This is a genomic window from Luteococcus japonicus (assembly GCF_003752415.1).
Lineage (GTDB): Bacteria > Actinomycetota > Actinomycetes > Propionibacteriales > Propionibacteriaceae > Luteococcus > Luteococcus japonicus.
Genome location: NZ_RKHG01000001.1, coordinates 567028 through 1018727 on the forward strand (window position 1 = coordinate 567028; position 451700 = coordinate 1018727).

General features: G+C 67.8%; 448 protein-coding genes, 10 tRNA genes, 13 pseudogenes, 1 riboswitch and 1 other annotated feature (2 of these 473 only partly in view). Of the genes and pseudogenes, 169 read left to right on the forward strand and 302 right to left on the reverse strand.

Annotated features, from left to right (window positions below; translation table 11 throughout):
* Window positions 1-4387: the 5' portion of an RHS repeat-associated core domain-containing protein gene (locus tag EDD41_RS02710; RefSeq protein WP_245995510.1), read on the reverse strand. Its footprint begins 173 nt before the window's first position; only the first 4387 of its 4560 coding nucleotides appear in the window; it begins with the start codon at window positions 4385-4387; the stop codon falls past the left edge of the window.
* Window positions 4388-4418: 31 nt separating this feature from the next.
* Between EDD41_RS02710 and EDD41_RS17330 the strand changes: the two genes are divergently transcribed.
* On the forward strand, window positions 4419-4826 hold the full coding sequence (locus EDD41_RS17330; protein ID WP_245995511.1) for a hypothetical protein: 408 nt from the start codon (window positions 4419-4421) through the stop codon (window positions 4824-4826).
* 140 nt (window positions 4827-4966) lie between these two features.
* Here the strand turns inward: EDD41_RS17330 and EDD41_RS18065 are convergent.
* From EDD41_RS18065 to EDD41_RS02730, 6 genes and pseudogenes are all read right to left on the reverse strand, one after another.
* A pseudogene (locus tag EDD41_RS18065) lies at window positions 4967-6655 on the reverse strand (DNRLRE domain-containing protein); the annotation flags it as partial.
* Between the two features lie 18 nt (window positions 6656-6673).
* Window positions 6674-6841, reverse strand: coding sequence for a hypothetical protein (locus EDD41_RS16725; protein WP_170165211.1), 168 nt, complete (start codon window positions 6839-6841; stop codon window positions 6674-6676).
* Between the two features lie 355 nt (window positions 6842-7196).
* Complete coding sequence (locus EDD41_RS02715) at window positions 7197-8090, reverse strand: sigma-70 family RNA polymerase sigma factor (protein ID WP_123574863.1); 894 nt, start codon at window positions 8088-8090, stop codon at window positions 7197-7199.
* The gene (locus tag EDD41_RS02720; RefSeq protein WP_123574864.1) at window positions 8087-8656 is read right to left on the reverse strand and encodes a hypothetical protein; all 570 of its coding nucleotides are present in this window, start codon (window positions 8654-8656) and stop codon (window positions 8087-8089) included. Before EDD41_RS02720 ends, EDD41_RS02715 begins: the two co-directional genes overlap by 4 nt.
* 71 nt (window positions 8657-8727) lie before the next feature.
* Window positions 8728-10029, reverse strand: a complete 1302-nt coding sequence (locus tag EDD41_RS02725; protein WP_245995513.1) for a type IV secretory system conjugative DNA transfer family protein — start codon at window positions 10027-10029, stop codon at window positions 8728-8730.
* 95 nt (window positions 10030-10124) lie between these two features.
* Window positions 10125-10559, reverse strand: a complete 435-nt coding sequence (locus EDD41_RS02730; protein WP_123574866.1) for a hypothetical protein — start codon at window positions 10557-10559, stop codon at window positions 10125-10127.
* Here EDD41_RS02730 and EDD41_RS02735 point away from each other — a divergent pair.
* From EDD41_RS02735 to EDD41_RS02745, 3 genes are all read left to right on the forward strand, one after another.
* Window positions 10558-11391: a helix-turn-helix transcriptional regulator gene (locus EDD41_RS02735; RefSeq protein WP_123574867.1), complete on the forward strand. Its 834-nt coding sequence runs from the start codon at window positions 10558-10560 to the stop codon at window positions 11389-11391. The two genes, EDD41_RS02730 and EDD41_RS02735, sit on opposite strands and share 2 nt — an antisense overlap.
* A 77-nt stretch (window positions 11392-11468) precedes the next feature.
* A complete protein-coding gene (locus EDD41_RS02740; RefSeq protein WP_123576821.1) occupies window positions 11469-12290 on the forward strand; it encodes a VOC family protein in 822 nt (273 codons plus the stop codon).
* A gap of 81 nt (window positions 12291-12371) precedes the next feature.
* The gene (locus tag EDD41_RS02745) at window positions 12372-12812 is read left to right on the forward strand and encodes a VOC family protein (protein ID WP_123574868.1); all 441 of its coding nucleotides are present in this window, start codon (window positions 12372-12374) and stop codon (window positions 12810-12812) included.
* 64 nt (window positions 12813-12876) lie between these two features.
* Here the strand turns inward: EDD41_RS02745 and EDD41_RS02750 are convergent, their stop codons facing one another.
* A complete protein-coding gene (locus tag EDD41_RS02750; RefSeq protein ID WP_123574869.1) occupies window positions 12877-13488 on the reverse strand; it encodes a dihydrofolate reductase family protein in 612 nt (203 codons plus the stop codon).
* Window positions 13489-13564: 76 nt separating this feature from the next.
* Between EDD41_RS02750 and EDD41_RS02755 the strand changes: the two genes are divergently transcribed.
* Window positions 13565-14131, forward strand: coding sequence for a TetR/AcrR family transcriptional regulator (locus tag EDD41_RS02755; protein WP_123574870.1), 567 nt, complete (start codon window positions 13565-13567; stop codon window positions 14129-14131).
* A 79-nt stretch (window positions 14132-14210) separates the two neighbouring features.
* Window positions 14211-14894, forward strand: a complete 684-nt coding sequence (locus tag EDD41_RS02760) for a GNAT family N-acetyltransferase (RefSeq protein ID WP_123574871.1) — start codon at window positions 14211-14213, stop codon at window positions 14892-14894.
* Here the strand turns inward: EDD41_RS02760 and EDD41_RS02765 are convergent.
* Complete coding sequence (locus EDD41_RS02765; protein WP_123574872.1) at window positions 14819-15559, reverse strand: alpha/beta fold hydrolase; 741 nt, start codon at window positions 15557-15559, stop codon at window positions 14819-14821. The two genes, EDD41_RS02760 and EDD41_RS02765, sit on opposite strands and share 76 nt — an antisense overlap.
* 73 nt (window positions 15560-15632) lie before the next feature.
* Here EDD41_RS02765 and EDD41_RS02770 point away from each other — a divergent pair, with 73 nt between their 5' ends.
* A complete protein-coding gene (locus tag EDD41_RS02770) occupies window positions 15633-16334 on the forward strand; it encodes a helix-turn-helix transcriptional regulator (protein WP_123574873.1) in 702 nt (233 codons plus the stop codon).
* A 105-nt stretch (window positions 16335-16439) separates the two neighbouring features.
* On the opposite strand, the gene EDD41_RS02775 is transcribed toward EDD41_RS02770, so the two are convergent.
* Window positions 16440-16985, reverse strand: a complete 546-nt coding sequence (locus EDD41_RS02775; RefSeq protein ID WP_123574874.1) for a TetR/AcrR family transcriptional regulator — start codon at window positions 16983-16985, stop codon at window positions 16440-16442.
* 55 nt (window positions 16986-17040) lie between these two features.
* Here EDD41_RS02775 and EDD41_RS02780 point away from each other — a divergent pair, with 55 nt between their 5' ends.
* The 3 genes from EDD41_RS02780 to EDD41_RS02790 are packed head-to-tail and all read left to right on the forward strand — an operon-like array spanning window position 17041 to window position 18058.
* The gene (locus EDD41_RS02780) at window positions 17041-17550 is read left to right on the forward strand and encodes an SRPBCC family protein (protein ID WP_170165212.1); all 510 of its coding nucleotides are present in this window, start codon (window positions 17041-17043) and stop codon (window positions 17548-17550) included.
* Window positions 17537-17782 (forward strand): DUF2568 domain-containing protein, encoded by a 246-nt coding sequence (locus EDD41_RS02785; RefSeq protein ID WP_123574876.1) that lies wholly within the window; start codon window positions 17537-17539, stop codon window positions 17780-17782. The genes EDD41_RS02780 and EDD41_RS02785 overlap by 14 nt, the downstream gene beginning before the upstream one ends.
* 33 nt (window positions 17783-17815) lie before the next feature.
* The gene (locus EDD41_RS02790) at window positions 17816-18058 is read left to right on the forward strand and encodes an NIPSNAP family protein (RefSeq protein ID WP_123574877.1); all 243 of its coding nucleotides are present in this window, start codon (window positions 17816-17818) and stop codon (window positions 18056-18058) included.
* A 169-nt stretch (window positions 18059-18227) separates the two neighbouring features.
* Here the strand turns inward: EDD41_RS02790 and EDD41_RS17725 are convergent, their stop codons facing one another.
* Genes EDD41_RS17725 through EDD41_RS02835 form a run of 8 tightly spaced genes read right to left on the reverse strand, consistent with a single transcriptional unit; the run spans window position 18228 to window position 27124 of the window.
* Window positions 18228-19754: a peptidoglycan DD-metalloendopeptidase family protein gene (locus EDD41_RS17725; RefSeq protein WP_123574878.1), complete on the reverse strand. Its 1527-nt coding sequence runs from the start codon at window positions 19752-19754 to the stop codon at window positions 18228-18230.
* Window positions 19755-19756: 2 nt separating this feature from the next.
* Window positions 19757-21262 carry an ATP-binding protein gene (locus EDD41_RS02800; RefSeq protein ID WP_123574879.1) on the reverse strand — a complete coding sequence of 502 codons (1506 nt, stop codon included), beginning with the start codon at window positions 21260-21262 and terminating at the stop codon, window positions 19757-19759.
* Window positions 21262-22764, reverse strand: coding sequence for an SCO6880 family protein (locus EDD41_RS02805; protein WP_123574880.1), 1503 nt, complete (start codon window positions 22762-22764; stop codon window positions 21262-21264). The genes EDD41_RS02800 and EDD41_RS02805 overlap by 1 nt, the downstream gene beginning before the upstream one ends.
* A complete protein-coding gene (locus EDD41_RS16525) occupies window positions 22761-24326 on the reverse strand; it encodes a TrbL/VirB6 family protein (RefSeq protein WP_148060454.1) in 1566 nt (521 codons plus the stop codon). Before EDD41_RS16525 ends, EDD41_RS02805 begins: the two co-directional genes overlap by 4 nt.
* Before the next feature lie 6 nt (window positions 24327-24332).
* Window positions 24333-25124 (reverse strand): hypothetical protein, encoded by a 792-nt coding sequence (locus EDD41_RS02820; protein ID WP_123574883.1) that lies wholly within the window; start codon window positions 25122-25124, stop codon window positions 24333-24335.
* 1 nt (window position 25125) lies between these two features.
* A complete protein-coding gene (locus EDD41_RS02825) occupies window positions 25126-25449 on the reverse strand; it encodes a hypothetical protein (protein ID WP_211336695.1) in 324 nt (107 codons plus the stop codon).
* The gene (locus EDD41_RS02830) at window positions 25449-26318 is read right to left on the reverse strand and encodes a serine/threonine-protein kinase (protein ID WP_123574884.1); all 870 of its coding nucleotides are present in this window, start codon (window positions 26316-26318) and stop codon (window positions 25449-25451) included. The genes EDD41_RS02825 and EDD41_RS02830 overlap by 1 nt, the downstream gene beginning before the upstream one ends.
* The gene (locus EDD41_RS02835) at window positions 26315-27124 is read right to left on the reverse strand and encodes a hypothetical protein (RefSeq protein ID WP_148060455.1); all 810 of its coding nucleotides are present in this window, start codon (window positions 27122-27124) and stop codon (window positions 26315-26317) included. The genes EDD41_RS02830 and EDD41_RS02835 overlap by 4 nt, the downstream gene beginning before the upstream one ends.
* Before the next feature lie 235 nt (window positions 27125-27359).
* Between EDD41_RS02835 and EDD41_RS02840 the strand changes: the two genes are divergently transcribed.
* Window positions 27360-27974 carry a maleylpyruvate isomerase family mycothiol-dependent enzyme gene (locus EDD41_RS02840; protein WP_123574886.1) on the forward strand — a complete coding sequence of 205 codons (615 nt, stop codon included), beginning with the start codon at window positions 27360-27362 and terminating at the stop codon, window positions 27972-27974.
* Window positions 27975-27982: 8 nt separating this feature from the next.
* Window positions 27983-28312 (forward strand): TfoX/Sxy family protein, encoded by a 330-nt coding sequence (locus tag EDD41_RS02845; RefSeq protein WP_170165213.1) that lies wholly within the window; start codon window positions 27983-27985, stop codon window positions 28310-28312.
* 97 nt (window positions 28313-28409) lie between these two features.
* Here the strand turns inward: EDD41_RS02845 and EDD41_RS02850 are convergent, their stop codons facing one another.
* Complete coding sequence (locus EDD41_RS02850) at window positions 28410-28859, reverse strand: HXXEE domain-containing protein (protein ID WP_123574888.1); 450 nt, start codon at window positions 28857-28859, stop codon at window positions 28410-28412.
* The gene (locus EDD41_RS02855) at window positions 28856-29377 is read right to left on the reverse strand and encodes an HXXEE domain-containing protein (protein WP_094763711.1); all 522 of its coding nucleotides are present in this window, start codon (window positions 29375-29377) and stop codon (window positions 28856-28858) included. The genes EDD41_RS02850 and EDD41_RS02855 overlap by 4 nt, the downstream gene beginning before the upstream one ends.
* Before the next feature lie 109 nt (window positions 29378-29486).
* Between EDD41_RS02855 and EDD41_RS02860 the strand changes: the two genes are divergently transcribed.
* From EDD41_RS02860 to EDD41_RS02870, 3 genes are all read left to right on the forward strand, one after another.
* Complete coding sequence (locus EDD41_RS02860) at window positions 29487-30050, forward strand: TetR/AcrR family transcriptional regulator (protein ID WP_170165214.1); 564 nt, start codon at window positions 29487-29489, stop codon at window positions 30048-30050.
* Window positions 30051-30659: 609 nt separating this feature from the next.
* Window positions 30660-32024: an IS110 family RNA-guided transposase gene (locus EDD41_RS02865; RefSeq protein WP_123574890.1), complete on the forward strand. Its 1365-nt coding sequence runs from the start codon at window positions 30660-30662 to the stop codon at window positions 32022-32024.
* Window positions 32025-32373: 349 nt separating this feature from the next.
* On the forward strand, window positions 32374-32853 hold the full coding sequence (locus EDD41_RS02870; protein WP_123574891.1) for a hypothetical protein: 480 nt from the start codon (window positions 32374-32376) through the stop codon (window positions 32851-32853).
* A 244-nt stretch (window positions 32854-33097) separates the two neighbouring features.
* Here EDD41_RS02870 and EDD41_RS02875 read toward each other — a convergent pair whose 3' ends face one another.
* The 3 genes from EDD41_RS02875 to EDD41_RS02885 are packed head-to-tail and all read right to left on the reverse strand — an operon-like array spanning window position 33098 to window position 36287.
* Complete coding sequence (locus EDD41_RS02875) at window positions 33098-34204, reverse strand: ABC transporter permease (protein WP_123574892.1); 1107 nt, start codon at window positions 34202-34204, stop codon at window positions 33098-33100.
* Window positions 34204-35334, reverse strand: coding sequence for an ABC transporter permease (locus EDD41_RS02880; protein ID WP_170165215.1), 1131 nt, complete (start codon window positions 35332-35334; stop codon window positions 34204-34206). The genes EDD41_RS02875 and EDD41_RS02880 overlap by 1 nt, the downstream gene beginning before the upstream one ends.
* Entirely contained in the window at window positions 35331-36287 is a 957-nt protein-coding gene (locus EDD41_RS02885) for an ABC transporter ATP-binding protein (RefSeq protein WP_123574894.1), read from the reverse strand. The genes EDD41_RS02880 and EDD41_RS02885 overlap by 4 nt, the downstream gene beginning before the upstream one ends.
* 39 nt (window positions 36288-36326) lie before the next feature.
* Here EDD41_RS02885 and EDD41_RS02890 point away from each other — a divergent pair, with 39 nt between their 5' ends.
* Window positions 36327-36920 (forward strand): TetR/AcrR family transcriptional regulator, encoded by a 594-nt coding sequence (locus EDD41_RS02890; protein ID WP_170165217.1) that lies wholly within the window; start codon window positions 36327-36329, stop codon window positions 36918-36920.
* 266 nt (window positions 36921-37186) lie between these two features.
* Here the strand turns inward: EDD41_RS02890 and EDD41_RS02895 are convergent, their stop codons facing one another.
* A complete protein-coding gene (locus tag EDD41_RS02895; RefSeq protein WP_123574896.1) occupies window positions 37187-37675 on the reverse strand; it encodes a hypothetical protein in 489 nt (162 codons plus the stop codon).
* Window positions 37676-37863: 188 nt separating this feature from the next.
* Between EDD41_RS02895 and EDD41_RS02900 the strand changes: the two genes are divergently transcribed.
* Together EDD41_RS02900 and EDD41_RS16730 are read left to right on the forward strand one after the other, a co-directional pair.
* Window positions 37864-38307, forward strand: a complete 444-nt coding sequence (locus EDD41_RS02900) for a cytidine deaminase (protein ID WP_123576822.1) — start codon at window positions 37864-37866, stop codon at window positions 38305-38307.
* A 34-nt stretch (window positions 38308-38341) separates the two neighbouring features.
* Window positions 38342-38479 carry a hypothetical protein gene (locus tag EDD41_RS16730; RefSeq protein WP_170165218.1) on the forward strand — a complete coding sequence of 46 codons (138 nt, stop codon included), beginning with the start codon at window positions 38342-38344 and terminating at the stop codon, window positions 38477-38479.
* 67 nt (window positions 38480-38546) lie between these two features.
* Here the strand turns inward: EDD41_RS16730 and EDD41_RS02905 are convergent, their stop codons facing one another.
* From EDD41_RS02905 to EDD41_RS02920, 4 genes are all read right to left on the reverse strand, one after another.
* Window positions 38547-39035: a hypothetical protein gene (locus EDD41_RS02905; RefSeq protein WP_123574896.1), complete on the reverse strand. Its 489-nt coding sequence runs from the start codon at window positions 39033-39035 to the stop codon at window positions 38547-38549.
* Window positions 39036-39176: 141 nt separating this feature from the next.
* Entirely contained in the window at window positions 39177-39818 is a 642-nt protein-coding gene (locus EDD41_RS02910; protein WP_123574897.1) for an SGNH/GDSL hydrolase family protein, read from the reverse strand.
* A gap of 240 nt (window positions 39819-40058) precedes the next feature.
* The gene (locus EDD41_RS02915; RefSeq protein ID WP_123574898.1) at window positions 40059-40322 is read right to left on the reverse strand and encodes a type II toxin-antitoxin system RelE family toxin; all 264 of its coding nucleotides are present in this window, start codon (window positions 40320-40322) and stop codon (window positions 40059-40061) included.
* Window positions 40319-40579: a type II toxin-antitoxin system Phd/YefM family antitoxin gene (locus EDD41_RS02920; protein ID WP_211336562.1), complete on the reverse strand. Its 261-nt coding sequence runs from the start codon at window positions 40577-40579 to the stop codon at window positions 40319-40321. Before EDD41_RS02920 ends, EDD41_RS02915 begins: the two co-directional genes overlap by 4 nt.
* A 503-nt stretch (window positions 40580-41082) precedes the next feature.
* Here EDD41_RS02920 and EDD41_RS02925 point away from each other — a divergent pair.
* The 4 genes from EDD41_RS02925 to EDD41_RS02940 are packed head-to-tail and all read left to right on the forward strand — an operon-like array spanning window position 41083 to window position 44754.
* Window positions 41083-42054, forward strand: a complete 972-nt coding sequence (locus tag EDD41_RS02925; RefSeq protein WP_123574900.1) for a nucleotidyltransferase domain-containing protein — start codon at window positions 41083-41085, stop codon at window positions 42052-42054.
* On the forward strand, window positions 42051-43547 hold the full coding sequence (locus EDD41_RS02930; RefSeq protein WP_123574901.1) for a ThiF family adenylyltransferase: 1497 nt from the start codon (window positions 42051-42053) through the stop codon (window positions 43545-43547). Before EDD41_RS02925 ends, EDD41_RS02930 begins: the two co-directional genes overlap by 4 nt.
* A complete protein-coding gene (locus EDD41_RS02935) occupies window positions 43544-44002 on the forward strand; it encodes a Mov34/MPN/PAD-1 family protein (RefSeq protein WP_123574902.1) in 459 nt (152 codons plus the stop codon). The genes EDD41_RS02930 and EDD41_RS02935 overlap by 4 nt, the downstream gene beginning before the upstream one ends.
* Window positions 43999-44754, forward strand: coding sequence for a DUF6602 domain-containing protein (locus EDD41_RS02940; RefSeq protein ID WP_123574903.1), 756 nt, complete (start codon window positions 43999-44001; stop codon window positions 44752-44754). The genes EDD41_RS02935 and EDD41_RS02940 overlap by 4 nt, the downstream gene beginning before the upstream one ends.
* A 340-nt stretch (window positions 44755-45094) precedes the next feature.
* On the opposite strand, the gene EDD41_RS17350 is transcribed toward EDD41_RS02940, so the two are convergent.
* The gene (locus EDD41_RS17350) at window positions 45095-45427 is read right to left on the reverse strand and encodes an MOSC domain-containing protein (RefSeq protein ID WP_245995515.1); all 333 of its coding nucleotides are present in this window, start codon (window positions 45425-45427) and stop codon (window positions 45095-45097) included.
* Between the two features lie 236 nt (window positions 45428-45663).
* On the opposite strand from EDD41_RS17350, the gene EDD41_RS02950 reads away from it, so the two are divergent.
* A complete protein-coding gene (locus tag EDD41_RS02950; RefSeq protein WP_123574904.1) occupies window positions 45664-46257 on the forward strand; it encodes a recombinase family protein in 594 nt (197 codons plus the stop codon).
* 90 nt (window positions 46258-46347) lie between these two features.
* Here EDD41_RS02950 and EDD41_RS02955 read toward each other — a convergent pair whose 3' ends face one another.
* Entirely contained in the window at window positions 46348-47160 is an 813-nt protein-coding gene (locus EDD41_RS02955) for a pentapeptide repeat-containing protein (RefSeq protein WP_123574905.1), read from the reverse strand.
* A 141-nt stretch (window positions 47161-47301) separates the two neighbouring features.
* On the opposite strand from EDD41_RS02955, the gene EDD41_RS02960 reads away from it, so the two are divergent.
* Window positions 47302-47796, forward strand: coding sequence for a GNAT family N-acetyltransferase (locus EDD41_RS02960; protein ID WP_094763693.1), 495 nt, complete (start codon window positions 47302-47304; stop codon window positions 47794-47796).
* Window positions 47797-47839: 43 nt separating this feature from the next.
* On the opposite strand, the gene EDD41_RS02965 is transcribed toward EDD41_RS02960, so the two are convergent.
* Window positions 47840-48580: a formylglycine-generating enzyme family protein gene (locus tag EDD41_RS02965; protein ID WP_123574907.1), complete on the reverse strand. Its 741-nt coding sequence runs from the start codon at window positions 48578-48580 to the stop codon at window positions 47840-47842.
* A 128-nt stretch (window positions 48581-48708) separates the two neighbouring features.
* Here EDD41_RS02965 and EDD41_RS02970 point away from each other — a divergent pair.
* Together EDD41_RS02970 and EDD41_RS18070 are read left to right on the forward strand one after the other, a co-directional pair.
* Window positions 48709-49764: pseudogene (locus EDD41_RS02970) on the forward strand (IS30 family transposase); the annotation flags it as partial.
* A gap of 255 nt (window positions 49765-50019) precedes the next feature.
* Window positions 50020-50529 (forward strand): IS110 family transposase, encoded by a 510-nt coding sequence (locus EDD41_RS18070; protein ID WP_211336564.1) that lies wholly within the window; start codon window positions 50020-50022, stop codon window positions 50527-50529.
* Here the strand turns inward: EDD41_RS18070 and EDD41_RS02980 are convergent.
* Window positions 50487-51739, reverse strand: a protein-coding gene (locus EDD41_RS02980) for an IS3 family transposase (protein WP_123576775.1) whose coding sequence is annotated in 2 segments (ribosomal slippage) — window positions 50487-51415 and window positions 51415-51739 — 1254 coding nt in all. Because the reading frame shifts where the segments join, the coding sequence is not laid out codon by codon here. The genes EDD41_RS18070 and EDD41_RS02980 overlap by 43 nt on opposite strands.
* 87 nt (window positions 51740-51826) lie before the next feature.
* Here EDD41_RS02980 and EDD41_RS02985 point away from each other — a divergent pair.
* The 3 genes and pseudogenes from EDD41_RS02985 to EDD41_RS18075 all read left to right on the forward strand — a co-directional run.
* Window positions 51827-52444: a transposase gene (locus EDD41_RS02985; protein WP_211336565.1), complete on the forward strand. Its 618-nt coding sequence runs from the start codon at window positions 51827-51829 to the stop codon at window positions 52442-52444.
* 488 nt (window positions 52445-52932) lie between these two features.
* Complete coding sequence (locus EDD41_RS02990) at window positions 52933-54009, forward strand: IS110 family RNA-guided transposase (RefSeq protein WP_123574909.1); 1077 nt, start codon at window positions 52933-52935, stop codon at window positions 54007-54009.
* A 16-nt stretch (window positions 54010-54025) separates the two neighbouring features.
* Window positions 54026-54199 (forward strand): annotated as a pseudogene (locus EDD41_RS18075) (IS30 family transposase); the annotation flags it as partial.
* Between the two features lie 89 nt (window positions 54200-54288).
* Here the strand turns inward: EDD41_RS18075 and EDD41_RS02995 are convergent.
* The 7 genes and pseudogenes from EDD41_RS02995 to EDD41_RS18080 all read right to left on the reverse strand — a co-directional run.
* Complete coding sequence (locus EDD41_RS02995; protein WP_123574910.1) at window positions 54289-56625, reverse strand: copper-transporting P-type ATPase; 2337 nt, start codon at window positions 56623-56625, stop codon at window positions 54289-54291.
* A 68-nt stretch (window positions 56626-56693) separates the two neighbouring features.
* Window positions 56694-56999: a hypothetical protein gene (locus EDD41_RS03000; RefSeq protein ID WP_040159608.1), complete on the reverse strand. Its 306-nt coding sequence runs from the start codon at window positions 56997-56999 to the stop codon at window positions 56694-56696.
* Window positions 57000-57174: 175 nt separating this feature from the next.
* Window positions 57175-58653 (reverse strand): multicopper oxidase family protein, encoded by a 1479-nt coding sequence (locus EDD41_RS03005; protein ID WP_123574911.1) that lies wholly within the window; start codon window positions 58651-58653, stop codon window positions 57175-57177.
* Window positions 58654-58688: 35 nt separating this feature from the next.
* Window positions 58689-59774 (reverse strand): sensor histidine kinase, encoded by a 1086-nt coding sequence (locus EDD41_RS03010; protein WP_245995516.1) that lies wholly within the window; start codon window positions 59772-59774, stop codon window positions 58689-58691.
* 53 nt (window positions 59775-59827) lie between these two features.
* Entirely contained in the window at window positions 59828-60523 is a 696-nt protein-coding gene (locus tag EDD41_RS03015; RefSeq protein WP_123574913.1) for a response regulator transcription factor, read from the reverse strand.
* A gap of 31 nt (window positions 60524-60554) precedes the next feature.
* A complete protein-coding gene (locus EDD41_RS03020) occupies window positions 60555-61262 on the reverse strand; it encodes a DUF6803 family protein (protein WP_027586302.1) in 708 nt (235 codons plus the stop codon).
* 232 nt (window positions 61263-61494) lie between these two features.
* Window positions 61495-61605 (reverse strand): annotated as a pseudogene (locus EDD41_RS18080) (IS21-like element helper ATPase IstB); the annotation flags it as partial.
* 68 nt (window positions 61606-61673) lie between these two features.
* Here EDD41_RS18080 and istA point away from each other — a divergent pair.
* From istA to EDD41_RS03045, 5 genes and pseudogenes are all read left to right on the forward strand, one after another.
* Complete coding sequence (gene istA / locus EDD41_RS03025) at window positions 61674-62942, forward strand: IS21 family transposase (RefSeq protein ID WP_123574914.1); 1269 nt, start codon at window positions 61674-61676, stop codon at window positions 62940-62942.
* Between the two features lie 116 nt (window positions 62943-63058).
* Window positions 63059-63774 (forward strand): annotated as a pseudogene (gene istB / locus EDD41_RS03030) (IS21-like element helper ATPase IstB).
* 91 nt (window positions 63775-63865) lie between these two features.
* On the forward strand, window positions 63866-64216 hold the full coding sequence (gene cmtR / locus EDD41_RS03035) for a Cd(II)/Pb(II)-sensing metalloregulatory transcriptional regulator CmtR (protein ID WP_123574915.1): 351 nt from the start codon (window positions 63866-63868) through the stop codon (window positions 64214-64216).
* Window positions 64216-64803 carry a cadmium resistance transporter gene (locus EDD41_RS03040; RefSeq protein ID WP_386769156.1) on the forward strand — a complete coding sequence of 196 codons (588 nt, stop codon included), beginning with the start codon at window positions 64216-64218 and terminating at the stop codon, window positions 64801-64803. Before cmtR ends, EDD41_RS03040 begins: the two co-directional genes overlap by 1 nt.
* Window positions 64804-65016: 213 nt before the next feature.
* Entirely contained in the window at window positions 65017-66162 is a 1146-nt protein-coding gene (locus EDD41_RS03045; protein WP_245995517.1) for an IS30 family transposase, read from the forward strand.
* Window positions 66163-66576: 414 nt separating this feature from the next.
* On the opposite strand, the gene EDD41_RS03050 is transcribed toward EDD41_RS03045, so the two are convergent.
* The 15 genes from EDD41_RS03050 to EDD41_RS03125 form a co-directional block, all read right to left on the reverse strand.
* Entirely contained in the window at window positions 66577-66897 is a 321-nt protein-coding gene (locus EDD41_RS03050; protein WP_123574917.1) for an Imm51 family immunity protein, read from the reverse strand.
* 1252 nt (window positions 66898-68149) lie between these two features.
* Window positions 68150-70135, reverse strand: coding sequence for a LysM peptidoglycan-binding domain-containing protein (locus tag EDD41_RS03060; protein WP_123574919.1), 1986 nt, complete (start codon window positions 70133-70135; stop codon window positions 68150-68152).
* The gene (locus tag EDD41_RS03065; protein ID WP_123574920.1) at window positions 70132-70572 is read right to left on the reverse strand and encodes a pilus assembly protein TadG-related protein; all 441 of its coding nucleotides are present in this window, start codon (window positions 70570-70572) and stop codon (window positions 70132-70134) included. Before EDD41_RS03065 ends, EDD41_RS03060 begins: the two co-directional genes overlap by 4 nt.
* On the reverse strand, window positions 70569-71000 hold the full coding sequence (locus tag EDD41_RS03070) for a TadE/TadG family type IV pilus assembly protein (protein WP_170165219.1): 432 nt from the start codon (window positions 70998-71000) through the stop codon (window positions 70569-70571). Before EDD41_RS03070 ends, EDD41_RS03065 begins: the two co-directional genes overlap by 4 nt.
* A complete protein-coding gene (locus EDD41_RS03075) occupies window positions 70997-71395 on the reverse strand; it encodes a TadE/TadG family type IV pilus assembly protein (protein WP_123574922.1) in 399 nt (132 codons plus the stop codon). The genes EDD41_RS03070 and EDD41_RS03075 overlap by 4 nt, the downstream gene beginning before the upstream one ends.
* Window positions 71392-71604: a TadE/TadG family type IV pilus assembly protein gene (locus EDD41_RS03080; RefSeq protein WP_245995518.1), complete on the reverse strand. Its 213-nt coding sequence runs from the start codon at window positions 71602-71604 to the stop codon at window positions 71392-71394. Before EDD41_RS03080 ends, EDD41_RS03075 begins: the two co-directional genes overlap by 4 nt.
* A 127-nt stretch (window positions 71605-71731) precedes the next feature.
* The gene (locus EDD41_RS03085) at window positions 71732-72646 is read right to left on the reverse strand and encodes a type II secretion system F family protein (protein ID WP_123574923.1); all 915 of its coding nucleotides are present in this window, start codon (window positions 72644-72646) and stop codon (window positions 71732-71734) included.
* Complete coding sequence (locus tag EDD41_RS03090) at window positions 72643-73500, reverse strand: type II secretion system F family protein (RefSeq protein WP_123574924.1); 858 nt, start codon at window positions 73498-73500, stop codon at window positions 72643-72645. The genes EDD41_RS03085 and EDD41_RS03090 overlap by 4 nt, the downstream gene beginning before the upstream one ends.
* Entirely contained in the window at window positions 73497-74816 is a 1320-nt protein-coding gene (locus EDD41_RS03095) for a TadA family conjugal transfer-associated ATPase (protein ID WP_245995519.1), read from the reverse strand. The genes EDD41_RS03090 and EDD41_RS03095 overlap by 4 nt, the downstream gene beginning before the upstream one ends.
* A gap of 258 nt (window positions 74817-75074) precedes the next feature.
* Window positions 75075-75851 (reverse strand): CpaE/TadZ family protein, encoded by a 777-nt coding sequence (locus EDD41_RS03100; protein WP_123574926.1) that lies wholly within the window; start codon window positions 75849-75851, stop codon window positions 75075-75077.
* Window positions 75851-76519, reverse strand: a complete 669-nt coding sequence (locus EDD41_RS03105) for an SAF domain-containing protein (RefSeq protein ID WP_123574927.1) — start codon at window positions 76517-76519, stop codon at window positions 75851-75853. Before EDD41_RS03105 ends, EDD41_RS03100 begins: the two co-directional genes overlap by 1 nt.
* Window positions 76516-77070, reverse strand: a complete 555-nt coding sequence (locus EDD41_RS03110; protein WP_123574928.1) for an ATP/GTP-binding protein — start codon at window positions 77068-77070, stop codon at window positions 76516-76518. Before EDD41_RS03110 ends, EDD41_RS03105 begins: the two co-directional genes overlap by 4 nt.
* A 373-nt stretch (window positions 77071-77443) precedes the next feature.
* Entirely contained in the window at window positions 77444-77797 is a 354-nt protein-coding gene (locus tag EDD41_RS03115; RefSeq protein ID WP_148060456.1) for a hypothetical protein, read from the reverse strand.
* Window positions 77798-78341: 544 nt separating this feature from the next.
* Window positions 78342-78527, reverse strand: a complete 186-nt coding sequence (locus tag EDD41_RS17730) for an excisionase family DNA-binding protein (RefSeq protein WP_342769258.1) — start codon at window positions 78525-78527, stop codon at window positions 78342-78344.
* A gap of 241 nt (window positions 78528-78768) precedes the next feature.
* Window positions 78769-78842: transfer RNA gene (locus EDD41_RS03125), tRNA-Pro, on the reverse strand.
* Between the two features lie 188 nt (window positions 78843-79030).
* On the opposite strand from EDD41_RS03125, the pseudogene EDD41_RS17365 reads away from it, so the two are divergent.
* Window positions 79031-79216: pseudogene (locus tag EDD41_RS17365) on the forward strand (Na+/galactose cotransporter); the annotation flags it as partial.
* Between the two features lie 94 nt (window positions 79217-79310).
* Here the strand turns inward: EDD41_RS17365 and der are convergent.
* The 8 genes from der to EDD41_RS03170 all read right to left on the reverse strand — a co-directional run bounded on the left by der (window position 79311) and on the right by EDD41_RS03170 (window position 86339).
* A complete protein-coding gene (gene der, locus EDD41_RS03135) occupies window positions 79311-80702 on the reverse strand; it encodes a ribosome biogenesis GTPase Der (protein ID WP_094763732.1) in 1392 nt (463 codons plus the stop codon).
* A gap of 10 nt (window positions 80703-80712) precedes the next feature.
* Entirely contained in the window at window positions 80713-81174 is a 462-nt protein-coding gene (locus EDD41_RS03140; protein ID WP_123574930.1) for a lysophospholipid acyltransferase family protein, read from the reverse strand.
* A 10-nt stretch (window positions 81175-81184) separates the two neighbouring features.
* Entirely contained in the window at window positions 81185-82492 is a 1308-nt protein-coding gene (locus tag EDD41_RS03145; RefSeq protein ID WP_123574860.1) for an ISL3 family transposase, read from the reverse strand.
* 77 nt (window positions 82493-82569) lie between these two features.
* Entirely contained in the window at window positions 82570-82797 is a 228-nt protein-coding gene (locus EDD41_RS03150) for a hypothetical protein (protein ID WP_148060457.1), read from the reverse strand.
* 40 nt (window positions 82798-82837) lie between these two features.
* On the reverse strand, window positions 82838-83503 hold the full coding sequence (gene cmk / locus EDD41_RS03155; protein WP_245995520.1) for a (d)CMP kinase: 666 nt from the start codon (window positions 83501-83503) through the stop codon (window positions 82838-82840).
* Window positions 83504-83561: 58 nt separating this feature from the next.
* The gene (locus EDD41_RS03160; RefSeq protein ID WP_094763734.1) at window positions 83562-84644 is read right to left on the reverse strand and encodes a prephenate dehydrogenase; all 1083 of its coding nucleotides are present in this window, start codon (window positions 84642-84644) and stop codon (window positions 83562-83564) included.
* Window positions 84641-84829, reverse strand: a complete 189-nt coding sequence (locus EDD41_RS03165) for a ubiquitin-like protein Pup (protein WP_094763735.1) — start codon at window positions 84827-84829, stop codon at window positions 84641-84643. The genes EDD41_RS03160 and EDD41_RS03165 overlap by 4 nt, the downstream gene beginning before the upstream one ends.
* Before the next feature lie 25 nt (window positions 84830-84854).
* A complete protein-coding gene (locus EDD41_RS03170; protein ID WP_123574932.1) occupies window positions 84855-86339 on the reverse strand; it encodes a proteasome accessory factor PafA2 family protein in 1485 nt (494 codons plus the stop codon).
* A 177-nt stretch (window positions 86340-86516) separates the two neighbouring features.
* Here EDD41_RS03170 and EDD41_RS03175 point away from each other — a divergent pair, with 177 nt between their 5' ends.
* Window positions 86517-86867, forward strand: coding sequence for a DUF3054 domain-containing protein (locus tag EDD41_RS03175; RefSeq protein WP_123574933.1), 351 nt, complete (start codon window positions 86517-86519; stop codon window positions 86865-86867).
* Between the two features lie 14 nt (window positions 86868-86881).
* Here the strand turns inward: EDD41_RS03175 and EDD41_RS03180 are convergent, their stop codons facing one another.
* From EDD41_RS03180 to EDD41_RS17735, 3 genes are read right to left on the reverse strand one after another with little or no spacing between them, the layout of a single operon-like run.
* Window positions 86882-87097 carry a hypothetical protein gene (locus EDD41_RS03180; RefSeq protein ID WP_170165220.1) on the reverse strand — a complete coding sequence of 72 codons (216 nt, stop codon included), beginning with the start codon at window positions 87095-87097 and terminating at the stop codon, window positions 86882-86884.
* A gap of 58 nt (window positions 87098-87155) precedes the next feature.
* The gene (arc, locus tag EDD41_RS03185; protein WP_094763739.1) at window positions 87156-88769 is read right to left on the reverse strand and encodes a proteasome ATPase; all 1614 of its coding nucleotides are present in this window, start codon (window positions 88767-88769) and stop codon (window positions 87156-87158) included.
* A gap of 2 nt (window positions 88770-88771) precedes the next feature.
* Window positions 88772-90436 (reverse strand): HAD-IA family hydrolase, encoded by a 1665-nt coding sequence (locus EDD41_RS17735; protein WP_123574934.1) that lies wholly within the window; start codon window positions 90434-90436, stop codon window positions 88772-88774.
* A 282-nt stretch (window positions 90437-90718) separates the two neighbouring features.
* Between EDD41_RS17735 and EDD41_RS03195 the strand changes: the two genes are divergently transcribed.
* Entirely contained in the window at window positions 90719-91858 is a 1140-nt protein-coding gene (locus EDD41_RS03195) for a S49 family peptidase (RefSeq protein ID WP_170165221.1), read from the forward strand.
* 77 nt (window positions 91859-91935) lie between these two features.
* Here the strand turns inward: EDD41_RS03195 and EDD41_RS03200 are convergent, their stop codons facing one another.
* From EDD41_RS03200 to EDD41_RS03215, 4 genes are all read right to left on the reverse strand, one after another.
* A complete protein-coding gene (locus EDD41_RS03200; protein ID WP_123574936.1) occupies window positions 91936-92409 on the reverse strand; it encodes a YbhB/YbcL family Raf kinase inhibitor-like protein in 474 nt (157 codons plus the stop codon).
* A gap of 102 nt (window positions 92410-92511) precedes the next feature.
* Complete coding sequence (gene metH / locus EDD41_RS03205) at window positions 92512-96033, reverse strand: methionine synthase (RefSeq protein ID WP_123574937.1); 3522 nt, start codon at window positions 96031-96033, stop codon at window positions 92512-92514.
* Window positions 96034-96113: 80 nt separating this feature from the next.
* Window positions 96114-97127, reverse strand: coding sequence for a zinc-dependent alcohol dehydrogenase family protein (locus EDD41_RS03210; RefSeq protein ID WP_094763830.1), 1014 nt, complete (start codon window positions 97125-97127; stop codon window positions 96114-96116).
* Between the two features lie 22 nt (window positions 97128-97149).
* Window positions 97150-98880 carry an MFS transporter gene (locus EDD41_RS03215; RefSeq protein ID WP_245995521.1) on the reverse strand — a complete coding sequence of 577 codons (1731 nt, stop codon included), beginning with the start codon at window positions 98878-98880 and terminating at the stop codon, window positions 97150-97152.
* A gap of 186 nt (window positions 98881-99066) precedes the next feature.
* Between EDD41_RS03215 and EDD41_RS03220 the strand changes: the two genes are divergently transcribed.
* The gene (locus tag EDD41_RS03220) at window positions 99067-99903 is read left to right on the forward strand and encodes a PAC2 family protein (protein WP_123574938.1); all 837 of its coding nucleotides are present in this window, start codon (window positions 99067-99069) and stop codon (window positions 99901-99903) included.
* On the opposite strand, the gene EDD41_RS03225 is transcribed toward EDD41_RS03220, so the two are convergent.
* Entirely contained in the window at window positions 99873-100181 is a 309-nt protein-coding gene (locus EDD41_RS03225; protein ID WP_148060458.1) for a hypothetical protein, read from the reverse strand. The genes EDD41_RS03220 and EDD41_RS03225 overlap by 31 nt on opposite strands.
* A gap of 80 nt (window positions 100182-100261) precedes the next feature.
* Between EDD41_RS03225 and EDD41_RS03230 the strand changes: the two genes are divergently transcribed.
* Complete coding sequence (locus EDD41_RS03230; protein ID WP_123574940.1) at window positions 100262-101131, forward strand: oxidoreductase; 870 nt, start codon at window positions 100262-100264, stop codon at window positions 101129-101131.
* A gap of 19 nt (window positions 101132-101150) precedes the next feature.
* Here EDD41_RS03230 and EDD41_RS03235 read toward each other — a convergent pair whose 3' ends face one another.
* Together EDD41_RS03235 and rpe are read right to left on the reverse strand one after the other, a co-directional pair.
* Window positions 101151-101510, reverse strand: coding sequence for an SdpI family protein (locus EDD41_RS03235; RefSeq protein ID WP_094763747.1), 360 nt, complete (start codon window positions 101508-101510; stop codon window positions 101151-101153).
* Window positions 101510-102175, reverse strand: coding sequence for a ribulose-phosphate 3-epimerase (rpe, locus tag EDD41_RS03240; RefSeq protein WP_170165222.1), 666 nt, complete (start codon window positions 102173-102175; stop codon window positions 101510-101512). The genes EDD41_RS03235 and rpe overlap by 1 nt, the downstream gene beginning before the upstream one ends.
* 57 nt (window positions 102176-102232) lie before the next feature.
* Here rpe and EDD41_RS03245 point away from each other — a divergent pair, with 57 nt between their 5' ends.
* A complete protein-coding gene (locus EDD41_RS03245) occupies window positions 102233-103456 on the forward strand; it encodes a saccharopine dehydrogenase family protein (protein WP_123574941.1) in 1224 nt (407 codons plus the stop codon).
* Here the strand turns inward: EDD41_RS03245 and EDD41_RS03250 are convergent.
* The 5 genes from EDD41_RS03250 to EDD41_RS03265 all read right to left on the reverse strand — a co-directional run bounded on the left by EDD41_RS03250 (window position 103396) and on the right by EDD41_RS03265 (window position 108823).
* A complete protein-coding gene (locus tag EDD41_RS03250; protein WP_123574942.1) occupies window positions 103396-103989 on the reverse strand; it encodes a hypothetical protein in 594 nt (197 codons plus the stop codon). The two genes, EDD41_RS03245 and EDD41_RS03250, sit on opposite strands and share 61 nt — an antisense overlap.
* A 40-nt stretch (window positions 103990-104029) precedes the next feature.
* Window positions 104030-104182 (reverse strand): hypothetical protein, encoded by a 153-nt coding sequence (locus EDD41_RS16735; RefSeq protein WP_170165223.1) that lies wholly within the window; start codon window positions 104180-104182, stop codon window positions 104030-104032.
* Between the two features lie 264 nt (window positions 104183-104446).
* On the reverse strand, window positions 104447-105781 hold the full coding sequence (locus EDD41_RS03255) for an RsmB/NOP family class I SAM-dependent RNA methyltransferase (protein ID WP_425454346.1): 1335 nt from the start codon (window positions 105779-105781) through the stop codon (window positions 104447-104449).
* A gap of 83 nt (window positions 105782-105864) precedes the next feature.
* Window positions 105865-106818 carry a methionyl-tRNA formyltransferase gene (gene fmt, locus EDD41_RS03260; protein WP_123574944.1) on the reverse strand — a complete coding sequence of 318 codons (954 nt, stop codon included), beginning with the start codon at window positions 106816-106818 and terminating at the stop codon, window positions 105865-105867.
* Window positions 106819-106861: 43 nt separating this feature from the next.
* On the reverse strand, window positions 106862-108823 hold the full coding sequence (locus EDD41_RS03265; RefSeq protein WP_245995522.1) for a primosomal protein N': 1962 nt from the start codon (window positions 108821-108823) through the stop codon (window positions 106862-106864).
* A 70-nt stretch (window positions 108824-108893) separates the two neighbouring features.
* On the opposite strand from EDD41_RS03265, the gene EDD41_RS03270 reads away from it, so the two are divergent.
* Complete coding sequence (locus EDD41_RS03270) at window positions 108894-110147, forward strand: threonine/serine exporter family protein (protein ID WP_170165224.1); 1254 nt, start codon at window positions 108894-108896, stop codon at window positions 110145-110147.
* Window positions 110148-110154: 7 nt separating this feature from the next.
* Here EDD41_RS03270 and EDD41_RS03275 read toward each other — a convergent pair whose 3' ends face one another.
* Entirely contained in the window at window positions 110155-110844 is a 690-nt protein-coding gene (locus EDD41_RS03275; RefSeq protein ID WP_123574947.1) for an MOSC domain-containing protein, read from the reverse strand.
* A gap of 202 nt (window positions 110845-111046) precedes the next feature.
* Complete coding sequence (gene metK, locus EDD41_RS03280; RefSeq protein ID WP_123574948.1) at window positions 111047-112234, reverse strand: methionine adenosyltransferase; 1188 nt, start codon at window positions 112232-112234, stop codon at window positions 111047-111049.
* A gap of 236 nt (window positions 112235-112470) precedes the next feature.
* Between metK and EDD41_RS03285 the strand changes: the two genes are divergently transcribed.
* The gene (locus EDD41_RS03285; protein ID WP_123574949.1) at window positions 112471-113553 is read left to right on the forward strand and encodes an IS110 family RNA-guided transposase; all 1083 of its coding nucleotides are present in this window, start codon (window positions 112471-112473) and stop codon (window positions 113551-113553) included.
* 334 nt (window positions 113554-113887) lie between these two features.
* Here EDD41_RS03285 and EDD41_RS03290 read toward each other — a convergent pair whose 3' ends face one another.
* The 10 genes from EDD41_RS03290 to EDD41_RS03335 form a co-directional block, all read right to left on the reverse strand.
* A complete protein-coding gene (locus EDD41_RS03290; RefSeq protein WP_123574950.1) occupies window positions 113888-114856 on the reverse strand; it encodes an IS481 family transposase in 969 nt (322 codons plus the stop codon).
* A 106-nt stretch (window positions 114857-114962) separates the two neighbouring features.
* Window positions 114963-116225 (reverse strand): bifunctional phosphopantothenoylcysteine decarboxylase/phosphopantothenate--cysteine ligase CoaBC, encoded by a 1263-nt coding sequence (gene coaBC / locus EDD41_RS03295; RefSeq protein WP_094763757.1) that lies wholly within the window; start codon window positions 116223-116225, stop codon window positions 114963-114965.
* Window positions 116226-116239: 14 nt separating this feature from the next.
* Window positions 116240-116584 (reverse strand): DNA-directed RNA polymerase subunit omega, encoded by a 345-nt coding sequence (rpoZ, locus tag EDD41_RS03300; protein WP_094763758.1) that lies wholly within the window; start codon window positions 116582-116584, stop codon window positions 116240-116242.
* Between the two features lie 88 nt (window positions 116585-116672).
* Window positions 116673-117248, reverse strand: coding sequence for a guanylate kinase (gene gmk, locus EDD41_RS03305; RefSeq protein WP_094763759.1), 576 nt, complete (start codon window positions 117246-117248; stop codon window positions 116673-116675).
* Window positions 117249-117309: 61 nt separating this feature from the next.
* A complete protein-coding gene (gene mihF / locus EDD41_RS03310) occupies window positions 117310-117621 on the reverse strand; it encodes an integration host factor, actinobacterial type (RefSeq protein WP_094763760.1) in 312 nt (103 codons plus the stop codon).
* A 123-nt stretch (window positions 117622-117744) separates the two neighbouring features.
* Complete coding sequence (gene pyrF, locus EDD41_RS03315) at window positions 117745-118554, reverse strand: orotidine-5'-phosphate decarboxylase (RefSeq protein WP_123574952.1); 810 nt, start codon at window positions 118552-118554, stop codon at window positions 117745-117747.
* A 46-nt stretch (window positions 118555-118600) separates the two neighbouring features.
* Window positions 118601-119683 carry a quinone-dependent dihydroorotate dehydrogenase gene (locus EDD41_RS03320; RefSeq protein WP_123574953.1) on the reverse strand — a complete coding sequence of 361 codons (1083 nt, stop codon included), beginning with the start codon at window positions 119681-119683 and terminating at the stop codon, window positions 118601-118603.
* Complete coding sequence (gene carB / locus EDD41_RS03325) at window positions 119683-123039, reverse strand: carbamoyl-phosphate synthase large subunit (protein ID WP_123574954.1); 3357 nt, start codon at window positions 123037-123039, stop codon at window positions 119683-119685. The genes EDD41_RS03320 and carB overlap by 1 nt, the downstream gene beginning before the upstream one ends.
* A complete protein-coding gene (gene carA / locus EDD41_RS03330) occupies window positions 123039-124217 on the reverse strand; it encodes a glutamine-hydrolyzing carbamoyl-phosphate synthase small subunit (RefSeq protein WP_123574955.1) in 1179 nt (392 codons plus the stop codon). The genes carB and carA overlap by 1 nt, the downstream gene beginning before the upstream one ends.
* 254 nt (window positions 124218-124471) lie before the next feature.
* Window positions 124472-126166: a dihydroxyacetone kinase family protein gene (locus EDD41_RS03335; protein ID WP_123574956.1), complete on the reverse strand. Its 1695-nt coding sequence runs from the start codon at window positions 126164-126166 to the stop codon at window positions 124472-124474.
* 95 nt (window positions 126167-126261) lie between these two features.
* On the opposite strand from EDD41_RS03335, the gene EDD41_RS03340 reads away from it, so the two are divergent.
* Entirely contained in the window at window positions 126262-127311 is a 1050-nt protein-coding gene (locus tag EDD41_RS03340; protein WP_211336567.1) for a zinc-binding dehydrogenase, read from the forward strand.
* A gap of 105 nt (window positions 127312-127416) precedes the next feature.
* Here the strand turns inward: EDD41_RS03340 and nusB are convergent, their stop codons facing one another.
* Together nusB and efp are read right to left on the reverse strand one after the other, a co-directional pair.
* A complete protein-coding gene (nusB, locus tag EDD41_RS03345; RefSeq protein WP_094763768.1) occupies window positions 127417-127914 on the reverse strand; it encodes a transcription antitermination factor NusB in 498 nt (165 codons plus the stop codon).
* Window positions 127914-128477 carry an elongation factor P gene (gene efp, locus EDD41_RS03350; RefSeq protein WP_094763769.1) on the reverse strand — a complete coding sequence of 188 codons (564 nt, stop codon included), beginning with the start codon at window positions 128475-128477 and terminating at the stop codon, window positions 127914-127916. Before efp ends, nusB begins: the two co-directional genes overlap by 1 nt.
* A gap of 127 nt (window positions 128478-128604) precedes the next feature.
* On the opposite strand from efp, the gene EDD41_RS03355 reads away from it, so the two are divergent.
* Window positions 128605-129279 (forward strand): pentapeptide repeat-containing protein, encoded by a 675-nt coding sequence (locus tag EDD41_RS03355; protein WP_094763770.1) that lies wholly within the window; start codon window positions 128605-128607, stop codon window positions 129277-129279.
* A 3-nt stretch (window positions 129280-129282) separates the two neighbouring features.
* On the opposite strand, the gene EDD41_RS03360 is transcribed toward EDD41_RS03355, so the two are convergent.
* Together EDD41_RS03360 and EDD41_RS03365 are read right to left on the reverse strand one after the other, a co-directional pair.
* Window positions 129283-129639, reverse strand: a complete 357-nt coding sequence (locus tag EDD41_RS03360) for a hypothetical protein (protein WP_094763771.1) — start codon at window positions 129637-129639, stop codon at window positions 129283-129285.
* 113 nt (window positions 129640-129752) lie between these two features.
* Window positions 129753-131297: a GntP family permease gene (locus EDD41_RS03365; protein WP_123574957.1), complete on the reverse strand. Its 1545-nt coding sequence runs from the start codon at window positions 131295-131297 to the stop codon at window positions 129753-129755.
* 198 nt (window positions 131298-131495) lie between these two features.
* Between EDD41_RS03365 and EDD41_RS03370 the strand changes: the two genes are divergently transcribed.
* The 6 genes from EDD41_RS03370 (at window position 131496) to EDD41_RS03395 (ending at window position 135908) form a co-directional block, all read left to right on the forward strand.
* A complete protein-coding gene (locus EDD41_RS03370; protein ID WP_123574958.1) occupies window positions 131496-132272 on the forward strand; it encodes an SDR family NAD(P)-dependent oxidoreductase in 777 nt (258 codons plus the stop codon).
* Between the two features lie 28 nt (window positions 132273-132300).
* The gene (locus tag EDD41_RS03375) at window positions 132301-133185 is read left to right on the forward strand and encodes a transketolase (RefSeq protein WP_123574959.1); all 885 of its coding nucleotides are present in this window, start codon (window positions 132301-132303) and stop codon (window positions 133183-133185) included.
* Window positions 133182-134177 (forward strand): transketolase family protein, encoded by a 996-nt coding sequence (locus EDD41_RS03380; RefSeq protein WP_123574960.1) that lies wholly within the window; start codon window positions 133182-133184, stop codon window positions 134175-134177. Before EDD41_RS03375 ends, EDD41_RS03380 begins: the two co-directional genes overlap by 4 nt.
* 139 nt (window positions 134178-134316) lie before the next feature.
* A complete protein-coding gene (locus EDD41_RS03385; RefSeq protein WP_170165225.1) occupies window positions 134317-134967 on the forward strand; it encodes a GntR family transcriptional regulator in 651 nt (216 codons plus the stop codon).
* A 345-nt stretch (window positions 134968-135312) separates the two neighbouring features.
* Window positions 135313-135483, forward strand: a complete 171-nt coding sequence (locus EDD41_RS17740) for an isoaspartyl peptidase/L-asparaginase (RefSeq protein WP_211336569.1) — start codon at window positions 135313-135315, stop codon at window positions 135481-135483.
* Window positions 135468-135908: an isoaspartyl peptidase/L-asparaginase gene (locus EDD41_RS03395; protein ID WP_123574963.1), complete on the forward strand. Its 441-nt coding sequence runs from the start codon at window positions 135468-135470 to the stop codon at window positions 135906-135908. Before EDD41_RS17740 ends, EDD41_RS03395 begins: the two co-directional genes overlap by 16 nt.
* Before the next feature lie 78 nt (window positions 135909-135986).
* Here the strand turns inward: EDD41_RS03395 and EDD41_RS03400 are convergent.
* From EDD41_RS03400 to EDD41_RS03490, 20 genes are all read right to left on the reverse strand, one after another.
* Window positions 135987-136062, reverse strand: a tRNA-Ala gene (locus tag EDD41_RS03400).
* Between the two features lie 138 nt (window positions 136063-136200).
* Window positions 136201-136276: transfer RNA gene (locus EDD41_RS03405), tRNA-Ala, on the reverse strand.
* 92 nt (window positions 136277-136368) lie between these two features.
* Window positions 136369-137013 carry a histidine phosphatase family protein gene (locus EDD41_RS03410; RefSeq protein ID WP_123574964.1) on the reverse strand — a complete coding sequence of 215 codons (645 nt, stop codon included), beginning with the start codon at window positions 137011-137013 and terminating at the stop codon, window positions 136369-136371.
* A gap of 4 nt (window positions 137014-137017) precedes the next feature.
* Window positions 137018-137413, reverse strand: coding sequence for a ribosome silencing factor (gene rsfS / locus EDD41_RS03415; protein ID WP_123574965.1), 396 nt, complete (start codon window positions 137411-137413; stop codon window positions 137018-137020).
* Window positions 137410-138189: a nicotinate-nucleotide adenylyltransferase gene (nadD, locus tag EDD41_RS03420; RefSeq protein WP_245995715.1), complete on the reverse strand. Its 780-nt coding sequence runs from the start codon at window positions 138187-138189 to the stop codon at window positions 137410-137412. Before nadD ends, rsfS begins: the two co-directional genes overlap by 4 nt.
* A gap of 22 nt (window positions 138190-138211) precedes the next feature.
* A complete protein-coding gene (locus tag EDD41_RS17745; protein WP_256762636.1) occupies window positions 138212-138334 on the reverse strand; it encodes a hypothetical protein in 123 nt (40 codons plus the stop codon).
* Window positions 138335-138352: 18 nt separating this feature from the next.
* Entirely contained in the window at window positions 138353-139603 is a 1251-nt protein-coding gene (locus EDD41_RS03425) for a glutamate-5-semialdehyde dehydrogenase (protein ID WP_094763777.1), read from the reverse strand.
* A gap of 70 nt (window positions 139604-139673) precedes the next feature.
* A complete protein-coding gene (gene proB, locus EDD41_RS03430; RefSeq protein WP_123574966.1) occupies window positions 139674-140792 on the reverse strand; it encodes a glutamate 5-kinase in 1119 nt (372 codons plus the stop codon).
* Window positions 140793-140794: 2 nt separating this feature from the next.
* Window positions 140795-142384, reverse strand: coding sequence for a GTPase ObgE (obgE, locus tag EDD41_RS03435; RefSeq protein ID WP_123574967.1), 1590 nt, complete (start codon window positions 142382-142384; stop codon window positions 140795-140797).
* A gap of 134 nt (window positions 142385-142518) precedes the next feature.
* A complete protein-coding gene (locus EDD41_RS03440; protein WP_123574968.1) occupies window positions 142519-144084 on the reverse strand; it encodes a hypothetical protein in 1566 nt (521 codons plus the stop codon).
* 109 nt (window positions 144085-144193) lie between these two features.
* Entirely contained in the window at window positions 144194-145708 is a 1515-nt protein-coding gene (locus EDD41_RS03445; protein WP_148060460.1) for a hypothetical protein, read from the reverse strand.
* Between the two features lie 116 nt (window positions 145709-145824).
* Window positions 145825-146091: a 50S ribosomal protein L27 gene (gene rpmA, locus EDD41_RS03450; protein WP_094763782.1), complete on the reverse strand. Its 267-nt coding sequence runs from the start codon at window positions 146089-146091 to the stop codon at window positions 145825-145827.
* Window positions 146092-146100: 9 nt separating this feature from the next.
* The gene (gene rplU, locus EDD41_RS03455) at window positions 146101-146409 is read right to left on the reverse strand and encodes a 50S ribosomal protein L21 (protein WP_179110583.1); all 309 of its coding nucleotides are present in this window, start codon (window positions 146407-146409) and stop codon (window positions 146101-146103) included.
* Window positions 146410-146645: 236 nt separating this feature from the next.
* Window positions 146646-149555: an Rne/Rng family ribonuclease gene (locus tag EDD41_RS03460; RefSeq protein WP_123574970.1), complete on the reverse strand. Its 2910-nt coding sequence runs from the start codon at window positions 149553-149555 to the stop codon at window positions 146646-146648.
* A 242-nt stretch (window positions 149556-149797) separates the two neighbouring features.
* A complete protein-coding gene (locus EDD41_RS03465) occupies window positions 149798-150520 on the reverse strand; it encodes a TIGR03936 family radical SAM-associated protein (RefSeq protein WP_094763784.1) in 723 nt (240 codons plus the stop codon).
* Window positions 150521-150537: 17 nt separating this feature from the next.
* On the reverse strand, window positions 150538-152517 hold the full coding sequence (locus EDD41_RS03470) for a TIGR03960 family B12-binding radical SAM protein (protein WP_123574971.1): 1980 nt from the start codon (window positions 152515-152517) through the stop codon (window positions 150538-150540).
* Window positions 152518-152610: 93 nt separating this feature from the next.
* The gene (locus tag EDD41_RS03475) at window positions 152611-153651 is read right to left on the reverse strand and encodes a CPBP family intramembrane glutamic endopeptidase (protein WP_170165227.1); all 1041 of its coding nucleotides are present in this window, start codon (window positions 153649-153651) and stop codon (window positions 152611-152613) included.
* A gap of 19 nt (window positions 153652-153670) precedes the next feature.
* On the reverse strand, window positions 153671-154087 hold the full coding sequence (ndk, locus tag EDD41_RS03480; protein ID WP_094763787.1) for a nucleoside-diphosphate kinase: 417 nt from the start codon (window positions 154085-154087) through the stop codon (window positions 153671-153673).
* Between the two features lie 152 nt (window positions 154088-154239).
* On the reverse strand, window positions 154240-154587 hold the full coding sequence (locus EDD41_RS03485) for a DUF4233 domain-containing protein (RefSeq protein ID WP_211336571.1): 348 nt from the start codon (window positions 154585-154587) through the stop codon (window positions 154240-154242).
* Window positions 154581-155996, reverse strand: coding sequence for a bifunctional folylpolyglutamate synthase/dihydrofolate synthase (locus EDD41_RS03490; protein ID WP_094763788.1), 1416 nt, complete (start codon window positions 155994-155996; stop codon window positions 154581-154583). The genes EDD41_RS03485 and EDD41_RS03490 overlap by 7 nt, the downstream gene beginning before the upstream one ends.
* 87 nt (window positions 155997-156083) lie before the next feature.
* Between EDD41_RS03490 and EDD41_RS03495 the strand changes: the two genes are divergently transcribed.
* From EDD41_RS03495 to EDD41_RS03515, 5 genes are all read left to right on the forward strand, one after another.
* Entirely contained in the window at window positions 156084-156878 is a 795-nt protein-coding gene (locus EDD41_RS03495; protein WP_123574972.1) for a DsbA family protein, read from the forward strand.
* A gap of 47 nt (window positions 156879-156925) precedes the next feature.
* Window positions 156926-157462 carry a MauE/DoxX family redox-associated membrane protein gene (locus tag EDD41_RS03500; protein ID WP_245995523.1) on the forward strand — a complete coding sequence of 179 codons (537 nt, stop codon included), beginning with the start codon at window positions 156926-156928 and terminating at the stop codon, window positions 157460-157462.
* Complete coding sequence (locus tag EDD41_RS03505) at window positions 157459-158262, forward strand: DsbA family protein (protein WP_123574974.1); 804 nt, start codon at window positions 157459-157461, stop codon at window positions 158260-158262. Before EDD41_RS03500 ends, EDD41_RS03505 begins: the two co-directional genes overlap by 4 nt.
* A 124-nt stretch (window positions 158263-158386) precedes the next feature.
* Window positions 158387-161035: a valine--tRNA ligase gene (valS, locus tag EDD41_RS03510; RefSeq protein ID WP_123574975.1), complete on the forward strand. Its 2649-nt coding sequence runs from the start codon at window positions 158387-158389 to the stop codon at window positions 161033-161035.
* A 35-nt stretch (window positions 161036-161070) separates the two neighbouring features.
* The gene (locus EDD41_RS03515; protein ID WP_170165228.1) at window positions 161071-161868 is read left to right on the forward strand and encodes a Cof-type HAD-IIB family hydrolase; all 798 of its coding nucleotides are present in this window, start codon (window positions 161071-161073) and stop codon (window positions 161866-161868) included.
* Window positions 161869-161878: 10 nt separating this feature from the next.
* Here the strand turns inward: EDD41_RS03515 and EDD41_RS03520 are convergent, their stop codons facing one another.
* On the reverse strand, window positions 161879-162187 hold the full coding sequence (locus EDD41_RS03520; protein WP_123574977.1) for a zf-HC2 domain-containing protein: 309 nt from the start codon (window positions 162185-162187) through the stop codon (window positions 161879-161881).
* A 46-nt stretch (window positions 162188-162233) separates the two neighbouring features.
* Here EDD41_RS03520 and EDD41_RS03525 point away from each other — a divergent pair, with 46 nt between their 5' ends.
* Genes EDD41_RS03525 through EDD41_RS03530 form a run of 3 tightly spaced genes read left to right on the forward strand, consistent with a single transcriptional unit; the run spans window position 162234 to window position 163341 of the window.
* The gene (locus EDD41_RS03525) at window positions 162234-162833 is read left to right on the forward strand and encodes a sigma-70 family RNA polymerase sigma factor (RefSeq protein WP_123574978.1); all 600 of its coding nucleotides are present in this window, start codon (window positions 162234-162236) and stop codon (window positions 162831-162833) included.
* Window positions 162834-162844: 11 nt separating this feature from the next.
* Window positions 162845-162976 (forward strand): hypothetical protein, encoded by a 132-nt coding sequence (locus tag EDD41_RS17750; protein WP_281273083.1) that lies wholly within the window; start codon window positions 162845-162847, stop codon window positions 162974-162976.
* A gap of 50 nt (window positions 162977-163026) precedes the next feature.
* Window positions 163027-163341 carry a hypothetical protein gene (locus EDD41_RS03530; RefSeq protein ID WP_094763796.1) on the forward strand — a complete coding sequence of 105 codons (315 nt, stop codon included), beginning with the start codon at window positions 163027-163029 and terminating at the stop codon, window positions 163339-163341.
* 9 nt (window positions 163342-163350) lie between these two features.
* On the opposite strand, the gene EDD41_RS03535 is transcribed toward EDD41_RS03530, so the two are convergent.
* Window positions 163351-163914, reverse strand: a complete 564-nt coding sequence (locus EDD41_RS03535) for a hypothetical protein (protein WP_123574979.1) — start codon at window positions 163912-163914, stop codon at window positions 163351-163353.
* Window positions 163915-164242: 328 nt separating this feature from the next.
* On the opposite strand from EDD41_RS03535, the gene EDD41_RS03540 reads away from it, so the two are divergent.
* The 3 genes from EDD41_RS03540 to EDD41_RS03550 all read left to right on the forward strand — a co-directional run bounded on the left by EDD41_RS03540 (window position 164243) and on the right by EDD41_RS03550 (window position 165991).
* On the forward strand, window positions 164243-165154 hold the full coding sequence (locus tag EDD41_RS03540; protein WP_123574980.1) for a DUF2382 domain-containing protein: 912 nt from the start codon (window positions 164243-164245) through the stop codon (window positions 165152-165154).
* Window positions 165155-165302: 148 nt separating this feature from the next.
* Window positions 165303-165518 carry a hypothetical protein gene (locus EDD41_RS03545; RefSeq protein WP_094763799.1) on the forward strand — a complete coding sequence of 72 codons (216 nt, stop codon included), beginning with the start codon at window positions 165303-165305 and terminating at the stop codon, window positions 165516-165518.
* A gap of 29 nt (window positions 165519-165547) precedes the next feature.
* Complete coding sequence (locus EDD41_RS03550) at window positions 165548-165991, forward strand: GtrA family protein (protein ID WP_211336572.1); 444 nt, start codon at window positions 165548-165550, stop codon at window positions 165989-165991.
* Window positions 165992-166001: 10 nt separating this feature from the next.
* Here EDD41_RS03550 and EDD41_RS03555 read toward each other — a convergent pair whose 3' ends face one another.
* The 13 genes from EDD41_RS03555 to EDD41_RS03615 form a co-directional block, all read right to left on the reverse strand.
* On the reverse strand, window positions 166002-166925 hold the full coding sequence (locus tag EDD41_RS03555) for a 2-hydroxyacid dehydrogenase (RefSeq protein ID WP_123574981.1): 924 nt from the start codon (window positions 166923-166925) through the stop codon (window positions 166002-166004).
* 70 nt (window positions 166926-166995) lie between these two features.
* A complete protein-coding gene (locus EDD41_RS03560; RefSeq protein WP_094763801.1) occupies window positions 166996-167391 on the reverse strand; it encodes a hypothetical protein in 396 nt (131 codons plus the stop codon).
* On the reverse strand, window positions 167391-168665 hold the full coding sequence (gene clpX / locus EDD41_RS03565; protein WP_094763802.1) for an ATP-dependent Clp protease ATP-binding subunit ClpX: 1275 nt from the start codon (window positions 168663-168665) through the stop codon (window positions 167391-167393). Before clpX ends, EDD41_RS03560 begins: the two co-directional genes overlap by 1 nt.
* A gap of 82 nt (window positions 168666-168747) precedes the next feature.
* Entirely contained in the window at window positions 168748-169395 is a 648-nt protein-coding gene (locus EDD41_RS03570; protein ID WP_179110587.1) for an ATP-dependent Clp protease proteolytic subunit, read from the reverse strand.
* Between the two features lie 8 nt (window positions 169396-169403).
* The gene (locus EDD41_RS03575) at window positions 169404-169970 is read right to left on the reverse strand and encodes an ATP-dependent Clp protease proteolytic subunit (RefSeq protein ID WP_211336699.1); all 567 of its coding nucleotides are present in this window, start codon (window positions 169968-169970) and stop codon (window positions 169404-169406) included.
* A 127-nt stretch (window positions 169971-170097) separates the two neighbouring features.
* Window positions 170098-171405 (reverse strand): AI-2E family transporter, encoded by a 1308-nt coding sequence (locus EDD41_RS03580; RefSeq protein WP_094763804.1) that lies wholly within the window; start codon window positions 171403-171405, stop codon window positions 170098-170100.
* A 90-nt stretch (window positions 171406-171495) separates the two neighbouring features.
* Window positions 171496-173079, reverse strand: coding sequence for a trigger factor (gene tig, locus EDD41_RS03585; RefSeq protein WP_123574983.1), 1584 nt, complete (start codon window positions 173077-173079; stop codon window positions 171496-171498).
* Between the two features lie 168 nt (window positions 173080-173247).
* Window positions 173248-173318 (reverse strand) — tRNA-Gly (locus EDD41_RS03590).
* A gap of 60 nt (window positions 173319-173378) precedes the next feature.
* Window positions 173379-174248, reverse strand: coding sequence for a hypothetical protein (locus EDD41_RS03595; protein ID WP_123574984.1), 870 nt, complete (start codon window positions 174246-174248; stop codon window positions 173379-173381).
* Window positions 174245-174889, reverse strand: a complete 645-nt coding sequence (locus EDD41_RS03600) for a hypothetical protein (protein WP_148060461.1) — start codon at window positions 174887-174889, stop codon at window positions 174245-174247. The genes EDD41_RS03595 and EDD41_RS03600 overlap by 4 nt, the downstream gene beginning before the upstream one ends.
* Before the next feature lie 58 nt (window positions 174890-174947).
* Entirely contained in the window at window positions 174948-176021 is a 1074-nt protein-coding gene (locus EDD41_RS03605; RefSeq protein WP_123574591.1) for an IS3 family transposase, read from the reverse strand.
* Window positions 176018-176212, reverse strand: coding sequence for a hypothetical protein (locus EDD41_RS16530; RefSeq protein ID WP_148060462.1), 195 nt, complete (start codon window positions 176210-176212; stop codon window positions 176018-176020). The genes EDD41_RS03605 and EDD41_RS16530 overlap by 4 nt, the downstream gene beginning before the upstream one ends.
* Before the next feature lie 498 nt (window positions 176213-176710).
* Entirely contained in the window at window positions 176711-178402 is a 1692-nt protein-coding gene (locus EDD41_RS03615) for an ABC-F family ATP-binding cassette domain-containing protein (protein ID WP_245995524.1), read from the reverse strand.
* Between the two features lie 125 nt (window positions 178403-178527).
* Here EDD41_RS03615 and EDD41_RS03620 point away from each other — a divergent pair, with 125 nt between their 5' ends.
* The gene (locus EDD41_RS03620) at window positions 178528-179196 is read left to right on the forward strand and encodes an alpha-ketoglutarate-dependent dioxygenase AlkB family protein (RefSeq protein ID WP_245995525.1); all 669 of its coding nucleotides are present in this window, start codon (window positions 178528-178530) and stop codon (window positions 179194-179196) included.
* Between the two features lie 642 nt (window positions 179197-179838).
* Window positions 179839-180132: pseudogene (locus EDD41_RS03630) on the forward strand (transposase); the annotation flags it as partial.
* 8 nt (window positions 180133-180140) lie between these two features.
* Here the strand turns inward: EDD41_RS03630 and EDD41_RS03635 are convergent.
* Entirely contained in the window at window positions 180141-181991 is a 1851-nt protein-coding gene (locus EDD41_RS03635) for a tyrosine-type recombinase/integrase (RefSeq protein WP_123574989.1), read from the reverse strand.
* Window positions 181988-183076, reverse strand: coding sequence for a tyrosine-type recombinase/integrase (locus EDD41_RS03640; RefSeq protein WP_211336573.1), 1089 nt, complete (start codon window positions 183074-183076; stop codon window positions 181988-181990). The genes EDD41_RS03635 and EDD41_RS03640 overlap by 4 nt, the downstream gene beginning before the upstream one ends.
* A 25-nt stretch (window positions 183077-183101) precedes the next feature.
* Window positions 183102-183231 (forward strand) — a sequence feature (AL1L pseudoknot).
* On the opposite strand from EDD41_RS03640, the pseudogene EDD41_RS03645 reads away from it, so the two are divergent.
* Together EDD41_RS03645 and EDD41_RS03650 are read left to right on the forward strand one after the other, a co-directional pair.
* Window positions 183136-184050 (forward strand): annotated as a pseudogene (locus EDD41_RS03645) (IS3 family transposase); the annotation flags it as partial. Its footprint overlaps the feature before it by 96 nt.
* Window positions 184051-184117: 67 nt before the next feature.
* Window positions 184118-185413, forward strand: a complete 1296-nt coding sequence (locus tag EDD41_RS03650) for a hypothetical protein (protein WP_148060463.1) — start codon at window positions 184118-184120, stop codon at window positions 185411-185413.
* A gap of 39 nt (window positions 185414-185452) precedes the next feature.
* Here EDD41_RS03650 and EDD41_RS03655 read toward each other — a convergent pair whose 3' ends face one another.
* Window positions 185453-186064 carry a serine O-acetyltransferase gene (locus tag EDD41_RS03655; protein WP_170165229.1) on the reverse strand — a complete coding sequence of 204 codons (612 nt, stop codon included), beginning with the start codon at window positions 186062-186064 and terminating at the stop codon, window positions 185453-185455.
* Between the two features lie 155 nt (window positions 186065-186219).
* Between EDD41_RS03655 and EDD41_RS03660 the strand changes: the two genes are divergently transcribed.
* The gene (locus EDD41_RS03660) at window positions 186220-186564 is read left to right on the forward strand and encodes a TraR/DksA family transcriptional regulator (protein ID WP_123574993.1); all 345 of its coding nucleotides are present in this window, start codon (window positions 186220-186222) and stop codon (window positions 186562-186564) included.
* Window positions 186565-186574: 10 nt separating this feature from the next.
* Here EDD41_RS03660 and EDD41_RS16740 read toward each other — a convergent pair whose 3' ends face one another.
* Entirely contained in the window at window positions 186575-187219 is a 645-nt protein-coding gene (locus tag EDD41_RS16740) for a hypothetical protein (protein WP_170165230.1), read from the reverse strand.
* A 234-nt stretch (window positions 187220-187453) separates the two neighbouring features.
* Between EDD41_RS16740 and EDD41_RS03670 the strand changes: the two genes are divergently transcribed.
* The 3 genes from EDD41_RS03670 to EDD41_RS03680 all read left to right on the forward strand — a co-directional run bounded on the left by EDD41_RS03670 (window position 187454) and on the right by EDD41_RS03680 (window position 189109).
* Window positions 187454-188200: an AzlC family ABC transporter permease gene (locus EDD41_RS03670; RefSeq protein WP_170165231.1), complete on the forward strand. Its 747-nt coding sequence runs from the start codon at window positions 187454-187456 to the stop codon at window positions 188198-188200.
* On the forward strand, window positions 188197-188502 hold the full coding sequence (locus EDD41_RS03675) for an AzlD domain-containing protein (protein ID WP_123574996.1): 306 nt from the start codon (window positions 188197-188199) through the stop codon (window positions 188500-188502). Before EDD41_RS03670 ends, EDD41_RS03675 begins: the two co-directional genes overlap by 4 nt.
* 199 nt (window positions 188503-188701) lie before the next feature.
* Complete coding sequence (locus EDD41_RS03680) at window positions 188702-189109, forward strand: integrase core domain-containing protein (protein ID WP_211336574.1); 408 nt, start codon at window positions 188702-188704, stop codon at window positions 189107-189109.
* Between the two features lie 631 nt (window positions 189110-189740).
* On the opposite strand, the gene EDD41_RS03685 is transcribed toward EDD41_RS03680, so the two are convergent.
* The 7 genes from EDD41_RS03685 to EDD41_RS03715 form a co-directional block, all read right to left on the reverse strand.
* Window positions 189741-190517 carry a nucleotidyl transferase AbiEii/AbiGii toxin family protein gene (locus EDD41_RS03685; protein WP_123574997.1) on the reverse strand — a complete coding sequence of 259 codons (777 nt, stop codon included), beginning with the start codon at window positions 190515-190517 and terminating at the stop codon, window positions 189741-189743.
* 30 nt (window positions 190518-190547) lie between these two features.
* Window positions 190548-191621, reverse strand: coding sequence for an IS3 family transposase (locus EDD41_RS03690; RefSeq protein WP_123574591.1), 1074 nt, complete (start codon window positions 191619-191621; stop codon window positions 190548-190550).
* Complete coding sequence (locus EDD41_RS16535) at window positions 191618-191812, reverse strand: hypothetical protein (protein WP_148060462.1); 195 nt, start codon at window positions 191810-191812, stop codon at window positions 191618-191620. The genes EDD41_RS03690 and EDD41_RS16535 overlap by 4 nt, the downstream gene beginning before the upstream one ends.
* 337 nt (window positions 191813-192149) lie before the next feature.
* Window positions 192150-193067 (reverse strand): type IV toxin-antitoxin system AbiEi family antitoxin domain-containing protein, encoded by a 918-nt coding sequence (locus EDD41_RS03700; protein ID WP_123574998.1) that lies wholly within the window; start codon window positions 193065-193067, stop codon window positions 192150-192152.
* A 135-nt stretch (window positions 193068-193202) separates the two neighbouring features.
* A complete protein-coding gene (locus tag EDD41_RS18085) occupies window positions 193203-193523 on the reverse strand; it encodes a HepT-like ribonuclease domain-containing protein (protein ID WP_123574999.1) in 321 nt (106 codons plus the stop codon).
* On the reverse strand, window positions 193507-193824 hold the full coding sequence (locus EDD41_RS03710; RefSeq protein ID WP_211336575.1) for a nucleotidyltransferase family protein: 318 nt from the start codon (window positions 193822-193824) through the stop codon (window positions 193507-193509). Before EDD41_RS03710 ends, EDD41_RS18085 begins: the two co-directional genes overlap by 17 nt.
* 111 nt (window positions 193825-193935) lie before the next feature.
* Entirely contained in the window at window positions 193936-195162 is a 1227-nt protein-coding gene (locus EDD41_RS03715) for a hypothetical protein (RefSeq protein ID WP_123575000.1), read from the reverse strand.
* A gap of 141 nt (window positions 195163-195303) precedes the next feature.
* Between EDD41_RS03715 and EDD41_RS03720 the strand changes: the two genes are divergently transcribed.
* The 7 genes from EDD41_RS03720 to EDD41_RS03750 all read left to right on the forward strand — a co-directional run bounded on the left by EDD41_RS03720 (window position 195304) and on the right by EDD41_RS03750 (window position 200356).
* Window positions 195304-195930 (forward strand): type IV toxin-antitoxin system AbiEi family antitoxin domain-containing protein, encoded by a 627-nt coding sequence (locus tag EDD41_RS03720; RefSeq protein WP_123575001.1) that lies wholly within the window; start codon window positions 195304-195306, stop codon window positions 195928-195930.
* A complete protein-coding gene (locus EDD41_RS03725) occupies window positions 195927-196805 on the forward strand; it encodes a nucleotidyl transferase AbiEii/AbiGii toxin family protein (RefSeq protein ID WP_123575002.1) in 879 nt (292 codons plus the stop codon). The genes EDD41_RS03720 and EDD41_RS03725 overlap by 4 nt, the downstream gene beginning before the upstream one ends.
* A gap of 39 nt (window positions 196806-196844) precedes the next feature.
* A complete protein-coding gene (locus EDD41_RS16745) occupies window positions 196845-197012 on the forward strand; it encodes a hypothetical protein (RefSeq protein WP_170165232.1) in 168 nt (55 codons plus the stop codon).
* 109 nt (window positions 197013-197121) lie between these two features.
* Window positions 197122-198108, forward strand: a complete 987-nt coding sequence (locus EDD41_RS03730; RefSeq protein ID WP_123575003.1) for an ImmA/IrrE family metallo-endopeptidase — start codon at window positions 197122-197124, stop codon at window positions 198106-198108.
* A gap of 932 nt (window positions 198109-199040) precedes the next feature.
* Complete coding sequence (locus EDD41_RS03740; protein WP_094763820.1) at window positions 199041-199724, forward strand: hypothetical protein; 684 nt, start codon at window positions 199041-199043, stop codon at window positions 199722-199724.
* 69 nt (window positions 199725-199793) lie between these two features.
* On the forward strand, window positions 199794-199997 hold the full coding sequence (locus EDD41_RS03745; protein ID WP_094763821.1) for a CopG family transcriptional regulator: 204 nt from the start codon (window positions 199794-199796) through the stop codon (window positions 199995-199997).
* The gene (locus EDD41_RS03750) at window positions 199994-200356 is read left to right on the forward strand and encodes a type II toxin-antitoxin system death-on-curing family toxin (protein WP_094763822.1); all 363 of its coding nucleotides are present in this window, start codon (window positions 199994-199996) and stop codon (window positions 200354-200356) included. Before EDD41_RS03745 ends, EDD41_RS03750 begins: the two co-directional genes overlap by 4 nt.
* 26 nt (window positions 200357-200382) lie before the next feature.
* Here the strand turns inward: EDD41_RS03750 and EDD41_RS03755 are convergent, their stop codons facing one another.
* The 9 genes from EDD41_RS03755 to EDD41_RS03795 form a co-directional block, all read right to left on the reverse strand.
* Entirely contained in the window at window positions 200383-200886 is a 504-nt protein-coding gene (locus EDD41_RS03755; protein WP_123575004.1) for a GNAT family N-acetyltransferase, read from the reverse strand.
* A 215-nt stretch (window positions 200887-201101) separates the two neighbouring features.
* The gene (locus EDD41_RS18090) at window positions 201102-201287 is read right to left on the reverse strand and encodes a helix-turn-helix domain-containing protein (RefSeq protein ID WP_094764024.1); all 186 of its coding nucleotides are present in this window, start codon (window positions 201285-201287) and stop codon (window positions 201102-201104) included.
* Window positions 201288-201326: 39 nt separating this feature from the next.
* Window positions 201327-202559, reverse strand: coding sequence for a tyrosine-type recombinase/integrase (locus EDD41_RS03765; protein ID WP_123575005.1), 1233 nt, complete (start codon window positions 202557-202559; stop codon window positions 201327-201329).
* Window positions 202560-202712: 153 nt separating this feature from the next.
* Window positions 202713-202785: transfer RNA gene (locus tag EDD41_RS03770), tRNA-Pro, on the reverse strand.
* 295 nt (window positions 202786-203080) lie between these two features.
* Window positions 203081-203362 (reverse strand): membrane protein insertion efficiency factor YidD, encoded by a 282-nt coding sequence (locus tag EDD41_RS03775; RefSeq protein ID WP_123576840.1) that lies wholly within the window; start codon window positions 203360-203362, stop codon window positions 203081-203083.
* A 48-nt stretch (window positions 203363-203410) separates the two neighbouring features.
* Window positions 203411-204295, reverse strand: coding sequence for an alpha/beta fold hydrolase (locus EDD41_RS03780; RefSeq protein ID WP_123575006.1), 885 nt, complete (start codon window positions 204293-204295; stop codon window positions 203411-203413).
* A 9-nt stretch (window positions 204296-204304) separates the two neighbouring features.
* The gene (gene lysX / locus EDD41_RS03785; protein ID WP_123575007.1) at window positions 204305-207580 is read right to left on the reverse strand and encodes a bifunctional lysylphosphatidylglycerol synthetase/lysine--tRNA ligase LysX; all 3276 of its coding nucleotides are present in this window, start codon (window positions 207578-207580) and stop codon (window positions 204305-204307) included.
* Window positions 207581-207687: 107 nt separating this feature from the next.
* Window positions 207688-209145 (reverse strand): hypothetical protein, encoded by a 1458-nt coding sequence (locus tag EDD41_RS03790; protein ID WP_123575008.1) that lies wholly within the window; start codon window positions 209143-209145, stop codon window positions 207688-207690.
* On the reverse strand, window positions 209127-209942 hold the full coding sequence (locus EDD41_RS03795) for an Fpg/Nei family DNA glycosylase (protein ID WP_123575009.1): 816 nt from the start codon (window positions 209940-209942) through the stop codon (window positions 209127-209129). Before EDD41_RS03795 ends, EDD41_RS03790 begins: the two co-directional genes overlap by 19 nt.
* A 46-nt stretch (window positions 209943-209988) precedes the next feature.
* Here EDD41_RS03795 and EDD41_RS03800 point away from each other — a divergent pair, with 46 nt between their 5' ends.
* A complete protein-coding gene (locus EDD41_RS03800) occupies window positions 209989-210174 on the forward strand; it encodes a hypothetical protein (protein WP_094764012.1) in 186 nt (61 codons plus the stop codon).
* A 32-nt stretch (window positions 210175-210206) separates the two neighbouring features.
* Here the strand turns inward: EDD41_RS03800 and EDD41_RS03805 are convergent, their stop codons facing one another.
* Both EDD41_RS03805 and EDD41_RS03810 read right to left on the reverse strand, forming a co-directional pair.
* Window positions 210207-210662 (reverse strand): ribose-5-phosphate isomerase, encoded by a 456-nt coding sequence (locus tag EDD41_RS03805; RefSeq protein ID WP_094764011.1) that lies wholly within the window; start codon window positions 210660-210662, stop codon window positions 210207-210209.
* Between the two features lie 45 nt (window positions 210663-210707).
* Window positions 210708-210968, reverse strand: a complete 261-nt coding sequence (locus EDD41_RS03810) for a hypothetical protein (RefSeq protein WP_170165156.1) — start codon at window positions 210966-210968, stop codon at window positions 210708-210710.
* Window positions 210969-211431: 463 nt separating this feature from the next.
* On the opposite strand from EDD41_RS03810, the gene EDD41_RS17095 reads away from it, so the two are divergent.
* Entirely contained in the window at window positions 211432-211851 is a 420-nt protein-coding gene (locus EDD41_RS17095) for a DUF485 domain-containing protein (RefSeq protein ID WP_211336577.1), read from the forward strand.
* Window positions 211851-213455 (forward strand): solute symporter family protein, encoded by a 1605-nt coding sequence (locus tag EDD41_RS03820; protein ID WP_123575012.1) that lies wholly within the window; start codon window positions 211851-211853, stop codon window positions 213453-213455. The genes EDD41_RS17095 and EDD41_RS03820 overlap by 1 nt, the downstream gene beginning before the upstream one ends.
* Before the next feature lie 104 nt (window positions 213456-213559).
* Here EDD41_RS03820 and ligA read toward each other — a convergent pair whose 3' ends face one another.
* Window positions 213560-215728, reverse strand: coding sequence for an NAD-dependent DNA ligase LigA (gene ligA / locus EDD41_RS03825; RefSeq protein ID WP_094764022.1), 2169 nt, complete (start codon window positions 215726-215728; stop codon window positions 213560-213562).
* Between the two features lie 193 nt (window positions 215729-215921).
* Between ligA and EDD41_RS03830 the strand changes: the two genes are divergently transcribed.
* On the forward strand, window positions 215922-217331 hold the full coding sequence (locus EDD41_RS03830; protein WP_094764008.1) for an alanine/glycine:cation symporter family protein: 1410 nt from the start codon (window positions 215922-215924) through the stop codon (window positions 217329-217331).
* Between the two features lie 118 nt (window positions 217332-217449).
* Here EDD41_RS03830 and EDD41_RS03835 read toward each other — a convergent pair whose 3' ends face one another.
* Entirely contained in the window at window positions 217450-218073 is a 624-nt protein-coding gene (locus EDD41_RS03835; RefSeq protein ID WP_211336578.1) for a mycothiol-dependent nitroreductase Rv2466c family protein, read from the reverse strand.
* Window positions 218074-218191: 118 nt separating this feature from the next.
* Here EDD41_RS03835 and pepN point away from each other — a divergent pair, with 118 nt between their 5' ends.
* Together pepN and EDD41_RS03845 are read left to right on the forward strand one after the other, a co-directional pair.
* Window positions 218192-220783: an aminopeptidase N gene (pepN, locus tag EDD41_RS03840; RefSeq protein ID WP_123575014.1), complete on the forward strand. Its 2592-nt coding sequence runs from the start codon at window positions 218192-218194 to the stop codon at window positions 220781-220783.
* Between the two features lie 10 nt (window positions 220784-220793).
* Window positions 220794-221516, forward strand: coding sequence for a DUF2599 domain-containing protein (locus tag EDD41_RS03845; RefSeq protein ID WP_170165234.1), 723 nt, complete (start codon window positions 220794-220796; stop codon window positions 221514-221516).
* A gap of 370 nt (window positions 221517-221886) precedes the next feature.
* Here EDD41_RS03845 and EDD41_RS03850 read toward each other — a convergent pair whose 3' ends face one another.
* The 8 genes from EDD41_RS03850 to EDD41_RS03880 form a co-directional block, all read right to left on the reverse strand.
* The gene (locus EDD41_RS03850) at window positions 221887-222558 is read right to left on the reverse strand and encodes a sirohydrochlorin chelatase (protein WP_123575016.1); all 672 of its coding nucleotides are present in this window, start codon (window positions 222556-222558) and stop codon (window positions 221887-221889) included.
* On the reverse strand, window positions 222555-223487 hold the full coding sequence (locus EDD41_RS03855; RefSeq protein WP_123575017.1) for a sulfite exporter TauE/SafE family protein: 933 nt from the start codon (window positions 223485-223487) through the stop codon (window positions 222555-222557). The genes EDD41_RS03850 and EDD41_RS03855 overlap by 4 nt, the downstream gene beginning before the upstream one ends.
* A 33-nt stretch (window positions 223488-223520) precedes the next feature.
* The gene (locus EDD41_RS03860) at window positions 223521-224882 is read right to left on the reverse strand and encodes a sulfate adenylyltransferase subunit 1 (RefSeq protein WP_123575018.1); all 1362 of its coding nucleotides are present in this window, start codon (window positions 224880-224882) and stop codon (window positions 223521-223523) included.
* A complete protein-coding gene (gene cysD / locus EDD41_RS03865) occupies window positions 224882-225793 on the reverse strand; it encodes a sulfate adenylyltransferase subunit CysD (protein ID WP_123575019.1) in 912 nt (303 codons plus the stop codon). Before cysD ends, EDD41_RS03860 begins: the two co-directional genes overlap by 1 nt.
* On the reverse strand, window positions 225775-226563 hold the full coding sequence (locus tag EDD41_RS03870) for a phosphoadenylyl-sulfate reductase (RefSeq protein WP_123575020.1): 789 nt from the start codon (window positions 226561-226563) through the stop codon (window positions 225775-225777). The genes cysD and EDD41_RS03870 overlap by 19 nt, the downstream gene beginning before the upstream one ends.
* Complete coding sequence (locus tag EDD41_RS03875) at window positions 226560-228248, reverse strand: nitrite/sulfite reductase (RefSeq protein ID WP_123575021.1); 1689 nt, start codon at window positions 228246-228248, stop codon at window positions 226560-226562. The genes EDD41_RS03870 and EDD41_RS03875 overlap by 4 nt, the downstream gene beginning before the upstream one ends.
* Window positions 228249-228384: 136 nt before the next feature.
* Window positions 228385-228471, reverse strand: a complete 87-nt coding sequence (locus EDD41_RS18095) for a putative leader peptide (protein WP_367618387.1) — start codon at window positions 228469-228471, stop codon at window positions 228385-228387.
* 142 nt (window positions 228472-228613) lie between these two features.
* The gene (locus EDD41_RS03880) at window positions 228614-228928 is read right to left on the reverse strand and encodes a hypothetical protein (protein ID WP_123575022.1); all 315 of its coding nucleotides are present in this window, start codon (window positions 228926-228928) and stop codon (window positions 228614-228616) included.
* A 127-nt stretch (window positions 228929-229055) separates the two neighbouring features.
* Between EDD41_RS03880 and pyrR the strand changes: the two genes are divergently transcribed.
* The 5 genes from pyrR to EDD41_RS16750 all read left to right on the forward strand — a co-directional run bounded on the left by pyrR (window position 229056) and on the right by EDD41_RS16750 (window position 232997).
* Complete coding sequence (gene pyrR, locus EDD41_RS03885) at window positions 229056-229643, forward strand: bifunctional pyr operon transcriptional regulator/uracil phosphoribosyltransferase PyrR (RefSeq protein ID WP_256762726.1); 588 nt, start codon at window positions 229056-229058, stop codon at window positions 229641-229643.
* Window positions 229640-230605: an aspartate carbamoyltransferase catalytic subunit gene (locus EDD41_RS03890; protein ID WP_123575023.1), complete on the forward strand. Its 966-nt coding sequence runs from the start codon at window positions 229640-229642 to the stop codon at window positions 230603-230605. The genes pyrR and EDD41_RS03890 overlap by 4 nt, the downstream gene beginning before the upstream one ends.
* The gene (locus EDD41_RS03895) at window positions 230602-231882 is read left to right on the forward strand and encodes a dihydroorotase (RefSeq protein WP_123575024.1); all 1281 of its coding nucleotides are present in this window, start codon (window positions 230602-230604) and stop codon (window positions 231880-231882) included. Before EDD41_RS03890 ends, EDD41_RS03895 begins: the two co-directional genes overlap by 4 nt.
* Window positions 231883-232181: 299 nt before the next feature.
* Window positions 232182-232820: a DUF2207 family protein gene (locus EDD41_RS03900; RefSeq protein ID WP_170165235.1), complete on the forward strand. Its 639-nt coding sequence runs from the start codon at window positions 232182-232184 to the stop codon at window positions 232818-232820.
* Between the two features lie 12 nt (window positions 232821-232832).
* A complete protein-coding gene (locus EDD41_RS16750; protein WP_170165157.1) occupies window positions 232833-232997 on the forward strand; it encodes a hypothetical protein in 165 nt (54 codons plus the stop codon).
* 102 nt (window positions 232998-233099) lie between these two features.
* On the opposite strand, the pseudogene EDD41_RS17755 reads toward EDD41_RS16750, so the two are convergent.
* Window positions 233100-233366, reverse strand: a pseudogene (locus EDD41_RS17755) (NUDIX domain-containing protein); the annotation flags it as partial.
* A gap of 338 nt (window positions 233367-233704) precedes the next feature.
* Between EDD41_RS17755 and EDD41_RS03910 the strand changes: the two are divergent.
* Window positions 233705-233935: a hypothetical protein gene (locus EDD41_RS03910; RefSeq protein ID WP_123575027.1), complete on the forward strand. Its 231-nt coding sequence runs from the start codon at window positions 233705-233707 to the stop codon at window positions 233933-233935.
* 250 nt (window positions 233936-234185) lie between these two features.
* Window positions 234186-235547 carry a dicarboxylate/amino acid:cation symporter gene (locus EDD41_RS03915; RefSeq protein ID WP_245995528.1) on the forward strand — a complete coding sequence of 454 codons (1362 nt, stop codon included), beginning with the start codon at window positions 234186-234188 and terminating at the stop codon, window positions 235545-235547.
* 86 nt (window positions 235548-235633) lie between these two features.
* Here the strand turns inward: EDD41_RS03915 and EDD41_RS17385 are convergent, their stop codons facing one another.
* The 4 genes and pseudogenes from EDD41_RS17385 to EDD41_RS03925 form a co-directional block, all read right to left on the reverse strand.
* Window positions 235634-235804 carry a hypothetical protein gene (locus EDD41_RS17385; RefSeq protein ID WP_245995529.1) on the reverse strand — a complete coding sequence of 57 codons (171 nt, stop codon included), beginning with the start codon at window positions 235802-235804 and terminating at the stop codon, window positions 235634-235636.
* 18 nt (window positions 235805-235822) lie between these two features.
* Window positions 235823-235903 (reverse strand): annotated as a pseudogene (locus EDD41_RS18100) (WGxxGxxG-CTERM domain-containing protein); the annotation flags it as partial.
* A gap of 462 nt (window positions 235904-236365) precedes the next feature.
* Window positions 236366-237743 (reverse strand): annotated as a pseudogene (locus tag EDD41_RS03920) (GntT/GntP/DsdX family permease).
* A gap of 46 nt (window positions 237744-237789) precedes the next feature.
* Window positions 237790-238302, reverse strand: coding sequence for a gluconokinase (locus EDD41_RS03925; RefSeq protein WP_094763987.1), 513 nt, complete (start codon window positions 238300-238302; stop codon window positions 237790-237792).
* Window positions 238303-238421: 119 nt separating this feature from the next.
* On the opposite strand from EDD41_RS03925, the gene EDD41_RS03930 reads away from it, so the two are divergent.
* The 3 genes from EDD41_RS03930 (at window position 238422) to EDD41_RS03940 (ending at window position 242087) form a co-directional block, all read left to right on the forward strand.
* The gene (locus EDD41_RS03930; RefSeq protein ID WP_123575029.1) at window positions 238422-239120 is read left to right on the forward strand and encodes a FadR/GntR family transcriptional regulator; all 699 of its coding nucleotides are present in this window, start codon (window positions 238422-238424) and stop codon (window positions 239118-239120) included.
* 53 nt (window positions 239121-239173) lie between these two features.
* Window positions 239174-240640 carry an NADP-dependent phosphogluconate dehydrogenase gene (gene gndA / locus EDD41_RS03935; protein ID WP_123575030.1) on the forward strand — a complete coding sequence of 489 codons (1467 nt, stop codon included), beginning with the start codon at window positions 239174-239176 and terminating at the stop codon, window positions 240638-240640.
* Window positions 240641-240812: 172 nt separating this feature from the next.
* Window positions 240813-242087: an integrase core domain-containing protein gene (locus EDD41_RS03940; RefSeq protein ID WP_123575031.1), complete on the forward strand. Its 1275-nt coding sequence runs from the start codon at window positions 240813-240815 to the stop codon at window positions 242085-242087.
* A 209-nt stretch (window positions 242088-242296) separates the two neighbouring features.
* Here EDD41_RS03940 and EDD41_RS03945 read toward each other — a convergent pair whose 3' ends face one another.
* Complete coding sequence (locus tag EDD41_RS03945) at window positions 242297-244279, reverse strand: OPT family oligopeptide transporter (protein WP_123575032.1); 1983 nt, start codon at window positions 244277-244279, stop codon at window positions 242297-242299.
* A 126-nt stretch (window positions 244280-244405) separates the two neighbouring features.
* Between EDD41_RS03945 and EDD41_RS03950 the strand changes: the two genes are divergently transcribed.
* Complete coding sequence (locus EDD41_RS03950; protein WP_245995530.1) at window positions 244406-245170, forward strand: trimeric intracellular cation channel family protein; 765 nt, start codon at window positions 244406-244408, stop codon at window positions 245168-245170.
* The gene (locus tag EDD41_RS03955; protein ID WP_123575033.1) at window positions 245163-246860 is read left to right on the forward strand and encodes a glycoside hydrolase family 13 protein; all 1698 of its coding nucleotides are present in this window, start codon (window positions 245163-245165) and stop codon (window positions 246858-246860) included. The genes EDD41_RS03950 and EDD41_RS03955 overlap by 8 nt, the downstream gene beginning before the upstream one ends.
* A gap of 80 nt (window positions 246861-246940) precedes the next feature.
* Here the strand turns inward: EDD41_RS03955 and EDD41_RS03960 are convergent, their stop codons facing one another.
* From EDD41_RS03960 to EDD41_RS03990, 7 genes are all read right to left on the reverse strand, one after another.
* On the reverse strand, window positions 246941-247795 hold the full coding sequence (locus EDD41_RS03960; protein WP_123575034.1) for an acyl-CoA thioesterase: 855 nt from the start codon (window positions 247793-247795) through the stop codon (window positions 246941-246943).
* Window positions 247796-247799: 4 nt separating this feature from the next.
* Window positions 247800-249692 (reverse strand): AMP-dependent synthetase/ligase, encoded by a 1893-nt coding sequence (locus EDD41_RS03965; protein ID WP_245995531.1) that lies wholly within the window; start codon window positions 249690-249692, stop codon window positions 247800-247802.
* 97 nt (window positions 249693-249789) lie between these two features.
* Window positions 249790-250398 carry an energy-coupling factor transporter transmembrane component T family protein gene (locus EDD41_RS03970; protein ID WP_123575035.1) on the reverse strand — a complete coding sequence of 203 codons (609 nt, stop codon included), beginning with the start codon at window positions 250396-250398 and terminating at the stop codon, window positions 249790-249792.
* Window positions 250398-251090 carry an energy-coupling factor ABC transporter ATP-binding protein gene (locus EDD41_RS03975; protein WP_123575036.1) on the reverse strand — a complete coding sequence of 231 codons (693 nt, stop codon included), beginning with the start codon at window positions 251088-251090 and terminating at the stop codon, window positions 250398-250400. Before EDD41_RS03975 ends, EDD41_RS03970 begins: the two co-directional genes overlap by 1 nt.
* A gap of 31 nt (window positions 251091-251121) precedes the next feature.
* Window positions 251122-252270, reverse strand: coding sequence for a thiolase family protein (locus EDD41_RS03980; protein WP_123575037.1), 1149 nt, complete (start codon window positions 252268-252270; stop codon window positions 251122-251124).
* Complete coding sequence (locus EDD41_RS03985) at window positions 252270-253244, reverse strand: AMP-binding enzyme (RefSeq protein WP_123575038.1); 975 nt, start codon at window positions 253242-253244, stop codon at window positions 252270-252272. Before EDD41_RS03985 ends, EDD41_RS03980 begins: the two co-directional genes overlap by 1 nt.
* A gap of 4 nt (window positions 253245-253248) precedes the next feature.
* Window positions 253249-253815 carry a biotin transporter BioY gene (locus EDD41_RS03990; RefSeq protein ID WP_094766199.1) on the reverse strand — a complete coding sequence of 189 codons (567 nt, stop codon included), beginning with the start codon at window positions 253813-253815 and terminating at the stop codon, window positions 253249-253251.
* Between the two features lie 174 nt (window positions 253816-253989).
* On the opposite strand from EDD41_RS03990, the gene EDD41_RS03995 reads away from it, so the two are divergent.
* The 3 genes from EDD41_RS03995 (at window position 253990) to EDD41_RS04005 (ending at window position 258579) form a co-directional block, all read left to right on the forward strand.
* Window positions 253990-254448 (forward strand): MarR family winged helix-turn-helix transcriptional regulator, encoded by a 459-nt coding sequence (locus tag EDD41_RS03995; protein ID WP_094766200.1) that lies wholly within the window; start codon window positions 253990-253992, stop codon window positions 254446-254448.
* Window positions 254449-254452: 4 nt separating this feature from the next.
* Window positions 254453-257413, forward strand: coding sequence for an FAD-binding and (Fe-S)-binding domain-containing protein (locus EDD41_RS04000; RefSeq protein ID WP_425454328.1), 2961 nt, complete (start codon window positions 254453-254455; stop codon window positions 257411-257413).
* A 125-nt stretch (window positions 257414-257538) separates the two neighbouring features.
* Window positions 257539-258579, forward strand: coding sequence for a hypothetical protein (locus EDD41_RS04005; protein ID WP_123575039.1), 1041 nt, complete (start codon window positions 257539-257541; stop codon window positions 258577-258579).
* 36 nt (window positions 258580-258615) lie between these two features.
* On the opposite strand, the gene EDD41_RS04010 is transcribed toward EDD41_RS04005, so the two are convergent.
* Together EDD41_RS04010 and EDD41_RS04015 are read right to left on the reverse strand one after the other, a co-directional pair.
* Window positions 258616-258933 (reverse strand): hypothetical protein, encoded by a 318-nt coding sequence (locus tag EDD41_RS04010; protein WP_211336579.1) that lies wholly within the window; start codon window positions 258931-258933, stop codon window positions 258616-258618.
* Between the two features lie 103 nt (window positions 258934-259036).
* Window positions 259037-259657, reverse strand: a complete 621-nt coding sequence (locus EDD41_RS04015; RefSeq protein WP_123575040.1) for a TetR/AcrR family transcriptional regulator — start codon at window positions 259655-259657, stop codon at window positions 259037-259039.
* Between the two features lie 112 nt (window positions 259658-259769).
* On the opposite strand from EDD41_RS04015, the gene EDD41_RS04020 reads away from it, so the two are divergent.
* Window positions 259770-260513 carry a DsbA family oxidoreductase gene (locus EDD41_RS04020; RefSeq protein WP_123575041.1) on the forward strand — a complete coding sequence of 248 codons (744 nt, stop codon included), beginning with the start codon at window positions 259770-259772 and terminating at the stop codon, window positions 260511-260513.
* 96 nt (window positions 260514-260609) lie between these two features.
* On the opposite strand, the gene EDD41_RS04025 is transcribed toward EDD41_RS04020, so the two are convergent.
* On the reverse strand, window positions 260610-261281 hold the full coding sequence (locus EDD41_RS04025; protein ID WP_148060466.1) for a DUF3800 domain-containing protein: 672 nt from the start codon (window positions 261279-261281) through the stop codon (window positions 260610-260612).
* 258 nt (window positions 261282-261539) lie between these two features.
* On the opposite strand from EDD41_RS04025, the gene EDD41_RS04030 reads away from it, so the two are divergent.
* Window positions 261540-262745, forward strand: coding sequence for an IS110 family RNA-guided transposase (locus EDD41_RS04030; RefSeq protein ID WP_123575043.1), 1206 nt, complete (start codon window positions 261540-261542; stop codon window positions 262743-262745).
* A gap of 57 nt (window positions 262746-262802) precedes the next feature.
* Window positions 262803-263135 carry a putative quinol monooxygenase gene (locus tag EDD41_RS04035; protein ID WP_094766226.1) on the forward strand — a complete coding sequence of 111 codons (333 nt, stop codon included), beginning with the start codon at window positions 262803-262805 and terminating at the stop codon, window positions 263133-263135.
* A 2-nt stretch (window positions 263136-263137) separates the two neighbouring features.
* Here the strand turns inward: EDD41_RS04035 and EDD41_RS04040 are convergent, their stop codons facing one another.
* The gene (locus EDD41_RS04040; RefSeq protein ID WP_211336580.1) at window positions 263138-264430 is read right to left on the reverse strand and encodes an MFS transporter; all 1293 of its coding nucleotides are present in this window, start codon (window positions 264428-264430) and stop codon (window positions 263138-263140) included.
* Between the two features lie 26 nt (window positions 264431-264456).
* Between EDD41_RS04040 and EDD41_RS04045 the strand changes: the two genes are divergently transcribed.
* Window positions 264457-264828, forward strand: a complete 372-nt coding sequence (locus EDD41_RS04045) for a thiol-disulfide oxidoreductase DCC family protein (protein ID WP_123575044.1) — start codon at window positions 264457-264459, stop codon at window positions 264826-264828.
* Window positions 264829-264844: 16 nt separating this feature from the next.
* A complete protein-coding gene (locus EDD41_RS04050; RefSeq protein WP_123575045.1) occupies window positions 264845-265192 on the forward strand; it encodes a hypothetical protein in 348 nt (115 codons plus the stop codon).
* A 624-nt stretch (window positions 265193-265816) separates the two neighbouring features.
* Here EDD41_RS04050 and EDD41_RS04055 read toward each other — a convergent pair.
* Window positions 265817-267262 carry an amino acid permease gene (locus tag EDD41_RS04055; protein WP_211336581.1) on the reverse strand — a complete coding sequence of 482 codons (1446 nt, stop codon included), beginning with the start codon at window positions 267260-267262 and terminating at the stop codon, window positions 265817-265819.
* A gap of 82 nt (window positions 267263-267344) precedes the next feature.
* Here EDD41_RS04055 and mmuM point away from each other — a divergent pair, with 82 nt between their 5' ends.
* A complete protein-coding gene (mmuM, locus tag EDD41_RS04060) occupies window positions 267345-268280 on the forward strand; it encodes a homocysteine S-methyltransferase (protein ID WP_123575046.1) in 936 nt (311 codons plus the stop codon).
* 117 nt (window positions 268281-268397) lie between these two features.
* Here the strand turns inward: mmuM and ettA are convergent, their stop codons facing one another.
* Window positions 268398-270080, reverse strand: coding sequence for an energy-dependent translational throttle protein EttA (gene ettA, locus EDD41_RS04065; RefSeq protein ID WP_123575047.1), 1683 nt, complete (start codon window positions 270078-270080; stop codon window positions 268398-268400).
* 122 nt (window positions 270081-270202) lie between these two features.
* Window positions 270203-270685 carry a single-stranded DNA-binding protein gene (locus EDD41_RS04070; protein WP_123575048.1) on the reverse strand — a complete coding sequence of 161 codons (483 nt, stop codon included), beginning with the start codon at window positions 270683-270685 and terminating at the stop codon, window positions 270203-270205.
* A gap of 150 nt (window positions 270686-270835) precedes the next feature.
* Here EDD41_RS04070 and EDD41_RS04075 point away from each other — a divergent pair, with 150 nt between their 5' ends.
* Window positions 270836-271696, forward strand: a complete 861-nt coding sequence (locus EDD41_RS04075) for a putative RNA methyltransferase (RefSeq protein ID WP_123575049.1) — start codon at window positions 270836-270838, stop codon at window positions 271694-271696.
* Window positions 271697-271870: 174 nt separating this feature from the next.
* Here EDD41_RS04075 and EDD41_RS04080 read toward each other — a convergent pair whose 3' ends face one another.
* From EDD41_RS04080 to EDD41_RS04095, 4 genes are all read right to left on the reverse strand, one after another.
* Entirely contained in the window at window positions 271871-273511 is a 1641-nt protein-coding gene (locus EDD41_RS04080; protein WP_123575050.1) for a YfjP family GTPase, read from the reverse strand.
* A complete protein-coding gene (locus tag EDD41_RS04085) occupies window positions 273511-275367 on the reverse strand; it encodes a dynamin family protein (protein ID WP_123575051.1) in 1857 nt (618 codons plus the stop codon). The genes EDD41_RS04080 and EDD41_RS04085 overlap by 1 nt, the downstream gene beginning before the upstream one ends.
* Window positions 275368-275463: 96 nt before the next feature.
* Window positions 275464-276828 carry a PrsW family intramembrane metalloprotease gene (locus EDD41_RS04090; RefSeq protein ID WP_245995532.1) on the reverse strand — a complete coding sequence of 455 codons (1365 nt, stop codon included), beginning with the start codon at window positions 276826-276828 and terminating at the stop codon, window positions 275464-275466.
* Window positions 276829-276856: 28 nt separating this feature from the next.
* Window positions 276857-276932 (reverse strand) — tRNA-Arg (locus tag EDD41_RS04095).
* A gap of 62 nt (window positions 276933-276994) precedes the next feature.
* Between EDD41_RS04095 and orn the strand changes: the two genes are divergently transcribed.
* Window positions 276995-277618 carry an oligoribonuclease gene (orn, locus tag EDD41_RS04100; protein ID WP_123576847.1) on the forward strand — a complete coding sequence of 208 codons (624 nt, stop codon included), beginning with the start codon at window positions 276995-276997 and terminating at the stop codon, window positions 277616-277618.
* A gap of 67 nt (window positions 277619-277685) precedes the next feature.
* Window positions 277686-277761: transfer RNA gene (locus EDD41_RS04105), tRNA-His, on the forward strand.
* A 65-nt stretch (window positions 277762-277826) separates the two neighbouring features.
* Here EDD41_RS04105 and EDD41_RS17100 read toward each other — a convergent pair.
* The 6 genes from EDD41_RS17100 to EDD41_RS04140 form a co-directional block, all read right to left on the reverse strand.
* Window positions 277827-278678, reverse strand: coding sequence for a DUF6157 family protein (locus tag EDD41_RS17100; RefSeq protein ID WP_211336582.1), 852 nt, complete (start codon window positions 278676-278678; stop codon window positions 277827-277829).
* Between the two features lie 87 nt (window positions 278679-278765).
* Entirely contained in the window at window positions 278766-279206 is a 441-nt protein-coding gene (locus EDD41_RS04120) for a thioesterase family protein (RefSeq protein ID WP_123575052.1), read from the reverse strand.
* A gap of 150 nt (window positions 279207-279356) precedes the next feature.
* Complete coding sequence (locus EDD41_RS04125) at window positions 279357-280109, reverse strand: succinate dehydrogenase/fumarate reductase iron-sulfur subunit (protein ID WP_123575053.1); 753 nt, start codon at window positions 280107-280109, stop codon at window positions 279357-279359.
* Entirely contained in the window at window positions 280106-282064 is a 1959-nt protein-coding gene (locus EDD41_RS04130; RefSeq protein WP_123575054.1) for a fumarate reductase/succinate dehydrogenase flavoprotein subunit, read from the reverse strand. The genes EDD41_RS04125 and EDD41_RS04130 overlap by 4 nt, the downstream gene beginning before the upstream one ends.
* Complete coding sequence (locus EDD41_RS04135; protein WP_211336583.1) at window positions 282061-282783, reverse strand: succinate dehydrogenase cytochrome b subunit; 723 nt, start codon at window positions 282781-282783, stop codon at window positions 282061-282063. The genes EDD41_RS04130 and EDD41_RS04135 overlap by 4 nt, the downstream gene beginning before the upstream one ends.
* A 153-nt stretch (window positions 282784-282936) precedes the next feature.
* Complete coding sequence (locus EDD41_RS04140; protein WP_123575055.1) at window positions 282937-283413, reverse strand: cupin domain-containing protein; 477 nt, start codon at window positions 283411-283413, stop codon at window positions 282937-282939.
* Between the two features lie 422 nt (window positions 283414-283835).
* Here EDD41_RS04140 and EDD41_RS04145 point away from each other — a divergent pair, with 422 nt between their 5' ends.
* The 3 genes from EDD41_RS04145 to EDD41_RS04155 are packed head-to-tail and all read left to right on the forward strand — an operon-like array spanning window position 283836 to window position 286640.
* Window positions 283836-284984 carry a DUF1727 domain-containing protein gene (locus EDD41_RS04145; protein WP_094766232.1) on the forward strand — a complete coding sequence of 383 codons (1149 nt, stop codon included), beginning with the start codon at window positions 283836-283838 and terminating at the stop codon, window positions 284982-284984.
* Window positions 284981-285721 carry a type 1 glutamine amidotransferase gene (locus tag EDD41_RS04150; protein WP_123575056.1) on the forward strand — a complete coding sequence of 247 codons (741 nt, stop codon included), beginning with the start codon at window positions 284981-284983 and terminating at the stop codon, window positions 285719-285721. The genes EDD41_RS04145 and EDD41_RS04150 overlap by 4 nt, the downstream gene beginning before the upstream one ends.
* Window positions 285722-285740: 19 nt before the next feature.
* Window positions 285741-286640 (forward strand): aldo/keto reductase, encoded by a 900-nt coding sequence (locus EDD41_RS04155; protein WP_123575057.1) that lies wholly within the window; start codon window positions 285741-285743, stop codon window positions 286638-286640.
* 65 nt (window positions 286641-286705) lie between these two features.
* Here the strand turns inward: EDD41_RS04155 and EDD41_RS04160 are convergent.
* The 4 genes from EDD41_RS04160 to EDD41_RS16760 form a co-directional block, all read right to left on the reverse strand.
* A tRNA-Lys gene (locus tag EDD41_RS04160) sits at window positions 286706-286781 on the reverse strand.
* 42 nt (window positions 286782-286823) lie between these two features.
* Window positions 286824-286899: transfer RNA gene (locus EDD41_RS04165), tRNA-Lys, on the reverse strand.
* 25 nt (window positions 286900-286924) lie between these two features.
* Complete coding sequence (locus EDD41_RS04170; RefSeq protein WP_123575058.1) at window positions 286925-287149, reverse strand: ATP-binding cassette domain-containing protein; 225 nt, start codon at window positions 287147-287149, stop codon at window positions 286925-286927.
* 37 nt (window positions 287150-287186) lie between these two features.
* The gene (locus EDD41_RS16760; protein ID WP_211336584.1) at window positions 287187-287879 is read right to left on the reverse strand and encodes an ABC transporter permease; all 693 of its coding nucleotides are present in this window, start codon (window positions 287877-287879) and stop codon (window positions 287187-287189) included.
* Between the two features lie 21 nt (window positions 287880-287900).
* Here EDD41_RS16760 and EDD41_RS17105 point away from each other — a divergent pair, with 21 nt between their 5' ends.
* Window positions 287901-288140 carry an ArsR/SmtB family transcription factor gene (locus EDD41_RS17105; protein WP_211336585.1) on the forward strand — a complete coding sequence of 80 codons (240 nt, stop codon included), beginning with the start codon at window positions 287901-287903 and terminating at the stop codon, window positions 288138-288140.
* Between the two features lie 75 nt (window positions 288141-288215).
* Here the strand turns inward: EDD41_RS17105 and EDD41_RS04180 are convergent, their stop codons facing one another.
* The 4 genes from EDD41_RS04180 to EDD41_RS04195 form a co-directional block, all read right to left on the reverse strand.
* Window positions 288216-289148, reverse strand: coding sequence for a carbohydrate ABC transporter permease (locus EDD41_RS04180; RefSeq protein WP_123575060.1), 933 nt, complete (start codon window positions 289146-289148; stop codon window positions 288216-288218).
* Window positions 289145-290224 carry a carbohydrate ABC transporter permease gene (locus tag EDD41_RS04185; RefSeq protein WP_123575061.1) on the reverse strand — a complete coding sequence of 360 codons (1080 nt, stop codon included), beginning with the start codon at window positions 290222-290224 and terminating at the stop codon, window positions 289145-289147. Before EDD41_RS04185 ends, EDD41_RS04180 begins: the two co-directional genes overlap by 4 nt.
* A 91-nt stretch (window positions 290225-290315) precedes the next feature.
* Entirely contained in the window at window positions 290316-291626 is a 1311-nt protein-coding gene (locus EDD41_RS04190; protein WP_094766222.1) for an ABC transporter substrate-binding protein, read from the reverse strand.
* Between the two features lie 333 nt (window positions 291627-291959).
* Entirely contained in the window at window positions 291960-292415 is a 456-nt protein-coding gene (locus tag EDD41_RS04195) for a DUF3618 domain-containing protein (RefSeq protein ID WP_123575062.1), read from the reverse strand.
* 162 nt (window positions 292416-292577) lie between these two features.
* On the opposite strand from EDD41_RS04195, the gene EDD41_RS04200 reads away from it, so the two are divergent.
* The 4 genes from EDD41_RS04200 (at window position 292578) to EDD41_RS04215 (ending at window position 295866) form a co-directional block, all read left to right on the forward strand.
* Window positions 292578-293057 carry a peroxiredoxin gene (locus tag EDD41_RS04200; RefSeq protein ID WP_094766224.1) on the forward strand — a complete coding sequence of 160 codons (480 nt, stop codon included), beginning with the start codon at window positions 292578-292580 and terminating at the stop codon, window positions 293055-293057.
* A 27-nt stretch (window positions 293058-293084) separates the two neighbouring features.
* Window positions 293085-293169, forward strand: a tRNA-Leu gene (locus EDD41_RS04205).
* Between the two features lie 205 nt (window positions 293170-293374).
* A complete protein-coding gene (locus EDD41_RS04210) occupies window positions 293375-294526 on the forward strand; it encodes a GNAT family N-acetyltransferase (RefSeq protein WP_094763301.1) in 1152 nt (383 codons plus the stop codon).
* 35 nt (window positions 294527-294561) lie between these two features.
* Window positions 294562-295866 carry a serpin family protein gene (locus tag EDD41_RS04215; RefSeq protein WP_123575063.1) on the forward strand — a complete coding sequence of 435 codons (1305 nt, stop codon included), beginning with the start codon at window positions 294562-294564 and terminating at the stop codon, window positions 295864-295866.
* On the opposite strand, the gene EDD41_RS04220 is transcribed toward EDD41_RS04215, so the two are convergent.
* The 6 genes and pseudogenes from EDD41_RS04220 to rph form a co-directional block, all read right to left on the reverse strand.
* Complete coding sequence (locus EDD41_RS04220) at window positions 295863-297227, reverse strand: DNA polymerase IV (RefSeq protein ID WP_123575064.1); 1365 nt, start codon at window positions 297225-297227, stop codon at window positions 295863-295865. The genes EDD41_RS04215 and EDD41_RS04220 overlap by 4 nt on opposite strands.
* Window positions 297228-297297: 70 nt before the next feature.
* A complete protein-coding gene (locus tag EDD41_RS17935) occupies window positions 297298-297774 on the reverse strand; it encodes a GNAT family N-acetyltransferase (RefSeq protein WP_342769280.1) in 477 nt (158 codons plus the stop codon).
* A 15-nt stretch (window positions 297775-297789) separates the two neighbouring features.
* A pseudogene (locus EDD41_RS17940) lies at window positions 297790-298254 on the reverse strand (dihydrofolate reductase); the annotation flags it as partial.
* Window positions 298255-298334: 80 nt separating this feature from the next.
* Window positions 298335-299147, reverse strand: a complete 813-nt coding sequence (locus tag EDD41_RS04230; RefSeq protein ID WP_123575066.1) for a thymidylate synthase — start codon at window positions 299145-299147, stop codon at window positions 298335-298337.
* Window positions 299131-299874: a non-canonical purine NTP pyrophosphatase gene (locus EDD41_RS04235; protein ID WP_123575067.1), complete on the reverse strand. Its 744-nt coding sequence runs from the start codon at window positions 299872-299874 to the stop codon at window positions 299131-299133. Before EDD41_RS04235 ends, EDD41_RS04230 begins: the two co-directional genes overlap by 17 nt.
* The gene (gene rph, locus EDD41_RS04240) at window positions 299874-300629 is read right to left on the reverse strand and encodes a ribonuclease PH (RefSeq protein ID WP_123575068.1); all 756 of its coding nucleotides are present in this window, start codon (window positions 300627-300629) and stop codon (window positions 299874-299876) included. Before rph ends, EDD41_RS04235 begins: the two co-directional genes overlap by 1 nt.
* A gap of 182 nt (window positions 300630-300811) precedes the next feature.
* Here rph and EDD41_RS04245 point away from each other — a divergent pair, with 182 nt between their 5' ends.
* The gene (locus EDD41_RS04245) at window positions 300812-302086 is read left to right on the forward strand and encodes an integrase core domain-containing protein (RefSeq protein ID WP_123575069.1); all 1275 of its coding nucleotides are present in this window, start codon (window positions 300812-300814) and stop codon (window positions 302084-302086) included.
* A gap of 168 nt (window positions 302087-302254) precedes the next feature.
* Window positions 302255-303178, forward strand: a complete 924-nt coding sequence (locus tag EDD41_RS04250; RefSeq protein WP_148060468.1) for a type IV toxin-antitoxin system AbiEi family antitoxin domain-containing protein — start codon at window positions 302255-302257, stop codon at window positions 303176-303178.
* A gap of 72 nt (window positions 303179-303250) precedes the next feature.
* On the opposite strand, the gene EDD41_RS04255 is transcribed toward EDD41_RS04250, so the two are convergent.
* From EDD41_RS04255 to murI, 3 genes are all read right to left on the reverse strand, one after another.
* Window positions 303251-303862 carry an MBL fold metallo-hydrolase gene (locus EDD41_RS04255; protein ID WP_123575071.1) on the reverse strand — a complete coding sequence of 204 codons (612 nt, stop codon included), beginning with the start codon at window positions 303860-303862 and terminating at the stop codon, window positions 303251-303253.
* 3 nt (window positions 303863-303865) lie between these two features.
* The gene (locus EDD41_RS04260) at window positions 303866-304957 is read right to left on the reverse strand and encodes an S-(hydroxymethyl)mycothiol dehydrogenase (protein WP_094763310.1); all 1092 of its coding nucleotides are present in this window, start codon (window positions 304955-304957) and stop codon (window positions 303866-303868) included.
* Window positions 304958-305309: 352 nt separating this feature from the next.
* Window positions 305310-306134, reverse strand: a complete 825-nt coding sequence (murI, locus tag EDD41_RS04265) for a glutamate racemase (protein ID WP_094763312.1) — start codon at window positions 306132-306134, stop codon at window positions 305310-305312.
* A 62-nt stretch (window positions 306135-306196) separates the two neighbouring features.
* Between murI and EDD41_RS04270 the strand changes: the two genes are divergently transcribed.
* Together EDD41_RS04270 and EDD41_RS04275 are read left to right on the forward strand one after the other, a co-directional pair.
* Window positions 306197-306613, forward strand: a complete 417-nt coding sequence (locus EDD41_RS04270) for a hypothetical protein (protein ID WP_123575072.1) — start codon at window positions 306197-306199, stop codon at window positions 306611-306613.
* A 10-nt stretch (window positions 306614-306623) separates the two neighbouring features.
* On the forward strand, window positions 306624-307133 hold the full coding sequence (locus EDD41_RS04275) for a hypothetical protein (RefSeq protein ID WP_094764428.1): 510 nt from the start codon (window positions 306624-306626) through the stop codon (window positions 307131-307133).
* Between the two features lie 13 nt (window positions 307134-307146).
* On the opposite strand, the gene EDD41_RS04280 is transcribed toward EDD41_RS04275, so the two are convergent.
* The 6 genes from EDD41_RS04280 to EDD41_RS04305 form a co-directional block, all read right to left on the reverse strand.
* Window positions 307147-307437: a FeoC-like transcriptional regulator gene (locus EDD41_RS04280; RefSeq protein ID WP_094764427.1), complete on the reverse strand. Its 291-nt coding sequence runs from the start codon at window positions 307435-307437 to the stop codon at window positions 307147-307149.
* Window positions 307434-309503, reverse strand: coding sequence for a ferrous iron transport protein B (gene feoB / locus EDD41_RS04285; RefSeq protein ID WP_123575073.1), 2070 nt, complete (start codon window positions 309501-309503; stop codon window positions 307434-307436). Before feoB ends, EDD41_RS04280 begins: the two co-directional genes overlap by 4 nt.
* Window positions 309500-309763 carry a FeoA family protein gene (locus EDD41_RS04290; RefSeq protein WP_094764425.1) on the reverse strand — a complete coding sequence of 88 codons (264 nt, stop codon included), beginning with the start codon at window positions 309761-309763 and terminating at the stop codon, window positions 309500-309502. The genes feoB and EDD41_RS04290 overlap by 4 nt, the downstream gene beginning before the upstream one ends.
* Before the next feature lie 101 nt (window positions 309764-309864).
* Entirely contained in the window at window positions 309865-310476 is a 612-nt protein-coding gene (locus tag EDD41_RS04295) for a DUF2017 domain-containing protein (RefSeq protein WP_123575074.1), read from the reverse strand.
* A complete protein-coding gene (gene clpS, locus EDD41_RS04300) occupies window positions 310473-310781 on the reverse strand; it encodes an ATP-dependent Clp protease adapter ClpS (protein WP_123575075.1) in 309 nt (102 codons plus the stop codon). The genes EDD41_RS04295 and clpS overlap by 4 nt, the downstream gene beginning before the upstream one ends.
* On the reverse strand, window positions 310774-311040 hold the full coding sequence (locus EDD41_RS04305; protein ID WP_148060469.1) for a hypothetical protein: 267 nt from the start codon (window positions 311038-311040) through the stop codon (window positions 310774-310776). The genes clpS and EDD41_RS04305 overlap by 8 nt, the downstream gene beginning before the upstream one ends.
* Before the next feature lie 77 nt (window positions 311041-311117).
* Between EDD41_RS04305 and EDD41_RS04310 the strand changes: the two genes are divergently transcribed.
* The 4 genes from EDD41_RS04310 to EDD41_RS04325 all read left to right on the forward strand — a co-directional run bounded on the left by EDD41_RS04310 (window position 311118) and on the right by EDD41_RS04325 (window position 314256).
* Complete coding sequence (locus EDD41_RS04310; RefSeq protein ID WP_123575077.1) at window positions 311118-311474, forward strand: PadR family transcriptional regulator; 357 nt, start codon at window positions 311118-311120, stop codon at window positions 311472-311474.
* A gap of 1 nt (window position 311475) precedes the next feature.
* Window positions 311476-312195, forward strand: coding sequence for a hypothetical protein (locus EDD41_RS04315; protein ID WP_123575078.1), 720 nt, complete (start codon window positions 311476-311478; stop codon window positions 312193-312195).
* 117 nt (window positions 312196-312312) lie between these two features.
* Window positions 312313-313674 (forward strand): nicotinate phosphoribosyltransferase, encoded by a 1362-nt coding sequence (locus EDD41_RS04320; protein ID WP_281273084.1) that lies wholly within the window; start codon window positions 312313-312315, stop codon window positions 313672-313674.
* Between the two features lie 9 nt (window positions 313675-313683).
* Entirely contained in the window at window positions 313684-314256 is a 573-nt protein-coding gene (locus EDD41_RS04325; RefSeq protein ID WP_123575080.1) for an isochorismatase family protein, read from the forward strand.
* Window positions 314257-314284: 28 nt separating this feature from the next.
* On the opposite strand, the gene malQ is transcribed toward EDD41_RS04325, so the two are convergent.
* The 5 genes from malQ to EDD41_RS04350 are packed head-to-tail and all read right to left on the reverse strand — an operon-like array spanning window position 314285 to window position 319823.
* Entirely contained in the window at window positions 314285-316435 is a 2151-nt protein-coding gene (malQ, locus tag EDD41_RS04330; RefSeq protein ID WP_123575081.1) for a 4-alpha-glucanotransferase, read from the reverse strand.
* 60 nt (window positions 316436-316495) lie between these two features.
* The gene (locus tag EDD41_RS04335) at window positions 316496-317173 is read right to left on the reverse strand and encodes a DUF2510 domain-containing protein (protein WP_123575082.1); all 678 of its coding nucleotides are present in this window, start codon (window positions 317171-317173) and stop codon (window positions 316496-316498) included.
* A complete protein-coding gene (locus tag EDD41_RS04340) occupies window positions 317170-318000 on the reverse strand; it encodes an RDD family protein (RefSeq protein WP_148060470.1) in 831 nt (276 codons plus the stop codon). Before EDD41_RS04340 ends, EDD41_RS04335 begins: the two co-directional genes overlap by 4 nt.
* A 12-nt stretch (window positions 318001-318012) precedes the next feature.
* Window positions 318013-319383, reverse strand: coding sequence for an MFS transporter (locus tag EDD41_RS04345; protein ID WP_170165238.1), 1371 nt, complete (start codon window positions 319381-319383; stop codon window positions 318013-318015).
* Between the two features lie 11 nt (window positions 319384-319394).
* Window positions 319395-319823 carry a GNAT family N-acetyltransferase gene (locus EDD41_RS04350; protein WP_123575085.1) on the reverse strand — a complete coding sequence of 143 codons (429 nt, stop codon included), beginning with the start codon at window positions 319821-319823 and terminating at the stop codon, window positions 319395-319397.
* Window positions 319824-319868: 45 nt separating this feature from the next.
* Between EDD41_RS04350 and EDD41_RS04355 the strand changes: the two genes are divergently transcribed.
* Entirely contained in the window at window positions 319869-320135 is a 267-nt protein-coding gene (locus tag EDD41_RS04355; RefSeq protein WP_123575086.1) for a DUF3039 domain-containing protein, read from the forward strand.
* A gap of 29 nt (window positions 320136-320164) precedes the next feature.
* Here EDD41_RS04355 and EDD41_RS04360 read toward each other — a convergent pair whose 3' ends face one another.
* A complete protein-coding gene (locus tag EDD41_RS04360) occupies window positions 320165-320533 on the reverse strand; it encodes a hypothetical protein (RefSeq protein WP_094764414.1) in 369 nt (122 codons plus the stop codon).
* Window positions 320534-320673: 140 nt separating this feature from the next.
* Between EDD41_RS04360 and EDD41_RS04365 the strand changes: the two genes are divergently transcribed.
* Window positions 320674-321756 carry an IS110 family RNA-guided transposase gene (locus tag EDD41_RS04365; protein WP_123574949.1) on the forward strand — a complete coding sequence of 361 codons (1083 nt, stop codon included), beginning with the start codon at window positions 320674-320676 and terminating at the stop codon, window positions 321754-321756.
* Window positions 321757-322067: 311 nt separating this feature from the next.
* Here EDD41_RS04365 and EDD41_RS04370 read toward each other — a convergent pair whose 3' ends face one another.
* The 8 genes from EDD41_RS04370 to EDD41_RS04405 form a co-directional block, all read right to left on the reverse strand.
* Window positions 322068-323078 (reverse strand): IS481 family transposase, encoded by a 1011-nt coding sequence (locus EDD41_RS04370; protein WP_123575087.1) that lies wholly within the window; start codon window positions 323076-323078, stop codon window positions 322068-322070.
* 427 nt (window positions 323079-323505) lie between these two features.
* Window positions 323506-324588, reverse strand: coding sequence for an IS110 family RNA-guided transposase (locus tag EDD41_RS04375; RefSeq protein WP_123574949.1), 1083 nt, complete (start codon window positions 324586-324588; stop codon window positions 323506-323508).
* A 193-nt stretch (window positions 324589-324781) separates the two neighbouring features.
* A complete protein-coding gene (locus EDD41_RS04380; protein WP_094764413.1) occupies window positions 324782-326086 on the reverse strand; it encodes a peptidase C39 family protein in 1305 nt (434 codons plus the stop codon).
* Window positions 326087-326125: 39 nt separating this feature from the next.
* On the reverse strand, window positions 326126-326551 hold the full coding sequence (gene aroQ, locus EDD41_RS04385; RefSeq protein ID WP_094764412.1) for a type II 3-dehydroquinate dehydratase: 426 nt from the start codon (window positions 326549-326551) through the stop codon (window positions 326126-326128).
* A 10-nt stretch (window positions 326552-326561) separates the two neighbouring features.
* Window positions 326562-327602, reverse strand: coding sequence for an SIS domain-containing protein (locus tag EDD41_RS04390; RefSeq protein ID WP_094764411.1), 1041 nt, complete (start codon window positions 327600-327602; stop codon window positions 326562-326564).
* Between the two features lie 5 nt (window positions 327603-327607).
* Window positions 327608-327802, reverse strand: a complete 195-nt coding sequence (locus EDD41_RS04395; protein WP_094764410.1) for a Trm112 family protein — start codon at window positions 327800-327802, stop codon at window positions 327608-327610.
* Between the two features lie 68 nt (window positions 327803-327870).
* Window positions 327871-329076, reverse strand: coding sequence for a phosphohexomutase domain-containing protein (locus EDD41_RS04400; protein WP_123575088.1), 1206 nt, complete (start codon window positions 329074-329076; stop codon window positions 327871-327873).
* A 38-nt stretch (window positions 329077-329114) separates the two neighbouring features.
* Window positions 329115-329513 carry a DUF3499 domain-containing protein gene (locus EDD41_RS04405; RefSeq protein WP_123575089.1) on the reverse strand — a complete coding sequence of 133 codons (399 nt, stop codon included), beginning with the start codon at window positions 329511-329513 and terminating at the stop codon, window positions 329115-329117.
* A 49-nt stretch (window positions 329514-329562) separates the two neighbouring features.
* On the opposite strand from EDD41_RS04405, the gene EDD41_RS04410 reads away from it, so the two are divergent.
* The gene (locus EDD41_RS04410) at window positions 329563-329997 is read left to right on the forward strand and encodes a metallopeptidase family protein (protein ID WP_094764407.1); all 435 of its coding nucleotides are present in this window, start codon (window positions 329563-329565) and stop codon (window positions 329995-329997) included.
* A 4-nt stretch (window positions 329998-330001) separates the two neighbouring features.
* Window positions 330002-330529: a DUF1697 domain-containing protein gene (locus EDD41_RS04415; RefSeq protein WP_170165239.1), complete on the forward strand. Its 528-nt coding sequence runs from the start codon at window positions 330002-330004 to the stop codon at window positions 330527-330529.
* Window positions 330530-330531: 2 nt separating this feature from the next.
* On the opposite strand, the gene EDD41_RS04420 is transcribed toward EDD41_RS04415, so the two are convergent.
* From EDD41_RS04420 to EDD41_RS04440, 5 genes are all read right to left on the reverse strand, one after another.
* Window positions 330532-331809 carry a DUF5719 family protein gene (locus tag EDD41_RS04420; protein ID WP_123575091.1) on the reverse strand — a complete coding sequence of 426 codons (1278 nt, stop codon included), beginning with the start codon at window positions 331807-331809 and terminating at the stop codon, window positions 330532-330534.
* Entirely contained in the window at window positions 331806-334706 is a 2901-nt protein-coding gene (locus EDD41_RS04425; protein WP_123575092.1) for a glycosyltransferase family 2 protein, read from the reverse strand. Before EDD41_RS04425 ends, EDD41_RS04420 begins: the two co-directional genes overlap by 4 nt.
* A complete protein-coding gene (locus tag EDD41_RS04430; protein WP_094764403.1) occupies window positions 334636-334893 on the reverse strand; it encodes a WhiB family transcriptional regulator in 258 nt (85 codons plus the stop codon). Before EDD41_RS04430 ends, EDD41_RS04425 begins: the two co-directional genes overlap by 71 nt.
* Before the next feature lie 169 nt (window positions 334894-335062).
* Window positions 335063-335857, reverse strand: coding sequence for a hypothetical protein (locus tag EDD41_RS04435; RefSeq protein ID WP_148060471.1), 795 nt, complete (start codon window positions 335855-335857; stop codon window positions 335063-335065).
* 35 nt (window positions 335858-335892) lie between these two features.
* Window positions 335893-336972 carry a mannose-1-phosphate guanylyltransferase gene (locus EDD41_RS04440; protein WP_123575094.1) on the reverse strand — a complete coding sequence of 360 codons (1080 nt, stop codon included), beginning with the start codon at window positions 336970-336972 and terminating at the stop codon, window positions 335893-335895.
* A gap of 62 nt (window positions 336973-337034) precedes the next feature.
* Here EDD41_RS04440 and EDD41_RS04445 point away from each other — a divergent pair, with 62 nt between their 5' ends.
* Both EDD41_RS04445 and EDD41_RS04450 read left to right on the forward strand, forming a co-directional pair.
* Window positions 337035-337751 carry a TIGR03089 family protein gene (locus EDD41_RS04445; protein WP_123575095.1) on the forward strand — a complete coding sequence of 239 codons (717 nt, stop codon included), beginning with the start codon at window positions 337035-337037 and terminating at the stop codon, window positions 337749-337751.
* A 24-nt stretch (window positions 337752-337775) separates the two neighbouring features.
* Window positions 337776-338684 (forward strand): hypothetical protein, encoded by a 909-nt coding sequence (locus tag EDD41_RS04450; RefSeq protein WP_123575096.1) that lies wholly within the window; start codon window positions 337776-337778, stop codon window positions 338682-338684.
* A gap of 1 nt (window position 338685) precedes the next feature.
* Here the strand turns inward: EDD41_RS04450 and EDD41_RS04455 are convergent, their stop codons facing one another.
* Window positions 338686-339741, reverse strand: a complete 1056-nt coding sequence (locus EDD41_RS04455; protein ID WP_123575097.1) for a glycosyltransferase family 2 protein — start codon at window positions 339739-339741, stop codon at window positions 338686-338688.
* Between the two features lie 95 nt (window positions 339742-339836).
* Between EDD41_RS04455 and EDD41_RS04460 the strand changes: the two genes are divergently transcribed.
* From EDD41_RS04460 to EDD41_RS04485, 6 genes are all read left to right on the forward strand, one after another.
* Window positions 339837-341165 carry an LCP family protein gene (locus EDD41_RS04460; protein ID WP_245995534.1) on the forward strand — a complete coding sequence of 443 codons (1329 nt, stop codon included), beginning with the start codon at window positions 339837-339839 and terminating at the stop codon, window positions 341163-341165.
* Between the two features lie 78 nt (window positions 341166-341243).
* The gene (locus tag EDD41_RS04465) at window positions 341244-342248 is read left to right on the forward strand and encodes an ABC transporter ATP-binding protein (protein ID WP_245995535.1); all 1005 of its coding nucleotides are present in this window, start codon (window positions 341244-341246) and stop codon (window positions 342246-342248) included.
* 1 nt (window position 342249) lies between these two features.
* Window positions 342250-343233 carry an ABC transporter permease gene (locus EDD41_RS04470; RefSeq protein ID WP_123575098.1) on the forward strand — a complete coding sequence of 328 codons (984 nt, stop codon included), beginning with the start codon at window positions 342250-342252 and terminating at the stop codon, window positions 343231-343233.
* 44 nt (window positions 343234-343277) lie between these two features.
* Complete coding sequence (locus EDD41_RS04475) at window positions 343278-343943, forward strand: TetR/AcrR family transcriptional regulator (protein WP_170165240.1); 666 nt, start codon at window positions 343278-343280, stop codon at window positions 343941-343943.
* Complete coding sequence (locus EDD41_RS04480; protein WP_123575100.1) at window positions 343915-344820, forward strand: ABC transporter ATP-binding protein; 906 nt, start codon at window positions 343915-343917, stop codon at window positions 344818-344820. The genes EDD41_RS04475 and EDD41_RS04480 overlap by 29 nt, the downstream gene beginning before the upstream one ends.
* Complete coding sequence (locus tag EDD41_RS04485) at window positions 344817-346424, forward strand: ABC transporter permease (protein ID WP_123575101.1); 1608 nt, start codon at window positions 344817-344819, stop codon at window positions 346422-346424. The genes EDD41_RS04480 and EDD41_RS04485 overlap by 4 nt, the downstream gene beginning before the upstream one ends.
* Here EDD41_RS04485 and purE read toward each other — a convergent pair.
* Both purE and EDD41_RS04495 read right to left on the reverse strand, forming a co-directional pair.
* The gene (gene purE, locus EDD41_RS04490) at window positions 346421-346969 is read right to left on the reverse strand and encodes a 5-(carboxyamino)imidazole ribonucleotide mutase (protein ID WP_094764393.1); all 549 of its coding nucleotides are present in this window, start codon (window positions 346967-346969) and stop codon (window positions 346421-346423) included. The genes EDD41_RS04485 and purE overlap by 4 nt on opposite strands.
* Complete coding sequence (locus tag EDD41_RS04495; protein WP_245995718.1) at window positions 346962-348098, reverse strand: 5-(carboxyamino)imidazole ribonucleotide synthase; 1137 nt, start codon at window positions 348096-348098, stop codon at window positions 346962-346964. The genes purE and EDD41_RS04495 overlap by 8 nt, the downstream gene beginning before the upstream one ends.
* 131 nt (window positions 348099-348229) lie before the next feature.
* On the opposite strand from EDD41_RS04495, the gene EDD41_RS04500 reads away from it, so the two are divergent.
* Complete coding sequence (locus tag EDD41_RS04500) at window positions 348230-349360, forward strand: PfkB family carbohydrate kinase (RefSeq protein WP_123575103.1); 1131 nt, start codon at window positions 348230-348232, stop codon at window positions 349358-349360.
* A 4-nt stretch (window positions 349361-349364) separates the two neighbouring features.
* Here EDD41_RS04500 and EDD41_RS04505 read toward each other — a convergent pair whose 3' ends face one another.
* The gene (locus EDD41_RS04505; protein WP_094764390.1) at window positions 349365-349910 is read right to left on the reverse strand and encodes a PH domain-containing protein; all 546 of its coding nucleotides are present in this window, start codon (window positions 349908-349910) and stop codon (window positions 349365-349367) included.
* A gap of 232 nt (window positions 349911-350142) precedes the next feature.
* Here EDD41_RS04505 and EDD41_RS04510 point away from each other — a divergent pair, with 232 nt between their 5' ends.
* Window positions 350143-351057, forward strand: a complete 915-nt coding sequence (locus EDD41_RS04510) for a hypothetical protein (protein ID WP_123575104.1) — start codon at window positions 350143-350145, stop codon at window positions 351055-351057.
* Between the two features lie 142 nt (window positions 351058-351199).
* Here EDD41_RS04510 and EDD41_RS04515 read toward each other — a convergent pair whose 3' ends face one another.
* Window positions 351200-351997 carry a biotin--[acetyl-CoA-carboxylase] ligase gene (locus tag EDD41_RS04515; protein ID WP_123575105.1) on the reverse strand — a complete coding sequence of 266 codons (798 nt, stop codon included), beginning with the start codon at window positions 351995-351997 and terminating at the stop codon, window positions 351200-351202.
* 81 nt (window positions 351998-352078) lie between these two features.
* Here EDD41_RS04515 and EDD41_RS04520 point away from each other — a divergent pair, with 81 nt between their 5' ends.
* The gene (locus EDD41_RS04520; protein ID WP_094764387.1) at window positions 352079-353662 is read left to right on the forward strand and encodes an acyl-CoA carboxylase subunit beta; all 1584 of its coding nucleotides are present in this window, start codon (window positions 352079-352081) and stop codon (window positions 353660-353662) included.
* A gap of 14 nt (window positions 353663-353676) precedes the next feature.
* Window positions 353677-353916, forward strand: coding sequence for an acyl-CoA carboxylase epsilon subunit (locus EDD41_RS04525; RefSeq protein WP_123576856.1), 240 nt, complete (start codon window positions 353677-353679; stop codon window positions 353914-353916).
* A 108-nt stretch (window positions 353917-354024) separates the two neighbouring features.
* Here EDD41_RS04525 and EDD41_RS04530 read toward each other — a convergent pair whose 3' ends face one another.
* Window positions 354025-355098 carry an IS3 family transposase gene (locus EDD41_RS04530; RefSeq protein WP_123574591.1) on the reverse strand — a complete coding sequence of 358 codons (1074 nt, stop codon included), beginning with the start codon at window positions 355096-355098 and terminating at the stop codon, window positions 354025-354027.
* Complete coding sequence (locus tag EDD41_RS16545; RefSeq protein WP_148060462.1) at window positions 355095-355289, reverse strand: hypothetical protein; 195 nt, start codon at window positions 355287-355289, stop codon at window positions 355095-355097. The genes EDD41_RS04530 and EDD41_RS16545 overlap by 4 nt, the downstream gene beginning before the upstream one ends.
* A 283-nt stretch (window positions 355290-355572) precedes the next feature.
* On the opposite strand from EDD41_RS16545, the gene EDD41_RS04540 reads away from it, so the two are divergent.
* The 3 genes from EDD41_RS04540 to EDD41_RS04550 all read left to right on the forward strand — a co-directional run bounded on the left by EDD41_RS04540 (window position 355573) and on the right by EDD41_RS04550 (window position 357429).
* Window positions 355573-356223: a DUF937 domain-containing protein gene (locus EDD41_RS04540; protein ID WP_094764386.1), complete on the forward strand. Its 651-nt coding sequence runs from the start codon at window positions 355573-355575 to the stop codon at window positions 356221-356223.
* Window positions 356224-356280: 57 nt separating this feature from the next.
* Window positions 356281-356883 (forward strand): Maf family protein, encoded by a 603-nt coding sequence (locus EDD41_RS04545; RefSeq protein ID WP_094764385.1) that lies wholly within the window; start codon window positions 356281-356283, stop codon window positions 356881-356883.
* A gap of 108 nt (window positions 356884-356991) precedes the next feature.
* The gene (locus EDD41_RS04550) at window positions 356992-357429 is read left to right on the forward strand and encodes a hypothetical protein (protein WP_094764384.1); all 438 of its coding nucleotides are present in this window, start codon (window positions 356992-356994) and stop codon (window positions 357427-357429) included.
* Between the two features lie 65 nt (window positions 357430-357494).
* Here EDD41_RS04550 and EDD41_RS04555 read toward each other — a convergent pair whose 3' ends face one another.
* From EDD41_RS04555 to EDD41_RS04575, 5 genes are all read right to left on the reverse strand, one after another.
* A complete protein-coding gene (locus EDD41_RS04555) occupies window positions 357495-358166 on the reverse strand; it encodes a methionine ABC transporter permease (RefSeq protein ID WP_170165241.1) in 672 nt (223 codons plus the stop codon).
* Complete coding sequence (locus EDD41_RS04560; protein ID WP_123575107.1) at window positions 358163-359158, reverse strand: methionine ABC transporter ATP-binding protein; 996 nt, start codon at window positions 359156-359158, stop codon at window positions 358163-358165. Before EDD41_RS04560 ends, EDD41_RS04555 begins: the two co-directional genes overlap by 4 nt.
* On the reverse strand, window positions 359155-360006 hold the full coding sequence (locus EDD41_RS04565; RefSeq protein WP_123575108.1) for a MetQ/NlpA family ABC transporter substrate-binding protein: 852 nt from the start codon (window positions 360004-360006) through the stop codon (window positions 359155-359157). Before EDD41_RS04565 ends, EDD41_RS04560 begins: the two co-directional genes overlap by 4 nt.
* 271 nt (window positions 360007-360277) lie before the next feature.
* Window positions 360278-360691, reverse strand: a complete 414-nt coding sequence (locus EDD41_RS04570; RefSeq protein WP_094764382.1) for a hypothetical protein — start codon at window positions 360689-360691, stop codon at window positions 360278-360280.
* The gene (locus EDD41_RS04575; protein WP_170165242.1) at window positions 360688-361293 is read right to left on the reverse strand and encodes a TetR/AcrR family transcriptional regulator; all 606 of its coding nucleotides are present in this window, start codon (window positions 361291-361293) and stop codon (window positions 360688-360690) included. Before EDD41_RS04575 ends, EDD41_RS04570 begins: the two co-directional genes overlap by 4 nt.
* Window positions 361294-361585: 292 nt before the next feature.
* On the opposite strand from EDD41_RS04575, the gene EDD41_RS04580 reads away from it, so the two are divergent.
* Together EDD41_RS04580 and EDD41_RS04585 are read left to right on the forward strand one after the other, a co-directional pair.
* On the forward strand, window positions 361586-361831 hold the full coding sequence (locus EDD41_RS04580) for a hypothetical protein (protein ID WP_123575110.1): 246 nt from the start codon (window positions 361586-361588) through the stop codon (window positions 361829-361831).
* Between the two features lie 9 nt (window positions 361832-361840).
* Complete coding sequence (locus EDD41_RS04585) at window positions 361841-362542, forward strand: SDR family oxidoreductase (protein WP_123575111.1); 702 nt, start codon at window positions 361841-361843, stop codon at window positions 362540-362542.
* A gap of 1 nt (window position 362543) precedes the next feature.
* Here the strand turns inward: EDD41_RS04585 and EDD41_RS04590 are convergent, their stop codons facing one another.
* The 5 genes from EDD41_RS04590 to EDD41_RS04610 form a co-directional block, all read right to left on the reverse strand.
* The gene (locus EDD41_RS04590) at window positions 362544-363272 is read right to left on the reverse strand and encodes an ECF transporter S component (protein WP_094764378.1); all 729 of its coding nucleotides are present in this window, start codon (window positions 363270-363272) and stop codon (window positions 362544-362546) included.
* Window positions 363273-363351: 79 nt separating this feature from the next.
* Entirely contained in the window at window positions 363352-364947 is a 1596-nt protein-coding gene (locus tag EDD41_RS04595; protein WP_245995537.1) for an ABC transporter ATP-binding protein, read from the reverse strand.
* A complete protein-coding gene (locus EDD41_RS04600) occupies window positions 364944-366086 on the reverse strand; it encodes a CbiQ family ECF transporter T component (protein ID WP_170165243.1) in 1143 nt (380 codons plus the stop codon). Before EDD41_RS04600 ends, EDD41_RS04595 begins: the two co-directional genes overlap by 4 nt.
* Before the next feature lie 76 nt (window positions 366087-366162).
* Window positions 366163-366302, reverse strand: a riboswitch (cobalamin riboswitch).
* Complete coding sequence (locus EDD41_RS04605; protein ID WP_123575114.1) at window positions 366297-367298, reverse strand: magnesium transporter CorA family protein; 1002 nt, start codon at window positions 367296-367298, stop codon at window positions 366297-366299. (Overlaps the previous riboswitch by 6 nt.)
* Window positions 367298-367816 carry an NUDIX hydrolase gene (locus tag EDD41_RS04610; protein WP_094764375.1) on the reverse strand — a complete coding sequence of 173 codons (519 nt, stop codon included), beginning with the start codon at window positions 367814-367816 and terminating at the stop codon, window positions 367298-367300. Before EDD41_RS04610 ends, EDD41_RS04605 begins: the two co-directional genes overlap by 1 nt.
* A gap of 111 nt (window positions 367817-367927) precedes the next feature.
* Here EDD41_RS04610 and EDD41_RS04615 point away from each other — a divergent pair, with 111 nt between their 5' ends.
* The 3 genes from EDD41_RS04615 (at window position 367928) to EDD41_RS04625 (ending at window position 371470) form a co-directional block, all read left to right on the forward strand.
* Window positions 367928-369703: an acetyl/propionyl/methylcrotonyl-CoA carboxylase subunit alpha gene (locus tag EDD41_RS04615; protein WP_211336588.1), complete on the forward strand. Its 1776-nt coding sequence runs from the start codon at window positions 367928-367930 to the stop codon at window positions 369701-369703.
* Window positions 369704-369792: 89 nt separating this feature from the next.
* A complete protein-coding gene (locus tag EDD41_RS04620; protein WP_123575115.1) occupies window positions 369793-370605 on the forward strand; it encodes a hypothetical protein in 813 nt (270 codons plus the stop codon).
* Entirely contained in the window at window positions 370598-371470 is an 873-nt protein-coding gene (locus EDD41_RS04625) for an alpha/beta hydrolase (protein WP_211336589.1), read from the forward strand. The genes EDD41_RS04620 and EDD41_RS04625 overlap by 8 nt, the downstream gene beginning before the upstream one ends.
* An 8-nt stretch (window positions 371471-371478) precedes the next feature.
* Here the strand turns inward: EDD41_RS04625 and EDD41_RS04630 are convergent, their stop codons facing one another.
* Window positions 371479-374064, reverse strand: a complete 2586-nt coding sequence (locus tag EDD41_RS04630; RefSeq protein ID WP_170165244.1) for a P-loop NTPase — start codon at window positions 374062-374064, stop codon at window positions 371479-371481.
* Between the two features lie 391 nt (window positions 374065-374455).
* On the reverse strand, window positions 374456-375883 hold the full coding sequence (locus EDD41_RS04635; RefSeq protein ID WP_123575117.1) for an NAD(P)H-quinone dehydrogenase: 1428 nt from the start codon (window positions 375881-375883) through the stop codon (window positions 374456-374458).
* A gap of 47 nt (window positions 375884-375930) precedes the next feature.
* Between EDD41_RS04635 and EDD41_RS04640 the strand changes: the two genes are divergently transcribed.
* Genes EDD41_RS04640 through EDD41_RS04660 form a run of 5 tightly spaced genes read left to right on the forward strand, consistent with a single transcriptional unit; the run spans window position 375931 to window position 381729 of the window.
* Window positions 375931-376755 (forward strand): purine-nucleoside phosphorylase, encoded by an 825-nt coding sequence (locus EDD41_RS04640; protein WP_123575118.1) that lies wholly within the window; start codon window positions 375931-375933, stop codon window positions 376753-376755.
* A gap of 2 nt (window positions 376756-376757) precedes the next feature.
* A complete protein-coding gene (locus EDD41_RS04645; protein ID WP_123575119.1) occupies window positions 376758-378422 on the forward strand; it encodes a phospho-sugar mutase in 1665 nt (554 codons plus the stop codon).
* Window positions 378423-378474: 52 nt separating this feature from the next.
* On the forward strand, window positions 378475-380229 hold the full coding sequence (locus tag EDD41_RS16770) for a DUF2207 domain-containing protein (protein WP_170165245.1): 1755 nt from the start codon (window positions 378475-378477) through the stop codon (window positions 380227-380229).
* A 19-nt stretch (window positions 380230-380248) separates the two neighbouring features.
* Window positions 380249-380836, forward strand: a complete 588-nt coding sequence (locus EDD41_RS04655; RefSeq protein ID WP_245995538.1) for a uridine kinase family protein — start codon at window positions 380249-380251, stop codon at window positions 380834-380836.
* Window positions 380833-381729: a CPBP family intramembrane glutamic endopeptidase gene (locus EDD41_RS04660; protein ID WP_123575120.1), complete on the forward strand. Its 897-nt coding sequence runs from the start codon at window positions 380833-380835 to the stop codon at window positions 381727-381729. The genes EDD41_RS04655 and EDD41_RS04660 overlap by 4 nt, the downstream gene beginning before the upstream one ends.
* Here the strand turns inward: EDD41_RS04660 and EDD41_RS04665 are convergent.
* From EDD41_RS04665 to EDD41_RS04685, 6 genes are read right to left on the reverse strand one after another with little or no spacing between them, the layout of a single operon-like run.
* Entirely contained in the window at window positions 381698-382576 is an 879-nt protein-coding gene (locus EDD41_RS04665; protein WP_245995539.1) for a Sir2 family NAD-dependent protein deacetylase, read from the reverse strand. The two genes, EDD41_RS04660 and EDD41_RS04665, sit on opposite strands and share 32 nt — an antisense overlap.
* Before the next feature lie 58 nt (window positions 382577-382634).
* Entirely contained in the window at window positions 382635-382799 is a 165-nt protein-coding gene (locus tag EDD41_RS16775) for a hypothetical protein (RefSeq protein WP_170165246.1), read from the reverse strand.
* A 26-nt stretch (window positions 382800-382825) separates the two neighbouring features.
* Window positions 382826-384634: a methionine--tRNA ligase gene (gene metG / locus EDD41_RS04670; protein ID WP_123575121.1), complete on the reverse strand. Its 1809-nt coding sequence runs from the start codon at window positions 384632-384634 to the stop codon at window positions 382826-382828.
* A gap of 44 nt (window positions 384635-384678) precedes the next feature.
* Window positions 384679-385638: a neutral zinc metallopeptidase gene (locus EDD41_RS04675; protein WP_170165247.1), complete on the reverse strand. Its 960-nt coding sequence runs from the start codon at window positions 385636-385638 to the stop codon at window positions 384679-384681.
* Window positions 385551-386990 (reverse strand): neutral zinc metallopeptidase, encoded by a 1440-nt coding sequence (locus EDD41_RS16780; RefSeq protein ID WP_170165248.1) that lies wholly within the window; start codon window positions 386988-386990, stop codon window positions 385551-385553. Before EDD41_RS16780 ends, EDD41_RS04675 begins: the two co-directional genes overlap by 88 nt.
* A gap of 20 nt (window positions 386991-387010) precedes the next feature.
* A complete protein-coding gene (locus tag EDD41_RS04685; RefSeq protein ID WP_281273086.1) occupies window positions 387011-387364 on the reverse strand; it encodes a CoA-transferase in 354 nt (117 codons plus the stop codon).
* Window positions 387365-387634: 270 nt separating this feature from the next.
* Here EDD41_RS04685 and EDD41_RS04690 point away from each other — a divergent pair.
* A pseudogene (locus EDD41_RS04690) lies at window positions 387635-388129 on the forward strand (dioxygenase family protein); the annotation flags it as partial.
* A gap of 23 nt (window positions 388130-388152) precedes the next feature.
* Here the strand turns inward: EDD41_RS04690 and EDD41_RS04695 are convergent.
* A complete protein-coding gene (locus EDD41_RS04695) occupies window positions 388153-389049 on the reverse strand; it encodes a ribonuclease HI family protein (RefSeq protein ID WP_123575124.1) in 897 nt (298 codons plus the stop codon).
* A gap of 29 nt (window positions 389050-389078) precedes the next feature.
* Between EDD41_RS04695 and EDD41_RS04700 the strand changes: the two genes are divergently transcribed.
* Complete coding sequence (locus EDD41_RS04700; RefSeq protein WP_123575125.1) at window positions 389079-390374, forward strand: LCP family protein; 1296 nt, start codon at window positions 389079-389081, stop codon at window positions 390372-390374.
* A gap of 61 nt (window positions 390375-390435) precedes the next feature.
* On the opposite strand, the gene EDD41_RS04705 is transcribed toward EDD41_RS04700, so the two are convergent.
* The 10 genes from EDD41_RS04705 to EDD41_RS04750 form a co-directional block, all read right to left on the reverse strand.
* Window positions 390436-390885: an Hsp20/alpha crystallin family protein gene (locus tag EDD41_RS04705; protein WP_123575126.1), complete on the reverse strand. Its 450-nt coding sequence runs from the start codon at window positions 390883-390885 to the stop codon at window positions 390436-390438.
* A gap of 113 nt (window positions 390886-390998) precedes the next feature.
* Window positions 390999-392069: an adenosine deaminase gene (locus tag EDD41_RS04710; protein WP_123575127.1), complete on the reverse strand. Its 1071-nt coding sequence runs from the start codon at window positions 392067-392069 to the stop codon at window positions 390999-391001.
* A 1-nt stretch (window position 392070) separates the two neighbouring features.
* Window positions 392071-392460, reverse strand: coding sequence for a cytidine deaminase (locus EDD41_RS04715; RefSeq protein ID WP_094764361.1), 390 nt, complete (start codon window positions 392458-392460; stop codon window positions 392071-392073).
* A gap of 1 nt (window position 392461) precedes the next feature.
* On the reverse strand, window positions 392462-393814 hold the full coding sequence (locus EDD41_RS04720; RefSeq protein ID WP_094764360.1) for an ABC transporter permease: 1353 nt from the start codon (window positions 393812-393814) through the stop codon (window positions 392462-392464).
* Window positions 393811-395043 (reverse strand): ABC transporter permease, encoded by a 1233-nt coding sequence (locus EDD41_RS04725; protein ID WP_123575128.1) that lies wholly within the window; start codon window positions 395041-395043, stop codon window positions 393811-393813. The genes EDD41_RS04720 and EDD41_RS04725 overlap by 4 nt, the downstream gene beginning before the upstream one ends.
* Window positions 395040-396614, reverse strand: a complete 1575-nt coding sequence (locus EDD41_RS04730) for an ABC transporter ATP-binding protein (RefSeq protein ID WP_245995540.1) — start codon at window positions 396612-396614, stop codon at window positions 395040-395042. Before EDD41_RS04730 ends, EDD41_RS04725 begins: the two co-directional genes overlap by 4 nt.
* A 101-nt stretch (window positions 396615-396715) precedes the next feature.
* Complete coding sequence (locus EDD41_RS04735; RefSeq protein WP_123575130.1) at window positions 396716-397828, reverse strand: BMP family lipoprotein; 1113 nt, start codon at window positions 397826-397828, stop codon at window positions 396716-396718.
* A 124-nt stretch (window positions 397829-397952) separates the two neighbouring features.
* A complete protein-coding gene (locus EDD41_RS04740) occupies window positions 397953-399182 on the reverse strand; it encodes an aminoglycoside phosphotransferase family protein (RefSeq protein ID WP_123575131.1) in 1230 nt (409 codons plus the stop codon).
* Window positions 399183-399185: 3 nt separating this feature from the next.
* A complete protein-coding gene (locus EDD41_RS04745) occupies window positions 399186-400574 on the reverse strand; it encodes a hemolysin family protein (RefSeq protein WP_094764355.1) in 1389 nt (462 codons plus the stop codon).
* Window positions 400575-400654: 80 nt separating this feature from the next.
* Complete coding sequence (locus tag EDD41_RS04750; RefSeq protein WP_123575132.1) at window positions 400655-401260, reverse strand: hypothetical protein; 606 nt, start codon at window positions 401258-401260, stop codon at window positions 400655-400657.
* Window positions 401261-401290: 30 nt separating this feature from the next.
* Here EDD41_RS04750 and purU point away from each other — a divergent pair, with 30 nt between their 5' ends.
* The 4 genes from purU to EDD41_RS04770 all read left to right on the forward strand — a co-directional run bounded on the left by purU (window position 401291) and on the right by EDD41_RS04770 (window position 405935).
* On the forward strand, window positions 401291-402145 hold the full coding sequence (gene purU, locus EDD41_RS04755; protein WP_123575133.1) for a formyltetrahydrofolate deformylase: 855 nt from the start codon (window positions 401291-401293) through the stop codon (window positions 402143-402145).
* A gap of 190 nt (window positions 402146-402335) precedes the next feature.
* Complete coding sequence (locus EDD41_RS04760; protein ID WP_094764352.1) at window positions 402336-402797, forward strand: DUF485 domain-containing protein; 462 nt, start codon at window positions 402336-402338, stop codon at window positions 402795-402797.
* Window positions 402794-404446, forward strand: coding sequence for a solute symporter family protein (locus EDD41_RS04765; protein WP_094764351.1), 1653 nt, complete (start codon window positions 402794-402796; stop codon window positions 404444-404446). The genes EDD41_RS04760 and EDD41_RS04765 overlap by 4 nt, the downstream gene beginning before the upstream one ends.
* A 214-nt stretch (window positions 404447-404660) precedes the next feature.
* Entirely contained in the window at window positions 404661-405935 is a 1275-nt protein-coding gene (locus EDD41_RS04770; protein WP_123575134.1) for an integrase core domain-containing protein, read from the forward strand.
* A 344-nt stretch (window positions 405936-406279) separates the two neighbouring features.
* Here the strand turns inward: EDD41_RS04770 and EDD41_RS04775 are convergent, their stop codons facing one another.
* The 10 genes from EDD41_RS04775 to EDD41_RS04815 form a co-directional block, all read right to left on the reverse strand.
* Window positions 406280-406627: a hypothetical protein gene (locus EDD41_RS04775; RefSeq protein WP_123575135.1), complete on the reverse strand. Its 348-nt coding sequence runs from the start codon at window positions 406625-406627 to the stop codon at window positions 406280-406282.
* Between the two features lie 536 nt (window positions 406628-407163).
* Window positions 407164-408150 (reverse strand): malate dehydrogenase, encoded by a 987-nt coding sequence (locus tag EDD41_RS04780; protein ID WP_123575136.1) that lies wholly within the window; start codon window positions 408148-408150, stop codon window positions 407164-407166.
* A 136-nt stretch (window positions 408151-408286) separates the two neighbouring features.
* Entirely contained in the window at window positions 408287-408628 is a 342-nt protein-coding gene (locus tag EDD41_RS04785; RefSeq protein WP_123575137.1) for a DUF3017 domain-containing protein, read from the reverse strand.
* A gap of 2 nt (window positions 408629-408630) precedes the next feature.
* Window positions 408631-409488 carry a bifunctional methylenetetrahydrofolate dehydrogenase/methenyltetrahydrofolate cyclohydrolase gene (locus tag EDD41_RS04790; RefSeq protein WP_123575138.1) on the reverse strand — a complete coding sequence of 286 codons (858 nt, stop codon included), beginning with the start codon at window positions 409486-409488 and terminating at the stop codon, window positions 408631-408633.
* A gap of 136 nt (window positions 409489-409624) precedes the next feature.
* Window positions 409625-411172 carry a bifunctional phosphoribosylaminoimidazolecarboxamide formyltransferase/IMP cyclohydrolase gene (gene purH, locus EDD41_RS04795; protein WP_123575139.1) on the reverse strand — a complete coding sequence of 516 codons (1548 nt, stop codon included), beginning with the start codon at window positions 411170-411172 and terminating at the stop codon, window positions 409625-409627.
* A gap of 61 nt (window positions 411173-411233) precedes the next feature.
* A complete protein-coding gene (gene purN / locus EDD41_RS04800; protein WP_094763930.1) occupies window positions 411234-411818 on the reverse strand; it encodes a phosphoribosylglycinamide formyltransferase in 585 nt (194 codons plus the stop codon).
* Window positions 411815-412318, reverse strand: a complete 504-nt coding sequence (locus EDD41_RS04805; protein ID WP_148060472.1) for a hypothetical protein — start codon at window positions 412316-412318, stop codon at window positions 411815-411817. The genes purN and EDD41_RS04805 overlap by 4 nt, the downstream gene beginning before the upstream one ends.
* Before the next feature lie 18 nt (window positions 412319-412336).
* Window positions 412337-412498, reverse strand: a complete 162-nt coding sequence (locus EDD41_RS16785; RefSeq protein WP_170165249.1) for a hypothetical protein — start codon at window positions 412496-412498, stop codon at window positions 412337-412339.
* A gap of 182 nt (window positions 412499-412680) precedes the next feature.
* Entirely contained in the window at window positions 412681-413019 is a 339-nt protein-coding gene (locus EDD41_RS04810) for a PadR family transcriptional regulator (protein WP_123575141.1), read from the reverse strand.
* Between the two features lie 63 nt (window positions 413020-413082).
* Window positions 413083-414321, reverse strand: coding sequence for a cell division protein PerM (locus EDD41_RS04815; protein WP_148060473.1), 1239 nt, complete (start codon window positions 414319-414321; stop codon window positions 413083-413085).
* A gap of 228 nt (window positions 414322-414549) precedes the next feature.
* On the opposite strand from EDD41_RS04815, the gene EDD41_RS04820 reads away from it, so the two are divergent.
* On the forward strand, window positions 414550-416274 hold the full coding sequence (locus EDD41_RS04820; protein ID WP_123575143.1) for a hypothetical protein: 1725 nt from the start codon (window positions 414550-414552) through the stop codon (window positions 416272-416274).
* Window positions 416275-416470: 196 nt separating this feature from the next.
* Complete coding sequence (locus tag EDD41_RS04825; protein WP_123575144.1) at window positions 416471-417622, forward strand: M23 family metallopeptidase; 1152 nt, start codon at window positions 416471-416473, stop codon at window positions 417620-417622.
* 138 nt (window positions 417623-417760) lie between these two features.
* Here EDD41_RS04825 and pcrA read toward each other — a convergent pair whose 3' ends face one another.
* Window positions 417761-420271 (reverse strand): DNA helicase PcrA, encoded by a 2511-nt coding sequence (pcrA, locus tag EDD41_RS04830; RefSeq protein ID WP_123575145.1) that lies wholly within the window; start codon window positions 420269-420271, stop codon window positions 417761-417763.
* Window positions 420272-420345: 74 nt separating this feature from the next.
* On the opposite strand from pcrA, the gene EDD41_RS04835 reads away from it, so the two are divergent.
* The 4 genes from EDD41_RS04835 to EDD41_RS16550 all read left to right on the forward strand — a co-directional run bounded on the left by EDD41_RS04835 (window position 420346) and on the right by EDD41_RS16550 (window position 423557).
* Entirely contained in the window at window positions 420346-421599 is a 1254-nt protein-coding gene (locus tag EDD41_RS04835) for a phospholipase D-like domain-containing protein (RefSeq protein WP_123575146.1), read from the forward strand.
* 87 nt (window positions 421600-421686) lie between these two features.
* Window positions 421687-421947 (forward strand): GlsB/YeaQ/YmgE family stress response membrane protein, encoded by a 261-nt coding sequence (locus EDD41_RS04840; RefSeq protein WP_123575147.1) that lies wholly within the window; start codon window positions 421687-421689, stop codon window positions 421945-421947.
* A 136-nt stretch (window positions 421948-422083) separates the two neighbouring features.
* Window positions 422084-423358: a PspC domain-containing protein gene (locus EDD41_RS04845; RefSeq protein WP_170165250.1), complete on the forward strand. Its 1275-nt coding sequence runs from the start codon at window positions 422084-422086 to the stop codon at window positions 423356-423358.
* Window positions 423351-423557: a hypothetical protein gene (locus EDD41_RS16550; RefSeq protein WP_148060474.1), complete on the forward strand. Its 207-nt coding sequence runs from the start codon at window positions 423351-423353 to the stop codon at window positions 423555-423557. The genes EDD41_RS04845 and EDD41_RS16550 overlap by 8 nt, the downstream gene beginning before the upstream one ends.
* A 6-nt stretch (window positions 423558-423563) precedes the next feature.
* Here EDD41_RS16550 and EDD41_RS04850 read toward each other — a convergent pair whose 3' ends face one another.
* Window positions 423564-424283, reverse strand: a complete 720-nt coding sequence (locus tag EDD41_RS04850) for a response regulator (protein WP_094763966.1) — start codon at window positions 424281-424283, stop codon at window positions 423564-423566.
* The gene (locus EDD41_RS04855; protein ID WP_123575149.1) at window positions 424283-425647 is read right to left on the reverse strand and encodes an ATP-binding protein; all 1365 of its coding nucleotides are present in this window, start codon (window positions 425645-425647) and stop codon (window positions 424283-424285) included. Before EDD41_RS04855 ends, EDD41_RS04850 begins: the two co-directional genes overlap by 1 nt.
* 205 nt (window positions 425648-425852) lie before the next feature.
* Here EDD41_RS04855 and EDD41_RS04860 point away from each other — a divergent pair, with 205 nt between their 5' ends.
* Window positions 425853-426167: a PspC domain-containing protein gene (locus EDD41_RS04860; RefSeq protein WP_123575150.1), complete on the forward strand. Its 315-nt coding sequence runs from the start codon at window positions 425853-425855 to the stop codon at window positions 426165-426167.
* Window positions 426168-426269: 102 nt separating this feature from the next.
* Here the strand turns inward: EDD41_RS04860 and guaA are convergent, their stop codons facing one another.
* Entirely contained in the window at window positions 426270-427820 is a 1551-nt protein-coding gene (gene guaA, locus EDD41_RS04865) for a glutamine-hydrolyzing GMP synthase (protein WP_123575151.1), read from the reverse strand.
* Between the two features lie 91 nt (window positions 427821-427911).
* On the opposite strand from guaA, the gene cysK reads away from it, so the two are divergent.
* On the forward strand, window positions 427912-428838 hold the full coding sequence (gene cysK / locus EDD41_RS04870; protein WP_094763962.1) for a cysteine synthase A: 927 nt from the start codon (window positions 427912-427914) through the stop codon (window positions 428836-428838).
* 91 nt (window positions 428839-428929) lie between these two features.
* Here the strand turns inward: cysK and EDD41_RS04875 are convergent, their stop codons facing one another.
* Window positions 428930-430735, reverse strand: a complete 1806-nt coding sequence (locus EDD41_RS04875) for an alpha/beta hydrolase (RefSeq protein ID WP_170165251.1) — start codon at window positions 430733-430735, stop codon at window positions 428930-428932.
* Between the two features lie 224 nt (window positions 430736-430959).
* On the opposite strand from EDD41_RS04875, the gene EDD41_RS04880 reads away from it, so the two are divergent.
* Together EDD41_RS04880 and EDD41_RS04885 are read left to right on the forward strand one after the other, a co-directional pair.
* Window positions 430960-431535: a hypothetical protein gene (locus EDD41_RS04880; RefSeq protein ID WP_123575153.1), complete on the forward strand. Its 576-nt coding sequence runs from the start codon at window positions 430960-430962 to the stop codon at window positions 431533-431535.
* The gene (locus EDD41_RS04885) at window positions 431525-431839 is read left to right on the forward strand and encodes a winged helix-turn-helix domain-containing protein (RefSeq protein ID WP_094763959.1); all 315 of its coding nucleotides are present in this window, start codon (window positions 431525-431527) and stop codon (window positions 431837-431839) included. Before EDD41_RS04880 ends, EDD41_RS04885 begins: the two co-directional genes overlap by 11 nt.
* A 114-nt stretch (window positions 431840-431953) precedes the next feature.
* On the opposite strand, the gene EDD41_RS04890 is transcribed toward EDD41_RS04885, so the two are convergent.
* The 11 genes from EDD41_RS04890 to EDD41_RS04940 all read right to left on the reverse strand — a co-directional run bounded on the left by EDD41_RS04890 (window position 431954) and on the right by EDD41_RS04940 (window position 443297).
* Entirely contained in the window at window positions 431954-432250 is a 297-nt protein-coding gene (locus tag EDD41_RS04890) for a chorismate mutase (protein WP_123575154.1), read from the reverse strand.
* 89 nt (window positions 432251-432339) lie between these two features.
* Entirely contained in the window at window positions 432340-433443 is a 1104-nt protein-coding gene (locus EDD41_RS04895; protein ID WP_094763957.1) for a GuaB3 family IMP dehydrogenase-related protein, read from the reverse strand.
* A 26-nt stretch (window positions 433444-433469) separates the two neighbouring features.
* On the reverse strand, window positions 433470-435017 hold the full coding sequence (gene guaB / locus EDD41_RS04900) for an IMP dehydrogenase (RefSeq protein WP_281273088.1): 1548 nt from the start codon (window positions 435015-435017) through the stop codon (window positions 433470-433472).
* A gap of 139 nt (window positions 435018-435156) precedes the next feature.
* Window positions 435157-436302: a mannitol-1-phosphate 5-dehydrogenase gene (locus EDD41_RS04905; RefSeq protein ID WP_123575155.1), complete on the reverse strand. Its 1146-nt coding sequence runs from the start codon at window positions 436300-436302 to the stop codon at window positions 435157-435159.
* Complete coding sequence (locus tag EDD41_RS04910) at window positions 436302-438290, reverse strand: PTS mannitol transporter subunit IICBA (protein WP_123575156.1); 1989 nt, start codon at window positions 438288-438290, stop codon at window positions 436302-436304. The genes EDD41_RS04905 and EDD41_RS04910 overlap by 1 nt, the downstream gene beginning before the upstream one ends.
* Before the next feature lie 228 nt (window positions 438291-438518).
* Window positions 438519-440126: a chaperonin GroEL gene (gene groL / locus EDD41_RS04915; protein ID WP_123575157.1), complete on the reverse strand. Its 1608-nt coding sequence runs from the start codon at window positions 440124-440126 to the stop codon at window positions 438519-438521.
* A 186-nt stretch (window positions 440127-440312) separates the two neighbouring features.
* Window positions 440313-440609 (reverse strand): co-chaperone GroES, encoded by a 297-nt coding sequence (gene groES / locus EDD41_RS04920; protein WP_094763953.1) that lies wholly within the window; start codon window positions 440607-440609, stop codon window positions 440313-440315.
* Between the two features lie 200 nt (window positions 440610-440809).
* Window positions 440810-441166 (reverse strand): hypothetical protein, encoded by a 357-nt coding sequence (locus tag EDD41_RS04925; protein WP_123575158.1) that lies wholly within the window; start codon window positions 441164-441166, stop codon window positions 440810-440812.
* 117 nt (window positions 441167-441283) lie between these two features.
* Window positions 441284-441565, reverse strand: a complete 282-nt coding sequence (locus EDD41_RS04930; RefSeq protein WP_123575159.1) for a hypothetical protein — start codon at window positions 441563-441565, stop codon at window positions 441284-441286.
* Window positions 441566-441627: 62 nt separating this feature from the next.
* Window positions 441628-442830, reverse strand: coding sequence for a class I SAM-dependent methyltransferase (locus tag EDD41_RS04935; protein WP_245995541.1), 1203 nt, complete (start codon window positions 442828-442830; stop codon window positions 441628-441630).
* A complete protein-coding gene (locus EDD41_RS04940; RefSeq protein ID WP_123575160.1) occupies window positions 442809-443297 on the reverse strand; it encodes an NUDIX hydrolase in 489 nt (162 codons plus the stop codon). Before EDD41_RS04940 ends, EDD41_RS04935 begins: the two co-directional genes overlap by 22 nt.
* Before the next feature lie 172 nt (window positions 443298-443469).
* On the opposite strand from EDD41_RS04940, the gene EDD41_RS04945 reads away from it, so the two are divergent.
* On the forward strand, window positions 443470-444009 hold the full coding sequence (locus tag EDD41_RS04945) for a hypothetical protein (protein WP_123575161.1): 540 nt from the start codon (window positions 443470-443472) through the stop codon (window positions 444007-444009).
* A gap of 27 nt (window positions 444010-444036) precedes the next feature.
* Here EDD41_RS04945 and EDD41_RS04950 read toward each other — a convergent pair whose 3' ends face one another.
* The gene (locus EDD41_RS04950) at window positions 444037-444678 is read right to left on the reverse strand and encodes a response regulator (protein ID WP_123575162.1); all 642 of its coding nucleotides are present in this window, start codon (window positions 444676-444678) and stop codon (window positions 444037-444039) included.
* Window positions 444675-445937, reverse strand: a complete 1263-nt coding sequence (locus tag EDD41_RS04955; protein ID WP_170165252.1) for a sensor histidine kinase — start codon at window positions 445935-445937, stop codon at window positions 444675-444677. The genes EDD41_RS04950 and EDD41_RS04955 overlap by 4 nt, the downstream gene beginning before the upstream one ends.
* Window positions 445938-446142: 205 nt before the next feature.
* Between EDD41_RS04955 and EDD41_RS04960 the strand changes: the two genes are divergently transcribed.
* On the forward strand, window positions 446143-446406 hold the full coding sequence (locus EDD41_RS04960) for a hypothetical protein (protein WP_123575164.1): 264 nt from the start codon (window positions 446143-446145) through the stop codon (window positions 446404-446406).
* Between the two features lie 71 nt (window positions 446407-446477).
* On the opposite strand, the gene EDD41_RS04965 is transcribed toward EDD41_RS04960, so the two are convergent.
* The 6 genes from EDD41_RS04965 to EDD41_RS17390 form a co-directional block, all read right to left on the reverse strand.
* A complete protein-coding gene (locus tag EDD41_RS04965; protein WP_123575165.1) occupies window positions 446478-448220 on the reverse strand; it encodes a chorismate-binding protein in 1743 nt (580 codons plus the stop codon).
* 3 nt (window positions 448221-448223) lie between these two features.
* On the reverse strand, window positions 448224-449267 hold the full coding sequence (gene tsaD / locus EDD41_RS04970; RefSeq protein ID WP_094763943.1) for a tRNA (adenosine(37)-N6)-threonylcarbamoyltransferase complex transferase subunit TsaD: 1044 nt from the start codon (window positions 449265-449267) through the stop codon (window positions 448224-448226).
* Window positions 449267-449776 carry a GNAT family N-acetyltransferase gene (locus EDD41_RS04975; protein ID WP_123575166.1) on the reverse strand — a complete coding sequence of 170 codons (510 nt, stop codon included), beginning with the start codon at window positions 449774-449776 and terminating at the stop codon, window positions 449267-449269. Before EDD41_RS04975 ends, tsaD begins: the two co-directional genes overlap by 1 nt.
* Window positions 449773-450456, reverse strand: a complete 684-nt coding sequence (tsaB, locus tag EDD41_RS04980; RefSeq protein ID WP_123575167.1) for a tRNA (adenosine(37)-N6)-threonylcarbamoyltransferase complex dimerization subunit type 1 TsaB — start codon at window positions 450454-450456, stop codon at window positions 449773-449775. Before tsaB ends, EDD41_RS04975 begins: the two co-directional genes overlap by 4 nt.
* Window positions 450456-451331: a tRNA (adenosine(37)-N6)-threonylcarbamoyltransferase complex ATPase subunit type 1 TsaE gene (tsaE, locus tag EDD41_RS04985; protein WP_425454347.1), complete on the reverse strand. Its 876-nt coding sequence runs from the start codon at window positions 451329-451331 to the stop codon at window positions 450456-450458. The genes tsaB and tsaE overlap by 1 nt, the downstream gene beginning before the upstream one ends.
* Window positions 451332-451432: 101 nt before the next feature.
* Window positions 451433-451700: the final stretch of a DEAD/DEAH box helicase gene (locus tag EDD41_RS17390; protein WP_123575169.1), read on the reverse strand. Its footprint extends 2117 nt past the window's final position; only the last 268 of its 2385 coding nucleotides appear in the window; its start codon lies beyond the right edge, outside the window; it ends in the stop codon at window positions 451433-451435.

A 451700-nucleotide genomic window follows, 5' to 3' on the forward strand; every position in this document is an offset into this window, starting at 1 on the left:
ACACTCGAACTCCCCCTCCGTAACGATATGCGCGGCGATACAGTCCAAATGTGGCACCACCACCCACGGCGCCGGCCGCCGCGCCGTAGATCTGATGCCGAGCAGCCCGGCGATTCCCCGTACGAGCATAGGCCCCGGCGATGATGAGATTGCACCCGAGCCCAACGCCTCCCCAGGCAAAGCTACATCCCGTCCTGATTGCCCGAGCCCCGAAGCTGTTTCCTGTGAGCCAACGCGAGGCTCGTCCCGATCCTCGCCAAACGGACCTTCCCGCTGATCGCGCGTAGCGCTTAGCCCTACCCCACCAACTCTTTCCGTCGAGGTCTTGGTTGTTGACCGGATCCGTTGGGTAGCCATAGGCGGTGTCACCGCCCTGGTACTCCGGATCCAAGGAGGTGAACAAGCCGGTGGCCTGGTTGTACAACCGGGCGCCCATCAACGTGATGCCCAGCGCATCCAGGGTGGCGCGTTCATGGGCCCCGAGCCAGCCGTACCCGGCACCCGCCGCGCCACCCACCGTGGCGGTCTTGGCGGCGGTGGACTGCCCGTACTCGGTGTAGTCGGCCCAGGTGTCGATCCCGTTGGCCGGGTTGGTGCCGTCGAGCTTGACAGTCGCGTTCACGTCCCCGCGCAGCCCGGCCAGGGCCAACTCCGCCGTGGTGGTGCCATTGAGGGTGGTGAACGTGATACCCATCCCGTCCCCGGTCAACCCGGCAAACCTGGTCGTCACCATCTGCCCACCGCGCACGTCGACGGTCCAGGCGGGGTTGTCCGACGAATCGGTGTAGTGCCTGGTCATGGTGCCCGCCACCACATCGGGTGTGATGACGGGTCCGACGGTGGTGTTCTGCACCAACCGCCTGCCGGCACCATCCAGGGTGAACGTGACCTTGGTGTCCCCCTGAGCCACGGACTGCGCAGCATCGGAGTCGTAATAGGCCAGACTCATAGCCCCGTTGGCGGGCTTGATCGTGTCCGCCGCCGGGATGCTGGTCTGACGCCCCAGCGGGTCGTAGACGTAGCTGCCTTGCCCGTTCGCGCCCGTGACAGGCTGATCCGCCTCGTTGTAGGCCCGTGTCACCGTCGCCGCTCCAGTGTCGGCGCAGTCACTCGGGTTGGACGCGACGCTCTGGCTGGTGCGGTTGCCATTCACGTCGAACCCGTACCCACGACGCGTACACGACGGCGCCACGGCGCGGGTGTTGAGCGTTTCGTCGACGCGGATCAGGCGGGCTGCCTTGTCATAGCTGTAACGGCGGTCCGAACTGACGGCCTGCGCCCCTTCGGGGGTGGTGTAGGCCGACCCGCCGTCGGTGGACCACTCCCGCACCGTCCTACCCGCAGCATCACTACGACTGGACCAGCCAAACCACTGCTGATCAGCCATCGCCGCGCCGGTGTCGGGATCGGTGCCCTTCCCGGAGTAGGTCAAATCGACCAGCTCACCGGCCGGGTCATAGGAGTGGCGACGGATGATGCCGCCGGGCAGCTTCTCCACCGTCGCGGCGCCCTGGGCGTCGTAGGCGGCCGTCGCCGAGTGGGTGATGCCACCGGAACTGACTTCGGTCTTGGTGACCAGGCCACGCGTCTCGGCCCGACCGTTGGCATCGGTCCCGTCGTAGGTGAACGACTGGCTGCCGTTGTTGTCGGCCACCTTGGTGACCTGGCCGAGTGCGTCGTAGGTGGTCGTCGCCGTGTCGGCCGGCTGCCCGGCGGGGGTGTTGGTGTAGGTGAGCTGACGACCCCACGTGTCGTAGGTCATGGCCGTCGACCCAGCCGTCGACGTGGTGCCGGTGACTTGTCCGTTCGCGTCGTAGCTGGTGGTGACGGCCGGGACGGGTGTGGAGCCAGTCAGGCCGGCACTGGTGGTGGTGACCGTGACGGGCCGCGACTTCGCGTCGTAGGTCGTCGTGGTGGTCACCGTGGTGGCGCCAGCAATGGTTTGGGTCTGGGCGGCTTGGCCGTCCCAGGTGTAGCTGGTGGTTCGTTCGACCGGCAGGGTGCCGGCGCCGGGCATGGTCTGGCACACCCACCCGGCCCAGGCCGGTTTGCCGCCACAGGCGGGAACCGTCTGGTCGGCGGCGGTGGTGTAGTAGACGGTCTGGCGGGTCCCGGCATCAGCGGACGTGCCCTTGGCGGAGGGCTGGCGCTGTTCGATCACGCGGCCTTCGTCGTCGTAGACCGTCTCCCGGGTGATGTCGCCGGCTGTGGCGGCCTCGCTGCCGCCCATCCGGGTGGTGGTGGAGGTGGCCTGGCCCAGCTCCCAGCCGGACTTGCCACCCGCCGTGGTGCCGTCGTAGCCGGTGACAGTCGTGTTGAGCAGTTCGTGACGCACCCAGCCGGCGTCGGTCTGTTCCATGGAGGCTGTGGTGACCTGCGTGGGCAGTCGGTACGGCTGACCCGACAACGGATTGACACCTGCGTTGGGGGCGCCCTGGTCGTAGACGGTGTCGGTCTGGGTGCGGATCCACACCTGCTCCCCAGCGGTGTCGGTGGCGGTGCGGGCCGGGGCGAGGGTGCGGGTCACCAAGGTTCCGGCCGGGGTGACCACTTGGCCGGCGGCGTTGGTGATGTCGGTGTTGTAGGTGGTCTCGGTGGAGGCCGCCCCCACATCGGTCAACTCACCGGCACGCAACTGCTCGGTCGCCCGCGCATCCCAGGATTGGATGATGTTGTCGTGGTCGTCGTAGACGTTGGCGCTCCACTGCCACGCCCCGGCGCCGTAGGAGCCCTCGTGGATGGTGTAACCCTCACCATCGGTGAGGAATACGTTGGCCCGCTGCCACGCCGCATCATTCTTGGCCGGGATACCGGTGATCTTCTGATCCGGCCCGAAGACCGCGAAGGTCTGGGAGGCGCGGCGGTCCAACGGGTAGCCGTCGAACTGGGCCAGGTCGAAATTCGACACATCCGCCGGCTGTGCGTACACGAACGCCGCGAGCTGCGCCGTACGATCCGCCGCCTCCACCGTCGCAGGCAGTGGCCTGGTGACCTTGTCCAGCCGGTTGTTGGCATAGGTGAAGGTGTAGCCGTCCTGCCCGGGCGGAGTGATCCCGGCCAGCCGCAGCGTCTTGTCCGCGGCACTGCCGGTCCAGGAGTACTTGGTGACCAGGCCGGTGACCACGTCGGTCTGCGAGGACATGGTCTTGTCGGTGTTGTAGGTGTAGCTGGACAGCACCCGGTCGGTGCTTTCGGTGTCCACCTGCGCGGAGATCTGCGACACGAGGCCCTGGGGGTTGTAGGCCAGCTTCAACACCCGGCACCCGGCGGTGCGGGTGCCCGGCACACACGCCGCTGCCCCCGTGGGCACGGGGGCGATGATCGCCGTCACCCTGCCTTGGGCATCGCGCTGGTAGGTCGTCTTGCCCGGCGTGGCCGGATCAGTCACATCCGTGACCGCAAAAACACTGTCCGCCGTCGCCGACGGTGCCGCCGTCGCGGTGAATCGGGTCGTCACCCCATCCTCGTCCTTGAGCGTGAGCACCGGAGTGGATCCGGCCACGCTCAGGGTGATGCCACTGCTGGCGGTGTCGTCGTCCGCCGGCTCATACGTGCCCGTCGCGAACGCTGCGCTGCTGCGGCGTGCCGGCGCCGTGTAGATCAGGGTGTCGCCCTCGTCGCTGACCAGCGCGATGGTTCCGTCCAGGCGGGTGTTGTCGACCACCTCGGAGGCGGACAGGCCGTCATCGCCGCCATCCAACCCGGCGACCCAGCCCGGCCCGAAGACCTGCTTGGAGGCCGCGACGTCCCCAGCGAACGAATTGTGCGTACGGGACACCCCGATCGCCGAGGTGGGCGACGGCAGGTCAGCATCCGACTCCGAGACCTGCAACTCACCGGTCCACAACGCCACCTGACCCGGCCCCGCCTCACTGGTCGGGAACCCCGACCCGAAGGCGTGCGGCACCCGCACCACCCTGCGCACCGGCGAACACTTCGGCGACCCGCCATAGGTCCAGCACACCCGCAACTCCAGCCTCGCCGGGATCCGCTCGGGCACCACCACACCCTGCGCATCGGCCTGACCGACCAGGCTGGTGGTGTCCATCAACCCACTGGCGGTCACGTTCTGAGTACCAGAGGTGAAGGTGAACTGGTTGCTGGCCGGCACCGGCAAGAAGCCCGTCGAACCGGCCACCCGCCACTGCACCTGCCCCGCCGTACCACCCGGACCACCCTGCCCGGTGACCTGCACCACATCCGTGGTGGTCTGCCCCGACACCGGCGCCGACATCGACGGCGTGCCATAGCCGAAGCCGTAGGTCACCTTCGCCGACTGCCTGCCCACCGGCGACTGCGCCGTCACCGTCACCGTGTGCCACCCGGCCGTGCCACCCACCTTGGGGATCTGGAAAGTCGTGGGCGCCGTGGTCGTCGGCTGCGTCACCGCAGCAATCTTCTCGGCACCACCATCCACCGTGTACCGCACATGCGTCGCCGCCGAATTCGACGTCGCCGCAGCCGCCGTCAACGACACGGTGCACGTCTCCGCCGACTTCACCGCATCCGTCCATGAATTCTTCACCGTCGGACACGACACGCTCGGCGTCGGCGGCGCCGACAACGACACCCAGTACTCCTTCGCCGATGACCAACCACCGGTCAGCATCGAGTCATTGCCCCGCGCCCGCAACCAGGCATGGTCATTGTCCGCAAGCTTGGTGCCCGGCACACACGAAGCCGTCGTGCCCGCCGCCTGGTACCCCGTCCCACACAACACCGACCCATACCCCGAGGTCGCCGACGGCAACCGATGGAACTCCACCTTCACCGTGTTCCCATCAACATCCGACGGAACCTGCGTCGACAAGGCCGGATCCCCGTAGGAGATGTAGGTCTTGCCATTGACCACCGCCGACTTCGAGATCGTCGGCACATTCGCCGTCCCGGGAGCCCGGTCATAGTTCAAACTCATCACCGGCCGATACGCCGAATCATTCGAGTAGAACCGCTTCCACCCATACGGATCGGTCTCATCATCAGCCCGCAGCATCATCCCCACACTGGCGGCCGTCGACGTCGACCACGCCTTCGCCTGCGCCGTCATGTCAATGTGCACACGCCCCACCGGACACGCCGACGAATACCCCTTCGTCTCGGTCGACGTCACCCGCTTGGCACCAATGCTCGGCTGCGCCGTCCACAGCGTCGCCGTCGACGCCACCCCCGAGTCATACGTCGACCACGCCCGCGGTGTACAGGACCAGGAGTGCATCGCAGCCAGGCTCAACGACGCCGAGGTCACCTGCTTGCCCTTGAACGCCGCGGCATCAAAATTCAGGAACGACCGGGCCACCTGCCCCGAGCCGTTGTTGCCCAACTTCAACTCCCCCGACGTCGACTGATCCGTGCCATAACCCTGCTGCACAAACGTGTCGAAAATCGGATACGGCGTCGACTGCGCATAGGTCGGATCCACCGTCACCGGGAACGTGCGCTGCGGCGAGTTCAACCACGCCACATCCGCCACCACACCCAACGACGCCCGCGACACCTTCCCCACACGCTTCACCGCACCCAACCGGAATCCCGCCGCCTTCGACGCGCCCCGATCCGCGTGCTTGCCCGCACCGGCATCCCACATCTGCGGAGCCGCCAACCGACCCCGCGGCTTCTTCGAGCCGGCATCCACCAACTCCACCGAGCCGTCCTTGCCGGCCGTCGGAACCGTGTCCCCGGCACCCGTCAACGTGGTCGGGAACACCACCTGGCCAGCACGACCCCAGCGCCGAACCGCCTCCGACATGCCCTTGCGGGACTTGACCACCCACACCAACTCAAAACCCACCGGGCGGACCTCCACCCGCACATCCACCCCCGGCACCACATCCCGATAGGTCGCCACAGACCCATCCACCACCGGCGCACCCAGCGAAACCCCATCCAACGACACAGCCGCACCATCACCCGCAGCATCGGTCATCGACACCACCTGCTCGCCACCCACCGACACGCGGCCCGGCATCGCCGCAGGCACCGCCCCAGCCGGTGTGGCCTTCAACGTCGTGTCAATCACACGCCACCCATCCGTGGCCGTCGCCGACGCGTCCTTGAACCGCACCGGAGCCGCCGCAACCTCCTCCTGCACATGACCATCCGCATGCACCCATACACGCCGGGTTTCAGACCGCTCGGCCAGCACCTCCACCCGACGCTGTGAAGCCCTCGCCGTCACCGACGCCGACACCCAATCCGGACGAGTCAACTCCCCATCCAACGGCACCAGACCATCCGGACCAGGCTCCTGCCCCGCCACCACCTCCACAGGCGCCGGTGCAGGCGTCGCCTCATCAGCCCACGCCACATCCCCCGGAGCCAACGACGCCACCAACGCCAACGACGTCGCCCCCACCAACCAACCCCGACCCACCCGAACCAACCGGCGCAAACTCCAACCAGACATGAGAGACCCGTCTACGACGCGACGTAACAGTAGAACTATGACAGATGGCCGCCTGAGTGGGGCACGAACTACCAGACCCAAGAGGAGATGTTGTTCACACGCCGAGTGAGCGCACCAGTTCCCTGAAGTGGGCGGCGGCATCCTCAACCCAATCTGGCACTGGTGGACGCAGCAGTTGAGCAAAGGTTCGCCCGCCCGGCTACGCGCTGCCAGTGGCTCAGAGCCGGCATCTTCGAGGCGTCTGCGGACCATTGAGCGCCCATCGTGCACTCACTGGGGCTCGCGGAGGTGCGCTTGGCTCACCAGGGGGCCGATCTGTCGGCGCTCCACCATCCGCGCCCGTGGGCTCGGACGGGGAGCGGCGCAGTCACCCCAGCCGCCACCCGCGATGCTGGCAGTGAGCAGAGTGAGGGGCGGGTGGGGCGTGGGTTCGGGCATGCATCATTCAACAGAGCCGAGTGGCACCCGGCGCACCGCTCTCCCGACTAGTGAGCTCACTCTTCTTCCAGCGAGTGACCTACCCTGGCGACCTCACATTTCACAGCTGGACCGCAGTCCGGCGCTCTCTCGGCGTCAGAACGGTCGTCATGGACTGACGCAATTCCCACCGAACTGAAAGCCCTGCAGTTGACTAGGGAGCGGTCGAGCTCTCGAAGAGCACCGGAGCCCAGCGGCGGCTACACAGAGCCCCCGTTACCTTGCTGGTGACCCCATAACGCGGGGTCACCAGCAAGGTAACGGGTTGAATCGATGACCGAGAGGCCCTACCGGTGCCAGTCCCCAAGGGCAGAGCCTACGGCGACGCTGGAAGCGCGGGTCGCACCGCCTTACCGGTCGGTGCAGGCTGCCGGGGCACTCGTCCGACGGCGCCTGTCGTCGCTGCTTCAGCCCCGAAGTGCACCATCACATCGTGCAGGTAGCCTTGGCCGCGGGACAGGAGCCGACGTGCCGTGGATTCCGACACATCCAAGCCGTCAGCGATCGTCTTGAGGGGCTTCGGGGGTCGTCCGATGCCGTAGAAGTCCCTCAGGACGGAGCGCTCGGTCGGCGGCAGGGCTCGGAGGTAGGGGCGAAGGTCAATGCTGTCGACAGGGTCGGCCTCGTGGTGCGCTCGGAGGGCAACGTGTGATTCGAGGCCGTCGAGCGATGCGCTGGCTCGTCGGGTCAGCAGCATCTCCACTCGCTCGATCGGCGCCCCAGTCTCGGCCGCGACACGCGCCGCGCCATCGGCGCCGGGACCGGCTGGCTGCGTCGCGGCGAGCGCGCGGTAGCGGTACTGGTCGCGCGCTGCATTGGTGGTGAGGCCTTGGCGCGCGCCTGCCTCTGCGGCGATGGCGGTCACCAGTGCTTGGCGGATGCTGCCATAGGCGAACGACGACCACACTCCCCTGCTCGGGTCGAACCTGTGCACCGCATTCATCAGGCCGAGGACTCCTTCTTGGAAGAGGTCCCGGTCGGAGGGTGCGATGTGGGTCTGGCGCATCGTGTAGCCCACCAGCCCCAGACTCGAGGCCACCACCTGCTGGCACGCCGCCTGCCCGGCATCGACCAACCGCTGCAGCTCCTCGCGCGTCGCACCCCGCGTGGCCCGAAGTGCATCCGCGTCCCCGTCGAGGGCGCTGCGTGCCAGGACACCCGCATCGCGGGCGTCCCAGCAGGCCAGCAGCTGCTGGTCGTCCAGCCTCACGTGAGGACCTCACCGCTGCCGGTGTCGACGAGGTGCCCGTCGACGAGCGCAAAGCGGCTGGTCGCAAGGTCGTCGTCGTCTGGTTCGAGGTGTTCCACGTCGCGGTCGTACAACCCGGCCCGAACCGTGGCGTCCTGCCGGGCAGCGCCGATCCGGGCGGTCCCGGCGCAGGAACGATGCCCCGCGTCGCAACTGGTGCGTAGGGTCTCCTTCATGCGGTTCTGGAAGGCCGGCAGCGTGTAGCGGTGCCACTCGGCCAACAGGTCCGACGTGGCCGCGAGCCCGGCCCTGCGTCGCTGGTCGAACACGGTGCCGAGCTCGTGGACCAGGTGCGGATGCCGCGGCCAACACGACGGGACGATGTCGCCCAGCTGCCACGCGTACTCGGTGTTGAGCCAGTCGACACACCGGTCGAGCCACTCCCACACCTCAACCCGCAGGTCACGATCAGTGATCCCGGCCACATCCCACGGTCTGGCGATGAACTCCACCGGCCCCAGATGCTTCACCGTGGACGGATCCTTCGCCTGCTCCAGACGCGCCAGGTCCGCATAGGCACGGTGCATCCGACCTCCCACCGACGGGAACGGCCTCACCAATTCCGACATCGACAACCTCCTCCACTTCGGGAATCTGCTCATCCCAAGCCGTAGTGGCTGTCCGGGTGCCTACACCCCGTGGCGCTCGCGTGTCTGACCTGGTCCCGGATGCGCTGCTGGTCAGCCAGGAGACGTTTGCCGGCTCGTCCGTCGATGCAACGGTCGAGCTTGGCCAGAATGGGTTTCGCGTTCTCGGCGATCACCAACGCGTGACGCTCACGCAGCTCCCGCACCTCGGCGGGGCGGATCACCGGCACGTCCTCACCCGAGACCGAGCGGCTGTGGTGCTGGCCCTGCTGATAGGTCGTCCGGGCGATGCGTTTCATGCCGGCTAGGTCGGAGACCTCCTGGTTGAACGCCACGTCCTTCGAACCGCCGAACAACACCAACACATTGGTCAGCCCGAACAAGGCCCTCGCCTCCTGCTCGCCGAAGATCGCGGCCAGCTGGCGCCAGGTCTGCGCCGCGTAGATGAACGACAACCCCAACGCCCGCTCATTGGCCATCCTCGTCCGCAGCGTCGGCAACGGCGCCGTCGACGGCAACTCGTCCAGCACCGACAGCATCGGCGGACACAACCTTCCCCACGGCGACTCGTGCGCCAACCTCAGGGCAGTGTCCAGCACATGCTCTGCCGCTGCGGTCATCAACGGCGAGGCCGACGCATACGGATCCTCCCGGCCCAGCATGTACACCGTCCCGCGGTTGGCCAGCAGTTGCCGGATGTCCGTCGCCGGCGACCCCACGGACGGGACGCAGCGTCGGCGGATCTCGGTCTGGAAGAACAACGACATCGCCTGCTGCACCGTCGTGATCGTGTTGCCCGCCGTCCGGTCATCACCCCGCAGCGCACCGGTCAACAGTCCATGCCAGAACGGCGCCGCCCCGGGGTGCTGCCGCAGGATCTCCTCCGGCTCGGCCGTCGACAGTGGACTGGCCACCCACTCCAACACCAGCTCCAGATCACCACCGGCCAGCGCGGCGGCGTGGAAGTAGGACTGGATCACCTTCGCCGCCTCAGTCGCATAGAACCGCGCAGCATCATCACCCCGCCCACCGGCTGAGCCCGACTTGATCGTCCCGGCAGTGAACGCCTTCGCCCGACGCTCCGCCACAAGAGGATCCGCACAACCAGCAATTGGATCCCACACCAACGACGGCAACCCCGGCGCCAACCCGAACGTGTCCAACACCGCCACCGGCCCCACCCCGGAGCGACGCGACAACGACAAGAACAAGTCATCCGGCTTGGTCAACGTCACCAGGGCCGCCCCCGGCGCCGACAACAACGCCGGCGTCAGAATGTCCAACGTCTTGCCGGAGCCCTGGGGCCCGATCACCCCAGCGGTCCGGTCGAACGGGCACCACAGCTCTCCCCCACGCGGACGCTTCGCCCGCCCGATCCGCCAGCCCACCTCAGCCGCCCAACCCCGGCTCATCGCTTCCCCTTCCGGGCGAGGTCAGGACGCACGACGCTGCGGACCCGACGCAGCCTCGCTACGCCGAGCAACTCCCGGGCCTCGTCGGCCGACGCGTACCCAGCACCCACCCCCGGACCCCACCGCAACCACGCCTTCCGAACAGCGAGGGTGGCCAGCACCAGCAGCACGAGCTCCGCCACGAGGATTGACGCGGCCAAGGCTCCAGAACCGACCAAGCACGCACCCGGGGCGAGCCCCGCATCCGGACGACCAGCCAGGATCCCGCCGGTCGAACGCACCAACTCGTCCGGCCACAACCAGCCCGAGCCCGCGGCCCAGCAGGCCATTGACCGGCCCAGCTGCACCCCCGCCCCCACGGTCAGAAGAAGCCCTCCAAGCACCAACGCCGGCAGCTCCCAGGTCAGCGGATAAGGATCCCTCGTCGACATGACACCTCCGAAGGCTCAAGCCGGCGGCGAAGTCCCGGTGGCGAGAGCTCTTGGCCCTCGCGATGAGCTCTCGGCGGGTAGCGTGGGCCGCGTGCCCGAGATCCGGAGGCCCGCCTTGCCGCTGCAGGCTGTCGAGCAGGTCGCGCGTTTCGTCCAGGACCATCATTGCGATGGGATAGACGTCCAGGACTTGGCCGATGCTGCGGGCTACAGCCGTCACCACTTCAGCCGAGCCTTCAAGGCCTCGACCGCGGTTGCTCCCAGCGCCTACCTGGCTGCTGTCCGGATCGACAGTGCCAAGCGCCTGTTGCTGTCCGAAACCTGTGCTGTCGTCGATGTCGCGGTCGAGGTCGGTTTCGACTCCCTGTCGAGCTTCACCCGTCGTTTCGCCACGACGGTGGGCACCACGCCCGCGCGCCTGCGCCTGCTGGCGCAGAAGCTGGATCACTCTGCCGTGGCCCCGTTCACGCTAAGCGACCCGAATCAGCCGATCGTCGCCGTCACCCCGGTGCTGCCCGAGGGAGTCGACGACTCGTGCCGGATCTGGCTGGGTTGGTACCCCACGCCCGCACCGATCGGTCTTCCAGCCGCGGGGCAGCTGGGAGAGTATGACGAGCCCATGTCCCTGCCGCTGCACCCGAGCGCCCCGTGGTTGCTCGGGTTCGTCGTCGAGGAGTCCGACGATCACCTGCACGAACTCGCGCCCGCCTGGCCCGTCGTCGCGCGGCATCACGTACCCATCACCCAGCCCGGCGCGGTGACGCTCACTTTCCGTCGTGCGGGCATCGACGACATCCCGCTGCTCAGCGCCCTACCAGCACTGGCGAAGTGAGCACATCCGGACAAAGATCGCCCGTCACGGCTGCCTAGCGTTGGTGATGTCAACACCGACAACCGATGGAGGACACCATGACCCGCACCACCGGAACCCCCACCTGGCTCGACCTGCAGACCACCGACCTCGAGATCGCCAAGCGCTTCTACGGCGAACTGTTCGGCTGGCAGTTCGAGGACTCCGGCCCGGACTTCGGCCACTACACCATGATCACCAAGGACGGCGGGCTCGTCGGCGGCATGATGGACGTCGCCAACTACCCCACTGATGGCAGCGTCCCCGTCCCCGCGGATGGCACGAAGAGCGCTTGGGACGTCTTTCTTGCCGTCGACGATGTCGACAAGCGACTCGGCCTGGCTACCGCCCACGGTGCCACGGTTCTGTTCCCTGCCAGCGACGTGGGCCCTGCAGGCCGCTGCGCCACTGTCGCGGACCCCGCCGGAGCCACCATCGCGATGTGGCAGGCCGGGGACACCGAGGGCTATGCATTCACCGGCCAGCCCGGCACCCCGGTCTGGTTCGAACTGATGGCCCAGGACTTCGAGGCCGCCAAGGCCTTCTACACCGCTGTCTTCGACTTCAACCCCGTCGCCATGGAGACCCCGATGGAGGACGGCGCCGACACCGACGCCTCCAGCTACGTCACCAACGGCCCCGAGGCCGAGGCTTCCAGCGGCATCTGCAACATCGTCGGCTTCGTGCCCGAGTCCGAGGGCTCGTGGTGGCGGATCTACTTCGCCGTGGACGGTTGTGACAAGGCCGTCGAGACCGTCCAGCAGATGGGCGGCACGCTCCTCGACGGGCCCGAGGACTCCCCCTTCGGGCGCATCGCCACCGTCGCGGACCCGATGGGCGCCACCTTCCAGCTCTGCTCCCCCGGCGAGGCCGTCCGCTGACTCCTCTTCAGGATGAGCGCCAACCTTCGGTCGGCCTCCCAACGACCGGGAGGCCGACCATCACCTTGAACGGAGAATCACATGACCACGCGCATTGAGAATGTCGGCATCGTCGTCCAGGACCTCGAGCTCGTCCGCGACTTCTTCGTCGCACTCGGCCTCGAGGTCAAGGGCGTAGCACAGGTCCACGGGCCATGGGTTGACTTGACCCTCGGGCTCGAGGACGTCGAGTCCCGGATCTGCGTGCTCGGCTCCGACGACTCCGACGCGCAGATCGAGCTGCAGCAGTACGTCACGCCCACGCCCCTCCCTGCCGCGAGAGCCGGCATCCCCAACGTCATCGGCCTGCATCGAGTGTCTCTCCAGGTCACCGACCTCGAAGGCCACGTCGGCCGGCTTGCGCAAGAGGGCTACGGGCTGCGCGGTGAGGTCGCGCGGTACGCCGACGAGTGTCACCTCTGCTACGTGGTTGGCCCCGAAGACCTGCTGGTCATGCTGTTCGAGCCCATTTCCCCTGCGTGATCCTGGCATTGCAGCACCCGTCAGTTCTTGGCTCAGCGTCACCCTGTTGGGCCAGATTCCGGCGTCACCGATGGTGGTCCCGCAGCGATTCATGGGGAGCCGCTCTTTTGTCCTTCCGGTAGGTGTTCAAGAGGACTCCTCCGGGCAGTTGCTCTGACTGCACCATCCGGATGGACGCGGGCACACTGATTCCGCGTACCAGGGGAATGCCGCTTCCGAGCAGGACGGGGTTGACCTTGAGCTGGAGCTCGTCGATGAGGTCCAGCAATTGCGCCGCGAGGTCGCCTCCACCGCACAACCAGATGTCCTTGCCGGGCTGCCGTTTGAGGTCCGCCACGAACTGGGCCGGATCCTCGCTGACTCGCTGGACCGAGGGCGAGTCAGGCAACGGCCTGCGCGTCACCACGTACTGGTTCAGATGCGGATAGGCGCCGTCCGTGAGCCCGTGGTCAAGGGCTGGCTGGTGGGTCCGGCGTCCCATGATCACGGCATCGAAGCGCCGCGGCGACGCCGTGACTCCGAGGGCGTCCCTCACGTGGGCCGGGCACGTCTCCGGATAGCGGTCGAACAGCACCCGCAACGTTGCGGGGTCCTGGGGGAATGCCGAGAAGTCATCATCCGCGTCAGCGATGAAGCCGTCGATCGATGTGGCGACGTAGTAGACGAGGTTGCGCACGAGACTCCAATCACTACAGCTGTCGTTGTTGGTCAAGTACAACACATGTAGTGGACGATCCGGTAGTGTTTTCGCCATGGTTGCCAACCCCGACAGGCGCGCGACGGTGTGTGACGCCGCCCTCCACATCCTCGGCAGCGAAGGCCCCCGATCCATGACGCACCGGGCAGTGGATCGCGAAGCCGGCCTACCCTTGGGCACCACCTCGAACTACTTCCCCACCCGGTCCGCACTGTTCGCCGGCATGACACAACGCCTGTTCGAAACCCTGACCCCAGACCCAGCACGACTGGAACAGCTCGCCACCCTGCCCGCCCACGACGCCGGGCCCGAATACATCGCCTACATCGTCGAACGACTCCTGACCCAGCCGAACCTCGGCCGCGCCTGGTTCGAACTACGCCTCGAAGCCCACCGCTCCCCCGAGATCGCCGCCCTGGTGACGCCAGTGCTGCAAGAAGGATTCGCCCAGGACATCACCTTCCACCAGGAACGCGGCCTGCCCGGAGACACCGAAACCGTCCGAACGCTGCACCACCTCGTCGACGGCATCCTCTTCGACGCCCTGACCACCCCCACCCGGCCAGACGCGGATCCCGTGGAGCTGGCTCGGCGCGCGAGCCAAGCCCTCCTGAGCCCCTGAGCCAAGGACCTGACGGACCCGTGAGCGGCTCCGGAGAATTCGATTGCGACGAGCACACCAGCTCTGGTCGACTGGGCAGATGCTGCCCCAGACCATCCCCACCCTCACAGGTCGACGCGTCACGCTCAGACCCTTCCGGGAATCCGACGCGCCGCTGGTGCAGTCCGTCGCGGATGATCCGCTGATCCCGCTCATCACGACCGTCCCAACCACTGGGAGCCTCGAGGACGCGCTCGCCTACATCGACCGACAGCATGAGCGACTGGCCAGCGGAGCCGGGTACTCCTTCGCCATCGCCAACGCCGAGACCGACGAGATGGTCGGACAGATCGGCCTGTGGCTTGCCGCCATCAAGCACGGCCGGGCAAGCACCGGCTACTGGGTCGCACCGCAACACCGGCGCCGCGGCTACGTTAGCGACGCCCTGCGCACGTTGTCGGACTGGGCCCTCAGCCTTGACGAGGTTCAGCGCCTCGAGTTGTACGTCGAGCCCTGGAACGAAGGATCCTGGCACGCCGCCGAGAAGTGCGGCTTCCAGCGCGAGGGCCTGCTGCGGTCTTGGCAGCTCGTCGGCGGCGAGCGCAAGGACATGTACATGTACAGCCGCATTCGCTCCCGCCGACAGACACCGGCTGCCAACCCGCCAAAGCCGATGGCGCCAAACTCACATACCCACACGGGTTGGCATTACGAATGGGTTCGTGAAGCCTCCTGCTCAATCACCGCGGCGAGCTCTTCGGAACGGCTCCACATCGGCCAGTGACCGGTGGGCAGGTCCACAAAGGAAACGTCAGCCAGCCTTGTCACCTCGGCGAACGTTGGATGCCCGGCCGCAGCCAGGTCCTTCGCCTGTGCGCTGGACAAAGAGCAGCAGACCAGGGTCGTCGGGACACGCAGCCGCGCATCGTTGATCAGGTGCACGGCGGCTCGCGCCACGGATCCCGGCTCTGCGACGGCAAGAGCCCGGAAGCGGTCGAGCTGGTCCGGACCAAGCCCTTCGAGGCTGGCTTGCTGCGCGAGGGATTCGAAGTCCGGCAACGGGAGCTCAGTGACTTGTTCGGGAAGCTCAGGTGCAAATGCTCCCCCGTCGGGTACCGGGCCGGAGTCCACCCAGATCACGCGTTGGACTGCAGCGGGAATGCGATCCAGGGCGAGGCTGACGGGTCCGTTGGCTCCGCTGTGGGCGACGATGACGATCTCGCCGTGCGTCCCCTCGATGACGGTCTGGATGGCGTCGGCCTGGTCGGCGAGCGTACGGGTTGCGCGCTGCGGATCGGCGGGGTCGAGGCCGGGGAGGGTCAAAGGAAGGCAGCGGAACCCGCGTCCGGCGAGTTCCTTCGCCACGTCTTCCCAGGCCCAGGCACCGAGCCAGTAACCAGGGACAAGGACGAGTGTGGGCTGTGTGGTGGTATGTGTCGTTGAGGTCATGCGCCCATCCTCCGGGACCACCCGGACAACCGTATGTCACCATTTCTGTCATGAATGTAGCCCGAGTGACGGCGTGAAGCGCGCCGAGCGCCTGCACGCCCTGTCCGAGGCGTTGCGCCGGAGCGGCCAACGCGGTTGCAGCGCCGAGGGACTGGCCGAACAGTTCGGAGTGTCGGTACGCACGGTCAAGCGCGACCTCGACGCGTTGGAGAACGCCGGCCTCCCTCTGTGGTCCCGCCCCGGCCCGGGCGGTGGCTATGGCGTGGTGCCGGGTGCAAACCTGCCACCCATCACGCTCCCTCCGGCGGAGGCTACCGCTCTCATGGCAGCGGTGGCCGCTGCACCGGACGCTCCCTATGCCGACCTCGCCACTGCAGGCGTCCGCAAGATCATCGACGTGCTGGATCCCGTCACCCGTCAGCGATTTGAGACCCTTGCGGGACGGGTGTGGGTGAACCCCACAGACACACCCTCACGGCCCATCCGGTCTGCCTTGGAGCAGGCACTCGCCGACCAGCGCGTGCTGCGCATCCACTACCGCGCAGCGTCCGGCGATATCACGAAACGCGACGTGGAACCCATACTGTTTGCCTCAACCGGCGGCACTTGGTACCTGATCGGCTGGTGCCGGCTGCGCGACGCCGTGCGCTGGTTCATGGTCACGCGCATCCAGAAGGCGACGGTCACGACCGAGACCTGCTCCGGCCACACTCTCAACGAGGTCGGAGCACCACCTCCAACCGCCCGCAGCGTCGATCAGTCCACTTCTATGTAAATAACGACGCCTTCCTGCCTTGAGCCACTCGATCAAGAACGTTTGGCGGCCTGTCGTTCACCTCGCTGAGACCAGCGGGCGAAGCGCGCCTGGATCTTGCCCCAATCAGACGAGGGTGGAGGCAGCGTGGGCTGCGGCCCGGACGGTGTCGTTCGTGATGGGCTGCTTCTCCAAGAGCGCCTGGTAGTGCAAGGGGCCGACCAGAACTCGCAGAACCACCCCAGGGTCTGCTGGACTGCCATGACGCGACACGATCGCGCCAATCTCCTCACGACGGTCGGCCCAGAACTGACCCAGGACCTGATGAACCTCGGGGTCCCGCCATGCCGACAGCGCCAACACCAGCGCCGCGCCATCCCCGGCCAGCTGATCGGCCAACCGTCGCGCCATTGCGGCCAGATCGCCGGACAGCGTGCCAGTCTCGACGGGTTCGAGGTTGCTGCCAATCTCCCGCGCCAGATCAGCCACCACACCTGCCGGACTCCCCCACCGACGGTAGATCGAGGAGCGGTGCACACCCGAACGGCGAGCAATCAGCTCCATCCGCATACCACCCGGGCCCTGTTCCACGAGCAGTTCACGGGTCGCGCTCAGCACAGCCGCCCGAGTCCGCGACGTACGACCCCCGGGACGTTGCAGGCCCACTGTCATCGCCTCATCCACGCCGTCACCTTAACGCGACAATCAGATGCGTTACCTTGCAGGCATGAGTGCCAACCGCTCCGCAGCTGCACGAGCCATCGACGCCGCCCGCGCAGGCCGCATCGACAGCCTGGCCGCCCTACAGGGCACCGCCTCGATCGACGTCGACGCCTCCGCCGAAACCACCTTCGCCGTCCTGACCGACCTGGACGCCTGGCCTGCCATCATCCCCGGAGTGACCCGAATGCGCACCCATCTCACTTCCGGAGCAGGCCCACGGCCGGGGGACACGTTCTCGTGGCGCAACCAGGGCTTCCCCCTCAGGTCGACCCTGCAGCGCCTCGAGTACCCGACCCAGGTGTGTTGGACCGGCAAGGCCCTGTGGATCGTGGCAGCCCACTGCAACACGATCACCGAACTGCCAGCAGGGCGCTGCCGACTGACGAGCACGGAAAGCATGGCCGGCTTCGGCGTCTCCCACCTCATGTCGACCAGCAGCCTCAACCACCAGCTACGCCTGTTCGTCGAAGCGATCGCAGTCGAGGCCGAACGGAGGGCACGTGATAGCGCGTGACGTCGCCTACTTCGCCGCCGAAATGGGCGTGTACACCGCCGTCGTGGTGACGGGCTGGCGACACCACCCGGCGGCGGGCATCGCCGCGGTCCTCGCCATGGCCGTCTGGTGGGGCGCCCTCCATTCGCCCCGGGCACCCATCCATCTTCCGGCGCCCATCGACTTGGCACTCCGCCTGACCTGGTTCGGCATCGGGGCTGCGTGCTTGGGCCGGCTGACTGTGGACAGCTGAACCATCCACCACCAGTGATCGAAGGCTTGCACCATGACTATTCGGCAACTTCGCATCTACACCATTCCGCACAGCAAGCGGGAGGCCTTCTTCGATCGATGGGACTCCGCTGCTCGCCCCCTCATGGAGAGGCATGGCTTCCGCATCGTCACCACATGGATCGGTCAGGTCGACCCCACGTCTGCAACCCTGCCCGTGCGCCTGGCAAAGGCTTTGGAGTTCCTGCAGCTGCACCGCCGTGACCCCGGGCGCAGTGGACTCTTCGAGTTCGGCTAAGAACTCGAGTGGGACGACGTCACCCACCTACGTAGCAGCTGGGCCGCCTTCCTGCACGACTCCCGCTGGGTCGACACGAAGGCCCAGCACCGGAAGGGAACCCACGGCGAACCCGTCCTCATGGTCTCTGACCGAATCCTGACGACGCGTCCATGGCCTCATGCCGGCCTCAACCGTTGACCCGCCAGATCTCGAAGATTTGCTTGCTGGTCCAGCTCTTGTAGTCGCCGATGATGATGCCGCGGTTGCTGCTGGCGGCTTCGATGGTCTGTTTCGTCTTGGGGTTCCAGACGAGGGCGACGTGGCCGATGCGGGTGGGGCCGAGGTAGCTGTTGATGAAGATGAGGTCGCCGGGCTTCTCTTGGCCAGCAGGGATGCGTTGGCCGTGGCCGGCGGCGAGCCAGTCGCGTTGGTCGCCGGCGGTGCGGGGCATTGTGATACCGACGGTGCGGTAAGCGGCTTGGACGTAGCTGGAGCAGTCATAGGCGGTGGGCCCTGCCGCGCCCATGATGTAGGGGCCGCCGAGTTTCGTCTTCGCCCAAGCCAGTACAAGGTCAGACTCACCGGCGGGTAGTGGCTCCGCGCCGGGTCCGACGGGTGCTTCGACGCCGGGTTCGCAGTTGGTGGTGGTGCCGGTGACTGTGCCGCCGCCGTAGGTGTGGGCGTAGTGCAGGACGTCGCCGATGTACCAGTCGGCGTGGTTGTAGGCGAACAGGGCGCGGCGGATCCCGTCGGGGCCTTTGAGGGCGCCGGAGGCGACGAGGTAGTTGGCAGCGGAGTGGATGCTGTCGGCCGGGTCGGTGATGACGGTTCGTCCGTCGTGGTTTGCGTCGACGCCGTAGTGGGCGAAGGTGGCGGGCATGAACTGCATCAACCCTTGTGCCCCGGCGGAGCTCGTGGAGGTGTTGCGACCGTGGGCGGTCTCCTCCATACCTATACCGGCCAGCAGCGTCCACGGCAGGCCGTACTTGGTGGCTGCGTCCTTGTAGAGCTTCTCCACCTCGGCGGGGATCGGCAGGGCCGGGTTGTGCAGGGAGTCCTGCCGCACGGCCGGTTGGGGTAGGTCGAACCCGACACCGCCCTCGACGGTCCCTTCCGTGGGACGGGCGGGTGTTGTGGCGGTGGGGTGGCCGTCGAGTGGGGCGCCGTGGCTGGTCATGAAGGGTTGGGGGTCGACGTCGGTGCCGTTGACGGTGACGGTGAAGTGCAGGTGCGCGCCGGTCGAGTAGCCGGTGGAGCCCTGCACCCCCAGCACCTGCCCGGCGGCCACGCGGCTGCCGGGCTTGATGCCGCCCTTGATGGTGGCGAGGTGGGCATACAGGGTGGTGATGCCGCCTGTGTGGTGGATGAGTACGTGGTTGCCCCACGCCGGGTGTGAGCTGGCTGTGGTGACGGTGCCGCCGGCTGCGGCGACGACGGGGGTGGCGGGTGGGGCGACGAGGTCAACGCCGTTGTGCAGCTTCCACACCCGCCGGACAGGGTGCAGTCGCATCCCGAACCGGGAGGTGATCGCGTAGCCGGTAGCCAGAGGGGCGCGCCACTGCCCCGCCGCCGGCGCAGCCTGCAGACACCCCGGGTCCGTGACCATCTCGGGTTCTGCCGCGGCGCTGCCGCTGGTGACGAGTGCGGCGCAGGCGATCGGCACGGCCAGCAGCGCTGTGATGAGGGCAGCGAGGGTGGCGAGGAGTTTGGTCATGGTCAGCCTGCCGTAGCGATGGCGTCGTTGGTGAAGGTAAGGCGTTCCTCGAGAGGGTGGAGGTAGGTCTGGACCTTGTAGAGCTGGTCGGCGACCTGCCAGAGGGCTCGGCCCTTGCCTTGCATCGCCCAGGTGGTGATGACGTCCTGGGCGATGGGGCCCAGGCCGAGGAGGTGCTCGAGTTCGGTGGCGACGGCGCGGTCCTGGCCGTGGAGGATCTTGATGTCGGCCAGGTGCAGGAGGTCCTTGGCGATGGTGGTGGCCTGGGATCCGTGGTCTCCGGCTGAGAGCAGGTCGGAGGGTTTGTGCATGACGGCCCATTGGATGTCGCCGTCGCGGCGGGAGAAGCGCAGGTCGGCGTCGAAGCTCTTGACCGCGTCGGGGCCCAGGCGTAGTTGTTTCCAGGCTTCGTCGCGCACGACGATGCGCAGGTCTCCGGGGTCGGCGACTTCGCGCATGGCGCGTCCCCAGGAGTTGAGGCAGGTCAGGGCGATGCCGACGGCTTCGTCGCCGAAGGGTTCGAGGCGGGACAGGGACAGGGACTGGATGGGGGCGCGCCAGTCGACGTTGATGATGGTGTGGTCGTCGAACAGTCCGGCCAGGGCGCCGGAGACAAGCTGCCCGAGGGCGTCGCGCAGCAGGCGGGTTTCGTCGAGGAAGTGGCGCCGGTCTCGGTAGCGGCACGCGGCGACCAGCTCGTCGGTAGGTTCGTCGAGGGCTCGCCACAGCTGCGGGATGGTGGGTTCGGTCAGCCGGGTGGCGGCGTCGCGGTAGCCGGACAGGTGCGCCAGGACTGTCTTGACGACGACCTCGTCCGAGGGGCCAAAGGGGACGCGCTGCTCCCCCACCTTCTGTGACCCGACCAGCCCGCGCACGAGGGTGAGCCAGCGGCTGAATACCAGCGCGGAACGGCGCTGCGCCTCCGCCCGGTCGAGCCGTTCCCAGCCGGCGGCGAGGGGCCCGAGGTCGAGGGGGTTGATGCGGGTGGCCAGGCCGCGGCCGATGGCGAAGGGTTCGACGCCCAGGGCGTGGCACAAGGCTTCGTACTCGTCCTTGGGGTCGCCCAGGATGAGGGCTCGGTAGCCGAAGTCCATCATGCGCAGCAGGAAGGCCTTGGTGGTGCCGGACTTGCCGCGTCCGGGTTTGCCGAAGACCATCACGTTGGGGTTGGTGACGGGGATCTGGTCGTCGAGGACCCAGCCCAGTGGGTCGGCGTAGAAGGAGCCGCCGGAGAGTTGGTCGATGCCCATCTGCGCGCCGGTGGGTGGCAGGCCGGGGGTGGCGATGAACGGCCACCACACCCCGGCCTGGTCGGAGGTCATCCGCCACGCCGCCACCGGCGCCCCGGACGGTGTCCGGCCGCGTCCCGGCCGAAAGGCGCCGCGTGCGGGGGCGTGGTGGAACAACCTGCCTTCCCTGCCACGCACTGGTGCCGGGGGTGGGGCGGGCAGGTCGTGGCCGAAGTCGGCCAACAGGTGGGCGACGTCGCGTCCGGTACGGGCGGTCATCAGTTCACCGTCCTGGTCAGGCCGAGACCGAGCGGGATGGTCGAGGCGAGGAAGCCGGCGTCCTGGGCCAGGTCAAGCCGCAGTGGCGCGAACCCCGCGCGGCGGATAGACGCGTCGAGTCGTCGTCCGTAGTCGGCGATCGCGACGGTCTTGGGCGCGGTGACGGTGCACACGGCATACGGGCGCATCAGCGCGGCGCCGCGGGCCAGCTTCTCGTCCACGCCGTGCGCCTTGGCGGCATCGTTGCGGTGACGGGCCTTGGCCTTCACCCCCGCCCGGCGGCGCAGCTCACCGCCCATGTCGGCGGCGAACTCAGCCGAGTCGCTGTGCCGTTCGGCACGCTGCTGGGTCAGGATCGGGAAACACACCATGTACGAACGCCGCTCCTCCGCCTCGTCCGGGGTGAGAACCGGCGCCAACGCCCCCAACGCCGCCCCGTTGACGGGCAGCATCACCGTCGCGCTGATCGAGTTCCACGCATCGTGGGAGTAGTGCCGCACCGTCGCCTCGGCCCCCGACGGGCCGGCCATCGCCCACGGCACACCCGCCTCCACCCTTGGGTTGTGCTGGTGCTCGGCCAGGGCCTGGACGATCCCGGCCCGGTCGCCCGGCGCGAAGCCACTGCGACAGGCCAGCGCCAATTCCGGCGAGGTCAGCCACGACACCTGCGTCATGCCCAACCCGCCCCGCAGCGCCGCCTCGACCTCGGCCATCACACTGCCCAGCACCCGCGCCCGCCCCGCCAACCCACCACCGGAATGCCGTGCCACCCGGGCCAGCCGGGTTTCGGGCACGACGACGGTGACGAACGCCTCGGTGCGCACGCTCGCCCTGGACAACGAGCGATGCAGGTCATCATTCACCTGACGCGACAGTCCCTGCCTGGTGGGGCGTCGGTGCTGCTCCACCCAGATCGATCGTTCCGCCCCGTCGTCGGGCACAGTGCGGACCTGCACGATCAGCTCGTCGGCCAACTCAGCCCGCGCCGTCGCATCGATCAGGCTCGACAGCCCAGCGGCCTGCCGGGCTCGTTCGTCGACGTCGCTCATCCCGATCCCGGGATGGGTCACCGCACAGGTCACCGCCCAGGTGCGGGCCGCGTGGTTCTGCACTAACGCCACCCGCCGTGCCGCCGCCCCGGTCGGTGGGCCGTCGTGGATCTCCACCCCCGACAACACCCCCGGCAGATCGACCTGTTCCGGGTTGGTGGCCTTGCCCTGGGCGGCGCGGGCGGTGAACCGACGCGCCCCCGTGGCGGCGTCCACGGTGAAGCACGCCAACGCCCACAACCAGCCCAGCATCGGACGGCCCTTCACCTGCACCGCCGTCACCAGCACCACCACCGCCCACACCAAGGCAAACAGCAGCATCGACAGCCACGCTTGGCGCTGGATGGCCCAGAAGATCGGCAGCGTCGACACCGATACCGCCGCCAACTGCCAGGCTCGCAACCCGAAGAACCACCCAATCCGGTCCCGCGTGTAGTCGCTGTAGATCGTCACGACCTGCCTCCTTCATCCGTCGCGCCCGGCTTAGGGTCTTGTTGGCTCGGTGTCGGAGCGGTGCCGGGGCGTGGTGGGGCGGGGCGCCGCTCTGACCCCGGGTGGTGTGCCGGTGGTCGCATGGGCTGCTGGGGTGGCAGCGGCTGGACGACCGGCTCATCAGGCGTCAGTGACGGGCTGGACGGGGTCGGCAGGGTGCCGCCGTTGCCGTTGGCGGCATCGGAGTCCGCCTCCGCCAAACCCTGCGGCGCACCACCACTGCCCTGTCCGGGGGTGCGGGTGAAGTCCGGCTGGTAGGTGTTGTGACCCACCCCGAGCTGGTTGGTGGCATCGCTGAACAACGCCGAACCCGCCCCACCCAGGTGCGCCATCGTCCGCAGACCCGTCGCCGCGGCCGCACCAATCGCCGCCGCCACACCCAACACCCCCGCCGCACCACTCGAGGCTGCAGAACCACCCGCAGCAGCGGTGCCGCCGCCGACGGCAGTCGCCGACGGCCCGCCGGCCGGTGCAGGGCTGGTTGAGGGTGTGGCGTTCTGGAACCGAGCCGCCGTCGCGGCCTGGGAGGCCTGCTCGCCGGCGGAGCGTCCGTGCTCATCGGTCTCGGAGGCACTCGTCCCGGACGCCTTGCCGCCCAGACCAGAACCGAGACCGCCGAGCAGGCCGGAGATGCCGCCCACCCCGGCCAGGCCTGCGCGCACCGCGGCACCGGAGTTGGTGCCCGGGTCGACGAAGGCCAACAACTTGAACAACGCCACCGGCGCCACCGCCGAGACCAGGATCATGAACACCCCCGGCACCGCCGTCCCGATCGCCGACTCCGGCCCCGTCGCCAACCCCAGTGCGACGCCGTTGGACATCTGCACCCCCAGGCCCATCGTCAAGGTCATCAACACCGGCGCCAGCGCGGCGGCGTGGAACCAGCGCAGCGACTTCCAGAACCACGGCCTGCCCACCTCGGACAACAAGCCCGCCGCCGAGATCGGCGCGGTCGCGGCCAGCACCAACAACCCACCGGCCCGGGCCAGCAGGATCACGAAGTGCGCGATCGCCGCGATCCACAAGAACAACCCCATCAGCCCCAGCACGGTCGCCAGCACGGCGTCACTGACGTCCTGACCCGACAACGGCTTGAGCGGCTGCCACGCATCCCACGCATCGATCGACAACAAGCTCTTCATCAACGCCTGGTTCAATCCGCCACAGGCCGAGACCACCAGCGCGCCATAGCTCAACCAAGCCACCCACACCATGCAGAACTGGCCCGTCCCGACCACCAGCCGCCCCAACGACTTGCCGTCGCGTCGGGCCAGCACGACGAACAGCTGCACCAACCCCATCAGCACCGCCAACGCCCCGGCCATCCAGAATGTGGAGCGGTAGGCCAACTGCGCCGGCCCCTGCTCCGTCACGTCCGGGGTGAGCAGCGCGGCCTCGAACTTCAACACCACCCGCAACAGCCACAGCCCGGCCTGCCACAGGCTCAGCATCATCGCCGTCCACCCGTCGACCACCACCTTCGACGCACGATCAGCCAACGCCCCGAACGGATCCCACAGCATCGCCGGCTACTCCCCCGCGACGTGCCAGGTGCGCCACCCGGCCCGCGCCGCCAACTCGGTGCCGGGCCAGGTCGACGGGGCCACGGCCGCCGGACGAGGCGAGGTCACCATCCATCGGCCCTCGCGCCACGCCATCGCCTCGCAGTAGCCGTAGGCCATGCGTGACTCGACCCGCACCAGCGCCCGCACGTCCACCAACACACACGCGACCACCCCGTCCGGCCCATCGGTGCCCTTGACCTGAGCAGCAACCGGATCCACCGTCACCCGCGCCCCAGCCTCCAGGCGTCCCGTCATGCCCGCCGAGCCCAGGAAGGACTGGACGTGCCGCACCAACGGCCACTGGTCGACCGGCACAGCACCCGGGACGACCCATGCCCGATGCACCTCGCCCGCGCGGGCCACGTCCATCTCGGACAGCACCGTCTGCTCGATCGCCGCCAACTGCCCCACCGCACCGGCGGGCGTGCGCGGGAAACCCGTCACCACCCGCGCCGGACCCGTCCGGGTCGAGTTCGGCACCGTCAACGCCGGCGCAGGCTCCACCGCCGGAGCACCACCCAACGCATCCGCCGGCGCCACCTGCAGCATCGGCTCGGCCAACAGCGCATCCCGATCCACCCGCCCATCAATCGGGCGGGTCGCTACGGCCGGGGTGTTGGTCCCGGTGGCGTGGACGACAGCCGTGCGGATCGCGAAACCCAAGCCGACCAGCAGCGCCACCCCGACCACGCACAGCCCGGCCAACAGCGCCCACAACCGGCGGCGGCTCCACGCCTGGGGCTGGTCGCCGGTCACGTCACGGCTCCTGGCTGGCCGCTGGCGCGCCGGGTGCGTCGGCGATGCAGCCGCTGCCGGTGATGCTCGAAATCAGCGACGGCAGCACCAGGTATGCGATCGCGGCCAGGAAGACCACCGCCACGCCCACCACACCGGCCTTGCTGGCGTGCGGCATCGAGAAGATCCGCCCCGCGACGATCGCGCCGATCGAGACCACGACCCCGACCACGAACATCGCCAACACCGCCCACAGCACATAGCCGGTGAGCTGGTCGGCATACTTCTGCGCCCCAGGCGGCGCCAGCGGGCAGATCTCCAAAAGCACCAATCCCACGTCGAGCATCACTTCGTCCCCTTCTCGCATTCGCTCAGCAGGCCGAGCACGGTGTGCGCGGCCGAAACCACAGACTTCGACAACGGCGCCGGAGACAATCCGGTCACCAACAACCGGCCATCGCACGGCATCACCGCCCACCGGTGCTCGTCGACCAGCCGCTGCAGAACCGGCCCCATCGCTGCGCGCACCTGACGCGGCAACCGACCACCCGACACCGCCCGCACGACCGCGACGCAACGATCCGGGCCCAGCTCGTCGACCGCCACCTCGAGGCGGCGGATGCCCGGCACCGTCCCGGCCGCCACCACCACAACCACCTCCGCGGCGGCAACCGTCGCCGCAACCCACCCGGGCCCCGACGCACACGGATGGACGCCGGCATCCAACACCGTGCGCCGCACCACCCGATCCAGCGGCAACGGATCACCCGCCTCGACGGTGGCCGGACGTTCGATCACCACCCCGTCGCGCTGCGAGCGCACCCACGACGACAACTCCCCCAACTCCGCCGACCCGGCACCGGCCAACCCCGAGCCGGCCGGCAGGCTGATCTCGAGCAGCCTCGCGCACGGATCGGCCTGCGCCACCGCCAAGGCCACCGTCGACGCGCCCGCCTGCGCATGCGCACCCACCACCACAACCAGCGCCTCAGCCGGTCGCCACGCCGACACCGAGGGCTCCTCGCCATCCAGCGCCGACACAGCCATGGCCGAAGTGGCTGGCTGCGGCTGGATGGGTTCGGGGTTGGCATAGCGGCCCTGGCTGACGGCATCCCAGGCGCGCCGCAGCTCCGCCACGCTCGGCGCCATCCCGGACATGGAGGCTGATGGTGTGGTCACGTCGACCCAACCCGCCACCAGCTGGTCGGTGCTCACGCCACGTCCAGGAACAGACCCTGCCGGTTCGCGTCCTGCAACCGGCCCAGCACCCGCCCCACCCGACGCCGCGCCGAACTCGGCGAGATCCCCAGCTGCTGCGCCACCACCGCCGACGCCTGCCGCGACATCAAACCGTGCACGCCCACCCGCCGGGTCGGCACCTCATGGCCCACCGACACCACCAGCCGCAACAGCGCCGCATCATCCGGCGTCACCGCCCCAGCCCGCGCCGCCTGCTGCAACACCGCCGACAGCTCCTCGGCCGGCTCCACCCACGGCTCAGCGCTGGCGTCGTCGACCATCAAGCCCTCCAGCACCTGGTCGTCCATCGGCTGCGTGTTCGCCCACGTCCGATCGCCACGGTCCTTCGCCTGGATCCCCAGATCCGCGAACGTCGCCCGACGCACCTGCCACTGGATCGAGGCCGCCACCTTGCGGCGCGACCGCCACTCAAAGGTCCGCGCCCCCATCCACAGATGCTGCGCCGCCCCATCACACAACGCCGACATCGGCAACGACCCCGGACGATGCCGACGAAGCTTCGCCAACGTCCCCGGAATCAACAGCTCGCACAACACCGCCGCCGCCTCCGGACAGTTCTCGCCCTCCACATGAGCCAACCCCGCCAGCGCGATCAGCACATCATCACGGGCCATCACATCGCCCGTCCGCGACGCCCGCCGGAAATCGTCGACCGACCTCAGCAAGCCCAGATCCGGATGACTGATCCCCCAACCCGGGGCCAGCCCATCAGCCGCCTGCAGCAGAAACTCAGTGCCCAGCGCCTCGCGCAACGTGTCCATGTCCATCTCCCTGTCGTGGGTGCCTGTCATGGACACAGATGGACACAACAACGTCCTCACTTTCGTTCCTCCACAGCCCAGCCCGATGGGGGAACGCAGGGGAAACACGACACCATCGGTCGGAGAAACGCCTAGCCGCACCAGCGTTCCCCCGATAGTCCGTGGGTTCAGCACTCCAGCGAGCGATCAGAGCTACCACCGGCCAACGTGGCCCACGACGTGTTTGACTTGAGGCATGGACCTGTTCTCGGCCATCGCCAGCGAGCGACGTTCCCTCGCCGACCTGCTCGAACACCTCACACCTGACCAGCAAGAAGCCCAGAGCCTGTGCAACGAGTGGACCGTCAAACAGGTCGCCGCGCACCTGGTCATGCCGATGGAGGTCGGCATGCTCGGCTTCATGGCAGCGATGCTGCGCCACCGCGGCAACTTCGACGCCGCCAACAACGCACTCGCCCGCAAGCAGGCACGGCGTCCCTTCGCTGAGATCGTCCAGACCTTGCGCGACAAGGCCGACCACCGCTTCACCCCGCCTGGCCAGGGGCCCGAGGCACCCTTGACGGACGTCATCGTCCACGGCCTCGACATCACCACCCCACTCGGCCTCGGCCACCAGGTAGCCGACGAACACCTCGTCGTGGCCCTGGATTATCTGGCCGAACCCTTGCCCAAGTCACGTGTTGCCAGCCGACAACTGGTCGGGGTGCGGCTGCAGGCAGATGACCTGGACTGGAGCCACGGCCATGGACCGCTGGTCACCGGCTCGGCACGGGCGATCCTGTTGGCCCTGGCCGGACGCGATGCCGGATGGGAGCAGCTCGCCGGCGCCGTGCCTCACCGCTCAGCCTGAGGAGAACCATGGCCCACGATGAGAACCTCGCACGCCGGATCCGCGACCTGCTGAACGACCTGCCCAATCTCCGAGAGGTGAAGATGTTCGGCGGATTGGCCTTCATGCTCGACGACCGAATGCTCTGCACCGCCTCGGCCGGAGGCGAAGCACTCCTCGTGCGAGTCGCGCCCGACGAAGATCCCCAACTCCTCAGCAAGCCCGGCGCGAAACGCGGCGAGATGGGCAAGGACCGCATCATGGGCGTCGGGTGGATCGCAGTCGACGCAGAGGCAATCAAAACCGACGAGGACCTCCAGGTCTGGATCCAGGCGGCTTTGCGCCACGCCAAGCAGTAACGATCGGCTGGCTCAAGCCCCCCATATGCTCCGTCTCAGAAGGAAGAACGATCCCATCCTCTACCGATCGCGTCGAGCAGTGCCGTGGACTTCGAGCTCAGTCCGGAGATGGTGCTGGTCTGTCAGCCGAGTTTGTGAGGGTGCGCACCTGCCGCATGACGATGGCCGATCCCAGCCAGCCGGGTATCACCGAGGTGGACGTTCCGGGCATCACCGTCCTGGTGTGGATCGACGCGGCGATGTGCATCCCGAAGGCCGCCGACCAGCCCGCCACCAGGATGCTCGTGAGGGTCCTCGTTGCCAGATCGCTGTCGCGGGACAGGCGCCATGCCATCATCAGGGCCGTCGTCTGGGCGGCCTGGGCGGCGAGACGTTTCGACGCCTTGTGGTCGGCCATCCAGTTGCCATCGATGTGCCGGTCCAACCAAGGGCTGCCCGTGGTGCCAACCCGTCGGAACCAGTCGTCCACCGAGACGAGCACCTCCTCGGCCTGATGGATGGCGATCAGGCCAGCGGTCCATGCCCACGCCTTGTCCCGGTTGTTCATCTCTGTTCCCTTCGAGTCGCGGCCAAGCTGAGGCCATGCGCCGCCAGCAGCCAGCCACCGCACAGGGCGACGGCACGAACTGGCCGTGCGTTGTCTGCCACCCCTGCCCGGCGAAGGCGACGACGTGCCCACCACCACTGCGGCAGGACGACGGTGGGCGAGGTCGCCACTCCCGTGACATAGCCACCCGAGGCCGCCGCTGCCGCGAGGTGCCCCCAGCCATGCACCCCGAAAACCAGCTGAACATCCTGGTAGAGCCACCCCTGGCCGCGAGTCCGCACACCGTCGATGGCTGCCGCCGCGCACAGCAGGCCCATGGTCGCGATGCCAACATCGACATGACGCTGGCTTGGACGGTGCAGCGCGGCAGGTGTGCGCCGCGAAAGTCCGAGCCGCTCGATCGTCTGCGGCGCCGTCGCGGCCATGGTGAGCCATTCCTCGCCGTCATTGGCCAGGAACGAGCCCCACAACGACAACGGGACGAGCCATCGGTCACGACCCTCCAGTGCACCGTTCATGGTCACTCCATTTCGATACCGGCCGTTTCGCTACCCATGGTAGCGCCATTCAGGCTGGCATGACATGGTGGTTCCCGTGACTTCTCGTGGACGCCCGCTCGATGCATCCGTGGAGCAGCGCGTGCTGCCCGCAACCCGGGAACTCCTGGCGGCGTCGAGCCTGTCGGATCTGCGCATCGACGACATCGCCCGACGAAGCGGCGTCGCCAAGACCACCATCTACCGCCGTTGGCCCAGCCTGACCCACCTCGTGGTGGCCGCCATGGCCGACCTCGTCGGCGAGCGTGAGGTCACGATCACCGATGATCCAGAAGAGGACCTGCAGCGAATCGCTCTTGCGGGGCTCCGGTCGCTGCGGACCGCCGGACCGTCCCTTCCGCCCCTGGCCCTTACGGTCCATCGACATGGCGATGCACAGCTGCGTCGTGAGTATCGCGCTCGCCTGATCGACCCACTGCGCGGCGCCCTGATCGACTGCCTTCAACGAGGCCAGGCTCGGGGGGTCTTTCGCGCTGACGCTGATGCTCCATTGGCGGTGGATGCGATGATCGGAGCCGCGATCTACCGCCTTGCGATCCTCCACGAAACGCCAACTGAAGCGGACGCGAAGGACCTCGTTTCCCTGCTTCTCGACGGGGTGCGTCCCCAGCCAAGCAGGGAGCGCGAGCAGTGACCCATCAAGTCTCACTCTGGTGCCTCCAGTCTCATTGTGCGAGGCGCCAAACATGTCCGGCGCAACCCAAGTGAGACTCGGCCAGCCGGCGGATCGCCACAATGCGACTGCCCCGGGACAGCAGAATGAGACAAGCCCTGAGCGCCTTGGGCGTTCACTTGACTAGCTTCGTCCGTGCAACTTCGGGAGCAAGGTCCAAGGCCTGCGAGTGAAGCTGAAAGTGGACGCCGGGTCTCTCTGGACTCATCCGGTCCTTGACGACCTTCGTTTCAGTAGTCAGGAGCCCCACTGCCTCGAGGTCCTTGACGCCGCGATCCCAAGTCGACGGGCTCAGGCCATAGTGACCACGTCAACCAGGTAGTGGGACGTGGAAGACGTCGAGCAGCTCGAACTGGTCGAACAGGACGACAGTGATCCGGCGTGCTCGGGCGGCAGTGTCAGTCATGTCGCGAGAATAGAACCCCCAAGGGCGTTTGGCCTGGAGGGCAACGGCCGTCTGCCGCGCTCCGCGGCATAGGAACGTGTTTGAGCACACGGGGTCTGGCGTGAGGGAACGTCCTCCTGCTGCGCTTGAAGGGCTTGGTGTCCCATCGCAGAAGGAGGACGAACATGTCTCACGCTAGTGGTGTTTCCCGTGGTGACCGCAACCGCAATGCCCGACTCGGGCGGCTCCGGGAGGCCGTCCCGGTCACGAACGCGATCGTCGGGATCGACCTCGCGGACACCAAGCAGATGCTGGTGGTCTGCGACCACGACTCGAAGGTCTTGGCCCGACGAACCTTCCGTTGCAAGGCCTGGGACCTGGGCAAGGCCCTCGACTGGGCCGCCGACCGCGCGACGAGGGCTGGCTACACCGGCGTCACAGTCGCCTGCGAACCGACCGGGCACCGCTGGCGCGTCCTCGGGCAGCTCGCCGCCGACCGCGGCATGAGCTTCGTCTGCGTTCAACCGATGTTGTCGTCATGGGCCCGCAAGACCGAGGACCTGACCATCGACAAGACCGACGACAAGGACGCTGTCCTGATCGCCCGCCTGACCGCCCAGTTGCGCTGCTACCTGCCCGAACCGGTCGACGAGACCTGGGGTCGGCTGCGTCACCTAGGGCAGCGACGGGCCCGGCTGCTCGGCGTCCATACCGAGTCTGTCCAACAGATCAGGGCCCTGCTGGAGTGCGTCTGGCCCGCGGCTCTCGAGACCGCGAAGCACCCGTTCAAATCCCACACCTGGATCGCCGCGCTCCACGTAATCGTCTCCCGCGACGGCGGCGACCTCGCCCTGAGCCGGCGCCGAGGTCTGGCCCGTTTCGAGCACCAGGTCGGTCGCGAGCTGATCCGCCGCGGTTACCAGCGTCCCTGCCGGCGGATCGTGACAAGACTTTTCACCGCCCTCGACGACCCGGCCGGGGTGCTGGAACACCGACGTTCCGCGTTCGAACGGATCAGCTGGATCCTCGACGACTTCGACCACGCCCACACCCAACTCGTCGAGGTCGACCAACGCCTGGTCGCCGTCCTCGACGAGCTCGGGCTGACCGAGCTGGTCACCAGCATCGACGGCCTCTCGGCGGTCGGCGCAGCCGCGATCCTGGCCGAGACCGGTGACCTGACCCGCTTCACCTCCGCCCGCGCCGTCGTGAAACACGCCGGCCTCGCCCCGAGGGAACGCATGTCCGGGGCGTTCACCGGCAGAGCCAGGCTGACCGGCGCCGGCCGGCCCGAACTCCGAGCGGCGGCCTGGCGGGCGGTCTGGGGCTGCCTGCAGAACAACCAGGTCCACGCGGCCCGCTACCGCCACCTCACCACCCGCGAGACGAACCGGCTCAAGCCCACCCAGGCCCAGGCCGTCGTCGCCGCCGGCCTGCTACGGCAGCTCTACGCGATCGTCACCACCCGGCAGGCCTGGAGCCCCGACATCGCCTCCACTGGCAGCAGGCCCGTCGCCACGGTCGTCCACCTGGAGGCCATCGCTGCCTGAACCAACCCCTACAAGCCACCCGCCCGCGTCGCCATCAGCCAGGCGTCCACACCCAAGAGCTGGGTCGGGGCGAGCCCTCAGCGGCATTGGGAACCCCATCGGTATCCCGTCTGTCATCATGGGCAGCCCCGACCCTCGTCGACCAACCCGATCACACGCTGCAGAGCCCAGCTCCATTACCTATGCAGGGACCGACGAAAACCCCGGGACACCCGACCCAGTCTTGACACGAAACGCCTCACGCTGATGACAGTGACATCCTTGCCGCGTCTGAGAAGTGACGTGCTGGTCAAGGGTGCGAAGTGCTCGCCCACCTCGTCGACCCAGCCGCTGCTTACACTCAGTGCCCATGAGTGCTCGGAAACGCAGCGTCGTCGGCCTTCTCGCACTGCTAAGCCTGCTGGCCGTGGCCGTAGGGGGCCGGTACATCGTGATCCAATGGCGCCAATCCGCACCGATCGGTGAGTTGGAATCGAACTGGGGCGTGAGGATGCCTCGGTCGTTGACCCCCATTGAACAGCGTTCCGAGCCCAGGTTTCATGGCGACGGCTACCGGATCAAGGTCTTCGCTCCTACTCTGCACACCACTACCGAGGGCACCTTTCTGGACGTCACCGCGATGTCCACCAAGCCACTTACAGCCGAGGAGCGCGGTCTGGTAACCCAAGCCAATGCCCAGTTGCGACCGGCCCATCCGCTGGACCCCGACACTCGCTCGTTGCGCAAAGCCCACGCCCTCATGCCAAACGGCTGGACTGACAACGAGTTCGTACTGGGCGTCTACGATCCCGCTACCGACCTCTTCTATGTCTATGAAAGTTTCATGTGAGGAGACAATCATCACCTCGTAATGCGGCCTAGTCTGACGCTACGCGACGACAGCGGCAAAGTAGTGCGTCCTTCGAGTCGGGGCAACACTTAGGTTCGACGGGATTCGCCGCTCTGGTGCGCAGTGCTCGTTGACAAGCACGGAGCCTTCGTCAGCTTCGGGTACGAGGGCTTCAGAGTCGCTTGGCCATGCGCGGCGCAACAGTGCGGTCACGCTCGCTGGTCGGGGGCTGGGGGGGACGACGTCATAGGCGTCTCTTGAGGGTGAAGGCGGCGATCGTGATGGTGGCGATCCCGGCGAGGGCGGCCGCGATGGCGAAGCTGGTGGGGTTGGGGGGGTCGGTCATCCACGTCCAAGCTTGAAGGGTGTCGAACACTGGTGCTGGTGGCCAGAAGCGATCGAAGGCTTGGACGGCGCGAGGCAGTGTGGGGATCGAGGAGAAGCCACCGGCAGCGAAGAAGGAGCCGGCGAACGTGACCATCAACAGGGGTTGGATGGTGCGGTAGTCGCGCAACCAAGCGCCGATGGCGATGCCGAGTCCGGCGCAGGCCAGGGCGACGCCGCCGCTCAGTGCGAGCAGCAGGGGAACCCGATCGAGGGGGATTCGGACGCCGAAGGCGAGCATGGCGACGGCAAGTGTGACCGCGGTGTTGACGGCGGCGGCGACGAGTCCGGCGAGGATGGTTCCGGAGACGAGGTCGGCAAGTGGGCGGGGAGCGAGACGTACTTCCTTGGCGGTGTGCCGTTCCCATTCACGCGCGATCATGATTGCGGTGTTGAGCGCAGCTCCAACCATGACGGCGAGAATGGCGGTGCTGTTCGCGATGAAGGTCTTGCGCCAGACGTCGGAGGTGCGGGTGGTGTGTTGAGTGATGGTGATGAGTGTCCGGTCGGGATGGTGCGCGGCGGCGTAGTCCTGGATGACCCGGTCGAGACGCAGTCTGGCGTTCTTCATCATGTCGGTGTTGATGTTGTAGACAGCCGTTTCGAGTGTGGGGGTTGAGCCGGCGGCGATCTTGGCGTCGAAGTCGGCGGGGATGGTGATGACGAGTTGGAGGCGCCCTTGGTGGACGAGACGGTCAGCTTCGGCAGGGTCGGTGGTGATCACTTTGAAGTAGGGGGTGATGTTGCTGCGACTGTCCCTGATGGTTTGCTCGAAGGCTTGCGCGCGAGGCCCGCGGCTGTGGTTGACCAGGCCGATGTTCCAGTCGTCGCCGCCGAAGCCGAACAGGACTCCGCACAGGAACATCAAGACGAGTGGTATGAGCATGGGTCCGGCCAGTGCCTGGCGGTCCCGGGACCACTGACGCAGATTCTTGGTGGCGATGGCGAGGATGCGGTCGGGGTTCATTACTGGCCTCCGGTGAGGTTGGAGTAGGCACGGCGTAGGAGCCAGGCAGCGAAGCCGAGGACGATGACGGTGGCGGCGATGACAATGCCGAGGTTGCTGGCCAGGTTGGTGCTGTCGCCGGTGAGGAAGATGCTGCGGGCTGACATGAAGGCGTAGGTGGTGGGCAGGGCGCGAGAGAACTGCCACAGGCTGGTGATGGGCTGACCCCATGCCAGTCCACGCATGGACTCCTCGTTGCCGGACACGAGGAAGAACAGGATGGCGAGCGCGATCAGGGATGAGGTGGCGGCCAGGGTTTTCTTGGACGCGACACCGAACGCCGCGCCGATCCCCGCGCCCATCAGCAGTGTGGTGATGACGATTCCGGCCATCGCGGCCAGGTTGCCGGTGGGGGTGAAGCCGAACCCGATGATCAGGACGGCCAGGACGAGCGCGACCGACAGCAGGCTTTGCCCCAGGCCCGCCAGCACTTTGCCGGCGACCAGAGTGCCCCGGCTCACCGGGGCCAGCAGCAGCCCTTTGACGGTGCGGTCGTTCCACTCTGAGGCGACGTGCAGACCGGTGTTCACCATGGCGGCATAGAGGCAGCCGAACAGCAGAAGGCTGGTCGAGATGTAGCCCAGCATGGTCGGGTCGTGCGGGAGCCAGCGGGTCTCGTGCACGGTGATGACGGGCTCCGCAATCTGGTCGTTGAGGTCCCGGACGGCTTTGTCCAGCCGAAGCCGCAGGTTCTTGGAGTAGTCGGAGTTGATGTTGTTCAACCGCAGGTCGACCTGGCCGCTGCCGGACGCGACGGAGCTGCTGAATCCTTCCGGGATGATGATGGTGGCCAGCGCGCCGCGCTGGTGGAACGCGCTGTCAGCATGGGCCGGGTCGGTGGTCAGGATGTCGTAGTAGGGGCCTTCCTCGCTGTGCAGGTCGCGCAACGTGGCGGTGAGCCGGATGGCGGCGGGCCCGCCATCGTGATCGGCGATCATGATGGGGTTCGTGTTGCTGACCGGCACGATCAATGAGTAGAAGAAGATGAACACCAGTGGGATCACAACACTGATCACCATCAGGAATGGTTGCCGGAGGAACCGGGTCCAGTCCTTTATCGCGATCGCCAAGATCGGGCCGGGGCCGGTCATGCCGCACCTCCGTCTCGCAGCGCCGATCCGGTCAAAGCCAGGAAGACGTCGTTGAGGTCTGGTCGGCGCAGACCCACGATCATGGCGTCGGGGTCGTGGCTGGTGAACCAGTCCAACACGGCCCGCATGGTGGTCGGGGCCCCGTCGGCGGAGATCGACGCGACACCGTCGCGCCATGTGACGTCCCGCACCCCCGCCACCCGACGCAAGTCCTCGGCAGGGCGCCGGGTGGTGTGCACATCGATGAACGAGTGCCCCAGCCCGGAGCGCAGCTCGTCGGGGGTGCCCGTGGCGACGAGCCGGCCGTGGTCGAGGATCGCCAGCGAGTCGGCCAGCGCCTGCGCCTCTTCCATGTAGTTCGTGGTCAACAGCACGGTGCCGCCCTGATCGGCGATGGAACGGACCCTCTCCCACACTGCCGCCCGCGATTGGACGTCCACGCCGAGGGTGGGCTCGTCTAGCACCACGACACTCGGGCGGGTCAGGAGTGCGCGCGCCAACGCCAGCCGCCTCTGCATCCCGCCGGAATAGGTGCCCACCCGGTCACGGCGCCGGCCAACCAGGCCCACCAGCTCGAGCACCTCGTTGATGCGGCCGGCCCGCTCGCTCCGCGGCACGCCGTACAGCCGGGCATGGAAGGACAGGTTCTCATCAGCGGTCAGATCGTCGTACAAGGCCGTCTCCTGGGGCACCACCCCCAACCGGGTCCGCACGGCGGTCACATCACGGCGCACGTCAATGCCCTCGCATACCACCGTGCCCGAGGTGGGGCGCAGAAGCCCGCACAACAAGTTCACGCTCGTGGTCTTGCCCGATCCGTTCGGGCCGAGCAGCCCGAACACCTGCCCCGGCATCACCTCATGACTGAACCCCTCCAACGCCACGAACGGAGGCCGGCCACGGCGCCTGAACTCCATCCGCAAGTCTTGAAACGTAATCGCTGCTGTCGTCATGGGCACCAGTAACAGCCCCCGTGTGACACCATTTCAACCGTGGTGAATAAATCACGCGGCCGACCCTCCACCCCCAGCGACTCCCGAGACCGTATCCTGCAAGCGGCTCGTCAGCGATTCACCGCCGACGGGTACACGGGCACGTCCTTGCGGGCCATCGCTCGCGACGCCGACGTCGACCACGCCCTGGTCAGCTACTACTTCGGTGGAAAGGAAGGCCTGTTCCGGGCCGTCACCGAGCTCGTCTTCACACCCGCGCAAATCTTTGACGCCATCACCGCCCGCACCCCACCAGACCGATTCGCCGCCACCCTCCTGCACACGGCCCTGACCGCCTGGGACCGGCCGGACTACCAAGCCGGCTTGGGTCGACTCATCACCGACGCGCTCACCACACCGGCCGCCCAGCGAGCGCTCCGGGAATATCTGGAAAACGAGATGATCGGACGGCTCGCCCACCTGCTGGGCGGTACCCGTGCACATCAAAGAGCCGCAGCCGTCGCCAGCCTGATCAGCGGCCTCTACTTCACCCGCTACATCCTCAAGCTCGAACCGACGGCCTCAATGACAGCCGAGGAACTCACCCAACAGCTCGCACCCACACTGCAGACCCTCCTACACCGTCACCCTTGACCGCGACTTGGTCGTGCTGCTCCGACAATGCTCGTGCTGCTGAGCCGGATGGGCTGAGCCCCCCGCCCCTGCTATCAACGCGGCAAAGGTGCGCATCTCAGACGCCGCCAAAAGCTACGGGCGCCCTCTGCGGATGAGTGTCTACTTCCCCGCCCGCGCCCGGGACCTCTACGAGTTCACCCTGCACGACGGAGCATAGGTCCACCTGCATGACGTGAGCTGCGCCGACATCAGGCGCTAGTGCGGGGTGGAGCCGATTCGTGGGCTCAGATCCAGCCTCCTACCGATCGCCAATGATCCATCAGTAGGGGCTGCCGCTCCTGCTTCAGCCACTGGGCTGCCTCCTCCTCAGCCTCTGCGATAGAAGCCTGTGTCGCTCGATCAACCTCCCGGTCAAGGTGTTCTCCGTGCGCTTTCCATCCCGGAGCAGCCTGCTCGATTAGGTCCTCTGCCTGCTGGAAACCCTTTGACTCGTGGAGTCTCGCCTGGGACGCGTTCATGTCGCTCAGGGATTGGCGTAGCTGGCCCGGTCGCATCCCATCCAGGATGGGCGCGGCGTCCACGACGATTCCGGATCGGACTGGTATCCCGTGCCTCAGCGCGAGGTCCAAGTCTCGGTGGGGATCATGAGGTTCCTCGACGGCCTTCCACTCCAGTTCCTCGATGACGTTTGGGTGGTCCTTGATGATCTGAAGGCGAGCGAGCGGCGAGTCTGTCCAGTAGATGCTTAGCGGAGGTGAGACGAGGAAAAGCATGGTGGGCCCTCACGTGGTCTGATCGGCTGGTCATCCAGCTCGGAACAAGACCTTACTGGGACGCGCCGACAGATTGACTCGGCTGGCAGTGATGCAGGCATGGGGCTGCCCACGCATCGCGGCAGATGATCGCGTTCGACCGCAAGGTTCACCAAGCGCAGCCCGCGGAACCCTGCGACCATGACGCCATGAACGATCCACAGTTGGACGCCACCATCGCTGCATGCCGTCAGCTCATCACCACCCGCTTCCCCGCGGATCAGGATGCGGGCGCCGCAGCCATGCTCCTGGAAGACGGGACGATCCTGACTGGCACCGCCCCGGAGACCCTCAACGCTTCCGTGGAACTCTGCCACGAGACAGAGCCGTACTGCGCCGCCTACCGACTGCAGCAGCGCATCATCGCGTCCGTGTGTCTCCACCGACAGGCCAGTGGACGAACCGTCGTATTAAGCCCTTGCGGCGTCTGCCGCGAACGCCTGGCCATTCACGGTCCCGACGTGCTGGTGGCAGTCGCCGACCCCGGGGACCCCGTCCACGTCCAATGGAAGAAGCTCAGCGCAGTCCTGCCTGACTACTGGCTAGTGGCCTTTCCCGAGGACATCGATCCGCGCTGGCTGCCGACATCCTGACCTCAGCGCGGCGAAGTAGCCGGACGCCCCACCAATGCCACAACATCTGCTCGCGGCAAAGGTGCGCATCTCAGACGCCGCCAACAGCTACGGGCGCCCTCTGCGGATGAGTGTCTACTTCCCCGCCCGCGCCCGGGACCTCTACGAGTTCACCCTGCACGACGGAGCATAGGTCCACCTGCATGACGTGAGCTGCGCCGACATCAGGCGCTAGTGCGGGGTGGAGCCGATTCGTGGGCTCAGATCCAGCCTCCTACCGATCGCCAATGATCCATCAGTAGGGGCTGCCGCTCCTGCTTCAGCCACTGGGCTGCCTCCTCCTCAGCCTCTGCGATAGAAGCCTGTGTCGCTCGATCAACCTCCCGGTCAAGGTGTTCTCCGTGCGCTTTCCATCCCGGAGCAGCCTGCTCGATTAGGTCCTCTGCCTGCTGGAAACCCTTTGACTCGTGGAGTCTCGCCTGGGACGCGTTCATGTCGCTCAGGGATTGGCGTAGCTGGCCCGGTCGCATCCCATCCAGGATGGGCGCGGCGTCCACGACGATTCCGGATCGGACTGGTATCCCGTGCCTCAGCGCGAGGTCCAAGTCTCGGTGGGGATCATGAGGTTCTTCAACGGCTTTCCACTCCAGTTCCTCGATGACGTTTGGGTGGTCCTTGATGATCTGAAGGCGAGCGAGCGGCGAGTCTGTCCAGTAGATGCTTAGCGGAGGTGAGACGAGGAAAAGCATGGTGGGCCCTCACGTGGTCTGATCGGCTGGTCATCCAGCTCGGAACAAGACCTTACTGGGACACGCCGACAGATTGACTCGGCTGGCAGTGATGCCGGCATGGGGCTGCCCACGCAGAGCGGCAGAGTCGTTCGTCTGACATCAATAGCGGACTCGCTCACGGGCGGTGAGGTTCAGTGAGCGCAAGGTGGGCAGGATGGCTTCGGCAAGCAGTCGGTGGCCCTCGTCGTTTGGGTGCACCTCGTCCTCATTGACCAGGGCGGTGTTGGCGTCCACCACGTGGCGGAACGCGTCGACATAGGTGGCTCCGGTGGCCTTGCAGGCGTTCTCGACGTTGGCGACGATGCCCAGCCCGCGGTGGGAGAGCTGGGTGCCGGGGAAGTATGTGACCGCAACGACGGGGACGCCGGGGAGCTCGGTGGCGAGCCTTTCGAAGTCCCGGCGGGTGCACTGGGCGATCACATCCGGCATGTCGTCCATGAACCTCAGATCGTTGGCGCTCAGGCAGACCACGACGGCGTCGGGGCGGAGGCGGACGACGGCGTCGAGCAGGGTGGTGTCATCGGCGGAGTTGGTGAGTTTGCCGTCGGCGTCGCGGGGTCCGCGGCGTCGGTAGAAGCCCATGCCGTCGATGGCGATGTTGACTTCGCGCCAGTCGAGCTCGGTACAGACGAGGCTGCTCCAGCGCCTTTCCGGGGAGCTGATGCTGCGGTGTCCGGTGGTGATTGAGTCGCCGTAGAAGGCGACGGTGGGTAGGTCACGAGCGACAGGTGTTGTGGTCATGTGCGAAGGCTATGGGCCGGGTCTGACACTTTCGACACCCGGGATCGTGCAGCATTCTCGGGCGTTGAACCGAGCATCTGACGACCCGCGAACAGGATGTCCGCCTCTCGGCGGATGATCGATGTCACGCGCGCCAGAGCCTTTCTCCCCCATCACTCACGATCCTTGGAGTCAACGCACAATGATCGCAAGTAATAGAAGGTGTTTGAGAGGGTTGCCGGAGGGGGTGGCGAGGTGTGTTCAGAGGCGTTGATAGATCTCTCGGCGGTGGCCGACTGCGAGCACCAAGACGAGCAGGACGTCATCGTGGATCTCGTAGATGATGCGGTAGTCGCCGGTGCGTACTCGCCATTCCCCGTCGCCGCCCACGAGCTTCTTCGCACCCGATGGTCGGGGCTCGCCTTGCAGCAGTTCGATGGCGCCCTGGATGCGGCGACGGGCGCTGCCATCAAGCTTGCGGAACTGCCGTGAGGCTGAGGGGCTGAACTCGACCCGGTAGGTCATGCGATCCCCAGGTCTGCCTTGACCTGGTCCCAGGGAATGGTTCCTTCGGTATCGATCTCCGCGCGTGCTGCGCGCGCCGCCTCGATGTCGGCAAGGTCCTCGGCGGCATCGATCAGCCGATCCAGGTCATCTGCGTCGATGACAGCCGCGACGCGCTGTCCGCGTCGGGTGAGGTAGACGGGATCATGACGGACGCGGGCCTCATCCACGACATCGGCCAGGCGCGCTCGGGCGTCACTCATGGTCAGTTCAGTCATGGCACCCATCTTAGCTGAAATAGCTGAAATGTACATATCAGCTGTTTCATGGGAAACTGGCATCGCCATCTACTGACACGCGAAACACCTCGTCAACGCCACTTCGGGCGCCACCCGGCATTCAGGCTGGCGGCGCCTTGTCCTGCCCTCTTAGCAGGAACCCCACCCACATCGGTCGTACTGACCGGTGACGTTGGTCAATCGTGAGAAGGGCGGCCGATTCCCCGTAGGCCGCGTAGGGCCCGGGGACGCTCACCCTGATCAATTCGCATGAAACACAACATCTGGCACCTACCCGCTTCCCCCCGCGGGTACATGTTGGGGCCGTGGGGTGAAGAACTGTCGGCAGCAGCATCTATGGTGATCGCCAGAAGCACGCAGCCCCGGCAATCCCGCCGGGGAGACGCAATGTCGGGACTGGCTCTACCTGGACCGTAGATCACCCGCGCTATAGCGCCACGCTGTGCTTCCACTAGCCCCCGCATCTCGGGGATGGAGGCACCATGGCCGTACTCTCCCAGCAGTTCAAGGACGCGCTCGCCACTCTGGAACCGGCAGCCGACGCCACCCACGCGGCAACTGCGCACGACGAGGTGCGCGACAGGCTCGACCAGGACACACAGTTGATCAACTGGGGACTACACACCCTGCTCATTGGCTCCTACGCCCGAGAGGTGTCCATCCGGCGGGTCAAGGACGTCGACGTGTTCTGCAAGCTGCCCGATCTTCCACGGAGTTACGACCCCCAGGACCTGCTGCAGAAGTTCTCCGACGTACTGCACGACACCTACGGGGATCGAGTGGCCAAGAACGACAGGTCCGTGAAAGTCGAGTTCCCAGCCTTCGACATGCACGTCGATGTCGTCCCGGCAAGACCGCTAGGGGAGGTATGGCAGATCCCAGACCGGCAGGGTGGATGGGAGAGGACACACCCCCTCCGTTTCGGAGAGCTCACCACCCAGCGCAACAAAGACCACGACGGTCACTACGTCCCGACGGTGAAGCTGCTGCGCCAGACACGCCGTGCACTACTGGCTGACGCTAAGCCCGGCGGCCTGTTCGTCGAGGTGGCCGCCTACCACGCTTTCGCCGGCATCCCCACCGGAACCGACGCGCCCCGATCGACCGCCGGCTACTACACCAAGGCGCTCGAGACGATGGCTCCGATCCTGCAGGCTCACGCCGATGGCACGACGCACCTCCTCAACCCGGCCGTTCCTGGGCAGGAACTTCATGTGCGCGCGACCGACCAAGAACTGAAGGACATCGCGGACGCCTGGGCCAAGGCTGCCGCAGACGCACGCGAGGCGTTGGACTCCTTGGACCCGGTTGCGGCTGGTTCGATCTTCGCCGGGCTCCTCGGGACGACCAGCGACGGGGCGGACGTGTTCACGCCCCCCACCAACACACACGCAGCGGCAGCGACACCAGGACACCGCACTCTGCCCAGCGGACAGTCGCCGACATTCGGATGACCAGTCCGGCAGCAACCGACGTAATCAGCCACCAGCTCTTGCAGCTCGACGAGGCCTTGAACCGCCTCGGCCTGCGCACGCTCTCCAGCGGCACCGCCCCGACGGAATGGCGCTGGCAGGGCCACGCCGGCGCATCTGGCGAACCGATGATCATCACGCTGGACTCGGCCTTTCCCTACTCACCACCCAAGGTGGTGCTCGAAGCACGGGCAGGGAACCACGACTGGCACCAGAACCAGCGCGGAGAGCTGTGTCTGTGGGACCGGCATGCTCAGGGCGATCTCCCCTGGCTGGATGCCCAGCAGGTCCTGACCCGCGTCGAGGAGTGGGTCGACAACGCTAACCGCGGCTGGCCGGCCGATGTACCCCAACTCGACCTAGAGGCGTACAGCGACCCGAAACTCATCCCGCGGCGCGGTCACCTCGTACGTCCACTCATCGTGATCGATCGGTGGACCAGCGTCGCGAACCACTGGTTCACCGCCAGCCGCCCCGACGAACGGGGCTGCATCCACGTCCAGACCGCCACCCCGCCGCCCCCGAAACCGAGGACGAAGAGCAAAGGTAAACCTCTTAGTTCGCACCAGCTCCTGGGGCTAGCCATCGAGCTGGGAGAGATCTCCGCCCCCTTCTTCACGATCCACGAGCTCTTCTCCGAACTCGGCTCCGATGCTCACCGGGTGGAGCAGTACTTGGCAGCCGGCAGGGATGTCGTCGTGGCGGCCCGATACCAGCGCTGTGGGCATACCGGATTCACGGGCTTTTGGCTCTGGCAGGACGATCGAACGAACCGATACGGACACGTGGCCGTCGTCGAAGAGGAGTCATCCCAGCGCCTTCGCGCAGGATGGCACGCCGGCACCATCACGGACCGCACGGTCTCCGTCGTCGGAGCGGGGAGCCTGGGCTCGTACGTGGCAGACATCCTGGCCCGCAGCGGTGTTCGACACCTCGTTGTGCACGACGATGACCGGCTCCTGCCAGGCAACCTGGTCCGGCACGCCACTGCCGAAGCACCGATCGGGGAGAACAAGGCCGTTGCCGTGGCAACCGTCCTCAACGCCCGCACCCACGATCACACTGCGGACGCACGGCCGGCAGTGCGCACCTTGGAAGACGCTATGGCGCTGCTCGGGGAACAGGACTTGCTCATCGACTGCACGGGAGACCGGCTCACCTTCCAACTCTTCGAGGAGGCTGCCCGACTGACCGGCCAGCGATTCCTACACGTGGCGGTGGTAGGCCATGGCCAGTATGCGCGCATCGACATTTGCCCACCCCTCGCCGGCGCCGATCCGATTCCCGCCGAGACCACCGAACCAACTGGGCCGCTGGACTTCGAAGGCGGCTGCGGCGACCCGATCAGCCCCACGCCGCCCGCTGCGGTAGTGGAGACCGCCGCCATCGGAGCACGTCTAGCCATCCAACTCCTGACAGGAGAGGCCGTGGCGCCTGCCGGGGAGTCACGACACCTGTTCGCGGCGATGCCATGACCGACACTCTCGTCATCGATCCACGAGCGTGGGCGTCACTCTCTGCCGAGGCGACAGCCGCTCTACCACGAGAGACGGGGGGGATCCTGCTCGGGCACCTCACGCCGGGGACAATGCACGTCTCCCAAGCGCTAACTGTGCCGGACGCCCGCGCAACCAGGGTGCGGTACCGGCGCGACGTCGACGAGGCCACCGACCTCCTCAAGGAACGCCTCGCGCACGATGAAACAGGGCTGCTCGGCTACCTCGGCGAGTGGCACACCCACCCCCTCCCCGTCGGGCCGAGTCCCAGCGACGAACGCGCCATCCGGCACCTGGCCGCCGACGGAGACCACGACGTCGCCCTGCTCGTCGTCGCCCTCACCCGACGCGGATGGAGAGCCCACTGCTGCCTGGCCATGCCGGACGGCCACATCACACCGATCACGTTCACACCACCAGGAGAGCCCACATGAACAACCCCATCACCATCCGTGACGTGTTCATTGCCAAGCAACGGCACCTGCTCGCTGCCTTGGAGATCGTGCCATCGTTCACCGACCACGGGACCACCATCGGCGATGACACTGAAGCCAACTGGGTCAGAGTCCTCCAAGAGTTCCTGCCCGCTCGCTACGGCGTGGCCAAAGGAATCGTGATGGACTCCTGTGGCGCCCGAAGCGAACAGATCGACGTCATCATCTACGACCCCCAGTACTCGCCCCTGCTCGCACGTGCCGCGTCGGGTGATCTGTTCATCCCAGCGGAGGCGGTCTACGCGGTCTTCGAAGTCAAGCAGGAGATGAACAGGCCCTTCATGGACTACGCCGGCAGCAAGATAGCCAGCGTCCGCCGCCTCCACCGAACAAGCGTTGCGATCCAACATGCCGGCGGCGTGTACGACCCCAAGGAGCCCATCCCCATCCTGGGAGGCTTGCTGACCACCCGCAACGGCTGGGCAGACCTCCAAGGGCAAGCGCCTATAGCCTCCATCCTCGCGCTGGAAGGTGAGCGACGGGTGGACTTGGGCTGTGCGCTACAAGGCGGTTCCTTCCGCAGGACCGGCGACCCTACACAGCCCCTACAGCACAGTGACGCAGAGACTACACTGATCTACTTTCTTCTCTCGGCCTTCGAACGACTCCAGGCAGTTGGGACCGTCGCAGCTGTCGACATGGCGGCCTACCTGACGCCCCTCGCCGATCCCAGCCGAGACTTGGGGGTGTGACAGGGGTCCGCCCCTCACGACGAGCCGGCGCGCAGTCTGCCGCAAGTCCTCACCGGGTCAGAAGCGCGCATGAGTGTCAACCCGCCCGTCGCTACCGGAGGGGTCTGCCATCAGCCGGAACGCACCGAATTCCCTGATCGAGGCAGCAGATCGAGTGGTCTCAGATTCCGCTGAGTGGGTAGTGGGGCTCAGGGGGCAGCTGCACGGCAATGTCGTCTCCCGTCGAGACGATGCCGCCACGAGCGACGATGCCCATAACCCCGGCGAGCTTCACCACGTTGCACTCCCCGTCCTTGTGCAGGACCTCCTTGAGGAGACCGGCCTGGAAGTCGTTGATCTGCTAGCAGGGGTTACGCAAGGCGGTCAACACGATGGCGGCGTCGCCAATGACCAGACGCGTGCCAACGGCCAGGGCGAGCAGGTCCAGCCCGTGGGTGGTGATGTTCTCGCCGAGCTGCCCAGGTGCGACGACGTGACCGCAGGCCCGGAGCCGGTCGAAGAGTTCGTCGTGGATGAGGTGCACCTGGCGCATGTTCGGAGTGCTCGGGTTGGCCTGGACCCTGCTGCGGTGCTGGACGGTGACACCGCAGTGGGCATCGCCCTCGACGCCGAGCCCTTCGAGCAGCGTGATCGCGTCAACGGCCTCCTTGGTGAACCCGTGGATCGGGCTCACGTGAACAGCAGCGACGACAGAAGTTATGCCGCCATCGAACCACGACCTCCGGCCATGCCCAGTTCTCGGCGTGTGCGCTGTCACGCACCTCCGCATTCGTCTCCTAACCGACCGCTTGCGAGACATGTTCGAGTGAGACAGCTGCCCCGCGATCAGGCCTGTCTCACAACAGCGTCCGCAACCGCTGTCTAGAATCCTGTCCGTCGGACAAGTTGCGAGACAGACGGGAAAGCGTGATGGCGGCGAAGTTGATCGGGTATGCACGGGTCTCCACCCGCGGACAGGGAACCGACCGCCAGGTCGCCGACCTGCTGACCGCGGGAGTGCGGCGCGACGACCTGTACGTGGACCACGGCGCCAGCGGTGCCCTTGCCCGCCGCCCCGAACTGGATCACGCGATGGCCGCCCTCGAACCGGGCGACACCCTGGTGGTCTGCACCCTCGACAGGCTGGGCCGCAACACCAGCGCCATGCTCGACCTCGCTGCGTCCCTGAAGGATCGCGGGCTGCATCTACGCGTGTTGAACCTCGGCGGTGAGGCCGTCAACACCGCGACCCCGATGGGTGAACTGCTGTTCACCGTGCTGGTCGCGTTGGCGCAGATGGAACGTGAGGTGAAACTGGAACGATCCCGCGACTCGGTGGCCAAGCGACGCGCGGCCGGCCGCGACCTCGGCGGTCGCCGCCAACTCTTCACCGATCGACAGATCGAGCGAGCCAGACGGGCCATCGCCGCGGGCGACTCCCCCACCGACGTCGCCGCCGACCTCGGCATGTCGCGCGCCACCCTGTACCGCAGGCTCCGTACACAGGAAGCCGAGCGGGCATGACATCACTCTCACGCCGATGAGCGCGCGTTGTCCGGGGCCGGGCTACAACGGGCCGACCGCGCCGATTACGTGTACTGGGGAAACAGCCAGTCAGGCCCAATGCGCGGGTGCGTGAAGCCCGACCGGGAGACGGGTACGTGCGTCGCCTCGCGCCGCGTCGACCTGTTGCTGGGTGAGGAAGATCGCGCTGCGTAGGTTGGCGCCCGCCAGGTTGGCGTCGCGCAGGTCGGCGCCCAACATGTCGGTCCGTTCGAAGGTGGCACCTCGTAGGTCGGCCGCGATCAGCAGGGCGGAGCGCAGGCAGTAGCGGTCGAGCCGCGCCTTGCGCAGGTTGGCGCCCATCAGGTGCGCCCGAGGCTGGAACCTCTTGGAGCGTGGCGCGGGGTGACGATGGGCGTCGCTGACGGCGCCGAGCACCGGACCCACGCGGCCGCGCAGGGCTGCCACGTCCAACGACGCGACGTGGTCAGCCGGGGACGCGACGAGGGCCTCCACCTCGCATTGCAGCGCCTCGACGTCCTGGGCGAGTTCACCGGTGGCGAGGGTGTGGGCTTCGGTGAGCAGGCGCAGCATCTCCATCAGGTGGCGCATGGCGGCGAAGGTGGAGAACATCGCGTGGGCGGTGTCGGGTCCGTCGCGCCAGTCGGCCTGTCCGGCGAAGGTGACCTGGGTGACCTGTTGGCCGGCGCCGAAGCAGTCGAACACGGTGCATGCCGGCCAGCCCTCTTCCCGCAGCTGGGAGTGGATCTGGCAGAGGTTGTCGGTCTGCAGGTGGTGGCATGGGGTTCCGGCGGGGATGTCGGCTCCGAAGCCACCCGCCCTGGTCCTGGTCAGGGCGACACAGCACAGGCCCACGCACCGCGAGCAGTCACCTACGAACTCGTCCACGGCTTCGCTCGTCACCCGTCGAGCCTAGACCACGCCTTGCACAGGTTGTGACAGCTTGGTTTGGCCATCTTGCACCGTCCTGCATCGCGCTTTTCTGCCGCTGACCTCGACTGAAATCCGATGAGCCAATGCGGTCTTCTTCCTAGGCTCCCCCCCATGCAACTGCCGCTGCTCACCGTGGACGAACTCTCCCTGACACCGCCGCTGGTGGATGACGCGGAAGACTGGGCCGCCGCCCAGGACGACGAGTGCGCCCGCTGGTTCGACTGGCCGTGCCGGCCACCCGTCGAACGATGCCGCGACCACCTCGCGAACGTCACCACCACCCACGATCCCGACAGTTACACCTGGGCCATCCGCACACCCACCGGGTTCGCCGGCGGCATCGACCTGAAGCTCGACGAGGGAGCCTGGAACGTCTCCTACTTCGTCCACCCCGACCACCGAGGACACCACATCGCCCGCCGGGCCCTCCGAGCAGTCACCGGCTGGGCCCTGTCAGAACGCGGTGTGGATGCGGTCTCCACCCGCGTCCACACCGGGAACATCGCCAGCCAGAAGGTCCTCGAAGCCGCCGGGTTCACCAGGACCGGAACAGCCGACAACCCGGAGGCGGGACATCAGGACTTCACTTACGAGCTCCACCGCTGAACGCACTACTTTGGCCGCCAAGCGGTTGTGGACCAACCGAGACTCAGGCCCGTCTCACGGCCAACGCGCTGGACACGCCACGGCCGATGCGGAATCCAAGGTCATCGAACGAGGATGCAGGGTTCGTCTTGCGACGAACACCGGCCCGGCAGCTCCACTGCGGATCGCTCCACCCACCACCACGGATGATCCGGTAGGAGCCATAGACGTCGGGGTCGTACAGGTCCCAGCACCACTCCCACACCCCGCCCAACATGTCGAACAACCCCCACTCATTGGGTTGCTTCAAGCGCACGGGATGGGCACGCCCGCCGGAGTTGTCCGCGTACCAACCGATGTCGTCGAGCTGCGCGTACCGGGGACCCGTCGTGCCGGCGCGGCAGGCGAGTTGCCACTCCGCATCCGTGGGTAGCCGGTAGCCATCGGCCTCGTGATCCCACTCAATCACCCAGTCGTCGACCTCCGGCTGGCCGTGCGGACGCCAATGGGTCGGCGTGGGGACCTCGCGCTGCGAGATCGTGTAGACCGGCGTGAACCCGTCCTGGACCGAGAGGGCGTTGCAGAACTGGATCGCGTCGCGCCAGCTCACCTCCGTCTGGGGTAGATCAGCGAGGTCGGCGTTGACTGTCCCGCCCTGCACCTGGTTCCAGAGACTGCGAGTCACCACGACCGGTGAAAGCTCGAAGGGCTCCACCCGAACCGTCCAGGAGCGACCCGTGCCTCGGTCTACCACAAGTTCTTCGACGGTGTCCCGAAAGGGCATCGCGATCAGGTCAACACTCATGCTGCCCATCCTGCAGCGTTGGCTGCCTTACGACGCACCAATTTGCCGCTGGTCTCGCGCAAGGTGGGTCCATTTCCGGCCGGGCGCATTTTGGTGATCGTTGCAACACCTGAGTTCAGGAGTTGCTGATGACCAGACCGGGACCGTTGCCTGATTACGCGAAGCGTGAGGCGTTGGAGAAGTTGTTGTTGCAGGGAGTCTCGATGTCGGAGGCGGCCCGCAAGGTCGGGGTGAACCGCAAGACCGCGAAGCGCTGGCGCTACGGCCGCCACGATCGGCGTGCTGATGGTGTGATGCGCAACTATGCGCCCGTGATCCTGCTCAAACCAGCCAAGCCCGCCTCGCCCCGCTACCTCAGCCTGGATGAACGGATCCGGATCGCGGACCTTCATCGTGAAGGCCACAGCCTGCGCAGCATTGGCAGGCTGATGGGTCGACCGGCGTCGACCATCAGCCGTGAGATCAGACGCAACTCGAGCCCGTCAGGTCGTTATCGGCCGCATCAGGCCCAACAGCACGCGATGGCTCGCCGTCCTCGGCCTCGCCCAAGCCGGCTAGCACGCGATGCCGTGCTGCGAGAATGCGTCGAGACGAAACTGTTGCGTCGCTGGAGCCCTGAACAGATCGCCAGGTCCCTCCCTGCGATGTTCCCCGGGCAGCCTGCGCGATGGCTCTGCGCCGAGACGATCTACCAGGCCGTCTACCGGCCTGACTTGGGAGGACTCCGCCGATCCCTGCCCGGGCTGGTGCTGCGACATCGGCACCGACAGCGCAAGCGACGCCGTCATCCGCTCGCGCGCCGGCCAGGTCGCAACCATGTGCCCACGATGACGTCGATCGATCAACGGCCCGCGAGTGTGCTCGACCGGCACGAGGACGGGCATTGGGAGGGGGACCTGGTCATGGGCTCGGGCAACGCTTCCGCGGTGGTGACGCTGGTGGAACGCTCGAGCCGGTTCACGTTCGTCGGGCACCTGCCGCCGGGTCGCAAAGACTCCGCCACGGTGTGTGACGTCGTGGCTGGTTTCCTCGCGTCGCTGCCGCCCCACCTGCGCCGCACGCTGACTTGGGACCAGGGTAATGAAATGGCCCAGCACGCCACGATCGCCGCTCGTGTTCCAGGGCTGGCGATCTACGTCTGTGACGCTCACGCCCCGTGGCAGCGCCCGACGAATGAGAACACCTATTGGTACAAGATGGCGGAGCCGGAAGCGACTTCGACGGGAGTCGCTCTGGCACGGGCCGCCCGGTGACTCGGAGAACACGTGCCATCAGGCTTGCCGTTGATTTGTCCACGGCGGCCCGGTGGGCGAGAGCTCCGACCGGGAGTGACTTGATAGAAGCTTGCTGAGCCGTCAACTCGCAATAGGTATGTCCCCCGGTTAGGGCTCTCGTCCACTGCCCCGTCTCCGCACAGGTACAGCAGAAGGGACACATCGATGGTGACAGTGGGCGTTGACCCGCACAAGCATGTTCACGTGGCAGTGGCTGTGGATGCTGCTGGCCGGCAAGTCGGCAAGACTCTGACTGTCAAGAACGGACCGCATCTGATCACGGCACTGTTGGTCTGGATTCGGTCGGTCAGTGACGACCAGACGCCAGTCACGTGGGCGATCGAGGATGGGCACGGGTTCGCTCGAAGGCTCGCTGACGGACTGCTCATGGCTGGCCAAGATGTGGTCTGGGTCCCAACCCGACTCATGGTCGCACACCGCAAGCTGCACGCTGCTACCGGAGCAAAGTCGGATCCAGTTGATGCTGCAGCAGCGGCACGCGCGGCAATCGCGACACCGGGCCTGGACAAGCACCGAATCGACGAACGTGTCCGTGAGCTGCGGGTCTTGGTCGATCATCGTGCCGACTTGGTGGGGCCTTCGCCCCGGGTCATGGACACGTTGGTGTCTGATTACGCTGCGGTGGGCAGCGTAGCGGCCCGGCGGGCCTCGTAGGTGTTCGGCGGCAGGTTTCCGCACCAGGAGTGGCGTCGGCGGGTGTTGTACCGGGTGGCCCAGCGAAACACCTGCCGACGACACAACTCGGGCCCCGCGAACGTGGCCTGCCCGGCCAGGAGTTCTCGTTTGAGGGTGGCGTTGAACGACTCGGCCAGGCTGTTGTCCGCACTCGTTCCGACGGCCCCCATCGACTGGGTCACCCCGAGACGCTTGCAGAGCCTGGCGTAGGCCTTCGACGTGTAGACCGACCCATGGTCGGAGTGAAACACAGCCCCGTGCATGCTGCCCCGCTCTGCAAGGGCGGCGGTGAGGGCGTCTTCGACCAGTTCGGTGCGCATGTGGTCCGCGACGGCCCAGCCGACCAGCTTGCGGGAATAGCAGTCGATCACCGTCGCCAGATACAGGTTCCCGCCACCCTGTAACGGCAGGTAGGTGATGTCGCCCACGTAACGCTGGTTTGGCGCGGTGGCGGTGAAGTCCCGTTTGAGCAGGTCACCGAACTTCTCATCGGCCGGCTCCGGGGCGGTGGTGCGCACCCGGCGTCGTAGCCGGATCCCGGCCAGGCCATGAGCGCGCATCACCCGCGCGACGCGCTTGTGGTTCACCCGCGCCTGTGGCTCGGCGCCGTCGTTGAGTTCGGCGGTGACCCGCGGCGCGCCGTTGGCGGGGTCACCCCCCCCAGCCTTGGGGTCCTGCACGGCGCGGATCCGTGCGGCGAGCTGGGCATCGGCCTGTTCGCGTTGCTGGCGTGCCGGGCCTGCTTTCTGCCAGGCGTAGAACGAGGAGCGGGACAGTTCCAACACTTGGCACAACCGCTTCACCTGATAGGTGGTCTGGTGGTCGGCGACGAACTGGAAGCGGTTCACCAGTTCGTCTCCCCGGCGAAATACTTGGCCGCCTTGCGCAGGATGTCCCGCTCGGTCTCGATCCGGGCCTTGTCCGCCCGCAGCCGGGCGTTCTCGGCTTCCAACCGGGCTATCTGCGCCGTCGGCGACTCCGGTGACTGTCCGGGCGTGGCACCCGCCGGCCGGGCAGGGGCGTCACTGCCCGTCCTGACGCCGTTGCCCAGGTCCTTGACCCACAACGCGAGGGTGCCGTGCGAGACGCCGAGGTCCGTGGCGACCTGCTTCAACGTCGCCTCCGGCGTGGTCTCGTACAGGTCAACGGCCTGCTGACGAAACTCTGCCGAGTAGTTCTTCCTGGCCATGATGATGATCATCTCGCTTCCTCCAGCCCATGCTGGATTCCACGTGTCCACAACCCGGGGTCAGGGTCCGTGAAACGGCGAACTGCGGTGATCAACCAGCTCAAGGCCCAACTACACCTCTGGCTGGATCACACCCCAGGAGATCTGGCACGGGCCACGACCATCGCCTCGGTGAGGCGACTGTTGAAGAACTGCTCACTGCGCCCGGGCGTCATAGAGGTCATGAGCGACATGCTCAGCGAACTCGCCGCCGTCAACCAGCGCGTCCGCGACCTCGACCTCACCATCAAGCAGCTAGTCACCCCGCTGGCTCCCACGCTGCTGCACATCACAGGTATCAGCCACATCTCCGCAGCCGTGCTGATCGCCGAGATCGGTGATATCTCTCGTTTTTCGAGCTCCGCCAAGCTCGCCCGCTATACCGGATGCGCCCCGATCCCGGTCTATTCCTCGGACAAGGAACGCCATCGCCTGCACCGGGGAGGGAACCGCAGGCTCAACAGCGTCCTCTACACCGCAGCAATCGTGCAGAAGCGACGAGAACCCGCAGCGCAACAACTACTCGCACGCCACGAGCCAGGCAAAGGCACCCGCGGCGCACGTCGCATCCTCCAACGACACCTGGTCGACATCGTGCACCGAGCCATGCTCGACGACCGGGCGACCTGGACCCATCAAGTCACTCAGCTTGCTCAGGCAGCTTGACATAGAAGCGACGAGAACCCGCAGCGCAACAACTACTCGCACGCCACGAGCCAGGCAAAGGCACCCGCGGCGCACGTCGCATCCTCCAACGACACCTGGTCGACATCGTGCACCGAGCCATGCTCGACGACCGGGCGACCTGGACCCATCAAGTCACTCAGCTTGCTCAGGCAGCTTGACATAGAAGCATCTGTGAGTCTGGGGGTGGCTGGTCTGGGATCGGCTGGTCAGGATGGTGTTGGTCGTGCTGACGCGGATGTGACCCTCGAAGCAATTGGCCCATCACGGTGGTGCCTTTCCGTTGAATTGTCCATCCCGTCGGCGCGGCCGGCATCGTCCGGCCCACCTCGATGACCTGATCAGGAGACTGTCCAACGTATCGGTTGTGACCCATCACAGATGTGTCTCGAAGTGACCTCTTCCCGAACGATGCCGGCCGCGGGCGACCACCGCCCGCCCATTCACCATCCAGGAGGCCACCGATCACCATGACCATCGTCGCGCACCATCACCCGTTCGTCATTGGCGTGGACACCCACGCCCGCACCCACGCGCTGGCGATCCTTGCCTGTCCCACCGCCGAAGTCGTCGACCAGGCACAATTCCCGACCACCACCGCCGGCCTGCGACGAGCGTTGGCCTGGGTCGGTCGTCGCACCGCTGGAGACCTCGATGTCCTGTGGGTCATTGAGGGCACTGGAACCTATGGGGCACGACTGGCGCACGCCGCCACCGAAACCGGCTACACCGTGGTCGAGGCGCCCCGGATGGACTCCCGCAACAACCGCGGCCTGGGCAAGTCCGACCCGCTCGACGCCCAACGCATCGCCGCTGCAGCGTTGCCGCTGGATCATCTCAAGCTACGCATGCCTCGAGCCGACGACGGCGTCAGAGCTGCGATCAAGGTGCTACTGGCCTCCCGCGACCACATGAGTACCGAACGCACCGCCACCATCAACGCCCTGACCGCGCTGCTTCGCATCGTCGATCTGGGCATCGACGCGCGAGGGCCCCTCAACCACAGCCAGATCACTACCGCATCCACCTGGCGACCCCGCAGCGAAGACCTCGCCACTGCAACCGCCCGCGGTGAAGCCACACGCCTGGCGAGACGGATCATAGACCTCGACCACGACCTTGCCACCGCGAGCAGACGCATCCTCGAACTCCTGCGCATGAGCCCTGCCTCCGTGCTGCTCGAGGAACCAGGGATCGGGCCCATCACCGCGGCCGTCGCATTCACAGCATGGTCACATCCCGGACGCGTCCGCTCCGAAGCCGCCTTCGCCAGCCTCGCCGGGACAAGCCCGATCCCAGCATCCTCCGGCAACACACAACGCCACCGCATCAACCCCGGCGGGGATCGCCGTCTCAACCAAGCACTCCACATGGCAACGGTCACACGCATGCGCATGGATCCCCGCACCCGCGCCTACGTCGAACGCCGCAGCGCCGAAGGACGAACACCCCGAGAGATCCGCCGCTGCCTCAAGCGCTACCTCGCTCGAAACATCTACCGAAAACTCAACACGGCCGCAGCCAACTGCACCCCAAGCTCTGCTTGACAGACATAGGAGATTCAACGGGCTGCTGCGCGACTACCTGCCCAAGGGCACGAACCTGGCGGTCTTCGATCCTGTCGCCATCACCGAGATCCAGCATCAGCTCAACGAACGGCCCCGTCGTAGCCTCGACTGGCAGTCCCCTCAGCAGCTCTTCGCTACCCTGCAGAACACACCCGTGTTGCAACGATGACTGAAACCCACCCGGTCTGGCTGGGCCCCGGTTGGGTGCGAGAAGCCAACCCAGAGTGAACTCCGGGCAGCTTATGGGGGCAGTTCATGTCAGTGGTGTCGGCGCAGGCGCAGGGAGTTGGTGATGACGCTCACCGAACTGAGGGCCATGGCGGCTGCGGCGATCATCGGGGACAACAGCCAGCCGAAGGCGGGGTAGAGCACTCCCGCGGCGATCGGAATGCCGATGACGTTGTAGATGAATGCGAACAGCAGGTTCTGCTTGATGTTGCGCATAGTGTCGACGGACAGGTCGCGGGCCTTGACCAGGGCTGCGAGGTCGCCGCCGAGGAGGGTCACGTCTGCGCTCTCGATGGCGACGTCGGTCCCGGTGCCCATGGCGACGCCAACGTCCGCCCCGGCCAGGGCAGGGGCGTCGTTGACGCCGTCACCGGCCATCGCGACCGTGTGACCTTGCTCCTGGAACCGCTGGACGTGCCCATGCTTCTGATCCGGAAGCACGTCCGCGATCACCTCGTCGATGTGGAGCTCGTCGGCGATGGCGTGGGCGGTGGTGGCGTTGTCCCCAGTCAGCATCACGATCCGCATGCCACGGTGACGTAGGTCGTCGATGGCCTGGGCGGTGGTGGGCTTGAGTGGGTCGGCGATGGCCAGGATGCTTGCAGGCTGACCATCGACAGTCACGATGACGGCAGTGGCTCCTTGGCGACGGAAGGCGTCGATGTCGTCGGTCAGGGGGGTCGTGTCGGCATGCTGGGTCGTGAGGAAGGCAGGGCTGCCGACCATGACCTGGTGACCGTCGACCAATGCTTCGACGCCGCCACCCGGGTGGGCGGTGAATGCAGTGGCGGTCGGTACGGTGACGTCGCGTTCTCGCGCCGCGTCGACGATCGCGCGGGCCAAGGGATGTTCGGACCCGGACTCGACAGCGGCCGCCATGGCCAGCACGATCTCGGCGTGGTGGCCGGCGACGACCTTCTGGTCGACGAGGCTGGGATGGCCCTGGGTCAGGGTCCCGGTCTTGTCGACCACCAGGGTGTCGATCTTCTGCAGTCGTTCGAGTGCTTCGGCGTTCTTGACCAGGACGCCATCGCGGGCTCCGCGACCAACCCCGACCATGATGGACATGGGTGTGGCAAGGCCAAGCGCGCAAGGGCAGGCGATGATGAGCACGGACACTGCAGCAACGATCGCGAACGGTAGCCGGGGCTGTGGCCCGACCGTGGCCCAGACGGCGAAGGTGATCAGTGCGATGCCGATCACGACCGGCACGAACACAGCGGAGATCTTGTCGACGAGCCCTTGGATGGGGGCTTGGGAACGTTGCGCCTGGGACACGAGGTCGACGATGCGGGCCAGGGTCGAGTCGGCGCCCAGGCCGGTGGCCTCGATGACCAGGCTGCCGCCGCTGGTGATGGTGCCGCCGATCACACGGTCGCCGGGGTTCTTGTCAACAGGTACCGGCTCGCCGGTGATCATGGATTCGTCGACGTAGGCGTGGCCGTCGACCACGATGCCGTCTGCTGGGATCTTCTCACCGGGGCGGACCCGGCAATGGTCGCCGACCTGCAGGTCCGCGGATGGCACTTCCTCTTCTTCTCCGTCGGGGTTGATGCGGTGCGCGGTGGCTGGCGACAGGTCCAGCAGGGCGCGGATGGCACCCGAGGTCTGGTCGCGTGCCCGCAGTTCGAGTACCTGCCCCAGCAGCACCAGGGTGATGATCACGGCGGCGGCCTCGAAGTAGACGCCGACCCGGCCACCGTCATCACGCATGATGGCCGGGAAGATCCCCGGGGCCAGGACGGCGACCACACTGTAGAACCACGCGGCACCCACACCGAGGCTGACGAGGGTGAACATGTTGAGGTGCCGGCTGGCCACTGATCGGGCGCCACGTGCGAAGAATGGCCACCCGGCCCACCACACCACGGGGGTGGACAGCGCGAGTTCGACCCAGGGCACCCACGCCCCGACGGCCAGGGCCGGGACCATCGCCAGCACCACCAGGGGCAGGCTGAGCACGGCTGCCACGCGGAGACGGCGGCGCATGTCTGCCAGCTCTGGGTTGGGTCCGTCGTGGACGCCCACCGAGACCGGTTCGAGCGCCATGCCACAGATCGGGCACTCGCCCGGCCCATCCTGCCGGATCTCGGGGTGCATGGGGCAGGTCCATTCGCCATCGCGTGGGCCGGTGTCGGCCTGTGGTGGCGGGGTGCTTTGCCCGCCGTGCTCTTGGTGGGCAGCAGGCTGCCCGGGGTGGGTGTGCTGGTGTGCTGCTGGCGCGGGGGGCTGCCCGTCCGGTTGGAGGAACATGCCGCACTTGGGGCAGCGGCCAGGGTGGTCACTGGTGACCTCGGGGTGCATGGGGCAGGTGAAGGAGTCCCCTTCAGCCGTGATGGGCTCGTCGGGTGGGGTAGGGCTGGTCATGGTCTTCCTCGTCCGTTGAGTGGTGGTGCTCTGTGGTGCTGGTGGGCGCGTGGTGCGAGGTTCTTGGCTCAGTGGTGATCGGCCCCGTGGTTCATCATCCGCATCATGAGCCACATCATCACTACGCAGCCGAGGGCGGGGATGACGGCGGCCATGACGCCGCCTGCGGCGAGGCTGGCACGACCTGTCCACAGGTATCCGGCCACGATGAGCAGCATCGGGGCACACATCAGCAGGTGCATCCAGTGGTGGCTCTTGCCGTGACCTGTCATCTTCGGGTCGTGCCGGTGCTGCACGGGCTCGAGTACCGGGTCGGCGGCGGGGCGGGGAGCGTCGCTGTCACTGCGGTTGAGCTGGGTGGGGCTTGTGTACATGGTGGTCTCCTTCGTCGTGTGTGGCTGGCTGCCGTCACCATCCAGACTGTCGAGCGTCCATGAAGCTGGACCGGGGCAAATGATGAAGGTTTGACCAAGACGTCGGAGGCATGTGCGGGCATGCGGCGGTGCGGTTCCCGGGGTGACGCGGGAACCGCACCGGCGTGGGCTGGGGTCAGTAGCGCAGGCTGGTCATCATGCCGATCTCGGCGTGGTAGATGTTGTGGCAGTGCAGCATCCAGGCTCCGGGGTTGTCGGCCTGCAGGTCGGCCTCGATGGTCTGCATGGGCAGCAGCAGCACGGTGTCCTTGCGTAGTCCGTTGCTGCCCGGCAGGGACCAGGTGTGGCCGTGGATGTGCATCGGGTGGGCCATCATCGTCATGTTCGTCATCCGCATCCGGACCCGCTGTCCCGGGCTGATCGAAAGGGGTGTGTCCTCACCGAACTTCTTGCCGTTGATGCCCCAGGCGTAGGGCTTCATCTGGCCGTTGAGCTGGACCTCGAGGGTCTGCTCCGGTTCCTTGTCGGGCAGCTTGGCTGCGTCGGCGGCGCGCAGGGCGGTGCCCAGGGCAGCCTTTCCTCCGAGTTCGGGGATTCGGGTGGTGGCCGGCGGAATGCTGCCGGCGCCGGTCTTGACGATGGCGCGGGCGGGAGTACCGGTCTTGCCCTCGGGGGCGGCCTGCAGCACGAAGACGCCGTCGCCGACGGTGACGGTGGCGTCGATCCTTTCTCCCATGGCGAGGTAGATGGCCGTCGCCTCGACCGGCTGCACGGCGAAACCGTCGGCGTGGGTGATGGTGAGTCGGTGCCCGGACAGGCCGACCTTGAAGATCGTGTCGGCTCCGGCATTGATGAGCCGTAGCCGGACCTTGTCCCCGGGGCGTGCCGTGAGGGTGCGCGGTGCGGCCGGGATCCGGCCGTTGACGACGTAGTGCGGGTAGCTCACGTCTCCGGCATCGCCCAAGGGGGAACTGCCGTGGTCCATGCCTCCCATGTCGTGGTTCATTCCTTGGGACAGGGGGCCGCTGTTGGCCTTGAAGTCGGCGAAGATCGCATCCGGTGACTTGCCAACCCCATCGGTCCAGTCATCCAGGACCAGGACCCATTCCGCGTCGTGGTCGCCCGGATCGCGTGGGTCGTCCAGCACGAGGGGAGCGTACAGCCCCCGGTCGATCTGGACTCCGCTGTGGGGATGGAAGAAGTAGGTTCCGGCATGGGGTGCGACGAACTCGTAGGTGAAGGCACTCTTGGCGGCGATGGGGTCCTGAGTGACACCAGGCACACCGTCGGAGGCGTTGCGCAGGGCAATGCCGTGCCAGTGCACCGAGGTGGCTGTGGGGAGCTGGTTGTCGACCGTGACCCGGAACAGGTCGCCCGCCTTGCCGCGCAGGACGTTCCCGTCGAGTTCGTCGGTGTAGGCCCAGGTCTTGGCCAGGACACCGCCCAGGTCCAAGGTGACAGGGCGCGGGGTCAGGGTGTGGGTGACGGTCGTCGCCCCGGCCGGGGTGGCGAGTGGTGTCTGGGTCGGGATGGCCCATGTGGCCGGGGTGGTGCTGGCCGGGGCGGGCTGCTTGGCGCCGCATGCAGCCAGGGCGCTGGTGGATGCCAGGCCGAGGCCGGCGAGCAAGGCCTGTCGGCGAGTGATCGTGTTCATGCCCACGACTCTTCCCGCCCCGCATTGTGACCGGGTCAGGGAAGTGTGGAGATTCGATCAAGACTTCGTGGCAGCACCAGGGTGAACGACGCACCGCAGCCCACCCCCGGACTGGCCGCCAGCACGTCGCCCCCATGTGCCCGGGCGACGGCCCTGGCGATGGTCAGGCCGACTCCGGTTCCGCCGTCGACGTCACGGACCCTGCGTGATCCCTGGTGGAAGAAGCGTTCGAAGACGTGGGGCACCTCACCGGCGGGTATGCCTGCGCCGGTGTCGCTGACCTGGATGGACACCGAGTCCGTGTCAGACCAGCTCGTCACACATACCTCACCCCCGCGTGGCGTGTGCTGGACGGCGTTGCGCAGCAGGTTGTCCAGGACCTGGCCGATGCGTGCAGGGTCGACGTCCACCTCCACGGGGCAGTTTCCACGGGTCACCAGCTGGATACCTGCCTCGGCACAGGCTTTCGCACACGAGGTGACCGCCGATTCCACCAGGTCATCGATGCGGGTCAGCCGTAGTTCCAAGGGGATCCGCCCCTCCTCTGCCCTGGAGACCTCGGAGATGTCGGCCGCCAGCGCCGTGATGCGCTCGTTCTGGCGTTGGAGGACCTCAAGGACCTCCGGCCCATACACGGCGACTCCGTCCTCGAGGCTCTCGAGCGTCACCCGCGTCACGGACAGGGGCGTTCGCAGCTCATGGCCAAGATCGGTCAACATGCGTCGTCGGGTGGCCTCCGTGGCCTCGATCTGGGCCGCCATCCGGTTGAACTCATGGGCCACGGATTCGAGTTCGCGCCCCAGTGGCGGCATGCGCACGGGGTCGTCGTAGTTGCCGTGCGCGACCCTCTCAGCCCCCTCGGCCAGGGCATCCAGCCCTCGGATGAGGCTGCGGTTCAGCACCCATGACGTCACCGCCGCGATCATCATCGCGGCGGCAAGCCCCAATCCCAGGGAGGCCGCACCGGCGTCATGGAAGGCACGCTCGGCATGGTCCAGCACCATGGGCTGGGTGTGCCCGGCCTCGGCCATGTGCTTCTTGAACAACGGCGGGCCCATCTCCAGGGCGGTCAGGACCAGCGTGACGCTCATGGTGACCAGGACGGCGAACTGGGTCCACACCAGCCGTCGACCCCACGACAACCCGGGCCACAGCTCTGATGGCCGTCCTCCCATCAGCCTCGGCCCATCCGGTAGCCCACGCCCCGCGCAGTCAGCACGTAGCGGGGATCGGCGGCCTCCTCACCCAGCTTCTTGCGAAGGTGTGCCACGTGGACATCGACCAGATGGTCGTCGCCGACCCAGTCCTCGCCCCAGACCATGTCCGTGAGCTGACGCCGGCTCAACACACGTCCGGGATGCGCGGACAGCGCCTTCAGCAGGTCGAACTCGGTGCGTGTCAGGTCCACCACCACACCATCCATGAAAGCCTCGCGCGAGTCGGGATGCACCACCAGTTCCCCGATCCTGCGGGCGACGGATACCGAAGCCGTGGATCTCGGGCGACGCAGCATCACTTGGACGCGTGCGACGAGTTCGCGCGGGCTGAAGGGCTTGGTGAGGTAGTCATCCGCGCCCACGGACAACCCGATGAGCATGTCCACCTCGTCAGCTCGCGCGGTCAGCATCAGGACGTAGCAGTCGCTGAAGGTGCGCACCTTGCGACAGACCTCCACTCCGTCGAGGCCCGGAAGGCCGAGGTCGAGGATGACGACATCCGGCTGCTCCTCCCGGATCCGCGACACCGCCTCGTTCCCGTCTGCACACGTGTCTGCGGCCATGCCGGCCCGTTCCAGGTAGTTCTTCACCGTGCCGGCCAGCACCGGTTCGTCGTCGACCACCAGCACCGAAGTGCGCGCCACATCGCTCATGGCTCCACCTCACCACGAGACCCAGCAGGCGTCACCTCGTCGGTTGCGAGGACGGGGACATGTTGTGGTTCATGCTGCCCATGTCGTGGTTCATGCCGGACATGCCACCCATGTCATGGGTCATGACGCTCGACGACGTGTCACCTCCCAGGACTGCCGGATCGACCATCCCGAAAATCATCGCCACGTGGGCCACCACGAGGAAGGCCGCCACCATCGCCACGTGCATCCGCAGACGGTTCTCACTACTGCGGCCCAGGACCCCCGCCTCGAGGAGACTGATCACGAGCATGGGCAGGCCACCGACCAGGTAGCTGAGGACCGCGATGACATCAGCCGGGCCGCGCCATCCCCCATTCATGGTCAAGGGCACCACCGCGTGGACCATCAGGTGCGTCCCGATGAAGACCCACACGGGACCGGCGAGCAGGCCAGCAGCCCGACTGAGCCTCGCCACCCACGGGGCTGCGGGCCGGTCATTGCGGCGCCCCAGCAGCATGACCAGTTCCGTGATCGCCAAGGTCTCGGCCAGGATGACCGGGAGGGCCATGAACAACAGCAGGTTCCACGGTTGCCGCACCGCGAGAAGTTCCATGTAGTGGGTCATCGCCATGCCAGCCATGCCCGAGCCAGCAGTCAGGTCGGGCACGGCCAGGGCCAGCCCGACCGCGGCCACGCTGGCAATTCCCAGGAATGCGAGGGACCCACGAGCCAGGGATGAGGATTCATTCGTCGTCATGCCGCCAAGCCTCCAGGCGGCATGTCGAGCCACGAGCAAGACAGTGTGAAGAAATGATCAAGATCCACCGCGAACACCGGCTGTCACCCACCTCCCCCGTCCGGACCATCGATGCCCCGGACCTGTGCAGTACCCGCAGTGGCACGGAAACCCACCAGAAGTCGACCGGCACTCGGTTCGGCCGCCTCTCTGCCGTGCACTGCTCTCGATGGCCACGCCATGACCCGTCGAGTCACAGAGTCTGGCGAGCTCGCGTGTGGGCGAGGCGATAGGAGTTGGTTCCGGTCTCGATGATGGCGTTGTAGGTGAGGCGGTCGACGATCGCTGCACACAGGCGGGTGTCGACGACGGGTGAAACCTATGCAGGAATCGACGGGCAAAAACTGAGCAGCCCGGAGGAACCTGTCAGGGGTGATCACTTTGGAGGATTGGGCCGAGATCCGTCGGCTGCACCGTGCTGAAGGCCTATCTAAGGCCGCCATCGCCCGCCACCTGGGCATCTCCCGCAACACCGTCTCCGCCGCTCTCAAGTCCGAGCGGCCACCCCAGTACCACCGCCCACCCACCGGGTCCTTGGTCGACCCGTTCGAGACACAGATTCGTCAGCTCTTGGCGCAGTACCCGACGATGCCGGCGACGGTGATTGCCGAACGCATCGGTTGGCGCCACTCCATGACGATCCTCAAGGACCGCATCCGCATCCTGCGGCCGTACTTCCAGCCACCGGACCCCGCCGACCGGATCACCTACCAGCCCGGCGAACTCGCCCAGTGCGACCTGTGGTTCCCCGCCACACCGATCCCCGTTGGGCATGGCACCGAACGGATCCTGCCGGTGCTGACCATGACCTGCGGCTACTCCCGCCACACCAGCGCGGTGATGATCTGTTCCCGCAAGGCCGGCGACATCCTGACCGGCATGTGGCACATCCTTACCCAGTGGGGGCGCGTCCCCAAGACACTCGTGTGGGACCGGGAAGCCGCGATCGGCGGCACCGGCAAACCCTCGGCCGAGGCCGCCGCGTTCACCGGCACCCTCGGCGTCCGCCTCCACCTCGCCCCGCCCCGCGACCCCGAGTTCAAGGGCCTGGTCGAACGACGCAACGGTTACCTCGCAACGTCCTTCCTGCCCGGCCGGGTCTTCACCAGCCCCGCCGACTTCAACACCCAGGTCACTGACTGGCTCACCACCCACGCCAACCAGCGCCGCATCCGCGCCCTGGGCGCCAGCCCCGCCGAGCGCTGGAACACCGACCGGGCCGCGATGCTCGACCTGCCACCCTTGCCGCCTGTCGTTGGCCTGCACCACCGGGTCCGGCTCGCCCGGGACTACTACATCCGCCTCGACGGCAACGACTACTCCGCGGACCCGCGCGCGATCGGCCGGTTCGTGACCGCGACCACCACCGGCGACCAGGTCCGCATCCTGTGTGACGACGCCCTGGTCGGGCTCCACACCCGCTGCTGGGCCACGGGCCAGACCATCACCGACCCCGCCCACCAGCGCATCGCCCACGACCTGCGCCACGCCTACAACCAGCGCCACGCCTACAACCAGCGCACCCGCCACTCCCCGGCCACCCGCACCCACGACGACGGACACGCCGTCGCGATCCGCGCCCTGCCCGACTACGACGCCCTGTTCGGCGTCGACTTCCACACCCACCAAGGAGCCTCATGACCACCAAGACCACCGCCCCGAACACCCAGCCCACCACCACGGGCTTCACAGCGTCTACCAGTCAGGACGGGGAACGCATCGCCTCCCAGCTCGCCTTCCTCACCCGCGTGCTCAAGATGCCCACCATCGCCAAGACCTGGTCCGAGATCGCCGACCAGGCCCGCGACCTGGGCTGGTCCCACGAGCAATACCTCGCCGCCGTCCTCGAACGCCAGGCCGCCGACCGGGAAGCCGCCGGCACCATGATGCGGATCCGCACCGCCCACTTCCCAGCCATGAAGACCCTCGAGGACTTCAACTACGACCACCTCCCGTCCCTACGCCGCGACCTGCTCGCCCACCTCGCCACCTCCACCTACGTGTCGAAGGCCGAGAACGTGGTCCTGCTCGGGCCGCCCGGCATCGGCAAGACCCACCTCGCGATCGGCCTGGGGATCAAGGCCGCGCAAAACGGCCACAGCGTCCTGTTCGACACCGCCAGCGCCTGGATCAGCCGACTCCAGACCGCCCACCAGGCAGGGCAACTCGACGCCGAACCAAGAAGATCCAGCGGTACCGCCTGGTCATCGTCGACGAGGTCGGCTACCTGCCCTTCGACGCCGACGCAGCCAACCTGTTCTTCCAACTCGTCGCATCCCGCTACGAACAAGGCTCCCTCATCGTCACCAGCAACCTGCCCTTCGGCCGCTGGGGCGAAACCTTCTCCGACGACGTCATCGCTGCCGCCATGATCGACCGCCTCGTCCACCACGCCGAAGTCCTCGCCCTGTCAGGCGAGTCCTACCGCACCCGCGCCCGCCGAGAACTCCTCACCAAAGACCGCAACAACTAGGGGCAGAGAAGAAGATGCGTGGCTGGGGGCACCCCACCTCGCGCCAGGGCTCACCCATCAACACGTCAGCTTCTGCTGTACTATTCAGCACATGCTGACCATTGCTTCGCGTCTTGACGCCCTGAACCGCATCGGACGGGCCCTGGCTGACCCCACCAGAGCGCGCATCCTGTTGAGCCTGCTGGATGCGCCCTCGTATCCCGCCGAACTCGCCCAGAGTCTGGACCTGACCCGGTCGAACGTGTCGAACCATCTGGCCTGCCTGCGTGACTGCGGCATTGTCGTGGCCGAGATGCAGGGGCGCAAGGTCCGCTACGACATCGCCGATCATCACCTGCGCGACGCTCTCACTTCGCTGGTCGAGGTGACACTGGCCGTGAACGACGCCGCACCCTGTCTCGATCCGGCCTGCAGCGATAGCGCCGGCCAGGAGGTCCGCTGATGTTGGCCACCATGATCCAGGCCGTCGGCCTGTTCGTCGCGACCAACATCGACGACGTCATCGTGTTGTCGCTGTTCTTCGCTCGTGGCGCTGGCCGCGCAGGAACCACGCGACGCATCGTCGTGGGTCAGTACCTGGGATTCCTGGGCATCCTTGGCGCGGCTCTCCTGACTACTTGGGGCGCGAGCCTGGCCCTGCCGGAATCCGCCATCCCCTACTTCGGTCTGATCCCCCTGCTCTTGGGGCTTCGCGCCGCATGGGAGGCATGGCAGGGCGAGGACGATGACGAGCTCGATGACCGCAAGAAGGTCGCGCCGTTGACCGTCGCGGCTGTGACCTTCGCCAATGGCGGGGACAACATCGGTGTCTACGTCCCCGTCTTCCTCAGTGTCAGTCCAGCCAGCATCCTGACCTACTGCGCAGTCTTCCTGCTGTTCGTCGCAGTCCTCGTGGCCATTGCGAAGTTCGTGGCCACCCGGCCGGGCATCGACGAGGCCCTCGAGAAGTCCGAACACATCCTGTTCCCACTCGTCCTGATCATCTTGGGCGTCGTGATCCTTGTCCAAGGAGGCGCTTTTGGCCTGTGATCTCAGTCGGACGGCGCCCGGACCTGCTCAGTTTTCAGGCGGGTGGTTTCGAGTGGTCGTCGCAATCCTTGTCACATGACAGGAGCAGTTGTGAGCAGTACTCGAAGGACCAAGAAGGGCCCAGGGCGACGGCCGTTGTCCTCGCAGCGGCGACAGTTCATGGATCTGATCGACCGTGGTTGGAGCATCCGGGGTGCGGCTCGAGAAGTTGGCGTGTCTCGAACGTCCGCGAACTCATGGATGCACGGAGCGAAGATCTATCGCAACGGTGAAGTCGTCGGGTTCAAGAAGCCCCTCGAACGCCTCGCCGTCCGCGAGGTCAGCAGCCGCTACCTGTCGCAAGAGGAACGCCTCCTCATCGCCGACCTCCACCTGGCCGGCCATACGCAGCTGGCCATCGCCAGACAGTTGGGGCGCTCGCCGTCGACGATCTGCCGTGAGCTGCAGCGCAACAGCAGCGCCGGGGAGGGTCACCGCCTCGAGTACCAGCCCTACCGGGCCCAGCGTCTCGCGGTCGCCCGACGCACCCGTGTCCACCCGCGCCGGCTGGAGACCAACGCCTTCCTGGGTGACCTGGTCGCGGAGAAGCTGCAGCGCCGGTGGAGCCCGGCACAGATCAGCGACTGGCTCCACGCGACGTTCCCGGACCGGCCGGAGATGTGGTTGTATCACGAGAGCATCTACCAGGCCATCTACGAGCCGAACTCGCGCTGGCAACGCCCAACACCGCTGGCCCCCTTCCGGGCGACACCACCGCGCACGGGCCGCACCGCCCGCAGAGCCCAGGTGCGGATCCATCGCCGCCGTCCTCGGTTCGAGCAGCCGATGCTGTCGATCCACGAACGAGGCTTCGACCCACTGGACCGGAGCCAACCCGGCAACTGGGAAGGCGACTTGATCATCGGCCGCGGCGTCACCTCCGCGATCGGGACCCTGGTCGAGCGTCAAACACGAACCCTGCATCTAGTCCACCTCGCCGGGCAGGACAGCGACACGCTGCACCGAGCAATCATCGACCGGATGGCAGACCTGCCACCCACCCTGTTGCGATCGATCACTTGGGACCAGGGCACCGAGATGGCCCGCCATCTCAGCATCGCAGCCGACCTCGGGATCAACGTCTACTTCTGCGACTCCCACAGCCCGTGGCAGCGCGGCAGCAACGAGAACACGAACGGGTTGCTGCGAGACTACTTCCCCAAGGGCGTCGACCTGCGCCGGTTCAGTCCCGAGCACCTCCGGGCCGTCGAGAACGAGATCAACCACCGCCCCAGAGCAGTCCTCGGGGGACGTTGCCCAGCCGACCTGTTTCGCCTCCTGCTAACCTCCGAAACATCCCCGAATTGCGACGTTGGCTAGAACCCAAGGCGTCGATTCCTGCTCACTTTTCGGCCGTCGTTGACACGACATGTAGGCGCGCGGTTGTAGAGAGTCGGCCGCGACCGGTTCCCTGCCCTGCGCGTGTGGTTTCAAAAGTTCCTCCTGAAGGCGTGAGCGCCTGACGGCGTTCACGCCGTCATATGTCGTCCCACCAACAGAATCCCTCACCTTCGCGGAAGATAGTTCGAACGCTTGCGAAAGTAGGGGGATGGGCTTCTCATGCACATCTTCGAGACGGGTGCTCTTCGGTATGGCTATGTCAACCCACTTGGCCCCTGGCTGACGGCCAGAAGTGGACCCACCTTGCGCGAGCCCAGCGGCAGTAGCGTGCGTCTCCGACGCCGCGCAGAGCGACAGATGGGGACGTCTCCCATGGGCAGTCCGGTCGCTCGGTCAGTCCTCGAACTCGAACCCGTCCGCCTCGGCTCGACGCATGACCTCTTCGAGCGCCTTCTCATCCTGGGTCAGCGGCTCCATCACAGCCTGCAGCCGTTCCAGGTCCGATTGGGTCCCGGTTGCCGAGAACATGTCGCCCTCGCTGTCCAGCTCCACAGCGTCAACGATGTCGGCGGCCGCGAAGCTAGCGATCCCTTCCCAGAAGTAGCCATTGGGCTCATGGCCACGGGTGATGATGGCTTCGTCGACGGGCAGGCCGCCGCAATCGAAGCTGAGGCAGTGCGTCCCGTCGATGGCCGTGATCCGCGTGTTTCCCATGCACCGAGCCTAGGGCGTCCACATGCGTTCCCCCCGACCCAACGCCCGACTTTCGGCGGAAGAGTAATGTCACGCACCCGATTCCCGTGTGGCTCCGGTGACGACTCGGAGACTGCGTGGACTCAGGTCGGCGGGCAGTTCCTCGTCGTCGAGCATGGTGAGTACTTCCTCCCTGAGTCTGTCTGATTCGTCGAGTCGGCCTTCGGCAATGGCGGCTGCCGCCAGGTCGAGTCGCGTGATGGTGTCCTCCGGGACAGCCCGCAGCGCTGCTTCTGCCCCGGCTCGTGCTTGGGCGGTGTTGTTCTTGGCGAGGTGGTGGCTGCTGAGGGTGTGGGCGATGTCGACGATCGAGACGGTGATGTGGTGCTCGAGGCCGGTGTGCGCGAGCCAGCCCCAACCTCCAGGGCGCAGCTGGTCGAACGGACGCCCTTGAGCCAAGCCCAAGGCGGCTTCGAGATCGTCGATGCCGTCCTCCCCTGCTGCTTGGGCGCGGGCGCGGAGTCGGCGCATGAGGTCGATGTCGACGAGCAAGTCAGGTACTTGGTAAACGGGCACGCCCCTGTCGAGGGCGGCGGGGGTGTTCGTCGCGTCGGGCAGGTAGCGCTCGCCGGTGCTCTGGTTGGTGCCAAGCCATTCGCGGATGGTCGTGATGCCGGTTCGCACCGTCTGTGCGGACACGTTCATGGCGTCCGCGACTTCGTCGGGGGTGGCGCCGTGCTCGCGCAGTGCGATGTAGGCGAGCATCTCGGTGTAGTAGGGCTTGCGTTTGGCGATGGCCTTGCCGCGGGCGGTCACCTTGACCGGTCCGAGCAGGCTCAGCTTGGGGCGGCGTGTGTCGGGATCGTGCCAGTCGGCCAGGTCGGCGTCGAGGGTGGGGTCGAGCTCACGCAGTCGCTGGGCAACAGTCTCGTCGGGTTCAGACAGGAGACGGGCCCATTCGGCGTCGTCATCGACGGTCGGCGGCAACGCGGCTGTCGTGGTGTGGCCGATCGCGTCGTCATGATCGGGTCGTACCTCGTCTTCGACGGTCGTGGACGGGCTGTGCGTCGCGATGGATCCGGCGGCGTCGGTCAGTTCCCGCCAGCCGGTGTCGCCGGCAGGTGGAACGGGTTCGTCGGTGAGGGTATCGGCCTGGGCGAGAAGGGCCGCGCAGCCGAGGGCCTCGTCCGGGGTGAGACCGGCGGGGATGAGGGCCAGTCCGGCTGGTTCGAGTCGCGCCTGACCGTGGGCGGTGTACACCAGCCGAGCCGCATCAGACTCGGCGCTGCTCTCCCCCACCACGACTAATGCTGCCCCGGTCTGAGACGGGTGGTCGATGATCATGCTGATCAGGTCGCTGGCTTCGGTGGTGTGGGCGTCGGTGGTGATGAGTGCTTGCGGGAGCCAGGCCTCGCCGTCGGTGGCGCGGCAGCGCTTGTCCTCCACGGCCGCGTCCTCGGCCGAGAGGCGGTGGATGGTGCGTCGTGCGTCGTGCGTCGTCGGTGATGGTCTCGATGGCGCGGACCGCCGCAGTGGGTTGGTGGAGGCGGTTGGGGTTCATGTCGATGGCTTCGACGCCGGCGTCGAGGCAGGTGGCGCGCACGCCACGCGACCAGGGGTTGACGGCGATCTCGGCGGCGGCGTAGCGGGCGAAGTCGTGGGCGTAGTCCGCGTCGCCGGTGAGGTGCAGCACGCCGAGTTGTTCGAGGTTGACCAGCCACACGGCCTGGTCGTGGTCGGTTCCTGCCGTGACGAGCAGCGGGTAGGGCGCGGGCGCCTCGATCGCACCGAGGTTCGGGTGCAGGGGTGTGGCCCAGCAGCGGCCGCTGTCGTCGATGGCGGACCACGCACTGGGCATGGAGTCGGTGGCCTCGGCGAGGTGGACCTCGATCTGGTCGGTGGTGACGCGCACGGCGGCCACGTGCGGCACCCGGTGGCCTGCGACCAGGGCGTCGGCGGCGAGGTGGCGCAGGTGGGCGTCGAGGTTGGCGAGGTCGACCGTGACCGGTGTCCCGGCGGCAACCAGCGTCTGCTCGACGGGGGCGAGTTCGGGTGGGGGCAGGGTGATCTGGCGGCCCGGACGGCGGTGGGAGGCCTGCACGACGCGTCGGCGGCGCAGCACCACGAGCGCCGAGGCGGCCAGCAGGCCACCGCCCGACGCGAGCCCGGTGAGCAGCCACGATGCCGAGACACCGTCGTGCGCTTCCACCTCGTCGTTTACCGGTGCGGCAGCTGGGGTGGTGGCGGTGCTGTGCGGGCTCGCTGTGCTCGCGGCCGATGACGGGCTGGGCGCCGGTGCCGGGGTCGAGGTCTGGCTTGGGGTGGTGCGGGGCGTGTCGGTGGGCTTGGGGGTCCGGGACGCGACCTGCGGCTTCTTCTCGGGTTCGGAGGCCGTCTGGCCAGGGATGGTGAGGGTCCAGCCGGGCAGGATGATGTCGGGGTCGGTGAGGCGTGCTCCGTCGGGCTCGGGTGTGGTGCGGGAGGCCTGGTAGATCTCGGGCCAGCGTTCAGGGTCGCCGAGGTGTGCCTGGGCGAGCTGCGCCAGAGTGTCGCCGTCGCGCACGACGACCGTGCGAGCCTGCCGCTCGGTCTGTGGCTGGGTGGTACCGGCGGGGATGGTGATGCGCCAGCCGGGGTGGATGATGTTGGGGTCCGTGAGGTGTGCCCCGTCGGGCTGGACGGTGCGGCGGGATGCCTGGGCGAGTTCGGGCCACCGGTCGGCGTCGTGGAGCTCGTCGGCGGCGATGCTCGACAGGCTCTCCCCCTCCGTGACGACGTGCACCCGCACACCCGTGCCGGCGGGCGTCGCTACGGCAGAGGTACCCGCAGCAGTCTGCGTCGTGGCGGTGGCTGCGGGTGGAGTGGGACTGGGTTCGGCCGAGGCGGTCGGGGTGCCGAGCAGGGGTGCGGTGACCAGGACGAGGGCGGCGGTGGCGACCAGGCGTCGGATGCCGAGCTGGGGCGCGTGCCAGCCGGGCAGCATCGGAGCGGTGCGGCCGCGCAGGCGCGCGACGGTTTCGAGCAGGATCAGCACGGCGAGGTAGGCCCAGACGAGCCAGCCCAGCAGGCCGATGACGGTCAGGGCGAGGGTGCCGTCGTCCGGCGCGGTCAGGGCCTGCCACCATTGGCCGGGGGTCGGGATGCTGCCGGGCAGGGGGTTGCCGACGGTGGCCACCAGTGCTGCGGGAAGGCCGACCATCAGGGCCAGGAGGGCGAGCAGGGCCGCCAGGCCTTGGAGTCGGCGTCGGAGGGTGGTCATCGTGGTCTCCCGTCGAGGACGCGGTTGATCTCGACCTGACCGGTTCCCGTGACGGGGAGCCAGTCGATGCCGAGCAGGGTGAGGAAACGGCACTCGTAGTCACCGGTGGCCGTCACCGACACGGTGGTCGCGCCGACGGTGGTGGTCCCGGTGTATCCGGCGGCGGTGAGGTAGCCGTCGGCGGCGGCGCTCACCCGGGCGGGGTCGGGGGTGAGGGTGCCGGTGGTGGCCAGCGCGTCGAGTTCGACCTGTTGGCCGCCGGTACGGGCGGCTTCGAAGGCGACCTGCCGGGCACGCTGCTCGGCCGCGACATGCCCGGCCAGGTCGACGCCCAGGCCGAGGACCAGCATCATGCACAGGCTGGCCAGCACAGCCCAGGTGCTGATGGAGCCCCGCTCATCGCGCACCGGCTTGGTGCGGCGTGCTGTCGCGGTCATCGTCGGACCCGGAACACGTCCAGCGGTGAGCTGGCCTGTCGGGTGATGGTGATGCTGCCGGGCAGCCCGGGCAACGCGATGTCGGACAGGTTCACCTGACACGTCACGGTGGCCTGCAGGCTGGCCGGGGTACCGACGGGAACCGCGAAGCCGGCGACATCGACCTCGACGCGCGCCGGTTGGCAGTCGAGCTGGTGGCTGGTCAGCGTCGCCTGGGCGGCGGTGGTGGCGCGGCTGGTGGCGCTGGCCGCATCCCGTGCCAGCGAGCCGCTGCGAGCCGCTTCGGCCGCGGCGGCATCGACGTGCTGCCGGGCCACCTCGATGCGCCCCAAGGCGATGACCAGGCCGAGGAACAGGCAGAAGGCCGGCACCACCAGGACGGCCTCCAAAGTGGCCGAACCCCGCTCACCCCGTCCGCTGCGGCTCATGTGAGTTCCTCCCACGTCATCGACGCCGACCGGATCACCGGCAACTCCAGCCCCGGGACGAGGGCCAGGCATCGACCGGTGACCGTGGCGTGGGGGCCGGTGACGTCCCCGGTGACGGTGACCTGGGCGTGTTCGAGGCCGCCGTGGGACTGCTCCAACGCCGTCTGGGCACGTTGCGTCCCGGTGGCCTGCCAGTCGTGGTCCTTGGCGCTGGCAGCGGCCCGGGCAGCGTCCTGCGCTGCGGCCGAGGCGATGGACGCGGCGTAGTAGTAGAGGGCCGCCTGGACGCCGACGATGACCAGCAGCAACAGTGCCGGCATCAGCACGACCATCTCGAGGGTGGCCGAGCCGCGCTCGTCTCGCCGCGGCACCCGGCCCCGACGACCCCGGGTCACTTGATCTTGCCGACTTCCTTCTTGACGAATGCGGTGATGGCGGCCACCACGATGCCGACCAGCGCGATGATCGCGACCGCCCACAGCGCCTGCTCGATCGTGATCGAGCCCCGCTCGTCCCGCCGCCGGGCCAGCACCTGCTGCTGGTGCCCCAGCAGGGTCTCCACCCGGTAGCCCAGCGTCAACCAGATTCCCAGAATGTGCTGCATCGTCGTGTTCCTTTCGTCGATTCCAACAAGCCACCAGGACGGCCCTGGTGACCCCAGATCTGTCACAGGGGAATGCACAACTCGGGGGGAGCCACCCGTGATGGGTGGCGCGGAGGGGTGTGTGGTGTCAGGTGATGCCGACCACCCTCAACAAGGCCGGGACGATGAGGATGGTGATGAACGTGATGCCCAGCGCGCTCATGGGGATGGTCAGCTTCTCGCCGACCGCGTTGGCGTGGGTCAGGTCCTGGCTCAACAGCGCCGAGCGCATCGACGCGGAACGGGCCCGCAGCTGGCTGTAGATCTGGCTGCCCTCCTCACCCGACAGTCGCAGGATGTCGGCCAGGTCAGCCAGCTCGGCCAGACCGAGCTCGTGGGACAGTCGCCGCAGAGCCTCCCACGGCGGCTCACCCGTCCACCGCGAGAAGGCCAACTCCTCCCGCAACCGGACGAAGACCCACGAATCGCCCACCTCGGCGGCAGCCTCCATCGCCTGCCGGGTCCCCGAACCGGAGTTGCGCTCCAACGCAATCAGTTCGATGTAGGCGCCCAAGGCGCGGTTGAACTCCGTGCGGGCCCGGCCCGCATCGTCGACCACATTCCAGTTCGGGATGAAGAAGAACACCACCCCCGCTGCCAGGCTCGCCATCACCGGTACCACCACCGGCAGCGGCAACCCCATCACCGCGAACAGGCTCGACAGCAGCGCCGGCGCCATCATCCCCAACATCGCGAAGGCCACCTTCTCCCCGAAGAACCGCGCCTGGCTGATCCGCAACAACGCCAACTGCTGGGTGGGCACCACACCCCACCACCCAGCTGGCAGCGTGCGCATCGCCCACCGCCCCAGACGCTCGACACCACCGACCGCCCGAACCTGACCCCCACCCGTGGCAGGTGTCTGGGTGGACTGGGCTGACAACCGGACGACCGCGTCGTGGGCATCGACCTGCACCGGCGCCAACCGCCACACCAAGGCCGAGACCCCGGCGCCGATGCTCAACCCGCCCAGCAGCGCCAGCTGCAGACCCGTCGTGCTCATCGCACCTGCTCCTTCGCCACCGATGCCCCCAGGAACCGTGGGATCGCGTCCCCGGCAGCCATGCGCCGCATCCACACCAACACCGCCACATAGACCCCGAGCAGGACCGCCAGCACCACTTGTCCGATCGGTGTCTTGTACGGGGCGACGTAGCTTCCCGACATCGCCAACACCGTCAGCGCGCACACGGTGATGACCGTCACCCACCGGGCCGTCGCCCGCGGCTTGGCACGGTCGGCCTCCACCTGCCTGCGGGCCCGCACATCAGCCGCCACCGACTCGGCCAGGCTCTCCAACACCGCCGCCACACCCGGACCACGCCGGCGCGCTGCCAACAGCAGGTTGGCCGCCACCAGGTCCCCGGTCGGGTCGTCCAGCTCGTCGGCGAACAACCGCAACGCCTCCGAAGTCGACCACCGCGCCCGCAGCCGGGCCACCAGCCGCGACACCTCCGGACGGATCGGCTCCGGCGCCGACCGCAACGTCGCGATCAACGCCTGCTCCAACCCCGCACCCACCGTCATGATCCCCGACAGCGACCGGGTCCACTCCTCCATCGCCTCCAACCGCTCGATCCGCGCCGCCGCTGGAGGGGCCGACACCAACGCCGGCAACCCCGCCACCGCCAACGGCACCACCACGACCGCGATCAACCAGCCCGACACGAGCGCCACCACCACACCAGCCACCAGCCCGACACCGACTGCCAGCCGGGCACGCCGCGACCACCGCCGCAGGGTGCGGCCCCGTCGCGGACGTCCCGTGGCAACCGGCGACGGCCGCAGCCCCCACACCACACCCAGCAGACCGGCGACGATCATCGCCCCCGCGACGGCGGGCACCAGCAGCGTCACAGCACACCTGCCTGGCTCTCAGCCCGGTAGCCGTCCAGATCGAACCCGAAACGGGCCAGGTCGTCGTACTCCTCCGGCAGGCCCGGCACCGCCCGTATCGTCCTCGACCCCGACTCGCACCCGAACACCGGCACCAGCGCATAGCCCTTGGCCTTCTCCCCCGGCCCCAACACACAGATCTGCGAGGTCCAGCGCTGCTTGCCCCGCTCACTGGTGCGGGCATCGACGTGCACGATCACGTCCAACGACTGCGCCAACGCCCGCACCGCATAGTCGTAGGTCACATGGGCGCCGGCCTTCATCGCACACGTCACCAGCTTGTTGACCGTGTCCTCACAACTACGGGCATGCGTCGTCGACAACGATCCCGTCCCCGACTGCATCGCCTCCAGCATCGCCAGCACCTCACGACCCCGCACCTCACCCACGATCTGGCGCGACAGGTTGAACCGGTACGAGTCGTACAAGGCGTCATCGATGCTGAACTCCCCCGCCCGACGCCCCGAGGCCGTCATCTCCCCACCCGGCCGGGCCTCCCACGCGTGGACGATCGGATGCCGCTCCCGCATCTCGTGCAGGTGCAGCTCGTACTCGGTCTCGAAGGTGCCGATCGCCTCATCCGGGCCGATCTCGGCACACAACGCGCGCACCATCGTCGTCTTGCCCGCACCCTGCGCCCCCGCCACCACGATCGAACGACGCGACCGCACCGCCGCCCGCAGGAACGACGCCGCCGTCGCCGACAACGACCCCAGCCCCACCAGGTCGTCCAAGGTCACCTGCTGCAACCGGTGACGACGGATCACCACCGACGGTCGAGGCGTCACCCACGCCGTCGCCGCCAACCGCGCCCCACCATCCAGCCGCAGGTGCAGCCGAGGCTCCGCCTCACTGAACTGCCGCGCATTCGCCTCCGACCGAGACGCCACGAAGACCAGGAAGTCGATCAACTCCTGGTCACTGTCGGCCACCGCAGGACCCGCCACCACCCGACCATCGGCATACTCCAGCCACACCACATCACAGCCCTGGATGATGATGTTCTCCACCCGCTCGTCATCAACCAACGGCTGCAACCTGCCGAGCCGGAACAACGCATCGAAGACCGCCTGCGCCACCCGCTGCTCACCCGACGGCGACAACGTCCGCACACCCGCACGAGCCTGCTGCGCCACCTCCTCGACCACCAGATCAGCAATGATCCGCCGCCCCAGCCGGTGCTGCTCGGCCACCGACGTCGCCGACGACCCCTCCAACGCCCGCATCAACTGCCCCGACGCAGCCACCCGCAACGCGCGCACCAACTCCCAATCCAACTCCCCCTCCACCGCAGCACCGGCCCGACCCTCCGGCACCGTCGGGCACCGTGTCGGCCACGGTTGCTGGGGGCGTCGCGGGGCGCAGGTTGGCCGGTGCCGCAGCGGCACGGATCCGCTCCACCGACGCCGAACCCCGCACCAGCGAGAACGTCGACCGCCGACGCCCCGCCGACGCGACCGGTGAGTCCGTCTGGAACAAAGGCAACCTCGACAGATCCGAAGCCTCCAGCTCCCGCTCATCGACCCGCTCGTTCATCACGCCTCCTCCAGCACCGTCGACGGATCCTGCGCGCTCGCTGCCGAACGGATCGCCGTTCCCAGCGCGTCCAGCGAGCGATGCCACCGACCCAACGCCCGGCCCGAGACCTTCTCCCCACGACTCACACTGGCCGCAGCCCGCGGATCCCAACACACGCTCCCGAAGCCGGGCAGCCCCACCGCCTTGGCCACCTCCCGCAGTCCGTAGGGACGGCCCGGGCCCACCACCACGCAGCCCACCGTCCCGGCACCCGTGCCCGCAGCAGCCGCCTCCGCCCAGGCCAGCCCCCACTGCCGGGCAGCCGACAACTCCGGCAGCCCACTGCCACAGACCAACAGCGCCAGATCAGCCGACTCCACCAACGCCGTCGCTGAATGGGCCATCCCCAACCGTCCCGCGTCGATGATCACGTCCTGCCCCGACGCCTCCAGCGCTCGCAGCTCGGAGGCCAACGGACGCCACAACTCCCGCAGACTGCCCGCCTGCACGTGTGACCGGGGCCCCACCAGCACCGACGCGTTCGTGCCTTCGAGCACCAGCAGCGATGTCGGCAACGCCTCACCCAGCCGGCCCTCACGCTGCGCCAGTACCAGCTGCACCATCGCATCCGGATGCGCCACCGCACCCTGGAACAACCCCGCCAACACCGGCGAACCACCCACCGGGTCGGCATCCACCAACACCACCGGACGCGGCCACCGCATCGCCAACCCCAACGCCGTCGTCGTCACGCCCGGAGCACCCGAAGCCGAGGCCAACACCACCAGAGCCATCAGCCCTCCCGCGCATCGACCACGAGGGCCACCTTGCCGCTGGCCGAGCGAGCCGCCAGCTCCGGCGCCTGCTGCTCAGCCACCTCCACACTCACACTGATCCGCCCCGACACATCCGCAGCATCGACCTGCACCACCGACGCCGTGAACACCCGAACGTCCTGGGCCACCACATCGCCCTGCTGGCCAGGCGTCGACACCACCCGCACCCGATCGCCCACCCACAGCGGCTGCGACGGCAACTGGCCCGGAGCCAATGCCAAGCCCACCACCGACATCCCCTTGTGCGGCGCCACATCCTGCGTGACCCCGGGCGGCACCATCAACTGCCCCGCCTGCAGATCCACCGCAGCACGCTGACCCACCAAGGCCTCCAACCCGTCCGCTGGCACCGTCGCCAACGCCGGATCAACCCCCACCCGGACCACCTCCAGGTCCGACGCCGAGATCACCGACCCCCGCGCCACGTCTTGCCGCACCCCCACCACCGGCTGCGCCGAACCCAGGCTCGAGTACGTCCACACCGACAACAACGCCCCCAGCACCACCAGCGCCACCGACACCGCCACCAACGCAGGACGCCGCCGCATCCGCACCCCCGCCGCTGCGGGCGTCACCCTGGCCGCAGCCTGCGGCGCCTCCACACCAGCCGTCTGCGTCGCGGTCATCGCCCGATCACCTGGACCTCGCCCACCTCAAGCACCCGATCCGTCGTGAAATCCATCGCGATACTCCCCGTCTGCCCGCCCGACGCCGTCCAATCAACAGCCCAGAAGGACGTCGCCCTGATCGTGTACGCCCCCCGCTGCGAATATGTATGGCCACAATCCGGCGACGACTTTCCGCCATCCCCAGGCCCGAACACCGACCCCGCCGTCGTGCACGTCACGGCCTGGCCGTCGCCCATCTGCCACACCACCCGCTTCACCTTCGCCGTGGCCGACACCGTCACGCCCCGCTCGCTCAAGCTGCGGGTCTGCGGGCCAAACGTCTGCGCCGACGGATTCTCAACCCACATCCACACCGGCAACCCCACCGTCCCCACCACACCGGGACGATCCTCCGGAGCCATCCCCACATCAATCGCCCGCAAATTCATCTGCGCCACCAATTGCTTCGCCAACACCGCAGGATCCGGCGGCGCCGCCACGCCAGCCGGCTGCGCCGCCGACCAGAACGAGTGGACGTGCCCGCCAGCCTCAACACCAGTGGTGCACATGTAGACCGCCCCATCCGTGTGCCCTTCCCAGAGCGGATGACCCGCGGGAGGTGGAGGCGTGGCCGGTTTCACGTAGCACTGCCGCTCGTTGGACCAGTAGCCGGCGCTGCTGGTGCACGGGACCGGGGAACCCGACCGGCTTGCACACGCCGCCTTACCTGGACTGGACGAGTTGCTCTTTCCCAGGTGGGTGGAAGTCTTCGTTCTCCCCGCCGGCCCAGCGGGCGTGCCTGAGAGCGAGAGCGTGACAGCACAGGATCCCGAGTAGGGGCTGTAGCGCTGGTCCGATCCGCAGCTGACGGTTCCATCTGCCCAAGCCGGCAGTGCCATCAGACTGAGCCGGTGCCTCCGAGAAGGGCCAGAACGCACCTCCTCAGCATGTCCCGGTGACCTTGTCCTCGGTCACGTACCAGCTGCCATCCGCGCCGTCCTGGACGACGTCCATGTCGCTTGTCACGCGCTTCGGGCCCTTGCCCCGCACAGACTTGCCGGTGGCATCAACCAGGTCCGTCCCGGACACGTCGAGGCAGTAGCGCAGCTTCCATTCACGTGCATCCGATCCCGGTGTCGCCTTCACCAGGGCCAAGGTCGACATGCCCGTCAGGTGCTGCTTCTGCGCGCGGAACTGGGAGATGTCGTACTGCCACTGCCGCAGCGCGGACGCTCGAGCGACGGTCTGCAGCTGGTCCATGTCGGACTTCGGATCGGACGCGATGTGAGTGGTCACCTCGACGTAACGATGCACCGCGGCGTCCGCGGCGCTTGCGTTCGCGGGTGGCGTCGCGCCCGTGGATGGGCCGGCGCTCGAGGTCTGACTCGCCGCAGGCGACGGCGTGCTTGAGCCCGCGTTCGAGGGAGGCTCGGTGGTCGCGCTGGAACTCGTCCTCGGCACCTGTCCGGGCGTTCCCGAGCACGCAGCCAGGGCGAACGCCAGTGCTGTGCTTGCAATCAACTTCTTGGCACTCGTCCTCACGAGGGCCCCCTCTCGTCTGCAGCGTCATTGCCACAAGCCGAGCCGGATGTCGTGGTGCTCACCGACCCGACACTGGGGCAGCAAGCAATTCATCACTCCCCCGAGTGGGACCCATACTGCGTCATCGAGTGGTCCGACCGCCAGTGCCCATCGACACTTCCAGGTCATGCTCAAGGCCCACCAGCCGACGGGATCCCTACTGGCACAGAAGAATCAAGCCACCCCAGAAATGACCAAAATTGTCAGCGAACAGCCGTCCCCTGAACAGCTCGCGATCCCAGGTTCGCCCTGGTGCAACTCATGACGCACGCCAAACCAAGGCGTCCACGTCTGCCCGCTGGACGCGGATCAGTCGATCCCCAATCCGGTAGCTCGGTAGTCGGCCGTCGGCAATCATTCGCCGCACTGTCCGTGGGCAGACACCAAGCCGACGAGCGGCCGACTGCACACTCTCCACATCAACCATGCGCTGCTCTGCATTCATGCCCACCCAACAACCTCGGCACAGATTAGTGCCCACGCGACCTGGTCAGGAGACCTCGCAGACGCTGGTCGCGGCAGGGGAAACACAAGTCACGAACCGCGGAGAAACGCCTAGTCGCAAGAGGGGAACGCAGGCGTCGAATGCAGGTGCGAACCGGGTCCTGTAATCTCAATAGGGCACGTATAGGGCACGAAGAAGGGGCTTGTCAGAGCAAACTAGCTCTGACAAGCCCCTCAGGACGTCGGGCTGACAGGATTTGAACCTGCGACCCCTTGACCCCCAGTCAAGTGCGCTACCAAGCTGCGCTACAGCCCGTCCAGGTCGTTTCCGACCCGAGAAAGAACAGTACCGGATTGCCGTCGGCTACGCCAATCCGAGGGCAATCCACGTCAATCACTGAATGATTGAAGAGCCAACCCCAGTCCACACGGCAAAGGCCAGTGGTCGGACCATGAGCCGGGTCCCAGCGCAGCCGCAGGGCGAAGCCAACGAAAGGTGCAGCAATGCTGCTGGAGAGACTGATCGACGCGAAGGCCGTCGACTACCTGATCCTGGTGGTCTACTTCGCCTTCGTCCTGGGCGTGGGCTGGTTGGCCAAGCGTCAGGTCGCCGACGCCGCGGACTACTTCCAGTCCGGTCGTTCCCTGCCGGCCTGGGTCACGGGCCTGGCCTTCGTCTCGGCCAACCTGAGAACCAGACGAGTCGGACATGACAGTGGCCGCCACCCCAAGGGTGGCGGCCACTGGCTTCGACAGGCTCAGCCCATGTGTGGGGCGCAGCCAGCTACTTCTTGCCGCGCTTCTCGCGGGCACGCACCTCGACGTGCACCGGGGAGCCGGTGAAGCCGAAGTCCTCGCGCAGGCGGCGCTCCACGAACCGCTCGTAGCCCTGGTCCAGCTGGCCGGAGGTGAACAGCACGAAGGTCGGCGGGCAGTTCTGCGCCTGGGTGCCGAACAGGATCCGCGGCTGCTTTCCGCCCCGCAGTGGGTGCGGGTGGGCGGCGGCCACGCGCCCCAGGAAGGCGTTCAGCTTGCCCGTGGAGATACGGGTCTCCCAACCCGCCAGTGCCTCCTCGACGGCCTTGCTCAGTTTGTCCACATTGCGCCCCGTCAGCGCGGAGATGTTGACCGTCGGAGCCCACCTGAAGGCCACCAGGTCTCGCTCGATCTCACGATCGAGGTACTTGCGACGCTCCTCGTCGGTCAGGTCCCACTTGTTGAAGGCGATCACCAGCGCCTTGCCGGTGTCCTCCACATTGGACAGGATGCGCAGGTCCTGCTCGGTCAGCGGCTCGGAGGCGTCGATCACCACGACGCACACCTCGGCGCGCTCGATGGCGCCCTGAGTGCGCAGGCTGGCGTAGTACTCGTGGCCGCTGGCCTCCTTGACGCGCTTGCGGATGCCGGCGGTGTCGATCAGCCGGTACATCTGTCCGCCCACCTCGCACAGCTCGTCGACGGGGTCCACGGTGGTGCCCGACATGTCGGACACGACGGCGCGCTGCTGGCCGGACAGCTTGTTCAACAGGGAGGACTTGCCGACATTCGGCTTGCCGACGATGGCGACGCGGCGCGGGCCACCCACCTCGGAGTAGCGCTCCTGGGGGGCTTCGGGCAGTGCCTCCAGTACCGCGTCCAGCAGGTCGCCCGTGCCGCGGCCGTGGATGGCGGAGATCGCCCACGGCTGCCCCAGGCCCAGGTTCCACATGCTGGTGGCCTCGGCCTCGGTGCGCTGGTCATCCACCTTGTTGGCGGCGAGTACGACGGGCTTCTTGCTGCGACGCAGCACGCGGACCACGGCCTCGTCCTCGTCGGTGATGCCCACCTGGGAGTCCACCACGAAGAGCACCGCATCGGCGGCACCGATCGCCAGCTCCGCCTGCTCGGCGATCTGGTGGGCAAGGCCCTTGGCATCGCTCACCCAGCCGCCGGTGTCGACCACCACGAACTCGCGGCCGTTCCAGTTGGCGTCGTAGCTGACGCGGTCCCGGGTCACGCCCGGGGTGTCCTGGACGACGGCCTCACGGCGGCCCAGGATACGGTTCACAAGCGTCGACTTGCCCACATTCGGGCGGCCGACGACGGCCAGCACGGGCTTCATCAGCAGTTCCTCCGAGGCCACCTCGGCCTCGAAGTCGGCGAATTCGGCCGTCGAGAAGTCAGAATTTTCGGTCATGCGATCTTCCTCAGGGTGCAGTTCCAGGCCCACATTCACGGCGGGCCTGCTGGACGTGCTGCGCGCAGATCGTGCGCAGACGTTCGGTGAGCTCGGTGACCTCACCGGCCGTGCGGGGCCACTCCTGGGCTTCCACGGCAATTGCCCTACCGTACACGACGTCAATGAACTGTCCCGGCCCTGGAATGCTCTTCAGCCCCGTCCCACCGACGGCGGTGCCCACCAGGGCGACGGGAACCACGGGAGCGCCGGTGACCATCGCCAGGTAGGCGGTGCCCCGCTTGAAGTTCTCGAAGTCCCCCTTGCCTCGGTGACTTTCCGGGAAGATCACCAGCCGGTGACCGTCTCGCAGTAGCGCGATGCACTGCCGGATCGCCCCGGTGTCGGTCTGCCACCGGTCCACGGGAATCTGGCCGAGTGCCGTCAGCAGACGGCCCAATGCCTTGTTCTTCCACAATTCCATCTTGGCCATTGCCGGCTCTTCACAATCGAGGGTGTAGTTGGGGTCTGAACCCCCCGGCCTCGAGCAGGGACCTGGCGATGTAGTGGGTGAGGTTGCGGAAGCCCAGGGCGGTGCCTCGGAGGTGTTCGAGCCGGCCGTTGATCGCCTCGGTGGGGCCGTTGCTCGAGCCGGTGTGGTCGAAGAACGCGAGGATGTCGGCCCGGCGCTTGGCCAGGGTGCGGCCGAGCTTGCAGACCTCGACCAGGCGGGTGGGAACCGCTGATCCGATCGAGTCGATCAGTCTGGCCAGGGCCTTCTTGCCGTCGCTGCGGGCCTTGGTGCGGTAGGCCGTGATCATGGCCTGGTAGACGCCCCAAGTGGCCTCGACCTCAACGTGCCGGTCATCAGCGAACAGGGCATTCAGGCGGCGTTGTTGCTTGTCAGTGAGTAGATCAGCGCCGGTGTGTAGCGTTCGCCGTGCTTGGTAGAGCGGATGGTGCTTGCGCCCCCGACTGCCGTGCAGCGAGACCTGGACCCGCCTGCGGCACACATCCAGAGCATCCCCAGCGAGCCGGATGACATGGAAGGGATCCATCACCGTGGCAGCTTTCGGCAGTTCTTCGGCGGCGGCGGTCTTGAAGCCGGTGAACCCGTCCATCGCGACGATCTTCACTCCGTCTCTCCAGGTCTGGGGCTGCTCGGCGAGCCACGTCTTGAACGCCTGCTTCGAACGCCCCTCGACCATCGCCAACAACCGAGACGCTCCGGTCCCGGTGCTGACGGGGGTCAGGTCGATGACCACGGTGACGTACTTGTCGCCGCGGCGGGTGTGGCGCCACACGTGCTCGTCGACGCCCACGACGGTCACGCCATCGAGGCGGCCGGGGGAGTCGATGAGCATCCGCTGGCCTTCGGCGAGGACGGCGTCGTTGGCGGTGTTCCACGCCACCCCGAGCGCGGCCGCGATGCGCGTCATGGACAGGTGGTTGACCACCAGCGCTTCCAGCGCCCATCGCAATGCACCTCGTGACAAGCAGGAACGCGGCGACGCTGCGCGGGTGAGGTCCTGGCGCCAGACATGCCCGCAGCCGGTGCACTGGTAGCGGCGCAGCCGAACCTGGAGGGTGGTGGGGCGCCAGCCGAACGGGATGTGCGCAAACTCTCGCACGACACTGTCACGCGGCTGGCCGTGGCAGCCGCAGCGGTGGCACCAGTGATCAGGCTGGACCGGGCGACACGCCAGGACGGCGCGCTTGCCGGTGAGGTGCTGACCGGTGACGGCCAGGCCGAGGTCATCGAGACGGCAGAACGTGGCCAGGTCAGGGGTCGTGAAGGTAGCGTTGTCCATGTCGAGGTCTTTGGCGATGGCTGTGTAGGAACTTCCATCATCCAAGGACCTCGATCCCTGTCACCACCCGGGTCCCGCTACCGACCTACACCCTCATCTGTGAAGAGCCCCATTGCCTGGCTGTCAGGAATCAGTGCCACGGCCATCGGACCGTCCAACAGCCCGACGTGATTGATGGCGAAGATCACCGGCCCGTCGGTGGGAACCCGGTCGAGGTGGTGGTCACGCACGCGCCAGACCCGGCGAATCAGCCAATTGAGCGGCGGTCGCAGCCGGTCAGCCAACGGTGCCCCGGTGCGCAGCATGCTGGTGTCTGGCAGGGACACCATTGCCGCGTTCGTCCCATCAGGCATGGCCGGGAACCATGCCGCAGATCGTCTCGATCACCTCGTCGAGGCCCATGTGGGTGGAGTCCACCAGCTCCACGCCCTCCGCGGGCTCCTCGAACTGGCTCACCGTCGCGTCGTCGCGGTCCCGACGCACCACCTGGTCCGTCACCTGGTCCGCATTCACGGAACCCCCCAGTTCGGCCTGACGACGGGCGATCCGCGCCGCCGGGTCCGCCACCAGCAGCACCCGCAGGTCCGCGTCGGGAGCGACAACGGTGGTGATGTCACGTCCCTCCACGACGATCCGCCGGTCCGCGGCGGCGATGATGGTCCGGAACTGCTCGTTCAGCCATTCCCGCACGGCCAGGTTGGTGGCCACCACGGACACCTTCTCGCTGACCCGAGGTTCGCGGATCTCGGCCGTGACATCACGCCCGTCGAGCATCGTCGAAGGGTGCAGGGGGTCGGTTCCCGGCGTGATCGCCGCGCTGGTGACGAGCGCGGCGATCTGCTCCGTCTGGGCGACGTCCAGACCGGACTCAAGGAAGCAGATGGCAGCCGCACGGTAGAGCGAGCCGGTGTCGAGGTAGGCCAGGCCGAGGCGCTGGGCCACCCCGCGGGAGGTGCTGGACTTGCCGGAACCACTGGGTCCGTCGATGGCGATGAGCAGGCTGTCGGTCACCCCGACAGCCTATCCACTCGAAGGCGACGGGCCTGGACAAGCTCGGCCGACGAAGGACTCAGACGACGCGCAGCCTCCAGCCCTTCTCCACCATCACCTCACGCAGGTGCTTGGCCTGGCTGGGTGAGACCTGAACCGAGAGGTAGCCCACCTCGCGGGTGCTGCCGTGCTCGATCGAGAGGTCCTCGACATTGACCCCCTCGGAACCGATGTCCGCGAACAGGTGCGCCAGCGCGCCGGGGGTGTCGGGAATCTCGATGACGACGGCCTCCCACTCAACGGGAATGCTGCCGTGCTTACCGGGAAGTGTCCTCGCACCCTCGCGACCCCTGGCCATGAATCCCTCCAGGCCCGTGGGGTCATCCAGCACCACGAACAGCTCGTCCAGGTCGCGGCGAATGCCCTCCAGCTCAAGACGGATGGCCGAGGAGTTGGCCTGGATGATCTGGCGCCACAGCACCGGATCCGAGGCGGCGATGCGCGTGACGTCGCGCACCCCCTGGCCGGCCAGCTGCAGGTGACGGTCGGGGACGTCGCGCAGGTTTCCGGCGGTCAGGCTGCTCATCAACTGCGGGACATGGCTGACGCGGGCCACAGCCTCGTCGTGGTCGGCGGCCTCCATCTCCACGAGTCGCGCTCCACAGGTGCGGGCCAGCTGACGCACCCGCTCGACGTGCTCGGGGGCATTGTCCAGACGAGGGCAGACCACCCAGGTCCGGTCCACGAAGAGTTCACCGCTCGCGGTCAGGGGGCCGGCGAACTGGGACCCGGCCATGGGGTGGGAGCCGACATAGCGGCTGATGTCGGCTCCGGTGGCGCGCAGCTTGTCCAGCACGCGTCCCTTGACCGAGGAGACGTCGGTGACCACGGCCTGGGGCGACAGCTCGAGGGCCTCCAGCACTTCCTGCACCACTGCCGACGGAGGCGTGGCGACGACGACCAGGCGGATGGTCTCGGTCTGCGGGAAGTCGATCAGCCCCGCGCCCAGCCCGGAAGCCACGACGGCGTGCACATTGGAGGCGTCGACAAGGTGCACTCGCTCCCCGGCTGCCGTGAGGGCCATGCCGATGGAGGCACCGATCAGGCCGGCGCCGATCACCACCACGGGGCCCAACTCTCCCGTGGTGGGCACCAGGCTCACTGGCCGCCCTTCTGCACGAAGCTGCGCACATACTCGGCGGCGTTGTTCTCCAGCAGCCCGTCGATCTCGTCCAGCAAGGCGTCGAAGCCCTCGTCGGAGCCGGTGGTTGCGGCCTGCTGGACGTCTGGCTGCTCGTCCTGCTCGTGGCCGGTGCGGGCCCTGTTGGCCCGCTGCTGCTCGCTCACGTCACGCCTCTTTCACACAAAGCCATCAGCCCACGGTGGGCTGCGTCGTCCAGCCTATCGAGTCTCCCCAGGCGAGCAGGCCGTCCATCTCATGGACGCGGTCAATCCCCTCCTGCCACTGGTCGCGTGTCCCGTCCAGCGGCGAGACCAGATGCAGGGTGCGGTGTCCGCGTGGGATGTCGAAGGTGATCCGGTCCCAGTTGGCGGCCACCACGTGTGACGAGAACCGCCCCACCAGGGTGCCGCGCAGCCAGGCCCGGGTGCTGGGCGGCGGTGCGGTGGTGGCGTCGGTCACTTCGGCGCCATCCACCAGGGTCTGCAGGGCTCCACTGGCCTCCAGACGGTCGAAGAGTCCGGAGCGGTGATCCGCGAGACGAAGGTCCAGGGCCGTCAAGCGCTCGTCTCCCCACCCGCAGCCGTGTCGGGCGCGCAGTCCTTCCAGCAGTCGCAGTTTCGCCACCCAGTCGACCCGGTCAGCGCAGCGCATCGGATCGGTCGCGAGGTCTGTCAGGATCCCGTCCCAGTGGCGCAGCACGTCGGCGGCGTCGGCGATCGCCCCGGGCCGGCCCTGCTGGGTGGAAGCGGCCTGCCACCACAGGCGCTGCAGTTGGACGGCGGTGCGTTCGATGCCGTCATCACATGGCTGGGTCACGCCACAACTGGGGTCCCGGCTCCAGGCACGCATCGCCGTCAGCGGATCGACGGGCTGCGGCAGCCGCTGTCCGGCGACGATCGCCCGCAGCGCCAGCTGGGCGGAGCCCACCTTCACGAGGGTCGCCACCTGGCACAGGTTCGCGTCGCCCGTGATGACGTGCAACCGACGGTGGGTAGCATCATCGGCATGCGGTTCGTCGCGGGTGTTGACCATCGGCCGGTTGACGGTGGTCTCCAGGCCGACGAGTCGCTCGAAGAAGTCCGCCCGTTGGCTGGTCTGGAAACCGGGCCGTTCCCCGCGCTGCCCCAGCCCGACCCGTCCAGCACCGGTGACTACGACACGGCTGGCAAGGAATCCGACGAACTGCTCCGCGATCCTCCCGAAGGGGGCCTCGCGCGGCAGCAGGTAGTTCTCGTGACAGCCGTAGCTGCGGCCCTTGTTGTCTGTGGTGTTCTTGACCAGGTGGATGGTCAGCCCGGTCCGCTCACTGGCACGTTCCGCGGCCTCGCGGTGCAAGCGGTCACCCGCTCGGTCCCAGACCAGCGCTTCGCGGGCGGTGGAGACCTCCGGGCCGGACCATTCCGGGTGGGCGTGGTCCACATAGCTGCGGCCTCCATTGGCCAGCATCTGGTTGATGTGGCGCACCTCGTCGGTGAGCAGGTCTGGGTGGGCAATGTGCCGTGGCAGCACGCTTCCCCGGGCATCGACCAAGGGCTGTTCATCGGCGAAGTCGAAGCTGGTGCCAGGGGCCTCGACGCTGCGGATCACTGCCTCGGACAGGCCGATCGGGTCGGGTTGCACTGCGGCGCCCGCCACGAAGACGCCGTACTCGGTCTCCAGCCCCAGGATGCTCACATCCTGACCCTAGCCCCGGTCCGGTCCGGCGATCCCCGCGAGAGTTGCGCGTTCGTCGCCCTCCCAACGCCGCGCCACGCTTGTGCAGCGGGCCACCACCCCGGTGGAGGGGCTCCATGCGCAACTCTCGCAAGGATTGGTCGCCGGTCCCCGGGCTGGCGCGGATATGGTGATGGCATGACGAAGCAAGTTGCCCTGGCCCTTGACCTTGCCCTCGTGGTGCTCTTCTCGATCATCGGGGTGCTCAGCCACTCCGAGAGCCTGGTGAGCCGTCTGGCGCCGGTGGTCTGGCCCTTCCTGGTGGCCTGCGCCGTCGCATGGCTGATCCTGCTGTGGCGTCATCGCCCCGTCGGGACGCTCGCCGCGGGCGTCTTCGTCTGGCTGTGCACCGCCCTGGGCGGCCTCGGATTGCGCGCGGCGGCCGGCGGCGGCACCCAGACCGGCTTCATCATCGTCACCCTCGTCGTGACCGGGATCTTCCTGGTGGGCTGGCGCCTGCTGCTGCGAAAGAAGCTCGTCGGGATCTGAACCCGGGTCCCTCTTCAGCGCAGGGAGAGATTGGCCACCTCGACCTCGGTGGCATCGGCAGGATTGCTCGGATCCGACCAGTGACAGACCACACGATTTCGCCACGCTTCAGAGCGCATGGTCAGTTCCACCTGGTTGCTGGCCACCGACGCCGCCTCAAGACATCGATCGCGCTGACGATCTCCCTGCCGGGTCACGACCCAGAAGACTTGCAGGAGGATCAGGAGCACCGCGGCCAACGACACTGCGGCCAGCAGCCCAGTGCGCCGATGCGTCACAGGCTCGCCCTCAGTCCAGGGTCTGGCCACGACTGTCCCCCACCAGGGTGCGAATGAACACGATCCGCTCCCCTCGACGCCCACTGATCCTGGCCCAGTCATCCGGGTTGGTGGTGTTGGGCAGGTCCTCGTTCTCCACGAACTCCGCCCTGCAGGCCTCGATGATCCCCGCACATGAGACACCGCCGGGACCACCAGCCAGCTCGTCCTTGATGGCGGCCTTCTTGGCGCGGTCCACGATGTTGCGGATCATGGCCCCCGAGGCGAAGTCCCCGAACATGAGCACCTCACGCTCCCCGCTGGCGTAGGTGACCTCCAGGAAGCGGTTCTCCTCACGCCGGGAATAGACCTCCTCGCAGGCCAGCTCCACCAGCTGACCGACGGACTCCGCGTCGGGATGCAGCGGCACGGCCCCCGTGAGGTACTTCGCGAAGATCTCGGCGGCACCGTCCCGGGTGGGGCGGTCCAGCTTGATCTTCACGTCCAGCCGGCCGGGACGCAGGATCGCCGGGTCGATCATGTCCTCCCGGTTCGAGGCGCCGATGATGATCACGTTGTCAATCCCCTCGACGCCGTCGATCTCGCTGAGCAGCTGGGGAACGATGGTGTTCTCCACGTCCGAGCTGACGCCGGAACCACGGGTGCGGAAAAGTGAGTCCATCTCGTCGAAGAAGACGATGACCGGCTTGCCCTCGCTGGCGTGCTCGCGGGCGCGGGCGAAGATGGCCCGGATCTGGCGTTCGGACTCCCCCACGTACTTGTTGAGCAACTCGGGGCCCTTGATGTTCAGGAAGTAGGATCCGCCCCGCCCGTCGATGCCGGCGCCCAGCGAGTTGGCGACGGCCTTGGCGATCATGGTCTTGCCGCAGCCGGGCGGGCCGTAGAGCAGGATCCCCTTCGGGGCTGTCAGGCCGTAGCGGCGGTAGGCGTCGCGGTGCCGGAAGGGCAGCTCGACGGCGTCGCGGATCTGGCCGATCTGCTCGCCCAGCCCGCCGATGTCGGCATAGGAGACGTCAGGCACCTCCTCCAGCACCAGCTCCTCCACGCGGCTACGAGCGACGGTGGCCAATGCCAAGCCGGCGCGACGATCCACCAGGACGGAGTCGCCCGCTTCGGGCAACGCGTCCAGCATGCTCGGAACGGGCGTGAGCAGCACCTCGTCGCCACCCGAGCCCTGGACGATGACCCCACCGGGGCCGGCCTCGACGACGGTGGACAGGTCCCCCGACAGCAAGGGCCCGGTGCGCCAGACGGCGACGCTGGACTCGTTGAGCAGCACCCAGTCACCGGCGCTGACGGACTCGTGCACCTCCGGCAGGCAGGCCACCCGCATGATGCGGCCCAAGGCGCTGACCTCCAGCGTCGCCGGCCGCTCCGACGCCTCGTCGGCCTCATGGACCGCGATCACGAGTGCCCGGTTCAGCGGCGGCCTCGCCAGGGCATCCACCTCGGCCTTGAGCGTGACCAGCTTGGTTCGGGCCTCGCGCAGCGTCTTGTTCAGCCTCTCGTTGCTGGCCGCCAGGTTGCGCGCATCCGCACGCGCGTCGTTCATCCTGCGCTCGGCCATCTCCAGCCGGTGGTTGTAGCCATTGCCCGGGGTGAACTGCTGCTCGAAGCCCGCCATGGTCACTCCTCCCCGGGGGAGTCCACGCCGCTGTCGGGTACCTCCTGGTTGCTCATCGGAATGTTCTTCGGCCGCGGGCCGTGGTAGTCCGGGCCATAGGCGCCGGGCGCAGGACGACGCTTGCGCATCGGGGCCTCGACGCCGGGTGCCAGCCGGCGCGAATGGATCAGGAATCCGGTGTGCCCCGTCGAACCATGCCCCGGACGGATCGCCAGGCCTTCGGCGTGCCAGTCGCGTGTGGTGGTCTCGGTGGCATGCGGCTCGGTCCAGCCACCATGCGTACGCAGGGTGTCGGCGACCCGCCCCAGCTGGGTGGCAGTGGCGACGTAGCAGGTGAGCACACCGCCGGGGACCAGCACGTCACCCACTGCGTCGATGCACTCCCAGGGCGCCAACATGTCCAGCACGGCACGGTCGACGGGCTCGTCGCGCAGGCTCTCCACCAGGTCACCCACGGTAAGCGTCCACCCCGGGTGCGGCTGCCCCAGGAAGTTCTCCACATTGGCCTTGGCGACGTCTGCGAATTCCTGGCGACGTTCGTAGGAGTTCAGCTTGCCCTCGGGGCCGATGGCGCGCAGCATCGCGATGCTCAGCGCGCCCGACCCGACGCCCGCCTCCAGCACGCGCGCGCCGGGGAAGATGTCTCCCCACATGAGGATCTGGGCGGCATCCTTGGGGTAGATGACGGCCGCCTCGCGGGGCATGGAGACCATGTAGTCACTCATCAACGGCCGCAGGACCAGGAAGACGGTGCCGGAGCTGGCGGCCACCGTGATGCCCTCGGGCTGACCGATCATCGCCTCGTGGGCGATGTGCCCCTTGGTGGTGTGAAAGTTCTTGCCCGGGGTCAGCTGCACGGAGTGGCGGCGGCCCTTGTTGTCCGTCAGGGTCACCCGCTCCCCCGCCTGCAGCGGGCCCGAGCGCACACCGGACAGGCCGTCGCTGACGGGGATGGCCGGAGTCTCCATCTTGGCCGGGCGGCCGATACAGCGGCGGTAGAGCTGGAAGAGCAGCGTGCAGGTGACGCCTTCGAGGGAGTCGATCACCATGCGACGGCGGGCCTCGGGAACCGGGATCGTCGACGGGATGGCCACCACCACGGCACCCGAGGCCTGGCCCGCGTCGGCACCCGTCGGCGAGTCCTCCAGCACCAGACACTTGGTGACGTCGACACCCAACAACTCGGCCGCCTTGACGTACCCGTCGGGTGCGGGCTTGTTGTTCTCCACCTCGTCGCCACCGACGATGGCCTCGAAACCGAGCTCCGGCAGGCTCGCGAGGATCGCCTCCAGGATGTAGCGCGGGGTGGAACTGACCAGCGCGATACGCACCTGCTGCTGGCGCATCTCGGTGAGCAGTTCGTGGGCGCCGGGCAGGAAGAGCTTCTCCCCTTCCTGCGCCATGGACTCCACGGCCCGACGCTCCAGGTCCACCCGCAGGTCGTCGGCGGTGACGTCGTCGCGGCCCAGGCGCTCGGCCATCAGGTCGGCCAGACCCCACACGGACATCCCGACGATCGCCTGCGAGTCTGCCTCGCTCCACGCCAGGCCGAAGTGCTGCGCGGTCTGGACCTCGCAGCGCATCCAGATGGGTTCGGTGTCTACCAGAGTGCTGTCGAAGTCCCACAGGACGGCTGCGGGGCGGGCTGCAGTGAAGGAATTGGTCATGATGCACCCATTCTTCCAGAGCCGACCCACAGCGCGGCACCGCGCGCAAGCCAGTTGCCCAGACACACCCCGAAGTGCCTGCGGAATGCACGCCGGGCACGCGACGATGGAAGGCATCACCCACCACGCGAAGGGAATCCCATGACCGACGAGCTTTCGCCGAAGACCCCGTCGAACGACCAGCCCAGCGGGTCCGCCCCCGCGCCTCGGCCGGAGGCCGGCTGGCCGCCACCAGTTGCCCCGTCCCAGACACCTCGCCCCTCATCCGTGGGAATCGCACCCGTGGGATTCTCACCCGTCGTCGCCCCGTCGCAGGGCACCTTCAAGCGGGGCTTTGGCTACGGCTTCGGCGGCGCTCTGGGCGCCGGGACGGTACTGCTGGGACTGTCGGTGGTCGGCAGCCTCCTGACGATGGCCACCTTCGCCGGGATCGGTGCCCTGGTGGACGGCGCCACGACACCCAGCGCGGACGGCACCAGCTACGAGACCGTCTGGGGCTCTGACGACGCCAGCAAGACGCTGCGCGCCATCGACGTGCGCGGCGCGATCATGGCCGGCGGAGACCAGGGCATGGGGCTGACCCAGGCCACCTACGGCTACGAGGTGGCCGACACCATCGACCAGATGACCAAGGAGGACGCCGACGGCCTGGTGCTGCGGATGGACACGCCCGGCGGCACCATCAACGGTTCGCGGGCCATCGGCGAAGCCGTCATCCGGTACAAGGAGCGCACCGGCCACAAGGTGGTTGCCGTCGTCGAGGGCATGAGTGCCTCGGGCGGCATGTTCGCCATGGCCCCCGCGGACAAGATCATCGCGGACCACGGGACCCTGGTGGGCTCCATCGGCGTGATCAGCGGACCCTTCCAGCAGTACAAGGACGTCAAGGCCGTTGACGGTGGCCTGTTGGGCGGCGGCGTGACCACCACTGGTGGCATCACCAGCGAGTACATCTCGCAGGGCAAGGGCAAGGACTTCGGCAATCCCTACCGCGCCATGACGCCGGAAGAACGCAAGGTGTGGACCGACGGCCTGGCCGCCGAGTATGCGGGCTTCACCAGCTGGGTCGCGCAGCACCGCAAGATCCCCGAAGCCACCATCCGCAATGACCTGGGCGCCCACATCTTCGATCCCGAGACCGCCAAGAAGAAGGGTCTGGTCGACGAGGTGCTGGGCCGCGATGAGGCCTACCGCGAGGCCGCGAAGGCCAATGGACTGGATCCGGCGGACACCCGCCTCGAGGCCTCCACTATGCCAGGCTTCCTGAACAGCCTGCTGGGTGCCGAGGCCCGCATCTACGGCCAGGCACCGGCCGCGACGGCCGAGAAGGGCCAGGCGGTGCGCATCACCAGCGTGATCTGCACCGGCTCACCGCAGGTGCTGGCGTGGAATGGTCCGACGACCCAGTTCTGCGGACGCTGACCCCTCGACAGGCTCGGGGACCGAAGAACGACAGGCTCGGCCATCGGAACCACGGCCGAGCCTGTCGAGGCCTCACCTCAGCCGCGAAACTTCCTCGCCAGCCCGCGCAGACCGAGCTTCGGCTGGTAGGTCCCACCGAGGGTCGCGCTGGCGAGCACATGGCCGGCAATGGCATCGGTCAGCTCGTCGACGCCGAAGCCCTTGCGCAGGTTCGGGAAGACGTCCAGTGCAGCGATCGTGAAGACGTAGTGGTGCAGCCCCGACGGCGGGCACGGCCCCTCATAGCCCTGGGCCCGGGTGCCCTTGCCCTCTACGGATCCCGGCGGGAGGGTGCCCTCTGGGGTCTGGTCCACGACGCCGGGCAACACGACGAGCCAGTGCTGGTAGCCCGGTGCGTCCTCGTCGGTCAGGGTCAGGGCGAATCCCTTGGTCCCGGCCGGCGCCCCACTCCAGTAGAGCGCCGGCGAGACGTCGCGGCCGTGCCCCGGCCCCAGGTGCAGCTTCGGGATCGGTTCACCGTCGCGGAAGGCCGGGCTGGTCAGTGTGAGCATGCCGCCAGCCTACGGCCCCTCGACACGCTCGAGGAACGAACTCGGCCCCTCCCTCGACAGGCTCGGACAACGGGGCGAATCCGGTGACCGAGCCTGTCGAGATCACTTCGCGTTGAAGTACTTCGCCTCCGCATGGTGCACGACGATGGCGTCCGTGGACTGCTCCGGGTGCAGCTGCAGCTCCTCACTCAGCTCGACGCCGATCCGCCACGGCTCCAGCAACTCGACGAGCTTGGTGCGGTCGGTCAGCTCCGGGCAGGCCGGGTAGCCGAAGGAGTAGCGCGAACCGCGGTAGTCCTGCTTCTGGATGGCCCGGTCGACGTTGGAATTCGTCGCCGCGTAGCCCAGCTCCTCACGGGTCCGGGCGTGCCACATCTCCGCCAGCGCCTCGGTCAGCTGAACGCTCAGGCCGTGCAGTTCGAGGTAGTCACGGTAGGAGTTGGCCTCGAAGAGCTTCGCCGTCTCGCGGGCCACGGCCGAACCCATGGTGACCAGCTGCATCGGCAGCACGTCGGGGCCAAAGTCGTCGAACTCCTGCTTGTCCCGGAAGAAGTCCGCCAGGCAGAGGCGACGGTCGCGTCGCTGGCGCGGGAAGGTGAAGCGGGCCACCTCCTTGGCGTGGTCCTCTGGATCGAGCACGACGAGGGTCTCGTCGACGGAGTAGCACGGGAAGTATCCGTGCACCACGGCGAACTCGGCCAGCGAATCGGCCTTGACGCGGTCCAGCCACATCCGCAGCCGCGGGCGTCCCTCGCTCTCCACGAGCTCCTCGTAGGAGGCACCGTCATCGCCACGGCCGGGCTTCAGACCCCACTGGCCCAGGAAGGTGGCGCGCTCGTCGAGCCATTCGACCACCTCGGCCAGCTGGATGCCCTTGACCACCCGCGTGCCCCAGAAGGGCGGGGTGGGGACGTCGACTCCGCCCTCGGGGGTTGGGCGCGCCACGTCGGAGCGGACCCCCAGTTCGGGTTCGGCGATCTCCACGGCGGGTCCCTTGGGGATGCGTCGCGGCTTGATGTCGGGAAGTTTGGCGCCGGGTTCGCCCCGCTTGACGGCCATCACCGCGTCCATCAGCGCCAGTCCCTCGAAGGCGTCCTTGGCGTAGCGCACCTCACCGGTGAACTGCTCGTTCAGGTCGTGCTCGACGAAGGCGCGGGTCAGCGCGGCGCCGCCCAGCATCACCGGGTACTTGCCACCCAGCCCCAGCTGGTCCAGCTCGGCCAGGTTGTCCTTCATCACCATGGTGGACTTGACCAGCAACCCGCTCATCCCGATCGCGTCGGCCTTGTTGGCCTCGGCCGCCTCGACGATGGCGCTGATCGGCTGCTTGATGCCCAGGTTCACAACGGAGTAGCCGTTGTTGGACACGATGATGTCGACGAGGTTCTTGCCGATGTCGTGCACGTCCCCCTTGACGGTGGCCAGCACGATGGTGCCCTTGCCTGAGCTGTCGTCGGTGACCTCCAGATGCGGTTCCAGGTAGGCGACGGCGGTCTTCATCACCTCGGCCGACTGCAGCACGAAGGGCAGCTGCATCTGGCCGGATCCGAACAGGTCGCCGACCACCTTCATGCCGGCCAGCAGGTCCTCGTTGATGATGTCGAGGGCCTTCTTGGTCTGCAGCGCCTCGTCGAGGTCGGCCTCCAGGCCCTTCGATTCGCCGTCGATGATGCGGCGCTGCAGGCGTTCGGCCAGCGGCAGGGCCGCCAGCTCCGCCGCACGGGTGGCGCGCATGTCGGCGGCCTTGACGCCCTCGAAGAGTCCCAGGTAACGGGTCAGTGGGTCGTAGCCGGGCTCGTCGTCGGTGGCGGGCCGACGACGGTCGTGCACCAGGTCCAGCGCCACCTCGCGTTGTTCGTCGGGGATCCGGTCCATCGGCATGATCTTGGCGGCGTGCACGATGGCGGAGTCCAGACCGGCCTCGACGCACTCGTGCAGGAAGACCGAGTTCAGCACGATCCTGGCGGCGGGATTGAGTCCGAAGGAGATGTTGGACACACCCAAGGTGGTGCGCACGCCCGGGTATCGCCGCTTGAGCTCACGGATGGCGTCGATGGTCTCCAGACCGTCGCGGCGGGTCTCCTCCTGACCGGTGGCGATCGGGAAGGTGAGGCAGTCGACGAGGATGTCGCCCACCTCCAGGCCCCAGTTCTCTGTCAGGTCGTCGATCAGCCGGCTGGCGACGCGCACCTTCCACTCGGCGGTGCGGGCCTGGCCCTCCTCGTCGATGGTCAGGGCGACCACGGCGGCACCGTGCTCCTGCACGACGGGCATGATCCGGGCGTAGCGGCTGGTGGGGCCGTCGCCGTCCTCGAAGTTGACCGAGTTGATCACGCAGCGACCGGCCAGCGTCTCCAGCCCGGCCTCGATCACCTCGGGCTCGGTGGAGTCCAGCATGATCGGCAGGGTGACAGCGGTGGTGAACCGGCTGGCCAGCTGCCGCATGTCCGCGGCACCGTCGCGGCCAACGTAGTCGGTGCACAGGTCCAGCAGGTGGGCGCCGTCACGGATCTGCGCCTTGGCGATCTCGACGCACTCGTCGATGTTCCCGGCCAGCATCGCCTCGCGGAAGGCCTTCGAGCCATTGGCATTGGTGCGTTCGCCGATGCTGAGGTAGCTGGCGTCCTGGGCGAGGGGCACCTCGGAGTAGAGCGAGCTGACGCCGTGCACGTGCTCGGGAGTGCGCGCGGCCACTTCGCGGCCGCCTACGGTCTGGTCGAGCAGCCGGATGTGCTCCGGGGTGGTGCCGCAGCAGCCGCCGACCACACTCAGCCCGTAGTCGGTGGCGAATCGGTCCAGCGCCGTGGACAGGCCCTGGGGATCCAGCGGGTAGCTCGCACCGTCGGGGCCGAGCACCGGCAGGCCGGCATTGGGCATGCACCCGACGCCGGCGCGGGAGTGCTTGGCGAGGTGGCGCAGGTGCTCGCTCATCTCGGCCGGTCCGGTGGCGCAGTTCATCCCGATCACGTCGACCCCGAGCGGTTCGATGGCCGTCAGGGCGGCGCCGATCTCGCTGCCCAGCAGCATGGTTCCGGTGGTCTCGACGGTGATGTTGACGAAGATCGGCAGGTCGATGCCGGCGGCTGCCCGGGCGCGCTTGGTGGCGATGATCGCCGCCTTGGCCTGGAGGAGGTCCTGGCAGGTCTCGATCTGAACCGCGTCGATGCCGCCGGCGATCATGGCCGTCACCTGGCGCTGGTAGGCATCGCGGATCTGGGCGAAGGTGATGTGGCCCAGCGTGGGCAGCTTGGTGCCGGGCCCGATGGATCCGAGCACGAAGCGTGGCTTGTCGGCAGTGGTGAACTCGTCGGCCACCCGCCTGGCGATCCGGGCGCTGGCTTCGGCCAGTTCCTCGATCCGGTCACTGATCCCGTACTCCCCCAGCGCGGCCAGGTTGGTGCCGAAGGTATTGGTCTCCACCATGTCCGCACCGGCCTCGAAATAGGCGCGATGAATGGACGCGATGACGTCGGGACGCGTGACCGAGAGCACCTCATTGCAGCCCTCGAGGTTCTCGAAGTCGTCCATGGACAGGTCCACGGCCTGCAGCATGGTGCCCATCGCCCCGTCGGCCACGAGGATGCGATGGTGCAGCAGGTCACGCAGTGCAGGTGTGGAAGTCATACCGACCACCCTATGGTGGTGTGACCAAAGTCACCGGCCACCGCCAGTCTGCGGACGGCCGGTGCTCGGGTCCGGCCGACTCAGGGGCGCAGCAGCACCTTCGTCGCGCGGCGCTCGTCCATCGCCTTGTAGGCCTCGGCCACCTCGGACAGTGGCAGTTCCAGGTCGAAGACCTTGCCGGGCTGGATCCTGCGCTCCCAGACGAGCTGCAGCAACTGCTCGAGGTAGGCGCGGACAGGCGCGACGCCGCCATGGATCCCCTTGTTCTTCCAGAACATCTGCTCCACGTCCACACCGCCGTGGGGCACACCCACGACGCCGACCATCCCGCCGGGACGCACGGCCTCGACGGCCTGCACGCGGGCATCCTCGGTGCCGACGCACTCCAGCACCACGTCTGCGCCGATCCCGTCGGTCATCTCCCGGATCTTCTTCACCCCGTCCTCGCCGCGCTCGGCAACGATGTCGGTGGCACCGAACTCCTTCGCGATCTTCTGGCGGTCTGCGTGGCGGCTCATCGCGATGACGCGCTCCGCACCCAGCTGCACCGACGCCAGCACCGCGGAGAGGCCCACGGCGCCGTCTCCCACCACCGCGACGGTCGTGCCCCGGCCGACTCCCCCGCTCACGGCGGCATGCCAGCCGGTGCACATCACGTCGGACAGCGCCAGGAGGTGCGGGACGAGGTCCTCGTCGGGCTGTCCGGGGGTGGCCAGCAGGGTGCCGTCGGCCTGCGGGATGCGGATCTTCTCCGCCTGGCAGCCGTCGTAGCCGCCGCCGTTGAGGCAGTTCGCATGGGCACCCCTGCGGCAGCACGCGCAGGTGTTGTCCGAATAGGTGAAACCGCCGACGACGAAGTCGCCCACCTTCACGGTGGTCACCTCGGCGCCGACGGCCTCGACGATGCCGACGTACTCGTGGCCGATCGGTGTCGGCTTCTTCACCTCGGCGATGCCGCGGTAACGCCACAGGTCCGAGCCGCAGACGCACGCGGCGACGGTGCGGATCACCGCATCGGTCGGTTCCTGGATGGTCGGGTCCTGTCGTTCCTCGAAGCGGACGTCCCCTGCTGCATGAATGATTGCTCCTCGCATGCCTCCCATGGAAGCACGATCCTCACACTTGCACAGCCTCCTCTCGGGCACGGGCCAGTTCCTCGGCACGTCGTGCCTCTGCCGTGGCAGCCTCGGCACGGCGCAGCGCCTCGCGGGCGTCCTGCTCTGCCTGCTCCGCCACGCTCACCTCGACGGCAGCCTCCTGGGCGCTCGGCTCCTGGGCGATCACGCTGACCGGTGCGGTGGCGAAGAGCTCTTCCACGTCCAGGTCCGGGTTCTCCTCCTGCTGGGCGACGAGTTCCTGTGCCTCGTCCTCGCTGGCCACCGTCGGCATCGAGCCGAGCAGCGGCTGCCGGGCGGACTCGCGCAACTGGGTGGCGGCCAGCAGGCCCAGCAGCTCGACCGCGATGATCCAGTAGGCGGGCGCCAGTCGGTCGCCGGTGGATGCCACCAGGGCCTCCATGATCAAGCCCGCGGTACCGCCGAAGGCTGCCACGGCGAGGTTGTAGGAGATCCCCATGCCGCCGTAGCGGGAATGGGTCGGGAACATCGCGGGCAGCGACGAGGACTGGTTGCCCACCCACAGGAAGACGGGGACCACCAGTAGCAGCAGCCCGAGGACCGTCGACCAGACCTGCCCGTGACCCATCAGCAGGAAGGCGGGCACGGCGGTCAGCACGCCGGCCAGGGCGGCCATCACGGCGACATGCCGACGGCCGATCCGGTCCCCCAGCCAGCCACTGACCGGCACCAGCAGCGCCAGCACCACCAGCACGGGCAGGGTCAGCAGGTTGCCGTGCACCGCGTCGTAGCCGAGCGTCGTGGTGAGGTAGGTGGGCATGTAGCTGGTGAGCGCATAGGCGATGGTGTTCGCCGCCGCCACCAGCACGAAGACGATGCCCAGCTCGCGCCAGTAGGTCTTGACCAGTGCTCCCAGCCCGAGGGGTCCGTTCTCGGTGGCGATGATGGCGTCCTCCACATCACCCAGCCGGGTCACTGGGGTCGTGGCGCCATTCCCGTCCTGCTCCTCCTGCGCGGCGGCCTGGGCCTCCACGAAGGCCGGGGTGTCCTCGATGTGGGTCCGGAACCACAGCGCGACCATGCCCAGCGGCAGTGAGACGAGGAAGGGGATGCGCCATCCCCACGAGTACATGAAGCCCTCGGAGGTCATCACCTGCAGGGCGCCGACGAATCCGGCACCGGCCGCGAAACCCAGGTAGGAACCCAGGTCCAGCAGGGACGAGTAGAAGCCACGGCGCTTGTCCGGGGCGTACTCGGTGATGAAGGTGGTCGCGCCGGCGTACTCGCCGCCGGTGGAGAAGCCCTGCGCCAGCTTCAGCACGATCAGCAGCGCCGGGGCGAGGGCCCCGATCATGCCGTAGGTGGGCAGGATGCCGATCAGGAAGGTGGCCGCCGCCATCATCAGCAGGGTGAAGGCCAGCACCTGCTTTCGGCCCAGCCGGTCGCCCAGCTGGCCGAGGATGATGCCGCCCAACGGACGGGCGACGAAGGTCACGGCGAAGACGCCCAGGCTGAACAGGTTCTGGATGGTGCCGCTGGCATCCGGCAGGAAGACGCGGCCCAGGATCACGGCCAGGTAGCCGTAGACGCCCACGTCGTACCACTCCATGAAGTTGCCGACGACGCTGCCCCAGACTGCCTTCTTCAGTGCCGATTCATCGACGACCGTGACATCGTCCATCCTGAGCCGTCGTCTGCCGCGCATGGCCGCCAGCCTGCGTCTCTCGGCGCGAGCCGCTGCCTTGTCCTTGCGGCTGATGGTCGTCGTCACGGATTCCTGCACGGGCAAACCTGTCTGTGGGAGAACATGGACAGTGGCGGGCTGCTTGCCAGCGGTCCCGCCACGCCGACCATCATTTCGCACCGGATGATCCAGAGTCGCGCTGTGGCGACCCGCTTCGCGCAGTGCGAAATTCCGCGTCGCGGGGCATTTCCGCGACGGACTAGGGTTGCCCGCATGGATGGGTCCCTGACGAACCTTCGCAATCCCGTGGTCATCATGGCCTTCGAGGGCTGGAACGACGCCTCGGATGCCGCGACCAGCGCCATCGACCACATCGGGCTCAGCTATGACACCGACGTCGTCTTCGAGATCGACGGCGAGGAGTACTACGACTTCCAGATGAATCGGCCGCGGGTCAGCATCACCGAGTCCACCGAACGCGACATCGAGTGGCCGGCGGTGCAGATCGCCGTGGCCCACCTGCCGGAGCGCGACGTGGTCCTGGTCAGCGGCCCCGAGCCGAACCTCAAGTGGCGCTCCTTCACCTCGGCCCTGGTCAGCGCCATCCGCACGGTGGACCCGGCGATGGTGGTGGTGCTGGGCGCGATGCTCACCGATTCGCCCCATTCGAGGCCGCTCCCGGTCACCGGCACCGCCAATGACGTCCGGCTGGCCACCACACTCGGCCTGGAACCGTCGAACTACGAGGGCCCCACCGGCATCGTCGGGATCCTGGCTGACGGGCTGCGACGGGCCGGGATGCCCGTCGTGTCGCTGTGGGCTCAGGTACCGCACTATGTCAGCGACTCGCCCAATCCGAAGGCAACGCTGGCGCTGCTGGTGCGGATCGAGGACCTGCTGGACACTCCCCTGGCCCTCGGGGAGCTGCCGGAACTGGCGCAGGCCTGGGAGCGCGGCGTCGACGAACTGGCCAGTGAGGACCCCGACGTCGCCGAGTACATCCGGCGCCTGGAGGCCGCCCAGGACGAGGAGGACCTGCCAGCTGCGACGGGGGACTCGATTGCCGCGGAGTTCCAGCGCTACCTGCGGCGCCGCAACGAGGGCCGCTGAGGCACCCCCTCTGTCCGGGTGCGGGCCAGCCACGCGGTGAGCAGCGGCGTGGCTGCGGTGAGCAGGATGCCACCCCAGATCAGCCACGGCCAGGTGAACAAGGTCGCGAATCCCAGCACCAGCATCAGCGGCATCCAGAACCAGCGAAGTCTGAACCACCACGCCGGTACGGCCGAGAGCACGAAGCCGACGAAGGCGCCGAGCAGTGGGTTGGCGAGCGCCGCCGCCAGACAGTCACCGATGCTGCACGTCGGGTCGGCACCGCGTCGAACCATCACGCCACCCATATGGGCATGACCAGTTCCGTCCAGCGGTGGCGATGTGCACCCAGACGCCGCCGACATGCCACGATTCCCCCATGGACAAGACATTCGAGATGGGCGGCCAGCATGTTGACCGCATGGGCTTCGGGGCGATGCAGCTGTGCGGGCCCGGGGTGATGGGGCAACCGGCCGACCGCGACCAGGCCCTTGCGGTGCTGCGCCGTGCCCTGGAGCTGGGCGTGAACCACGTCGACACCAGCGAATTCTACGGCCCCCACGTCAGCAACCAACTGCTCCGTGAGGCCCTCCACCCCTACGCCGAGGACCTCGTGCTGGTCAGCAAGGTCGGGGCCCACCGCGACGAGGCCGGCGCCTGGCTGCCCTCCCAGTCCCCCGAGGACCTGATCCGTGACACCCACGAGAACCTTGAGACGCTGGGCCTCGACCGGCTGCACGTGATGAACCTGCGCGTGATGCCCAAGGACGACCACGCCCCCGCCGGCTACCAGCCGGTCCCCCTCGACGAGCAGCTCGACGCGATGCGACGTCTCGTCGACGAGGGTGTCATCGAGCACTTCGGTGTCTCGACGGTCACCGCCGAGCAGGCCGCGCAGGGCATCGAGGCCGGCGCGGTGCAGGTGCAGAATGCCTACAACCTGCGCTCCAGGGGCGACGAGGCAACTCTGGAACTCTGCCGGGACAAGGGGGTCGCCTATGTGCCGTACTTCCCGCTGGGTTCGGCCTTCGGCTGGTTCCCGCGCGTCGACGAGGACCCTGCCGTGGTCCGCGTCGCCGAGCGCCTGGGGCACTCCCCGGCGCAGGTGGGGCTGGCCTGGCTGCTGCACCACGCCCCGAATGTGCTGCTCATCCCGGGCACCAGCAAGCTGGCGCACCTCGAGGAGAACATGGGCGCCGCCGATGTGGTGCTGTCCGCCCAGGACGTCGCGGAGCTGGAAGCCCTCTGACCCTGGGCCTGTCCAGGGCTCAGCCCTCGGCTGTCGCCGCCGCCTTCTCCGCAGCGGCGACAGCCTTGACGAAGCACCAGACGACACACACGAACAAGGGAACGGCCACCAGGTTCACGCCCACCACCGTGGCTCCGGCCCCGATCATGGCAAGCAGCACCAGACCACCCACCACCAGCACGCTGGCCGCGCGCCCCAACCAGCGGGAGGCGGCGGCCTGTGCGCTGTGCCAGGCCTCGTCGGAACGGCTCGTCGAAGGAGTGCGGATCCCCAGCACAGAGCCGGGTTTGAGACGGCGGCTGCCGGCCTGCAGGCTGATGCCGGCCGCCAGCGAGCCCAGCACGAGCATCACGCTGGCCAACAGCACGGAACTGCCCATCAGTGCTGACAGGCCGCGACGGCCTTGCCGCGCAGGTCGTTGACCATCTTGTCCGGATCTGCCGCCGAGTAGACGGCGGACCCGGCGACGAAGGTGTCGGCCCCGGCGGCGGCGCAGCGCTCGATGGTCTCCAAGGAGACGCCCCCGTCCACCTGGATCCAGATCTCCTGACCGGTCTTCTTGACCAGCTCGCGGGTGCGCTCAATCTTCGGCAGCACCAGGTCCAGGAACTTCTGCCCGCCGAAACCGGGCTCGACGGTCATCAGCAGCACCATGTCCAGTTCGGGCATCATGTCCGCATAGGGCTCGATCGGGGTCGCCGGCTTCAGCGCCATCGACGCCCGGGCGCCCCGCGCGCGGATCTCCCGGGCCAGCCGGATCGGGGCGTCGGCCGCCTCGACGTGGAAGGTGACCGACTCGGCTCCGGCCTCCGCGAAGGCGGGCGCCCACCGGTCGGCCTGCGCAATCATCAGGTGGATGTCCAGGAAGGCATCGGTGTTCTTGCGGATGCACTCCACCACCGGCAAACCGAAGGTCATGTTCGGCACGAAATGGTTGTCCATCACGTCCAGGTGCACGCCATCGGCGCTGGGGATCCGGGAGATCTCCCCGGACAGGTTGGACAGGTCGGCATTGAGGATGGACGGGGTGATTCGCATGGCCATGGCCACAGCGTATCGAGCCCCGTGGGCGGTGCGGCGCGCTGGCCTAGGCTGGGCCGCATGGATCGTGACTTCGACATCATCGTCTTCGGCGCCACGGGCTATGTCGGCCGGTTGATCGCCGCGGAACTGCTGCGCAGCGCACCCGAGGGCACCCGGCTGGCGCTGGCGGGCCGCGACGACTCCCGGCTGCGGCAGGCGGCACAGGGGCTCGGCCACCCGCAGCTTCCCGTCGTGGTCGCCGATGCCTTCGACGCGCAGGCCCTGTCACGCATGGCCGCCCGCACGACAGTGGTGGTCTCCACCGTCGGCCCCTACGTGAAGTACGGGATGGCGACGGCTGGTGCCTGCGCCGCCGCCGGGACCCACTACGTCGACCTCAACGGGGAGGTGCTCTTCGCCCGCGACGTGATCGACGCCTTCGACCGGCCTGCCCGGTCCAGCGGCGCCACGCTGGTCACCGCATGCGGCTTCGACTCGGTGCCCTCGGACCTCGGGGTGCTGGTGGCCGCCACCACCGCCAGGGAGGCGGGCGCCGGCGAACTGTTGGGCACCACGATGCACCTGCGCAGCTTCTCCGGTGGCATGTCCGGTGGAACCATCGACGCCCTGCGTACCCAGATCGACGCCTCGCGTCACGGCGTGCGCACCCCTGGCCGCTCCTCGTCGGACCCCTATGCCCTGAGCCCGGACCGCGACGCAGAACCCGAACCCCGTGGCCGTCGCAATTCGGTGATCTGGCTGGAGACCTCCGGGGACACCCGCGCATTCGCCGCGCCCTTCTTCATGGCCCGCTACAACGAGCAGGTGGTCCGGCGCAGCAATGCCCTGCTCGGCTGGGCCTACGGGCGCGGCTTCCGCTACCGCGAGGCCCAGGACACCGGCAAGGGCGCCAAGGGCCTGGTGAAGGCGCTGGGGATCGGGGCGGCCCTGCCGGCCTTCGTCATCAGTCTGGCGACTCCGGGGCTTCGCCAGGTGGCGGACCGCCTGCTGCCAGCGCCCGGGCAGGGCCCGAGCGAGGAATCCCGGGCCAACGGCCACTTCACCATCGAGGTCCACGCGGACACCACCGGAGGGCAGCGGGTGGTCGCCACCGTCGCCGACGAGCGGGACCCGGGCTATGAGGGCACCGCGGTGATGATCGGCGAGGCCGCCTTGGCACTGGCCGCCGGGCAGGGATTGACGACGGGAGTCAGTACCCCCGCGGCGGCACTCGGACTGCCCTATGCGCAGCGGCTGCGGGAGCGCGGCTTCACCATCACGGGAGCGGTCAGTCCCGGGTGATGCTGTGCATGCCCATTCGCCTTCAGGGCGTGGGCCACCCCGAAGGTGCTGTGTCGCGTTCCGAAGAGGCCGATCCGCTCTCCCACCAGCACCTGATCTCCGCGACTCACGGGGGTGTCCAGCTCGCATCCTGCGGCGTCGATGCAGGCACTGTGGCGCACGGACAGGGTCCGCCAGTCGGCCGAGGTTCGCAGTCCGTGCTCCTCGACGGCGGCGGCCAGCAACTCCTTGCGTTGCATCACATCCGACAAGGGATGTGCATGTGACGGGCCCGGTATCTCGGCGACCAGCCAGCCCGGTTCGGTACCGAGCATGATCTCCCGGGCCCGCATGATCTCCAGGGCCCGCATGATCTCCAGGGAGCTGGCGCGGGTGGGCCGGGAGCGGCCGCTGGTCCAGTGGATCAAGGTGGCGATTGACACGGCCATCCCCTGCTGACCCAACCTGTCCCGGATGCGCGCCAGACTCAGTCCGCGTTGCTGGATGGCAGCGCCCAGCCGCTTCTGGAACTCGGTCCCGGCAGGACTGCTCATGCCCTCAGCTGGGCTCACTCGGGAGGACAGTCACGCGATGTCACTCCCAGTCCCAGCCGATGAGGTGCAGACCCGCGCCAGCATCGCGCAACACGGCCTGGACCGTGTCGGCACCCACCATCACGGCATCTTCCTGCACCGTGGGCTCGTCCTCGCCCGGCAATTCGCTCAACAGTCGAAATCGCTTGGGCATCGGGCACTCGAATGTCACCTGCAGCCTCAAGTCCGGTGTGACCGACTTGAGGACATGTCCAGTTTCGTCCTCACGGGGGCGGGCTCCCAGGAAGTCGACAGACCTTGGACTCCGAGGTGGTCTCTGATCCGTGACAGGACAAGACCTCGCCGCCGGATCGCTGTTCCGAGGCGGTCCGCGAACTCGGCCGAGCTGAGGCTGGTCTCTCATTCACTGTATTACCTGACCGGGTGGCCCGAGGCCGATCTCGAGAGACTCGGCGCGTCAGAGGCGGCGCAGCAGGGCCAAGAACATTGCGTCGGTGCCGTGCCGGTGCGGCCACAACTGGACGAAACGCGGGTCCGTCGCCGCGCGGCAGTCGGGCACCTCCGGCAGGAAACTGGCGGCATCGAGGATCTCCACCCGCTGGTCGGCAATCGTCTGCACGATGGTGCTGGTCTCCGCCCGGTGCGGGGAACAAGTGACATAGGCAATCACGCCGCCTGGCGCCGCGGAGGCAATCGCCTGGTCCAGCAGGTCGCACTGGAGCTGGAAGAGCTCACCGACCTCCTGCTGGGTACGGCGCCAGCGTGACTCCGGCCGACGACGCAACGAGCCCAGGCCGGAACACGGGACGTCCGCCATCACACGGGTGAAAGTGTTCTGTTCCCACTGCGGCTTCGTGCCGTCGCCGACGACGACCTCCCACAGGTTCTGCGGGTAGGCCATCAGTGACTTGCGGACCAGGTCCGCCCGGTGCTCGTGGGCCTCGTTGGCCAGCAATGTCGAGCCATCGGCCCGGGCCACGCCCGTCAGCAGGGCAGCCTTGCCGCCCGGTCCCGCGCACAGGTCCAACCAGCGGCCGGACTCGGCCTCCACCCGGGTCAGGGCAAGTGCCACCAGTTGCGAACCCTCATCCTGCACGGCGGCACGTCGTTGCCGCACCGCGGCAAGATCTGACGGGTTTCCCTCCCGCACCACGCCGAAGGGCGAGAAGCTCGTGGCGCGGCCGCCGTCGGCGAGCAGTTCCTCCCGATCGCACAGGCCGGGGCGAACCACCAAGGTCGGGACCGGCGCCACATTGTCGGCTTCCAGCGCCGCCCGCAACTCACCGTCGGGCAGATCGCCGTCAGGGCTGCCGGCCAGGGCAGTGGCCCAGGCGTCGACGATCCACCGGGGATGGCCCGTCCTGAGGCTCAGGGCACCGCGCTCCCCCATGCCTTCGGTCAGCTCGTCCAACCACTGCTCGAAGTCCTTCTTCGAGACCTTGCGGATGATGGCGTTGACCACCCCGGTCGTCCGCTCGCCCAGGGCGATGCCGGCCAGGTCCACCGACGTCGACACGGCCGCATGGGTGGGGGTCCGCATGTTCAGCAGCTGGTGCGTGCCCAACCGCAGCACGTCGACGATGGCCGGCTGCAGGCTGTCCAGCGAGCGTCCACCGGCCGCCTCGAGGATCCGGTCATAGGTTCCTTCCCACCGGCAGGTGCCGTTGACCAGCTCCGTGCACAGCGCGGCTTCCTGGCTGGTCAGGTCATGGGCGCGGGCCTGCTCGGCCAGCGCCAGGTTCGCATAGGCGCCCGACGCGTGCACGTCGCGCAGGGTGTCGAAGGCCGCCATCCGCGCCAGGTCGATGAAGCGCTCCGGGGCGCGATCCGGCAGGAAGCCCTCGCGCTGGGAACGGTCGCGGCGGTCTCGCTGGTTCATCGTGCCTGCTCCTCGGTGTCGGTGTCGAAGCCGGACGGCAACTGGTGCATGCCGCGCGCCCAGTCGGCGGCGGCCATCTCCTTCTTGCCGAAGGCCTGTACCCGCAGCAACTCCAGCACACCGTCACCGGTCCCGACGAAGACCTCCTTGCGGGTGGCGTGCAGGGTCCCGGGCTCGAGGGCTTCGACATCGGCCGTCAGCTGGGCCGGGCGTGCCAACCACAGTTTGAAGCGTTGCCCCTCGAGCGTGGTCCAGGCGCCGGGATTGGGGTTGGCGCCCCGGACCAGCGCCGCGATGGATGCGGCCGGCTGCTGCCAGCTGACCCGGGTCTGATCGACGGTGAGCTTGGGGGCCAGCGTGATGCCCTCCTCCCCCTGCGCCGTGGGGGCCACCCCGGCCTCGACGTCCTGGAGGGTCTGCACCAGCAGTTCCGCCCCGCGGTGGGCCAGCCGGTCCAGCAGCTCCGCCGACGTGTCGAGCTCGCCGATCGACTCCTCCAGCGTCCGGTAGACCGGGCCCGCGTCCAGCTCCGCGACGAGTTCGAAGGTGGTGGCGCCGGTCATCTCCTGGCCCGCCATGATGCTGCGCTGCACCGGTGCGGCTCCGCGCCAGGCGGGCAGCACCGAGAAGTGCAGGTTAATCCAGCCATGGGTGGGGATGGCGAGCACATGGTCCGGGACCAGCGCGCCGTAGGCCACCACGGGGCAGGCCTCGGGTGCCTTGGCGGTCAGCCAGGTGACGAAGCCCTCATCGCGCGGATGGGTGGGCTTGACCACCTCGAGCCCCAGCTCCTCGGCGCGTCGGGCCACCGGGGAGGCAGTGAGCTTCTTGCCCCGGCCGGCGGGCGCATCGGGGCGCGTCACGACGCCGACCACCTCGTGACCGGCCGCGACGAGTGCCTCGAGGCTGGGTACTGCGGGCTCCGGGGTTCCGGCGAAGACGATTCTCACCCGGCAAATCTACCGGGTCCGGCACAGGATCCCGCCCCGGCGGCTATTGCAGGGCTGCCGGGTCGACCCGGACCCTCACACTGCCCTCGGCCTTGCGGGCCGAACGGACACCGCTGGCCGCCTTGACGGCACGTGTCAGGTCCTTGCCCTGGGCCAAGGGGGCGCGCAGGGTGAGCCGACTCACCTCACTGTCTCCCACCATCCCGGCGGGCACTGGGCCCAGCACGTCGACGACCTCCGGAAGCTCTGCCACGGCCAGCATCTCGTCCAGCGCTGCGGGAATGCCCTCCAGGGTGATGAACTTCACCGCCGGGGGGAAGCGCGCCTCGAGCCGGTCAGCCAGTTCCCGCGACGCGAAGCCCGCGGGATCCACCCTGACCAGGGCCTGGATGGTGCGCTCCTCACTGGGGCCGACGACGGCAACACTCCCCCCGTCACCTCCCGGGCGGACCAGGCCCAGCACGTTGAGCCAACGTCGCAGGGCCTCCTCGGCGACCCGGAGGTCGGGCCGGGACAACTGCATGGCCGCGTCCAGCAGCACCGCCGCCGCGTAGCCACCGTCGGCCACGGGCTCCGCGCCGGGGGTGGCGATCACCAGTGCCGGCTGGTCACCCACGGTCTCGCGCACGTGGTCACCCGAGGAGTCGACCACCGTCGTCCCGGGGAAGGCCCGCCCGAGCTCCTCGGTGGTTCGCACGGATCCGACAACGGGAGCCCGCAGCCTGGTGTCGCCACAAATCTGGCAGCGCCAGCCGGTCACCAAGCGGGCACACCAGGCGCACGAGAGCTGGCGCTCTCCGTCGCGACGCCGGCCGTGCACTGGCCCGTGGCAGTCCGGGCAGCGCACCGCGGTGCGGCAGGTCTGGCAGCTGAGCGCCACCAGGTAGCCGGAACGGGGCACCTGCACCAGGACTGGCCCCTGGGACAGCCCCTTGCGGATGGTCTCGAAGACCAGGTTGGGCAATCTGACGCTGGTGGCCAGCGGATCGCGCTCCATCGCCTTGTCCGAGTCCCCGGCAACCCTGACTGCCGGCGCCTCCCGACGCGCCTGGGACCCCGGCAGCGCCAGCGGTGCGAGCCAGCCCCGCTCGATCCACTGCTGCACCTCACAGCTGCGGCCCCGCGATGCGAGGAGCAGGGCAGACCGGGCCTGGGTGGCCCGGATGGCGGCGACATCTCGCGCGTGGAAGTAGGGAGCGCGGGATTCGGAGTACAGGTCATCACCGTCGTCCCACAGCGCCAGCAGGCCCAGGTCCTTCACGGGCGCGAAGACAGCCGCCCGGGTGCCCACCACGACGCGGGCCTCGCCCCGGCTGATCGCCAGGTAGTTGCGATAGCGGGCCGCCGGGCCGAGGTCCGCGTGCAGCACTGCGACCGCCCCCGCCCCCAGCGCCGTGGACAGTGCCTCGTGCAAGGCCTCCAGATCCTTGACGTCGGGCACCAGGAGCAGCACCCCTCGCCCCGAGCGCAGCGTCGCCACGGCGGCCTGGACCAGCCCCTGCCACGGTGAATGCGCGATGGTCGGCGCCACCTGCCAGTGCGCCCGCAGGCTTCGGCCGTCGGCCAGGGAATCCAGGAAGTCCTGCCCGTGGGGATACCCGGCCAGCGGCCCCGACACGGGCTCCTCAAGCTCCGGTGCCGGCCACGGCTTGCGTGCTGCCTTCTCCGTGGCGGCGTGGCGCGGGGGAACGGCCAACCGCATCAGGTCACTGAAGGTGCCGGCATAGTGGTCGGCGACGGTGCGCAGAAGCGCCACCTGTTCCGGGTGGAGGACGGGTTCGGGGCTGATCACCTTCTCCAGACAGGCCAGCTTCACCCCGGCGTCGCTGGTGGCCAGCCGTTCGACGACGAATCCGTCACGCAGCTTCCCCGCGAAGCGAACCCGCACGCGCGAACCCGGCACCGCCAGCTCGTCGTCGGCCTCACGCACCTCGTAGTCGAAGAGGCGGTCGAGGTGCGGCAGCGGCAGGTCGAGTGCGCAGCGGGCCACGGGTAGGTCGATCACCCTCCCGATGGTAGGCGGTGGGTCCGACAGCATTGGTCGTGCTGGCGTGCGCGCGCACTATGGTGTCGCTGTGCAACCCGAGTCAGCCGCCCACCAGACCGCTACCCGACGACTGCTGGCCTACGTCGGAGCCTCCCTCATCGCGGGCGGCGCGACGGTCACCGACGCCGAGTTGGAGGTGCGCCGGTTGGGTGCCCATCTGGGTCATCCGCAGGTGCAGGTGATGGGCAACCCGACGGGCCTCACCGTGGCACTGGGTTCCGGGGAGCCCGCCACACTGGAGCGGATCGAGGGTGGTCTCAGGCTGGACCAGTCCCTGCACGTCGGAAGAGTCCGACGGGACCTGCTGGCCGGAAGGCTGGGCGTTGAGGAGGGCGTGGAGGCGTTGCGGCAGGCGCGTGAGCTGCCGCACCTGTACGGGACGCCCGGCTTCGTCGGCGGGCTGTTCGTGGTCAGCATGGGGATCTGCATGATCATGCAGCCGGCCTGGGCCAATGTGCTGCTGGCCGGTGCCTGTTCGCTCGCGGTCAGCTGGTTGATGCTCGCGTCGGCCCGGCATGCGTTGTTGGCGTCGCTGCTGCCCACCGTCGCGGCCTTCGTGGTGTCCCTGGCCATCCTGGGCACGTGGCAGGCGGGGCTGGTGGACGGTCCGCTGCGTACCATGGTGTGCCCCATTGCCGTGCTGCTTCCGGGTTCCCTGCTCAGCACCGGCATCGCCGAGCTGGCGACGGGTGCCGTGGTCTCCGGGACCGCTCGCTTCTCCCACGGGATCGTGCAGCTGTTGCTGTTCGCGCTGGGGGTGGTGGGTGCCGGGGTGCTGCTGGGGATTCCCCCCGAGGCCTTCACCAATGTGCGCCTGGACCAGATGGGGCTGTGGAGCCTGCCGGTGGGGCTGGCCCTGATCACGTTGGGGATCACCCTTTCCGAATCCGTCCCGTGGCGGATGGTGGGCTGGATCAGCCTGGTTCTGACTGCCACCTTCACCACGCAGATGTTGGGCCAGCTGCACGGGGAGTCGTTGCCGGTGGCCGCCTTCGGGGGCGCCGTCGTGGCGAGCTTCCTGTCGACGGCCATCGAGGCGACGCGCACCAATGTCCCGCGCCTGATCACCTTCCTGCCGAGCTTCTGGCTCCTGGTACCCGGCACGCTGGGGTTGATGGGGATCACCACCTTCGGCCTGGGCACGGGGCAGGTGGAGGCCGTCGTCGGGGTGATCACCCTGATCACCGCGATCGCGCTGGGACTGCTGGTGGGGTCTGCCCTGGCCCTGCCGTTGAAGCGGATCGCCCGACGCATCCACGTCCTGCAGAAGTTGCGACGCTGAGAAGGGGTCAGCGCGCCAGCTTTCCCTGGTCCCCCACCATCACGGAGCCCGGCGTGACCACCGTCGCGTAGACGCCCAGACAGCCCTCGCGCTCTCCGCCCAGGGCCTTCAACCAGCTGGCGTCGCCGACAGCCCCGTCCTGGGCGAGGTCGGTGGTTCGGCAGCGCGGAATCCTCTCGCCCAGGTGCAGCCGGGTCAGCGGATAGATGAGTTCACGTCCGATCAAGCATTCTTCGACGAAGGGTTTGCTGGTCTCGATCACCAGATTGACGCGCAAGCGACGTGGATCGGCGTCGACTCCCCACCGTTCGGCGCACCAGACCAGGGTCGCCGTGCCGATCAGCGAGACCTGCCCACCGGCCTGGTGCGGGACATCCGCCTCGGGCAGCACCTGTACCGGCGTCCCCATCCGCTCGGACAGGTGGGAATCGAGCAGCTCGCTACCTGCCAACCACCTCTGGCCATCCCCGCTCACCTCGACACTGAAACCCTCGGTACGGGCCTGGAAGTCGACGACCTCGTCGCGTCGACGAAAGCGACGGGTGACCTTGCCCGAGGCCAGGAAACCCTCGGCATCGCGCACCGCGAACCAACGGTCGCCAGCCATGCCACGCTCATCCAGCTTGGCGGCCTTGAGCTGTTCACCGCCCATGGACCTCACCGGATGGCGACTGATGCTCTCGACACGAAAGGCCATGGGGCCGATCGTAGTGGCCCCGCCTCACACGGTCGAAGGCCCCTCGACACGCCCGGGGACCGGGGTGAACTGGACCCCTCGACAGGCCCGGAAACCATGCCCCTGTCGACGCGACCCTGCGCCGGGGCTTGCACGCCGCGCCATCCGGGGCACGTGGCAAGAGGGCCCCACACCAGGTGCGGGGCCCTCCGGATGGCACGGGTCAGCGGATCGCATCCTTCAGGGCGTCGACGCGGTCCAGCTTCTCCCAGCTCATGCCGGGCAGCTGCCGGCCGAAGTGGCCGTAGGCGGTGAAGGCCGAGTACTTCACGTTCAACAGGTCCAGGTCACGCACGATCGCGGCGGGGCGCAGGTCGAAGACGTCCAGCACGGCGTCTCGGATCTGGTCCTCGGAGACCTTGCCGGTGCCGAAGGTGTCGACGTAGAAGCCAACCGGCTGCGCCTTGCCGATGGCGTAGGCAATCTGCACCTCGCACTTGTCGGCAAGCTCGGCGGCGACCACGTTCTTGGCGACCCACCGCATGGCGTAGGCGGCGGAACGGTCCACCTTCGACGGATCCTTCCCGCTGAAGGCACCACCACCATGACGGGCCATGCCGCCGTAGGTGTCGACGATGATCTTGCGGCCGGTCACACCCGCATCGCCCATCGGGCCACCGATGACGAACTTGCCGGTGGGGTTCACGAAGGTCTTCATCCCGTCGGTGCGCAGGTCATAGCTGGCCAGCACCGGAGTGATGACGTGCTGGACCAGGTCCGGCGTGATGGTCTTCTCGATGCTGATGCCCTCGGCGTGCTGGGTGGAGACCACGACGGTGTCCACGCCGACGGGACGCCCGGCATCGTCGTAGTCGATGGTGACCTGGGTCTTGCCGTCGGGACGCAGGTAGTCCAGGATCCCGTCCTTGCGCACCGTCGTCAGTCGCTCGGACAGGCGGTGGGCCAGGTCGATCGGCAGCGGCATGAAGCTCGGGGTCTCGCTGCACGCATAGCCGAACATCAAGCCCTGGTCGCCGGCGCCCTGGAGGTCCAACGCGTCGCCGGAGCCCTCGCGGTTCTCGTAGGCCTTGTCGACGCCCTGGGCGATGTCGGGCGACTGCGAACCGATGGCGACGCTGACACCACAGGAGCGGCCGTCGAAGCCCTTGTCGGACGAGTCGTAGCCGATGTCCAGCACGGTCTGGCGGGCCAGGCCGCTGATGTCGGCATAGGCCTCGGTGGTCACCTCTCCGGCAACCACCACCAGGCCGGTGGTGACGAGGGTCTCGACCGCGACGCGGGAGCCCCTGTCCTGTTCCAGCATCGCGTCGAGGACGGCATCGCTGATGGCGTCTGCGACCTTGTCGGGGTGTCCTTCGGTGACGGACTCCGAGGTGAAGAGCCTGCTCATGGGAAAATCTCCATTCCGTCCGGGCGACAAGCCCGGCCCTGTTGCGTGTTGGTGCGCCGGGCCACATGCCCAGCCACGGCCCTGACGTGCGGGGCAGGGCCCAGTCTAGACGGTATGGGTGACCCCGATTCAGGGGTGAGAGCTCTGGCAGGCCGGGGCCTCGCCGCGCAACGATTCGTGGGTTGCCGGACAGGGTGGGCCTGTCTGGCCTTTCCGACATACGTGGGAGGCCCCGGTTGTTTACCGAGCGTACGAGTGTTGGTCTGGATGTGCATGCCCGCTCCGTGGTGGCGCATGCGATGGACGTCCAGACCGGCGAGATCTTCAAAGCCCGACTCTGCCCCGACCCTGTGGAAGTGACGGCCTGGATCAAGGCCCTGCCCGGCCCGGCCGCGGCGATCTATGAGGCTGGCCCGACCGGTTACGGTCTGGCCCGGACCCTGCTGGGCAATGACATCCGAACGGTGGTCGCCGCGCCGTCCAAGCTCCAGAGGCCAGCCGGATCGAGGGTGAAGACTGATGCGATCGACGCTGAACACCTCTCGATGCTGCTCCGGCTGGACGCGTTCACTGCGGTCGCGGTTCCTGATGAGCTGACCGAGGCTGCTCGTGACCTGGTGAGGACCCGCGAGGACTGCCGTAGTGACTTGATGCGTGCCAGGCATCGGTTGTCGAAGCTGCTGCTGCGTCACGGGATCGTCTATTCGGGCGGGCAGACCTGGAGCAACGCGCATGACGCCTGGCTCAAACGCCAGCACTTCGACTCGCCCTTGGTCCAGGCCGCCTTCGATGAGGCCTACGACAGTGTTGTCACGATCACGGCGCGCCGTGATCGTCTCGACGAGCGCATCACCGCCATGGCTGCCGACAGTCCTTGGACCAACACCATCCACCGGCTCGGCTGTCTGCGGGGGATCTCGACGCTGACAGGGTTCGGTCTGGCGGTCGAGATCGGCGACTGGACCCGGTTCACCGGGAACTCCATCGGATCTTTCGTCGGCCTCGTCCCGTCCGAGAACTCATCCGGCCAGTCACGCTCACTCGGTCCGATCACGAAGACCGGCAACGGTCATGCCCGGCGGCTGCTGGTCGAGGCCGCTTGGCACCACCAGCACCGCTACGTTCCCGGCAAGACGATCCGTGACCGTTGGGATCTTGCGTCCCCGGCTGCCCGGGCCCGCGGTGACCTGGGCAACCGGCGGTTGAACCATCGCTGGAACCAGTTCAAAGCCCGCAAGAAGGCCAACAACATCGCCAACGCCGCGATCGCCCGCGAACTCGCCGGGTGGTGCTGGTCCCTCGCCGTCCTCGACGACTGACGTCGAGGCCCACAAACTTGACCTGAAGACCGGCCGGTCATGGGGTGACGCAGCGACCGGAACGACCCGCGAAACACCTATGAGCAGCCGCCCTGACCGGCGGCGACGCTCGATCCTAGACACGCGTGACGTTCCGAGCCGAAAGCACCGTCCTGCGGTAACCAACCCGCGAATATCAGACTGACATCGCCGTCGTATAGACACGCGAAACCCCTGACCACATCCACTTCAGGTCAACACAGGAGAGGCGCCGCCAGGCATCCAGCCCGGCGGCGCCTCGTCCTGCCCTCTTGACAAAACCCACACCCATATCAGGTGTTGGTGGCAGACAGGTTCATGACACTCGGGTGATGGGAGCTTTCCCGCCGAGGGCGCTGTGGCCTCGTTCAGTGTTGTAGAACGTGAGCCAGTCGGCAAGGGCGTCGCGGCGTGCTTGGTTGCTGGTGAAGGGCTGTCGGTAGGCCCATTCGGTTGCCAGGGTCCGGTTGAGGCGCTCGACCTTGCCGTTTTGCCAGGGGCAGTGGGGCTTGATGAACTTCTGTTTCGCGTCGAGGGCTTCGACCGCGGCGATGAAGTCGCTGCTGTTGCGGTAGGCGAAGGCATTGTCGGTGATCACCCGCTCGATACGGGTGATGCCGTGGTCTGCGAAGAAGGCCGCGGCGCGGGTGAGGAAACCAGCGCAGGTGGGTCCCTTCTCGTCGTCGTGGATCTCGATGTAGGCCAGCCGGGTGTGGTCGTCGACCGCTGCGTGGACGTAGTCGTAGCCGATCTTTGCCCGCTTGTTCCTCTCGGCGCTGGTCGCGGCCCGTCCGCGGCTTCGCCAGCCTCCACCGTCGGGGATCTTGCCGATCTTCTTGACATCGAGGTGGATCAACTCACCGGGGTGTTCGCGTTCGTAGCGGCGGGTGGTGGCCTGGCTGCCGCGGATCACTGCTCCGGTGATCGGATCGAGGTGGGCCAACGGGGGCATGTGATGACGCTTCCAGATCGCCGAGACGGTGCGCGCGGGAACACCGGTCGCGGCGCTGGTGTGGGTTGGGCCCTGCCGGTGCAGCGCGCGGTGCGCCAGGACCCGGACCTCGACCTGGTGGTTGGTGCGCCGGGGCATGGTTCGGGGTCGGCTGGAGCGGTCATGCAGACCTGGTTCGCCGTGCTGGTCGTAGCGCTTGAGCCAGTGGTGTGCGCACTGGCGTGAGATTCCCATCGCCTTGGCGGCGTGGGCGACCTTCCAGCCTTGCTCGTGGACGCGCTGGACCAGCAGACGCCGACCGTTGACGTTCAGACGGGCTTTGGAGTGGGCCATGAGGACCTCCGTTGTTCATCTGTGACCTTCGACAAGCCACAACCCAACGGGGGTCCTCCCTTCACGTCAACCCGCAAACTGTCATGAACGTCCCTGCCACCAACATCTAGACGGCCTCGATCAAGCGTCCGCTGAGCGCGTCGACGATCGCCCTGGCGGCCCCGGACTTGCTGCCGGAGACCTCCGCGACGGCACCTTGGGCGTCGATCACCGTGATGTGGGTGCTCGACTGGCCGAAGACCTTGCCCCCGGACACGTCATTGAGCACCAGCAGGTCGCAGCCCTTGCGGGCCAGTTTCGCGGTGCCGATCCGCACCAGCTCGTCGCGGTCCGGGGCGGTCTCGGCGGCAAATCCGACGACAACCTGACCTGCCCGGGAGGGATCGGCAGCGCGGTCCCGGCACAGGGTGGCCAGCACGTCGGTGGTCTGCAGCAGGTGCAGCGTCAGGCCTCCGTCGCCGTCCTTCTTGATCTTGGAATCGGCCTGCTGCTCGGGAGTGAAGTCCGCCGGCGCGGCGGCCATCACGATGCCATTGGCCCGCGGGGCCAGCTCCGCCATCACCCGGGCCAGGTCACCGGTGGAGACGACGCGACGCACCTCGACCCCGCTGGGAGGAGTGGCCTGCATGTTGGCCGCCACCAGCGTGACCCTGGCCCCGCGCAGGGCCGCTTCACGGGCGATGGCCACACCCATCAGGCCCGAGGAGGAGTTCCCCAGGAAGCGCACCGGGTCCAGCGCCTCATGGGTGCCACCGGCGGAGACGACCACATGCCGTCCGGCCAGATCCCGTGCCGCCGCCTGCGCCGCGGCATCGCGTCCGGCGGACAGCAGTTGCAGGGCGATCTCGGCAATCTCGGCGGGCTCCGGAAGACGACCCGGGCCCGAGTCGGCGCCGGTCAGCCGCCCGGAGTCAGGGTCCTTGACCACGACGCCCCGGCTGCGCAGCGTCGCGACATTGGCGACGGTGGCCGCGTGCTGCCACATCTCGGTGTGCATCGCCGGGAACATCACCACCGGGCAGTGCGCGGTCAGCAGCACATTGGTCAGCAGGTCATCCGCCCGGCCCGTCGCGGCCCGGGAGAGCAGGTCCGCCGTGGCGGGCACCACCATCACGAGGTCCGCCTGCTGGCCGAGCCGCACATGTGGCACCTCGGTGATGTCACTCCAGACGTCGGTGGCCACGGCCTTGCCGCTCAACGCCTCCCAAGTGGTCTGGCCGACGAAGTTCAGCGCATTGGCCGTGGGCACGACGGTGACCTCGCAGCCGGCCTCCCGCAGGCGCCGCAAGACCTCACAGGCCTTGTACGCAGCGATGCCACCGGCCACGCCGAGGACCACACGGCGGGCGGTGGCATCGGTTTCGGCCATGCCTGGTCCTGGGATCAGGCCGGGTCGATGTCGCCGAAGGGATCGGCGACGAGGCTGAAGTCAGGGTCAGCGGCAGCGGCGACGCGAGCGGCAGCCTCGGCCTCGGGGTCGATCTCGAGGCATTCCAGCACATCGGCCTGGATCTCACGCATGGCGATGCTCAGCGGCTTCTCCTGCACACCGGTCTCGACCAGCGGGCCGACGTTCTCCAGCAGGCCCTCGCCCAGCTGCGAGTAGTAGGCATTGATCTGACGGGCACGCTTGGCGGCGAACAGCACCAGGCGGTACTTGGAGTCGACCTTGTCGAGCAGCTCGTCGATCGGGGGGTTGGTGACGCCCTCGGGAATGTTTGTGGTCAAGGTGAACCTTCGTTCGATCGTGCGGTGGTCCCGGGCACCTGCCGGCTCCGGGGAATGGTCTTTGCGGACGCGCAGACGCATCCAAAGATCACAAGCCCAGCAAGCCTACCAAATCCTCCACGGTTTGATCGATCTCGTGATTGATCACCACGTGGTCGAACTCGCCCACGCGCGCCAGTTCCTCCTTGGCGGTGACCAGACGACGCTCCCGCTGCTCGGCGTTCTCCGTGCCACGGCCCACCAGACGACGCACCAACTCCTCCCAGCTCGGGGGCTCGAGGAAGATCTGCTGTGCCTCGGGATAGGTCTGTCGCACCTGGCGAGCACCCTGCAGGTCGATCTCCAGGACGACGACGCGTCCCTGCGACACCGCCTCCTCCACCGGCCCCCGCGGTGTGCCGTACCGGTGCTTGCCGTGCACGACCGCCCACTCCAACAGGCCCTCGTGCGCCGTCAGACGGTCGAACCCCGCATCGTCGATGAAGTGGTAGTGCACGCCGTCCACTTCACCGGCGCGTGGCGCACGGGTGGTGACGGAGATCGACACGAAGACCTCGGGATGCAGCTCCTTGAGCCGGTTCACCACTGTGCCCTTGCCGACCGCAGTCGGGCCACTGATGACGCTGACCCGCGGCGTGGCCGAGGGATCCTTCTGCTCGGTCACGCCGCGAGCCTCTCCTTCTGTTCGTCTGCTCCGCCCGTCGTCGGGTGGGGATTGATGCAGATTACTCGAACTCCGCCTTCAGCCCCGCCACCTGGTGCCTGCCGAGGCCACGCACGCGGCGGTTGGCCGCAATCTCGAGGCGCTCCATGATCTCCGCGGCCCGCTTCTCACCGACCCTGGGCATCGCCTTCAACAGGTCGACGACCTTGACGTGGGCGAGGACGTCATCCTTGGCGGCGATGTCCAGCGCCTGGCCAAGACTCAACGTTCCGGAACGGACCTTCTCCTTCAGGTCAGCCCGCGCGCGACGCGCCTGCGTGGCGGCCTCACGCGCAGCCTGCAACTGTTCCGGTGACAGTGTGGGAATTGCCACGACGAGTCTCCAATCAAGTGATGCCGAACATGCCCCTCTGTCCGGTCGAGACCCAAACTACAATGGATAACCGCTTGCCGCAGCCCTTTTGACCGCAGATGTGAGCAATTTCGCCCTGCCCCGTCAGCGGCCCACCAGGCCGGCCAAGGCGTCCTGCAGCCCCTGCGCCGATGGCCCGCCCTGCATGATCTGGCGGCTGGCCGACGGGAGCAGCCGGTCCACCGCGTCGCCGAAGATCCCCCGGAGGCCTTCGATGGTGCCCCCCTGGGCCCCGATACCGGGCACCAGGATGGAGCCGTTGAAGGCGCTGACGTCGCAGCCGGGGTCCGCATGGGTGCCGCCCACGACCAGCCCCAGCGCGTACTGCCCGGACCGCTCGTTCTCGGCAGCGGCGGCGTCCACCATCAGCTGGCTGACACTGGTTCCCCGCTCGGTGCGGGCCAGCTGCACGTCGCCGCCCTCGGGATTGCTGGTGCGGGCGAGCAGGTAGATCCCGCGGCCCGTCTGGTGGGCCAGGTCGATCGCGGGACGCAGCGACTCGAAGCCCAGGTAGGGGCTCAACGTGATCGCGTCGGCGCGCAATGACGAGTCCTCGGCCAGGTAGGCACGGGCATAGCCGGCCATGGTGGAGCCGATGTCGCCGCGCTTCACGTCGAGGATGCTCAACGCGCCCGCCTGCCGGATGTCGTCCAGCACTCGCTCCAGCACGGCAATGCCCTCGGAGCCGTACACCTCGTAGAAGGCCGACTGTGGCTTGAAGACCGCGGCCTTCTCCCCCAACGCCGCCACCATGGTCCGGGCACAGGCCTCCAGCCCCTTGACGTCATCGGCCAGACCCCATGCCTCGAGGATCTGCGGATGCGGGTCGATTCCGACGCACAGTGCGCCGCGCTGGGCGGTCAGGGCCCTGAGTCGTTCTGCGTAGTTGGACATTGGTCGCTCCTTCAGGGCCTCGGCTGGCTAGGCCACCGTGGCTGGGTCAGTTGTGGGGCAGCGCGTTGATGCCGCGCACCAGTGCGGGGCCGTTGTAGATGAAACCGGTGTAGACCTGCACCAGGGAAGCACCGGCATCGAACATCGCCTGGGCATCCGCCGGTGTCATGATCCCGCCGACTCCCATCACGGGCAGCGACGAGTGCTGGACGATCCGGGCGACCATGGCACGTGAACGCACGGTCAGCGGCGCCCCGGACAGTCCCCCCGCCTCGTCCGCCAGCCTCACGTCGTCCCCCTTGAGGCCCTTGCGGTCCAGGGTGGTGTTGGTGGCGATCAGGCCCGCCACACCGGCCAGCTCACAAGTGCCGATCACCTCGTACAGGGCATCCCAGGTCAGGTCCGGGGCAACCTTCACGAAGATGGGCACCGGATTGCTCGGATTCAGGACCTTGGCCTCGGCCACCAGGGCCCGCGTCAGCTCACGCAGGGCGTCACCGTCCTGCAGGCTGCGCAGTCCGGGCGTGTTCGGGCTGGAGATGTTGATGGCGATGTAGTCGGCCTTGTCGGCCAGCAGACGAAGGCTCCTCAGGTAGTCCTCGACGGCCCCCTCAAGGGGCGTCACCTTGGTCTTGCCCAGGCTGATGCCCAGCGGGATACCGAGCGCCGCATTGCCGCGTCGCACTCCCCAACCGTCCAACCGGGAGGCCAGGGCCGCCGCACCCTCGTTGTTGAAGCCCATCCGGTTGATGACCGCGTCGGACTGCTTGGCACGAAAGACGCGGGGCTTGGGATTGCCTGGCTGGGCCTGCGCGGTGACGGTGCCCAGCTCGGCGAAGCCGAAGCCGAGCCCTGCCCATGCCCGGGCAGCGAGACCGTTCTTGTCGAGGCCCGCCGCGACGCCCACCCGCCCGGGAAAGCTGATCCCCGCGAGTTCGACGCCCTTGCCGGTGCCCATCACGCTGCTGCCGGCACCCAGTACCCCACCGGGCAGGCCTCCTGCGATGCCCAGCGCACGGATCATGTCCTCGTGGATCTTCTCGGCATCGCCGCCCCGAGCCCGGAAGAGCCCCGGGCGCACCACCTGGCGATAGCCGTGCAGCAGCGCCCGGGTCAGCATCTCGTCCATCAGTTGCCGGCCTTGCCGATGGTCTTCTCGACCGCCTCCGCGACATCGGCCGCCCATTCCTGCAGCGACTTGACGCCGATCGGGTTGGCCTCGGGATCGGCCGCCTCGGCGCAGAGTGCCTCCACCGCCTGGACGGTTGCCGCCAGCCCCTGTGCCGTGGTGATGCAGGGAGCATTGTGGACCACCGAGGAGGCGCGGATCTCGTAGCCGTCGGCGCGTTCGGAGCCGGACGACTGACCCGGCGTGTTGAAGACCGCGTCCACCTGGCCCTCGCGGATCAGGTCGACGATCGTCGGCTCCCCATTCGGGCCCTGCCCCTCGGACAGCTTGCGCACGACGGTGGTGGTGACCCCCTGACGGCCCAGCACCGTGGCCGTGCCCTGGGTGGCGAGAATGTTGAAGCCGAGGTCGTGCAGCCGCTTGACCGGGAAGATCGAGTGGCGCTTGTCCTTGTTGGCCATGGCGACGAAGAAGTTGCCGGAGGTGGGCAGGTACTGCCCCGCCGCGATCTGGCCCTTGGCGAAGGCCTCACCGAAGGTGCGGGACAGCCCCATCACCTCACCGGTGGAACGCATCTCCGGGCCGAGGATTGTGTCGACATTGTGCCCGTCTGCGGTGCGGAACCGGTTGAAGGGGAGCACGGCCTCCTTCACGGCCATCGGTGCCCCGGGCCAGGTGTGCGCGCCGTCGACATCGGAGCGCAGGATTCCCTGCTCCCGCAGGTCCGCGATGCTGGAACCCATCATGATCAGCGTGGCGGCCTTCGCCAGGCCGGTCGCGGTGGCCTTGGAGACGAAGGGCACGGTGCGGCTGGCTCGCGGGTTGGCCTCCAGCACGTAGAGCACGTCGCCGGCCAGGGCGAACTGGATGTTCAGCAATCCCCTCACCCCGACGCCCTTGGCGATGGCCTCGGTGGAGATACGGATCTGGTCGATCACCTCGCTGCCCAGGGTGATGGGCGGCAGGGCGCACGCGGAGTCACCGGAGTGGACGCCGGCCTCCTCGATGTGCTCCATCACGCCGCCCATGTACAGCTCGGTGCCGTCATAGAGGGCGTCGACGTCGATCTCCACCGCATCCAGCAGGAAGCGGTCAACCAGCACGGGGCTCGTGGCGCTGATCAGGGTGGAGCTGGCGATGTAGCGCTGCAGGCTCGCCTCGTCGTAGACGATCTCCATGCCACGGCCACCCAGCACATAGCTGGGACGCACCAGCACCGGGTAGCCGATCTCATTGGCGACGGTCCGTGCCTGGTCGAAACTGACCGCCATGCCGTGGGCGGGGGCGCGCAGGCCGGCATCGGCCAGCACGGCCTCGAAGGCGCCGCGTTCCTCGGCGAGGTGGATCGCCTCCGGGCTGGTTCCGACGGTCGGCACACCGGCATCCTTCAGCTGCTGGGCCAGCTTCAGCGGGGTCTGGCCGCCGAGCTGGACGATCACACCCGCCACCGGGCCGGCCTGGCACTCGGCGTGGTAGACCTCCAGCACGTCCTCCAGCGTGAGCGGCTCGAAGTAGAGGCGGTCCGAGGTGTCATAGTCCGTCGAAACGGTCTCCGGGTTGCAGTTGACCATCACCGACTCGTAGCCGGCCTCGGTCAGCGCCATGGCGGCGTGCACGCAGGAGTAGTCGAACTCGATGCCCTGGCCGATGCGATTGGGTCCGGAACCCAGGATCAGCACCGCCGGCTTGGTGCGGGACTGCACCTCGCTCTCCTCGTCGTAGGAGGAGTAGAGGTAGGGCGTCTGGGCGGCGAACTCGGCGGCGCAGGTGTCCACGGTCTTGTAGACCGGGCGGATGCCCAGCGCCCAGCGCACGCCCCGGACCACGTCGGTGGACATGCTGCGGGCGGCGGCGATCTGGGCGTCGCTGAAGCCATGACGCTTGGCGGTGCGCAGCAGGTCAGGGGTGAGCTCGGGGGCCTGGGCCACCTCGCGAGCCACCTCCACCAGCAGCACCAGCTGGTCGATGAACCACGGGTCGATCTTCGTGGCGTCGAAGACCTCCTCGACGCTGGCCCCCGCCATCAGGGCCTGGAAGACCTCGCCCAGGCGCCCGTCGTGGGAACGGCTGGCACTGTCCAGCAGCTCCTCCTTGGAGCGGGTGGGCATCGTCAGCACGAAGGGTGCCTTCGAGTCCTCCAGCGAGCGCAGCGCCTTGCCCAGCGCCTCGGTGAAGTTGCGGCCGATGGCCATCGCCTCGCCCACGCTCTTCATGTGCGTTGTCAGGGTGTCGTCGGCCGTCGGGAACTTCTCGAAGGCGAATCGGGGCACCTTCACCACGACGTAGTCGAGGGTGGGCTCGAAGCTGGCCGGAGTGCTGCCGGTGATGTCGTTGTCGATCTCGTCCAGGGTGTAGCCGACGGCCACCTTGGCGGCAATCTTGGCGATCGGGAAGCCAGTGGCCTTCGACGCCAGCGCCGACGAGCGGGAGACGCGCGGGTTCATCTCGATGACCACCATGCGGCCGTCGACGGGATTGATGGCGAACTGGATGTTGCAGCCACCGGTGTCGACGCCCACCTCGCGGATGATGGCGATGCCGACGTCTCGCATGAACTGGTACTCGCGGTCGGTCAGGGTCATCGACGGAGCCACGGTGATGGAGTCACCGGTGTGGGTGCCCATCGGGTCGAGGTTCTCGATGGAGCAGACGATGACCACATTGTCCTTGCGGTCACGCATCACCTCCAGCTCGTACTCCTTCCACCCGAGGATGGACTCCTCGATCAGCACCTCGGTGGTGGGGCTGGCGTCCAGGCCGGCGCCGGCGATGCGCCGCAGCTCGTCCTCGTCATGGGCGAAGCCGGAACCAAGACCACCCATCGTGAAGGACGGGCGCACGACGACGGGGTAGCCGAGCTCGCCGGCCGCGTCCAGCACCTCGTCCATGCTGTGGCAGATGTAGGAACGCGCCACGCCGGCCTCGCCGCCGGGCATGTCGAGCGCCTCGACGATCTCCTTGAACATCTCGCGGTTCTCGCCGCGCTGGATGGCGTCGAAGTTGGCGCCGATCATCTCCACGCCGTACTTCTCGAGGATGCCGTTCTCGTGCAGGGCGATCGCGGCATTCAGCGCCGTCTGTCCACCCAGGGTGGGCAGGATCGCGTCGGGGCGCTCCTTGGCAATCACCTTCTCCACGTACTGCGGGGTGATCGGCTCGATGTAGGTGGCGTCGGCGAACTCCGGGTCGGTCATGATCGTGGCGGGATTGGAGTTCACCAGGATCACCCGGTATCCCTCCTCGCGCAGCACGCGGCAGGCCTGGGTTCCGGAGTAGTCGAACTCGGCGGCCTGGCCGATGACGATCGGGCCGGAGCCGATGACCAGGATCGAGGTGATGTCAGTGCGCTTGGGCATCAGTTCTTGCCTTCCTGGTTCTGCGAAGCGACCATGATCTGCACGAAGCGGTCGAAGAGGTAGTCGGCGTCGTGGGGGCCGGCGGCAGCCTCGGGGTGGTACTGGACGCTGAAGGCGACGAGCTTGTCGTCGCCGTTCTCGTCCCGGCGGCGCAGTTCCAGGCCCTCCACGACGTCGTCGTTGAGGCAGACGTGGCTGACCGTCGCGGAACCGAAGTCCGTCTCGGTCGCCTGGTCCAGCGGGGCGTCGACGGCGAAGCCATGGTTCTGGGCGGTGATCTCCACCTTGCCGGTGGTGCGGTCCATCACCGGCTGGTTGATGCCACGGTGCCCGTACTTGAGCTTGTAGGTGCCGAAGCCCAGGGCCCGGCCGAAGATCTGGTTGCCGAAGCAGATGCCGAAGTAGGGCATTCCCGCGGCCAGCACCTCGCGCAGCAGGTTCGTGGCGTGCTCGGCCGTGGACGGGTCACCGGGTCCATTGGAGAAGAAGACTCCGTCGGGGTTCACGGCCCTGATGTCCTCGATGGTGGAGTTCGCGGGCAGCACGTGCACCTCGATGCCGCGTGCGGACATCCGGCGGGGCGTGTTGGCCTTGATGCCGAGGTCCACGGCCGCGACGACGCACTTCTTCTCACCCTGCGCCGGAACCACGACGGCCTCGGAAGTGGTGACGTCATCCACCAGGTTGGCTCCCGCCATGCCGGGCTGTTCGAGAACCTGCTGCTTGAGTCGCTCGGGGTCCAGCACCTCGGTGGAGATGGCCACCCGCATCGCACCACGTTCGCGCAGGTGCCGGGTCAGGGCACGGGTGTCGATCTGGCTGATGCCGACGATTCCCTGCTTCACCAGCTCCTCGTCGAGGCTGCGGCGGCTGCGCCAGTTGGAGGCGACCCGAGCGGGATCGCGTACCACGTAGCCGGCCACCCAGATGCGGCTCGACTCGTCATCCTCGTCATTCCACCCGGTGTTGCCGACGTGCGGCGCCGTGGCGACGACGATCTGACGGTGGTAGCTGGGATCGGTGAGCGTCTCCTGGTAACCGCTCATGCCGGTGGAGAACACCGCCTCCCCGAATGTGGTGCCCTGTGCTCCGAAGGAGGTGCCGCGGAAAAAGCGGCCATCCTCCAGGACCAGAATCGCGGGAACCGACGATTGTGAGGCGAACTGGGACGAGGTCATGGCCATCCTCCCCTGCCCGAGCCGGGCAAGGCCTTGCGGGTGAGTGATCGTCGGAGACCCTATCAGCACCGACGCACGGATCGGGACGCATTGTCCCGGCATGGGACGGGCGGCAACGTGGGGCTGTCGGGAGGACCGCCCCATGGCCTACAGATCGTGGGGTCCGCCGGCCAAAACTGAGAGCCCAGAGGGCACGTGGTTGGAGTTGGAAGGTGCCAACCGCTCCTCCTGGCTCTCAGTCTTGGGGCAGGGGATCAGAACCGGCCAGCCAGCTCCTCCAGGACCATCACCAGCGAGGTCGCACCAGGGTCCGGTGTGCCCAGGGAGCGCTCCCCCAGCGGCCGGGCACGGCCCAGCTTCGCGACGAGGTCCTTCGTGGACTCGGCGCCCCGCTGGGCGGCCGCGAGGGCATCCAGCTTCGCCTTCGCCGGCTCGCTGGCGGCCAGGTAGGCGTCGACGGCCGGGGCGAGGGCGTCGACCATCGTCTTGTCGCCGACGGTGGCGCCACCAAGCCGCACGACGGCATCCAGACCGGCCTGCAGGGCCCTGCCGACGGCCTGCTCGTCGCCCTTGGCCTGATCACCCAGCACACCACCGACGGCCGTCAGCAGCGCACCCCACAGCGCACCCGAGGTGCCGCCCGCGGCATCGGACCAGGCGGCTCCCGCGCCACTGAGCAGGGTCTGGGCACCGGCCTGCTGTGCCAGGAGCTCCCGCGCGGTACGTGCCGCGGCGGCCGAGCCCTTGTGCATGCCGATGCCATGGTCCCCATCACCGGCCACCGCGTCGAGGTCTCCGAGCTCGGCCTCCTTGCTGGCCAGCAGGGCTGCGATGGCCTCGAGCCCGTCGGTCACGGCAGCCGCCAATGTCTGGGATTCCGGGCTGCCCGGGCGCTCGACCGCCGCCTTGACGGCCTGCTGGGCCAGCTCCTCGTCGTCGCGTTCCACGTCCCCGACGGAGCCACGCCGATAGGCGGGGGTGTCACAGGGGGCGAACCAGAACTTCTCCAGCTCCTCGTCGAGGAAGACCAGGGTGAGACTGATGCCAGCCATGTCGAGGCTGGTGACGAACTCACCCACCTCGCCCTGGGCGATCACCAGGCCGGCCGCGCGCAGGTACTTCTGCACGCCGTGCCACACGACGAACATCTCCTCGTACTTGCTGGCGCCCAGGCCGTTGAGGATGGCGACCACGCGCTGGCCCTGTTCCGCGGGCCGATCGGCCAGCAGGCCGTCAACCAGCAGCCTGGCGATGTCGTCGGCGCTGCCCAGGTCTGCCTCGCTGACGCCGGGCTCGCCATGGATGCCCAGACCGATGCCCATCTTCCCCTCGGGAACGGTGAACAGCGGGTGGTCGGCACCGGGCAGTGTGCAGCCGGCGAAGGCGACGCCGTAGGAACGGGTGGCCTCATTGGCCTTGTCGAAGACGCGGACGACGCCGTCGATGTCCAGGCCGGCCTCACAGGCGGCGCCGGTGATCTTGAAGGTGGGAAGGTCGCCGGCGATGCCGCGGCGCTTGAGGTGCTCCTCCGGCGTGGCGGAGGCGATGTCGTCGGTGACCAAGAGCGTCCGGGCGTCGATGCCGTCGTTCTTCAGGCGCTCGACGGCCTGGCCGAAGTGCAGCACGTCGCCGGCATAGTTGCCGAAGCCGATCAGCACGCCTGCGCCCCGGTCGGCGGCCTTGCAGACGCTGTAGGCCTGCGCGCCCGATGGGGAGGAGAAGATGTTGCCGCAGACGGCGCCATCGGCGAAGCCTTGGCCCACCCACCCGGCGAAGGCCGGGTAATGACCGGAGCCGCCGCCCACGACGAGGGCAACCTTGCCCTGGCGGGTCTTCGTGGAGCGGACCACGCCGCCGAAGACGGGCTTGACGTAGGTGCTGAAGGCATCGGCATAGCCGGCCACGGCCTCCGCGGGGAAGTCGTCGGGATTGTTCACAAGACGCGTCATTGCGTACTCCTTGAGGTGGACGTCATCAACCAATTAACACGATCGGTGTGAAAAACACACTAGTTCGTGGGAGTGCCAAAGACTAGGGTTGGGCCATGGCAAATCTGATGCGCGCAGCCGTCCTGAACGCCCCCCACGACTTCGGCCTGACCACCAGGCCGACGCCCGAACCCGGCCCGGGCGAGGTCCTGCTGCGGGTCGAGGCAACCACCCTCTGCGGAACGGACCTTCGCCTGATCAGCGGCGCCAAGACCGCGGGGGTGCGCCCGGGAGTCGTGCTCGGCCACGAGATCGCCGGACGCATCGAGGCGGTCGGCGACGGCGTCGACGGCTACCCGGTGGGGGCCCAGGCGACGGTCTCCATCGTGGTCAGCTGCAACCACTGCCACGCCTGCCTGGCCGGGCGTGAACACTTCTGCGCAAACCTGGAACTGATCGGCTACGCGATTGATGGCGGGCTCGCCGAGCACCTGCTGGTTCCCGCGCGGGCCGTCGCCAACGGCAATGTCATCCTCACGCCCGAGATGCCCGCTCGCACCCTCTGCCTGGCCGAACCCCTGAGTTGCGTCCTCAACGGCGCGGGCCAGTTCACCACGCGCCCCGGTGACACCGTGGTGGTGCTGGGAGCGGGCCCCATCGGCCTGCTGCACACCCAGCTGGCCAAGGCCCAGGGCGCCAGCCGGATCATCGTCACGAATCGTTCGGCGGGCCGCCGTGAGCTGGCCCTCGAGCTGGGAGCGACGCACGCCGTCGATCCCACCTCGCAGGACCTGCAGGCCGTGGTCGACGAGGTGACCGACGGCCAGGGGGCTGACGTGGTGGTGGTCGCGATCGGGGCCCTGCCCCTGGCCACCCAGGCGCTGGAGCTGGCCGGCATCGGCGGCCGGGTGAACTACTTCGCGGGCTTCCCCAAGGGCAGCACCACCGAGATGGACCCGAACATCATCCACTACAAGGAGTTGCAGGTCACAGGTGGTTCCAATGCGCGTCGCAGCGACGTGCACCGGGCGGTCCAGGTGCTGGGCTCTGGTGCCATCACTGCCGATCGCATCGTCACCCACGCCTTCGAACTGTCCGACGTGGACCAGGCAGTGCAGGCCGTGTCCGACCAGCTCGGGGTGAAGGTGGCCGTCGAACCCCGCTGACGGTCCTCGACAGGCTCGGCCACCGGAGAAGGAGTCGGCCGACGGGAAACAACTCGGCCGTCGTGGTCATTGACCACGACGGCCGAGCGTGTCAGGCCTCAGTCCTCAGGCCTGCTTGGTCCGCATGGCAGTGGCCAGCAGACCGTTGAGGAAACCGGCGGAGTCATCCGTGGAGAACTCGGTGGCCAGGGCCACGGCCTCGCTGACGACGGCGGCATCCGCGGTCTCGGAGTGGTCGATCTCCCAGATGGCGATCCGGGCCAGGTTGCGGTCGACACGCGGCATCCGCTCCATGGTCCAGTCGGCGCTGCAGCATTCCGCGATCCGCTGGTCGATCTCGCCCATGTGCTCGTCGATGCCGCGGATGATCTGCGACGTGAACTCCCGCACCGGGGGCTCGCCCAGGGCGATGTACTCGTCGAGCGTCGTCACCAGGTCACGGTCGCGCAGCTCGGCCTCGAACAGGATGTCAAGGGCCTTCTTGCGCGCCTTGGTGCGGGTGCTGTGGTGCGCATTGGGCACCACCGGCACCGGCTCGGCGGAGATCTTGAGGAGGTCGGGACGCCCCGGGACGGGGGTTCCGACGATCTCGGACTCGCTCATCAGTTGCTGACGCGAGACAGGTACTCGCCCGTGCGGGTGTCGACCTTGATCTTCTCGCCGGTGGTGATGAACAGCGGCACGTTGACCTGCTTGCCGGTCTCCAGCGTGGCGGGCTTGGTGCCACCGGTGGAGCGGTCGCCCTGGAGGCCGGGCTCGGTGTAGGTGATCTCCAGCTCGACGGAGGCGGGCATCTCGAGGAACAGCGGGTTGTCCTCGTGGATCGCGACCGTGGCCACCGTGTTCTCCAGCAGGTAGTCCTTCGCGTCGCCGACGGTGTCCTCGGGGAGGGTCATCTGGTCATAGGTGGTGGTGTCCATGAAGACGAAGCCGTCGCCATCGTGGTACAGGTACTGCATGTCCCGACGGTCGACGGTGGCAGTGTCCACCTTGGTGTCGGAGTTGAAGGTCTTGTCGACCACCTTGCCGGTGAGCACGTGCTTGAGCTTGGTGCGCACGACGGTGTTGCCCTTGCCGGGCTTGTGGTGCTGGAACCACTGCACCTGCCACAGCTGGCCGTCCAGGTCGAGGACCATGCCATTCTTCAGATCATTGGTCGAAGCCACGTACTTCCCTTTCCAAAGCGTCTGCCGAGAGTCCGGCAGGACAGTTTAACCCGTCGGGCTCGCCAAGCCACAATGGCGCTTCTGGACACCGCCCCACGGCCCACGCCTGCGTGGCTAGGATGACCGCATGCACGTCCTTCCCCGCGTGGCCACGGGCCCGAAGCTGGCAGCCGGTCATGTCAGCCTGACCGATGCCGATGAGCTGGCCCCTTCCCAGGTTGGCGATGACGAGCTGGTCACCGAGCAGCGCTTTGCGCGAGTGGTCCTGGACTCCCACACCAGCCAGTTCGTGGAATTCGCGAGCCTAGAAGTCTGTGGGGGAAGCTTGGCCGACTCGGACTGGTACCGCACCAACTGGGTCGACGTCGCCCTGGAGGGTGTGGATGCCGCCAATGCCGCCTTCACCGAATCCGGCCTCAAACGCATTGCATGGCGCAACAGCCGCCTGGTGGGCATCGGCCTGTCGGGCTGCACCTTGCACGACGTGGCACACCTGGACTGCATCGCGACGATGGCCAACTTCCGCTTCGCCCATCTGCAGCGCGTCGAGTTCGTCGACTGCGACCTGAGCGGCGCAGACTTCACCAATGCCAGGCTCCAGGAAGTGAGCTTCCTCGGTTGTCGCCTCGAGGGAGCCACCTTCAGCCATGCCACCAGCAACCGGGTGCTGCTGCACGGCGGGGAACTCGAAGGCATCCGGGGACTGGGCGGTCTCAAGGGCGCCACAATCCACGCGGACGACATCACCACCATCGCCCAGGAGATGGCCGCCGAGCTGGGCATCCAGCTGACGGCCGGCTGAGGCTCAGAAGCGGCGCCCCGCGTCCGGAGGCACGATGTCGCTTCCTTCGTCGGGAACCTCCTGCTGGATCCGCTCCTCGATCGAGTCCCGGTGCGGCATGTCATCCACCGTGATCGCTTCGTCCAGGGGAACCACGGCATCAGTCCGGTGCGAGATCTGGTCATCGTCGTCCAAGGAGCGCGCCAGGTCCGCCCCGTCATCGACGAGGTCCTGTGTCCCCAGGTCCTGTGCCGTCACCTCGCCATAGGGCCGATTGGCGTCGGCGCTCTCCTCCAAGGACTGCAGATCCTCCAGCCCGTCGAGGTCACGGTCCAGGTCATCCCGCATGGTCTCGGCATTCTCAAGATCATTTGTGCTCATGGCTCCACCCTGACCGATCCGCACGCATGGGACAAGGCATTTCGCCCATGACGTAGTGCTGCGGCCGGCCCGTCCGAAGGGGCCGGCCGCAGCTGACTTGGAGGATTGCCGGATCAGAAGACCAGGGCCAAGAGGCTGCAGTAGGCAAGGCCGATGATGGCCAGGATGGACTGGGCCAGTGTGTACACCTGGAAGGCGCCACGCGTCGTCAGGCCCAGCATCTGCTTGAAGATCCAGAAGGTGTTGTCCGTCACGTTGCCACCGAAGGCAGCACCGCAGGAAGCCGCCATCAGGATCAGGACGGGAGGCAGTCCGGTGGCTGCGACGACGGGCGCCAGGATGCTGGCTCCGGTCATGGCGGCCACGGATCCCGACCCCTGGGCGATGCGCAGGATGGCCGCAACCAGCCAGGCCAGCAGGATCGGGATGCCGGCATTGGCCTCGAAGAGCTTGCCCAGCATGTCGCCGATCCCCACCTCGGTGATCACCTGCCCCAACGAACCGGCAACGCCGGTGAACAGCAGGATGGAACCAGAAGTCTGGGCACCACGCGTGATGATGTCCTCCACCCCGTCGCGGGTGACCAGCGGGATCGTCTCGATGATGCCGATGCCCAGCCCGATCAGCAGGGCGACGACGGGATTGCCCAGGAACTTGAAGATGGCCGGGGAGTTGCCCGCGATCAGCCGGTAGGCCGTGTCGATGATGATCAGCACGATCGGCACGATGATCGGCAGCATGGCGACCACGATGGGCAGGTTGAGCGTCTTGGCGTCGCTGCTCGCATCCGCCGCGTCATCCACCAGAGAGGCAGCCACCAGGTCGATGCTCTCCAGGTCATCACTGGCCGCACGCAGGTCCGTGCCGATGGTCTCGCCGGCCTCGAACCGGGACTGCACCGTGGAGGTCTGCAGGGAACCCTCCACGTCGTGCGGGTATCCGGCGTCGGGCAGCTCGTCCTTCTCCGGCTCCCAGGTGCGGTCAGTGACGAAGGTGTGCACGAAGATGCTGCTGACGATCAGGAAGATGCCCGACGGGATGCCCCAGATCAGCATGGTGCCCATGTCGATCTTGAGTGAGGCAGCCATGGCCAGCGCCGCGGCTCCGGGGATCACCATGAGCAGGGCAACCTCAAGGCCGATGGCCAGCGCACCGGCGATCGGTGCGACGTTCTTGCGGCTCCGCACGGCAATGGCCTTGGCGATGGGGGCCATGATCACCAGCGCGACGTCGAAGTAGATGGCGGGGAAGATGATGCCCGAGGACAGGCCCAGGATGTAGGAGGAGGCCTTGGGGCCGCCCATCTTGAGCAGACCGTCCACCACCCGCTTCATGGTCCCGTTCGCGGACAGGACCGCGCCGATCATGACGCCGAAGCCGATGATCAGGCCGACCTCGAACATCAGGTTGCCGAAGCCCTTGCTGACGGCCGTCACCGAGTCGGTGGGGCCGAGGCCGCCGGCGACACCCAGGTAGAGGGCGCCGACGACCAGCGAGATGACGGGGTTGATCTTACCCCCGACAATGAGTGCCACGATGCCGACGATGGCTATGGCGAGATGGATGAGAATTGCGAGATCCACGGTGTCTCCGATCGATGAACGACATTGTTCTTGGACCTGGTGTCGAACCGATTTCCCTGACACCCGACGGACCATCTGGCCCCAAGGAGCATCACCATCAGCCGGCGCGATGAAGCGACGCTAACCAACTCGACAGTTGAGTGTCAACAGTCGACGCCGTGCAGTAATTCACATCACCGACCCCTTGACTCCACTGACTTTGCCGAGGTTGACTGTTGACACTCAACAACGCAGATGACAGCAACGAGGCGTCATCAAGGAGGAAGAGTCGTCATGGGCTACGGAACTGGTGTGGGCACCCGAACAGCGGTCGTCACAGGGGCCTCATCTCTCAAGGGCATCGGCTACAACGCCGCCCTCCGCTTTGCGCGGGAGGGTTGGGCAGTTGCCATGCTCGACATCAACGAGGACGGCGTCCGCACGGCGGCGCAGGCGGTGAAGGACGAGGTGCCCGGCGCCCAGGTGGAGTCCTTCGTGGCCAATGTGGCCGATCCGGCCTCCGTCGAACAGGCGGCCCAGGCCATCAAGGAGTCGGGACTGCCGCCGGTGGGCGCCCTCGCGAACATCGCGGGCATTCCGTCCCCCAAGGGCTTCCTGGAGATCGGTCTGGACGAGTGGAACCGCGTGCTGGCGGTGAACCTGACCGGCAGCTTCCTGCTGGGCCAGGCGCTGGTCCCCCAGATGATCGAGGGCGGCTATGGCCGCGTGGTGAACATGTCGTCGGTCACCGCCCAGCACGGCGGCGGCGTCTTCAGCAAGACCTCCTATGCCGCAGCCAAGGCGGGTGTGCTGGGCCTGACCCGTGGCATGGCTCGCGAGCTCGCCCAGTACGGAATCACCGTCAACGCCGTCGCACCCGGCGTCGTGGACACCGAGATCCGCATCGGGTCCTCCGACGAGACCGAAAGGGCACTCGCCGAGGCCGTTCCGCTCAAGCGCCAGGCGCAGCCCTGGGAGATCGCGGCCCTCGTGTGCTGGCTGTCCAGTGAGGACTCGGGCTACATCACCGGGTGCACCCACTCCATCAACGGCGGGACCTACATCGCCTGAGCGGCGACCACGACAGAAGGTGAGAACAGTGCAGAACACCAGCATCCAGCAGCTCAAGGAACACGCCAAGGAGCTCCGCAAGACTGCGGTGACCATGGTCTACGAGGCACAGTCAGGCCACCCGGGTGGTTCGCTCTCGGCGGCCGACCTCGTCTCCTACCTGTACTTCCGGGAGATGGACTACCGTCCGCAGGAACCGGCCTGGCCGGACCGGGACCGATTCGTACTCTCCAAGGGCCACGTGGCGCCCATCCTCTACTCGGCACTCGCCCAGACCGGCTTCGTGCCGATGGAGACCATCCACACCCTGCGCAAGATGGGCTCCCCGTTCCAGGGCCACCCGGACAGCAAGAAGTGCCCAGGCGTCGAGATCTCCACCGGCTCGCTGGGCCAGGGCATCTCCCCCGCCGTCGGCATGGCCCTGGCCGGCAAGCGCGACGGCAAGGACTACCGCGTCTTCTGCCTGCTCGGTGACGGGGAATGCCAGGAGGGTCAGGTCTGGGAGGCGCTGCAGTGCGCCCACACATACCAGCTGGACAACTTCTTCGCCATCATCGACCAGAACAACCTGCAGATCGATGGTCACACCGACGAGGTCAGCCCCAACCTGGACTTCGTGAAGAAGCTGGAGGCCTTCGGCTACGACGCCCATGAGGTCGACGGGCACGACATGCAGGCGATCGCGGACCTCTTCGACAAGCTCCGCGACAGGAAGGACGGACGTCCCAAGGGCATCGTGCTGCACACCATCAAGGGCAAGGGAGTCTCCTACATGGAGGATGTCGCTTCCTGGCACGGTACGGCCCCCAATGAGGAGCAGTGGAACCAGGCGCTGCGCGAGCTGGACACTCCCCCGGACCGCGAACAGTACGAGGAAGCAATCGAGGACATCGAGGAAGGGCCGGACCGATGACGTACACCGTCGACAACGACAACAAGAAGCCCACCCGCAATGGCTTCGGCGACGAGATCGTGGCACTGGGCAAGGAGAATCCGGACATCTACGTGATCGACGTGGACATCGCCAAGTCCTGCAAGACCGATTCCTTCGCCAAGCAACTCCCCCAGCAGCATGTCAATGTCGGGATCGCCGAACAGAACGCGGCGGGTCTGGCGGCCGGGCTCGCCACCACGGGCAAGATCCCCTTCGTGGCCACCTATGCGGTCTTCGGCTCGCTGCGGATGGGCGAGCAGATTCGCCAGTCCATCTGCTACCCGAAGCTGAACGTGAAGATCGCGTGCAGCCATGGCGGACTGACACCGGGCAATGACGGCGGCAGCCACCAGGCCATCGAGGACATGGGCGTACTGCGGACCTTCCCGGGGATGACCGTCGTGATGCCGGCCGACTACAACGCCACCCGAGCCCTGACCCGCAAGGCCGCCGAATGGCAAGGGCCGATGTTCCTGCGCTTCACCCGTGACGCCATGCCCACCATCTACGGTCCCGACGAGGAGTTCGAGATCGGCAAGGCAAAAGTACTGCGCGAGGGCGAGGACCTTGCCATCATCGCCAATGGCGACACGGTGCGACTGGCCCTGGAGGCGGCCGAACTGTTGGCGACCGAGGGTGTCCAGGCCCGTGTGGTGGACATGCACACCATCAAGCCACTCGACGTGGACGAGGTGCGCCGTTCCATGCAGTGCCACGGACGGGTGATCACCGTCGAGGACCACACCATCATGGGCGGTCTGGGCAGCGCCGTGAGCGAGGTCGTCGCCGAGCACGGTGGAGCGATGGTGCGCCGGATCGGGGTGCAGGACCAGTTCGGCCAGTCGGCCACCTACGAGGAGCTCCTGGAGCTGAACGGGATCACAGCCACGAACATCGTGGCCACCGCGCGCGAACTGCTCGCCCTGGACCCGGCCGGCGGCCACGTGGAGGTACAACCGCAGGGACGATGAGGCGGCAGTGCCGGTGGCCCGGAGGGGGTGGATGGTTCCGCCCCCTCCGTCGCGCGCCCTTGCACGTCTGCAGTCGCAACGGGAGGCAAGCCCACTTGAAGAGTGTAAAATCATGTCATCCCCGAACGTAAGGACCCTCGTGTCTCTGGCCGCCCTCAACCGCAGCACCCTGCGCGAACAGCTGCTCGACCGTCTGCGTGAAGGCATCCTGGACGGAACCTTCCCTCCGGGGTCCCGGATGGCCGAGGTGGAGCTGTCCACCCAGTTCGGAGTCAGCCGCGGCACCGTGCGCGAGGCGCTGCGCACCCTGCAGAACAGCGGGCTGCTCGAGGGCCGGGAGCGCAACAGCCTGTACGTACGTCGGCTCTCGCGACGCGACATCGACGAACTCTTCCAGGTGCGCGATGCCCTGGAAGGCAAGGCCGTGGAGTTGTTGCTGCAACTTCCCAGTGCCCAGGACGTGGTCGACGCCATGGAGCGTCAGCTCCCCGAGACGACCGAGTCGATGACCTATGCGCAACGCTTCGAGATCGACCTGACCTTCCACCAGATCCTCGTCGAATCCACCGGCAATGCGATGCTGTTGAACATGTGGTCCGGCATCAAGGACATGATGCGCATTGCGGCCCTGGCCTGGGCGGACGAAACAGCGGCCTCCCTGATGACCGTTGCCCATCACCAGCCAATCATTGATGCCCTGCGCACCGGTGATGCCCTCCAGGTGCGCAAGGTGCTCAACAGCCACATGTTGGCGGCCGCCGAGAAGCTGGGAGCCAAGGCCGAGGACTGATCGATGGGCCATCGTACCCCTGCGGGACGGGGTCTACGTGGGTGCCCTGGAGCCCTGAGCTGACCGGGTCCCCGGGTAGCTCGTCCCTCATGCCACTGGTTCGCACACATCTGGTCCCCTCCTCCGCTGCCAGTCACACCCTGGTGGTCCACGGCGGTGCCGACGGCCGCATCTCTGAACTCTCACAGGAACAGGAATAGGCCTTGCGTGATTGCCGGGCCGCGGCGCACCGTGCGGGCGATGAGATCCTGCGCGCCGGTGGAGCGGCCATCGTGCCCGTGTGCGCGGGCGTCAGCTTTGAGGACAATCCCCTGTTCAATGCCGGCCGGGGGCGGCGCTGTGGCTGTGACCACCCGCGCCAAGAACCCGGTTCGAGTGGCGCGGCTCGTGATGGAGTCCACACCACACATGCTCTTCGTGGGACCCTCCGATGACCTGGGCTCGGCGGCAGGTGTGGAGCTCATGGACGCCGAGTACTTCGTGATGCCAGGCGTCGCCAGTTGGAGCGCATCCTGACCACCGAGGAGGCCCCGCTCAAGCACGGCACCGTCGGGTGCGTCGCAGCGGATGCCATGGGACGGCTGGCGGCGGCCACATCGACGGGCGGCATCTCGAAGCAGCTCCAGGGACGAGTGGGAGACAGCCCGATCATCGGCGCCGGAACCTGGGCGAAGGATGGCGTGGTGGCCATCTCCTGCACCGGCGACGGCGAGGCCTTCATCCAGGGCGCCGTGGCGCACGACGTCTTCGCCCGGATGGCCTACGGCGGCCAGGACGTCGCATCCGCAGCAACGGACACCTTCGCCGCGGAATGCGACAGGCGTGGCTCGACGGACGGCCTGATCGCGGTCACCGGGAATCGTCAGGTCTTCCTGTGTCACAACTCCGCGATGATGTTCGCCGCCTTCACCGAGGGACACGACGTCGACACCTGGATCTGACGCCCAGCCGGACACGCAAAAGTGCCAGCCTCAAGGAGGCCGGCACCGCACTGAGCGGTCTTCCTTCGGAAGACACTCTGGTGGAGCTAAGGGGATTCGAACCCCTGGCCTCTTCCATGCCATGGAAGCGCGCTACCAACTGCGCCATAGCCCCGCATCGCCGAAGCGACGTGAAGAAATTACCCCAGTGTCACTTTGAGTGCAAATTGCGCGTTGCCAGTCCCGGAACACCAAAAGTGCCAGTCTCAAGGAGACTGGCACTGACGCCGTGGCATTCCACGGTAACGCACTCTGGTGGAGCTAAGGGGATTCGAACCCCTGGCCTCTTCCATGCCATGGAAGCGCGCTACCAACTGCGCCATAGCCCCAGATTGGGTGCCCCTCTGAGCAGTTACCCGCTCTTTGCGACTCGTAGAACTCTACCCGGCGGATGGAGACGACGCAAATCGGGCTCCGCGTCTCAGCCCACGTCGGCAACGCGGTTGTAGGCCTCGAGGCGCCACGGTCGCTCGGCGGTGCGGACCAGGACCGACCACCCGCAGTTGCCCATCGGGCCGAGCTGCCAGGTATGGGCGAAGTCCCAGCCGAGCAAGTAGCCGCACGCCATCCGGATGGCCAGGCCGTGCGAGACCACGAGAATGGTTCTGCCTTCGTGCCGGCCGACGATGTCGGTGAGGGCGAGACGCATCCGCGTGCCGACCTCGTCAGCGGTCTCCCCTTGCGGGGAGCGCCTGAAGTCCGTGCCATTGCGCAGTGCGGCCGCGAACCCCGGCTCGCGGTCGGCCATTTCCGTGCCCGTGAGGCCGCCCCAGGTCCCGACGTTGATCTCCTGCAGGCGCTCGTCGGCATTGACCTCCAGACCGGTTGTGCGGGTCACCAGCCGGGCCGTGTCCAAGGCCCGGGACAGGTTGGAGGAGTAGACCACGTCGGGGGCGAGGGCCTGCACCGCGGTGGCCGCGGCTTCGGCCTGGGCTCGGCCGACGTCGTTGAGCCCCACGTCCAGCTGCCCCTGGAAACGCCCGGCGACATTCCAGTCCGTCTGCCCGTGACGCAACAGCACCAGCCGAGTGGCTGGTGCTGTCGAGTGGATGATGCTGCTGCTCATGCCGTCAGGCCTGGCTCTGGTCCGCCTCGTCCGGGCGGCCGTAGTTGACGTCGAGTTCGATGTGCGGGCAGTCCTTCCACAGCCGCTCCAGGGAGTACAGCTCGCGCTCTTCGGTGTGCTGCACGTGCACCACGACGTCGATGTAGTCCAGCAGCACCCAGCGGTTCTCGCGGTCTCCTTCGCGCCGCACGGGCTTGATCTGGTGCTTGAGCAGTTGCTCCTCCACACCGTCGACGACGGCGCCCACCTGGCGTTCATTGCTGGCGCTGACCACCAGGAAGATGTCGGTGATGGCCAGGTGTTCGCTGACATCGAAGGCGACGATGTCAGTGCCCAGCTTGTCGGCAGCCGCCTGGGCGGCCAGCTTGGCGATGGTGATGGCGTTCTCGGTTGCGCTCACGCGTTGTCTTTCGTTGTCGTCGGGGTGGCAGGCTTGCCACCCTGGTGGTTCATGCGGGCATTCTGGGCGGCCGCGAGGGAACCCAGCTCATCGGCGCTGAGGCTGATGTCCACAGCCTGCTTCGGGCCGCTCGCTGCGCCACCCCCGTAGAGGCCGCGCTTGGCGATGTACTGCACGATGCCGTCAGGAACCAGGTACCAGATGGGCAGGTCCTCGCGGACCCGGGTGCGACAGTCGGTGGAGGAGATGGCCATGGCCGGCACCTCCAGAAGGGTCACCTTGTCCGACGGGAGGTGCTTGATGTCCTCCTCGCCCAATGGCACACCGGGACGACTGACACCGATGAAGTGCGCCAGGTCGAACAGCTCCTCGGCCCCACGCCAGGTGAGGATCTTCGCCAAGGCATCGGCACCGGTGATGAAGAAGAGCTCCAGCTTGTCCCCGCGGAGCCGGCGTAGGTCCTTGAGCGTGTCCACCGTGTAGGTGTCCCCCGGACGGTCGATGTCCACCCGGGACACGCTGAACCGTGGATTGGAGGCCGTGGCGATGACCGTCATGAGATAGCGGTCCTCGGGCATGGAGACCTCGCGGCCCGCCTTCTGCCACGGCACACCGGTGGGCACGAAGACCACCTCGTCCAGACCGAAGCGCGCCGCGACCTCACTGGCTGCCACCAGGTGGCCATGGTGGATCGGGTCGAAGGTGCCACCCATCACGCCCAGACGCCAATTGCGTCCGGCGTTGTCGGGGTGCACAATACCGAGCGCCGCTGGCACTCCCTCGGAAGTCACCCGGTTCTCAGCTGTGCGGACGGTTGCCACCGAAGTTCAGGACGAAGGCCAGGGCCCCCAGCATGGTGGCCAGCATGAGGACCCCTGCAACCCAGGTGGGGATTTCGGATTCGAGAAGCACCAAAGACATGGCGGCAGCCTACCCGAATCAGCCTCGGATCTGGCCAACACCGACGACGACGTACTTCGTCGAGGTCATCTCGAGCAGTCCCATCGGACCCCGAGCATGCAGTTTCTGGGTCGAGATGCCGATCTCGGCCCCGAAACCGAACTCCCCACCATCCACGAAGCGGCTGGATGCGTTCACCAGAACGGCCGCGGCATCCACCTCGGCAGTGAACCGGTTCGCCGTCACCAGGTCATTCGTGATGATGGTCTCGGAATGCCCCGAGGTGTGTGTGCGGATGTGTTCCAGTGCCTCCTCTAGGCCCTCCACGACGCGTGCCGCGAGGTCCAGGGACAGGTACTCGGCGTCGAATTCCGTGGGCGTTGCGGGCACGATCCGTCCGTCGAGGCCCTGGATCGACTCGTCACCGTGCACCGTCACGCCCGCCTCGCCCAGTGCCGCCATGGCCTTCGGCACGAAGTCCTCCGCGATCTCGCGGTGGACCAGCAGCGTCTCCAGCGCATTGCACACGCTGGGCCGCTGGGTCTTGGCATTGAGCATGATCTGCAGGGCCATCTCCTGGTCCGCTGACCGGTCCACGAAGAGGTGGCAGTTCCCGGTTCCCGTCTCGATCACCGGCACGCTGGCCCCGGTGACCACGGCGTTGATCAGCCCGGCGCCTCCTCTCGGGATCAGCACGTCCACCAGTCCGCGTGCCGTCATCATCTCCTGGGTGACCGTGCGATCCCCTTCGACGAGGCAGACGGCATCCGGGTTGAGGCCCTGCTCCTCCAGCCCCGAACGCAGGGCCTTGACCACGGCGCGGTTCGAGTTCACGGCCGACGAGGATCCCCGCAGCAGGGCGGCATTACCACTCTTGAGGCAGATTCCGGCCGCGTCGGCGGTGACATTCGGACGGGCCTCGTAGATGATCCCGACCACACCGAAGGGCACTCGCACCTGGCTGATCCGCACACCTGCGGCGGTGGTGAATCCCCTGACCACATCGCCGACGGGATCTGCTAGACCGGCCAGGTCACGCAGCCCCTGGACCATGCCGTCGACCCGCGGCGTGTCCAGGCAGAGCCGGTCGATCATCGCCTGGGAGGTGCCTTCCGCACGCGCCGTCTCGACGTCGACGGCGTTGGCCGCCAGCACGTCGCCCGCCGCGCTGGCGAGCGCATCAGCCATCGCATGGAGAGCGGCATCCTTGCGGCCACGTGGCAAGGTGGCCAGCTCGCGCGCAGCGGTGCGGGCAGCCGTAGCCTGGGCAATGAAGGGTGTCTGGCTCATGGCGGCCATCGTAGACGTCCCGGATGACAGCAGCTCCGCGATCCCGATCTTCGAACCGGGTGAAGGAGACTCAGCGCAGCCGGCGCACCAGGACCGCCAGGGCGTCGCGGTGCACCACCTCGCGCTCGTACTGTTGGCCCAGGTGCTCCGCCAACTCATGGGAATTGCGGCCCAGCATCGTGGGCAGCTCCTCCGAGCTGAAACCGACCAGGCCGCGCGCAACCACCTTGCCGGACGGTGCCACCACGTCCACCGGATCGCCCGCGACGAAGTCGCCCTCGACCTCTGTGATGCCGGCGGCCAACAGCGAGGCCTTCCGCTCGACGACGGCACGCACTGCTCCCTCGTCCACCACCAGGCGCCCACGGGCGTGGGTGGCGTGGGCCATCCACAACAGCCGTCGGGGACGCCGCTTGCCGGTGGGCGCGAAGACGGTCCCGACATCCTTGCCCGTCATCGCATCCAGCGCCTGGTCCGCCCGGGCGAGCACCACCGGGATGCCCGCGCTGGTGGCAATGTGGGCGGCCTGCAGCTTGGTGGTCATCCCACCCGACCCGATGGACGTTCCCGCCTTGTGGGTGTCCACCTGGAGCATGTCGATGTCGCTGACCTGCACGATCCGCTGGGAGCCCGGGTCATCGGGATGGGCGGTGTAGAGCCCGTCGACGTCGCTGAGCAGGATCAGGGCATCGGCGCGCACCATCTGGGCCACCAGGGCAGCCAACCGGTCGTTGTCACCAAAGCGGATCTCGTGGGTTGCCACGGTGTCGTTCTCGTTCACGATGGGCACTGCCTGCAGGGTGAGCAGCTTGCCGAGCGTCCGCAGGGCATTGCGGTAACTGGTGCGTCGCGTCACGTCATCGACGGTGAGCAGCAGCTGCCCCACCCGAAGCCCGTGCTGCCCGAAGCGCTCCGCATACTCCTGCACCAACAGGCCCTGTCCCACGCTGGCGGCGGCCTGCTGGCTCGCAAGGTCCTTCGGGCGGCTCGCGAAGCCCAGGGGCGAAAGGCCGGCCGCGATGGCACCGGAGCTGATCAACACCACCTGGGTGCCGTGCGCCCGGACGTCGACGATGGCATCCACCAGACGTTGCATGCGCGCCGGGTCGATACCTCCCTCGGCCGTCGTCAATGACGACGAGCCGACCTTGACCACGATGCGGTTGGCCTGGCGCAGCGCGTCACGCATGGTCAGCGGCCCTCATCCTCGTGATCGTCGGTGATCGGCTCTCCCGTCGCGGCGTAGTCCTGTTCGAAGCCGTTGTCGTCGGCGCCGTCGAAGTCGCCACCGTCGTAGTAGCCGTCGGTGGCGGCATTGACGGCGCGCCAGGCGTCGCGGTGCATGCCGCCACGTGCCTCCTGGTACTCGGCGTCCTTCTCGCGACGGCGGGCCACAGCCGGGCGCTCCTGGTCGAAGCGCTGGTCCTCGCCGCGGCGGCTGAGCAGCTCGGCGCCGGTCTCCACCTGCGGAGCGAAGTCGAAGACCACGGGATCATCCCCGCCGCCGATGGCAACGGCATCGCCAGTGCGGGCGCCGATCTCCAGCAGCTTGTCCTCGATGCCCAACCGGTTCAGGCGGTCGGCGAGGTAGCCAACGGCCTCGCCATTGTTGAAGTCGGTCTGGCGCACCCAGCGTTCGGGCTTCTCGCCGCGCACACGCCAGACGAAGCCGCCCTCCCCGTCGCCCATCTTCTTGATGGTGAAGGGATCCTTCTCGGCGACGGCCTGCGGCCGGATCACGATCTTCTTCGGCGCGGGCGGCGGCAGCAGCGCACGACGCTGCTCCACCAAGTCTGCCATGGCAAAGGTGAGCCCATTGAGCCCCTCGCCGGACTTCGTGGAGATCACGAAGGTCTTGTATCCCCGCGCCTCGACGTCGGCCTTGACCATCTCCGCGATCTGGGCCGCGTCGGGGATGTCCACCTTGTTCAGGGCCACCATCCGCGGGCGGTCTTCGAGCCCTCCGTGGGCCGCAAGCTCGGCCTCGATGATGTCGAGGTCCGTCAGCGGGTCCCGGCCGGGCTCGAAGGTCGCGCAGTCGACGACGTGCACGATCGCCTGGCACCGCTCGATGTGGCGCAGGAAGTCGAAACCGAGGCCCTTGCCCATGCTGGCGCCCTCGATCAGGCCCGGCACGTCGGCCACTGTGTAGGTGACGTCGCCGGCCACGACGACGCCCAGGTTCGGGACCAGGGTGGTGAACGGGTAGTCGGCGATCTTGGGCCGGGCACGGCTGATGGCGGCAATGAGCGAACTCTTGCCGGCGCTCGGGAAGCCCACCAGGCCGACATCGGCCACGACCTTGAGCTCGAGCATGATCTTGCGTTCTTCGCCCGGCTCGCCGAGCAGGGCGAAGCCGGGAGCCTTGCGGGAGGTCGACGCCAGCGCAGCATTGCCCAGCCCACCACGCCCGCCGGCGGACACCACGGCCTCGACATTGTCACCGGTCAGGTCCGCGAGCAGCTCGCCGGTCTCCGCATCGGTGACGATCGTGCCCTCCGGCACCCCGAGCACATTGTCCTCACCACGGGAACCGTTCTTGTGGTCCCCCACGCCCGGCTCGCCATTTCCGGCCTTGCGCACACTCTGGCGGTGGTATTCGACGAGGGTGGTGACCTGCGGGTCCACGCGCAGGATGATCGAGCCGCCGTCGCCGCCGTTGCCACCGTCGGGCCCGCCGAGTGGCTTGAACTTCTCGCGATGCACGGAGGAACAGCCGTGGCCGCCGTTTCCGGCGATGACGGTCAGCGTCACGCGGTCGACGAAAGAGGGAATGGCCATGGATACGTCTCTCTTGCAGGAGTCAGGGGTGCCGGCGGTGCCGCGAGGCACACGGTCCAGCCGGGCAAGTCTACCGCCCATGGCAACGAGGCGCCCCCGTGAGGAGGCGCCCCATCGTGGGTGCAGTCTTCAGGTCACTTGGCAGTGACGCGCATCTGCACTGCCGAGTAGTTGTCGGCCTCGATGCGGGAGCTCACGCCCACTGCCTGCAGCGGCTCCACATTCTCCATCTCGGAGGAGGACATGTTCTTCGTGATCGCGTCCTTGAAGGCGTCCAGGTTGAAGTAGACCACCGACTGGGCCTTGTCAGGGCTGGCGACGGCGGCCTTGAACGCGGCATCGTCGGACAGCTTGCTGCTGGGCTGGCTGACCTGGTTGGCCCAGTCAGTGCTGATCCCGACCACAGGGGCGGTGTCCTCGCCGCTGACCTGGAGCCCCTGGGCACCCAGACCGGTGCGGGTCACGATGTCCTCCACCTTGGCCTTCTCGGTGTCCATGGCGATCGCGATCGGCAGGTCGGCCGGCCCCTGCACGGCATCCGGATCGAACTTGCCGACGCTCATCCGCAGGTCCTTGCCGAGCAGGGTCTTCAGATCATCGGGCAGCTTCAGCTTCAGCCGACTCTCGATGTCGGACACCTGGGTGCCCTGGTCCTCGATGCTCTTCTTCACCTGGTCCCAGTTCTTGTCCAGCTGGTTTGCACCGTCGGCGATGCCGATGGCCACGGCGGTGTCCCCGGGCAGGTTGCCCACGGCGGTGGTGCCTTCGGCGGAGATGTCCTTGGTGGACTTGGCCATCAGCAGGAACTCGGGGTTGCCATCGCTGAAGCGCAGGGTCGCCGCGGCGGAGCGCAGCGGCGTCTCCTCGATCTGCTTCTGCACGTCGGCGGAGGCCGGGCTCTTGCTCGCCAGCTCATCATCCACCGACGACTGCTTGCTGATCTCAACCAGACCCTCCTTGCTGCCCCACAGCGACAAGATGCCCTGCGTGCCCAGCTTCTCGAAGTCCTCCTTGAACTCCGCCCGGTCCTTCAGGGCACCGGCCTTCGCATCGACGATGGCCTTGTCCGCATCGGCCTGGGTCTTGGCCGCCACCAGGTAGCCGTCGCTGTATGCCAGCCCCATCAGCTTGTCATTGCCCTTGTCACAGGCGTTCAGCTTCTCGTAGCCGGCGCGTGCCTTGGCCTCATCAGTGGCCTCGATGGCAATGACCGGAGTCTTGGCACCCGGACGAACTGCGACGCCCATCCGATCACCCAGCCAGGACTTGATGTCCGCGTCGTAGTTCACGCCCTTCAGGCAGGTGCTGTCCTTGGACATGGACTGCCACAGCTCCTGCTTCAGGTCGCCGTCCTCGGTGAGGTTGATCTTGGACTTCAGGCCGGGGAACTTCATCGCGAAGCGCACCATCTCCGCCTTCTGCGAGAGTTCCGGGTTGAAGTTGACCTCGGAGAAGCCGAGCACGTCGGCGGGCAGCACGGCCGCTGCCCCCTTGGCCGAGGCATTGTCCTTGCGCATGTCCAGCGGATCGGCGATGGCAAGGCCACCGCCCAGCGCCAGCACGGCCAGGCCGGCAATGGCGGCCTTGACACCGGTACCGGTCTTCTTCTGGGGACCCTGTTCGATCTGGCCAGGCGCCGCAGTGGCGCTCTCGGGCGGGGACTGAGGGGAAAGATAGCCGTCGGGGCGCTGCTCGGTCATGGGAAGTCCTCTCTGATGTCACATCTGGACGCGACCCTAGGCGTGGAATGGGTCACGCAAGCTGTGACGCACCGACACACACAGCGGTTCCGCAGCTTCTGGAAGGTCCTCAGCCGCGCGGGGTGACGGCGACGCGCATCACGCTGTAGTTGGCGTCCTCGTTGTGCGCATTGGCACCGACGGCTCCCAGCGCCTCCACCCACGGCTTCAGCGTCGGTGGTGCAGCGTTGACCGCGATGGGGCCCAGGGCCTGCAGATTGGCATAGACGCCCACCTGGGCCTGTTCCGGCTTGGGATAGGCACTGCGGAAGGTCTCGTCCTGGGTGAGCCTCTTCTTCGTCCGCAGCACCATGGCCGAGCGCTGGGGGTCCTTTGACAGGGCCAGGGTCCGCCTGCGACGAGCGGGCTGCCAGCCCTGCTCCTGCACCCCGGACTTCTGCACGATCGACTCGACGGCGTCCGGGGACTTGCGGCTGCGGCCGATGCTCTGCAGCTGCATCGGGAGTTCCTGCACCCGCTCGACCGGCCGCTCGGCTGGCGAGAAGGAGACCTTGAAGTCCTTGCCGAGCACCGTCTCCACGTCTCCGGGCGCCTCGAGGTGGTGACGCTTCGCCAGCTGAGGCACGTCGACGCCCAACCGGGCGAGCACATGCTGAACCTGCGGCCAGGAGTGCCGGAGCACCTCGTCACCGTCGCTGATGCCGAAGCCCAGCACGCTGTCATGCGGGAGGCTCGCAAGGCCCATCTCGGTGGTGCTGGCCTTGTGCGGCTGGTTGGACTTCACGACGAGCTTCACCTCGGGGACACCGCCGCTGAAGCGCAGCACGCCGGCTCCACTGCGCCAATCGGCAGCGCGGCCCTCCTCGACGAGGCGGGGAGCCACGGAACCCAGGCGGCGGGTGAGCGCGTCGGCCTGCGACGTGCGGGACAGCGCGACGAGCTGTTGCTTGGTGGTCCAGAACTTCACCAGCCCGGACTGGGCAGTGCGACGCGTGTCCTCCGCGTACTCCGCCCGCTGCGCCAACGGCTCCTGCCGCCCCTCGTCGACCAGCCGCAGCGCGGTGGCGTCGTCCTGTGCCAGCACGAGGAAATCGTCGCGCACCGCCACCCCGTCGGGGACGAGTCCGCAGGACGCGAGCTCCGCCACTCCCCCACGTGCGGCCTGTTCGTCGCGCACCTGCACGGTCCAGACCCGTGCGTCGGACCCGTCGACCGTCGCGACGGCGACCTTGCGACCCAGCCACGGCTTGACCTTCGTCGCGTAGTCGACGCCTGCGCAGGGGCCAGCCACGGACTTCCACAACTTCTCCCGGAGGTCCCCGCCGTCGCCGGGGGGCGCCCACTGCTGCAGGGGCTTCACCTTGCCGGCGAAGGTGGCCAGCTCGGCCACCTGCAGCAGGTCGGGCTCGACGTCGAACTCCACCACCGCGCTCGTCGAGGCCGGCAGTACCTCGGCGGCCGACTCGGGCCCCTTGCCACGCAGGCCCATCGGGTCCACGACGATCAGTCCGCCGGCCAGGGACGCCGCGGTCAGGGACGCACCAACCACGAGCGGGCGTCGGCCACGACGCCTTGGCTGGGGTGCGGCTGTGGCGCCGGACGACGGTGTGGTGCGCTCGGTCAACGCGGTCCCCGTTCTTCGCGGTTGGAATGGTGCGCCCCCACTCTACGTGGACATGCCACGAGGGCAGCCCCGGACGGGACTGCCCTCGTGAAGAGTCTTGCTCAGACCAGTGTGCGTCAGACCGCAGCGGCCTCGACCGGCTGGATGTTGACGACGCGGCGACCACGACGGGTGCCGAACTCGACATTGCCCTCGACCAGGGCGAACAGGGTGTCGTCGCCACCGCGACCGACGCCATTGCCCGGGTGGAAGTGGGTTCCGCGCTGGCGAACGATGATCTCACCAGCATTGACGAGCTCGCCACCGAAACGCTTCACGCCGAGGCGCTGCGCGTTCGAGTCGCGACCATTCTTGGACGAAGATGCGCCCTTCTTGTGTGCCATGTCAGCTCCTCAGGCCTTGATGCCGGTGATCTTCACCTGGGTGTACTTCTGACGGTGCCCCTGGCGCTTCTTGTAACCGGTCTTGTTCTTGTACTTCATGATGCGGATCTTCGGACCCTTGGTCTCTCCCAGCACCTCGGCCGAAACCGAGGCCTTCTCAAGGGCGCCCTTGTCAGAGGTGACGGACTCGCCGTCGACCAGCAGGATGGGAGACAGCTCGACGCTGTCCCCTGCCTTGGCCGATCCCTTGTCGATCTCGACAACGTCGCCAACGGCAACCTTGTGCTGGCGGCCGCCACTGCGCACGATCGCGTACACGCCTGACCTACTCTCGTTCGATGTCGTGAGGAAAAATCCAGCTGGCGCCTGGCCAGCTGAAAGTCTTGCGGCGGGTGCTCGACTGCGATGCAAACGAAGCATCACGCCCACAACCCGGACCGACCGCCAACTCTACCCAATTCCTTGGGACTGGGTCAAACTGGCGGGTCCTCGACAGGCTCGGACAACGTGTCACGAGGCTCGGACAACGATCCCCGAGCCTGTCGAGGGGAAGATCAGTGGTTGTTGCTGCGGCGTCCGCGACGGCCGCCACCGCCGTGATGACGGTCACCACCGTCGGCCGGAGCCTGGGTCTCCACCGGGTGGTCGTGCCGGGCGTAGCCCCGGCCCCCACAGTAGCTGCACTCCTCGGTGAAGGCCTCGGCCAGACCGGTGCCGATCTTCTTGCGCGTCATCTGCACCAGGCCAAGACTGGTCACCTCCGCCACCTGGTGGCGGGTACGGTCGCGGCCCAGGCATTCCACCAGGCGCCGCAGAAGCAGCTCACGGTTGCTCGGCAGGACCATGTCGATGAAGTCGATGACGATGATGCCCCCGATGTCACGCAGCCGCAGCTGGCGCACGACCTCCTCGGCCGCCTCCAGGTTGTTGCTCGTGACCGTGGCCTCCAGGTTGCCGCCGGTGCCGGTGAACTTCCCGGTGTTGACGTCGATCACCGTCATGGCCTCAGTGCGGTCGATGACCAGCGAACCACCGCTGGGCAGGAAGACCTTGCGCTCCAGGGCCTTGGCGATCTGCTCGTCGATCTTGTGCTTGGCGAAGGGGTCACCCTGCTCGGCCGTGTCCCACTTGGTCAGACGCTCGGCCAGATGAGGGGCGACGTGGGTGACGTAGCCGTTGATCGCCTCATAGGCGTCCTCGGGGCCACCATTGCCGGACACGACTAGCTCACTGAAGTCCTCGGTGAACAGGTCACGCACGATGCGAACGGTCAGGTCCGGCTCCGCGTAGAGCTGGGCCGGGGCGCTGGAACTCTTCGACTTCTTCTCGATGATCTCCCACTGCGCCTTCAGCCGGTTCACGTCGCGCACCAGCTCGTCCTCGCTGGCGCCCTCGGCGGCAGTCCGGACGATCACCGAGGACTTGTCGTCGATCAGGTCGCCCAGGATGTCCTTCAGACGGTGTCGCTCGGCGTCGGCCAGCTTGCGGCTGATGCCGGACAGGTGACCGCCGGGCGAGTAGACGACGTAGCGACCTGGCAGCGAGATGTGGCTGGTCAGGCGTGCACCCTTGGCGCCCACCGGATCCTTGCTCACCTGCACCAGCACCGTCTGGCCGCTCTTGAGGACCTGCTCGACCTTCTTGTGCTCACCAGCGGCCCCGTACTGGTCCCAGTCGATCTCACCGGCGTAGAGCACCGCATTGCGGCCGCGGCCGATGTCGATGAAGGCGGCCTCCATGCTGGGCAGCACGTTCTGCACACGACCCAGGTAGATGTTGCCGATCAGGGAGCTGGAGCTGGCGCGGTCGACATAGTGCTCCACGAGGATGTCGTCCTCCAGAACGGCCAACTGCGTGTACTCGTCATTCTGACGGATCACCATGCGGCGGTCCACGGCCTCGCGACGCGCCAGGAACTCGGCCTCGCTCAGGATCGGGGTACGACGGCGCCCGGCGGCCCGGCCTTCGCGGCGGCGCTGCTTCTTGGCCTCCATGCGGGTGGAGCCGTCGATGCCGGTGACTTCGTCATTGGCCTGTGCGGCGGTGCGGATCCGACGAGGTTCGCGCACGCGCACCACGACCTCGCTGGGATCATCCTCGGCCGCGCCGGCATCCTCCCCGCGGCGGCGGCGGCGACGGCGACGACGACGGCCGGACTCGGAGCCCTGCTCGTCGCTCTCCTCCCCCTTGGACTGGTTCCCATTGTCCTGGTCCTCGGAGTCCCGGTCGTCATCCGACTCGGATGCGTTCTGGTCTCCCGACTCGTCGGAGTCCTGGTCCTGGGCATCCTCGGACTGGTCCTGCCCACGACGGCGACGACGACCCCCGCGACGGCGGCGACGGCGGCGCGAGCCGCCCTCCTCCTCATCGCTGGCCGAGTCGTCGGAGTTGTCCTCGGACGACTCGTCATCGGAATCCTCGTCGCCATCCTGCTCGGACGACTCCTCGTCTGCAGTGGCGGCCTCGGTCTCCTCGACGTCCTCTACGTCCTGGTCAGACTCCGACTCGACGTCCTCTGCCTCGATGTCCTCTGCCTCGATGTCCTCTGCCTCGATGTCCTCTGCCTCGACGTGCTCTGGCTCGATGTCCTCGGGATCGACGGCGACCTGCTCCGCAACGGGCGCATCCGGCACGACGGGGGCCTGGTCGCCGGCAGCGATGCTGGCTGCCAGGGAGTCCAGGACAGCCTGCGCGTCCACCTCACCGTTCTCGTCGACGGGCAGCTGCGGGCTGACGAAGGGGTTGGCCACGGACTTCGCGACCCGCCGGCCGCGGCGCGGACGCTCACCGACTGCAGCGGTCACGGCAGCCAGGGCCTCATCGACGTCGGCAGGAGCATTCTCCGCCGGCGCCTCGACGCTCTTGCGGCTACGGCGACGACGCGTGGGCCTCGTCTCGGCAGGCTCGGCCGGAGCAGCCGCCTCCTGCGTCTGGGAAACGGTCGACTGCATGTCGGCGGGTGCTGCGGCCGGCTCGGTGGTCTCGACGGACGGCTCGCCCGGCGCCTCGACGGCCTCGACCTTGGGAGCCGTCTTGCGGGTGCGACGGCGAGTGGGCCGGGCTTCGACGGGCTCGGCCGACGTGGCGGGCTCAGCAACCGCGTTGGTGGGCTCAGCCATGGCAGGCTCGGCCGGTGTGTTCGCCTCGGCGGGCATCTCCACCGTCTCCGGGCTGGATGACGGGGTCTGGGCCACCTTGGTGGCCACGGCGCCGGCCTTGCGGGTCGCGCGGCGACGCTTGGGCTTCTCGGGCTCCTCGGACGGCGTGTTCTGGGCAACCACGACGCTCGCAGTACCAGCGGCCTGGGTGATGGGCACCTCGGCCTCGCTCACCTGGACCTCCTTGGGGGGTCCGGCCGGGCGGGAGGCAGCTCGGCGACGCCTGGGCGGTGTGACGGGGGTGCTTACCTGTTCTGCTGCCGAGTCATTCGGCTGGTCAGGATCAACGGAAAAAACATCGAGCATGACGTGCTCCTCGGCACCCTGCGGGTGCGGTAGATCGATCGCAGCCTTGATGAGCTGCGACCGAAAAGCTGGCGGATGTCGGACCGGCCGGCACCACCCCGCGGTCGAAGACGTCGTCGCGGTTGGCAGTGCTCGCCATTCCGAGTGAGCAGGCCCGCAAAGGCTTGCTTACCTGCCTGCCAGTATGGCACATGTCACAGGATCGACGACTCGATGCCCACCACGACGCGCCAGGCAACTGTTCAGGCGGGCACCATCGCGTCGCGCAGCCCACCGTCGACCAGCTCGCCCTGGGCACGCCGGGTGAGCATCGCCGGCCGGCTCACGGACAGCACCGGTTCGAGCTGTCGGAGCGCATTCACCACGTCGTCCGGACGCACCAGCGGCGTCGTGTGACGGATGAACAGTTCCAGCGTGGTGGCCTCCACCACGCTCAGCTCCAGGATCGGTTCACGCACATCGAAGTGCCGCATGCCGGACTTGGTCATCCGGCTGATCGTGAACTCCTGCTCGGCCAGCAGTCCGGAGACCGCCCTGCCGAGGGCGCCTTCGTCGATGTCACCCTCCCCCGCGGAGTCCAGCTCGATCCGCCACAGCGACGCGGTCAGCACTTCGGACAAGGCACGACGGTCCGAGACCACCACGTTCACCACCTCGAGGCCGGGCGGCAGCGCCTCGTCCAGCGCGGTGCACACCTTCTGTGGGTCGCACACCTCGCTGAGCCCGATCTCCAGGTACTCCGCCTCGGTGGCGGCAGAGGTTGGGGAGGCGTTCGCGTAGGAGATCCGTGGATGCGGATTGAATCCTGATGAGTAGGCCATCGGGATCTGGGCCCGACGCAGGGCGCGCTCGAAGGCGCGCCCGAAGTCACGGGTGCTCGTGAAACGGGCAGGGCCGCGTTTGGCGTACTGGACGCGGAGCCACTGGGCCGGCGGGGCCTGCTGTTCGGGTTGCTGACGAGCCATGCGGGATTCCTACCTTGTCAGTTCGAGGTCTCGGCGGACAGGTCGCGCTTGACGACCTCGAGTGGGATCAGGGTCGCTCCCGTGGGGCCGATCTGGATGGTGGTGTCCATCTGCGGGCAGACACCACAGTCGTAGCAGGGCGTCCAGCGGCAGTCCTCCACGTCGCTGCCGTCGATCGCGTCCTGCCAGTCCTCCCACAACCAGTCCCGGTCCAGCCCCGAGTCCAGGTGGTCCCACGGCAGGACCTCGTCGTAGTCACGCTCGCGGGTGGTGTACCAGGCCAGGTCCACGGGCTCATCGGCCAGGGCGGATTCGCTGCAGGCGAGCCAGCGGTCGTAGCTGAAGTGTTCGCTCCACCCGTCGAAGTGCCCGCCGTCACGCCACACGGCCTCGATGATCCGGCCGACGCGACGGTCACCACGGCTCAGCAGGCCCTCGATCTGGCCCGGCTTGCCGTCGTGGTAACGCATGCCGATGGCCTTGCCGAACTGGCGGTCCGCCCGCACCGTGTCCCGCAGCAGTTGCAGGCGGTGGTCGATGGTCTCGGGCGAGGCCTGGGCCGCCCATTGGAAGGGGGTGTGGCTCTTCGGCACGAAGCCGCCGATCGAGATGGTGCAGCGGATGTCGCGGGTGCCGGCGACCTGACGGCCGGTCTCGATCACGCGCTTGGCCATGTGGTAGATGCCCAGCACATCCTCGTCGGTCTCGGTGGGCAGGCCGCACATGAAGTACAGCTTCACCTGGCGCCAGCCATTGCCGAAGGCGGTGGCGACGGTGTTGATCAGGTCGTCCTCGCTGACCATCTTGTTGATCACCTTGCGCATCCGCTCGCTGCCGCCCTCGGGGGCGAAGGTGAGGCCGGACCGGCGGCCGTTGCGGGAGAGCTCATTGGCCAGGTCGATGTTGAAGGCGTCGACGCGGGTGGACGGCAGCGAGAGCGAGACATTGGTGCCCTCGTACCGGTCGGCCAGCTGCTTGGTGACCTCCGCGATCTCGGAGTGGTCGGCAGAACTCAGGCTGAGCAGGCCCACCTCCTCCAGACCCGTGGCCTCCAGGCCGCCGGCCACCATCTGGCCAATGGTCTCGATGCTGCGCTCCCGCACCGGACGGGTGATCATGCCCGCCTGGCAGAAGCGGCAACCACGAGTGCAGCCGCGGAAGATCTCCACCGAGTAACGCTCGTGGACGGTCTCCGCCAGGGGCACCAGGGGCTTGGCCGGATAGGGCCACTGGTCAAGGTCCATCAGGGTGTGCTTGCGCACCTGGAAGGGAATCCCGGGGCGGTTGGGCGCCACGCGCTGGATGCGCCCGTCGGGCAAGTAGCTGACGTCGTAGAAGCGCGGGATGTAGACCTCGCCGGTCTCGGCCAGACGCTGCAGCAGGCCGTCCCGTCCACCGGGGCGGTCCTGGGCCTTCCACTCCCGGATGATCTCGCTGATCAGCAGCGTGGCCTCCTCGCCGTCGCCCAGCACGGCGGCGTCGATGAAGTCGGCGATCGGTTCCGGGTTGAAGGCGGCGTGGCCGCCGGCCAGTACGATCGGGTCCTGCTCGCGACGATCCGCGCTGTGGACAGGGATGCCGGCCAGGTCCAGGGAGTTGAGCATGTTGGTGTAGGTGAGCTCGGTGGAGAAACTCAGGCCGAGCACGTCGAAGGCGCCGACCGGACGGTGCGCGTCGAGGGTGAACTGGGGCAGGCCCTGGGCACGCATCAGCTTCTCCAGGTCCGGCCAGACCGCGTAGCTGCGCTCGGCCAGGATCCAGTCACGCTCGTTGAGGATCTCGTAGAGGATCGCGACGCCCTGGTTGGGCTGGCCAACCTCGTAGGCATCGGGGTACATCAGGGCCCAGCGCACCTCGACGTCGTCCCACTGCTTGACGACGCTGTTGTGCTCCCCACCGACGTACTGGATGGGCTTGCTCACCTGGGCAAGCAGCGGCTCGAGACGGCCGAAGAGGCTCTCGGGGGCGGTGGACGTGGCGGTGAGATCTGTCGTCATGATGGTCCAAGGGTAGTTGAGCAGTCACCCCAGAACGAAGCGAGCGGGCGGCGCACCGTTCTCGGTACACCACCCGCCCACCAGCACAGTTGGCTACAGCGTGGAACCAGGGCCGGCCTGGGCCCGCTGCCAGGTGATCATCTGCTGCTGCCAGGTGGCCAGTTGCTCGTCGAGCTCCTGCTGCCTTGCCAGCCCCGGTGCTGCCGACGCGACCACGTCGGACTTGCGCGCCTGCCACTCGACCAGGGCCCATCCGATCAGCGGCACCAGCACCCCGACCAGGACCGTGGCGTCCGCGGTGCCTGCCTCCCGGTTGAAGATGCCGGAGATGTCGGTGAACGGCATGGTGAGCTCGCTGAGCACGTTGTTCACCACATGCATGGCGATCGCCGCCTCGATGCCGCCGGTGCGCAGCGTCATGCCGCAGGCGATCAGGCCGAAGCAGAAGTAGAAGATGTTGAGCCACATGTCGCCGGCCCCGTGGGCGAACATGAACAACACCGAGCTGAAGATGGCACCCACGGCGAAACCGAGCCAGCGGTGCCGGAAGAAGCTGGCTGCCGACCTCATCAGGACGGCCCGGAAGCCGTACTCCTCCCCCGCCGCCTGGAAGGGCGTGGTGAGCAGGATCCCGAAGAGCAGGAGCCAGGTGTCGGAGTTCACGTGGAGACCCAGACCCTCACCGCTGCGGGCTCGCAGCCAGGTGTCGAGACCGACGTAGACCAACCACAGCGGCCCGAGCACCGCGAAGCACCGGCCCATCCAGCCCCAGCGGATCCGGCCCGTGACGCTGACCAGCCAGCCGCCCTTCTGCCGGAAGAGCCAGACCGACAGCAGGATGGCCAGGGGGATCAGCAGGGCCAGCGAGATGTTGTTCACCAGGAAGAGCGCGGGTGTGGCCTTGATGGACTCCGCGTCCATGTTCTGCAGGTCCTCGACCGTGGTGCGACCCGAGGCCATGTCCAGCCCGATGGCGACCATCCCGGCGATCATCGAGAGGACGAAGAAGGCCAGCAGACCCAGGACCACCGCAACCATGGGCCGCCACCAGCTCCACAGTGGTGTGCGCCAGAACTGGTGGTGCGCACTGTCCTGGACGGGCAGCTCCACCTTCGGCATGGGGGTGGAGGGCATCGGCAACTCGGTCACGCGATCAGCCCGCCAGCTGGGGGAACCAGATCTCGATTTCGCGCGCGGCGCTCTCCGGGGCATCCGAGGCGTGCACCAGGTTGCGGTTCTTGAACAGGCTGAGGTCACCCCGGATCGTGCCCGGAGCGGCAACAGCGGAATCCGTCGTGCCGTTGATGCTGCGCACGGCCTCGATTGCGCGCTCGCCCTCCAGCACGACGGCGACCAGCGGTCCGGAGGTGATGAACTCCTCAAGCGTCGGGTAGTAGTCCCGTCCGACGTGCTCGGCGTAGTGCTGCTGGGCGATGGCGACGTCGGCAGTGCGCAGCTCGAGGGCGGCGACGGTGAGGCCCTTGGCCTCATAGCGTCGGATGATCTCGCCGATCAGGCCACGGGCCACGGCGTCGGGCTTGAGCAGTACCAGGGTGCGTTCAGTCGTCATGCGTCAGACCCTACAAGCTGTCGACTGTGGGCGTGTGCGGCCTGCGACGGGACTGAGCCCGCCGGCACGTCGAGGGGCTTGCGTGCACACTGAGGCGCATGGGACCACCTCAATGTGCATGCGAAGGCCTCAACGTGGAGTCCGGGCCCGGCTCAGGCGTTCTGCTCCTCCAGGCGGCGCCCCATCACGAAGGAGGCACCCCAGATCACCAGGAACATCAGGCCGACGCCGAACATCATCGGGGTCAGGAAGCCCAGCGCGATGCCCACCAACTGCGCAGCCCAGCCCAGGGCGTAGCCGGCCGGGGTGCGCAGCCTGGCGGACGCGAGGATGCACAGTGCCACCGCCAGCAGACAGCCGGCGGCGGCCAGCCAGACGGGGGTCTTCGAGACCATCACCATGCCGGGGAAGGCCAGACCGAAGACGACGACCTCACAGATCAGGCAGGAGGCCATTGCCCGGTTCATCGGATTGCTCGGGGTCAGCGCGATGTTCACCACTGGTTGTCTCCATCCAGGTCGAAGGGGGTGGTCAACGCGGCGCGGTCCGTCACCGGCTCGGCGTCCGACGGCTTGCTCTTGAGGATGGCCCGGGCCTCACCGGCGAGGATCACCGAACCGGCGACCATCACCCCGGCACCGGGCTCCTCGTCGGCCAGCAGGGTGGCGATTTCCAGGGCTGTGGCGACGTCGGGCGCCTTGCGCACCCGGTCCGCCCCGATGATCCCCGCGGCACGCTCCGCCAGCTCGTCGACGCCCAGACCACGATCCGTGGACGAGACCCGGGTGCAGATGAGGGTGCTCATCTGCTCACCGAAGATCCGCAGGACGGTGTCGACATCCTTGTCGGCCATCATGGCCACGACGCCGATCATCGGGTTGAAGGCGTAGTTCTCCGCCATGGCGGTCATCGTCGCGGTGGCACCGTGTGGGTTGTGGCAGGTGTCCAGCACGACGGGCGGCGAAGTACGCACGAGTTCCATCCGCGCCGGCGCCTCCACCGCGGCGAAGCCGTCGATCACGACCTCGGGGTTCAGCGCACGCCCACCCAGCAGGGACTCCACGGCAGCCATCGCGAGGGCGGCATTGCGCGCCATGTGCTCACCGAAGAGCGGCAGGTGCACGTCGCCGACGGGCCCCTCGGCGCCCTGCAGGCGCAACAGCTGGCCGCCCACGGCGGGAGTGCGCTCCAGCAACGCGAAGTCGCGCCCCTCCAGGACCAACTTGGCGCCCACCTCGGTGGCCCGCTCGACGAGAACCTCGGCGGCATCCTCCTGCTGGGCCGCGATCACGGCGGTGCTGCCCGGCTTGATGATGCCGGCCTTCTCGATGGCGATGTCGTGCAGGTTGTCGCCCAGGATGTGGGTGTGGTCCAGGTCGATCGGGCAGACGACGCTGACCTGCGGCTCGCAGACGCTGGTGGCATCCCAGGTACCACCCAGGCCCACCTCGATCACCATCACGTCGACGGGAGCGTCGGCGAAGGCCGCATAGGCCAGGCCGGTGATGACCTCGAAGAAGGTCATGCTGACGCCCTCGATCTGCTGGGCGTCGACCATCTCCACATAGGGCTTCACATCGGCCCACAGCTCGTCGAAACGCTCATGGCTGATGGGATCGCCGTCGACGCAGATCCGCTCGGTGACGTCCACCAGATGCGGCGAGGAGAATCGCCCGGTGCGCAGGCCATTGGCCCGCAGCAACGCGTCGACCATGATGGCGGTACTGCCCTTGCCATTCGTGCCGGCGATCTGGATCACGGGCGCGCACTTCTCCGGGCTCCCCAGCAGGTCCATCAGGGCCTGGATGCGGCCCAGAGAGGGTGCGATGCGGTGTTCGGGCCAGCGGCCGATCAGCTCGTCGACGATCTGGGAGTGCCTGCTGGACGCATTCTGCGCGGGTCTTGTCATGGTGGCCCCAGCCTACCCGGACCGTGCGGCGTGGCAGGCTTGTGCACGCGCACACAACAGTGCGCCCGCAGATGCCGAGGAGAATCCATGGGCAAGCCCAACCCCGCCAGCCGACGAGCAGCCCTCGAGGCGCAACGCCAGGCGGCGCTCGCCTCCCGGCGTCGAGGACGGATGATCGGCGGTCTTGTGGGGGCCCTGTGCGGCCTGCTGCTGGCCGCCGGTCTGGCCTGGTGGTGGAATGTCCGCAACCAGCCCGAACCCGTCGCCGTCGGCAGCCAGGTGGCGGTGCCGCACGCCAGCAATCAGGGCCGCGGGATCACCGTGGCCAAGACTCCCACGGGAAAGCCCACCCTGGTGGTCTACGAGGACTACCAGTGCCCCTGGTGCAAGGTGGCCCATGACGGCATGGGGCCGCAGATCGACGCCCTGGTGGCGAAGGGCGAGATCGGCGTGGAGGTCCGCACCCTGGACATGCTCGACGCCGGGCTGAATAATGACGCCTCCCTGCGGGCCGCCACCGCCGCTGCCTGCGCCGACGTGGATGGCACGCACACGAAGTACCGCGACACCGTCTTCGCCAACCAGCCGCAGAAGGAAGGCACGGGTTACACCGACCAACAGCTCCGCCAGGACTTCGCCGCCAGCGCCGGGGTCAAGGACCTGACGGCCTTCCAGACCTGCTACGACCAGCGCCAGACCCACGACGCCGTGCAGAAGGTGCTGGACGCCGCCCGTGACGCCGACCGGGACACCTCGACCCCGCAGTACTGGGCCGCCGACGAGAAGGGCGAGCTCAAGAACCAACTGGATCTCAAGACCCTGATGGGCCAGCGCAATCCCACCGAGGAAGAGCTTCTGACCGCCATCAAGGCGGCCGCATGAGTGCGCGCCGCGAGGGGGACCTTGGAACAGCCGGATATCATGACCCTGTGATTGAAAAGACAACTTCCCGCGACTGGATCGGGCTGTTGGCCCGGCTCGTCCTGGGCGGGGCACTGCTGTACGCGGGTCTGACCAAGATCGGCAACCTCGAGGGAAGCGTGCTCTCGGTGCGCGCCTACCAGCTGGACTTCCTCCCCTACTCCCTGGAGAAGGCCATCGGTTACGGCCTGCCCATCCTGGAGATCGCGTTGGGCCTGATCATCATCATCGGACTCTTCACTCGGGTCTCCGCCGCCATCGGCACCCTGATGATGCTGGTCTTCATCGCGGGCATCTCGCAGGCCTGGGCACGGGGACTGTCCATCGACTGCGGCTGTTTCAGCCAAGGCGGCCAGACCGACGACCCGAAGTACCTGAGCGAGATCATCCGAGACACCATCTTCGCGCTGGCCGGCCTCTGGTTGGTCTGGCGCCCGAAGTCCGCGTTCAGCGTGGACAACTGGCTCTTCCGCCCCATCACCACCCGATTCGACGACATCGACGCTGACGAGGACGCCCTCGTCGGAGAGGACACCCCCCGATGAGCAACAAGAACAAGGCCACCGGCTCGTCCGCGGCACCCAATCGCCGCGAACAGCTGCGGCTGCAGCAGGAGGCGGAGGCCAAGCGTGCCCGCACCATGAGGATCCTCGGCATCGCCGCGGCCGTGCTCGCCCTGGTGATCGTCGCCGTCGTGGCCACCGTCGTGGTCAACAACAACAAGACCAAGTCCGCCGCCGTCAGCGCGGCTGGAACCCCTCCCCATGCGAATGCCGACAAGTCCGGCATCATCGTCAATCCGGACAAGGCCAAGGATGGTGCCCCGGTGCTGCAGGTCTACCAGGACTACCAGTGCCCCGTCTGCAAGCAGGCCGAGGCCCAACTCGGCCCGCTGATCACCCCGCTGGCCGAGTCCGGTGAGATCCAGGTGGAGTACCGGACCATGAACTTCATGGACACCAACCTGGGCAATGACTCCTCCACGAAGGCCGCCATCGGCGCAGCCTGCGCGGACACGGCCGGCATCTACAAGAGCTACCACGACGAGGTCTTCGCGAACCAACCGCAGCAGGAAGTCAAGGGGACTGACGCCTACCCCGACGCCCTGCTGCGCGAGACCATCCCCACGAAGCTGGGCCTGTCCGGTCAGACGCTGACCGACTTCCAGGCCTGCTACGACACCAAGGCCACCGGGGACTACATCAAGGGCACCAACGAGAAGGCCGCCCAGGCCGGCGTCGATGCCACCCCGAAGTACCGGGTCAACGGCAAGGACCTCGACATGCAGTCCATCGGCACCACCAAGGAGAGCCTGCTCGCAGCCATCAAGAAGGCCGCCGCCTGACTTGACGGCCCCCACGCAAAAGTGTGGATGGTTGCCACCGAGCTCGGTGGCAACCATCCACACTTTTGATGTCCCGACCATTCCGGTTCGCCGACTGTCGGTGGCACTCACTAGAATCACGCCCATGACTACAGATCCCTCCAGCACCACGTCCGCACCAGCCCCCTCCGCGGGCCAGGTACCGGACAAGCCCGTCCTGGAGGGCCTGGAGAAGAAGTGGGCCGCGCAGTGGCAGCAGGACAAGACCTACGCCTTCCAGCGTCCGGACAGCAGGGACCAGGTCTTCTCCATCGACACCCCGCCGCCCACGGTCTCCGGTTCGCTGCACGTCGGCCACGTCTTCAGCTACACCCACACCGATACCATCGCGCGCTACCAGCGCATGACCGGCAAGCAGGTCTTCTACCCGATGGGCTGGGACGACAACGGCCTGCCCACCGAGCGTCGCGTGCAGAACTTCTACGGCGTTCGCTGCGATCCGTCGATCGCCTACGACCCCGACTTCACTCCCCCGGCCAAGCCGGACCCCAAGAAGCAGGTGGCGATCAGCCGCAAGAACTTCATCGAGCTGTGCCACGAACTCACCCAGGTGGACGAGAAGGTCTTCGAGGACCTGTGGCGCACCCTGGGCCTGTCGGTGGACTGGGACACCCTGTACGCCACCATCAGCGACGAGTCCCAGCGCACCGCGCAGCTGGCCTTCCTGAAGAACCTGGAGCGCGGCGAGGCCTACCTGTCCGAGGCCCCCACCATGTGGGACGTCACCTTCCAGACCGCCGTCGCCCAGGCCGAACTGGAGGCCCGTGACTACCCCGGTGCCTACCACCGCATCGGCTTCGCCCTGAGGAGCAACGACGGGCTCGATGCCGAGCTCTTCACCGACGGCAAGGTGTGGATCGAGACCACCCGTCCCGAGCTGCTCCCGTCGGTCTGCGCCCTGATCGCCCACCCCGACGACGAGCGCTACCAGCACCTGTTCGGCAAGACCGTGACCTCGCCCATCTTCGGCGTCGAGATCCCCGTCCTGGCCCACTCGGCCGCCGAGAAGGACAAGGGCGCAGGCATCGCCATGTGCTGCACTTTCGGTGACCTGACCGACGTGATCTGGTGGCGCGAGCTGCAGCTGCCGATGCGCACCATCATCAACCGCGACGGCCGCCTGCAGGCCGAGACCCCCGAATGGCTGGTCAACACCGACTTCTACACCGAGCAGATGGCCACCAAGACCACCTTCACGGCACGCAAGAACATCGTCGAGAAGCTCGCCGAGACGGGTGACATGGACGGCGAGCCCAAGCCGACCCAGCGCATGGCGAACTTCTACGAGAAGGGCGACAAGCCGTTGGAGATCGTCTCCACGCGCCAGTGGTACATCACCAATGGCGGCCGCGACGAGGACCTGAAGAAGGTGCTGCTGGAACGCGGCGAGCAACTGGAGTGGACCCCGGAGCACATGAAGCACCGCTACTCCAACTGGGTCAACGGCCTCAATGGGGACTGGCTGGTCAGCCGCCAGCGCTTCTTCGGCGTGCCCTTCCCCGTCTGGTACAAGCTGGATGCCGAGGGTGAGCCGATGACCGACGCGCCCATCGTCGCCGATGCCGCGAGCCTGCCGGTGGATCCCGCCAGCCAGTGCCCGCCCGGCTTCGAGGAGTCCCAGCGAGGCGTGGCCGGTGGCTTCATTGCCGACCCCGACGTGATGGACACCTGGGCCACCAGCTCGCTGAGCCCGCAGATCGTGTGCGGCTGGGAGCGGGACCCGGAGCTCTTCGACCTGACCTTCCCGATGGACATGGCCCCGCAGGCCCACGACATCATCCGCACCTGGCTGTTCAGCCGCGTGGTGCGTGCGCAGCTGGAACACGGTGAGCTGCCGTGGAAGCGAGCCACCATCAGTGGCTTCGTGACCGACCCTGACCGCAAGAAGATGAGCAAGTCCAAGGGCAATGTGGTGGTCCCCACCGAGATCCTGGACAAGTTCGGCGCCGACGCCGTCCGCTGGCGCGCCGCCATGGCTCGTCCGGGCATGGACTCCCCCTTCGACGAGACCCAGATGAAGGTGGGTCGTCGTCTGGCGATGAAGGTGCTGAACGCCTCCAAGTTCGTGCTGGGCATGAGCTCCGAGGAGCCCAAGGCCATGGGCCAGAGCGGTCGCGTGGTGAAGAACGCGCTCGACCTCGCCATGCTCTCGTCGCTGGCACGCGTTGTCGTGGTGGCCACCGAGGCCTTCGAGGCCTACGACTACACCACGGCCCTGGAGACCGCCGAGAGCTTCTTCTGGAGCTTCTGCGACGACTACCTGGAGACCGTCAAGGAGCGGGCCTACGGCGCCCAGGGCGAAGAGGAGGCCGCCAGCGCCCAGGGTGCGCTTCGCCTGGCGCTCGACGTGATGCTCCGCCTGTTCGCGCCCTTCCTGCCCTTCGTCACCGAGGAGGTGTGGAGCTGGTTCAAGCCCGGCTCGGTGCACACCGTCAGCTGGCCGAAGGCCGACGAGCTGCCCACCGGCGGCGATGCCCTGCTGCTGGACGACCTGGCCACCGTGCTGATTGCCCTGCGTGGCGCGAAGAGCTCCGCCAAGGTCAGCATGAAGACCGAGGTGCTCAAGGCCGAGCTGGTGGGCCGCGGCGAGGTGCTCGACCGCCTCAAGGACACCGAGGGCGACCTGCGGGCCGTCGGCCGGATCACCGGCGAGGTCTTCTGGGTCGAGGCCGACGAGGACCTGCACGTCGCCGTCAAGCTGGGCGAGCCGGCCCTGAAGCAGCCCAAGGCCTGATCACCATCACCACCGCACCATCAGGGAGCCGTCCAGTGTCCTTCACCACCGTCGCAATCGATCTGGACGGCACCCTGTTCACCAGCCAACGGGACTATGACCACGCCCGCTTCACGCGGATGCTGGACGCCTGCGAGGAGCGCGACATCCGTGTCGTGATTGCCAGCGGGCGGCAGTACCTGAGCATGCGGACCATGTTCGACGAGCCGGACCGGCTGGCCTTCGTCGGGGACAACGGATCCACGGTGGTGGACCGCCATCATGAGGTGGTCCACGCGGCCGTGCTGGACGACGAGGTCGTTGCCACGGTCATCTCGTTGATCGACGACCACCCGGAGATCCGTTCGGTGGCCAGCGGCCCCGAGGGCGGCTGGATGGCCGGCGAGGTCCCGGACCGAATGCGGGTGCTGATGAACAGCGCCTACGAGAACCTGAAGACTGTCACCAGCCTGCACGAGATCGACGGGCCGGTGAGCAAGTTCGCGCTGGTCACCCGCGACGGACAGTCCGAGCGAATCGCCGCGGAGCTGTCCCAGACCCTCGGCGGAGCCCTCGTTCCCGTGACCACGGGGCACCAGGGCATGGACCTGATCGTCCCCGGCCGGCACAAGGCCTGGGGACTCAGCTTCCTGCTGGAGCGCTGGGGGCGCAGCTTCGCGGACCTCGTGGCCTTCGGTGACTCCGGCAATGACGTGGAGATGCTGGCCGCGGCCGGCACCAGCTATGCCATGGGGGACGCGCAGCAGCAGGCCATCGACGCCGCCAAGTTCCGTGCCCCGAGTGGCGAGGATTCCGGCGTGATGATGGTGATGGAAGAACTGCTCGGGCTCTGATTCGCTGAGGTCAGCTGGCTCGGTCGTGACAGGTGCACGTCGGGCACACGCAGTCCGTGCACTCGCAGTCACCCCCGGTGTGGCAGCTGCAGATGTGGGCCTCGGTGACGCCGATCAGGTGCGCGGTGATGTCTCTCAGTGGGCCGCCCGCGCTGCGCAGCAGCGTCTGCTGCTGACTTGCCTGCTCGAACCACTCGTCGCAGGGGGCACAGCCTGCCAGATGCGCGTCGAGTTGCTCGAGGGGGATTTCCGGGTCCTCCCCGTCGAGGACGGCCGAGAGCGAGGATCGCCACCGTTCCGGCTGCCAGCACGTGTTCATGGCAGCAGACTAACCCAGCGGGCGCCCGCGCCGATATGCTGCCCACGTGACTGTCCGGCCTCTCAAGCGCGTCGGTCCCGCGGGGCGGGCCGAGCTTGATGCCCGCGTCACGGAACTGGCGCTCCTGGCTGGTGACGGGGACCGCCCCGCACTCGGCGAGTTCATCCGGCTCACCCAGCCCGACGTGTGGCGCTTCGTCGCCCATCTGGCCGGCACCGCGGCCGCCGACGACCTCACGCAGGACACCTACCTTCGTGCCATGGATTCCTTGCCCAGCTTCGAGGGGCGTTCCACCGCACGTTCGTGGCTGTTGACCATCGCCCGTCGGGTGGTGGCCGATGCGGTGCGTCGTGACCTGGGCCGGCCACAGACCCCCTACTCCCCCGACTGGCTGGCCGAACACGCCGCCAGCGGCCCCGATGCGACGGTGCTGGTGGAAGCCGCGCATGTCTTCCAGACCTTGAGCACCGAGCGTCGCGAGGCCTTCATCCTGACCCAGCTGCTGGGCTTCACCTACGAACAGGCCGCCGAGGTCTGCGGCGTGCGGATCGGCACCATCCGCTCCCGGGTCGCCCGGGCGCGTGAGGAACTCGTGACCGCCTGCGGCGACGCCGTTCCCAACGAGCTCGCCGAACGCGTCGGCTGAGCGCGCAGACGATGCCGCTGGCAATCTTCATCGGCTTCGAACAGAACCTCGGTGCGGCCGTCGGGCTGTCCTTCGTGCTGCTGGTGACCAGCGTGCTCGTGCTCGCCATCGTGGTCTGGAGCGGAGAACGCCTGGAGGCCTGATCCTGACCAGACACGACAGCAGGATGCACCCTCGGCCTAGAATCTGGTGGGTGCCGTCCTACAGAGTGCAGTTCGAGATCATGGGCCTTCGCCCCGGGCACCGGCCAGAGGCCGTCCTCGACGGTGCCGTCAAGGCCATCCGTGAGAACTTCCACGTCGACGACCAGCAGGTGGACGTCGTGGCCGGAAGCCCGCGCATCACCGTCCGCTTCACTGTGCCGGACAGCTCGGATGCCGAAGAGGTCAGTCTCGCGACGTTGGCCTGCGCCGCGGCCCACGAAGCCGTCGACCGGGTCGCGGTGCTGGGGCGGGAATGGATCCTTCGACGCTCCGGGGGCCGCTGGCTACCGGTGGAACCGGCCTGATTAGTTTCCTCAGTCGCAGTTGTCGCAGACACCCGTCAGGGACATCTGCATGAAACAGCTGGGACAGGTGTTGCCCTGGAGCGGTTCGCGCTTCGGGGTACGGCCGCCACTGCTCTTCACGACGGGCTGCTTGCCCACCACGGTGGTGGGGCCGGCCGGGGCGCTGGTGGCCGCGGTGGGCTGGACGCCGCGCCACTGCCGGTAGCAGTCTCGTCGCTGCTCCAGCGCATGCTCCTCCACATCCCCGATCACCGCCGGGATGCGTGCATAGCGAAGGATCTCCTCATAGGCCGGTCCCACATTGCCGTCGCGACGTACCGCGAGAGCCGTGAGGAGGGGCAGGTTCTCCGCGGCACACTTGCGAGCGATCATGCCCAACAGCGGACCGATCCACTTGCTGGTGGGCTGCTTGGTGCTGATGCCGCAACGCTGCTGCACCTGCCGTGCCAGCTTGGCGTACTCGATGGTGCCCTGCTGAGCCGCGGTCTCCACCAGGATCTCATGCGCTGCCTGTGCCCAGGCCTTCACCGCGCTCACCTGGTCGACGAAGTCCCCACTGTCCCGTACTGGCATCTGCTCCCCTTGGTCATCGGCCCTGCCGTGAAGTGGGCCTTGGTGATTGTAGCGACCTTGGCGGCGTCGGCTTCACACGCGTCGGCTTCACGAGGGCAGGATAGGGGTCCCAGAACGCCCTCACCCCACCCTCAGGGCGGCAATACTTCGTGGACATTGACCCGCAGGCATGAGGATTTCACTCACGGCCAAGGTCTTCGCCCTGAGAGCGAAATCACTTGGTGTGACGGCGAGATCCTGCCTAGCGTGATTGGTGTCCGAACGACATGGGCTCCCCCGGAGCACCAGCGTTTCACCGACAGGCCCCCGGGCCGAAGGAGAACACGACATGACTGACAACACCCAGTTCGACCGCAACAACAACGTCAACGACTACGACCGCTACTACGGAACCGTCATTGATTCCGAGGGCAGCAAGGTCGGTGACGTCGGCCAGGTCTACCTCGACGACGACACCGGTCGCCCCGAGTGGGTCACCGTCAAGACGGGTCTGTTCGGCATGAACGAGACCTTCGTCCCGCTGCGCGGCGAGACCGTGACCAATGGTGAGATCCGGGTCCCCTACACCAAGGACCAGATCAAGGGTGCTCCCTCGATCGATCCGGAGGGTCACATCACCGAGGCCGAGGAGGCGGAGCTCTACCGCTACTACTCCATCGAGCAGAACCTCAGCGCCTACCAGGACCGCGACACCACCACCGTGGGCACCGAGACCGCCGCGGGCGAGCGGGCCGTCGGTGAGCGCGCCGACATGGACCGCGACACCAACCTCGCCGACGGTGAGGTCGTGCGCCATGAGGAGCGTCTGAACGTCGGCAAGGAGCAGGTGGAGACCGGCCGCGTCCACATTCGCAAGCACGTGGTCAACGAGCAGCAGAGCGTCCAGGTCCCCGTGACTCGCGAGGAGCTGCGCGTGGAGCGCACCCCCATCACCGACGGCGAGGTCGTCGACGGCGGTCGTCTGGGTGAGGGCGAGACCGAGGTCGTGCTGCACGAGGAGCGCCCCGTTGTCTCCAAGGAGACCGTCGGAGTGGAGAAGGTGAGCGTCGGCAAGGAGCAGGTGACCGAGAACCGGACCGTGACCCAGAATGTCGCCAAGGAGCGCATCGAGGTCGAGGGTGACGTGGACGGCAACCTGCGTGACCGTGACCCTCGCGACGGCGACCTGCGCGACGAGCGTGGCCTCGGCGACAAGGTCAAGGACAAGCTTGACCGTGACAACGACGGCAAGGTCGGATGACCTGTCCCCTGACGGGCACCGCAAGGGCCTCGAACCGCCGCTGGGTGGTTCGGGGCCCTTCCCCTGTCCTCGTCCTGGCCCGCGCGGTAGCGTGGAGTGGAAGACACCGACGTCGCCCGCCCCGGCGACCCGACCGGAGGATGAACAGATGAGCACCGATCCCACGCCGATGACCGACCAGAGCGACGAGCAGTACAACGACGTCGAACGTGGAGCGGTTGAACTGGACCAGAGTGACTACCGCGGGACCGCCCGCGACGAGGTGGCCGTGGACCAGACCGGCTACCGCGGAACAACCCGTGGCGTCGTCCACGAGCAGCACGCCTTCACCCGCGACGACGAGGTCACCGAGGAGGAACGCTGACCCCCGAAGGGCCCGGATAGGCTGGCAGCGTGCGCCAACGCTTCGACCGGATCCGCGACGGGTTGTGGGGCCTGCTCCCCGCAACCGTGCGGAGGTGGATCCCCAACACGCTGGTGGGCTACTGCCTGATCAACCTTTTCACCTTCTCCACCGACATGGGGCTGCTGACGCTGTGTTACCGCGTCTTCCGCCTGCCCTATGGCGTCAGCGTCAGCACCGGCTACATCATCGCCCTGGGGCTGGCCTATGTCCTGAACCGGGCGCTCAACTTCGAGTCCCACTCCCCCGTCGGCGGGGAGCTGGTCCGCTATGTCATCGTCGTCGTGGTCAACTACACCGTGCTGGTCCTGGGCTTCTCCTGGCTCCTGCACCGTGTCGGCGTGCAGTTCCAGCTCGCACGGCTGTGTGCCGCGACGGCCGAAGCCATCTTCATGTACACGATGATGCGCTTCGTGGTCTTCCGCCGCGGCTGAGCCGCCATCCTCAGAGCACCCGGTGCTCCAACGGCTCCCCGGCCGCCAGGTGCCGCACCTGGGCCTCCAGCAGCCTGACGACGCGGTCCAGCATGCTGGTGGAGCGGCCGCCGACGTGCGGGGTGATCAGCACGCCCGGTGTGGTCCACAGCGGGTGGTCCGACGGCAGCGGCTCCGGGTCGACGACGTCGAGGGCTGCGCGGATGCGTCCCTCCTGCGTGGCGCGGGTGAGGGCATCGGTGTCCACCAGGGGGCCGCGGCCAATGTTGACCAGCAGCGAACCCGGCTTCATCCGGCCGATCATTTCGTCGTCGAACATGTGGCGCGTCTGGTCCGTGAGCGGGGCGCCCACGATGACCACGTCGGCCTGCCCCACCAGCTCCGGAAGGGATTCGGGGCCGTACACCTGCCCCAGGTCATCGGTGCGGGCGCGTGACGCGGAGCGCAGCAGCGTCACCTCGAAGGGCAACAGGCGATGGGCAATTGCGGTCCCGACGCCGCCGACGCCCACACACAGCACCGTGAGGCCCATCAGACCGGGAGTGAAGCGCTGGTTCCACTCCCCCTTCGTCTGGTCCGCGAAGTGGATGTGCAGGTCGCGCTGCGCCGCAAGCACAAGCCCCAGGGCGATTTCCGCGGTGGCTCCTTCATGCACGCCGACGGCATTGCTGTACGTGACGCCCTGCGGGAGGTGCTTGTCCACGTTGTCGAAGCCCAGGGACTGGGCCTGCACGGCGGAGACGTCCTCGTCGGCGAGGACGTCCAGCACGCTGGGAGCCGACATGTAGGGCTGGACGGCCAGATCGATGTGGTCGAGGCCGGAGAGCCCCTCCATCGGCCACAGGTGCAGTTCGGCGCGCTCGCCGAGGACCTCTTGCATCCGGTCGAGCAGTTCCTGGGTGGGCAGGGTGATGACGGGGATCGACTGACTCATGGATCCATCCTGCCGCGCCGGACCGCCTTTGGACAGACCGTTGCGGGATCCGTCCGGAACCCGAGCGAGGTCAGCGACCGATGGTGCGCTCCACCACCAGCGCGATCGCGCCCAGAACGGGTGCCGCCAAGAAGGCCAGCGCGGTGAGTGCCGCGTCGCCGAGCGGGGTGTCCTGGATCATCGCCATGGTCACCAGGGCAGCCAGCAGTGCGAGGGTGATGCCGAAGCAGGTCAGGAAGACCCGGCCATAGGTGCGGTCGCGGTCTCGAACCTTGCCGGTGGTCAGGAAGGCGGAACCGACCATCGCCAAGGACAGGACTGCGGCCACGCCGAGGACCAAGGAGGTGCCACCGTGACCGGCGTGCACCGCGCCCAGATAGGCGGGAACCCCCGCGAGCCCGCCAATGAACAGGCCGAGGACCCCGGTCCCCAGAGGCGCATCTGCGGCCGGACGCTGCTTGCCCATCAAGCGCTCTTGCGGGAGGTGCTGCGGGCCACCAGCGTGGGCGAGCCCTCACCGCGCACGCAGGCACCGGTGATGACCACCTGGCTGATGCTGTCCTGGCTGGGCACCTCGAACATCACGTCCAGCAGCGTCTCCTCCAAGATGGAGCGCAGACCTCGGGCACCGGTGCCCCGTTCCAGGGCCTTGTCCGCGATCGCCTCCACGGCATCGTCGGTGAACTCCAGCTGGACGCCGTCCAGCTCGAACATCTTGCGGAACTGCTTGATCAGGGCATTACGGGGCTCGGTGAGGATCCGGGTCAGCGCGGCTCTGTCCAGCGGGGAGACCGTCGCGGTCATCGGCAGCCGACCAATGAACTCCGGGATCAGACCAAACTTGTGCAGGTCCTCCGGCGAGACCTGGCTGAAAGGATCCTCCAGCTCCTCGCGGGCGCTCTGGGGGGTGTTGAAGCCCAGCGGACGCTTGCCGATCCGGTCATTGATGATGTCCTCCAGGCCCGCGAACGCACCACCCACGATGAACAGCACATTGGTGGTGTCGATCTGGATGAATTCCTGGTGAGGGTGCTTGCGCCCACCCTGCGGCGGCACGGAGGCAACAGTGCCCTCAAGGATCTTGAGCAGGGCCTGCTGCACGCCCTCGCCCGAGACGTCCCGGGTGATCGACGGGTTCTCGCTCTTGCGAGCCACCTTGTCGATCTCGTCGATGTAGATGATGCCCGTCTCGGCCTTCTTGACGTCGAAATCCGCCGCCTGAATCAGCTTGAGCAGGATGTTCTCGACGTCCTCACCCACATAGCCGGCCTCGGTGAGTGCGGTGGCATCGGCCATCGCGAAGGGCACGTTGAGCATCTTCGCCAGGGTCTGCGCCAGGTAGGTCTTGCCGCAGCCAGTGGGGCCGACCATCAGAATGTTGGACTTGCCCAGCTCGACGCCCTCATCCTCGCCCGCACGGCGGGTGGGCGCGAGCGTGGCGCTGGCCTGGACGCGCTTGTAGTGGTTGTAGACGGCGACGGCGAGGGTCTTCTTCGCGGCGTCCTGCCCGATCACGTAGGAGTCGAGGAAGTCGCGGATCTCGAGCGGCTTGGGCAGGTCATCCAGCAGGCCGACATCACTGCCCTGGCTGAACTCCTCCTCGATGATCTCGTTGCACAGATCGATGCACTCGTCGCAGATGTACACGCCGGAGCCTGCAATCAGCTTCTTCACCTGCTTCTGGCTCTTGCCACAGAAGGAGCAGGTGAACAGGTCACCCGATTCCCCGATGCGCGCCATGCCACTTCCTTTCAACTCTTGGGCCACCCTAACCGACGGGGGTCGCCCCGGTGGAAGATCCACCGGGGCGATCATCGGTGGCTCAGTCGAGTTCCTTCAGCGAGGTCAGGATGTCGTCGACGATGCCGTACTCGACGGCTTCCTGGGCCGTCAGGAACTTGTCACGCTCGATGTCCTTGCTGACCTTCTCGATGCTCTGGCCGGTGTCCGCCGCCAGCATGTTCTCCATCAGGCTGCGGATGCGCAGGATCTCGTTGGCCTGGATCTCCAGGTCCGAGCTCTGGCCGTAGGTGCCCTCGGTGGCGGGCTGGTGGATCAGGATCCGGGAGTTCGGCAGTGCCATCCGGCGGCCCTTGGTGCCGGCGGCCAGCAGCACGGCCGCGGCGGAGGCCGCCTGGCCGAGGCAGACGGTCTGCACATCGGGCTTGATGTACTGCATCGTGTCGTAGATGGCCGTCAGCGCGGTGAAGGAGCCGCCGGGGCTGTTGATGTACATGCTGATCGGGCGCTCCGAGTCCATCTGCTGCAGGCACAGCAGCTGCGCCATCACCGCATTGGCGATGTCGTCGGTGATCGGCGTGCCGAGGAAGATGATGCGCTCCTCGAAGAGCTTGGTGTACGGGTCAACCCGACGCATGCCGTAGGAGGTGCGCTCCTCCCACTGCGGGATGTAGTACTCCATGGAGGGCCCGGCCGGAGCCAGGCCGCCGGGAAGCTGGGGCATGCTCATGGTGGTCCTCACTGGTTCGGGGCGTCGGCGGTGATCTGCGACGCGCGCTCGTAGACGTTGTCGATGAAGCCGTACTCCAGCGCCTGCTGGGCGGTGAACCAGCGGTCCCGATCCGAGTCCGCCTCGATCTGCTCCAGCGGCTGGCCGGTGTGCTCGCTGATCAGCTCGGCCATCTGCTTCTTGATGTGCAGGGACTGCTCGGCCTGGATCCGGATGTCCGAGGCCGTGCCGCCGATGCCGCCCGAGGGCTGGTGCATCATGATGCGGCTGTGCGGCAGGGCGTAGCGCTTGCTCTTGGTGCCGGCGCTCAGCAGGAACTGGCCCATTGAGGCGGCCAGGCCCATTGCCACCGTGGCCACGTCATTGCTGATCCACTGCATGGTGTCGAAGATGGCCATGCCGGCGGTCACCGAACCACCGGGAGAATTGATGTAGAGATAGATGTCCTTGTGCGGGTCCTCCGCGTTCAGCAGCAGCAGCTGGGCGCAGATGGCATTGGCGTTCTCGTCCTTCACCTCGTCGCCGAGGAAGACGATGCGGTTGGCGAGCAGGGCCTGGTAGACGTTGTCCGTCATGCCAAAACCGCTGCCGACGCCACCGGCGGCGCGGATCGTGTGGTCAGTCGCGAAATCGTTCACCCCTGAAACCTACCCGGTGGCAGGGACAAAACAATGGCGCCCATACCCTGTTCGCTGAAGGAGATCACACACTTTCTGGTGTAGGCACCGCGGGCAGTGGGTCCCCGTCGCTGATCCGCGACGAGATGAGCGTGTTGGCCCACCGCACCTGCGGGTCCACATCCACCAGCAAGGCCTTGACCAGCAGCGAGAGCGGCAGCGCGATCAGGGCCCCCAGACCACCGAAGACCCAGCCCCACAGCAGCAGGGACAGGAAGGACAGCGTCGGGGTCAGGCCCACGGCATCGCCGGCGACGCGGGGCTGGATGATGGACTGGATGATGAAGTTCACCAGGCTGTAGGCCACCACCACGATCACCGCCGGCTTCCAACCCCCCTCGACCAGGGCCAGCAGGGCCGGAGGGACGACGCCGATCACGAAACCGATGTTGGGGATGTAGTTGGTCAGGAAGCTGAACAGCGCCCAGACCAGCGCCAGGGGAACACCCACGCCGATCAGGATCACGTAGTCCACGGCTGCAACCACCAAGCCGAAGGCGGTGCTCACCAACCAGTACTTGCGGATGCCCTGGGCGAAGCTCTCCAGACCCATCACGAAGCTGGGGTGCGAGCGTCGCGCAGCCCCCATCCGCTGCTCGATCTGGGCCGCATCCATCACCATGAAGATCAGCGTGGTCAGAACCACGACCACCAGGGACGCCACGCCGGAAGCATTGCTCAGCAGGTTCGTGACGACGGTGAGCACACTGCTGGGGTCTATCCCCTTCAGCGCCTTCACCAAGACCGTCTGGTCGAAGCCCAGACGGGTCAGCCAGGCCAACGTCTGGTTGTAGAGCGCCGTGAACTGGTCGTCGTACTTCGGCAGCTCCCCCACCATGGCGGCCACGCCATAGCTCAGGCCGAAGATGACGAAGCCCAGAGCCAGCAGGACGGCCAATCCGGCCACGATGGAACCCAGCCACTTGGGAGCCCCACGCCGAACCAGGACACGCTGCAGCGGATAGGCTGTGATCATCAGGTTCAGCGCGAAGAAGACCGGCGCCACCAGGCTGGACAGCTCCCGCAATTCCCTCAGCGCCACCAGCGCACCGGCCAGACCGATCATCACGAGGACCAGGCGCGGCACCGACGACGGCCGCAGCGCGGACCATGTCCCGGGCGACGACGGACGAACCGGGGTCGATGGCGAGGCGGCGCCGCTCTCCTCGTGGACGACGACGCGCTGGAGGGCAGCGTTGCGATCCGTCACCCGAGCGGCGGCCTCCTCGGGTGTCTCCGGGCCGAAGGGTCGTTCGGCGGAGATCTGGTCCCGGACATCGCGGGGCACGGCATGAGCGCCGCCACGGATCCGACGCTGCAAGCGCTCGAGCACGGTTACTCCTGAGGATGGGTCGGGGGAAGGCACAAAAAAGACTGGACGCCGCGCACCAGGTGCGCAGCGTCCAGTCTAGGGCTGTTCGGCTCAGGCCTCGTCGGCCTTCTCTGCGGCCGGGGCCGCCTTCTTCGCGGCGGCCTTCTTGGCCGGAGCCTTCTTGACTGCGGCCTTCTTGGCCGGAGCCTCGGCCTTCTCCTCGTCAGCGGCAGCCGTCTTCGTGGCGGACTTCTTGGCCGGAGCCTTCTTGGCAGCGGCCTTCTTGGCGGGGGCCTTCTTCGCCGGAGCCTTCTTCGCGGCGGGCTTCGCCTCGGCGTCGTCCTCGTCGGACTCGACCAGCGAGCCGTCCGGACCCATCTTGGCCAGGTCGATGCTGGCACCGGCGGTGTCGCTCACACTGGCGGCGCTCACCATGTCGGCCAGGGCCTTCGAGCGACGGATCTCCTGCATCCACTCGGGCAGGTGGTTGTGCTCCTGCATGTGCTGGATCTCCTGCTCGGGCGAGGTGCCATTCTGCTGCGCCTTGGTGAAGATCATCTGGGTGAGCTCTTCCTGGCCCACCTCGTACTCATTGTCATCGGCCATCTTGTCGAGGACGATCTGTGCCTTGAGGGCGTCCATCGAACGCTTCTCGATCTCGGCCCAGAAGTCTTCCTCGGTCTCGGCGGTCTCGTCCTCGGCGTCCTTCAGGTACTGCTCGACGCTCAGGCCGGCGGAGGCCAGCTGCTGGTTGACCTGGTTCTTGCGCGCCTCGACCTCGGCCTCGACGAGGTTCTTCGGCAGCTCGAAGTCGGTCTTGGCGATGACAGCCTCGAGGACCTTGTCACGGGCGTCGGCGGCCTGCTCCATGCGGGCCATGTTCTCCAGGCTCTTGCGCAGGTCGGCACGCATCTCGTCGGCGGTGTCGAACTGGCTGACCATCTGGGCGAACTCGTCGTCGATCTCGGGCAGCTCCTGCTCCTGCACCTTGGTGACGGTCACCTTGATGTCGGCATCCTCGTCGCGGTGGGCGCCGCCCAGCAGCTTGGAGGTGAAGGTCTTGCTCTCGCCCACCTTCAGGCCGGCGATGGCCTCGTCCATGCCCTCGAGCATGCCGCCCGAGCCCAGCTTGTACTGGATGCCCTCGGCGGTGGCATCCTCCAGGGCCTCACCATTCTGCGAGCCCTCGAGGTCCACGGTCACGAGGTCGCCATCCTTGGCGGTCCGCTCGACGTCCTTGTTGGTGGCGAAACGCTCACGCAGCATGTCCAGGCGCTGGTTGAAGTCGTCGTCGCTGACCTCGATCGGGTCCACCTCGACCGAGACCTCCTCGAAGGCGGGCAGGTCGAACTCGGGACGCACGTCCACCTCGGCGGTGAACTGCACGGACTTGCCGTCCTCAAGGTTGGTGACGTCGATCTCCGGCTGACCCAGCGGGACCAGCTTGTGCTCCACCACGGCCTGGCCGTAGGCATTGGGAAGGGCGTCGTTGATGGCCTCCTGCAGCACCATGCCGCGCCCGTAGCGCTGGTCGATGATGGCCGCGGGAACCTTGCCCTTGCGGAAGCCGGGGATGGTCACCTGCTGGGCGATCTCCGCGTATGCCTTGTCCAGGCTCGGCTTCAGTTCTTCGAAGGGCATGTCAATCGTGAGCTTGACCCGGGACGGGCTGAGCTGCTCAACAGTGCTGGGCACAGGTTCTCCTGATCGTAAGTATTTTGCGCAAATGGCAGACTGCCCCATCGTAGCGAGCACGTGGTCAGTGGCAAAGCGACGCGCGACGAGCGGGATGCCACGACGAGGACTCGTCGGCCCCGGGAATGCAGAAGGGGATCCGACGCAGTGCGCCAGATCCCCTTGCCGAGCGGATGACGGGAATCGAACCCGCGTAGCTAGTTTGGAAGACTAGGGCTCTACCATTGAGCTACATCCGCACGCCCCGAAAGGGCTCATGCAGTCTAGCCGATCCTTGTCCGCGGTGCCCAATCCGCGGCTCAATGGGCGCGCCGGACCAATTTTGGTGCCGCCACCATCTCGTCGCACTCCCCCACGACACCCTTGGTGGCCTGCTTGCGCCAGAAGCGCTGCGCCGTGGCATCCCACCGGGCCCCTCCCGTGTCGTAGATGCTGCGCTGCGCCACCAACCGCTTGGCGGCCGGGTCGCGAGAAGCGGCCAGGATCCCGGCTGCAAGACATTCGTTCTGCAGATCCTCCCGGAGTGCCTGGACCGTGCTCTCGTCCTTCACTCCCTGCAGCAGCACGCCTGTCTGGTCCGAGGGGGTCCGGACCTGGCGCTGCACCATGTGGGCGGCGATCTGGGTCAGCCCCGCAGCGTGGTCGGCGGCGCCGTACCAGGCGGGTCCCATGCCAGGGGTCAAGTAGTAGATGCCATGTTCGGCGTCCCACGTGACGCCCCGGGGATCGGTGCACTGCCTCGTGCCAGCCCATGGCGCCAAGGAACAGTGGCGCACCTGCACCTGGCCCATCTCGGATGCTCCGTTCTCGCGCAACCAGGGACGCCAGGCATCCAGCAGGCAGTTCACATAGCGCTGTGAGGACTCCTGCACGTGGACAAAGGAATTGGGTCCTTCCACTGGTGCGATGCAGTTCGCCGACGGGAAGCGGGCCGCACGGAGACGCTGCCCGAGCTGTTGGCTGACCGGGGACTGCGCCGAGTAGTCCACCTCCGGGGCCCCCGTGCCGTCATCCTCACCGAATCCCAGCGTCGCGAACGATGGCCGGTAGGGAGCGACGGCCTTCTCCTCGGGGACATCTGGCAGCCTGTTCCCCAGCCAGAGGAGACCCGACAACAGGGTCACGATGCCCGCCACGAACACCAGGAGCCAGCGCAGACAGCCCTTCATCGTCTGGCCCCGTTGTGCGCGACCAGTGCGTCCTGGGCCAAGGTGGCATTGCACTCCCCCACGATGCCGCGGGTGGCGCGACGTGACCACTCGCGGTGACGTGCGGCGTCCCAGTGCTCGTCGTCGGAGGTGAAGGCCAGGGCGGCATTGCGCTCCGCCAATCCGGGATGACGACCGTCGGCGGCCACCATGGCGACGGACATGCACTCCACCTGCAGTTCGAACCGACGCGACAAGCGCTTGTCGTCGCGGTCGGCGACGGCCAGGACCAGCGCCTGCTCCCCACCCTCGCGAGGCCGCACCTGGTGCTGGAGCAGGTGCCCCACCTCGTGCGCAACGACCAGTTCCAGGTCCACCAGGTCACGGCGCTGGGGCACGGCCCGTGGCGAAAGGTAGATCGTGTCGCGGTCAGCCCTGCCCAGGAAGGAGTCTGCATCCCGGCAAGCACGAAGCTTCGTGGCGCCCGGACGTCCGCAGTGCTTCAACCGGACGAGGGTCAGGGAAGCCGCTCCGTGCTGCGCCAACCAGGGTTGCCAGGCCGCCATCAGGCAGGCGGCATAGCGCTCGGTCTGGGCTTCCGTCGTGGCGAGGTCTGCGTCCCGCCCGAGTTGCAGGCGGCAATGGTGCGTGGGGAAGGGCATCCGATTCACCTGGTTGGCCAGCCGCAACGAGACCGTGTCCACGCCGTGGCGGAAGCTGTCAACCTGTGTGGAGACACTCGCGGCGGGTTTGCTCGTCGAGGATGCCGTCGGGGTTGAGCCAGGCATGTGCGGGTGGTGTGGCCAGGTGGGGTGGCTGAGTGAATCGTTGGGGATATCGGTGGGCGAGGGCCTCAAGAGTGGCTTGGCGTCGGTGGTGGACCTGGTGCCAGGTGCCGTCGTGAACCGACTGGGGCGTGTGGCCGGCCAGGGATGAGTGGGCGTGGTGCTGGTTGTAGTCGGTGACCCGACGTGCGGCCCAAGACCGGGCGGCGTCGAGGTCGGTGAAGTATCCGGGCCAGTCACGGTGGTACTTCGCGGTCTTGAACCATGACTCCATGTGGGGGTTGTCGTTGGAGACCCGCGGCCGGTTGCGGGAGCGGGTGATGCCCATCGCGCGGAACACGCGGGCGAGTTCGTCGGACATCATCGACGGACCTCCATCGGAGTGGACGATGCGGGGATGGACGCCGTGCGTGGTGAATGCGGTGGTGAACATGTCGGCAGCCAGCTGGTCATCCTCGCAGTCCTCGACACGCCAAGCCATGATCCGGCGGGAGAACACGTCAATGACGGCATACAGGTTGAACCATTGGCCCTTGTACCGGCCGGGCAGCTTGGTGATGTCCCAGCACCACACCTGGTTGGGGCCGGTGGCATGCCACTGCGGCATCGCCGACGAGCGCTTGCGGGAACGTCGAGCAGTGGTGCAACGGATCCGTTCGGCGCGGGCGATGCGGTACCAGGTCGACAACGACGCCACCGGATCCCCGGCGTCCAACGCGTCGAACCACGCCTGATACGCGCTGATTCCCTGCTGCGCCGCCGAGCGCAACAGGCCGATGATGCGCTGCTGGTCCTGCTCCCCGACCCGGTTCGGGTAGGCCCGCCCCCGGTGTGGTGTCGGGCTGGCGATCCCGGGACGGGGATGACTGCGGTAGTGCCACGACGAACGCGACAACCCGATCACCGACAACGATCGCCGCAGGCTCCAACCCGCCTGGCGCAGGTCGTCCACCAGCGCCTGTTCGGCCGCCAAGAACCGCTCCTGCTCGGCGCTGACCTGCCCCGTCACTCGCCGTTGGTGGGCCCCTGCCTGACGGACAGCTGCTGCAAGAGCCCGATAGCTTTTCCCAACGCATCATTGGCCCGGGTCAACGACTCGATCTGCTCCCGAGCCTGCCGCGCCTCTTCCTCACGAGCCTGACGCTCGATGGCCAACTGCGCCTTCAACCGGGCGAACTCCGCCCCATCCGTGGCACTCATACGCGCAGTATCGCGAGGCTCCAACCCCAACTCCAAGTCCCCATACAAGTACTGCCGACGCCACGACTGCATCCGCCGCTGGGAAACCCCATGCTCATCCAGCCACCGCCCCTTCGACCCCTGCGGCAACACCAAGTACTCAGCCACCAACTCCGCCCGCTCCCTCGCGGTCCGCTGCTCAATCATCACGGCACCTCCCTGACTCACAACCAGCTTGCCAATCAGGGTGGTAGTCCAGCAGTGAGGTCTTTGTGCCGGATTTCCACCGGCCTTGGGGCAGGACAGCGAAGGAGGGGCGCCACATCTGCGGCGGTTGACCATCTCCGGCTTCTCGCGGAGCAGCGCTCCGGGGAGTTTGCGGCTGGTCAACCGGGGGTACCTCGGGCCAGGGAATCAGCAGGATGGCGAGCAGCAGCGCGCCCACCACTCCCAGGCATCCCGTCCCCAGCCGCTTCACCACGGGATCATTCTTGCTGTTCCGGGGTCCTCAGCCGCACTTCACAGGACCAGGCGCATCCCTTGCCAGCGTCTCCTCAGCCAGCGGTCATGGCTGGCGACGACGATGGCCCCCGGATAGTCGGGCAGGGAGTCCTCCAGTTCGGTGGCCAGCTGCAGCGAGAAGTGGTTGGTGGGCTCGTCGAGCAACAGCACGTCGGGTGGACTGGCCAGCACGCAGGCGAGGTCCAGCCGACGTCGCTGACCGACGCTCAGCTGCCCGACCGGACGGTTCTCGTCGCGGCCCGGGAGCAGGCCAAAGGTGCCCAGCGGAACCTGCTCAGCGACCTGCTCCCCGACCCGCAAGGCATAGGTCTGCCTGGCAGTGGGCTCTGGATCTCCCGGCTCCGGCTCCTGACCCAGCAAGCCGATGCTCAAGCCCGACGGGGCACTGACGCTCCCATGGTCCGGGACCAGATGGCCCGCCAGCACTCGCAGCAGCGTGGACTTGCCGCTGCCATTTGCCCCCTCCACCAACCAGCGGTCACGCCCGCCGATCGACAGGCTGACGGGAGCAAGACGCCCGTCGACGGCCACCTGCGTGGCCACCAACACCGGACCACCTTGCGCAGAGCGGTCCTGCGCCGATCCTCCGGTGGCGCCAGCCTGTGTCCTCGCGGCATCCAGTCCGCGGAAGCGCAGTTCACGTGGTGGCTTGCGCAATTGTTCCTGCTCCAGCCGGTCAAGGGCAGTACGTGCATCATTGACGCGACGGGAGACGACCGTCCCATTCTTGTCGCTGTAGAACTTCTTGGAGCCCCTGCCCTCCACCTGGATCTCACGGTTGGTGTGCCCCACCTGCTGGTCCTGCCTGACCCGGCCTCGCAGCCGGTCGAGTTCAGCCTGCTCCTGCTCGTACTGCCGCTGCCACCGCTCACGCTGGCCGGCACGATGGGAGAGGTATTCGGTGAAGCTTCCGGTGAAGCGCGTGATGCCCGGGGCGGCGGCACCCTCCCCGCGATGCGGCCGCGGTGCAGGATCCAGATCCACCAGGCTGGTCACCGTCTCGTCCAGGAAGGCGCGATCATGACTGGCCAGCAGGACCGGGCCCGGCCAGTCGCGAATGGTCTGGCTGACCAGCTCCGTGGCGCGGTCATCCAGGTGGTTGGTGGGTTCGTCCAGCAACAGCAACTCACTGCGACGCACCAGGACCCACGCCAGGGACAGCCGGGCCCTCTGGCCACCCGACAGTTCACCGGCAGTCCGGTCCGGGGCGAGTCCCGCCAGGCCGAGGCCGTCGAGCAGCACTTCCCAGCGGTGGTCCACCTGCCAGGCGTCGGTGCGTTCGGCATCCACGATGGCCTGGGACAGCGCCAGCGCCAGGGACTCGTCCTCGGGACGATGCGCCATCGCCTCGCCGATGCGGGTGACCTCGTCGGCATGGTGCCGCACGGGAGCCAGGGCCAGCCGCTGGATGGCGGCCAGACTGTCTGTTCCGGCGAAGGGCGGCTGCTGATGGTGGAGCGCCCAGTTGGCGGGACGATCGATCTCACCCCCGTCCGGCTGGTCCAGACCCGCGACCAGCCGCAGGATGGTGGACTTGCCTCGTCCGTTCTCGCCGATCAGTGCAGCGCAGTCCCCCGCCGCAACCGCGAAGCTGACATTGGTGAGCACCCGGCGGCCCGCATAGGACTTGGACAATCCATCGATCCGCAGGTGTGCTCCTTGGTGGGAAGAACCGGGATCGATGAACACATGGGCCTCCTGAACGCCGGGACGCGGTACCCGCACCACTGTGCCTCCCGACAGGAGAACGCGCCACCGATTTTCTGGCGACCACTCGGTTGCCCATTTCCTGCGCTTGGCAAGATGAGGGGGTGATGTCCATGGATCCGCTCTTCGAGGAGGCACCCCGCCCCGTCGTGGACCTGCCCGACGGGGCGCATCACGTGCCGGGATTCCTGTCACTGGACGAACAACGGTGGCTGGTCGAACGATTCGACGAATGGGGACGCGGGCCCGTGCCGCCCCGCTACCCGTTGATCGGTGGGCACCCAATGAGCGTGCAGAGCGTGTGCCTGGGGTGGCACTGGAATCCCGGCCGACTCACCCGACGGGCGGTCGACCAGAACGGTGAGCTCGTCCCCCCGGTACCTGACTGGATGGTGCGGCTGGGGCAACGTGCCCTGCTGCGCGCCACCGGCGACGACGAGGCTGCCCGCAGCTATGTGCCCGACTGTGCCCTGGTCAACTGGTACGAGCCGTCGGCGCGGATGGGAATGCACCAGGACAAGGAGGAACGCGCCCCGGCACCCGTGGTCTCCTTCTCCATCGGAGACTCCTGCCGCTTCCGCTTCGGCAACACCGAGACCCGCAACAAGCCCTATGTGGACCTGGAACTGCGCTCGGGGGACCTGTTCGTCTTCGGTGGCCCGTCGCGACTGGCCTTCCATGGGGTGACCCGGATCATGCCGGACACCGCCCCGGCCGGTCTCGGTCTACCTCCGGGGCGGATCAACATCACGCTGCGCGTCTCCGGGCTGCAGTAGCCGTCAGCCCAGCCGACGCGCCCGTCACTGGGGCAAGGAGTTGGCGTGGGGTGCCCAGCACGTCCCCGCGGATAGAAATTCACCCCATTCCTGAAGCGCGCCTGAACGCATCGTGAGGCTGCGCGTGTCGGAGGGCTGAAGCGACACCGCCTGCAGCTGTCGCTGTTTAGGATGTCGAAGACAGCTCGGGGGAGCAGACAGTGCATCATTGACCGCTGCACCGTGGTCTGTGGTTAGCGCAACACCCTCCGAGGAGCAGCCCCAGACAATGAACGCAGCCAATGGCCCCACGCGACGCACCGTACTTGGCTCAGCCGTTGGTATGAGCATCGCCTCCGTCCTGCCGTATTGCTCCGCGTTCGAGGCAGCAGCCCAGGAATCCCCAGACCAACTCATCCTCCCGCACCAGTCATTCGGGAAGAGCACGCTCCCGGGGATTGGCACCTTCCATAGCCTCCCACTCACGCTCGACAAGAGCCTGCGGAGCGAACTGACGGTCAAGAATCGCCCTTCCCATGTCATTCCACCGGAGTTCGTCCACGCGGATGCCATGAGTCATCAGATCGACGGCATCCCGCTCTACAACAACCCTGAACCGCCCCGGCATGTCCGGAGAGTGAATTCGTTGAAAGGATCACTCTCATGGCACGTCCTTCGAAGTACCCGCCCGAGTTGCGCCAGCGGGCTGTCCGGCTGGTGATGGAGTCCCGCGAGGAGCACGAGACTGAGTTCGCCGCGATCAGGTCGGTGGCCGCCAAGTTGGGGATCACCTCGCCCGAGACGCTGCGCAAGTGGCTGCGCCAGGCCGAGATCGACCAAGGCGTCCGTCCTGGGGTGACCAGTCAGGAGTCGGCCGAGTTGAAACGGCTGAAGCGGGAGAACGCCGAACTGCGCCGCGCGAACGAGATCTTGAAGGCAGCCTCGGCTTATGTGGGTGATCGGTGTCAAGCGGTGGCGTGATCGAGGTCTTCGAGTAGGTGGGTGTAGATCTCGGCGCGGCGGGTTTGTCCTTTGGCGCAGGCGTCGTTTCGTTGGGCGATGAGGGTGGGCCGGTGGTGGTGGGTGGTGAAGAACATGGGGCAGGTTTCGCAGATCGTTTCGTAGCGGCAGTCGAGCTCGACGGGGCGGCGGCAGTAGCCGTTGCCCAACAGGCGTTTGTCGACTTCGGCGTGCAGGGCGGTCATGGCTGGACCGGCGGCCTCGGCGGGCAGGACGGGGATGGCGGGCTCGGTGGCTTGGTAGAGGGCTTCGATCTTGTTGGTGACCTGGAAGTACTGGTCGGCGACGGTGCGGTCACCGATGCGGGCGTAGACCATCGTCATCGACAAGTCGGCGTGGCCGAGCAGCGCGGCGATCGCTTCGAGGCTCATGCCTCGGTTGATGGCTTGGGTGGCGAGGGTGTGTCGCAGCTGGTGGGGGTGGACGTGGCCGATACCGGCGGCGGTGGCGGCTTTCTGGACAGCTTTGTCGACGCGGGTTGGTGGGATGGGCCGTCCGCGTTCGAGCAGGAGCAGGTCGCTGGCCTGCCAGGACGGGCGGTGGGCGATCCAGGTGTCGATGAGGGTCTTGAGGGCCGGGTCGAGGGGGATGTAGCGGTCGGTGTGGAGTTTCCCGACCGGGGTGCGAAGCCAGTAGCCGGTGCCGATCTGGACGACGGCGTTGATGCGCAGGCCGAGTAGTTCGCCGCGGCGCATGCCGGTGCGGGCCAGGATCTGGATCATCAACCGGTCGAGTTCGTCGGGTAGCTGGGCTGCGGCGGCCATGAACGCGGTAGCGCGGGCATCGTCGAGGAACTTCGGCAGGGGCTTGTCCAAGCGTGGACGGTCTTCCCGGAAGACTAGAGCGCGGGTGGGGACATCGGGGTAGTCCCATTCGGTGATGCGGGTGAAGAAGGTGTGCAGGTGACCCATCCGCATGCCCAGTGTGGTCTTCGACAACCCGGGCTGGCCGCGGTAGCCGGGTCGTTGGTCGAGCCAGTCCCGGTAGCCCTCGATGTGGCAGCGGTGCAGGTCGGCGATGCGCTCGGCATCGGGGTGGTGGGCGATGAGGTATCCGGCGAACTGCCGCAGCGTGGTCTCGAACAGTGCCACTGATGAGGGCCGCAGCGAGGCGTGGCATTGCTGCAGGTAGCGGCGCATCGTGGCCGCCATCACGGGGACATGGGTGGTGATCTGTTCCCAGTCGACCTCGGCGGCGCTGCGCGCCGCCCATGGCCGGCGGATGGCTGGTAGGGGTGCTTGACCGCGGTGGAACATCACCGCGTCGAGGCCGAACAGCGGCGTCGACAAGCATCGGGGCGGCGCGCTCGCTCGGGAGGCCATCACGCCATCGAAGTAGCTGGTGCGCGCCTGCTGGTAGGTCTGTGTGGTCAGGGCATCAGGGCTGGTGCCGGCGATCGCGCAGATGCGCGCCAGGTGGGACCACATGCGTCGGCTCTGTTTCGTGGTGAAGCCCAGCTCGAGCGCTTGGGTGGCGAACCTGTCGCGCTGCTCGGGGTAGGCGTCAGCGATGTAGATGCCCCAGTGACAGCATGACTGGGAGACGAAGTCCGGGGTGACCGGCAGGCTGGTGGCGATGGCAGCATGCGCTGCGAATGACATCACCTCGGTGCGGACCTGGCGGCGTTGCTCGACACTGGCGTGGTTCCAGCCGTCGAGATCACCGAACAGCCGTCCGAAGCGCTGTGCCGCCAAGCGCCGGCCCTTCGCCGACGCTGAACTGGAAGCAGCCGCAACATAGGAGGCCGTCACCTCATCGAGAGCCGCACTGGTGCTGACAGGGGCAACAGCAGTCATGGGCGTGGCCCTTCGACGATGGGTGGGTAGATGTCGGCCAGGACGTGCATGGCGTCGCGGTACTGGTCAGCGAGCCAGTCGTTGGACAAGTGGAGGTAGATGCGGGTCGTCTCCAGGTTGGCGTGGCCGGCCTGCGCCTGGATCGCCTCCAAGGCCATGCCCGCCTCCCTCAGCCGGGTGAAGCATGTGTGACGCAGCTCATGGCAGGTCGCGTGGCGTAACCCCGCCCGTTGACGGGCCCCAGCAAGGACTTCATCCAGCCCTGCTGCGCTCAACGGCATGCCGCGGCGGGGCCCCTTCAACACCACGAACACCAGCCCGGTGTCACACCCCGGTGGCCGTTCGGTGGTCAAGTAGGCGGCCAGGTGGGTGAAGAACGCATCAACGACAGGGACGATACGTTCGTGGCCGCCCTTGCCCTGATGGACGAACACCCGTCCATCGCCCAGCTGGATGTCTGCCAGACGCAGGCCCAGCACCTCACAGCGTCGCAGCCCGGCATGCAGCATCAGCGTGACCATCGCCCGGTCCCGCTCGGTGCGCAATGCGCCCATCAACGCGACCGCCTCACCCGGCGGCAGCACCTGTGGCAGCCGTTTCGGAGCCCGGACCAGAGGCGAGCCCCGCAACGACCGTGACCGGGGCGTCATCGACCGTGGAACCGGCTGACGTTCACAGACACCGCGGGTGACCAAGTAGTCGAACAACGACGTGACCGTCGCCAGCCGGCGCTTGATGGTCGAAGCTGCCAGGCCTGGCTCGCCGTCGACCAGCCGGACCACGTTGCCGCCGTGGCGAGGTTCACGCTGCTGTTCGATGAAGGCCAACACATCCGCCGTGTCGACCTCGACCGGGGGTTTGCCCACGATGGTGAAGAAGACCTTCAAGTCGAACGCCTGAGCCAGCACCGAATTCGGTCGTAGGCGGGCCGCGGTGAACTTCAGGTACTCGTCGGTCCACGGCTCACCCAACCTGGGTGGCTGCCCCTCCACGAAAACCAGCTTCGGCACGAACCCAACCATGACCGGCCCCCAGCCGCTCGACGACACCACCATCGTCACCGCCGCGTCGCCGCGCTGTTCCACCGGGGTCAAGATCACCTACATATCAAGCCTTTCTTCGCGGCGGAGCTCGACCGCCCCGGCAGGTACTAGTCGATTTCGTCGACGCCCAGCGTGACCGGTTCGGGGTCGAGCCGATCTGCAAGGTCTTGCGTGAGCACGGCTACCAGATCGCCCCGAGCAGCTACTACGAGGCCCGCCAACGCAGATCCTCGGCCAGGGCCCGTCGGGACCAGCAGCTGGTCGAGCTGATGCGCCAGCTGCGCGAAGCCAACCGGTTCCTGACCCGCTTCGGTGCGCGCAAGATGTGGATCTTCCTGCGCTCGCAAGGCCATGACGTAGCCCGCTGCACCATCGAGCGGCTCTACCGCGCCCAGGGCTGGCAAGGAGCAACACGTCGGCGCAGGTTCAAGCCCATGCCCTCGGACGGGACACCGCGACCGGCTGACCTGGTCGATCGGGGGTTCTGGGCTGCCCGGCCCAACCGGTTGTGGGTCGCGGACTTCTCCTACGTGCCGACGTGGTCGGGGATGGTCTACGTCGCGTTCGTGATCGACGTGTTCAGCCGCCAGATCGTGGGCTGGCGCGCTGCCACGCGCATGACCACCGACCTCGTCCTCGACGCGCTGGAACAGGCCCTGTGGTCACGCAAACAGCAAGGCATCACCAGCTTCACGGGACTGGTCCACCACACCGACGCCGGGTCCCAGTACGTCAGTTTTGCCCTCACCCAACGGCTGGTCGAGGCCGGCGTCGATCCGTCGGTCGGGTCGAACCACGACCCCTACGACAATGCCTTGGCCGAGTCCACGATCGGGCTGTTCAAAGCGGAGCTGATCCGGCCCGAGGGCCCCTGGCGCAATGTCGAGCACGTCGAGCTCGAGACCCTGCGCTGGGTCGACTTCTACAACACGATCCGCCCCCACGAAGCCCTGGACGACCTCACCCCGATGCAGGCCGAAGACCTCCACTACCATCGGCTCAAGCTCACCGCCTGAGCCACCAAACCAAGTCTCCGGACACCCCGGGGCGGTTCACCCCAAGATGACCGGTCGGGAGTGGGCCTTGCACGTCATCCACGCCACCACCATCTCGGGGGACTGGCTCAACAACTACGTCGAGACAGGTCGCCGGGAATGGCTCGAAAAGGCCATGGGAGTGATTCGTGGACTTTGCAAGCGTGCCACTCGTCGTCCGACTCCCCATGGCACTGCTCTGTTCCCCAAGTACGAGTTTCCCTACCGTCTTGGGGGTGGCCTGACCGGGACGATGCCCAACCCGTGGTACACCAGCTTTGCCAACTCGCGGGTGCTGAACCAGGCCACTCGCATCTACTACCTGACCAAGGCGCCCGAGTTCAAGACGTTCGCGGATCAGCTGTTGGCCGCCTACTCGGTCGGCCAGGACAAGAACGATCCCTCCTTGCCATGGTTCATGGCCGTGGACTCTGACGGCTATCTGTGGCCGGAGGAATACCCGCTGCAGGACGGCGGGATCACGAAGGTGATCAACGGCACCCCTTCCGGTTGGTGGGGAGTCCAGGCCTACGGGGAGCTGATCGGGGAGAACGACCTGATCCGAAAGGTGAACGCCGGGGTCTGCGCAACGATGATGCACTGCGCTGACGTGGTGCGGCAGCCGGGCATGATCAGCCGCTACTTCGCTGAAGGCAACTACGCATCGCGGCTGTACCACTTGGTGAATCTGGCTACCTTCTCATCGATGTGGCAGGTCTCAGGTCATCTGCCGTTTGCCCATGTGATGGATGGGCTGATGTGTGACTGGAACGTCAATCAAGGCTTTACCTGGAACGAGTTCTCCCGTGGTCGGCCCCACGCGCTGTTCCTTCCGAGTCGGACAATCCTCTACGTGCGCCAGACCCGCTCCGATGGGACGCCCCTGGCCGCCAAGCGATGGTCCACACCCCGCGAACTGCTCTTGACCACCAAGACTCGGTGGCGCTACGGGCCCGGACAGCCGGTGTGGAGTCAAATGGCAAACGGCCCGCTCACTGGCTGGTGGGTGGCCGAACAGCCGGGTCGGGCACGACAGGCAGCGTCGGTGAGGGGCATGACTCTCCGGGGAGAAGCACTCGACCGCGAACGACCTGATTTTTTGCCATTCACCCACCGACCGATACCCCTGACATTCAAGGCGAACACCAACATCACCGCATACACCTACGATCCTGCGGGCCGCGTCACATCCCGCGTCACCAGAAGATGGACCCGTAACAGCATGGCCCGCGCCGATGCCCTGTCGACCATCAATGGCGCCCCTCACGCACGCCTCCTCGAGGGCGCTTTCGCTGGGAAGTGGACCCCGCTGACCTCGGCCACGGTCTGCATCACTGGTCTCTGACTGAAATTCGCCCATGCCCGGCAGCCAAGCCGACGCGACTCACTGGGGCACGGAGTTGGCGTCCTGGATCACCGTGCGGGGCGCGACCGCACGACCATGATCCGAGACATCGTGGGTGACGACGGCGTTGGCACCGATCGCGGCCTTCTCCCCGATGTGGATCGGCCCGACGAGGACGGCCCCGGCGCCGACGTCGACCCCGTCCGCGAGCTGCGGGACGTGCGCGGCCTGGTCACCGTCCACGTCGCCGCGAAGGCCGATGGTCACGTTCTGACGGATCACCACGTCATTGCCGATCACCGCGTCGCGATGGATGACGATGCCGCTCTGGTGGGCCAGCTTCACGCGCCGGCCAACCGTCGTCTCTGCGGGGAGCTCGATACCGTAGACATTGCGCGCCATCAGCAGCCCGGCCCTGCCCACGCGTGACAGTACTGCGGCCCCTGCCCGGGTTGCCCCGGGCATCTGGCCCCAGTTCGCGAGCCGGTGGAAGACGACGGTCTGGGCTCCCGGGGTCTTCATGCCGTGATTGGTCTGCCGGTCTTCCCGGATCACGTCGATGCCGGGCCACCGCTGCGCCAGCCGCTCCACCCACCACCGCTGGGCGGCCACCCGCTCCTCTCCTTCTGGGCCGTTCGTCATGTTCTGCATGTCCATCACTCCCCCGTTCGGACAGTTCGTCGATGACTCAACCTCTCGAAACTAACCCGGGCCGCAGGCCGGAGTGAAGGGTGCCCGCATGTCGGAGGACGAAATGACACCGTCTCCGCGAGATCGTCAGGCGGTGTGCGAGCTAGGGTCTGGGCATGTCCGATCCATCCATCGACGAGACCACCGTCCGGGCGGAACTGGCCGTAAAGGCCGCCGAGTTGCGTTCCCGGATCTCCGAGCTGACCCGCCCGGTGGAGGGCGGCGCCACCATTGGCTTCGGCAAGCGGATCGGCGAGGGAACCACCCAGGCCATTCAGCAGATGGAGGACGCCTCCGCAGCGCAGGCGCTCGCCGAGGTGCTCGACCAGGTGCAGCGCGCCCAGGCGAAGTTCGACGAGGGCAGTTATGGCAACTGCGACGTGTGTCGCCAACCGATTGGCGAGGCGCGCCTGGACTTCCGCCCGTGGTCCACCCGGTGCATGGAGCACGCCGACGTCTGAATGGGATCGCTCACCAAGGCCTGGGGGTACCGGTCCAGTCCTTGGTGATGGTGGGTTCTCTGCGCGCTTGAAGCACCCGGACCAGGACAAATCCCGTGAAGTAGCCGAGGCTCTGGGCGATCCTGGGCGTCGGATGGTTCGCGATGGCGCTGAGGCAGCAGGACAGCAGAATTGCCATGCCCAACATGAGCCCCACTGCCGGCCTCCAGGACATCCGCTGGATCCTCGGGTCCACCAACTGACCCGAACCGCCACCCAGCTGCTTGACCCATTCCGCCAAGACCCTGGCCGTCGGGTAGGCGGTGTCCCGCCAGAGCGGCTTGGCGGACAGGGGCAGGGTTCGCCCGTCCTCCAGAACCAGCACAGGGAACTCCTGATCGTTGAAGCTCACCACCCTGGCAACCTTCCGGGCAGCAATCCGCCGCTGACCAGAGCTACCGTCGAGCACAAACTCCTCGCCTTCCAACCGACATGATTCGACGTCGGGGCGGCGCAGCACGTAGTAGGCCGTACCCGCGACCCAGATGGCCGCTGAGAGCCAGCCCCACCACGCAACGGGGTGGAAGAAGGCCGAAGCCGCCACGGCAAGGGGAAGGAGCAGGAGACGACCGGCTGCGAGGCGACGTTCGCGACGCCCCTCCTGGAGCGGAATCACGATAGGACCGTCCACCGTTGTGATCACCGTTTCACCTCCTGGGGCTTGGATTCCTGCAGGCTAGCCCGATTCCCATCGGTCACCAAAGCCCTTGGGACGGCTCAGGAAGACCCGCCGTCGCTGGCTGGACTTCGCCGCTCACAACCACACGCACCAACTGGGAAGACGACCTGCTCCCCTCTTGGGGCAACCCCAAATGATACGTGCGTACCAGAAAGGGCTAGGCTCCATTCCGTGCCACAGACGCCCTTGCCATCGGAGGTAAGCACCGGGCTCCGGGACTCAATCCCGATCGCGGTGGGGTACTTCGCGACGTCGCTCGCATTCGGTGTCTACTGTGCCCATGCCGGGATCGAAGCGCTCGGCGCCGCGGTGATCTCGATGACCAACCTGTCGAGCTCCGGGCAGTTCGTCGGTGTCACGCTCTGGACCGATCACGCGGGGCTGCTCGAAGTGGGCGTCGCCATCTTCCTGATCAACCTGCGATACCTACTGATGTCCATCTCACTCGGGCAACGCCTGGACACCTCCGTGACGTGGTGGCAGCGCATGTTGATCGCGGCCGGCATCACCGATGAGATCTACGCCCTGGCAATCCGACGTCCCCGGGTCACCGTGACGAGCTACCTGTCGATGATGGTGCTGCCGATCCTTGGCTGGACGTCGGGAGCAGTGGTGGGCGTGCTGCTCGGTTCCATCCTCCCGCCGCTGCTCAATGCCGCCTTCGGTGTGGTTCTCTATGCCATGTTCGTCTCGATCGTGGTTCCGGTCGCGAAGTCCTCGCGCCCGGTGCTGTGGACCGTGCTGGCCGCGGCGGGGCTGAGCTGCCTGATGCACTGGCTCCCCGTGGTGCGCCACATCCCGACGGGATGGCAGATCATCATCGTCACCCTGATCGCCTCGGCGTGGGCGGCCACGATGTGGCCTCGTCCGGAGGCTCGAATCGGCCCGCCGGCACCCGAGAGCGGGGTGGAGGCATGAGCCTGGCTGTGTGGATCCTGGTGATGGCCGGTGTCACCTATTCGCTCCGCGTGATTCCCTTGCTGCTGATCAAGCGTGAGATCACCAGCGTGTGGTGGCAGTCCTTCCTGCTCTACCTGCCCTACGCCGTGCTCACCGCGATGACGGTGCCGGCCATGGTGCTGGCCACCCGCAGCCCGGTCTCGGGCCTGGCGGCCCTGATCGTGGCGAGCCTGGTCGCCATGCGCGGACGGAGCCTTGGCGAGGTCACCGTCGCAGCCGCAGGAACCGTCGTGGTTGTGGAGGCCCTGCTGGGCCTGTAGTCCTGGCCCATACCCACGGGGCCGAACCAGGTCTGGCAATCCGACTTCCGTGACTACGAGACTGTCGATGGTGGGACCTGGCGGATAGCTGGGGTCGCGGACTATTACTCGAAGTACGAGTTCGGCTGGCACTGGTCACCCACCGCGAACCAGCACGACGCGATCGCCGGGGTCGAATGCGACTCGCGGAGGCCGAGCGATGCTCGACGGCGTGTCCATGGCCGAGCATCTGACTGATCCCGATACGGGTGAGATCGTCCCGATCACGCTGGTCACCGCCAACGGCGGACTGTTCCGCTCGTTCCGGTTCGAACACTTCATCACGGCACATCCTGAGCTGAGGCATGTTCGGACTCGCGTCAGGACGCCGGGCCAGAACGGCGTCCGCGAACGAACCTTCCAGGGCCTGAGGTACGAGCGGCTGCACCGCGAGCAGATCGACGACGCCCTCGACCTGGTCCGGGAAGCCGATGCATACCGCGTCGACTTCAACACCGTGCGAGCACACGAACGCCTGTCCTGGAACCGGCCTTCAGATGTCCACCGCGGGCTGGCGGACCCGACATCCCCAACTTTCCCGAGCCCGAAAATCCTGCCAACTGCTTGACGCGGGACAGCACCTGCTCGATCGCCAAGGAGGGCGCCCCTCATGCCTGGCGCGTCCCCAAGCCCTCCCCTCCTCGGTGCCCGGCATCATCATTCCGTGGTGTGTTGAGTCCTCGTGACGGGACTGTCGGCGTCTCCGACATGCTGGGGTGGTTCACCTGCGAGGGCCGCGACAAATTCACGCCACACTCCCCCAGCCAATGAGCACCGAAATGGACCCCACCGCGTAGTGATGGACATGAAGAGCCAGTCGCACAACCACCCGGCCACTCTGGCAGGCCCCGCCGCGACCGAACGAGCAGGCGGTCGACACCACGCGACCGTGGGAGATGCGTGGGGCATACGCGTGGGCCGAACATGCCCCACATTGGGCCCCACTCAAGACGGACAAAACGAAGAAGGCATCTCCCCTAGTCACACCGGGGAAAGATGCCTTCTCAAAAAACCATTTATACCGGTCGGGGCGACAGGACTCGAACCAAAGCACTTCACCCGCGTTCCCCCGGTTGACTAGGCGTTTCCCCCGTGGACCCGGAACCCATTGCGGCGCCGTGGGACATATGTGGGACACAGTGGGCGGTGGTACACACCAGACCTGCACCTTCGGCAGGCTCATTGCGAGCATGACTGCCTCACGGCATCAGCAACCATGCGCCTTCGTCGGCTATCCACATCTTGCTCACGCAGGAACCATCAAGGACCGGGTCCAGGAACTTTGCCATGAGCGCTCGTGCAGCTGCGGCGTCGTACGCGCGGATGGCGGGGATCGTCTTCGCCTTGGCTGCGTAGACGCGTCCCCAGGCCGCGGGGACCATGAAGGCGCTGGGAAGGTCGAGTCTGCGCATCAAGGCCTCGGCCGCCAGGGCAATGCGTAGCTGGTCACCGTTGATGTCGTAAGTGGCGGCGATGAGGACAAGGTCCACGAGGTCCTTCTCCCGCGACGATGGCCGGCCCCTGTGGCCTTCCAACGTCGCGCAGGCCTTGCCCGCGATCTGGTCCACCAGGGGATAGAGCCGGTAGGCAGCCGAGGGCAGCCGGGGCAGGTCGAGCGCATTGGCGGGGTGCTGGATCTCCGGCGGCACTGTGGTGGCCACCTTGACCACCAAATTCACGTTCAACCTCCCGCGTCTGGCGGCGCCAATGTAGACCTCGAAGCTGACGCGATAGCCCTCAGCGTAGGGCTGCTGGTCACCACCAAGGGTGGTCCGGTGGCCGACATACTCGAAACGAAACCAATCACCTAGATCACGACCGGCAGCCGCACGAAGCTCTGCAAGCGCATCGTCCAGGCCGCGACCCTTCAGGAACAGATCGAGGTCCGTCGTCGACCGTGCCGCGGGAACCCGCGCCAGCAGGCTGGCCCCGCCCTTCAGCATCCAACCCCCGTCCGAGAGGAAGAGACGGGTCAAGAATCTGTCGAAGTACGCCTGCGGAAGCTGTCAACCTGTGTGGAGACACTCGCGGCGGGTTTGCTCGTCGAGGATGCCGTCGGGGTTGAGCCAGGCATGTGCGGGTGGTGTGGCCAGGTGGGGTGGCTGAGTGAATCGTTGGGGATATCGGTGGGCGAGGGCCTCAAGAGTGGCTTGGCGTCGGTGGTGGACCTGGTGCCAGGTGCCGTCGTGAACCGACTGGGGCGTGTGGCCGGCCAGGGATGAGTGGGCGTGGTGCTGGTTGTAGTCGGTGACCCGACGTGCGGCCCAAGACCGGGCGGCGTCGAGGTCGGTGAAGTATCCGGGCCAGTCACGGTGGTACTTCGCGGTCTTGAACCATGACTCCATGTGGGGGTTGTCGTTGGAGACCCGCGGCCGGTTGCGGGAGCGGGTGATGCCCATCGCGCGGAACACGCGGGCGAGTTCGTCGGACATCATCGACGGACCTCCATCGGAGTGGACGATGCGGGGATGGACGCCGTGCGTGGTGAATGCGGTGGTGAACATGTCGGCAGCCAGCTGGTCATCCTCGCAGTCCTCGACACGCCAAGCCATGATCCGGCGGGAGAACACGTCAATGACGGCATACAGGTTGAACCATTGGCCCTTGTACCGGCCGGGCAGCTTGGTGATGTCCCAGCACCACACCTGGTTGGGGCCGGTGGCATGCCACTGCGGCATCGCCGACGAGCGCTTGCGGGAACGTCGAGCAGTGGTGCAACGGATCCGTTCGGCGCGGGCGATGCGGTACCAGGTCGACAACGACGCCACCGGATCCCCGGCGTCCAACGCGTCGAACCACGCCTGATACGCGCTGATTCCCTGCTGCGCCGCCGAGCGCAACAGGCCGATGATGCGCTGCTGGTCCTGCTCCCCGACCCGGTTCGGGTAGGCCCGCCCCCGGTGTGGTGTCGGGCTGGCGATCCCGGGACGGGGATGACTGCGGTAGTGCCACGACGAACGCGACAACCCGATCACCGACAACGATCGCCGCAGGCTCCAACCCGCCTGGCGCAGGTCGTCCACCAGCGCCTGTTCGGCCGCCAAGAACCGCTCCTGCTCGGCGCTGACCTGCCCCGTCACTCGCCGTTGGTGGGCCCCTGCCTGACGGACAGCTGCTGCAAGAGCCCGATAGCTTTTCCCAACGCATCATTGGCCCGGGTCAACGACTCGATCTGCTCCCGAGCCTGCCGCGCCTCTTCCTCACGAGCCTGACGCTCGATGGCCAACTGCGCCTTCAACCGGGCGAACTCCGCCCCATCCGTGGCACTCATACGCGCAGTATCGCGAGGCTCCAACCCCAACTCCAAGTCCCCATACAAGTACTGCCGACGCCACGACTGCATCCGCCGCTGGGAAACCCCATGCTCATCCAGCCACCGCCCCTTCGACCCCTGCGGCAACACCAAGTACTCAGCCACCAACTCCGCCCGCTCCCTCGCGGTCCGCTGCTCAATCATCACGGCACCTCCCTGACTCACAACCAGCTTGCCAATCAGGGCTGCTGGATCAAATCACCGACACTACGATCGGGTTCCAGCTTGGCTGCCTTCCGGGCGGCGTCCTTGATGGCGGCTTCTACCGCGACTGGCGTCGGGTATGGCTCGGGGATCATGGTTCCAGCTTCCTCACTTGGGACGGGATGTTGCTCGCCAGTGCTTCACGGATGGGCTGGAGCATCTTCGAGGTGGCTTCCTGCTGATCCTTCAGGAGGTTCTGGGGGATGGTCAGGGCCGCCAGCGCTGGGGCAAACTGCTCCAGACCCTGAATCCTGAGCGGCGTGACGACTGGCTTCATGGCTGCGAGATCGGGGAACAGGTTCCCCAGAACGCGGGCAGCCAGTTCCGGCGCAGAAGAGACGCGGGCCGCGACGCTGTCGATGTCGAGGCCAGCGAGTTCCTCGAGCCGATGCAGCAGAGCAGCGCCGCCACCCTGGGGAAACCCGTTGCGTTGAGCCAGCGGCCCCAGGAGCTCCTCCAGGCGGTCGCGGTTGACGGTCATGCGCAGGCTCGCGTCTCGGTAGGCATCGGAAACAGTGCTCAGGTCCTCGTTCGTCTCGACCAGGTCGGCGATGGTACGTTCCACCGTCGTGACGGGCAGGCCTCCGGCGATGGCGATGTCACTGTCGGGAAGCTTGCGTGTCCGGTAGCGGATGTCGGTCTTCTGTGTCTGCCGCCGTGCCGCGGTGGTGAAGCTCACTATCGTGGGGCGAAAGCCGCCAATCTCGAGCAGGTTCGCCGCGGACGCCAGCGAGACGACAACCTCCGACCGATGGTGGGCCAGCCGTTCATAGGCCAGCGCGGTTGGCTTCGTGGAAAGCCACGCAGCACGGAGATCGTCAAGTTCACCAGAAGGAGTTCCGCCATCCCGGTAGACGCCATGGGCAAGCCTCACCAAGTCGCCCGTGTCAGCGAGCCGGCTCAGCTGCATGTGACTGACGCCGCGCGCAAGCGCCTGCCGAGACGTCACCAGACCCCACTGAGACCCGGTGATCTCAGCCAGGGTCCTGCGCACCTCACCACTCTTCATGCTGGAATACTAACATTCATTATGTTAGTAACCAAGCAGATGCGATAAGTTTGACAGGAGAGAGCTCCGGCACACAGGGCCTCCAATCGAGGTCCAAGTCCGGCGCCGTAGCATGCCAGTGCGCTTTCGGGAACTTCATCGTCCATCCCAGATCTTCGCGAAGGAGATCGCACTGAAGACAGCGACCGCACGCTGCCGCGCAGACACCCTGTGGATGACAACATTGCGCAGACCCGCAATGGCTGGCCAAGGCACCTGCGGCATGTCGTCCTTAGTCTCGTCGCTCAGAGCGCGAACTGCCTCGCCCATGACCGCAAGGTCGCGCAGGACCGCCTCGAATGCCCTTTCGCCGAGCTGCTCGTCACCGAAGTGCGTCGCGTACTCACGGCATTGTCGATGCTCGCAACGATGTCGCTGAGCCCCCGCTCGTCCGACCGACTCACAACGGCACCGCATCTGCCAGCGCCGTCTCCGCAATCCCGTGACGCAGAATCGAGGCCGTCACGACGTCAACCCGGCAGCCGAGCAGGCCGCCTAACTCCCCGGTCAGCCCCGCAATTCGGAGCAGGTCATTGCCTTGGCCGGGAACCAGATCAACCAGCACGTCAATGTCGTTCTCGGAGGTCGCCTCACCACAAGCCACCGACCCGAACAGGCGCGGATTGACCGCGCCATAGCGACGAAAGACCTCATCGATGCCCTGAGCATGCGCATCGAGACGCACGCGCGCATCCCGGCCCTCCACAGTCATCGTCATGAATCGATCCTACCGGCACCCTGATGCTGCCGCCGACCTGCCGCACCTCGATCTGCAGCGCCTCACCCGAGCAGCGGCGTGGACCTTCCAGATGAGGTCACTGCGGCCAGCTCACCGTGCCAGTCCCGCCGCGTCGAACTCCTGTTGCAGCCGCGGACGACGGCGATGGACCTCGCGCATCTCACGAACGACGGCATCGAGATCATCGCCTTGGCCAGCGGCGACGGCGAACCGCCGGGCCCGAACCAAGAGATTCGCTGCGACGCGGTAGTGCCGCGCACCCGTCTCGCGGAGCTCATCGTCGGCGAGCCGAACCAGGACAGGCATAGCCTCGTCTGGATGGGACAGGCCCCTCGCCTCAGCCAGTTCACCCCACAAGCCAGCGCCCACCAGGTCCGCGTGCTCGTGGGCCACTTGCCACGCGGAATCCACATCAGCCAGCTGGCGTAATAGGAAGGCCACGGCCTCCCACGGGCGTCCCTTGAGGCGTCCAACCACCTGCTGCTGCAGTCCGGGCCATCTGTCGCCCGCAGCTGCGTGCACCTGCGCCGCGGTGCTCTGGTTCGGCCATCGCTCAAACAGCTCCAGGCTGGACGGCAACACCTCGCCGGGGCGGTGTTCTGCCAGCAAGTCCCGCCACAATCTGCCTGCCCGAAGCGCCTGGTGCTCGGGTGGCATCAGGGCCGCCCGCCGGGCCCAGTCAATGGCCCGCTCCACGTCTGCGATCTCAACGAATGCCTCAGCCGTCTTTAGCGCCCAGGCCGAAACTGACCCGTCTCTGGCGTGAGTGGCGATGATCGCCTCCACATCACGGTCGAGCACGGCGAGCCGGCGGGCATTGTGTTCCAGCACGAAACGTTCATGCGAGTAGCCGTCGCGAGCCTGCGCACACCCAGCCAGGTCGGACTGTCGTCGGGCCAGTTCCGCGCGGTAACGCGCGATGCCCGCTTCCCTCAGCACCGGCGCGTAGGCCACCGGATCCAAGGTGAAGAAGTCGCACTCCTCGTCGAATTGGAACTTGATCATCCACGCCACCAGCCGTGCCACCGGCACCTTGGCCGCCGTTGCCGTCACCGGATGCAGCGCAATCAGGCGCTGACAGGCGTCCCCGATGATCCCGGCCGAATCATCGGCACGCATGATGATCCGAAGCGACGACATCAACGCCCGCTGACACACGTCATGGACCACCGAGGCATCCTCGACGCCCACGGCCTCCTCGAGGATGTCAACGGCCTCGTGCATCTGGGAGCCGTGCTCATTGGCCGCCCGATACCGATGCAGGTCACCACTCGAGCGGATCAAGGGCAAGACCTCGTCGGCCAGGTCGCTTCGCATGCATCCATCCTGCCACCGGCGACATTCATGGCACACCCCTGGCAATTGGCCCTGCACCACAGGGTCAGGAAGCCTCGCTCACACCCATCAATATGCATCCAGGCCCCCACAGGGTAGTCTTTTGCATACTGGAGGTGTGATGTGAAGACGACAGGTGTCCCGGCCGCCCTGGCCGCTGCCCCACTGCGCACCGTGCGCCCCTTGATGTTGCGCGACCTGTATGCCAACCCGGAGAAGGAGCTCCTACGCCTGCAACGCACAGGACGCGTCGTGCGCATCGCCCCAGGCACCTACACCGTCAAACCCGACGACATCGACCCTGACATGCCCTGGCGACCCAACCCCGAGGAAGCGGCCATGGCCTACGCCACAGCCCAGTATGGCGACCGCATCCCCGTCCTGTATGGCATCGGCGCCGCCCGCTTCCACCACGCCATCCCCCGCGCCATCGCCACCACAGTCATCGCCGTCCCGCAGCAGCACCGACCCGTCGTCCTCACTGACCAGACACAGGTGACGTTCACCACCACCGACGTCGACGCACTCGACGCCCGGCTCGAGACCGGCCGCCTGGGCGCCTTCCTCGTCACCACCCCCGAACAGACCTTCGTCGACCTGATCGCCCGACCCCAGCTCGGAGGCCTGTCCAACGAAGCCAGCGCAGCCGTCAAGGCCTTGGCCGCGCACGTCGACCCCGAAACTGCGTTGGGTATCGCGAACCCACGAGCGAGAACCCTCGCCCGGGCTGTCGAGGAGGCACTGCCATGACCACCCCAGACAACAACACACCCCCTGCCCGCCGGCCACCCCGCGCCCGGGTGACACGCCAACCAGTCGCCCCAGCGAGCTACAAGCTCTCGAACGCGGATGCGCGGGCACAGATGGAGCACTACGGCGTTCCCCGCGAGTCGATCGAGCACGACTTCGTCATCTCACATGTCCTGGCAGCCATCGCTCCCCTGCGTGACCAGTTCGTCTTCTACGGCGGAACTGCACTGAGTCGCACCATCCTTGATGGCCTGCGTCTCAGCGAAGACATCGACCTACTCTCCATCGGACCCCGCCCAACGGTAGCCAAGGCGTTGGACGACGCGATCCGGACCCGACTGGCCCGGAGCTTCGGCAAGGTCACGGCTGAACCATCCCTCACTGCGGCGAAGCGAGACACCGAGGCCTGCATCTACCAGATCGGCGACACCCAGCTGCGTATCCAGCTCATCGATGGACGCAACTACATTCCGCTTCCCCACTGCACCGCACTGGTTCACCAGCGCTACCACGCTCTGCCTGACCTGGAGCTCACCACGCCCACACCGGCCGGATTCGTGGTGGCCAAGACCATGGCGTGGAGTGACACCACCCGCAACGCACCCCGCGACCTCTACGACCTATGGGCCTTGGCCACCGCCGGACACATCACCGCCGAAGCAGCACGCACCTATCGACGCATCGGCCCGACCGGCGGCTACCCCAAGCCCTGGAACCTGCCCACACGCACCCCATCCAGTGACGAATGGTCTACCTCCTTGAACCACCAGTGCCAGCCACAGGTCACTCCCCAAGAAGCCCACAACGTCACCCTCGCAGCCTGGCACCACGCCGTCACCGCTGCAGAGCAGTCGCCGCTCCAGACGGAGTACTGACCGGCCGGCACAGTCAGAACCCCCACGGCTTGGGTGGGCATGACCACTCATCCAGACGAACTGAGCACCGACCGTCCCCTCATCATCGAACAGCTGCTCCTCGAGGCCGACGACCTCAGCGCCGCCGACGCACCCCACGACCAAGTCGACGACCTCATCAACACCGCCCTGGAACTACTCACCGACCAAACGCAGGCGGTGCAGTGATGGCACGCCGACCACCCACCGAAGACCAGAAGGCAGAACGAGCAGAACAACTCGAGCACCTGCACGCGCAGATCGCCGACAAAGTCGCCAACCTCACCAGCTCCGCACAGTGGCAGGCCTGGCTGCGCGTCGCCAGCCGCTTCCACCAGTACAGCTTCAACAACACCATCCTGATCTGGACCCAACGCCCGACGCCACCCTCGTCGCCGGCTACACCACCTGGCAGAAGAGCCTCCACCGCCAGGTCACCCGCGGCGAACACGGCATCCGCATCCTCGCCCCCGTCACACGCCGCCTACCCAAACTCAAGCCCGACGGCACACCCGTGCTCGATGACAAGGGCAAACCGGTGATGGCCACCCAGATCGTCGGGGCCAAGCCGACCAGCGTCTTCGACATCAGCCAAACCACCGGCGACCCCGTCCCGGAACCGCCCCGCCCCGCCCTGCTGACCGGCCGGGCCCCGGAGGGTCTCTGGCAATCCCTCGCCAGCTTGGTCCACGCGCAGGGCTTCCGCCTCGAGAGGGGCGACTGCCACGGCGCGAACGGATACACCGACTACACCACCCGAACCGTCAAGGTCCGCGACGACGTCGACGACGCCCAAGCCGTCAAGACCCTCGCCCACGAACTCGGTCACGTCCTACTCCACCAGCCCACCACCGACGGCGCCCCGGTCTGTCGGGACAGGCGCGAGGTCGAAGCCGAATCCGTCGCCTACCTCGTAACCGCCGCCCACGGCCTCGACAGCAGCCAGTACACCTTCACCTACGTCGCCGGCTGGGCAGAGCAAGCGCTCCCCCACCACCCCGACGGCACCACCGTCGCCGATGTCATCCACGACACCGGTAGCCGAGTCCTCCAAGCCGCCCACCAGATCCTCGACGCCACCGCGGCACCAGACAACACCCAGCCCATAGGCCAAGCCCTCGCAGAGACAGTCGCCCGCAACGTCGCGGCAGACCGCACGGCGATGCTGCCAGACGGTCCGGCTCCCAGGTGGGACTCAGGGACGCGGCGATCTTCAGACCCTCCCACCAGGTTGAGGTGCCCGCGTCATCCCTCGGTCGCGAGTCCTGCAGCTCCACGTCTGTGACAGTGGCGGGCATCTGGGCGCCTTGTGAGCGGACGAACACATTTCCTGCCGCCCAGACGAACCAGACCCGTGCGGATGGCACCGTCGCGCTCGTCGTCCAACGGAGCGCTTCGTTCGCCCGCAAGCCACAGGCGGTCGCGGAGGTTGGTGGACACCCGCGACAGCGAGTAAGGCTGCGGACTCGCGGTCACTGCCTTGTCTGGTTGCTGGTGGTGCGCGGCCAGACATGGTCGAGCAGGCACAGGCCCACCGCAGCCATCAATTCCCCGCTTCAGCGGTCAGTGTTTTTCAGATGTCATGGTCCAAGTCATGCCAGCAGTGTCGTCGGAATGGACAGCTCCGCCAGCGAATGCTCGCTCCGGCAGCGGCAAGAGAGCGCGACAGCCGAAGGCTACGCACCACGCGTCAAGAGAGTGTCTTCTGGCGGGCACACTGGATGCAGTGGGAGCCCGGCGGCGAGGCGTGGCGGAGTTGCCGAGCGGGCGCCTGGTTCGTGGGCGCCGCTGGTCAGCACGCACCACTACTCCCGCCGAGCACGGCCTCTACGCCTTGTGGCACGACCCGAATCCCCATGGCCGTACACCTGGTTGAAATGGCCAGACTTCGGGCTGCCCCTGTCCCGGGAGGCAGCATGGGCTGAAATCGAGCGGGCATGGCGATTGGCGGAGGTCGAGCGGGTGGAGGTGGCCTGCGGTGGCGGACGGGGCCATACGGGGACTGCTCTGGCTGCTATGGCCATACTGGACGGGCTCGAGGCAGATGCAGCTGTCGCTTGGGTACGGGATGTGTACGACCCTGGCGCCGTCGAGTCCCCCTGGCAACGCGGGTGGCTACGCCGGCATTGAGAATAGGACCAGGACAATCACCCCACGGTCTGCGGCATGTCCGTGCGATGGTCGATGGTGCGTGCCTAGCCTCTCTAGGATGCTGGCATGGACCCTCGACTGGAAGTGCTGACTCGCCCCAGGGACGGGGCGTCGGCCACCGTCGAGGAGGAGCACGGGGCCACAACGGTCACGCTGTCTTGGGCGGATGGCGCGGAACTGCAGGCGGTACAGTACCGGGAGAACGATGTCATCCACGCCTATCTGCACGGTTGTGGCATGGGTCACCACTGGGCTTCAGCAGCTCACGTTGAGATCTTTCTGGAGACTCTGGCTTCCCACCCCACGCGCCGTTGGCGCTCTCGCTTCTCCACTCGGGTCGGGTTCGCCGACCACGAATGGTGGCTCGGAAGCCGCTTCGTCCTCCAAGGTCGCCTGCCGGATGCATCGTTCCCGGCATTGCCGGGTGGTGGATCCGCCGCCACGTGGTTCGCCCTCTTCGACGATGGCTGGCTCGTCGCCCATTCCACCGCCGGCGCAGCCATAGCCACGGTGGGAGCCCCCGAAGAGCACGGTTCCGAAGCGCAGGTCTTCAGCTCTGACGGGCGAATCCTTCGCCTGCACGAGGGCTATGACGGCTATGACGGGATCCTCGGTGTCGACTGCCTCCCCCTGGGCGGGGTCACCGAGCTGCTTCGTAGCGCCAAGAACCCCACTCCGACCGGTCTCGACGACGCGGCCCTCATGGCCTGGCACATCGAGAACAGCCGCTCCGCTGTAAGAACCATCTGATTTCGCGGGAAACGGTCGCGCCTTTCCGATCGCGGCATGAGTGCGATACCACATTGGTATCATGGAGTCATGGCAATGACTCTGCGGTTGACCGAGGACGATGAGCGAGTTCTCGCACGTCTGGCACAGGACGAGGGGATCAGCCGTCAGGAGGCCACGATCCGGGCGATTCACGAGGCGGCCGAGCGGCGGGGGCATGAGCGCAAGGTGTCGGGTTCGTCCCGTCGAGCTCGTGCGCGCTATGCCGACGTGCTGGAGCGACTCGGGCAGTGACCGAGTGCCTCGACCTGGAGGACCTGCTCGCGCTGGTCGACGACCTGCAGGTTGGTCCATTGCGTGACTTGGGCCTGCTGGACTCGGCGGCCCATCGGCCGCGAACAAGTCTGTGGGGTCGTGAGGCGTACCCGAGTCTGGACGAGAAGGCTGCTGCACTGTTGGAATCGCTGGTCCGCAACCACGCTCTCGTGGATGGGAACAAGCGCCTCGGGTGGCTCGCCACCGTCGTCTTCCTCGACATCAATGGCGCCTGGGTGGAGGCGCCGGATGACGACGCCTACGACTTGGTCATCGCTGTGGCCAGTGGGCGCCTGAGCCTCCCCGAGATTGCCGACGCGCTCGCCCGCTGGCACTAGACCGCCGCGGCAAGAGCGGGCGTCGATCAGTGCTTGCGCAGCTCCATCTCGATGAAGTCGTAGGTGCTGCCGTTGGTGGCCTGCGTGTACGTCCGGATGGTGGCGAAGCCGGCTGCTTCGTAGACCTTTGTGGCCCGCTGGTTGAATGCCGCAACGATCAGCGTGACCGGTGACTGCGTGAGCCCTTCGGTCTCCAAGAGGGCCAAGGCAGCCTGCAGGAAGCTGAGGCCACGGCCGCCTCCGGTCAGATCGGGGCGGAGGCCGAGGCTGATCTCGCAACGGTCGTCATCGCCTGTGTCTGCTGTGAAGAAGCCCACGAGGTCTTCGTGGTGGCGGACCTGCCAGAACCGGTCGGGCCATTGGGCGGCAGTGACGAACTCCTTGTAGTCCCCCATGTCAGCCGTGGCGTCGTAGAAGTCATAGGGCGCGGCGTACTTCCAGTGGTCAGCGATCACCTGGGCTGCCTCGACGGTCATTGGGGTGAAGGTCAGGCGCTCGCGCCAGTCGTTGCGGTCTGAAGTGTTCGCCATGCGACGAGTTTCGCGGGTCGCCGGGGGCACGGCAACGCAAATCTCGGCGAACCGCAACGTCCGACTTTCGGCAGTTGAGAATGCTCACGCACGGGACACGCATCTGGACAAGTCGGGTGGAATACCCAGCACCGGACTCCTTCAACGGTCGGCTTCGACACTGCTGACGCGCGACGACAAGTGGCGCAGATCCGACAGGCAATCAGTGCGTGAGGTCAGGAAGCCCGTTGCAACAGGCGGTCGACGTCGGCTGGGTCCAAGCGCAGCATCCGTGGGCCGAGGCGGTACGCCGGAAGTCTCCCGTCAGAGATCATCCGACGCACCGTCTTGGGACACACCCCCAGCCGGCGCGCAGCCGACTGCACGGTCTCGACCTCAATCTCTCGCCGTGGATGCTCCATGCCCGCCCAAGCCGCCACGCGCTCTCCCGTGACCGACACCTACTCGGACGCGCCATCGCCACCGCGGGCCAGCTCGGCCAATCGCCCTGCCAGGAGTTGTTCGCGCTGCCGACTGGCGTGCTGGTAACGCATCGCCATCTGGGCCGTCGTGTGCCCCATGCGCGCCATCAACTCGGCGGTCGTGGCGCCATTCTGCGCGGCCATGGTGGCAGCAGTGTGACGCAGGTCATGGAACGTGAGATCGTGCCGGTCCATCACATCGCGTGCCTGGTCGAAGGCATACCGCAGCGCCTTCTCACTCATCGGCAGCTCACCGCGACCAGGAAAGAAGTACGCAGAGCGCGCCCTCCGCTCCCCCAGACCTGCACGCCACTCACGAAGCGCCGGTAGCAGATGCGGCGGGATACCGACATCCCGGATCGCCGCAGGCGTCTTGGGCGGACCCACGATCACCTGCCCCTTGATCCGCGTCACGCCCTGACGAACGTGAATCCACCCGGTCACGGTGTCGACGTCCCCAACCCGAAGCGCCCGCACCTCCCCAGAACGAAGCCCACACCACGCCGCCAACAGCACGGGAAGCGCCTGCCCCGGTGGCAACCGATCGGCCACACGGTTGAGCTCGGCCACCGTCGCCGGCTGCATCGCCCTGGTGGACTTGCGCCGACCCACCGAACGGATGCGGCAGGGATTAACGACAATCAACTCCTCGTCCACACACACCGCCAGCAAGGACTTGAGCAGCGCGTACGCGTGGCTTCGTTGCACGGCCCGTTCCGGCCCCATCCGGTCGAACCACGCGCGAACCTGCTTCGGCGTGATCGACGCCACCGCCTGATCCCCGAACTCGGGAAGGATCAGCCGATCCAAAAGACTCTCGTACAGTGCCCTCGTCCTCGGTGTCAGGTCACGTCGGGCCACCTCGTCGCCGGCCAGGTCTCGGAACACGACCTCGACCGGAGCCTCCTCCTTCACCAGCGCGGGCCGGGGAGCCACCAGAGCCTGCCACTCACCCCGGCTGATCGACCGCTCAACGTCGACGAGCCAACCTTCGGCGTCGATCTTGGCCACGAAGGTGTGATCTGCCGAGTGCACCTGACCATCTGGCCCCAGATACCGAGCACGCCACTTCCCAGAGGGAAGCTTGTCCAACCGTCCGAAGCCCCGTTTGGAGCGCCCGCGGCGCGTGGAGCGTTTCCCTTGGGGGGAACGCAAGTCACTGGCGTTTCCCGCATCGCTGGTCGGAGATGAGGTTGTCCGCTTCGTAGTCATGTCGAGCCTCTCGTCGTGGGAGATACGTGGGGTTCAGATGTCCCCACAAGTCCCTCGGAGGCCCCTTGGTGCTCATCGGACCGAGACATGGAACAAGGCGTTTCCCCTAGTCAAATAGGAGAAACGCCTTGTCAGATGAAGCTCTTGAATCTGTCGGGGCGACAGGACTCGAACCTGCGGTCTCCTGCTCCCAAAGCAGGCGCGCTAGCCACTACGCTACGCCCCGTGAAGCCGCATCTCGGAGTGAAGCCTCCGGGATGCGAACTCCACGAGTCTAGACGATCAGCACGTCGCATGAAGAATCGGCCGGCCGTGCTGGCCGACAGCATTCAGCAAACAAGCGAACAGCACCCAGCCCTTGAGACGGCTCCAACAGCGGTCAAGGCTTGATGCATGACACTCACATCCATCCCCACCTCACCGCCCCCAGCGTCCTCGCAATGGCGAGATCTATGAAGCGTGGTGCGAAGAAGTTGACTTCCACGACAGCTACCAGCGCAGGAACTATTGGCACTGACCGCTCAGAAGCGGAAGGGAATCGGGATCGGGCCGCAGCAGCAGACGCCCTCCACCCGGATGTCCGACCGGCGGATCGCGGAGGCGGCCCGGGCGCACGTCGCGAACTGGCGTGCCGCGGTGCCGGCGGAGGCCACGGCCCCGCGCTCGGCGATCGAGTTGCGGATCAGGGTGGAGCAGGTGCCGCCACCAGCCACACCCGACGCGCACTTCCACCCCTTGCGCGGCGACAACTGGGCCCGATACCCCTCCACCAGGCGCAGTGCGATGGAGTCGATGAAGTTCATGTCCGTGCTCCTCATGCTCAGGCTCATGCCATCGTCAGGGCAGTCAGGCTAGCCCGGCCCGGCTGCCTCTGGCTGCACCCCTGGGGCTGTGAATTCACCCGCCTGGGCACGCATGGCATGGATGGCCCCGACGATGGCATCCGGCCGGTCCAGCATCATCAGGTGCTTGGACTGCTCCACCACCACATGCCGGGCTTCCAGCAGCCGGGCAAGCCGGGCCTGCTCGTCGATCCATTGACCATCCGAGGCATCGGCGGCTGTCAACAGCAGCGTCGGCACCCCGGGCCACGGATGGCGTCCGCGCAGTTCCTGCAGGTCCCAGCCCTGACGTTCGTAGGACATCGACTCGGCGGTGCTCATGGCAAGCGAATCCGCATCCCGATAGATCTGCGTCAAACGCCCCATGCTCATCCGGGAGAACTCCCGATGCGACTGGAACCACGACCCCCAACGAAAGGCCAACCCCGCCACATGGTTCAGCCGCATGCCATCGACGACCTTGGCCAAGCGTCGCGCCACCGTCGGCGCCGGCACGCCCGGAGCCGACGAGTACCACTCCACGGACCCGTCCACCAAGACCACGCCACCAACCAGGTCCGGCCGGACACGAGCCAGTGCCTCGGCGTGGAAGGCGGCCATCGAATGCGCCACGAGCAGCGCCCCCCGAATCCCCCGCAGTTCCATCAGGGCCGCCAGGCTGGCGACCTCCTCCTCCAGACGCGGCGAATGCCCGGGCCACCTGGTGCCCCCGATGCCAGGCCGGTCATAGCGCAGCACCCGGACACCGTCGAGGAGCTTCACGACGTCACGCCAGAACTCCATGGCCAGACCGCATCCATTCATCAGGACAACAGCCGGCTCCGTGCCCGGCTTCTCCCGCCAGTGCAGCTCTCGTCCGGCGCAGCACGTCACATCGCCCTTGGGTTCCACCACGATCCGAGACTAGCGCCGTGGCCTGACCAGCGGGAAGGCGATGGTCTCCCGGATCGACGCGCCCGTGAGCAACATCACCAGCCGGTCCAGACCGATCCCCAAGCCACCGGTCGGGGGCATCCCGTACTCGAGCGCCGCCAGGAAGTCCTCGTCGATCTCCATCGCCTCCGGATCGCCATTGGCGGCTCGGAGCGACTGCTCGGTCAGGCGCTGGCGTTGGATCACGGGATCCACCAGCTCGGAATATGCCGTGCCCAACTCGGAGCCGAAGACCACCAGGTCCCACCGCTCCGCCAGCCGATCGTCCTCCCGATGCGGGCGGGTCAGTGGCGACAGGTCGGCCGGGAAGTCGCAGAAGAAGGTGGGTGCGACCGTGGGCTTCTCGCACAATTCGTCGTACAGGCTCTCCAGCACGTCGCTGCGGGCATCGCTGGGCACCACGTCGAGCCCGAGGCGCGACGCGTGCCTGGCCAGTTCCTGACGCGAGGTATCCGGAGTGACCTGTTCCCCCAGCCCCTCGGAAATGGCGTCGTGAACGGAGATCCAGCGCCACGGCTCGGCAAGGTCCACCTCATGGACCGCCCCATCGGCTCCAGTACCTCGCACGATGCTGCTCCCGGTGGCCTCCACGGCAGCGCGACGCACCATCGTCTCGGTCAATCGCTGCATGGAGCGGTAGTCGGCGTGCGCCTGGTAGGCCTCCACAACGCTGAACTCCGGATTGTGCGTGGCATCCGCACCCTCATTGCGGAAGTTGCGCCCAATCTCGAAGACCCGGTCACACCCCCCGACCATCAACCTCTTCAGGTAGAGCTCCGGCGCGATGCGCAGGTACAGGTCCAGGTCATAGGCATTGATGTGGGTGCGGAAGGGCCGCGCATTGGCCCCACCATGGATGGTCTGCAGGATCGGGGTCTCCACCTCCAGATAGCCCTCGTCGAGGAAGTTCTGGCGCACCGCCTGGAAGGCACGGCTCCGCACGGCCAGCCGATCCCTGCTGACCGGGTTCACGATCATGTCCAGGTAACGTTGGCGCACCAACGCCTCCGGGTTGCTGATCCCCTTGTACTTGTCCGGCAACGGACGCAAGCACTTGCTGGTCAGCCTCCACTCGTCGACGAGCAGCGACGGGGTTCCGGTCTTCGAGGCACCACACACGCCGCCGAAGGCCACCTGGTCCCCCAGATTGGTCACGTCGTCGAAGCGTCGCAGCTCGTCGCGCCCCATCCTCGAGGCCTCCAGCAGGGCCTGGGTAGCTCCCGAGAAGTCCTGCAGGCGCACGAAGCAGACCCCTCCGTGATCGCTCACCCCCACGATCCGTCCGCCGATGGTGATCCGCTCCCCTGGCCTGCCGACGACATCGGCACACTGCGCGTCGACGCCCGTCGTCACCGGGTAGGGCTGCTGACCCTCCGCCAGCAACGCAGCTCGCTTGTCCAGCCGGCCACGCATCTGCTCCGGAACCCTTGCGGTGGGCAGCTCCAGGACCGGGCGCGCCAGGAAGTCCATGATGACCGGGTCATCGGCACGGGTGAGTGGCTGTTCGATGGCGGGCATCGGATTGCCCCAGCAGGGCAGGTCCAGGAATCCCTCCGCCAGCCCCATCGCGGCCCCGACCTGACCAATGTCTGCGGCATCCTCGTAGGCAAGGAAGCGTGGTTGCCAGGCCGGTGCGTACTTCACATTGGAGCGGTACAGCTGCTCGATCTGGAACCACCTGGAGAAGATCATCAAGACCCGACGCTTGGCGCGGTCCAGGGCCGTCGCCCCGATCCGCTCCCCCTCCTCGAAGGCACTGCGGAAGACCGCGAAGTTCAACGACACCCGCTGCCAGCCGCGTTCCCGGCCAACACCCATCAGGCCGGCCACCATGAACTCGGTGATCCCGTTGTCCGCCTCCGGGTTGCGACGCATCACGTCCAGCGACAGGCCGTCCGCACCCCACGGGACGAAGGACAGCAGCCCTGCCGTCTGCTCGGGCTGGTGCGAGCCGGGCGGGAAGATGGCCTGCACCATCACACACGCGCCATCCAGGGGATCCCCCAGTCTGTTCAGTGCCATCGAGAAGCCCCGGTCGTCGCCATCCCTCCACTGCTCGCTCAGGGCAATGAGGTGGTCCAGCTCCTCCGATGCGATCTCGTCATGCCGGCGCACGCGCACCGTGTAGCCCAGGTTCTTCAGCCTGGTCACGGTGCCCCGTACCGCCTTCAACTCACGCGCCTCGAGTGTGAAGGACTGTGGATTGAGGATTGCCTCGTCCCCGACGCGGATCACCCGCAGGCCGCCACGCTCGTAGGCTCCGGCGCCCGCCTCCGACGCGCCCACCACGCCGGGGGTCCAGCCGTAGGTGTGGCACAGCCCCACGTAGGCGGACACAGCCCCGTCCCACTGCTCACGTCGCCCGATGGGATCCCCAGAGGCCAGGCACACCCCGAACTGCACGCGATAGGTGATGGCCGACTGACCATTCCCGGCGAAGACGACCTGCTTGTCACGCCGGGTCGCGAAGTAGCCCAGCGAGTCCTCCGGGTTCTGGGCCAGGAGGCGCCGCAGCTCCAGCTCGTCCTCGAGGGTCGACGTCGCCTGCGAGCGCTGGGAGCGCATCAGCACCAGCAACCCGGCCAACAGGCTCAGGCCGATCAGCAGCCCCACCACGCTCTGCACCCAGCCCGGCACCATCTTGGGCATGCTGGCGTTCTGCCCGTAGACGACGTGCTGCACGATGCTGATCAGCCGCGAGCGTGGCCGCCCCGTACGCCCCGCGACCATCCCCAACAGATAGCCGGCACCCAGTGACGCCACGATGCCCGCCAGCGCCGTGAGGGCGGCGGCGCGCAGGCTACCGGGTGTCAGGCGGGCGGTGAACTCGCGTCGATTGGTCACCAGCAGCCACAGCAGCAAGGTGGTGGTGACCACGCCGAAGCCGTACTCCAAGAGCTCACCGTTGAGGCCACGGTCGAGCGGCCCGCCCTGCCACAGGCTGGTCAGGATTGCCACCCACGCCACGACTTCTGCCAACCACCAGATCCCCAGCCACACGGTGGCCATCCACCAGGCCACACGCTTGCGACGCATCAGGGCCGCCCCCACGATGCCGCAGTAGACCGCCAACCCGAACCCTCCGGTGTCCACCGGAAAGACCAGGCTGCTGAACAGGTCGACCGCGGCGCGCACCCAGTGCGTGCCGCGGAAGACCTCGCGGAGGATCACCAGGAAGGCGGCGATGTAGAAGACCCGCGAGAGGAGCTGCGGAACTCGACGGCGGGTAGTGCTCGACAACGGCATGGGGCAATCCTGCTCCCCACAAGGTCATCGACGGCACATGACAGCCTGATGGCACAGAAAATCATCCCGTGGTGGCAGGAGGGACTACATCTGGCGCCGGAGACCCATCACCACAACAGCCAGGCGAGGACCTCGTCGCCACATCGTTCGGCAAGCAGCCGGGCGCGAGCGTCCTCACGAACCCGTGCCAGCGGCACCGGCCACCGCTCCACCTCCCAGTGCTCCGGGAGGTTCCCGCTGACCGCCCAGACGACGGCACGGGTGAGCTGGTCTGCCGTGTGCCCCGGCAACCCGGCTCCCAGCAGCGCCAGGGTGCGCACCGTCGCGGCCGGCATCTGCTCCACCGCCCGCATCGCCAACATCTCGGTGTGGATGATCGCCTCCGCCACAGCCCGCTGCTGCTCGTCGTCACCCGGAACCGCGCCCGAGGGCAGCGGCAGCGTCGGTGCACCGCCGGACAGCCTGCTTGCGAGCGTGGCGTGCAGGGCACAGGTCAGGGCTCCGGGCTGCAGGGCACAGCGGGAGGCCAGGTCCGGTAGCGTCTCGACGAGTTCGGGTGCGCCATGGGCCAGCACCTCGTCGGCAACCGCCGCCAAGGCAAGCGGAGCAATGGGCCCGGGACGGGCAGAAAGGCTCTCCACCGCCTGGGTGACGGCATCGGCCGGGGCCTCGCCCAGGTGACCGCGCTGCTGCGCCCGCCCCAACAGGAAGACCTCATGGGGTGCCAAGGTCCGCGGGTCTCGTGCCAGCAGTCCACGGGCCGCCGGGATCAGGTGCGCATGCACGAGGTCTCCCGCCCAGGCCAGTTCGACGTCGGTGGTCCCCCGCCCTGCGTGCACCTGCGCCAGGTGCACCCCCTCCTTGGCGGTCAGCACCCGGGCATCCCCATCCTCCAGGATCGAGATCCCTGCGGCCTCGACGGCGGCATCCGGAAGTTCCAGCGTCACGGTGTCCTCCACGTCCCGCAACACGGTGCGCTCGGGCCACCAGGTGGGCAGTGCCGCAGCCTGGACCCGTTCATCGCGCAACCAGTCCGCGCGCCAGCTCACCTGGTAGCCCGCATGCGGGGTGCCGGCCGGGCCCAGGCGCATGGGCATGTCAGTGAGCCAGCAGAGCCCGTCGGACAGGCGACTACGCCCCCGCAACTGGGTGAAGGTGAGCAGCCGCCCATCGAGCTCCGCGACGTCCAGACTGATCTGCCCTTCCGCCCCGGCCAACCACCGCCGCGCGGGCCATGGCGTGGTCATCTCCAGCCAGGCTGCGGGCGCAGCCAGGTCGACGTCGGTGAGGTTCTGCACCTGGACCCGGATGCTCCAGACGTCGTCGAAGACGTGGCGCACCACGGCCCGCGCCTGCACCGCCCCGCCCGCCTCCAGGCTGAAGTGCTGCTCGATCTCGTCCAGCAACAGCTCGGTGCGGCCATGGACCCAACCGCCCGCAAGGCGCACTGCCAGGCCTCGCGCGACGACGGCACCCGTGTCCGCCAGGGTGAGGGTGCTGAGTTCTCCATCAGGAGCGACGTGGATCTCCAGGCCGCCCCACTCGATCACCGGCGACGCTGACATCGCGAGCACCAGTAGAGATTCCGGCCCTCCAGCGTGGCCACCTTGACGGGGCTGGCGCACACCAGGCAGGGCTGCGCGGCGCGACGGTAGACGTAGACCTCTCCCCCATGCCGGTCCACCCGTGGCGGTCGGCCCTGTGCCTCGGGGCCATGCTCCTCGCGCACCGTGTCGATGCGGCCGACGGTGACGCCGTCGCGCATCAGGAGCACCAGGTCAGCCCAGATGGCCTCCCACGTCGCACGGCGCAGCGTGTTTCCGGGCGTCGCCGGGTTCACACGGTGACGGAAGAGGACCTCGGCCCGGTAGATGTTGCCCACGCCGGCCGTGATCCGCTGGTCCATCAGCAGCGAGGCGATGCTGCGTCCGGAACGTTGGATGCGTGTCCACGCGATCTCCGGGTCGGCGTCGGGACGGATGGGATCTGGCCCCAGCTTCGCGATCTGCGCCTGCTGTTCCTGCGGAGTGAGCAGCCGGCACATCTGCGGACCGTGCAGGTCCGCGGCGGTGACGCCGTCGGTGATCCGCAGCCGCACAGCGCCCCGGGGCGGAGCGAGCGGTGCGAAGAAGAACTTGCCGATCAGTCCCAGGTGGATGTGGACCATGTGTTCCGGGTGGGGCCTGGCGAAGTCGATGAACAGGTGCTTGCCACAGGCACTGGCACCCTGCAGCACCGTCCCGTCCAGGCTCGCGGCGGCACCGTCGAAGCGGCCCTGGGGAGAGCTCACCTGCACCGCCTTGTCCCCGAAGTGGTCCATGGTGGCCCGCGCCAACCTGTGGATCACGTGACCCTCGGGCATCAGACCTCCTCGGCGTGTGGTGGACGTCAGGTCTAGGATTCCACGCATGACAAGCGAACGCACTCAACAGGGCTTCCGGCGTGAGTTCGGCCGCGACGGCACCACTGGCCTGGTCACACCGGAACGAGCCGTGCGCGCCCGCGAGGTCAGCCGCCCCGCCCCGGCCGACAAGCTGGCCGCCGAGAAGGTCGTGCAGCAGCTCGTCGCGCGGGCCCAGGGGCGGCGCCGCTGATCCGGACCTGGGTTCATCGGGACCCGGGTTGATCAGGCGAGGTGTGCGTCCTCGTAGTCGGTCATCTTCTGCACGCGGCGCGCGTGACGCTCCTCCTGCGTGAAGGGCTGGGTCAGGAAGACGTTGACGATCTCCAAGGCCTGCTCATTGGTGGTGAAGCGCCCGCCAAGGGAGATGACATTGGCGTTGTTGTGCTCGCGGCCAAGCTTGGCGATCTCGGTGTTGTACGCGAGGATCGCGCGGCAGCCCTTGACGCGGTTGGCGGCCAGCTGCTCGCCATTGCCGGACCCGCCCAGGACGATGCCCAGGCTCTCCGGATCCGCAACGACGGCCTCGGCGCAGGGGATGCAGGTGTCCGGGTAGTCGTCCTCCGCGTCATAGCTGGTGGCGCCGTGGTCCACGACATCGTGTCCGGCGGCGCTCAGCTGCTCGCGCAGGTACTCCTTGAGCTCGAAGGCGGCATGGTCGGTGGCAATGTGTACGCGCATGCCCCAACTATTTCAGATGCGGCCCGATAGGAGCCCGCCAGGTCTTCACCGCTCGGCATCCGGCACAAGCCGCTGCTCAAGCTGACACCTGACGAACGTCGCCTGCAGTAGCGCCATCAGGGTGGCCTCGTCCTCCATCATCGGCACTGTGACGGGGAAGTAGGTCCAGCCGTTGGCCACGAGCCTGGCAATGCGCAGCTGGTCTGCACAGAAGCTCACGGGGTCCGTGTGGTGCGCCACCAACTGCACCTCAATGGCCAGTTTGAGCTGCTCCATCGCCACGTCCACGACGATCTTCTCCCCCACCCTCCTCCAGCAGGGCCATCACCTCATCACGACCACTCATGCCCATGGAGGCTGGAGATCGGATCGCCCGGCGACTCACTCGCGCGATCGACTGTGGACAATCCCTCGGCGGGCCCCTTCTGTGGACATCCCTGCGAGCGTTGCGAAATTTCGGCGGCAGCTCGCCTCACCAGGTCAGATACCGCCGGGACAGCAGATCTGCGCCAGTTTCGCGCAACCCTCGCAGGGATCCGCTGCCGAAACCGCGTGCCGGAGTGTGACAAATTTCACGAAATCTCTTGTGCATGGGTTCACAAGTGTGGCACTGTCAACCCACTGGCCCGCCGGACCGACAACGTCGCCCGTCCGAGCAGGCAGAGCGCCACACCATGACCCGAGCCCCGGGTCCCCAAGGTCCGACAATCCGTCGACACCCCTTGCCACACACCGAGGAACCATCCTCGGCGCCCCGACAGGAGCCCACGTGACGCATCCACACCACCACTCGACCTCGGAAGAGGTCGAGGCACACCTCCCCGAGGACCACTGGCCGCTTCCCGAGCTCAGCCAGGTCGGCCCCGAACACCACACGGACGGCATCAACTTCGTCGCCGCAAAGGACTCGGCCGAATACCGGGAGCTGCGCCAGTCCTTCACGAGCTTCGCCTTCCCGATGGTCCTCACCTTCGTCGGCGTGTACTTCGTCTTCGTGCTGATGGCCACATACATGCCACACGTGATGGGACGCCGCGTCTTCGGTTTCGTCAACGTCGGCATCCTGTTCGGCCTGCTGAACTTCGCCACCACGTACCTGGTCACCTTCCTGTACGTGCGCCATGCCAACAAGAACCTCGACCCCCGCGCCGCCACCCTGCGCGCCCGCCTGGAGAAGGAGGTCAACTGATGAGCCCCACCATCATGCAGACCGTCGGCAACCCGCTCCTGAACATCGGCATCTTTGCCCTGTTCGTGATCGGCACCATGTCCGTTGTCATCAAGGTCACCCGTGACTCCGCCAAGAAGTCCACCGACTTCTACACCGGCGGCGGTGCCTTCTCCGGCCGCCAGAACGGCCTGGCCATCACCGGCGACTACCTCTCCGCTGCCGCCTTCCTGGGCGTGACCGGCGCCATCGCCCTCAATGGCTTCGACGGCTTCCTGTACTCCGTCGGCTTCTTCGTCGCCTGGATCATCGCGTTGCTGCTGGTGGCCGAGCCACTGCGAAACACCGGCAAGTACACGATGGCCGACGTGATGAGCTTCCGGATGAACCAGAAGCCCGTGCGCACCGCGGCCGCGGCATCCACCCTGACCATCAGCTTCGTCTACCTGCTCGCCCAGATGGCCGGCGCCGGTGGCCTGGTGGCCCTGCTGCTGGGCATCAGCTCCAAGAACGGGCAGAGCCTGGTCATCGCGCTGGTGGGCATCATCATGATCGGCTACGTGCTCGTCGGCGGTATGAAGGGCACCACCTGGGTGCAGATGATCAAGGCCGTGCTGCTGGTCAGCGGTGCCGCGATCATGTTCCTGTGGGTGATGGCGCTCAAGGGCTTCAACCTGTCCCGCGTCTTCGGTGAGGCCGTCGCGGCGCACCCCAAGGGCGACGCCATCATGGAGCCGATGCTCCAGTACGGCACCAATGGCTGGACCAAGCTGTCCTTCATCTCGCTGGCGATCGCCCTGGTCTGTGGCCCTTCGGGCCTGCCGCACGTGCTGATGCGCTTCTACACCGTCCCCACCGCACAGGATGCACGCAAGTCGGCCGTGTGGACCATCGGCCTGGTGGGCGTCTTCTTCATCTTCACCCTGGTGCTTGGCTACGGTGCGGCGGCCCTCGTCGGCGCCGACGTCATCAAGGCCGCACCCGGAAAGGCGAACTCGGCGGCCCCCTTGCTGGCCCACCACCTGGGCGGCTCGGTCTTCATGGCCATCATCTCCGGCGTCGCCTTCGCAACCATCCTCGCGGTGGTCGCCGGCCTGACCATCACCGCCTCCGCCTCCTTCGCGCACGACATCTACAACAACGTCCTGCACGACGGCAAGGTGGACCCGGTCAAGGAGGTCAAGGTGGCCCGCATCACGTCGGTCACCATCGGCATCCTGGCCGTCATCGGCGGCATCTTCGCCAATGGGCAGAACATCGCCTTCCTCATCTCGCTGGCCTTCGGAGTCGCCGCCTCGGCCAACCTCCCGGCCATCCTGATGACGATGTACTGGAGCCGCTTCAACACCCGCGGCGCCGTCTGGTCCATCTACGCGGGCCTGCTCTCGGCCGTCCTGATCATCATGTTCTCGACGTCGATCTCCGGCGGGCCGACGGCCTTCTTCCCGAATGCCGACTTCGCCTTCCTGGAGCTCACCAACCCGACGATCGTCAGCCTGCCGCTGGCCTTCCTGATGGGCGTCATCGGCAGCCTCACCTCCCCCAAGCCCGACTCGGACCTGCAGGCCGAGATGGAGGTCTGCTCGATGACCGGTATCGGCGCCGGCGACGCAATCGCCCACTGATCCCTCACAGAGGGCCCTTGTCGCAGAGGGTGAGGCCCCGTCCAGCTACTGGCTGGACGGGGCCTCTTGCGTCCCCTCGACGAGCTCGGGGAACGAGTGTCAGGTCAGGCGAGGGCCTCGGGGCCGCCCCCCAGCAGCCTCACGAAGGCGGCCTCGTCGAGGATGGGGCGGCCGAGCTCCTCGGCCTTGGCGGCCTTGGAACCGGCATTCTCCCCCACCACCACGTAGTCGGTCTTCTTGCTGACGCTGCCGGAGGCCTTGCCGCCGCGGCTGATGATGGCCTCCTTGACTCCGTCGCGCGTGAAGCCCTCCAGCCCGCCGGTCACGACGATCGTCAAGCCATCCAGGGTGCGCTCGATGGACTCGTCGCGCTCGTCGGCCATCCGCACACCGGCAGCAGCCCACCGCTCGACGATCTGCAGGTGCCAGTCGACGGTGAACCACTCGACGACGGCCTCGGCAATCACCATGCCGACGCCCTCGGTGTCCGCCAATTCCTCCACCGTCGCGGCCCTGATCGCGTCCAGGGATCCGAAACGGGTGGCCAGCGCGCGGGCGGCCGTGGGCCCGACGTGCCGGATGGAAAGCGCCACCAGGACGCGCCACAGCGGTTGCTGCTTGGCCTTGTCCAGGTTGTCCAAGAGCTTGCGCCCATTGGCATTCAGCACCCGGCCGTCGACCACCCCGGGCGCCGGAACAGCCTCGGGGTTCTCCTTCTCCTGCTTCTTGGCGGCCCGCGTGTAGAACTGCGTCCGCACCAGGTCCTCGGCGGTCAGCTCGAACAGTGTCGACTCGTCGGCGAGGATGCCCGAAGCCAGCAACGCATCGGCCCCCTGGAAGCCCAGCGCCTCGATGTCAAAGCCGGAACGCGAGGCCAGACTGAACAGCCGCTCGCGCAGCTGGCTCGGGCAAGTGCGGGAATTGGGGCACCGGATGTCCTTGTCCCCCTCCTTCTCCGGACGCAGCTCGGTGCCGCACGAGGGGCAATGGGTGGGCATCACGAACTCGGTCTCGGTGCCGTCGCGCAGCTCCACCACTGGCCCCAGGATCTCCGGGATCACGTCGCCGGCCTTGCGCAGCACGATCGTGTCGCCGATCAGCACGCCCTTGCGCTTGACGTCGAAGCCATTGTGCAGGGTGGCCATCGCCACGGTCGAGCCGGCCACCTTCACCGGCTGCATGACGCCGAAGGGGGTGACCCGGCCGGTGCGCCCGACATTGACCTGGATGTCCAGCAGCTTGGTGTTGACCTCTTCCGGCGGGTACTTGTAGGCAATTGCCCAGCGTGGGGCCCGCGAGGTGGTACCCAACTGGCGCTGGCGCGCGATCTCGTCCACCTTGATCACGATGCCGTCGATCTCATGGCTCACGTCATGCCGGTGCTCCCCGTAGTGGGCGACGAAGTCCAGCACCTCGGCAGGCGTCTGGAGCACCCTGTAGTAGGGAGATGTTGGCAGGCCCCATGCCGTGAGCCGTTCGTACGCCTCGCTCTGCCGGGCGATGTCGAAGCCGGACCGTGCCCCGATGCCATGCACCAGCATGTCCAGCGGACGGTTGGCAGTGACCGACGGATCCTTCTGCCGCAGCGACCCCGCCGCCGCATTGCGCGGGTTCGCGAAGGGCGCCTTGCCCGCCTCCACCAGCGACGCGTTCAACTCCGCGAAGGCCGCGACGGGGAAGAAGACCTCGCCCCGCACCTCCACCAGCTCCGGGACGCCGTCCCCGGTCAGCGTCCTGGGGATGGAGGCAATGGTCATCACATTGCCGGTGACGTCCTCCCCCACCCGGCCGTCACCGCGAGTGGCGGCACGCACCAGGCGGCCCTTCTCATAGGTGAGGTTGATGGCCAGCCCGTCGATCTTCAGCTCACACAGGTACTTGCTGCCAGCCGCCCCGACGGACTTCTCCGTGCGGGCCAGCCACTCGGTCAGCTCCTCGGTGGAGAAGACATTGTCCAGGCTGAGCAGCCGTTCGGCATGGGTGACGGGCGCGAAGTCCGTCATCCGCTGGGCCGCGCCGACCTTCTGGGTGGGTGAGTCCGGTGTACGCAGCTCCGGGAAGTCCTCCTCCAGCTGCTGCAGCTCGCGCATCCACAGGTCGTACTCGGCATCGGAGACGGTGGGCGCGTCGGCGCCGTAGTAGGCCTCCTGCGCGTCGGTGATCCGCTCGGCCAGGTCATGCCAGCGGTGTCGTTCATCGCTGCTGGCATCCGGGGCGGCCTCCACCTGGGCCGCGGCCTGCTGGATGGCGGCATCGTCGGGCTCGTCGGGCATCACGTCGTGGTTCACGGGGAACATCCTGCCGCAGCCCACCGACATATTTCGCCTGGCCTCGGCTGACGCAGGACGGAGGCGGGGGGAGGAAATTCGGCACCAGGGGCTTGATTTGTGACATTTTTCACGATTGAGTGCAGCGAACGCCCGGCCCGAACACAAACGCCCGACCCGAACACACAGGAGTGCTCCCGTGGACGACTTCCTCACCACCCTGGATGGCATCATCTGGGGCCCCTTCCTGCTCATCCCCCTGCTTCTCGCTACGGGCATCGTGCTCACCGTGCGCCTACGGGGCGTGCAGTTCACCAAGCTCGCACCCGCCCTGTCCCTTGCCCTGCTGCGGCGCAGCGACGCCGACCACGAGGACGGTGACGTCTCGCATTACCAGGCCCTCGCCACGGCCCTGGCCGCTACGGTGGGCGTCGGCAACATCGCGGGCGTCGCCACCGCCATCCACCTGGGTGGGCCCGGCGCCCTGTTCTGGATGTGGTTCTCCGCCATCTTCGGCATGGCGGCGAAGTACTCCGAGGCCTTCATGGGCGTGCGCTTCCGCAGCAAGGACGCCAAGGGTGAGGTCTCCGGTGGCCCGCAGTACTACCTGCAGCGCGCCATCCCCGGCGGACTGGGCAAGTTCCTGGCCCTCTTCTTTGCCATCGCCGCCGTCGTGGCCAGCTTCGGCATCGGCAACATGACCCAGTCCAACTCCGTTGCAGCCGCCATGCACGACACCTTCGGCGTCAGCCCGACGATCGTCGGCGTCGTGCTCGCACTGATGACCGCACTTGTGCTCCTCGGTGGCATCAAGTCGATCTCCAAGGTGACCAGCGCCTTCGTCCCCCTGATGATCATCTTCTACGTGGCAGCCGGCTTCGTGGTGCTGGCCATCAACTTCCGCGGCATCCTCCCGGCCCTGCAGCTGGTCTTCACCGACGCCTTCACCGGCACCGCAGCGGCCGGTGGCTTCGCGGGCGCCGCCATGGCACAGGCGATCCAGTTCGGCATCGCCCGTGGCGTCTTCTCCAATGAGTCCGGCATGGGCTCGGCCGCCATCGTCGCCGCCGCCGCCAAGACCAAGCACCCGGTCCGCCAGGGCCTGGTCTCCATGACCCAGACCTTCATCGACACCATCATTGTCGTGTCCATGACCGGCCTGGTGATCCTCACCACTGGCGTGTGGACCTCCGGCAAGACCGGCGCCGCCCTGACCGCACAGGGCTTCAGCACGGGCCTGCCCGGCACCGCCGGCGGCATCATCGTCGCACTGGCCCTGATCTTCTTCGCCTACTCGACGGTGCTCGGCTGGGCCTACTACGGCGAGCGCAATGTGGAGCGGCTGGTGGGCATCAAGGGCGTGCTGCCCTACCGCCTCATCTTCAGCGCCATCGTCTTCGTCGGCGCCACGACCGAGCTGTCGACGGTGTGGACCTTCTCCGACATCGCCAACGGCCTGATGGCCCTGCCGAACCTGGTGGGCCTGCTGATCTGCTCCGGCCTGATCGCCCGTGAGACGAGGGCCTATCTGGCCGCGGACCCGACACTGCACCACGAGCCCGAGGTGTCCACCCTCAAAGGCACGGAGGCGCTCCACCAGGTTCGGTGACCTCGACAGGCCCGGCCACCGTCGGAGATTGTTCGACGATCGCAAGCCTGGGTCCAAGAGTGAGCGCGTCCTGCACCGACTGTGGTGCAGGACGCGCTCATTGCGTGTGCAGGTGGGGTCAGTCGAAGATCGGGCCCACGGTGCGGGTGCGCTTCAGCTCGTAGAAGCCGTCATACTCGGTGACCAGGGCGAAACCGTCGAACAGGCGGCCGGCCTGCTCCCCCTTGGGAGCCGGGCTGATCACGGGTCCGAACAGAGCCTTGCCGTTGATGTGGATCACCGGGGTGCCCACCTCGTCGCCGACGGGATCCATGCCCTCGTGGTGGCTCGTGCGCAGGGCGACATCCAGCTCGTCGGGCTCGTCGCCCGGCTTCCACGCGTCGGCCTTGTCGGCGATTGCCTCGTCCAGGCCCAGCTCGGCCAGGGCGGCGCGCACCGTCTCGATGGTCTTGGGCTCCTTGCCCAGGTGATAGCGGGTGCCCAGCGCGGTGTAGAACTCGCGGAGCTGCTCGCTGCCGTACTGCTGCTCCACCAGGAGGGCGGCGCGCACACCGACCCAGCCCTCGCGCATGTGCTCCACGTACTCCTCCGGCAGGTCACGCCCGTCATTGAGCACCGAGAGGCTCATCACGTGGAAGGTGGTGTTCACGTCGCGCACCTTCTCCACCTCCAACATCCAGCGAGAGGTCATCCATGCCCATGGACACAGGGGATCGAACCAGAAGTCAACACTCGTCATCATGCGTCCAGCGTATGTGCACCACCCCCGCAGACAACATCAATCACGGGTTGCGGCCACACGCCGGTATAGGCTCGACAGGTCCGAGCGATCCCCCATCTCGCCGCAGAAAGGCATCTAGATGACGCCCGCAAACATCACCCGCGCCAGTGCCCAGGAGCGGTCCCGCATCATCACCGCGGAGCACTACCTGGTCACCGTCGACCTGTCCGGCCTCAATCTGGAGGGCGAGCCGCTGGCTGACCCGGACACCTTCCTGTCCACCAGTGAGATCACCTTCACCTCCACCGGCGGCACCTCCCACGTCGACCTTATTGCCGACGAAGTGCTCGAGGCCTGGATCGACGACGAGCACGAGGTGGACACGTCAGCCTTCGCAGACGGCAAGCTCCCCTTCACCACCGAGGCCGGCCAGCACAAGATGGTGATCGTCGCCCTGTGCCGCTACTCCCACACCGGAGAGGGTCTGCACCGCTTCGTCGACCCGGCGGACGGCAAGGTCTACCTGTACAGCCAGTTCGAGTCCGCCGACGCCCGGCGGATGTACGCCAACTTCGAACAGCCGGACCAGAAGGCCACCTTCCAGCTGAACGTGATCGCCCCCAAGCACTGGCAGGTGGTCACCAATGCACTGGCCGTCGAACCACAGGAGGGCGCCAATGGCCTGGGCATCTGGGAGTTCGAGCCCACGCTGCGGATGAGCACCTACATCACGGCGCTGGTGGCCGGCGAGTACCACCGCGTCGAGCACACCATCACGTCGAAGGCCGGCGAGATCCCCGCCTCCGTGATGTGTCGGCAGTCCATGAAGGAATACCTGGACGACGAGCGCATCATGCACACCACGCAGCGCGGCTTCGACGTCTACGAGGAGTGCTTCGGCTACCTGTACCCCTTCGGCAGCTATGACCAGATCTTCGTGCCCGAGTTCAATGCCGGCGCCATGGAGAATGCCGGCTGCGTGACCTTCCGCGACGAGTACCTCTTCCGTTCCCGCGTCGGGCAGGAGATGTACGAGGCTCGTGACAACACGATCCTGCACGAGCTGGCCCACATGTGGTTCGGTGACCTGGTCACCATGACCTGGTGGGACGACCTGTGGCTCAACGAGTCCTTCGCCGAGTGGGCAAGCCACTTCAGCCTGGCCAAGATCCATCAGGCCGACGGCGGCTCCGACCCGTGGGTCGGCTTCTGCAGTGGACGCAAGGCGTGGGCCTACCGCCAGGACCAGCTGCCCACCACGCACCCGATCGCCGCCGACATGGTGGACCTGGTGGCGGTGGAGCAGAACTTCGACGGCATCACCTACGCCAAGGGCGCCTCGGTGCTGAAGCAGTTGGTCGCCTTCGTCGGCGAGGGCCCCTTCCTCGATGGCGTGAAGGCCTACTTCACCGAGCACGCCTTCGGCAACACCCAGCTGTCCGACCTGCTCGGTGCGCTGGAGAAGAGCTCCGGACGTGACCTGTCCAAGTTCTCCCAGCAGTGGCTGGAGACCACCGGACCCAACACCCTGCGGGCAGACTTCGACCTCGACGAGACCGGCCGCTTCACCCGCTTCGACGTCGTGCAGTCCGCCGATCCCCAGCACCCGACCCTGCGCACCCATCGGATGGCGATCGCCATCTTCGCCTTCGACGACGACGTGCTGCGCTGCACCCACGAGCTGGAGGTGGACGTCGATGGCGAAAGGACCCCTATCGAGGCCCTCAACGGCGTCGAGCGGGGTGACCTGGTGCTGCTGAACCACCGCGACCTGACCTACGCCAAGGTCCGGCTGGACGAGCGCTCGCTGGCCACCCTGACCGGCCACATCCACCAGATCGAGGACCCGCTGGCCCGCGCCGTCTGTTGGGCAGCCACCTGGGACATGTGCCGCGACGCGGAGATGCCCGCCGAGGACTATGTCGCCCTGGTGCTGGCCGGCATCGGTTCCGAGACCGATCCGCAGGCCGTCGCCACCCTGCGCGCCCAAGCCACCACCGCCGGGCTGGCCTACGTGTCCGATGCCCGGCGCGATGCCAGCCGCGGCCGCCTGACCGCCGGATTCGCGGGTCTGCTCAAGGCGGCCAAGCCGGGCAGCGACCACCAGCTGAGCTTCGCCAATGGCATCGTCTCCGTGGCTCGCTCCGCCGCCGCCGCCGAGCTGCTGAAGGCATGGCTTGACGGGCAGGAGGTTCCCGAGGGCCTGGAGATCGATGCCGACATGCGCTGGCGGATCCTGTGTGCGCTGGCCGAGATGGGCGCGGTGGACACGGCGACGATCGACGGCGAAGCAGCCAAGGACAAGACCATCTCTGGCAGCGAATGGGCCGCCGCCGCCCGCGCCTCGCTGGCCACCGCGGCGGCCAAGGCCGAGGCCTGGCGACTGGCCACCGAGGACCCCGAGGTCCCCAATGCCACGCAGCAGAAGATCTGCCGTGCCTTCTGGTCCGAGACCCAGGCCGAGCTCTTGGCCCCCTACGCCGAGCGTTACCTGGACCTGTGCCGCACGATCAGCGCCGCCGAAGGCATCTGGGCCACCCGTGGCCACGCTGCCAGCCAGAACGCCCTGCTCTACCTCTTCCCCTCCGTCCCGGTGGCCGACGAGGCCTTCCTGGGCAGGGTGGACGCCCTGGTGGCCGACGAGAAGACCTCCGCCGGGGTCCGACGCGTGCTGCTGGAGCAGGCCGATGCCGCCCGTCGCGCCCTGCGCTGCCAGACCGCCGCATTCTGAGGTCCGTGCGATGCGGCTGACCCGACGGCGGCTGGCCTGGCCGGCCGCCGTCGGGCTGCTGGCGGGGTGCGCCGCTCCTGGCCAGGATGCCGTCGCCCCGACGCCGAGTGCCCCGTCGAGCGCGTCCACGCTCCGCTCCCCGTCGAGCGCTCCGTTGGTGACACTGGCCGTGCGCGATGGCAGCACCCGTACCGTGACCACGAAGGAGTCGCTGCTGGGGCTGGACGCGCGGGAGTCCGACGTCGTGCGCACCGAGGGAGGCGCTGTGGTCGTCCGGGATGGCGCCGGTCACTTCCTGTTGCTGGTCGGTGCCCCGACGGTGCGCCTGGGCCCGGCCTCGCCGGTGACCGGCCAGTGGGTCACCGACCGCGGCCGGCTGCGAGCGGTCGCCGTGGACGGCAAGGCCTTGAACTCCGCGGCACCCGTGCGGATCACGGCGCCGGTGGGACGTCGGCTGGTGTCGTCGGTGGACCGGGAGACGTGGCAGGGCAAGCCGCGGTGGACCATCACCCCCTCGGAACTGGGACGGGAGGCACCCCTTATCCTCTTGCAGATCGAGGGTTGGGCCCAGGCCCGCGAACTCGGCGCCATCCCGGAGTCGACTTCCCTGCGAAACCAGTTTGTCTGCCACCCCGCGAGTCTGGTGGCCCGGTCAAAGCCCAGCTGGAACATCGAGGCCGCGCGGAATGCCTCGAACCTGTGGGACACGATGGCCGCCGGCTGCAATCCCTGACACGCGGGGGCCTGGGACCCAAAACTGGGAGCCCAGTGGAGGCTCAATCAGGCTTGAACGATCCAATCACCCCGACTTCCTCTCAGTTTTGCGGCAACCCCGGGGAGCAGAGCAGCGCAGCCCCATCTGGAGATCCGGGCCAGCTCCGGGCCGGGCGATGTGACTCTGACCGACGCCTGACCGCTCGGATCTCCCACGGCCAGAATTGCCAGGCCCAGCTCGTGAACCCAAGGCTCTGGGCAACCAACCCTGCGAGCGTTGCGGCTCAAGCACCAAACTGGGTCCCGGACAAGCGGGCTCCCCGCGGGAACTGGCGCCGGGAGCGCCCCGAATGCGCAACTCTCGCAGGGTTGACCGAACGGTAGGCCCTTCAGGCAGCCTTCCGAGCGGCGTCGCGGGCCACGTCCAGGCAGCGAACCAAGGCCTGGATGATGGCCGGGTGGTCACCCAGCGGGGCCGACACCGCATCCGCCCCCGCCTCCACGAGCCGGTCCTGGAAGAATCCGGGAGCCAACAGGTAGCTGGCCACGCCCACCGCTCCCCCTCGTCGCCGGGCAGCCTCCAGTTCGTCGGGAAGATGCCGCGGAGTCGCCAGTTCCACCCGGACGCCCAGTTCCTGCCAGTGCTGGGCCAGGTCCGCGGCCATACGACGGGCCTGAGCCCGGCTGTGCGCGTGGGTGGATCCGGCCCACCCGATGATGGTCGTGGGCCATGGTCCGCCCGCCTCCTCCACGCGGGAGGCCAAGGCCTGCAGGACGAGGTCCTCGTCGAGGTCCGCCCCCAGGTGCGGCGTCACGCTGACATGGCTGGCCCGGCTGGCGGCCTGCGGGATGTCGACGCGGACATGGTGCCCCTCCCCCAGGAAGGCGGGAACGATGAGGTCACCGTCGCCGACGACGTCGGCCAGCCGCGGCCCGCAGACATCCACCCAGGCCAGGCGGACCGGCTCGGCCAGCCGCCAGGACAGCGCTTCGCGGATCCGCTCCACGCAGGCCCGGCCGGTGACCGAGTGAGTGCCGTGGGCGGCAAGGATGATGCTCATCGGGACCCCTCGACAAGCTCGGGAACCGAGGTGGTGTCCGGAGCCGAGGAGCCGGAGCCAGCAGCCCTCGCATCGGCGCGATGCCGACGAATCCCCAGGACGACCGAAGCGGCCCACAATGCCAGCAACACCAGGGTGATCGGGTGGCGCGCCGTCTGCGGCACGTCGAAGCTGGAGAAGACGTGTCCCAGGTTGGTGACGACGATGGCGCCGCCCACCAGCCCGCCCATGATCTGCGCAGGGATCCGGCTGACCAGCCACGCCGCCAACGGCGCCGCCACCAGGCCGCCGGCCAGCAGCACCAGGACATAGCTGAGCCGCACCCCCGCGCTGCCCAGGCTGAGCACGAAGCCCAGGGAGGCAGCCACGGAGACAAGGAACTCCGAAGTGTCCACCGAGCCGATCACCGTGCGCGGCGCAGTCCGCCCCGCACTGACCAAGGCGGTGGTGGAGATGGGCCCCCATCCACCACCACCCGTCGCATCCACGAAACCGCCAACCAGGCCCAAGGGCGCCAGGAAACGCGACCCGTGTGGGGACACGCGGGCCTCGGAGACGTGGGTGCGGCGAAAGGTGAAGCGCCCCAGGATGAACACGCCGAGCCCCACCAGCAGCAGCGCCATCACGGGACGAGCCGCCTCGGTGGACAGGTGGGACAGCACCGTGGCTCCGGCAAAGGAACCGATGGCCCCGGGGATCCCCAGACGAAGCACCAACCACCAGTCCACATTGCGCAGCTTCATGTGCGCGGCACCGGAGGCGACATTGGTGCCCAGCTCGGCCAGGTGGACCGAGGCGCTGGCCACGGCGGGCGACAGCCCACCGGCCAGCAGCACCGACGTCGAGGTGATGCCGTAGCCCATGCCGAGCGAGCCGTCGATCAACTGAGCGACGAGCCCGGCCAGGGCGAGGAAGATGAGTTGCTTCATCGGGACAATCCCTACTGTGAAGAGGTTCCTGGGTCAGATGGCCCAGTTGAAGGCGGACTGGGGATGCACGATGCCCGGGGTCGCGGGATCGTTCACCATGCCGGCGGCCAGTGTGAGCCCCTGCTGCGCGTCGACCAGGAGGAAGGCGCCACCGGGCCGCGAGGTCTGGTAGCTCTCCGCCATCACGGGCGAGGCCAGCTTGAGCCGCACCCGGCCGATGTCGTTGAGTTCCAGGTGCTCCACCGGTTCGGGAGTCATCGTGTTGAGGTCCAGACGGCCCTCCAGGTCCCGGACGATGGCCTGCACGGTACGGGTGGAGTGCTTGAGCAGCACCCGCTGGCCGATCCGCAAGGGAGTGTCCGCCAGCCAGCTGACCATGGCATCCACCTCGGTCACCGGTTCCGGGGCGGCATCCGCTGCGGCGATCAGTTCCCCGCGGGTGATGTCGATCTCGTCGGCCAACCGTAGGTTCACCGACTCCCCTGCCCTTGCCTCGGTGCGGCTGGACTCCTTGCCGGGAGCCGGGGCGATGTCGATCCCCACGATTCTGGTGCGGCGCCCGCTGGGCAGCACCACCACCTCGTCGCCAACCCGCGCCGTGCCCTGGGCGATCTGCCCGGCGTAGCCGCGGTACTCGACGAATTCCGGGCTGACGGCACCCTGCTGGGGGCGCAGCACGTACTGCACGCCGAAACGCAGCGGCAGTTCGTCGCGGCCGGACCCCTCTGACGGGATCGCCTGGGGCTCGATGGTCACCAGCAGCTCGAGCAGGCTGGGGCCGTCGTACCAGGGGGTGCGGGAGCTCCGGTCCACGACATTGTCGCCGTCCAGGGCGCTGACCGGGATGGTGGTCAGGCCCTCGACGCCCAGCTCCTTGCCGACCTGCTGGATGTCCGCGGCGACCTCGTCGTAGCGGTCCTGGCTGAAGTCCACCAGGTCCAGCTTGTTGACGGCCACCACGACGTGCGGCACGCGCAGCAGGGCCGCGACGGCGAGGTGGCGCCGGGTCTGTTCCAGCACGCCGCGGCGCACGTCCACCAGCAGCACCAGCACGTCGGCCGTGGAGGCGCCCGTGACGGTGTTGCGGGTGTACTGCACGTGTCCGGGGCAGTCTGCCAGGATGAAGGTGCGCTCGGCGGTGGCGAAGTAGCGGTAGGCGACGTCGATGGTGATGCCCTGCTCGCGTTCGGCGCGCAGGCCGTCGGTGAGCAGCGCGAGGTCCGTGCCGGTCAGGCCGCGCTCCTTGCTGACCCGCTCCACGGCGTCGAGCTGGTCGGCGAGGATGGACTTGGAGTCATAGAGCAGCCGCCCCACCAGGGTGGACTTGCCGTCGTCGACGCTGCCGGCCGTGGCCAGCCGAAGCAGGGTGGCGTTCTCGGTGATCTGGCTGCTCATCAGAAGTAGCCCTCCTTCTTGCGGTCTTCCATGGCGGCTTCGGAGATGCGGTCGTCGGCGCGGGTCGCGCCCCGCTCGGTGAGGGTGGTGGCGGCAACCTCCACCACGACGTCGGAGACGTCGGTGGCGTCGGACTCCACGGCGCCGGTGCAGGACATGTCACCGACGGTGCGGTAACGCACCTGCTTGGTGATGACCTGCTCCTCCTCGCGCGGCTGGGAGACGGGCCCCACGGCCAGCCACATCCCGTCGCGGGCGAAGACCTCGCGTTCGTGGGCGTAGTACAGGCTGGGCAGCTCGATCTGTTCGCGCTCGATGTAGCGCCACACGTCCAGCTCGGTCCAGTTGCTCAGCGGGAAGACCCGCACGTGTTCGCCGGGGCGGTGCCGGGCGTTGTACAGGTTCCACAGCTCGGGGCGCTGGTTGCGGGGGTCCCACTGGCCGAACTCGTCGCGCAGGCTGACGATGCGCTCCTTGGCCCGCGCCTTCTCCTCGTCGCGACGTCCACCGCCGTAGACGGCGTCGAAGCGGTTCTCGGCTATGCCGTCCAGCAGGGGCATCGTCTGCAGCGGGTTGCGGGTGCCGTCCCGGCGCTCGGTGAGGCGGCCGTCGTCGATGTAGTCCTGCACGGACTTGACCACCAGCCGCAGGCCCAGGCGCTCGACGGTCCGGTCCCGGAAGTCGATCACCTCCGGGAAGTTGTGGCCGGTGTCCACGTGCATCACCGGGAACGGAATGGGTCCCGGCCAGAAGGCCTTGGCGGCCAGGTGCAGCATGACCACGGAGTCCTTGCCGCCGCTGAACAGCAGCACGGGACGCTCCAGTTCCGCCGTGGTCTCCCGGAAGATGTGGATGGCCTCGGACTCGAGGGCATCGAGATGGTTGAAGGTGCTCACAGGTGGATCCCGCATTCTGTCTTGGCGAGGCCGGCCCAGCGGCCGGCTCGGGGGTCTTCTCCGGGGGCGACGCGACGCGTGCAGGGGGCGCAGCCGATCGACGGGTAGCCGTCGGCCAGCAGGGGGTTGACCGGCACGCCGTGGGTGGTGGCGAAGTCCAGCACGTCGTCGAAGCTCCAGGCGGCGATCGGGTTGAGCTTCACCATCTGGTGGGTCTGGTCCCATTCGACGAGCTGGGCATTGGCGCGCAGCGCATTGTCCTCGCGGCGGATCCCGGTGACCCATGCCTCATAGCCGCGCAGTGCCCGGGCCAGCGGCTCCACCTTGCGGATCCCGCAGCAGGCCCCCGGGTCACGGTCGTGCAGCTTGGCGCCGTACTGGGCGTCCTGCTCGGCGACGGTGATCCGCGGCAGCACCTCGACGATGTTCACCGGCCAGGTGCGAGCCAGCTCGTCGCGTGTCTGCAGGGTCTCCGGGAAGTGGTAGCCGGTCTCGAGGAAGAGCACGTCGACCCCGGGGACGCTCTGGCTGACCAGCGCGGGCAGGATGGTGTCGGCGGCCATCGAGCAGGCGACGGCCAGTTCGGTGCCGAACTCCTCGGCGGCCCACCCGAGCAGCTCCTCTGCGGGTGCATCGACGAAGCGCTGCTGTGCCTGCTCGACGAGCTGTTGCAGCTCGGCGCTGGAGCGCCGTTCCCGACGCTCCCTGACCACCGGGGTGGCGGGCTCGGGCGTGTCCCCGAGGTCGATCTCCACTCCGGACAGGACATGGCTGAACAGGCTCATCGCAGGGCCTCCTCGTCTGCTCGGTGCGCCCACTCGGCAAAGGTCTCGTCGCCCTGGTGGCCGTCGAGGTAGCTGCGCGTGACGCGTTCCACGTAGTCGGGCAGGTCATCGGCAGTGATCTTCAGTCCACGTACGGTGCGCCCCAGACCGGCCTCGTCGCGCTCCTGGCTGGCCAGGCCGCCGCCCAGGTGCACCTGGAAGGCGAAGTCGTCGCCGGCCAACTGGCCCTTGAGCCCGATGTCGGCAATCTGGATCCGGGCGCACGAATTGGGGCAGCCGTTGATGTTGAGGCTGATCGGCCGCGGCAGCTCCACGTCGTCCAGCCGCTGCTCCAGGTCCGTGATGGTGCGCGCGGCCAGGCCCTTGGTCTCGACGAAGGCCAGCTTGCAGTACTCGATGCCGGTGCAGGCCATCGTGGCGCGGCGGAAGGGCGACGGCTTGGCGGTCAGGCCGAGCTCCTCCATCCCGGCGACGAGCTCTTCCACCTTGCCCGGGTCCACGTCCAGGACCAGCAACTTCTGGTGTGGGGTGAAGCTGATCCGGCCGGACCCGGCGGCCTCCGCCAGGGCCGCGACGCCGGTCAGGATGGTGCCGGACAGCCGGCCCACCGTCGGGGCGAAGCCGACGTACTTGCGGCCGTCCTTCTGGTCCCCGACGCCGACGTGGTCGGCACTCCCCACGGCCTTGGCCGGGGCGGGGCCGTCGGGCAGTTCACGGCCCAAGTACTCCTCCTGCAGCACCTGGCGGAACTTCTCGGGACCCCACTCGGCGAGCAGGAACTTCAGGCGCGCCTTGGTGCGCAGCTTGCGGTAGCCGTAGTCGCGGAAGATGCCGCAGACGCCGGCCCACACCTCGACGGCCTCCTCCGCGCGGACGAAGACGCCCAGGCGCTCGGCGAGGCGGGGCGTGGTGGACAGCGCGCCGCCGACCCACAGGTCGTAGCCCGGCCCGAACTCGGGGTGCTCGACGCCGACGAAGGAGATGTCGTTGATCTCGTGCACCACGTCCAAGCTTGGGTGCCCGGTGATCGCAGTCTTGAACTTGCGGGGCAGGTTGGCGAACTGCTCGTCGCCGATCCACCGCTCGCTGATGGCGCGGGCGGTGGGCGTCGGGTCGATGATCTCGTCGGCGCTGATCCCGGCGACGGGGCTCATCAGGAAGCCACGCGGGGTGTCGCCGCAGGCCTCGGTGGTGGACAGGCCCACCGACTCCAGCCGACGCCAGATCTCCGGAACGTCCTCGATGGCGATCCAGTGGTACTGGACGTTCTGTCGGTCCGAGATGTCGGCGGTGTCGCGGGCGAAGTCGGTGCCGATGCTGCCTAGCACGCGCACCTGGTCGAGGTTGAGCTGCTGGCCGTCGATCCGGATGCGCATCATGAAGTACTTGTCGGACAGCTGTCCGGCGTCCAGCTTGCTGGTGCTGCGAGCGTCGATGCCGGGCTTGCGCTGGGTGTAGATGCCCAGCCAGCGGAAGCGGCCGTGCAGGTCGTCCTCGGGGACGGAGTCGATGCCCTGCTGGGAGTATACGTCGATGATCCGCTGGCGCACGGCCAGCGGGTTCTCCTCGGCCTTGAACTCCTCGTTGTGGTTCAGCGGGGTCTTGCCGTCCACGGCCCACTGGCCCTTGGACTGGCCCTCGCGGGGCGGACGGACGCGGCTGGGGGCCGCCTGGATGTTGTTCACGGGAGCTCACCTCTACAAAGGGGTGGCACGCAACGCACCAGGACGCGGACCTGCGTCTGGGAGTGGGTCAGAAAGATGTCCCGGGCGTCACGCGCCCGGACGAAGTGCCCAGTTCTGGGCAGGGGTCAGACGCGGATCAGGACATCTGACACATGCTGCCGTTGATGCGCAGCAAATCCACGTGGCGACGGGCCACGAGGTAGAGCGCAACGGTCTTCTGCATGCCGTGAATTCAAGCACACGGCCTCGCGAATCCCAAGCCCGTCTCGAATTCTGGGAGTCCACCCCACGAGACGTGACATGCAAAAGCCCCGGACATCGTTGTCCGGGGCCTGTGCGGAAGGTCGTGTGGAGATGCGCCGGGTTCAGACTCCGCGGAGTGCTGCGGTGGCGCCACCACGAGGCTCGTCATGTGCGCTCGTCGCGGACTCCACGGCGCGCTGCGGACGGGCGGTCCCGATGCTCTCGGCCGGCTCGGGATCGTACATTCCAGCGGCGGTGGAACTCGCGTGCAGTTCCTTGCGTCGCGAGGTTCCGACGATCAGACCGGTGATCACCAGGCCGATCAGCAGCGGGGCTCCCAAGGTGAGCAGCAGCATGTGACCGGTGCTGACGGGCGTGTACTCGGGCCATCCGGGAAAGGTGGACTCCAGTGCGTGGAGGAAGGGGAGCGCGCTCATGCGCCTGATACTAGCGGGTGCCTGCCGGATCCGGCAGGAGACGTTCCATGATCTCCGGTCACCGGTGACAGGGTTGCTTGATATGTTCGTCACCCGAGGGCCGCGGTGCCCCGGACGGAGAATTCCTGTGACTGACACCACCCTGATCCCGACGGCGGGCACGGCACCCGTCGAGGCACGGACCATCCTCTCCGAGGAGGAGATCCAGCGGACCCTGACCCGGATGACACACCAGGTCCTGGAGCTCTCCCACGGAGCACAGGGCCTCGTGCTGCTGGGAATCCCGACCCGCGGCGTACCCCTGGCGCACAGGCTGGCGCGGTCCATCGCAGAGGCCGAGGGCCTGGAGGTCCCCGTGGGTGTGCTGGACATCACCATGTACCGCGACGACCTGCGTCGCCACCCCACCCGAGCGGCCGGGCGCAGCCAGATTCCGGCACCCCTCGAAGGACGCACCGTGCTGCTGGTGGACGACGTGCTCTTCTCCGGACGCACCGTGCTCGCCGCCCTTGACGCCTTGAAGGACATCGGCCGCCCGGGCCGCGTCATGCTCGCCACCCTGGTGGACCGCGGGCACCGGGAGCTGCCCGTGCAGGCCGACGTCGTCGGTCTTCGGATCGGCACCGCCCGCGACGAGCACGTCATCGTCCACCTGGCCGAGGTCGACGGCGAGGACAAGGTCACCATCCAGCGCATCCCCGAGGAGAACCGATGAAGCACCTGCTGGCAGCCAGTGACCTGGACCGCCCCCAGACCCTGGGCATCCTGGACCTGGCGGAACAGATGCACGACATCCAGGGCCGCGAGGTCAAGAAGATCCCCGCACTGCGCGGCCGCACCATCGTCAACCTCTTCTTCGAGGACTCCACCCGCACCCGGACCTCCTTCGAGATCGCCGGCAAGTGGATGAGCGCGGACACCATCAATGTCTCGGCCAAGGGTTCGAGCGTCAGCAAGGGCGAGTCCATGAAGGACACCCTGCTCACCCTGGACTCCATGGGCGTCGACTGCTTCGTCATCCGCCACGCCGGGTCGGGCACCGTGCAGCAGGCGGCCAACTGGGTGCGCGCCAGCATCGTCAATGCCGGCGACGGTGCCCACGAGCACCCCACCCAGGCGCTGCTGGACAGCTACTCGATGCGCCAGCACTGGCGCACCCTCGACGGCGGTCCGGTCAATGACTTCGAAGGACGCACGGTGGCCATCACCGGCGACCTGCTCCACTCGCGGGTCGTGCGCAGCAATGTCAGTCTGCTCACCACGCTGGGCGCCAAGGTCCTGCTCTGCGCTCCCCCGACGCTGATGCCCACCGGTGCCGCCACCTGGCCCGTCGAGCTCGTCGACAGCTTCGACGAGGCACTGGCCCGCGCGGACATCGCCATGATGCTTCGCGTGCAGCGGGAGCGGATGAGTTCCGGCTTCTTCCCCAGTGAGCGGGAGTACATCGATGGCTGGGGGCTGACCGCCAGCCGACTGCGGGCGCTGAAGCCCGGCGTCGGCATCATGCACCCCGGCCCGATGAACCGTGGCCTGGAGATCTCCAGCGAGGCAGCCGACAGCGTCGGATCGCTGGTCCTCAACCAGGTCTCGGCGGGCGTCGCGGTACGCATGAGCGTCCTCTACCACCTGCTGGGCGGCCAGCAGGACAACTCCACCCAGGAAGGTGCCACGGCATGAGCGAGCAGGCCAACCACTACGTCATCACCGGAGCACGGCTCGCCGACGGCACCACCACGGACCTCTTCGTCCGCGACGACGTGCTGGTCGACGAGGCGCCCTCAGGCGCCGAGCGGATCGCCGCCGACGGGCTGCTGGCGTTGCCCGGTCTGGTGGACATCCACACCCACCTGCGCGAGCCGGGCCGAGAGGATGCCGAGACCGTCAGGACCGGCACCGAGGCCGCGGCCCGCGGTGGCTTCACCGCGGTCTTCGCGATGGCCAACACCCAGCCCGTCACCGACGACGCGGAGAAGGCCGAGTGGATCAAGCTGCTGGGCGAACGCGACGGTTCCTGCTACGTGCAGCCCATCGGCGCCGTCACCAAGAAGCTGGCCGGCAAGGAACTCTCGGAGATGGGCCTGATGGCCAAGAGCTCCGCCCAGGTACGGGTCTTCTCGGACGACGGCATGTGTGTGATGGACCCGCTGCTGATGCGCCGCGCGCTGGAGTGGGTCCGTCCCTTCGGCGGTGTGATCGCCCAGCACTCGCAGGACTCGTCGCTGGCCGGGCCGGGTGCCTGCTGCCACGAGAGCGAGATCAGTGGCCGTCTGGGACTCGGCGGCTGGCCCGCACAGGCCGAGAGCATCATCATCGCCCGCGACGTGCAGCTGGCGGAGCTGACCCGTTCCCGGCTGCACGTCTGTCACATCTCCACCGCGGAGGGCGTCGACGTGGTGCGCTGGGCCAAGAAGCGCGGCATCAATGTCACCGCCGAGGTCACCCCGCACCACCTGCTGCTCGGCACCCGTGAGGTGGAGGGCTATGACACGACCTTCAAGGTCAATCCCCCGCTGCGCACCGACGAGCACATCGAGGCAGTCCGGGAGGCCCTGGCCGACGGCACCATCGACGTCGTGGGCACCGACCACGCACCCCACGCCCCGCAGGACAAGGACCACGCCTTCGTCGATGCCCGCCCCGGCATGCTCGGGCTGGAGCAGGCGCTGGCCGTGGTGATGGAGACCATGGTCAACACCGGCCGAATGGACTGGTCCACCCTGGTGGATCGGATGAGCACCACTCCCGCCCGGATCGGCAACCTCGCGGGCCGTCAGGGTGTGGCGCTGGCTCCGGGCGCACCGGCCAACATCGTGCTGGTCGACCCGTCGGCACGCGCCTCGGTGGACCGGGAGGCATCGCGCTCGCGCAGCCGCAACAACCCCTACCATGGCCGCGAGCTGCCAGACCCCGTCGTGGCCACCTTCTGGGAGGGTCGCCGCACCTTCCAGCGCTGATCACCGTGACCCCTTCCGCCCGGCATACTCGCTGCCGGACGGAAAGGGGTCGGGCATGATCTTCTTCCTGGTGGGCGTGTGCTTCGTGGCCGTGATGCTGCTGGTCGCGCTCGTGGAGCAACGCGGAAATGAGGTGGGCGGCACCGTCATCAGCCGCCACGACGAGCTCTTCGGCCAGCCCCTGGGCGCCCTGCCCGGACCGGAGGGTGCCCCACGCGCCTCGCGACAGCAGCCGACGTGGACGCCCCGGTCGCCGTCCGCTTCGAACCCCCGGCGGGGGTACTGCCCGAACAGGTGGGGTGCTCACCACTGGGCACACCCAGAACAGCCACGTCGCCGCCGCCTTCATCCAGCTGGCGGTTGACGGCTACCTGCACCTGGGCCGTGTGGAGCGCCAGCATGGCAGGCTCCGCAAACGCACCCACCAGGAGTGGATGGTCACGGCGCTGCGACGTGCCGACCCCACGCTGACTCCCTTCCGTGCCGGACTGCTGACCGCCGTGACGAAGGTGGGACGGCCCGCCACCCTCAATGAACTCAAGCCGCATCTGGCCAGGGTGGTGCCGGACCTGCGCAAGGAACTGCGCGCCCATCCTGACCATGACCTGTGGTTCCCCCACATGTGTGAGGGCATCGTCCCCTTCGGCAAGTGCCTCACCACACCCGGAGCCAAGCAGCGCTCGGCGGTGGGAAGCACCCTGCGCTACCAGTGCGCGGGCTTCCGACACTTCCTGGCGGTGGCCGACGGCAGCCGGCTCCGTTTCGAGGAAGGCGCCGGCATCTTCAGCCGTTTCCTCCCCTGGGCCGTCGCCCTGGGCGTGACGGACAAATGGGTGAGAGCGCTTCGCCTCGCGTCCCACGACCTCGACGCGGATGTCACGGCCCACTGGTGCCATGACCTGGCCTGGTACGGGGACTTCTCGACGCTCGACCTGTAGGCCCTCGACGGGATGGGTGGCGGGCCGGGTGACGGGCTGGCGGACTTCTTCACGTCGCTGGGCGAGGCCATGGCTGACCTGGCCGAGGCAATCAATGACCTGGCCAGTGACCTCGGTGACGTCGGGGACTCCGGAGGTGGCGACGGCGGAGGCGACGGGGGTGGCGGAGGCGGCTGATCCGTCTCGACGCGCCGGGTGAGCCAGACAGCGGCGAACATAGTCCTCCCGGTCCGCACCCTCGATCTGGGGCCCGGTGGCCTCCAGCAGGCCGAGGGACACCTATTGCGCGGCATCGACCGTCGCCATCTCGGCGGCCTCCAGACCATCGAGAGTGGGGGCAATGCTGCTGGTCAGGCGGCAGCTGAAGACCTCCTGATGCTGCACCACCCGCACGCCCGCACAGGAGAACTCGACCGTCTCGTCGAGCACCGGACCGTGCAGCTCCTCAGGGGACAGGCGGACACCGGTCTCCTCGAAGAGTTCCCGCGAGGCGGCCCGGCAGGCGTCCTCATCACCCTCGACGGCGCCCCCGATGCTGAACCAGTAGGGCTGTTCCGGGCGATGGGGGCTCGTGCCCGTGCATCAGCAGGGCGCGGCCCTGCTCGTCGAACGGGATGACTCGTCCGGTCCATCGTTCCCAGGGGCAGGCAGCACCGGGCGAGCCCATCGCGACGCTCGAAGCCATCCGCTGGGCCGTCGCTGGACCACCGGGCGTCCCCCACGCGCGAGTCCTGTGGTGGGCACAGACCGACGTGCCGTCAGGGTTTCGGGGAGGATGACAGGAGATTGCGTGAGCGCAGACGAGACCATTGGGCCACCACTGATCCCCGGCCTGCAGTACAAGGGTCTGCTGGGTAGCGGAGGGTTCGCGCACGTCTACCGCTATGAGCAGACCGCGCGTCCAGGCACTGAAGGGCACCATCACCACAGACGGCAAGATCAAGGGCACCGTCGAGGCGGAGGGCGCCTGCATCATGCCCGACGGCAAGATCTACCAGGGCACCGACACCCTGAACGACAACCCGGTCACGGGCAACTCCGTCGACTACGAGATCCCGATGTACGACGCGGATGGCGTCGACCTCTCCAAGGTCAAGTGCTACACGTCCGCCTGATCCCCGAACAAGTCCCCGGCCGCATCACCCTGCGGCCGGCGACTTCTTTCGTCCGGGGATCTGATCGACGGGAATTCTCCTGCGGCTGCCAGCGTTGTATCCTGCCGGAGCAAGTATTCGGCCAATGAGTGAGGAGGGACGGCGATGGGCATCTTCTGGACCCGTCCCACCATCGACCATGGACGTCGGCAGACCACGGGCTGTCCGGACGAGCAGGTCTCGTTCCGCACACATCCCGAAAGGTCTCGTCTTGTCCACCTCCTCCCCTGCGGCTGACGCTCACGCGCGCCGTTCCATCCCCTTCTGGGCCAAGGTCTTCATCGGCCTGGCCGTCGGCATCCTGCTGGGCTACCTGGCCCGCACCTACGAGCTCACCTGGCTCACCGAGCTGCTCGTCACGGTCGGCACCATCTTCGTCAGTCTGCTGAAGGCCGTCGTCGTGCCGCTGGTGCTCTTCGCCCTGGTGGTCTCCATCTCCAACCTGCGGCAGGTCAACAATGCCGCCAAGCTGGCCATCAACACGCTGGTCTGGTTCGGCATCACCGCGGCCATCAGCGTCGCGATCGGCATCACCATCGGCCTGCTCACCAATCCCGGTTCGCATGCCTCCATCGACACCTCGACGGCGCATGCCGTCGCCACCCAGGGCAGCTGGCTGGACTTCCTGAAATCCCTGGTGCCCGGCAACATCCTCGGCCTGCAGGTCGACTCCTCGCTGGAAGGTGAGGGCGCGGACCTGGCCGTCAGCAGTGCCCTGAGCTTCAACGTGCTGCAGGTGGTTGTCATCGGCATCGCGCTGGGCGCCGCGGCCCTGGCCGTCGGTGAGCAGGTCGCCGCACCCTTCGTGGACTTCGCCAAGGCCGGCCTGGAGATCTTCCAGAAGCTGACCTGGTGGATCATCCTGCTGGCACCCATCGGCTCGGCCGGACTGATCGGCAAGGCCGTGGCCAACTACGGCTGGGACCTGGTGGCTCCGCTGGGCATCTTCACCCTCGACGTCTACCTCGGCTGCGCCCTGGTGATGTTCGTGATGTACCCGGCGCTGCTGGCGATGCACGGCCTGAGCCCCATCCGCTTCTTCAAGGGCGCGGGACAGGCCATCCAGCTGGCCTTCGTCTCGCGTTCGTCGGTGGGCACCCTGCCCGTCACCCAGCAGAATGTGATCGAGCGGCTGGGCGTGCCGCGTGAGTACGCCTCCTTCGCGGTCCCGATCGGCGCCACCACCAAGATGGACGGCTGCGCCTCGGTCTACCCGGCGCTGGCGGCGATCACCGTCGCCCAGCTCTTCGGTGTCCACCTGGGTGTGGGTGACTACCTGCTGATCGCCTTCGTCTCCGTGGTGGGTTCCGCAGCGACGGCGGGCCTGACCGGTGCCATCGTGATGCTCACCCTGACGCTGTCCACCCTTGGTCTGCCGCTGGAGGGCGTGGGCTTGCTGCTGGCCATCGACCCGATCCTGGACATGATGCGCACCGCCACCAATGTCGCGGGCCAGGCCGCCATCCCGGCGATCGTCGCCAAGCGTCACGGCATCCTTGACGAGGACGTGTACAACGGGGTCGTGAGCAGCTCCGACGCAGCCCTCCCGGTGCGGGAGCCTGCCACTGCGTGAGGCACACACGAAAGGGTCCCCGGAGCAATGCTCCGGGGACCTTTGCCGTGGCGGCATCACCCCATGACGGGGGTGCTCATCACCCTTCAGACGTCGCGACGTCCGTCGTTGTTGAGGTCCCGGTCCAGCTTGCCGTCACGCAGGTCGTTGTGCAGGTTGTCCCCGCGCAGCTGCTCGTCACGGACGTTGTTGGCGCGGACATGGTCGGTAGTGTTGGTGCGGCCCGGCTCGCGGTGCTCCACGTGAGCGGGACGCACGGTGGTGTGCTGCTCCGGCTTCTTCTTCAGACCGGCCAGGCCAGCCAGGCCGGCGAGCCCGAGCAGGCCCCACAGACCGGTACGGTCCTTCTTCTCCAGTGGGTCGGGGGCCCATCCGTGTCCCTACCGACTCCTCGACGCTAGGCCCAGGGCTGGGGCCAACACCAAGCCGATCCACTGTCAGCAAACGCGAAAACCCGGATTGACAAGCAATTACACCCACAGGGACGCACCCGAAGGGGCACTCCGCTCGGCGACTGAGGAAACCGCGAAGGCTGGCCCGGCTGACCTCAGGAGGCGACGACGGGGTCAACCTCCCGGAGTCGCGGCCCAGGCGACCTGCTGCGCCCAGGCGAGCACTGCAGGATCCACGACCGGGCGCATGAACTCGCTGACCACATTCGTGTCGGCGAGGATCATGGCAGGTTCACCTCACGAAGCCGCACATGCGTCGCTCCGGGACATTGCGGATCGTCAACGTGCTCATGCCCACCTCCTGACAGCAATGCCAGCAAGGGGTGGGCATGGCAGGCGGGCGTACTTCCCGCGGACCGTCGGCGTTCAGATGATCAGGGAGACCAACAGCACCGTGACCAGAGCCGTCACGGACAGGACGGTCTCCATCAGCGACCAGGTCTTGATGTTCTCCCCGACGCTGACGCCGAAGTACTCCTTGACCAGCCAGAAGCCGGCGTCGTTGACGTGGGAGAAGAAGACCGAGCCAGCGCCGATCGCGAGCACCAGCAGGGCTGCGTGGGTGCTGGTCATGCCGGCAGCGACGGGGGCCAGGATGCCGGCGGTGGTGATGGTTGCCACCGTGGCCGAGCCCGTTGCCAGGCGAATCATCACGGCCACCAGCCAGGCGAGCAGCAGCGGAGAGACGGCACTGCCGGAAGTCCAGTTGGCCAGCATGGTGCCGATGCCGGTGTCCACCAGCACCTGCTTGAAACCGCCACCGGCGCCGACGATCAACAGGATCCCCGCGATGGGCGGCAGGGAGTTGCCGATGGTGTCACTCATCTGCTGGCCGGTCATCCCCGACGCGCGTCCGAGGCTGAAGATGGCCAGCAGGTGGTCAGCAGCAGCGCCACCAGGGGCTCACCGATGAAGTCCAGGCTGTGCCGCACCGGGTTGCCGGTGTCCAAGAAGATGTCCGCGAAAGCCTTGCCCATCATGAGCACGACGGACAGCAGCACGGTGGCCAGCGTGATGCCAAAGCTCGGCTGACGAGGGGCGATGCCCGAGTGACCCTGCTCGTCGCCATTGGCGCTGACGAACAGCGCCGGAGCGCCGACCGGCACCCACTTGGCGGCGAGGGTGGAGAAGAGCGGACCAGCTACGGCCAGCGTCGGGATGGCCACCACCACACCAAGACCCAGGGTGATGCCCAGGTCCGCCTTGACCAGGCCGATCGTGGCCAGCGGGCCGGGGTGCGGCGGCACCAGCGCGTGCATCACGGACAGGCCGGCCAGCGCGGGGATGCCCACCTTCATCAGCGGCAGCTCGGTGCGACGGGTGACCAGGATGATCACCGGGATGAGCAGCACCAGGCCGATCTCGAAGAACATCGGCAGGCCGATCAGACCACCAACCAGGGCCATCGCCCACGGGATCTGGGCCGGGCCGGGCTGGCCTTGCCGACGATGGTGTCGACCAGCTGGTCAGCACCGCCGGAATCGGCCAACCGGCGCCCGATGATGGCGCCCAGGGCGATCAGCACACCCACGCCGACGACGGTGGAACCGACGCCGGTGGTGAAACTCGTCGTGATGCCCTTCAGTGGCAGCCCGGCAAGGGCACCGACCAAAAGGGAACCGATGATCAGGCTGAGGAAGGGGTGCAGCTTGAACTTGGTGATCAGTAGCACGAGGACGGTGATGCCAACCAGGGCGGCGGCGATCAACTGGCCGCCGGGGGCGGTTTGGAGAAGGGTGAGCATCGTTGGTACTGCAGTGTCTGTGGCGAAGGTGTCGGGTGGTTCGGGGTCAGTTCTGGGGCTGGCCGAGGGCGGTCAGCGCGTCGGCGACGAGACTGTCGACGGGTGCGCAGAAGTCGAGGGTGACCCCGCGCTCGTCGGCCTGCAGCGATTCGAGGGTGGCGTACTGCGAATCGACCAGGCTGGCGGGCATGAAGTGCCCGGGGCGGCTGGCGACGCGACGGGCGGCCTCCGGCTTGGGTCCGGCCAGGTGCAGCATCACGACGTCGGGTGCCTGGCTGCGCAGGAGGTCTCGATGACTCCGCTTGAGCGCCGAGCAGGCCACCACTGCCCCATCCTGGTCGCGTTCCGCGAGCCAGCTGCTGATTCGTTCCAGCCAGGGCTTGCGGTCGTCGTCGTCCAGGGGGTGGCCGGCGGCCATCTTCGCGACGGCCTGTTCGGAGTGGAAGGCATCTCCGTCCCGGAAGGGCACGCCCAGGTGAGCGGCGACGGCCTCACCGATGGTGGTCTTGCCGCAACCGGCGACTCCCATCACCACGACCAGGGGCAATGCGTCAGTCATTGTCGTCTTCTTCCTCGAAGGCACGGACCTCGGTGTCCGTCCCCCAGAGTGTGCGCCTCTAAATAGTATTTTGCAACATCCACTAGCTCCCAAGTACCACTTGGAGCTAGGCTGGCGGCATGGCATCGGCGCTCACCCTTCGAGTCCTGGACGAGCTGGGACGCAGCATCGTTGCTGGTCAGATCCCTGCCGGCAGCATCTGGTTGCTGGACGACCTCGTCACACGCCACGGTGTCTCCCGCACGGCCGTGCGTGACGCGATCAAGGTGCTGGAGGCGCAGGGACTCGTCCGGCCACGCCGGCACGTCGGGATCGAGGTGCTGGGCCAGCAGGACTGGGACGCCCTGTCGGACAATGTGGTGCGCTGGCGGCTCGATGGACCGGACCGGCTCGAGGCCTTGCACCAGATCAGCGAACTGCGCAGTGCGATCGAACCCATGGCCGCCGAGCTCGCCGCCCGGCACGCCACCGCGGAACAGCGTCGCGCCATCGACGAGGCCGCGCTGGGGATGCAGCACACGGGCGCGGTCCCGGACCTCGAGGCCTACCTGCGCCACGATGTCGTCTTCCACCGCACCCTGCTGCAGGCATCCGGCAACCCGATGTTCGCCTCGCTGGCCTACCTGGTGGAGCGCGTGCTCGACGCTCGCACCCACCACCACCTGATGCCCGAGAGGCCCAATGAGGACGCCATCCGCCTGCATCGACGGGTGGCGGAGGCCATCGCCACCCAGGATGCGACGGCGACGCGGCAGCGGATGGAGGCCATCGTCACCGAAGCGGTCGACGCCGTCGACGAGATGGTGGACGAGTCGTGATCCGGCACGCCGGTGAGCAACCATGGACCCAAGCCCCAACAGACAGGACAAGCATGAGCGAGCAGACCACCCCCGCCACCCGGCTGGCCGACGTCGGCGTGATCGGCATGGCCGTGATGGGCTCCTCCCTGGCCCGCAACATGGCCCACAAGGGATATGCCACCGCCATCTTCAACCGCACCTTCGCCAAGACCCAGGAAGTGATCGACAACCACGGCAGCGAGGGCACCTTCATCGCCTCCGAGAAGATCGAGGACTTCGTCGCCTCCCTGGAGCGTCCCCGTCGCATCGTGATCATGGTGCAGGCCGGCAAGGGGACCGACGCGGTCATCGACCAGCTGATCCCCTTGCTGGAGGCCGGGGACATCATCGTCGACGGCGGCAACTCCTTCTACGAGGACACCATCCGTCGCGAGGTCAAGGTCCGCGAGGCCGGGCTGCACTTCGTCGGTTGCGGCATCTCCGGTGGCGAGGTCGGTGCATTGGAGGGCCCCTCGATGATGCCCGGCGGTACCCGCGAGGCCTACGAGTCCATGGGTCCCATCCTGGAGAAGATCTCCGCCCAGTACGAGGGCGAGCCGTGCTGCACCTACATCGGCACCGACGGCGCCGGGCACTTCGTGAAGATGGTGCACAACGGCATCGAGTACGCGGACATGCAGTTCATCGGCGAGGCCTACACCCTGCTCAAGGCCGCGGGCCTGTCCAATGAGCAGATGGCCGACGTCTTCGCCGAGTGGAACACCGGTGACCTGGACTCCTACCTGATCGAGATCACCTCCGAGGTGCTGCGCCAGGTCGACGCCAGGACCGGCAAGGCTCTGGTGGACGTGATCGTCGACGCCGCCGGGATGAAGGGCACCGGCACCTGGACCGTGCAGTCCGCCCTGAAGCTGGGCGTGCCGGTCAACGCCATCTCCGAGGCCGTCTTCGCGCGCGCCATCTCCTCGTCGCCGGAGCTGCGCGAGCACGCGCAGTCCGCTCTGGAGGGCCCCGACGGTTCCCTGTCCGTCGACGACGTGAAGGCCTTCACCGACGACATCCGCCAGGCGCTGTGGGCCTCCAAGGTGGTGGCCTATGCCCAGGGTCTGGACGAGATCCGCATCGCCGGGCAGGAGTATGGCTGGGAGATCGACGTGGCCGCCGTCGCCAAGATCTGGCGCGACGGGTGCATCATCCGCGCCAAGCTGCTCGACCGGATCAGCAATGAGTACGCGGCGAACAACCTGGTGACGCTGCTGGAGGCCCCCTCCATCAAGGCGGAGCTGGCCAAGGGCCAGGACGCGTGGCGTCGGGTGGTCACCACCGCGATCACCGCGGGTGTGCCGGTGCCGGGCTTCAGCTCGTCTCTGGCCTACTACGACCAGGTGCGGGCGCCGCGGCTCAACGCGTCGCTCACCCAGGGGCTGCGCGACTACTTCGGCGCGCACACCTACCGGCGCATCGACGCCGAGGGTGCGTTCCACACCCTGTGGTCGGGCGACAAGTCCGAGGTTGCGGGCGACGCCGGCAACCACTGAGTCGTCGACGTCGGCTGAGCCTGTCGAGACCTACGTCGCGCCGGTCCCTGCACCCCGCTCCCCGCACACCCGTATCCAGGAACTGTCATGTAGCAACACTTCTGGGACACCGGGGTGTCATGACTTCTGGGACGGTCGGGTGTCATGACATCTGGGGCAGTTCGCTGGGGGAATGGGAAGCGCATTGTCGCCACGGGTTCGTGAGCAGATCGTCCGGTTCGATCCCGACGTGGAGCAGGTCTCGGTCAGCGAGTTCTGCCGACGGGCGGGGATCTCGACATCCTCGTTCTACCGAGTCCGAGACAAGGCCACCGAACGCGGGCTGGCCGCGGCGTTGGTCCCCGAGTCACGGGCGCCCAAGCATCCCGCCACCATCTACACGGACTGGACTCGTCTCCTGGTACGCGTGACCCATGCGGAGCTGGTGGCCGAGGGCAAGGACTGTGGCCCGTGGTCGGTCGAGTGGCGCCTGTTTCAACGGGAGGCGGACCCGCTGCCGTCTCGGTCCACGATCGCCTGGATCCTGCGCAGCGAAGGCCTGTCAGCGCCCTCACCCCGCACACGTCCCCGCGCCTCGTACCGTCGCTTCCGACGAGCCAGGGCCAACGAACTGTGGCAACTCGACGGCATGGAATGGCACCTGCCTGAGATCGGGCTGGTCACCATCTACCACGTCGTCGACGACCATTCCCGCCTCTGCCCAGCCCTGATCGCCGTGGCAGGTGGCGAGTCCACGGCCGGCGCCCGGCAGGCCCTCCAATCCGGGATCGATGCGTTCGGCCCGCCTCAGAGCGTGTTGTCCGACAACGGCGCGGCGTTCAACCAGCACCGACGCGGACGCTTGTCCGCGACTGAGGTCTGGCTAGCCGGGCTTGGGATCCGGCCGATCTCGGGGCGGGTCAGCCACCCACAAACCCAAGGCAAGGTCGAACGCTCTCACCAGCCACTGCAACGCTGGCTCCATGCCCGCACACCGACCACCCTGCAGGACCTCACCCAGGCCCTGGACGGCTACCGGAACTGGTACAACCACGAACGCCAACACCAAGGCCTGGGGCATCACCTGACGCCCATGGCCGTCTGGCAAGTAGCCTCCAAGGCCGGACCCGAGCCCCGAGCGATTCCGCTCGACCTGCTCTACAGCCAGTCCTTGCGGCAGCCCACCCAGCCCGCAAAGAACCGGATCGAGGACCGCACTATCGGCGGGGACCTGCGCACCGCGTGGAAGGGCACCAGCATCGGTTTCGGCCCTGGCATGGCCCACCAACTGGTCCACCTCGTCGAAACCGACGGCCAGCTCGACATCTTCGACGACAACGGTGAACTCCACGCCAGCATCCCCTGGCCATCACCCACCAAATACGTCTCGGTCACCCAACCACCCCACCGGCTGGTCCCCGTCATCGACCGCCGCAGCCGCGCCTACAAACTGTCCCAGATGTCATGACATCTGGGAGTCCCAGAAGTGATGAGACATGACACCCGTATCCAGGAACACGGCCCGGCGCACCGAGTACAAGCGGGCGCGACGTCGGCTCAGCCCTCCACCGACGACCGGGCAGCACACGACGGCCGAGCCTGTCGAGGCCCCTCGAGCTCGGGGGCCGTGAGAAAGGCGCCCCCACCGCAATGGTGGGGGCGCCTTCGTGCGTCGAATCAGGCCTTCTCGACGGCCTTCTTCTTGGTCCACGTGTACAGCCCGCCGACGAGCGCGGCAAAGACCACAATGCCCAGCAGCTGCGCCGGGTTGGCCCAGGCCTTGCTGGTCACCACGGACATCGGCTCCTCTTCGCCGGTGGCGGCCACGATGCCGGCGTAGAGCACGCCGAACAGGCTCTCGCCGACGATCAAGCCGGTGGCCAGCAGGGTTCCCATCCGCTTGGAGCGCTCCGGATTGGCGGTGCGGTCGGCCCACTTGTCGTAGAACAGCCCCAGCAGGGCACCGGTCGGGATCATCAGGGTGAGGCTGATCGGCAGGTACATACCCATGCCGACGGCCAGCGGGGGCAGCGCCATCCGGCCCTTGGTGGTCTTGCCCAAGGTCTCGTTGATGGCGATCACGACACACCCGATCAGCGCACCGATGCCGAGCAGGTTCCAGTCCAGCCCGCCACCCAACACACCCTTGGCGAGGGTGGAGATCAGCGAGGCCTGCGGGGCGGCCAGCGCGCCGGAGCCCGCACCGGGAGCACCCGCGAAACCGAAGGAGGTGTTCATCACGCCCAGCACGGGCGGGATGATCGCGGAACCGAAGGCGACGCCGATGATCAGCGCCACCTGCTGCTTCCACGGCGTGGCGCCGACCAGCTGGCCGGTCTTGAGGTCCTGCAGGTTGTCATTGGAGATGGTGGCGACGCCGAAGACCACCGCGGTGGTGAACAGGGTGTAGGCCACCAGGGCCTCGGTCATCTCACCGGTGCCGGCGCCGTGCACGCCCTTGATCAGCAGCGCGGCGGCGATGGCGACGATGATGCCGACTCCGGAGATGGGCGAGTTGGACGCACCGATCAGTCCGGCCATGTAGCCGCAGACCGAGGCGACGAACAGGCCGACGAGCAGCACGAAGATCACCGAGGTGATCACCAGGCCGGTGGAATTGCCCTCCAGAGGGGTCCCGCGGGTGAACAGCCACAGCAGGGCGCCGATCGGGAACATCGAGGCGAGGGTGGTGCCGATGACCACCTTCATCGAGAGGTCGCGCTCCTCCACGGCAAGATCCGCACTGGCGATCTTGTGGGAGGCAAGCGATTCGGAGATGCCCTTGATGATGGGGCCGATGATCTTCACCAGCGTCCACACCGCGGCCACCGCCATGGTGCCGGCACCGATCAGCCGCACGTCGGTGGAGAAGATGGCCTTGACCCCGTCGGCGAATGGTTCGGCTGCGTCCAAGTGGCCGCGGCTCATGAAGGGCAGGATGAAGCCGTAGCTGATCAGCAGGCCGACGATCATGGCAATGCCCACGGTGATGCCCACCAGGTGACCGACGCCGATCAGGGCCAGCGACAGGCTGGACCCGACCAGGGTGCCACCGGTGCCCACCCTGAAGGCCTTCTCGACGCCCTCGGCGACGAGCTTCATCTTGGCCACGATGGTGAACAGGGCCGCGGACAGGCCGGCGACGGTGATCACCTTCAGGCCTCGGGCATTCTCCTCGCCGCCCTCGGCGGAGTCACCGACGCGCAGCACCTCGGCGGCGGCGACGCCTTCCGGGTAGGGCAGGTCGGAGCCCGTCACCAGCGCACGACGCAGCGGGATGGAGTACATGACGCCCAGCAGGCCGCCGAAGAAGCAGACGGCCGCGGTGGTCCAGTACGGGAAACCCTGCCAGTAGCCGAGCATCACCAGGCCGGGCAGCACGAAGATGATGGCGCTCAGCGTGCCGGCCGCCGAGGCGATGGTCTGGACGATGTTGTTCTCGACGATGGTGTGGTCGTGGAACATGCGCAGCACGGCCATCGAGATGACCGCGGCGGGGATGGAGGTGGCGAAGGTCAGGCCGACCTTGAGGCCCAGGTACACGTTCGCGGCCGTGAAGACCAGCGTGATGATGCCGCCGATGATGACACCGCGCAGGGTGAGCTCCTTGAGGCCCGCCCTGCCGGATGTCCCGGCGGTGTTGACGTGGGTAGAGGACAAGAGATTCTCCTGATGCGGGGGGGCGCACTCGGGTGTACGCGACCCGCAAACTGTAGTTCCCGGCACGTGAATCTCCGCATCCGGCCCCCGTCGAAGGTGTCGCGGAGGGCTGGGAGAATGGGATGCGTGAACCCCTTGGACGTCCCGATCGACCCGACAACCCTCAACCACGTCGTGCGATTCATCGACCTCACGGGAGTCCTGTTCAACGCCATTCTGGGCGGCGTCATGGCCCGCTCCGAGAACATGGACCCCGTGGGCTTCGGCACCCTGGCGATCTGTTCGGCGTTGGGTGGCGGCATGATCCGCGACACCCTGATGCAGCGTGGGACCCCCGTCGCCCTGGTGGACAGCGCCTACTTCACCGTCGCCCTGCTGGGTGCCGCGGTCGCCTTCATGATCCCCATCACCCACCACTTCTGGGACCGCTCATTCCCCGTGATCGACGCCCTGGCCCTGGGGGCCTGGGCCGCCGCGGGCTCCCAGCGGGCGCTGGCCCACGACTTCAGCGCCATGTCCGCCGTCCTGCTCGGCACCGTGACCGCGGTGGGCGGCGGCATGCTGCGTGACATCCTGCTGCGCCGCATCCCGACGGTCTTCGGCGGGAACACTCTCTACGCGACCAGCGCCATGGCGGGAAGCCTGGTGACCGTGCTGCTGTGGCCCACGGGCAACCACGAGCTGGCGACGATGGCCAGCTTCGCGGTGGGCAGCGGACTCACCCTGGGCGGCATCTGGCGTGGCTGGACATTGCCGATGGCCTTCAGCCTGCGGCCGCGCAGCACCTTCAGTGCCCTGCCCCGGCCCACCTGGTGGCGCGGCGTGAAGCCGCCACGCCAGCGCTCCCGGCACCACGAGTCCCGGGTGCATCCCGAGTCTGCGGATGACTAGTCTGGTGCAGGTGACTTTCGACGACCAGAACTGGTGGCGCCACGCCGTCACCTACCAGATCTATCCGCGCAGCTTCGCCGACGCGAACAATGACGGCACCGGTGATGTCCGGGGCATGATCCAGAAGCTCCCCCACCTCAAGAGCCTCGGGATCGACGCCGTCTGGGTGTCGCCCTGGTACCCGTCTCCGCTGTGGGACGGCGGCTATGACGTCGCCGACTACTGCGACATCAACCCGGACTTCGGCAGCCTGGCCGATGCAGACGAGTTCGTGGCGAAGGCCCACGAGCTGGGTCTCAGGGTGCTGATCGACCTGGTGCCCAACCACTGCTCCATCGACCACCCGCTCTTCCAGAAGGCCCTGGCCGCCGCTCCGGGCTCCCCCGAACGTGACATGTTCATCTTCCGCGACGGGATCGGCGAGGACGGCAACCAGCCGCCCACCAACTGGGGCGCCCTGTTCGGTGGCTCCATGTGGGAACGCACCACCAATCCCGACGGCACTGCCGGGCAGTACTACCTGCACATGTTCGCCCCGGAGCAGCCCGACTGGAACTGGGAGAACGAGGCGGTGCGCGCGGAGATCGACCGCGTGCTGCGCTTCTGGTTCGACCGTGGCGTGGACGGCTTCCGCGTCGACGTGGCCGACTCCCTGGTCAAGGCCCCCGACTTCCAGGACACCCCGATCGACCCGTTGACCGGGATGGGCTCCTGGCAGAAGGTGCCCGGGTCTCCCCTGTGGGACCAGCCGGGTCTGGCCGAGATCCAGCGTCGTTGGCGTGCGCTGGCCGAGAGCTATGCCGGCACCGAACTGGGTGCCCGGATCTTCGTCTCCGAGGCCTACCTGCCGCTGGATCGCCTCGTGGAGTACGTGCGGAGCGACCGGTTGAACACCAGCTTCAACTTCGAATTCCTGCAGTCCGAGTGGGCGGCCGACAGCATGCGGATCGTGATCGACGAGTCCATCCGTGCGCATGACTCCGTCGGGGCACCCACCACGTGGGTGCTGGAGAACCACGACGTGCTGCGCGCCACCACCCGTTACGGCAAGAGCCTGTCCGGGCGTCACTTCGGCACCATGGACGAGGACGAGGACGGCCACTGGCAGGAGCACATGCAGGACCTGCCCACCGACGTCGAGTTGGGCCGTCGCCGTGCCCGTGCCGGCGCCGCGCTGATGCTGGCGCTGCCCGGCGGCGCCTACGTCTACCAGGGCCAGGAGCTGGGTCTGGAAGAGGTGGAGGACCTGCCCGACGAGTTGCGCCAGGACCCGACGTGGATCCGCTCCAACCACACAGTGAAGGGCCGCGACGGCTGCCGCGTCCCGATCCCGTGGTCCGGCACCGAGGCCCCCTTCGGCTTCGGAACCGATGCCGAGCCGTGGCTGCCCCAGCCCGCCGGCTGGGCGGACCTCACCGCCGAGGCACAGGAATCCGATCCAGCCTCGACGCTGAACCTCTTCCGTACCCTGCTGCGGCTGCGCCATGAGCTCGAAGCCCTGGGCGACGGCACCATGACGTGGGATGAGTCCGGTGAGCAGGTCCTAAGTTTCACCCGCGAGCCCGGTTTCCGGTGCGTGGTGAACTTCGGCGCCGAGCCGGTGGCGTTGGAGGGCGAGGTCCTGCTCTCCACCGACGAGCTCGTCGACGGCAAGCTCCCCACCGACACGGCGGCCTGGCTGCGCGCCTGACCCCGGCTTGACCGTAAGGGGCCTGGACGGGCTCGGCCGACAGTGGCCGAGCCCGTCCAGGCCCCTGGGTGCGCCGGGGCTCAGCTGACCAGCATTCGCCCCAGCGCCTCGCGGGTGGACTGGGGAAGTTCGCGCTTGACCCCGGACGCGTCGGTGCAGACCTGCACGGTGCGGGCGCGGGCCAGCACCTGGCCGTCGGCCAGCGGATCGACGATCTCTGCGGCCAGCGTGTACGACGTGCGGCCAAGCCCCGCAATCGCCGTGTGCACGGCATATGGCTGCATCCGGTGGCTGATCTGGCCCACATAGTCGACGTCCTGCCGGGCCACCACCCAGCGCACCTGTCCCCCGTCGCGACGCATCGACGGATCGGCGCTGGTGGTGGCGGCAATCCGCGCCTCCTGCACGTAGTCGAAGTGGCGCACATTGTTCACGTGGCCGTAGCGGTCCACGTCACCCCAGCGCACCTGGAAGGGATGCACGTGTCCTCGGCCCTCAAGGGCTGGCACGGACAGCGGACGACTCTCGGGCGCCTCGCCCGCCACCTCCACGAACCAGGCCCGCTCGTCGACGGTGAGCCGGCGCGGCCGTTGGGCGTCGAAGCCGAAGGGGCACAGTGCCGTCGTCGCCCTGGCGCACAACTCGCCGCCCTGCCACAGCTCGTACTTGGCATTGAAACGTGAGGCACCGACCCCGAAGACCCCCACCTGCGCGACCAGCGGTTGTTCGCCGAAGCCGATGGAACGAAGGTATTCCACGCTGTGCCCCACCACGACGATCCCGCCGCTGACCATGTGACTGTTGGGGCCGGCCTCCATCAGCGCGGTGCGCGCCTCCTGCAGGTATTCGGCCACCAGGGTGTTGTTGACGTGGCCCTGCAGGTCCAGGTCGGTCCAACGCACCGGCACGTCCAGGGTGACGACGGCCCTGTCCATGCCGCTAGGCCTCCTTGTCGTACAGGGAGTCGACGATGTGCGCGTACTTACGGGCGATGACGTCGCGCCGGACCTTCTGGGTGGGGGTGACGCCGCCGTCGTCCACCTTGAACTCGTGGTCCAGGATGGCGTAGCGCTTGATGGTCTCCCAACGTTCCAGCTTGTCATTGGCCTTGGCCATGAAGCGGTCGATGGAGGCCTTGACCTCGGGCAGCTGGGTGAGTTCCTCGTAACTGACATTGGGGTGGCCGTGCTTCTTGCCCCACTTGAGCAGTGCCTCGCGCTCCATGGTGACCAGCGCCACCATGTACTTGCGGTTCTCCCCCAGCGCCACGGCCTGGCTGATGTAGGGGATGTTGGCGGTGATGGCGTTCTCCACCTTCTGCGGGGCCACGTACTTGCCACCTGAACTCTTGATCAGGTCCTTCTTGCGGTCGGTGATGAAGATGTAACCGTCCTCGTCCTGCTGTGCCACGTCACCGGTGTGGAACCAGCCGTCGGCGTCCATCACCTCCGCGGTCTTCTTCGAACGGTTGTGGTAGCCGCGGAAGAGCAGGGGGCCGCGCAGCAGCATCTCACCGTCGTCGGCGATGCTGACCTCCATGCCGGGCACGACGGGCCCGATGCTGCCGAACTTCGCGGCGTCCGGCGGGTTCAGGATGCTGACGGTGGTCTCGGTGGAGCCGTACCCCTCGACGATGCTGATGCCGGCGGAGTAGAACCACTCGGTGACCTGGCTGGACAGCTTGGCGGAGCCGGAGATCAGGAAGCGCATCTCGCCGCCCATCGTCTTCTTCAGCTTGTCGAAGACGAGCTTGTCGGCCACCGCGTAGCGTGCCTTCAGGGCCAGCGGCATCTGGCGTCCCTCGTAGCGGTAGCCGCGGGACTCGCGCCCGACGGCGAAGGCCCAGCGCGTGATCCGGCCCTTGGCGCCGCTCTGGGGGCTGGCCGTGATGACGGCGGCACGGATCTTCTCGTAGATCCGCGGCACGCCGCACATGACCGTCGGGTGGGTCTCGGCCAGGCCCTGGACGATGCGGTCTGCTCGTCCGTCGATGGCGGTGGCGAAACCGTAGGCCCACTGGGCGGACAGCAGACAATTCCCGAAGACGTGGGACAACGGCAGCCACAGGTAGTGCCGGTCGTCCTCGGACAGGAAGTCCATCTTCTTGAAGGCCTGCCCGACGTAGACCATGGACAGCTGGGACAGCTCGACGCCCTTGGGTCGGCCGGTGGTGCCGGAGGTGTAGATCAGGGTGGCGAGGCTGTCGGGTCCGATCTGCTCGATGGCGCGACGCACCAGCTCACCGTCCGCTTCCAGCGCCTCACGGCCATGGCTCCGCAGTTCCTCGAGGGTGAGCACTCGCTGGTCCACTCGGTCCACGGCCTCGCGGTCGTCGTCGATGATGACGATGTGGCGCAGCTGGTCATAGAGCTGGTCGTCGTGGGCCTGCACCTTGGCGACCTGCTGTTGGTTCTCCGCAAACAGCACCGAGGTCTCGGAGTCCTTGAGGATGTACAGCTCGTCGTGGTCCGTGCAATTGGGGTAGATGGCGGTCAGCGCGGCGCCGGAGCAGGCGATCGCCATGTCCGCAAGCACCCATTCGTAGCGGGTCACCGATGCGATGGCGACGCGGTCCTCGGGCTGGATTCCCAGGGTGAGCAGGCCGGCAGCAAGCTCGTGCACCTCGTCACGGAAGGCGGTGTAGCTGACCTCGCGCCAGGTCTCGGCGCCCTTGGTCTCCTTCCGGCTGGGCACCATGAAGGCCAGCCGGTCACCGGACTGCTCGACGCGGGCATCCAGCGCGTGCGCGAGGGATGCGGGGCACTGCGCCAGGACCTGTTCGCGGAGCTCCAGGGCGGTGGGTGTTGGGGTGTCACCAAGCGTTTCGTTCACCATGCGACCCTATCTGGCCAACGCTGAGAACCTTTGGAGGCGCCGCCACGACGGCCCGAGCCTCGATCCTCCCCTGAAGCCGCAGCGAGTCCGTATGTCAGTCGTCGATGCCTCGAGCGGCCAGCGCCTCACCCAGCGAGTCCGCATCGCGCAGGGAGCGCACGACGAGCGGGACGGCGAAGGCGCGCAGGCTGAACTGGCCCAAGCGCGCAATCTGCGCCTCCTTCACCTCGGCGGCGATGGCGGCCACCAGCGGCACGCAGCGGATTCCCAGATTGAGCATCAGTCCGACGCGTTCGGGGTCGACGCCGAAGCGCTGGAAGGGCTTGCAGCAACGCACCACCACGTCGATCAACGCGGTGGTGCGGGTGGTGAGCGTCACCAGCGCAGCGGCCATCACGAGCACCAGGATCATCCCGGTGATGGCGACGGCCTGCCGCCAGCCCAGGCTCCAGGTCTGGAAGACGGCGGTGAAGCCCAGCAGGAAGAGCATCGGGCGCGCCTGCTGCCAGGCCACCTTCGGCCCGAAGCCACCCAGCGGGTAGAGCGCCAGCACGGCCGCAAGACAACCGAGCACCACGTACCACCAGCCCTGCAACCAGACCGAGGCGGCGCCCAGCACCACCAGGGCCAGCAACTTGGCGCCGGGCGGGAGCCGGTGCAGCGGGCTGTCGCCGGGGCGGTAGAGCCCCAGGGTGGAGCGCATCAGGCCTCCATCAATGCGCGGTAGTGGGCCACGGACGTGGCGGGGTCTCCGTCTGCCACCAGGTGTCCGTGGTCGAAGACCAGTACCCGGTCGAAGTCTTCCAGCAGGTGCAGGTGGTGGGTGGCGAGCACGACGGTTGCCTCGACGGTGTTGATGATCCGGCCGATCTCGTTGGCATTGCGGATGTCCAGCAGCGTGGTGGGCTCGTCCATCACGATCATCTCCGGCTGCGTGATGAGCACCGCGGCCAGGGCCTGCAGCTGCTTCTGCCCGCCGGAGAGCAGCTGGGCGGGGTGGTCGCGGTGGCCGAGCAGGCCGAAGCGGTCCAGCAGCTCGTCGACGCGACGGTTCACTTCCTCGGCAGGAAGACCGGACTTGCGCAGCCCGAAGGCGACGTCCTCCGCGACGGTGGGCATGATGATCTGGTTGTCCGGGTCCGTGAACAGGAATCCGACCAGCTTGCGGATGGCCTTGGCGTCCTTGGCTGTGTCCATCCCGTTGACCAGGAGCTTTCCCTCGCTGGGCAGCACCAGGCCATTGAGCATCCGCAGGAAGGTGGACTTGCCGGAGCCGTTGTGGCCGATCACGCCGATCCGCCGCTCGGTGAGCTGCACGTCGACACCCTCCAGCACGATGCGACGCGTGCTGCCCTCGCCGTAGGCGTGGCCAAGGCCCTGCGCCTCGATGATCATGCGGTCTCCTGTCGTCCTGCGTGGTGGGTCTTCAGATGGCTTCGACGAGCATCGCGGTGCCCTGTCCGCCGCCGATGGCGATGCCGGCCAGCCCCAGCCGTGCGTCCGGTTGCCGTGGGGAACGGACAAGTTGGGTGAACAGCCGCACCAGTTGTACCGCACCGCTGGCGGCCCACGGGTGGCCCAGCGCGATGGCACCACCCTGTGGGCAGTTGCGTTCCTCGTCGATGCGGAGCTGGTCCAGGCAGGCCAGCACCTGCGCGGCGAAGGCCTCGTTGAAGTCGATGACGTCGATGCTCGCCAGGTTCACGCCGGTGCGCTCGACGAGCTTGCCGACGGCGGCGGTGATGCCCAGGCCGGGACGGTCCGGGCGCCCCGCGGCGGTGACGACGTCGAGCACCCGCAAGCCGTGCAGGCCGTGACGCTGGGCGGTGGCGCCGTCGCAGAGCAGCAGTGCGGCGGCGCCGTCGTTGACGCCGCAGCAGTTGGCGGCGGTGCAGGTGCCGCCGGGGCCGAAGGCGGGGCGGAAGCGGGCCAGCCGTTCGACGGTGAATCCGGCACGGGGCCGCTCGTCGTGGTCCAGGGCAGGCAGGGCGACGAGTTCGTCGTCGAAGAGGCCCACGGCCTGGCTGGCGACGGCTCGCTGGTGGGACCGCACGGCGTAGGCATCCTGGCGTTCGCGGGTGATGCCGCACTCCGCGGCCACCAGGTCAGCGGCCACACCCATGTCCGGGTCGCCGAAACTGGCGGGCGTGAAGGGGGCGCGCTCATAGCGGACGGGCTCGGCGTCGGGTGCGGTGGGTGGCCAGAAGGTCCACGGCTGGGTACTGGCGGACTGCACTCCCCCGGCGATGTGGAAGCCCTCATGCAGTCCACTGAGCATGGCGACGCTGTGCTCGAGGGCGGCCAGCCCGGAACCACACTGGCGGTCCACGGTGATGGCGGGGACGTCGACGGGCAACCCGGCGGCCAGGGCCGCGACGCGGGCGGGGTTGCCTCCCGGACCCCGCACATTGCCGATGCTGACCTCACCGATCGGCCCGGGACTGTGTCGGGCCAGTTCCGCCAGGACGGGGGCCAGCAGGCCGGTGACGTCAACATCCCGCAGCGCTCCGCCGCTGGTGCCGATCGGGGTGCGCAGTGCATCGACGATGACGGGTCGCCGCTCGACGGGAATCATCACGAGCTCCTCTCCGGACTCTCACGACGGCCGAGCTTGTCGAGGCCCCTCGCCAGCGCCGCCCGGTCCACCTTCCCCGCCTCGGTCAGCGGCAGGTGCTGGTAGGTCACCCATCGCCGCGGACGGTGCCCGCCGTCGAGGTTCTCCCGTGCCCAGCCGCGCACGGCATCCAGGTCTGCGGAGGTGGTGACGCAGCAGACCAGCTGGCCCAATCGTTCGTCGGGAACGGCGAAGACCACCACCCGGTCCGTGGCCTGCCGTTGCAGCAGTACCTCCAGCGGCGCCAGCTCGACGGTGGCACCGGCGGTGGTGACGGTTCCGGGGCGGCCGAGCAGCCGCAGCCTGTTCCCGTCCAGCTCCGCCAGATCCCCGACGGTCGCGAATCCGTCACCATCCGTCTGGACGCGGGAGAGCCAGGGTGAGCGCACCCACAGCACCCCGTCGCGCACCTCGGCATCCACCTCGTCGAAGAGTTCGAGGCTCTCGGAATCCGGGCCCCAGGCCACCATCGAGAGTTCCGCGGCGCCGTAGTAGTGGCTGACCAGAAGTCCCCGTTCCTCCGCGGCGCGGCGCAGACCGGGTTCGAGCCCGTCACCCGCCACCAGCACGTGCAGCCCGGCGGGCGGCTCGGCGTCCAGCAGGGTGCGGAGCAGCGCAGGAGTGAGCTGGGCATGGGTCGCGTCGTCACGGGTCATGGACCAGGAGGCCCCCGCATGGGTTGCCAGGCAGGCGGCGAACAGGTTCATCGTCGCCCGCAGCGGCCCCGGGATCCAGAACTGGCACTCCGGCCCCAGACCCAGCCGCGCGGCGCAGGCGCCGAAGCTACCCACCCAGGAGGCGGTGCTGCGCACGATCACCCGGGGCTGGCCGGCGGTGGTGCCGGAGGTGGCCAGGGCAATGTCACGGCCGTCGGCGTGCGCCTGCCAGAAGGCCGCCACCGGCTCCGGACAGGTCAGGACGTCGACGGTCTGCATGGCTTCAGCGCTGGCGCAGCAGGCCGGGGTAGGCGCGGTGCACACCGGCGGCGACGAGCGCGGCCAGCACCGCCTTGATGGAGTCGCCGATCAGGAAGGGGGCGTTGGCGGTCAGCGTCGCGGGCAGCGACATCTTGGTGCGGAGCATCATGCCGACGATGCCGAAGGCGTAGAGCACGACGATGCCGCCGATGACATTGAAGGAGATACCGAAGGGCACTGAGTAGGGAGCTCCGCGACGTTCGGTGAGCCACCCGATCACACCGGCCGCCACCGCCCAACCGAGCAGGAAGCCCACCGAGGCGCCGGCGAAGACGCCCAGGCCGCCGCGGCCACCGGAAAGCAGGGGCAGCCCGATGGCCACCAGCGCCAGGAAGAGGACCTGCGACAGTGCTGCGCGGCGACCGCCCAGGACAGCGCCGGCCAACATCACCCCCAACGACTGTGCCGTGATCGGCACCGGGGACAGGCCGGTGCTGATGGGCGGCAGCAGGCCAAGGGCGGCCGTGATTGCCGCGAAGACGGCGATCAGCGCGAGGTCGCGTGAGGTGGAACGGTGGGCGGTGGCCATGGTCGTGGCTTCTCCTGGCTCTCATGGGAGCTCAAGCCCCCGGAATTGAACAGCGTTCAAATCATGCCTCTTCGATGCGGCCACGGCAAAGCCACGTGCCGACCGAGCCTGTGTTCTTCCAATCGCTAGGAGGAAGACCCTTCTTGCGACCCCCCCGGTCGGTATTGTTGTCCCATGGTCAATCCCGACGAATCACTCTGGCTGAGCGCCGAGCAACAACGTATCTGGCGCAGCTGGCTGTTGGCGGTGGCTCGAGTGGACAACTATCTTGACCAAGACCTGTGCCGGCACGGCCTTGACCTCGCCGAGTACGAGATCCTCGTGGTGCTCGCCGAGGCCGAGAACCGGCGCCTGAGGATGAGCGAACTGGCCGAGCTGGTGCACCAGTCCCGCTCCCGCCTCACCCACGCCGTCGCACGGATGGAGAAGTCCGGTTGGGTGGAACGCTGCTCCGCTCCCGAGGACCGCCGCGGCGTCGTCGCCGTCCTCACCGACAAGGGCTACCACCTGCTCGAGCAAGCCGCCCCCAACCACGTTGCCGCCGTCCGACGCATCCTCGTCGACGCCGCCGACCCCGAGGACTTCAAGGCCTTGGGACGAGTCATGCAGGCGGTGCTGGCAGTGCAAGACTGAGCCTGTGACCCAGCTCAGTTCCGCCCAGCTCAGTTCCACGCAGCCCAGCCCCCTGCTCAAGGACTTCCTCGCCCAGCCCGGCACCGCGGAGTGCACTGACAGTTCCACCCTCACCCGGGCGGTCTACTCCTCTGACGGGTCGATCTACCGGGTCGTGCCGCAGGCCGTGGCCCAACCGCGAACCGTCGAGGAACTGACCACCGTGGTGCGCGCCGCCCTGCAGGTGGGGCTGCCCGTGGTACCGCGTGGGGCGGGCACTTCCTGTGCCGGCAATGCCGTCGGCGAGGGCCTGGTCATCGACGTCGCACGGCACCTGAACACCATCGGCACGATCGATCCCGAGGCCCGCACTGCCGTCGTGCAACCGGGCGTCGTGCAGCAGAACCTCCAGGTGGCCGCTCGCCCGCACGGCCTGCGCTTCGGACCGGATCCGTCGACGGCCACGCGCTGCACCATCGGCGGCATGATCGGCAACAATGCCTGCGGCCCGCGCGCCCTGGGTTATGGCCGCAGCGCGGACAATGTGGTGGCCCTCGACGTCATCACCGGCACCGGTGAGCTCATCCGGCTGGGCGAGGGCGGCAGCGATGCCGCTCCCCTGCCCGGGTTGCGTGACCTGGTTGCGGCCAACCTGGGCACCATCCGCACCGAGTTCGGCCACTTCTCCCGCCAGGTCTCCGGCTACTCGCTGGAGCACCTGCTGCCGGAGAAGGGCTTCGACGTCGCCAAGTTCTTCAGCGGCACCGAGGGGACGCTCGGCATCATCACCGGTGCGACGGTGCGGCTGGTGGCCGACGCCCCGGTGAGCATGATGGTGGCGCTGGGCTACGCGTCGATGCCGGAAGCAGCCGACGAGATGCCCACCATCCTCAAGCACTCCCCTGTGGCCTGCGAGGGCATGGACCGCAGGATCTACGACGTCGTCGAGCGCCAGCACGGGGCCGCCGCCCTGCCCGACCTGCCGCGCGGCGACGGGTGGATCTTCGTCGAGCTGGTCGGCGAAGACGAGGCCAGCGTGCGGGAACGCTGCCATGCCCTGGTGGCGGACTGCCACGCCCTGGAGGGCTGGGTGGTGGAGGACAAGGCGCTGGCCGCGAAGTTGTGGAAGATCCGCGCCGACGGTGCCGGACTGGCCGGGGTCAGCCTGGCCAACCCCGCCTACGCCGGTTGGGAGGATGCCGCCGTCCCGCCCGCCAAGCTCGGCGCCTACCTGCGGGACTTCGACGCACTGCTGACCGACCACGGACTGCAGGGCCTGCCCTACGGCCACTTCGGCGACGGCTGCGTGCACTGCCGGATCGACTTCCCGCTGGGCAAGGCCGACGGCCCCCGCAAGTACCGCGAGTTCGTGGAGCAGGCGGCGGCGCTGGCCGCCCGCCACGGCGGTTCGATGAGCGGTGAGCACGGCGACGGCCGGGCCCGCTCCGCGCTGCTTCCCGCGATGTACTCCCCCGACGCGCTGGGCCTGTTCGGCCAGGTCAAGGAGCTCTTCGACCCGAAGAACCTGCTCAACCCGGGCGTGCTCGTCGATCCGGTTCCCGTCGAGGCGGACATCCGCGTCGCCGCGACCATCAATTCCCCGCTACGCCTGGAGGACCCGGACTTCGTGACCGCCGTGCACCAGTGCACCGGCGTCGGCAAGTGCCTGGCCGACTCCACCGCCGGTGGCGGCGTGATGTGCCCCTCCTTCCAGGCCACCCGCAACGAGAAGGACGCCACCCGTGGCCGGGCGCGCGTGCTGCAGGAGATGGTCAACGGTTCGCTGGTCAGCCAGGGCTGGCGGTCGCCTGAGGTGCACGAGGCGCTGGATCTCTGCCTGAGCTGCAAGGGCTGCTCGTCGGACTGCCCAACGGGGATCGACATGCCCTCCTACAAGTCGCGGGTGCTGTACGAGAGCTACAAGGGCCGGCTTCGTCCGATGAGCCACTATGCGCTGGGCTGGCTGCCGCGATGGGGCCGGTTGGTGACCAAGGTTCCCGGGGTGGGTGCCATCGCCAACCTGGGTACCCAGTTGCCCGGCACCAAGCACCTGATCCGCTGGGCCGCCGGGGTGGACCAGCGTCGCCCGATGCCCGAGTTCCGCGTTGCCGGCAGTGCCCGCAAGCAGTTCACCACGATCCCCGAGCTTGTCGAGGGGACGATGGCCGAGCCCGTCACCACGATGGCCGAGCCTGTCGAGGCCACCCAGCACACCGACGACACGACACCCAGCCCCTACGAGAAGCCCGAGGCGACCACGGTGGCCGAGCCTGTCGAGGCCCTTCGCAAGGAGTGCGTCATCTGGGTGGACTCCTTCACCGATGCCTTCGTCGGCAACCAGCTCGCCGGTCTGGTGCAGACGCTGGTCCGCGCCGGTTTCGAGCCGCGGGTGCTGCAGGAGAATGCCTGCTGCGGTCTGACCTGGATCACCACCGGTCAGCTCGACGGCGCGCGCAAGCAGCTGCGCAATGCGCTGGACATCCTCCATCCGATCGTGGAGGCGGGGATCCCGATCGTCGGGTTGGAGCCCAGCTGCATGGCCGTGTGGCGCAGCGACGCCAAGGAGCTGCTGCACGGCGACGAGCGGGTGCAGCCGGTGGCCGACGGCATCCACACCCTGGCGGAGCTGCTGTCCACCGTCGAGGACCTGGAGCTGCCGGACCTGTCGGGGCACACCGTCATCGCGCAGCCGCACTGCCACCATGCGTCGGTGCTGGGCTGGGCCGCCGATGCCGCCATCCTGGAGCGGACCGGCGCCGAGGTCATCACGCTGGGCGGCTGCTGTGGTCTGGCCGGCAACTTCGGCGTCGAGAAGGGTCACTACGAGGTGAGCGTGAAGGTGGCCGAGCACGACCTGCTGCCCGCCCTGCACAAGCACCCCGATGCGATCGTGCTGGCCGACGGCTTCAGCTGCCGCAAGCAGGTCAAGGACCTGGAGGCCCGTGACGCGATGACCCTCGGCGAGCTGCTGGCGGCACATCGCTGAGTCCGGCGGGAGCCTCAATACGATGCGGTAGCTTCGAGCCCATGGGGTGGTGGTCGAGACGGGGGCCGAAGGCGCCCGAGCTGGTCTGGCGGGAGAGGTGGGACAACACTCGTCTGGGCACGACCATGCCCAGGTACCGCGCTCTGGGACTCTGTATCTCCGCCATCGACCAGACCACCACACCCACGGTCTACCTGATGCGCGGCCCACTCAGCGCGGCGGAGGTACCCGCAGGTGCTGTCCAGGAAGAGGTGTTGGCGTGGTTCCTGGCGTGTGAGCTGACAGTGCCGCTGATGCCGATGCTCGTGGGCGAGGACTTCTTCCACCCGATCTCCGAGGTGACCGGGTGCCCACAGATGGATCTGCCCGTCCCAGCCGAGGATGACCCCTATGACGGGCGCCTCTGGCGCGTCTTCGCAGCAGAACCGCGCTTTGCCAAGGCGCTGCTGGACGACGAGCTGTGGGCCTGGCTCGTCGAGCACACCAGCAAGCGAGACCCCCTCACCGTGTGGATCGACGGGCGTCGGGTGATGACCGGTTTCTCCGTGTCATCGCGCCGCAACAACGAGCGAGCGGCCACACTGCGCGCATTCAACACCCTGGTTCAGGAACGTCTGGACCTGGGGCTCCTGGATGACTTCGTGACCCCCGAACCGATCCTTCCCGATAAGGTGCTGCCCAGCGAATTCGTCCGTCGCGGGTGGCACGTCGGCCCACCCGGGCAGGAGATCCTCTTCCACCTGTGGGACGCGTGGCCCAACACCATGGTTGGCCGGCAGGTGACCGGAACCGTCGACGGCGTGGGCTTCGTCGCACTCGAGACCGCGACGGGAGGCGTCGTGCTGGTCCCCACCCTGAGGCCGGTGCCGGACCATGTGCACTATGCACGCAAGCCGCTGGTCGATCGGGGCAATGTGCACACCGAGTGGTTGGACTTCGACGACGACTTCGAGGTTCGGGCCGGAAACCAGCAGGTTGGGCACGGTGTCACGACCCCACGCCTGATGGCCTACCTCCACGACAACCGTGTGCGGCGCCTCGACGTGAAGCACCGCTGGGTGCAGGCCCGCGTCAAGAAGTTCAACGCAGAGCAGATCGAGGAGATGGTGCCCATCCTTGCCGGCAGCCGAGACCTGCTCCCCCGCCACGACCTCGGCGCAGATTGAGACCCTTGGGTTCACATTGAGGTGTTCCCACTGGCCTCAATGCGCACCTTTCCGCCTCAATGTGCCCCGACGGGGATGCCGTCCCAGGACGTCGAGCGCGAGGGTGACCGCCAGGATCTGGGTGAGCCCCAGACCTCCCCACACTGCGTGCGGCCAGATGAAGGAGTCCAGCACCAGGCATTCGCCGACGATCCAGCCGACCATGACCACGCCGGCGGCACAGTGTCCGAGCAACCACCAGTCGGAACGACGCACGTGCAGGGCAACGGCCGCCCACTGTGCTCCGCCGACGATCCCACCGAGCAGGAGTGCCGCCAGGACGTACTGACCCGCGAAGATCGTGTCCCGGAGCATGAACTCATAGGCCTGGGGGGGGTGAACAGCAGGGTGACGACACCGAGCACCGTCGACAGCGCCTGGAAGACGGCCAGGCCCAGATGGAGTGTGGCTGGGATCCTCATGATGCTGCCCTTTCGACGACGTGGGTCGTGGTGAAGTGCTCGACGTGGAGCCGCAACCGTTCACGGGCCAACTCCTCGTCGCCGGCCTCCGCGGCGATGAGGATCGCGAGCACGGGGCCCCAGAAGGCCAAGGCGACAGCCCGGGGATCGGCCGCAAGGAAGAGCCCCTGCTCCATCAGCGCGGCGAAGAGGATGCTCTGGTGGGCGACGGCATCGTTGACCATCCAGTCCCGCAGTCGTCGCCCGACCTCGGGTGTGCGGTACTGCTCCAGGGTGAGCACCCGGCGTGCCACGACCACGTCGGGATCATGCAGCCACGCGTCCATCAGGGCCTGGGCCACATGCAGCAGGGAATCCGAGCCCAACCCGGCCAGCTGGTCGGCCGCCCGCGTCGGATCGGTGAAGGAGACCTGCAGGCCAGCGGCGGTGCTTTCCATCTGGTCGCGCGCTCGGTCCAGGACTGCAGCCAGGATCTCCTCCTTGCTGCGGAAGTGCTTGTAGACCGAACTCTCCTTGATCCCGACGACCTGCGCCAGCCGGCGGATCGACGTCGCATCGTAGCCGCGCACGGCGAAGGACTCCTGCGCTGCCCGGACCAGCCGTTCCCTCGTGTCCATCGGACTCCCCTCCACAGAGGCTAACGATCGTTAGCCACATGAGAAGGATAGACCGCCATGGGTCAGCTGAGCCTGTCGGGAACAACGACGGCCACCAAAGGGTTGTGCGGGCATGGAGATTGACATCTGGTCCGACATTGCCTGCCCGTGGTGCTTCATCGGGCTCACCCGTTTCCAGAAGGCACTCGATGGCTTCGAGCACCGCGACGAGGTGAGCGTGCGTCTGCACAGCTACCAGCTGGACCCGTCGCTTCCCGATACCTTCGCCGGAACCGAAGCCGACTACCTGGCTACCAGCAAGCAGATGCCGAAGGCCCAGGTGGAGCAGATGTTCGAGCAGGTGCGCGCCGCCGGCGCCACCGAGGGCCTCGTGCTGGACTTCGATCGCGTGCAGGTGGCGAACAGTGGCCGGGCCCATCGGCTCTTGCATGCCGCGCGCGTCGAGGACCAGCAGGGCGACACGATGCACCGGCTGAAGATGGCGCTGCTCAAGGCCCACTTCACCGACGGGGAGTCCACCGGCGATCCGGAGGTGTTGGTGCGGCTGGCCGTCGAGGCGGGCCTCGAGGAGGATGCCGCTCGCACTGCCGTCGGCGACGGCCCTGTGGCCGAGAAACTCGACCAGGCCGTCCAGAACGACATCAACCTCGCCGGTCAGCTGGGCATCCAGGGTGTGCCCTTCTTCGTGCTCGCCAACAAGTACGGCATCTCCGGCGCCCAGCCGGCCGAGACCTTCGACCAGGCGCTGCACCAGGTCTGGGACGAGCTGCACCCTCGTGTCCAGCCACTCGCTGTTCCCGGGCTGGAGGGTCTGGACGCCACGGGACCCAGCTGTGGGCCCGACGGTTGCGCCTGAGCCGGTTGCCGGAGCGTCAGGGGCGACGTAGCATGGAGGTGCGGACCCGTCCTGTGCATGCAGGGACACGGGTCCAGCTTCTTTTTCCGGCCCCTGTCACACCTGCCATGGACCGCCCAGGACGTCCTGCGGGCGAAAGCGCGGGTACCAGTCGTGGGCGAAGGCCTTCGACGGGTGCCCCAGGACCTCCTGGTAGGCCGAATAGGCCACCATGTCCGCCATCTGCAGCCAGTGGCTGCGGTCCGAGTGCTGGAAGAGTGGGTCCTCCTCCACATGTCTGGTGCTGCGACGCAACGCTCGGTGCGCTACGGCATAACCGGTGTCCGTGCCGTCGCCATCCATCACCACCAGGGCGCGCTCACCCCGGAATCGCATCCGTTCATCCAGCAACAGGACGAGCTCCTGGTAGACCCGCATCCGTTCGTCGCGGTAGTCACCCCGGCGTCCCTTCGTGCGGCCATAGACGCTGCCCACCTGCACCTCGGGCCTGGCGGCCAAGACCTCCAGCCCTCGCTCGAAGACCCGGCGTCGGGCTGCCTTGGAGGCGTTGAACTGGTCATTGCACGACGGCCGGCCACGCCCATTGGTGAAGCTGGTCGAGTGGATCTCGACGGTCTTGCCGACTCCGTGGTGCCGCCACAGGTCGTCGCGATAGTCGAGCCAGGCGCCGAGCACGGGTGACCAGACCTGCTCGGGCACCTCGATCCAGCTGAAACAGGCGATGCCCGAGATCTCCGTCCCCGAGTCGTCGACGTAGACGAGCCTCATGCCGTGTCCCTCTGCATGCCCCCAGTCCATCACCTGCCGCTGACAAACATGATGGTAGGAGTCTCGTGGAGTCGTGACCCTGCCTCTGACTGGTGCCCTGCTGGGCTACCGACAAACTGATCAGTCCGGCTCCACGAGGCCCAGGGGCGACGACCGCCCGGCCATGACCTAATACGAGCCTGATCGCGAGTCCGGTGTATGTCCTGTCTGGTCGAAGCGGCCGCCGCCTGACCCACTCACCGAGTCCAGGAGCAGGCCATGACCATCATCCCAGAGCCCCACCACCACGTCGCAGGAATCGACTCCCACACCGAGACCATCCACATCGCGGTCATCACCGCCACCGGGCTCGAGGTCGACGACCACGAGTTCACCACCACTACCGGCTACCGCAAGGCAGTGGCCTGGCTGGTCGAGCACGGACCTATTGCAGCTGTCGGCATCGAGGGCACCTCCAGCTACGGCATCGGCATCACAGCAGCACTACGAGCCGCGGGCATCACCGTCATCGAGGTCAACCGCACCCGCCCCGCCGAACGCCGCAAGCACGGCAAGACCGACCGCCTCGACGCCTACCGCGCCGCCCGCTGCGTGATCTCTGGAGAAGCGGCCACCCATCCCAAACACGACTCCATCGAGCCCCTTCGAGCCCTGCTGGTCACTCGACGCAGCGCCAACAAGGCCCTCCAAGCCTGCTGGCGCCAAATCCGCAGCCTCTTGGTCAACGCACCCGCCACGCTCCGAGACAAATACCGCCAAACCAGCCGCGACAAGCTCATCCGTCATCTCGCTGCCAGCCGCCCCGACCAGATCCATGACGCCGCCCAGGCCCTCACCATGCGAGCCCTGCGATCCCTGGCCCGACGCCACCAGTTCCTGCACGACGAACTGGTCGACCTGGAAGCCCAGCTCGACGAACTCACCACAACCAAGAACCCCGGGCTGCGCGCCATGCACGGAGTCGGGCCGGTCACTGCCGCTGTCCTGCTGGTCACGGCCGGCGACAATCCCGCCCGCCTCGCCACCCCTGCCGGGTTCGCGGCGCTCTGCGGTACCAGCCCGATCCCCGTGTCCTCGGGCAAGACCCAACGCCACCGCCTCTCACGCGGCGGCGACAGGCAGGCCAACTGGGCGCTCCACCAAATCGTGAAGGTCCGCATGGTCCACGACCAACGCACCCGCGACTATCGCGACAAGCACCTCGACGCGGGCTGGACCCTCGCAGCGGTCTACCGGGCACTGAAACGCGCCGTCGCCAGAGAAGTGTTCCGCGCACTCACCGGCAACTGCGAGATCCCGAACTACACAGACCTGCGACCAGCCCGCCAGGCCAAGAAACTCACCCTCACCCACGCCGCCCAGCACTTCAACGTCTGGCCCGCCCACATCTCCGAGATCGAACTCGGCAAACGCCGAGACGACACCCTGGCCCAGAACTACCGAGAATGGCTCCAAGCCGCTTGACGGGAGATAGGAGCATCATTTCCGGGGCCGTTGGGTCATGAGGGCAGAATGGGCTGCATGATCACCATCACCGTGAAGTGGGACGTCAAGCCCGAGTACGCAGACAACTTCCTGGAGCTGACCAAGGAGTTCACCGAGGCCTGCCGCGCCGAGACCGGCTGCCTGTGGTTCGACTGGTCGCGCAGCGTCGACAACCCGAATGAGTACATCCTGATCGAGGCCTACAAGGATGGCGAGGCCGGCGCCGCGCACGTGAACAGCGAGCACTTCAAGAAGGCCATGAAGGAGCAGGGCCAGTACGCCGCCACCCGCCCCAAGGTGATCTCCTACGAGATCCCGCAGGACGGCTGGAATGACCTCGGCGAGATCGAGATGCCCGACGGCAAGTGAACTCAGGCAGTCGCGTCGTAGTGGTGGAAGACCGGCACCAGCCGGATGAGGGCGGCCACCACTGCGGCGATGGCCAGGCCGCCCACCAGCGGCGGCGCCCACACGGCACCCAGCGCCACCAGCCCGACGAAGAGGTCACCCAGGCGCGGACCGCCGGTGACCACCATGATGTAGATCCCCTGCATCCGGCCGCGGATCCTGTCCGGGACGGCCTGCTGCAGGATGGTGTTGCGGAAGATGGCCGAGACATTGTCGCTGGCGCCCATCCCGAAGAGCATCAGCATGGCCGCGGCAAGCGCCGAATGGTTCAGTCTGTCTGGGCTCCCGACGCCGCCCGGCCAGTGCCCGGTGTGCACCAGTAGGGCGACGATCCCCAGTCCGACGGTGAACAGGCCGTAGGCGATCACCGACAGGTTCACCGCCCGTCCGTGCCGCTTCCAGCCGACGATGCGCCCACTGAACAGGCTGCACAGCACGGCACCGATGGCCGACGATGCCGCCAGCAGCCCCGCGGTCACGGCTCCCCCACCGATCACCACCGCGCCGAGCGCCGGGAAGAGGGAGCGCGGATTGCCCAGCGTCATGGCCACGATGTCGACGATGAAGCTCATCGCCACCACGGGCGTCGCGCGGATGTAGCGGAAGGACTCGCGGATCGCTGCCCAGGTCTTGTGTTCGGCTCCCGGCTCGGGCGGCATCGGTGGCAGTGCAGCCAGGCCGAGGAAGGCGCCGCAGAAGAGCAGCAGGTCCAGGCCGTAGGTGATGGCGAAGCCGTGGCGGGCCACCAGCAGTCCAGCCAGCGCCGGGCCCAGGGTGACCACCAGACCCATGCTCATCCCGTTGAGGGCGCCGGCTGCGGGCAGCAGTTCGGGCTCCAGCAGGTTCGGGATGATGGCCTGCCGCGACGCGGAGACCAGGGTGGCGCCCATGGCGTTGAGGGCGGACAGGACGTAGAGGATCCAGATGGTCTCGCGTTCGAGCACGGCCAGCAGCAGGATTGCGGCGGTCGCCAGCCAGGCCAGGACGGCGGAGGCGAGGGCCACCAGCCGACGGTCGAAGCGGTCGACGATGGTGCCGCCATAGAGCCCTGCGAACAGCGTGGGCACCAACGCCGCGACACCCACCATCGAGACCGCGAAGGTCGAGTGGGTCAGCTCGTAGACGTGCAGGCCGACGGCCACCGCGGTCAGCGCATTGCCGACGCCGGCCACCAGCGCACCAAGCCACATCCAGGTGAAGTGCCGCGACGCAGTGAACGGCCGGGTGTCGAGCAGGAAGCCGCGTCTGTCACTCACGCGGATGATGCTGCCACACTGGCCTCATGGCTGGCCGACTGCTCTACGACCCGGACTGTGGTTTCTGCACGCGATGCGCCGGATGGCTCGAGGGACGGGGCCTGCGCGCCAGCGTCGAGCCCATCACGCCGGCGTTGCTGCAGGCGTTGGGAATCGACGAAGAACGCGCCCTCCGGGAGATCCCCTTTGTGGCCGACGACGGCGCCGTCACCCACGGTGCCGCGGCCATCGGGCGTGCCTTGGCCACCGGTCCGCAGCCGCTGCGCACCGTCGGGCTGCTGCTCTGTCACGCCCCGGTGCGCTGGCTTGCCAATTCCGTCTACCGCTGGGTGGCCACGCACCGCCACGAGTTGCCGGGCGGTACGGCGGCGTGTCGGATGCCCGGGCCCAGGCCGTGATCCACGGCGCACTCCCATGAAGGACATCTACCCCGACAGGATGTGGGCGCGTGGAGAGATGGTCGGGAAGTCCTTCTGGGGAACGATTCGAGTGTGGACGATTCGCCTCGGCGTGATCTTCGTACCGATCTACGCGGTGTGCTTCGGAGCTCGCAATCCGGATCCCGATCGGTGGCCGCTGGACGGTCTTGGCACGGCAGTGCTGTTCCTTGGTGCTTCATGGTGGAGTTTGGCAGCCTTCTACCTCTTGCTGCCGCTGGCATTCCGGGGCACTGTGGAGCTGGGTCAGGGCCACGTGACCGCCGTGACGGCGCGAGGACGGCGTGAGTTGCTGCTCGACCGGGATGCGGTCGTCCGTCGATAGCTGGTTCCCAACCCCAAGGGCCCACTGGAGGTCTGGTGGTCGGTGCGTTCGGGACACTCCTGGTTGCTCTTCCCCGACCAGCGAATCCATTCCGTGGCGTGGTGGTCGGGGCCTGATACGGCGGTGCTGGACAGTCCGACGTCGACAGCATTCCTGCGCGGGCTGGGTGCATTCCTTCTGGCCCTGCTGTGCTGTGTGACGGGTCTTGCTGCCGCCCTGGTCCTGGTCTCCTGGCCCTGGTGATCACGCGGCCTGAGATGCTGAGGGGCAGGACAGGCACCATCACCTCACCCGCTGACTGACACGGCAGGAGTTGCGGGCCTAGGGTTTCAGCATGCGCGCCTCGATCCAGGAAGTGGTCTTCGATTGTTGTCAGGATCCGTCGGACCTGGCCCGCTTCTGGGCAGGTATCTTCGGGGCTCGTTGGGCTGCCTTGGGCGATGACTGGGCGCTGGTCGAGTCGGTCCCCCTTCGGGTGGCGCATGGTTCGCGGATGAGGCGTGGCCAGAAGTCCGCAGAGCGGCCGAGGCTGCGGCCACCGTGTTGCGGGATCCTGGACCAACGTCCTGACATCGGCACTTCAGGACCGCTCATCAAACCCTGCTGTGTCCTTGGATCAGCGCCTCAGCGCGATTCAGGCTCCGTGCGTCCCCGGCGGACCAAGAGCCAGTGCCCCAGGTAGCACAGCGCCACGAAGGGCACGGTCCAGAACAGGGCCATCCGCTGGGTGGGGTCGAAGACGATCAGCACGCAGGACAGTGCACTGAGCACGAAGGCCGCGATCCCCACCCACGGGTGGCCGGGCGTCCGGTAGCCCAACTCGTCGACGCTGCGCCCAGAGGCCAGCCACTGCCGACGAAAACGCATCTGGCTTGCTGCGATGGCCATCCACACCAGCACCACGGCCAGGCCGGAGATGGAGACCAGCACCAGGTAGACCGTGTCGGCGGCAACCACGCTGGACAGCAGTGCCAGCAGCCCGCCCACCATGCTCAGGCACAGCGCCACCACCGGGATGCCGTGCCGGTTGGTACGCGCGACGGCGGCGGGGATCGTGCCCTCATTGGCCAAGGACCACAGCATCCGCGTCGAGGCGTACAGCCCGGAATTCGCCGCTGACAGGATGGCGGTGAGCACGACGAAGTTCATCACGTCACCCGCCCAGTGCAGCCCGACCGCCTCGAAGACCGTGACGAAGGAACTCTGGTCCACGCCCGCCTCGCGCCACGGGATCAAGCAGGCCATCACGAAGATGGAGCCGATGAAGAAGATGCTCAGCCGGGCCAGCGTCGCGTGGATCGCCTTGGGGATGACGCGGGCCGGCTCCGCGGTCTCACCAGCGGTGATACCGATCAGCTCGGTTCCGGAGAAGGCGAAGTTGACCGCCAGCATGGTGGTGAAGACCGCCCCCAGGCCATTCGGGAAGATCCCGCCGTCGGTCAGGTTGCCCAGGCCCGGGCGGGTGGTGTTCCCCTGCACCGGGAGCAGCCCGACGATGGCCAGCAGACCAAGCACGATGAAGCAGATGATGGCGGCCACCTTGATCCCGGACAGCAGGGTCTCGGCCTCCGCGAAGACACGCACGGAGGCGGCATTGAGCCCGAAGATCAACGCGATGAAGACCGCACTCCAGATCCACACCGGGGTGTCGGGGAACCAGTGCTGCATGATCAGACCCGCGCCGGTGAACTCCGAACCCAGCGCGATGGTCCAGGTGGACCAGTAGAGGACGGCGACGGTGAAGCCCGTCGCCGGGCCCAGGAAACGGGTGGCATACACGTGGAAGGCGCCGGTCCACGGCATGGCGACGGCCAGCTCGCCCAGGCACATCATCACCAGGTAGACGATCACGGCGCCCAGGGCGTACGCCAGGATCGTGCCGATGGGGCCGGCCTGGCTGATGGTCCACCCCGAGCTGAGGAACAGGCCGGTGCCGATCACGCCGCCGAAGCTGATCATCATCAGGTGGCGGGCGCTCATGCTGCGCTGCAGCTGGTCGGTGCGGGGCGGTTCGGCCCACAGGGAGGTCTGGGCCGGGCTTTCATCGGGGATGGTGGTGTGCTGCGTCATGGTGACCACACGGTAGGCTCACGGCATCCGCACTTCAGGACGATCTCACGCTGATGAGATGGCACCGCATAGTCTCTCGGGCATGGTCACACCACTGCCCACCACCCTTGCCCAGCTGCTGTCCACCTCCGACGTCGTCCTGCTTGACGGGGCCATGGCCACCGAGCTGGAGAAGCACGGCGTGGACACCTCCTCGGCCCTGTGGTCGTCGGTGGCGATGGACAGTGACCCCGGGGCCATCCGCGCCGTGCACCGCAGCTATCTGGATGCCGGTTCGCGGGTCCTTGTCACCAACAGCTACCAGGCATGCCCCGATGACTTCGTGGCCGCGGGGTGGGAGCGCTCTGCCGCCGAGGAGCTGGTACGCGACAGCGCTCGGCTGGCCCTGGAGAGCGTGCGGGAGTGGTCCACATCCGGGCAGGATCCCGTGGTGGTGGCCGGCAGCATCGGCCCCTACGGCGCCCACCTGGCCGACGGCAGCGAGTACACCGGCAACTACCGGCTCGACGAGGAGGGCTACCGTGCCTTCCACCGCCCGCGGATCCGCCTGCTGCACGAGGCCAGCATTCGCAGCTTCGGCATCGAGACCCAACCCCGGCTCGATGAGGTGCTCGCGGTACTGGCCCTGCTACGCGACGAGTTCGCCGGCACGGAGGCCTTCGTGAGCTTCTCCCTGGGCGACGCGGGGCACCTACCCGACGGCACGGTGCTGGCGGATGCAGCCCGGGCGGTCACCGAGTTCTCGTACGTTGTTGCCGTCGGGGTGAACTGTGTCCCCCGTGGCTGGGTCACTGACGCGTTGACGGCCCTGCACGAGGCCACCGCCCTGCCGCTGCTGGCCTACCCGAATTCCGGCGAGGTCTACCATCCGACGACCAAGACCTGGTCCCCCGGGCCCGACCAGGACCAGCAGGCTGCCCTGGTGCCGCAATGGATCCAGGCCGGGGCCCGACTCCTGGGTGGCTGCTGCCGCACCAGCCCCTCGACGATCACGGAGCTGGCCCAACTCACCGCGTGAACCCCTCGACAGGCTCGGGGGACACACACGACGGCCGGGCCTGTCGAAGCCCCAAGGAACCCCGGCAGACCCGGCTGTCGTCGGCTCAGCCAGCGGGTGCTGGCTCAGCCTTGTGGATCAGTCGCGCGTGAGGCGACGGTGCTTGGAGGCGTGCGGACGCGAAGCCTCCACGCCCAGGCGCTCCACCTTGTTCCTCTCGTAGTCGGCGAAGTTGCCCTCGAACCAGAACCACTTGCTCTCGTCCTCGTCGTCGCCTTCCCAGGCGAGGATGTGGGTGGCGATGCGGTCCAGGAACCAGCGGTCGTGGGAGATCACCACGGCGCAGCCGGGGAAGTCGAGCAGGGCGTCCTCCAGGCTCGACAGGGTCTCGACGTCGAGGTCATTGGTGGGCTCGTCGAGCAGCAGCACGTTGCCGCCCTGCTTCAGGGTCAGCGCCAGGTTGAGGCGGTTGCGCTCACCACCGGACAGGATGCCGGCCAACTTCTGCTGGTCGGGGCCCTTGAAGCCGAAGCTCGCGACGTAGGCGCGCGAGTTCATCTCGAAGTTGGCAACCTTGACGAAGTCCAGACCGTCGGAGACGACCTCCCAGACATTCTTGTTCGGGTCGATACCGGAACGGTTCTGGTCGACATAGCTGAACTTGACCGTCTCGCCCACCCTGACCGTGCCGGCATCCGCCTGCTCCAGACCGGTGATGGTCTTGAACAGGGTGGTCTTGCCGACGCCGTTCGGGCCGATGATGCCGACGATGCCGGCGCGGGGCAGGCTGAAGGACAGGTCATTGATCAGGACGCGGTCCCCAAAGCCCTTCTTGAGCTTCTCGACCTCGATGACGGTGCTACCCAGACGGGGGCCCGCCGGAATGTTGATCTCGGAGGTGTCGATCTTGCGGTTGCGCTCCGCCTCGGCGGCCATCTCCTCATAGCGGGCCAGGCGGGCCTTGCTCTTGGCCTGGCGGGCCTTGGGGCTCGAGCGGACCCACTCCAGCTCCTTCTCCAGAATCTTGGCGCGCTTGGCGTCCTTCTGGCCCTCGATGGTCAGGCGCTGGCGCTTGGTCTCCAGGTAGGTGGAGTAGTTGCCCTCGTAGGGGTGCAGGCGTCCACGGTCGATCTCACAGATCCACTCGGCGACGTTGTCCAGGAAGTACCGGTCGTGGGTGACGGCGAGCACGGCACCGGGGTAGTTCTTCAGGTGGCCCTCAAGCCAGTTCACGCTCTCGGCGTCAAGGTGGTTGGTGGGCTCGTCAAGCAGCAGCAGGTCGGGCTGCTGCAGCAGCAGCTTGCACAGCGCCACACGGCGTCGCTCACCACCGGAGAGCACGTCGACGATGGTGTCGCCGGGCGGGCATTCCAGGGCCTCCATGGCCTGCGCGAGCTGGGCGTCCAGGTCCCACGCGTTGGCATTGTCCAGGTCCGTCTGCAGCTCACCCATCTCCGCCATCAGGGCGTCGAAGTCGGCGTCGGGCTCGGCCATCTCCATGCCGATGGCATTGAAGCGGTCGAGCTTGCCCTTGATCTCGGCGACGCCCTCCTCGACGTTCTCCAACACCGTCTTGCCCTCGCTCAGCGGGGGCTCCTGCAGCAGGATGCCGACGGTCGCGCCCTTGAGCAGCTGGGCTTCACCGTTGTTGGCCTTGTCCATGCCGGCCATCAGCTTCAGCATGGTGGACTTGCCGGCACCGTTGGGGCCGACGACGCCGATCTTGGCGCCGGGGAAGAAGGAGAGCGTGACGTTGTCGAGGATCAGCTTGTCGCCGATCGTCTTGCGCACGTTGTGCATGGTGTAGATGAACTCGGCCATGGCAGGCGTGTTGTCCTTCGAATCGAGAATGTGGGTGGGCAACCCCGGTGGGGGCAGCAAACGTCACCCAGTATGCCAGCTTCTGGCTCTGGACCCGCTGCGCTGCCCCACCGCCCGCCCCCTCAGGAGTGGATGAGCTGCTCCTCCCTCGGCGCCTCCTCGACCTCCGATGGCGGGGCCTGCTCCAGAATCTCCCCGGTCACGGCATTGACCAGGTTGCCATCCTCATCGGTGACCACCTGGGGCGCTCGCCGCTCAGTCCGAATGAACTCGCTGCGGCCACGCGTCAGGTCGTGGCCCAGCGCCGTGGCCTCCACGACGAGCCGCTCGTGCCGGATACCAGCCTGGTCATGCCAGGCGCTGGTGCGCAGCTTCCCGTGCACCACCACGGGATCCCCCTTGTCCAGCGAGGTCTTAATGTTCTCGGCCGTCCGGCCCCAGGCGGTCACGCCGATCCACGTGGTCTCCATGTCCACCCACTCTCCTTGTCGGATCCGACGTGGGGTGCAGGCCAACCGGAAGCGCGCCAGCTGCCACCCCTCCCCCCGAGTGAACTCGACGTCGGTGCCCACATTGCCGGTCAGTGTGATGAGTGCGTCCTGCATGACTGTCCCCTTTCAGCGGTTGACGCCACCGGTGGGCGCCTCTGCTGCAGTGTGTGCGTCCGCCCATTCCTGGGATCACGCCCAACGGCACCTGTGGGCAATTCCTCGGCAACCAAATCCTGTGGATAACCAGCCCGATAGGCTCATTCGGTGACCCAGACCCCCATGCCCGCATCCACCGGCGGCATCGCCGCCTGCCCCATCTGCCATGGCCCGCTGGCCGTCGAGGCTCGGGAACTGTGGTGTGACAAGGGGCATCGCTTCGACAAGGCGCGCGAGGGTTTCGTGAACCTGCTGCGGCCCGGGAAATCGCGCAAGGCCGTCATCGGCGACGACGCGGACATGGTGGCCGATCGCCGCCGTTTCCTGGACCGCGGGCACTACCAGGTGTTGTCCGAAGGAATTGCCGAGCTGGTGCGAGACCTCGAAGCCGAGCGCCCCGTCGAGAGCCTGCTCGACGTCGGTTGCGGCGAGGGCACCTTCACCGCCGCCATGCTGGGCGCACTTGCCGACGACGATTCCCCCGCGCCCACCCGGATGGCCTTCGACATCTCCCGCCCCGCGGTGAAGGTCACCGCCCGACGCGCCCCCGAGGCCCTGACCTGCGTCGCGTCGGTGATCGACATGCCCGTGCTGGACCACTCGGTCGACGTGCTGACCAGCATCATGGCGCCGCTGCACGAGGCCGAGTTCGCCCGCGTCATCCGTCCTGGCGGACGGATCGTGGTGGTCTCACCCGGTGACTCGCACCTGGCCCAGCTGCGCCAGGTTCTCTACCCCCACTACCGCCCGCACGACGAGCAGGTGGCCCTGACCGAGTCACTCGACGTGGTGGAGCAGCGTCGTTTCACCAGCCACGTGCACATGGGCAGCGCGCAGGAACTGCACGAGGTCTGGGGCATGACCCCCTACCGCTGGAACACGCCCCTGGACGGACAGGAGCGTTTCGCGAAGCTCACCGAACTCGACGTCGACGTGCACTTCGTCGCGACGGTCTTCCGGGCCGTGTGACCCGCACATCAACCACGCTTGATGAGCCCTTCATAGTGCAGCACGCTCGGCACAGGGGGCAGCAGCAGCGACATCAGCAGATGGGCCAGCACATACGCTCCCAGCGCCATCATCAGGTCCCCCTCCCTCCACGGGACAAACAGGGCGCTTCCAATTGCGTCGCAGCCGCTGACCTCAGCGGGCGCGAGCGATCTTGTCGCGGGCCTGCTCGTAGCGGCGCAGTTCCCCATTGATCGGGTTGATGATCCGCTCGCGGGAAACCTGTCCGATGGACTTCTCCAGCACATGGGTGGCCCGGGAGGCCTTGCGCTTGGCGGCGAACTCGACGAAGACGCGGCTGACCAGCGCCAACAGCACTCCGGCAGCAACACCTCCGGCGACCAGCCAGGTGGGGATCGGGATGCCATACCAGGTCGGCCCCAGAGACAGGTCCATCACGCCGAAGTAGATCAGCGCCATCCGCAGACCCAGCCAGCCCAGGCCCACCACGACGCAGGTGATCAGCAGCCACTGCAGCACCTGGAAGATCTTCCACCAGCCGGTGCCGCGGTCCATCGCCAGATCGGTGGTGGCAATCGCGCGGTCCAACTCGTCGGGCAGCAACTTCTCGTCGCGGCGTGACGCGTCGCGCACGGCGTCCTGCCAGCTACGCGGCAGACCAACGGCGGCCTCGTCGGCAACGGCACGCACGGCGGAGTCGACGCGCGCCTGCTGCACCCCGTTGAAGCTGATCCCCTTGCGGTTCACGCCGGTGCGCTGCACGCGCGCGGGCTCCAGCTCCTGCTTCTTGTTGATCTTGACGGCGTCCAGGTGCAGGCGACGCAACGGGTCCGGCTTGAAGCGCTTGATCCAGGTGATGGCGGGCCAACCTGTGGCCAGGGTGCCGCGGCGACGCGTCGCCTTCAGCACGGCCTCGCTCACCACACCGACGCCGGCAGCCTCGCCGAGGGCCTTGTTCAGCTGGGCCTCGCGGCCCTTGCTGACCTCGTCGGGGTCTGCGTGGCCGATGTCCTCGCTGAGCTTGCGGGCCACCTGCACCACGTCGCCCTCCAGCCGCTTGGCGGCCATCTGCTTGTTCTGGATGGCGGTGGCCAGTTGGCCGCGCAGCTCCGGGACGCCCATGCCGGTCATCGCACTGATGGCGCACAGCTGGGCCTTCTCCAGGCCTTCGGAGTCGAGCAGCGCACGCAGGTCACGCAGCGTCGGTTCCAGCTGGCCCTCGGGCAGCCGGTCGGCCTGGTTGAGCACCACCATCATCACCTCGGCGTGCTGCGCCAAGGGCTTGAGGTAGCGGTCGTGCAGGGCGGCGTCGGCATACTTCTGGGGATCCACCACCCAGATGAACATGTCCACCAACTGCACCAGCCGGTCCACCTCGTCGCGGTGGGCACGTTCGGTGGAGTCGTGGTCCGGGAGGTCGAGCAGCACCAGCCCGTCGAGGGCCGCATCGCCGCCGGTGACAACGTGCCGGGTGGGCACCTCCAGCCAGTCGAGCAGGTCATTGGGCACCTCGCTGCCCCAATAGGCGGCCATCGCCTTGCTCGTGGTGGGGCGGGTGACGCCCGGCACCGCCAGCTGGGTACCGGACAGGGCATTGAAAGTGGACGACTTGCCCGAACCCGTCGCCCCGGCCAGCGCGACGACGGTGATGTCGCCGCTGAAGGCCAGCCGCTTGTCGGTGTGTCCGACGACATTGCGTGCCTCGGCCACCAGCTCGGCGTCGGCGCGGCCATCGGCCAGCTCGATCGTCTCGGCCAGTGCCTTGACCTTGTCGGCGACACCCATGCGGTCGGGATTGGTGCGGTTGCGGGCCATCAGCGGTTCTCCTGCACGATCTCGGCGTCGACGACCTCGGCATCATGCGCCTCGGTGATGGTGTTCAGCTGGACGGTCTCCCGGGCCGCTGGCAACGCCTGTGTCTGGGGCGCCTCGATCGCGGCCTGCTCGGGTGCGGCCGGAAGGGCATCGTCGTAGCCCTCGTGGCGGGCGAAGTTGACCTCCTCGGCGGCCTCCCGGATCCGGACGGCCTGGTCCAGGTCTCCCGCCAGGGACGCCAGGGCGTCGTCGTAGCGCTTGAGTTCGTTGCCCATCACGGCCTCGACGCGGGCATCGAGGCTGGCCTTGGCCTGGTTGGCGAGCTTGCGGACTGCGTCGTCGCCGAAGACGGCCTCCAGCACCCGCTGGGCCAGCACGACGGAACCGCCGGCGATGCCCACCTCGGCACCGGTCAGGCCGCCGGTGTGTGCGAAGACCACCATCATCAGCGCGGCGGAGACACCGTTGACGCCCAGCGCGAGGTAGCGGGCCTTGGATCGCTTGTCCATGCCTTCTGCGGAGACCAGCTCCAGCACATCGCCCTGCCAGTCACGGATGGCGCGGGCCACCTCGTCGGAGAAGCCGGTCGAGGCGCGCGAGAGGTCCTCTCCGGACCAGTTGCGCAGCACGTCGCGGCCGTAGGCCGTGGCACGCCAGGCGGACTCGGCCCGTTCTGCGGCGGCCTCGCCCTGCTCCCGGACCAGTGCCTCCAGACCGGACTCGACGGCGACCTTCACACCCTCGGCCTCCGGCGGCGTGCCCTTGACGGTGGCGAAGACCCGGTCACGAAGCCAGCCGATCTTCTGCTCCATGGTCTTCATGAATTCGCCGGTCCCGACGAAGTCCTGCCAGCGCGCCAGCACCTCGCCGCGCAGCAGGCTGCCGTCGGCGGACTGGACGGAGACCTGGCGCACGGCCTCCTGGTAGCTCTTGGCGGCATCATCACGCAGCGTGGCCAGGGCCTCGGCCTGAGCCTCGACGGCGTCGGCGACCGGCGGGGCCTTGGTGACCAGCGCACCGATGGCACCATCCAGCGTCTGCAGCACGACGCGCTGGCGGCTGGCGGCATCCGCGGCCAGCGTCGCAAGCCAGGTGCGGATGGGCGAGACGGCGGCATCGGGGAGCAGGCCCTCCGCGGTGGTCTCGGTCTCCGGGACGGCGAAGAGCGGCGAATCCGCCAGCCCGCGCTCGGTCATCAGCTTGCCCAGGTGCGGCGGCACCTGGTTCATCGCGGCCGGCGGAATACGGTCCAGCACGACGGCGACGGCAGCCGCGCGGTCCACGGCGGCCTTCAGGAAGTCCCACGGGACGGCGTCGGCATAGCGGGCTGCGGAGGTGACGAAGACCCACAGGTCCGCGGCCTGCAGCAGCTGGGCGGCCAGGTTGCGGTTCTGCTCGACGACGGAGTCCACGTCGGGAGCATCGATGATGGCCAGGCCCTGGGGCAGCGCGGGCTCCTCGACGATCTGCAGGGTGTTCTGGTCCTGGGAGCTGGAACGGGAACGGACCAGTCCGGGGAGGATCCGGTCGTCCTGGAACCACTTCACGTCGTCCGGGTGGCAGATCAGCACCGGAGACTTGGTGGTGGGGCGGATCACGCCGGGTGTTGTCACGATGCGGCCGATCAGCGAGTTCACCAGGGTGGACTTGCCGGCACCCGTCGAACCACCGACGACGGCCAGCAGCGGGGCCTCGATGGTGGCCAGCCGGGGCAGGATGTAGTCGTCGAGCTGGCGCTGCATGTCACGCGCGCTGCGCGCCTGTTCCATCGCCTGCGGGAGCGGCAGTGGGAGCCTGACGGGAGCCAGTGATTCACGAAGCTCGGCCAGGGCCTGCATCAGACGTGTGCTGCTCACGCGATTCCTTTCGATGGCACGGGCGCCCCCGCGCCCGAAAAGTTCCACCCCACTGTGGCACGAATCCTGCTCCTCGTGCCGGGACAGGTTGAGGGTTCAGGCCGTGGGCGCCGGTGTGCGCCAGCGTCGCCAGAAGGCCAACCGGTGCCATGGGATGTGCATCTTGAGACCTCGGGCCTCCCACAGGGCGGTGTGGCGCAGGGTCTTGATCTCGGCCAGCAATTCCTTCTCCCGCTCCCGTCCGGCCTCGTCGATGATGCCGCGCACCATCGCGTCGCGCAGATAGGCGAGCTCAGTCATCGCCCGGGTCATGGCGACGGTGTCACGCAGCGTGCGCCAGCCGCGGGTGAGAGCCACCATCAGCAGCCAGCTGCGACGGCGCCCAAAGCCCTGGTTCTGCGGGTCTTCCGGCAGCAGCCAGCCGACCCGCACATAGTCCTCCAGCCGGGTGCGGATCCGCTTGATCTCCTTGAACTCGTGGCGAACCAGGAAGCTGAGCATGAAGAAGATGATCAGGAAGAACTGCACCAGCAGCCAACGGTTGTCCTGCTGCCCCACCGACGCCATGCCGTTGAAACCCATGTGACCCAGGGCCGCCAGGCAGAAGCCGGTCAGCGGCGCGAGGATGCGCACCAACTTGCTGCGGGTACGCAGGCCGAGCAACAGCCCGATGCCGGTGAACATGGTGAACATCGGGTGGCCATAGCTGGTGATCACCCCACGCAGCAGCACGAGCTGCTGGACCGCCTCCTCCACGTCGCCGGCGCCGGTGGTGACCGAGCCGTAGACCATGGCACGGGCGTAGTAGACGATGTTCTCCGTGAAGGCGAAGCCGATGGCGGACAGGCCCGCCAGGCAGACGCTCTGCAGCACCGAGACAATGCGGTAACGCAGCAGGATCGCCAGCAGGAACAGGATGGTGGCCTTGGCGGCCTCCTCCACGAAGGGTGCGACGAAGACCGCCGGCCGAGCCTGGGCGGCCGGATCGCCCGGGCTCGCGGTGACGTTGAGCATCTCCGCCGCCCAACTGTTGATGTGCAGGCTCAACCAGATGGACATGCAGGAACCCCAGCCGAAGGCCAGCAGCCACAGCAGCGGCTTCATCGGACGCAGCCGGTCCAGGAGGATGAAGGCCAGGGACCAGACGATGGCCGTCGGCGCGGCATAGCCGGCGCAGGTCTTGACCGTCTCCCAGTCGAGGCCGGGGATGGTGCCCTGCGGGAAGACCTGGTCCGCGGACATCTGGCGCCAGACCAGGAAGAGGCACAGGGCGTAGAGCTGGAAGAGGACGACGGAGATCCAGGTCCACGGGTTGGTGAGCAGCCTCATCCACCGGTTCATCCCGGGCCGCTGCTTCGGCGGCAGGCCGGACAATGAACGGGCGCGACGCTCCGGCTTGACGGACCGGGCCTCGTCGAGGGCACCGTTCAGCGTCCAAGCGTCGTGCGTCGTGAGGCTCATGCGCATCCTGTCGAGCGTCGGGTACAGGTGGCGCCCCAGGCAGGAATCGAACCTGCGACCGACAGATTAGAAGGCTGCTGCTCTATCCGCTGAGCTACTGGGGCATGTCGAGGTCCATGGTAGCGGGGCGCGCCGCAGGGCCCGGTAGGGTGGACGGGTGAATGACATGCTGGTGTGGATTGATTGTGAGATGACCGGGCTGGACCTGGTCAACGACGCCCTGATCGAGGTGGCGGCCCTGGTCACCGACTCCGATCTCAACGTGCAGGGAGAAGGGATCGACGTGCTGATCAAGCCGTCGGACGAATCTCTGGCGCAGATGGGCGACTTCGTCCGCGAGATGCACACCAAGTCCGGCCTGCTCGACGAACTGGCCGGCGGAACCACCATGGAGGAGGCCCAGAAGCTGGTCCTCGACTACGTGCAGACCTTCGTCCCGACGGCCCGCAAGGCACCGCTGGCCGGCAACACCATCGGCACCGACCGCGCCTTCCTGGCCCGCGACATGCCCGAGCTGGAGGGCTGGGTGCACTACCGCAATGTCGACGTCTCCAGCATCAAGGAGTTGAGCCGTCGCTGGTTCCCGCGCGCCTACTACCAGTCCCCCGCCAAGAACGGGAACCACCGTGCGCTGGCCGACATCCAGGAGTCGATCGAGGAGCTGCGTTACTACCGCGAGGCCGTCTTCGTGCCCGCTCCGGGCCCGACCACCGGAGAGGCCAAACTGATTGCCCACAAGCACCAGGGAACCATCACCGGAATGCGTCCGGCGGACCTCACGAAGGCCTGATTTCACACAATGGTCATTTACCGCTAAGCTGATCCAGCGCTCAGGGGAGATTATTCCCCGGGCCATGGTGGGTATAGCTCAGTTGGTAGAGCACCTGGTTGTGGTCCAGGTGGTCGCGGGTTCAAGTCCCGTTACTCACCCCACAGGGATGGATCCCAGATGGAAGGCCCCGGTCCTCGGACCGGGGCCTTCGTCGTGTTTCAGCTTCTCAAGAGGCGGCACGTCGTCTGCTGCGCAGGGCCCGGGTCTGGGTCAGGCTCGCATCGCGGGACAACTCGTCGTGGAGCTCGGAGCCCAGCCCGACCAGTGCAACCCGGCCGTCGGCCTCGTGGTGCAGCGCCCAGCCGTAGCGCTTGGCCAGCGGGGAGGAACGCAGACAGGCCTGCGACGTCGAGAAGAAGGCCGCGCGAGCCTCCCCGTCGTCGGGATCGAGGCCCTTGCGCAGGGCATGGACCCGGAAGATCAGATCATCCGAAGTCAGTTCACACGGACGCCCCGACAGCAGTTCGTGCTGCAGGGAGGCAATCGTCGGGCCTTTCGACGCGGCTTGGGGAATCTGGGCATTGATTGCCGGACAGTCCTCGGCGACGGCAATGAAGGTGCTGGTGTAGTTCGTGGATTTCACTCCCCCCTCCCCGTCGATGGCTTCCCTGAGCAGGTCCGCATCCCCACAGCGCCGCCCGTACTTCTCGATCATGTGGGTCAGTACGAAGCGAACCGACGGCTGCTCGTCCCAACCCCTCACCGTAACGAGAGACTCCAGGTCGATCGCCGCCGTGCCGCCCAGTGCGCCAAGCTGCCGCCGGGAAGCATCGACGGCCTCCCTCCACAGCGAGTGCAACTCGTCGCCGGTCTGTTCGCCGGCCGAGCTCCAGTCCCAGTCACCGTCTGCTCGCCAGTCCACCTCGCTCCACGGATGGGCAGGCGAGTTACCGCCCAGGACCACCCCGAACAAGAAGTCCTCCACATAGGCCAGGTGCTTCAGCAGCCCACCCAGGACATTGACGACGGCAGCGGCCGGGCGCGCAGGGCCTCGTCGGACAGGCCCTCGGCCTTCCATCCGATGGTGGCTCGCAGGAAGTCGAGTTAGCCGACGAGGGTTGCCGCTTCCCCGACGGGGAGTTCAGGTTCGGGGCGTCCCTGCAGGTCAACGCGGGACACGTGACACACCCGCCTGATCTGCCCGCTTGTCCACCCCGGCCAGGAAACGCTCCTGGTCCAGCACGGCACGGGCGTGCCGCCCCGAACCAATGGGGCCCAGGTCGTCGAAGGCCTGCACATCCCACCAGATGGTGCGGCCCTCCACCTGGCTGACGGTGCACTCGTAGCGCACGGTCATCCCGGGCAAGGTGGCAGCAGTGTGCGACAGGTCGACGTGCACGCCGACCGAGGTCTCCCCGTCCTCCAGGTGCGGCCGCAGGGCCTCCATGCACGCCCATTCCGCAGCACCGACCATGTAGGCCGTGGCGAAGACGCGTGGCACGGTCTGGAATTCCGGGGACTCGGGGAAGACGTCGGGGACGCACCGGTTGTCGGGCACGACATAGGTCATGGTGTGGGTCTCACCCACGGCGATGGGAGTGCGCATGGGTGACAGCCTACGGATCCGGGCGCAGCTGGTCCATACCCCACTTCTGGACATCCGACCCATCTTCCCGATCGAGCGCTGAAGGGTCTTGGACACGTCAAACTGCACTGGGGTGCGCAATTCGCTCGATCGGGAAGATGAGATCTGTTCTCAGTCGTCGGATCCCCGGCGCCAGGCCGCACGCATCATCTCCTTGTTGACCGCAGCCACCGCGGCCAGCGGGATCCCCGCCGGGCAGACCTCGACGCACTCGCCATAGGTGGAGCAGGGGCCGAACTCCGCTTCGACGGCCTTCACCACGCCCCGGGCCCGCCTGGAGCGTTCCGGCCTTCCCTGCGGCAGGGTCGAGAAGTGGGTCAGCAGCGCACCGCTGAACAAGTGGGCAGCCCCATTCGGGCAGGCTGCGACGCAGGCGCCGCAGCCGATGCAGGCCGCGAAGTCCAGGGCCTTCTCAGCACGCCGGAAGGTGATCTGACGGTCCTCGGCGTCCGGCGCGGTACCGGTGTCGACGCTGACAAAACCACCACCCCGCACCACCCGGTCCAAGGCCGAACGGTCCACGACGAGGTCCTTCACCACCGGGAAGGCGGCAGAGCGGAAGGGCTCGAGGCGCACCACGTCTCCGTCGGAGAAGTTGCGCAGGTGCTGCTGGCAGGTGGGGGTGTTGGCGACGGGGCCGTGCGGGCGGTCGTCGACGGTGATGCCGCAGCAGCCGCAGATCCCTTCCCGGCAGTCGCTCTCGAAGGCGACGGGCTCTCCCCCGGCCTCGACGATCTGGTCGTTGAGCCGGTCCAGCAGTTCCGGCATGGACATCTCCGGCGTGGCATCGTCCACCACATAGGTGACGAAATCTCCGGGCGCCTGGGCACTGGGCTGGCGCCACACCTCCAGCGTGATCCTCATTGGTAGTTCCTCGTCTGCAGTGGCACGGCGGCAAAGGTCAGGGGTTCGTGGTGACGCACCGGCATCCCGGGCTGCCCCAACGGACCGGGCGTGTGCTCCCACGCCGAGACGAAGCACCAGTTCCGGTCGTCACGCAGGGCCTCGCCGTCACGAGTCTGGTGGTCGACGCGGAAGTGAGCGCCACAGGACTCGTCGCGGTCATAGGCGTCGACGCACATCAGCTCCGCGAGCTCCAGGTAGTCGGCCACCCGTCCGGCCTTCTCCAGCTCCTGGTTGAGTTCCCGGCCGGTGCCAGGCACCCGCAGGTCACTCCAGAAGCGATGCCGCAGGTCCCGGATCTCGTCGATCGCCTGTGCAAGCCCCCCCTTGCTGCGCGCGACGCCGCAGCCTCGGTAGAGGATCTCCCCCAGTTCGCGGTGGAAGCGGTCGGAGCCGGTCTTGCCTCCGACGGCCAGCAGCGCCTCCAACCGGCCGGTGGCATCCGCGACGGTCTGTGTCACCGCCGGGTCGTCGTCGGCCAGGAGCGGTTCGTTGAGGTGTCCGGCCAGGTAGTTGGGGATGGTGTGCGGCAGGGTGAACATCCCGTCGACGCAGGCACTGAGCAAGGAGTTGGCGCCCAGCCGGTTGGCGCCGTGGTAGCCCCAGCCAGCCTCACCGCCGACGAACAGGCCCTCGATGGAGGTCTGCATGTCGTAGTCGCTCCACAGGCCACCCATCGAGAAGTGCGCTCCGGGAGCGATCCGCATCGGCACCGTGTAGGGATCCTCGCCGGTGCAGTCGGCATACATCTCGAAAAGGTTGCCGTAGCGCTGCTCGATGATCTTCTTCCCCAGGCGCTGGATCGCGTCGCGGAAGTCCAGGTAGACGCTGTTCTTCAGCGGTCCGACGCCGTGGCCTGCCTCGATCTGCTCCCGGGCGGCACGCGAGGAGATGTCGCGCGGCGCGAGGTTGCCGTAGGCGGGGTACTTGCGCTCCAGGTAGTAGTCGCGTTCCTCTTCCGGGATGTCATTGGCCGGTCTGTCGTCGCCGGCCTTCTTCGGCACCCAGATCCGGCCGTCATTGCGCAGCGACTCGCTCATCAGCGTCGTCTTGGACTGCCACTGCGAGCTGACCGGGAGCGCCGTGGGGTGGAACTGCAGGTAGGAGGGCGACGCGAACAGCGCCCCGCGACGGTGGGCCCGCCAGGCGGCGCTCACATTGGAGTTGTGCGCCAGCGTCGAGTGGAAGAAGGCCTTGCCGTAGCCGCCGGTGGCCAGCACGACGGCGTGTGCGGCCTGCACCTCGATGGCGCCGGTGCGCAGGTCCCGGGCCACCACGCCCCGCACCCGGCCGTCGGTCACCACCAGGTCCAGCACCTCGCGGTGGGTCCTCAGCTCGACGGTGCCGGCCGCCACCTGCCGCTGCAGGGTACGGGCCGCTGCCACCTGCAACTGCTGACCGGTCTGCCCGCGGGTGTAGTAGGTGCGGCTGACCTGCACACCACCGAAGGATCGGGTGCGCAGCTGGCCGCCGTACTCGCGGGCGAAGGGTGCCCCGATGGCGTCCATGTGGTCAATCACCCGCACCGATTCCTCGGCCAGCCGGAAGACGTCGGCCTCCCGGGCGCGGAAGTCGCCGCCCTTGACGGTGTCCTTCACGAAGCGGTCCAGCGAGTCTCCGTCCACCTTGCGGCCGCGGGCCGCATTGATGCCGCCCTGGGCCGCGACGGAGTGGGCGCGACGGGCCGCGTCGTGGAAGGTGTAGGCCACCACGTTGAAGCCCAGCTCCCCCAGCGCGGCGGCCGCCCCGGATCCGGCAAGGCCGGTGCCGACGACGACGATGGTGAACTTGCGCCGGTTCAGCGGGCTGACCTGCTTGTAGTGGAGCTTGGCACGGTGCCAGGCGGTGGCCGGATCGCCGTCGGGCGTGTGTCCGTCGAGCGGTGGTTCAGCGCGTGGGATGTCGAGGATGGTCATTTCACGACTCCTGTCAGCACGGCGACGGGGATGGTCAGGTTGCCCAGCGCCACCAGCAGGCCGATGGCCAGGGCCACCGCGCTCACGGTGCGCACCGCCTTGGGGCCGGGCGTTGCCCCGAGGTCCAGCACGACGCTGACCAGCCCGTGCGCCAGGTGGGCGCACAGCGCCAGCATCGTCAGGCCGTAGACCAGCGCCACGGGCCAGCGGGAGAAGGAGGCAACCACATTGGTGTAAGCGAAGGAGGCGTCCACCGTCGGGCCCTGGAAGGCGTCGGAGGCGACCGGAGCTGTTCCGATGGTCAGGTCCAGAAGGTGGAAGACCAGGAAGCCGAGCAGGATCACGCCGGTGAGCGGCATGCTGCGCGCCATCCACGTCGAGGCCGGCATTCCCTTGCGTCGCACGGATCCACGGGCGATGCGGCCGCGGCTGCGCACCAGCCAGCCGCAGTACAGGTGGGCCGCCAGACAGGCCAGCAGGACGATGCGCAGGATCCACAGCAGGCCCTCGTGCGGAAGGACGGGGTGGAAGGCGGCGCGAAGCCAGTGGGCGTAGCCGTTGAAGTCGGCCGGCCCCATGTACAGCTTGAGGTTGCCGATCATGTGCACCAGCACGAACAGACCGAAGATGATCCCGGTGAGCGCCATCACCACCTTCGCGGCAGCATTGGACAGACCAGCCGGATGGCCGGCGGCCCTTGTCGACGGTGACTGGGACATTCGCAACGCCTCCTGGACGAGACCCTTCCAACCACCATAGGCCGACCCTCGGACACTTTCCTGGGCGGGGTGGTAAAACCTCATGAACTCCGGGCGGACAAGCAGCGACGCCGCCCCGAGAGGATCGGGGCGGCGTCGTGTGGAACGAAGGACTCAGGCCTTCTCGTCCGGGGTGGTGTCGTCGGGCTGGATGCTCCAGGCCGGGGGCTCGTCCTGTCCGGCCTCCTCCTGCTTCTCCGCATCCTCGAAGTCCGTGTGCACCATACCGGCGGCGTGGTGGACGGGCGCGTAGATGGTGTACAGCTGCAGCGGCTCATCGCCGGTATTGGTGACATTGTGCCAGGTGCCGGCGGGGACCTGGATGCTCCAACCGTCGGAGACCTCCTGCTCGGTGGTCAGCTGGTCCTCCGCGGGGCCCATCTGGACCTTGCCCTTGCCGGCGTCGATGCGCAGGAACTGGTCGGTGTCGTGGTGCACCTCCAGGCCGATGTCCTTGCCGACGGGGATGCTCATCAGCGTGACCTGGAGGTACTTGCCGCTCCAGGCCACCGTGCGGTAGTTCTCGTTGGCCTTGGTCTCGGTCTCGATGTCGAAGACGTTCGGGTTGGGTCCGTTGTCAGTGATAGCCATGACCCCGAGCGTACTCACTGGCCCTGACATTTCCCGGCCGACGCGGCTTGCCGGCCTGGTGCCCCGTGGCCAGGGGGCCCCGGATCCGAGCGCCTGTGACAAAGCCGAGCGGCTGACAGGCAGGCGACACCAGGAGGTCACGTCACAGCGGTACGCCACCGAAGACGTACATGCTGACCAGGAAGATCAGGAAGGTGCGCCCAACGGGTGAGCACAGCCAACCACATGGTCAAACGGCGCGGCAGGACGTTCCACGACGTGTCATGCCAGTGGAAGGTGCCAGAATGACTCCCATGCCACGCACGCCCATCTCCTTGTCGGACGCACGTCTGCAGGCCGCCCTGGCCGCCGGACGGGCCGCCGCCCTCGCCTCCCGCCTCGCCGGGAAGGGCTCCGGGGCCTCCATCCGCGGGCAGGTGATGATGAAGGTCGACCCGCAGGCGCTGGGCAAGTTGCTGGCCCATCGCCGGATCGCCGCGGTGACCGGCACCAACGGCAAGACCACCACCACCCACCTGCTGGCCGCAGCAGTGCGTGAGGGCACCCCCGAGCCCGCACGTCGCGTGGTCACCAATGCCGACGGCGCGAACCTGTACCACGGCGTCGCCTCGGCACTGGGTGAGGCTGCGAAGGCGGACATCGCCATCCTGGAGACCGACGAGCGGATCGTCCCCCGGATCATCGAGGAGGGCCGGCCGGAGGTGCTGGTGCTGCTGAACTTCAGCCGGGACCAGATGGACCGCAACCACGAGATCAAGAGCCTGGGCCGCGGCTGGCGCGTCGCGCTGGAGAAGGCCGGAGAAGCAGGTCCCGTCGTCGTGGCCAATGCCTGCGACCCGCTCACCACCTGGGCAGCCGAGACGGCCAAGCAGGTCATCTGGATCGACACCGGCGCCGGCTGGACGCAGGATGCGGCTCTCTGCCCCGCCTGCGGCGCCGTGCTCGCCCACGTCGACGGCCACTGGGACTGCCCGGCTTGCCCGCTCACCCAGCCGGAGGCCGACTACACCGTCCATGGCGAAGAGGTCACCGAGAAGGACGGCACCGTCTGGACCCTGGACCTCCAGGTGCCCGGCCGCTTCAACCGCGCCAATGCCGCCTGCGCCCTGGCCGCCGCCCGGGTGATGGGCATCGAGCCCGACGTGGCACTCAAGGGCATGCACAGCGTCACCTCCCCCGCCGGACGCTATGCCGTGGCCACCTTCGGGGACGTCAAGGGCCGCCTGATGCTGTCCAAGAATCCCGCCGGCTGGGCCGAGAGCCTGCCGCTGGCCGCCACCGACCCAGTCGTGCTGGCCATCGACGCCGTGGCCGCCGACGGCAAGGACGTCAGCTGGCTCTGGGACGTGGACTACGAGCAGCTGGCCGGCCGCCATGTCATCTGCACCGGCCCCCGCGCCCTGGACCTGGCCGTGCGCCTGACATACGGCGAAGTGGAGCACGAGGTGGTCCCGGACCTGTCGGCCGCCATGGCCCGCGCCGGCGAACTGGCCGACGAGGGCGTCGTGATCGACGTACTGAGCACCTACACACCATTCCAGAAGCTGCGCAAGCTGGGAGGCCTCGCATGAGCAAGCCCGTCAAGATCGTGCTCGTCTTCCAGAGCCTGCTGGGCATCTACGGTGACCAGGGCAATGCCAGGGTGGCGCTGCAAAGGCTGCAGATGCGCGGCATTGACGCCGAGCTGGTGATTGTGGAACCAGGCGACGAGGTGCCCGCCGACGGGCAGCTCTACCTGCTGGGTGGCGGCGAGGACATGGCCCAGATCAGCGCCCTGAGGGCCCTCCAGGAGGACGGGAACATCTTCCGCGCCCTGGAGTCCAGCGCCGTGCTGTTCGCCGTCTGCGCGGGCTTCCAGATCTGTGGGAGGTCCTTCACCGTCGGAGATCGCGACGAGGTCACCGAAGGTCTGGGCCTGCTGGACATCCAGACCCGACGCGGCGCAGAGCGCGCCGTCGGCGAGGTGCTGCACCGCTGGACCATGCCCGACGGCACGCAGAGCATCATCACCGGCTTCGAGAACCACGGCGGATACACCACACTGGGCCCCGACGCCGAACCGCTGGCCCGCGTCGAGGTGGGCGTCGGCAACAACGGCGAAGGGCTGGAGGGCGCCGTGCAGCGCGGCCCCGGCGGCAAGGGCTGGGTGATCGGCACCTACCCGCACGGCCCGGTCCTGGCCCGCAATCCCGAGCTGGCCGACCACCTTCTGCAGCTCGCCACGGGCCTGGAGCTCGGCCCGCTGCCGATGCCGGAACTGGACGAATTGCGCGCACAGCGAATCGAGCACGCCCGCACGCTTCGCTGAGCACCGCTACCGTCGGAGCATGAAGACCAGACAGCTCGGACCGTTCACCGTCAGCGCCATCGGGATGGGCTGCATGCCCCTGTCCATGGCACGCGAACCGAGGCCGTCGCTGGACCAGGCGATGGAAACCATCCACGCCGCCCTCGACGCCGGCATCACCTTCTTCGACACCGCCGACATCTACGCACCCAGCTGGGACCAGATGGGCCACAACGAGCACGTGCTGGCGATGGGCCTGCGCGGGATCAACAATCGCGACGAGATCGTGGTGGCCACCAAGGGTGGCATCACCCGCGGCGAGGGCGAGACCTGGGGCCGCGACGGCTCCAAGGACTACCTGCGCCGCGCCCTGGAGCACTCCCTGAGCCAGCTTGAGGTTGACTGCATCGATCTCTACCAGTGGCACCGCCCGGACCGGTGGAAGGTCTACGGCGAGGTGGTGGAGACCTTCGCCGAATTCAAGCAGCAGGGGCTCATCAAGGCCATCGGCATCAGCAATGCCAATGTGGAGGAGATCGAGATCGCACGCGACGTGCTGGGCCCCGACGGGCTGGTCAGCGTCCAGAACGAGTTCTCCCCCAGTTTCCGCTGCTCCACCGACACCCTGACGGTCTGCAAGGACAACGGCATCGCCTTCCTGCCGTGGAGCCCGCTGGGTGGTTGCTCCGGGGGCGCCACGGAGGTGGGCAGCCGCTTCCAGGCCTTCGGCGACGTGGCCCGCGAGCACGGCGTCAGCCCGCAGCAGATGGTCCTGGCCTGGGAGCTGGCGAAGTACGACAAGCTGATCCCCATCCCGGGTGCGAGCCGCCCGGAATCCATCACCGACTCCGCCAAGGCCGTCGACCTGGTGCTGAGTGAGGGGGAGATGCAGCGCCTGGACGAGTCCCCCGTCTGGCACGACCCGCAGCCGCACCGCTGAGGCCTCGACAGGCTCGGCCACCGGCAACGACGAAGGCCCCGGATCAGTGATCCGGGGCCTTTCGTTGGTACACCGCCAGGGACTTGAACCCTGAACCCGCTGATTAAGAGTCAGCTGCTCTGCCAATTGAGCTAGCGGTGCTTGCTCCCGGGCCCGCAAGGACCCGAGGGATATTCAGTTGTTTGGTACACCGCCAGGGACTTGAACCCTGAACCCGCTGATTAAGAGTCAGCTGCTCTGCCAATTGAGCTAGCGGTGCGCGCGAGAAGGAACGTTACGCCTGCTCAGCGCCCAGCGCAAATCAGGCCCGACGGCGTGAGCTCCCAGACCTCGTCGGCCCACACTTCCAGCAGTTCCGCATCGTGGGGGATGGCCAGCACTCCCAGCCCGGCATCCACCTCCCGGCACAACAACCGCACCATGCCGGCGGTGGTCACCGCATCCAGCATCGTGGCTGCCTCGTCACAGAGCAGGAAGCGCACCGGGGCCAGCAGGGCCCAGCCCGCCACCAGCAGCAGTGCCGGGGCCTACCAACCACCACGTCGCTCAGTCATCCAGACCCACACTCGGATCCAGGGCCAGATAGCACAGGTCTGCCAGCAGGGAGCCGACGAGCACCAGCGCCGTGGAGGCCACGGTCAACAATGCCAGCAGCGGCAGGTCCAGGTCCCGCGCCGAGGTGACCATCGCGGCCGCCAGGCCCGGCCAGGCGAAGGACTCCTCCCCGATCACGGCGCCCACCAGCTCCGGGAGCCGCACCCCGACCAGCGTGACCAGCGGCGCCAATGAGACGGGGAGTACGTGGCGCAGCGCCACGGTACGCCAGGACAGCCCTCGGACGACGGCGGCACGGACGGCGTCGGAGGCCAGCGCGGCGCGCACCTCGGTGCGGCAGCTGAGCAGCAGCCACGGCGCCTGGGACAGGCCGAGCACCAGCGCAGGCAGGACCAGGTGGTGGGCGACGTCGAGCACGCCGCCTCCGCCCCGTACGGTGACTGCGCCGACGGCCGGGAACCAGCCCAGCCCGAGCGAACCGACCATGATCAGGCCCAGGGCCAGCACATGGGGCGGGATGGACTGCACCAGGATGATGAGGGCCTCGCTGGCACGGTCCAGCCAGGACCCAGGACGAAGCGCCGCGACCACTCCCCCACACAACCCCAACAGGACAGCCACCAGCAGCCCGACCGTGGACAACAGCAGCGTCCACGGCAACCTGTCGGCCAGCACCTGCGCCACCGGGCCCCTGGCTTTGACCTGTTGGCCGATCCCACCCGCCCCAAGCTGCTCACGCAGATCCACCTGCACCCGGACTCCCGCGTCGGTGAGCTGGCCGAGGCCTGTGGAGTCACGCCCACCGCCGCCTCGCAGGCGCTGCGAGTGCTGCGCGACCAAGGCTGGGTGGAGGCCCATCAGCAGGGCCCCAGCGTGCGCTACCGGCTGGTGGACGGCGCGGTGCACACCGTGCTGCACCTGATGGGCCAGACCCACGACCACTGACCCGGACTGACACGCGACGAAGGGCGCCGAGGACTTGTCCTCGGCGCCCTTCGCGCTGGTCAGGTGCTCAGCGCATCACTTCACGCCACCGGCGGTCAGACCGGCCACGATCCGACGCTGGAAGATCAGCACCATGGCGAGCAGCGGCACGGTCACCACCACACCGGCGGCCATGATGGCGCCGTAGGGGATGTTGAACGCGCTGTCACCGGTGAACTGGCTCAGCGAGACCGGGGCCGTCATCTTCTTGCGGTCGGGCAGGAAGGTCATGGCGAACATGTATTCATTCCAGACCGCGATGAAGGTCAGGATGACGGTGGTGAAGATGCCGGGCGCCGCCAACGGCAGGATGATCTTGCGGAAGGCCGTGGTGGGCGTGCACCCGTCCACCATGGCCGCCTGCTCCAGTTCGACGGGAAGCTGACGGAAGAAGGCCGTCAGGTTCCACACGCACAGCGGCAGACCGAAGGACAGCGACGGGATGATCGCCGCCTGGTAGTGGTTCATCCAGTCGATCGGCAGCCACTCGTAGTTGCCGGTGAACATCTTCAGCAGCGGCACCAGGATGGTGATGGCCGGGAACATCGAGCAGCCGATGATGATGGCCAGCACCAGTGCCTTGCCCGTGAAGCGCAGACGGGCCAGGGCGTAGGCGGCGACGATGCCGAAGAGCAGCGTCAGGGCCGTGGTCACCGTCGAGATCAGGATCGAGTTGCCGATGGCGGTGAAGAAGTTGTTCTTCTCGTTGAAGACGATGTGGAAGTTCTGCACCGACATCGGGTTCGGGATGAACTCCGTGCTCAGGCCCTCACTGGGCAGGCGCAGCGAGCTGATCACCATCCAGAGGAAGGGCAGGATGCAGTAGATGATGATCAGGGCGATGCCCAGCAGCGAGGCCACCGTCCCGGCGATCTGCTTGCCCGTCTTCTTCGGCTTGTTGAGCGTCTCCAGCTCGCGCTTGGTGAGCAGCTCCTGGCCCTCGGGGACCGTGAGATTCGTGGTGCTCATGCCGCACTCTCCCCACTGGTGATGGTCTGGTTGGCCTTGGTGCGCTTGACCTGCTGCTTGTGCAGGGCGCGCATCCGCTTGCGCTGGGCCGTCTTGGCCCGGGTCTCGTCGTCACCGACGACGTCGGCACCCAGCAGCTTGATGAACAGAAAGGCCACCAGGCAGATGAGCAGGAAGAGCAGGATCGAGTACGCGGCGGCCGGGCCGTAACGCTGGCTGACGGCCTCGTTGTAGGCGAACATGCTCAGCGTCTCCACCGAGTACTTGTTCGGGCCGATCAGGCCGTAGGGAAGGTCGAACATGCGCATGGTGTCCAGGGTGCGGAAGAGCACCGCCACCACCAGGGCGGGCTTGACCATCGGCAGCGTGATCCGGGTGAACTGCTGCCACGCGGTGGCCCCGTCCACCTTGGCGGCCTCGTAGACCTCCGCGGGAATGGTCTGCAGGCCGGCCAGTGTCAGCAGCCCGATGAAGGGGGCTGTCTTCCAGACGTCGGCCATGATGACCGCCAACTGGGAGGCCGACGAGTCACCCAGCCAGAGAATCTCCTTGCCCAAGATCTTGTTGGCCACGCCGTCGGCCTGGAAGATCACGAACCACAGCTTGGCAGAGACGATGGTCGGGATGGCCCACGGCACCAGGATGGCGGCGCGCACCAGGCCGGTGCCCTTGAAGGCTCGCGCCATGATCAGGGCCATCGCGACGCCGAGGATGGTCTCGATCACCACGCAGATGACGGTGAACCAGACGTTGTTGACGAAGGCATTCATCAGGCGCGGCATGGAGCCGAAGACGCCATCGACCGCAGTGGAGTTGGACGTCAGGGCGTTGAGGTAGTTCTCCAGACCGACGAACTTGGTGCCGGTCTCGGCCATGCCTGTGGTGGGATCGATCCCATTGCTGGTCTTGTAGAAGGACTCGATCACGCTGAGCACGATCGGGATGCCGACCACGAACAGGATCACGGCGAGGGTGGGTGCAACGAGGATCCAGGCAAGGGTGCCCTGCCCGTCGCTGAGGGCGTTCTTCTTCGCCTTGCGGGACGAAGCGCCCTGGGTTTCGACAGCGGTGACCATCTTTTCCCTCCTTTGGGAATGTGACTGACACAGCGCCCGGTACGGACCGCCGGTGCGGTCCGTACCGGGCAGACAGTGTGCTGTCAGGAAATTACTTGGTCAGCTCGGTGAGCTTGGTCTGCAGACCCTCGAAGTTGCTCTTGGGATCCTTGCCGGCGATCACATTGGCCGAGGCGTCCTGGATGGCCTGGGTGGCGTCGTTGTACGCGACGACCTTCGGGCGGGCCTTGGCTGTGGCGATGGACTCCTTCAACACAGGCAGGTAGGGAAGCTGCTTCACCAGGTCTGCATCGGCGTAGAGGGACTCGCGGGTGGGAGCCAGGGTGGCCTTCTGCGCAGCGGTCTTCTGCTGGGCCTCCTCGCCGTACCACTTGATGAAGTCACGGGCGGTGCCGAGGTTCTTCGCGGTCTTCGAGATGGCCAGGTTGTGGCCACCCAGGGTGGACACGCCGGGGCCCTCGAGGCCGGGCAGCGGGGCGATGCCGAACTTGTCGGCAACCTTCGACGAGCCGTCCTTGGCCTGCATCAGGGAGTAGATGTAGGGCCACTGGCGCAGGAAGACGAGCTTGCCGTCCTGGAAGGCCTGGCGGCTGGGCTCCTCCATCCAGGTGGTGGCGGCCTTGGGGATGGTGCCGTCCTTGAAGGAGTCCTGCAACCACTGGACACCCTTGAGGGCGGCCTCGGAGTTCACCTGCGGCTTGCCGTCCTTGTCCAGGAACTCGGCGCCGGAGGAGTTGACGATCTCGGTGATGTTGCAGGTCAGGCCCTCGTACTTCTGGAACTGGCCGCCATAGCAGTCCAGGCCCTTGCCCTCGGGCAGGGCCTTGACCTTGGTGCAGGCCGCCTTCATGTCGGACCAGGTCTTGGGGGCCTCCTTGATGCCGGCCTTCTCCAGCAGGTCCTTGCGGAAGTAGAGCATGGCGCCGTCCGAGCTGGTCGGGTAGGCGTAGAGCTTGTCGAAGTAGGTGGCGCCGTCGACGGCGGGCTGCAGCATGCCGTCGGTGGGGAACATGTCCTTGGGCAGCTCATGCACCCACTGCTTGGCGGCGAACTCGGCGGTCCAGACGATGTCCAGGTAGAGCACGTCGAAGTTCGAGGCGCCCTTGGTGTTGGCATTGTCGACCATCTTCTGGCGCTGCTCATCGGCGGAGGCCGAGAGCTGCACGAAGGTCACCTTCTCGTTCGGGTGCTCCTTGTTCCACTCGTTGAGCAGGGGCTGCACCAGGTTGTTGTTGTCCTTGCCCTGGACGAAGGTGATCGGACCCTTCTGGTCCCAGTTGAGAGCAGCGGTGCTCTCGCCCGACGTGGCCTTGTCGCCGCCGCCGCACGCTGCGGTGGCCAGGACAGCAATGACGGAGAGGCCGGCGAATGCGACGCGCTGGGCCTTGTTTGTGGTTGCCATGGACTGGATCCTCACTTCTTTGTGTGACCCCCGAGGAGCGGGGACTGCAGCAGCAGCCTAACCACATGTCCCGGCGGTTCAACCACCAGAGGCCGCATTGCCACGAATTTGTTATCAACGGGCCGATGCCACCCCCAAACATTTCCCCACCCAGCGCAAGGCGGCAGCAGTTTCCCCTTGTCAGAAAGAATTGGCAGGTTCAAACTCTCATCGTCTTCTGACCCTGCGGTCAGAACAACATGGCACGCCACAGAACCGGACATGAACGCACCACACGCAGCATGAGGCGCCCGCCGAATGGCGGACGCCTCATGCGATGAAGTAGCTGCGAGATCAGCGCTTGGCAGCCTTCTTGACCTGCTTGGCCGCGATCCTGCGCTGGTGGCGGGCCTCCTTGGCGAGCACCTTCTGCTGGGCGCTGGTCTCCTTGCGCACCTGCAGGGCGAGGGCCTTGGCCTCCTTCACGGCGGACTTGGTCTTGCTCCGGTTGCGGACGCCCTTGACCACCGCGCGCACCACGGCCAGCCCGATGGCAGCGGCACCAGCGGCAACGCCCGCGACGCTCAGCCGGTCGGTCCGCCATCCGTCATCGTCCTTGACCTGGCTCTTGAGGTGGCTCACCTCACCCATCGCGAAGGCCTTGGCCTCGTCGACGCTGCGCTGCTTGACGGCCTTGGGGTGGACCTCGGTGACAAGGCCCTCGACGTTGGCGGTCATCCGCGCGCGAGCTGCGGCGATGTCCGCCTTGATCTGGGCGGCAGAGCGATTGTCGGTCTTCTTGTCAGCCATGGGCTCTCCTGTCTGGCACTTCTTGTCTCGGGTACCGCGGGCGACGGATCCCGCGCTGCGGGCTCCACGTTCCACCACAGCCTATGCCCCACGCGCCCCCGCTGTGTCCTTCCACCCCGGTGGAGCTGTGCGCTGTTGGCGAACCGTGGCTATTCTCGCGTCATGACCGAACGTCTCGCCGCTAGCTCCCCAGCCCCCGCATTCACCCTGCCCGACGCCCAGGAGCAGCCGGTCAGCCTGGCCGACTTCGCGGGCAAGAAGGTCATCCTCTACTTCTACCCGGCCGCGATGACACCCGGCTGCACCATCCAGGCCGTCGACTTCACCGCCGCAGCCAAGGAACTGTTTGAGGCCGGGTACACCGTCGTCGGGATCAGCCCGGACTCCCCCGCCAAGCTGGCGAAGTTCGCCCAGAAGGAGAACCTCTCGGTGCTCCTGTTGGCGGATCCGGAGCGCGAGGCGCTCACCTCCTACGCCGCCTTCGGCAAGAAGATGCTCTACGGCAAGGAGATCGAGGGAGTCATCCGCTCCACCTTCGTCATCGACGTCGACGAGGCCGGGCAGGGAACCGTCGAGGTGGCCCAGTACAACGTCAAGGCCACCGGACACGTCGCCAAGCTGCGCCGGGAGCTGGGTATTTGACCCGCGTCCCCTAGACTGCTGCCTCGAGCCGAAGTGGTGGAATTGGCAGACACGCAGGATTTAGGTTCCTGTGCCTTCGGGCGTGAGGGTTCAAGTCCCTTCTTCGGCACCAGATCATCCCGCGACCCCCTGTCTGACCGTGACATGGCGCCAGTTCTTGCACGTGCCGCTGCTGGGTGCACGTGGCACCCCGCACAAGCGTCGCCAGGTGCAGCAGGTGGCGCAAGGTGCCGCGGGCGTTGCCTCGTCAAGGCGTTCAATGCCTGAGCCTCGAAATTCGGTGGCGGGATCCTGTCCTGGCCCGGCAGGCTGAGCGCATGAGCTTCACCATCTGCGAGATCGCCGTGCCAACCCGCGACGCTGTCGACCCGTCGTGGGTGATGACCCAGAGCGACGAGATCCGGCTGGCCGAGGCACTCGACGTGCTGGGCGCCGACGACTTCCACACGCCCCTGGCCCTTGCCGTCCATGGGATGCGCCATCAGGACGACGGGTGGATGGTTGCCCTGGTGGCCTTCGATGGCATCGATACCGCGTGTCTCCCCACCGGTTCGCACGGCCTGCCCCTGATCAGCTGGGAGGCGGACCTGGCACCCGCACCAGGGCTGGTCCTGGGAGTGGCAGGCGTCTCGGGGCACATCCATGACAACACCACCCTCGCGGAACTCCACGTCATCGTCCCCGTCGAACATCGTCGTCGCGGAATCGGGCGCGCCCTGCTCCGGGCCTCGGAGCGGGTGGCCGCCGACCGCGGCTGCACCACCGTGCAGTGCTGGGCCGACCACCGGCCCGTCCTGGGCGACGAGCCCACCATCACGGCCCCGACGGGATTCGGCACCGTCGCCCTTGCCGATGACGCCACGGCTTTCGCCCTGGCCAGCGGTTACGTCCTGGAACAGTGCGAGCGGCACTCATCCTGTCCGCTGCCGGGCGACGAGCAGCAACTGGACCGGCTCTGGGCCGAGGCCCTGCCATGTGCGGAAGGCTACGAGCTGCGCACCATCATCGACGAGCTGCCCGAGGAGCTGTTGGAACCCTTCGCCGCGATGATGCGGCACTTCACCGAGCAGATGCCCAATGCCGGGTTGGAATCCGAACCCGAGGACTGGACCCCAGAGCGGATCCGACGCGCCGAGCAACGTCGGCGGGCCACCGGCCGGCGCAGCGTCACCACCGTCGCGCTGGACCGGGCCACCGGAGCGATGGCCGCCACCACGGGTATCACCACCGATCCCGCTCACGAGCAGGTCTGCTACCAGCAGCACACCGTCGTCGACGCCGGCCACCGAGGCCACCGGCTGGGACTGCTCAGCAAGGTCGCCAACCACCGAGCCGTCGCCAAGCACTTCCCCGAACGACGACGCCTGCACACCTGGAATGCCGGGGAGAATCGCTGGATGCTCTCCATCAATGACCGGATGGGCTTTGTGGAGGGTGTGACGGAGGGGGCGTGGCAGAAGCGCCTGTGACCAGCCAAGGCCCCTGCCGGTGCCACCATGGGGACATGCAACGCCGTCACCTCTTGAGGCTGTCCGCCCTGGCCATCACCGCCCCGCTGACTGCCTGCCGCGACCAGGAGCCAGCTCCGGCCCCGACGCCTTCTGCCACGGCGCCCGCCGGGATGGTGCTGCTCGCCCCCGGCGAGACGAAGGTCGGGGCCCCGCAGGAAGCGGCAGAGATCACCGCCGCCTCTGGCAAGGCCGCCTGCGCCTTTGCCGCCCGTCTGGCGAAGGCCATCGCGGAGAACGACGACCTGCTGGTCTCCCCCATCTCGCTGGCCCTGCCCCTGGCCATGCTGGCCAACGGCGCGAAGGCCACCACCCTGGCCAAGCTGCAGACCCTGCTGGGCTATGGCAGCCTCGCGGAGATGAACGGCCAGCTCGGCGCCGTCCAGCAGGCACTGGCCTCGCGCAACCACACCGTCGAGAAGGGCACGCGTAGCGGCGAGGTGGCGCTGGAAGTGGCCAATGCCCTGTGGGCGCAGCAGGCCACACCCGTCAGGCAGACCTTTCTGACCGCCTGCGCCCGCTGGTACGGCGCCGGTGTGCAGGGCGTCGACTTCACCGCGCCGCAGTCCACCGCCAATGCCATAAACAGTTGGGCGGACGAGCACACCCACGGCCGGATCAAGGACCTGGTCAGTCCCGACGCGATCACGCCCGCCACCAGCCTGGTGCTGACCAATGCCACCTGGTTCACGGCGCCATGGGCCGACGGGTTCAGCCGCGGCGACCGGCTGCCCTTCACCCACGATGACACCAGCACCACCACGGTGGAATCCTTCCGAGCCGCCAGCAGGCAATGGGCCGACGGCCCCGGCTGGCGGGCCAGCTGCCTGGACTACCTCGGCGACGAGCTGGCGATGGCCTTCGTCCTGCCCGACAAGGGCAAGGACCAGGCCCTGCTGGACGGCTGGGCCACGGGTGGCCTGCACCGGATGCTGACCGGCTGGCGCACCGCCCAGGTGGCATTGACCGTACCGATGTGGCAGCACGAGCAGGAGCTCGTCCTGAAGGAGGCGCTTCACAGGATGGGCATCAAACACCTCTTCGTCGAGGACACGGACGTGGACCTGACTGGCATCCGCGACGAGGAGATGGCCCTCACCGCGGTGGTGCAGAAGACGTGGATCTCCGTCGACGAGAAGGGCACCGAGGCCGCCGCCGCCACTGCCGCCTATGTGGGGGCCACGTCCGCCCAGCCTCCCCAGGAACGCCACGACCTCGTACTGGACCGCCCCTTCTGGTACGTCATCTTCGACCGCCAGACCACGACGCCCCTGTTCGTGGGGCGAGTCGCGAAGCCTTAGGCCTCGACGGGCTCGGCCGCCGGGGAATCCCAGGTCATCGGGAGCAGGGCCTCCGGGCGGGTCAGCGCTTCGTCGTCGGTGCGGAAGGTGCGCACCGGGCCGACGCCGGTCAGCCGGGTCTCGAAACGCACCGTCACCCGCCCCAGACCGGAGCCCCAGACCCAGCCGCGGCCGAAGTCCGGGTGCTCCATCTCGCTGCCGGGGCTCCATCCGCCGCGGCCGCGCACCCGCACGGGCGGTGCTTCGAGGCTGGTGGTGACCACGTCCTGCTCACGCACCTGGTCACCCTCCAGGTCGAAGAGTTCCTCCTGCGCCGCCTGGGTGAAGTTGGCGACACCGACGCCCAGCAGGCGCACCCCCTCGCGGACGTCGAGGGCGGCGAGCAGGTCTCGTGCCACCTGGGCGATCCGCTCCGTGCTGTCCGTCGCCCCGTTCAGGGTGCGAGAACGGGTCCAGGTGGTGAAGTCCCCCAACCGCACCTTCAGCGTGATGGTGCGGGCGAACTGGCCGGAACGCCGCAGCCGGTCCGCGACGATGGCGGCGTCCCGGGTGGCGGTCCGCTCCAGTTCCGGCCGGTCCGTCAGGTCCGTCTCGAAGGTGTCCTCGATGGAGATGGACTTGGCCTCCCGGTGTGGACTCACCGGCCGGTCGTCCCGGGCGAAGGCCAGCTCGTGCAGCGCCTCGCCCCAGGTACGCCCCACCTCACGGACCAGCTCGGCCGGCTCGGCCCGCTGGAGGTCCGCGACGGTCTTGATCCCCAACCGCTCCAACTTCTCCATCGTCACCGGCCCGACCCCGGGGACCGCTCGGGCCGGCAGTGGGGAGACCACCTCCACCTCACTGCCCGGGCTCACCACCAGCAGACCATTGGGCTTGGCCATCTCGCTGCCCACCTTGGCGATGAACTTGCTGGAGCCGATCCCGACGCTCGCCGTCAGTCCCTCGGTGCGCTCGAAGAGGTCCGCGCGCAGCTGCTGCCCCAGCGCCCGCAGCGCGTCGAGGTCACGGCAGTCGTGGCCTCCGGCCTCCAGGTCCACGAAGGCCTCGTCGATGCTCAATGGTTCCACCAGCGGCGACAGCTCCCGGAGCAGTGCCATCACGATCTGGCTGGACTGGCGGTAGACGTCGTAGCGGCCGGACAGGAAGGCGGCATTCGGAGCCCTGCGCCGTGCCTCGTGGGAAGGCATCGCGGAACGCACCCCGAAGGCACGCGCCTCATAGCTGGCCGTCGAGACCACGCCGCGCTGCCCCACGCCCCCGACGATCACCGGCTTTCCGCGCAGGGATGGCTTGTCGCGCTGCTCGACAGCGGCGAAGAAGGCGTCCAGGTCCAGGTGGAGGATGCTGGCGGTCGGCCTCACGGCCCCTCGACAGGCTCGGGGCGCGGATCCACAGGCTTGGGGCGCGGATCGACAGGCTCGGGGATCGTGGTCACAGTTCGGAGACCTTGCGCGTGTAGACCTGCACGCCGTCGCGTTCCTCGTCGAGCTGCAGGCCAAGACCCGTCGCGATCGCCACGGAGGCAGCATTCCCGGGGCGGACGGCGGCGCGCAGTTCGGCGTCGCGGTCGATCAGCTGCAAGGCGGCGATCCCGGCGCGGGCCATCTCCTCGGCATAGCCCTGCCCCTGCGCCTCCGGGGCGAAGCGGTAGTACAGGCTCCACGCGCCATCGGGCAGTTCCTTGCTGCGACGCACGCCGCCGACGCCGATCGGGGCGTCGTGGAGGCTGTCGCGCACCAGCCAGTAGCCCAGGCCGTCGTTGAGCCAGTGCTCAACATTCGCCTGGATGCCGGCCATGTGGCGCTCCATCGGCACCTCCGGCAGGTCCGGTGCCGTGTAGAGCCGCGCCCAGTCATCCAGGTCGTCGGGACCGACAGGGACCAGGGTGAGCCGCTCTGTGTGCGTGATCGGGAAGCGACGGGTGAAGTCGAACTCGCCGCGCGGCTCGCGCACCAGGCAGCGCCACTCGTCGGGATCGACGTCGGGGAAGGTGATCTCACCCGGTGCCTCGTCGTGCACCTCGGTGATGTCCAGCTCCGTGAGGTAGTCCCACATGTTGCGGTAGACCTGCCCGCCGCCGCAGACGAAGCACACGTCGTCCAGTGCCTCGGCCAGTTCCAGCGCCATCTCCACCGAGCCGACGGCAAAACTGGGCGCGGACTCCTTGTCGCTCAGCTCGATCTGCTCGGGATCCCGGCTGACGACGATCGTGGTGCGCCCGGGCAGGTAGCCACCGATGGCCTCGTGGGTGTGGCGGCCCATGATGATCGGGTGCCCCATGGTGGTGGCCTTGAAGCGTTCGAAGTCCTCCCGGAACTTGAAGGGCTGGTCGTGACCGTCACCGATCACCCCATTACGGCCGACAACGGCGATGGCGATGACGCGCATTCCCTGCTCCCCTCACGTGGTCCTGCCGTCATCCTCCCAAGTCCGGGCCCGCTTCGCCAGTGCTTCAGATCACCAGGCGCTCAGACCGCGATCGGTGCCTTGATCCCCGGATGGGGGTCGTAGTTGATCACCTCGATGTCTGCGAGTTCGAACCTGTCGATCTCGCGGACGTCGGGGTTCAACTGCAGCTGCGGCAACGGGCGCGGCTCGCGGCCGAGCTGCAGCTGCACCTGGTCGAAGTGGTTGGAGTAGATGTGCGCATCGCCGAAGGTGTGCACGAAGTCCCCCACCTCGAGGTCACAGACCTGCGCCACGAGGTGCGTCAACAGCGCGTAGGAGGCGATGTTGAAGGGCACTCCGAGGAAGATGTCCGCACTGCGCTGGTACAGCTGGCAGGACAGTTTCGCCGTGCGGCCGTCGGTGGCCGGGGTCACGTAGAACTGGAACATCGTGTGGCATGGCGGCAGGGCCATCGCGTCCACGTCGGCCACATTCCAGGCGCTGACGATGTGGCGGCGCGAGTCCGGGTTGTGCTTGATGGACTCGATCACCGCGGCAAGCTGGTCCACGTGCTCACCCGAGGGCGTAGGCCAGCTGCGCCACTGGTAGCCGTAGATGGGGCCCAGGTTGCCGTCCTCGTCGGCCCACTCGTCCCAGATCGTGATGCCGTTGTCGTGCAGCCATCCGACATTGGTGTCCCCGCGCAGGAACCACAGCAGCTCCCCGAAGATGCTGCGGGTGTGCAGCTTCTTCGTGGTGAGCAGCGGGAATCCCTGCTGCAGGTCGAAGCGCATCTGGTGGCCGAAGATGCTGCGGGTGCCGGTCCCGGTCCGGTCGGACTTGTCGATGCCCGTGTCCATCACGGTGCGGAGCAGGTCAAGATATTGCTGCATCGGCAGTCTCCTCGGTCTCGTCCTCGCCCTCGGGGCGAGCGGCGTGCTCACTGGCCAGCTTGAGATTCAGCAGGCCCGCCATGATCGGCAGGATGGCCTCGACGGCCTGCCCGCGATGACTGATCCGGTTCTTGTCCTCCGGGTCCAGTTCGGCGCTGGTGAGACGACGGCCGTCGTGGTCCGGGGCATCGTCGGGGCAGAAGATCGGGTCATATCCGAAGCCGTTCTCCCCGTGCCGCTCGAAGGCGATGTCACCGCTCCATTCCCGGCGCACCGTCTCCGCCTGGCGCATCCCCTCCATGCCGTCGGGCACGACGAAGGCCATCGCGCAGACGAAGCGTGCGGTGCGCTCCCCCAGCGGGACATCGCTGATCTGGCGCAGCAGCAGGTCATTGTTGGCCTCGTCGTCGCACTCAGGGCCCGCCCAGCGGGCGGAGCGCACCCCGGGGCAGTTGTTCAGCACGTCCACCTCGATACCGGAATCATCTGCCAGGGCAGGGATCCCGGTACGCAGCGCGCAGGTGCGGGCCTTGATCAGGGCATTGCCCTCGAAGGTGCGCTCGGTCTCCGCCGGCTCCTCGTACTGCTCGACGTCGGACAGCCCCAGGATGGCGATGGGCAGTTCCGCGGCCTCGACCACGGCGCGCAACTCGCGCAGCTTCTTCGGGTTGTTGGTGGCCAGCACCACCTGCGGGCGGGTTGCCGGGCGCTCCTCGGTGCTGGACATCACTTGCCCGCGGCAGGCTCCGCCAGGGCGGCGGCCTGCTTGTCCTTGAGTTCGGCACAGCCCTTGAGGCCAAGGTCCAGCAGGATGTTCAGGGTGTCGCGGTCGAAGGGAACACCCTCGGCGGTGCCCTGCACCTCGATGAAGTCGCCATTGCCGGCCACCACGATGTTCATGTCCGTGTCGGCGGTGGAGTCCTCGGTGTAGGCCAGGTCCAGCATCGGGGTGCCGTCGACGACGCCGACGCTGATGGCAGCGACGGAGTCCTTGAGCGGCTCGCCCTTGAGCGCACCCTTGGCGCGCAGGTGCTCGATGGCATCGGCCAGCGCCACATAGGCACCGGTGATGGAGGCGGTGCGGGTGCCGCCGTCGGCCTGCAGCACGTCACAGTCGATGACGATGGTGTTCTCGCCGAGGGCCTCGTAGTCGATGACCGCGCGCAGGGCGCGGCCGATCAGGCGGCTGATCTCGTGGGTGCGCCCGCCGATCTTGCCCTTGCGGGACTCGCGGCCGCTGCGGGTGTGGGTGGCGCGGGGCAGCATCTCGTACTCGCTGGTGACCCAGCCCTTGCCCTGGCCCTTCATCCAGCGCGGCACGCCCTCCTCGACGCTGGCGGCCACCAGCACACGGGTCTTGCCGAACTCCACCAGGCAGGAACCCTCCGCGTGGTCGAGCCAGTTGCGGGTGATCCTCACCTCACGGAGCTCATCGGCCGCACGGCCGTCGATTCGGGTCACGGAAGTCTGCTGATTTGCCATGTGCCAAACCTACTAGGTGGGTGCTCTCCGGACCCGATCCGCACGTCGCGATAGCTCTTCGACATCGCGGTCCTAGCGAGGTCAGCGACGTCGTGTCATGTAGCAACACTTCTGGGACACCGGGGTGTCATGACTTCTGGGACGGTCGGGTGTCATGACTTCTGGGGCAGTTCGCTGGGGGAATGGGAAGCGCATTGTCGCCACGGGTTCGTGAGCAGATCGTCCGGTTCGATCCCGACGTGGAGCAGGTCTCGGTCAGCGAGTTCTGCCGACGGGCGGGGATCTCGACATCCTCGTTCTACCGAGTCCGAGACAAGGCCACCGAACGCGGGCTGGCCGCTGCGTTGGTCCCCGAGTCACGGGCGCCCAAGCATCCCGCCACCATCTACACGGACTGGACTCGTCTCCTGGTACGCGTGACCCACGCGGAACTGGTGGCCGAGGGCAAGGACTGTGGCCCGTGGTCGGTCGAGTGGCGCCTGTTTCAACGGGAGGCGGACCCGCTGCCGTCTCGGTCCACGATCGCCCGGATCCTGCGCAGCGAAGGCCTGTCAGCGCCCTCACCCCGCAAACGTCCCCGCGCCTCGTACCGTCGCTTCCGACGAGCCAGGGCCAACGAACTGTGGCAACTCGACGGCATGGAATGGCACCTGCCTGAGATCGGGCTGGTCACCATCTACCACGTCGTCGACGACCATTCCCGCCTCTGCCCAGCCCTGATCGCCGCGGCAGGTGGCGAGTCCACGGCCGGCGCCCGGCAGGCCCTCCAATCCGGGATCGACGCGTTCGGCCCGCCTCAGAGCGTGTTGTCCGACAACGGCGCGGCGTTCAACCAGCACCGACGCGGACGCTTGTCCGCGACTGAGGTCTGGCTAGCCGGGCTTGGGATCCGGCCGATCTCGGGGCGGGTCAGCCACCCACAAACCCAAGGCAAGGTCGAACGCTCTCACCAGCCACTGCAACGCTGGCTCCATGCCCGCACACCGACCACCCTGCAGGACCTCACCCAGGCCCTGGACGGCTACCGGAACTGGTACAACCACGAACGCCAACACCAAGGCCTGGGGCATCACCTGACGCCCATGGCCGTCTGGCAAGTAGCCTCCAAGGCCGGACCCGAGCCCCGAGCGATTCCGCTCGACCTGCTCTACAGCCAGTCCTTGCGGCAGCCCACCCAGCCCGCAAAGAACCGGATCGAGGACCGCACTATCGGCGGGAACCTGCGCACCGCGTGGAAGGGCACCAGCATCGGTTTCGGCCCTGACATGGCCCACCAACTGGTCCACCTCGTCGAAACCGACGGCCAGCTCGACATCTTCGACGACAACGGTGAACTCCACGCCAGCATCCCCTGGCCATCACCCACCAAATACGTCTCGGTCACCCAACCACCCCACCGGCTGGTCCCCGTCATCGACCGCCGCAGCCGCGCCTACAAACTGTCCCAGATGTCATGACATCTGGGAGTCCCAGAAGTGATGAGACATGACAAGGTCAGCGACGTCGAAGACCTATCGCAACGTGCAGTTGGGCGGATGACCCGCTGTTGTCACTGTGTTGTCCTGGCGTTGTCCGACGCCCCTCAGCCCTTCCGAAGCCCTTGGCAACCAGACACGGTCATCACCATGGAAGAGCCGATGACCCGCAAACAACTCCTCGCCCTTGGCTGGACGGATGCGACGATCCCCCGGGCCGAGGCAGACGGGAAGCTCCTGCGGCTTCGTCGTGGGGCCTGGGTCACGCAATTGCCGTCGAATGCCCGGGAGCTCCACGTGGCTGCCGCCGAGGCTGCTCGAAAGGCCGCCAAGGACGGGACTGTGCTGTCGCACTGGAGTGCCGCCGCGCTCTGGGGGCTGCCCCTCCCCGATGGCGGGGCACCGGAGATCTACCTCACCCGTGATGGCAAGGGCGGCGGTCTGGTGAAGTCCGACGCCCATCTGGTGAAGGCCCCCTTGAATCGCGACGAGTGGTGCCTCAAGGACGGGATTCCGGTGACGAACCTCACCCGCACCGTCAACGACGTCGCCCGGATGGCACCCTTCATCGACGGTGTGATGGTGGCCGATGCCCTGCTCCGGATGAAGCTTCCGCCGCATCTGCTCAAGGACGCCAACCTCCGGGCGCGGCGCTGGCCCGGCAATGCCAAGGCCCGACGGGTGCTGGACTTCGCCGACGGCCGGGCGGAGTCGCCCTATGAGTCGAAGTGCCGCGTCAGGCTGGCCGAGATCGGGCTGTCCGGATTCGTTCCCCAGTGCATCGTCACCGATGCCCGGGGCGACGAGATCGGCAGGATCGACCTCGCTCTCGCGGGGATCAAGCTGGGGCTGGAGTACGACGGGGAGGGAAAGTACGACGAGCTCGCCGCCCCGGGGCAACGGCCCCAGGACGTCTTCCGCTGCGAGAAGGAACGCGACACCAACCTCCGCCAGGAGGGCTGGTGGATGCAGCACCTGACCAAGCCCCACGTCAAGGACCTGGCCCGTTTCCGTCGCGTCGTGATGACAGCCCATGCTGCAGCCACCCGGAACCAACAGCGCACGTCGCGATAGTTGTTCGACAGTGCTGACCTGGCTGGGTCAGCGACGTCAAAGAACTATCGCGACGTGCGAAATGGGCCCGAATCAGCGCCCGAGGGCGGCAGCCTCGGCACCGATCGTGGTCGAGTCACCGTGGCCGGTGTGCACCACCGTGTCTTCGGGCAGGGCGAAGAGCTTCGCCCTGATGCTGGCCTCCAGGACTTCGCGCGAGGAGAAGGAACGGCCCGTCGCGCCGGGACCGCCCTGGAAGAGGGTGTCACCGCTGAACAGGACACCCAGGCTGGGCACGTACAGGCACACCGCACCGGGCGCGTGCCCCGGTGTGTGCAGGACGCGCACGTCATGCCCGGACACGTCGATCACCTGGCCGTCGGCCAGAGGGAGGTCCGGCTCGACGTCGGGATGGGTGAGGCGCCACAGCTCGACGTCATCGGGGTGCAGCATGATCGGCGCCTCCACCGCGGCCGCCAGTTCCGGGGCCACCCGGACATGGTCGTCGTGGGCGTGGGTGCACACGATCGCGAGGACGCGGCGCTGGCCCACCACCTCGCGGATCGCCTCGGCGCTGTGCGGGGCGTCGATGACGATGCACTGGGAATCGTCGCCCAGCACCCACACATTGTTGTCGACGTCGAAGGTCTCGCCGTCGAGGCTGAAAGTGCCGCTGACCACGGCGTGGTCGATCCGCAGAGCCATGCCTCAGCCCTCCAGCTCGACGACGCTGCGCAGCACGTCACCCTTGGCCATCTTGTCGAAGGCCGCCTCCACGTCGCCCAGGGCGATCTTCTCGGTGACGAAGGCGTCCAGCGGCAACCGGCCCTGGAGGTAGAGGTCCACCAGCATCGGGAAGTCCCGGCTGGGCAGGCAGTCGCCGTACCAGGAGGACTTGATGGCGCCGCCACGGCTGAAGATCTCGATCAGCGGGGTCTCCCAGACCATGTCCGGGGTGGGAACACCCACCAGCACCACGCGGCCCGCCAGGTCACGCGCCTCGAATGCCTGCTGGAAGGTTTCGGCGCGCCCGACGGCATCCACCACGACGTCGGCGCCGAAGCCGTCGCAGATCTCCTGGATCTGCTTGACGACGGTGTCGTCGGTGGAGTGGACGGTGTGGGTTGCGCCCAGTTCGAGGGCCTTGGTGAGCTTGCGCTCGTCACGGTCGACGGCGACCACCTTGGAGGCACCGGCCAGCACGGCGCCGGCGACGGCGGCCATGCCGACGCCGCCCAGCCCGATCACCGCGACGGACTCGCCGCGCTTGACCTGCCCGGTGTTGAGCGCGGCGCCCAGGCCGGCCATCAAGCCGCAGCCGAGCAGGCCGGCGACGGCGGGTTCCGCCTTCTCGTCGACGATGGTGCACTGCCCGGCAGCCACCAGGGTCTTCTCGGCGAAGGCGCCGATGCCCAGCGCGGGAGTCAGCTCGGTGCCGTCGGTCAGCGTCATCTTCTGCGTCGCATTGGCGGTGTCGAAGCAGTACCAGGGCTCGCCCTTCAGGCAGGCGCGGCACTGGCCGCAGACGGCGCGCCAGTTGAGGACGACGTAGTCACCGGGCTTCACATTGGTGACGCCCTCCCCCACGGCCTCCACGACGCCGGCTGCCTCGTGGCCCAGCAGGAAGGGGAACTCGTCGTTGATGCCGCCCTGCTTGTAGTGCAGGTCCGTGTGGCACACGCCGCAGGCCTGGACCTTCACCACGGCCTCACCGGGCCCGGGATCGGGGATGACGATGTCGACGAGCTCGACGTCGGCATCCTTGCTGCGGGAGATGACGGCCTTGACAGTCTGCGACATGCGGGGAGGTCCTTTCAAACAGGCTATGGCTGGTTCAATCCGTTCCCCGAGCGTGCGAGGGGGATCCGGCGACGCAGCGCGAGGAACGAGCGCGGTGCGCGTCGCGGAACAGAAGGAGTGGTGAGAAGCGACTTCTGCGCTCTCCGGGGCCCACGGGGGCGGAGCCCCCGTGGCAGCGGGTCAGCGCGGGCAGGTGCAACGGTATGCGGGCTTGACGTCCTTCAGGGCGTCCTCAATGTGCTCCCCGCAACCGGCCCAGGTCGGCTTGCCGCAGTTGTCACAGGAGACCTTCTTGCACATGGCTTTTCCTCACGTCAGGTGTGTGGCTCCATCATGCCATGCTCCGGCAAGCTCAGCGACGGCCCAGGACCACGTGCTGCACGTCGTCCACGAAGCCGCCCATCAGGCGCTTACCGATGCCCTCGAAGTCATCGTCCCGGCCGGTGGTCAGGAACATCCGCTGGGCATCGCGCGGCTCGTGGTGCAACAGTTCGCGGCGCTGCAGCACGGTGTAGGTGGCCTTGGCGCACTCCTCGGAGGAGCTGACCAAGGTCACCTCGTCGCCCAGCACGTAGGAGATGACGCCCTGCAACAGCGGGTAGTGGGTGCAGCCCAGGATCAGGGTGTCGCAGCCGGCGCGCTGGATGGGTTCGAGGTATTCCCGGGCGACGGCCAGCAGCTCGTCGCCACCGGTGACGCCGGCCTCGACGAATTCGACGAAGCGGGGGCAGGCCTGGGTGGTCAGCTGCACCTGCGGCGCCACGACGACGGCGTCGTTGTAGGAGCGAGAGTTGGCGGTGGCCTCGGTGCAGATCACGCCCATCTTGTTGTTGCGCGTCGCGGCGACGGCGCGGCGGGCGGCGGGCAGGATCACCTCGATGATCGGCAGGTCGTAGCGTTCGCGGGCATCGCGCAGCGCGGCCGAGGAGGCGGAGTTGCAGGCAATCACCAGGGCCTTGACGCCGTGGGTGACCAGCCGGTCCATGCACTCGATGGCATAGGAGCGCACCTCCGCGATGGGCCGGGGGCCGTAGGGGGTGCGGGCCGTGTCGCCGAGGTAGATGATGTCCTCATTGGGCAATTGGTCCAGGATGGCGCGCGCCACCGTCAGACCACCGAAACCGGAGTCGAAGATGCCGATCGGTGCCTCGCTGCCGATTTCTGACTCGAAGGGGATCACTCGCACTTCCTTTCAACCCCAGCCATGATAGATCTGTTCACCCAGACGGGAGCTGCGACATGACCGGCAAGACCCCACGACCTGGAAGCGCGCTCCACCGGCTTGCCACCGAACGGCCGCTGGCACGCCGCAGCATCGCCACCGCCGCGGCCATCCTGGGCGCCACTTCCCTGGCCGGCTGCGTGAAGCGACGGGAGACGGCTCCGGGCACCATCGAGAAGGTGTCCCCGGCCAGCAGCGAGGGCATCACCTGGCAGGCCCACTTCACCGTCGGCATGGACTTCGACTCCTCGAACCTGACGGTCCAGGAAGAGCTGGAACGGATCGTGCTGCTCCTGGTTGTCACCACCTCCACTGCCCCGTCCGGCTCGCAGGATGCCTCGGCAACCGAACGCAGCCATGAGTTCCGGCTGGCCAATCCGCGCGGCAAACGACCCTTCGTCAACGCCGAGGGGCATGACATTCCGGTCGCCTAGGCTCGAGCGCATGACCTACGAGAAGACCCCCGACGACTCGCCGCTGGCTCCGATGGACGCCAATCGATATCTGGTCATCCTCGCTGCCTTCCTCCTCGCGATGTCCACCGGCGGGCACTTCGCGGCGGCGAAGGCCTGCTTCGCGCACGATCCTGACGTGTCGGTCACCACCGGACTAGCGATCATCCCGGTCATCATGCTGCTGGTCGTGCTCGCCTACACCCGGGTGCCGTTGGAGAGGATCCTTGACCATCTGTTGGCCTGGTCGGCGCTCATCTTCTTCATCCTGTTCGTGTTGGCGGTCCTTGCTGTGGCTCTCGACTCCCCACTGGTCACGATGTCCTGGCAGGCGATGGCGGCCCTGGCGACTGCCGGGACCCTGCTGACCGCTGCCGCCTTCGCGAAGGTGGGACATGACTGGAGGCAGTCGGGCCCCGAGAAGTCGGAGACGCTGAGCGTCTATGCCGTGTGCACCCTGGCCCTGAGCGCCCTTCCGTGGCTGATGGAACTGTTTACCTGATCCCCGAGTGCCCTCAGCGTCGCAGGCTGAGCTGCACCAGCACCGGCCCGCGACGTTCGGTGGACGGGCCCGACGAGCCACAACCCGCATCCCCGTCGGCGGTGCCCGAGGCGCAGCTCCCACAACCACCGCTGGGGCAGCCCATCGACAGCTCCTTGGCCTCGATCCGGCCCATCCGCCGCAGGTGGTCCACCGAGCTCTGCACCACGTCGGGACTCATCCCGGTGATTCGGGTGATCTCGTCCAGGCTGCCGGCGCCGCCCTCGAAGGCGGACAGGACCGCGCTGAGTGGCCCGCCGCTCACCAGAACAGCCTTCCCACCTGGAAGACGGCCACGGCACTCAACCAGGCCACCGCCAGCTGCATCGCCACCCCGAAGATCGTCCAGCGCAGACCGATCTCGCGTTTCTGCGCGGCCAGCGTCGCGACGCACGGAGTGTAGCCGAGCAGGAAGACCATGAAGGCCAGCACCGCGGGAAGAGTGTGTCCACCGGATGACTTCTCGAAGTCGGCAGTGATCCGCTGCCCCAACTTGCCGGCGTCCTCGCCCTCCTCCGGTTCGTCGACGGCATAGGTCTGGGCCCACGAGGAGATGACCGCTTCCTTGGCGACGAAGCCGACCACCAGGGCGGAGGTGGTCTGCCACTGGTCGAAGCCGGCGGGTGCGAAGACCGGGGTGACGGCCTTGGCGGCGACGCCGTAGGCGGAGTCCTCCACGGGGACCTCGCCGAACTTCTCGTGCGTGTTCGTGGGCAGGGACTGCAGCAACCAGACGGCGCACACCGTCGCTACGATGATGCCGGAGGCGGTCTGCAGGAAGCCCTTCAACCGAACCCAGGTGACGGCGGCAGTGAGCCGGGCGGTGGGCAGTTGGTAGGGCGGCAGGTCCAGCACCAGCGGTTCGGCACCCATGGTGCGCCACAGCGTCTTGCGCAGCGCCAGACCGCAGACGACAACCATGAGGATGCTGGTGACGTACATCGCGAAGACGACGGTTCCGGCCCACTTGCCGAAGAAGACCGAGCCGAGCATCACGTAGACGGTCAGCCGGGCGGTGCAGCTGGTGAAGGGCACCAGCAGTGCGGTGAGGATGCGCTGGCGTTCCTGCGGCAGGATCCTGGTGGCGGAGATGGCCGGGACATTGCAGCCGAAGCCCACCACCAGGGGCAGGAAGGCGCGGCCGGGAAGGCCGAGGGCACGCATCATCCGGTCGGTGACGACGGCGGCCCGGGCCATGTAGCCGGAGTCCTCCAGCAGGGCGAGCAGCAGGAACATCAGGGCCATCAGGGGCGCGAAGGTGAGCAGCATGCCGACGCCTGACACCAGTCCGTCGACGAGCAGGCCGTGCACCCATCCGTCGGCCAGACCGGCGCGCTCCAGCAGTGAGGTGACGCCGTCGCTGACCGGTCCGGTGAACAGGCCGTCGAGGAAGTCCTGCATCGGTGCCGCGACCACGGTGGTGACCTGGAAGACGCACCACATGACGGCCATGAAGATCAGCGGGCCGATGACGGGTGCGGTGACCCAGCGGTCAACCTTGTCGCTCCAGGAGGCGCGCGCCTGGCCGGAGTCCCTTGTGCCGGCGGCGACGGCGTTCTCGATGAAGCCGAAACGCTCGTCCTCGCGCACCAGGTCCGCATCCAGCGGTGCCAGTTCGGGCGAGGGCAGGTGTGCCAGGGTGCGGGGCGTGGCGTCCGGGGCCCCGAGCACCTCGTGCACGACGCGGGTCAGGTTGTCGATGCCTTGTCGGCGACGAGGGTCCAGCGCCACCACGGGGCAGCCGAGTTCGGTGGCCAGGGCGAAGGTGTCGACGTCGATGCCGTGGTGCCGGGCGACGTCGAGCATGGACAGCGCGACGACCACCTTGACGGCCCGTTCGCGCAGCTGGGCGACGATGTAGAGGCTGCGCGACAGGTGCGCCGCGTCGGCCACCACGACGGTGACGTCGGGCCGTTCGTCGGCGGGCCCGTCGACGAGCAGTTCACGGGTGAGTGCCTCGTCGGGGCTGACCGGGTCCAGCGAGTAGGCGCCGGGCAGGTCGATCAGGGTCATCTCCAGCGGGCGGTCCTCGGAGGGCTCGGCACAGTGGCAGTCGTCGCAGTCACAGGTGCGTCCCTCCACGGTGGTGCGCCACACACCGCGGGAGACGCTGACCGTGGTGCCGGGCCAGTTGCCCATGGTGACGCGCGCACCGGTCAGGGCGTTGAAGAGGGTGGACTTGCCGGAATTGGGCGCGCCCACGAGGGCGATCACGGGCGCTTCGGTGCCGGCACCGTTGCCGGAACTGTCCTGGCAGCAGGCCTTGGCGCTGAGCACGTCCTTGCGCTTGCTGACCTGCAGGAGGGTGGGTGAGTCCGCACCGATGCTCATGCCGCGGTACCGCCCAGGTCGTCGTCACAGGGGGCGGGTTCGACGAAGAGCTTGCCCAGCATCGAGCGGTCCAGTGCGATCCGCGAACCAGCCACCTGCATCACCCGGCCGCCGCCTGCGGTGGTGTGCATCAGGAGCACCTGGGCGCCGCGCCGGATCCCCAGGGCCGACAGTCGGCGGCAGGACTCTGGCGTGCCCTCGGCGCGGACCAGCGTGAGGGGTTGGCCGATGGGGGCCTTGGCAAGGCTCAGCGCGTTCATGGGTACACCCTAAGGCTTAGGTAAGGCTAAGCACACGGTGGGGTCGGATATTTCACACGGAAAATTGGTTGCAATCTACCTGCCCCGGACATGACCCGCGCTCAAAGAGCCTCGATCACGCACTCCTGCAACCACCCGGTCCACGCGTAGACCTCGTACATCCACGAGCGCGGATCGCTTTCGGGAAGCTGGGCGGCCTCGTCGGCACTCACCTCGTCGGTGATGTCCAGACGAGCAGCCAGGGCCAACCGCACATTCGTGAGCGTCTTCAGCCAGGGCGTCACGTGGTCCGCGGGCACCCGACAACGACCACGCCGGTCCGTGCGTTGCAGGTCGTGGATCACCAGGTTGGCGTCGGCCACCTTCTGGCTGCGCTGCTGAGCATGGGTGAAGCGCCGGAAGTCGTGCGAGGCCGCGGGATCGTCGGGATAGGCATCCGGGAACAGACGCTTGATGACCGGGTCCATCTCGTCCAGCTCGCCGGCCTGTTCGAGGTTCTCGACGGTGGGCTCGGCATCCTGGACGAACTCAGCCTCCCAGCGAGCAAAGGGATCGCCGGAGACCTGCTCGTGGGCGCCGGTGGCCGAGGTGGCAATCAGGTCCTCGTCGGTGAGGAGTTCCGCGAGCTGGTCCACCATCCCGGCCAAAAGCCCGGCCTCATCGGTGTCGAAATGGATGGTGATGAAGCCCTCGTCAGGCTCGACGCCCTTCATTCCCCGCGCTCCATCGTGGCCCACAGGCCATAGCCGTGCATCGCGTTCACGTCGCGTTCCATTTGTTCACGGCCGCCGCTGGAGACCACGCACCTCCCCTCGTTGTGCACCTGGAGCATCAGCTGTTCCGCCTTCTCCCGGCTCATCTTGAAGTAGCTGGTGAAGACATGGGTGACATAGCTCATCAGGTTCACCGGGTCGTCCCAGACCAGACAGACCCACGGCTGCTGTGCCGCAGCCTGCTCGTCGGCGCGCTCGACGACGGCGGTCCCGCCCGCGGGCGTGATGATGGGCTCGCTACTCATGCTCCCCATTGTGACGCACTCGGCCACCCGCGGCGCGTCGTCGGCGGATGCGTGCCACCACCACGTCCGCCAGCACCATCACCACACCCCAGACAGCCGAGAAGAGCACGATGTCGACGGTGGAGCCTTCCCACCAGCCGATCCACCGGCCCACCAGCCGTAGCACCAGCATCATCACCGCGTACAGCACGGCCAGACCAACCAGCGACGCCCAGCTACGCTCCGGCGTCGAGTGAGACTCCCCTCCAACTGCAAACATGCCGAGGAGTATAGGTTCACACGGGCCACTAGTCAGACAGACTAGACAGCTCCACTAAGTAGTGACACTATTGAGTCATGGCAACCCAACCCTGGCCCAGCGAGTGGCTGCGCGGCACCCTCACCCTCGCGGTGCTGCGCGTGCTCTCCGACGGGCCCACCTACGGCTACGCGATCGCCAACGCGCTGGCCGACGCAGGTTTCGGCGACATCAAGGGCGGCACGCTCTACCCGCTACTCAGCCGGCTCGAGACCAACGGCCTGGTCGAGACCGAGTGGCGCGAGGGCGACGGCGGCCCCGGCCGCAAGTACTTCCTGCTCTCCGAACTGGGCCTGCGCCGCTACCACCAACAGGCACCCCTGTGGCGCGCCTTCTGCCAACACACCAGCAACTTCATCCACCCCAACCAGCCCCACCAGAACCCGGAGGCATGACATGAATGCCAAGCAGCTCACCGACAAGCAGTGGCTCGACGAGATGATCATCGAACTTCGCCTGCGCAATGTCCGGGGCCCCGCCATCGGCGACGCGGTTGCCGCCGTGGAGACGCACTGCGCCGAATCCGGCGAGAGCGCCACCGAGGCCTTCGGCCCCCCGCGCGAGTACGCCCGTTCCCTTGAATTCCCCGCCGACCAGGTCAGCAAGACCGCGCCCGGCCAGTGGGTACGCCTGATGTCCCCGATCGCCATTGGCCTCGTTGGGCTGTACCTGGTGCCGGGCATCGTGCTGGCCCTGTTCACCCACGAGCCCGTCGCGGTGCGGTGGGGCGACATCGCCACGCTGGCGCTGATGGCCGCTGTCGTCGTGCTGCTGGCTCGGGTCCCCGGCGTGCTGCGGGCCATCCTGCAGCGGTGGATCAACGCTGCCCTGATCCTCGGCGGCGGCATCACGCTGCTGACCATGACCCAGGTGCTGCTCGACGTCACCGCCTTTCACGTGCCGCTCTGGCTCGCAGCCGTGGTCTGCCTGGCTGCCCTGGCCTACTCGGTGATCGGCATGCGTCAAGTGATCGAGACCGAGCAGGACCTGATCATTGACCCCCGCACTCGCCGTCCGATGAACCCCGCCATCGCGGCCGCGGCCAGTTGGATCTTCGTGATCAGCGCCGTCGGGCTGGGCCTGATCAGCGCGATCCCGCTCTGGATGGCCAGCTGACCAGAAGCAATGGGCGGTCGCTCCGACGTGCCCGGCAGCCACCACGTGGGGGGGTCCACTCCGCACGTCGAACCGCCCGGTGAAAGCCCCTGTCGCTAGGGCGGATCGTCCAATAGTGTGAAAGCCATGACCACCGCACTGCTGACCGACCACTACGAGCTCACCATGGTCCGCGCGGCCATGGGATCGGGAACCGCCTTCCGGCGCAGCGTCTTCGAGCTCTTCCCACGACGCCTGCCCGAGGGCCGGCGTTATGGCGTGGTGGCCGGCGTCGGCCGGATGCTGGAGGCCCTCGAGGAATTCCGCTTCGACGAGGAGACCGTCGCGTGGCTCCTCGAGAGGGACGTGGTCAACGAACAGTGCGCGGCGTGGCTTCGTGACTACCGCTTCGGCGGCAACATGTGGGGCTACCCGGAGGGTGAGATCTACTTCCCCGGCTCTCCCCTGCTGCGCGTCGAGGGCAGCTTCGCCGAGGCCTGCATCCTGGAGACCCTGCTGCTGAGCATCTACAACCACGACTCCGCCATCGCCTCGGCCGCCAGCCGGATGACCGCGATGGCCGAGGGCCGTCCCTGCATCGAGATGGGGTCGCGCCGCACCCAGGAGCAGTCGGCCGTCGCCGCCGCCCGCGCCGCCTACATCGCCGGCTTCGCCAGCTCGTCGAACCTGGAGGCCGGCAAGCGTTGGGGCGTGCCCACCGGCGGCACCGCGGCCCACTCCTTCACCCTGCTGCACGACAGCGAGGAGGAGGCCTTCGCCGCCCAGCTCAAGGCACAGGGCGAGGGCACCACCCTGCTGGTGGACACCTACGACATCGAGAACGCGGTGCGCACCGGCATCAAGCTCACCGAGGGACGGCTGGGCGCCATCCGTCTGGACTCGGGCGACCTGGCCATCCAGGCTCGTGAGGTCCGCGACCTGCTCGACGGCCTCGGAGCCGAGAGGACGAAGGTCATCGTCACCAGCGACCTCGACGAGTGGCAGATCGCCGCCCTGCGCGGCGCCCCCGTCGACGGCTATGGCGTGGGCACCAGCGTCGTGACCGGCTCCGGCCACCCCACCTGCGGCTTCGTCTACAAGCTCGTCGCCCGTGCGGACTCCGATGATCCGCAGGCCGAGCTGCTGCCGGTCGCCAAGAAGTCCACCAACAAGAACACCGTCGGTGGGCGCAAGTTCGCGATGCGACGCTTCGACGCCAAGGGCCGAGCCGAGGCGGAGATCGTGGGCATCGGCACCCCGCCCACCGGCGACGCCAATGACCGCCAGTTGATGGTGCCGCTGGTGGAGAACGGCACGGTCGTCGGCCGCGAGCCGATCGAGAAGGCGCGGGAACGTCACGAGGCCTCCCGCAAGGAACTCCCCAAGGCGGCCCTGCGGGTCAGCAAGGGTGAGCCCGCCATCCCGACGATCATCCTCGACCACGAGGGCGATGAGACCTACAACCCCTACCTGCACTCAGCAGTGCCCACCAACATCTGAGGAGTCGCCATGTCCAGCACCAGCGCGTTGATCGTCGTCGACGTCCAGAAGGACTTCTGTGAGGGGGGCGCGCTGGCGGTGGCCGGCGGCAACGAGGTGGCCCGCCGCGTGGCGGAGCTGGTCGCCCATGACAGGGGTGGTTATGCCCACGTCGTGGCGAGCCGGGACCACCACATCGACCCCGGCCCACACTTCAGCAAGACCCCGGACTTCAAGGACAGCTGGCCTCCACACTGCGTCGTCGGCACCCCGGGCCAGGACTTCCACGAGGCCCTGGCCACACGTGACTTCGATGCTGTCTTCGACAAGGGCTCCTACAGCGCCGCCTACTCGGCCTTCGAGGGCAGCATCGGTGGCGACGAGGACGGCGAGAGCCTGGTGGACTGGCTACTGCGGCACAAGGTGAGCCACGTCGACATCGTCGGCATCGCCACCGACCACTGCGTGCGCGCCACGGCACTGGACGCCGCCCAGGAGGGCTTCACCACCACCGTCCTGCTCGACCTGACGGCCGCGGTGGACCCGTCGCGCCTGCCACGGCTGCGCGACGAGTTCACCGAGAACGACGTCCGGCTGCGCTGACCAGGGCCTCGACAAGCTCGTCGAGGGGTCAGCGCTGCTCGGGCATCTGGCTGTAGCCGTTCATCACGGCCGCCAGCCGGCTGGCTCGCTCGCTCGCGAAGACGTCCTCCAACAGCATCGGGGCGCCGTCGGGGCCGGACAGCGGGACCCGCCAGTTGGGGTACTCGTCGATGGTGCCGGGCTGGTTCTGGGTGCGGCGGTCCCCCACGGCGTCCACCAGGGCGGCGTTGAGCACCTTGGACGGGGTCCAGGTCAGCATCCGGTGCATGGCCAGGGTGATCTGCTCCACGTCACGGCTCTGGTAGTCCTCCTCGGACAGGGCCCCGTGGTTGCGCAGCGCCTCGATCATCGCCTGTTGCTCAGCGCGGCCGTGCTCCAGCTCGCTCTCCAGGCTCTCGGTGAGCATCCCGAGCTGGTCGCGCAGCCGGATGTGGTCGCCGGCCAGGTAGCCGGAGGTGGGCGGCAGGTCGTGCGTGGTCACCGAGCTCATGGCGTACTCACGCCAGTGCTCCGGCGGGGTGGGCTGGCCGTCGGCCTCCATCTCGAACCACATCACCGAGGTGCCCAGGATTCCGCGGCGGCTCAGGTAGTCGCGCACCCAGGGCTGCACGGTGCCCAGGTCCTCACCGATCACCAGTGCCTGCGCACGGTGTGCCTCCAGGGCCAGGATGCCGATCAGGGCGTCGTGGTCGTAGCGGACGTAGGTGCCCTCCTTGGCGGACTTGCCCTGCGGCACCCACCACAGCCGGAAGAGGCCGATGATGTGGTCCACGCGCAGGCCACCGGCGTGCCGCAGCACGCCCTGCACCATCTGGCGGAAGGGGGCGTAGGCCAGGTCCGCAAGCCGGTCCGGCCGCCACGGCGGCTGGCCCCAGTCCTGTCCGAGCTGGCTGTAGGCGTCCGGCGGGGCACCCACGGTGCAGCCCTGTGCGAAGACGTCGGACATCATCCAGGTCTCGGCACCCGACGCGTTGACGCCGACGGCGAGGTCGCTGACGATGCCGATCGGCATCCCGGCGTCGCGGGCGGCCTGCTGGGTGCTGGACATCTGGTTCTCGGCGATCCACTGCAGCCACTTGTAGAAGCGGATCCGTCCCTGGTTGGCGCGGTGGAATTCGGCCACCTCCGGCGAGGTCGGCCGCTGCAACTCAGCTGGCCAGGTGCGCCAGTCGACACCATGCACCTCGTACAGGGCGCACCAGGTGGCGAAGTCGCGCAGCTGGCGTCCCTCACGGCGGATGAAGTCGTTGAAGGCCATCTCCCGGGCGGGCTTGCGGCCGGCCTCGAAGATGATCTGCAGCGCCTCGGCCTTCGCGGCCCAGGACTCGTTGCGCAGGATCTGGTCCACGCCATCGATCTCCTTGCGAAGCTTCTTGCGCAGCTTGGGGATCTGCTTGCGCTCGTCGTCGCCGAGCGTCGCGTACTCCTCGACGGCCTCCGGGCGGATGTAGAGCGGGTTGACGTACATCCGGCTGGTCGGCAGGTAGGGCGAGGGCTCCAGCGGCGGCTGGGGCTGGGCGGCGTGCAAGGGGTTGACCAGCACATAGCCCGCGAACTGCTGCGTGGAGGACCAGACCGACAGGTCCGCCAGGTCCGTGAGGTCGCCAACGCCCCACGACTCCCGGGAACGGACGCTGTACAGCTGGGTGGCGTAGCCCCAGATGCGACGGTCGTGCATGCTGGCCGGCAAGCCCAGGAAGCTGGGGGTGATGATGAGGCTGGACTCCACCTCGACGTCCTGGCTGCGCAGCACCAGGCGGTGGTAGCCGAGTGGCAGGTCCGCGGGGAGCTGGAAGGTGGCCTCGCCGATCCACTGCCCGTCGACCTCACGATCCGGCGAGTCATTGGTGGTCTGCCAGGTGTCCCGGGCCTCGCCGTTCTCCAGCCGGATGTAGAGGGAGGCGTCGGCGCCGGAGGTGACGTGCACGTTGACCCAACCGGGCTGGCCCTGCTCGAGCACGACACATGCCGGAAGCTTGCGGCGCCAGGGGCGCATGCGCAGTTCCTCGACGGCGTCCTGGGCGCGCTCCGGCGTGGAGGCGTCGATCTCCAGGCTCTTCAGGACGGCGATGATCGTCTCGTCGCTGATCTGGGTCTGGCGGCCCTTCCAGTCCCAGAACTCGGAGGCGATTCCGAAGTGTTCGGCGAGTTCGGCCAGCAGTGGGTCGTTGAGTGCCATCGTTGGTTCCAGTCCGTCGTGCTGCAAGGTCCGTGCCAGCCTAGCGGTCCGGTTGACGATTCATCCCCAAGGATTCAGCCCGTGGTCGAGACTCACGACGCGTGTTCCGGCGGCAAGATCAGTCAGGCTGCGTGACTGCGGATCCCACAGCGGCCACAGCACACACACCAGCCAGCCGAGACAGGTGGGTGCCAGCAGGCGGAGCACCAGACTGCGACGCAGGGCGCGGTGCCAGACGAGCCCCCTGGGGCCCTCGAGGTCCACCGGCGCAGAGGCGCTCACCACGCGCAGGTCGTTGCGCGCGTGGCCGACGGTCGCTCCTCGCCAGACGAGGCAGATCATGTCGTAGGCGACGCGCAGCACCACTCCGGGGATGGCCGTCACCAGCCACATCTGCACCAGTCCGTAGTCCCACCACTGCAGGGGCCCGGGGATCCCCCCGTCGGTGAGGATGGAGACGCGCAGGATGCCGACCAACTCGATCAGGAAGGGCTCGTGGAAGCGGCCCAGAACCATCAGGGAGGCGAACCAGAGCAGCGCGGCGTCCAGCAGGTAGCCGCGGGCTCGCTCCCACCAGCCGGCGGTGCGCGCCGAGACCCCGGCCGTGGCGGTGGGCACTGCCGCCCCGGCGGTGGTCAGCGACGTCCACGACGCGCCGTCCCACCAGCGCAGCGGCGCCTGCCGGCTGGGATCGGGGTACCAGCCGGCGACGGGTGCCGCCAGAGCGTGTTGCGTCACCTGCTGCGGACCACCTGGGTACGGCCGGCCATGTCATGGAGCGTCTGGCGCTTCTTGGTCCACAAGGGCAACAGGTAGTTCACCAGGGCCACCAGAGGAATCAGGCTCAACATGCTGAACATTCCGGCCCGTGCGAGTGCACGCCCCCAGGCCAACGGCCTGGGTGCGCGGCCTTCGTCGACCGGGACCACGCGGATCCCCAACAGCTTCTGGCCCAGCGTCGCGCCCAGGAAGCGCCACAGGAGCAGCAGGTAGGCCAGGGTGACGGCGAAGCTGATCAGCTGCAGACCCTGGCTGGGGCCGGTGAGCCCGTAGCGTTCCACCATCTCCGGGCCCGACACCTGCGTGGTGTTGCCGGACTGGGCCTCCGCGATGATGTCTTGCATCATCTGCTGGGAGCCGTGCCACAGGCGGCTCACGAAATTCCATCCGAGCAGGGCGGAGACCGCGCTGATCAGGAAGGAATCGATGATCCAGGCAACCGCTCGGCGCCCCCAGCCGGACAGCGGGACACCGTCGGCGGTCTGCGCGGCGGGCCCGGCGGGCGCCTGCCACGGCTGGGCGGGCTGCCCGGGCATCGGTGCTGCGCCCTGGTAGGGGCCGTAGCCCTGCTGGGGCATCTGCTGCTGGGGCATCCGCTGCTGGGGCATGGCGACGGGTGCCTGCGTCGGCGCCGCCGCCCACGGGTCCGCGGGCGGAGCCGGAGCCATCGGGGCCACCTGCGCGGGACGGGTGTTGTGCGTCCAGCGTTCACCGTCCCAGTAGCGCTCGCGGGTGGCGTCTGCGGGGTCCGGGTACCAGTCCATCGGAGGGTTGCTCGAAGTCACCCCTCCAATATGTCATGCGGCGCCAGCGGAAGCATTGCGGACGTGGCCGATCCGTGCCGCGGCAAGCAGACCCGCCAGGCAGGCCAGGGCGGCCGCGGTGAAGAGCCAGCCGAAGGTGTGGTTGCCCGCGGCACTGCCGTGCAGGCTGTGGAAGATGGTGCCGGCCACCGCTCCGGTCATCGCATTGCCGAGGCCCTCGGCCGTCTGCAGCGAGGAGGTGTTGCGCCCCAGTTGCCCCGGCTCGGACAGTGCCATCACAGCCAGTGAGCCGCTGGCGATGGCCAGTCCCATGCCGAAGCCGCCGACGGTCCAGCCAACGGCCGCGAGCAGCAGGGTGCCCCGCGGATGCCACGAGGAGAGGGCGATGGCCACCAACCCGAAGGCGGTGCAGGCCACGCCCAGCTGGATGATCTGGTCTCGTCGCAGCCCGAACCAGGGGCGCGACTGCACCCAGGAGCCGACGGTCCAGCCCAGCGAACCGATCGTCAGCGCCAGACCGGCCCGGAAGAGCGACATGCCGCGCAGCTCCACCATGCTCAACGGTAGGAAGGACTCGGCGGCGAAGAAGGCACCCGCCTGGCAGGCACGGGACCAGACGACCGCGCTCAGGCCGCGTCCCACCCGCAGGAAGCCCGGCGGCATCAGCCGTGGCACGGCCACCAGCAGTCCGGCCAGCGCCGCCGCTCCCAGGGCCGCACCGCGCCAGTCCAGCATCTGCCCGGCGCCCTGCAATGCGGCGACGCAGGCCGCGGCGACGGCCGCTGCCCAGAGCGGCACCGGATCGGCACCCTCGTGGTCCGGCTCATGACTGCGCTGCAGGGCCATCAGGGGCCGGGCCGCCAGTGCCGAGGCGGCCAACAGCAGTGGCACCAGGCTCCAGAAGACCCAGTGCCAGCCCCAGTGGCGGGTGATCGCGGCGGAGATGGGCGGCCCGAGGAAGGCGGGCATCACCCAGCAGAAGCTGAAGGCGGTCATGATGGAGGCGCGCTCGTGCTCGTCAAAGGCATGGGCGACCACCACCATCAGACAGAGGTTCATCGCTCCGCCTCCCACGCCCTGGAGGAAGCGGGCCAGGACGAGCACCAGCATCGACGGCGCGGCGCCCGCGAGCAGCAGACCCACGAGGAAGAGTGCCGTGCCGATGGCCAGGGGTTTCACCGGCCCGACCCGGTCCGCCAGACGCCCCGCCAGCGCTGTGGAGAAGACCATGCCGAGCACGAAGAGGGTGAAGGCCCACGCGTACAGGCCGAGGCTGCCCAGCTCCTTGGCTGCCTGCGGCATCGCGGTCGCGACGGCGACCGACTCGAAGGCGACGCACACGATGCCGGCCAACAGGCCGACGGTCAGGGCCCGTCGGCCACCGCGCAACTCGTCGGAAGTCATCGCGCCGGAACTCATCGCAGCTGGCAGATCCCGTGGGCACGCACGGTGCCATCGGGCATGGTCTCGTCGTGGGTGGGGTCGAAGCCGTGGTCGTGGAGGAAGGCTGCGCCCTCCTGCCCGGTGGCGAAACTGGTAATGCTGATGGCCTTGAGTCTTCGGGCACGTTCCTCCAGGACCGTCCACAGCCGCTCACCAAGGCCGAAGTGGCGCACCACCCGGTCCACCAGGATCCATGCCTGAACGGTGCCCTGCTGGCCGGCGACGGGCCGCAACCAGGCCATCCCGACGGGATTGCCGTCCCGCCCGTCGAGGATCCAGTACTCGGTGGCGGGATCGTCGGTGAGCATCCCCCACTGCGCCAGGACCGGGTCATCGGCGCCCGTACGGCGGATGTCGGGCTCCCGGGGCGTGTCCCGTCGAAGGGTGCTGAACAGTGCCATGCAGCAGACCCTAGCGTCTGCCACCGACAGCCTAGGATGGGGCGCATGAGTCAACAGCTGGCACCCGGTTCCCAGACGGTCATAGACGAGCGCACCCAGGACATGGAGGCGGGCGACCAGGAGCGCTTCAGCCACTACGTCCCCAAGGCCAAGCTCACCGAGGCCATGGTGATGGGCACTCCCGTCGTGGCGCTGTGCGGCAAGGTCTGGGTACCCAGCCGCAATCCCGAGAAGTTCCCGGTCTGCCCCGACTGCAAGGAGATCTGGGAGAGCCTCAACGACAAGGGCGGTCCCAAGGATCCCGACGCCTGATCGGCCCAGAAGGCGTGGCCGGGGTGGGCTCAGCTCGTCGCCGACACCAGCTGGGCCCACCCGTCGACGGACTTCTCGTCACCGGTGACGGTGAGCCGGAGGCTCTGACCGGCCACCTCCGCCAGGGCGGCCTGCTCGATGCTGCCCGGGCAGCTGACCACCACGCCCTCGGTCTGGTTGCCGCTGGCCTGTTCGACGGTCAGCTTTCCCTTGCCGGTGCAGTTGGCCCGCAGCACGTGCCGACCGGCCGTGCGCGGCGTCCAGGTACCGCTGGCATGGCCGTAGGTGTGCACGGTCAGCACGGCGTCGCGCTGCTCCACCAGCGGCTGCGCCGGACGCAGACAGCCCGAGCACAGGGTGAGCACCAGTAGCGGAAGCAGCACGCGTCGCGACGTCATGCCCCCAACCTAGACGGTATGGGTGACCCCGATTCAGGGGTGAGAGCTCTGGCAGGCCGGGGCCTCGCCGCGCAACGATTCGTGGGTTGCCGGACAGGGTGGGCCTGTCTGGCCTTTCCGACATACGTGGGAGGCCCCGGTTGTTTACCGAGCGTACGAGTGTTGGTCTGGATGTGCATGCCCGCTCCGTGGTGGCGCATGCGATGGACGTCCAGACCGGCGAGATCTTCAAAGCCCGACTCTGCCCCGACCCTGTGGAAGTGACGGCCTGGATCAAGGCCCTGCCCGGCCCGGCCGCGGCGATCTATGAGGCTGGCCCGACCGGTTACGGTCTGGCCCGGACCCTGCTGGGCAATGACATCCGAACGGTGGTCGCCGCGCCGTCCAAGCTCCAGAGGCCAGCCGGATCGAGGGTGAAGACTGATGCGATCGACGCTGAACACCTCTCGATGCTGCTCCGGCTGGACGCGTTCACTGCGGTCGCGGTTCCTGATGAGCTGACCGAGGCTGCTCGTGACCTGGTGAGGACCCGCGAGGACTGCCGTAGTGACTTGATGCGTGCCAGGCATCGGTTGTCGAAGCTGCTGCTGCGTCACGGGATCGTCTATTCGGGCGGGCAGACCTGGAGCAACGCGCATGACGCCTGGCTCAAACGCCAGCACTTCGACTCGCCCTTGGTCCAGGCCGCCTTCGATGAGGCCTACGACAGTGTTGTCACGATCACGGCGCGCCGTGATCGTCTCGACGAGCGCATCACCGCCATGGCTGCCGACAGTCCTTGGACCAACACCATCCACCGGCTCGGCTGTCTGCGGGGGATCTCGACGCTGACAGGGTTCGGTCTGGCGGTCGAGATCGGCGACTGGACCCGGTTCACCGGGAACTCCATCGGATCTTTCGTCGGCCTCGTCCCGTCCGAGAACTCATCCGGCCAGTCACGCTCACTCGGTCCGATCACGAAGACCGGCAACGGTCATGCCCGGCGGCTGCTGGTCGAGGCCGCTTGGCACCACCAGCACCGCTACGTTCCCGGCAAGACGATCCGTGACCGTTGGGATCTTGCGTCCCCGGCTGCCCGGGCCCGCGGTGACCTGGGCAACCGGCGGTTGAACCATCGCTGGAACCAGTTCAAAGCCCGCAAGAAGGCCAACAACATCGCCAACGCCGCGATCGCCCGCGAACTCGCCGGGTGGTGCTGGTCCCTCGCCGTCCTCGACGACTGACGTCGAGGCCCACAAACTTGACCTGAAGACCGGCCGGTCATGGGGTGACGCAGCGACCGGAACGACCCGCGAAACACCTATGAGCAGCCGCCCTGACCGGCGGCGACGCTCGATCCTAGACACGCGTGACGTTCCGAGCCGAAAGCACCGTCCTGCGGTAACCAACCCGCGAATATCAGACTGACATCGCCGTCGTATAGACACGCGAAACCCCTGACCACATCCACTTCAGGTCAACACAGGAGAGGCGCCGCCAGGCATCCAGCCCGGCGGCGCCTCGTCCTGCCCTCTTGACAAAACCCACACCCATATCAGGTGTTTGAGGTCATCACGTTCATGACGCGGGCTGGGGTGCGGGTGGCTGGTGGCTGGTTCCCGCAGGCGGTGTGGGTCCGATGGTAGTTGTAGTGGACGTTCCAGACCTTGATGGCTGCGCTGCGTTGGGCGTCTGAGGTGAACGGTCGGGCGTAGAGGAATTCCTCGGCCAGGATCCGGTTGTAGCGTTCGACCTTGCCGTTGTGTCGGGGGGTGTAGGCCCGGATGTACTGGTGCTTCGCGACGTGGCCGGTGATGGAGCGTTCGAAGGCGTGGGCCTTGTAGCAGGGCCCGTTGTCGGTGACCAGCCGGGTGATCCGGCCGATTCCGTGGAGCGAGAACCAGGCGCGGGCGCGGGCCCAGAACCCGATCACGGTGGTGGCTTTCTCGTCGGGCAGGGCTTCGGTGTAGGCCAGCCTGCTGAACCCGTCGATGGCCGAGTGGAAGTAGGTGTAACCCACCTTCTGGCCCTTCTTCGCGCGGTTCGCTTGGCGTGCTTGGTCGGAGTCGCGGCCGTGGATGCGCCAGCCGCCGCCGTCGGGGATCTTGCCCGCCTTCTTCACATCCATGTGGATCATGTGGCCGGGGTAGCGGGCCGTGATCTTCTGGGGTTCCCGCACGGGTTCGCCGTCGAGGTCGAGGAAGCGACGCCGGTGCAGGTTGTGGAGCCGTAGGTGGCGTTGGATCGTGGAGGTCGAGACCCGCAAGCCGTGTTTCTCGGCGAGTTCGGTGCTGATCTTGGCCGCGGACCACTTCTTGGCCCGGCGCAGCTTCAGCGCTTCCTCGATCACGTTGTCGGGGGTTCGGGTGGGGCTGGTGTGTGGGGCGCTGGAGCCGTCCAGCAGCCCTGGGTCGCCGAGGTCGCGGTGCCGGTTGACCCATTTGGAGGCGCAGGCGCGGGAGATGCCCATCTCCTTCGCGACGTGGGCGATCGGGCGGTGCTGGCAGCGTTCCACGAGCCGGCGGCGGCCCTCCAGGGACAGGGGTGCGTTAGCGTGGGTGTTCAAGGGCAGGTCTTTCTGACTCAACGTGATGACGGCTTAGACACCACTCATCCTGTCGAGAGACCTGCCCCCTTCGCATCCCCAGCCGTGTCTACAACGTCATGACCCGCAACACCTGATATGGGTGTGGGTTTTGTCAAGAGGGCAGGACGAGGCGCCGCCGGGCTGGATGCCTGGCGGCGCCTCTCCTGTGTTGACCTGAAGTGGATGTGGTCAGGGGTTTCGCGTGTCTATACGACGGCGATGTCAGTCTGATATTCGCGGGTTGGTTACCGCAGGACGGTGCTTTCGGCTCGGAACGTCACGCGTGTCTAGGATCGAGCGTCGCCGCCGGTCAGGGCGGCTGCTCATAGGTGTTTCGCGGGTCGTTCCGGTCGCTGCGTCACCCCATGACCGGCCGGTCTTCAGGTCAAGTTTGTGGGCCTCGACGTCAGTCGTCGAGGACGGCGAGGGACCAGCACCACCCGGCGAGTTCGCGGGCGATCGCGGCGTTGGCGATGTTGTTGGCCTTCTTGCGGGCTTTGAACTGGTTCCAGCGATGGTTCAACCGCCGGTTGCCCAGGTCACCGCGGGCCCGGGCAGCCGGGGACGCAAGATCCCAACGGTCACGGATCGTCTTGCCGGGAACGTAGCGGTGCTGGTGGTGCCAAGCGGCCTCGACCAGCAGCCGCCGGGCATGACCGTTGCCGGTCTTCGTGATCGGACCGAGTGAGCGTGACTGGCCGGATGAGTTCTCGGACGGGACGAGGCCGACGAAAGATCCGATGGAGTTCCCGGTGAACCGGGTCCAGTCGCCGATCTCGACCGCCAGACCGAACCCTGTCAGCGTCGAGATCCCCCGCAGACAGCCGAGCCGGTGGATGGTGTTGGTCCAAGGACTGTCGGCAGCCATGGCGGTGATGCGCTCGTCGAGACGATCACGGCGCGCCGTGATCGTGACAACACTGTCGTAGGCCTCATCGAAGGCGGCCTGGACCAAGGGCGAGTCGAAGTGCTGGCGTTTGAGCCAGGCGTCATGCGCGTTGCTCCAGGTCTGCCCGCCCGAATAGACGATCCCGTGACGCAGCAGCAGCTTCGACAACCGATGCCTGGCACGCATCAAGTCACTACGGCAGTCCTCGCGGGTCCTCACCAGGTCACGAGCAGCCTCGGTCAGCTCATCAGGAACCGCGACCGCAGTGAACGCGTCCAGCCGGAGCAGCATCGAGAGGTGTTCAGCGTCGATCGCATCAGTCTTCACCCTCGATCCGGCTGGCCTCTGGAGCTTGGACGGCGCGGCGACCACCGTTCGGATGTCATTGCCCAGCAGGGTCCGGGCCAGACCGTAACCGGTCGGGCCAGCCTCATAGATCGCCGCGGCCGGGCCGGGCAGGGCCTTGATCCAGGCCGTCACTTCCACAGGGTCGGGGCAGAGTCGGGCTTTGAAGATCTCGCCGGTCTGGACGTCCATCGCATGCGCCACCACGGAGCGGGCATGCACATCCAGACCAACACTCGTACGCTCGGTAAACAACCGGGGCCTCCCACGTATGTCGGAAAGGCCAGACAGGCCCACCCTGTCCGGCAACCCACGAATCGTTGCGCGGCGAGGCCCCGGCCTGCCAGAGCTCTCACCCCTGAATCGGGGTCACCCATACCGTCTAGGGGCGGCGCCGCATCGTGGGATCCCACTGGGGTGGTCTTCGGCTGCCACCCCGGTGGGACGCTCACCAGGTGGGCAACCCTGCCGGACGCACCGGCAGGGCACGCCCCTTGGGGTACATCACGTAGGCAGTGCCGCCGCTTCGGCCCCAGGCGGACTCGAACTGGGCGCGGTTGTAGGTGCGCGGCACCAGCGAGTTGCTGGCCTTCAGGCCCGAGGCCGGGTCATTGACCCGCACATTGCCACTGGCGTCGAAGCCACGCAGCACCATCAGGTGGCCATTGGTGCCGAAGCCCGCGCCGGTCAGCTGGCTGGAGGTGAAGCTGGTGGAGACCACCAGCGGGATACCGGCCTTGATGAACAGTTCGGCCTCGGTCAGGCTGCGCAGCCGGGTGACGAAGCCCTGCAGCCCACGAGCCGAGGCGTAGGCGACGTTGAAGGGCCAGTTGCCGGCGCCCTTGAAGCCGGCATCCCACACACCCCGCACCACCTGTTCCACCTGCGGATTGGTGTGCGGCGTGGGCAGCACCCAGGCCGTCTCGCCGGCGGGGGCACCGGCCTTCCAGTAGTCCAACACCATGGCGGTCGACGTCGGTGAACACCAGGCCTCTCCCCCGCCATTCCAGGCCGGGTAGTGCCCCACGTGCAGCATCTGGCTGTACGCGGGCACGCCAAGGTTCACGCCCCGCGCGACCCCGACCGGGCTGACGGGGGTGGTGGACTGCTTGGCCGTCGAGGCAACCACGGACAGCTGGGAGACGATGGGCATGGCCGTCGTCCCGAGGGTGCGGAGCAGTTCCAGACGGACCTGGTAGTGGCTCAGCGTGATGCCACTCTGCGCCACCAGGGTGTCGGTGGACACCCGAGCGATGGCGTCGGACTGCGAGTTCACGCTGGTGCGGGTGGGGCTGGTGGCTTTCGGTGAGGACGAGCTCCACAGCCCCATCACGAACCACTTGGACCACGCGCCGGCGCTGCTGCGGGCGCGCAGCAGGACGCGCACCGCGCTCCCCGGGTGGGTGCTGGCATTCCAGGAGGCGATCAGCTCCTTGGCCGCAAGGCCGCTGCCAACCACCTGACTGGTCCACGTGGCGACCCCCTGGGTGAGGGTCCGCCCGGCGTACACGTCCCGACAGGTCGTCGTGCGCCGAGCACCGCTGAAGTAGAGACCTTGGCTGGACAGGCCGGTACCCGAGTGTGTCCCGGCGTTGTAGCCAGTGCCGGACCACCGCACGAGCCGGGCATTGCGTGCAGTGGCGGCGTGCGCTTCGACGGCCAGCAGCGGCGCGCCCAGCAGGGCGAGGGGTGCGGCTCCGAGCAGGCCACGGCGGGTGACGGATGTGGGGGTCAGCGAGGACTGGGCAGCCATGCCGCCGAGTCAATCATGATGGGCGGCATAGCACCAAGGTCAGCTGCTGGTGGCGAGGTGACGCAGCGCCAGTTCGTAGCCGCCCAACCCCAGTCCGGCGATCACACCCTCAGCACAAGGGGTGATGACGCTGTGGCGTCGGAAGTCCTCCCGGGCATGCACATTGCTGATGTGCACCTCCAGGACGCGCGGCACCTGCACCACGGCATCGGCGAGGGCGATCGAGTAGTGCGTCCATGCCGCCGGGTTCAGCACGACGGGGGTCTTCGCGTCGGCGGCCTCGTGCAACCAGCCCACCAACTCGGCCTCGGAATCCGTCTGGCGCACCTCGACGTCCAGGCCCAGTTCGGCACCCAGCAGCACCAGGCGCTGCGCGAGCTGCTCGTGGGTGGTCGCGCCGTAGACCTCCGGTTGCCGCTTGCCCAGCCGCCCCAGGTTGACGCCATTCAGGACCAGTACCTTCATCGTGCTCTCCTCACCACTCGTCGGACCCCCGGCCCAGCCCCAAGGCCAGGTAGACCGAGGCATAGCGTCCCTGCTGCAGGAGCTCGACATAGCGGTCGAGGGCACCCAGGTATTCGGTGGGCTCCGAGGCGATCGTGCAGACCCGCACCCCCTGTCCTTCGGCCAGACTGACCAGGGTGCCGCGGTCACGGCGCACCCGCTCGTCGGTGCTGCCGTCGTCGATGATCACGAGGACGCACGTACGCGGCGCCCCATCCTCCTCGAAGGGATCACGGAAGGGGTCCCGCGGGGCACAGGCCGAGAGCACGGGGAGCAGGGCGTCGGCATCGGCGCTCAGGGCGGGACGGCCGCTGGCGCGGCGCAGGGCCTCGGCGATCCGACGAGCGGCGCGCGCGGCCAGCACGGAACCTCCCCACACCAGGGGTTGGGCCTCGGCCAGCGCGACGGCCAGGTCCTTGGCCGGATTGCTCGCCAGGTCCCGGTGGGGACTGCAGCGCTCGGCCACCAGGTCCACCCGGGCAGCGATCCGTTCGTGGTCGACGGCCGGCCCCAGGCCCATCTCGTGCAGCAACTCCAGGGTGACGACGACGGTCGCCAGTGGGTCGCTGTGCTCCACCGGCAGCACGAGGGTGCTACGCGAGGCAGCCTGCTCGGCGATCGGCGAATCCGGATTGGCGGCCACCACGAGGCTGGCCCCCCGACGCACCGCCTCGGCAACCGCACCCATCAGGTCCCGTTCACTCCCCTCGCTCGCCAGCACGACCACCAGGTCCAGCGGCCCAACCCAGCCGGGCAGGCCACCGGTCGACCAGGCGATGAAGGGCACCGGGCAGACGGGCTCCAGCATCGCGCGCACCAGTCGTGCCTCGGCGCCCAGCGCGACGACGCCACGGGGACGGTCGGGGGCCAACATTCCCGCGCGCACCGGACGCGCCGCATCCCCCAGCACCCGCACCCGGGCACCGGCGGCGGCCAGCCGTCGCAGCTCGGTGTCCACCGTGGACAGGGCCGCCGCGTCATCGAGCCGGGACTCGTCGAACTCCAGGGTCATGGCACTCAGCGGGCCGCGGGGCGGCGCGCCTCGTCGATCAACAGGACGGGAATGCCGTCGCGCACCTGGAAGGCCAGCGCGCAGGCATTGTTGGTGCACGCCAGCTCGTGCCGGTCATAGTCGACGGCGAACTTGCTGTGGCAGGCCGGGCAGGCCGCGATCTCCAGGAAGGTCGGCGACAGTTCCATCTGGTCGGGCATCGAATTCTCCTGCAGTGACGGGGCTCGTGGCGCGGTGCGGGTGCCCGCGGCGCCCCCAGTCTAGGGCCTCAGGCGACCGCGGCCAGGATGCTGCACAGGTCGTCGCGCACCGCCTCCATCACGGCGCGGTCTGCCGCCTCGACCACCAGCCGCAGCCCCTGGCCATCGTCGGGACGCAGGCTGGCGCTCCATTCCCCGCGCGCTCCGGCCTCACCGGAAAGCGTCAGACCGTCCCCGCAGTCGCTCTGCACACGATGGTGCTCGAAGGCCTCCCCCACCGCGCGCAGTGCCGCGTCGGCGTCGCCCACGGCCAGGTTGATCTCCCCCGATGTGGCGCTGTGGGCACAGCGGCTCACCAGGGCGGAAAGCGGCTCGCCGGAGATCCCGAGGCATTCCATCAGGCGCAGGGCGGTCAGCATCCCGCCGTGTGTTCCGAACAGGTCTCCTGGCCGGCTGCCTCCGACGATCTGGGTGACGGCGTCATCGGGGACCAGCACGCCAGCCTCGTCCAGCACGGCGCAGCGGTCCCCGTCCCCGTCGAAGACCAGACCGAGGTCGGCACCACTGGTCCGCACCCGTGCGGCGGCCTGCACCAGACTGGCCGGTTGCGACGGGTTGGGGCCGTGCTGCGGGAAGGTCCCGTCGAGGACCCGGTTGAGCAGCTCGAGGTGGAGCCCGAGCTTCTCCTCGCCGAGGACGGCCGGTGCATCGAGCGCGACCATGCCATTGCCGGCATCCACCACCACGTGCAGTCCGGCCAGGGCATCGGCGTCCACCTGCGCACGCAGGTGGGTGGCGTAGTCGGTCAGGGTCTCGTCGGCGGTGATGCTGCCCAGCACGCCGACCTTGGGCCGGGGCGAGCGCTCGAACTCCTCAGCACGGGCGGCGAGGCGGTCCAGGAAGGCCTCGTCGACGGGCACCGCGCCCGCCTGCCACAGCAGGATCCCGTTGACCGCGGCACCCAGGTGACCGCCGGTGATCATGACCCCCGGCACCTCGAGGACGGCGGAGCTGTAGACCAGCTGGTCCGTGCTGCAGAGCCCGAGGTCCACCACATCCGCCCCCTGGGACAGAGCCCCTTCGGCCACGGCCCTGGCCAGGTCTGCGCTGGTGGGGCGCATGTCATGCCCCATCACCAGGGCCTGGCCGGACAGGCCGACAAGATGTACGAACGCGGCACCAATGGCGCGCGCACCGGCGGTGTCCCACTGCGCGGCGTCGGTCCCGACGATCCCGCACAGCCCACCGCCGGAGAAAATTCCCCGACTGAGCATGTCTTTCCCCCGATTGACTACCCGACAATGTAGCGGGATCAACCCCGGGGACGTTCTCCATCCGCGATGACGCGCAGGTGTCTCTTCTCCGCCAGCACCACGATGTCGGCCTGGTCCGCCGGACCTGCAGGACCTGACACCGGGGTGGCGGGAATCTCCTCCGGGAGCATTCCCACCTCCCGCACGGCATTGGCCAGCGCCAGCAGGTCGTCGTCGGGCACCGGAGGCGGGGTGCTGCCGATCTCCGGGAGCCGGACCACCTCCCAGCCGCGCGGTGCGGACAGGCTCTCGCAGTGGGTGCGGCACAGGTCATAGCTGCCCGGAATGTGTTCCGGGGCAAGGGGTCCGAGCACCGCCGTCGAATCCGCATAGACATAGGTCAGCGTCGCAACGGCTGCGGTGGAGCAGCCGGCCTTCGTACAGCGTCTGTGGGCCACCGGGCGAGGTTATCGCCTGCAGGCGGACAGCGGCCACTACAGTGGCGGCATGCCTCGCCGCCGTGACCGCCATGACCGTGGACTGAGGGGCCCCATTGCCCTGCCCAACCAGCTCACCGGCCGCGTCGTACCCCTTCGCCGACGCCTTGGCCGTCAGGAATTCTTCACCGAGGCGGTCACCGACGCCATCGCCAGGATCGGCGTCAGCTATCCCGGCGGTCTCGACGGTGTCGACGTGGGCGTCGAGGAGGTGCCCTATCTCGCCACCCTGTGGAGCGGTGACCGGGTGCCGCTGGCGGTCTCGGTGGAGGCGACGAGCCTTCGTCCGGCGCAGATCGTGGTCTATCGCAGGCCGCTGGAGCACCGCGCCCCCACCCGGGGCGAGCTGCGGGACCTGGTGCACCGCACCCTCGTCGAACAGTTGGCGGCCCTCACCGCCCAGAACGTGCGCGACATCGATCCCACCCTGGATGACGAGGACTGAGCCCATGACCGTGCGCGTCGCCTTCCTGCGGGGCATCAACGTCGGCAAGGCCCACCGGGTGCCGATGGCCGGACTGCGCGCGCTTGCCACCGGGCTTGGCCTGACCGACGTCGCCACCCACCTGCAGTCCGGGAACCTGCTGCACTCCTCCGAGGCAGATCCCGAGGCCGACCGGCTGCGTCTGGCGGCCGCCCTGGAGGAAGCCTTCGGCTTCACCGTCGACGTCGTCGTGGTCGAGGCCGACCGGCTGGCAGACCTGGTGGCCGCGCACCCCTTCGCCGACGGCGACCCCAAGCGGGTGCACCTGGGCTTCGCACCCGGTGCGCTGCCACACGGCCTGCGCGACGAGCTCGAGGCGCTCGCCCGGGAGGGAGAACGCTTCGAGGTACGTGACGACGTGCTCTTCGCGGACTTCGGTCAGGGCGTGCACGACTCCCGGGCGGGCAATGCCCTGGCCCGTCTGGTCAGGCCCGGTTTCGTGACGCTGCGCAATCTCGCGACCGTGGGCGCCCTGGTGGAGCGCAGCCGCTGACGTCAGCGCAGCGACTGGTCCTGACGGGGCGGCTGCGTGCTGCGGGTCGCCCCCGTCTCCTGCCCCGGCACGAGGGCCAGGGCCCCGTCATCCAGCACTGCGCCGGCCACCAGCGGCCCTTGGGCAGACCAGGCGATGCTGCCGGCCGTGGCGGGCATGGGCACCGAAACCACCGCCCCCGCCCCGATGGTGTGCTCCGCCTGCTTCCCGTCGACGACCAAGCGCACCGGGACGTTCGCATCGGAGGCATTGGTGAACAGGGCATGTCCGCCCCCTGGGCCGACCAGCAGGCCGGACGTGGTGGGCCGCTGACCCGTCATCGCCGCCAGGTCCTTGCCCACGACGCTGTCGACGCTGGCCGCGACCGGGTGGTCCGACACGACGGACAGTGCCCCGGACTCCCCCGCAAAGGAACGGCTCACGTCGGTCCGCAGGGTGCTGCCCGGCTCGACGACGAGCCGTCCGGCGCCGGTGGGTTCGAAGCCGCCACGGCTGCCGTGGGCCCGCACGGTGACCGTCGCGGCCTCGGCGCCGGGATTGGTGAGCAGCAAGGTGCTGCGGCCGCCTGCCGGCACGGCCGGGATCACCAGGCCGGTGCGCAAGGCGCCCCCGGGAATGTGATCCGCACCCTCCGGGCCGTCGGCCAGGGCCCAGGCGGCAACGCGCCCCTGGGTGGCGATGATCCGGGCCCCGACGGGCTTTCCGGCCGGCGCCTGCACGGAGAGGGGCACCGCGCGCTGACCCCGAGCGGGAACGGTGATCGAGGAGGTGCCGACGGCCGACAGCTCCCCCTTCTCGCCGTGCAGCGTGATGTCCACCAGGGCATCGACCGTCCCGGGGTTGACCAGCACCAGCCGTGCGCGGGCGGGATCGGTGACCTGCACCACCTGCTCCGGCGCCGCGGGCTGACAGGCACCCCACCAGGAGACACCCACCCGTGGCACGTCACGCAGCCACAGCCCACCGGCCGCCTGCTCCTTCCCGGCCGGCAGGACGACGGGTTGACTGGCCTCCCCCACCGCGGCCGGCGTGGTGGTCACCGCACCGGCGCCTGCGGCAGACAGCACACTGGCCCCGCTGCTGCCCCGTGGCGCGGACGGGCAGGCCAGGGCTCGGGCCGCGGCGCTCTGGGCTCCGTCCCCGCTCGCCACCTCCCGGTCAGGATGGGCGGGCAGCAGCAGGGGCACCAGGCCGAACAGTCCGGCGGCCACGGCGATCCCCGCGGCGGGCAGCACCCGTCGCGGCGTGAGCGGGGTCTGGGGGTGTGCTGGGTTGCTCATCGGTTGCTCCTGCGGCCGGGCTGGGCCGCTGCCCGGCGGGGTCCTTCGGCGGCGGCGGTGGTGGGGGCGGCCAGTACGGCAAGCACCAGCAGGGCCAGGATGCCCAGCCCGGCCGGCCATCCACGGCGCGGGCCTGCCCATTCACGGTCCGGTGTGCGGGTGACCAGACCGGTCACGGTCCAGGTGGTGGCCCCCTCGCGTGCCTCGGCGGGGCCGAGGCCGGGGGTGTCGGAGACGGCGCTGACCAGGCCGTCGTCACCGCCGCGCAGCCACAGGTGTCCGATGCCCAGGGCCCGGGCGCCGTCGGCCAGGTCCTCGCCGGCGGTTCCCGAGGCCATCGCGGCGGCAAGGGCCTGCGCCTGCTGTCGTAGGGCCGGGTCCGGAACCTGGTCCCCCTCGGCGCTGCCCCAGCGGGGCAGGTCTCGCGCATGGAGGGACCAGCGGGCCGGGATCGACCCTGCGTCGACCAGCAGGGTGCGAGTGGCGCGGTTGGACTGCTCGACGGCCACCACGCTGGCCGGGAGTTCCGTGCGGGTGCGGTGCACGGGGGCCCCCGCTGCTCCCAGCCACCAGCCGAGCTGGCCTGCCGCCAGCAGCGCGAGCAGGATCCCCGTCGCACGGCGCAGCAGCCGGCCGGGGTTCAGGGCTGAGGGGTTCAGGGCTGAGGGGGTCAGGGCTGCCGGGCACAGTGCCAGCAGCACGAGGGTGGCCAGCAGCAGCCAGCCCGACGCATCGGCGCGGACCGTGCCGCCGTGCAGTGGCAGCGCGAGGCGTGGCAGCACCAGACCGAGTACCCACGCGGTCAGGGCTGCCCCCGCCAGGGCCAGGCGTCGGGTGCGCGGATCCACCACGAGGGCCCAGCAGGCGGCCAGCCAGAGCAGGGCAGCTCCGACGGAGAAGAGCCACCAGGGGGTGTTCCCCCACGGGGTGCTGGCGTGGACGGCGCGGGCGGCGAGCAGCGGATCGGGGCCGGTGAGCAGACGCGACGGGGTCCGCACCAGGCCAACCAGCCACGGCGCGAGGGCCAGCAGGGGCCCGAAGACCGCCACGGCCAGTCCGGGGACGTGCAGGCTTCCTCGACGCATGGCGCCGGCCAGGGCAAAGCCCCACAGCGGCAGCAACAGCGCGGGAAGGGCCACGGCGGCAAGCGTGCTCCAGAGCGCATAGCGGGCCGGTGCGCGCAGCTTCTCCACCGCGGCATCGTCCTCGTCGCGGCGCACCCAGTCCAGCCAGGCGGCTGCTGCCAACGGGAGGGCGACCCCCAGCAGGGCGCCCCCCGGCGAGCCGGAGCCGGTGACGCCCAGAAGGGGCAGAGAGAGGCCCCAGACGAGGGACAGCAGCAGCCGGGCTGCGGTGGTGCGCGGCGGCAGCAGGCGATGCCACAGGGCCGTGCCGGCGAGCATGGCCACCGGGACCGCCAGTAATTGGGCGAGCAGGACGAACCAGCCGGGCCGGCCCAGCCCCACCAGGGATCCGAGCGCGCCGAGCCCCAACCACGGAGCATTGGCGAGTTGGCCGTCGGGTGTGCGCAGCCAGGCATCGAGGGCTCCGGACAGGGTGGCCGGGGCCGGGGCAAGGGCGGGTCCGGTCAGGGTGCCGAAGCCGAACAACCGCCTGCCGGCGACCAGCGCGGCCAGCAGGACCAGTGTCATGGCGACGGGCACCAGCAGCGAGCGGCGGGCCCGGCGGCCGTCGACCCGATCGGTGGTGAGTTCGTCGATGCTGGTATCGGCCTCTCTCTCCGGCAGCACCCGGTCGCTGACCCAGCTGGCGAACTGGTCCGCTCGCAAGCGCAGCATCCGGCCGCGAGGCGGGCGCAGGTGGGTGGTGTCGGCGCGGCTGGTGGTGTAGGCGACTCGACGGTGCAGGGCGGCGGTCAGGCTGCGGGTGGTGAGCAGTTCCCAGGCCGCGGCCAGCTCGTCCAGGCTTCGTCCCGGCGCCTTGCCCAGCAGGTGACCCAGTGCGAACACGACCGCCGTCAGTGCGAGCCGCAGGCTGGTCAGGGTCGGGTGCTGGGAGTGGGCCGCGACGGTGCGCATGCCCAGCAGCCGGTCGGTACGGTCCGGCCGGGGCGCCAGTGCCGCCTCGCGTTGCCCCGTGCGTCCGGCCCAGCGGTGGTGGATGCCAGCGGCCGGGCAGGTGACCACGCGCAGGCCCGCCTCGTGTGCGCGCCATCCCAGGTCCAGCCCGTCGCGGAAGAGCGGCAGTTCCGGACTGGTGCCACCCAGCTCCCGCCATGCGTCGCGGGAGACCAGCAGGCCGGCAGTGGAGCCGCCCAGCACCTCGCCGCTGGCGAGTTGGTGCTGGTCCACGTCGCCGGTCTCCACGTCCAGCACGCGGGCACCGCTTCCGGCGATGGTCTGGCCCAGTTCGCCGATCCTGTTCGCGTGATTGCGGCGGCGTGGCTCGAGGAGTTTGGGGACGACGATGTCGCAGCCCTCACCCTGGCGCAGCAGCTCGGCGAGGGCATCGGGGCGGGGTTCGACGTCGTCGTGCAGCAGCCACAACCATGTGACGGATTCGTCGAGGCCGGACTCGACGGCGCGCACGGCATCACCGAAGCCGTCCTGGGCACGACCCTGACGGCATTCGCTGACCAGCCCCTCGTCGAGGGCCTTCGCCAGAAGGGAGGCGGAAGCGTCGGTTGAGCCGTTGTCCACGGCGATGATGGCGGGGCGTGGATCGAGCCGGGCCAACGCGACGAGAGTTCGCGCGAGCCACGGCTCGGCATTGTGGACGACCAGGACGGCGGTGGTGCTGGAAGGATCGACCCTTCGGGGGTTGGTCGAGCTCTCCTGTTGGGCCCAAGCCCACTGGTCGTCGGGGTCAGGCGCGGCGCTTGAGCTTGCGTCGTTCGCGCTCGCTGAGTCCTCCCCAGATACCGAAGCGTTCGTCATGGGCCAATGCGTACTCAAGGCACTCCGCCTTCGCGTCACAGGTCTGGCAGACCTTCTTTGCCTCCCTGGTGGAGCCGCCCTTCTCAGGAAAGAAGGCTTCGGGGTCGGTCTGGGCGCACAGGGCGCGTTCCTGCCAGCCAAGGACTCCGTCCTCGACGTCGGGGATCAGTGTCAGCAGTTCAGCCATGCTCGTCCTCTCGACCGCTCCTGGGCAGTCGGGGGCCTGCCCAAAAATAATAGGGGTCGCATCTGATGCGTGCCCCCGCGATCAATTACAGGGGTGTAGTTCGTTCGCGTCAAGCCGGAGTGGCCGATTGACAAACATGTCCAACGCACTCCACGAGGCCCGGCGGCCCTCAGGAGTCATGGCGCGCGGGCGCCCAGCTCACCGAGCCGTCGCCCGACTGCTTGTCAGGCGCGTCTTGGGCCGCGGGCTCGGCCGGTGCCTCGCCGGTGGCCAACTCCCCTGCCGTGGCCCACGGGCCGCGGGAGACGTGTTCCGCTGCCGGAAGTTCGGGACTGGCATCGTCGGGCAGCTTCCAGCCGGAGGCCTGCTGCCCCGGGTGCCCCCAGGTGGTGGCGGCGGCTCCGCTGGCGGCATCCCCGGCGCGCGTCCAGACGGCGCCTGCCGCCTGCTCCGCCGTCCAGCTGGCCTGCTGGCGCGGCTCCTCGACGACGGCGGGTGAGGGCGCGGACGTGGGCAGCGCGGCGCGCTCGGGTTCGTGGACGGAACGGGCCGCACCCCACAGGATCTGGGCGGCCGCGAACTTCACGGCGATCTCGAGGACACCGCCCAGGATGTCGAGGACGAAGGCGAAGATGCCTCCCCGAACGCCGAACAGGCTGACCACCAGGAAGACCAGCTCCAGCAGCGCCGCCGTCGTGACCATCACCGCCGCCAGCCGCACGACCGCACGACCCCTGGAGGTCACCGGTTTCACCAGCACACAGCTCAGGGCCGCAGCCAGGCAGAGCAGCACCATGACGACGCTCAGCGAACTCCCGCCGATGGCACGCGCCACCTCCGTGAGCACCGTCCCCTGGGACAGCAGGTAGCCCCCACGGACCAGGGACATGACGATGTAGACGACGCTGACACCCAGGACCACCCAGGCGGCCGGCTGCCGGTAGCGCTTCACTGATTCTGCCATGGCACAAGAGTAGGGCCAGCCGTCCGGGTTCGGGGTCAGGCGAGTTCCGGGCCCACCTGCTCGGCCACCAGGCCGACGAGTTCCTTGACCCGCTGGGACTGCTCCAGCGGCACCACCATGGTTGCCTGCGGGGTGACGCAGACCACCATGCCGGTGATACCGGCCACCGCGACGACGGTGCCGGGATTGCCGCGGTTGATGACCAGGTTGTTGCTGGAGTCCAGGCAGACCGTGACACCCTCGCGGGCATTGCCGTCCTCGTCGGTGGCAATCTGCTCGGCCAGTGCGGCGAAACCGCCCAGGTCAACCCACTGGATGTTCAGCGGGACGGCGACGACATGTGCGCTGCCCTTGCCCTGGCTGACGGGCTCCATGACTGCGTAGTCGACGGAGACCTTCTCCAGCTCGGGGTAGATCTCCCCCAGCTTTTCCGGGTGCTCGGCGAGCTCCAGGACGCTGGCGTGCGTCTGCGGCAGCAGCTGGCGCAGCTGCTCCAGGACGGTGGAGGTCCGCCACACGAACATGCCGGAATTCCACCAGTACTGGCCGCTGGCCACGTACTGCTCAGCCACCTCCAGCGACGGCTTCTCCTTGAACTCGGTGATCGCGCTGGCCTGGGGGAAGTCCGCCAGGGCCTCCCCTCGCTTGAGGTAGCCGTAGCCGGTCTGCGGGCTGTCCGGCACGACGCCGAAGGTCACCAGTGCGGTCTCGTCGGCCTCGGCGATCCGGTAGGCCTGTTCCAGGGCCTGGGCGAACTCCTCGACGGGGGTGATGATCTGGTCCGCAGTCAAGACCGCCACCACGGCCTCCGCATCACGCTTCTCCAGCACCGCCGCCGGCCAGGCGACGGCATTGAGGGAGTCTCGGCCGATGGGCTCACCCAACAGGTTCTCTTCAGGCATTTCGGGCAGCTGCCGGGCCACCACGTCGGTGTAGGCCGCCCCGCAGCACACCAGGATGTTCGCGTCTGGCACCATGCCCGCCACGCGCTCGTAGGCCAGCCGCAGCAGGCTCTTTCCGTCAACCAGTTCAAGGAGTTGCTTCGGCTCGCCCTTGCGGGAGAGCGGCCACAACCGGGTGCCCGAACCGCCGGCCATGATCACCACATGTCTCATGCCGGTGAGCCTATCGGCCCATCCCGAGCACGCGCTGTGAACCGGCCGCCTACGATGGCTCAATGAGCAATGCCTTCTGCCCCATCACAGCCCTCGAGCAGCGAGTGCACCGCGACGGAGCACAACCCCTGCTGACCTGTTACGACGAGGCGGACGGTTCCCGGGTGGAGTTCTCCGCCCGCACGCTGGCCAACTGGGTGGACAAGACGGCAAACCTGATCGAGGCCGTCGGACTCGACGAGGGCAGCGAGCTGGGTCTTCCGCTGCTGCTCAGCCATCCCGGCCACTGGGTCGGCCTGGTCTGGACGCTGGCCGCCTGGCAGGTGGGGGCGACGGTCTTCGCCGTCCCGCGCGATGACCTGGAACGCGTCGAGCTGGCCGTTGTCGGCCCCGAGAACCCGCACCCCGTCCCGGGCGTCGAGACCGTCGTCTGCTCGCTGCACCCCCTGGGAGCCGGCCTCCCCACACCGGTCGCGGGTGTCACCGACTATGCCGAGGTGCTCAGCCAACCCGATGTGCACTGGCGCAATCCCGCCCCGCAGATCTGGCTCGACGATGGTGAACAGCAGGTGGGGGCCGAGGCCCTGGCGGCCATCACCCCCGTCGCGGGGCGCAACGTCGTCCTCCCGGGTGCCGACGGTCCGTGGGCAGACCTCGGCCGGCTGCTACTGGCTCCCCTGGCCGGCGGTGGCTCCGTGGTGGTGGTGAACAACTGCGAGCTTCCTGACCGTCTGGAAGCGATTGCCGCTGCCGAGAGGGCAGACCTCGGCCCGAAGTGACCCATCATGGGCGACCATGGAGCAATGCTCCCACACGGCCCCACCACCCCCGTGCCCCACGGATTCGCCGAGATCTTCGCCGAGGCGCTGGGAGCCAGCCCGTTCACCCTGGTCCAACTCCAGCAGGAACTGGCCCGGCGCAAGGTGACGCTGTCGGTGGCCACTCTCAGCTATTGGCAGACGGGCCGTTCCCAACCGGCGCGAGCCGGGTCGATCCGCGCGCTGGGCGTGATCGAGGAGATCCTGGGGCTGCCCAACAGCACCCTGTTGTCTGCATTGCCCCGCTCGGCGCAGCCAGCATGGAGCCCGATCACGGCCCTGGAGGACCATGAGCCCGCCAGCCAAGTGCTGGAGAGCATGGGCCTGGGCTTCAACAACCCCCTGTCCAACATCGTCTTGGCCGACTTCACCCACTGCGGCCTGCCCGGGGGCCTCGAGCGGCAGGCGGTGAGACGCCTCGTGTGCGCCGACGCTGAGGGGGTCCGGCGCTTCCCCGGGGTCTTCCATGGCGCCGAGCCAGGCCTGCACCCTCCGCGCGTCGTACCCGGAACCGGCATCCAGCTGGGCGAGGTGATCGAGATTCCCGGCCAGTGTGCCGTGGCGGTCGAGTTCCTGTTCCCGCATCCCCTGTCGCTGGGTGAACTCGCCTGGTACGAGTACACCGTGGAGTGGGAGGCCGACGATGACCCGCACAACTACCACAGCCTGGCGCTGACCACCCAGGTCAAGGCCGTGACGATGGGCGCGATCTTCCACGAAGATCCGCCCGCTGCGGCTCGTCTGCTGCACACGACCCCGGACGGCTCCACCATCAGCCAGCTGGCCAGCTGGGGACAGACCGAGGGAGACATCCAGTTCACCCTGCGCAATGCACCGCCAGGGATCATGGACCTGGAGTGGTGGGCGGCCGGCAGCGACCCGGTCTGGTCCTGAGTCAGCCCACCGGGGGCTCGGCGGCCCGCTCGCGCTGGTCTGCGGGCAGTCCGACGATGGCTCCCGCTCCCCAGGCGAGGTGCATCACGGTGAGCACCAGCGGCAGCCGGGCGCGGACCTGGGGCTCGATCTCGCGTCGCATGCCCACCGACGCGGCCGTCACACCGGCAAGGTAGCCAGCCGGAGCCACCAGGCCCCAGCGCATCCACCGCGGCCCCACGAGGGCGCCCGTCAGCCCGCACAGGCTTCCCGCGGCGATGGCCAGCACCGCGGCCGGCGGGGCCAAGTAGCGAGGGCTCGCCGTGTCCGGATTGCGCCTCATCACCTCGCGGCGCCACTGGCCGGTCTTGAAGAACTGCTTGGCCAGTGCCTTCACCGTGGAACGCGGCCGGTAGGTGACCTCCAGCTCGGGCGAGAACCACACCGTCTCCCCCGCCTTGCGCAAGCGGTAGTTGAGGTCCCAGTCCTGGGCGCGCAGCAGGCTCGGGTCGTAGCCGCCCACAGCACGCAGCGCGTCGCGACGGAAGACGCCCAGGAAGACCGTCTCGGCCGGGCCCTCGGGCGAGTCGGCCAAGTGGAAGCTGCCGCCACCCAGACCGATCCGGGAGGTGTAGGCGACGGCGACGGCCTCCTCGAAGGGGGTCGTGCCGCGGGCCGCCATCAGGCCGCCCACATTGGCGGCGCCGGTGCGCTGCAGGATCTCCACTGCCTTGTCGATGTAGCCGGGCGCCAGCTCCCCATGCGCGTCGACCCGCACGATGATGTCGTGCTGGCTCGCGGCGATGGCCAGGTTGAGTGCCTCCGGGGTGGTGCCCGACGGATTGGGCACCACGGTGATCCGCGGGTCCTGGGCGGCCAGTTCCTGGGCGATGGCCTCGGTGCGGTCCGTGCTGGGTCCGACCGCCAGTATCACCTCCATCGGGTGGTCCTGGGCCAGCACGCCGGCCACGGACGCGGCCAGGTGCCGCTCCTCGTTCAGCACCGGGATCACGACGCTGACCGGCGGCTTCACGTGGTCCGGGGAGGGGCTGGCGGCATCGTGGACGGGGCTGGTCATGCGGGACATTCTTCCAGCACCCTCGAAGTGCCCGGCTTCCGGCTCGCCGCCATGCCTCAGCAAGGGCTTGGGATTGGCTCGCTAACTTTGGGTGCATGGACCCACGTCACGACTCGCGTCGCCAGCAGGACCTCGACTGGTTGTACGGCTCCGAGCGGCCCAGCATCGACCAGACCCGCGTGATGGACAAGACGGAACTGGCGGAACTGGAGCACCGACGGACCAAGGCCGCCCAGTCCGCCGCCGCCACCGGTGCCCAGGCGGCGCAGGCGGCGAACCCGCCGCAGCGTGTGGTGCACTCGGAGGCCGATGTGACTCCCCGCCCCAGCACTCGTTCCCGTCGTGACATGGCCACGGAAGAACCCCGTCGCGAACCCTCGCGTCCCGTCGCGCCACCGCCACCCCCGCAGCCGCCCAGGACCAGGCCCACGGCACCCCCGGCGGCACGTCCCCCGGCCGGCAGGCCACGGGGGCGGCGCAACTGGGCGCGCCTGGTCGGCATCGCCCTGCTGGCCTGGCTGGTGTGGTTGGTGGCCGTTCCCATGGTGGCACTCACCATGTCCAACAAGGTCCAGGAGCAGCCCTCCGGTGACCGGCCCGCGAAGCAGCCCGGGACCACGACCCTGCTGGTCGGTTCCGATGCCCGCGAGGATCTCAGCGCCGAGGAGCAGGCCAAGCTCGGCACCGGCACGGAGACCGGCAAGCGCACGGACACGATGATGCTGCTCTACACCCCGGACAGCGGCCGTCCGGTCCTGGTGAGTCTGCCCCGTGACTCCTATGTCAGCATCCCCGGGTACGGACACAACAAGCTCAATGCCGCCTACTCCCTGGGTGGCCCGCAACTCCTGGTCAAGACCGTGGAACAGGACACCGGCCTGCGGGTGGACAACTACATGGAGGTGGGTTTCGACGGCTTCTCCAAAGTCGTGGATGCCGTCGGTGGCGTGAAGATGTGCCTCGAGTCCCCCATGGTGGACAAGGACTCCCACACCAATCTGCCGGCGGGCTGCCAGAAGCTGAGCGGCACCAATGCGCTGGGCTATGTCCGGATGCGCAAGGCAGACCCGACGGGCGACCTGGGCCGGATGAAGCGCCAGCGGGCCATGATGGGCGCCATTGTCAAGAAGTCCATGAGCCCGATGACCTTCATCAACCCCGTGCGCTACTGGCGGCTGAACATGGCGGTCTCCGGCGCGGTCCTGCGCGGCGAGGACACCGGCATCACGGACCTGGCCTCGGCGGGCAATTCGATCCGCAAGATCTCCGGTGGCGACGGGCTGCAGCTGGCAGTTCCGTTGGCCAATGCCAATGCCACCACGGCGGCCGGATCCTCCATCCTGTGGGACGACGAGGCGGCGGCAGACATGTTCGGCCAGATGGCCCGGGGAGACACGTCGGGGCTGGACAAGTACGCCAAGTGACCTGACCCGCTACGACCACGGTCTTGGTGCAGGGCGCGGCTGCTGGCAGTGGTCCCCGCGGTCACCTAGCGTCGTCCTGTGGACACCCTGACTGACCTGGCCATCGAGATTCGCGGCCTGCGCAAGAGCTACCGCACCCTGCGCGGTGGACAACGGATCGCCGTCGACTCCCTGGACCTGCAGGTGCCGCAGGGCGGCGTGCACGGATTCCTCGGGCCCAATGGCTCCGGCAAGACCACCACCATCAAGATGCTGCTGGGCCTGGTGCGTCCGGACCGGGGCAGCATGAGCGTGCTGGGCCACCCGGTGCCCGACCGCCTGCCGCAGGTGATCGCGCGGATCGGCGCCGTGGTGGAGCGGCCGCGCTTCTTCCCGAACTTCAGTGGCCGGCTGAACCTCGAGCTCGCCGCGGACGCCGGTGGCTTGCCCCGGGCACGGGTGGACCGCGTGCTGGACCAGGTGGGCCTGCTCGCCCGCGCCAAGGACCCCTACCGCACCTACAGCCTGGGCATGCAGCAACGCCTGGCCGTGGCCAGCACCCTGCTCAAGGACCCGGAATTGCTCATCTTCGACGAACCCACCAATGGCCTTGACCCGGCCGGGATCCACGAGGTGCGCGAGACCATCCGCAACCTGGGGCGGGAGGGCCGCACCGTGCTGGTCAGCTCCCACCTGTTGTCCGAGGTGGAGCAGATGGCTGACACCGTGAGCATCATCGGCAAGGGACGCCTGCTGACCAGCGGCTCGGTGGTCGAACTCCTGGGGGCCCGGGCCAGCCGGATGCGGATCCGCGTGGACGACTCCACGCGCGCAGCCCAGCTGCTGGTCCAGAACGGTCTGCAGGTGGTGCCGGACGGCACCGCCCTGTTGGTGGAGTCCGCCGGTGACCCGGCGCGAATCACCCGGCTGCTGGCCGACGAGGGCCTCTACCTCCGGGAACTGGTCAGTGTCCGTCGGGATCTGGAGGCGGTCTACCTGGAACTCACCGACGGTGAGGGCCTCTCCCCAGACCAGGGCCCCGGCATCGAACTTCCGCCGCTGTCCCGAACCATCGCTTCCCGAACCACTGCGAAGGAGTCCTGACATGCTGCGACTCGTGCGGGCGGAACTGCGCCGTCTTGCTCACCGCCGGACCACCATCTGGACGCTGGCGGCGCTGCTGCTCGCCCTGTCGGCCCTCGGCTATGGCGCCTGGAAGTCCTCGGCTCCACCGACCCCGGCACAGCAGGCCGCGGCCCGGCAGGGCTGGGAGGAAGCACGCAAGGACTGGGAACTCAACAAGCACATCCAGATCCAGGAGTGCGAGCGGAGCAACGCGGAGCTGCGCAGCCAGGGCGTGGACTCCCTGATGGAGTGCACCGAGGAGAACCTCGCGCCGAAGGCCCACTACTACGGCGTCCAGGCTGGCCCAGTCTCCCAGCTCACCACCGGTCTGCACTTCGCGGCCGCCCTCGGGCTCACCGCAGTGTGTGTCGTGATCGGCGCCAGTTTCATCGGGGCCGAGTTCAGCACGGGGAACATGGCGGGCTGGCTCCTGCAGGAACCGCGCCGCAGCCGGGTCTTCTGGGCCAAGTTGCTGACTCTGGCCGCTGCGTCAGTCGGCCTGTGCGTGGTGACCTGTGCGATCGCACTGGCCGGGATCGGGGCGATCGGCCAGGTCAACGGGCTCGCCTGGGACCTGACATCCACCGACCAAGTCCGCCTGATCGGCCGCCTGGCACTCGCCAGCCTGATGGCGATCGCGGCCGGGTTGGCGGCAGCCGGGCTGGCATTCCTGACCCGTCACACCGCGGCAGTCTTGGGGGTGATGGCTGCCCTGGGCGTCGGCTCCGCGATTCTGACCGGAAGCCAGAGCCGCCTCCAGCGCTTCAGCCTGGTCAACAATGTGGAGGCCTGGGTCGACGGCCCCAAGAGCTATCTGGTGGCCATCTGCCGCCGCGATGGAACGGACTGCGAGTACCCGCAACGCGTCCTGGAACGAGGCGACGCGGGGCTCTTCCTGTTCGGACTGGCGGCGCTGGCCGTCGCGCTGGGTTGGTGGTCCTTCCGGCGTCGCGACGTTGCGTGACGGGTCCTTGACCCGGCGCTGAACGCACGTTTAATTTATTGAACGTGAGTTCAAACCCTGCCGACCTCCTGCCCCAGGCACGCATCCGCCTGGCGGCCCTGGAACTGTTCGGCACCCAGGGCTTCGTGAAGACGACGATCCGCCAGATCGCCGCACGTGCCGGCGTCTCCCCCGGCCTCGTGATTCACCACTTCGGCAGCAAGAACCAGCTGCGAGCACACTGCGACGACTGGGTGATGGACCTGATCGAGCAGGAGAAGACGCTGCTCACCATCGGACCCCAGCCGGCCCTGCGGGACTACCTCGCCGAACACCCCGAGTACGAGCCGGTGATGGCCTATCTGGTCACCGGCCTGCGGGAGGGCGGCAAGATCGCGGACCGGATCTACACCCGGACCGTCGCCATGACCGAAGGCATGCTGGACCTGGCCGAGGCCAACGGCCTGGTCCGGATACCCGAGGACCGGGAGGCCGCCACGGCCTTCCTGGTGGCCAGCTCGCTGGGTTTCCTGATGCTCTCGGACCAGTTCGCCCGCCAGCTGGGTGGTCAACACCTGAACGACCCCGATGTGGTCGCTCGTTATGGCCTGGTTGCCGCCGAAGTCTTCACCCATGGCCTGTTCACGCCTGCCTACCTGGAGGCGCTGAAGGCCGCCAACACCACGCCCCCGGGAGACGGGAATGAACGACCTCGCAATCCAGACCACTGACCTGGTCAAGACCTTCGGCAAGGTGCGGGCCCTCGACGGGCTCAACCTCGAAGTCCCCACCGGCCAGGTGCACGGCTTCCTCGGCCCCAATGGCGCCGGGAAGTCCACCACCATCCGCGTCCTGCTCGGCCTGCTGCGCGCCGACGGCGGCACGGCACGCCTGCTGGGAGGCGACCCCTGGAACCAGGCACCAGAAGTGCACCGCCGCCTGGCCTATGTGCCGGGCGACGTGAACCTGTGGCCCAACCTGACCGGCGGGGAGTCCATCGACATCCTCGGCCGCGCCCGCGGCGGCCTGGACAAGGCCAAGCGCGCCGAGCTGATCGAGGTCTTCGGCCTCGACCCCCGCAAGAAGGGCCGGGCCTATTCCAAGGGCAACCGGCAGAAGGTCGCGCTGGTGGCGGCACTGGCCTCGAATGTGGACCTGCTGCTGCTCGACGAGCCCACCAGCGGACTGGACCCGCTGATGGAACGCGTCTTCACCGACCGGATCCGCGCCGAACGCGCCCAGGGGCGCACCGTCCTGTTGAGCTCGCACATCCTGAGTGAGGTGGAGGCGCTGTGTGACCACGTCTCGATCATCCGCGCCGGGCGCGTCGTGGAGACGGGCACCCTCGACGAGCTGCGGCACCTGCACAGCCTGCAGGTCACCGCGGGCCTGGACAGCGTGCCCGCCGAGCTGGGCACCATGCCGGGCGTGCACGACCTGCAGGTGGAGGGGACCAGGATCCGCGCCCACGTCGATGCGGACCAGATGAATGCCGTGCTCACGGTGCTCACCCGGCACGGGGTGCGCAATCTCACCTCGACCCCGCCCACCCTCGAGGAGCTCTTCCTGAGCCACTACGACGCCGGGAGCAAGGGGGCGGCGAAATGAGCACCCTCACCGGCACCGGGCTGATGCTGCGGCTGGCCCTGCGACGCAACTGGCTCTTCTGGACCCTGTGGATCCTGGGCCTGGCCTGCCTGATGCCCCTTACCTCCACCCAGTACGACACCATCATCCCGCCCGGCACGGACCCGCGGGCCACGCTGGAGCCGTTGCGCACGAATCCGTCGATGCTGGCGCTGCTGGGCCCCGCCTTCGACATCTACACCAAGGGCGGTTTCGTCTTCTGGCGGGTGGGCGGTTTTGCCGGCATGTTCGCCGGCCTGATGGGCGGTTTCGGGATCATCCGGGCCACCCGCGCCGAGGAGGAGGAAGGAAGGCTGGAGCTGCTGCGCTCCGGCGCTGTCGGCAGACACGCTCCGCTGGCCGGTGCCCTGCTGCTGTCCACTCTGGGCTGCGTGCTGTTGGCGGCAGTCACGGCGGCATGGACCGCAGCCGCGGGCCTGCCGCTGGCGGGATCCGTGGCCGGCGGCGCCGCCATCGCCGTCGAGGGGCTCGTCTTCGTCGGGCTCGGGGCGGTCTGCGCACAGGTCTTCGAGAACTCGCGCAGCGCCCGCGCCTGGACGCTGGGCCTGTTCTGGGGCGGGATGCTCCTGCTGCGGATGATCGTCGACGGCGCCGGCCCCGACGCGTCCTACACCGCACTGCGCTGGGCCATCCCCCTGGAGTGGGGCATGCTGGTGCGCCCCTTCTCCGACGAACGCTGGTGGGTGCTGCTGCTGCCCCTGGGCCTGTCCCTCGCGCTGGTGGCGCTGGCCTTCCGGTTGGAGTCCGCCCGCGACCACCTCTCGGGGCTGCGCCAGAGCGCCCCGGGCCGCGCCGAGGCACCGGGCTGGATGAATGGCGCCTGGGGACTGGCCTGGCGACTGCAACGCGGCGCGTTGCTGGGCTGGCTGGCAGCCGTAGTGGTCTGCTCGGCCGGCATCGGATCCATCATGAGTCAGATGGACCAGTCCATCGCCGCCAATCCCCAGATGGGCGAGATGCTGCAGAAGATGGGCGGCAGCGCCAACCTGCAACTGTCCTTCTACGTCGCGATGATCGCCATCATGGGCACGGTGGTGGCCATCATGGCGGCCTCGATGCTGGCCCGGCTGCGCACCGAGGAGGTCCGCGGACATGCCGAGCAGATGCTGGCGACGGTCACCAGCCGTTGGAGCCTGGCTCTCAGCCACCTGGTGCTCGCCCTGGGCGGATCCTGCCTGGCCTTCCTGGCGGTCGGCGCCTCGATGCCGCTGGTGCAGGCACAGCGCCAGGGCGACTGGGCCCTGGTGGGCCAGTACTTCCGCACGGCGGCCGGCCTGTTGCCGGGCCTGTGGCTGGTCGTCGGGATCGCGATGCTGCTGATCGGCTGGTTGCCCCGGCTGACCTCGCTGGTCTGGGCCGTGCTGGGCTGGACGCTGTTCTGCACCTGGTTCGCGGTGCTCTTCGACCTGCCCGGCTGGCTGGTCCGCCTGCAACCATGGGGTCACCTGGCCCACCTGCCCCGCGACCCGATGGACTGGACCGCCTTCGCCGTGGAGACGGCGCTGGCCCTCGCGTTGCTGGTGCTCGGCCTGGTGGGATACCGGCGCAGGAGCATTCCCGCCTAGTGGTTGTGCAGCCGCACCTTCTCGCCCTTGGCCATCGCCAGGTCACGCAGGCTGGCCTGGAAGTCCAGCATCTTCTGGGTCAGCCCTGCGTCGCCGGCGGCGATCATCCGGGCCGCGAGCAGGCCGGCATTGCGGGCATTGCCGATGCTGACGGTCGCGACGGGCACCCCGGCGGGCATCTGCACGATGCTGAGCAGGGAGTCCATCCCGTCGAGGTACTTCAGCGGCACGGGCACGCCGATCACCGGAAGCGGGGTCAGCGCGGCCAACATGCCGGGCAGGTGTGCCGCGCCCCCGGCGCCGGCGATGATGCAGCGCAGGCCACGAGCGTGGGCCTGGCGGCCGTAGGTCACCATGTCCTCCGGCATCCGGTGGGCACTGACGACGTCGGCCTCCCAGGCGATGCCGAACTCGTCGAGGGCGACGGTGGCAGCCTCCATCGTGGGCCAGTCGGAGTCGGAGCCCATCACGATCCCCACCAGCGGGGCAATCGGTTCGGACTGGGCCAGCACGGACAGCGGGGTGGTCAGGTCAGGATCAGGCATTGGGGTCTCCCATCAGGTAGCCGGCGGCGTGCCGGGCTCGCTTGGTGACGTCGCCAGGGTCGTCGCCATAGGTGGTGACGTGGCCCACCTTGCGGCCTGGCTTCACGTCCTTGCCGTACAGGTGGACACGCAGCTTGCGGTCCCGCGCGAAGCAGTGCTGCAGGGCACCGGTGAGGTCCTCCTCGGTGCCACCCAGCACATTGGTCATGACGACGTGGGGTGCCCGCAGCCCCGGATCTCCCAGGGGCAGGTCCAGCACGGCGCGCAGGTGGTTCTCGAACTGGCTGGTGTGCGCCCCGTCGATGGTCCAGTGGGCGGTGTTGTGCGGACGCATCGCCAACTCGTTGACCACCACGGAACCGTCGGCGCGCTGCATCAGCTCGACAGCCAACAGGCCGGTGATGCCGAGCTCCCCGGCAATCCGCAGGGCGAGTTGCTGCACCTCGCTGGCCTGTTCCTCGGCCAGATCCGGGGCCGGGCTGGTGGTCTCGGTGCAGATCCCGCCGGTCTGGGTGGTCTCGGTGACCGGGTAGGCAACCGCCTGCCCTTCGGGTGAACGGGCCACCAGGCAGGACAGTTCACGACGGAAGTCGACGAACTCCTCGGCGACGATCACGACGCCTTCGCGGCTGATGGTGCCACCGTCGACGGTGCTGCCCTCCTGGGCGATCACCTCGAAGGGCTCGGCCACCTGCTCGGGCCCGTCGATCTTCCACACCCCCTTGCCGTCGTAGCCGCCGCGGGAGATCTTGGCGATCACCGGCCAGCCGATCCGTTCGCCGAAGGCCACCAGCTGTTCGGGGCTCTCGCAGATCTCGAAGACGGGGTTCGGCGCGCCGAGTTCGGCCATCCGGCGACGCATCACGGCCTTGTCCTGGGCGTGCACCAGCGCGTCGGGTCCGGGACGCACGGCGACGCCGGACTCCTGGACGGCACGCAGCAGGTCCACCGGTACGTGCTCATGGTCGAAGGTGATCACGTCGCAGCTGGCCGCAAAGGCCAGCAGCTGGTCACGGTCGGTGTAGTCGCCGACGGTGACGTCACGCACCACCTGGGCTGCCGAGACGTCGGGGCCCTCGGCCAACAGGCGCACCCGGATTCCCAGGCCGATGCTGGCCTGGTGCATCATCCGGGCCAGCTGGCCACCCCCGACGATGCCGACGACATAGGGACGCGAAGTCTGTGCACTGCTCACGGGCCGACTTTACCGTCCTGGAGGGGCCTGCCCGGACCTTGCCACTGACCCGCAGGCCCAGCACGATGGGTCCTGTGACCCAGCATCCCTATGATCCCCTGGCCACCCTGCGCGGCGACGACGGTGGCACCTTCGACGTCTTTCTGCACGGCATGGTCTTCCTGGACATCATCTTCACCGGTCTGGCCAAGGCCCCGGACCACGGCGAGGAGATCTGGTCCGAGGGAATGGGCTCCTGCCCGGGCGGCATCGCGAACCTTGCCGTGGCCACCTCGCGTCTGGGCCTGCGCACCGCGCTGGGGGCCGCCTTCGGCGACGATGACTATGGCGAGTTCTGCTGGCGCACCCTGACGGAGCAGGAACACGTGAACCTGGACCATTCCCGTCGCTATCCCGGCTGGCACTCCCCCGTGACCGTCTCACTGGCCATCGGCGACGATCGTCAGATGGTCACGCACGGTCACGACGCACCGGAATCCGCCACCGCCATGATCGGAACGATGCCGCGGGCGCGGGCCTGCCTGCTGGACCTCAAGCCCGACGTGCCGCTCTACGAGGACCAGGAGCTGACCTGGGCGGCCCAGGCCAGGCAGAGCGGTTCACTGCTCTTCGCCGATGTCGGTTTCGACCCGTCGGGCCGCTGGTCGCCGAGCGTGCTGGACCAGCTGCAGTTCTGTCACGCCTTCATGCCCAATGCCGTCGAGGCGATGGCCTACACCCGGACCGACACCCCGACCGATGCGCTCTACGTCCTGGCCGACCGGGTGCCGTTGGCTGTGGTCACCGACGGCCCGCGGGGCGCGGTGGCCATCGACTCCATCTCCGGTGAGGAGGCCCAGGTGCCCGCGCTCCGGGTCAAGGCGATCGACGCAACGGGCGCCGGCGACGTCTTCGGGGCGGCGCTGGTGCTGGGCACGCTGGCCCAGTGGCGGCTGGCGGATCGGCTCGCCTTTGCATCGCTGTGTTCGTCCTTGGCGGTGCAGCAGGTCGGTGGTTCCCTGGCGGCACCCGGCTGGGGAGACATCGCCGACTGGTGGCAGCGGATCAAGACGCTCGAACCCGATGTGCACGCGCCGCGCGCCTATCTGGACAGCGTGCGACGCCGGTACGCCTTCCTCGACGAGATCGTGCCGCACGTGCCGCACACGGCCGTGCGTCGGGCGGCCGCGACCATCGCCCGGCTGTCAGACGCCTGACGGCTCAGTCGGCCAGTTCCTCGTTGACCCAGTCGTCGGCGGACCTCACGGTGCCCAGGGCCGGAGCCCCGAAGAGCAGTTCGGAGAGCATGACGTGGACATGTTCCACGTCGGGGATGTCACGCAGGTAGACGGGGTCCTCTGCGGCCGTGGTCAGCTTCAGCGAGCCGCAGCCCAGCATCCGGTCCAGCAGTCCGCGTTCGCTGGCGATGTCATTGATCCGGGTCAGGGGCAGGTCATGGCTGGTGCGGGTGATGATCCCCTGCCGGTGGATGATCCGACGATTGGTCAGGGTCCAGGTGTTCGACAGCCAGCGCAGTACGGGCAGCAGCACACCGACGATCAGCAGCACGCCGACCAGGCCCAGCGCCGCCCAGCTGCCCCAGGGCTCTGCCTCGGGCGGCATCTTGGCGAGCCCAGCCCCCAGGCCGACGGCCAGCAGCACGAGCACCAGCACCGGGAGGATCAAGGCCTTCACGTGTGTGTGCATCTGGCGCACCACCTCCTCCTCGGCACCCAGGCGACGGCGGGATCGTGGCGCATTGGTCATGCGTCCACGGTACCCGGGCACCGGATCTGCCCGGGCCGGACAACACTTCGACCCTCCCGATGCTGCTTCGACCCTCATGGAGGGGGGGTCGAAGCAGCACCTCGGGGGTCGAAGTGGCCTGCCAGCGCGTCGGGTGCGTTGCGCCATCCACAGAACCGGTCCGTCGAGGAATTGTCCACAGGGCTTCGACGAGGTCTTGGCGCGGTCCGCGGGGACCATCAGCCTTGGCCCCATGTCCCGTCTGGTCACGCATCGCCAACTCCGCGCCGAGGGCTTCGACGCCCATGAGGTCTCCCGAAAGGTGTCCGCCGGGTCCTTCCACCGGATCCGCCGCGGGGTCTACCTCGACGGTGAGCCCAAGGACGACCGTGTGGGGCGCTATCTGGTGCAGTGCTGTGCCGTTCTGGCCCGGTGCGGACCGGAGACGGTGCTCAGCCATGCCTCGGCGGCGGCCGCATGGGGCCTGCCCCTGCCCTGGGCGGCTCTGGGCACCGTGCACGTCATCCAGCCTCGACGCAAGGGCGGCCGAAGCCGTGCGGGGGTGTGCGTGCACCGGGCGAAACTCGGCGACGACGCCTGTCTGCGCTTCGGCCACCGGGTGACCACGCTCCCCCGCACTCTGGTGGACCTTGGCCGGTCTCTGGACCTCGGGTGGGCGGTGGCCGCCATGGACGATGCCCTGCACCACCAGCGGTGCGCCCACCATGAGCTGGCCACGGCATTGCGGGACCAGGCCGGCAGGCCCGGATGCCGCGGGGCGGCCCGCGCCGTCGCGCTGGCCGACCACAGGTCTGAGAGCGTCGGCGAGTCACTGTCTCGCGTCCTGTTGGTCCAGGCCGGGCTGGGCCCGGACGAGTTGCAGCATGAATTCCCCCACTCCAATGGGGTGGACCGGGTCGACTTCTGGTGGGAGTGCGGAGTCGTGGGTGAGTTCGACGGTCAGCTGAAGTACCGGGCCCAGGCGATGCCGGGAATGAGCCCGGATGAGGTGCTCTGGGCGGAGAAGCAGCGAGAGGACCGGCTGCGCCGTCGCGGGCTCGTCGTCGTGCGGTGGACCTGGGACGAGTTGCTGCACCAACCCGAGGTGGTCGTCGCCCGCATTCGGGAGGCGCTGGCCACAGCGCGCGCCGCGCCTCGACCCTCCTGATGCTGCTTCGACCCACATGGGCGGGGGTCGAAGCAACACCTCGGAGGTCGAAGCGGCACCGGGGCCACAGCGGATCCGGCTGTGCCAACCGTTGGCACGAGCCGCGCCACAAATGGAACGCTCGTCGGCGATGCCCGCCGGCCTACTGGAGGCGCAGGTGGAAGACGTCCCCGGCGCTGAAGGCCTGCAGTCCGGAGGGGGTGCGCACCACCAGGCGGCCGAACTCGTCGACCGACTCACCAGTGCCCAGGACATTGGTCTGTTCGTCGATCATCACCCGAAGTGGACGGCCAATCGAGGCGCACCGGCGGAGGTATTCGTCGTGCACCTGGCCGTCGCGCTCCCACAGCTCATAGAGGCGGGCGAACTCGGTGAAGACGGCGGCCAGGACCTCCGACTTGTCCTCTTCCAGACCGGCGAGGCGCAGGGAGGTGGCCGTGGGGACCGGCAGTTCCGCCTCGTCGAGGCTGATGTTGATCCCGACGCCGACCACCGCGGCCGCGGGCCCTTGGGAGGACTCCACGCGCTCGGACAGGATGCCGCACAACTTCTTGCCGTCGATCAGGACGTCATTGGGCCATTTCAGCTCCACACGGCCCCGTTCGGCCCCCGTGGCACGCTCAATCCCCGTGGAGACGGCCATTCCGGCAAGCAGGGAGAGCCAGCCCCAGTCCCTTGCCGGCCGCGTGGGGCGCAGCAGCAGGGAGAAGGCCACGGAGGCTCCTGCGGGGGTCTCCCAGCGACGCTCGAAGCGCCCCCGCCCGGCGGTCTGTTCCTCGCTGACCAACACCATGCCGTCGGCCGGGCTGGTGCGCGCCAGCTCCGCGAGATCGGCATTCGTGGAACCCGTCGTCGCGACGCACTGCACAGTGCGCCACAGGGGCACCTCGCGGAGCAGCTGGACGAGGCGTTCGTGGTCGACCGGAGGGCTGGCTGGCATGCGCCGAAGGTTAGTCCCGAGGCATGGAATTGCACAGTCGCCCGGTTCCAAGACCACCTGCCACGCGCTAGGGTCTGCCCCATGGAGATCGACATCCAAACCACCGCTGGAAAGATCGCCGATCTGGGCCGCCGCATTGACGCCGCTGTCAATGCTGCTTCGCCCGCGGCAGTCGAGAAGCAGCATGCCAAGGGCAAGATGACCGCACGCGAGCGAGTGCTCGCCCTATTGGACGAGGGGACATTCGCCGAGCTCGACGAGTTCTCTCGCCACCGCTCCGTGGCCTTCGGCCTGGAGAAGAAGCGCCCCTACGGCGACGGCGTGATCGTCGGCGTCGGTGCCATCAATGGCCGTCCGGTCTGTGTGTTCAGCCAGGACGTGGCCATCTTCGGTGGTGCGCTGGGCCAGGTCTACGGCGAGAAGATCGTGAAGATCCTCGACTTCGCCATCAAGACCGGTTGCCCCATCATCGGCATCAATGAGGGCGGCGGCGCCCGTATCCAGGAGGGCGTGGTCTCCCTGGGCCTGTACGGCGAGATCTTCCGCCGCAACACCCACGCGTCGGGTGTCATCCCGCAGATCAGCCTGATCATGGGTGCCGCGGCCGGCGGTCACGTGTACTCCCCCGCCCTGACCGACTTCACGATCATGGTGGACAAGACCTCGCAGATGTTCATCACGGGCCCCGCCGTCATCAAGACGGTAACCGGCGAAGACGTCACGCTCGAGGAGCTGGGCGGCGCCCGCACCCACAACACCAAGTCCGGCAATGCCCACTACCTGGCCGCCGACGAGAACGACGCCCTCGAGTACGTGCGTGAGCTGCTCAGCTACCTCCCGCAGAACAACCTCGAGGATGCGCCGATCTTCGACGACGAAGAGGTCGACCTCACCATCACGGACCACGACCGCAAGCTCACGACGCTGATCCCGGACTCCCCGAACCAGCCGTACGACATGCGCGAGGTCATCCGCACCGTGCTCGACGACGACGAATTCCTCGAGGTCCAGGCGCTCTTCGCCCAGAACATCATCTGCGGCTTCGGCCGGATCGAGGGCCGCTCAATCGGCATCGTCGCCAACCAGCCGATGCAGTTCGCCGGCTGTCTGGACATCGACGCCGCAGAGAAGGCCGCCCGCTTCGTGCGCACCTGCGATGCCTTCAACATCCCCGTGCTGACCTTCGTCGACACCCCCGGCTTCCTGCCCGGCGTGGGGCAGGAGCATGCCGGCATCATCCGCCGCGGCGCCAAGCTGATCTACGCCTATGCGGAGGCCACCGTGCCGCTGGTGACGGTCATCACCCGCAAGGCCTACGGCGGCGCCTACGACGTCATGGGTTCCAAGCACCTGGGCGCCGACATCAACCTCGCCTGGCCCACCGCGCAGATCGCCGTGATGGGCGCCGAGGGTGCCGTCGACATCCTGTACAAGAAGGAGCTCGCCGAGATCGAGGATCCAGAGGGCAAGGCGGCTCGTCGCAAGGAACTCATCGACGCCTACAACAGCGAGCTGGCCAACCCGTACGTTGCCTCGGAGCGCGGCTACGTGGACCAGATCATCTACCCGCACGAGACTCGCGCCGAGTGCATCCGCGTGCTTCGTCTGCTGCGCACCAAGCGTGAGGTGCTGCCGCCGAAGAAGCACGGCAACATTCCGCTGTGATCGGGGAACAGGACATGAGCGAGACCGACAAGACCGAGGAAGCCCTGCTCACCGTGCAGGTGGGCGGGGGCAATCCGAGCGATGACGAGATGGCCGCCGTGCTGGCGGTGCTCCAGGCTGCCACGTCGGCCAGTGGCCCCGTCGAGAACATCGACGACCGTCCCCTGGCGGGTGGCTGGAACACCTACCACCGGGTGCTTCGTCGTACGACCAATCCTGGCCGCGAGGCCTGGCGGTACAGCGCTCGTCCCTGACGACGCACGATCTCCTGCATGACGGACTTCAGCTCCCACGTCCACCGTTGGTGACCGGGAGCTGAAGTCTGTCCGCCATCAGGAGAAAAGCCCCTGACGCGGAAGCTGTCAACCTGTGTGGAGACACTCGCGGCGGGTTTGCTCGTCGAGGATGCCGTCGGGGTTGAGCCAGGCATGTGCGGGTGGTGTGGCCAGGTGGGGTGGCTGAGTGAATCGTTGGGGATATCGGTGGGCGAGGGCCTCAAGAGTGGCTTGGCGTCGGTGGTGGACCTGGTGCCAGGTGCCGTCGTGAACCGACTGGGGCGTGTGGCCGGCCAGGGATGAGTGGGCGTGGTGCTGGTTGTAGTCGGTGACCCGACGTGCGGCCCAAGACCGGGCGGCGTCGAGGTCGGTGAAGTATCCGGGCCAGTCACGGTGGTACTTCGCGGTCTTGAACCATGACTCCATGTGGGGGTTGTCGTTGGAGACCCGCGGCCGGTTGCGGGAGCGGGTGATGCCCATCGCGCGGAACACGCGGGCGAGTTCGTCGGACATCATCGACGGACCTCCATCGGAGTGGACGATGCGGGGATGGACGCCGTGCGTGGTGAATGCGGTGGTGAACATGTCGGCAGCCAGCTGGTCATCCTCGCAGTCCTCGACACGCCAAGCCATGATCCGGCGGGAGAACACGTCAATGACGGCATACAGGTTGAACCATTGGCCCTTGTACCGGCCGGGCAGCTTGGTGATGTCCCAGCACCACACCTGGTTGGGGCCGGTGGCATGCCACTGCGGCATCGCCGACGAGCGCTTGCGGGAACGTCGAGCAGTGGTGCAACGGATCCGTTCGGCGCGGGCGATGCGGTACCAGGTCGACAACGACGCCACCGGATCCCCGGCGTCCAACGCGTCGAACCACGCCTGATACGCGCTGATTCCCTGCTGCGCCGCCGAGCGCAACAGGCCGATGATGCGCTGCTGGTCCTGCTCCCCGACCCGGTTCGGGTAGGCCCGCCCCCGGTGTGGTGTCGGGCTGGCGATCCCGGGACGGGGATGACTGCGGTAGTGCCACGACGAACGCGACAACCCGATCACCGACAACGATCGCCGCAGGCTCCAACCCGCCTGGCGCAGGTCGTCCACCAGCGCCTGTTCGGCCGCCAAGAACCGCTCCTGCTCGGCGCTGACCTGCCCCGTCACTCGCCGTTGGTGGGCCCCTGCCTGACGGACAGCTGCTGCAAGAGCCCGATAGCTTTTCCCAACGCATCATTGGCCCGGGTCAACGACTCGATCTGCTCCCGAGCCTGCCGCGCCTCTTCCTCACGAGCCTGACGCTCGATGGCCAACTGCGCCTTCAACCGGGCGAACTCCGCCCCATCCGTGGCACTCATACGCGCAGTATCGCGAGGCTCCAACCCCAACTCCAAGTCCCCATACAAGTACTGCCGACGCCACGACTGCATCCGCCGCTGGGAAACCCCATGCTCATCCAGCCACCGCCCCTTCGACCCCTGCGGCAACACCAAGTACTCAGCCACCAACTCCGCCCGCTCCCTCGCGGTCCGCTGCTCAATCATCACGGCACCTCCCTGACTCACAACCAGCTTGCCAATCAGGGACGGGAGCCTCATCTGTGCCACGGTTGGGGGTAGTAGACCTTGAAAGGACCTGCCCATGAGCGCCCTGAACGATATCCTCGCTGCCCTGCCGATCCAGCAGCTGGCCGACCAGCTCGGTGAGGAGCCCGCCGCCGTTGAGAAGGCTGCGGCACCCGCAGTCACGAGCATCCTGGGTGGCCTCACCCAGAATGCCCAGACCCCCGAGGGCGAGCTGTCGCTGGCCGAGGCCCTGCAGCAGCACCAGGACACCGGCCTCGTCGCCGAGGACGCCCCCGTGCAGCTGGAGGCCGTGGACACCGCCGACGGTGAGAAGATCGTCAACCACGTCTTCGGCAACCAGACCGAGGGTGTCGCGCAGGCTCTCAGCTCCCAGGCCGGTGTCAGCAGCGCCTTGGTCAACAGGCTGCTGCCCATCCTGGCCCCGATCGTGCTGAACTACCTGGCCAAGCAGCTGGGCGGCAGCAACAGCGCCGCCGGCAACATCCTCGGCCAGGTGCTCGGCGGCGCCGGCCAGCAGGCCGGCACCAATGCCAACTCCGGCATGCTCGGTGGCGTGCTCTCCCAGGTGCTCGGCAGTGTCCTGGGCGGCGGCCAGCAGGACAATCCCTTCGATGCCACCAATGCGCAGGCCACGACGCAGCAGGCGCAGGCCACCGGTGGCGACATCGTGAGCCAGATACTGGGCGGTCTGCTCGGCAAGAAGTGAACCAACTGTTCACCTTCTGAACTTCACTGGCGCACGCGCCCGGCCTAGGCTGGGCGCGTGCGCTTCATTCTGGCTTCCTCGTCCCCCGCCCGCCTCAAGACCCTTGCCGGTGCAGGGATTGCGGCCGAGGTGATCCGCCCGGACCTGGACGAGAGCACGGTCACCGCACCGTCACCCGCCCAGCTCACCGCGGAGCTGGCCCGGTTGAAGGCCGCCTGCGTCGTGGACGCCCTGGCCGCAGAACGGGGTTACGCCCTGGTGGCCTGCGACTCCATGCTGGAGCTCGACGGGCGCGCCTGGGGCCGCCCGTCGAGCCCCGAGGAGGCCGTGGCGCGGTGGCAGGCGATGCGGGGCCGCACCGCCAAGCTGCACACCGGGCACCACGTCGTGGTGGCCGACGAGCGCGGGGTGCGGGAGGTCAACCGCGTCGGCACCACCGGCGTGACCTTCGCGGACCTGGCCGATGACGAGATCGAGGCCTATGTGGCCACCGGTGAGCCCGTGCGTGTGGCGGGGGCCTTCGCCATCGACGGCTTGGGCGGCCCTTTCGTGACGGGCATCACCGGTGACTACCACAATGTGGTGGGCATTTCCCTGCCCCTGGTCCGGCAGATGCTGCTGGACCTGGGCGTGGAGTGGCACACCTTGTGGGATCAATAGCCGGTCCGCTGGACAACGCGTTCTTGGCAGGTGCGGCGTTTGCGGAGACCTGACCAGAGCTCTTGTGCCCGCCGGATCCCATCGAGGAGGCGTTCAGGAGGGATCGTCATGAAGCGCAAATACCCTGTCTTGACCACAACTCTGGCTCTTGCGATTGCCGGAGCGTCGCCTGCATTCGCGGGAGTCGATCGAACCACGTCGGACACCTTCAGCGCCGGGATCGATGCACCGCGGACAGCCACCTTCAGAGAGCAGCTGAAGATCGGTGGCGTGGTCAACGCTGTCACGTACACGACCACGATCGTCTGGACTTCCACTGAGGATCAGGTGGACAAGGTTGTGTCTTGCCACAGCTTCGTGTCTAGTGCCATCCCCTACCGGACGGCTAGCCATGAGAGTTGGTCGAGCCGCAACGCCAAGCTGGGAACGGCCAATTGCTCCTCGCACTTCCAGTTGACGATCGTCAACGGTGCCTACTACTCCCATTACCAGTACATGAAGGTGAACGGCTACTACGTCATCTCGAAGAGGTCGACGGATGCCTAGACCGGAACCGCCAGAGTGGCTTGGTCTCGGCCGCCGGATGCACGAGGCCAAGCCGCCCGTTCCGACTAGTCGCGCTTGTGGGCCAGGCCGCGCACGATGGCATCGCCGATGGACTGGATGATCTGCACGACGACCACCAGCACGACCACCGATGCCAGCAGCACCGGGGTGTTGAAACGCTGGTAGCCGTAACGAATGGCGAAGTCACCCACGCCACCGCCGCCGATGGTGCCGGCCATCGCCGAGTAGCCGATCAGCATGACCAGGGTCAGCGTCGCACCGGCGACGAAGGGGCTCATCGCCTCCGGCAGCAGCACCTTGCGCACGATCTGCCCCGTGCTCGCGCCCATCACCCGGGCGGCCTCGATCTTGCCCGGGGAGACCTCGCGCAGGGCGGACTCCACCACGCGGCCGAAGAAGGGGATGGCGCCAATGGACAGCGGCACCACCGCGGCCATCGGGCCATAGGCCGTGCCCACCACCAGCCGAGTGAAGGGGATCACTGCGATCAGCAGGATCAGGAAGGGCAGCGAACGAAAGACGTTGACGATGGCGCCGAAGACCTTGTTGAAGGCCTTGTTGGGACGCAGTCCGTCGTGGTCGGTCAGTCTCAGGGCCACCCCGACGAGGGTGCCGAAGACCAGGGTGATCAGGAAGCTCAGGGCCACCATCTGTCCGGTCTCGAGCAGCGCCTTCCACAGCTCTGGCAGGGACTCCGCAATGGATGTCTTGTTCACTTGCTCACCGTCACTCCGCGCTCGTTGAAGAACTGCCTGATCAGGGCATCGTCGAGGCCCCCGCCGTGCGGATGGTCGAAGGCGACGCGCAGCCGGCCCACCTTGTGGCCGGCGATCTGTTCCACCGAGCCGCCGAGGATGGACACGTTGATGCCCGTCTCCCGGGTGAAGGTGCTGATCAGGGGTTCGCTGACGCCCTGGTTGACGAAGCTCAGCAGCTGGCTGCGCCCCTCGAAGGCGTCCTGGGCCCGGCCGAGCGGGATCAGCTGGTCCGCGATCCGGCTCTCCGGGTCCGAGACCAGCTCCAGCAGGTTGCCGTGTTCCACGACGCGCCCGTCCGCCATCAGGGCGGCACCGTCGCAGATGCGGCGCACGACGTCCGACTCGTGGGTGATGAGCAGCACCGTGAGACCCATCCGGTCTCGAAGGTCCTTGACGAGGTCGAGGATCTGCTCGGTGGTGGTCGGGTCAAGTGCACTGGTGGCTTCGTCCATCAACAGCATCTGGGGCCGGGTGGCCAGCGCACGGGCGATGCCGACACGCTGCTTCTGTCCGCCGGAGAGCTGCGAGGGATGGGCCTGGGCCTTGTCGGGCAGCCCGACGAGGTCCAGCAGTTCCGTGACGCGGGGGGCGATGTCCTGCTTCTTCTCCCCCGCCAGTTCCAGGCCGAAGGCGACATTGTCAAAGACCGTGCGGCTGGCCAGCAGGTTGAAGTGCTGGAAGATGGTGCCCATCTGGCGGCGCACCGAGCGCAATTCCTTGCCCTGCAGCGAGGTCCAGTCGGTGCCGGCCACGCGGATGGTGCCGCTGGTGACCTCCTCCAGGTGGTTCAGGCAGCGCAGCAGCGTGGTCTTGCCCGCGCCGGAGCGGCCCAAGATGCCGTAGATCTGACCCTGCTCAATGGTGAGGCTCACGTCGTCCAGAGCCACCACCGGCGCGGCATTCTTGCCGCGGCCGGGGTAGTGCTTCGTGACGTGTTCGAAGCTGATCACGACTGCTTGGCGGGCAGCACGGAGCCCTGGTAGTTGCTGGTGATCCAGTCCTGGATCTCCTTGCTCTGCAGTGCCTCGGCGAGCTTGGTGACGCGCGGGTCGTCCTTCTTGTCCGCCTTGACCACCAGCAGGTTCGCGTAAGGGTTGTCGGTGGCGGTCTCCAGCGTCAGGGCGTCGGTCTTGGGCTTGAGGCCGGCCTCCAGCGCGTAGTTGCCGTTGATCACGGACAGGTCCACCTTGGCATCGTCCAGGGTGGCGGCGAGCTGCGGCCGGTCGATCTGGACGAACTTGAGTCCCTTGGGGTTGGCGGTGATGTTCTTCTCGGTGATCTGGGAGAAGTCCAGGTCCTTGTCGGTGGGCTTGACGTCGAGGGTGACCAGCTTGGCCTGCTGCAGCAGGAAGAGGGCGCGCACCAGGTTGGAGGGATCCGACGGGATGGCGATGGTGGCGCCGCTGGGGACGGCGTCGAGGTCCTTGACCTTCTTGGAGTACAGGCCGAGGGGTTCGACGTGGACGGTCGCGGCGCTGACCAGGTCCTCGGAACCCTGCTGCTTCAGCCAAGTGTCCAGGTAGGGCTTGTGCTGGAAGAAGTTCGCGTCGACGTCGCCGCTGGCGGTGAGCTGGTTGACGTCGATGTCACCGGCGATGCCCTTGATCTCGATCTTGGTGTCCCCGAGCACGCCGAGCTCGTCGACCTTCTTCAGGATGTCGGTGTGCGGGGTGGCGTCGGCCAGCACGACGAGCGGCTTGGAGGCGTCGGTGCCGGCGCCGGCACCGCAGGCCGTCAGTCCGACGGTGAGGAAGAGGGCGAGCAGGCCCGCGAAGAGCGAGCGAATGGTCCTGGTCATGTCAATCCTTCGTGATGGTCCCGGGCACGGGATGCGAATGCGTGATTTGCGGCTGGCTTCCTGACAACACCACCGGGAGCTTGGCTCGACCGGGCCCACCCGTTTCCGGGCAAGATGCGAAAGGCGTTGTCAGCCGAACATTCGGCGCATCATGGGCGCGCAGCACATCACGGGCATGGTATGGCCCGTCATGATCTCGCACTTGCATGGCATGCCGCAGAATCTATCCTGCCGCGCCTCCTCGGTGCCAATCCAGCCAGAGTGTGGGCGTTCAGGAAGGCATCGGCTGCTGTCGCAGGGTGAGGGCACAGACGTCATCGGAGCAGGTGAAAGCCCCTTGCCAGTCCGGGTTGTGGAAGAGCATCGAGTCGTTGGCATTGGCGTCGACCTGCCAGCCCGTGGGAAGTCGACCGGCCAGCCAACCGGACAGGAGCCTGCGCTGGCTAGGGTCCGCGGTGAGGGTGACGACATTGGGTTGGTCGATACGGCTGGTCACCGCGGTCTGCGCCGGGAGCCAGAAGTCCCGGGGCCCGTGATTGAAGAGCAGTTCGCGCAGGGTGACTCCCCCGGCCGGTGGGGTGGGGCTGGGCCTCGCGGCACCAGTGCTGGTGACGGCGGCGGGCTGGCCCGATGCGCAGCCAGCCAGCAGCAGGATGCCGACAAGGCCTGCAACAAGACGTCTCATGCGCCATCTCCCGGAAAGTCGGCCGCGGCGCGCGCCAGGTGCACCATCCAGGCGGGGCCATGCCGTCGCAGGTCCTCGTGGGGCGCGGTCAGCGCGTGCAGGATCAGTCCGTCCATGGCGGCGATGGCCAGGCGTGCCGCCACCTCGGGTTCCGTGACCCCTTGGGCGGCGAGGTGCCCCGCGGCCATGTCCACGAAGCCCTGTCGCCACCGGGCGATTGCCTCGCGCAGTTCCGGGCGATGGGAGGCATACAGGAAGAGTTCGAAGCGCGCCCGCTCCGCCTCGGGGTCCGTCAGGAATCCGGCGGCCATCGCCCGCATCGCCTCGTCCTGGGTGGCCTCGTCCATCACGCCCGGCTCCAAGGTGGCTCCATCAACGGTGGCGGCGGCGTGCTCCAGGAAGGCGTCCCCCGAGTGGGCCATGTGCTCGAGCACGGCGGCCAGCAGGTCCTCGCGGGAACCGAAGTGGTAGCGCGTCGATCCGCGGGCCACGCCCGCCTCCTCCTCGACGCTGCGGTGGGTGACGGCCTGCACGCCGCTGGCGCCGAGCAGGCGCACGGCGGCGTCCAGCAGCCTGTCCCGCGTCGTGCTTGATCCGTCCACCCCCACAGGCTAGCCTTTCGACAAACGTCGAATTGCGACACTTGTCGAAATGGAGTTCGAGATGGCCACCCATCCCCTGTTTGCCCTCGCCTGCTCGAGACGCCGCGGCGGCTGGCCAGCGGCGAGCGCTTCGCTGTCTCCGAAGCGGATCCGGCGGTGATCGCGCGCAGCTGGCGCCTGAGCGAGCCGTGGATCACGTCCGCACTGGAACGCTGCGCGCCCCAGTTCGGGCCAGTCAGACTGCTGGAGGTGGGCTGCGGCTCCGGCGCACACATCCCCACGTCGCGATGTTGTGCCGGGCGACCTGACGCTGCACCAGAGCATCTACTACTTCCGCGAGCAAGAACAGACCGCCCTCTTCGAGCACCTGTCCGGCTTCCTTGCCCCGGGCGGGACACTGCTGGTCACAACCGCGGTGCGCACCGGCCAGCTGTCCTCGGCGACGCTGGACCTGTGGGGCGCAATGAGCGAGGGAACCTCGCGCCTGCCTGCCCTCCAGAGCTGGGCCCCGCCGGCACCGAAGTGGTCCTGGGCCTAGGCTGAACCCATGACCACGAGCAGCAAGGCCCATCGTCCCGTCGCGCTGGTCACCGGCGCGAACCGCGGCATCGGCCGCGCCATTGCCCACCGCCTCGCCGACACCCACCACGTGCTGGTCGGTGGCCGCCATGCTGCCGCCGTGCAGGCCCTCGTCGACGAGCTGCCCAGTGCAGCACCCTTCGTCTGCGACCTGACCGACGAGGCCTCGGTCGCCGCCGCCGCTGGGGCCATCGACCGCCTCGACGTGCTCGTCCACTCGGCCGGGCTCAGCTCCCACGGCACCCTGGCAGAGACTCCCGCGGAGGACTGGCGACGCCTCTACGAGATGAATGTCGTCGCCGTCGCCACCCTCACCCGCCTGCTGCTCCCCCGCCTGCGCGAAGCGCACGGCCAGGTGGTCACCATCAACTCCGGATCGGGCTTCACGTCCAAGCCCGGCAATGGCGTCTACTCGGCCAGCAAGTTCGCCCTGCGCGCCCTCACCGACGCCCTGCGCGAGGAGGAACGCGGCACGGTGCGGGTCAGCTCGATCCACCCCGGCCGCGTCGACACCGACATGCAGGTGGAGCTCCAGGCGCAGCTCGGCCGCGAGTACGACCCCGACGAGCACTTGCGCCCCTCGTCGGTGGCCGAGGCGGTGGCGCTGGCAGTCTTCGCCAGCCCGGAGGCCATGGTCGAGGAGCTCAGCATCCGTCCCGTCGTGAAGTAGCTCAGGCGAAGTCGGCCCGACGGGCGGCCCGACGCAGGATCCGTAACATCGCGGGCCCCAGGAGCACCACCAGCGCGGCATTGCTCAGCGCCCGGCCACCATTCCACGCCATCGACGTGGCCAGGTTGTAGAGCACGAAGCGGTGCAGGTTCGTGCCCAACGGAGCCCCGGGCAGGAAGGACCACTGCGAGCTCGGGCCCAGGGTGAACGGCCAGAAGGCCAGGTCCATCAGCCAGCCGTAGGCAAAACCCATCACCACGCCGTAGACGGCCAGCAGGGCAATCTCCAACCGCCCCCGCAGCCGCGGCAGCAGCCCCGCTCCCAGCCCGACGAATCCCGCCGCGAGCATCTGGTAGGGCAACCACGGCCCCACCCCGGAGGTCAGCAGCGCCGAACAGAACAGCGTCGTGTTGCCCAGCACGAAACCGAAGCCCGGCCCGAAGACGCGCCCCGCGATGATGATCAGGAAGAAGATCGCCTCCAGCCCGGCTGTGCCGGCACCCAAGGGCCTCACCGCGGCACCGACCGCCGACAGCACGCCCAACAGGGCCAGTGCCTTCACATCCAGGTCGTCATTGCCCAGTTGCGTCATCACCAGCGCAATCACCACCGGCAGCACCAGCGCGAAGACCAGCGGCGTACGCCCGTCGCCGGACAGCGTCGCCCCCGGATGCCACAGCAGGGGCCAGCAGAAGGCCATCAGGGACATCACGCTGGCCACGGTGAGCATCAGGGCCGAGTGCCAGGAGACGCGGACGACTCCCCTCGACTGGCTCGGGGGACGGGGATCCGGGCTTGGGGGCCGTGACTCAGCCACGTGAGACCGCCTCTGCCAGCTCGTCGGGCGTGAGCAGTTCGACGGGACTGAAGACCTTGCTGGTCTGCGGCGCGAAGGTGGGTGAACTGGTGCACACGGCGCGGGTGGGGCCATCGGCGACGAGGTCACCATCGGCCATCACGATGGTGCGCTGGGTGGCTGCGGCGGCGAACTCGACGTCGTGGGTGCTGACGACGATGCAGGAGCCGGCGGCGGCCAGGTCGTCGAGGATGCCGTGCAGGTGCTGCTTCATCGCGTAGTCGAGGCCCCGGGTGGGCTCATCCAACAGGATCATCGTCGGGCGCGCCGCCAACTGGATGGCCAGCACCAACGCCAGGCGTTGTCCCTCGGACAGGTCACGCGGGTGGCGTTGCGGATCGAGGTCCACCCCCAGCCGGTCCAGGATCGCAACGGTGGTCCCGGCCGGCGAGGCCGTCTCCCGGTCCGCCTGGGCGCACTCCTGGGCGACGGTGGGCAGGTAGAGCAGGTCCGAGGCATTCTGTGGCACCAGCGAGACCACTTCGCGGGCATGGGCGGCGTCCACCCGGCGCGGGTCCGTCCCGTCGATGTCAATCTCGCCCGAGCTGGCGGTGGCCCCTTGCAGGGCCCACATCAGGGAGGACTTCCCGGCACCATTGCGGCCCATCAGGGCGATGGTGCTGCCGCGGGTGAAGTCCAGGCTGATCCCGTTGACCGCGCAGAGGTCGTCGTAGGCCACGCGCAGGTCCCGCACACTGCAGACGATCTCCCCGGCCGGCGGCGTTTGCGCTGGCAGGGGCCGCAGCTCGATGCGCTCCGCCGTGGCGCGACGGCGGGCGTCGCGGACGCTGAGCGGAACCTCCGCCCAACCCAGCACCCGGGCCATCGCGCTGAGCGGCGGCACCACATCAGCCCGTGCCATCACCTCACCGGCGATGCCGTACTGCACGGACCCGTCGCCGGGCAGCCAGAGGACGGTGTCGGCGTACTGCATGACGCGTTCCAGCCGGTGCTCGGCCAGCACGACGGTCAACCCCACCTCGTGCACCAGCGTGGTGATGGAGCCCAGCACGTCGGCCGCGGCATTGGGGTCCAGGGCGCTGGTGGGTTCGTCGAGCACCACGACGCGCGGTTGGGCGGCCAGCACCGCGGCGATGGCGACGCGCTGCTGCTGGCCGCCGGACAGTTCGATCAGCGGCCGACGGCGCAGGTCCGCGATGCCCATCACGTCGAGGGTCTCCTCCACCCGCTTGCGCATGGCTGCCGGATGGATGCCGAGCTGTTCCATGCCATAGGACACCTCGTCCTCGACGCGGTCGGTGACGAAACCGGACAGCGGGTTCTGCCCGACGAAACCGACCACCTCGGCCAGGTCACGCGGACGATTGCGGCGGGTCGAGCGGCCGTCGACGCGCACCTCACCGGACAGGTGCCCGCCGCTGAAGTGCGGCACCAGGCCATTGATGCTGCCCAGCAGGGTGGACTTCCCGGTTCCGGTGCGGCCCACCACCAGGCACAGGTCGCCCTCGCCGATGGTCAGGTCGACGTGTTCCAGGGTTGGCGCCTCGGCCCCGGAGTGGCGGATGCTGACGTCGTCGAAAGTGATCACAACTCGTCCTTCGGGGGTCTCGGCGTGCCCACCAGGGGCAGGGCGACGGCGGCCAGCACGGTCAGGACGCGCGGGTCCAGCATGGGCCATTCGGGTGGCGAGGTCGACGGATTGGCGACGGCCGGAGCGGCCTGGACCAGCCAGGCCGTGGCGAGGGCGGCCGCCAGGGCGCCGAAGCAGAGGACCCATTCGGGGCGGCCCCAGGCGTCGGGTCGGTAACGGGTGACCGCAAGGCGCTGCCCGGAGCGACGCAGGCCGAACCATGCCAGCAGCAGCCCCAGCACCAGGCACAGCCAGGACCAGGGCGACGAGTCCGGGATACCGAGCAGCAGGAAGGTGCCAAAGGTGACCAGCGTCGTTGCCCCCAACAGGCAGGACGTCACCAGTCTCCCCACCGGTTCCTGCGCGTGGGTGCGGCCGTAGCCGCGGGCCTCCATACCGGCCGCGAGCTGCAGGGACCGTTCGATCGCGTCCTCCAGCACGGGCACCACCACGGCGCGCACGGCATGCCAGCCCTGACCTTGCCCGCCGCGCAGTCGGCGGGCCCGTCGCACCCGTTGGACGCTCTCCACCAGTTGCGGGGCGACGCTCAAGGCCACCACCAGGGCCACGGACACCTGGTACAGGGCCGGTGGCACGGCCTTCAGGGCGCGTTTCGGGTTGGCCAGCGCATTGGCGGCCCCGACGCACAACAGCATGGCGCCCAGACGCAGCGAGTCGTAGAGGGTGTAGAGCAGCCCGTCGACGGTGACGGGGCCGCCCAATGTGATGCCCGCCGCCCACGCCGGCAATTGCAGCCGGGGAAGGCTGAACAGGACCGCGCCGGTGCGGTTGACGCCCATCACCATCTGGAAGACCATCCTGATCCCGATCACGACCAGCGCCATCACCAGGTAGGCGCCCGCAGCGCGGGCCCATGGGGCTCGCGTGCGTCGTTCGGTGACCACCACCCAGACCAGGCCGGTCACCATCACCAGCAACAGCGGGTTGCTGACCAGGCTGACGGCCACCGCGCATCCGATCGCCCAGACCCACCACGCCATCGGGTGGATGCTTCTTCGCAGCCGGGGGCGTTGGTCTGCCACGCCGATCGCGGGCGCGACGGGTGCCGCCTGCTCGCGGGTGACGCTGCGGGTCACGGGAACCTTCCGGCCGGGGCGTCGCCCGCAGGCCCAGGAGGTCTCCCGGACTCCCCCGCGGGCCACGACGGGTGTGCACCAATCCATTGCCGACGGGCATTCCGACTCGGGTATCCAGTGGATGCACCTCACGGCTGCGGGTCAGTTCCGGTCTCGCACCGGATTTCCCCGTCGACAGCCCCTCCACGCTACTCCACCGCTGCGGTGGTCTCAGATCCAGTCGCGTTGGCGCAGCAGCAGGTAGAGCCCGAGCGTCGCGACCACGATCAGCACCACCGACTGCCACAGCCCGAAGGCAGACGAGAAGCCGGGATAGGGAACGTTCTGCCCGAACCAGCCGGTGATGGCGGTGGGCACTGCGATGACGGCGGCCCAACCGGCCAGCTTCTTCATCACCGTGTTGAGGCGGGAGTCCTGCAGCGAGAGGTTGGTCTCGAAGACTGATCCGATCATGTCGCGGAGGCTTTCGGTCCATTCTGCGGCACGAAGAACGTGGTCGTAGAGGTCCTCGAAATACCCGCTCATCACAGGCGGCTGCCCCTCGCCATGTGATCCGGCGCGCATCAGCCCCGACACCACCTCACGCATCGGCAGCACCACCCGTCGCAACTGCACCAGTTCCTTGCGCAGCTGGTAGCTGGCCCTCTGCACCTGCTGGGCCTGGGAGTCCTCCGCGAAGAGCACGTCCTCCAACTCCTCGACGGCATCGTCGAGCTGTTGGATGGTCTCGAAGTGACCGTCGACGACCACGTCCAGCAGTCCGTGCACCAGCGCACCCGGCCCGCAGGCCAGCAAGTCCGGATCCTCCTGCCACCGCTGCACCACCTCGTCGATGTCGAAGCGGTCGTCGCGGCGCACCGTCACCAGCCCGCGCGGTAGCACGAAGGCGGAGATCCGGCTGGTGACCAGGCGTGACTCGTAACCGCGTTCCCGCTGCCGCAGGGAGGTGGCGTAGACGGAGACGAAATTGTGCCCGGCATGCCTGGTGGCCTTGGGCCGCTCGCCGGGGGCAACCGCATCCTCGACGGCGTGCGGGTCCAGCCCCAGCTCGGCAGCCAGCCGCTCGAGCTCGGCGACGTCACCGCCACCAGCCAGACACAGGTCCAACCAGACGAGGCTGCCCTCCGCGGCCAGGTGCTCGTCCAGCTCCTCCAGCGGGAAGTCCGTCGCGACGAGCCGACCATGGCGCCACAGCCGGGAGCGCACTGTCATCAGGCGTCGGTCTCGCCCAGGAAGTCCTTGGCGGCCTGCACGCCCAGCAACACCTCGGGCGGATTGGCGGCTGCCACCCGGATCCGTCGGGTCTGGATCTCGCTCATCGGCTGCGGCAGGTCGTCGAGGTCGAACCAGCCGACGGCCACCGACTCGTCGTCGCCCACGGCCGCCTCACCGCTGACCCAGCGGGCACGGAAGGTGTGGTCCAGGTAGTCGTTCTGGTCCCCGTTGTCGTACTGCATCCGGCCGGTGGTGCTCATCCACACCATGCGCTCGATCTCGATCTCGACGCCGGCCTCCTCCTCGGCCTCGCGGATCGCGGCGACGTGCGGGTCCTCACCGGGCTCGACGATGCCGCAGATCGGAGTCCACGAGCCATTGTCCGAGCGCTGCACGCACAACGCCTGTTCTCCCCGAGGACCCGGGCGGAGCACGACGGCGGTGGTTCCGGGCAGCCACAACAGGCTGTGTCCGAGGGACTTGCGCATTTCGACGATGAAGTCAGGTGTTGGCATGAGGCCCAGACTAGTGGTGCCCGGAGGGTGGCACAGGGCTGCCGAAGACGGCCCGAAGGCCATAGACTCCGAGCAGCAAGGCCCTGCCCAAGGCCAGTTCAAGGAGGAACAGTGGGAAACCAGATCACCAAGGTGCTCGTGGCGAACCGCGGCGAGATCGCCGTGCGCGTGATTCGTGCCGCAGCCGATGCCGGGATCGGAAGCGTCGCAATCTATGCAGACAGCGACTCCGAGGCCCTCTTCGTGAAGCTCGCCGACGAGGCCTTCGCCCTCAACGGCGCCACGCCCGCCGAGACATACCTGAATGTCGAGAAGATCCTCGACGTGGCACAGCGTTCCGGCGCCAATGCAATCCACCCCGGATACGGCTTCCTCGCCGAGAATGCAGACTTCGCCCGCGCCGTGATCGACGCCGGCCTGATCTGGATCGGCCCCTCCCCGGACGCCATCGAGAACCTCGGCGACAAGGTCAAGGCCCGTCACATCGCGCTGAAGGTGGGCGCGCCGCTCGTTCCCGGCACCCCCGATCCCGTGGCGAATGCCGACGAGGTCGTCGCGTTTGCCCAGGAGCACGGGCTGCCGATCGCCATCAAGGCCGCCTTCGGTGGTGGCGGCCGTGGCCTGAAGGTCGCCCGCACCATGGAGGAGGTGCCCGAGCTCTTCGAGTCGGCCACCCGTGAGGCCGTCACGGCCTTCGGCCGCGGTGAGTGCTTCGTCGAGCGTTACCTGGACAAGCCGCGCCACGTCGAGACCCAGTGCCTCGCCGACCAGCACGGCAATGTCGTCGTGGTCTCCACGCGCGACTGCTCGCTGCAGCGTCGCCACCAGAAGCTCGTCGAGGAGGCCCCCGCGCCCTTCCTGACCGACGACCAGCTGGAGCGGCTGTATGCCTCGTCGAAGGCGATCCTCAAGGAGGCCGGATATGTCGGTGCCGGCACCTGTGAGTTCCTCGTCGCCCAGGACGGCCTGATCTCCTTCCTCGAGGTCAACACCCGTCTGCAGGTGGAACACCCCGTCTCCGAGGAGGTCACCGGCCTCGACCTCGTCCAGCAGATGTTCCGCATCGCCAATGGCGAGGAGCTCGGCTTCGACGATCCCGAGATCCGCGGCCACTCGATCGAGTTCCGCATCAATGCCGAGGACGCGGGCCGCAACTTCATGCCTGCCCCCGGCACCCTGGTCAAGTGGCAGGCCCCCACCGGCCCCGGCGTCCGCGTCGACGAGGGCTACCACGCCGGCATGACCGTCCCCGGCTCCTTCGACTCCCTCGTGGGCAAGGTGATCGTCACCGGCACCGACCGTGCCAATGCCATCGCCCGCTCGCGTCGTGCGCTGAAGGAGATCGTGCTCGAGGGCATGCCGACGGTGATCCCCTTCCACCAGGCCGTCCTGGATGATCCCGCCTTCATCGGTGACGGTGAGACCTTCGGTGTCTACACCAACTGGATCGAGACCGAGGCCGACCTGCAGGTCCATCCCTACACGGGCACCCTGGGTGAGGCCGACGAGGTCGAGGAGTCGCAGACCGTCGTCGTCGAGGTGAATGGCCGTCGTCTCGAGGTCAAGCTGCCCGGTGGTCTGGCCTCTTCCGGCCGTCCCGCGGGCAAGAAGGCCAAGCGTCCCACCAAGCGTGACCGTGGCGGCGCCAAGGTCAGCGAGGCCTCGGGCAATTCCGTCACCGCCCCCATGCAGGGCACCGTGGTGAAGCTGGCCGTCGAGGAGGGCCAGACCGTCGCCGAGGGTGACCTGGTGGTGGTCCTGGAGGCCATGAAGATGGAGAACCCCGTCACCGCACACCGTTCGGGCGTCATCAAGGCCGTCGGTGCCCAGGTGGGCGAGACCGTCACCGCCGGTGCCGTCCTCTGCGAGATCGACGACGCGGAGTGATCCATCGTCGGCGGTGAACAGGCCGTGAAGTTCCGCCGAGGCGGGCCCAGAACTTGGGCCCGCCTCGTGCATGCTCCACACTGGGTTACATGTTCGAGATGCTCATCGTCCTCATGGTGCTGGTCACCGTGTGGGGCCTGTTCCAGTCCAGCCGCCGCAACAAGGCCGTCGAGGCCCAGCAAGCGGCGGAGCTGGAGGCAGCCCTGACCACCAGTCGTCGGGCCGCCGACGAGGACGTCACCAAGTTCGGTGAGGAGCTGCAGCGCCTGGACTCGCAGGTGGCCGGCCATCCCTTGGACGCCGCGATGCGGCAGGACTACGAGCGGGCCCTGGACGCCTACGAGAATGCCAAGTCCTCCCTGGCCGCCGTGACCAAGCCCGACGAGATCCGTCACGTCACCGAGGTGCTGGAGGACGGCCGCTACGCCATTGCCTGCGTCAACGCCCGCGTCGCCGGAGAACCGCTGCCGCAGAAGCGGCCACCGTGCTTCTTCAACCCCGCCCACGGGCCCAGCACGCAGAACGTGAAGTGGACTCCCCCGGGTGGCGCGGAGCGCGACATCCCGGCGTGCGCCGCCGACGCGGAGCGCGTGCTGGCCGGCGCCGACCCCTACATCCGCACCGTCCAGGTGGGCGCCCAGCGAGTGCCCTACTGGCAGGGAGGCCCCGCCTACGCCCCGTGGGCACAGGGCTACTACACCGGCTGGTCCGGCTCCAACCTGATCCGCGACATCGCCATCGGCTCGATGGTCTTCCACGGCATGAGCGGCCTGCCCTACATGATGGACGGGATGGGCGATGGCATGGGTGAGATGTTCGAGGGCTTCGGCGACGGCTTCGAGTCGATCGGCGACGGCATCGGCGGCATGTTCGACGGCATCGGCGACTTCTTCGGTGACTGACCCCGTCGGACGCCTCGTGACCGCCCTCGGCCTGGCCGGGGGCGGTCTTGCCGTCGGGGCACTGGCCGCCGCCCACCAGATCAGTGGCCCCCAGCGGCCGGACCTGGCCTATGCCATGAGCCCCTTCGAGGTGGGCGCGGCAGCGGAGGACGTCACCTTCCGTGCCGCCGACGGCACCCGACTGGCCGGCTGGTGGCTGGAGCGGCCCGGCAGCGAGCACGTCGTGGTGGTCAGCCACGGCCACCGCGGGTCCAAGGCGGACATGTTGGGCATCGGCCCGGGCCTGTGGTGGGCCGGCGCGTCGGTGCTGCTCTTCGACTTCCGCGGCAATGGAGACTCGGAGGACGGCCCACAGTCCCTGGCCCACTACGAGCAGCAGGACCTCGCCGCCGCCATCGACTGGGCCGCGGAGCGCCGCCCCGGTTCCCGGATCAGCCTGCTGGGCTTCTCGATGGGTGCCGCCACCAGCATCCTGGTGGCCGCCCGTGACCGGCGCGTCGAGCGAGTACTTGCCGATTCACCCTTCGCCGACATGCACGGCGTGATCGCCTCGGCGGCGCGCGGGATGCATCTGCCGCCGGTGCCGCTGGTGGGGCTCGTCGACGTGGTGACCGGCCTGCGCTATGGCTACCGCTTCCGGGATGTGCAGCCCGTCGACGTCGTCCAGGAGATCGCACCCCGGCCGCTGCTCATCGTGCACGGCACGCAGGACCACGTGATCCCCGTCGAGCATGCCCACAGACTGGCCGACGCCGCCGGCGATGGCTGTGAACTGCGCATCGTCGACGGCGTCGACCACTGTGGTGCCTATTTCGCCGACCGGCCCGGCTACATCGAGCGGGCCGCCGACTTCCTCGGACTGTGACTGATTACTCAGTAACCGCCAGAGGAAGAATCCTTCGCACGCAGCAAGTCATGCATGCCTACGAATCTCCACTCTTCGAGACCATCAATCATGATACCAAATCTATAGGAACTTCGACGAAATTCATCAACGATTTGGGCTAGCGTCACCCCACTGGATCCGCGACGGAGATAACTCTCAATCCCCACAACCGCCTTTGCCAATTCCTTTACCTTCTGATCCGAACTCGTCCGACACATTGACCGCGCGGTCGTCATGGCATATTCAATGTGCGATTTTCTCGGTCCATGAGTCCCACGCAAATCCGAGACTGAAGCGCAAACTAGCCCCAACGCCAATTCAGAGTTCCCACAGGCATACTCCGCCATCGCCCATTCAACGAGAAATCCCCGCACCTTGATCGCCGAATCAGAATAACTACTCCGGTGATCCCAGACCGCCCGAGCATACTGCGTAGAGAACTCGAACCTCCCTTGATCTCGTGCAACCTTCATTAGGTTCACTCGTGGCTCAAGGATTTCCGTCGCACCACGTACCGCCCCGTAAGCCGCAACATGCGCTTCGCTAGCGTCGAAGCTATCATGTCCATTCATCTTCGCAGCCAGTCGGTAGGCATTATGAAATTGACTCTCCTGATCCTGCAGGCGCAGCCTCCCCCCAGCTTCCCCAATCAGACCTAGGACCGCATTCAACTCGCCGGACTGACGGGCAATCTTCACGACATACTCAGCGATCCTGCCGTGCCGCACGTAAACTCGCGAACCGATGACAGATACACCTACTTCACGACCAAGTGGGTCAACCGCAAAACGAAGCACATCGCCTGAACTGATACCGATAATCTCACCAAGGACATCAAAACTGACACCGTCCTCGTCCTCCTGCCAGAGATCCCAAGCAACCTGGACAACCGCAATAATGATGAGAATCTGTCGCATGTTTGTTCTGTACAGCTCTAGCTTTTCCAAACGGACCATCAAGTCTTCAACACGATCAACGAGGTCATCGCTGGCCCACAAATCCAACATGCCTCCCAGCAAGGAGCTTCCTTGAGCACCACCAGAGGCGGCGATGATCATGTTGGCAATGTCTTGGGTTGACTTCGTGTCGTACGGTGGCGGCAACACCCGAGCCCCCCGATACCACCCGGCTATGTCGAAGGCATCAACTTCCGTGGGACCATGGAAATCAAGAATCGTCACAGAAGCCGCATGACCTGCAGCCATTCCCGCCAAAGTGGATCGATAGTGCGTGTGCACAGCAAGGACCCAAATAATCCGTCCTTCGTCTGGGCGGCAGCCAGTGATCAACGTCCGACGAATGTCGTTTAGGACGAGGTCGGCCTCATCGATAAAAAGGATAGTTCTTCCAAACATGGCCCGCATTTCGGCGACCCAACTAGCTGAGATTGCGGGGGCCCCCGGCTCTCTATAAAGGAGGTTCCATCCCTCTGATTGCACCTGCAGGGCCAACTGGCGGAGCGCCGTGGATTTACCTTCTCCGGCGGGAGCTACCAAGGCTAGAACCGCATCGCCTTGGGCGGACATGGCCTCGTGCAGCAATGTTTGAGCCTCTCGGGCCGAACTGAGAATCGGAGCGCTGCGCACCGTGGCCCACGATGGGTGAATCCCCTGGCAGTATTCGAGAATCTCATCCGCACTTGCAGTCGGGGGCATCTGGCCCCCCAGCGGCATCCAGCCAGGAAGCCTTACCAAGGACTCCCGCTCCAAACCGGATACCTTCGCAAGCACCGCGGTAAAGAAATCAGCCGCGTCGATCCCGTTGTAAAAATTAACGTTGCGCGCTCCTAGAATCTTCCCGAATATAGGGCCAACATCTTGAGAGTCCATGGAATAATTGAGCCAAATCAACCCGCCGCCGCTCTGGGCGAGTTCACCGCTTGAAACCAACTTGTCAAGAGTCCGGGTAAATGAATCATCCCAACCGCCATAGGCAACGACTACAACCAAAGTCCCCAATAGCGCTCGCCGGATGCTAGATTCGAAGTCGTCACGCCTTCGCTCAAGCTGATCTGCAGTCGACATTGTGTCCCGATTCCAGAATCCATGAAGGTGGACGACGGGAACCCCGCGGCTCACGATGGTCTCAAGATCAGTAAATTGGTCAGTTGAGACATGGCAGGTAAAATGATCAACCCCCTCAAGATCCAACGCGCATTCTGCAAGAGGATCAAAATTTGTTGTCCAGAGAGCGCTCATTTGTTGCTTGGGAATTCTAGCTACAAGTCGAGACATCGCAGCCTGCGCTTTGGTGATCCGCCATTCATCGGAGGCCCCAGCGCGAGCACTTTCAACTGCTGCGCGGATAACGCGATCCACGATCGGGGCACCACGACGTTGTTTGAGTTTCATCGCTGCCTGTCGATACGCGACCCCTGGAGAACCTCTGAGGATATGCTCCTCATCGCTCCTGGGTACGTTGGCGGCCGCCAAGAACTGCTTGGCCATGTCTTTAGCCCCTGGCACCACTGGCACACTCAAGCCAGAACCAAAGAGGAGTGCAATCGGGAGATCAGGGCGCTCCTGAATATGATTCGTCAAAAACTCGACTGCATCATCGAAGTCGCTACTCATCGCATCTCCAGTGCCATAGAGCGTAGTGTAACGACAGACTTGCATAAGCGCAGGAGAACCTGCGAATCGGGCCCCGTCCGGCCAGCGAGATGCCGCTCACACGGCCGGGCATCGAGGTGTGCTGACCGGACACGTTGGTGGACGAGCAGAGTCAGCCAACAAGCCTCGATTTCCTTGTCAGACCGACTTACAGCGGTAGAGGCCGCTGCCTCGGGCGGGTCGGTCGGATCGCTTATCTACCAGTACCGCGACGACATCCCGCCCCGCCGAGCTGGAGCGGTGACACCAATGAGGACCCGGACATACCAGAGCGATTCCGACCCGCGGATTCACGGCCCTTGGTCGGCCAGATGTGCAGGTTCTTCCCGACGTGAAGATCCATTCCTGCGCTTCACACCTGCGTGCTGGAGGGCTTCTCCGGGTGGGCGTGCAGGTGCAGGCGTCGGGCCGCCTCGGCGATGGAGCCGGACATCGACGGGTAGACGGTGAAGTCATGGCTGAACTGGTCCACCGTGATCTTCTCCGCGACGGCGAGGGAGATGGAGTGGATCAGCTCGCTGGCGTGCGGGGCCACCACGACGCCGCCGACGATGATGCCGGTGACGGGCAGGCAGAAGAGCTTCACGAAACCGTCGGTGACGCCCTGCATCTTGGCCCGCGGGTTGCCGGCCAGCGGCAGCATGATCTGGCCGATGTCCAGCGTGCCCTCGTCGGCCTGCTTCTGGGTCATCCCGACGGTGGCGATCTCCGGGGAGGTGAAGACATTGGACGAGACGGACTTCAGGTTCAGCGGGGCCACCGCGTCGCCCAGTGCGTGCCACATGGCGATGCGGCCCTGCATGGCGGCCACGGAGGCCAGGGCGAAGACTCCGGTCACGTCGCCGGCCGCGTAGACGGTGCGCGCGGAGGTGCGGGAGACCTTGTCGACGACGATGTGGCCGCTGGGGGCCAGCGTCACGCCGGCATTCTCCAGGCCCATGTCCTTGGTGTTCGGGATGGAGCCGACGGCCATCAGGCAGTGCGAGCCGCGGACCTCGCGGCCGTCCTCCAGGCCGACGATCACCTCGTCGCCCTCACGACGCGCGCTGACGGCGCGGCACTCGCTCATGATCTCCATGCCCCGGCGCTCGAAGACGTCCTGCAGCACGCCGGCGGCATCCTGGTCCTCGCCCGGCAGCACCTGCTTGCGGGAGCTGACCAGCACCACGTCGACGCCCAGCGCGTCATAGGCATTGGCGAACTCGGCACCCGTGACGCCGGAGCCGACGACGATGAGCTTCTTGGGCAGCTCGCACAGGTTGTAGACCTGCTTCCAGTTCAGGATCCGCTCGCCGTCGCACTTGGCGGTGTCCAGCTCGCGGGGCGTGGTGCCGGTGGCCACCAGCACGATGTCGGCCTCCAGCTCCTGCGTGCCCGCGTCATTGCTGACGGTGATCCGGGTGGCCGACTCCATGTGCGCCCAACCGTCGATGACGGTGACACCGGCCTTCTCCATGCTGCGGGCGATCGACTCGGACTGCGCCTTGGCCAGCTCCAGCACGCGCCCGTTCACGGTCTTGAGGTCGACCTCGACGGACGAGACCACCGAGTCGTCGTCGCCGGAGCTGGTCACCTTCAGGCCCAGCTGGCCGGCGCGCTCGATCAGGCTCATCACCTCCGCGGTGGCGATGAGCGTCTTGGAGGGTACGCAGTCGGTGAGCACGGCGGCGCCGCCGAGCCCGGTACCTTCCACGAGAGTCACCTCCGCGCCCAATTGGGCCGCCACTAGGGCAGCTTCGTAGCCTCCGGGGCCTCCACCAATGATCACGACTCTGGTCACGCCGTCATTGTTCCATGATTTGGACGCTCTCCCCTATCGTTGGTCCGGTGAGCAGCACCGACTTCAGTGATCCCACCGCCATCGCCCAGCAGGCCGCCGATTTCGTCCGCGCGCAGCTGCTGGCCCCGGCGGGTCTGGACAACATCGACGTGGCCCTCGTGCTCGGCTCCGGCTGGAACCAGGGTGTCGACCAGCTGGGCGACGAGATCGCCAGCATCAACCTCGACGCGGTGCCCGGCTTCAGCAAACCCGTGGTCGCCGGACACGGTGGCGCCCTGCGGCTGGCACGCACCGCCAGCGGCAAGGTGGCGATGGTGCTCACCGGCCGCACCCACTTCTACGAGGGACGTGGCGTGGAGCCCGTCGTGCACGGCGTGCGCACGGCCGCGGCACTGGGCGCCTCGACGCTGGTGTTGACCAATGGCTGCGGGGGCCTGGACCCGGCCTGGGCGCCCGGCACCGCCGTCCTGCTCAGCGACCACATCAACCTCACCGGCGCGACGCCGCTGCGCGGCGCCACCTTCATCGACATGTCCGAGGCCTACAGCCGTCGGCTGCGGGATCTTGCGCGCGAGGTGGACCCCTCGCTGCCGGAGGGCGTCTACGTGCAGTTCAGCGGCCCCAACTACGAGACTCCCGCCGAGGTGCGGATGGCCGGCGTGATCGGCGGCAACCTGGTGGGGATGTCCACCGCACTGGAGACCATCGCCGCCCGCGAGGCCGGGCTTGAGGTGCTCGGCATCTCCCTGGTCACCAATGCCGCCGCCGGCATCAGCGGCGAGAACCTGGACCATGCCGAGGTGATCGCCGCCGGCAAGGAGGCCGGCCCGCGCCTGACCGCCCTGTTGCAGGGAATCCTGGAGAGGATCTGACCATGATCAGCAGCGACCTGCGCCGCAAGGTACTCACCTGGATCGCCGAGGATCCCGACGAACAGACCCAGGCCCGGCTCGGCGAACTGCTCGCCGCGAGCGACGCCGGTGACGCGGCTGCCACCGAAGAGATCGAATCCGCCTTCGCGGGTCCGCTGACCTTCGGCACCGCCGGACTGCGTGCCGCACTGGGCCCCGGGCCCGGACGGATGAACCGCATCGTGGTCAGCCAGGCCGCCGCCGGCTTCGCCGCCTGGCTGCAGGCCCAGGGCCACGCCGGTGGCAAGGTGCTGATCGGCTACGACGCCCGCACCAAGTCCGACCTGTTCGCCCGCGACACCGCCGAGATCTTCGCCGGCGCCGGCTTCGAGCCCATCCTCAGTGACACCAACGTCCCCACCCCCGTCGTCGCCTTCGGGATCAAGCACCTGGGCTGCGTCGCCGGCATCGTGGTGACCGCCAGCCACAACCCACCCGCCGACAACGGCTACAAGGTCTACCTGGGCGACGGCTCGCAGATCGTGCCCCCGGCCGACGCCGAGATCGCAGACCAGATCGCGCTGGCCGCGGCCCGCCCGGTTGCCGAACTCCCCCGCTCGACGGACCACGCGCTGATCGGGCAGGAACTCGTCGACGCCTACTGCGAGGTGGCCGCCGGTCTCGTCCCGTCCGAGGCCCCCAGACAGATCGACTGGGTCTACACCGCGATGCATGGTGTCGGCGCCCGCGTCGTGGAGCAGGCCGTGGCCGCGGCCGGATTCCCCGCCGCCATTTCCGTCGGGCAGCAGCACGATCCGGACCCCACCTTCCCCACCGTCGCCTTCCCCAACCCGGAGGAGCCCGGCGCCATCGACCTGGCCCTGGAACTGGCGGAGCAGACCGACGTGGACTTGGTGATCGCCAATGATCCCGACGCGGATCGCTGCGCCATCGCCGCCCCCTTCCCCACCGTCGGCTGGCGGATGCTGACCGGCGACGAGCTGGGATCCCTGCTCGGAGACGACGCCATTCGTCGCGACGTGCCGGGCACCTATGCCAACTCGGTGGTCTCCTCCACCCTGCTGGCCACCATGGCCAAGGCTGCGGGCAAGCCGCACGCCACCACCCTGACCGGCTTCAAGTGGATCGGACGCGTCCCGGACCTGGCCTTCGGCTACGAGGAGGCCATCGGCTACTGCTGTGACTCCGCGCACGTCCCGGACAAGGACGGCATCACCGCCTGCCTGACCATCCTGCGGCTGGCCGCCGAGCTCAAGGCCAAGGGCCAGACCATCGCGGACCGGCTCGACGAGATCGCCCGCACCCACGGCGTGCACGTCACCGGCCAGCTCAGCGTCCGCGTCGAGGACCTGCAGATCATCCGCGACGCCATGGCCAAGCTGCGCAAGAACCCGCCGGCCACCCTGCTGGGTGAGCCCGTCGACGTCCGTGACCTCAACCAGGGCACCGCCGAGTTGCCCCCCACCGACGCCATCGAACTCACCGGAGAATGGGTGCACGTCGTCGCCCGCCCGTCTGGCACCGAACCCAAGCTCAAGTGCTACCTGGAGGCGCGGGTCGGGGCCGAGGAGTCGGCCGCAGACCTGAAGGCGGCGCGCACCGAGGCCGCCCGGATGCTCACCGGGATCCGCGACGAGATGGCAGCGGCCCTCGGGGTCCAGGCCTGAGTCATCCCTACGACGGAGGCGGACTGCACCCACCGGGTCGTAGCGTTGAGACATGCATCATCCTCGTCTCCACCACCTTGTCAGTGCGCTCTTCGCAGTCCTGTTGGCACTCGGTGGACTGCTGGCTGCCGCCGGGCCCGCACACGCCGACGACGACCCGCCGTCCAGCTGGCACCTGACCCGGCACGACACCCGGATCACCGTCGACGAGCAGGGCGTCGGCAAGGCCGTCACCACGATCGACTTCGACTTCTCCGATGACGAGGGCCACGGACCCTTCGTCGTCTTCACCGGCCGGACCGCCGTCGCCAGCGAGCCCGACCTGTGGCGGATGACCCCCGTCACCATCGACGAGGTCACCAGCCCGACGGGCGCCCCCACGGACCTCAAGATCGAGAGCGAGCCCGCCGGCCTCAAGGTGCGGATCGGCCACCGCGACCGGGAGGTCCAGGGCCTGCAGACCTATGTGATCAGGTACACGATCCGAGGCCTGGTGGAACCCGACCAGAAGGACTCACACCTGGACGAGTTCAACTGGAGCGTGGTGGGCACCGGCTGGCAGGTCCCGATCGACGAGGCCACCGCGACCATCACCGTCCCGGGCGCCGTGAAGCTGGCAAAATGCTTCCAGGGCAAGAAGTTCGACAAGCCCTGCGAGGCCAGCGCCGACTCCACCTCGTCGGGCTCGACGGTGCACTACCGGGCCACCGGGTTGAAGGAGGGCCGCGGCATGCAGGTGGTCGCGGGAAGCCCGGCCGGGACCTACTCCGACGTCGTGGTGGAGAAGACCCATCGCTACCGGTGGGGCAACACCTTCGGCGGCAACCCCCTCGCCGCCGGGATCGGCGCGCTGCTGGCCGCGCTGGGCTCCGTCGGCCTCTGGAAGGGCACCCGCCGGGGCAGCGACTACGACGAGGTCGTCGCCGTCCGCTTCAACCCGCCGAGCGGGATGCGCCCCGGCGAGGCCGGTTACCTGCTCAAGGGGATGACCAGCAATCGCGATGTGGTGGCCACCCTGGTGGACCTGGCGGTCCGCGGCCACCTGCGGATCGAACCCACCGGGAAGAAGAGCTTCACCTTCGAACGGCTCGGCGACCCGACCCCGCTGGCCCACCACGAGCAGGAACTGCTGCAGGACTTCTTCGGCGGGGCCAGCACCATCACCACCGAGGAGATGAAGAAGCGGAAGCGCTTTACCGGCTTCATGGGAAGGCAGCAGACCTCCCTGCGGAGTCAGGCCACGCAGTACGGCTGGTTCTCGAAGAGCCCCGTGTCCACCACACTCACCGTCGTCCTCGTGGGTGTCTTCCTGCTGCTCGCTCTGGTGGCGGCCACCGTCGTGGCCGCGCTGCGCGGGTGGGGCATGCTGCCGGTACTGCTGGTCGTCCCCGCCCTGCTGCTCTTCTTCCTGACCTCCCGCTTCATCCGGCGAAGCGAGCAGGGCAAGGCCACACTGCGGGAGACACGGGGCTTCAAGCTGTACCTGGAGACCGCGGAGGCCAACCAGATCCGCTTCGAGGAGGGCGTCGACATCTTCAGCCGCTACCTGCCCTGGGCCATCGCCTTCGACGTGGCCGACCGCTGGGTGAAGGTCTTCCAGCAGCTGGCCGACGAGGGCCGCTACGACATGGGCGCCGCAGCCTGGTACGTCGGCGGGACGGACTTCGGGATGAGCAGCTTCGACGGGCTGGGCACCATCGACAGCGCCATGAGTGCATCCCTGAGCTCCGCGTCCAGCTCGTCCTCCGGCGGCTCGGGCGGTGGAGGCGGCGGCGGCTTCGGCGGTGGCGGCGGCGGCGGCTGGTGATTCACTAGACTGACCGCCCATGCGCACCGTCATCCTGCTCGCAGGCCCGTCGGGCAGCGGCAAGTCCCGCCTGGCCCGCACCACCGCAACACCCCAGCTGCGACTGGACGACTTCTACCACGCCGAGGACCATCCCGGCCTGCCCCGCCGGGCCACCGGCCTGGTCGACTGGGATGACGTCGGCACCTGGAACCTGCCCGCCGCCATCGACGCCCTGCGGGAGGTGCTCGCGACGGGACGGGCCGAGGTCCCCGAGTACTCCATCGCCCTGAGCCGCGCCACCGGAACCCACCTCGTCGACGTCTCCGATGCGCCCGTGGTCATTGCCGAGGGCATCTTCGCCCCGGACCTGCTTGCGGCCTGCCGGGAACACGGGGTGGACGTGACCCCCGTCTGGCTGGACCGGTCACGCCATGCCAACTTCGTCCGGCGACTGCGTCGGGACCTCGCCGGGCACCGCAAGCCACCCGCCGTCCTGGTGCGCCGCGGCCTGATGCTGTGGCGCGAGGAACGCGCCAAGCGCCGTCACGCCCTGGACCTGGGCTTCCGGCCAATGGGGATGGCGCAGGCCACCCAGCTGATCGAGGACCTGAGAGCAGGGGCATGAGCTGGCGCAGCGCCCCGGACCAGCCGCTGCGGCCGGGCCAGTGGTGGAGCCATCCCGTCATCCGGGCGGTGGTCTTCGTCGTCGTGATGGTGGCCGTGGCGATGACCACCGTGGTCTTCGAGCAGGACGGGAGGGCCCCGGACTGGGTCTACCTGACCGGGCAACTGGTGGCCAGCGTGCTGGCCTATGCCGTCGTGGTGCTCCTGTTGGAGAACCGACGCCCGCCGGTGGAGGTGGACCCGTCGCGCTGGCGGGGTCTGCCCGTGGGGTTGGGAATCGGCACGGCCGCCTGCCTGGTGGTCTTCGCGGTCCTGTGGGCCGGCGGCTGGCGGACCATCGAGGGCACCAATTCGCACGCCCCCCTGCTGCAGCCCCTGTTCATGATGGGGGTGGTGGCCGCGATCAGCGAGGAGATCATCTTCCGCGGCATCCTCTTCCGCCTCGTGGAGGCGGGGCTGGGCACCTGGGGCGCGACGCTGGTCTCCGCCGCGGTCTTCGGGCTGGTGCACATCAACAACCCGCAGGCCACCTGGTGGGGTGCCGTGGCCATCGCCCTGGAGGCCGGCATGATGTTCGGCCTGCTCTACGCCCTGACCCGCAGCCTGTGGGTGGTGATCGGGGTGCACGCCGCCTGGAATGTGATGCAGGGTCCCATCCTGGGATCGGCCGTCTCCGGCGCCACCCACAATGGCGACGGGCTGGTGGTCAGCCACCCCGCCGGCCCGGAGCTCATCTCCGGCGGCATCTTCGGGTTGGAGGCCTCCCTGGTCGCCGTGCTGGTCTGGACCGCGATCTCGCTGTGGCTGGTCCGTTCCCTGGTGGTGCAGGGGCGCGTCGTGGCGCCGCTGTGGCGCCGACGCCTCACAGCAGGGCCGGCAGCACCTCGCTGGTAGAGGCATCCAGCCGGATCGTGGCGAGCTCATCGGCCCTCGTGGCCCCGCGGTTGACCACGATCACCGGCTTGCCGCGGCGGTGCATGTGCCGGGCGAAACGCAGGCCACTCATCACCGTCAGGGAGCTGCCGGCCACCAGCAGCGCGTCGGCCTCGTCGCACCAGGCGAAGGCCTCTTCCACGCGCTGCCTGGGGACGGGTTCACCGAAGAAGACGACGTGCGGCTTCAGCACTCCCCCACAGTTCAGGCATTCGGGGACGACGAAGTCCTGCCACTCGTCCACGACGGCGTCGGCGTCGGGCCGCAGCTCCGCATGACCCATGTCCCGCCGCGGCTGGACCTCCGGATTGAGCGCGGCCAGCCGGGGCTGCAGGTCCGTGCGCGCCGTGATCTGGCCGCACTGCAGGCAGATCACCTCCGCTGAACGGCCATGCAGGGTGATCAGGCGCTGGGACCCGGCGGCCTCGTGCAGGCCGTCGACATTCTGGGTGACCAGACCCACCAGCCGGGTCGGGTGGTCCATCGCCTCCCAGTGCGCCAGCGCCCGGTGTCCCGCATTGGGATCGGCCTGACCCAGATGCGCCCAGCCCTGGTAGTTGCGTGCCCAGTACCGGCGACGGTTCGCCTCGTCCCCGACGAATTCCGCGTACATCATCGGCGTGGCCCGCTGGGCATTGGGGCCGCGGTAGTCCGGCACTCCGGAGTCGGTCGACATCCCGGCGCCGGTCAGCACCACCACGCCGTCGAGCTCCTCCAGCAGCTCACGGGCATCCTCGACGTCCCCGCGCAAGACCTCGGTGGGCTGCCAGGGGCGGGTGGCGTGCCGGACGCTCACGACGGGTTTCACGCCAGAAGTCTAGGCGTGTGCCAACAACGATGACATGTCCCGTAAGGAGAGGAGGTGGTCAGGCGGGCTGTTGCAGCTTGGGTGCCTGCTCCAGGACGGCCTCGTAGGTCACGGACAGCCGGGTGATGCGATCGCCCGGTGCCGCCTGTGCAGGGCGCATCGCCCCGCCCATCACGATGACAAGCAGTGCCAGCGTGGCCGCCGCGATCCGTCGGATTCTCACCCGACAATGATGCCGGAGTCAGTGGGTCAGACGACCGGCTTGATCGGGGCCCATTCGGGACCCGTCTCGCCCAGCGTGTCGTCGAGCTTGGCGAAGATCGGGCTCGGCTTGGACAGCGCAGTGCCCACGACGATCGGCTTCGACGCCCACTCGGCCAGCTCGTTGGCGTAGTCGCCCTGCAGGATCGGGTAGGACTTCTCCGAACCGTCTTCGCGGGTCTCGGTGACCTCCACCAGCTGAGGCTGCGCCGCCCACACGCCGGTGCCACCCAGGGCCTCGAAGACCTTCTGCGCCGCGTGCGGCATGAAGGGCGTCATCAGCGTGTTGCAGTCACTGACCACCTGCAGCGCGACGTGCAGCACGGTGTTGCGACGCTCGGGCTGGTCCTTCAGCTTCCACGGCTCCTGGTCCGACAGGTAGCGGTTGGCGAGCGTGACGATCCGCATCGCCTCGGTGATGGCCGCCTTGAACTTGCATACCTCCAGCAGCTCACCGACGGTGGTGAAGGCCTCCTTGCTGGCCTCCAGCAGGGCGGTGTCCTCGGCGGTGAACTCGCCAGCCTCCGGGATGGAGCCGACATTCTTGTGCGCCATCGAGACGGAGCGGTTGACCAGGTTGCCCCACTCATTGGCCAGCTCGTAGTTGGTGCGGCGGACGAACTCGTCCCAGGTGAAGTCGGTGTCCTGGTTCTCCGGCCCGGCCACCGCGATGAAGTAGCGCAGGGCGTCGGGGCCGAACTCCTTGAGGAAATCGCCGACGAAGATCGAGGCGCCGCGCGAGCTGGCCACCTTGGAACCACCCATGGTGAGGAATTCGGAGCTGACCACCTCGGTGGGAAGGTCCAGCGTGCCGAACCACTCGCTGCTGCGGCCGCCCTTGTCACCCTTGCCGTTGACGCCCAGCAGGATCGAGGGCCAGATCACTGAGTGGAAGACGATGTTGTCCTTGCCCATGAAGTAGTAGCTGCGGGTGGCCTCGTCCTGCCAGTAGGTCTTCCACGCCTCGGGGTCACCGGATCGCTTGGCCCACTCGATGGAGGCCGACAGGTAGCCGATCACGGCGTCGAACCAGACGTAGATGCGCTTGAGGTTGTTGTCCTCCCAACCCTCCAGCGGGATCTTGATGCCCCAGTCCAGGTCACGGGTGATGGCGCGAGGCTGCAGCTCCTTGGCGAAGTTGGCGCTGAAGCGCAGCACATTCGGGCGCCAGTCCTGACGAGTCTCCAGCCAGGCGGCCAAGGCCTCGCCGAAGGCGGGCAGGTCCAGGAAGAAGTGCTCGGTCTCGACGAAGTTGGGCACCTCGCCGTCGATCCGGCTGTGCGGGTTCTTCAGGTCGACGGGGTCCAGCTGGCGGCCGCAGTTGTCGCACTGGTCACCGCGGGCACCGTCGAAGCCGCAGTGCGGGCACTCGCCCTCGATGTAGCGGTCCGCGAGGGTGCGGCCGGTCGAGGGGCTGATGGCGCCCATCTCCGTGCGGCTGATGATGTAGCCGTTGTCGTGCAGGACGGTGAACATCTCCTGCACCACCTGGCGGTGATTGTCCGTGGTGGTGCGGGTGTACAGGTCATAGGACAGGCCCAGGCCCTGCAGGTCCTCGGCGATGATCCGGTGGTACTTGTCCGCGGTCTGCTCGGCGGTCAGGCCCTCGGAGTCTGCCTTCACCTGGATGGCGGTGCCGTGCTCGTCGGTGCCCGAGACCATCAGGACGTCGTGGCCCGACATTCGCATGAACCTGCTGAAGACGTCGGAGGGAACCCCGAACCCGGAAACGTGTCCGATGTGACGGGGACCATTGGCATAGGGCCACGCGACGGCAGCAAGAACATGAGCGCACATGGAGGCAAGACTATCGCTGTCAGCCTTGCCCCCATGACACAGGATCAGGCGTCGGGGGCGATCAGCTCCGGCAGCTTGGCGTCGAACTCGTCACGCAGGACGCGCGTGGGACGGATCCGGGACTTCGGGCGGGTGGACTCCTGCACCTGGACGCCCCACATCGCGGCGGCGTGGCGCTGCTTGGGGGTGCCATGGTGGCCGGTGCTGGCGAACTGGCAGTCACCGATGCCGTAGAAGACCTTGCCGAAGGCGAGGATGCGCTTGGTCTGCATGCTCAGGCCCTTGGGGTGCGACGCGAAGTAGGCGGCCGACGCGTCGGCGTGCAGCTCGGTGCGACGCGTCCCCTCGGGCGTGGAGCTGGCCATGGTGTCGGGGGTGATCATCCCGATCTCCATCTGCACGTGGTGCGCGTACTCGTGGGCGAGCACCACCTGCGGCGCGACGTCACCGAAGCCCAGCTCGTCGTAGGCGCGCAGCAGGCCCTCGCCCATCACGATCCGGTCGACGATCTGCGGCTGCTGGCCGAAGGTGCTGTAGGCGAAGGCGTTGAAGGACAGCAGCGGGAAGTGGCCGCCCTCCAGGCCCTTGCTGGACGGGACATAGGACTTCACGAACTCGGCGAGCTCGCGGGAGGTTGCCGCGTCCAGGCCCAGTTCGGTGTAGGCGCGCACCATCCGCTCGACGTCGGTGTAGATGTCCGTGCTCATCGCCATCAGGGTCATGTCGGAGCCGTCGATGTCCCAGAAGCGCTGGCACTTGGTGAAGGTCTTGCGCAGGTCGTGGGCGTGCCGGGTGAGGGCGTAGGAGGCGCCGGTGACGTCGGTGGTGAGCATCGCGTCGACGGCGGGCAGGATGTCCAGCCCGGCCTCCTGGATCACCTGCCGGTCCTGCTCGCTCAGCCTGGCCATCTGGGCGGTCATCCAGACGTCGACGGCGTCATCGGGGGTGCACTCGTACTGGGTGGGATCGATGGCACGGGTGAACGGACGGTTGAAGTGGTCCACCGCGTGCCTGGCCAGGAAGTCGTCGAAGAGCTGGTCGATGTTGGCCTGGGGCAGGGAGACGGGCGCCGCCTGGGCGTGCGGGACCGACAGGCCGAGGGCGAGTGCCCCGGCACCGGCACCGGCGCCGGCGAGCAGGCCACGGCGGGTGATCCGAGGGGTGGGTGTGGTGTGCATGACGGTTCTCCTTTGGGTGTGCTGTGGTGGGCTTGGAATGGTAAACTGGCGATCGCGTGCGGTGCGGAGGCCGACAGCAGGCCTGGCAGTGCGGTCTGGAAGGCGGAGCGGAATCCGGCCACCGGCATCACCGCCGTCTTCCCCGCGGCCTGCCGCTGGCCCCATGCGGCGGCGGCGCGACGCTGGGCGGGTGTGCCGTGGTGGCCCTGGCTGGAGACATTGCAGTCACCGATGCCGTGCACGACGTCGAGGACCTCGCGCTGCTGCGCCGCGCTCATCGCGCGCCCCTTGCGGTGGCTGGTGAAGTAGCTGGCCTGCGCATCGGCATGCAGCTCGGTCTTGCGGGTGCCCTGGGGTGTCGGTGCCTTCTTCGGGTCGATCATCCCCAACCGGAACTGCACCTGGTGGCCGAACTCATGGGCCAGCACCACCTGGGGTGCGACGTCACCGTGGCCCAAGGCGTCATAGGCCTGCAGCAGCCCCTTGCCCATCACGATCCGAGCCGGCGTCCCGGCCTGCGCGGGTGTGGCCATGGCATTGAAGGTGAGCAGCGCGTTGCGGCCGCGGTCCAACCCGGGGCTGGTGGCCACATAGCCCGCCAGCGCCTCACCGAGCACGCGGGAGACTTCCTTCGGCAGTCCGATGGCCTGGTAGGCCGCCTGGACCCGGCGCGGGTTCATCAGCATCTCGCCGGTCATGCCGCGCAGGCCGATCTGCTTGCCGTCGACCTTCCAGAAGACCTGCAACTGGGTGAAGGTGCTGTTCAGGACCTTCCCGTGCCCGGTGACCGAGACCGGGGCCTGCGAGGCGTGCTTGGCCTGCACCGCCTCCACCAGCGGCAGCATGTCCGCCAGGCTCAGGCCCAGCACCACCTGGTCGGTGAGGGTCAACCGCTTGGCCTGCTGCTGGGCGTAGCGGGTCACCTCGGTATCGGCCTCGCAGGAGGACGGTTCCTCGACGGCAGGACGCTCCGGCATCGGCAGGCCGCGCTCGGCGAGGTACGCACGCACTTTGGCCTCGACGCCCTGCCGGGCCAGGGCGGTGCGGATCTGCTGCAGGCGACGCAGCTGGTCCTGGTCCAATTTCTGGACGCGTTGGGCGGGCTGGGCTGGGGCGGCGCTGGCCGCGGGCGCCGCCGCGCCCGCGACGCCCAGGGCCAGACCGGCCGCAGACAGCACGGAAAGTGCTCGGATTCTGCTTACAGACATAGGTCTTCCTCTCCTGGGGGTGGCGCCAGTCTGCCTGCCCGAGGGTTCACCTCAGCCCACCGGCTAGCCAGGTCCATCGCGCCACCGACGGCGGGGATCGCGCCGGGCTTGCCGGTGTGCCAGTTGGCGAGGTCACCGTTGAAGGCCACCTGGTAGGCCCCCAGCACGCACACGTCGAGGTGCCCGCCGCGCATCATGGCGAAGGAGTCGGCGTGGTGGGAGTCGCTGGCACCCGGAAGTTCGGTGACGGGCACCTTGCCGGCATTGGTCAGGTCAGCGTCGATCTGGTCCCCCACCGCGGCGGGCCCCATGCCGAGCATGCCGTTCTCGGTGTGCAGCACCACGCCCGCATCCGCCGCGATGTGGTCGGCGACGGTGGTCGGCTGCCCGTTGCCAGGTTCACGAAGGATCCCGGCCGGATGGCGGTGGCCACCAGGGCGGCCAGTTCCGGCTTGCCCAGCGGCTCACGGTCCAGGTTCTCGATGCTCATCGGGCACCCTCCACGGCGTAGGAACGAGCGTCGACGCGCACCACGCGGCCGACGAAGATGGACGGCGTGACGACGTCGCCATCCTGCACACCCGCGACGGCCTCGTCGGTCGACTCCCGTCTCCTACGACGAGTACAACGCCTTCAAGGCATGGCTGATCCAGGTGGGCGCCGACGGCGAATGGCCGCTCTTCCTGGACGTGTGGGTCGAGCATGCAGTCGAGGATGTCGCCACCGAGCACCGCGACGGCAGCAAGGGCTCCATCGAGGGCCCCTACTACGTGCCGGACGCCCCGGTCTGCACCGACGGCCAGATCCCGATGCGCGAGGACGAGTCCGGCGACCGGATGATCTGGACCGGCACCGTCACCAGCACCGACGGCAAGCCGCTGAGCGACGCCAAGGTCGAGCTGTGGCACGCCGACAGCCTGGGCTTCTACTCGCAGTTCGTCCCGGGCCAGCCCGAGTGGAACCTGCGCGGCACCTTCCCGGTGAACCAGGACGGCTCCTTCGAGATCCACACCACCAAGCCGACGCCGTACATGATCCCTACCGACGGCGCCTGCGGCAAGCTGATCGCCGCCGCCGGCCCCGGGCGAGACGGCCGAGGCCCTGCGATCCTTCGTCTGCTGACCGCCTGCCCTCACAGGTCGGCGGGCGTCCCCTGGTGGAAGCGCAGCCTCCAGCCCGACGGGGTACGCACCCACACCGAACTGCGCAAAGCGATGGCACCGCGGCCACGGGAACGCCAGCGCAGCAGGATGACGTCGTCGGCCAACCGATCGGTGCCGATCACCTCGAGTGTCGTGCGATTGGTCAGCGGCTCGACGGAGGCCAGCATCCGCGCCCGGCTCCACAACTTCCCCGATGCTCCGATCTCGGTGTACTCCGGATGCAGCAGGGCCTCCACACGGCGACGGTCACTGCGCACGGCGTCGAGCAGCAGGGACTCCTCCAGTGCCACCACGTCGTCCTCGTCCCGGGCGGCCGGCTCCTCGTCGAAGCTGAACAGGTCGATCTCCACGGGCTCTGGCGTTCTGGGCGCCACGTCCAGGCTGGTGGCCCCTTCCGCCCCAGCTCCCTGGAAGCCGGGACCCGCAGGCACTGCGGTGCCGTCGCGATAGGCCCGGGCCGCGGCCTGGGCCCGGGAATCGGCCGCCTCGTTCATGGCGTGGCCGGCATGGCCCTTGACCCATTCGAAGGTGACGGTGCGCCCCACGAGCTGCCGGTCGATCTCCTGGAGCAGTTCGACATTCATCACCGGCTTGCCGTCGGCCTTCTTCCACCCCTTGCGCTTCCAGCCCGGCATCCACTTGCTGACGGAATTGATCACGTACTGCGAGTCGCACAGGATGTGCAGCGGCTCCTCGGGAACGACGGCGGTCTGCTGCAGCAGGTTCAGCACCGCCATCAGCTCACCCATGTTGTTGGTTCCCCGGGGCCAGCCACCGGCGGCCCAACAGTTCTCGTCGATGAACCAGGCCCAACCGGCCGGGCCGGGATTGGACAGGGAGGAACCGTCGGCGGCAGCAGTGATCACCGGCTCATTGTGCCGTAATCTCGACTCCCATGAAGCATGTCGCCCCCGACGAGCCCACCGAGGCCGGCGCCCCTCCGCGGCGCGTCGAGCACCGCCATCCGCGCCTGCGCAAGCTCCTGGCCGCCCTGGTGGTCCTTGCCCTGCTCCTGGCAGCGGGTGGTTATGGCCTCTACCGGCACCTCAATGCGAACATCACGTCGATGGAGATCCCCTCTGATGTCCAGGGCGAGGCGCTGGAGGGGCTGCCCAAGGGCAAGGCCCAGAACATCCTGGTGATCGGCACCGACTCCCGGCAGAATGCGGCGGACTGCAAGCTCGGTGGCTCCTGCGGCGACGACAAGCTGGACGGCGACACCAATGCCGATGTGGAGATGCTGGTGCACATCTCGGCTGACCACGAGTCGATGACCGTGATGAGCATCCCGCGGGACACCATCCTCGACCTGCCGGCCTGCACCGGCAATGGCAAGACGCGTGAGGCAGGCACTCGCGGCCGGATCAACGGCTCCCTCAACTACGGCGTCGACTGCCAGCTGCGCACCGTGCACGAACTGACGGGTCTGACCATCAACCATTTCATGATGGTGGACTTCTCCGGTGTCGTGAGCCTGTCCGATGCCGTGGGCGGCGTCGACGTCTGCGTGGACGCCGACGTCTATGACACCTACTCGCACCTGAAGCTGGCCAAGGGAGAGCACACCCTGCAGGGAGTCGCGGCGCTGCAGTTCGTCCGGACCCGGCACGGTTTCGGCGACGGCTCGGACCTGGGCCGGACCATCGGCCAGCGGCTCTACCTGTCATCGCTGCAGCGCAAGCTGGAGAGCGCAGGAACCCTGCTGAACCCGCAGAAGGTCTATCGCCTGGCGGAGGCCGGCACCAAGGCACTCACCGTCGACTCGGGCCTGGACAGCGTGAGCACCCTCGCCCAGGTGGCGGCCACGGTGGGTGGCGTCCCGGCCTCCTCGACGGCCTTCGTCACCCTGCCGACGGTTCCTGACCCGGAGAATGTGAACACCGTCGTCCCGGCCGAGGGTGCACAGAAGCTCTTCGACAAGCTTGCTGCCGACGAGTCCTTGGTCAAGCCGTCCCCGAAGACGACGCCCAGCACAGCCTCGAGTGCAACGCCCGAGGCCACCAGCCAGAAGCCCTCCCCCTCGGCCAGCGCAACCGGCGACCCGGCCACCGACGGCAGTGCCCAGACCTCCGCGGAGACCACCGGCTGCGCCCAGGTCAGCACGCAGAAGACGGTGGAGATCAATGGAGTCCCGATGACCCCCTCGGAGGCCTATGCGGCCTCCCCCAGGATCAAGGACTCGGACGCCTGACCATGACGATGCGGGGCCACCTCCGGCTGGAGGTGGCCCCGCATGTCGTCCCGGAGCGGGATCAGCCCTCCTGCTGTTCCTCGGAAGCCGATCCCTCGATCTGCGCGGCCGAGCCACGGTGGTTGACCTGGATCTTGCGGGGCTTGGCCTGCTCCGCCACCGGGATGGTCAGTGTCAGCACGCCGTCGCGGTAGTCGGCCTCGATCTTGTCGAGGGCCAGGCCCTGGCCCAGGTTCAGCTGCCGCGCGAAGGTGCCGACCGCCCGCTCCTTGGCGAGCCAGCGACGGTCCTCTCCGGTCTCGTCGGCCTTGCGCTCGGCGCGGACGGTGAGCGTGCGCTCCTCGACGTCGACGTCGATCGAGCCGGGGTCCACCCCAGGCAGGTCGATCCGGGCGACGAAGGTGTCACCCTCGCGGTAGAGGTCCATCGGCATCGGCGCCGCGCTGGGCGTACGGGTGAACTCGTTGACGAAGCGGTCCATCTCACGGAAGGGGTCGAAGGTACGAGCCATGATTTCTCACTCCTGTCCTTGTCGGTCGGGGCCGCTCCTTGCGGCCTCATCCCCACCAACACAAGGATCCCCGGCTCTATTCCCGGGTTGAGCGGAACCGACTCAAGTTCTCTTCACGAGGCCTTGAGGTAGGCGGGACGGATCACCTCGGTGATGATCCGCTCCCGCTCCTGGTGGTCCCAGAAGGCGGAGTGCATCGCCGAGATCGCGCAGCGCCGCATCTCCTCCGGGCCCCAGCCGAAGGCCTCGTGCAGCGCGGCGAACTCCTTGCTGAGCGTCGTATTGCTCATCAGACGGTTGTCGCAGTTCACCGTGACGCGAAAGCCCAGGTCGAAGAGCAGGCCGATCGGGTGTTCGGCCATCGTCGTCGCGATCCCGGTCTGCAGGTTCGACGTGGGGGCCAGCTCCAGGGCGATCCGGGCATCACGCACATAGGCGGCCAACCGCCCCAGCACCGGCCGCGGCCCGGACACGTCGATGTCCTCGACGATCCGTACGCCGTGCCCCAGCCGCTCTGCGCCGCACAGCTGCACGGCCTCCCAGATGCTCGGCAGGCCGAAGGCCTCCCCGGCGTGGATGGTGAAGTGGGCATTGTTGCGCTTGAGGTAGTCGAAGGCCTCACGGTGGCGGCTCGGCGGGAAGCCCTCCTCGGCGCCGGCGATGTCGAAGCCCGCGACGCCCTGGTCGCGGTACTCCACGGCCAGTTCGGCAATCCGCAGGGTGGGCTCGTCGTGGCGCATGCTGACCAGCAGCTGCCGGGCCATGACGGGGCTCCCCTGCGCCGTGGCCTCGGCCATTCCGGAGGCCAGCCCGTCGCGCACCGCCTCGACGGCGCGCGCCAGCCCCATCCCGCGTCGCTGGTGGAGCTCCGGGGCCCACCGGGTCTCGGCGTAGACGACGCCGTCGGCGGCCATGTCCAGCACGAACTCGTGCGCCACGCGGGCCAGCTGCTCCGGCGTCTGCATGCCCGCGACGGTGAGCTCGAAGGGCTTGAGGTAGTCCACCAGGTTGCCGGCATCGCACTGCGCATAGATCCACTGCTGCAGCTCGTCGGCGTCGGTGGTGGGCAGCGGATGCCCGTTCTCCCGGCACAGGTCGACGACCGTCTGGGGCCGCACACCCCCGTCGAGGTGGTCATGCAGGGTCACCTTGGGCAGGCGACGGATCTCGTCCAGGCTGAGCATCTCAGGCCAGGTCGTCCGGGCCGAAGGCCTGTGGCAGGACCTCTGCCATGGTGAGGATCCCCCGCGGGGTCTCCACCAGCAGCTCATCGCCGCCGTGTTCGAAGAGCAGCTGACGACAGCGGCCGCAGGGCATGATCACCTCTCCGTCGGCATTGCAGCAGGTGAAGGCGACCAGCCGGCCGCCGCCACCGGCGACGAGTTCGCTGACCAGGCCGCACTCGGCGCACAAGGTGACGCCGTAGCCGGCATTCTCCACATTGCAGCCGGCCACGATCCGCCCGTCGTCCGCCAGGGCCGCGGCCCCCACCCGGTATCCCGAGTAGGGCGCGTAGGCCCGGGCGTTGAGCTCCCGGGCCCGCTGCCGCAGGGCCTCCCAGTCGACGGGGACCACCTCAGTGACCTTCCTTGACGTACGGGACGCCGTCTGCGGCAGGAGCCCGCACGCGGCCCACCAGACCTGCGACGGCGATGATGCAGGCCAGGTAGGGCAGCATCAGCAGCCACTGGCTGGGCACCTCGACGCCGACGGCGGACAGCTGGGAGGCCATCTGCTTCACGAAGCCGAAGAACAGGGCCATCAGCGGTGCCAGCACCGGGTGGTAGCGGCCCATGATCAGGGCGGCCAGCGCGATGAAGCCGTTGCCGACGGTCATGTCCTTGCTGAAGGAACCCGTCGAGCCGATGGTGAAGAAGGCGCCGCCGAGGCCGGCGAAGACGCCGCCCATCAGCACCGAGCTCCACCGCGTCATGGTGACATTGATGCCCACGGTGTCGGCGGCCTTGGGGTGCTCGCCGACGGCGCGCACGCGCAGGCCCCACTTGGTGCGGTAGACGAGGAACCAGACCAGGATGACCGACGCCACGGCGATGTAGGCCAGCGCCGTCTGGTTGAACAGCACCGGGCCGAAGAAGGGGATCTTCGACAGCCCCGGGATGGCGATGTTCTGCATCTGCGGCGCCGAGTTCAGCTCCGTCGACTGCGGCTGGACCAGCTGGTCGAAGAGGAAGCCAGTGATGCCGGCCGCGAAGAGGTTGATCACCACGCCCATCACCACCTGGTCCACCAGGTAGGTGATGGTGAACAGGGCCAGCAGGGCGGCCATCAGCACACCGGCGATGACGGCGGCCACCAGGGCCATCGGGATGGACTTCGTCACGGAACCGACGACGCCCGCGGCGAAGGCGGCGACGAGGAACTGGCCCTCGATGGCGACGTTGACCACGCCGGCTCGCTCGCACAGCACACCGGCCAGCGAACCCAGCACCAGTGGCGTGGCGATGGCCAGCGTGCCGTTGAGCTGGTTGGTGACCGGGAAGGGCAGGTCTCGCCCGGCGACGGCCCAGGCCAGGAAGCCGACCATCACTGCGAGGGCGGCCACCGTCCCAGCGATCGCGGGGAGCTTGCCGTGCAGGCGGCCGGACAGGTAGCCGAGGCCGGCCAGCAGCGTGAGCAGACCACAGACCAGCACCGTCGCCATGCCCGGCAGGGTGATGGTGGGCAGCTGCACCGTGTCGAAGGCATCCGACAGGGCGAAGTGCGAGGCACCCGTGGTCTTCAATGCCAGCACGAGCAGCAGCAGCCCGAAGAGGGTGACCAGGGCACCCGTGGTGAGGCGGCTGCGCCGCGCGTCGGCGCTCTCCGTGGTACGCAGCACGATCTCCTCGGCGTGGGCGCCGGACAGTCCGTCGGCGGCCGAGGAGGTGGTCTGCGCCACGGGGCTCTGGGGATACTTGGTGGCCCTCATGCCTTGGCTCCATTCTCTGCGGCCACGGCGGCCACGGTGGCCGTGGTGGCCTCACCGGCCAACGACGGTGGTTGTGCCTTGCGCGCCTTGAGGAAGGGCACGACGGTACGCACCAGCATCGGGGCGGCGACGAACATGACGATCAGTGCCTGCAGCACCGTGGTCAGCGTCAGCGGCGTGTCGGCCTGCGACTGCATCGCCAGGCCACCGGCGTGCATCGCGCCGAAGAGCATGCCGGCCAGCACCACACCGAAGGGCTTGGAACGGCCCAGCAGGGCGACGGTGATGGCGTCGAAGCCGATCGAGCCGACCAGGCCCATCGACAGCGGCGTGGGCAGGCCGAAGTCACCGGGGCCCAGTGCCGCCTGGACGCCCGCCAGCCCGGCCAGCGCGCCGGACAGCGTCATGGCGACCACGGTGGTGCGGGCCACGCTCATGCCGGCGGTGGCGGCGGCGTCGGGATTGGCGCCGACGGCCTTGATCCGGAAGCCCACCGTCGAGCGTTCCATCAGCCACCACACGCCACCGGCGGCGAGCAGCGCCAGCAGGAAGCCCAGGTGCAGCTGGCCTCCCTCGAGGCGGGGGAAGGTGGCGGAGAACTGCACCTCGGGCGCGATCGGGTCCTTGCGGCCCTCGCGCAGGAAGGCGTTGGTGGTGAGCAACCAGGCCAGCGTGAGGCTGGCGACGTAGTTCAGCATGATCGTCACGATCACCTCGTGCGCTCCCGTCGCGGCGCGCAACCAGCCCGCGAAACCGCCCCACAGGGCGCCCGCGAGCACACCGAGCAGCAGCGCCAGCGGCAGGTGCACGATCAGCGGCAGGTTGGTGATGGAGAAGCCGGCATAGGCGGCCAGGGTGGCACCCATGATCGCCTGGCCCTGGGCACCGATGTTGAACAGGCCGGCCCGGAAGGCCAGGGCCATGCCCAGGCCGGCGCTGATCAGCGGCGCGGCGGCCGAGGTGGTCTCGGTGAAGGCCTTCCAACTGCCCACCGAACCCATGATCAGGGCGCCATAGGCGCCGGAGACCTTGTCCCAGGAGGCCGTCAGGGCGTCACTGGGGCGGCTGAGGAAGTAGGTCCACTTCTTGCTCACCTCGGGGTCGGCGACGATCATCAGGATCGCGCCGATCAGGAAGGCCATCACGAAGGCGGCGAGGGTGGTGACGACCTCGCTCCAGGGGAAGGGGCGACGGGTGCGGGCGGTCTTCTCGGCCACGGCGCTGCTCATGCCCGGCCTCCTTCCTGGACGGCGGCGAGCGCCTCGTCCTGCGGGACGCCGGCCATCATCAGGCCCAGCGCGTCACGGGGTGTCTCCGGCGGCACGATGCCGACGATCTTGCCGCGGTACATCACGGCGATCCGGTCCGCCAGGGCCGCCACCTCGTCGAGCTCGGTGGAGACGATCACCACGGCGGTGCCCTGGTCCCGTTCGGCGACGATGCGCTCGTGCAGGAATTCGATGGCGCCGACGTCGACGCCGCGAGTGGGCTGGTTGGCCACCAGCAGGCTCAACGGGCGGCTCAGCTCGCGCGCCAGCACCACCTTCTGCTGGTTGCCACCGGACAGGCTGGACACCGGCAGATCGATGCCATTGGTGCGGATGTCGAACTCGCTGACGCGCTGCTCGGCGTTCTCGCGGATCTTCTTCATGTCGAGCGCGAGCCCGCGCGAGTAGTCCTCGACGTGGTTGAGGACCAGGTTCTCGGCGACGCTGAAGCTGCCGACAAAGCCGTCCTTCTGTCGGTCCTCCGGGACGAAGCCGATGCCGGCGTCCAGGGTCTGCTGCGGCTTCATCCGGGCGACGTCCTTGCCGTCGATCAGGATTTCGCCGGACTTGACCGGAGTGGTGCCGAGCACAGCCTCGGCCAACTCGGTCTGGCCATTGCCCTGCACGCCCGCCAGGCAGAGGATCTCTCCCCCACGGACGCTGAAGTCGACGTGGTCCACCATCACCGAACCCGCCGGGGAGGCCACCACGAGGTCGCGCACCTGGAGGCGCTCGTCTCCGAGCGTCGGCTCCTGCTTGTCGACGGTCAGGCTCACGGCGCGGCCCACCATCATCTCGGCCAGCTGGGCCTCGCTCATGGACGGATCGGCGGTACCGACCACCTTGCCGCGACGGATGACGGTGATCCGGTCCGCGATGGCGCGCACCTCGCGCAGCTTGTGGGTGATGAAGACGATGGCCCGGCCCTCGTCGCGCAGGGCCTGCATGACGGCCATCAGCTCGTCGATCTCCTGCGGGGTGAGCACGGCGGTGGGCTCGTCGAAAATCAGGTACTTGGCGTCATTGGCCAGGGCCTTGAGGATCTCGACGCGCTGCTGGATGCCCACCGGCAGGTTCTCGATGATGGCGTCGGGCTCCACCTCGAGCTTGTAGCGGTGGGACAGTTCGCGCACGCGCTTGCGGGCGGCGCGCATGTCCACGGTGCCGAATGGACCCTGTTCGCGGCCGAGCATGAGGTTCTCGGCGACGCTGAAGACCTCGACGAGCATGAAGTGCTGGTGCACCATGCCGATCCCGGCGGCCATCGCCTGCTTCGGGTTGGTCAGGTGCAGCTCGGCGTCGTCGACGGTGATGGTGCCCTCGTCGGTCTGCAGCAGGCCGTAGAGCACATTCATCAGCGTGGACTTGCCGGCGCCGTTCTCGCCCAGCAGGCAGTGGATCTCTCCGGGGCGGATGTCCAGGTCGATGTGGTCGTTGGCGACGAGGCTTCCGAATCGCTTGGTGATGCCGCGCAGTTGCAGCCCTGAGCCTGGCTCACGGGATGCAGCGGGGACGGCTGCTGTCTGGTTCACGGGGCACATACTTCCACACTCGGTTGGGTGGCCAAGGGCCCCGTCGGCTGGTGATGGCCGGCCGACGGGGCCCCTGGTCAGGATTGTTCAGCTGTGGCTGGTCACTTCGGCTGCGAGGCCGACTCGATCTTGATCTTGCCGGAGACGATGTCACCCTTGATGGCCTCCAGCTCGGTCTTCAGCTCGGCCGGGACCTTGGAGTCGAACTCGTGGAATTCGGCCAGCTGGACGCCGTCGTTCTCCAGGGTGCCGACATAGGGGTCGGCGCTGAAGCTGCCGTCCTTGGCGGCCTTGATGGCGTCGAAGACCGCGACGTCCATGGCCTTCTGCACCGAGGTCATGATGCTCGGGCAGTAGCTGGCCGAGGAGACGCAACCGTCGGTGTCCACCCAGACGGCGTTGACCTTGCCGCCGGACTTCTTGGCCACCTGCAGGGCGCCCTCACCGGCGGGGCCGGCGACGGGGAAGATCACGTCGGCACCCTGGCTGGTCAGGGTGCTGGCGATGCGGCTGCCACCGGCGACGTCGGAGAAGTTGCCGGTGAACTGTCCACCCTTGGTGTTCTTCGGGTCCCAGCCCAGGACCTTGACGTTCTTGGACTTCTGGCTGTTGTAGTAGGTGGCGCCCTGGTGGAAGCCGTCCATGAAGATGGTGACGGTCGGGATGTTCATGCCACCGAAGGTGCCGACCGAGCCGGTCTTGCTCATCGCGGCGGCGGTGTAGCCCGCCATGAAGGAGGGCTGGGCGGTGTTGAAGATCAGCGGCTTGAGGTTCTTCAGGCCGGAGGTCTTCGACGGGTCGTTCCAGTCGACGATGGCGAACTTCACGTTGGGGTTGGCCTTGGCGGCGGCCACGGTGGCGTCGCCCAGCATGAAGCCGACGGTCACGATGATGTTGCACTTGGCCTGAACCATCTGGTTGATGTTCTTGGTGAAGTCGTTGGCGGTGGCGGACTGCATTTCGCCCTTCTTCACCTCCAGCTCCTTGACGGCCTGCTCCAGGCCGTCGTGGGAGGTCTGGTTGAACGACTTGTCGTCGAAACCACCCTCGTCGGAGACCATGCAGGCCTTGAAGGTGCCGGAGCCGGCGGCCGCCGATCCGGTGGAGCTGGCACTGCCGGAGGCGGCCGGCGTGGCGTCGGGGGCCTTGGCGCAGCCTGCGACGGTGAGGGCAAGGGCCGACGCAATGGCCGGCGCGATGAGGGACTTCTTCACTGAACTGCCTCCTGAGCAGATGAACTTGTGGATGCTCCTGGGGTTGGGCGCGCACAAATCGTAACCTGCCGTTCACCGCACGTCTCCCGAAGACCCCGCTCCATGGCAAACCGTTATCGGATTGTCAGCTGACCTGACGGACCAGCGCCTCCGCAGCATCGAGGATCGTGGTGGTCTCGCCCTCCCAGTCGGGCTCCTGGCCGCGGTGCGGCCCGGTTGCCAGAGAGATGATCACGGCGGCGGCGCGAAGGCGCAGTTCGGTGGCGTCCACGCGCTCGTCGAAGACCGGCACCCAGCCGCGGATCAGGGCGTGCACATTGCGGGTCTGGCGCTCGTCCATCCGCTGCACGGTGGACAGGTGTGCCACCAGACAGGCCAGGTCGTCCGCCCGTCGTCCGGGGCCGATGGTGTCGACGTCCAGCAGCCCCACGATGCGACCGCCGTCGACGTGCACCTGCCCCTCGTGGAAGTCCCCGTGGGTGGGCTCGTCCCCCAGCGGGACTCCGGCCAGCCCGCTCCGGATGGCACTGGCCAGCTGTTCGGCCCGCTCGGCCTGTTCGGGCAGGGCATGGGCGATGATCTGGGCATAGTGGTCCACGGCATCCGTCCACGGTGGCCGACGCTCCAGCCTCGCCACCCCGGGTGGCAGCCGGTCGAGAAGCTCGACCACGGTCTGCCCGTCACAGGGTGGCTCGTCGTCGAACATCGCCAGCGCGAGGGGCCGGCCGGGCAATTCCCGCAGGACGAGCAGGTGGTCATCCGTGGTGGCCACCACCTCAGGGGCAGGGACGTGGGCCTCACTCAGCAGCAGGTGGCGGGACAGCACGGCGTCGAACTGGTCCGGTCGCAGCACCTTGACGAAGAAGACCTCTCCCCTGACCCACATCCGCAGCACCGCGCGACGGCGGGGGCGGTAGCCGATCATGGTCAGCTCCACGTCATCGAGACCCACCGGCCGTCCCACCAGGCGGTGCTCGTTGACGAGCTCCACCATCCGTTCGGCGAAGGCGGCACGGGCCAGCCCCGGCAGGTCCGGGTCAGTCGGATAGATCCACACCGCGGCGGCCGTCTCCCCGTCGCTGAAGATCTCCGCCACGTCATCGGTCCGGCTCGGCCCCTGGGCGCGCACGCTGCACCCCAGCAGTTCCTCGCGCTCCCCGAAGGTCCACCGCACGGTGGCGAGGTAGGTGGCGGTCGTGGAACGCTGCGGATCGTGGTCGACGTGGTCCAGCCGCCACTGCAGCAGGTCACCTCCGGCATGGGCCACTGCGGCCACCAGCAGCGGCTCCACCTCATCCCCGGTCAGCAGCTGCTGGCCATCGTCACCATCGCCGGGAATCGTGGACGGGGCCACCGGTCAGGCCTCCGCGTCCACGACGGTTGCGGCCACGGCCGTGGCACCCGTGGCCACTGAGGGCACGTCGTCGCGGCGGCGCACGCTCAGCCAGGAGGCGCGCCGGCCGTCGAGTTCCGTGACCCGGAAGACGACGGCGGAATGTTCGGGCAGGTGGGCGAACTTGTCGGACTCCGGGTCCCTGTCCAGCTCGACGGTGATCTCGTCACCCAGGGCCGGGACGGTGCCCGACTGTGCCAGGAAGTAGCCGGCCACCGTGTCGTAGGGCCCCTCGGGAAGCAGGTAACCGAACTTGTCCGCGAAGTCCTCCAGGGTCATCAGGCCGTCGATGTCGTTGACCTGTGTGTGGACGCCGGCCGGGGGCAGGTCGTACTCGTCGGTGATGTCACCGATCAGTTCCTCGACCAGGTCCTCCAGGGTGACGATGCCGGCAGTGCCGCCGTACTCGTCGCGCACGATGGCCAGATGGGAGTGGGCACGGCGCATCGCGGTCAGCGCGCGCAGCACCCGCACGGTCTCCGGCAGGCTCAGCACCGGCCGGACCAGCTGCTTGATCGGGGTGGAACGGGTGGAGGGATCCATGTCCATCAGGTCACGCACGTGCAGGAATCCGACGATTCGGTCACGGGAGCCGTCGGTCACCGGGTAGCGCGAGTGCGGGGCGCCCTGCACCTCGCGGATCGCCTTGTAGGCGGGCATGTCACCGGGCAGGAAGTCCACCTCGGTGCGCGGCACCATCACCTCTCGCAGGCTGCGTTCACCGGCCTCGAAGACCTCGTCGACGATGTGGCGTTCCTCCGCGCCGAGCGTCTGGGAACCCACCACCATCTGGCGGAGCTCCTCGTTGGTGACCTCCTCGCGGGAGGCCTTCGGGTCGCCACCGAGCAGCCGCACGGCGGCATCGGTGGACTTGCCGAGGAACCAGATCACCGGACGCGTGATGCGGGCGATCGAGTCAACCAGGGGTGCGATGGCCAGCGAGAAGCCCTCCGCGCGTTGCATGGCGATCCGCTTGGCGGTCAGCTCACCCAGCACGATGGAGAAGTAGGAGATGGCGATGGTGATCAGCACCAGGGCGGCGGTATTGGCCAGCGAGCTCGGCAGGCCGGCCTCGACCAGCACCGGGCTGAGGGCCGGCGCCAGCGTGGCGCCACCGAAGGCCGAGGACAGGAAGCCGGACAGGGTCACGCCGATCTGCACGGCGGACAGGAAGAGGTTCGGATCCGACGTGAGCCGGGCCACCGCCTCCCCGCGCTTGCCGCGGCCAGCCAGGTTCTTCACCTGGCTCTCGCGCAGGCTGACCAGCGCCATCTCCGCGCCGGAGAAGACTCCGCCGATGCAGATGAACAGCAGGATCAGGGCCACATTGGTCAGGACCTCGGAGGTGCTCATGCCTCACCCAAGGCCTTGCCCCACAGGGCCGCGTCATGCCAGATATTCACCACTGCAGGATACCGGCCATCCGCGGCGGCTCATTCCACCAGCAGGCCGAGCGGGTCCGCCTCGAAGGACTCCTGGGCCTCCAACTCGTCGGTGACCAGCGGGAAGACCGCCTTGCGAAGCTCCTGCAGCCCGGGCACCTGAACCAGCTCGTGGGCCAGGATGTCCTCCACCACGGCATCCACATTGCCCGCGATGTCCGCGGAGGCCTGGCCCCGCTGGGCGGCGACGGCGTCGGCCAGCGCCTTCGGGTCCACCACGACGAGGTCCGCCCGGATCACCAGGCTCACGAAGCCCGGTTCGCCGTCCTGGCCATCGGGTGCGGTGGTATCCCGTGAGCTGGCATTCAGAGCGGTGACCTCCTCGAAACCCCCCTCCTCGGGCAGCTCGTCGCCCTCGTCGTCCTCATCGGTCAGGCAGATCGGGAAGCTGCCGCTGTAGTCGAAGGCGGCATCGTCATAGCCGAGCAGGGCCGTCCGGAGCTCGGCATCCTGGCGCATGGCGTCCTCCAGGTCATAGGAGTCCTCGTCGCTGATTGCCAGGAGGGCCTGAGCGTGTGCCTGCAGCGCGGCGGCGGCGGCCTGCGCTCGTTCGGCGAGTTGGTTGCGGGCGTCCGCGGTCCACAGGGTGTCGGTCATGACCACCAGCCTGCCACTACTGTGGGGCGGGTGAGCAATGAGCACCAGATCTGGGTCCTGACCATCGGCTGCAACGACCGCCCCGGCATCGTCCATGCGGTCTCCGGAGCCTGCGTGGCGGCCGACGGGAACATCGTCGAGTGCCAGCAGTTCTCCTCGGAGGACTCGGGTCGCTTCTTCATGCGCCTGACCCTGGACACGGTGCTGGACCGCGCGGGCATCGAGGCTGCCCTCGCCCCCGTCGTCGAGGACCTGGACGCCAGTTGGGAACTGGACCTGGTCTCCCGGCCGACGCGCACCCTGGTGCTGGCATCCAAGGCGGGCCACTGCCTCAATGACCTGCTCTTCCGCCAGCGCAGCGGACACCTGAACATCGAGATCCCCCGTGTCCTGGCGAACCACCCGGACCTGGGTGGCCTCGCGGGCTTCTACGGCATCGACTTCGAAGACCACGCCGTCACCCCGGAGACCAAGCCCGCCTTCGAGGCCCGTATCCTGGAGCTGGTCGACGAATTCGACATCGAGCTGGTCGTCCTGGCGCGCTACATGCAGATCCTCTCCCCCGGACTGTGCGAGGCCCTGTCCGGGCGCGCCATCAACATCCACCACTCCTTCCTGCCCGGCTTCAAGGGGGCCAATCCCTACCGCCAGGCGCACAATCGCGGCGTCAAGCTGATCGGCGCGACGGCGCACTTCGTCACCAGCGACCTGGACGAGGGGCCGATCATCGAGCAGAACGTGGTGCGCGTGGACCACTCGCAGAGCGTCGCGCAGCTCACCTCGATCGGGCAGGACGAGGAGAGCCGCACCCTCACGGAAGCCGTGAAGCTGTTCGCGGAGCGTCGGGTCTTCCTGGACGGGCACCGGACGATCATCTTCCGCTGATTTTCCTTGCATGGTGAAAAACTCGCCGGAGAATCTCGACGTCATGGTGAACATCCCACCAACACCCGGGCGCACAATTGTGAGGCAAGTCTCACAAATCGAGTGACATCGGTCACATTTGCGGCTAGCTTTGCTCCAGCTACTGCCACCGGACGGCATGAGCTACCACTGCGACGATGCAAGGAGCCCAATGTCAACGCCACATCAGCCGAGCCCGGAGCCACAGGCCCGGCGTGCTTCCCAGCTGCCCGATGACGTACCCGTGCACGATGACCCGGAACGTCACCTCCCCGAACACCACAACCCGCTGCCCGAACTGGACGGCCCGCACGCCTACGTCGTCGATGACGCCAAGCTCGCCGCGGTGCAGGCCTCGGACGAGTTCCAGGAGCTCAAGAAGCGCTTCCGCAACTTCGCCTTCCCTCTGAGCGCCGCCTTCCTCATCTGGTACTTCGCCTATGTGCTGCTGAGCACCTATGCGGTCGGTTTCATGTCCAGGCCGCTGTTCGGGAATGTCACCATCGGCCTCTTCCTCGGGCTGCTGCAGTTCCTGACCACCTTCGTGATCACGGCGCTGTACATCCGTCACGCCAACAAGAACCTTGACCCGATCGCCACCAAGATTCGCGCACAGCTGGAGGGCACCCGATGAACACCTACCTGCCCCTGCTGCAGACCAAGCTCGGCAACCCGATTGCCAATATCATCATCTTCGCCGTCTTCGTGGTGGTCACGCTGACCATCGTCATCCGGGTCTCCCAGGGTGGGAAGAAGAAGGCCAGCGACTTCTACACCGGCGGCGCCTCCTTCGACGGCCGCCAGAACGGCCTGGCCATCGCCGGCGACTACCTGTCCGCAGCATCCTTCCTCGGCATCGTCGGCGCCGTCGCACTGACCGGATATGACGGCCTGCTCTACTCCATCGGCTTCCTGGTGGCCTGGCTGGTCGCCCTGCTGCTGGTGGCCGAGCCGCTGCGCAACACCGGCAAGTACACGATGGCCGACGTGCTCAGCTTCCGTACCCAGGAGAAGCCGGTGCGCATGGCGGCCGCCATCTCCACCCTGGCCGTCTCCTTCTTCTACCTGCTGGCCCAAATGGCCGGCGCCGGCGGCCTGGTCTCCCTGCTGCTGGGCGTCACCGACGACATGATGCAGAACCTGGTCATCGTCCTAGTCGGCCTGCTGATGATCGTCTACGTGCTCATCGGCGGCATGAAGGGCACCACCTGGGTCCAGATGATCAAGGCCGTCCTGCTGATCGCCGGCGCCGCCATCATGACCGTCTGGGTGATGGCCCACGCTGGCTTCAACCTGTCGACGCTGATCGGCAATGCCCAGAGCAAAGCCGACGCCATCAAGGCCGCCGATCCTGCCATGGCCACGGGCTGGCACAATCTCACCGAGCCGATGGGCAAGTACGGCAAGAACAAGCTGGGCTTCGTCTCGCTGGCCACCGCGCTGGTGCTGGGCACCGCCGGCCTGCCCCACGTGCTGATGCGCTTCTACACGGTGCCGACCGCCAAGGAGGCGCGGCGCTCGGTGACCTGGGCCATCGGTCTGATCGGTGCCTTCTACCTGTTCACCATGGTCCTGGGTTACGGCGTCGCGTGGCTGGTGGGTTACGACATCGTCGACACCCTGCCCGGCAAGGCCAATGCGGCCGCCCCGGCACTCGCCTTCTGGCTGCCCGGCAAGGGTCTGGGTGGCACGCTCTTCCTGGCGATCATCGCCGGCATCGCCTTCGCCACCATCCTCGCAGTCGTCGCGGGCCTGGCGATCACCGCGAGCGCCTCCTTCGCGCACGACATCTACAACGCGATCATGAAGGACGGCAATGCAGACCCGACCCAGGAGGTCAAGGTTGCCCGCAACACCGTCGTGGTGATCGGCCTGCTCGCCATCGTCGGTGGCATCGCCGCCAAGAGCCAGAACATCGCCTTCCTGGTGGCCCTGGCCTTCGCCATTGCTGCCTCGGCCAACCTCCCGTCGATCCTGTACTCGCTGTACTGGAAGCGGTTCAACACCCGTGGCGCGGTGATGTCCATCTACGGTGGCCTGATCTCCGCTCTGGTGCTGATCACCTTCTCCCCGGCCGTCTCCGGCACCAAGACCTCGATGTTCCCGAATGCGGACTTCGCCTGGTTCCCGCTGGACAACCCGGCCCTGGTCAGCGTGCCCATCGGCTTCATCCTGGGCTGGCTCGGTTCGATCAGCTCCAAGGAATACAACCCGGAGAAGTACACCGAGATGGAGGTTCGCTCCATGACCGGTGCCGGAGCCGAGGGCGCCGTCGCCCACTGACCGGTCCAACCGCTGCACCACCGATGCGGCCGTCCTCCCCTGGGAGGGCGGCCGCTTCCCATGCCCGCGGCCGCACGTCGCGCCTGTCCGTGCACCTGGCACCTCGCACACCTGCCGCCATGTGCTGTCATGTAGCAACACTTCTGGGACACCGGGGTGTCATGACTTCTGGGACGGTCGGGTGTCATGACATCTGGGGCAGTTCGCTGGGGGAATGGGAAGCGCATTGTCGCCACGGGTTCGTGAGCAGATCGTCCGGTTCGATCCCGACGTGGAGCAGGTCTCGGTCAGCGAGTTCTGCCGACGGGCGGGGATCTCGACATCCTCGTTCTACCGAGTCCGAGACAAGGCCACCGAACGCGGGCTGGCCGCTGCGTTGGTCCCCGAGTCACGGGCGCCCAAGCATCCCGCCACCATCTACACGGACTGGACTCGTCTCCTGGTACGCGTGACCCACGCGGAACTGGTGGCCGAGGGCAAGGACTGTGGCCCGTGGTCGGTCGAGTGGCGCCTGTTTCAACGGGAGGCGGACCCGCTGCCGTCTCGGTCCACGATCGCCCGGATCCTGCGCAGCGAAGGCCTGTCAGCGCCCTCACCCCGCAAACGTCCCCGCGCCTCGTACCGTCGCTTCCGACGAGCCAGGGCCAACGAACTGTGGCAACTCGACGGCATGGAATGGCACCTGCCTGAGATCGGGCTGGTCACCATCTACCACGTCGTCGACGACCATTCCCGCCTCTGCCCAGCCCTGATCGCCGTGGCAGGTGGCGAGTCCACGGCCGGCGCCCGGCAGGCCCTCCAATCCGGGATCGACGCGTTCGGCCCGCCTCAGAGCGTGTTGTCCGACAACGGCGCGGCGTTCAACCAGCACCGACGCGGACGCTTGTCCGCGACTGAGGTCTGGCTAGCCGGGCTTGGGATCCGGCCGATCTCGGGGCGGGTCAGCCACCCACAAACCCAAGGCAAGGTCGAACGCTCTCACCAGCCACTGCAACGCTGGCTCCATGCCCGCACACCGACCACCCTGCAGGACCTCACCCAGGCCCTGGACGGCTACCGGAACTGGTACAACCACGAACGCCAACACCAAGGCCTGGGGCATCACCTGACGCCCATGGCCGTCTGGCAAGTAGCCTCCAAGGCCGGACCCGAGCCCCGAGCGATTCCGCTCGACCTGCTCTACAGCCAGTCCTTGCGGCAGCCCACCCAGCCCGCAAAGAACCGGATCGAGGACCGCACTATCGGCGGGGACCTGCGCACCGCGTGGAAGGGCACCAGCATCGGTTTCGGCCCTGGCATGGCCCACCAACTGGTCCACCTCGTCGAAACCGACGGCCAGCTCGACATCTTCGACGACAACGGTGAACTCCACGCCAGCATCCCCTGGCCATCACCCACCAAATACGTCTCGGTCACCCAACCACCCCACCGGCTGGTCCCCGTCATCGACCGCCGCAGCCGCGCCTACAAACTGTCCCAGATTTCATGACATCTGGGAGTCCCAGAAGTGATGAGACATGACACCTGCCGCCATGTGCACGACCAGGCATCAGGTGCACAAGACGGCGCATGGTCAGCGGCCTCCACCCTGCAGCTTGCGAGCATTCTCCAGGGCCTAGAAGGAGCCCACCTTCGAACGGGACAAGGACGAACTGCGCGCCATGGGTGTGCCGTCACTCGACGGAAACGCGAGCGGTCATGGACGTCGAGCTTGGAATAGTGGCAGGTCCACCAACCCAGCCGGTTGAGCTTGCGGTCCCGCTCCTTATCGGCTCGGAAGGCATCCTGCGGGCGCTGACCCGGCTGCAGAAGCTCGTCGCACTTGCTTCCCCTTCATATTCGAAGGCCACCTTCCGGTCTTCCAGGGGCTCCATCGACGCGAGCCACGAAATTGCCGTGCTCGTCGTTGATCACGAGCTGGGGTGTGAGCTCACCCAGGTCAAGCTCGCTGAGGAGCACCCGCATCCAGGACTCATAGGGGGATTCGCTGCGTACATCGGCGAAATCGACGACCTGCCGGGCCTTCGCCATTCCCGGCCAGCGTCGGGCTCGTTCCAGCGCAGGCCGCAGCTGCCCGGGCGTGCATCCGCCCCCCATGGCAGCATCCGCCACCATGACGCCCATCACGAAGGACTCATTGCGGGCGATGTCGATGGTCGTTCGATCCATGGTGGTGACCATGAGATTCTCCTGCCAACCCCATTCCGAAACCTGCAACGGAGCCCTCACCACCTGGATCCCAGTCCGGTGGTGACCACCGCCACGGCGCCCGGGGCGCGTGAGCCAGACCGTGTCGAGCTTCGACGGCAAGGGGAGCCCGTGGAAGGCGGCCGCACTGAGGTGGGAGACCACCGCCCGTCGGCTCGCCCAGCCAGTGCAGCCCGGACGTCCTGCTGGTGACGTTCGCGCACACTCAGCGGACGCTTGGCAACCCAAGACACCGCGTCGGATCTTGACCAGCTCACGGCCCTTCTCGGCCGTGGCAAGTTCGCGACGGCCGATCCCGAGGTCGGCAAGTTCTTGCGCACCAGATCCCTCATGTCGCGCCTGTCCGTGTTCCTGGCACCCCGGACACACGTCGCCACGAGACACCCAGGGGCAGAAGGTGCACAAGCCGGCGCGACGTCGGCGCCCCGCGGCTGAGGCTGGGCCCACGACACGGAAGTGGCCGCCACCCCGAAGGGTGACGGCCACGTCTGTGTCAGTGGTGAGCCGGATCAGATCAGGCCCAGCTCCTTGACGGCGTCGCGCTCGTCCTCGAGCTCCTTGACCGACGCGTCGATCCGGGCGCGGCTGAACTCGTTGATCTCCAGACCCTGGACGATCTCCCAGTTGCCGTCCTTGTGGCGCACCGGGAAGGAGGAGATGAGGCCCTCGGGAACGCCGTAGGAGCCGTCGGAGACGACGCCCATGCTGGTCCAGTCCCCGCCGACGGTGCCCAGCTCCCAGTCGTGCATGCAAGAGGCTGTGGCATTGGCGGCCGAGGCGCGGCTCGACAGGCCGGTGGCGTCGATGATCTCGGCGCCGCGCTTGGCGACCTTCGGGATGAAGGTCTCCTCCACCCACTCGTTGTCGTTGATCTCCGGCAGCACCGGCTTGCCGTCCACGGTGGCGTGGAAGAGGTCGGGGTACATCGTCGAGGAGTGGTTGCCCCAGATGGTCAGGCGCTCGATGTGACGGGTGGTCACGCCCAGCTTCTTGCCGACCTGAGCCTTCGAGCGGTCCAGGTCGAGACGGGTCAGGGCACCGAAGCGCTCGTTCGGGATGTCGGGCGCATTGTTCATGGCGATCATCGCGTTGGTGTTGGCGGGGTTGCCGGTGACCAGGACGCGGACGTCGTCGGCGGCAACGTTGTTCAGTGCCTTGCCCTGGGCGGTGAAGATGCGGCCATTGGCGGAGAGCAGGTCACCGCGCTCCATGCCCGCCTTGCGCGGGAAGGCGCCCACCAGCATGGCGATGTTGGCACCCTCGAAGACCTTCTCGGGGTCGTCACCGATGACGACACTCTTCAGGTTCGGGAAGGCGCAGTCGTCGAGCTCCATCACGACGCCCTCGAGGGCCTTCATGGCCTGCGGGATCTCCAGCAGGCGAAGCTCGATCGGGGCGTCGCCCAGCACCGCGCCGCTGGCGATGCGGAACAGCAGGCTGTAGCAGATCTGACCGGCGGCGCCGGTGACTGCAACCTTGATGGGGGTCTGCTTCACGGTAATTTCCTCACTCTTGGTCTGTCTCACCGAGGAGCCGTGACGAGAATGTCCGGGCCCGGCGATCTGTGCTCTTCGAGCCAGTCTAGGAGGAGCACTGATCGCGGGGGTACCCGCCCCCACCCCTTGTCCGGGTTCAGCCCATCCCTGGCTTGGTGTGCGGCACCACAAGCGTGATCACCAGCATTGCCCCACCCACCAGGAGGAGCAATGCCGTGTCGAACCAACGGCTGCGCACGGCCAGCAGGCCGGCCACCCGGCTGGGCAGCACGGCCCGCAGAAGACCGCCGAGCAGGACGCTGCAGCCGATCGCGAAGGCGCCACGACGCCAGTGCCCCGTGGCGGTGATCCCGAGCGCCATCCCCAAGCAGGCCAGCACGAGAGCGAGCGGCCACTGGTTCAAGGAACGGCCGCTGGCCACGGCACGTGCCCTGGCCAGCGCCGTGTCACGCTCGTGCTGCTCGGTGCTCGACGGCATGGTCAGTCCTGGTCGGCCAGCTGCTCGGCGCGGTCCACCACATTGCTCAGCAGCATCGCGCGGGTCATCGGGCCCACACCGCCGGGGTTGGGCGTCACCTTGGAGGCGACCTCCCAGACGTCGGCAGCCACGTCGCCGACGGGCTTGCCGTCGACGCGGCTGACACCGACGTCGATCACGACGGCGCCGGGCTTGACCATGTCGGCGGTGAGGAAGCCGGCGCGGCCGACGGCGGCGATCACGATGTCCGCCGCACGGGTGTGGGCGGCCAGGTCCTTGGTGCCGGTGTGGCACAGGGTGACCGTCGCGTTCTCGCTCTTGCGGGTGAGCAGCAGGCCGAGCGGACGACCCACCGTGGTGCCACGCCCGACGACGCAGACCTCGGCGCCCGACAGCGGCACCTCGTAGCGGTTCAGCAGTTCAACAATGCCGCGCGGCGTGCAGGGCAACGGGCCGGGCTCGGTGAGCACCAGCTTGCCGAGGCTGGCCGGGGCCAGGCCGTCGGCATCCTTGTCGGGGTCGATCAGCGACAGCGCGCGGTGCTCGTCCAGGTGCTTGGGCAGCGGCAGCTGCACGATGTAGCCGGTGCAGGCCGGGTTGTCGTTGAGCGCCTGGATGGCCTCGTCGAGCTGCGCCTGGGTGGTGTCCTCGGGCAGGTCCACCCGGATCGACTCGATGCCCACCTGGGCGCAGTCCTTGTGCTTGCCACCGACGTAGATCTGGCTGCCGGGATCGGCGCCCACCAGCACGGTGCCCAGCCCGGGCACGACGCCCTTGGCGCGCAGCGCGTCAACGCGCACCTTCAGCTCATCCTTGATCTGTGCGGCGACGGCCTTGCCGTCAATGCGTTCTGCAGTCATTCTCTATCTCCTTGGGTTGGGAGGATCAGAACACTCCCCCGCGGAGCGCAGGGGGCGTGTCCGAGCTTGCGAGGACATCCGACGCCGCGCTCCGCGCAGGGGGTTCAGGGGGGGATCGTCCCCCTTGGTGGATGAATCAGTGGAAGAAGTGGCGGGTGCCGGTGAAGTAGAGCGTGACGCCCTTGCTCTTGCAGAGCTCGACGGTCTCCTCGTCACGGATCGAGCCGCCGGGCTGCACGATGGCCTTGACTCCCCCGTCGATCAGGATCTGCGGGCCGTCACTGAAGGGGAAGAAGGCATCGGAGGCCGCCACCGAGCCCTTGGCACGCTCCCCGGCGCGCTCGACGGCCAGCTTGCAGCTGTCGACGCGGTTCACCTGGCCCATGCCGACGCCCACGGAGGCGCCGTCGCTGGCCAGCAGGATGGCATTCGACTTCACCGAGCGGCAGGCCTTCCAGGCGAAGGCCAGGTCGGCCAGGGTCTGCTCGTCGGCGGCCTCACCGGCGGCCAGGGTCCAGTTGGTGGGCTGGTCACCCTCGGCCTGCAGTACGTCCATCTGCTGCATCAGCATGCCGCCGTCGATCTCGCGGGTCTCGACGCCACCGCGGGCGGGCGCGCCACACTTGAGGATGCGCAGGTTCTTCTTGGTCTGCAGGATCTCCAGCGCCTCGGGCTCGTAGTCGGGGGCGACGATCACCTCGGTGAAGATCGGCCTGACCTGCTCGGCCATGGCCTTGGTCACGGTCTGGTTGGCGGCAATGACGCCACCGAAGGCGCTCAGCGAGTCGCACGCGTGGGCCTTGCGGTGGGCCTCCGCAATGTCTGCGCCGGTGGCGATGCCGCACGGGTTGGCGTGCTTGATGATGGCCACGGCCGGCTGCTCGAAGTCGTAGGCGGCACGGTGCGCGGCATTGGTGTCGACGTAGTTGTTGTAGCTCATCGCCTTGCCGCCCAGCTGCTCGGCGGTGGCCAGGCCCTCGGAGCCGAAGTTCGTCTTGTACAGCGCGGCCTGCTGGTGGCTGTTCTCGCCATAGCGCAGCACGTCGAGGCGCTCGTAGCTGCCCGCAACCCAACCGGGGAAGCCGGTGCCCTCGGTGCCGTCGGTGAGCACGGCACCCATCCAGCCGGCCACGGCCATGTCGTAGTTCGCGGTGTGCTTGAAGGCGGCGGCGGCCAGGGCCTTGCGCTCCTCCAGGGTGTAGCCGCCCTCGGCGACGGCGCGCTTCAGCTCGTCGTACTGGTCGGGCGAGGTGACGATGGCGACGCTCGGGTGGTTCTTCGCGGCGGCGCGCACCATGGAGGGGCCGCCGATGTCGATCTGCTCCACGCACTCGTCGACGCTGGCGCCACTGGCGACGGTCTGGGTGAACGGGTACAGGTTGCTCACCACCAGGTCGAAGGCGGCGATGCCCATCTCGTCGAGCTGCTTGCGGTGGTTCTCGAGGCGACGATCGGCCAGGATGCCGGCATGCACCTTGGGGTGCAGGGTCTTGACGCGTCCGTCGAGGCATTCGGGGAATCCGGTCAGCTCGGCCACCTCGGTGACCTGGAGTCCTGCGTCGACGAGCTCCTTGTACGAACCGCCGGTGCTCACCAGCTCCACGCCAGCCTCGGCCAGGGCCTTGCCGAGGTCCTCGAGACCCGTCTTGTCGTAGACGCTCACCAGCGCGCGCTTGATGGGCATTCGGTTGTCACTCACTGCTTCTCCTGAATGTTTCGTGCCGTGGACAGAATCGTGGGGCCGCTCAGTGCTGGGCGGCGAGCTGGTTGACGACGTCGACCAGCAGGCGACGCTCGACGACCTTGATGCGTTCGTGCAGGGTCGCCTCGTCATCGGTGGGGAGCACCTCGACGGACTCCTGGGTGATGAGTTCTCCGGTGTCGACGCCGTCGTTGACCCAGAAGATCGACGCGCCGGTGGTGGTGGCGCCGGCGGCCAGGGCGTCACGGACCGCGTGGGCGCCCGGGAAGTGCGGCAGCAGCGCGGGATGGGTGTTGATGATCCGGTCACCGAAGCGGGCCATGCAGGGCTCGTCGAGCAACTTCATGAAGCCTGCCGAGACGATCAGGTCCGGCCGGTACTCCGCGATCCGGCCGGCCAACGCGGAGTCCCATGCCAGTCGCTCGGGTGTGCCACGGCGCAGCAGGGTGGGCATTGGGTGCACGAAGGTGCTGATGCCCGCCGTCCTGGCACGGTCGATTCCCGCGCATTCGACATCGGCCCCGACGGCCACCAGCTCGGCCGCCAGACGTCCATCTTCGCGTGCGTCGATCAGGGACTGCAGCAGGGTTCCGCTTCCGGACACCAGGACGAGCACGCGATAGGTCACCCACACACCCTATCGGCCCGCGGCCGATGCCCCGGGCGTGTCAGGACCGGCGCACGACGAAGACCGAGCCAGCCCCGCCACGCCCCCACGCACTCCACGCCCACCAGCGCCAGGATCGCGCCACGCCAGGCACTGCCCCACAGCGACGAGGTCCACTCCCAACCGCTGACCGCCAGCAACAAGCACACGGCGAGGAGGGTCTTGATCACCACCGTGCGACGGGCGATCACCAGGTCATCGCCCGGCAGGGAACGCGCGTAGCCGAGCGGATTGCCGAACTCCTCCGCCAGGCTCGTCCGACCGTCGCGTGCATGGGCGACAGCCTCGTCCAGGTGCTGCTCGATCTGGTGCACGGTGAGTTCCTCCCGCTCCCGCAAGCCGAGACGTGCCAGCGCCAACCATTCCTGGTCGTCTATCCGGGACCCGCCCCGGGTTCGCACGAAGCGGGGCGCCGCTTCCGGAACCAGACGGCCGGCCATCCAGGCAAGCAGGAAAAACACGACGGCCTCTGCCACCCATCAGCCGGGGCCGCGGCGCGCGGCTGCCCGGCCGCGCATGAAGCAGAAGACGGTGGCGGTGATGCCCACCACCGCCACCCCAATCGCGGCGACCCAGGCCACCACGGCGCGAAGCCGCCGCAACAGCGCCTCCCGAATGCTGGCGAACGCAACCGGGGCCACACCCATCCTCGTCCAGCGCCTGTTCGAGAAGCCGTTGGGTCACGTGTGCGTCGAGCCCCGCCCAGGTGAGCTTCATCAGCACGCGGGCAGCCCAGTGGCCGTCTTCCGGGCGGCCGTCGAGCCCGTCGAACTCCCGCACCAGGTCGCGTACGTCCATGCCCATCACTGCTCCGTCCTTCCCATCACTGCTCCGTCCTTGCGGGCTGCCCCAGTGCGACGAGGGTGTCGCTGAGGTCTCGCCAGCCTTCCGCCAGTCGCGAGCGTTCATCGCGTCCAGCAAGGGTGAGGGTGTAGGCCTTGCGTCCGGGCCCGGACTCCCCTGGCAACCACACGGCCTCCACGAGCCTCGCCTGCTCCAGCTTGCCCAGCGTCGGGTAGAGCGAACCCCCCTTCAACCTCCCCAGACCGCAGCGCTCCAGTTCCGCGGCAATGGCATAGCCGTGCAGGGCCTCGCCCTGCAGGATTGCGAGGTCAAGACCCGCGCGGACCCAGGCATTTGGCCATCGCTGTGTTTCACCCATGCATCTAGGTATGACTTCTACCTAGCTACGTCGCAAGGCCGGGGACGTGGGACGCCGCTTTCGTCAGTCGATCGGTTCGACGTCGTCCTGCGGCTCGGACAGGGCTTCCTCTTCACCGGACGCGACCACGTCCGAAGCATCCCGCGGAGCGCGCACGGCGCGAATCCAGCCCAGTGCCAGCCCCGTGGTCAGTCCCGAGATGCCCATCACGGTGGGCGCCATCACCAGGAGCGGCAACAACCGAGCCCCCACGCCCACCAGCCGCGCGCCACCGAGGTTTCCATTGCTTGTCAGCGCCAGCAGCCAGAAGGACAGCCCCGCGAGCACTCCAGCCAGCCCACCCACCAGCGCCGTCTCGTCGAAGCGGGCCGCGCGACGGGAGCGCACCACCACCGCCGCGGCGATTCCACCGGCCAGGACCCCTGAAAGCAGCCACAGGAGGGTGGGGCGCGGGCCGGGACCATTGGGCCCAATCGCTCCCAGGACAGGGATCGCGGGCAGCATCCCGGTCAGGTTGTGCGCCGGGGAGACGAGGCTCCCCGTGCCCATGCTGAAACCGGCACCGAGAGCCCATGAGCCACACCAGAGCACCAGATTGGGCAGCCATGCCAGCTGGAGGAGCAACAGGACGATGCCGCCGGCCGTGCCTGGCACCAGCGCCTCGTGCAGCGCCATCACATGGTGCCGCTGACGCAAAAGCGCCACGAGGCCGACGACGGCACCGGTGGCGATCATCACCGACAGGGCGGCCAGCACGGCCCGCGGAACAGCCTTGGCCCATTCGGGCCACCACGCGGTGGGATGCCAGTCGACGGCGCGTCCGGCACCGACGACCCCGCTGACCAGCCCGACGAGGAGGCCGCCGAGCAGCGCACGCCCCGTCTGGTTCGCGGTGTCGGTCAGCGCCGACGCGAACAGGATGCACACCACGTAGGCAGCTGCGAAGACCCCACCGACGCGCAGCGCAAGGGCGCGGCGTTCCCGCTGGGACAGTTCAATGGCCGCCTCCTGACGCGCCTGGGCGGCTGCCAGCCCGGCCACGCCGCTGCCGGTGAGCAGGGCCAGGGCGGTCACTCCCAACGGAACGATGGTCAGGGTGCCGCTCGCGATGGGTACTCCCGCGCCATGGGCCAACAGCCAGCCTCGGGTTCCCAGTGCGATCATCGACCAGAAACCAATGTCGGGGGCCTGGGCCCAGCCCACGGATGCCAGCGCAATCGGCGGGACCAGACCGGCCACGACCGTCACCACGGCCGCCAGGGCAGTCAGCACCGGCCAGGGCATCAGGGACACGACCGGCACCCCGTCACCATGCGAGTCATGGCGCATCAACCTGGGGCGACGAGTGCCTCGTCCCGCGCGCTCGTTCCTGCCACAACGCCTGCCCGGCACGTCCACCATCGCCCCACCTCTCCTGAGAACTCACCGACGCGGAATCGCCGCACACCACTGCGGCAGGTAAACTCCGGACGAGCCTCATAGAACCGCAAGGCCCACTCCCGAAGAGCCCGATACACCCGGAGGATCCGCGTGACCGACGAACACCACGAGCAGCCCCGACCAGAAGAGGTCGAGGACGGGCAGATCGTCGAGCCCGAGGAGACCACCGCGGCCCTAACCCCCGAAAGCGGCTCCGAGACTACCCCAGCCGAAGAGCCGCAAACGGCTGCCGAGCCGGACCACAGCGCCTGGATGCGCCCCGCCGTCGGTGACGACGTGCGAACCTCCGAGGTGGTCGGCGCCCTGGCCCCGCCCGAGCCAGAGGTCCTGCCCGAGGCCGAGCCCGTCGACGTCTTCGACGAGGCCGCACCCGTCACGCCCGACGAGAATCCCGCCGAGCTCGAGAGCCCGGCACTGAGCACCGAGCAGGCGGCCGCCGTGGCCGGCGCCCGAGCCGCCCTGGCGCGCCACGACGTGCCCGGGGCCAGCCTGGACCACGCGCCGGAGAGCTATCCCGAGGACACCTTCGCCACCCACGACGATGCGCCGCGCTCCTGGACGCGGATGATCCCGTGGATCGCCGGTGCCCTGGCCCTGACCCTGGTCGTCTTCGGACTGGTCTACTCCGGTACGCGCAAGTCCCCGATCGTCGTCACGCCCTCCCCCACCCCCAGCGTGAGCACCCCGCCCGTGGTGGACGATGCAGACCTGCTCACCGTCAACGACATGGAGAAGATCGCCCCCAAGGCCGGCTGGCAGGTCTCCCAGACCCTCGACAAGCTGACGCCCACCACCCGTCGCGTCTTCTGCCAGAACAGCACTGATGGCCAGCCGAACCCCACCCTGACCCGGCAGCGGACCCTGACCACGACGTCCACGAAGGGCCTGGCCGCCCTGCACCAGATCGACGCCTACGCCACGGCCGCAGATGCCCGCAATGCCTTCGCCGCCAAGGCTGCCAACCTCGCCACCTGTGGCGACGTGCCCACCTGGATCATGCGTTCGGATGCCGTCACCGGCTTCGGCGACGAGTCCACCGCCCTCACCGCAGTGCTGCAGGACCTGGTGGACGAGAACCACACGATCCTGCTCAGCCGCAGTGGCACCGTGGTGCATGCCTATGACATCAGTCAGGTGAACAGCCCCCTTCGCGTCGCGGACGTGCTGAAGGGCGCGGCACCGGCCATGAACCGCCAGTGTGCGAGCTCGGGGGGAGAGTGCGCCCAGCAGCCCTCCACCCGCGCCACGATCCCGCCGCCCACCGGAACCCCCGGCTGGCTCATCCCTTCGGACCTGCCACGTGTCACCAAGGGGGCGGGTCTGTGGACCAGCACCGACACGAGCAGTGTCACCACCAAGGGCAGCCAGTGCGAGAACACGACACTGGCCTCCGTCCCCGGCCCCACGAAGCGGGAGCAGCGCACCTACCTGATGACCCAGGACAATGCCGCCCCGCAGACCTTCGGCATCGACGAGGTGGTCCTGACCCTCAAGGACGAGAAGGCCGCCAAGGACTTCGCCGGGACGCTGCAGAAGAATCTGCGCAACTGCGAGAAGCGGCTGGAGACGGCCAAGGTCTCCGAGTTCGGCAAGGTCTCGAGCCCCTTCAACAAGCAGACTCCGATCGCGGGTGAAACCGCTCTGGTCCAGCAGGCGATGGGCGGCACGGAGACAGCGCGGTTCCGCACCGCGGTGGTCTCCGTCGGCAACAAGGTCGTCTACCTGGTGAGCAATCCGAGCGCCTCCTATGACCTGGGCGACAAGCGTTTCGTCGCCATCGCCGTGCGAGCAGCGGAACGTGCCACGCAGGAGTGAGGCATTCAATGGGGGGGCCTTCCCGAGACAGGGTGAGGTACCTCACACCCTCAGGATTGTGACCATTTCCTGAGAAATGCTAAGGTTTGTTAGCAACAGAGGTACGGATGACCCCATCCGCCCCTCCACAAGCGCCGCTGGAGGGATTCAGCCCGCGGCGTATGATTTCTTGAGTCGTCCATGTTCTAGGAGAACCGTGTCCCACACCCCGTTCCGCAAGGTTCGCGCAAAGCGCGCGCTGGAGGTGTCGGAGACCCCCGACGAACTGGACTTCGACAGTGTTCTCGACACTGCAGAGGAGGAGCCCACCACCGGAGTGATGAAGCGCAGCCTCGCCGCGCTCGCCGTGAGCACGCTGGGCCTGATGACCATCGGCGGGGTCGTGGCCACCGCCTCGGCCAGTTCCCAACGAGTGGACACCTCGGCCGTCTCGACCGACAAGCAGGCCAAGGACATCACCCGCGCCGTCGCCGCTCCCGATGCCCTGAGCATCGAGCAGCAGGTCCAGTCCCAGGTGGCGCAGGCCCGCAAAGTACAGGGCCAGACCAATGGCACCCTGGCTGCATTCGCCGGCCGTACCAGCATCACCCGTAATGCTGCTCGTACCGAGCTGAGCAAGGCCGTCGCCGCGGAGGATGCGGGCGTTCGGCAGGACTCGCTGGACGACATCAACGAGACCGTCACCTCCGAGGCCACCGATGCCGGCGCCGAGAACCGTGGAGACCAGATCGAGGCCGACCTCAAGCGTGTCAAGGCCGAGGCCGGACGCATCGCCGAGGAGAAGAAGAAGGCCGAGGGGCTGCTGAAGAAGCAGGGCATGAAGGAGGCCGAAGCCAAGAAGAAGGCGGCGGAGGACGTCGCCAAGAAGAAGGCTTCCACTCCGTCAGCCCCGTCGGCTGCCTCCGGCGCCGTCACCGGCAGTGGCGGCTCCACCCCGATCGCCGCTGGCCAGTACAGCGTCGGCGCCACGTGGGGCCAGTACGGCTCGTGGTCCCGCTGGCACACCGGTCAGGACCTGCCCGCTCCCGTCGGCACCCCGATCCGCGCCGTCGCTGACGGCGTCGCGGCCACCAACTGCGGTGGCTGCCAGGGCTGGGCTGGCGACAGTGCCCTCGTGCTGCACCACGCCAACGGCAACTCGACGCTGTACGCCCACATGAGCCAGTACACGGTCCAGCCCGGTCAGGTGGTCAAGGCCGGCACCGTCATCGGATATGTCGGTATGAAGGGTCGCACCTTCGGTCCGCACCTGCACTTCGAGTACTATCCGCAGGGCACCACCCCGGGCGACGTCTACTCGTCCAAGGACCCGCGCACCTTCCTGCTGACGCTCGGTGTGCACCTCTGAGCAGTCCCAGATCGTGACGAAGGCCCCCGGACTTCCGGGGGCCTTCGTCGTATCCTGACATTCTGCTGCGGGGCGCCAGTGGCCGAGCGCCCACGGGCCCCCTGAGAAGGCCAAGAAATGCTCAGCCCCACCGGACCGTCAGAGCTTCTCCATGGGCGCGTGCTTGAGGCTGAGCCGCTTCAGCCCGGCCGTCCCGAAGTCCACGTCGGCCTTCATCTGGTCCCCGCTGCCCGAGGTCGCGACCACCGTGCCCAGGCCGAAGGTGCTGTGCAGCACCCGGTCCCCCGCATCCACGGAGGCCACCGTCTTGACGGCTCGTCCCTTGCCCGAACCAAAGCTGGGCATGCCGCCGCCCTGCGAGGACAGGGTACGGCTCGACGAGCCGTAACCGGTGCTCTGCCGGGCCTGGGCGCTGCGGGTGGCCGACGAGCTCGCCCAGCCGGTCAGCGCAGCTCCGGTCCGACGCCAGTCCATCAGGTGCGCCGGGATCTCCTCCAGGAAGCGGCTGGGCGGATTGTAGGCCGGGGCCCCCCAGGCCGTACGCACCGCGGCGCGCGACAGGTACAGCCGCTTGCGGGCCCGGGTGATGCCCACATAGGCCAGACGCCGCTCCTCCTGCAGCTCGCTGCGGTCCATCAGGGCACGCATGTGCGGGAAGACACCGTCCTCGAAGCCCGTCAGGAAGACGGTGTCGAATTCCAGGCCCTTGGCGGTGTGCAGCGTCATCAGGGTCACGACACCCGCGCCATCCACGTCGTCGGGAATCTGGTCGGAGTCCGCCACCAGCGCGATGCGCTCCAGGAAGGCGGGAAGACTGTCATCCGGTTCCGGCATGCCGGCGGCCAGCTCGTCGCCCAGTTCTTCGGCCTCGTCGTCACTCTCCCCCAGACCGGGAACACCCTCGCCCAGGTCCACCGAATGCGCGGCCGCCACGAACTCCCCCGCGACGGAGACCAGTTCGACGAGGTTCTCCAGCCGGGTCTCATCCTGCGGGTCCTTGGAATTCTCCAGCTCGGTCAGGTAGCCCGACGCCTTGAGGATGCTGGTCAGCACCTCGTCAGCCGGTGTCCCCTCGGCCACCATCTGGCGGTGCCGGCCCATCATCTCCGCGAAGTCCTTGATCTGCTTGAAACTCCGGGTTGCGATGCCGGGCGCCTCGCTGGCCCGGTCAAGGGCCGCGGAAAAGCTGATCCGCTCGCTGGTGGCCAGGGCATCGATGGCGGCCTCCGCGCGGTCCCCGATGCCGCGCTTGGGCACGTTGAGGATGCGACGCACGCTCACGTCGTCGGCCGGATTGGCGATGGCACGCAGGTAGCTGATCGCGTCGCGGATCTCCTTGCGCTCGTAGAAGCGCACCCCACCGACCACCTTGTAGGGCAGCCCGACGCGGATGAAGACCTCCTCGAAGGCACGCGACTGGGCATTGGTGCGGTAGAAGACCGCGACGTCGCCATAGCGGTGCTTGCCATCGTCGGCCAACTTGTCAATCTCCGTGGCGATGAACTGCGCCTCGTCGTGCTCGGTGTCCGCGACATAGCCGGTGATCAGGTCCCCGGTGCCCTGGTCGCTCCACAACCGCTTCTCCGGCCGGTTCGGGTTGTGCCCGATCACGGCATTGGCGGCGGTGAGGATGTTCTGGGTGGAGCGGTAGTTCTGTTCCAACAGGATGGTGGCGGCACCGGGAAAGTCACTCTCGAAGTCCAGGATGTTGCGGATTGTCGCTCCGCGGAAGGCGTAGATGGACTGGTCCGAGTCACCCACCACCATCAGCTCCGGCGCGGCCACGGTGGGCGTCCCGTCGGTGAGCAACACGTCGTCGAGCTCGCCGCACAGCTGCCGGATCAGCTGGTACTGGGCGTGGTTGGTGTCCTGATACTCGTCGACGAGCACCTGCCGGAAGCGACGACGATAGCCCTCCCGCAGGTCCGGGAAGGCCTGCAGCAGGTGGACGGTGGTCATGATCAGGTCGTCGAAGTCCAGGGCATTGGCGGCCACCAGCCGACGCTGGTACTCCGCATAGGCCTGCGCGAAGGGGCGCTCATTGCCCTCACCGGCATTCGTCAGGGCGGAATCGTGGTCCACCAGCTCGTTCTTGCAGTTGCTGACCCAGTTCATCACCGCCCGCACCGGCTGCTTCTTGACGTCCATCTGGAGGTCGCGATGCACCAGCGTCATCAGGCGCTTGGCGTCGGTGTCGTCGTAGATCGAGAAGTTGCGGTTCATCCCGAACTTGTCGATGTCACTGCGCAGGATCCGGACACAGGCCGAGTGGAAGGTGCTGACCCACATCAGCTTGGCCCGGTTTCCCACCAGCTCGATCACGCGGCTCTTCATCTCCGCCGCCGCCTTGTTGGTGAAGGTGATGGCCAGGATCGAGCCCGGATGCACATTGCGCGCGGCCACCAGGTGGGCGATCCTGCGGGTCAGCACCCGGGTCTTGCCGGAACCCGCACCCGCCACCACCAGAACCGGACCGCCGGCATGCAGCACCGCCTGGCGCTGGGGTTCGTTCAGGCCCTCCAGCAGTTGCTCGACGCCAGGGCGTTCGGCCTGCGCCGGCTGGGCCTCCGGGCTCGCGGGACGGACGCTGCGGAGGGTGGGCTGTGGGTCGAAGGCGCTGAACAGGTCTGGCATCGGATCATTCGTCATGGCAGGTACACCCTATTCGCTGCCACCGACAACGCCGGCCTGCCCCCGTCCAGGACCATGGCTATGGTGGGGGCATGTCACGAACCGACGCGGCCAAGCGCATCGCCACACGCGCCATGGCCACCCTGTTCACCGCGCAGGTGGGGACGGCAGTGGGTCTCACCGCCGTGGACGCGGTGAAGCGACGCGGGCGACGCCCGTACCGCTTCCCCGTCGCGGATCCCACCCCCGTCCAGGCGGGCCCCGACGAGGTGACGATCTACACCTTCGGCCAGGACCTCTACGAAGCCATGCTGGCCGACATCCACCGCGCCAGGCACAGCGTCTACCTCGAGACCTACATCTGGAAGGGCGACGCCACCGGGCAGCGCTTCAAGGATGCACTGGTGGCGGCCGCGGACCGGGGCGTGCGAGTCTGCGCCATCTACGACGAGTTCGCGAACCTGGTGGTCCCCCGGTCCTTCTTCCATTTCCCGGACAATGTCCAGATCCAGAGCCATCCCATCCTCGGCAGCCCTGCCTTGCTCAATCCGCGCAACACCGGCCGGGACCATCGCAAGCTGTTGGTGGTGGACTCCGCGGTCGCCTACATCGGCGGATACAACATCGGCGACACCTATTCCGACCGATGGCGCGACACCCATGCCCGGCTGGTCGGCCCGGGCGTGCCCGAGATCGAGAATGCCTTCATCGACTACTGGAACATGCGGCCGGTCGGGCTTCTGGGACCTCGCCGGGACACCACGCCGGAGCTCGTGCAGACCGCCCGTCGCTCCTGGCAGACCCGGGTACGGGTGCACCGCAATTCTCCTCGGCTTGCGGTCTACCCCATCCGCAACATGTACCTGGAGGCCATCGACCGGGCCGCCGAGCGCATCTGGCTGACCCAGGCCTACCTGATTCCCGATGACGACCTGACCGCCGCCCTGTTCGCCGCGGCCCGACGCGGTGTCGACGTGCGGATCATCGTCCCGGCCCAGTCCAACCACGTGGTCGCGGACTGGTTGTCCCGCGGCTTCTACGAGGACCTCCTGCGGTGCGGGGTGCGCCTGTTCCTCTACCAGGGCGCGATGGTGCACGCCAAGACCGGCACGATCGACGGCTACTGGTCCACCATCGGCACCGCCAACCTGGACCGGTTGAGCCTGGCCGGCAACTACGAGGTCAACGCCGAGATCCACGACGAGGCGGTGGCGCGTCGGATGGAGGAGATCTGGGCCGTCGACGAGACCAACTGCGTCGAGCTGACCTACGACGAGTGGCAGCGACGCTCGATGGTGGCTAAGTTCACCGAAGGCCTGCTGGCCCCCTGGCGACCCCTGTTCTGAGGCGTCGGACCACCCCCTTGGGTGGGGTCGTTTCGCCGGGAGGGGAATAACAGGACTTTGGCAAGTCCCACGTTCTATGGTCAAGACATGGGAATTATTGCAACGCTCGTCCTCGGCCTCATTGCAGGCTCCCTCGCCAAGCTCGTCATGCCCGGTGAGCAGGGCGGCGGCATCTTCGTCACCATGCTGCTGGGTGTTGTCGGCGCCTTTGTCGGCAGCCTGATCGGTTCGCTCTTCGGCATGTCGGTCACCGGCTTCAACATCGGCAGCATCGTCCTCTCGGTCATCGGCGCGCTCGTCGTGCTGGCGATCTGGGGCTTCATCAAGGGCCGCTCGGCTCGCGCCTGACCCGTCAGGCACCACAAACCTTCCTTCCCCAACTCCCAGAAGGCCCCGGCTACGGCCGGGGCCTTCTGGCGTCCCCCGGCCAATTCAGGGTTGTCACCGATGGTCCATCGGCCGCCGACCCAGCAGGATGGTGGGTATGGAGACTTCCCAGCTGCCCGTCGCGCCCGAGGAAGGGCTTGCTGCCCTTCGTCGCAGCCGCGACGACGCCGCCATCGCGGGAGTCTGCTTCAGCCTTGCCCAGCACCTTCGTGTTGACCCGCTGCTCGTCAGGTTGGCCGCCGTCATCCTGGCCCTGTCCTCCGGTTTCGGGGTGCTGGTCTATGCCGCCGCCTGGTTCCTGCTTCCGCAACAGGGCGCGACGCGCTCGCTGGCACAGCAGTGGTTCCCACAACTCGACGCGTGGCCACTTCGTCGGCAGGCCAAGGTGGCCCTGGCGGTGTGCCTGATGGCCTGTCTCCCGCTGACACAGATAGGGGGCGGGAGCATTGGCCCGGGCCTCGTCCTGCTGCTCCTGGTCGTCATGGCCCGACGGTGGAATGCCCCCTCGGCCACGCACACGGACCCGTCTCCTGCCCCCAGCACCGCTCCCCTGACGGCCGGGCCGCAGTACGTGAACGCCATCACTGCCTGGCAGCGTCGGCTCGACGAGGTGGGCCTACAGCCGCATCCGGCAGCCATGGTCCAGCCCCTTGCCGCGGCCCCCGTGCCGGTCCGATCCGCCCCTCCCTCTGCCCCTGCACCCGTGGCCCCTGCCCCGGTCCCGTCCGCTCCGGCGGCTGCGGCCTGGGCCGATGACGCGGCGCCGACACGCATTGGCCCCCGTCGCTCCTGGCTGCTGGGAATCCTGTTGCTGGTGGCCGCGGGACTGGCCGCAGCCGTGGTCCCGACCGAGGGCGTGCCCGAGCCGCGACTCTTCCAGCACGCTGCCGGGCTGGCCGTGCTCGCCTGCGGACTCCTGCTGTCCTGGCTGCTGAACCTGCCCCGGCCGCGGCTTGCGGTGCTTGCCGGGCTGCTGGTCGTCGCCTCGGCCCTGACGCCCACACCAAGCTCCCTGCACCCCATCGACGTGGCGTGGACCTCTGCGACGCAGATTCCCTCGGAGCCCGTCCGCGTGGTCGCCACCGAGGCCCGCTACGACCTGTCCGGCATGGACCTCTCCGGCATCTCCGCACCCAGGCGTCTGGCGCTCGACGCCAAGGCCGCCGACGTGGAGGTCATCGTCCCCCGCGGGGCCGTGGTCCGCGTGGACTACCACCTGCGGGCGGCCGATCTGGAGATCGACGGGGAAGGCGAGCGGTTCACGCAGGACGGTGGCCGCGATGGCACGTGGTCCTCCCACCCGAACCGGTCACCGGACCTGGTGTTGGACCTCACGCTGGTGGCCGCCTCAGGGAAGGTGAGCCATGGCTGAAACGAGGCAGTGTTCCCGACGCCAGGCCGACGCCTTGTGGTGCGGCCTTGTGCTGCTGCTCGCCTCCGGACTCATCTTCTGGCGTGCGCTGGGTCACCCGCTGGACGACCAGCGGCTGGCCGTCGCCGCCCCCTTCGTGCTGATCGGCCTCGGCCTGCTGGCCGCCCTGACGGGGCGAGCAGGACGGCATCGCCGGTGACGGTCCTCAGACCAGCTTGCGGTCGGTGGCCCACTTTGTGAGCTGGTGCCGGTTGGACAGCTGCAGCTTGCGCAGCACGCTGGAGACGTGCGTCTCGACGGTCTTGACGGAGATGAACAGCTCTCGGGCCACCTCCTTGTAGGCGTAGCCACGGGCAATCAGCTTCAGGACCTCCCGTTCCCGGGGGCTCAACCGGTCGAGATCCTCGTCGATGCTCGCGACGTCGATGCTTCCGCTGAACGCGTCCAGCACGAAACCCGCCAGCCGCGGGGAGAAGACCGCGTCCCCGCCACCCACCCGGGCGATGGCCTCGAGCAGGTCCTCGCTGGAGATGGACTTCGTGACATAGCCGCGCGCCCCGGCCCGGATCACGCCGATCACGTCCTCCGCGGCGTCGGAGACGCTGAGTGCCAGGAACTTGGTCTGTGGCGAGCGGGAATGCACCTGCTTGACCACCTCGGCACCTCCACCACCGGGCAGGTGGACGTCGAGCAGGACGACGTCGGGCTGGGCCTCGATGACGGCCCTCACCGCGGTGGGGACGTCCTCGCCCTCACCGACGATGCTGACCCGATCGGACTGGCCCAGCTCGTGGCGCACGCCGGCGCGGAACATGGCGTGGTCATCCACCAACACGATCCGCCAGGGCCCCTGGTGCCCAGTGGCGGGCGGCTGGCTTCCCCCGGCCTCGCCCAAGGCAGTGACCTGTTCGTCGTTGTGGTTCATCAGTCGTCCCTTCCGATCTCCATCACGAGCCGCACCTCCGTGCCCTCACCGGGCGCGGTGCGGATCCGAGCACTGCCTCCATACCGTTCCATCCTCTCGAGGATCGAACGTCGCACACCCATCCTGTCATCGTCGATGGTCTCGGGGTCGAAGCCCGCTCCACGATCTCGGACGAAGACCTCCACCTGCCCATCCTCGACCTCGCAGTAGACGTCGATCCGCTGTTCACCGGAGTGCTTGGCGGCATTCATCATGGCCTCGCGTGCGGCGCGCACCACGGCATCCGTCTGCGGGTCGGTGTCCGCGTCGCCGACGCAGACCAGCTCCACCTCGACGCCCCGCTCGTCCTCGATCTCCTGGGTCGCCCTGGTCAGGGCCGTCTTCAGTGAGGTGTCGGCCGGGACCTCCCCGTAGAGCCAGGTGCGCAGCTCCCGTTCCTGCCGGCGAGCCAGCGCAGCCACGGTCCGGGGGTCATTGGACTGGCGCTGGATCAGGGCCAGCGTCTGCAGCACGGAGTCGTGCAGGTGGGCTGCCATGTCGGCGCGCGCCTGCTCCAGCAGGGCCCGCTCGTGGGCAGTCTGCGAGGCCCTGCGCCACTTGGCCACCCACGGCGCCCCGGCAATGCCGACGCCGAGCAGCAGGAGCGCCGCGAAGCCCAGCACCATCGGCAACTGGGCAACCCCGATCTGGCTGGCGGCCACCATCGAGACCGAAGCCCCGACCAGTGACAGACCCACCATCATCCTCAGCAACTCACCCCAGTGACGGCCCAGCATCAGCCGGCCGAACCGTCCCTCCGTCTCGCTGGTCGACGTTCGTGGTGCATCGGCCTGCCGCCACACGATGGCAACGCCTGCGGCCGCGAAGGCCAACGGCCAGAAGACCGCAGAGGAGGGCCCCAGGCCGAAGCGGCTGACCAGCAGCACCAGGCCACTTCCCACCAGCACCATGGAACCGACGGCCGCAACGTCCTGGCGGACCCGCTCCATGGCCGGGCCGGGCCGACGACGCATGTCCTGACGTCTGGCCGCTTCCAGGCCGGGGGCCTCGGGCTCGTCCTGCTCGTCGTCGGCGGGCAACAGGACCCAGAGCAGGCCGTAGGCGAAGACCCCGATCATCTGCATGCTCCCCAGGAGCACGAAGGCGCCTCGTACCAGCATCACGGGCCAGCCGAGATGGTCGGCGATGCCTGCGGCAACTCCGCCGAGCCACGCTCCCTGCGAGGAGCGGTGCGCGCGGACCGGGGCTTGCTCCAGGGGGTCGAGCGGCACCAGCCCGTCCGCGGCCTCCTGCTGGGGGCGCGACGAAGGCACCGACGGCTCGTCGGGAGCGGCCGGGGTGCCGGGTACGGGCTGATCCTCCATCAGGTCCAAGCCTCACACGCGCATGGGTGGGGCGCCACCCTTGCTGGGTTCGTGTCGGGTGGCGATCAGGGTTCTGCCGGATGTTCAGCAGACCCCGGCCGGGGCAGGATGGATGTCAGAAGGAAGCCCCTTCGAGGCACCACGCAGGACAACCACCCGCGGCCCGGTCTCACCCGGCCGGCCGCCATCCAAGGAGAACAGCACCATGGCACTCATCCCGAACCTCGTCCGGCCCACCGACGACCGCATGATCGCCGGCGTGTGCTCCGGAATCGCCCGCTACCTGAAGGTCGACACCGGCCTCGTCCGCGTCGTCGTCCTGTTGGCCGTCCTGTTCGGCGGCGTCACCCTGTGGATCTACCCGATCATGTGGCTGCTGATGCCCGAGGAAGGCTCCGAGAAGGCCGGCGTCGACACCCTGATCACCCAGGCCAAGGACTGGAAGGCGAGCAATGACGCCAAGCGTTCCGGCAACGCCCCGACCGACGTCTTCAATCCCTACGAGGAACCCCGCAACTGACCTTCCCCCGGTCGCTACAAACCGACGCGCCCCGCACCTGTCATCAGGTGCGGGGCGCGTCGGTTGCTGTGCTGTGGATCCCGGGGTCTGGGGGTCGTCCCCTCACTCCCACTCAATCGTGGCCGGCGGCTTGCTGGTGATGTCCACCACGACGCGGTTCACCTCGCGCACCTCATTGGTGATGCGGGTGCTCATCTTCTCGAGCACCTCGTAGGGCAGGCGGCCCCAGTCGGCGGTCATCGCGTCCTCGCTGGTGACGGGGCGCAGCACGATCGGGTGGCCGTAGGTGCGGCCGTCTCCCTGGACTCCGACGGAGCGGACGTCGGCGAGCAGCACGACGGGGAACTGCCAGATGGAGCGGTCCAGACCGGCCTTGGTGAGCTCCTCGCGGGCAATGAAGTCGGCCTCGCGCAGGATGTCCAGGCGTTCGCGGGTGACCTCACCGATGATCCGGATACCCAGGCCGGGGCCGGGGAAGGGGTGGCGGTAGACGAGCTTCTCGGGCAGTCCGAGCTGCATGCCCGCGGCGCGCACCTCGTCCTTGAACAGGGTGCGCAGCGGCTCGATCAGCTGGAACTGCATGTCCTCTGGCAGGCCGCCCACATTGTGGTGGCTCTTGATGTTTGCGGCGCCTTCTCCTCCGCCGGACTCGACGACGTCGGGGTACAGGGTGCCCTGCACCAGGAAGTCGATGCCGTCGGCGTCGGCGATCTCCCGGGCGGTGTCCTCGAAGACGCGGATGAATTCGTTGCCGATGGCCTTGCGCTTGGCCTCGGGGTCGATGACGCCGGCCAGCTTGGCGAGGAAGCGGTCGCTGACGTCCTTGACGACGAGCTTGGCGCCCGTGATCTCGACGAAGTCCTTCTCCACCTGGTCGGACTCGCCCTTGCGCTGCAGGCCGTGGTCGACGTAAACACAGGTGAGCTGGTCTCCGATGGCCTTCTGCACGATGGCGGCGGCCACCATGGAGTCGACGCCACCGGACAGGGCGCAGAGCACCTTCTTGCTGCCCACCTTCTCCTTCACCGCGGCCACGGCCTCGTCGACGATGGAACTGGCCTGCCAGTCCTGGCTGCAGCCGGCGATCTTCACCAGGAAGTTCTCGATCACCTGCTGCCCAATGTCCGAGTGCAGCACTTCGGGGTGCCACTGGACGCCGGCCATCCGCTTGGTGGTGTTCTCGTAGGCGGCGACAGCGGCACCGGCGGTGTGCGCCAGAGGCGTGAAACCCTCGGGTGCGCTGGTGACGGAGTCACCATGGGACATCCACACCGTCGCGCCGGTGCAGCCCTCGAGCAGGGCCCCGGCTTCGTCGACCTCGACGGGCGTGCGGCCGAACTCGCTCAGACCGGTCTTGGCGACCACGCCACCCATCGCCGCGGCCATCTCCTGGAAGCCGTAGCAGATGCCCATCACGGGCACGCCGGCGTCGAAGATGGCGGGGTCGATGTGCGGGGAGTTCTCGGCGTAGACCGACTGGGGTCCACCGGACAGGATGATCGCGGCGGGCTTGCGCTCCAGGATCCGCTCGGCGGAGGCCGAGTGCGGCATGATCTCCGAGTAGACGCCGGCCTCACGGACTCGACGGGCGATGAGTTGGGCGTACTGGGCTCCGAAGTCGATGACGACGACGAGATCATGGTCGGCAAGCATGGGCCACAGTCTAGGGGACGCGCGAGGCCCACGATGTGAGACACTTTTCAACCATCGGAACAAATGGACTGACCGCGCGGTTGCACCTGTCATGAAGACTTTTGACGACGTGACCGCCGTGGTGGGCCGCACCCCCCTCGTGAAGCTCAACAAGCTGGTGGGAAGCAATGCCACCGTGCTCGCCAAGCTGGAGTTCTACAACCCGGCCAACTCGGTCAAGGACCGCATCGGCGTGGCCATCATCGACGCCGCCGAGGCCTCCGGCGAGCTGAAGCCCGGCGGCACCATCGTCGAGGGAACCAGCGGCAACACCGGCATCGCCCTGGCGATGGTCGGCGCCGCCCGCGGCTACAAGGTCGTGCTGACCATGCCGGAGACCATGAGCATGGAGCGTCGCGCCCTGCTGCGCGCCTATGGCGCCGAGCTGGTGCTCACCCCGGGAGCCGAGGGCATGAAGGGTGCGGTGGCGAAGGCCGGGGAGATCGCTGCCGAACGCGGTGGCGTCCTGGCCCGCCAGTTCGCCAATGAGGCCAACCCCGCCATCCACTACAAGACCACCGGCCCGGAGGTCTGGGAGGACACCGAGGGCAGCATCGACGCCTTCATCGCGGGCGTCGGCACCGGAGGCACCGTCTCCGGCGCGGGCAAGTTCCTCAAGGAGAACAAGGCGGAGGTCAAGGTCTTCGCCATCGAGCCCGCCGAGAGCCCGCTGCTGACCGAGGGCACCGCCGGCCCGCACAAGATCCAGGGCCTGGGCGCCAACTTCGTGCCCGACACCCTCGACCGCGACATCGTCGACGAGGTGCTGCCGGTCAAGGGTGAAGAGGCCATCGAGATGGCTCGTCGCGCCGCCAAGGAGGAGGGCCTGCTGGTGGGGATCTCGTCCGGGGCCGCCCTGGTGGCCGCCAAGCAGGTCGCCGAGCGCCCCGAGATGGCCGGCAAGACCATCGTCGTCGTGCTCCCCGACTTCGGTGAGCGCTACCTGTCCACGGTCCTGTTCTCCGACCTGATGAACTGACGCAAGCCAAGCGCCGCAAACTGCGGAGTGCACGAGGCCCGGCCACTCCCCACGAGGAGTGGCCGGGCCTCTGTGCGTCCGGGTGGGTGGGTCAGCCCAGTTGTGTGAACAGGGCGTGGTCCGGCTTGCAGACGACGTCCTTGGCCGGCGCCTTGCCGGTCAGCAGGTAGCTGTTGCGGATCTTGTCCGAGCAGGCCGAGATGTCCAGCGTCGAGTGCGCCCAGGCACCCTTCACCGTCACCAGGCGCGAGGTCTTGAGCGTCTTGCGATAGGCCACCGCACCGCTCATGGGCGTCGCCGGGTCATGGTCCGTTGTCATGACCAGCACCGGGGCCGAGGTGGGCTTGCCGAAGGAACCGCGGTAGACGCCCGACGCCTTGACCGGCCACCCGGCACACAAGCTGGAGCTCCACAGCCACATCTGGCCGAAACCACCGTCCTGCTCACGCACCCGGTCATTGGCCGCCACCCACGCGGCACGCGAGGAGGGGTTGACCGAGTCCCCACACAGCACGGCATGGAAGCCGACACCGTAGACCGGCGGCTGCGCCGGCTCGCTGGGGATTTCGGTGGGATCCGGCGTGGGTTCGGGTGTCGTCTCACCGGTGGGATCCAGGACGGGCCCGCGGTGCACAGCCCTGTCGTCGTCCACCGTGCCGGCCGGGACGCTCTTCGCAGCCCGCTCCGCCAGCCGCTCCATCTCCCGGGCGACGCCACGTGCCTTCTGCTGGGCAGTTGCCTTCTTCGTGGCCTGCACCTTGCGCGCCGCGGGGCTCGAGGCGGCATTGACCCTGTTCACGGTGGACAGTGCGGTCAGCTCGACGGCCATGTCGTGCAGCACCGAGGGCACGAGGGCGGACTCCTCATGGCTGTACAGGACGCCGGTCATCATGCCGATGACGTCATCCTCCCGCAGCGCGTATCCCTGCCCGAGGTCCACGGGACCGGCGGCGAGGATGCGCTGGATGGTGTGCCAGTCGGAACGCACCGAACCGGCCTCGGGGCAAGCGGCGGTCCCGACGCGCTCGCATTCGGCGAGCAGGGCTTCGAAGGCCCCCGCGACACCATGCCCGGAGCCGATCCGCTCCGTGACAGGGACGGCGCCCCCCTGCTTCCCGCGGCCGGTGGCCCACTCCACGGGATCCAGCACGCCGTCCACCACCAGGGCGCGGACATTCTTCGGGTACATCGCGGCATAGGTGGCGCCCAGGTAGCTGCCGTAGGAGACGCCGTGATAGGTGATCTTCTTGTCTCCCAGGGCGCGTCGCGCCAGATCCATGTCACGCGCCACATCTGCCGTCGACATGTGCGAGAGGATCTCTGCCCCCTTCTCCTTGCAGGCCTTCTGGATCATGGTGTTCTGGGCGAAGACCTGCTCGACCTCGGCGGGATTGAGCGGGTAGGTGAGGGGCATCGACGCACTTCCTGCATCGGCCGCATCGCCGGTGCACTCGGCCAGGGCTTCGCCATCCATCCCCCGCGGGGCGACGCCGACGATGTCGAAGCGGGCGCGCACGTCGCGGCCCAGGGAATTGGCGAAGAAGGTGACCGTCTGGTTGGAGGCGCCTCCGGGGCCGCCCGGATTGGTGAACAACGAGCCGATCCGCCGCTTCGGCTGGTCCGCGGGGCGGCGGGAGACGGGCAGGGTTATGGTTCCCTTGTCCATGTCCGCATAGTCGAGCGGGACGACGAGGTTGCCGCACTGCAGGCCTGGAGCGCAGCGCCGCCAGACGACCTTGGGGTTCTTGACGGCATTGATGGCCGCGGTGGCCTTGGCCGAACGCGCAGGTTGCGGCTGCGACGGCTGGACCGGCAGCGCCTGGGCTGCCGAGGTGATCATGCTGGCTGCGGTGCCGAGCGCAAGGACGGCGGGGACGAGGCGATGCCTGGATGACATGGGTCTCCTGAGTGTCGGGTTCCCCGAGAGGAACCAGCGGTGGGCCATCCGGGGATGGTCCGCCCATCCTCACCTCGGCCGGGGGTCATCTCGCCCCATATTTCCTTGGAGCTCAGAATGCGAGACATTCCAAGAATCAACAAGGATGACGGGTCTGCATTGCAAACCAGTTCGCCCCAGAGATAGGTTTGCGATACAAACCAGTTTGCAGACAAGAGGATGCCATGGACGCCACCCAGCACACAGGGCCCGCAACAGACCTGCAGGACCGGATCGCGGTGAGCAAGGACTACGACATGCTCCAGGGGCTGATAACCGTCGGCACGGGCATCTCGATCCTGCTCGCCGCGGCAACCCGCGACTTCACCTGGATGGCGGTCGGCAGCTGCCTCAGCGTCGCAATCGGCGTCACGTGGTACGAGAAGCGCTATGGCAAGGCCCGCTCCACCCGCAGCCGAAGCGCCGTCACGGTGCTGTTCAGCATCCTTGTCATCCTCGCCGTCGTGATCGCGAGTGGCTTCGACCAGTGGCGCCCCGGCCCCCTGTTGTGGACACCCCTGGTGGCCGGCCCTCTGATGCTGGCGGGTAAGTGGGCTGGGCTCCGGCACACCGGCCTGACCATGTGGCACTGGATCAGTTGCGTGGCGCTGACGCTGTGCGCCTTCATCCCGCTGTTCGGCTACCACCCGTCGTTCTGGTTCGCGATGGGCACCCTGGCGCTGCCCTTGATCGTGATCGGCTCGGTGGACCACCAGCGGCTGGTCAGTGCTCTGGGGAAGGGAACGCCCGATGAGCAGTGACGAGGTGTCCACGCCGGACTTCGCCGTCGACAGGTTGGTGCACGAACCCGCGCGGCTCGGCATCCTGAGCGTGCTCGAAGGCCAGAAGGAGGCCGACTTCCAGTTCTTGCAGACCGTGCTGGGGCTGACCAAGGGCAATCTGTCCAGCCACCTGTCAAAACTGGAAGCCGCGGGCCTGATCCGGGTCACCAAGGTCTTCCAGGGCAAGCTGCCCCGCACCATGCAGGAGATCACCCCCGCCGGGCGCGCAGCGCTGGAGCGTCACTGGGAGCAGATGGACGCCATCCGCAATCTCGGGCGCTGACGCCACTCGCCTGGCCCCATCGGCACGTCGAACCAGCTCTTGCACGTCGCGCCCCGCACACACGTCGCGAGGAGCGCTGGGGCGCGCAACGTCAGCCCGGTGGGGTCCGGACTGTCAGGCGTGGTCCTTGGCGATCCGTTCGTGGTGCCGAACCACCTCGGTGACGATGAAGGTGAGGAACTTCTCGGCGAACTCCGGGTCCAGCTGGGCATCGACGGCCAGGGCGCGCAGCCGCTCGATCTGCCGCTTCTCCCGGTCGGGGTCGGCCGGGGGCAGCCCCTTGGTGGCCTTGAGCTCCCCCACCCGCTGGGTCACCTTGAAGCGTTCGGCCAGCAGGTGCACCAGGGCAGCGTCGAGGTTGTCGATGCTGGAGCGCAGCCGCAGCAGTTCCGGATCCGTTGCCTGGGTCATGCCCCCAGCCTATGGGCGCTGACCTTCAACCCGCGCCCTGCCCACAACGTGAGGCGACGGGCTGACGACCCGGAGTCGACTGACCACAATCAGCGGATGACGAGCTCGATGCGCTGGAACTCCTTCACCTCGGTGTAGCCGCAGGAGGCCATGGACCGACGCAGGGCTCCGACGAGGTTCATCGTGCCGTCGGGGATGTGCGAGGGGCCGACGAGCACTTCCTCGAAGGAGCCGACCGTGTCGAAGTGGACCCGCTCGCCGCGCGGCAGGGTCTCGTGCCAGGCCTCGGAGCCCCAGTGCCACCCCTTGCCGGGAGCCTCGGCAGCGCGAGCCAGCGGCGAGCCGACCATCACGGCATCGGCGCCACAGGCGATGGCCTTGGCGATGTCACCGGAGCGGCCCACGGACCCGTCGGCAATCAGGTTCACGTAGCGGCCACCGGATTCGTCCATGTAGTCGCGACGTGCCTCGGCCACGGCCGAGATGGCCGAGGCCATCGGGACCTCGATACCCAGCACGTCGCGGGTGGTGTGGGCGGCCCCGCCGCCGAAACCGACCAGCACACCGGCGGAGCCGGCACGCATTAGGTGGAGCGCGCTCTGGTAGGTGGCGCATCCGCCGACGATGACCGGCACCTCCAGCTTGCGGATGAACTCCTTGAGGTTCAGCGGCTCGGTGGCCTCGCTGACGTGCTCCGCGGAGACCGTGGTGCCGCGGATCACGAAGAAGTCCACGCCGGCCTTCTCCACGGTGTTGGCGAATTCGCGGGTGTTCTGCGGGCTCAGCGATCCTGCCACCGGGACACCGGCCTCACGGATCTGCTGCATGCGCGCGGTGATCAGTTCCGCCTTGATGGGCTCGGCGTAGACCTGCTGCATTAAGCGGGTGGCCTCGTAGCGGTCGCTGATGGCCGCGAGCTCCTCGAAGATGGGCTCGGGATCCTCGTAGCGGGTCCACAGGCCCTCGAGGTTCAGCACGCCCAAGCCGCCGAGACGCCCCATCTGGATGACGGTCTCGGGGCTCATCACGGAGTCCATCGGGGCGCCGACGATCGGGAAGTCGAAGCTGACGGCGTCGATCTTCCAGCTGAGGTTCACCATGTCGATGCCGCGAGTACGGCGGGTGGGGACCATGGAGATGTCGTCGAAGCTGAACGCCTTCGTGGCGCGCTTGCTACGGGCAATGTCGTACATGAGGTTCAGTCCTTGCTCGGGTTGGATCAGCGCGAGTAGTTGGGGGCGTCGGCGATGTTGGCGACGTCGTGCGGGTGGGACTCCTTGAGCCCGGCGGGGGTGATCCGCACGAAACGGCCACGCTCGTACAGCTCGTCCAGGTTGCGGCTGCCGACGTAGAACATGGACTGGTGCAGGCCGCCCACCAGCTGGTGCACCACCTGGCCCACTGGGCCGCGGTAGAGGACATTGCCTTCGATGCCCTCGGGGATCAGCTGGTCGTCGCTGGTGACATCGGCCTGGAAGTAGCGGTCCTTGGAGTAGGATTTCTTGCCGCGGCTGCTCATGGCACCCAGCGATCCCATGCCGCGGTACTGCTTGTACTGCTTGCCGGCGATGAAGACCGTCTCGCCGGGGCTCTCCTCGCAACCCGCCAGCAGGGAACCGACCATCACGGTGGATGCGCCGGCCACCAGCGCCTTGGCGATGTCCCCGGAGTACTGCAGACCGCCGTCGGCGATCACCGGCACACCAAGGGGACGGCAGGCCTGGGCGGCCTCGTAGACGGCGGTGACCTGGGGCACGCCGACGCCAGCGACGACGCGGGTGGTGCAGATGGAGCCGGGGCCCACACCCACCTTGACGGCATCGACACCGGCCTCGCACAGGGCGGCGGCACCGGCGCGGGTGGCGACATTTCCGCCGATGATCTGGACGTGCTTGGTGGCCTCGTCGGCCTTGAGGCGACGGATCATGTCCAGCAACAGGCGGGCGTGGCCATGGGCGGTGTCGACCACCAGCACGTCGACGCCGGCCTCGATCAGCCGGGTGGCCCGCTCCCACGAGTCGCCGAAGTAGCCGACGGCGGCGCCCACCATCAGGCGGCCCTGGGAGTCCTTGCTGGCATTGGGGAACTGCTCGGACTTCACGAAGTCCTTGACGGTGATCAGACCGGTCAGGCGGTTCTCGGAGTCCACCAGGGGCAGGCGCTCGCGCTTGTTCTGGCGCAGCAGCGCGGTGGCCTCCTCGTTGGAGATGTCGTCCCGGCCGGTGAACAGCGGAGAAGAGGTCATCACGTCACGGACCCTGGTGGTGGCCCATTCGTCGACGGGGGTGAAGCGCAGGTCACGGTTGGTGCAGATGCCCAGCAGGTGGTTCTCGGCGTCCACCACGGGAAGACCGGAGATGCGGTACTGCCCGCACAGGTTGTCGAGCTCCTCGAGCGTCGCCTCGGGGCCGATGGTGACGGGATTGGTGATCCGGCCGGTCTGCGTCCGCTTCACCAGGTCCACCTGGTAGGCCTGGTCCTCGATCGACAGGTTGCGGTGCAGGATGCCCAGGCCGCCCTGGCGGGCCATGGCGATGGCCATCCGGCTTTCGGTGACGGTGTCCATCGCGGCGCTGATCAGCGGCAGGCGGATCTGCAGGCCGCGCGTCAGCTGGGCGGTGGTGTCCACCTCGGAGGGGATGACGTCGGTCTCCCCAGGCAGCAGCAGCACGTCGTCATAGGTCAGCCCGAGGGGCAGGAACTTGTCCGGGACACCGGAGCCGGTCAGCTCGCTGGTCGAGATGTTGGACGCCTCGTTCTGGGACACCGGTTACCACCTTCGTGCTCGGGAATGGACCCATCCTATCTGCCACCATCGACAGCTCCCACCGGCTGCAGACGTGACGACTGCCGCCCCTCGGATGAGGGACGGCAGTCGTGGCTTCGACAGGCTCAGCCAGCGTGGGTCAGGCGCGCTGGGCCTTGGCCTGGGTGGCAACCTCGACCAACTGCGCGAACAGCGGGTGCGAGGTGTCCAGCCCGGTGAGCTCGCTCACCGCGGCCTCGGGGGTGTTCGCGGCGAGGATCTCGCCCACCGTCACGGCCTCGGCATCCTCGGCGACGTCGAAGAGCATGGCGCCCAGCATGGCCGCCTGCAGACCCTTCGACTCCATGCCGCGCTCGGCGAGCTCGGCGGCGGGGCCGACAAAACGCTCGTGACGCGACAGCTTGCGCAGCGGGGAACGACCGACGCGGGTCACCGTGTCGGGCAGCTCCGGGTTGGCGAAGCGCTTGAGGATCTTCTGGACGTAGGCCTCCTGGACCTCCGGCTCGAAGCCATACTTGGCCACCAGCAGCGCCTTGGTCTCGGCCAGCACCTGGTAGATCTTGTCCTTCAGTTCGGGCTGGGCCAGCACGTCGGAGATCTTCTCGATGTCCGCGCCGTAGCCGAAGTAGGCAGTGGCGGCGTGGCCGGTGTTGACGGTGAACAGCTTGCGCTCGATGTAGGGCGCAAGGCTCTCCACCCAGGTGGCGCCGGGGATCTCGGGCTTGTCGCCTCCGAAGGCCGGCTCCTCGATGGCCCACTCGAAGTAGGGCTCGACGTTGACGTCCAGGCCCATGCCCTCCGGCTGGTTGGGGACGATCCGGTCGACGGCCGTGTTGGCGAAGACCGCCTTGGCCTCCACGTCGGCCGGGTTGTCGCCCAGGATGAATCCCTTGAGCCCGTCGGTGGCGTTGATGGCATTCTCACAGGCCATCACCGCGATCTTCGGGGCATCCGCGGGACGGGCGTCGATGCCGGCGCGGATGGCCGGGGCGATGAACTTGAGGATGTTCGGGCCCACGGCGCAGGTGACCACGTCCGCCTCGGCGATCGCCGCGGTGAGCGCGTCGGCCTCCGTCTTGGAGTTGATGGCCTCGAAGCCGCTGATGACGTGGTCCTTGCCACCGTCGCCCACCTCATGGACGGCGTAGCTGTCGGCCGCCTTGAGCTGGTCGATCAGCGCGTCGGAGACATCGGCGAAGGTCAGCTGGTAGCCACCCTCGTTCAACAGCAGACCGACGAAACCGCGGCCGATGTTGCCGGCACCGAAGTGCACTGCCTTCTTCATCAGGAATTGACCTTTCCGAGGATCGCGGCCACTTCGTCAGCAGAGCTGGCGTTCTCCAGGGCCTGCACGGACTCGTTGTTGGAGAAGATCTTGGCGAGCTTGCCCAGGATCTGCAGGTGCTCCTTGTTCTTGCCGGCAATGCCGACGACGAACTTGACCTGGTTGCCGTTCCAGTCCAGCGGCTGGTCCAGGCGGATGAAGCTCATCGCGGAGCTCTTGATGTGCTCCTTGGCGTCGTTGGTGCCGTGCGGGATGGCCAGGAAGTTGCCCATGTAGGTGCTGACCGACTCCTCACGCTTGTGCATCGCGTCGACGTAGGCGGAGTCCACCGCACCGCGGGCCACCAGCAGCTGACCGGCCTGGGTGATGGCATCGCCCTTGTCCACCGCGCGTGCGCCGAGCTGGATGCTCTCGGTGCTCAGGATGTCGGCCGCGGGGGCCTCGTCCTGGGCAGCGGCGGCACCGACGGTGGCCGCAGCAGCCACCGGGGCGACCGGAGCCGCGGAGCCGGAACGCTGGGTGCGGATCATCTCCACGACCTCCTCGTAACGAGGCGAGTTCATGAAGTTGTCGACGGTCAGCACGGTGGCGCTGGGAACCTTCGGGATGGCGCGCGGGGCCAGGGTCTCCTGGGTCACGACGATGTCGTAGACGTCCTTGAGGTTCGCGATGGCCTCATTGGTGACCTTCACGTCGCCGTAGCCGGCGTCCTTGATCTTGTTGCGCAGCACCGAGGCGCCCATTGCGGAGGAACCCATGCCGGCGTCGCAGGCGAAGACGATGTTCTTGATCTCGCCCGTGGGAGCGGCGACGAGGTTGCCGGCCACCGAGGACTTCTTGCCCTTCATGGCCTCCATGTCTGCGGTGGCCTTCGAGAGGTCGCCGTCGCTGGACTTGTCCATCTTGAGGATGACCGCAGCCACCAGGAAGGAGACGATGGTGGCCAGGATGATGGCAATCCACACCTTGGCGATGTCGCCACCGGCCATGGCGGAGATCGCAATGACCGAGCCGGGAGCCGCCGGACCCTTGAGCCCGGTGTGCAGCAGCATGTTGGTCGCCACGCCGGTGGCACCGCCTGCAATGGCAGCCAGCAGCAGGGCTGGCTTCATCAGCACGTAGGGGAAGTAGATCTCGTGGATGCCGCCCACGAAGTGGATCAGCGCGGCACCAGGCGCGGTGGCCTTGGCTGCCCCCTTGCCGAAGAGCATGAAGGCCAGCAGGATGCCCATGCCCGGGCCGGGGTTGGCCTCCAGCAGGAAGAGGATCGACTTGCCGGCCGGGCCCGCGGCTTCGGCCAGGCCGAGCGGCGACAGCACACCGTGGTTGACGGCATTGTTCAGGAAGAGCACCTTGGCCGGCTCGATGAAGACACTCGTCAGCGGCAGCAGGTTGTTGCGCACCAACACGCGAACGACGACGGTCAGGACGTCCATCAGCATCTTGACCAGCGGGCTCACCGCGAAGAGGCCGAAGATCGCGATGATGGTGCCCCAGATGCCTGCGGAGAAGTTGTTCACCAGCATCTCGAAGCCCGGCTTGATCTTGCCGTCCCAGAGAGCGTCCAGCTTCTTCATGGTCCAGCCGCCCAGCGGCCCCATGATCATGGCCCCGATGAACATCGGGTATCCGGGAACACCGGCGATGACGCCCATGGTCGCGATGGCGCCGAGGACACCACCGCGCGTGGGGTTCTTCTCGTACATCATCCGGCCGCCCTGGAAGGCGATCAGGATCGGCAGCAGGTAGTTGATGGAGGGGCCGACGATGCCGATGTTGTCAACCAGCTTGCCGCCGACCATCGACTGGCCGAATCCGCCGATCTTGCCCAGCGGGAAGGGGCCCTTCTCAATGAAGAGAGCGGTGATCAGGCCCCACGCGATCAGGGCGCCGATATTGGGCATGACCATGCCCGAGAGGAAGGTGCCGAAGCGCTGGACGTGCGCCTGGGCCTGCTTGGCCGCCGAGGGGGCCGGTGTTGTGGACATGATGCGTCGCTTTCGTCGGGCGCGGATGCGCCGCTGGTACCAAGGCTTGAACGTTCCACAGATCGACGGAGCTGGCCGAAAAGGATCATTCATTGTGGAAAGCCCTCGCCACAGCACAGCCTAAGCCATCACCCCGACGCATTGCCTCGCTCCGCAACCTTCGGCGAACGCCACGAGGCCCCCGCCGTAGCGGGGGCCTCCTGATGCCCTGTGGGCCAACGGTTTGCGTCAGTGCGCGTGTCCGTGGGCCTCTTCGTCGGCATCCTCCGGCTTGTCCACCACCAGGGTCTCGGTGGTGAGCAGCAGCGACGCGATCGAGGCGGCATTGGCCAGCGCGGAGCGGGTGACCTTGACCGGGTCGATGACGCCGGCCTCGATCAGGTTCACGTACTCGCCGGTGCGGCCGTTGTAGCCACTGCCGGGCTCCAGCTCGGACACCTTGGAGACGATGACGTAGCCGGGCTCGCCACCGTTCTCGGCGATCCAGCGCAGCGGCTCGACGACGGCCTTCTTGACGATCTGCACGCCGGCCTTCTCGTCACCCTCGAGGCCGAGACCGCCCTCGAGGACCTTCGACGCGTGGACGAGGGCCGAGCCGCCACCGGCGACGATGCCCTCCTCGATGGCCGCACGGGTGGCGCTCACGGCGTCCTCGATGCGGTGCTTGGTCTCCTTGAGCTCCACCTCGGTGGCAGCACCGACGCGGATCACGCAGACGCCGCCGGCCAGCTTGGCGACGCGCTCCTGCAGCTTCTCGCGATCCCAGTCGGAGTCGGAACGCTCGATCTCGGCGTGCAGCTGCTGGACGCGTCCGGCAACCTCGTCGGCCTCGCCGGCGCCGTCGACGATGGTGGTGTTGTCCTTGGTGACCACCACGCGACGAGCGCGGCCGAGCACCTCCAGACCCACCTGGTCCAGCTTCAGACCAACCTCGGGGGCCACGACCTGGCCGCCGGTGAGGATCGCAATGTCCTCCAGCATGGCCTTGCGACGGTCGCCGAAGGCCGGGGCCTTGACGGCGACGCTGGTGAAGGTGCCGCGGATCTTGTTCACCACGAGGGTGGACAGGGCCTCGCCGTCGACGTCCTCGGCCACGATGAACAGCGTGCCCTTGGCCTCGATGACCTTCTCCAGCACGGGCAGCAGCTCATTCATCGAGCTGATCTTGCCGGAGTGGATCAGGATGTAGGGGTCGTCCAGGACGGCCTCCATCCGGTCGGCGTCGGTGACCATGTAGGGGCTCAGGTAGCCCTTGTCGAACTGCATGCCCTCGGTGAACTCGAGTTCGGTGCCGAAGGTGTTGGACTCGTCGACGGTGATGACGCCGTCCTTGCCGACCTTGTCGAAGGCGTCGGCGATGAGCTTGCCGATGACCTCGTCGCGCGAGGAGATGGTGGCCACGGCCGCCATGTCGTCAGTGGTCTCGATGGGCTTGGCGACGCGCTTCAGCTCGTCCTCGACGGCGGAGACGGCCTTGTCGATGCCGCGCTTGAGGCCGACGGGGTTGGAGCCGGAGGCGACGGCCTTGAGGCCCTCGTGGACCAGGGCCTGGGCCAGCACGGTCGCGGTGGTGGTTCCGTCACCGGCGACGTCATTGGTCTTGGTGGCGACCTCCTTGGCGAGCTGGGCGCCGAGGTTCTCGTAGGGGTCGTCGAGCTCCACCTCCCGGGCGACGGTCACGCCGTCGTTGGTGATGGTGGGGGCGCCCCACTTCTTGTCGAGGACGACGTAGCGTCCCTTCGGGCCGAGGGTCACCTTGACGGTGTTGGCGAGGACGTCGACGCCACGCTCCAGGGAGCGGCGGGCCTCCTCGTCGAACTGCAGGATCTTGGGCATTCATTACTCCTGGGGAGTGAGATTCTTGCTGGGGTGTGAGAGCCGCGCCCGCCCGGCCCGATGGGCGAGGCGGGCGCGGCACTGCTCACTTCTTCGTCTCACGAGCGCAGCCGCGAGCTTGCGAGCTGCGGTGCGCGCGAGTGTCGCGGGGGTTCAAGGGGGTCGTCCCCCTTGCCGCGAAACAGATCACTTCTGGACGATGGCGAGGATGTCGCGAGCGTTCAGGAGCAGGTACTCCTGGCCGTCGTACTTGACCTCGGTGCCGCCGTACTTGCTGAAGACGACGACGTCGCCCTCGGCAACGTCGAGCGGGATGCGCTTGCCCTGGTCGTCGAAACGGCCCGGGCCAGTGGCGATGACCTTGCCCTCGGAGGGCTTCTCCTTGGCGGTATCGGGAATGACCAGGCCCGAGGCGGTGGTCTGCTCTGCTTCCAGCGGCTGGACGAGGACGCGGTCCTCGAGCGGCTTGATCGTGGCTGCCACGTCAAACCCCTTTCTGACTAGTAGCGCCGAGATTCTCGGCGGGGGATCTTCAAGGTCATGGTTACCAGCCGGGGCGTCGTCGCGGGTGCCGCCCGTGGCTGTTGGCACTCACCTAGGGCGAGTGCCAAGAACCAAGCTATACCGACGTTGGCACTCCTTCAAGCCGAGTGCCAGCGAAGCCCCGGATGAAGTTCGCCAACCTACGGGGCGCCACACGGGCCGATCGCACCGATCGGCTGGAATCCCTTGTCGTCGGCCTGCACGGAGATGTGCTTGATCACCTCGGCGTCACTCTCGAAGTAGATCGACCACGAACCATCACCCAGCTGGTCAACACCCCACGAACGGCCCGTGGCCGGATGGTGGTACGGCTCGTGGCCGTAGATGTCCGGGAAGAACTGGAACATCTTCTTCGTCGAATCACCCAGCGTCAGACCCGACTGGGTGCTGGTGGCCGTCGACTGGATCGAGATGGTCGTCACGGAACCGGAGAGTTGACCATTGCTGGTGAAGACCATCACGACGTCCTTCCCCTCCGCCTTGAACATGGGACCCATGCACTCCCATGCCGGCGTGAAGGAGGACCTCAGGGCCTCCGGAACCGGCTGCCCGATCTTCACCGGGCCCCACCCCGTCGTGGTGAGCCGCCAGGAACGCCACTGGCCGGGATCCCCCTAAGCGGCTGACGAACTGGCCGACGGGGTGACGGAGGGCGTGCTGGACTGCGTGACCGAGGGTGTGGTCGCCTGAGATGGCGCCACTCCCCCGCTGGCCGCTGGGCTGGCCACCGACACCGAGGGGGCCGAGGAGGCCGCGGCCGAGCCGGACCCCGCCGGTGTGCTGGCGGCCGCGCTGGCTCGCTCGAAGGTCTTCTCCTCGGAACCGCAGGCGGTCAGGGCGGGGAGCAGCAGTGCGCCGCAGAGCAGCACCGGGGCAATACGTCGGGGGGTCGTCATGGTGACAGCCCAGCAGCCCCGTGGGTCAGCGGAGCCAACGCCGTGACAACCGCACCATTTCTTCAGCCAGTTGACGTGGTCGCAACTCGACGCACCACGAGGGCACGCGCACCTTCCCGGGTGCGGACCAGCACCAGGGTTGCCTGGTTGGGACCCTTCGGCTGGAGCTTCTTGCGCAGTTCCGCGGGGTCGACGTCGATGGCCCGCTTCTTGATCTCCAGGCTTCCGACGCGGTGTTCCCGCACCCAGGCCTTGAGCGTCTTGGGGTTGAAGTCCAGGTCCTCCAGCACCTCGAAACAGGTGGCCAGGGGCGTGTCCACTGGATGGTCCGTGGACAGGTAGGCCACCTGCGGGTCCAGCAGCCAGGCATCCGGATCAACTCGGTCCAAGGCACCGGCGCGAATCACCGCCCCGTGCGGCTCCAGCAGGTAGCGACCCACCGGGGCCACGGGGAGGGGCTCGTGTGGCGCGGCATCCACCCTCACCCCTTGCGTCAGGTCGGGGAAACGGGAATCAAGCAGGACGGCCCCGTGTCCCGGACGCGCACCGGGTGTGCGCCACAGGGAGCACTCGACGACATCATTGCGATCGGCCACCCAGAGCGCCTCGACGGCCTCGGGAAGCAATTGCTTGGGAACGCCGGGCCCGAGCTTGACCACCGTCGAGTGCGGCCCGTCCAGCAAGGACAGCACGAAGTCCCACGGCGGGGTGAAGGCCTCCACCTTCCAGGTGCGACCGGACTCGGTGCGGCGGGCCGGATCGATGAAGACGCAGGTCTCCGGGCCAGCATCAGCCAGGAGCTCGGGGGCCAGCGTGACGGCATCGCCATGGAGGACGGTGCCGCCCGACAGATTGGCGGCGGCGTGCTGGGCGGTGGTCTCGTCCAGCTCCACAGCCACGACGTCGACCCCAGCGCGCAGGCAGGCCAACGAGTCGGCCCCGATGCCGCACCCGAGGTCCACCACGCGCGTGATGCCCTCGGCCTTGAGTCGTTGGGCGCGCCAGGCTGAGACCACGGGGCGGGTGGCTTGTTCGAGGGCATCGTGGGTGAAGAAGAGCGACGGCGCCAGGTCTCCGAACTTGGCACGCGCTGCGTGCCGCAACTGGGCCTGCCCCAGCGCCTCGGCAGCCATTTCCGGGCTGTGACTGCGACGCAGGCGGGTTGCCGCCGCCAGCGAGCCGGGATCCTTCTCCCCCATCGCCTCGGCCAGCGCCCGGGCGCCCTCATCGGTGTGCAGCAGGCTCACAGCGTCGTCACGCTCCACCCGGTGGGGCGGCCGTCCTGATAGGGCAGGCAGCCGTGGAACTGGGTGATGGTCTCGTCGAAGACCAGCGGCAGGAAGTGTCGGTCACCCTCCCACATGGGCAGCCGGTCGAGCTCGTCGATGCGCTCCCAGCTCAGGCTCCCCTCCTCATTGGCCTCCGGAACGTCACCTGTGAAGCCGTCGACGACGAAGATGCAGCCGAAGTGGTCCTCGCCATTGCGGCCGAAGCCGGGCCAGCTGACGGTTCCGCGCAGCCGCAGCCCGGTGGCCTCGATGTGGGCCTCCTCGCGCAGTTCGCGGCGGATGCAGGCGACGACGTCCTCGTCGGGCTCCAGCTTTCCGCCCAGCCCGTTGTACTTGCCCAGCTGCTCATCGCCCGCGCGCGCCGTGCGGTGAACCATCAGGACGCGCTCTCCATCGGGGTGCCGCACGAAGGCCAGCGTGGTCATGATCGGGGTGAGCGCCATGCCCGGAAGCCTAGTGCGTGGCCGGGGAGGGGCGTGCAACCAAGAAAATGGTGAGTTCTCGCCAAGAACACTGGCGCGCTGACCTTGGCGGGCACAACGGTTTCGATGTGGGTCACACGACCGTCTCGACGCGGCGACGGCAGACCCACCCATCCCTCGAAAGGAACCCCGCATGCGTATCCATGCCATCGTCGCCTCGGCGCTCACCCTGCCTGCCCTCGCGCTTGCCTCTGCCATCCCCGCCCAGGCCACCTGGACTCCCGTCACCCCGAAGACGGGCAACCGGGTCAGTGCACAGGCCGTCTCGTTCAAGAACTACGCGGGCGGTGCCCCGATGCGCCAGGTCCGTTCCAGCAGCGTCAAGTGCACCGGCACGGTCATCTCCCGGCAGGTGGTCAAGCACGCGGGCAAGCCGGCCGGCGAACTGACCATCCACGTCAAAGCCAAGAACAAGACGACCGCGATCGCCTGCTTCAAGCACGCCGGCATCACCAAGGGCAAGCGGCTGCCGACCAGCGTCGCCCTGATCTCCGCGAAGTCTGCGACGGCAACAAAGCCGGCCGTCCACGTGGTGGCCTCCGGCAACTTCGTCAGCTACGCCGGCCCGGCAGCCATCAGTGGAGTCAAGGGCGCGTGCGTCCAGGCTGCCGGCGCGATCAAGATCGGCAAGAAGACCGTGGCCATCGAGTCCCCGGTGCTGTGCGACAGGTGACTCTCCGCTGACCCGTATGGCCCGGCGTCACCCCGCCAGGCCGCACCGGTACGCCCACACCACCAGCTGCACCCGGTCTCGAACCCCGAGCCGGGTGCAGATCCTGGTCAGGTGGGTCTTCACCGTGCTCACCTCGATGTGCAGTCGCTCCGCGAGCTCGGCATTGCTCAAGCCCTCGCACAGGGCCCGGACCAGTTCCAGCTCGCGTGCGCTGAGCTGGGCGGTGATCTCTGTCGCCGGGGCGGGCCGACGACGTGCGAACTCGTCGATCACCCGTCGCGTCAACCGCGGCTGCACCATGGCCTCCCCGCTCGCGGCGGCCCGCACTGCAGTGACGAGTTCGGCCGGTTCGCAGTCCTTGAGCAGGAAACCGGCTGCCCCCGCTTCGAGCGCCCCGAAGAGGTATTCGTCGAGGTCGAAGGTGGTGACCACGACCACCGCCACCGGGGGCTGTTGCTGGGCCAGCTCGCGGGTGGCGGTGATCCCGTCGCCGTCGGGCATCCGGACGTCCATCAGGACCACGTCGGCGGCAAGTGCTCTGGCTCGGCGCACGGCGTCGGGTCCGCTGGAGGCCTCCCCCACCACCTCCAGATCCTCTTCACCGGACAGGAAGAGCGCCAGCCCACGCCGGACCAGGGCCTGGTCATCGGCAATCAGCACGCGGATCACAGCGACTCCTCGACGGGATTGAGCGGCAGCTCGGCACTCACGCGCCACCCGCGGCCGTGCGGACCGGCTTCCAGATTTCCACCCAGAAGGCCTGCGCGCTGGCGCATGCCCGCGATCCCCTGGCCCATGCCCAGCCCTGCATCATCCACCAGACGCGACGAGCGTCCGTTGACCACCTCCACCAGGAGCCAGTCGCCGTCCCGTTCGACGCTGACCGTCACCGGCGCACCCGGGGCGTGGCGATGGGTATTGGTCAACGACTCCTGCACGATCCGCACCGCGGCCAGTGCTGTCGAGTCCGAGGCCGGGATCCCGGTCAGATCACCAGCCTCCAGCACGATGTCCGGGTTGATCTGTCGGGCGCGCCCGACCAGTGCCGTGATCTCGTCCAGCCGCGGTTGTGGGTGCAATGGCACCCCGTCGTCCGGGTCGTGCAGCACTCGGACCATCTGCCGCAGGCTGGACTGTGCTGCCTGGGTCTCGGTGACGACGTCATCGATCAGGTTCCCGGCCGTCGCGGGGTCCTGCGCATTCACCTTGCGTGCGGCCTTGGCGGTGATGACTGCGGCCGTCGAGTGGTGCGCTGCCAGGTCATGCAGTTCCCGCGCCAGCCGCTCCCGGTCCGCACGCAGAGCGGCCACCAACGCGGCGTCCGCCTCTGCCCTGGCCTCCACGGCGCGAGCCTGGACGGCCTCGGCCCTGACCAGTTGGCGCTTGACCACGATGCCGGCCAGCACCGGGAGCAGGACGTCGTGCAGGTGGCCGGTGAAGAAGCCGAGGATGATCGACGCCGAATAGTGCATGTCCTGCGGCATGGTCACCCCGTCCATACCCGTGGCGGTCAGCTGGGTGCGGTACTGGACCGCTGAGGCGGCGACGCCGACAACCGTGGCAACCATCGCCAGAATGACGGCTGGCCACGTCCTGGTTCGGCGGCCCAGGTGGTAGCCGGCCGGGATCAGCATGGTCTCCACGCCGAATCCCACCGGCAGGTTCATGAAGCGGAGTTGGAAGACGGCCACGCAGACCACCAGGAAGCAGGCGACCGGCCAGCGCATGAGCGCGAGGAAGGCGGTCAGGACCACGACCGCGACCAGTGCAGCTTCCCCCAGTGACCTGAGGTCCAGCGGATCGGGGAAGCCTGAGCTCCAGGCAGTGGCGGCCATCGTCACAAGGCCGTAGCAGGCAGCGATCACCGCGGCCCACGCGATGCCGGGCACGCGTCGCACCGGGGAGATGGCGGCAGGAGAGTCGTTCACACTCGACATCCTTGCCCTTGTGGGGTTCGACGCGCGTCGCGCGGGGGCAGGAATCCTGGGTACGACTTTCGGAGGAAGGCCCACACGTCACGAAGAGTTTTGGGTAGCGCGCCAATTTGTGCAGCGCGCCTGACTAGAGCGGCGTACTGTCTATTCCCGCCAGCTGAGGCCAGGCCCCGTACCCGCGACGAACTTCGCCCGTCGGATGTTGCCGAACCTGGTCACCATCGGCGCCTCCAGGATCTACCTACCGAGCCACGCGACCCTCTCGAGCCGGGTCGGCATCACCCTGGGCGCCCTCGCTCTCACCGGGCTGGCGACAGCGTGGGGCCTGGACACCGAGCTGATCACGCACTGGACCACCTCCCGGAAGCCATTCCTCACAGGCTTCGTGGTCTTCATCGCTGCCTGGTGGTTCCTGGTCCAATGGACCCGACCAGCCCTCCACGTACCGCTGTGGACACTCTGATTCCTGGGCGGAATCCTCCTTGCCTTGGTGTTCGAGCAGCGTGGGTGGGGTCGGCCAGCGCCGTCCGACCCTCAGGCGATGACGGCGGGCAGCCAGCCACGCACGGAGTTCAGCACTGCCAGTTCATCGGCCTGCAGCAGGTCTTTCCAGACGAGGCTCCGCTCCACCAGGCGCCCCTCGTCGAGCAGTTGGGCGCGCAGCACCCCGGGCAGGCACCCGTCGGTCACCTGCGGCGTCACCCACTGACCGTCCACCAGCGCCGCAATCGTGAAAATCGACGTCTCGGTCACGAATCCCCGCTCGTTGAGGAAGACCACATCGTCCACGTCGGGACGGCGGGCCCGTGCCTCGTCGAGGATCCGACGGTGCGTCGTCTTCCAGGAGCGCCACGGGTCATCACTGCGCACCCGACGATCGGCCAGGGCAAGACGCACCCGCTCCATCCGCGGTACCGGGCGCGATGTCACGTCGGCCCCCGTCTCCCCCAGCGCCACGCGCACCGCACCGTCACCCGGCGTGGGTCGGGCGCTCAGGAAGGCGTCGCGGATCTGCTCGGCGGTCCAGCCCAGACCCAGTTCTCGGCAAGTCCGCACCCCGCGCTCGACGTGCCGCTCCAGCAGCGGGAAGTCATCATCATCCCAGCGGGCGGTCTCCAGCACGCGCACCGGTTCGGCGGGCAGGGCATCCAGCACCCGTGACTTGGTGACCAGCTCGTCCCACTCGGCTGCCGGATCCGAGCTCCAGGTGATCCCGCCACCCGCGCCGTACCGCACCGTGCCGGCAGACTTGTCGACGCTCGCCGTGCGGATCGCGACGTTGAACGAACCGGCCGATGCGTCGAAGAGCCCGATGCTGCCGCAGTAGATGCCGCGCGGCCCGGCCTCCAACTCGTCGATGGCCAGCATCGACGCGAGCTTCGGCGCCCCGGTGATGGAGCCGCACGGGAACAGGGCCGTCAGCACGTCGACCGCGTCCAGTCCGGCGCGAAGTTCGCCCTCGATCCGGCTCACCAGCTGCCAGACCGTCGGATACCGCTCGGCCCGGCACAGGTCGCTCACCACCACGCTGCCCGTCGCGCACACGCGCGCCAGGTCATTGCGCAACAGGTCGACGATCATCACGTTCTCCGCAACGTCCTTCTCGCTGGCCAGCAACCCGTCCCGCGCCGCACGGTCCCCGGAATCGTCCGCGACGGTGGGGGCGGTGCCCTTCATGGGTTCGCAGGCCACCCGGCCGTCGCGCCAGGCCATCATCAGCTCCGGGCTTGCGCTGGCCACGGCGAAGTCGTCGGTCTCGATGAAGGCGCAGTGGCCGCTCTGCTGGGCCAACGCCAGGTCCCGGTAGAGGCCCTCCACGGAACCGGCGAAGGAGGACTGCAGCTGGGTGGTCAGGTTGCACTGGTAGAAGTCTCCGCGGGCAATACGCTCCCGAACCTGCTCCACGTCACCCAGATGCCGCCCGCGGCGCACTTGAGGCTCCCACTCGCCCACGTGGTAACGGTTGTTCTCAGGCGTCGGCCAGCTCGCGGGCACCGCTCGGGGAGCTTCGGGAAGTACCGCGAACCAGGCCACCGGGCAGCGCCCTTCGTCACGCTGATGCCACCGAGTCCCGTCCGGCTGGGCGACCAGCACCTGACCCGCCTCGTAGGACAGGAAACCCGCCAGCGTCGCTCCGCTGGCCAATCGGGAACGGACCTCTTCCAGAACGGGACGCAGCTCATGGGCGGCGTCGGCCCGCAGCACCTCGCACTCCCCGTCGAAGCGCCGGCAGGTTCCTGCGACGATGTCGTCGAAGCGGAGCGCGACGCGCTCCACGGCTCAGACGAGGATCGTGGAGATCGGCAGGCCGGAATTGGCACCGATGTCCATGCTGGACGGCTTGCCGCCCTTCTTGACCACCTCGGAGCCCAGCACGGCGATCATCGCGCCATTGTCCGTGCACAGGCCCGGACGAGGACGGCGCAGCTCGACGCCGGCCGCGGCCATCCGTTCTTCCAGCAGACCACGCAGGCGGGAGTTCGCGGCCACGCCTCCACCGATCAGGAAGTGCGTCAGCCCGTGGTGCTCGCACAGGTCGACGGCCTTCGCGGTGAGCACGTCACAGGCCGCCTCCTGGAAGCTGGCCGCGACGTCGTTCAGCGGTACGTCCAGGCCGTCGCGCTCGCGGGTCTCCACCCAGCGGGAGACGGCGGTCTTGAGCCCGCTGAAGGAATAGTCGAAGCGGTGCTTCTCCAGGTCCTTGCGCGTGGTCAGGCCCCGCGGGAAACGGATTGCCTTCGGGTCACCCAGCTGGGCAGCCTTGTCGATCACGGGGCCGCCGGGGTACGGCAGGCCCAGCACGCGGGCCACCTTGTCGTAGGCCTCCCCCGCGGCGTCGTCGATGGTGCCACCCACCTGGACGATGTCGGTGGCGATGTCGTTGACCACCAGCAGCTCGGTGTGCCCGCCGGAGACCAGCAGGGCACCCGCCGGGGTCGGCAGCGAACCGTGGTCCAGCAGGTCGACGGCCACGTGACCGGCCAGGTGGTTCAGCCCGTAGAGCGGCTTGTTGGTGTAGGCGGCGAGCGCCTTGGCCGAGGCCAGCCCGACCACCAGGGCACCCATCAGGCCAGGACCGGCGGTGACGGCGATGCCGTCCAGCTCGGAAAGGTCGACGTCGGCTGTGGCGAGAGCGCGCTCCAGCGCCGGGACCATCGCCTCCAGGTGCGCGCGGGAGGCCACCTCGGGCACCACCCCACCGAAACGCACGTGCTGCTCCACCGAGCTGGCCACCTCATTGGCCAGCAGCTCGTTGCCGCGCACGATGCCCACACCGGTCTCGTCGCAGGAGCTCTCGATCCCCAGGATCAGCGGTTCACTCATCAGTCCAACCCATCATCACTCAGGCCCGCAGGGCGCTGTGGGGCAAGGGGCGCGGCCATCAGGGTGGCGTGCACGCCCTGCCCGTAGTAGTTCTCGCGACGGCTGATCGGCCCGAAGCCGAAGCCCTCGTACAGGGCGATCGCCGCGTCATTGTCCTCGCGGACCTCCAACAGCATCCGCTCGGCTCCAATCGCCCGGGCCCACTCCATGCCGGCCCGCATCATGTGCTTGGCGGCGCCCTCGCCCCGGTGCTGGCGAGCCACCATGATCCGGTGCAGGTCCGCATCACCTCCACGCAGGTGGTCCCCATCCGGGGTTGGCACGCACTGGAAGGTGGCCGCGGCCATCACCCGGTCATCGGCGTCGCGTGCGGTGATCACGAAACGGTCATCGGCGTGCATCTCGTCCAGCCAGGACTGGCGGCCCCAACGCTCCCACGGGTGGAAGGCGCCGGACTCCAGCTCCATGATGGCGTCGACATCGGCCTCGCGGCCCGCCCCGAAGATCATGGATTGCCCCCCAAGGGCTTGAGGCTCAACCGCTTGCCACTGCTGCTCAGCAGGGTGGACTTGCGGGTGGTTGGCGCCACGGCGTCGGGCTTGCGCAGGTACATGGCGTCGGATCCGGCGTCCGGCAGCTGGCGCCAGTGGCCGGCCAGCACGCCCGCGTCCAAGCGCTCCGGCCCCCCGGCGGCAAAGAGCTCCGGGAAGGCGGTGCACCCCGGCCCCGCCAGCGGCAGGTCGGGCAATTCGGCCGGGGCGCTCACCTGCGGCTCACCGATCCGCCGGCCAGCGGCGTCATAACGCGCCCAGTACAACTCCTTGCGCCGCGCGTCGGAGGCGATCACGAACTCCCCCGCCGGCGCATTCTCGGCGTGGACCCACTGCCACGCGACGACATCGAGGCTGCACACGCCATGCATCGGGGTGCCGGCCAGCGACGCGATGGTGTGGCCGGTGACGATGCCCACCCGCAGTCCGGTGAACGGACCCGGGCCGAGGCCGACGGCCACCTCGGTGATGTCGGCCAGCGTGATGCCGGCCCGCTGGCACATCGCCTGGATCGCCGGGGTCAGCTTCTCGGCATGGCCACGACGGTCGTCGATCCGATCGCTGGCGACGATCTCACCATCGCGGGCCAATCCAAGGCAGATGTCCGTGGAGGTGTCCAGGGCAAGTGTCCAGGCCATCAGAGTTCCTCTCCCAGGGTGTGCAGGTCCACGCCGTGCCAGCGCTCACCGGTGCCCTGCAGGTAGACGGTTCGGGTTTCGTCCTCGGGGTCCAGGCTGCGTCGGATGTCGATCTGCAGCACCGAGTTGGACAGTCCCTCGGCCAGTCCGGCGCCCCACTCCACCAGCGTCACCGCATCGGGCAGGGTCTGGTCAAGATCAAGGTCGAACAGTTCGGCCTCGGAACCCAAGCGGTAGGCATCGACGTGCACCAAGTCCGGCCCCTGGCCACGGCTGTGGTGCACGCGGCTCAACACGAAGGTCGGTGAGATGACCGGGCCATCGACGTCCAGCCCGGCACCGATCCCCTGGGTCAGGGTGGTCTTGCCGGCACCCAGGTCACCGGAGGCAACGACGACGTCCCCGGCGCGCAGCAGCCCGGCCAGACGACGGCCCAAGTCCTGCATCTGCTCCCCGGTGGGCACATCCACGAGCGCGGGCAGGTCGGCACCCATCACATGGCCCAGCGGGGCCTCCCGCAGCACCCGGAAGCCGTGATTGGTCCACCATGCCCGGGTCTCAGGGAATTCCTTGCGACACAGTAGTTCCAGGCGTCGCGCCCCGAGCTCGACGAGCACCTCGCCGGCACCGCGCACCATCTCGGCCGCGACCCCGTGGGTGCGCTGGCCGGGCAGCACGCTGACCCGGTGCAGCCCGCCGACCTCGCCGTCCAGACTGGTCAACAGACAGCCGACCATGCGGCCGTCCACCTCTGCGATGACGCCGGGCGCCTCCGCCAGCCGGGACTCGATGTCGGTCAGGCTGTCCGACAGGGCCGCGGCCGGCGGGTCCACCTCGGGCCGGGCACCGAATGCCTCATGGATGACGTGCAGCATCGCCGGGGCGTCAGCGGCCTCGGCGATGCGCAGGTCAACCTGTTCAGGGTTGTTCACGTCGTCCAACAATACGTCGTGTGGGGTGGGCTGTGGTGCCGCGATCAGCGATCGCGACGCCAGCCCTCGCTGTTGTTGCTGCGACCGCCGCCCGCACGGTCGAAGCCGCCACGTCCGCCACGGTCGCGGTCACGGTCGCGGTCGCCGCCGAAGCGACGTCCTCCGCCGCCCTGGCCGCGGTAGCCGCCGCCCTGGCTGCGGCCGCCGAAGCCGCCACGGCTGCCGCCCTGACGCGGGCCGCGGGCGCCGCCGCCACGCTTGGGGGCAATGATGCGCTCGTACTCGGCATCCTCGATCGGCACACCGTCCACC

What these genes read in the sequence shown, in the direction of transcription:
- EDD41_RS16725 (WP_170165211.1), bottom strand. Translation starts at nt 6,841, where the DNA reads ATGCCCGAACCCACGCCCCACCCGCCCCTCACTCTGCTCACTGCCAGC.
- EDD41_RS02720 (WP_123574864.1), bottom strand. Translation starts at nt 8,656, where the DNA reads ATGCACCGTGCCTATGCGGACCTGGCGCGTCTGGAGCAGGCGAAGGAT.
- EDD41_RS02735 (WP_123574867.1), top strand. Translation starts at nt 10,558, where the DNA reads ATGACACCTCCGAAGGCTCAAGCCGGCGGCGAAGTCCCGGTGGCGAGA.
- EDD41_RS02730 (WP_123574866.1), bottom strand. Translation starts at nt 10,559, where the DNA reads ATGTCGACGAGGGATCCTTATCCGCTGACCTGGGAGCTGCCGGCGTTG.
- EDD41_RS02740 (WP_123576821.1), top strand. Translation starts at nt 11,469, where the DNA reads ATGACCCGCACCACCGGAACCCCCACCTGGCTCGACCTGCAGACCACC.
- EDD41_RS02745 (WP_123574868.1), top strand. Translation starts at nt 12,372, where the DNA reads ATGACCACGCGCATTGAGAATGTCGGCATCGTCGTCCAGGACCTCGAG.
- EDD41_RS02755 (WP_123574870.1), top strand. Translation starts at nt 13,565, where the DNA reads ATGGTTGCCAACCCCGACAGGCGCGCGACGGTGTGTGACGCCGCCCTC.
- EDD41_RS02760 (WP_123574871.1), top strand. Translation starts at nt 14,211, where the DNA reads ATGCTGCCCCAGACCATCCCCACCCTCACAGGTCGACGCGTCACGCTC.
- EDD41_RS02765 (WP_123574872.1), bottom strand. Translation starts at nt 15,559, where the DNA reads ATGACCTCAACGACACATACCACCACACAGCCCACACTCGTCCTTGTC.
- EDD41_RS02775 (WP_123574874.1), bottom strand. Translation starts at nt 16,985, where the DNA reads ATGACAGTGGGCCTGCAACGTCCCGGGGGTCGTACGTCGCGGACTCGG.
- EDD41_RS02780 (WP_170165212.1), top strand. Translation starts at nt 17,041, where the DNA reads ATGAGTGCCAACCGCTCCGCAGCTGCACGAGCCATCGACGCCGCCCGC.
- EDD41_RS02790 (WP_123574877.1), top strand. Translation starts at nt 17,816, where the DNA reads ATGACTATTCGGCAACTTCGCATCTACACCATTCCGCACAGCAAGCGG.
- EDD41_RS17725 (WP_123574878.1), bottom strand. Translation starts at nt 19,754, where the DNA reads ATGACCAAACTCCTCGCCACCCTCGCTGCCCTCATCACAGCGCTGCTG.
- EDD41_RS02800 (WP_123574879.1), bottom strand. Translation starts at nt 21,262, where the DNA reads ATGACCGCCCGTACCGGACGCGACGTCGCCCACCTGTTGGCCGACTTC.
- EDD41_RS16525 (WP_148060454.1), bottom strand. Translation starts at nt 24,326, where the DNA reads ATGCTGTGGGATCCGTTCGGGGCGTTGGCTGATCGTGCGTCGAAGGTG.
- EDD41_RS02825 (WP_211336695.1), bottom strand. Translation starts at nt 25,449, where the DNA reads ATGCTCGACGTGGGATTGGTGCTTTTGGAGATCTGCCCGCTGGCGCCG.
- EDD41_RS02835 (WP_148060455.1), bottom strand. Translation starts at nt 27,124, where the DNA reads ATGGACACGTTGCGCGAGGCGCTGGGCACTGAGTTTCTGCTGCAGGCG.
- EDD41_RS02840 (WP_123574886.1), top strand. Translation starts at nt 27,360, where the DNA reads ATGGACCTGTTCTCGGCCATCGCCAGCGAGCGACGTTCCCTCGCCGAC.
- EDD41_RS02845 (WP_170165213.1), top strand. Translation starts at nt 27,983, where the DNA reads ATGGCCCACGATGAGAACCTCGCACGCCGGATCCGCGACCTGCTGAAC.
- EDD41_RS02850 (WP_123574888.1), bottom strand. Translation starts at nt 28,859, where the DNA reads ATGAACAACCGGGACAAGGCGTGGGCATGGACCGCTGGCCTGATCGCC.
- EDD41_RS02855 (WP_094763711.1), bottom strand. Translation starts at nt 29,377, where the DNA reads ATGAACGGTGCACTGGAGGGTCGTGACCGATGGCTCGTCCCGTTGTCG.
- EDD41_RS02865 (WP_123574890.1), top strand. Translation starts at nt 30,660, where the DNA reads ATGTCTCACGCTAGTGGTGTTTCCCGTGGTGACCGCAACCGCAATGCC.
- EDD41_RS02870 (WP_123574891.1), top strand. Translation starts at nt 32,374, where the DNA reads ATGAGTGCTCGGAAACGCAGCGTCGTCGGCCTTCTCGCACTGCTAAGC.
- EDD41_RS02875 (WP_123574892.1), bottom strand. Translation starts at nt 34,204, where the DNA reads ATGAACCCCGACCGCATCCTCGCCATCGCCACCAAGAATCTGCGTCAG.
- EDD41_RS02880 (WP_170165215.1), bottom strand. Translation starts at nt 35,334, where the DNA reads ATGACCGGCCCCGGCCCGATCTTGGCGATCGCGATAAAGGACTGGACC.
- EDD41_RS02885 (WP_123574894.1), bottom strand. Translation starts at nt 36,287, where the DNA reads ATGACGACAGCAGCGATTACGTTTCAAGACTTGCGGATGGAGTTCAGG.
- EDD41_RS02895 (WP_123574896.1), bottom strand. Translation starts at nt 37,675, where the DNA reads ATGCTTTTCCTCGTCTCACCTCCGCTAAGCATCTACTGGACAGACTCG.
- EDD41_RS02900 (WP_123576822.1), top strand. Translation starts at nt 37,864, where the DNA reads ATGAACGATCCACAGTTGGACGCCACCATCGCTGCATGCCGTCAGCTC.
- EDD41_RS16730 (WP_170165218.1), top strand. Translation starts at nt 38,342, where the DNA reads ATGCCACAACATCTGCTCGCGGCAAAGGTGCGCATCTCAGACGCCGCC.
- EDD41_RS02905 (WP_123574896.1), bottom strand. Translation starts at nt 39,035, where the DNA reads ATGCTTTTCCTCGTCTCACCTCCGCTAAGCATCTACTGGACAGACTCG.
- EDD41_RS02910 (WP_123574897.1), bottom strand. Translation starts at nt 39,818, where the DNA reads ATGACCACAACACCTGTCGCTCGTGACCTACCCACCGTCGCCTTCTAC.
- EDD41_RS02915 (WP_123574898.1), bottom strand. Translation starts at nt 40,322, where the DNA reads ATGACCTACCGGGTCGAGTTCAGCCCCTCAGCCTCACGGCAGTTCCGC.
- EDD41_RS02920 (WP_211336562.1), bottom strand. Translation starts at nt 40,579, where the DNA reads ATGACTGAACTGACCATGAGTGACGCCCGAGCGCGCCTGGCCGATGTC.
- EDD41_RS02925 (WP_123574900.1), top strand. Translation starts at nt 41,083, where the DNA reads ATGGCCGTACTCTCCCAGCAGTTCAAGGACGCGCTCGCCACTCTGGAA.
- EDD41_RS02930 (WP_123574901.1), top strand. Translation starts at nt 42,051, where the DNA reads ATGACCAGTCCGGCAGCAACCGACGTAATCAGCCACCAGCTCTTGCAG.
- EDD41_RS02935 (WP_123574902.1), top strand. Translation starts at nt 43,544, where the DNA reads ATGACCGACACTCTCGTCATCGATCCACGAGCGTGGGCGTCACTCTCT.
- EDD41_RS02940 (WP_123574903.1), top strand. Translation starts at nt 43,999, where the DNA reads ATGAACAACCCCATCACCATCCGTGACGTGTTCATTGCCAAGCAACGG.
- EDD41_RS02950 (WP_123574904.1), top strand. Translation starts at nt 45,664, where the DNA reads ATGGCGGCGAAGTTGATCGGGTATGCACGGGTCTCCACCCGCGGACAG.
- EDD41_RS02960 (WP_094763693.1), top strand. Translation starts at nt 47,302, where the DNA reads ATGCAACTGCCGCTGCTCACCGTGGACGAACTCTCCCTGACACCGCCG.
- EDD41_RS02965 (WP_123574907.1), bottom strand. Translation starts at nt 48,580, where the DNA reads ATGAGTGTTGACCTGATCGCGATGCCCTTTCGGGACACCGTCGAAGAA.
- EDD41_RS18070 (WP_211336564.1), top strand. Translation starts at nt 50,020, where the DNA reads ATGGTGACAGTGGGCGTTGACCCGCACAAGCATGTTCACGTGGCAGTG.
- EDD41_RS02990 (WP_123574909.1), top strand. Translation starts at nt 52,933, where the DNA reads ATGACCATCGTCGCGCACCATCACCCGTTCGTCATTGGCGTGGACACC.
- EDD41_RS02995 (WP_123574910.1), bottom strand. Translation starts at nt 56,625, where the DNA reads ATGACCAGCCCTACCCCACCCGACGAGCCCATCACGGCTGAAGGGGAC.
- EDD41_RS03000 (WP_040159608.1), bottom strand. Translation starts at nt 56,999, where the DNA reads ATGTACACAAGCCCCACCCAGCTCAACCGCAGTGACAGCGACGCTCCC.
- EDD41_RS03005 (WP_123574911.1), bottom strand. Translation starts at nt 58,653, where the DNA reads ATGAACACGATCACTCGCCGACAGGCCTTGCTCGCCGGCCTCGGCCTG.
- EDD41_RS03015 (WP_123574913.1), bottom strand. Translation starts at nt 60,523, where the DNA reads ATGAGCGATGTGGCGCGCACTTCGGTGCTGGTGGTCGACGACGAACCG.
- EDD41_RS03020 (WP_027586302.1), bottom strand. Translation starts at nt 61,262, where the DNA reads ATGACGACGAATGAATCCTCATCCCTGGCTCGTGGGTCCCTCGCATTC.
- cmtR (WP_123574915.1), top strand. Translation starts at nt 63,866, where the DNA reads ATGCTGACCATTGCTTCGCGTCTTGACGCCCTGAACCGCATCGGACGG.
- EDD41_RS03040 (WP_386769156.1), top strand. Translation starts at nt 64,216, where the DNA reads ATGTTGGCCACCATGATCCAGGCCGTCGGCCTGTTCGTCGCGACCAAC.
- EDD41_RS03050 (WP_123574917.1), bottom strand. Translation starts at nt 66,897, where the DNA reads ATGGGAAACACGCGGATCACGGCCATCGACGGGACGCACTGCCTCAGC.
- EDD41_RS03060 (WP_123574919.1), bottom strand. Translation starts at nt 70,135, where the DNA reads ATGACCACCCTCCGACGCCGACTCCAAGGCCTGGCGGCCCTGCTCGCC.
- EDD41_RS03065 (WP_123574920.1), bottom strand. Translation starts at nt 70,572, where the DNA reads ATGACCGCGACAGCACGCCGCACCAAGCCGGTGCGCGATGAGCGGGGC.
- EDD41_RS03070 (WP_170165219.1), bottom strand. Translation starts at nt 71,000, where the DNA reads ATGAGCCGCAGCGGACGGGGTGAGCGGGGTTCGGCCACTTTGGAGGCC.
- EDD41_RS03080 (WP_245995518.1), bottom strand. Translation starts at nt 71,604, where the DNA reads ATGCAGCACATTCTGGGAATCTGGTTGACGCTGGGCTACCGGGTGGAG.
- EDD41_RS03085 (WP_123574923.1), bottom strand. Translation starts at nt 72,646, where the DNA reads ATGAGCACGACGGGTCTGCAGCTGGCGCTGCTGGGCGGGTTGAGCATC.
- EDD41_RS03100 (WP_123574926.1), bottom strand. Translation starts at nt 75,851, where the DNA reads ATGGCTCTGGTGGTGTTGGCCTCGGCTTCGGGTGCTCCGGGCGTGACG.
- EDD41_RS03105 (WP_123574927.1), bottom strand. Translation starts at nt 76,519, where the DNA reads ATGACCGCGACGCAGACGGCTGGTGTGGAGGCGCCGCAGGCTGCGGCC.
- EDD41_RS03110 (WP_123574928.1), bottom strand. Translation starts at nt 77,070, where the DNA reads ATGTGCACCACTGGTGTTGAGGCTGGCGGGCACGTCCACTCGTTCTGG.
- EDD41_RS17730 (WP_342769258.1), bottom strand. Translation starts at nt 78,527, where the DNA reads ATGAATGCAGAGCAGCGCATGGTTGATGTGGAGAGTGTGCAGTCGGCC.
- der (WP_094763732.1), bottom strand. Translation starts at nt 80,702, where the DNA reads ATGACCGAAAATTCTGACTTCTCGACGGCCGAATTCGCCGACTTCGAG.
- EDD41_RS03140 (WP_123574930.1), bottom strand. Translation starts at nt 81,174, where the DNA reads ATGGCCAAGATGGAATTGTGGAAGAACAAGGCATTGGGCCGTCTGCTG.
- EDD41_RS03145 (WP_123574860.1), bottom strand. Translation starts at nt 82,492, where the DNA reads ATGGACAACGCTACCTTCACGACCCCTGACCTGGCCACGTTCTGCCGT.
- EDD41_RS03150 (WP_148060457.1), bottom strand. Translation starts at nt 82,797, where the DNA reads ATGCTGCGCACCGGGGCACCGTTGGCTGACCGGCTGCGACCGCCGCTC.
- EDD41_RS03175 (WP_123574933.1), top strand. Translation starts at nt 86,517, where the DNA reads ATGACGAAGCAAGTTGCCCTGGCCCTTGACCTTGCCCTCGTGGTGCTC.
- arc (WP_094763739.1), bottom strand. Translation starts at nt 88,769, where the DNA reads ATGGCGGGCTTCGAGCAGCAGTTCACCCCGGGCAATGGCTACAACCAC.
- EDD41_RS17735 (WP_123574934.1), bottom strand. Translation starts at nt 90,436, where the DNA reads ATGACCAATTCCTTCACTGCAGCCCGCCCCGCAGCCGTCCTGTGGGAC.
- EDD41_RS03200 (WP_123574936.1), bottom strand. Translation starts at nt 92,409, where the DNA reads ATGCTCACACTGACCAGCCCGGCCTTCCGCGACGGTGAACCGATCCCG.
- metH (WP_123574937.1), bottom strand. Translation starts at nt 96,033, where the DNA reads ATGACTTCCACACCTGCACTGCGTGACCTGCTGCACCATCGCATCCTC.
- EDD41_RS03210 (WP_094763830.1), bottom strand. Translation starts at nt 97,127, where the DNA reads ATGCGAGGAGCAATCATTCATGCAGCAGGGGACGTCCGCTTCGAGGAA.
- EDD41_RS03220 (WP_123574938.1), top strand. Translation starts at nt 99,067, where the DNA reads ATGGATGGGTCCCTGACGAACCTTCGCAATCCCGTGGTCATCATGGCC.
- EDD41_RS03230 (WP_123574940.1), top strand. Translation starts at nt 100,262, where the DNA reads ATGGACAAGACATTCGAGATGGGCGGCCAGCATGTTGACCGCATGGGC.
- EDD41_RS03235 (WP_094763747.1), bottom strand. Translation starts at nt 101,510, where the DNA reads ATGGGCAGTTCCGTGCTGTTGGCCAGCGTGATGCTCGTGCTGGGCTCG.
- rpe (WP_170165222.1), bottom strand. Translation starts at nt 102,175, where the DNA reads ATGGCCATGCGAATCACCCCGTCCATCCTCAATGCCGACCTGTCCAAC.
- EDD41_RS03245 (WP_123574941.1), top strand. Translation starts at nt 102,233, where the DNA reads ATGGATCGTGACTTCGACATCATCGTCTTCGGCGCCACGGGCTATGTC.
- EDD41_RS03250 (WP_123574942.1), bottom strand. Translation starts at nt 103,989, where the DNA reads ATGAGCAGTCCTGCCGGGACCGAGTTCCAGAAGCGGCTGGGCGCTGCC.
- EDD41_RS16735 (WP_170165223.1), bottom strand. Translation starts at nt 104,182, where the DNA reads ATGCCCAAGCGATTTCGACTGTTGAGCGAATTGCCGGGCGAGGACGAG.
- EDD41_RS03255 (WP_425454346.1), bottom strand. Translation starts at nt 105,781, where the DNA reads ATGGCGGCCTTCGACACCCTGCGCGACGTGCACGCGTCGGGCGCCTAT.
- EDD41_RS03275 (WP_123574947.1), bottom strand. Translation starts at nt 110,844, where the DNA reads ATGGCCTTTCGTGTCGAGAGCATCAGTCGCCATCCGGTGAGGTCCATG.
- metK (WP_123574948.1), bottom strand. Translation starts at nt 112,234, where the DNA reads ATGAGCAGGCTCTTCACCTCGGAGTCCGTCACCGAAGGACACCCCGAC.
- EDD41_RS03290 (WP_123574950.1), bottom strand. Translation starts at nt 114,856, where the DNA reads ATGGCCCACTCCAAAGCCCGTCTGAACGTCAACGGTCGGCGTCTGCTG.
- coaBC (WP_094763757.1), bottom strand. Translation starts at nt 116,225, where the DNA reads ATGGCCGAAACCGATGCCACCGCCCGCCGTGTGGTCCTCGGCGTGGCC.
- pyrF (WP_123574952.1), bottom strand. Translation starts at nt 118,554, where the DNA reads ATGTCCAACTACGCAGAACGACTCAGGGCCCTGACCGCCCAGCGCGGC.
- EDD41_RS03320 (WP_123574953.1), bottom strand. Translation starts at nt 119,683, where the DNA reads ATGGACGAGATGCTGACCCGGGCGCTGCTGCACGGCTATCGCCAGGTG.
- carB (WP_123574954.1), bottom strand. Translation starts at nt 123,039, where the DNA reads ATGCCCAAGCGCACTGACATCACCTCGATCCTGGTCATCGGCTCCGGC.
- carA (WP_123574955.1), bottom strand. Translation starts at nt 124,217, where the DNA reads ATGACCTCGTCCCAGTTCGCCTCACAATCGTCGGTTCCCGCGATTCTG.
- EDD41_RS03335 (WP_123574956.1), bottom strand. Translation starts at nt 126,166, where the DNA reads ATGACGCGTCTTGTGAACAATCCCGACGACTTCCCCGCGGAGGCCGTG.
- EDD41_RS03340 (WP_211336567.1), top strand. Translation starts at nt 126,262, where the DNA reads ATGGCAAATCTGATGCGCGCAGCCGTCCTGAACGCCCCCCACGACTTC.
- nusB (WP_094763768.1), bottom strand. Translation starts at nt 127,914, where the DNA reads ATGAGCGAGTCCGAGATCGTCGGAACCCCCGTCCCGGGGCGTCCCGAC.
- EDD41_RS03355 (WP_094763770.1), top strand. Translation starts at nt 128,605, where the DNA reads ATGCACGTCCTTCCCCGCGTGGCCACGGGCCCGAAGCTGGCAGCCGGT.
- EDD41_RS03360 (WP_094763771.1), bottom strand. Translation starts at nt 129,639, where the DNA reads ATGAGCACAAATGATCTTGAGAATGCCGAGACCATGCGGGATGACCTG.
- EDD41_RS03365 (WP_123574957.1), bottom strand. Translation starts at nt 131,297, where the DNA reads ATGGTCCGTCGGGTGTCAGGGAAATCGGTTCGACACCAGGTCCAAGAA.
- EDD41_RS03370 (WP_123574958.1), top strand. Translation starts at nt 131,496, where the DNA reads ATGGGCTACGGAACTGGTGTGGGCACCCGAACAGCGGTCGTCACAGGG.
- EDD41_RS03380 (WP_123574960.1), top strand. Translation starts at nt 133,182, where the DNA reads ATGACGTACACCGTCGACAACGACAACAAGAAGCCCACCCGCAATGGC.
- EDD41_RS03410 (WP_123574964.1), bottom strand. Translation starts at nt 137,013, where the DNA reads ATGAGCAGCAGCATCATCCACTCGACAGCACCAGCCACTCGGCTGGTG.
- EDD41_RS17745 (WP_256762636.1), bottom strand. Translation starts at nt 138,334, where the DNA reads ATGTCTTTGGTGCTTCTCGAATCCGAAATCCCCACCTGGGTTGCAGGG.
- EDD41_RS03425 (WP_094763777.1), bottom strand. Translation starts at nt 139,603, where the DNA reads ATGAGCCAGACACCCTTCATTGCCCAGGCTACGGCTGCCCGCACCGCT.
- proB (WP_123574966.1), bottom strand. Translation starts at nt 140,792, where the DNA reads ATGCGTGACGCGCTGCGCCAGGCCAACCGCATCGTGGTCAAGGTCGGC.
- obgE (WP_123574967.1), bottom strand. Translation starts at nt 142,384, where the DNA reads ATGGCCATTCCCTCTTTCGTCGACCGCGTGACGCTGACCGTCATCGCC.
- EDD41_RS03440 (WP_123574968.1), bottom strand. Translation starts at nt 144,084, where the DNA reads ATGACCGAGCAGCGCCCCGACGGCTATCTTTCCCCTCAGTCCCCGCCC.
- rpmA (WP_094763782.1), bottom strand. Translation starts at nt 146,091, where the DNA reads ATGGCACACAAGAAGGGCGCATCTTCGTCCAAGAATGGTCGCGACTCG.
- EDD41_RS03460 (WP_123574970.1), bottom strand. Translation starts at nt 149,555, where the DNA reads ATGCTCGATGTTTTTTCCGTTGATCCTGACCAGCCGAATGACTCGGCA.
- EDD41_RS03465 (WP_094763784.1), bottom strand. Translation starts at nt 150,520, where the DNA reads ATGGCTCGTCAGCAACCCGAACAGCAGGCCCCGCCGGCCCAGTGGCTC.
- EDD41_RS03470 (WP_123574971.1), bottom strand. Translation starts at nt 152,517, where the DNA reads ATGACGACAGATCTCACCGCCACGTCCACCGCCCCCGAGAGCCTCTTC.
- EDD41_RS03475 (WP_170165227.1), bottom strand. Translation starts at nt 153,651, where the DNA reads ATGCCCTCCACCCCCATGCCGAAGGTGGAGCTGCCCGTCCAGGACAGT.
- ndk (WP_094763787.1), bottom strand. Translation starts at nt 154,087, where the DNA reads ATGACGACTGAACGCACCCTGGTACTGCTCAAGCCCGACGCCGTGGCC.
- EDD41_RS03490 (WP_094763788.1), bottom strand. Translation starts at nt 155,996, where the DNA reads ATGACAAGACCCGCGCAGAATGCGTCCAGCAGGCACTCCCAGATCGTC.
- EDD41_RS03495 (WP_123574972.1), top strand. Translation starts at nt 156,084, where the DNA reads ATGGGCAAGCCCAACCCCGCCAGCCGACGAGCAGCCCTCGAGGCGCAA.
- EDD41_RS03505 (WP_123574974.1), top strand. Translation starts at nt 157,459, where the DNA reads ATGAGCAACAAGAACAAGGCCACCGGCTCGTCCGCGGCACCCAATCGC.
- valS (WP_123574975.1), top strand. Translation starts at nt 158,387, where the DNA reads ATGACTACAGATCCCTCCAGCACCACGTCCGCACCAGCCCCCTCCGCG.
- EDD41_RS03520 (WP_123574977.1), bottom strand. Translation starts at nt 162,187, where the DNA reads ATGAACACGTGCTGGCAGCCGGAACGGTGGCGATCCTCGCTCTCGGCC.
- EDD41_RS17750 (WP_281273083.1), top strand. Translation starts at nt 162,845, where the DNA reads ATGCCGCTGGCAATCTTCATCGGCTTCGAACAGAACCTCGGTGCGGCC.
- EDD41_RS03535 (WP_123574979.1), bottom strand. Translation starts at nt 163,914, where the DNA reads ATGCCAGTACGGGACAGTGGGGACTTCGTCGACCAGGTGAGCGCGGTG.
- EDD41_RS03540 (WP_123574980.1), top strand. Translation starts at nt 164,243, where the DNA reads ATGACTGACAACACCCAGTTCGACCGCAACAACAACGTCAACGACTAC.
- EDD41_RS03545 (WP_094763799.1), top strand. Translation starts at nt 165,303, where the DNA reads ATGAGCACCGATCCCACGCCGATGACCGACCAGAGCGACGAGCAGTAC.
- EDD41_RS03555 (WP_123574981.1), bottom strand. Translation starts at nt 166,925, where the DNA reads ATGAGTCAGTCGATCCCCGTCATCACCCTGCCCACCCAGGAACTGCTC.
- EDD41_RS03560 (WP_094763801.1), bottom strand. Translation starts at nt 167,391, where the DNA reads ATGGGCAAGCAGCGTCCGGCCGCAGATGCGCCTCTGGGGACCGGGGTC.
- clpX (WP_094763802.1), bottom strand. Translation starts at nt 168,665, where the DNA reads ATGGCGCGCATCGGGGAATCGGGTGACCTGTTCACCTGCTCCTTCTGT.
- EDD41_RS03570 (WP_179110587.1), bottom strand. Translation starts at nt 169,395, where the DNA reads ATGAGCATGCCCCAGCTTCCCGGCGGCCTGGCTCCGGCCGGGCCCTCC.
- EDD41_RS03575 (WP_211336699.1), bottom strand. Translation starts at nt 169,970, where the DNA reads ATGACGGACAACGTCTACCAGGCCCTGCTCGCCAACCGCATCGTCTTC.
- EDD41_RS03595 (WP_123574984.1), bottom strand. Translation starts at nt 174,248, where the DNA reads ATGAAGGGCTGTCTGCGCTGGCTCCTGGTGTTCGTGGCGGGCATCGTG.
- EDD41_RS03600 (WP_148060461.1), bottom strand. Translation starts at nt 174,889, where the DNA reads ATGCCCTTCCCCACGCACCATTGCCGCCTGCAACTCGGGCGGGACGCA.
- EDD41_RS16530 (WP_148060462.1), bottom strand. Translation starts at nt 176,212, where the DNA reads ATGAGTGCCACGGATGGGGCGGAGTTCGCCCGGTTGAAGGCGCAGTTG.
- EDD41_RS03620 (WP_245995525.1), top strand. Translation starts at nt 178,528, where the DNA reads ATGTCCATGGATCCGCTCTTCGAGGAGGCACCCCGCCCCGTCGTGGAC.
- EDD41_RS03635 (WP_123574989.1), bottom strand. Translation starts at nt 181,991, where the DNA reads ATGACTGCTGTTGCCCCTGTCAGCACCAGTGCGGCTCTCGATGAGGTG.
- EDD41_RS03655 (WP_170165229.1), bottom strand. Translation starts at nt 186,064, where the DNA reads ATGCAGAACATGACGAACGGCCCAGAAGGAGAGGAGCGGGTGGCCGCC.
- EDD41_RS03660 (WP_123574993.1), top strand. Translation starts at nt 186,220, where the DNA reads ATGTCCGATCCATCCATCGACGAGACCACCGTCCGGGCGGAACTGGCC.
- EDD41_RS03675 (WP_123574996.1), top strand. Translation starts at nt 188,197, where the DNA reads ATGAGCCTGGCTGTGTGGATCCTGGTGATGGCCGGTGTCACCTATTCG.
- EDD41_RS03680 (WP_211336574.1), top strand. Translation starts at nt 188,702, where the DNA reads ATGCTCGACGGCGTGTCCATGGCCGAGCATCTGACTGATCCCGATACG.
- EDD41_RS16535 (WP_148060462.1), bottom strand. Translation starts at nt 191,812, where the DNA reads ATGAGTGCCACGGATGGGGCGGAGTTCGCCCGGTTGAAGGCGCAGTTG.
- EDD41_RS03700 (WP_123574998.1), bottom strand. Translation starts at nt 193,067, where the DNA reads ATGAAGAGTGGTGAGGTGCGCAGGACCCTGGCTGAGATCACCGGGTCT.
- EDD41_RS18085 (WP_123574999.1), bottom strand. Translation starts at nt 193,523, where the DNA reads ATGCGGTGCCGTTGTGAGTCGGTCGGACGAGCGGGGGCTCAGCGACAT.
- EDD41_RS03710 (WP_211336575.1), bottom strand. Translation starts at nt 193,824, where the DNA reads ATGACGATGACTGTGGAGGGCCGGGATGCGCGCGTGCGTCTCGATGCG.
- EDD41_RS03715 (WP_123575000.1), bottom strand. Translation starts at nt 195,162, where the DNA reads ATGCGAAGCGACCTGGCCGACGAGGTCTTGCCCTTGATCCGCTCGAGT.
- EDD41_RS03725 (WP_123575002.1), top strand. Translation starts at nt 195,927, where the DNA reads ATGACCACCCCAGACAACAACACACCCCCTGCCCGCCGGCCACCCCGC.
- EDD41_RS16745 (WP_170165232.1), top strand. Translation starts at nt 196,845, where the DNA reads ATGACCACTCATCCAGACGAACTGAGCACCGACCGTCCCCTCATCATC.
- EDD41_RS03740 (WP_094763820.1), top strand. Translation starts at nt 199,041, where the DNA reads ATGGACCCTCGACTGGAAGTGCTGACTCGCCCCAGGGACGGGGCGTCG.
- EDD41_RS03745 (WP_094763821.1), top strand. Translation starts at nt 199,794, where the DNA reads ATGGCAATGACTCTGCGGTTGACCGAGGACGATGAGCGAGTTCTCGCA.
- EDD41_RS03755 (WP_123575004.1), bottom strand. Translation starts at nt 200,886, where the DNA reads ATGGCGAACACTTCAGACCGCAACGACTGGCGCGAGCGCCTGACCTTC.
- EDD41_RS18090 (WP_094764024.1), bottom strand. Translation starts at nt 201,287, where the DNA reads ATGGAGCATCCACGGCGAGAGATTGAGGTCGAGACCGTGCAGTCGGCT.
- EDD41_RS03765 (WP_123575005.1), bottom strand. Translation starts at nt 202,559, where the DNA reads ATGACTACGAAGCGGACAACCTCATCTCCGACCAGCGATGCGGGAAAC.
- EDD41_RS03775 (WP_123576840.1), bottom strand. Translation starts at nt 203,362, where the DNA reads ATGAACTTCATCGACTCCATCGCACTGCGCCTGGTGGAGGGGTATCGG.
- lysX (WP_123575007.1), bottom strand. Translation starts at nt 207,580, where the DNA reads ATGCCGTTGTCGAGCACTACCCGCCGTCGAGTTCCGCAGCTCCTCTCG.
- EDD41_RS03790 (WP_123575008.1), bottom strand. Translation starts at nt 209,145, where the DNA reads ATGTCAGCGTCGCCGGTGATCGAGTGGGGCGGCCTGGAGATCCACGTC.
- EDD41_RS03795 (WP_123575009.1), bottom strand. Translation starts at nt 209,942, where the DNA reads ATGCCCGAGGGTCACGTGATCCACAGGTTGGCGCGGGCCACCATGGAC.
- EDD41_RS03800 (WP_094764012.1), top strand. Translation starts at nt 209,989, where the DNA reads ATGACAAGCGAACGCACTCAACAGGGCTTCCGGCGTGAGTTCGGCCGC.
- EDD41_RS03805 (WP_094764011.1), bottom strand. Translation starts at nt 210,662, where the DNA reads ATGCGCGTACACATTGCCACCGACCATGCCGCCTTCGAGCTCAAGGAG.
- EDD41_RS03820 (WP_123575012.1), top strand. Translation starts at nt 211,851, where the DNA reads ATGAGCCCCACCATCATGCAGACCGTCGGCAACCCGCTCCTGAACATC.
- ligA (WP_094764022.1), bottom strand. Translation starts at nt 215,728, where the DNA reads ATGCCCGACGAGCCCGACGATGCCGCCATCCAGCAGGCCGCGGCCCAG.
- EDD41_RS03835 (WP_211336578.1), bottom strand. Translation starts at nt 218,073, where the DNA reads ATGATGACGAGTGTTGACTTCTGGTTCGATCCCCTGTGTCCATGGGCA.
- pepN (WP_123575014.1), top strand. Translation starts at nt 218,192, where the DNA reads ATGACGCCCGCAAACATCACCCGCGCCAGTGCCCAGGAGCGGTCCCGC.
- EDD41_RS03845 (WP_170165234.1), top strand. Translation starts at nt 220,794, where the DNA reads ATGCGGCTGACCCGACGGCGGCTGGCCTGGCCGGCCGCCGTCGGGCTG.
- EDD41_RS03850 (WP_123575016.1), bottom strand. Translation starts at nt 222,558, where the DNA reads ATGAGCATCATCCTTGCCGCCCACGGCACTCACTCGGTCACCGGCCGG.
- EDD41_RS03855 (WP_123575017.1), bottom strand. Translation starts at nt 223,487, where the DNA reads ATGAAGCAACTCATCTTCCTCGCCCTGGCCGGGCTCGTCGCTCAGTTG.
- EDD41_RS03860 (WP_123575018.1), bottom strand. Translation starts at nt 224,882, where the DNA reads ATGAGCAGCCAGATCACCGAGAACGCCACCCTGCTTCGGCTGGCCACG.
- cysD (WP_123575019.1), bottom strand. Translation starts at nt 225,793, where the DNA reads ATGCGGGATCCACCTGTGAGCACCTTCAACCATCTCGATGCCCTCGAG.
- EDD41_RS03870 (WP_123575020.1), bottom strand. Translation starts at nt 226,563, where the DNA reads ATGAGCCTGTTCAGCCATGTCCTGTCCGGAGTGGAGATCGACCTCGGG.
- EDD41_RS18095 (WP_367618387.1), bottom strand. Translation starts at nt 228,471, where the DNA reads ATGCAGAAGACCGTTGCGCTCTACCTCGTGGCCCGTCGCCACGTGGAT.
- EDD41_RS03880 (WP_123575022.1), bottom strand. Translation starts at nt 228,928, where the DNA reads ATGAGCGCGCTCCCCTTCCTCCACGCACTGGAGTCCACCTTTCCCGGA.
- EDD41_RS03890 (WP_123575023.1), top strand. Translation starts at nt 229,640, where the DNA reads ATGAAGCACCTGCTGGCAGCCAGTGACCTGGACCGCCCCCAGACCCTG.
- EDD41_RS03895 (WP_123575024.1), top strand. Translation starts at nt 230,602, where the DNA reads ATGAGCGAGCAGGCCAACCACTACGTCATCACCGGAGCACGGCTCGCC.
- EDD41_RS16750 (WP_170165157.1), top strand. Translation starts at nt 232,833, where the DNA reads ATGGGTGGCGGGCCGGGTGACGGGCTGGCGGACTTCTTCACGTCGCTG.
- EDD41_RS03910 (WP_123575027.1), top strand. Translation starts at nt 233,705, where the DNA reads ATGAGCAGACCGCGCGTCCAGGCACTGAAGGGCACCATCACCACAGAC.
- EDD41_RS03925 (WP_094763987.1), bottom strand. Translation starts at nt 238,302, where the DNA reads ATGACTGACGCATTGCCCCTGGTCGTGGTGATGGGAGTCGCCGGTTGC.
- EDD41_RS03930 (WP_123575029.1), top strand. Translation starts at nt 238,422, where the DNA reads ATGGCATCGGCGCTCACCCTTCGAGTCCTGGACGAGCTGGGACGCAGC.
- gndA (WP_123575030.1), top strand. Translation starts at nt 239,174, where the DNA reads ATGAGCGAGCAGACCACCCCCGCCACCCGGCTGGCCGACGTCGGCGTG.
- EDD41_RS03940 (WP_123575031.1), top strand. Translation starts at nt 240,813, where the DNA reads ATGGGAAGCGCATTGTCGCCACGGGTTCGTGAGCAGATCGTCCGGTTC.
- EDD41_RS03955 (WP_123575033.1), top strand. Translation starts at nt 245,163, where the DNA reads ATGACTAGTCTGGTGCAGGTGACTTTCGACGACCAGAACTGGTGGCGC.
- EDD41_RS03960 (WP_123575034.1), bottom strand. Translation starts at nt 247,795, where the DNA reads ATGGACAGGGCCGTCGTCACCCTGGACGTGCCGGTGCGTTGGACCGAC.
- EDD41_RS03970 (WP_123575035.1), bottom strand. Translation starts at nt 250,398, where the DNA reads ATGCGCTCCACCCTGGGGCTCTACCGCCCCGGCGACAGCCCGCTGCAC.
- EDD41_RS03975 (WP_123575036.1), bottom strand. Translation starts at nt 251,090, where the DNA reads ATGATCATCGAGGCGCAGGGCCTTGGCCACGCCTACGGCGAGGGCAGC.
- EDD41_RS03980 (WP_123575037.1), bottom strand. Translation starts at nt 252,270, where the DNA reads ATGATTCCCGTCGAGCGGCGACCCGTCATCGTCGATGCACTGCGCACC.
- EDD41_RS03985 (WP_123575038.1), bottom strand. Translation starts at nt 253,244, where the DNA reads ATGCAGACCGTCGACGTCCTGACCTGTCCGGAGCCGGTGGCGGCCTTC.
- EDD41_RS03990 (WP_094766199.1), bottom strand. Translation starts at nt 253,815, where the DNA reads ATGGCCACCGCCCACCGTTCCACCTCACGCGACCTCGCGCTGATCGCC.
- EDD41_RS03995 (WP_094766200.1), top strand. Translation starts at nt 253,990, where the DNA reads ATGGTCAATCCCGACGAATCACTCTGGCTGAGCGCCGAGCAACAACGT.
- EDD41_RS04005 (WP_123575039.1), top strand. Translation starts at nt 257,539, where the DNA reads ATGCCCAGGTACCGCGCTCTGGGACTCTGTATCTCCGCCATCGACCAG.
- EDD41_RS04010 (WP_211336579.1), bottom strand. Translation starts at nt 258,933, where the DNA reads ATGCTCCGGGACACGATCTTCGCGGGTCAGTACGTCCTGGCGGCACTC.
- EDD41_RS04015 (WP_123575040.1), bottom strand. Translation starts at nt 259,657, where the DNA reads ATGGACACGAGGGAACGGCTGGTCCGGGCAGCGCAGGAGTCCTTCGCC.
- EDD41_RS04020 (WP_123575041.1), top strand. Translation starts at nt 259,770, where the DNA reads ATGGAGATTGACATCTGGTCCGACATTGCCTGCCCGTGGTGCTTCATC.
- EDD41_RS04025 (WP_148060466.1), bottom strand. Translation starts at nt 261,281, where the DNA reads ATGAGGCTCGTCTACGTCGACGACTCGGGGACGGAGATCTCGGGCATC.
- EDD41_RS04030 (WP_123575043.1), top strand. Translation starts at nt 261,540, where the DNA reads ATGACCATCATCCCAGAGCCCCACCACCACGTCGCAGGAATCGACTCC.
- EDD41_RS04035 (WP_094766226.1), top strand. Translation starts at nt 262,803, where the DNA reads ATGATCACCATCACCGTGAAGTGGGACGTCAAGCCCGAGTACGCAGAC.
- EDD41_RS04045 (WP_123575044.1), top strand. Translation starts at nt 264,457, where the DNA reads ATGGCTGGCCGACTGCTCTACGACCCGGACTGTGGTTTCTGCACGCGA.
- EDD41_RS04050 (WP_123575045.1), top strand. Translation starts at nt 264,845, where the DNA reads ATGAAGGACATCTACCCCGACAGGATGTGGGCGCGTGGAGAGATGGTC.
- EDD41_RS04055 (WP_211336581.1), bottom strand. Translation starts at nt 267,262, where the DNA reads ATGACGCAGCACACCACCATCCCCGATGAAAGCCCGGCCCAGACCTCC.
- mmuM (WP_123575046.1), top strand. Translation starts at nt 267,345, where the DNA reads ATGGTCACACCACTGCCCACCACCCTTGCCCAGCTGCTGTCCACCTCC.
- ettA (WP_123575047.1), bottom strand. Translation starts at nt 270,080, where the DNA reads ATGGCCGAGTTCATCTACACCATGCACAACGTGCGCAAGACGATCGGC.
- EDD41_RS04070 (WP_123575048.1), bottom strand. Translation starts at nt 270,685, where the DNA reads ATGCAGGACGCACTCATCACACTGACCGGCAATGTGGGCACCGACGTC.
- EDD41_RS04080 (WP_123575050.1), bottom strand. Translation starts at nt 273,511, where the DNA reads ATGGCCCGCAACCGCACCAATCCCGACCGCATGGGTGTCGCCGACAAG.
- EDD41_RS04090 (WP_245995532.1), bottom strand. Translation starts at nt 276,828, where the DNA reads ATGAGCCTCACGACGCACGACGCTTGGACGCTGAACGGTGCCCTCGAC.
- orn (WP_123576847.1), top strand. Translation starts at nt 276,995, where the DNA reads ATGCTGGTGTGGATTGATTGTGAGATGACCGGGCTGGACCTGGTCAAC.
- EDD41_RS17100 (WP_211336582.1), bottom strand. Translation starts at nt 278,678, where the DNA reads ATGGAAGGCCGAGGGCCTGTCCGACGAGGCCCTGCGCGCCCGGCCGCT.
- EDD41_RS04120 (WP_123575052.1), bottom strand. Translation starts at nt 279,206, where the DNA reads ATGCGCACTCCCATCGCCGTGGGTGAGACCCACACCATGACCTATGTC.
- EDD41_RS04125 (WP_123575053.1), bottom strand. Translation starts at nt 280,109, where the DNA reads ATGAGGATCACGCTGGAGGTGTGGCGCCAGCCCAGTGCCCAGGCGCCC.
- EDD41_RS04130 (WP_123575054.1), bottom strand. Translation starts at nt 282,064, where the DNA reads ATGACCATCCTCGACATCCCACGCGCTGAACCACCGCTCGACGGACAC.
- EDD41_RS04135 (WP_211336583.1), bottom strand. Translation starts at nt 282,783, where the DNA reads ATGTCCCAGTCACCGTCGACAAGGGCCGCCGGCCATCCGGCTGGTCTG.
- EDD41_RS04140 (WP_123575055.1), bottom strand. Translation starts at nt 283,413, where the DNA reads ATGGCTATCACTGACAACGGACCCAACCCGAACGTCTTCGACATCGAG.
- EDD41_RS04145 (WP_094766232.1), top strand. Translation starts at nt 283,836, where the DNA reads ATGAAGGTCGACCCGCAGGCGCTGGGCAAGTTGCTGGCCCATCGCCGG.
- EDD41_RS04150 (WP_123575056.1), top strand. Translation starts at nt 284,981, where the DNA reads ATGAGCAAGCCCGTCAAGATCGTGCTCGTCTTCCAGAGCCTGCTGGGC.
- EDD41_RS04155 (WP_123575057.1), top strand. Translation starts at nt 285,741, where the DNA reads ATGAAGACCAGACAGCTCGGACCGTTCACCGTCAGCGCCATCGGGATG.
- EDD41_RS04180 (WP_123575060.1), bottom strand. Translation starts at nt 289,148, where the DNA reads ATGAGCACCACGAATCTCACGGTCCCCGAGGGCCAGGAGCTGCTCACC.
- EDD41_RS04185 (WP_123575061.1), bottom strand. Translation starts at nt 290,224, where the DNA reads ATGGTCACCGCTGTCGAAACCCAGGGCGCTTCGTCCCGCAAGGCGAAG.
- EDD41_RS04190 (WP_094766222.1), bottom strand. Translation starts at nt 291,626, where the DNA reads ATGGCAACCACAAACAAGGCCCAGCGCGTCGCATTCGCCGGCCTCTCC.
- EDD41_RS04195 (WP_123575062.1), bottom strand. Translation starts at nt 292,415, where the DNA reads ATGGCTGACAAGAAGACCGACAATCGCTCTGCCGCCCAGATCAAGGCG.
- EDD41_RS04200 (WP_094766224.1), top strand. Translation starts at nt 292,578, where the DNA reads ATGACCGAACGTCTCGCCGCTAGCTCCCCAGCCCCCGCATTCACCCTG.
- EDD41_RS04210 (WP_094763301.1), top strand. Translation starts at nt 293,375, where the DNA reads ATGAGCTTCACCATCTGCGAGATCGCCGTGCCAACCCGCGACGCTGTC.
- EDD41_RS04215 (WP_123575063.1), top strand. Translation starts at nt 294,562, where the DNA reads ATGCAACGCCGTCACCTCTTGAGGCTGTCCGCCCTGGCCATCACCGCC.
- EDD41_RS04230 (WP_123575066.1), bottom strand. Translation starts at nt 299,147, where the DNA reads ATGCAGCAATATCTTGACCTGCTCCGCACCGTGATGGACACGGGCATC.
- EDD41_RS04235 (WP_123575067.1), bottom strand. Translation starts at nt 299,874, where the DNA reads ATGTCCAGCACCGAGGAGCGCCCGGCAACCCGCCCGCAGGTGGTGCTG.
- rph (WP_123575068.1), bottom strand. Translation starts at nt 300,629, where the DNA reads ATGGCAAATCAGCAGACTTCCGTGACCCGAATCGACGGCCGTGCGGCC.
- EDD41_RS04245 (WP_123575069.1), top strand. Translation starts at nt 300,812, where the DNA reads ATGGGAAGCGCATTGTCGCCACGGGTTCGTGAGCAGATCGTCCGGTTC.
- EDD41_RS04250 (WP_148060468.1), top strand. Translation starts at nt 302,255, where the DNA reads ATGGAAGAGCCGATGACCCGCAAACAACTCCTCGCCCTTGGCTGGACG.
- EDD41_RS04255 (WP_123575071.1), bottom strand. Translation starts at nt 303,862, where the DNA reads ATGGCTCTGCGGATCGACCACGCCGTGGTCAGCGGCACTTTCAGCCTC.
- EDD41_RS04260 (WP_094763310.1), bottom strand. Translation starts at nt 304,957, where the DNA reads ATGTCGCAGACTGTCAAGGCCGTCATCTCCCGCAGCAAGGATGCCGAC.
- EDD41_RS04270 (WP_123575072.1), top strand. Translation starts at nt 306,197, where the DNA reads ATGACCGGCAAGACCCCACGACCTGGAAGCGCGCTCCACCGGCTTGCC.
- EDD41_RS04275 (WP_094764428.1), top strand. Translation starts at nt 306,624, where the DNA reads ATGACCTACGAGAAGACCCCCGACGACTCGCCGCTGGCTCCGATGGAC.
- feoB (WP_123575073.1), bottom strand. Translation starts at nt 309,503, where the DNA reads ATGAGCATCGGTGCGGACTCACCCACCCTCCTGCAGGTCAGCAAGCGC.
- EDD41_RS04290 (WP_094764425.1), bottom strand. Translation starts at nt 309,763, where the DNA reads ATGAACGCGCTGAGCCTTGCCAAGGCCCCCATCGGCCAACCCCTCACG.
- EDD41_RS04295 (WP_123575074.1), bottom strand. Translation starts at nt 310,476, where the DNA reads ATGAAGGGCGTCGAGCCTGACGAGGGCTTCATCACCATCCATTTCGAC.
- clpS (WP_123575075.1), bottom strand. Translation starts at nt 310,781, where the DNA reads ATGAGTAGCGAGCCCATCATCACGCCCGCGGGCGGGACCGCCGTCGTC.
- EDD41_RS04305 (WP_148060469.1), bottom strand. Translation starts at nt 311,040, where the DNA reads ATGTTTGCAGTTGGAGGGGAGTCTCACTCGACGCCGGAGCGTAGCTGG.
- EDD41_RS04310 (WP_123575077.1), top strand. Translation starts at nt 311,118, where the DNA reads ATGGCAACCCAACCCTGGCCCAGCGAGTGGCTGCGCGGCACCCTCACC.
- EDD41_RS04315 (WP_123575078.1), top strand. Translation starts at nt 311,476, where the DNA reads ATGAATGCCAAGCAGCTCACCGACAAGCAGTGGCTCGACGAGATGATC.
- EDD41_RS04325 (WP_123575080.1), top strand. Translation starts at nt 313,684, where the DNA reads ATGTCCAGCACCAGCGCGTTGATCGTCGTCGACGTCCAGAAGGACTTC.
- malQ (WP_123575081.1), bottom strand. Translation starts at nt 316,435, where the DNA reads ATGGCACTCAACGACCCACTGCTGGCCGAACTCGCCGAACACTTCGGA.
- EDD41_RS04345 (WP_170165238.1), bottom strand. Translation starts at nt 319,383, where the DNA reads ATGACTTCCGACGAGTTGCGCGGTGGCCGACGGGCCCTGACCGTCGGC.
- EDD41_RS04350 (WP_123575085.1), bottom strand. Translation starts at nt 319,823, where the DNA reads ATGGCACTGTTCAGCACCCTTCGACGGGACACGCCCCGGGAGCCCGAC.
- EDD41_RS04355 (WP_123575086.1), top strand. Translation starts at nt 319,869, where the DNA reads ATGAGTCAACAGCTGGCACCCGGTTCCCAGACGGTCATAGACGAGCGC.
- EDD41_RS04360 (WP_094764414.1), bottom strand. Translation starts at nt 320,533, where the DNA reads ATGACGTCGCGACGCGTGCTGCTTCCGCTACTGGTGCTCACCCTGTGC.
- EDD41_RS04380 (WP_094764413.1), bottom strand. Translation starts at nt 326,086, where the DNA reads ATGGCTGCCCAGTCCTCGCTGACCCCCACATCCGTCACCCGCCGTGGC.
- aroQ (WP_094764412.1), bottom strand. Translation starts at nt 326,551, where the DNA reads ATGAAGGTACTGGTCCTGAATGGCGTCAACCTGGGGCGGCTGGGCAAG.
- EDD41_RS04390 (WP_094764411.1), bottom strand. Translation starts at nt 327,602, where the DNA reads ATGACCCTGGAGTTCGACGAGTCCCGGCTCGATGACGCGGCGGCCCTG.
- EDD41_RS04395 (WP_094764410.1), bottom strand. Translation starts at nt 327,802, where the DNA reads ATGCCCGACCAGATGGAACTGTCGCCGACCTTCCTGGAGATCGCGGCC.
- EDD41_RS04400 (WP_123575088.1), bottom strand. Translation starts at nt 329,076, where the DNA reads ATGCTCAGTCGGGGAATTTTCTCCGGCGGTGGGCTGTGCGGGATCGTC.
- EDD41_RS04410 (WP_094764407.1), top strand. Translation starts at nt 329,563, where the DNA reads ATGCCTCGCCGCCGTGACCGCCATGACCGTGGACTGAGGGGCCCCATT.
- EDD41_RS04415 (WP_170165239.1), top strand. Translation starts at nt 330,002, where the DNA reads ATGACCGTGCGCGTCGCCTTCCTGCGGGGCATCAACGTCGGCAAGGCC.
- EDD41_RS04420 (WP_123575091.1), bottom strand. Translation starts at nt 331,809, where the DNA reads ATGAGCAACCCAGCACACCCCCAGACCCCGCTCACGCCGCGACGGGTG.
- EDD41_RS04425 (WP_123575092.1), bottom strand. Translation starts at nt 334,706, where the DNA reads ATGACGAACGCTTCGGTATCTGGGGAGGACTCAGCGAGCGCGAACGAC.
- EDD41_RS04430 (WP_094764403.1), bottom strand. Translation starts at nt 334,893, where the DNA reads ATGGCTGAACTGCTGACACTGATCCCCGACGTCGAGGACGGAGTCCTT.
- EDD41_RS04435 (WP_148060471.1), bottom strand. Translation starts at nt 335,857, where the DNA reads ATGGCAGAATCAGTGAAGCGCTACCGGCAGCCGGCCGCCTGGGTGGTC.
- EDD41_RS04440 (WP_123575094.1), bottom strand. Translation starts at nt 336,972, where the DNA reads ATGAGACATGTGGTGATCATGGCCGGCGGTTCGGGCACCCGGTTGTGG.
- EDD41_RS04445 (WP_123575095.1), top strand. Translation starts at nt 337,035, where the DNA reads ATGAGCAATGCCTTCTGCCCCATCACAGCCCTCGAGCAGCGAGTGCAC.
- EDD41_RS04450 (WP_123575096.1), top strand. Translation starts at nt 337,776, where the DNA reads ATGCTCCCACACGGCCCCACCACCCCCGTGCCCCACGGATTCGCCGAG.
- EDD41_RS04455 (WP_123575097.1), bottom strand. Translation starts at nt 339,741, where the DNA reads ATGACCAGCCCCGTCCACGATGCCGCCAGCCCCTCCCCGGACCACGTG.
- EDD41_RS04460 (WP_245995534.1), top strand. Translation starts at nt 339,837, where the DNA reads ATGGACCCACGTCACGACTCGCGTCGCCAGCAGGACCTCGACTGGTTG.
- EDD41_RS04470 (WP_123575098.1), top strand. Translation starts at nt 342,250, where the DNA reads ATGCTGCGACTCGTGCGGGCGGAACTGCGCCGTCTTGCTCACCGCCGG.
- EDD41_RS04480 (WP_123575100.1), top strand. Translation starts at nt 343,915, where the DNA reads ATGAACGACCTCGCAATCCAGACCACTGACCTGGTCAAGACCTTCGGC.
- EDD41_RS04485 (WP_123575101.1), top strand. Translation starts at nt 344,817, where the DNA reads ATGAGCACCCTCACCGGCACCGGGCTGATGCTGCGGCTGGCCCTGCGA.
- purE (WP_094764393.1), bottom strand. Translation starts at nt 346,969, where the DNA reads ATGCCTGATCCTGACCTGACCACCCCGCTGTCCGTGCTGGCCCAGTCC.
- EDD41_RS04495 (WP_245995718.1), bottom strand. Translation starts at nt 348,098, where the DNA reads ATGATGCACCAGGCCAGCATCGGCCTGGGAATCCGGGTGCGCCTGTTG.
- EDD41_RS04500 (WP_123575103.1), top strand. Translation starts at nt 348,230, where the DNA reads ATGGGTCCTGTGACCCAGCATCCCTATGATCCCCTGGCCACCCTGCGC.
- EDD41_RS04505 (WP_094764390.1), bottom strand. Translation starts at nt 349,910, where the DNA reads ATGACCAATGCGCCACGATCCCGCCGTCGCCTGGGTGCCGAGGAGGAG.
- EDD41_RS04510 (WP_123575104.1), top strand. Translation starts at nt 350,143, where the DNA reads ATGTCCCGTCTGGTCACGCATCGCCAACTCCGCGCCGAGGGCTTCGAC.
- EDD41_RS04515 (WP_123575105.1), bottom strand. Translation starts at nt 351,997, where the DNA reads ATGCCAGCCAGCCCTCCGGTCGACCACGAACGCCTCGTCCAGCTGCTC.
- EDD41_RS04520 (WP_094764387.1), top strand. Translation starts at nt 352,079, where the DNA reads ATGGAGATCGACATCCAAACCACCGCTGGAAAGATCGCCGATCTGGGC.
- EDD41_RS04525 (WP_123576856.1), top strand. Translation starts at nt 353,677, where the DNA reads ATGAGCGAGACCGACAAGACCGAGGAAGCCCTGCTCACCGTGCAGGTG.
- EDD41_RS16545 (WP_148060462.1), bottom strand. Translation starts at nt 355,289, where the DNA reads ATGAGTGCCACGGATGGGGCGGAGTTCGCCCGGTTGAAGGCGCAGTTG.
- EDD41_RS04540 (WP_094764386.1), top strand. Translation starts at nt 355,573, where the DNA reads ATGAGCGCCCTGAACGATATCCTCGCTGCCCTGCCGATCCAGCAGCTG.
- EDD41_RS04550 (WP_094764384.1), top strand. Translation starts at nt 356,992, where the DNA reads ATGAAGCGCAAATACCCTGTCTTGACCACAACTCTGGCTCTTGCGATT.
- EDD41_RS04565 (WP_123575108.1), bottom strand. Translation starts at nt 360,006, where the DNA reads ATGACCAGGACCATTCGCTCGCTCTTCGCGGGCCTGCTCGCCCTCTTC.
- EDD41_RS04570 (WP_094764382.1), bottom strand. Translation starts at nt 360,691, where the DNA reads ATGAGACGTCTTGTTGCAGGCCTTGTCGGCATCCTGCTGCTGGCTGGC.
- EDD41_RS04585 (WP_123575111.1), top strand. Translation starts at nt 361,841, where the DNA reads ATGACCACGAGCAGCAAGGCCCATCGTCCCGTCGCGCTGGTCACCGGC.
- EDD41_RS04590 (WP_094764378.1), bottom strand. Translation starts at nt 363,272, where the DNA reads ATGCTCACCGTGGCCAGCGTGATGTCCCTGATGGCCTTCTGCTGGCCC.
- EDD41_RS04605 (WP_123575114.1), bottom strand. Translation starts at nt 367,298, where the DNA reads ATGACAGTGCGCTCCCGGCTGTGGCGCCATGGTCGGCTCGTCGCGACG.
- EDD41_RS04610 (WP_094764375.1), bottom strand. Translation starts at nt 367,816, where the DNA reads ATGCCAACACCTGACTTCATCGTCGAAATGCGCAAGTCCCTCGGACAC.
- EDD41_RS04620 (WP_123575115.1), top strand. Translation starts at nt 369,793, where the DNA reads ATGTTCGAGATGCTCATCGTCCTCATGGTGCTGGTCACCGTGTGGGGC.
- EDD41_RS04630 (WP_170165244.1), bottom strand. Translation starts at nt 374,064, where the DNA reads ATGAGTAGCGACTTCGATGATGCAGTCGAGTTTTTGACGAATCATATT.
- EDD41_RS04645 (WP_123575119.1), top strand. Translation starts at nt 376,758, where the DNA reads ATGATCAGCAGCGACCTGCGCCGCAAGGTACTCACCTGGATCGCCGAG.
- EDD41_RS16770 (WP_170165245.1), top strand. Translation starts at nt 378,475, where the DNA reads ATGCATCATCCTCGTCTCCACCACCTTGTCAGTGCGCTCTTCGCAGTC.
- EDD41_RS04655 (WP_245995538.1), top strand. Translation starts at nt 380,249, where the DNA reads ATGCGCACCGTCATCCTGCTCGCAGGCCCGTCGGGCAGCGGCAAGTCC.
- EDD41_RS04660 (WP_123575120.1), top strand. Translation starts at nt 380,833, where the DNA reads ATGAGCTGGCGCAGCGCCCCGGACCAGCCGCTGCGGCCGGGCCAGTGG.
- metG (WP_123575121.1), bottom strand. Translation starts at nt 384,634, where the DNA reads ATGTGCGCTCATGTTCTTGCTGCCGTCGCGTGGCCCTATGCCAATGGT.
- EDD41_RS04700 (WP_123575125.1), top strand. Translation starts at nt 389,079, where the DNA reads ATGAAGCATGTCGCCCCCGACGAGCCCACCGAGGCCGGCGCCCCTCCG.
- EDD41_RS04705 (WP_123575126.1), bottom strand. Translation starts at nt 390,885, where the DNA reads ATGGCTCGTACCTTCGACCCCTTCCGTGAGATGGACCGCTTCGTCAAC.
- EDD41_RS04710 (WP_123575127.1), bottom strand. Translation starts at nt 392,069, where the DNA reads ATGCTCAGCCTGGACGAGATCCGTCGCCTGCCCAAGGTGACCCTGCAT.
- EDD41_RS04720 (WP_094764360.1), bottom strand. Translation starts at nt 393,814, where the DNA reads ATGAGGGCCACCAAGTATCCCCAGAGCCCCGTGGCGCAGACCACCTCC.
- EDD41_RS04725 (WP_123575128.1), bottom strand. Translation starts at nt 395,043, where the DNA reads ATGAGCAGCGCCGTGGCCGAGAAGACCGCCCGCACCCGTCGCCCCTTC.
- EDD41_RS04745 (WP_094764355.1), bottom strand. Translation starts at nt 400,574, where the DNA reads ATGAGCACCTCCGAGGTCCTGACCAATGTGGCCCTGATCCTGCTGTTC.
- EDD41_RS04750 (WP_123575132.1), bottom strand. Translation starts at nt 401,260, where the DNA reads ATGACCGACACCCTGTGGACCGCGGACGCCCGCAACCAACTCGCCGAA.
- EDD41_RS04760 (WP_094764352.1), top strand. Translation starts at nt 402,336, where the DNA reads ATGTCAACGCCACATCAGCCGAGCCCGGAGCCACAGGCCCGGCGTGCT.
- EDD41_RS04765 (WP_094764351.1), top strand. Translation starts at nt 402,794, where the DNA reads ATGAACACCTACCTGCCCCTGCTGCAGACCAAGCTCGGCAACCCGATT.
- EDD41_RS04770 (WP_123575134.1), top strand. Translation starts at nt 404,661, where the DNA reads ATGGGAAGCGCATTGTCGCCACGGGTTCGTGAGCAGATCGTCCGGTTC.
- EDD41_RS04775 (WP_123575135.1), bottom strand. Translation starts at nt 406,627, where the DNA reads ATGGTCACCACCATGGATCGAACGACCATCGACATCGCCCGCAATGAG.
- EDD41_RS04785 (WP_123575137.1), bottom strand. Translation starts at nt 408,628, where the DNA reads ATGCCGTCGAGCACCGAGCAGCACGAGCGTGACACGGCGCTGGCCAGG.
- EDD41_RS04790 (WP_123575138.1), bottom strand. Translation starts at nt 409,488, where the DNA reads ATGACTGCAGAACGCATTGACGGCAAGGCCGTCGCCGCACAGATCAAG.
- purH (WP_123575139.1), bottom strand. Translation starts at nt 411,172, where the DNA reads ATGCCCATCAAGCGCGCGCTGGTGAGCGTCTACGACAAGACGGGTCTC.
- EDD41_RS04810 (WP_123575141.1), bottom strand. Translation starts at nt 413,019, where the DNA reads ATGGGTGAAACACAGCGATGGCCAAATGCCTGGGTCCGCGCGGGTCTT.
- pcrA (WP_123575145.1), bottom strand. Translation starts at nt 420,271, where the DNA reads ATGACGAATGATCCGATGCCAGACCTGTTCAGCGCCTTCGACCCACAG.
- EDD41_RS04835 (WP_123575146.1), top strand. Translation starts at nt 420,346, where the DNA reads ATGTCACGAACCGACGCGGCCAAGCGCATCGCCACACGCGCCATGGCC.
- EDD41_RS04840 (WP_123575147.1), top strand. Translation starts at nt 421,687, where the DNA reads ATGGGAATTATTGCAACGCTCGTCCTCGGCCTCATTGCAGGCTCCCTC.
- EDD41_RS04845 (WP_170165250.1), top strand. Translation starts at nt 422,084, where the DNA reads ATGGAGACTTCCCAGCTGCCCGTCGCGCCCGAGGAAGGGCTTGCTGCC.
- EDD41_RS16550 (WP_148060474.1), top strand. Translation starts at nt 423,351, where the DNA reads ATGGCTGAAACGAGGCAGTGTTCCCGACGCCAGGCCGACGCCTTGTGG.
- EDD41_RS04850 (WP_094763966.1), bottom strand. Translation starts at nt 424,283, where the DNA reads ATGAACCACAACGACGAACAGGTCACTGCCTTGGGCGAGGCCGGGGGA.
- EDD41_RS04855 (WP_123575149.1), bottom strand. Translation starts at nt 425,647, where the DNA reads ATGGAGGATCAGCCCGTACCCGGCACCCCGGCCGCTCCCGACGAGCCG.
- EDD41_RS04860 (WP_123575150.1), top strand. Translation starts at nt 425,853, where the DNA reads ATGGCACTCATCCCGAACCTCGTCCGGCCCACCGACGACCGCATGATC.
- guaA (WP_123575151.1), bottom strand. Translation starts at nt 427,820, where the DNA reads ATGCTTGCCGACCATGATCTCGTCGTCGTCATCGACTTCGGAGCCCAG.
- cysK (WP_094763962.1), top strand. Translation starts at nt 427,912, where the DNA reads ATGAAGACTTTTGACGACGTGACCGCCGTGGTGGGCCGCACCCCCCTC.
- EDD41_RS04875 (WP_170165251.1), bottom strand. Translation starts at nt 430,735, where the DNA reads ATGTCATCCAGGCATCGCCTCGTCCCCGCCGTCCTTGCGCTCGGCACC.
- EDD41_RS04880 (WP_123575153.1), top strand. Translation starts at nt 430,960, where the DNA reads ATGGACGCCACCCAGCACACAGGGCCCGCAACAGACCTGCAGGACCGG.
- EDD41_RS04885 (WP_094763959.1), top strand. Translation starts at nt 431,525, where the DNA reads ATGAGCAGTGACGAGGTGTCCACGCCGGACTTCGCCGTCGACAGGTTG.
- EDD41_RS04890 (WP_123575154.1), bottom strand. Translation starts at nt 432,250, where the DNA reads ATGACCCAGGCAACGGATCCGGAACTGCTGCGGCTGCGCTCCAGCATC.
- EDD41_RS04895 (WP_094763957.1), bottom strand. Translation starts at nt 433,443, where the DNA reads ATGTACGACATTGCCCGTAGCAAGCGCGCCACGAAGGCGTTCAGCTTC.
- EDD41_RS04905 (WP_123575155.1), bottom strand. Translation starts at nt 436,302, where the DNA reads ATGAAGAAGGCAGTGCACTTCGGTGCCGGCAACATCGGCCGCGGTTTC.
- EDD41_RS04910 (WP_123575156.1), bottom strand. Translation starts at nt 438,290, where the DNA reads ATGTCCACAACACCGGCCCCCTCGGCGGCCAAGCAGGCCCAGGCGCAC.
- groL (WP_123575157.1), bottom strand. Translation starts at nt 440,126, where the DNA reads ATGCCCAAGATCCTGCAGTTCGACGAGGAGGCCCGCCGCTCCCTGGAG.
- EDD41_RS04925 (WP_123575158.1), bottom strand. Translation starts at nt 441,166, where the DNA reads ATGGGTCCCATGTTCAAGGCGGAGGGGAAGGACGTCGTGATGGTCTTC.
- EDD41_RS04930 (WP_123575159.1), bottom strand. Translation starts at nt 441,565, where the DNA reads ATGACGACCCCCCGACGTATTGCCCCGGTGCTGCTCTGCGGCGCACTG.
- EDD41_RS04940 (WP_123575160.1), bottom strand. Translation starts at nt 443,297, where the DNA reads ATGGCGCTCACCCCGATCATGACCACGCTGGCCTTCGTGCGGCACCCC.
- EDD41_RS04945 (WP_123575161.1), top strand. Translation starts at nt 443,470, where the DNA reads ATGCGTATCCATGCCATCGTCGCCTCGGCGCTCACCCTGCCTGCCCTC.
- EDD41_RS04960 (WP_123575164.1), top strand. Translation starts at nt 446,143, where the DNA reads ATGTTGCCGAACCTGGTCACCATCGGCGCCTCCAGGATCTACCTACCG.
- tsaD (WP_094763943.1), bottom strand. Translation starts at nt 449,267, where the DNA reads ATGAGTGAACCGCTGATCCTGGGGATCGAGAGCTCCTGCGACGAGACC.
- EDD41_RS04975 (WP_123575166.1), bottom strand. Translation starts at nt 449,776, where the DNA reads ATGATCTTCGGGGCGGGCCGCGAGGCCGATGTCGACGCCATCATGGAG.
- tsaB (WP_123575167.1), bottom strand. Translation starts at nt 450,456, where the DNA reads ATGGCCTGGACACTTGCCCTGGACACCTCCACGGACATCTGCCTTGGA.
- tsaE (WP_425454347.1), bottom strand. Translation starts at nt 451,331, where the DNA reads ATGCTGCACGTCATCCATGAGGCATTCGGTGCCCGGCCCGAGGTGGAC.